We start from the raw sequence: 459,465 nt of genomic DNA, 5'->3' as shown, positions 1-459,465 counted from the left end.
GATAGTCGTGCTGGTAGGGTCTGCCCACTTCTGTTTGGCGTCGACTCAGCACAGCTCAAGGGGCCACTTCTTCAATTTCAGGCAACGCCATTTTCGCAGGGGGAAGTGCTGAAATTCATGAAAGCTGTGAATGAAGCAACCAGTGAGCCACTCAGCGAGGTTCAACTTACGCGAGCCTTTGAACGATGCTGGCCTGAGCTCAGCGAAAAAATTCAGGCTATTTTGATTTCCAACGTGGAGGATGAAACACCACCGCCGCGCTCCCTTGAAGAAATGGTCGAAGAAACGCTCGGAATCGTCCGGACTATGAGCCAAAGTCCTATCTCGACCGCTGACGACGACCCTCTCAGTCATTGGCTTGTGCTTGGCCAAAGCACTCTTGAATACGCGCGCGATTCGCTGAAGATCGCAGAAAATGTTGATCAGCTGGCTATGCTAGAACAACTGAAAAGGCTAAGCGATTACCTAAAGATGGTCGCAAATCTTATGTCACCTAAACTGAAAGGTACCAAAGTCGGTCCGACTTACTTGACGCAGATCACTAAAGTACATAAGGAAATCGGGGCTCGAATTGCAGAGTTGGTCGTGATCTTCGGTGACGACGAATTTTGAGGCCGGAAGGAAATGGATGGATATCGATCACCTCTGTGGCAGATTGCGAGAGATTGCAGTGAAGGTGTTTGGGCCGCCCCGCGCAGACTGGGAACTTGGAAAGGTTCTAATCGGTGATTTTGGCCCTTGCACAATTTACATTCCTGATGAGCGTCGCATAGACATCCAGTTAAGTCCACGCGCCGAGAATGATGTTATGCAAACGGTGTACCAACTAGCGCACGAAGTCTGCCATACCCTACACCCGTCTCGCGACGGCGCTTCCCTCATCGCAGATGATACCTCAGTGCTAAATGAAGGTATCTCCACGTGGTTTTCCTGCGTTATCTGTGAACAGTTTGAATTCGGCGATATCGCTCGGGCCAGCACTGCCCAGACACGCTATGCTCATCCAATGGAGCTTGTAGCGGAACTTATGATGATCGATCGGAACGGTGTAAAGAAATTACGCGCATATCAGCCTTTCATCGACCGCTTGACTCCGTCAGACTTTGCTAGCGCGGGCGTCCAGGTTTCAGACGACCTCGCATATTCCTTGACACGGCCCTTCAACCAATAGTCGAGACGGAAGAATTAAGTGTGTAGATGCAACAGTCGCAGCTCGCATCGCGGGGATTAGTTCAATTGCTTCATCAGGTAGCAGTTCGAATGACTGATGAAGCAGTTCCCGCATAGGCTCTGAGATGACGTAACCCCGGAGCCCCCTTGCACAGCTACAGGCAGCAAGTAGCTTGGCCGTGGTGCAAGGGGGCGTCGTTACAATTCGAGTTGTTATTGAGCGAGCTGTGCTTCAGCGTGGTGGATGAATAATGACACTGCGCATGTGTTTGCGCCAGAAGGGGGAAGAATTGGCGCTTACATTGCTATCCCGGCCAGAGCGTGCCTGGCGTTCTGCCTGGCGACACTGACTGGGAGTATAACAAGGGGCAGTTTACTCACTTCTTTAAAGCCTACATCCCAGGGGTAGCGTCACCCTTCAAGGAAGTCGGCGATGACGGAGAAGGGTTTACCGAGACGCTCGGCGCGGGCACCGGCCGTGGCGGACAGGCGAGGATCGCGTGGGCACTTATCCAGGCTATCAACAACGTCCATCGATATTTCACGGGAACCTTGCTAATCGACTCCAAGAATGCGGGCTCGCTCGTGCATCGCATGGACTTGAGCAAGTGGCACCGGGCTCAAATGCCGCTCAATCGCCGGCACGCGCAGCCGGGCCCGAATGATGAAAAAAATGAGAGTACCCAGAAGATTCTGATCGACTGGCTCCAGAAGCTGCATGCAGCGGTCTCCCCGCATTGGTCCGTCAACGAATGCAAGCCTCCAAAGACCGATCCGGCAATCGTACAGAAAATCTTCATATCCATTTTCGGCTTCTCGCGGGGCGCGACGCAGGCCCGGGCATTCACAAACTGGCTCATGTCTCTGTGCAAGCTCGACGCGCAGCTTTGCGGGAACAACGGCATGACCCTTGGCGGCTTTCCAGTCGAGTTTGATTTTCTGGGCCTCTTTGATACCGTCGCCTCTGTCGGCCTCGGAAATAGTTATGGCAATAAATTCTGGGGCAGGATTTTCGATGGCCACGGTGCATGGGCGGACGCAGAAGACAACCTTCGCATACCTGAGGGTATCAAGTGCCTGCACTTGGTGGCCGCACATGAAATACGCCGCAGTTTTCCGCTGGACTCGATCTCAGTCAGGGGGGCGATGAGTGGGAACTGCAAGGAGGTCGTTGTGCCGGGCGTGCACTCCGACATCGGATCAGGATATTGCCCCACCGAACAAGGCCGGGGTGTTGATCCCGATGGCGCCGACATGCTAGCCCGCGTGCCATTGATTTATATGTACCGCGCCGCGCGCTTGGCTGGCGTGCCCCTGAAGCTCGAACTTGCCAGCGAGATTGTGAAAAGGCGTTTTGCCGTGATGCCCGCTGTGGTCGATTCGTTAAACAGCTACTTAGCGATTTGCCACATGAAGCCAAATGGCGACGTATACCCAAGTTTTACGGACATCATGCGCGAACAAACCAAGCTACGCATCATGTACCACAGGGCGCGGCGCATGAAGGGCAATCGTCCGGTCACAACAAGCGAGAGCTTCCAGCGGGCGACAAACTTCGACAAGAACGATTTGCAGAGTGCCTACCTTGAGCTGGACGACGAGATCGCGGCATTTGAAACGTGGATGAAACAGAACGCCGGCCGCATGAAAAACGTCAGGCAGGACGCCGGTTTCCGAAACGAGAAGCACAATGAATGGGAGGAGATCGCCCGCTGGTGGAACACGGAGCCGCCACTGCCCGATGCCGCCGTGCGGTTCTTCGACGAGTATGTCCACGACTCACGGGCCTGGTTCAAGATTTCCTTGTCGGCGGCGGATAGCGAGCAGAAAGCCCTGAAGCTGCTCGAGAAATGGGTGAAGACGTTGCACGATGAAGAGGCTGCAGCGGCCTATCATGAAGGCGGCGGTGTTAAGTCGAGCAGCCTTAGTGACGAGCAGATTGAGGCTGCGCGTGAGTATGCCAAGACGGGGAAGGTACCACGCATGCGGACCGAAGATCGCGAGGATTGGGACATTGCCGGCTATCTGCGATACCGAAAAGTCTACGCCGGCGCGGATAGCTACCTCATTTCGGGCGCGCCAGGGGAGCACCGCACCAGGTCCGCAATGCGCGAGCGGGCGGTTGCTTAGTGTCAAACGCAGGTGCGGAAAGAGCAGGGTGAGGCTGCGCTGGCGTAGTCGCATCATGTCATCGCGTTAGCCGCCCATCCATACCCTTCCGCGGACGAAAGCTATGCAGAACTACGACGACGACTACTATTTCATCCGAAAGGAGGACGATGATCGTCTGCCCTCCCTGACGGCCACCGAGGAGACGGTGGAGCGAGCCTATACCCATCAGCCGCAGCCAGCTGGCTCTGAGCCTCTGCAGTTTTTCAACGGGGCAAAAGAACATGACCGAAGGGCGGGGATCAAGCCTATCGAGCGCTTGCCGGACATCTTGTTCAACGGCAGCTTCCTCGTCGTGCGAACGCATATCCGGAATGAACTGATAAGGCTCGATGTTCCGTCATTGCACACGCATCCCGCGATTTTTATCGGCGACGATGGTCGGCGGCACGAGGACTATTGGTTCCTGGCCTTTTCCGAGCGGTTCGATTGCTGGGACAGGGAGCGGTCCGAATACGAGCAAGAAGCGCTGGAACTGGGCGGCTTCAAAATGCATAGCATCTATACGTACAGCCTGAACAGCGAATTGCTGGACAGAGTGCCGCTGGCGAATCGCCTGTTGTTCCAGATGGGCGGCACGCAGGATGCGTTCATGGTCTGCCATAAGAGTATTGCTAGCCTGTTTCGCAGCAACACCAGCAATGGTGTACGCCTCCAGTTGATCAAGGACTACTGATGGCCGGCTGTTTGTTGGCCTGAATGTTAGCGCATGCAAGCCGGCCACCACTGGAGTCAGTACGACCGGGTATAACCACATGGGCGGCATACCAATCTACGCTTTTTCCTTGAATGGAAGCTCTGGCGGGCGAAATCTGGAAAAAGGGGCAGGCGGCGCGGAGCGTGTCGCGGGAGGCGGATGGTGAGCTCAACATCGTGTTGGGCGACTATCAGCCGGACCACGGGAAGGGCGAGGCGCAGCCCAATGACGGCGCAAGCGGCCTTAGCGGCCAGCCCACACCACCAGCGGTGCCAGCCAGCGCGGGCGCCACGTCAGCGTGAAGGCGACAAGCAGCGCCGAGCCGGCCAGCGCCATCACCCACACCAGCGCCGCCATCGACGCGTGGTCTACGCGCAGGCACAGCAACAGCGACACAAGCCAGGCCGCCGCGCCCAAGGCGCGTAGCAGGCGCACCGTGCCCGGGCTGGCGGGCTGCGCGCCGCGCACCTGCTCCCAGTGGGTTTCCATCGACAGCGCCAGCCAGGCGGCGCCCGCCACGGTGGCAGCCAGGGCCGCAATAAGTATCAACGCATTATGCATGGGAGCCTCGCGGATCGGTGCCGTTGCTGGCGCTTGCGTTCGGGGAGGCGGCCACCAGGCTGTCCGGCTGCTCCCGGCGGCGCAGCTTGCGCGCCGCCACGGCAGCCACGGCGGCGCTGGCCAGCATCGCCAGGTCCAGGCCGGCCACCGGCCAGTAGCCGGCAGCAGCGGTCTTGAACAGATGGTCGCCGGTGGTGACGGCATTCAGCATCACGGCGGACACGGCCAGCCCCGCGATCATCCAGCACTGTTCGCGCCAGGCTGGCGCAATGCGCGCCGCCCGCACCGGCGCGCTGCGCCATCCTGCGTGCAGCAGCGACAGCAGCCACGCGCCCCAGAACACATTCTTCTCCCAGTCGCCCCGGTGCGGCAGGCCTTCCGGGAGCAGGCGGTTGGCCACCAGCATGGACAGCGCGGCGATCAGCATGCCGGTGACGGCAGCCGTGGCCAGTGCGTCCACCCAGCGCGCGCCGGCGGCACCTTGCTTGGCGTGCTGGCGCTTGCGCTTTTCCACATAAAAGATAAAGCCGGTGGCGATGCAGGCGCAGCCCGACAAGCCGCCCAGCACGTAGAACCAGCGCAGCAGCCAGTGCTCGAAGTGCTGCAGGTGCAGGCCGGTGAGGAATTCGTTGATGCCCGAGGCCACGGTGGGCGCGGGATCTTCGCTGATCACGCCGCCCTTGGCGTTGAAGTGCACGGCCTGGCCCACCAGCGCCACGCGGTCGCTGCCGGCGCGGTAAATGCTCACGTAGCCGTTGGCGTCGCCGACGTGGTTGAGCATCAGAAAGCCCACATTGCCGGGCATGCCGCGCTCGGCCCAGCGGCGCTTCGCTTCCACCACCATGGCATCCACCGACGCCAGCGGCGCGGCCACGCCGGCCGGCTTGAACGGCAGCCCCTTGGCCTTGGCCTCGGCCATGGCATGTTCCATGGCCTGCGGCTTGAGCATGGTCTCGTCCACCGGCAGGTAGATACCGGCGAAGATCACCAGCCCGGTCAGCGCGAAGATGAAGTGGAAGGGCAGGGCCACCACGCCGGTCAGGTTGTGCAGGTCCAGCACGCTGCGCTGGGTCTGTTTGTTGGGGCGGAAGGTGAACAGTTCGCGGAAGATCTTACGGTGCATGACCACGCCGCTCACCAGTGCGGCCAGCATGGCCAGCGCCGCCAGGCCCACGATCCAGTAGCCCAGCCCTTTCCATTCGATGTGCAGGCTGTAGTGCAGCGGGTAGAAGAAGCCGCTGCCGATCTTGAGCTGGTCGTGCGGCAGCAAGCGGCCGTTGCGCGGGTCGATGGTGACGTGGCCGTGCACGTGTTCGTCCGGGTCGGCCGGATTGTTGGATACGCCGAATTCGGCATACAGCTGCAGCACCGGGTCGCGGTGGGTGGTATAGGCGCTCAGGCTGCGCGCCGGGCCCACCACGGGCGCGGCGCCGATGCGGCCGCGCGCCGCTTCGATTTCCTCGTCCTCGGGCGTGATCTGCTGGAAGATGGGCGCCAGCAGCTTGTCGTAGGACGGCATGGGCTGCGGCTCAAAGCGCGTCTGCGGGATGGCCCAGCGGTCGATCTCGCGGTCGAACACGGACAGCGTGCCGAAGAAGAACACGGCCATGAGCACGAAGCCCAGCACCAGGCCGAACCAGGTGTGCAGCCAGGCCATGGAGAGGCGGAAGGATTGGAACATGAAGGACTCCGTAAATGGGCGGTCGGGCGTGGTCGGTCAGGCGTGAGCGGTCAGGCGCGCGTGAGCAGCCATGCGGCGCCGGTCATGGCGGCCCCGCCGCCCAGCAGCACGGACCATACGCGCGCCAGGCTGGCCGCCGCGTAGGACCAGCAGAAGCAGGCCAGGAAGATCAGGAAGGCTAGCAGATAGGCCACGGTGCGGGCTTCCCCATAAGGCATGCCGGCGGCCAGCAGCAGCGCGATGCCCAGCACCACGCTGCCCCACACGAAGGCGTACGCTCCCAGCAGGCTGGCGGCCACGCGGGAGACGATATGGCTGGCGGTATGTTTCATGGCGCGTTCCCCCGGCTTAGAAGCGATAGTCCATCGTCAGCAGCACTTTGCGCGGCTGGCCGTACGTGTAGGGCGCGCCCCACCAGTAACTGCCCGAGCGGTACTTCTTGCCGGCCAGGTTGGACACGTTCAGTTGCAGCGACAGCTTGTCGTCGAAGGCGTAGCGCGCCATTACGTCCATCAGTGCGTACGCGCCCTGGCCCACCTTTTCCGTCGCGCCGGTGGCCGGGTTGACCGCCGTGGCGGGGCGTTCGCCTTCCCAGTTCACGCCGCCGCCCACGCTCAGGCCGCGCAGCGCGCCGTCCAGGGTGTACTTGGTGAACAGCTTGAGCTGCTTGCGCGCGTGGTCCACCGCCACGTCCACGCCGGCGGCGTCCTTGGCCGAGAAATGGGTCCAGCCCAGGCTCACGTTCCAATTGCGGGCCAGGTCGCCATTCATTTCCATCTCGTAGCCTTTCACCGTCACGCCCTGCGCGGTGCGGAAGGCCGGGTTGGTGGTGCCGGGCACGAAGTAGCCCACGTCGGCCACCGCGAAATTGCTTTGCTCGGTGCGGAACACTGCTGCCGATGCGTTCAGTTTACCGTCCAGGAATTCACCCTTCAGGCCGGCCTCGTAGCTCTTGCCTTCCAACGGGTCGAGGTAGTTGCCGTTGCGGTCGCGGTTGGTCTGCGGTTTGAACTGGTCGGTGTAGCTGGCGTAGGCCGAGGTCTGCGGCGACAGGTCGTAGACCAGTCCCGCGTACGGCGTGAACACGCGCTTGTGGTCGATCTGGTAGGCGGACGCGGTCCACGCGGCGGCGTCCTCCTTGCGCTGCCAGTTGCTCACGCGGCCGCCCACGATGGCCTTGAGCGCATCGGTGAACTGGAGCCGCGCGGCGGCGTACAGGCCGGACTGCGTGGTGGTGCCGTGCGAGCCCTGGTAGCGCGGGCCCATGGCCGGTTCGGGGTAGGAGCCGTTCCAGTTGTTAAAGTCCGGCAGCGGCGCCATCTCGCCCACCAGGTCGCGGTTGCTCCAGCCTTCGGTCAGGCGGCTGCGGGTCAGGCCTACGTTGAGTTCATGGTTGCGGCCGAACAGCTGGAACGGGCCGCTGGCGCTGGCGCTCACCTGCGTCTGTTTCGGGTCCGAGACGTAGTGGTAAGGCAGGCCTTGCAGGCCCAGGCCCGTGCTGCGGTCCGGGTCGCCCCAGATCCACAGCAGCTTGGAGTCCTCGTTCTGGCGGTGGTGGCTCACGTCGGCGCGCAGCACCCAGCGGTTGGCCAGCGTGTGCTGCAGGTTGATGAAGGCGGTCTGCTCGTGCGTGTCCCACTGGTTCCAGTTGGTGGCGGTGGTTTTGCCGGTGCCCCAGTCGGTGCGCGAGCCATCCGCGTACCAGTAGGGCAGGCCGGCCCACAGCACGCCGTTGCGCTCGTCGCGCTGGTCGCTCACGCCCGCGCTCAGGCGGGTGTTACGGTCCAGGTCCGCGTCCGCCACGGCGTAGAACACCTTGTTGTCCGTGTGTTCCAGGTCGATGAAGGCGTCCTGCTTGCTGATGCTGGCGACCACGCGGCCGCGCACCGAGCCATCCTGGTTCAGCGGCGTGCTCAGGTCCACCGTGCCGGTGCGCTGCTTCCAGGAGCCCAGCTGTGCGCTGACGGAACCGGTGAATACCTTGCTGTCGGCATGTTTGCGCACGAGGTTCACGGCTGCCGACGGATCGCCCGCGCCGCCCAGCAGACCGGTGGCGCCGCGCACCACCTCGATGCGGTCGTACACCGCCGTGTTGGCGGTTTCGATGCCGATGTTCCCGGTGGCCATGGGGACGCCGTCGAACTGGTAGTTGGTGATGTCGAAGCCGCGCGCGGAGACATTGTTGCGGCCCCGGTCCACCGGCTTGACGGAGATGCCGATGGTGCCGCCCAGCGCGTCAGCCACGGTGATCATGGCCTGGTCTTCGATGCGCTGGCGGGTGACGATGGATACCGATTGCGGCGTGTCCCGCACGGACAGGTTCAGGCCGGTGGCCGTGCCCATGGCGCCCTTGGTGTACGACTTCGATCCCTCGGTGGCGCCATCCTGGCTGGTGCCTTGCACCACCACCTGCGGCATCACGGCCTCATTGGCGGCGGTAGCGGTAGCGGTTGCGGCAGCGGCCTGGGGCTGGTCCTCGGCGTGGCCTTGCATGGCGCACAGCGCCAGGGAAACAGCCAGCGCCATGAGCACCGGCCGCGGACGGCGGGAGAGGGAGGGAGTCATTGGAATCACGGTAAATGAGAATGCAAATGAGAATTGTTCGCAACATTATATGGCGGACAAGGCGAATTTGCAAAGAGAATGACATCCCTGCCGGCCTCTAGCGCTGACGCTGCACCAGTTCGGCGATGACCTGTTCCAGCGGCGTGGTTCCGGTCCGCTCCTCCACGCCGGGGGCACTCTTGAAGTCGATGTGGGCGCAATTGAGGCCACGGGTCATTTCAGTGAAGCCGGCAAGCGCAGCGGATGAAAAATGGGCCCCGGCCAGCGCTTCGGGCCACTGGGCTTCCGGCAGCACTGCCACGCCGACTGGTTTCCCGAGCGCGGCTGCGACGGCGGCAGCTACGTCGTCCGGGGCGTAGTCCCTGGGACCGCAGAGCGCGACGATGCGGTTGCCCGTCCATTGCTCCTGCAGCAGGGCGGCCGCAGCGCTGCCGACGTCCACAGTCGCGACCATGGGGAGCGCACGCTGTGGGGGCGCCAAAAAAGTCGGCAGGAAAGTCGGCAGGACGGCGCTGCGTATCGCTTGGCCTACCATCGGCAGCCAGTTCTCCATGAAATAGGCTGCACGCAGAAAGACCGTGGAAACGCCTGCGTCACCTAGGCGTTGCTCAAAGCTGCGGTTCATCCCGATCCATCCGGTTCCGCTTTCACGGTCCGCACCCACCGAGGAAAGCGCCACCAGCCTGGGCACCTCCGCCGCGCGCGCCGCGCGCGCCGTGGTGTGGGCAATCAAGCCCGCCATGTCGAACAGATCTTCGCGGTTGTAGTATTGCGGACTGACGACATAGGCGCCCCGGACCCGGCTGAGCGCCCTGGTCATCGATGCGAGGTCCGTCAGGTCGGCCACTGCGACTTCAGCGCCTCGGTCGGCCCATGGACGGCCCTGTGCCGGGTCGCGCACGACCACGCGCACCGGCTGGCCTGCGCGCAACAGCGCATCGGCGGCAGCGGCGCCGGTACGGCCGCTAACACCGAACACAGCGTGAGGAAATGGGGAGGAAGCAGTCATACAAAATTCTCCTGTTAAGATGAAACAGAAGGGTGCATGGTTTCCCGATATGCATCAATAACCTGAAAATCATACTGAAAATGCACCAAGTGGATTTGTCTGCGGTCGACCTCAACCTGTTAAAACTGTTCGAAGCACTCGTTCGGGAACGAAGCGTCACCCAGGCGGGGCTGCGGCTGGGCCTGAGCCAGCCGGCCGCCAGCCGTGCGCTGGGACGCCTGCGCACCATGCTGGGAGACCGGCTGGTGGTCCGGGGCAAGCTCGGGCTGGAACTCACGCCGCGTGGCGAAACGCTGGCGGGTCCGGTGGCCAGGTTGCTGGAGGATGCCCGCGGCATCGTCGCGCCAGCGGCCTTTGATCCCGCTTCGGCGGCGGGCCATATCACGATCGCCGCGCATGATCACCTGAGCCTGGTGGTCCTTGCCGACCTGGCCGGCCGCTTCGAGCGCCTTGCGCCTGCGCTGAGTCTGCATATCGCGCAGCCGGCCGGGGACAATGTGCGGCTCGTCGAGCAGGGGAGAGCAGACCTGGCGCTGGGAATTTTCGACGCACTGCCCGGCAGCCTCTATCGGCGCGGCCTGTACAGCGACAGCCTCGTTTGTGTGGCGAGAGTGGGCCACCCCGGCGTCGCAGGAGGACTCAGCCTGGAACGCTACACGGCCTTGCGCCACGTCGCGGTGACCATTTCCGGCGTGGGCGAGAGCGCGGTCGACGTCGCTCTCTCGGCACTGGGGCTCACCCGCCATGTCGCGCTGCGGGTTCCCCACTTTCTCGCCGGCGCCATGCTGGTGGCGGACAGCGACATGATACTCACATTGCCGCGCCGTCTTGCGCGCCGCCTCGCCGAACGGCTGCCGCTCGCGCTCCTGGATCTGCCGCTTGAAGCCGCTTCCCTGTCGCCAGCCATGATCTGGCACGCCCGCGTCAACGGCGACCCTGCCCATGCCTGGGTCAGGCAACAGATTGTCGACGTGGTGGCGGCGTTCGACCGGACTGGCGTCCAGGGATCACGCCCTTAGCTCTTTCAATATCACGTCCGCCGCCCGCTCGGCTTCCGCCTCTGCGGCGGGCTGGTCCGGCAGTTTCAAGTCGGCCGACACACGGTGTTTGGGGTAAACCTTCGTCATGTGCATCGGGTTGGCGGAGGGGGCGTAGATGGAGACGTAAGCGCCCCATAGTCCCGTGCCCTCCAGCAGTTCGCCCGTGAACTCGACTTCATAGCCATCGACGTCTTTGACAGGCATAGCTGTTCTCCCAGTGGTCGGAGACATTATGCGCCAACGCTGTGCGCTGTGCTATTTGGAACGGCCGGTAATATGCCTGAGCGTAGCCATGGGCAGGCCGAACAGGGCCGCCACCATCGGGTCGCGCCGGATCTGGCAATCATGGGCACGGAACCGCAGCGGTTCGTCGTCGGCCAGCCGGTGCACGCGGTGGCCCTCGCGGTTGACCGTGATCGTCAGTTTCGGACCGGCATAGCAGCGCGCGTCGTATTCATCCATTTCTTCCTCCTGCGTTTAGACCTCGGCGCCATTGTGCGCGTGCCACATGTGCTGCGCCATAGCTACTCCTGCCTAGTCACTCTTCCTTGCTGTTCACTAGTCAATACTTGATCCAGATCATGTACCTCCGTGTGCACCGGCAAGGACAATACCGTTGCCTACCCACAATAAGGAGTAACAGCAGATGGACAGCAAGGACAGCAGCATCAAGAACAACGGGACCGACAGCGCGCAAGTGAGCCGCCGGGGCTTCCTCGGCAAGGGCGCAATGCTGGGCCTGGCCGGCGCGACGGTCGCCCTGGCCGGCTGCAAGCCCGAAGGCGGCGCCGCCGCTGCGGCGCCGGCGGCCGGCGCGCCGGCCCACGCGGGAGGCGGCACCGAGATCAAACCGGGCCAGCTGGACGACTACTATGCCTTCATCAGCTCCGGCCACGCCGGCGAGGCGCGCGTGCTGGGCATGCCGTCCGGCCGCACGCTCAAGCGCATCCCGGTATTCAATATCGATTGCATGGTCGGCTGGGGCATCACCAACGAATCCAAAGCCATCATGGGCACGCGTCCGGACGGCACCCTGAAGTACACCACCGGCGACACCCACCACGTGCACGGCAGCTACCGCGACGGCACCTATGACGGCCGCTGGCTGTTCATCAACGACAAGCTGCACTCGCGCGTGGCCCGCATCCGCATGGACACCCTGGAGTGCGACAAGATCACTGAACTGCCCAACGTGATGGGCATGCACGGCCTGTTCCCGGACAAGTGCGACCCGGTCGACAAGGCCGTCAACTACACCACGCGCGTATTCTGCGGCGCCGAGTTCCACGTGCCGCTGCCGAACGACGGCCACGACCTGGATGATCCGTCCAAGTGGGGCGCGCTGTTCACTTGCGTGAGCGCGGCCACCATGGAAGTGCTGTGGCAGTGCCGCGTGGACGGCAATATGGACCTGGTGGCCACTTCCTACGACGGCAAATACGCCGCCTCCAACCAGTACAACACCGAGAACGCGGCCGACTTGGCCGGCATGATGGCGGCCGAGCGCGACGCCTGCGTGTTCTTCCATATCGAGCGCATCGAGCAGCAGATCAAGGCCGGCAAATTCACCACCATCGGCGCTTCCAAGGTGCCCGTGGTGGACGGCCGCAAGGCAGCCAATGGCGACGCCAAGACCGCGCTCACCTGCTACGTCCCTGTCGGCAAGAACCCGCACGGCGTGAACGCCAGCCCGGACGGCAAGTACTTCGTCTGCTCCGGCAAGCTGTCGCCGACGGCCACCGTGATCGAGCTGGAACGCGTGACGCAGTGGTTCGCCGGCACGCTCAAGGACGCCCGCGAAGCCGTGGTGGCGGAGCCGGAAATTGGCCTCGGTCCGCTGCACACCGCCTTCGACGGCAAGGGCAACGCCTACACCTCGCTGTTCCTGGACAGCCAGTGTGTGAAGTGGAACGTGGACCAGGCCATCGCGCAGTTCAAGGGCGACAAGGCGGCCAAGGTCATCGTCGAGAAGATCGACGTGCACTACCAGCCGGGCCACAACTACAGCTCCATGGGCGAAACGCGCCAGGCGGACGGCAAGTATCTCAACTCGGGCAACAAGTTCTCCAAGGACCGCTTCCTGCCGGTGGGCCCGCTGCACGTGGAGACCGAGCAGCTGATCGACATCAGCGGCAGCACCATGAAGCTGGTGGCGGACCATACGGCCTACTCGGAGCCGCATGACGGCATCATCGTCAAGCGCGACGTGGTGAAGACGCGCCAGATCTACACCATGAGCGACTTCCCCAACGCGGTCACGCCGGAGACGGCCGGCATCGAGCGGCACGGTAACAAGGTGCACGTGCGCCTGATGTCGCAGGCGCCGTCGTACAGCATGCCGGTGATTAAGGTGAAGAAGGGCGACGAGGTCACGCTGACGCTGACCAACCACGACAAGGTGGAAGACCTGACGCACGGCTGCGCGCTGCCGACCTACAACATAAACTTCATCGTCAATCCGCAAGAGACCAAGTCGGTCACCTTCAAGGCGGACCACGCGGGTGCGTTCTGGCTGTACTGCACCCACTTCTGCCACGCGCTGCATCTGGAAATGCGCAGCCGCTTCCTGGTCGAGGCATAAGCGATGTTCCTGCTGCGGCGCGTGCTGGCGGCCATGCTGGCCTTTCTGCTCCTGCTGGCATCGGCGCTGATGGTGCTGCTGCCGCTGCCGTCGCGCGCCGGAAGCTACGACGCGGAGCTGTCTCCCGCGCTGCTCAGCGGCCCGGACTTGTGCGCGCACGCGGACTGCAGGGCAGTGCTGCCCAAGGCGGTCCGCTTCACGCAGCGCAAGGGCTCGCCGCAGTACGTGGAGGGCTACGCGCGCGCTGCCGACGGCAGCGAGGAGCTGGCCGGCTATGTGTTCCTGTCGACGGACGTGGTCGACATTCCCGCCTATTCCGGCAAGCCGGTGGTGACGCTGATCGGCATGGACCGTAGCGGCGTCATCGCAGGCGTGCGGGTGCTCAAGCATTCGGAGCCCATCCTGCTGGCGGGAATACCGGAATCTGCGCTGCAGCGCTTCATCGGCCAGTACCCGGGCCGGCGCGCCGACGGCCGCTTCGAGGTCGGGGGCGGCTCCGGGCTGGACGCCATCAGCGGCGCCACCGTCACCGCCATCGCCGAGAACCAGGTGATTGCGCGCAGCGCCTATGAAATCGGGCGCCAGGTGGGCATTTTCACGACGGCCGCGCGCCCGCCGGCCCGTTTCACCGCGCTGGACGAAAGGCTGGACTGGGCGGCACTGTCAAAAGAGGGCAGCGTCGCCACGCTGCAGGTGAGCGCGCGCGAAGCGGGCGCGGCGTCCGGCGGCCAGCCTTACATCGACATGCAGTTCGGCTACCTGAACGCGGCCAGCGTGGGCAACAGCGTGCTGGGCGAGGAGGGCTACCGCAAGCTGATGGCCGGCCTGGCGCCGGACGAACACGCCATCTTCATCGTGGCGCGCGGCAGCGGCTCCTTCAAGGGCTCGGGCTTTGTGCGGGGTGGCATCTACGACCGCATCCAGCTGCGCCAGGACACCCGCACCTATACTTTCCGCGACACGGACTACCTGAACCTGTACCAGGTGACAGCCGGCGGCGCGCCTTCTTACACCGAGTCGGCCATCTTCATCATCCGCTCGGCGGACTTCAACCCGGCCTGGCCATGGTCGCTCAGCCTACTGGTGCACGGCGCCTCGTCCACCGGCAAGCCGGGCTTCACGCGCTTCGAGCAGGAATACTGGCTGCCGGCGCGCTATCTGGAAGGCGGACACCCGCAGGTGGTGCAGCCGCAGCCGGCGTGGAAGGCGATCTGGCAGGCGCGCCTGCCGCAAGTGGCGGCCTTCGCCTTGCTGCTGGCGCTGACCGCCCTGGTGTACTCGCAGCGCGACCGCCTGGTGCGCGCCTCCACCCGCAAGCACAAGCCGCTGATCACCATTCCGCGCACGGTGCTGTGGATCGCCAGCGTGGGCTTCTTCGGCTTCTACCTGAAAGCGCAGCCCAGCATCACGCAGGTGCTGACGTGGGTGCACTCCATGCTGTACCAGTGGAAGTGGGAGCTGTTCCTGTCGGACCCGTTCATCTTCCTGTTCTGGATCTTCATCGCCGTCACGGTGCTGGTGTGGGGACGCGGGCTGTTCTGCGGCTGGCTGTGTCCATTCGGCTCGCTGCAGCACCTGGCGCTGAAACTGGGCCAGCTGGTCGGCCTGGGACGCTTCCAGCGCCTGCTGCCCAAGCGCGTGCATGACCGGCTGAAATGGGTCAAGTACGGCGTGTTCTTTACGCTGCTGGCGGTGTCGCTGTGGTCCATGGAGAGCGCCGAGCTGCTGGCCGAGGTGGAGCCGTTCAAGACCACGTTCCTGGTGGGCGTGTGGCAGCGCAGCTGGCCGTACGGCCTGTTCGTGGCTGCCATCCTGGGACTGGCCATGTTCAGCGAGCGGCCGTACTGCAAATATGTCTGTCCGCTGGGCGCGGGACTGGCGCTGCCGGGCCGCTTCCGCCTGTTCGGGCTGAAGCGCAAGGCCGAGTGCACCAGCTGCAAGGCCTGCGCCGCCGGCTGCGGCTCGCACGCCATCGACGCGCAGGGCCGCATCGACCAGACCGAATGCATGCTGTGCCTGGACTGCATGGTGATGTACTACGACGACCACGCCTGCCCGCCGCTGGTGGGCGAGCGCAAGCGGCGCGAGAGGGCGGGCCAGGTGCTCACTCCCATCGACGCCGGCGGCTACTTCATCTCGCTCGACAGCCTGCGCGCCAGCATGCCCACGAAACGGAGCAAGCCATGAGGGCCGCCTCCGCTGGCTCCTGGCTGCGGCTAACGCGGCCGCTGCCCGCGCTACGCCCCATGGTGCCGCCTGCGCTGCGGTCTATGGTGCCGCACGCGCCGTTCGCCGCGCTACAGTCCGCGCTGCCATCCGCGCTGCTCGCCGCCATGCTGTCCGTCGCGCTGTCCGTGCTGCTGGCCGCCGCGCCCGCGCGGGCCGCCTTGTACACCGTGCAGCCCGGCAGGTCGCTGGCTGGCGCCGTGGCGGGGGCGGCGCCGGGCGACACCATCCGGGTGCTGGGCGGCCAGCACCCCGGCCAGCTCCTGATCGACAAGCCGCTGACGCTGCTGGGCGTGGACAAGCCCGTCATCAGCGCCGGCGGCAAGGGCGACGGCGTCCGCATCAGCGCCAGCGACGTCACGCTCAGCGGCTTCATCGTGCGCGACAGCGGCGACGACCTCACCGCGCAGAATGCAGGCGTGTACGTGCAGCCCGGCGCGCACCGCGTCGCCATCACCGACTGCGACCTGGTCTACAACCTGTTCGGCATCTGGCTGGAACGTTCGGACGACGCGCGCCTGCTGCGCAACCTCGTCACCGGCCGGCGCGACCTGCAGTCGGCCGCGCGCGGCAACGGCATCCAGGTCTACAACACGCGCGGCGCGCAAGTGATCGGCAACCGCATCAGCTACACGCGCGACGGCATCTACGTCGACGTTTCGCGCGATGCGCTTTTCAGGGGCAACGTGATCCACCACGTGCGCTACGGCACCCACTACATGAACACCAACCACAGCACATGGGAAGACAACCAGGTGCACGACAACCGCGGCGGCCTGGCGCTGATGGAAGTGCGCAATCTGGTCGTGCGCCGCAACCAGGCCTGGCGCAACGCCGACCACGGCATCATGCTGCGCACCATCCAGGACTCCGTCATCGAAGACAACGTGGTTGCCGCCAACGGGCGCGGCCTGTTCATTTACGACGCCGAATACAACGTCGTGCGCCGCAATCTCGTGCTGGGCAACGAGACCGGCGTACACCTGTCAGCCGGTTCCTCCAACAACCAGGTGGACGGCAACGATTTTATCGGCAACCAGGAGCAGGTGCGCTTCGTGGCCGCACGCGACACTGAATGGGGCCGCAGCGCCGGCAACTACTGGAGCAACTACAGCGGCTGGGACCAGGACGGCGACGGCGTGGGCGATTTCGCCTACGAAGCCAACGACCTGGTGGACCGCCTCACCTGGCAATACCCCCTCATGCAACTGCTCAGCGCCAGTCCGGCGCTGCGCACGCTGCGCTACGCGGCGCGCCAGTTCCCCGTGCTGCGCGCCCCCAGCGTGGTCGACCGCCGCCCGCGCATGCAACCTTACCATCCCGACTGGAGACGCTGGAATGCGCTATTCCCCCGATAACGATGCCGACCCCGTACAACTGCAGGACGTGCGCCGCCGCTACGGAACGGTGCAGGCGCTGGACGGCGTGTCGCTGAACGTGCGGCGCGGCGAGCTGTTTGGCCTCATCGGCCACAACGGCGCCGGCAAGAGCACCCTGTTCAAGATGATGCTGGGCCTGATCCAGCCCAGCGGCGGCCTGCTGCGCGTGCTGGGCACGGACACCCGCAGCGCCGCCTTCCGTCAGGCGCGCACCCGCATCGGCTACCTGCCGGAGAACTTTGTCACCTACGAGAACCTGAGCGGCCTGGAAGTGCTGTACCTGTTCGCGGACCTGAAAAAGGCGCCGCGCAAGAGCTGCGGCGCGCTGCTGGAGCGGGTGGGCCTGGGCTCGGCCGCCAGCCGCCGCGTGCATGGTTACTCCAAGGGCATGCGCCAGCGCCTCGGCCTGGCGCAGGCGCTGCTGGGCGAACCGCGCCTGCTGTTCCTGGACGAACCGACCAGCGGGCTTGACCCGGCGGGCATCGCCGATTTCTACGGCATCCTGCACCAGCTGCGCGGAGACGGCGCCACCATCGTCATCACCTCGCACATCCTGGCCGAGATCCAGCAGCGGGTGGACCGGCTGGCCATCCTGCAGGACGGCCGCCTGGCGGCGCTCGGCACGCTGGGCGAACTGCGCGCCAGCCAGCCGCTCCCGCTGCGCATCGACGCCACGCTGCACTGCGGCCTGCCGGCCAGCGCACTGGACGCCCTGCGCGCGCTGGGCATGACGCTGACCGTGGAAGAGGGCGAGGGCACCGGGCGCGCCGCCATTGCCTGTCCGCCCGAGCGCAAGATGCAGCTGCTGGCCGCGCTGGCGCCGCTGGCGTCCGCGCTGGACATCCATGAACCGACACTGGAGCAGCTGTTCCTCGGCTACGGAGGCGCGCATGGCCACGCGCATTGAATGGCGCCTGGTGCGCGTGCTGGCAGCCAAGGAGTGGCGCGACCGGCTGCGCAACCGGTGGGTGCTGGCGGTGGCGGTGCTGTTCGCCCTGTTCGCGCTTGCCATCGCCTACTTCGGCGCCGCGCAGCAGGGCGCGGTGGGCTTCCGCAGCCTGGACGCCACCCTGGCCAGCCTGGCCAGCCTGGTGGTCTACCTGGTGCCGCTGATCGCGCTGCTGCTCGGCTACGACGCCGTGGTGGGCGAGCGCGAACGCGGCGCGCTGGACCTGCTGCTCTCCATGCCGGTCACGCGCTTTGAAGTCCTGCTCGGCAAATACCTCGGCCTGGGCGCCGCGCTCACCGGCGCCACCGCGCTCGGCTTCGGCGCCGGGCTGCTGCCGCTGGCCGGCCAGCTGACGGTGTCCGAAGGCTGGCGCTACGCCGCCTTCGTGGGCGCCGCCATCGCCATGGGCCTGGCCTTCCTCAGCATCGCGCTGATGGTGTCCGTGATCGCGCGCGACCGCGTGCGCGCCAGCGGCGCCGCGCTGGCGCTGTGGTTCTTCTTCGTGCTGGTGTACGACCTGCTGCTGATGGGCGCCCTCGTGCTGAGCCAGGGCGGCATGGCCAACAGCGTATTCGCCGCGCTGCTCATGCTCAACCCGGCCGACGTGTTCCGCCTCTACGCCGCCAGTGGCGCCAGCGGCGCTGGCATGGGCGGCCTGGCCACCGTCATGCCGCCCGGCTGGACCACCGGCGCGGCGCTGCCCGCCGTGATGCTGGCGTGGATGGCGCTGCCATTTCTGATCGCTTACAGGAGATTCAAATGAACCCGACCAACTCAGTTGCCACCTTAACCCCTATCTCCACCGCCGCCGCGGCCTGCGCGCCGCCGCGCCTGCGCCGGCTGCGCCTGGGCGGCTGGGCCGCCGTCCTGCTGCTGGCCGCCTGCAGCCAGGGCATCGGCAAGCTGGCCGCGCTGGAGCCGGGCGACGATGCCGCCTGCGCGCTGGACGGCATGGTCCTGAAGGACTATCCCGCCTCCAAGGCGCAGATCCGCTACGGCGACGGCAAGACCGACTACTTCTGCGACGTCATGGAACTGTTCGGCGCCGTGCTGACGCCGGACCAGCGCCGTCCCGTGGCCGGGCTGTACGTGCAGGACATGGGCCGCGCGGTCTGGAAGCGCCCCGTCGGCCACTGGATCCCTGCGCGCGAGGCCTGGTACGTGGCGGGCAGCCGCCGTGCCGGTTCCATGGGCCCCACCATCATCCCGTTCGCCTCGGCCGACGCGGCGCGCGCCTTTGCCGCCGTCGAGGGCGGCAAGGTGCTGCGTTTCGACCAGGTTGACAGCGGCATGCTGCGCATGGGCGGCGGCGCCGCGCATGACCACGGCATGCACTGAACAGTTTTTACCACCAAGAAGGAAGCATCATGACATATCGCCAAACCGCCATCCTGCTGCTCGCGCTGTGCGCAGGCAGCGCCGCCGCCGCACCCGTGAACGGAGAAAAGATCTATACCGCCACCTGCCTGGCCTGCCACGGCGCAGGCGTGCTGGGCGCCCCCAAGACCGGTGACAAGGCCGGCTGGAAGCCGCGTATCGCCAAGGGCAAGCCGGCCTTGTACGCCAGCGCCCTGAACGGCGTGAAGATGATGCCGCCGCGCGGCGGCAACCCCGCGCTCAAGGATGATGAAGTCAAGGCGGCTGTCGATTTCATGACAGCCAAGAGCAACTAGCAACACAGGGCAGGGCGGCACGGAAGAAACGGACCGCGTCCCATCCGCGCCGCCGCCGGAAAGGACGGCCATGAACACACTTTCGGACAACGCGGCGCCGCGCCGGTTATCGCCCGCCGCCGCGCACAGCGCGGACACAGGCAGGCGTGCCGCGCTGCGCATGCTTTCCGCCGCCGCCACCGCCGTCGCCATGCCGGCCGGGCTGGCCGCGTGCGGCGGCGGGCCGCGCAACCACCACACCCGGGGCCACGTCTTCGGCACCACGGTCGGCATCACCATCCATGACGCTTCCGCGCAGCGCGCACACGAACTGGGCGAGGCCGTGCTGGCCGAATTCGACCGCCTGCACCACAAGTTCCACGCCTGGCAGCCCGGCATGCTGACGGAGCTGAACGCAAGCATCGCGCGCGGCCAGCCCTTTCATGCGGACGCCGAGATGGCCGCGCTGCTGCAATCGGCGGCGCTGCTGGCCGAGCGTTCGGAGCACCTGTTCAATCCCGCCATCGGGCACTTGTTGCGGCTGTGGGGTTTCCAGGGCGGCGCCGGCAGGGCCTCTCCGGACCGCGCCGAGTTGCGCCACTGGGTCGCGGCCAATCCGCGCCTGTCGGACCTGCGCTTTAACGGCGGCCGCATCGCCAGCGTCAATCCGGCCGTGCGGCTGGACCTGGGCGGCTACGCCAAGGGCTATGCGCTGGACCGCGCCGGCGCCATCCTGCGTGCCGCGCGGGTTCCGGCCGCGCTGGTGAACATCGGCGGCAACGTGCTGGCGATAGGCCAGCCGGGCGGCATGCCGTGGCAGGTCGGCATCCGCGACCCGCGCGCCGCCGCCACGCTGGCCACCATCGGCCTGCGCGACAACGAAGCCATCGGCACCAGCGGCGACTACGAACGCTACGTGATGGAAGGCGGCCAGCGCCGCCCGCACATCATCGATCCCCGCACCGGCATGCCGGCCCTGGGCACCGCGTCCGTGACGGTGCTGGCCAGCGGCGGGGCGGACGCGGGCTTGCGCTCGGACGGCAACAGCAAGCCGCTGTTCATCGTTGGCGCGGCAAGGTGGCAGAGCATGGCGGGGCGGCTGGCGCTGCCGCAGGCCTTGCTGGTCGAAGGTGAAGGCGGCGTGGCCATGACGGCTGCCATGCGAAACAGGCTTTCAGGCCGCGCATGAGGCGGAAGCACGAAGCCGGGGGAAATTCCCGGCGACGCATGCCCCGGGCCAGCGTCGCGTCCCGGCGGGAGCCGCGCTAGGCCGCCAGTGCGCCTTCCGGCATGGCGCCGCGCAGGCGCCAGTACAGGCGCAGTGCGTAGCCAAGATTGAAGATCAGCGCCAGGCAGGATGCCAGCATCACGCCGGCAGCCGGCCGCGCCAGCAGCTCCGGCCGGTGGCAGGCCGCGAGCAGCAGCGCGAGCGCCGCCAGGTGCAGGCAGAACTGGCGCTGGCCCCATGCCTCGGGAACGATCTTGCGCACGCCCGGCACCGAGCGGCAGCCGCCCGGCACGTTGTGCTGCAGGTGATACCACAGCAGGAAGGGCACGATCTGGTACAGCATGCCATTGATGACCGACAGCGCGAAGCCGCCCAGCAGCAGCGTTCCCAGCGCCAGCGGCAGCGCGGTATCGGCCGCACTCCACGGCAGCAGCACCAGCAGGCATGCGGCCAGCAGGCTCCCTGCCGATGTGTACCAGAACAGCGTGGCCGGTTCATGGCGCGGCCGCTTGCGGCGCAGCAGCAGCGCAATGGTAACGGCGGCGAACAAGCCGTAGCCCGCCGCGCCCAGCGCCATGCCCGCTTGCGTGAAGTGGTGCGCCGGCGTCTCATCCAGCCGGCTGGCAATGGACACCGCCACCAGCAGCAGGAACAGCCAGGTGGTCAGCCCGCGCGTGAGCCAGGCCGGATAGGTTTCCGTCACCTGGAACATCGGCACCACCTGGTAGGCCACGCCGATGATCATCAATCCGCCCCAGCCCAGCATGCCCCACATGGCGTGCATGTCGGTCAAGGGCAGCATGGGCAGGCGGAGCATGGAGGCGCCCGGCCAGGCGAACTGGCTGCCGATCAGCGCCCCCAGCACGATGGTCACGGCCAGCGCCGCCAGCGATACGCGGACAGCGGCCATCATGGTGCCGGCGCCGGGCGCGTGCTGCTGCCACAGCCCGACCGCGCAGCGCGCCAGCATCAGCAACAGGGAGGGCAGCAGCAGCGCCATGGCCAGCGCGAACACCGCCGGCTGGCCGGACAGGAAGCCCGCCGCCAGCAGCAGCGTGCCTGCGCACAGGCCGGCATGCACGGTGCGGCCCTTCGATCGCGGCAGGCCGATGCCCGCCACCGCCGGCAGCAGTTGCAGCAGCGCGCCGATGATGGCCATGCTGACGCAGCCCAGCGTAAGCAGATGGGTGGCAGCCAGCATGCCGGGTGTCCAGCGGCTGGCGAACGCCGCTTCGCCCTGCCACAGCAGGGTGGCGGCGGCCAGCGCCGCGAACAGCGGCGCGCACAGCAAATAGCGCAAGGGCAGGGACAGCGAGGGATTGTGGTCGAAATTCAGGGCCCGTTGCATGGACAAGCTCCCTCAGGCAGCCGCTTGCCAGATGCGCAGCGCGTAGCCGTCGTCCGTCCATTCGCCGTGGTGCGTATAGCCGTCGCGCTCCAGGATGCCGAACAGCGGGTGCGGTTCGCGGTCCATGGCGACGTGCAGCACGTCGCCGCGCGCCAGCAGGTCCAGCGCGTCCATGATGTGCTGCATCGGCTCGGGCGGCGGCAGGCCGCGCACGTCGATCTGCACGGCGCGGCAGGATGGGGAAGACGAGGGGGATTTCTGATTGACGTTCATGGCTTTCTTCCGCTTGAGTGAGTGCTCCGATTGTCACATTCCCGCAACTCGTCCTTCCTTGATTCAGATCAAGGATTGCCGCCTTGCCCCCGCGTTACAGTGCGGCAGCACCGGCTTGCTGCCGGTTTCTCCACTGACGTAAAGCGAACACCATGAGTCTTACTGCAACACCCGATGCCGCGCCAGGCATTGAGCTGGTTTGCCCGGCGGGCAGCCTGCCGGCGCTGAAAGCGGCCGTCGACAACGGCGCCGACTGCGTCTACCTCGGCTTCCGCGACGCCACCAACGCGCGCAACTTCGCCGGCCTCAATTTCGACGACGCCGCCATCGCCCGGGGCATCGATTACGCGCACCAGCGCGGGCGCAAGGTGCTCCTGGCGCTGAACACTTATCCGCAGCCATCGTCCACGGACCTGTGGCGCAGCGCCATCGCGCGCGCGGCGCAAGCGGGCATCGACGCGGTGATCCTGGCCGATCCGGGCCTGATGCGCTACGCCGCCGATCATTATCCCGGCCTGCGCCTGCACCTGTCGGTGCAAGGCTCGGCCACCAACGCCGAGGCCATCAACTTCTACCAGCGCCAGTTCGGCGTGGCGCGCGCTGTGTTGCCGCGCGTGCTGTCGCTGGCGCAGGTGGAGCACGTGATCGCCAATACCGGCGTTGAGATCGAAGTGTTCGGCTTCGGCAGCCTGTGCGTGATGGTGGAAGGGCGCTGCGCGCTGTCCTCCTACGTCACGGGCGAGTCGCCCAACACGCACGGCGTGTGCTCACCGGCCAAGGCGGTGCGCTGGCAGCCATCGCCGCAGGGGCTGGACGCCCGCCTGAACGGCGTGCTGATCGACCGCTACCGGGATGGCGAAAACGCCAGCTACCCCACGCTGTGCAAGGGACGCTTCGACGTGGAGGGCGAAACCTACTACGCCGTCGAGGAGCCCACCAGCCTGAATACGCTGGAGCTGCTGCCCAAGCTGCTGGACATGGGCGTGCGCGCGGTGAAGATCGAGGGACGCCAGCGCAGTCCCGCTTACGTGGCCCAGGTGACGCGCGTGTGGCGCGAAGCGATCGACCAGTGCAGCGCGCCGTCGGCGCGCTACGCGGTCAAGCCGGCCTGGATGGCGGAACTGAACAAGGTGGCGGAGGGCCAGCAGCACACGCTGGGCGCCTACCACCGCGCATGGAAATGAAAGGAACATCATGCTGAAACTGGCACTCGGGCCGCTGCTGTACTACTGGCCCAAGAACACCGTGCAGGCCTTCTACGAGGAGGTGGCCGCCGGCCCGGCGGACATAGTCTACCTGGGCGAAACCGTGTGTTCGCGCCGCCACGAGCTGCGCCTGGCCGACTGGCTGGCTATTGCCGCCATGCTGGAAGCGGCCGGCAAGGAAGTGGTGCTGTCCACGCTGGCCCTGCTCGAATCGAGCGCGGACGTGGCGGCGCTGCGCCGCATCGCCGCCAACGGCCACTACCAGGTGGAGGCGGGCGACATGGGCGCGGTCAACCTGCTGTCGTGCGAGGGCGCGCCGGCCTGCGGCTTTGTGGCCGGGCCGCAGCTCAACATCTACAACGTGCCCACGCTGGCACTGCTGCATGGCCTGGGCGCGCGGCGCTGGGTAATGCCGCTGGAGATGGGCCGCGCCGGGCTGGCGCCCATGCAGCAGGGCCGCCCGAAAGGCATGCAGACCGAGGTGTTCGCCTACGGCCGCATGCCGCTGGCGTTCTCGGCGCGCTGCTTCACGGCGCGCAACCGCAACCTGCCCAAGGATAACTGCCAGTTCAGCTGCCTGGAACATCCGGATGGCCTGCTGATGCACACGCGCGAGCAGCAGCCTTTCCTGGTGCTGAACGGCACGCAGACGCAGTCGGCGCAGCACTACAGCCTGGCCGGCGAGGTCGGCGAACTGGGAGCCATGGGCGTGGACGTGCTGCGCATCAGTCCCCAGTCGCAAGGCACGGCGGGCGTGCTGGCGGCCTTCGACGCGCTGCGGCGCGGTGCCGAGCCGGCGCAGGGCAGTCTGCTGCCGCTGGCTGCCGGCGCGGCCTGCAACGGCTACTGGCACGGCGAACCGGGCCTGGCCCAGCACTACGGGGAGGCGGCATGAGCGGAATGAACCACACCAGGCATGCGAACGACGGGAGCCACGGCGGGCATGGGGCCCCTGGCGGCCGTGCCGGCAGCCTGCCGCCGCCATCCGCTGCGGCACTGCTGCCGCCCGGCCTGGCCGCCGTGCTGGGCAAGCTGCCCCCGCTGCCCGGTTCCCTGCTGTTCGCCGCCGCGCTCAACCTGGCGTTGCGGCCCTACTTGCCGGACGACGTGCGCGCCAGCCTGCTGGGCCGACGCCTGCGCCTCACCGTCAGCGACGCGGCGCTGTCGTTCGACTATGAATGGCGCGGCGAACGTTTCGCCGGCCTGCCGCGTGGCGCCGCCGCCGACCTGGAGATTGCCGCCAGCGCGCGCGACCTGCTGGCGCTGGCGCGGCGCGAAGAAGACCCGGACACCCTGTTCTTCAGCCGCCGCCTGTCCATGTCGGGCGACACGGAACTGGGCCTGCTGGTGAAGAACACGCTGGATGCGATCGACACGCCGCTGCCGGAGGCGGCGCGCCAGGCCGTGCTGGCCTGGCTGCGCAACCTGGGCAGGCGGGGAAAGACCGGTCAACCTTAGCCTGGACAACCTTAGCCTGGACAACATTAACTAGGAGGGCATCATGAGCCACAAAGACGCGGCGCTGCCGCTGGTGTATTCGTGTTCCGGCTGTTCCAGCGCGGCGCAGACGGCCAATGCCGCCGCGCTCGAACTGGACAGCAGGGGCAGCGCGGAAATGTCCTGCATCGCCGGCGTCGGAGGCGGCGTGGGCCCGCTGGTGCGGCTGGCCAGGTCCGGCCGCGTCATCATTGCCATCGACGGCTGCGCGCTCGCTTGCGTGCGCCATTGCCTGGCGCAGCAAGGCGTGGAACCTACCCACCACGTACTGCTGCCCCAAATGGGCGTGAAAAAGAAGTTCCACACCCACCACGACCCGCAGCAGGCGGTGCGCGTGGCGCGCGCCGTCGAGGCCATGCTGGAGCCTGCTGCCGCCCTCATTGAAGAAACCATTACATGAACCTTTCCACTTCCCTGCTGCGCGCGCTCAAGGCGCACGGCGCGCGCGAGCTGTTCGGCCTGCCGGGCGACTTTGTGCTGCCATTCTTCCAGCAAGCCGAACAGACGGCCACGCTGCCGCTGTACACCCTCAGCCACGAACCGGGCGTGGGCTTCGCCGCTGACGCCGCCGCGCGCTACGGCGGCGGCCTGGGCGTGGCGGTAGTCACCTACGGCGCTGGCGCGCTCAACATGGTCAACGCCGTGGCCGCGTCCTACGCCGAGAAGGTGCCGCTGGTGGTCATCTCCGGCGCGCCGGGCGCGCGCGAGCGCGGCAACGGCTTCCTGCTGCACCACCAGGCCCGCAGCCTCGATTCGCAGCTGGCGATTTTCCGCGAGATCACCTGCGACCAGGTGGTGCTGGATAATGCCGCCGAGGCCCCGGCGCTGATCGCGCGCGCATTGGCCAACTGCCTGGCGCAGTCGCGGCCCGTCTACATTGAACTGCCGCGCGACATGGTGGCAGTGCCGTGCGCGCCGGTTCCCATGTTGCCGCCGCCCGCCGCCCATCCGGACGCCGTGCGCGCCTGCGCCGCCGAGGTGCTGCGCCGGCTGGCCGAAGCGCAGCGTCCCTTGCTGCTGGTCGGTATCGAGATCCGCCGCTACGGCATCGAGCACAAGGTGGCGCGCCTGGCGCGGCTGCTGCGCGTGCCGGTGGCCACCACCATCATGGGGCGCGGCCTGCTGGCGGACGAGGATGCCCCGCTGCTGGGCACTTATCTCGGTGTGGCGGGCGATCCGGAAGTCACCCGCGCGGTGGAGGAGGCCGATGCACTGTTGATGCTGGGCGTACTGCTGTCCGACACCAACTTCGGTGTGTCGGCGCGCAAGATCGACATGCGCGGCAGCATACAGGCGCTGGACGGGCAGGTGGCGCTGGGCCACCACGTCTACCCGGATATTCCGCTGGAGGCGCTGGTGGATGCCCTGCTGGCTGCGGGAGAGGCGCTTGCTGCGCAGGCGCCGCCGCACAAGGCGGTGCGCTATCCGCGCGAGCTGCGCGCCGACGGCGGCCCGGTGGCGCCGATGGACATCGCGCGCGCGGTCAATGATGCGCTGGCCGTTGGCGGCCCGATGCCCATCGTTTCCGACATCGGCGACTGCTTCTTCACCGCGCTCGATATCGACGGCGGCGGGCTGCTGGCGCCAGGCTACTACGCCACCATGGGCTACGGCGTGCCGGCCGGGCTGGGGCTGCAGGCGTCCACCGGGCGGCGGCCACTGATCCTGGTGGGCGACGGGGCCTTCCAGATGACGGGCTGGGAGCTGGGTAATTGCCGGCGCTACGGCTGGGATCCGGTGGTGATCGTCTTGAACAACTGCGGCTGGGAGATGCTGCGCGCCTTCCAGCCTGAGGCGCGGTACAACGATCTGAGCGACTGGCGCTTTGCCGACATGGCGGCGGCGCTGGGCGGGGATGGGTATCGGGTGGAGACGCGCGGACAGCTGAAGGCAGCGCTGGACCGGGCGCTGGACACGCGCGGACGGTTCCAGCTGATCGAGGCCATGCTGCCGCGCGGCGCGCAGTCCGATACCTTGGCCAGGTTTGTGCAAGGAGTGAAGCGGCTGCAGGCGCAGGCTGTTTAGGCGCGGCAGCGGCGGGTTACGCGGGGCACGCCCCGCTAACCCGCCCTACGTCATTCGACATGGTGCGTGTCGTTCCGGGGCGGGCGACGGCTCCCATTTGCCTCGCGTGCCACGTCGTGGCGGGCCACGTTGACGCCGTGTGCCCGTAGGGCGGGCTAGCGCGCAGCGCGTAACCCGCCGCAGCACCGCCACCGCCCTAATGCGCCAGCCGCAGCATAAAGCGCGGAAAGCGCGGCGCCAGGCCGGCGGCCAGCGTCTCATCCGGATAACCCGGCACCGCGCCGCCGTTTAGCGCCGCGTCGCGGCAACCTGTGGCGCGGAACTGCTGCAGCACGTAATTCCGCACGCCCATGTCCGCCAGCGTGGCCGCCAGCCGCTCCAGCGCGGCAGGGGGCAACAGCCCTGAATGCGCCGTGGTGCGGCACTCATACTCCACGCCGCTCTCCAATATGGCACGCACGCATTCCTGCGCGTGGCGTCCGCTGCCAGGCACGCCGGTCACGCTGGCATAGTCCTCGAACGGCGCCTTGACGTCGAACCCGACCCAGTCCACCAGCGGCAGCAAGCGCTTGAGCCGCTCCGGATAGATGCAGGCCGTATGCAGCCCCACCTTGAACCCCAGCGTGCGCACCTGCCCGATGGCGGCAGGCAGCAGCGGATCCGTGGTCGGCTCGCCGCCGCTGAACACCACGGCATCGAGCAGCCCCGCCCGCGCGGCCAGCCGCTCCAGCAGCCGGGGCCACGAAAGGGGGCTGGTGCGGGGCCGGGCCTGCAGCTCCGGATTGTGGCAATAGCCGCAGCGCCAGGGGCAGCCCTGCACGAACACCACGGCGGCCAGCTGGCCGGGATAGTCGGTGGCCGAGAACGGCGTGTAGCCGCCCACGTTCAGCTGTCCGCCGTCCATCCTAGTGCGCCGCCGCTTCGGTGAAGTACTGGCGTTCGTGGAACTCGCCCTGCTTGCCGATGTTGAACGACGACAGCGGACGGTGGTAGCCCATCACGCGGGTCCAGATCTCGCACGGCTGGCGCTCGCTGTCGTCCAGCATCAGGCTGCGGGTGGTGGCGAGGACGTTGTTGGTAGCTTGCATGGTCTTCCTTTCAGTGGGTGGATAAATCGAGGCCTCAGGCGGCCAGCTTGCGTGCGATGAGTTCATCGTCGCACTTGGGGCAGAAGGGGTGACGTCCGCTCAGGTAGCCGTGCTTGGGACAGATCGAGAACGTGGGCGTGACGGTGATGTAGGGCAGGCCGAAGCGGCTCAGCGAGCGCTTCACCAATGTCCGGCAGGCGTCCGCGCTGGACAGCGCTTCGGTCATGTACAGATGCAGCACCGTGCCGCCGGTGTACTTGCGCTGCAGCGCGTCCTGCTGCTCCAGCGCCTCGAAGGGATCGTCCGTGTAGCCGACCGGGAGCTGCGAGGAGTTGGTGTAGTAGGGCATGCCGGCAGTGCCGGCCTGCAGGATGTCCGGGTAGCGCTTGCGGTCTTCGCGGGCGAAGCGGTAGGTGGTGCCCTCGGCCGGCGTGGCTTCCAGGTTGTACATATGGCCGGTCTCCTCCTGGAATTCCAGCATGCGCGCGCGTACGTGGTCCAGCAGGCGCAGGGCGAAGGCGCGGCCGGCTTCGGAGGTGATGTCGTCCGCGCCGCCGCTGAAGTTGCGTATCATCTCGTTGATGCCGTTCACCCCCAGGGTGGAGAAGTGGTTGCGCAAGGTGCCCAGGTAGCGCTTGGTGTAGGGGAACAGGCCGTTGTCCATGTGGCGCTGGATCACCTTGCGCTTGATCTCCAGGCTTTGCTTGCCCAGCTCCAGCAGCACGTCCAGCGCGGCCAGCAGCGCGGCCTCGTCGCCCCGGTGCAGATAGCCGAGGCGCGCGCAGTTGATGGTGACCACGCCCAGCGACCCGGTCTGCTCGGCAGAGCCGAACAGCCCATTGCCGCGCTTGAGCAGCTCGCGCAGGTCCAGCTGCAGGCGGCAGCACATGGACCGTATCATGTTCGGCTTCAGTTCTGAGTTGATGAAGTTCTGGAAGTAGGGCAGGCCGTAGCGCGCCGTCATCTCGAACAGCAGCTCGGCGTTCGGACTGTGCCAGTCGAAGTCCGGGGTGATGTTGTAGGTGGGGATGGGGAAGGTGAAGGCGCGGCCCTTGGCGTCCCCCGCCATCATCACTTCGATGTAGGCGCGGTTGATCATGTCCATCTCGGCCTGCAGCTCGCCGTAGCTGAATGGCATGGGTTGGCCGGCGATGTGCGGGATCTGTTCGCGCAGGTCTTCCGGACATACCCAGTCGAAAGTGAGGTTGGTGAACGGAGTCTGGGTGCCCCAGCGCGACGGCACGTTGAGGTTGTAGATCAGTTCCTGCATGGCCTGTTTCACGGCCGCGTAATCCAGGCCGTCGTTGCGCACGAAGGGCGCCATATAGGTGTCGAAGGAGCTGAACGCCTGCGCGCCGGCCCATTCGTTCTGCAAGGTGCCGAGGAAGTTGACGATCTGGCCGATGGCGCTGGACATGTGGCGCGGCGGCGCTGACTCCACCTTGCCGGGCACGCCGTTCAGGCCTTCGTTGAGCAGGGTGCGCAGCGACCAGCCGGCGCAATAGCCGGCCAGCATGTCAAGGTCGTGGATGTGCAGGTCCGCCTCGCGGTGGGCCTGGCCGACGGCGGGCGGGTAGACGTGGTCCAGCCAGTAGTTGGCGATCACCTTGCCGGACACGTTCAATATCAGGCCGCCCAGCGAGTAGCCCTGGTTGGCGTTGGCGTTCACGCGCCAGTCCTGTCGGTTCAGGTATTCGTTCACGGAGGCCACCACGTCGACCAGCGAGCTGCGGTCCTGGCGCAGGCGGCGGTGCTGCTCGCGATAGACGATGAAGGCGCGCAGCGTGGCGCGGTGGCCGCTTTCGTACAGCGCGCGCTCCACCTGGTCCTGCACATTCTCGACGTCCAGCGCTACGTCCAGCGCGGCCGGCTGGCGCTGCGTGCCGATGTAGGTGAGCACGAGCTGGGTCAGCTGGGCAGCGGTGCCGGCGTCGAATTCGCCGCTGGCTTCCCCGGCGCGGCGCAGCGCCGAGTGGATCTTGGCCGGGTCGAAGGGCTGGCCGGTACCGTCGCGCTTGATGATGCTGGTATGGGGTGATGCGAAGAGCACATGTCCTCCTTGGCTACTAAATGTGGTGTGAGCGCTCAGATTAGGCACTGGATGTAGTGGGGTCAACAGCTGCGGGCGCTGTTTTTGAATTTCTTGATATGGCTTAAGGCCGGTCCTACAGCAGCCGTGGCTACAGGGGCCAGGGCTGCTTGGTGAGGGCGACAGCGATGATGTAGGCCAGCGTGGCCAGGGCGGTCAGCAGCGCGGCGCGCCTGCCCGCCAGGGTGCGGGCGCGCTTGAGGGCGAAGGTGCCGAGCACGATGTAGACCACCACCGCCGTCAGCTTGGCGGCCAGCCACGGCTGCACCAGCGGCGACTGGCCGGTGGTGACGGCCAGCGTGACTGCGCTGGCCAGCAGCAGCGTGTCGATGATGGGCGGCAGGATGCGCGTCCAGCGCTGCCCGGTCCAGGCGGCGCCGCACCACATGCCCGCGCCGCGCAGCGCGAACAGCGTGACGCTGGCCGCGACGCAGCTGACATGGATCAGCTTGAGCACATGGTAGTCCATCATTCTCATTCCTTCATTCTGCCACGATCAGGAAGTCGATCAGGATCTCGCCCGGTGTGCGGGACACGTAGGCCGCGCGCACGCGCGGACCGAACACCTGGTCGATCTGGCGCAGCAGCGGCAGCGGGTCGTGGTCGTTACAGAAGCGCATGCACTCGCCGGGCTGCAGCGCCTGCAGCGCGCCGAAGATGGCCGCGTGGCGGAAGCGCTTGGACACGCCGCGCGCGTCGAAGGGATAGGTGCCGGCGACGGCGGTGGGAGTGGAACAATCGTGGGACATGGCGAAACTCCTTCAGCTTGGGTAGGGGATGGGGACGGCGGCTGGGCGCCGCCCCCGGGATGAATCAGGACCGGCTGGCCTTGGCGGAAGCGGCACCGGCTACGGTACCGGCAGCGGCAGCGGCACCGGCCGCCGCTGCGCGCGGCTGGCCTGCGCGCAGCAGGCGCCAGGCGAACAGCGCCAGGAACAGCGTGCCGGCGGCAAACACCACGTCGCCCGGAACGCGCAGCCACACCAGGGTTTCCATCAGCGGCGAGTGCACCACTTCAGGCGAACGGGCGAACCACATGCCGGTGCTGATGCTGGCCCAGGCCTGGTAGATGCCGGCCGGCGTGAGCGACAAGAACACCATCATCGCCAGGCCGATGTTCAGGCACCAGAACATGGGCTTGAGCAGGCGGTCCGACCAGGCCAGGCGGTCGCTCATGCCGCGCAGGCAGAACAGCAGCAGGCCGATGCCCAGCATGCCGTACACGCCGAACAGCGCGGCGTGGCCGTGGGCGGCCGTCATGTTCAGGCCTTGCATGTAGTAAAGCGCGATCGGCGTGTTGATGGAGAAGCCCAGCAGGCCGGCGCCCACCGTGTTCCAGAAGCCCACCGCGATGAAGCACAGGATGGACCAGCGGTAGCTGGCCACCCACGGCGCGGCCTTGCTGCGCTGGTAGTTGCGCCATGCCTCGATGCCCAGCATCGACAGCGGCACCACTTCCAGCGCCGAGAACATGGAGCCGATAGCGATGACGAACGTCGGCGTGCCGGTGAAGTACAGGTGGTGCAGGGTTCCCAGGATGCCGCCGAACAGGAACACGATGGTTTCCAGCACGATGGCGCTGTTGGCGGCGGCGGCGCGGATCAGGCCAAGGCGGACGAACAGCAGGGCGATGACGGCGGTGGCGAACACTTCGAAGAAGCCCTCCACCCACAGGTGGACCAGCCACCAGCGCCAGTACTCGACCATGGAGTAATGCGTGCCGCGGCCCCAGGTGAGCGAAGTGGCATAGAAGCCGCCGATGCACAGCGCCGACAGGAACACCATCACGATCAGCCCACGGCTTTCCGAAGGCTTTTTCAGCGCGGGCCACAGGGCGCGGCCCAGCAGCGTGACCCAGAACAGCAGGCCGACGAACAGCAGCACCTGCCAGACGCGGCCCATGCTGGTGAATTCCAGGCCCTGGTTGCCGAGCCAGAAGGCGAAGGCGCTGCCCTTGTGTTGCAGGGTGCCGAGCCAGCCGCAGGCGGTGGAGCCGGCCACGATGAACAGCAGCGCGTAGAACAGCACGTCCACGCCCAGCTTCTGGTACTTCGGCTCATGGCCGGAAATGGCGGGCGCGATATACAGGCCGGTGGCCAGCCAGGCGGTGGCGATCCACAGCACGGCGAACTGGGTGTGGATGGTGCGGCTCACCACGAAGGGCAGCACGTCGGCCAGCGGCAGGCCGAAGAAGCTCTGGCCCTCGACCGCGTAGTGGGCGGTGATCACGCCCATGCCCACTTGCGCCAGGATCAGCGCGATGACCACGAAGAAGTACTTGCGGGTGGCGCGCATGGATGGCGTGGGCGCCAGCTTGAGCAGGGGATCGGCCTTGGCCGGGGCGGGATCGGCTTCCTCGCTGCTGCGGGCGTGGAACATCACCATGGCGGCGATGGCGCCCAGCATCAGCACGATGGAGGCCACCGACCAGATGCCGGCGCTGGCGCTGGGGCGGTTGCCCACCAGCGGTTCATGCGGCCAGTTGCTGGTGTAGCTCAGGCCGGCCTCCCCGGGACGGTCGGTGGCGGCGGCCCACGCGGACCAGAACACGAAGGCCGGCAGCGCGGCCAGTTCCTCGGGATCGGTAAGCGAGTTCGCGCTCATGGCGTACTGCGTGCGCAGCGCGTCCAGCGAGCGGTCGTCGCCAAACAGGCCGGTGTAGTGGCGCGCCACTTCCAGCACCGCGTCGGCACGGTCCGGCGAAAGCACGATGGCGCCGCGTCCCGCATCATAGGTATTGCGGCGCAGCTCCTCCTGCACGCGCGCATCCAGCGCGGCCTGGGCCGGCTTGCCGAGCGACTCGTACGGCGCCTCGTGTTCGCGCTGCGCCCAGATCTGGCGCAGCGCCAGCGCTTCGCGGTGCAGCCAGTCGGCCGACCAGTCGGGCGCCACGTAGCTGCCGTGGCCCCAGACGGTGCCCAGCTGCTGGCCACCGGCCGACAGCCAGGCCTGCTGGCCGCGCTGCACCTGGCCTTCGGAATAGAGCAGCCGGCCTTCGCTGCTGATGATACGTTGCGGGATGGGCGGGGCGGCCAGGTAGATCTCGGCGCCGACCCAGCCCAGGACGGCAAAGGACAGCGCGCAGATGACTGCGAGCCAGGTCCAGAGTTTGCGCGTAGCGTGCATGATTTCCTCGGTATGGTTGGTTGGAACAGTGCGATTTTTGGCCAACCGGCGAAAACAAGCAAAATGAATGCAGCTTTTCTTGATCTGGGTTATGTCCGGGGTTTCCAGGCGGGGGAATAATGGCGCCAACGCTAACGAGGCCAAGGAGCCCGCCATGAAATTGAGCAGTTACACCGACTACACGCTGCGCACGCTGATGTTCCTGGCCCGGCGCGGCGGCGAACCCGCCACCATCCAGGACATCGCCGACCTGCACGGCCTGTCGCGCCACCACCTGGGCAAGGTGGTGATGGACCTGGCGCACGACGGCATGGTGCGCACCTGGCGCGGCCGCGGCGGCGGCATCACGCTGGGCGTGCCGGCGTCGGCCATCAACATCGGCGCGGTGGTGCGCCGCACCGAGACCGGCTTCGACATGGCGGCCTGCTTCAACGCTACCGACCGGGTCTGCGCCCACCAGGGCTGCTGCGGCCTGAAAGGCGCGCTGGAGGCAGCCACCGCCGCCTACCTGGCACGGCTCGACGCGCTCACCCTGGCCGACCTGGTACCCTGCGCGCCGCCCCCCGCAAGCCCGCCCCCGGGACTAGTCATTTCGAACGAGGCGGCTAGCCTTTTTGCATTGAGCCGATAACCCTCCGGCCAATATCCGCGCGCCGCGCCGCCGCGTAACCTGACGTCATCCGATAGTCTGTCAGGGAGAACAAGGTGGCAATCAATAACAAGGAAGGCACAGCGGTCCGCGTGCTGGCCAGCAGCACGTTCGCATTCACCATCTGCTTCGCAGTGTGGATGATGTTCGCGGTGCTCGGCATTCCCATCAAAAAATCGCTGGGCCTGAACGAAACCCAATTCGGCCTGCTGGCCGCGATGCCCGTGCTGAGCGGCTCGCTGGTGCGCGTGCCGCTGGGGATCTGGTGCGACCGCTACGGCGGCCGCATCGTATTCTTCCTGCTGATGCTGGCCACCGTGCCGGCCATCTACCTGATCGGCCTGGCCACGGAATACTGGCAGTTCCTGGCCCTGGGCCTGATGATAGGCCTGGCCGGCGGCTCCTTCTCGGTCGGCACGCCCTACGTGGCGCGCTGGTTCCCGAAAGAGCGGCGCGGGCTGGCCATGGGCATTTTCGGTGCCGGCAACTCCGGCTCGGCGCTCACCAAGTTCGTCGCCCCGGCCATCATCGCGGCCTGGGGCTGGCAGTCGCTGCCCACCGTGTACGCGGCCGGCATGCTGATCACCGCCATCGCGTTCTGGCTGTTCAGCGCCACCGATCCCTCGCACAACGTGCCCGGCACGGTCAGCTTCGCCGAGCAGATGAAGGTGCTGAAAGACCGCCGCGTATGGCGCTACTGCCAGTACTACTCGGTGGTGTTCGGCGGCTACGTCGGCCTGGCGCTGTGGATGACCAAATACTACGTGGCCGAATACGGCTTCGACCTGAAACTGGCGGCGCTGCTGGCGGCCTGTTTCTCGCTGCCGGGCGGCGTGCTGCGCGCCCTGGGCGGCTGGATCTCGGACCGCTACGGCGCCTACCAGGTCACCTGGTGGGTGATGTGGGTGTGCTGGGTGTGCTTCTTCCTGCTGTCCTATCCGCCCACCTCGATGGTCGTCAAGACCGTCAACGGTCCGCTGCAGATGGACCTGGCGCTCACGCCCTGGATGTTCACCGGGCTGCTGTTCGTGGTCGGCATCGCCATGGCCATCGGCAAGGCCTCGGTCTTCAAGTTCATCGGCGACGAATTCGCCGACAACATCGGCGCCGTGTCCGGCGTGGTCGGCCTGGCCGGCGGTCTGGGGGGCTTCGTCCTGCCCATCATGTTCGGCGCGCTGCTGGACCTGACCGGCGTGCGTTCCAGCGCCTTCATGCTCTTGTACGGCACCGTGTGCGTCTCGCTGGTGTCCATGCACTACTCGTTCGGCCGATCCGGCTCGCCGGCCGCCGCCATACCGCCGCTGGCGAAAGCCGCCTAATTCAACGCTGCTAATCCTCGATTCAGGAGAAATCATGAGCAAATATCTAATCAGTACCTGGGAGCCCGAAGCACCGTCCTTCTGGCGCGACGGCGGGCGCGACACCGCCAACCGCAACCTGTGGATCTCCATCCCGGCGCTGGCACTGGCCTTCGCCGTCTGGATGGTGTGGAGCGTGGTGGTGGTGAACCTGCCGGCCATCGGCTTCCAGTACAGTACCAACCAGCTGTTCTGGCTGACCGCGCTGCCCGGCCTGTCCGGCGCCACGCTGCGCATCTTCTACTCCTTCATGGTGCCCATCTTCGGCGGGCGCAAATGGACCACCATCTCCACCGCCTCGCTGCTGATACCGGCCATCGGCATCGGCTACGCGGTGCAGGACGTGAACACCGGCTACCCCACCATGCTGGTGCTGGCGCTGCTGTGCGGCCTGGGCGGCGGCAATTTCGCCTCCTCCATGGCCAACATCAGCTTCTTCTTCCCGAAATCGCAGAAGGGCTACGCGCTGGGCATGAACGCCGGCCTGGGCAACCTGGGCGTATCGGCGGTGCAGTTCGTGGTGCCGCTGGTGATCACCATGGGCGTGTTCGGCGCCATCGGCGGCGAAGCGCAGACCGCCGTCAAGAACGGCCAGAGCACCACCCTGTGGCTGCAGAACGCCGGCTTCATCTGGGTGCCCTTCATCGCCGTCAGCAGCCTGCTGGCATGGTTCGGCATGAACGACCTGGCCTCGGCCAAGGCTTCCTTCGCCGACCAGGCCGTGATCTTCAAGCGCAAGCACAACTGGCTCATGTGCTGGCTCTACACCGGCACCTTCGGCTCCTTCATCGGCTACTCGGCCGGCTTCCCGCTGCTGATCAAGACCCAGTTCCCCGACGTGAACCCGCTGCAGTACGCCTTCCTCGGTCCGCTGGTGGGCGCGCTGGCGCGCGTGGTGGGCGGCATCATCTCCGACAAGCTGGGCGGCGCGCGCGTCACCGTGTGGACCTTCGCCGGCATGATCCTGGCCGTCTACGGCGTGCTGCAGTTCCTGCCGCACGACGGCGTGGCGGGCAACTTCAACGGCTTCTTCTGGATGTTCATGCTGCTGTTCGCCGGCACCGGCGTGGGCAACGCCTCCACCTTCCGCATGATCCCCGTGATCTTCCTCACCGAGCGCCAGCGCGCCGCAGCCGGGCAGCCCAAGGCCATGCAGGAGCAGGCCGTGATCGAAGCGAACAAGGAAGGCGCGGCAGTGCTGGGCTTCACCTCGGCGGTGGCGGCCTACGGCGCCTTCTTCATCCCCAAGAGCTACGGCACCTCGATCGCGCTGACCGGCGGTCCCGGCGCGGCGCTGTGGTGCTTCATCGCCTTCTACGTCAGCTGCATCGCGCTCACGTGGTGGTGCTATGCGCGCAAGAACGCGGCCATGCCATGCTAACCATCCCCATCACCCCCTCGGTCGAATTCGACGCGGCGCTGGTGCGCCGCCTGACCCAGGCTGGGCCGCGCTACACCTCCTACCCCAGCGCGGACCGCTTCCAGTCCGGCTTCGGCGAGGCGGACTACCGCAGCGGCGTCGCGGCCCGCCGCGCCGGGGCCGAAGCTGGAGCTGGAGCTGGAGCTGGAGCTGGGCAGGCGCGTGGCCTGTCCCTGTACGTGCACATCCCGTTCTGCCAGTCGCTGTGCTACTACTGCGGCTGCAACAAGATCATCACGCAGGACCGCAGCAAGGCGGTGCAATACCTGGACTACCTGGAGCGCGAGATTGAACTGCAAGGCGCGCTGTTCGCCGGCATGAACCGGGTCGAACAGCTCCACTTCGGCGGCGGCACGCCCACCTACCTGGACGACGCCCAGATGGACGGCCTGCTGGCCTCCCTGCGCAGCCGCTTCGCGTTCGCCGCCGACGAGGAAGGCGAATTCTCGGTCGAGATCGACCCGCGCACCGTCACTCCCGAGCGCATGCACGTGCTGCGGCGGCAGGGCTTCAACCGGGTCAGCCTGGGCATCCAGGACTTCGACCCGGCGGTGCAGCGCGCCGTCAACCGCGTGCAGCCCTACGAGCAGACCGCCGCCGTGCTGGCAGCCGCGCGCGACGCCGCTTTCCGCTCGGTGAGCGTGGACCTGATCTACGGCCTGCCGTGCCAGAGCCCGGCCAGCATGGCCGTCACCCTGGAGCAGGTGATAGGCCTGAAGCCGGACCGCCTGGCGCTGTACAACTACGCCCACATGCCGCACCTGTTCAAGTCGCAAGGCCTGATCGACGCGGCCACCTTGCCGGACCCGGAAACCAAGCTGACCATGCTGGCGCTGTGCATCGAGCGCCTGACGGCGGCCGGCTACGTCTACATCGGCATGGACCACTTTGCGCTGCCGGAGGACGACCTGGCGCGCAGCCAGCGGGAAGGGCGGCTGCACCGCAACTTCCAGGGCTATTCCACCCACGCCGAGAGCGACCTGGTGGCGCTGGGCGTGTCGGCCATCAGCTCGGTGGGCGGCTGCTACAGCCAGAACGAAAAGTCCATATCGGCCTACTACGCCGCGCTGGATGCGGGCCGGTTGCCGGTCGCGCGCGGCGTTACGCTGGACGTGGACGACCACCTGCGCCGCAGCGTGATCGGCAAGCTGATGTGCGACTTCGAACTGGACTTCGCCTCGCTCGATGCCAGCCAGCCGGCCATCCCCGGCGGCGCGGCCGCCTACTTCGCCCCCGAGCTGGAACGGCTGCGGCCCCTGGAACAACAGGGCTTGCTGCGCATGGACAGCGCAGGCATCCAGGTCACGCTGCGCGGGCGGCTGCTGATCCGCAATATCTGCATGGCGTTCGACCGCTATCTGCACGCACAGGCCGACACCGGCCCGCCGCCACGGCGCTATTCCGCCACGATTTAGGGCGGCGCAGGAGACCACTATGGACCGAAATAAAATCAAACCGCAAACGTTTTTGTCGCGGGTTCCGCTGTTCAATACCCTGCAGGACGAAGAGCTGGACCGCATCGCGCTGGGCTGCACCGAACTGCGCGTCGAGCGTGGCGACCTGATCTTCCAGCGCGGCGACCCGTGCACCGGCTTCCACGTGGTGCTGTACGGCCGCGTCAAACTGGCCTTCCACTCCGCGCACGGCGCTGAGAAGGTGATAGAACTGATCGGGCCCGGGCACAGCTTCGGCGAAGCGCTCATGTTCATGAACAGCCCCTACATCGTCACGGCGCAAGCCACCGAAGACAGCTTGCTGCTGCACGTGGCCAAGCCGGCCATCTACCGCGAGATTGAAAACGCGCCGGCCTTCGCCTGCAAGATGCTGGCGGGCCTGAGCCAGCGCATGCACAGCCTCATGTCCGACCTCGAATCGTACGCGCTGCGCTCCGGCACCGAGCGCGTGGCCGCCTTCCTGCTCAAGCAGCCCTCGCAGGAAACGGCCGGCGAAGTATCGCTCACGCTGCCGGTGTCGAAGGCGGTGCTGGCCTCGCGGCTCAGCCTCACGCCGGAGCACTTCTCGCGCATCATGGCCGAGCTGAGCGCGCGCCACCTGATCGCGTTCAAGGGCAGGCGGGTGGCGATCCTGGACCCGGCCGCGCTGCGGCAATGCGCAGGTTGAGGAGGGCGCATGCAAGACATTGAAAAATTCGTACAAGGCTTCGGCCGTTTCCAGCAGCGCTACTTCGGCGACACCCACGGGCTGTACGACAGCCTGCGTGCGCGCCAGACGCCGGGCACGCTGCTGATCGGCTGCTGCGACTCGCGGGTCGACCCCATGCTGCTGACCGGCAGCGACCCGGGCGACCTGTTCGTGGTGCGCAATATCGCCAACCTGGTCCCGCCGTGCACCCCGGACGCGCCGCCCGGGGTGAGCTCGGCGATCGAATTTGCCGTATGCAATCTCGAAGTGGAGCGGGTGATCGTGCTGGGCCACGCGCGCTGCGGCGGCATCCGCGCCCTGATGGGGCCGCGCCAGCCGGCGGCCGAGACCGACTTTGTCGGGCGCTGGATGAAGATCGCCGAACCGGTGGCGCGCCAGGTGCGGCAGACGCTGGGCCACCGCGGCCAGGACGAGCAGCACAAGGCCTGCGAGCTGGCCAGCATCTTGCATTCGCTGGACAACCTGCTGACCTACCCCTGGATCAAGCGCCGCGTCGACGAAGGCAAGCTCAAGCTGCACGGCTGGTACTTCGACATCGAATGCGGCGCCCTGATGGCCTACTCCGCCCGGCGCCAGCAATTCCTCCCCCTGGTCTGCCCCCTGACCCGCCCCCCTGATTAGCCCACCCTGATTAGCCAGCCTGAGCCGCATTTCCCCCACTTCGGGGTCTGACCCCGAAGTGGGGGAAATGCGGCTCAGGTCGCTAGGCTGCCGAGCCTGGTTCCGCGCGCAGCGGCGGCGGGCGAAGTTGTCAGTGGGCAAGCGCCAGAACGGCTGCTCCCGAATGAAACGCAGCGCGTCAAACGAGCTCTGCCGCATTTTCCTGAACTCGGGGTCTGACCCCGAATGGGGGCGAAATGCGGCTGAGGTCGCCTGGGAAATCAGGCTGGTTGAGCGTGTAGGAGTTGTCCTTGGCGGTCGAAGGCGAGCATCCAGTCGAGCTGGCCGTCCTGGATGGCGCGCAGCATGCGGCGCAGGGCTTGCTCGACCGTGCCGGCGGGCGGCTGTGTGCCCGCTGCGCCGGATAGCGCGCTTACCATCACCATGTCCCATTGCGCGCCGATGTCGGCCGCTTCGCCGGCCAGCTGGGCGAAGCTGGTGACTTCTTCGGGCGCTTTGTCGGCGCACATGACCGGGATCAGCGTTTGCGGGGCGTCCGCGCCACGGTGGCCGGGCGCGGCTTCGGCCATGCTGAAGGCGAACAGCAGGCGCTGCGGCTGCTCCTGGGCGGCGGCGGCGGCGAGCAGGTCGTCGAAACTGGCGATTTTCATGTGGTTTCCTTGTCATTGTTTGCTGTGGGATGCCGCGCGCGGCGGCCATGCCGTAGGTATATCCCAGCCGCGCCCGCGCGGCTATAGGCGGTCGGCACGAGGGGGACTAGGCATTTCGCACGAGGCGCCGCGCCGCCCGGCTGCGCTTGATGCACATCAAGGCGCCGCGCGGCCGCGCTGCCGACAATGGCGGCGCGGGCACATGCCCGTTTTTGAAGGAGTCATGATGTTCAGATCTCATAGGCCCGCGCCGCTCGGCCTGGCGGTGCAGGCGGCCTCGCTGGCGGCGCTGGCCGGCATGCTGCTGCTGGAGTGGCGCGCGCATCCGGCATCGGCCCCGGCATCGGCGCCGGCCGCCCTGTGCATGGCGTCCTCAGCCACCGTTCACGCCGGGCGCGGCGCGGCGCCCGCCGGCGGCCCTTGCGTTTGCGCTCAGCCCGCGCTGCCGCACCGCGCCGGCACCGCACCAGCCGTACCCGCATGCAGCCCGTCCGGCACGCCATCCTAGTCACAAAGGACTAGGCAGGCTACTCCTTCTCGCTCTGCCGGAAGCACTTCTTGCCGATATCCAATAGGGCGCCGTATTCGTAGACTGCTTCCATCGACGGCTGCATGCATGTTGCGTGCAGCGGTGTTTATTTCCCGGCGCCCCAGCGGCGCCAGCGAGGAGCCAGCATGAGTCATTTTTTGGATCGCCTGAATTTCTTCAGCAAGGCCAGGTCGACCTTTTCCAACGGCCACGGCGCCGTGGTGGACGAGGACCGCACCTGGGAGAACGCTTACCGCCAGCGCTGGCAGCACGACAAGATCGTGCGCTCCACGCACGGCGTTAACTGCACCGGCTCCTGCAGCTGGAAGGTGTATGTGAAGAACGGCCTGATTACCTGGGAAACCCAGCAGACCGATTATCCGCGCACCCGTCCGGACCTGCCCAACCACGAGCCGCGCGGCTGCCCGCGCGGCGCCAGCTATTCCTGGTACGTCTATTCGGCGCAGCGCGTGAAGTATCCGATGGTGCGCGGCCGCCTGATGGAGATGTGGCGCGAGGCGCGCGTGACCATGGACCCGGTCGCCGCCTGGGAGTACATCAGCCAGGACCCGGCCCGCGCGGCCAGCTACAAGACCGTGCGCGGCCAGGGCGGCTTCGTGCGCGCGTCGTGGGACGACGCCAACGAGATGATCGCCGCCGCCAACGCGTTCACCATCAAGAAGTACGGCCCGGACCGCATCGTCGGCTTCTCGCCGATTCCCGCCATGTCCATGGTCAGCTACGCCGCCGGCACGCGCTACCTGTCGCTGATCGGCGGCGTGGCGCTGAGCTTCTATGACTGGTACTGCGACTTGCCGCCGGCCAGCCCGCAGGTGTGGGGCGAGCAGACCGACGTGCCGGAATCGGCCGACTGGTACAACTCCACCTACCTGATGGTGTGGGGCTCTAACGTGCCGATGACGCGCACGCCCGATGCCCACTTCTACACCGAGGTGCGCTACAAGGGCACCAAGACGGTGGCCGTGTCGTCCGACTTCGGCGAGATGGCCAAGTTCGGCGACATCTGGCTGGCCCCCAAGCAGGGAACCGACGCCGCCCTGGCCATGGCGATGGGCCACGTGATCCTGAAGGAGTTCCACACCGCCGGCCAGTCCAAGTACTTCAAGGAATACGCCAAGCAGTACACCGACTTCCCCATGCTGGTGCTGCTCAAGGAGCACAACGGCCACCTGGCGCCGGACTACTTCCTGCGCGCCTCGCACCTGGACAAGAGCCTGGACGAGACCAACAACCCGGAATGGAAAACCCTGGTGATCGACGAGGCCAGTGGCGCTATCGTGGCGCCGGCCGGCTCCATTGGCTTCCGCTGGGGCGAGTCCGGCAAGTGGAACCTGGAGATGAAGCAGGGCGGCAATGGCCAGCCGGTCGATCCGCAGCTGTCGCTGCTGGGCGCAGGCGGCGAGGTGCTGCCGGTGGCCTTCCCTTACTTCGGCGGCAAGGACGCCTCCGATGTCCTGCTGCGCAACGTGCCCGTCAAGCGCATCACGCTGGCCGACGGCAGCACCGCGCTGGTGGCCACCGTGTTCGACCTGACCCTGGCCAACTACGGCGTGGACCGCGGCCTGGGCGGGGGCAACGTGGCGTCCAGCTACGAGGACGATGTGCCCTACACGCCGGCCTGGCAGGTCAAGCACACCGGCGTGAAGGCGGCCGACGTGATCACCGTGGCGCGCCAGTTCGCCGAGAATGCCGACAAGACGCGCGGCAAGAGCATGGTCATCGTGGGCGCGGCGCTGAACCACTGGTATCACATGGACATGACCTACCGCGGCATCATCAACATGCTGATGATGTGCGGCTGTATCGGCCAGTCCGGCGGCGGCTGGGCGCATTACGTGGGCCAGGAGAAGCTGCGGCCGCAAACCGGCTGGACCCCGCTGGCCTTCGCGCAGGACTGGAACCGTCCGATGCGCCAGATGAACGGCACCTCCTTCTTCTACGCCCACACCAGCCAGTGGCGCCACGAGAAGCTGCACACCGACGAAATCGCCTCGCCGCTGGCGGGCGCCGACGTGGCGCCGATGACACTGCTGGACTACAACGCCAAGGCCGAGCGCCTGGGCTGGCTGCCGTCCGCGCCGCAGCTGCAGACCAATCCGCTGGAGCTGACGCGCGCGGCGGCGGCGGCAGGCGTGGCGCCGGCCGACTACGCGGTGCAGCAGATCAGGGACGGCAAGCTGCAGTTCTCCTGCGACGATCCGGACAATCCGGCCAACTTCCCGCGCAATATGTTCGTGTGGCGCTCCAACATCCTGGGCAGCTCGGGCAAGGGCCACGAGTACTTCCTGAAGTATTTGCTGGGCACGCAGAACGCGCTGATGAGCGACGAGGACCACTGCATCAAGCCGCGCGACGTGAAGGTGCGCCCGGCCGCGGAGGGCAAGCTGGATCTGCTGGTGGTGCTGGACTTCCGCATGTCCACCACCTGCCTGTACGGCGACATCGTGCTCCCGACCGCCACCTGGTACGAGAAGGACGACTTGAACACGTCCGACATGCATCCCTTCATCCACCCGTTGTCCGAGGCCGTGCAGCCGCTGTGGCAGTCGCGCTCGGACTGGGAGATCTATAAGGGCCTGGCGAAGAAGTTCGAGGAAATCGGTGGCGCCTGCCTGGGCAAACAGACCGACCTGGTGCTCACCCCGCTGATGCACGACACCCCGGGCGAGCTGGGCCAGCCCTTCGATCCGAAGGACTGGCGCGCCGGCGAGTGCGAGCCGGTGCCGGGCAAGACCATGCCCAACTTCACCGTGGTGGAGCGCGACTACACGCAGATCTACAAAAAGTTCACTTCCATCGGTCCGTTGCTGGAGAAGCTGGGCAACGGCGGCAAGGGCATCAGCTGGAAGACCGGCCACGAGGTGGACGTCCTGCGCGGCATCAACCGCACCGTGCTGGCCGAGGGCGTGAGCCATGGCCAGCCGCGCCTGGATACCGCCATCGACGCGGCCGAGATGATCCTGTCGCTGGCGCCGGAAACCAACGGCCACGTGGCGGTGAAGGCCTGGGATGCGCTGTCGAAGATCACGGGCCGCGACCACACCCACCTGGCGCTGCCGCGCGAGCATGACAGCATCCGCTTCCGCGACGTGCAGGCGCAGCCGCGCAAGATCATTTCCTCGCCCACCTGGTCGGGCCTGGAATCGGAAGAGGTGAGCTACAACGCCTGCTATACCAATGTGCACGAACTGATCCCGTGGCGCACGCTGACCGGCCGCCAGCAGTTCTACCAGGATCACCGCTGGATGCGCGACTTCGGCGAGGGCCTGTGCGTGTACAAGCCGGCCATCAACACCAAGACCACGGCCGCCACGCTGGGCGCCAAGCCGAACGGGAACAAGGAGATCGCGCTCAACTTCATCACGCCGCACCAGAAGTGGGGTATCCACTCCACCTACTCGGACAATCTGCGCATGCTGACCTTGTCGCGCGGCGGCCCGCACGTGTGGCTGTCCGAAACGGACGCCAAGTCCGCCGGCATCGTCGACAACGACTGGATCGAGGTGTTCAACGTGAACGGCACGCTGACGGCGCGCGCCATCGTCAGCCAGCGCGTCCCGGAGGGCATGACGCTGATGTACCACGCCCAGGAAAAGATCGTCAACACGCCGGGCGCCGAGATGTCCGGCATGCGGGGCGGCATCCACAACTCGGTCACCCGCGCCGTGACCAAGCCGACCCACATGATAGGCGGCTATGCGCAGCTGTCGTGGGGCTTCAACTACTACGGCACCGTGGGCTCGAACCGCGATGAATTCGTCCTGGTGCGCAAGATGAACAAGGTGGATTGGCTGGAAGGTCCGCTGGTGGAAAAACAAGGGAGCAAAGCATGAAAATTCGCGCACAAATCGGCATGGTGCTGAACCTGGATAAATGCATCGGCTGCCATACCTGCTCGGTCACGTGCAAGAACGTGTGGACCAGCAGGGACGGCGTGGAGTACGCCTGGTTCAACAACGTCGAGACCAAGCCCGGCATCGGCTATCCCAAGCAGTGGGAGAACCAGGACAAGTGGAACGGCGGCTGGCGCCGCACGGACGCGGGCAAGATCGAGCCGCGCCAGGGCAGCCGCCTGAAGATCCTGGCCAATATCTTCGCCAACCCCAACCTGCCGCAGATCGACGAGTACTACGAGCCGTTCACCTACGACTACGAGCGCCTGCAGAACGCGCCGCTGTCGGAAACGCCGCCCACCGCCCGGCCCATCTCGGTGCTGACCGGGAAGAAGATGGACAAGATCGAGTGGGGCCCGAACTGGGAGGATGACCTGGGCGGCGAGTTCGCGCAGCGTAGCCAGGACAAGCTGTTCGACAATATGCAGAAGGAGATGTACGGCACCTTCGAGAACACCTTCATGATGTACCTGCCGCGCCTGTGCGAGCACTGCCTGAACCCGACCTGCGTGGCGTCCTGCCCATCGGGCTCGGTGTACAAGCGCGAGGACGACGGCATCGTGCTGATCGACCAGGACAAGTGCCGCGGCTGGCGCATGTGCATCTCCGGCTGCCCGTACAAGAAGATCTATTACAACTGGTCGTCCGGCAAGGCCGAGAAGTGCACCTTCTGCTACCCGCGCATCGAAGCCGGCCAGCCCACCGTGTGCTCGGAAACCTGCGTCGGCCGCATCCGCTACCTGGGCGTATTACTGTACGATGCGGACCGCATTGAAGCGGCGGCCTCGGTGGCTGATGAACGCGACCTGTACCCGTCGCAGCTCGGCCTGTTCCTGGACCCGCACGATCCCGCCATCATCGAGGAGGCGCGGCGCCAGGGCATCCCGGACGCGTGGCTGGAGTCGGCCAAGCGCTCGCCGGTCTACAAGATGGCGGTGGAGTGGAAGGTGGCTTTCCCGCTGCATCCCGAATACCGCACCTTGCCCATGGTCTGGTACATCCCGCCGCTGTCGCCTATCCAGGCGGCGGCCGAATCGGGCAAGCTGGGCCGCAACGGCATCCTGCCGGACACGCAAAGCCTGCGTATCCCGGTGCAGTACCTGGCCAACCTCCTGACGGCGGGCGACCAGGCGCCGGTGGTCCGTGCGCTGGACCGCATGCTGGCCATGCGCGCCTATATGCGGGGCAAGAGTGTGGAAGGCGTGGAGCTACTGGATGTGCTGAAGCAGGTGGGCCTGGACAAGGCCACGGTGGAGGACATGTACCACATCATGGCCATCGCCAACTACGAGGACCGCTTCGTGATCCCGAGCAGCCACAAGGAAATGGCCGAGGACAGCTTCAACGAGAAGGGCAGCTGCGGCTTTAGCTTCGGCAATGGCTGCTCGGACGGCGTGAGCGACGCCAGCCTGTTCGGCAAGCGCAAGCACGGCTCCACCATTTTCGTGTCCATGCCCAAGTCGCGCAAGAAGAAGGAGGCCCTCGATGTTTGATCCCGCCAACGACACCGCCGTTGCGGACAGCATCCCGCGCGGCGGCATGCGCGGCCTGCAAGTGCTGTCGGCGCTGTTGCTCTACCCTGAGGCCGAGATGCTTGCCGCGCTGCCCGAGCTGCGCCGGGCGCTGGAGGGTCATCCTGACTGGCAGGCGCGCCTGCAGCCGCTGTTCGACCACCTGGGCGGCACGCCGCTGATCGGCCTGCAGCAGCAGTACGTGCAGACCTTCGACCGCAGCCCTGGCCACTCGCTGCATCTGTTCGAGCATATCCACGGCGAGTCGCGCGACCGTGGCCAGGCCATGGTGGACCTGCTGGCCGAATACAGCAAGCACGGCTTGCAGATGGTGGGCGACGACCTGCCGGACTACGTGCCGCTGTTCCTGGAGTTCCTGTCGCAGCAGGACGAGGACACCGCGCTGCCGCTGCTGGGCGACGCCATCCACGTGCTGGCCCACCTGGGCCGCAAGCTGCGCGCCTCGGGCAGCCCCTACGCCTGCGTGTTCGGCCTGGTCGAGACGCTCAGCCCCGTGGCGGCCGAGGAGCTGAGCGAGCCGCCGGTGCGCGACATGGACGAAGCGCTGGAAACCTTCGGCCCCGGCGCCGACGGCGTGGAGCCGCTGCTGGCCAGCGCAATGCCGGGGGCCGGCTTCGGCCTCGGCGCCGGCCCCATTGCCGGGGGCCAGCAACCCATTCATTTTTACCCGCGCACGGCCGGCGCGGCGCAACCCTGAGGAGAGAATCATGAGTTATCTGCACCAATTCCTGTTCGGGATTTATCCCTATATTGCGCTGGCGGTGTTCCTGTTGGGCAGCCTGGTCCGCTTCGACCGCGAGCAGTACAGCTGGCGTTCGGAGTCCAGCCAGGTGCTGCACACCGGCCTGCTGCGCTGGGGCAGCCCGCTGTTCCACATCGGCGTGATCGGCCTGCTGGGTGGCCACGCGGCCGGCCTGCTGACACCGGTCGGCGTATGGGATGCGCTGGGCGTCACCCACGGCGCCAAGCAGCTGGTGGCCATGGTGGCCGGCGGCGTGATGGGCAGCCTGTGCCTGATCGGCCTGCTGATGCTGCTGGCGCGCCGCGTCGGCAATGACCGCGTGCGCCACGCCACCAGCGTCAAAGACAAACTGGTGCTGGTCTGGCTGCTGGCGACCCTGTTGCTGGGCCTGAGCTCCATCTTCGTCTCGGCCGGCCACCTGGACGGCCACATGATGGTGCTGCTGATGAACTGGGCGCAGCACGTGGTGACCTTCCGTGGCGACGCCGCCGGCTTCATCGTGGACGCGCCGCTGGTGTTCAAGCTGCACCTGTTCATGGGCATGTCGCTGTTCGTGATCTTCCCGTTCACCCGCCTGGTGCACGTGTGGAGCGGTTTCGGCGCGCTGGTGTACCTGAACCGCGCCTTCCAGCTAGTGCGTTCGCGCTGATTCAAGGAGAACAACATGGGTATCGCCATCAACGGCGTCGACATCACCGACGCGCAGATCGCCAGCGAACTGCCGCACCACCAGCACGCGGCCAACCCGCTCAAGCAGGCGGTGCATGAAGTGGTGCTGCGCCAGCTGCTGCTGCAGGAAGCGGCGCGCCTGGGCGTGGGCGCCGGCCTGGAAGGGGAAGCCCTGAGCGAGGACGACCTGATCGAGGCGCTGTTCGAGCTGGAGCTGCGGGTGCCGCCGGTGACCGAAGAAGCTTGCCGCCGCTATTACCAGGGCCGGCTGGAGCGCTACCGCACCGGCGCCATGGTGGAAGCGCGCCACATCCTGTTCCAGGTCACGCCTGCCGCGCCGCTGGAGCTGCTGCGCGAGACGGCCGAACTGCTGCTGGCCGAGCTGCAGGCCAATCCGGAGCGTTTCGAGGAACTGGCGCGCACCTATTCCAACTGCCCCTCGGGCGCCGTGGGCGGCAGCCTGGGGCAGCTGCAGCGCGGCCAGTGCGTGCCGGAATTCGAGGCGCTGCTGTTCCGCCTGCAGCCGGGCGAACTGGCCGGGCGCCTGCTGGAGACCCGCTTTGGCTTGCACATCGTGCAAGTGCTGCGCAGCGATCCGGGCCATCTGGTGCCTTACGAGGCGGTGGCGGCGCAGATCGCCGACGAGCTGCAACGCCAGAGCTGGCAGCGCGCGCTGCACCAGTACATGCGCATCCTGGCCGGCCGCGCCGCGATCGAAGGCGTGGAGCTGGAAGGCGCGGATTCGCCGCTGGTGCAGTAGGCAAGAAGGGAAAAGCAGAGGCGTGTAGGGGAAGCGGGCAGGGGGCTAGTCATTTAGGACTAGTCCCCTAGTCCTTCATGGGCAATGGCAAAGGCCGGCCGCGCCGCTACAATCGGCTTAACGAGAACGAAGGAGCATCACGATGTTAAGCGACCGGTTTGGCCGTAGCATCGATTACCTGCGGGTGTCGGTGACGGATCGCTGCGATTTGCGTTGCACATATTGCATGCCCAAGGATTTCAAGGATTTCGAAGATCCGCCGGACTGGCTCAGCTTCGAAGAAATCGAACGGGTGGTGGGGGCCTTTGCCCGCCTGGGCACGCGGCGCGTGCGCCTGACCGGCGGCGAGCCGCTGACCCGGCGCGGCCTGCCGCAGCTGGCGGCCAGCCTGGCTGCGCTGCCCGGCGTGGAGGATTTGTCATTGTCCACCAACGCCACGCGGCTGGCGCGCCATGCGGCGGCGCTGCGCGCGGCCGGGGTGCGGCGCCTGAACGTGAGCCTGGATGCGCTGGACCGCCAGGCCATGTGCAGCATCACGGGACGCGACAGCCTGCCGTCCATCCTGGAGGGGCTGGCCGCCGCCAGGGAAGCGGGTTTCGACCCGATCAAGATCAATATGGTGGCGATGCGCGGCGTGAACGACAGCCAGATCGACGCCATGGTGGAATTCTGCATCGCGCAGCGCTTCATGCTGCGCCTGATCGAGGTGATGCCCATGGGCGCCAGCGGACAGGACGCCAGTTTCATGGACCTGGCACCGGTGCAGCGCCGCCTGCAGCAGCACTTCGGCCTGCGGCCGCAGGCGCTGGAACTGGGCGGCGGACCGGCGCGCTACCTGTGCACGCCGGACGGGCAGGTCAGCATCGGTTTCATCACGCCGCTGTCGCAGCACTTCTGCGCCACCTGCAACCGGGTGCGCTTGTCGGTGGACGGTACCCTGTACCTGTGCCTGGGCCAGGAGGAAAAATTCGAGCTGCGGCCGCTGCTGCGCGGCGGCGCCAGCGACACCGAACTGGAACAGGCGATCCGCACCGCCATCGAACTGAAGCCGCAGCAGCACGATTTCGGCCGCCAGCCGCAGAAAATCATTCGTTTCATGTCGCAAACGGGAGGCTAGCAGGCGGGCGCTGCCGTGTATACTTAACGTAGCTGCTTATTGGACAGCAGCGCAACCGGGAGAACACCATGGCAGAGAGCATCGCAGCAGGCCGCGCTGCCGGGGGTACCGGCGCGCGTCCGCCGCTGTTTGCGGCCTGGCAAAAGCTGTCGACCCGCATCGTCGGCGTGCTGGTGAGTTTCCTGGCCGTGGCCCTGCTGGTGATCGGCGCCACCTTGCTGCTGTCCTGGCAGCTGGAAGGCAGCGCGGCCGCCATCAATGTGACCGGCAGCCTGCGCATGCACAGCTACAAGCTGGGTATGCAGTTGAGTAATTTGCAAGAACGTCCCGATGCGGCCGCGGCGCGCGAGGAAGTGCGCCTGCAGGCCGAAGTCATCGGCGAAACGCTGGACCAGCTGCGCCACGGCGACCCGCGCCGGCCGCTGTTCCTGCCTCCCGCGTCTGTCATCCGCAGCAATTTCAACGTGGTGGAGCGGCAGTGGCGCGAGGAGCTGGCGCCGCTGGCGGCCACGCTGATGCGCCAGCAAAGCCTGAGCGCCACCGACGTGCGCATGCTGCAGGGCCGCACGGCGCGCTTCGTGGCGGCGGCCGATAGCCTGGTGCAGCAGATAGAACGCGACAGCGAAGAACGCACCTTCTGGCTGCGCGCCTCGCAGCTGGTGCTGCTGGCGCTGGCCCTGGTGGGTACGGTCAGCATCATCTACCTGTTCTTCAACATGATCGTCACGCCCGTCACCCGGCTGCAGGCCGGCATGGAGCGCATGCGCGAGCGCGACTTCGAGGTGCGCCTGCCGGTGGACAGCCAGGATGAACTGGGCCAGCTGACCGTGGGCTTCAACCAGATGGCCGACCGGCTGCAGCGCGTCTACAGCGGCCTCAGTGACCTGGTCAGCAGCAAGACCGCTGCGCTGGAAGAGCAGAACCGCGAACTGGCGCTGCTGTACGACGCCGCCGCTTTCCTGCAGCAGCCGCAGCCTGCCGAAGCGCTGTGCGAGGGCTTTTTGCAGCGACTGTGCGACTATTTCGGCGCCGACGGCGGCACCGTGCGCATGCTGGACCCGCTGCGCGGCAACCTGCACATGCTGGTCCATCGCGGCATCTCCAGCGAGCTGGTGGAGGACGAGCACTGCATCAAGGTGGGCGACTGCCTGTGCGGCGACGCGGTGCAGCAGAAGGTGTCTGTGGTGCACGACATGCGCCGGCTCGACCCGGCCATGGACCTGCGCTGCCACCGCGAGGGCTATGCCACCGTGTCGGTATTCCACATCTACGCCCAGCAGCAGCACCTGGGCTTCTTCAACCTGCACTTCCGCCAGCCCACTTTGATCGACGAGCGGCGCCGTGCGCTGCTCGACACACTGGGCCAGCTGCTGGGCACAGCCATCGAGAACCAGCGCCTGGCCGGGCGCGAGCGCGAGATGGCCATTTCGGAAGAACGCAACCTGGTGGCGCAGGGCCTGCACGACAGCATCGCCCAGGGCCTGAACTTCCTGCACCTGCAAGTGCAGATGCTGGAGCAGTCGCTGGAGGCGGGCGAGCAGGACGAGGCGGCCGCCATCGTGCCGCAGCTGCGCGCCGGCGTGGAGGAAAGCTACCAGGACGTGCGCGAACTGCTGCACAACTTCCGCGCCCGCCTGCCCGAGGGGAATATCGCCACCTCGCTGCAGGAAACGGTGGACAAGTTCCGCCGCCAGACCGGCATCCCGGTGGAGCTGGTGGCCGACAGCGACGGCGCGCCGCTGCCGCGCGAGCAGCAGCTGCAACTGCTCTTCATCGTGCAGGAGGCGCTGTCGAACGTGCGCAAGCACGCCGGCGCCAGCCAGGTCAAGGTGCAGCTGCAGGACCGCCAGGACTTCAGCCTGAGCATCGAGGACAACGGCGCCGGCTTCGCGCCTGAAAAACTGCCCGAGCGCGGCGAAGGCCACGTCGGCATCCACATCATGCGCGAGCGGGCGCAGCGCATCGACGCCAGGCTCGAAGTGCAATCCAGCCCGGGCGCCGGCACCCGCGTTGAACTGCACCTGCCCAAGGCGGCGCGCCGCGCCGCGTGAACCCCACCCACACCGCAGAAAGGTAATCCATGCAATCCGCCGACACTCCCATCACCGTGCTGCTGGTCGACGACCACACCCTGTTCCGCAGCGGCGTGCGTTCGCTGCTGCAGCGCCACCCGGAGTTCTCCGTGGTGGGCGAGGCGGCCGACGGCGTGGAGGGCATCAAACGCGCGCAGCAGCTCAAGCCTCAGGTAGTGCTGCTGGATCTGAACATGCCCGGCATGTCCGGCGTGGAGACGCTGCAGCTGATGCTGCAGGACAGCCCGGACAGCGCCATCGTCATGCTCACCGTGTCCGAGGACGCCACCGACCTGGCGGTGGCGCTGCGCGCCGGCGCGTCCGGCTACCTGCTGAAGAATATCGATACCGAATCGCTCACGCGCGCCATCCGCCGCGCCGCCGAAGGGCAGACCGTGGTGGCGGAAGCGATGACGTCCAAGCTGGTGGCGCAGCTGCACGGCGCGCCGTCGGCGCCGCCGGTATCGGACCTGGACAAGCTGACCCCGCGCGAGCGCGACATCATTGCCGGCCTGGCGCGCGGCGAGAGCAATAAGCTGATTGCGCGCACGCTGGACCTGTCGGAAAGCACGGTGAAGATCCACGTGCAGAATGTGCTGAAAAAATTGAAATTGAACAGCCGGGTGCAGGCGGCGGTGTACGCCGTCGAGCACCGGCTGACGGGCGAGCGCTAGCCGCCGCAGCACCCGCCGCAGCAGCCGCCGCCGGTGCCGGCTGGCGCGGCGGGGTAGCCGGCCTGCGCCAGGCTGCCCGCCAGCGTTTGCGGGGTGGCGTGCTTTTCGTCGTAGCGCACGCTGGCCAGGCAGTTGAGCAGGGACACACGCACGTCCGTCACGCCGCTCACGCCGGACAGTACCTGCGCCACCTTGTCGGCGCACTCTTCGCCGTTCATGCCTTCAATTTTCAATACTGCGTTTTCCATCATTTTCTCCGGTTTCAAACAAGGTTGGGATCGAGGTTCAATCGTGGCGTCAGCGTAAGCCAAGCGCGCCGCGCAGTCGATGGGAAAACCCACCGGCTGAACGGTATTTCGGTATTCCTTGACTTGGATCATCTTTGCCCGTGACGGCGCTTCACAAGCTTTGCGGACGCGCAGAAAATGTGCTTTTCAGGAGCACAACATCATGAGCCTGCTGCACATCGACGAACCTCCCGCTGCCGTCCAGGCAGCCACCCATTTCCAGCACCACCCCCTGTGGCGCCTGGGCTTCCGTCCCTTCTACCTGGCCGCCGCGCTGTTTGCCGCGCTGGCCGTGCCGCTGTGGATGGCGCGCCTGGCCGGCTGGCTGGACGGCATGCCCGCCGCGCTGCACGTCGGCGTCGGCTGGCATATGCACGAGATGGTGTTCGGCGTGGCGGTGGCGGTCATCGTCGGCTTCCTGTACACGGCCGGGCGCAACTGGACCGGCCTGTGGACGCCCACCGGCGGCAAGCTGGCCGCGATCGTGCTCCTGTGGCTGGCCGGCCGCGCCGCCATGCTGCTGGCCGACCCGGCCCATCCTGTCCAGGCGCCGTGGGCCGCACTGCTGGACGTGGCCTTCCTGCCGGTGGCCGCGTGGCCGCTGTGGCGCGTGATGCGGCAGTGCGGCAACCGCCGCAATTACTTCCTGGTCGGCCTGCTGGCCCTGATGGCGCTGGCCAACGCGGTCTACCACGCGGCCTCGCTGGGCTGGCTGGCGGTGGGGCCGGGCAGGGCGGTGCAGGCCGCCATCCTGCTGATCGTGGTGATGGAGTCCGCCATCGGCACCCGCGTCATTCCCATGTTCACCCGCAACGGCGCGCCCGGCACGGCGCCGGTCAGCCACGCCCGCACCGACCAGGTGTCGATCGGCCTGCTGGCCGCCACCGGCCTGGCGTGGACCGTAGGCGCACCGGCCTGGCTGCAGGCGCCGCTGGCCGCCGCCGCCGGCGCCCTGGTGCTGCTGCGCTTGTGGCGCTGGCAGCCGCTGCGCACCCTGCGCGTGCCGCTGCTGTGGATACTGCACCTGTCCTACGCCTGGATAGGCGCGGGCATGCTGCTGATCGCGCTGGCCGCGCTGGGACTGGTGTCGTCCAGCGCCGCCTTCCACGCGCTGGCGGTGGGCTCCATGGCCGGCCTGATTATCGGCATGATGACGCGCACCACCCTGGGCCACACTGGCCGCATGCTGAAGGCGGGCAGGGCGGAGACAGCCATGTTCGTGCTGGTGCAGCTGGGAGCACTGTCGCGCGTGGCGGCCGCGCTGCTGAACGGCCGCGAAGGGCTGGACGGCCTGCACACGGCCCTGCTGCTGCTGAGCGCGGCCTGCTGGAGCGTGGCCTTCGCCGCCTACGCGCTGGTGTATGGGCCCTACCTGGCCAGCGCCCGCATCGACGGCAAGGAGGGCTGACATGGCGCCTTATCCGCAAGCGGCCGATATCGCCCTGTTCGCCGAAGTTCATGATGCGCTGCTGGACCAGGTAGCCGAACTGCTGCAGCAGCCCGGGCCTGAACTGGCGGCTGGCCTCATTGGCCTGATTGACGACCTGGAGTCGGATTTCGGGGTGGAGGACGACCTGATGAAGGCGCTGGGCTGCGACAGCCACGCCCGGCACGCGGCCCAGCATGCGGCCCTGCTGGCATCCCTGCGGGCCCTGCCGCTGGGCGATGCCGCCGCCTGCCGCGCGGCGCTGGCGGCCTTGCCCGGCTGGTTCGCGCACCACCTGGACACCTCGGACACGCTGCTGGCCCTGGCCCTGCGGGAGGCCGCCCAGCCGAACTGATCACTTCCATGATTGGTCCAGCCAATTTTGTAATTGGTCTTGCCGCCGCCTCCGCCCAGGGCTACCATGTTCCCGGCACTATTGCCTGAAAATGACAAGTTAGGGGACACAGCATGGACGAAAAAGGTTTCGGACCGATGGATAGGCGCACTGTTCTGAAGGCGGCGGGGGCCGCCGGCCTGGTGCTGGCGGCAGGCGTGAACGGCGCCTTCGCGGCGGAGGCGCGCAAGCGCTACGCCGTGGTGGGCGTGGGTTCGCGGGCGCGCATGTTCACCGGGGCCATCACCGGCACCTACCGCGAGCGCAACGAAATTGTCGCCGTCTGCGACCGCAATCCGGGCCGCGCCGCGCTGGCCGTGAAGAAGATCACCGCTACGGGGGCAAGCGCGCCCAAGGCCTACGCGCCGGACGACTTCGAGCGCATGATCCGCGACACGAAGCCGCAATTCGTCATCGTCACCACCACCGACGCCAGCCACGACGACTACATCGTGCGCGCGCTGGATGCAGGCTGCGACGTCATCACCGAAAAGCCGATGACCACCACGGCCGAGAAGGCCCAGCGCATCCTGGATGCGGTCAAGCGCAGCGGGCGCCACATCCGCGTCACCTTCAACTACCGCTACTCGCCGCCGCGCACCCAGGTCAAGGACCTGCTGATGAGCGGCGAGATCGGAGACGTGCTGTCGGTGGACTTCACCTGGCTGCTCAACACCCGGCACGGCGCGGACTACTTCCGCCGCTGGCACAGCGACAAGGCCAATTCCGGCGGTCTGATGGTGCACAAGTCCACCCACCATTTCGACCTGGTGAACTGGTGGCTGGGTGCGCAGCCGGAGCTGGTGCACGCCTTCGGTTCGCGCCAGTTCTACACCCCGGTGATGGCCAAGCGCCTGGGCCTGGAGGGCGCCCACAAGCGCTGCCTGACCTGCACCGAGAAGGCCAAGTGCAGCTTCTATTTCGACCTGGCGGCGGACAACGGCCTGAAGGAGCTCTACCTGGAGAACGAGAAGCACGACGGCTACTTCCGCGACCAGTGCGTGTGGCGTCCCGAGATCAACATCGAAGACACCATGAATGTGATGGTCAAGTACGACAACGGCACGCAGCTGAACTACGCGCTGTCGGCCTACGACGCGTGGGAGGGCTACCACATTGCCTTCAACGGCACCAAGGGCCGCCTGGAGCACCGCATCGTGGAATCGGCCGGGGTGGCGGGCGCCAATGAGATCCAGAGCAAGAGCAACAACGTGCAGATCCGCGTGATACCCCTGCGCGGCAACGCCCGCGATATCGAACCCTGGACCGGCACCGGCGGCCATGGCGGCGGGGACGATGCCATGCTCAAGGAGATCTTCGGCGACGCCCCGGCGGACAAGTACAAGCGCGTCTCCGACGAGCGCGCCGGCGCCTATTCCATCCTGGTGGGCGTGGCCGCCAACCGATGTTTTGAAACCGGCGCCTCGGTGCGCATCGCCGACATGGTGACCGGCCTGACGCCGCCCGACCGCGCGCCCATGCCGGACCGCGCCGCACCGCTGCCCATGCCGCCGCGCGCCAAGGCCTAGCCGCGCAAACCAGGCTGGCTGCGGCTTTGCAAGGATGTGGACAAATTGCAACGTCGTAGCCGGTCTGGCCTGAACTGTGATGTTTTTCTTGTTAAGGTGGTCTAACCAATTTACTATCTGGCTATACCAAATAAAAGATTGATCAAGCCAGTTTGATCGGACACCTTAAGGAGGAGACCCCCCATGAAGCAGACAGGACAACCGAATTTGCAACGTGCAGCGCTGGCGGCAGCCGTCAGCCTGGCGGTGCTGCAGATGGCCGCCCCGGCCTATGCCCAGAGCGCGCCGGCAGGCGAGCAGCAGGTGCAGGCCGTGGTCGTTACCGGCTCGCTGATCCGCCGCGTGGCGGACGAAGGCGCCACCCCGCTGACCACCATCAAGGCCACCGAGCTGGAAGCGCGCGGCCACACCGAATTGAAAGACCTGGTACTGGAGCAGCCGCAGTCGCTGTCGCTGGGCACCAACTCCGGCGCCGCCGGCCCCGTCACCAACCTGCGCGGCCTGGGCCCGATGCGCACGCTGTCGCTGCTGAACGGCCGCCGCCTGGCCAATGAGCCGCTGCAGGACCAGTATGTATCCGTGAACGTGTTCCCGCGCATGGCGCTGGACCGGGTGGAAACCCTGAGCGGCGGCGCCGCGTCCATCTACGGCGCGGACGCCATCGGCGGCGTGCAGAACTACTGGACCAAGCGCGGCTACCAGGGCGCCTCCATCAAGGCCGAATACGCCACCCCGGAAATGAGCGGCGGCGGCGACACCAAGAGCATCGGCGCCATCTTCGGCTACGGCAACCTGAACAAGGATGGCTTCAACGCCTACATCGCCGTCGACCACCAGAAGAAGACCGCGCTGTTCCAGGCCGACCGCCCGGAGCAGCACGACCCCGAGATCCTGCGCACGCTGGGCCTGGGCCTGCTGCCGGACGCGCGCAACCCGAGCCCGATCGCCAACTTCGGCTTCACCCGCGCCGCCAACTCGAACTACAACCCGGCTTTCGCCACCGGCTGCGCCTCGCCGTACGCGCTGCCGACGCTGGGCAACGCCAGCGCCAACACGCCGCCGGTGTATGCGCCAGGCTGCTTCCGCAATCCGCTGTACTGGAACGCCATCACCGACGGCAGCGAGATCACCAACGTGGCCGCACGCGCCAGCTGGAACCTGCCGGGCGGGCACAAGCTCGACCTGGATATCCTGCGCAGCAATTTCACCGTGCAGAAGTACCGCGGCATGCAGGTGCCGGGCGCCACGCAGCCGTTCACCTCGTATTCGCTGCCGTCCACCAGCCGCTTCTACCCGGGCAAGGGCATCACCCCGGCGGTGCAGGTGGTGGGCAGCAACACCGGCGCCAACACGCCGACCATGTTCATCGACAGCACCAAGACGCCGGGCACGGTCAGCAACCTGAATCTGAACAACCGCACCATCTTCTTCCAGTGGGGCCCGGCCGAACTGGGACCTGCCTACCGCAACGACGAGCAGACCAACAACCGCATCGTGCTGTCGGCTGAAGGCGAGGTGCTGGGCTGGGACTACCGCGCAGGCCTGAACTACGGCGCCTCCGAGCGCGACACCCGCGCAGGCGAAGGCTACATCCTGTACTCCAAGGCGCAGGAAGGCTTCGACAAGGGCATCCTGAATCCGTTCGGCCTGCAGGACGAAGCCGGCGCGCAATACCTGCGCGACATCCAGGCTACCGACTACACCTACCGCCTGAACAAGGCCTACAACAAGAGCGTGGATGTGACGTTCTCGCGCGCCCTGATGGCGCTGGGCGGCGGCGACCTGACACTGGCGGTGTCCGGCGAACTGCGTCGCGACTCGGCCCGCACCTTCAACGCGCCGCTGGACTATGTGCTGAAGAAGGCCGACGGCAGCTATAACATCGACGCGTCGGGCAACGTGGTGCAGTCCGACCTGGTGGGCGAAACCCCGCAAGGCGTGGCCAAGAAGCTCAAGCGCGACATTTCCTCGCTGGTGATGGAGGTGGATGCGCCGCTGACGTCCAGCTTCCTGCTGAACGGCTCGGTGCGCGCCGACCACTACGACGACCTGAAGCAGACCACCGTCAATCCGAAACTGGCCGCGCGCTGGCAGCCGATTCCGTCGCTGGTGCTGCGCAGCTCCCTGTCCACCGGTTTCCGCGCCCCGTCCATCATGGACATCCAGAATCCGACGCCGGAAGTGCGCACCCAGGTGATGGACGATCCGGTGCTGTGCCCAAGCTCGCAGCCGACCGTGGCCGGCACCGGCACGCCGAAGCCCGGCTACACCGCCGACCAGGTCTGCAACGTGACCACCAACTACTGGACCAAGACGCCGAACAACGATTTCCTCAAGCCTGAGAAATCGCGCGGCTTCTCCTTCGGCGGCGCTTACGAGCCGGTCAAGGACCTGGCGCTGACGGTGGACTACTGGGGCCTGAAGCTGAAGGATGTACTGGGCGCGCTGACCATCGCCGAAGTGCAGCAGAACCCGACCAAGTACGCCGAGTACATCATCCGCGGCTCGAACGGCGTGATCGACCATATTGTGGCGAGCCAGGCCAACCGTGGCCAGTCCCGCATCCGTGGCGCGGACGTGTCGGCCAGCTACCGCTTCCCGGCCACCAGCATCGGCACCTTCAACGCCAAGATCGACGCCACCTGGTATCACAAGTATGAGTTCCAGAGCGAGAAGGATGGTGCATGGCTGTCGAACATCGGCATCATCACCAACGATGGCCGCTTCGGCGGTGCAGGTCCAAACTCCGGCCTGGCCGGCATGCCGCAGATTAATCCGCGCTGGAAGTACACTGCGGCGCTGACCTACAACACCGGCGACTGGAGCAGCACCCTGTCGCAGCGCTTCCAGACCGGCCTGAACGACCTGACGCCGCGCGCCGGTTCCTCGCTGACCACGGTGGATTCGTACAGCCAGTACAACCTGAACGTACGCTACAAGGGCTTCAAGAACACCACCATCAGCCTGGGTGTGAACAACATCACGAAGGAATGGCCGCCACTTACGTCCAACAGCATCTACAGCGGCGGCTACGTGACCAGCATGGCCGACATGATGGGGCGTGTGTACCGCCTGTCGGCTGAATACAAGTTCTAAGGAACTTGCCTGAAAGGCGCGGCTCCGCTTTGTGCGGGGCCGCGCTTGCTTGCACCGGCGCGCTTTGCGGCGCGCACAGACAGGAGGCCGCATTCCGCCATGACGCACCGCAGGCTCGCTCGTATCGCCGGTATTGGTATTGCCGGTATCGTTGATATTGCATTCATTCTTGCGCTGGCGGCAGGCGCGCCGGCCTTCGCAGCCACTCCGATCGACCGCCAGGCGCTGGCCGCCCGGCACTCGCCGCACCTCACGGCCATCGACACCATGGCCCCGCTCAGCGTGGGCAACGGCCGTTTCTGCTTCACGGCCGACGTCACCGGTCTGCAAACCTTTCCCGAACATTACCGCGCCGGCGGCACGCCGCTGGAAACGCAGGCGCGCTGGTCCTGGCACGCGAACGCCAATCCGAACGGCTACAAGCTGACCGACGCCAACCGCGACTTCACCGCGCATGGCCGCACGCAGGGCTATCCCACCAGGTCCACCACGCCGGCCGGCATATGGCTGCGCGAGAATCCGCACATCCAGCCGCTGCCGCAGGTCAGCTTCGTGATGGCAGGCGAGGGCGCGCGCCCGCTGACGGTAGCCGACGTGAGCGCCGTGGACCAGCGCCTGGATTTATGGCGCGGGCAGCTGGACAGCCGCGTCACGCTGCTCGGCCAGCCGGTCAGCGTGCGCAGCACCGTCAGTCCCGACAGCGACACCCTGGCGCTGCGCATCGAAACGCCGCTGTTCGCCGAGGGCAGGGGGCAGGGCGGGACGCGCGTGGCCGTGCGCATCGCGCTGCCGCTGGGCTACGACCTCGCCGCCGCCAGGCACAACCCGCCGCTGGACTGGTCCAGGCCCGGCGACCACCAGACCACCGTGCTGGCGCAAACGGCGCGCACGCTGTCGGTGGAACACAGCCGCGACGCATCCCGCTACGCCATGACCCTGGCAGCCGGCGAGCCGCTGGCCATCAAGCGCAGCGGCCCCCACAGCTTCGACATCGCCCCCGCCGCAGGCCGCACCATCGACCTGACGCTCACCTTCACCCAGCGCAGCGCACTCCCCGCCGCCACGCCCGCCGCCGCCGTCACGTCTGCCGCCACGCCCGCCATCGCGATGCCCGTTGCCACAGCCGCCGCCGTAGCGTCTGCCGCCAGGCCAGCCATCGCCACGCCCGCCGCCCCACCCGTCGCCACAACCGCCGCCGCCACCGCCACGCCTGCCGTCACCCCTGCCGTCGGTGCGTCTGCCGCCGCCATGCCCGCGGCGCCAGCCGCTGCCGGTCCGGGCGCTGCGCCGGACGCTGCCCACGTGTTCGCCCGCAGCGCCGCCCACTGGCGCGCCTACTGGCAATCCGGCGCCGCCGTCGACTTCAGCGGCAGCACCGACCCGCGCGCGCACGAGCTGGAGCGCCGAGTGGTGCTGTCCCAATACCTGGCCGCCATCCAGCTTGGCGACGACCTGCCCGCCCAGGAAAGCGGCCTGACAACCGCCACCTGGTTCGGCAAGCACCACACCGAAATGGTCTGGTGGCACACGGCGCACTTCGCGCTGTGGGGCCGCCCGGCCTACACCGCCCGCACGCTCTCCTGGTATCAGCGTACCTTGCCTTCCGCCCGCGCCGTGGCCGCCGAGCGCGGCCTGAAAGGCGCCCGCTGGATGAAGATGACCGGCCCCGAAGGCCGCGAAAGCCCCGGCGGCAACCCGCTGATCGCATGGAACCAGCCCCACGCCATTCACCTGGCCGAGCTGCTCTACCGCGCCGAGCCCACCCCCGCCACCGTGGCGCGCTACGGGGAACTGGTCTCCGAAACAGCGGAAGCCATGGCCTCCATGCTGCACTGGGACGAAGCCGGCCAGCGCTACGTGCTTGGCCCGCCGCTCTGGATCGCGCAAGAGATCTACGACCAATCCACCAGCATGAACCCCGCCTACGAACTCAGTTACTGGGCCTGGGGCCTGGAAAAGGCGCAGCAGTGGCGCGAGCGCGCCGGCCTGCCGCGCGACCCGGACTGGGAACACAAGCGCACCCATTTATCCGCGCTGCCGCAAAAAGACGGCAAATACGTCGCCGTCGAATCCCATCCGGACACCTGGGACAACGTCGACAGCCGCCACGACCACCCATCCTTCCTGATGGCGCTCGGCCAGCTCCCCGGCGATGGCGTGGACCGCGACACCATGCGCCGCACGCTGGATGCCGTGCTGGCCCAATGGGACTGGGCCACCAAGATCTGGGGTTGGGACTACCCCATGATCGCCATGACCGCCGCCCGCCTGGGCGCCACGGAGCAGGCCGTGAACGTGCTGCTCAAGTCCGATGGTCCCAACAACAGCTACACGCAGGCCGGCCACAACCCCAACAAAGGCCTGCCGGTCTACCTTCCCGGCAACGGCGCGCTGCTGGCCGCTGTCGCGCTGATGGCCGGCGGCTGGGACGGTGCCCCCGCCGGCGCAGCTCCCGGCTTCCCCGCCAAAGGCTGGACCGTGCGCGCCGAAGGATTCAGGCCGCTGCCATGAAAGAGAAACTGATGATGAAAAAGCTGTTCCTGCTGGCGCTGGCCTTCGGCCTCGCGCTTGCCGCGCCGCTGGCGACGGCGCAAACCGGGGCGCAGGCCACCGTCGAGCGCTGGGGCAGGGCGGAAATCGCCCTGTCCGGCCCGTCGGGGGGTAATCCCTTCATGGACGTAGAGCTGTCCGCCACTTTCCGGCAGGGCGCACGCACCCTGGAAGTGGCAGGCTTCTACGACGGCGAGGACCAGTACAAGATCCGGTTCATGCCGCCCGAAACCGGCGACTGGACATACGAGACGCACAGCAACCGCGCGGAACTGAATGGCCGCAAAGGCAAGGTGACCGCCACCGCGCCGTCGGCCGGCAATCACGGTCCGGTGCGCGTGCACAACGTGCGCCACTTCGCTTACCAGGACGGCACCCCGTTCTGGCAGGTGGGCACCACCAGCTACGCCTGGGCGCACCAGACCGAAGAGCTTGAGCAGCAGACGTTGAAGACGCTGGCAGCCGCACCGTTCAACAAGCTGCGCATGGCCATCTTTCCCAACCACGACGACAAAAGCGAGCCGCCGCGCTTCCCGTTCGTCGGCCAGCCGCCCAAGGCTTGGGACCTCACGCGCTTCAATCCCGAATTCTTCCGCCACCTCGAAAAGCGCGTCGACCAGCTGGGCGAGATCGGCGTCGAAGCGGACCTGATCCTGTTCCACCCCTACGACAAGGGCTACTGGGGCTTCGACCGCCTGCCGGCCGACGTGAACCAGCGCTATCTGCGCTACGTGGTTGCGCGCCTGGGCGCCTACCGTAACGTGTGGTGGTCCATGGCCAACGAGTTTGATTTCCTCAAGGAGAAGACCATGGCAGACTGGGACAGCTACTTCCAGACCGTGCAGCGCGAGGATCCCTACCAGCACCTGCGCTCCATCCACAACGCCTTCGTGTTCTACAACCACACCCATCCCTGGGTAACGCACGTGAGCGTGCAAAGCGGCGCCATCGCGGAAGATTACGAGCGCGCCGTATTGTTCCGCGACGTCTACAACAAGCCGGTGGTGTACGACGAAGTCAAATACGAGGGCAACTTCTCGCGCCGCTGGGGCCAGCTCAAGCCAGAGGAAATGGTGCTGCGCTTCTGGATGGGCGCTATCGCCGGCACCTACGTCGGCCACAGTGAAAGCTACGAGGACCCGAACGGCATGGTGTGGCTGGCCAAAGGCGGCGTGTTCAAGGGCACCAGCCCGCCGCGCCTGGCCTTCTTCCGCAGGATCCTGAGCGAGAGCCCGGCGGAAGGGCTGGAGCCGATAGACAAGTGGCAAGGCCACCCGTTCGCGGGCAAGCACGCTGAATACTATCTCGGCTATTTCGGGCTGGGCACGCCGAAGGAGTGGCCGTTCGTGCTGTTCAAGACCGGTCTTCAGGATGGGATGAAGTTCCGGGCCGAAGTCATCGACACCTGGAACATGACGGTCACGCCGGTGGACGGGACCTTCGAGATCGCCAAACGCGACAACTACACCTTCGCCGACAAGCACGGCCGCAGCATTCCGCTGCCGGCCCGGCCCTATATGGCGTTGCGCATTGTGAGGATTCCATGATCAAGAAAACACTCGCGGCTGCCACCGCTGCCGCGCTGCTGGCAATGGGCGTTGTGCCGCTCGCTGCCCACGCCGGCATCATCGGCTATATGCAGACGCCGGAAGCGCTCAGCGAAGCGCGCATTGCCGCCGCAGCGCCGGCGGAGCAGGGCGCCTGGCTGGCCTACCTGGCGCGTTCGCGCGCGTTGATGGCCGCCGACAAGGCCGCGCTGGCTGCGGAGCGCGAGGCCGCGCCGGGCAAGGCAGCAGTGCCAGCACCGCCGCACAACACCAGCCACGACGGCGGCATGCCGCTGAACCGCCCGGCCGCGTGGTATGGCAGCGCCGACGCGCGCCGGGTCGCCGCCAACATTCTCAGCTATCAGACGCCGGCCGGCGGCTGGGGCAAGAACGCCGACCGCGCCAGCCCGCCGCGCCAGCCCGGCCAGCACTACGTGGTGGACGACATGGTGCCCGGCTCGCCGCCGCGCAAGGACGCCTGGAACTTCGTCGGCACCATCGACAACGACGCCACCACCACCGAGCTGCGCTTCCTGGCACGCGTGCAGGCGCAGGCCCCCGGCGCCGACGGCGACGCCTACCGCGCATCCTTTGCCAAGGGCCTGCGTTACCTGCTTAACGCCCAGTACCCGAACGGCGGCTACCCGCAGATCTACCCGCTGCAAGGCGGCTACCATGACGCCATCACCTTCAACGACAACGCCCTGTCCAGCGTGGTGTCGCTGTTGAACGAGATCTCCGCAGGCAAAGGCGCTGCAGGAAAGGGGGATTACGCCTTTGTTCCGCCTGCGGTTGCCGGCGAAGCGCGCGCCGCCGCCGCCAGGGCAGTGCGGCTGATCGTCGCCACGCAGATCGTGGTGGACGGCAAGCGCACCGCATGGTGCCAGCAGCACGACCCGATAACGCTTGCCCCCGTCGGCGCGCGCAATTTCGAACCGCCCGCGCTGGCCAGCGGCGAAAGCGCCAGCCTTGCCATGCTGCTCATGAGCCTTCCCGATCCCGAACCGGACTCCGTGGCCGCCGTGCGCGCGGCCGCAGCCTGGCTGCAGCGTGCCGCGCTGCGGGACGTGGAATGGACCGGCAAAGACCCGGTCAACGGCCGCAGGCTGGTAGCCAGGCCCGGAGCCGGCCCGCTCTGGTCGCGCTACTACGACATCGCCACCATGAAGCCCATCTTCGGCGACCGCGACCGCAGCATCCACGACGACGTCAACGCCATTAGCCTGGAACGCCGCAACGGCTACGCCTGGTTCAGCAACGGCCCTGCCAAAGCGCTGGAAGCGTACCAGCGCTGGCCCGGGGCGCGATTAAATTGACCTGGGCAGCACATACCGTTAGAATAGATGCAACCTAGAAACATTCGCATGTCGAAACCCAACCTCCGTTTCAGCATCACTCACAGGTGACAGCATCGTTCCGCCCGGATCAGCGCCGGACGATGGCATTGCCCTGAAAACGGAGTTCCACATGTTTGCCAAAACAACCATCCGGTTGCGTCTTATTTCCACCATGCTGTTGCTTGGCCTGCTGATCGTCGGCACCGGCCTGAGCGGCCTGCACGGCATGAACACCATCAATGCCAGCCTGCGCGACGTCAATGCCAACACCATGCCGTCGGCCATCGCGATCCTCAATTCGCAGCTGTCGCTGAGCCGCGCGCGGCTTGCCATGGACCGCGTGACCATGCACCCCGAAGACCCGGACGCGCCCAAGACCTTGCAGCGCGCAGCGACCTTCGTGGCCGAATCGGACAAGGCCTGGGCCGCCTACCTGGCCTTGCCGCAAACCGCCGAGGAAAAAGCGCTGTCGGACGAGATGGACGGCCGTCGCCGCAAGTTCGTCGAGGAGGGCTTCCATCCATTGGCGGTGGCCGTGCAGGCGGGAGACGCCGCCAAGGCGGACGCCATCACCATGAAACGGATGCAGCCGCTGTTCACCGCGTTGTCCGAGAGCGCGGCCAGGCTGACAGAGTTCCAGGCCCGCAGCAACAGCGCGCAGTTCGACGCCAGCCAGGCGATGTACAGCCAGCGCCTGTGGCTGACGCTGGGTGCCATCGCCGGCGGCGTGCTGCTGATGCTGGTCGCCTGCGTGTCGCTGCTACGTTCCATCCTGCGCCCGATCATCCAGGCGGTGGACCATTTCACTCGGATTGCGGACGGCGACCTGTCCGGCCGCATCGCTGCGGACGGGCATGACGAAATGGCGGCGCTGATGCGCGGCCTGGCCGCCATGCAGGCCAAGCTGGCGGCCATGGTGCGCGGCGTGCGCGATGGCAGCGCGTCCATCGCCACTGCCACGCATGAAATCGCCGAAGGCAACCTGGACCTGTCGCGCCGCACCGAACAGCAGGCCGCCAGCCTGGAAGAAACCGCTTCATCGCTGGAAGAGCTGACGGCCACCGTGCAGCAGAATTCCGAGCGCGCGCGCCAGTCGAACCAGCTGGCACAGGCGGCCTCCGACATTGCAGTCAAAGGCGGTGCCATCGTCGGCAGCGTGATCTGCACCATGGGCGCCATCCGCGATTCGTCCACCCGTATCGAAGACATCATCGGCGTGATCGACGGTATCGCCTTCCAGACCAACATCCTGGCCTTGAACGCGGCGGTGGAAGCTGCCCGCGCGGGTGAGCAGGGGCGCGGCTTTGCCGTGGTGGCGTCCGAGGTGCGCAGCCTGGCGCACCGCAGCGCGGAAGCGGCCAAGGATATCAAGGCCCTGATCGGCGACTCGGTGGCCAAGGTGGACAGCGGCGGCCAGCAGGTTGGCGAGGCCGGCGCCACGATGCAGGAAATTGTCGCCAGCATACGCCGCGTGGCCGACATCATGGCCGAAATCGCGGCAGCGGGACATGAGCAGGAAATGGGCATAGGCCAGATCAACCAGGCGGTGGCTGAGCTGGACGACGTGACCCAGCAGAATGCCGCGCTGGTGGAGCAGGCGGCTGCCGCGTCCGAATCGCTGAAGGAGCAGGCCGAAAAACTGGCCGGCGTCACCAGCGTCTTCCGCACCGAAGTCGGCCACGCCGATGCTGCGCTGCCCGGCCGCGCCATGCGCAAGCGCCTCGACGCGCAACGTGCGATGCCAGCGGGCCGCCTGCTGAGGGCCTGACGCGCCGGGCGCGCTCGGTTATGATTGCCGATTATCCGAATTACTGCGATACCAAGGACAAGCGGCATGAGCGACATACTGATGAAATTGCACGGCAGCCGCCTGGCTGGGCCGTTTGCGCGCGCGCTGGGTTTGCCCAAGCCGGTGGCGCTGGCGCGCGTGGCCGGCGGCTATGAGGCGCGGCCGTTCGAAGGCAGCCGCGCGTTGCTGCTGGCGGCAGCCGGCGGGTATGCGGCGGATGCGCTGCGCAGCGCGCTGGAGGATGCCGGCGCCAGCGTGGCAGCAGCGCTGCCGGACGGGGAACGCCAGCAGGCCGGCATCGTGGTGATGGACGCCACCGGCTGCCGCACGCCGGCCGATTACCGCGCGCTGTACGACGCTTTCCATCCCATCATGCGCCGCATCGCACGCAATGGCCGGGTGCTCGTTACCGCGCCGTTGCACGGAGCCGGTGGCGATCCGTTGCGCGCTGCCGTGGCGCGCGGCATCGAAGGTTTCAGCCGTTCGCTGGGCAAGGAACTGGGACGCAAGGGCATTTGCGTGAACACGGCCTATGTCGCCGACGACGCCACGGGCAGGCTGGCCGGCCTGGTGCGCTTCTTCTGCGGCGCGCAGGCCACGTACGTGTCCGGGCAGTCCGTGCGCGTCACGGCGCGGGTTGCAGCGGCACGGCCTGCCACGGATGCGGTCCCCGCTGCGCTGCCGTGGCAACAGGTCATGGCCGGCAAGACCGCGCTGGTCACGGGCGGCGCGCGCGGCATCGGCAAGGCCATCGTCGAGCGCCTGTCGCAAGAAGGCGCGCGCGTGATCTGCCTGGACGTGGCGGGCGCCGCCGAGGAACTGCGCAGCACCTGCGCCCAGTTCGGCGCCATTCCGCTAACGCTGGACATCGCCGCGCCCGGCGCGCCGGCCCAGCTGGCGGAATTCCTGCGCAGCCAGGGCGGCGGCCTGGACATCCTGGTGCACAACGCCGGCATCACGCGCGACCGCACGCTCTCCAACATGCAGCCGGAGGACTGGGACTTGGTGGTGAACATCAACTTCGCCGCCATCGCCGCCATCGACAAGGCGCTGCTCTCGGACGGCCTGCTGCGCGACGAAGGGCGCATCGTTTACCTGTCTTCCATCAGCGGCGTGGCCGGCAATTTCGGCCAGACCAACTACGCTGCCACCAAGGCGGCGCTGATCGGCTACGCGGCGGCGCAGGCGCCCTTGCTGGCGCCGCGCGGCATCTGCGTGAACGCCATCGCGCCTGGCTTCATCGAAACCGCCATGACGGCCAAGCTGCCGTTCTTCACGCGCGAAGTGGGCAGCCGCCTGAACGCGCTGATGCAAGCCGGCCAGCCAAGGGACGCCTCGGAACTGGTGGCCTTCCTGTGCAGCCCGGGCGCCTGCGGCGTCAGCGGCGAGACCATACGCGTATGCGGCCAGGGCATGATGGGCGCCTGAGGCCGCGCAAGCGGCCCCGGACAGGGGCAGGCCGGCAGCCGGCAGCCAGCAGCCAGCACTAACGGCGACCGGCGACCGGCTACCGGCTAGCGGCTGGCGGCGCGGCCGCAGTCCGCTTAGCGGTTGGCCTTACCGGCGGCTGGGCGGTGGCTGCCCAGGTCGCCCTCGTCGCTCGGCGTGTCGAGCGCCTGCTCGTTGGCGCGGCCGCTGTGGCGGTGGTGGCCCATGCCTTCGCGCTGCGCACTCTGCTGCACTTCGGCTGGTTCGTCGATGCCGATCAGGTCGTCCGCCGGATCGCCCGGATCGCCCTGCGGCTGGCCCTGGCGGCCGGGCGCCGGGCTGCTGCCATCGCGGCCGCTGTCGTTGCCGCCCATGCCGCCGCGACCGGTCATGCCGCCCTGCGCCGAGCCGACGTCGTGCAGTCCGCCGCCGTGCTCGCCGCCCAGCCCGCCCGAGTGCTGGCCTCCGTGGGCGCCGCCGCCCTGGTGGCCGCCTTCGTCATACGAGCGCTGCTGGTTGCCTTCGCTGTTCTGCTTGCTCTGCTGTTTCGGTTTCTGTTCCATCATATCCTCCGCTGGTTGCGTTGGTTCGGGTGATTGCCAAATCATGCTAAGACTGCCCCGCGCGGCCGGCCGTAGGCGCATGCCGCGCCAGCCTGTAGGGCGGCGCCGTTTAGGCGGCGCGCGCGGGCGCCTCGCGCGGCATGGGCATCTCCTGCCCCTCGTGCACGATCATGCGCACCGGGCACGCGAACTCGATGCCGCGTTCGGCCAGCTCGCGCACCAGGCCCAGGTAGATCGCCTGCTGGGTATCCATGTAGACGAAATAGTCGGCGGTCTTGATCCAGTACACCACCTCGAAGTTGAGCGACCATTCGCCCAGTGCGGACAGGTGCGCGCGCTCGAAGGAGGCGGTCTGTTCCTGGGCCAGCACCAGTTCCTTGATCAGTTCGGGGATGGCGGCCAGCTGCTCGGCGCTGGTGCCGTAGCGCAGGCGCAGGGTGAAGGACGCGCGCCGCGTTTCCATGCGCGTCTGGTTGCCGATGCGCGAGCGCAGGATATCGCCGTTGGAGAAGATGATCTGGTCGCCGCCCAGCCCGCGCAGGCGGGTGGTCTTCAGGCCGATCGATTCCACCGTGCCGAGCTGCTCGCCGACGATGATGAAGTCGCCCACCACGAACGGTTTGTCCAGCACGATGGACAGCGAGGCCAACAGGTCGCCCAGGATGTTCTGCACTGCCAGCGCGACGGCAATGCCGCCAATGCCCAGGCTAGCCACCAGGGTGGTGATGTTGAAGCCGAGGTTGTCCAGGACCATCAGCGTGAACACCACCCAGATCAGCATGCGCAGCAGGAAGTCGATGATGGCTGCCGAGGCCGCGCCGGCGGTGCTCTCCGGCGCCCCGTCGCGCCGGCGCGCGCGCCAGGCGCGCACTGCCGTGTCGCCCCAGATGGCGGCCTGCAGCAGCAGCACCGTCACGGCAATGCGCCACAGCAGCGCCTCGTACTTGTTGGGTAGCTCCAGCAGCAGGCTGCCGGCATACAGCGACAGGATCAGCATGATCACCGTCAGGCTTGAGCGCGCCAGCCGCAGCAGCCACTGCGCCGCGCCGGCGCCGGCGCGCTCGGCGCGCGCGCTGAGCTGCCGGACCACCACGCAGCGCGACGCGTACAGCAGCGTCAGCACCGCGAACGCGACTGCCAGCGCCGTGGCCCAGTCCTGCCAGCCGTTGTGGATGAAAATCGAACGCATTGCCTTGCTTTCCCTCCCGACACGACCGCCGCCAGTTGCCTGCGGCCGCTTGCCAAGCCGAGAGTTTAGCGAAGTGGCGCGCGCCGGCGCGCACGGATGCCCGCCGCTATGGCGGCGCAGAAAAATAACAAAAGGCAAGGCGGCGTCAACCATTAGTCTTTGCCGACATACTGGTCACCCGATCTATTCTTTTCCAAGACCATGAACCAGAAGACGACGGGCGATATTCGCCAGGATGGAGAACCACCCGGGCTGGCGCTGTGGGGAGGCCTGGAGGCCACCGTGAACCGCGTGCGCGAGCAGTATTTCAACCAGATGGAGTACAACGGCCACGCCGGCCGGCTCAGCGACCTGGACCGTTTTGCGTCGCTCGGCATCCAGATGCTGCGCTATCCGGTGCTGTGGGAATTGATCGCGCCGGACGGGCTGGCCAGCGCGGACTGGTCGCTGCCGGACGAGCGCCTGCCGGCGCTGCGCGACCTGGGCATGCAGCCGATCGCCGGCCTGATGCACCACGGCAGCGGGCCGCGCCACACCAGCCTGGTCGATCCGGCGTTCCCGCAGCAGCTGGCGGAATACGCCGGCGCGGTGGCGCAACGCTATCCCTGGCTGGAGTACTACACGCCGGTCAACGAGCCGTGCACCACGGCACGGTTTTGCGGCCTGTACGGCGTCTGGTATCCGCACGCCAAGGACGACAAGGTGTTCCTGCGCGCGCTGCTGAACCAGTGCAAGGGTGTGGTGCTGTCGATGCAGGCGATCCGCGCCGTGAACCCGCGCGCCAAGCTGGTGCAGACCGACGATCTGGGCAAGACCTACAGCACCCCGGCGCTCACCGAGTGGGCGGCGTTCTACAACGAGCGGCGCTGGCTGGCGTGGGATCTGCTGTGCGGCATGGTCGGCCCCGCGCATGCGCTGTGGCCCTACATGCTGCGCAACGGCGTCGCGCCCGAGGAGCTGGAATGGTTCCAGGAGCAGGGCTGCGCGCCCGACATTATCGGCGGCGACTACTACGTTACCAGCGAGCGCTGGCTGGACCACCGCGCCGAGCGCTACCCGGCCGGGCTGGCCGGCGAGCACGGCTTTGTGGACATCGAGGCCGCGCGCGCGCTGGCCACGCCCACGGCCGGCGTCGGGCCGCTGCTGCGCGAGGCCTGGGAGCGCTACGGCCTGCCGCTGGCGGTGACCGAGGCGCACATCGACGCCAACCGCGAAGACCAGCTGCGCTGGTTCCTGGAAGTATGGCAGGGTGCGCAGGAGCAGCGGCGCGAAGGCGTGGACGTGCGCGCCGTCACGGCCTGGTCGCTGCTGGGCTCGTTCGACTGGAATTGCCTGGTGACCGAGTGCAAGGGTTATTACGAGAACGGTGCCTTCGATCTGCGCGCGCCGTCGCCGCGCCCGACCGCGCTGGCCGGGCTGCTGCGCGAGCTGGCCACCGGCCGCGCGCCGTCCAGCCCCATTTTGCAGGGGCAGGGCTGGTGGCGCCGGCCCGGCCGCCTGCTGTGCACGCCCGATCGCGGCGGCGGCCTGGCCCTGCTGCCGGCCGCGCGCGCCACCGCCCAGCCCACGCCGCAGCCCATCCTGGTGAGCGGCGCGGCCGGCACGCTGGGCAGCGCCTTCGCCCGCATCTGCCGCGAGCGCGCCATTGCCGTGCAGCTGCTGACGCGCCAGGAAATGGACATTGCCGACCCGGCCTCGGTGGAGGCGGCCATCGCCCGCTACCGGCCCTGGGCCATCATCAACGCCGGCGGCTATGTGCGGGTGCACGATGCCGAGCGGGACGCCGGGCGCTGCCTGCGCGATAACGCGCAGGGGCCGGCGGTGCTGGCGGCCGCGTGCGCGCGCCACCGGCTGCGGCTCATGAATTTCTCCAGCGACCTGGTGTTCGACGGCAGCAAGGGCGCGCCCTATGTGGAAAGCGATCCGGTGGCGCCGCTTAACGTGTACGGGCGCAGCAAGGCCGAGGCCGAGCGGCGCGTGCTGGAAGTCTATCCGGAGGCGTTGCTGGTGCGCACCAGCGCCTTTTTCGGTCCCTGGGACCGCCACAATTTCGTCACCCTGGCGCTGGAGGCGCTGGCCGCCGGCATGCCGTTCTCGGCGGCGGACGACCTGATCGTCTCGCCCACCTATGTGCCCGACCTGGTGCAGGCCTGCCTGGACTTGCTGATCGACCAGGAAAGCGGCATCTGGCACCTGAGCAATGCGGACGCGCTCAGCTGGGCCGACTTGGCCCGCCGCGCCGCCGGGCTGGCCGGGGTGGACACGGCCACGCTGGCGGTGCTGTCCGGCGCGGCGCTGGACATGCCGGCTGCGCAGCCGCGCTATTCGGCACTGGGCAGCGAGCGGGCTTCGCTGATGCCCACGCTGGACGATGCGCTGCAGCGTTACCTGACAGCGCGCCAGGCCGGCAGCAGCCGCCCCGGCGCAGCCCAGGCCGCCCACTACGGCGCCTGAGCCCAGCTGGCGCCGGCCACGGCGCCAGCACCGGCACCAGTCCCAGCACCAGTCCCGGCAGCACCTGATGGCTGCGGCCGATTCCAGCAGCGGCCAGCAAGCCCCGGACACAGCGCCAGCCGCCAGGCCAGCCGCTTGCGCAGGCGGGCGCGCCCACCGTGGCGTCGCGCTCGGGAGCGGCCACTCTAGCATGCGCTCGGGCCCGCCACGATTGCCGGAGCTAGTCTTTTTTTCACGCTTGCTATACGAAAATTGGTATTGATCAGTAAAGCTTTCCGAGTTGATACTCAATGCCCCATCATCCAATTTTTTTCCAGCCATGCGCCTGCCATCCCGCGTATTTTTCCATGCCTTTCCACACCTCATGCTTGCTGCCGGCCTGGGCCTGGGCGCATCCGCCCACGCTGCCGAACGGACTTCCTTCAACGCCGACTGGCGCTTCATGAAGGGCGAGCCGGCCGGCGGCGCGGCGGCGGTGGCGCTGGACGACGCGGGCTGGCGCAAGCTGGACCTGCCGCACGATTTCGGCATCGAAGGTCCGTTCAAGCAGGAGTACGAGGGCGAGACCGGTAAGCTGCCCTGGTGGGGCGTAGCCTGGTATCGCAAGAAATTCACCCCGCCGGCGGGCGACGCGGGCAAGCAGGTCTATCTCGACATCGACGGCGCCATGTCGCACGCCACCGTATGGCTGAACGGCGAGCAGGTGGGCGGCTGGCCGTACGGCTACAGTTCCTTCCGCGTGGACTTGAGCAAGCACCTCAAGCCGGGCGCGGAGAACGTGCTGGCGGTGCGTATCGACAATCCGCCCGAGTCCTCGCGCTGGTATCCCGGCGGCGGCATCTACCGCAACGTATGGCTGGTGAAGGCGGCGCCGCTGCACGTGGCGCACAACGGCACCTTCGTCACCACGCCCATCGTGAAGGCCGATGCCGCCACGGTTGACGTGCAAGTGACGCTGGAAAACAGTGGCGGCGCCACGGCGGCGCAAGTGGCCACCGCCATCTATGCGCTCGACGCGGCGGGGCGGCGCACCGGCGCGGCGCTGGCGCAGAGCAGCCCGTCCGCGCTGACCAAGGTGGGGGCGGGACGGCAGATCCTGCTGGCGCAGTCGCTGCAGGTGAGCCAGCCCAAATTCTGGAGCCCGAAGTCGCCGCAGCGCTACGTGGCCGTGACCACGGTGTCCGGCGAGGGCAAGGTGGTGGACGAGGTGGAGACGCCGTTCGGCATCCGCACCGTGGCCTTCGACGCGGCGCGCGGCCTGATGCTGAACGGCGAGCACGTGCCGATCCAGGGCGTGTGCATGCACCACGACCTGGGCGCACTGGGCGCCGCGCTCAATGTGCGCGCGCTGGAACGGCAGCTGGAGATCCTGCGCGACATGGGTGTGAACGCCATCCGCACCACGCACAACCCGCCGGCACCGGAAATGCTGGAGCTGGCCGACCGCATGGGCTTCCTGATCGTGGAAGAAGCGTTCGACGCCTGGCGCCTGGGCAAGAAGAAGAACGACTACGGCTTGCTGTACGACGCGTGGCACGAGAAGGACTTGCGCGCCATGGTCAAGCGCGACCGCAACCATCCCAGCATCATCATGTGGAGCATCGGCAATGAGATCCGCGAGCAGGGCGAGCCGGAGGGCTGGAAGATGGCGGCCCACCTGGCCGACATCGTGCGCAGCGAGGACCGTACCCGCCTTACCACGGCCGGCTTCAACCACGTGGTCTCGGGCTACAACGGCTTCCAGACAGCCGTGGACGTGGTGGGCTTCAATTACAAGCCGTGGGAATACCCGACCTTCCACAACAGCGCGCCGCAGATCCCCGTGATCGGCAGCGAGACCGCGTCCACCGTCAGTTCGCGCGGCGAGTACTTCTTCCCGGTCAGCGACGACAAGTCGCAGGGAGCGGTCAACTTCCAGGTCAGCAGCTACGACCTGTCCGCGCCGAAATGGGCTTCCGCGCCGGAGCTGGAGTTCAAGGGCCTGGACGACAATCCCTTCGTGGCGGGCGAATTCGTCTGGACCGGGTTCGACTACCTGGGCGAGCCGACGCCGTACAACGCCGACAGCACCAATGTGCTGAACTTCACCGACCCGGCCGCCCGCGCGCGTGCCGGCAAGGAGCTGGAGGCGCTGCGCAAGGTGGCTGTGCCGTCGCGAAGTTCCTATTTCGGCATCGTCGACCTGGCCGGCTTCAAGAAGGACCGCTATTACCTGTACCAGGCGCGCTGGCGTCCGGAACTGCCGATGGCGCATCTGCTGCCGCATTGGACCTGGCCGGAGCGCGTGGGGCAGGTCACGCCGGTGCACCTGTACACCTCGGGCGACGAGGCCGAGCTGTTCCTGAACGGGAAATCGCTGGGGCGCAAGCAGCGCGGCGCGCGCGACTACCGCCTGCGCTGGGACGACGTGGTGTACCAGCCCGGCACCTTGAAAGCGGTGGTGTACAAGCAGGGCAAGCCCTGGGCCGAAGATACCGTGCAGACGGCGGGCAAGGCTGCCAGGCTGGCGCTGACGGCCGACCGCAGCGCGCTGCAGGCCGACGGCAAGGACCTGTCCTTCGTCACCGTGGCCATCACGGACAAGGACGGCCGGCCGGTGCCGCGCAGCAGCAACGCGGTGCGCTTCACGGTGAGCGGTCCGGGCGAGCTGGTGGCGACCGACAACGGCGACGCCACCAGCCATGTGTCCTTCCAGTCGCCCGAGCGCGCCGCCTATAACGGGCTGGTGCTGGCCATCGTGCGCACCAGGCCTAGCCAGGCGGGCACGATTACGGTGAGCGCGTCCAGCGACGGGCTGGCGGGCGGCAAGGCGACGCTGACAAGCGCGGCTGCGCCTCTGCGTTAGTCAACGTACAGACAGCGGGGCAGGAAAGGTCCCAGAGTGGGTGCTCCGTTCACGCAGCACCACTTTGAGAGGTTTTATCATGGGTATTCTGAGTAATATATTCCACAAAATCTTCCCCGGTTCGCATCCTGCGGTAGCGCAGGCAGGCACGCAGGCCAGCGCACCTGCCGCCGCGCCCGGCGCTGCGCCTGCGGCTCCTGCCTCTGCACCCGCTGCAGCGCCGGCCGCCATGCCTGAAGTGGACGTGGTCGCCATCCTGGACCAGAAGGCGCAGAGCGCCGGCCAGCCGCTGAACTGGCGTACGTCGATTGTGGATCTGCTCAAGCTGCTGCAGCTGGATAGCAGCCTGGACTCGCGCAAGGAGTTGGCCAAGGAGCTGCACTACAGCGGCGACACCGGCGACTCGGCGGCCATGAATATCTGGCTGCACAAGCAGGTGATGGCAAAACTGGCCGCCAACGGCGGCAAGGTGCCGGCCGACCTGGCCAATTGATTAACTGATGATTAACTGATGTCCCCGCACGCCCGCCGGGCCTAGTCCGTGCCAGGCGTGCCCTCATAGTTCACCGGCAGCCAGCGGTAGCTGCCCGCGTTTGCGGACGCGCCCGGCGCGCCCGGCGCAGCCGGCGCGCCTATCCTCCCCAATCCCGGAAAGGCAATGTGCGCGGCGCCCACCACCATGCGCCGGCTGGCAGCCATGTCCAGCAGCGCGCGCCGCTGGCGCTGTGCGACTGCCGCGTCGCTGTCGTACTTGACGGTGGCGTCCGGATGCGGAAACTGCAGCGGCGCCACGTGCACGATATCTCCCCACACCAGCAATTGGCGGCCCTGGCTCTCCACCAGGTAGGCCGCATGGCCCGGCGTGTGGCCGGGCGCTGGCAGGGCGCGGATGCCTGGTTCCAGCTGGCCGTAGGCAGCGTAGGGCTGGAAGCGGCCGGCGGCCTGGTAGGGCGCCACGGCGGCGCGCGCGCTGTCGAAGAAACTGCGCAGGAATTCCGGCGCGGCGGCCTGTCCGGTCTCGCTCAGCCAATAGTCCGCTTCGCCCTGCGCCATGCGCAGCACGGCGTTCGGGAAGGCTGCCGCCCCCTGCCGCAGGACGCCGCCCGCATGGTCCTTGTGCAGGTGGGTCAGCAGCACCGTATCGACCTGTTCCGGCTGGTAGCCCGCCGCGCGCAGGTGCTGCAGCAGCCTGCCGCAGCAGTCGCCATACAGCGCGCCGGCGCCCGCGTCGATCAGGATCAGGCGCTTGCCGGTGTTGACCAGGAAGGCGTTGATGGAACCTTGTACCGGCTGCGCCAGGCCGGCATCGTCCAGGTCCCGGCTGACCTGCGCCGGGGTGATGTTGTTCATCACCGCGTCGATGGGGAAGGCGTGCGTGCCGTCGGACAGCACGGTAATCTCGAATTCCCCCAGCAGCATGCGGTAGTAGCCGGGCGCCTGGCTGCGCACCTGCGGCGCCGCCGCGTGCGCGGGCAGCGCCAGCGGCGCGCATTGCAGCATGGCTGCGGCCAGCAGCGGCAGCGTGAGCTTGATGTTGGTCACAGCCATGGCGTGCCGGATCAGGAACGCAGGAAGGCCAGCAGCTCGGCGTTCAGCTTGTCCTTGTGCGTGGCCGGCAGGCCATGCGGCGCGCCTTCGTACACGCTCAGGGTGCCCTGCGGCAGCAGCTCCACGGCGCGGCGCGCGGTGGCGGCGATCGGCACGATCTGGTCGTCGTCGCCGTGGATCACCAGGGTCGGCACGTTCATCTTCTTCAGGTCTTCGGTGAAGTCGGTTTCCGAGAACTGCTTGATGCAGGCGTAGGCGCTGCGGATGCTGCACTGCATGCCCTGCAGCCAGAAGGTGTCGCGCAGGCCTTGCGAATCCTTGGCGCCGTCGCGGTTGAAGCCGTAGAAGGCGGTGGTCAGGTCCTTGAAGAACTGCGAACGGTCCGCCTGCACCGCGCTGCGGATGCCGTCGAACACTTCCATCGGCACGCCGTTCGGGTTGGCCGGGCCCACCAGCATCTGCGGCGTGACCGCGCCCACCAGCACCGCGCGCGCCACGCGGCCGGTGCCGTGGCGGCCGATGTAGCGCGCCACTTCGCCGCCGCCGGTGGAGTGGCCCACCAGGGTGGCGCCGTTCAGGTCCAGCGCGTCGATCAGGGTGGCCAGGTCGTCGGCGTAGGTGTCCATGTCGTTGCCGTGCCATGGCTTGCTCGACAGGCCGTGGCCGCGGCGGTCGTGCGCGATGACGCGGTAGCCGTGTTCGGCCAGGAACATCATCTGGTCTTCCCACGCGTCGCCCTGCAGCGGCCAGCCGTGGCTGAACACCACGGCCGGGCCATGGCCCCAGTCCTTGAAGTTGATCAGGGTGCCGTCGCGGGTGGTAACGGTGTTGATGGTGCGGGTGGTGGTCATGGTAGGTCCTCCGGTTTGAGATGAGCTGCCATTCTGCGCAGCGCGCGATAGGGCGTCCATCTGTACTAAGGGAGAGAAGGGCCAGGAAAACCGCCCCGGGAGCGGCGGCTATCATACTTAGGTCTGAGATCGTTCCGGGCGCAGCCGAACTATAATAAGCCCATATAAATCCGTACGAGGAAGGCCGCGCATGGTCAGGGTTAAGGGCAGCCCATTGCTGTCGGTTTTGCTGGTCGGCCTGACGCTGGCCATATTTGCCGTGGATGCGTTCACGCCGCTGGACGTGGCGATCGCCGTCATGTACGTGGTGGTGGTGCTGCTGTCGGCCAGCGTGTGGTCCCGGCGCGGCGTGCTGCTCACCAGTGCCGCCTGCCTGGGCCTGACCCTGCTGGCCTACGCGCTGTCGCACGCGGCCTATTTTTCCGGCCCGGCCTCCGGCCGCATGGTGGTGAGCCTGGCGGCGGTCGGCATCACGGCCTGGCTGGTGCTGCACTGGCAGGCCGCCACCAACGCCCTGATCGCGCGCGAGGAAGCACTGCACTGCTCGCAGGCGCAGCTGGCCCACGTCACCCGCGTGACCATGCTGGGCGAACTGGCCGCGTCGATTGCCCATGAAGTGAACCAGCCGCTGGCGGCAATCGCCACCAACGGCGAGGCCAGCCTGCGCTGGCTGAACCGCCCGCAGCCGGACCTGGACGAGGCGCGCGCCGCCATCGGCAGCCTGCTGGAGGCGGCCGGCCGCGCCAGCGAGGTGATACGCCGCATCCGCGCCCTGGCGCGGCGCAGCGACCCGTCCCACCTGCCGCTGGCCCTGAACGACGTGGCGCTGGAGGCGGCGGGCTTGGTGCGGCGCGAGCTGGCCAGCCACCAGGTGACGCTCAAGCTGGACCTGGCCCCCGGCCTGCCGCTCGTGCGCGGCGACCGCGTGCAGCTGCAGCAGGTGCTGATCAATCTCCTGATGAACGCCATGCAGGCCATGCAGCGCTGCGCGCCCGGGCAGGCGGTACTGGTGCTGCAAACCCGCGCCTGCGAGCGCGGCGGCGTGACGTGCAGCGTGACCGATACCGGCCCGGGCATCCCGGCCGAGCACCTGCCCAAGCTGTTCGACGCCTTTTTCAGCACCAAGGAGGACGGCATGGGCATGGGCCTGCCGATCTGCCGCTCCATCGTAGAAACGCACGGCGGCCGCATCTGGGCGGCGGGCCCGGAAGAGGCGCGGGCCGGCGCGGTGCTGCATTTCTCCCTGCCGGCCATGGGGGGGCACAGCGCATGATCGTGTATATCGTCGACGACGACGCGCCGCTGCGCGGCGCCATCTCCAGCCTGCTGCGCTCAGTCGGCCTGCGCGTGATCGACTTCGCCTCGGTGCCGCAGTTCCTGGCCCACCGGCGCGAGGAGGCGGCCAGCTGCCTGCTGCTGGACGTGCGCCTGCAGGGCATCAGCGGCCTGGAATTCCAGGCCGAGCTGAACCGCGACGGGGTAGCACTGCCTATCGTGTTCATGAGCGGCCACGGCGACATTCCCATGTCGGTGCGCGCCATGAAAGCGGGCGCGCTCGATTTCCTGGCCAAGCCGTTCCGCGACCAGGACCTGATCGATGCCGTGAACGCTGCCCTGGAGGCGGACACCGCGCGGCGCGCAGCGGGCCAGGCCCAGCAAGCCTTGCAGGACTGCTACCAGTCGCTCACGCCGCGCGAGCGCGAGATCATGGCGCTTGCCGCCAGCGGCTTGATGAACAAGCAGATCGCCGGCCAGGTGGGCACCCGCGAGGTGACCGTCAAGATCCATCGCGGCAACGCCATGCGCAAGATGCAGGCGCGCACCTTTGCGGACCTGGTGCGCATGGCCGAAGCGCTCGGCATCGACACGGCGCGCCCGCGCTGAACCACCCCGGGTATAGCCAACCTATACCCTTGTATGATTTCGCCGCCACGGCGCTCCCTGTATCGTGCTTGCATGATGTTTGAGGGAGTAAGCCGTGTCCAGTTCCAACGTATTAATCCAGAGCCCCGCGCACACGCGGTGCCGCGTCGCCATCGTCGACGACCATGACGACGTGCGCAGCGCCGTGAGCAGCCTGCTGCGCTCATACGGCTACGCCATCGCCGAATTCGACTGCGCGGAAAGCCTGCTTGCGGCAGGCGCGCAGCACACCAGCCACTGCGTCATCAGCGACCTGCAAATGCCCGGCATGAGCGGCCTGGAATTGCTGGAGCACCTGCGCCGCAACGGCTGCGCGGTGCCGCTGATCGTGCTCACCGCCTTCCCCGAGCCTGCAGTGCGCCAGCGCGCGCAGCAGGGCGGCGCGGCCGCATTCCTGAGCAAGCCGTTCCAGGCCGGGGAGCTGATGCAATGCGTCGCCCTGGCCTGCGCGGCCTCGGACTGCACCGCATCCTGACCGTCCACCACCCATCATCCATGATCCACGGAGTAGATATGAGCATCGCCATGAACAGCCAGCCGACCCGCGCCGCAGCCCCGGTGCGGATTCCCTCGCCGCCGTTCCTGCGCTGGACCGCCAGCCATGCGCGCTGGGCCGCTTATGCGCTGCTGGTGTGCCTGATCGCCGCCAGCGTGGCGCTGTCGGTGCTCATCGAGCGTTCCTCCGGCACCGGCATGACGCGCCTGGTGCATTTGTTCGACGTGGTGGCGCTGCTCACCAGCGGCTTCCTGCTCTACCACGTGCGGGCCCGTTTCCGCGTCGAGCAGCAGCTGCTGCACCAGGCCGGGCACGATCCCCTGACCGGCCTGGCGCACCGGCGCTCCTTCGAGGCGCGCCTGCGCAGCCTGCCGGCCAGGCCGTACGCCGTGGTCTTGGGCACCATAGACCGCTTCTCCCGCATCGTGGGCGGTTACGGCCACGACTTCGGCGACCGCATGATCATCGGCCTGGCGCGGCGCATCCAGCACGCGGCCGAGGCATGCGGCGGCGAGGTGTACCGCCTGGACGGCGCCAACTTCGCCATCCTGTACCCGTGCCGCAGCGACAGCGCGGAATTCGAAGCGGCCATCGCCGCGCTGCGCGACAAGGCCGGCCGGCCCTATGTGTGCGAGAGCCACGAAGTGTTCACCACCCTGAGCCTGGGCGCGGTGTGCTCGGGACAGGACGGCACCGGCCCGGAGGCCTTGCTGCGCAACGCGGACGCTGCCCTGCAGGCGGCGCGCCAGGCCGGCGGCGACCGGCTGGTGCGCTACTCGGAGAGCCTGAACGCCGAGGCCGGCCAGCGCCTGGACCTGGAAGCGCAGCTGCGCCACGCGCTGCGGCGCGGCGAGCTGGAACTGCATTATCAGCCGCAGCAATCGCTGTCGCACGGGGGCTTGATCGGCTTTGAAGCACTGATACGGTGGCGCCGCGGCGGGGAGCTGGTAGCGCCCGGGAACTTCATCCCGCTGGCCGAGGAATCGGGGCTGATCGTTTCCATCGGCGAGTGGGTGCTGGAGGAGGTGTGCCGCCAGCTCAGCGTGTGGCAGGCCGAAAGCGGGCGCGCGCTGGTGATCGCGGTGAACATCTCGCCGCGCCAGTTTGCCTCGCAGGGCTTCCTGCCGCATGTCGAGGCCCTGCTGGCCAGCAGCCATATCGACCCATCCTGCATCGAGCTGGAAATCACCGAGGGGGTGATGATGGAAAACGCCGAGAGCGCCATCGCGCTGCTGGAACGCCTGCGGGCGCTGGGCCTGCGGCTGTCGATCGACGACTTCGGCACCGGCTATTCCAGCCTGGCCTATCTGAGCCGCTTCCCCATCGACAAGCTGAAAATCGACCAGTCCTTCGTGCGCGGCCTGGGCGCGGTGAAGGAGCAGAGCGCAATCGTGCAGGCCACCATCGGCCTGGGCCACAGCCTGGGCATGACGGTGATTGCCGAGGGCGTGGAGACCGAAGCGCAGCGCGCGCTGCTGCAAGGCTGGCAGTGCGACGAGATCCAGGGCTACCACTACAGCCGGCCCTTGCCCGCCAGGGCCGCATTCCACTTCCTGCAAGGCAGCACGCAACTGCGCGCCGCCTGACACTCACCTAAAACCCGCCTACCAACAAACGGAGACTGACATGAACTGGTTTCACCATCTGAAGATTGCGCAAAAGCTGACCGTTGCCATTGCCGCCATGATGGCGCTGACCGTGGCGCTGGGCGTGTTCAGCTTCCTGCAGCTGCGGCACCTGAACCAGGTGACCAGCGAGATCACGCAGCGCTGGGCGCCGGCCGTGCGCAATGTGCTGCTGATCAAAGCCGACCTGCTGCGCTTCCGCACCTACGAGCTGCAGCACGCCTTGTCCACCCAGCCCGCCGAATTCGATTATTACGAAGCGCAGATGAATAGCGAGATGACGCAACTGCTGGCGGCGGTGGCATCCTATGCGCAGGCGCCAAGGTCGGCCGCCGAACAGGCGGACTTCCTGAAGTTCCGCGCCGCGCTGGACGCCTACCGCGCCGCCGTGCAGCGCGTGGTGGCGCTGGACCGCAGCGGCGAGCGGGCGGCCGCGCTGGCGGTGCTGCGCGGCGAGTCCCGCAAGTACAATTTCGAGGCATCCGGCCTGGTGGCGGGGCTGGTGGCGGCCGGCGAGGCCGGCAGCGACGCGGCGGCCGCATCTGCCGCCAGCGCCTACGCCAGCTCGCGCACCATGATCGCCGGCCTGATCGCGGCGGCCGCCGTGCTCGGCATGCTACTGGCGGCCTGGGTGGCGCGGCTCATCTCGCGGCCGCTGCGCCAGGCGGTGGACATTGCCAGGCGCGTGGCCGGCGGCGACCTGCGCGCCGTGCCCGTCACGGGCTGGCGCGACGAAACCGGCGAACTGCTGCGCGCGCTCAACGCCATGAACCTGCGCCTGCAGCAGATGGTGGGCCAGGTGCGCGGCGGCGCCGACACCATCGCCGCCGCCTCGGCCCAGATCAGCGCCGGCAACGCCGACCTGTCCAGCCGCACCGAGCGCCAGGCCGCTTCGCTGGAGGAGACCGCCGCCACGGTGGAACAGCTGACTGTCACGGTGGGCCTGAATGCCGACAAGGCTGCGCAGGCGCACGGTGTGATGGATCGCATCGCTGGCGAGGCGCAGCACGCCGAGCAGGCTGTGGGCGCCATGCTGGCCACCATGGACGGTATCGATGCCTCCTCGCGCCGCATCGGCGACATCGTGGGCCTGATGGACGGCATCGCTTTCCAGACCAATTTGCTGGCGTTGAACGCCGCCGTGGAAGCGGCGCGGGCCGGCGAGCAGGGACGCGGCTTTGCCGTGGTGGCGGCCGAGGTCCGCAGCCTGGCGCAGCGCAGCGCGCAGTCGGCGCGCGACATCAAGCAACTGATCGCAGCGTCGATCGGCCAGGTGCAGGAGGGGAGCCGGGTGGTGCGTGGCGCCGGCGCCACGATCGCCGGGGTGACGGGCGGCGTGCGCCGGGTGGCCGGTCTGGTGGCGGACATCAGCGCGGGCAACCGCGAGCAGAACATCGGCCTGCAGCAGGTCAACCTCACGCTGTCCGAGCTGGACGGCGCCACCCAGCGCAACGCGGCGCTGGTGGAGGAATCGCTGGCGGCGGTGGCGTCACTGGGCGAGCAGGCGCAGCGCCTCACGCGCAGCGTGGACGTGTTCCGCCTGGGCGACGCGCAGCAGGATGCGCGTGCGGGCGTGATCGAGATGGAGGCGGCCGGGGCCGGGCCCGGCATCGGCGTGGAAGCGGCCTGGCCGGCGCGCCGCGCCGGTGCGCCACGGCGGCCGCTCGCTGCCGGCCGTCCTGTCTACGTGGCGGGGGTGGTATGAGCGCCGTCAAGGTCTACCTGCTGCACGACTGCCCGATCGTCAGGGCCGGCCTGAGCGCCATCCTGTCCGGCCAGCCGGACCTGGACGTGAGCGCGCCCGCTCAATGGCCCGCAGCCGATGAGGAATGCGTGGTGGTCGGCGATTATGCGGCGCTGATGCAGGCGCTGCGCCAGAAGGCGTATGCCATGCGGCCGGTGGTGTTTACGCCGCTGCGCAAGGAGTGCCAGGTGCTGCGCGCCATGGAGCACGGCGTGCTGGGCTACCTGGTGCAGGAATGCGCGCCGGCGGACGTGCTGGCCGGCGTGCGCGCAGCGGCGCAGGGCACGCGCTACCTGTGCGCGGCGGCCAGGATGGGCGTGGTGAATTCGCTGGGCCGCCAGCCGCTCACACCGCGCGAGGAGGAAGTGCTGCAGATCCTGGCGCGCGGCTGTCCGGACAAGACCATCGCGCGCGAGCTGGGCATCGGCCTGGGCACCGTCAAGACCCACATGAAGCAGCTGATGCACAAGCTGGACGCGGCCTGCCGCACGCAGGTGGTGCTGGCGGCGTTCGAGCGCGGCATGCTGGCGATCTAGGGCGGGCGCGGCCTAGGTCACCAGCGTGACCACGTTCAGCAGACCCTCGCGCGCCATCTTGGCGTAAGGGCAGACCCGCTCGGCATTGCGCACCAGTTCCTCGGCCGCGGCCTGGCGCAGGCCCGGCAGGCGGATGTTCACGTCCGCCATGAGCAGGTACATGCCGTCCACCGGATCGCGCGCGAAGGACACGCTGACCGCCACCGAGCACGCCGCCGCGCCGTGCCCGGCCTTGGCCGACAGCAGGCACAGTACGCCGTGGAAGCAGGCCGCAAAGCCGGCCGCGAACAGCTGCTCCGGGTTGGTGCCGCCGCCGGGGCCGCCCAGTTCCGGCGGCATGCGCAGGGCCAGCTCCAGGTTGCCGTCCTCCGATCGCGCCACGCCCGAGGCGCGGCCATGTTCCGCCTCGCCGCCGGTGACCGTGACCGTGGTGCTGTAGAGCGGCTTGATGTCCTGCCCGACGTATTTGTCGAGCAGCGATACGGGCGGCGGCGCGAGCGGTTTCATTCTTGTTGTCTCCTTGGTTGTGGCCCGCCAGTCTATGCCTGCGCTGCGCCGGCCGGTAGACCCACGCCGGGCCGCACGGTGGTGCGCGCCAGGCACCAGTCGATCCGCGGCGCGGCGATTGGTGCCCGGCACGCACCAGTGTGAAGCCCGCCATGCGCCTACCGCGACAATAGGCGCACTCCTAGAATGGTCCTGTACCGGGCGCTTCCGCCGCCGGACACCATCCACCAGGAGATCACCATGACCCACCGCATCAACTACCAGGAACAATCGCCCGAGCTGTTCAAGAAGCTGGTCGAGCTCAATGCCGTCATCCAGCACGGCGCCATCGAACAATCCATCCTTGACCTGGTGTCCATCCGCGCCTCGCAGATCAACGGCTGCGGCTTTTGCGTGGACATGCACATCAAGCAGGCCACCATCCACGGCGAGCGCGCGCTGCGCCTGCACCACCTGGCAGCATGGCGCGAGTCGACGCTGTTTGCACCGCGCGAGCGCGCCGCGCTGGCCTGGACCGAGGCGCTGACCCGCCTGCCGGAACAGGGCGTGCCGGACGAGATCTACGGGCGCGTGCGCACCCAGCTGTCCGAGAAGGAGCTGTCCGACCTGACCTTCGAGGTCATCGCCATCAATGCGTGGAACCGCATCAACGTGGCGTTCAAGTTCGTGCCCGGTTCCTACGACAAGGCCTTCGGCCTGGACAAAGCCCACCTGGAATAACAGCACGGCGCGCGGCGGTTGATCCGTCTCCCGCCGCCCGCCTGCCGCATGGAGCCCATCATGAACGCCCCTACACCGCCATCTTCCGGCCGCGCCGCGGCCCACCGCATCCGGGTGTATCTGATGCACAGCTGTCCCATCGTCTGCGCCGGCCTGGGCGCCATGCTGGCCGGCCAGCCCGGCCTGGACGTCAGCACGCCGGCAGAATGGCCCGGCCACGACGAAGCCTGCGTGGTGATTGCCGATTATGCGGCCGCCTTGCGCGCCGTCCGGACGCGGCCCGGTTCCGGTCCGGAACGCGCCGTGCGCGTGCTGGTGGTCAGCCCCCACGGCAAGGAATGCGAGGTGCGGCGTGCCGTGGACAGCGGCGTGCACGGCTACCTGCTGCAGGGAGCCGACGCGGGCGAACTGCTGGAGTGCGTGCGCCTGATCGGCATGGGCTGCCGCTACCTGGGCGCGGCGGCCAGCCGCAGCGTAGCCAACGCGCTGGGCCGCCCTGCGCTCACGCGGCGCGAGGCCGATGTGCTGTCCATCCTGTCGCACGGCCATCCGGACAAGCAGATCGCGCGCGAGCTGGGCATCGGCGTGGGCACCGTGAAGACACATATGAAGCAGCTGATGCACAAGTTCGAGGCGTCCACCCGCACGCAGGTGGTGCTGAGCGCACTGGAGCAGGGCCTGCTGGCACTCAGTCCACCAGCGTGATCACGCTGAGCAGTCCTTCGCGCGCCATCTTGGCGTAAGGGCAGACCCGCTCGGCGTTGCGCACCAGTTCCTCGGCGCTGGCCCGCCGCATGCCGGGCAGGCGCACCGTGAGCGTGGAGGTGAGCAGATACATGCCGTCCATCGGGTCGCGTGCGAAGGAGACGGACGCCTCCACCGAGGCGTCGTCCGCGCGCATGCCGGCCTTGGCCGACAGCAGGCTGATCACCCCGTGGAAGCAGGCCGCAAAACCGGCTGCGAACAGCTGCTCGGGATTGCTGCCGCCGCCGGGACCGCCCAGTTCGGGCGGCAGGCGCAACGCCAGGTCGAGATTGCCGTCATCCGAACGGGCCACGCCCGAGGCGCGCCCGTGTCCGGCCTCGCCCCCCGTCACGCGCACTGTCGTCGTGTACAGGGGCTGGATATCCTGCCCCACGTATTTATCGAGCAGCGACAACGGCGGCGGAGCGAGCGGCTTCATTTCTTCTGCAGCCAGTCCTGGATGGTGGCGCTGCCCAGGCGCGCCTTGCCGGCCGGGACCAGGGTGCGTTCATCCAGAAGGGCGCCGAAGTAGCGCGCGCCGGCGTCGGCCTGCACCGTACGCGGATCGCCGATGGACGCCAGGTACTGCTGCACCAGACCGGACAGCGGGAAGGACTGCGGGCCGGCGATTTCCACCGTGGCGTTGAGCGGCGCGCCGGTGGCGTAATCGGCCATGGCCAGCGCCACGTCGTCCGAGGAAATCGGCTGTACCTGCGCCGGCGACAGCCGCACCGTGTCGCCGTCGGCGCCGGACTGCGCGATCCCGCCGAGGAATTCGAAGAACTGGGTCGAGTGCACGATGGTGTAGGGCACCTTGCCTTGCCTGATGATGTTTTCCTGCGCGATCTTGCCGCGGAAGTAGCCGCTTTCGGCCAGCAGCTGGGTGCCCACCACGGACAGCGCCACGTGGTGCTTCACGCCCGCCTCGGCTTCGGCCTTGAGCAGGTTGTTGCCCGAGGCGGTGAAGAAGGCCAGCACGTCGGCGTCGGCGAAGGAGGGCGAGTTGGCCACGTCGATCACCACGTCGGCGCCTGCCAGCGCGGCGGCCAGGCCTTCCCCGGTGACGGTGTTGACGCCCGAATTGGGCGAGGCGGCGATGGCTTCGTGGCCGCGCGCCTGCAGGATCTTGATGGTTTTGCTGCCTATCAGGCCGGTGCCGCCGATGACGACGATTTTCATGATTAAACTCCTGGTGTTGCGCTCAGGGCGGCTGAGCGGCCGGTTGCGGATATCGCTGTACAGGGATCAGTGTAGGCTTGGCATGGGGCCGCCGGTAGGTGCGCCGCGGGCCGCACACTGGTGCGCGGCAGGCACCAATGGCGGTATCCGGCAGTATTCGGCGGCATTCAGCGGCATTCAGGGCAGGCTGAAATTGCCGATGCAGTACAGGTCGAGCGCGCGGATCTGCAGGGTGATGTAGTCGATGAAGACGCGGGTGCGGGTGGGCAGGTGACGCCGGTTCAGGTAGCACAGATAGTGGCCCCGGTCATCCGGCGCGTACTGCGGCAGCACGGCTACCAGCTGCCCGCTGCGCAGCAGCTCGCATACCTGGTAGCCGGCCAGCTGCGCCAGGCCTTCGCCATTCAGCACCGCCTGCAGCACCAGGTCGGCGTCGTTGAAGGTGCAGGCGGCCTTCGGCAGCACGGCGCGCGTCACCCCGCCCACGCGGAATTCCCATTCCTGCACGCGGCCCGACGCGAGCCGGTAGCTGATGCAGCGGTGGCCGGCGATGTCGTCCACGCTGGCCGGCAGGCCATGCGCCTTTGCATAGGCCGGCGAGGCGCACACCAGCAGCTGCATGGGGATGAGCCGCTTGGCCACCACCTGGCTGTCGTCCAGGCGGCCGTTGCGGAAGGCCACGTCCACGCGCCTGGCGATGAAGTCGGCGGGATTCCCGTCCAGCACCAGGTCGACCGTGATGTCCGGATACAGCGCGCGGAAGCCGCTGAGCAGCGGCGCCACCACCTTGCGGCCGAAGCCGGGCGTGGCGCACAGGCGCAGCTGGCCGCGCGGAGCGCCCGAGCGCAGGTCGCGCATCTCTTCCACGGCCTGCACGATGCGTTCCACGCCGGGGCTGCAGTATTCGTAAAACAGCTCGCCTTCGCTGGTGAGCGTGGTGCTGCGCGTGGTGCGCAGGAACAAACGGGTATCGAGCTGGGTCTCCAGCTTGAGGATGCTGCGGCTGACGGCGGAGCGGCCGATGCCCAGGCGCTCGGCCGCCCTGGCGAAGCTGCCTTCGGTGGCCACGGTGATGAACGCCACCACGCCGGCGTAGGTGGTGGCAAAGCTGGAGGCCAGCGCGTCCGATTCGGCTGCGGTAAATGAATTCATGGGCGAGGAGGCGTTCTTCTGAGACAATGTTGACTGGAAGTAGACTAAACCTGCAGGAGTAGCTAGTAAATGCCAACCAACCGCGATTTTCTGCCAAGCGCGCCGCGCCGGCCGCTGGTGCTGTTCGTGGCCTTCCCCGGCATGTGCATGCTGGACATGGCCGGCCCGCAAACCGTGTTCTGGTGCGCGGACCGTCACATGCAGCTGCGCGGCAAGCCGGGCTACGCGCGCCACACGGTCAGCCTGGAAGGCGGGCTGGTACCCACGCTGGAGGGCGTGCCCATGCACACCGAGGCGCTGGCCGGTTTCGATCCTGCCGACGTGGATACCATCGTGGTGCCGGGCGCGCCCAATATCGAGCAAGTGCTGGTGCACGCGCAGCCGCTGGTGGACTGGCTGCGCAAGGCCTCCGCCTCGGTGCGTCGTACCACCTCCGTGTGCAGCGGCGCATTTGTGCTGGCGCAGGCCGGTTTGCTGGATGGGAAGCGCGCCGCCACCCACTGGGGCTTGAGCGACCGCCTGAAGGAGCTGCATCCCACGGTGGAGATCGACCGCGAGGCCATCTTCGTGCACCAGGGCGGCACCTGGACGTCGGCCGGCGTCACTGCCGGCATCGACCTGGCGCTGGCCCTGGTGGAAGCGGACTGCGGGCGCGAGCTGGCGCTGGAGGTGGCGCGCGAACTGGTGGTGTTTGTCAAGCGTCCGGGCGGGCATGCGCAGTTCAGCGCCTTGCTGGAGTCGCAGCTGCGCGACGGCGACAAGTTCGAACAGCTGCACCTGTGGATCGCCAACAACCTGGGCGGCGAAGACTTGACGGTGGAAGCGCTGGCGCGCCGCGTGCTGATGAGCCCCCGCAACTTCTCGCGCGTCTACAAGGACACTACCGGCCGCACGCCGGCCAAGGCGGTGGAGCTGTTCCGGCTGGAGGCGGCGCGCCGCATGCTGGAGGACTCCGGCCGCCATATCGACCAGATCGCGCGCGACTGCGGCTTCGGCGACGAGGGGCGCATGCGGCAATGCTTCCAGCGCAACCTGTCCGAATCGCCCAGCGCCTACCGGGAGCGCTTCCGCGCCGCCTGAGCGCCAGGCCGATCGGCATGATTGGTGCCGGACGCTCACCAGCGTGCAGCCTGCCACGTGGCTACCGCCGGCCGCCACGCACTCCTAGAATGGTTTTGTCGCACCACACAAAACCCCACAGGAGAATCACGATGCACTTCAAGAAAATCGGCCTGGGCCTGGCCATGGCCGTCGGCCTGGCCACCACACTGGCGCAGGCAGCCCCCGGCGGCGTCTCCGTCAAACCCCTGATCAACAAGGACGTGCCCGAGTCACCCGGCAAGGAGCTGCTGATGATCTCCGTCGAATACGCCCCCGGCGGCGAAGACCCGGTGCACCGCCACGACGCCCACGGCATCGTGTACGTGCTGGAAGGCTCCATCGTCATGGGCGTCAAGGGCGGCAAGGAAGTCACCCTGAAACCGGGCGACACCTTCTACGAAGGCCCCGCCGACCTGCACACCGTCGGCCGCAACGCCAGCAAGACCAAGCCCGCCAAGTTCGTCGTCTTCCTGCTAAAAGAGAAGGACAAGCCGGTGCTGATACCGGTGAACTAGCGCGGGGCGCAGCCTCTCGGTGGGACTTGGCAGCCATGGGGCAAGCCCGCTGGGATATTTTGCCGGTGCCGTCGTCCGTGGGGTGTGATTACTTGCACTCGCTTTGCCGTTTGGTATATGCTCATCCGCCACCGCGCAGCGTGCCATAAAGGGGGTTGTCGCTGCGCCTCCACCCGCTTTGAGGCACTAGATGACAATTTCACTTGGCAGGCTTGAGCACGTTGACGCCCGCACCGTATGGCAATCTGAACCGCGGGACTTTACACCTTGGCTCGCCCAAAATCTTGGGCTGCTGGGAGAAGCGCTGGGACTCGATTTAGAATTGGTGCAGATGGAAGCACCGGTCGGCAACTACGCTTGTGATATCGAAGCTAAGGAAACCAATAGCGGGCGGCGCGTTATCATTGAAAATCAGTTGGAGTCAACAGACCATACTCATCTAGGACAGCTGGTGACCTATGCTGCCGGGTTGGATGCGGCGGTAATTGTTTGGATCGCCACCAGCGTTCGAGATGAGCATCGAGAGGCTATCGATTTTCTCAATCGGCATACTCGCGAGGCGGTCGATTTCTTTGTTATCGCGCTTGAGCTTGTGCGGATTGGTACATCTGCGCCTGCGGTCGTATTTCGCCTTGCTGCCTCTCCCAACGCCTGGGCAAAAAACGCGGCTGCGCGGCCCGAGGTGTCTGACCGGATGAATTCGTACCGATCTTTCTTTCAGCCGTTAATGGATGAACTGCGGGAGCGGCATCACTTTACTAATGCGCGAGTCGCGCAGCCACAATCCTGGTATGCGTTTAGCAGCGGCGTCACGGGCATTACTTATGGTCTTTCATTTACCGCCAAAGGGGAATTGAGGGCCGAGGTATACATTGATGTAGGTGACGCGTCACGGAACAAGGCTATATTTGGTGCTTTGAACGAGGTGCGCACGCAGATCGAAGATCAGTTGGGCGAGCCCGCAGTCTGGGAGCCGTTGCCCGAACGCCGGGCTTCCCGAATCGGGATGGTAAGAGCCAACACTAAGATAGAAGACACACAGTCCAACGGAGACGCTGTACGAAGCTGGGCGGTTAATCGCCTCCTTAAACTTAAGGAAGTGTTCGGGCCGAGACTACGTCCATTGCTCGCGTCTGTTCCCAACAACGCGGCGAATCCACCATATTAGTACATTGCCGCCGTTTGGCCGACTACAGTAGCATCACACGTATGCCAGCATGCGGCCGCAGGTGATTACCGCTATCCACAGCAGCAGCGACAGCGCTGCCTGCAGCCGCGCCAGCGGCGGGGCAGGGTTCCCGGCGTCCCAGGCGGCGACGCTGCGGTAAACGCCGCCGTGGAAGGCGGCCGCGTTCAGGCCGGCCGTGGCAAGCAGTGCCAGCTTGAGCTTGAAGACGGGGTTGGCCAGGTATTCCAGCGGCTGGGAGGCGAACAGCAGCAGGCCGGCCGGCACCACCAGCAGCAGGCTGGCCAGCGCCCAGCGCAGCAGGTGCCGGCCCAGCGCGCGCACCGGCAGGGTGCGCGCACAGCCCAGCACGCGCAGGTCGAACAGCGCGACTGCCCCCACCAGCACGGCAAAGCCGGCGATGTGCACGGTTTCCACGACGGGAAACAGCCATTGGCTCTCGCGCATCGCCTGCGAGAGCGGCGTCGACGCCAGCCATGCGGCGGCGCCGGCCACCAGCGGCATCAGCGCAGCTCCGTGGTCTTGCCTGCCAGGGTGATGCGTTCGGCGCGCAGTTCGTCGCCCTTGCTGCGGTGCGGATAACCCATCACGCTGGCCTGGGCGCCGGGCGCCAGCGCGTCCCTGGCCAGACCCCGGCTTTCCATGCGCGACGGCGGCGCCAGCACCACGGTCCAGCTCTGGGTATCAGTTTTGAGCCGCACGAAGCCGTGCGGATGCGCGTAGCCTGCTTCCTCGATGGTGCCGTTCAGCGTCAGCGGCCGCTGCGCGTCGTATTCGCTCCAGCCGTGGTGGGCCAGGGCGGAAGTGGCCGCGAAGGCGGCCAGCAAGAACCATTTCCTCATGGTGCGCTCCCGAAATCAGGTTGATGTCTGGTGACGGGGCGATTCTACGCCGCCTGCGGCAAGGCGGCGCGTGCTTTGCAGCGGCTATGCGCCGCTATGGCGCACGAAGCTGCCGATGTACTCGGCGGCTGCCTTGGGATACTGGTGCTGCGGCCCGTGTCCGGCGCTGGGGTAGGTGAGCAGCTCGAGCGTCGGCAGCTGGCCGTTGAGCGCATACCAGTTCTCCACCGGGAAAATGATGTCGTGATCGCCGCCGATATGCAGCAACGGGATGCTGGTGGCCTTCAGCGCTGCCAGCACTTGCGGGGAGGGGAAGGGCTCTGGGCTGGGCTTGTCGCCGATGTTGGCGGCCGCCCAGGCGGCCGGCACGGGCACGCTGCGTTGCGCATCGCGCGCGGCAATCCGGGCGGCGGACCGGCTGGCCGCCTCGCGGCTGCGCGCGGACGCGGGCTCGAAGAACAGCGCCGTCTCGTCTTCCAGCGTGTTGTCCGGCTTGCGCGCGATATCGTAGAACAGCTGCTCGGCCATTTTTACCAGCGGGCCGGGCGGCGTGGTGGCGATCAGCACCGCATGCGTCAGCCATGCCGGGCGGCCGGCAAGGACCACCTGGGCCACGATGCCGCCCAGCGACCAGCCGGCGATCACCGCCTTGTCCAGGCCGAGCGCGGCAGCCAGGTCGAGCGGATCGGCCGCCATCTGCAGCGGATTGTAGGTCGGCGTGCCGCCGGACAGACCCAGGCCGCTATAGTCGAAGGTGATGACGCGGAATCCCTGGCCGGCCAGGCTGTCCAGGAATTCGGGATCCCAGGAGTCCATATTGCCGCGAAAACGGCAGCACAGGAGGATCGGCAGGCCGGTGCCGATGGAGCGGTAGGCCAGCGTGCGCTTGTTGACTTCCACGTACTGGTTCGGGGCGTGGATGGCTTGGGTAGGGGCGTGCATGGGGCGTTCCTCTTGGTCGGAAAGTCGTTCAGTCAGGGCAGGGCATGCCGGCGGCGGCCCACTGTTCCAGCGCGCGCACGAATGCTTCGTGCGACATGGGCGGCAGGGTGCGGCTGGCGCCGGGCTGCCAAGCCCATAGCACCAGCGGGTCGGTCTTCATATGTTCGATGACCTGCTCGCCAGTCTTGCGGTTGCCGTTGCGGGCCGGATCGCGCATCTGCCGGCACACGCCTTTCTTGTCCAGGCCCTGCCAGCGCATGCTGAGCGGCGCCAGGTGCCAGTTCGGCGCACCCGGCACCTTGCCTCCGGCGGTGTTGGTGCCCTGGTGGCAGGCGGCGCACTGCAGCACCGCCGAGCCGTGGCCGTTCTTGCCGCGCACCACCTGCTGCGCATGCAGCACGGCGAAGTCCTTCTGGCGCGGCGCCTCGGCCTGGTGGCAGTTCACGCAGCGCGGCGTCATCACCACGCTGGCCACCGGGTCGAATAGCGCGCCTTTCTCCGGCGCGGCGTGGGCGGGCGGGGCCATCGCCGCAGCCGCCGCCATCGCCGCCATTGCTGCCATCGAAGCTATGGCGGCCCGCGTGCCAAGCCTGGCAAGACCGGCAAGCCCGTGGCGTCCCTTCTGCAGCCGGCGCATCATGCCTGCCCCGCCGCTTTGTGGATGGCCGCGCGGATGCGCGGATAGGTGCCGCAGCGGCAGATGTTGCCGGACATGGCCTGGTCGATATCCTTGTCGGTGGGCTTGGGGATGGCGCGCAGCAGTGCGGTGGCTGCCATGATCTGGCCGGACTGGCAGTAGCCGCACTGCGGCACGTCGATCTCGGCCCAGGCCTGCTGTACCCGCTTGCCCACCGGCGTGGCGCCGATCGCCTCGATGGTGGTGATCTTCTTGGCCACGGCGGCGGACGCCGGCATTACGCAGGCACGCGTGGGCTGGCCGTCGATATGCACGGTGCAGGCGCCGCACAGCGCCATCCCGCAGCCGAACTTGGTGCCCGACATGTGGAGCTCGTCGCGTAGCACCCACAGCAGCGGTGTGTCCGGCTCGGCCTCGACTTTGGTGGACTTGCCGTTGATGTTCAAAGAAATCATGTCTGCTCCTGTCAGGTTGCTTGCAAGGCCGAGGCAATCGGCAGCTTGCGTATGCGTTTGCCGGTGGCGGCGAAAATGGCGTTGGACAGCGCCGGCATCAGTCCCGAGGTGCCCGGCTCGCCCATGCCGCCCGGCGCTTCGTTACTGGCGACGATGTGGGTCTCGATCACCGGTGTCTCATGCATGCGCAGCACGCGGTAGTCGTGGAAGTTGCTCTGCTCGACGCGGCCGTTCTTGAACGTGATGTCGCCCCACAGTGCGCCGGAGATGCCGAATACCACGGCGCCCTCGACCTGGGCGCGCACCGTGTCCGGATTGACCACCACGCCGCAGTCCAGCGCGCACACCACACGGCGCACCTGCACTTCGCCGTCTTCCACCCGCGCGTCCACCACCATGGCCATATAGGTGCCGAAGGCGAATTGCACGGACAGGCCACGGCCGGTGCTGCCGTCGCGCGGCCCCTGCCAGCCGGCCTTCTGCGCGGCCAGTTTCAGGACCGCTTCGGCGCGTGGGTTTTCCTTGAGCAGGGCCAGGCGGTAGGCCAGCGGGTCGGCCTGGGCGGCGGCCGCCAGTTCGTCGATGAAGCTCTCCACCACGAACACGTTGTGGGTCGGTCCCACGCCGCGCCAGAAGGCAGTCGGGATCTGCGGCGGCTCGTGGCGGGTATAGTCCACGCGGATCGCCTTGAAAGCATAGGGCGGCGCTTCGGCGCCGTCCACGGTTTCGGAATCGAAGCCGTTATTGAAGGCCGGCGGCAGGAAACGGCCCAGCACCGACGAACCGGTCAGGTGATGGAACCACGCCACCGGCATGCCCTGTTCGTCAACGCCGGCGCGCACGCGGTCGTAGAAATAGGGGCGGAACATATCGTGCTGGATGTCTTCCTCGCGGCTCCAGATCACTTTCACCGGATGCTTCACCTCGCGCGCAATGCGCACCGCGCGCTCCACACCGTCGATTTCCAGCCGGCGGCCGAAGGCGCCGCCCAGCAGGAAGTTGTGCACGGTGACTTTCTCTTCCGGCAGGCCGGTGACCTTGGCGGCAACGGCGCGGGCGCGGGTGAGCACCTGGGTGCCGGTCCAGACCTCGCAGCGGTCCGGCTGCACGTGCACGGTGCAGTTCATCGGCTCCATCGCCGCATGGGCCAGGAAGGGCAGCTCGTAGGTGGCCTCCAGCACGCGGCTGGCCGAGGCCAGGGCCTGTTCCGGCTCGCCGGCGCTGCGTACCTTGGCCGCAGCCTGCTTCGCCGCCTGCGCCATGTCGGCCACGATGTCGGAAGTGGAAAGCTGGGCGTTGGGGCCGTCGTCCCAGCGCAAGGCCAGCAGCGACAGGCCTTTCTGCGCCGCGCCGTAGTTATCCGCCACCACGGCGGCGCAGTCGTCCAGGCGCACCACCTGGCGCACGCCGGGCACCTTGAGCGCGGCCGCTTGGTCCAGCCCCGTCAGGCGGCCGCCGTAGGCAGGGCTGATGGCCAGCGCCGCCACCTTCATGCCGGGCAGTTGCACGTCGATGCCGTATTGGGCCGAGCCATTCAGCTTGCCCTGCGTGTCCAGCCGGCGCGCGGCCTTGCCGATCAGGCGGAAATCCTTGGGCTGCTTCAGCACGATGGATTCCGGGGCCGGCAGCGGCAGGGCGGCGGCAGCGCCGGCCAGCTCGCCGTAGCGCAGCTTGCGGCCGGTGGCGGTGTGCACCACGGCGCCTTGCTGCGCACGGCAGGCCAATGGATCGACCTGCCAGGCTGCGGCCGCGGCCTTTACCAGCAGCATGCGGGCGGCGGCGCCGGCCTGGCGCATCGGAAGCCAGGCGGCGCGGATGGTGGTGGAGCCGCCAGTGACCTGGAAGCCCAGCGCAGGATTGATGTAGCGCTTGTCGTCGGCGGGGGCGTGCTCCAGCACCACGTCTTTCAGGTCAAGCTCCAGCTCCTCGGCGATCAGCATCGGGATCGAGGTGTAGGTGCCCTGGCCCATTTCCACGTAGGGCATGGTCATTGTGACCTTGCCGTCGCCGCCGATGCGCAGCATGGCGTTGGCTTGCCAGGCCCCGCTATCGGCGCCGCTTTCGGCCCCTTGGGCGGCACTGTCGCGCGCGCGGGCGCCGGGCAGGGCGATCTGCAGCAGCAGGCCTCCCCCGGCCGCCATCGCTTTGAGGAAAAATCGACGATCGGTCATGCGTGCTCCTTGCAGTAAGATTGCAAGGATTATACGAAGCGCTTGCAGCATCGAAGGGACGAGAAACCGGCAAAAACGGCCATTGCCGGGCCGCCGTTCTAGATGCTCAGGGAGATGTTCGGCGAGCGGGAATGGCGCATGAATTTTTGCGGCGGTTCGCCCAGCACCCGAAGGAAGGCGCGGCGCATGCGTTCGTCGTCGCCAAAACCGGTCTGGGCGGCGATGCGCGTAGCGGACGCATGGCCGCTTTCGATCAGCGCGCGCGCCGCCTCCACGCGCAGCTTTTCAATCGCCTTGGCGGGCGACATGCCGGTCTCGGTCTGGAAGGCGCGGCTGAAATGGCGCGGACTCCAGTTGACCAGGTCCGCCAGTTGCTGGACGCTGAGCGGCTCGCGCAGATTGTCCTTGATGAAGGTCAGCACGCGGCGGATGCGCTCCTGCTTGGGGTCGAGTTCGGCCAGCAGCGAAAACTGGCTCTGGCCTCCCGAGCGGCGGTGGTAGAGCACCATGGTCTGGCAGATCTTCTTGGTGACATCGTGGCCGAGGTCCGCTTCCACCATGCCCAGCACCAGGTCGATGCAGGCGGTCATGCCGGCCGAACTCCAGATATGGCCGTCGCGGATGAAGATCTTGTCCGGCACCACGTTGGCGGCCGGGAAGCGGCGCGCCAGCGCCTCGGCGAAGCCCCAGTGCGTGGTGACGGAGCGCCCGTCGAACACGCCCGCCTCGCCGAGGATGAAGGCGCCGGTGCAGATGCTGGCGATGCGGCGCGAACTGCGCGCGGCCGCCTGCAGCCTTTCCACCAAACCGGGACAGGGTGCCGGGATGGCGGGGGAACTCCCCACCAGCACCGTGTCGTAACGCTGCTCGCCGAAGGCGGCGGTTTGCACGCCCACGCCGGACATGCTGCTGACCATTCCTCCGCTCATGGAGACGATGTCGACCGCATAGCTGCCCGGCGCGAAGTGGTTGGCAATGCCAAACACCGAAAGAATGGACAAGTCGAGTATGTGAAACCCGGGGAATACCACCAGTGCTACTTTGGCTGTCACTGCTGCCTCGCCTAAAAAAATCAAAAAACCACGTGCTTGCCGGGACAGCTGGTGTACAGCGATGCCGGCGCTACCTGCCTGCCAGCCAGTGCGCCGCGTTGACCACGTAGCGCTGTACGTCGCGCAGCGCGGCAGGATTGCCGGCCATGCCGTCGCCAGGCGCTTCGCTGACGAAGGCCGGGCAGCCGGCGGCGGTGTCCCAGTTGTAGTCGCAGAAATGGTGGAACGAGCTCTGGGCGATGGCGCGTCCGTGCTCCTCGCTGCGCTCGAAGGCGACCGCCAGGTTGAACTGCGCGCCGCTGGCCAGGCTCCTGCCGGTGGCGATCACCCTGGCCGGTTCGTCTTGCGGCGCGCTGACGGCGCCCTCGTGCGGATGCGCGGGTAGAAAACGGATCGCGCCGGTGGGCGAGGCCGGATCGGCCAGCACGGGATGCACCGGGCCGGCCACCGTCAGCTCCTGGTAGTCGCCGTTGCGGCCGGAATGGTAGTTGGGCCAGTGGATGTAGCCGGTTGCCGTATCGTCGTTGACTTGCCGGTCCGGGTCCGCTTCCGGATTCACGGTGTGGAAGTGATGCGCGGCACCGACGCCGCCCAGGCCGCAGACGGAGGAGCCCAGGTCCATGTGGTCGCGCGCCACCAGCAGCCCGCCGCCCCGGCGGCGGAATCGCTCGATTGCCTCGCATTCCCCGGCATGCAGGCCGGCCCCGGTATCGACTGCCATCAGCCACAGGACGTCGATGCCGTCCTGGCCCAGCCGCGACAGCACGCTGTCGGGGCCATCGCCGGGGTCCCGGTCCCTGGCGATCACCTTGAAGGCGGGCTGCCCCTGCGCGTCGCGCTGTTCCGCCAGCAGGCGCACCAGGAGGCTGAAGCGCGCAATGGACCAGTCGTCCGTGGTGGTGGGGATGGTGGTCTGGACCAGTATGGTGCGCGGCCCGCGCAAATTGTTCGCCATGCGAGTATCGCTCCTGTGAAACCGTGCTTGAGATGGCCGCATTATAAAAGCAGCCCAGCGCATTAAAAGGACAATTCCCCCTCATTTTGTGCCATGCCGCCACGCCGTCCGCCACGGACGGGTCATCCGGACTGCCGGCCTTGCACTTGCAGCTGGTGATCCCAGTGCTATATTTCGACAGCTAGTGGAGATTGTATTAAATACAGGAGCAGGGATTCGAAGGCTATGCAAGAAAAAAAAAGAAAAGTTGACTGGACTGATGACCGGATCCGTTTGCTCTCAAAACCAGAAATCGAGGCACTGCACGCGAATGCTCTGACGCGCGGCGAACCTGAGATCGCAGCCCGCTGTGAACAGGCACTACGGAATATAGCGAGTCCGTCCTGGCGGAGCAAGAGGCGAACCGGCAATAAATCCATAGCGGCGTACCGCATTCCGGATGGCGCCATGGCGGCGGTCGCAGAACTTGTGCTGAATCTGCCACCGGTTAGCGACGTCCCTAATGCTGTCAATCGGCTCGAACTCCAAACCTCGCCAGTTCAGACGCTGGACGATCTCTGGTGGCAGTACCTCGCCTGCGGGCTATCCAGCCTCGAAAACAGCGATGAGGATTCTCCGCTCGGCCGTTTCGTCAAACTACAGGGGCCGCTTTTCCATTCGCAATATTCTGGTCAACAGCGGCCTGGCGCGCAACGTCGTGCCCTTGGATTCGCGCTGGCAGAACTTTTTCGGGACGGTACTGCCTATCTCAGCGAATGTTCTCAGCAATGAGGGACGCTATTTATTGATCGAGGACCTGTTGCGACAGGCGTTGATGTCCGTCCAATCGAGACGGCCGGACATTGAAAACCTGGCGGTATTGGATGCGATTGTATTTGCTCATATGTCGCCTCGGGGCGCCAGTATGAGAAACTGGGCCGGCTCCAGGCGTTGATTTATTTTGGGATAGCTTACTTCAGCAAAACGCTAGACACCGAGTCCGGCATAGACTGCGCCGTGCTATGCGGCGCGCTTTCCACGCGCCATTGTCTTGACGCTAACGGCGGGTGCCTGCATTTTGCTGGGTGTTCTGCGGAGCGGGGCAGCTGCTTGTGCCTCGCTTGCCTTCTCCGGCACGCTTGCCAGCACGTTGACCCGTTGCACCGATTCGGCGGCATTTATATTACGCTGTGCAGCCAATGCTGCAGCTTTCAGCTCAGCCATGCGGACACGGGTTTCCTCGTCGGTGGGAAGTTTGCCGGTGATGCCATGCAGTTGCTCGAACGTCCGCATGGCAGCCATTTCCGATGCGGACACGGCACGCCCCTTAGCCCGAAAATTGATCTTTACTTTTGACATTGCTGCTCTCCCTCAAACCAGTGTAGCCTGCCTGTACGCGGTCAGCAAGTTGACGGTCACGCAAGAATTATACCCCGAGTGACATATGGGACAGGTATTGCAGTTCTCGCGAAGCGGACCTGTCGGATCGGTTGTCCAGCGTTGTTTGATGCTTTGGAACGCACCGCAGCTGTAACAGCACGCCCATGTCTCCGTCGTCCAGAGACAGTTGCTCTTTACGGCCATCAGCCTGAACCCAAAGTGCGACGATGCGTGCCGGCGCGGCGGCAGGGTTGTTTTTCACGTAGGTGGCATTCGAACGGTTGACCGTGGCAGCACAGGTTAGCGATAGCACTGCGCATCCCGGTTCATCCGCCAGGACTCCGGCGTAGCGGCCTGGCCAGCGGGAAATCAATTGTGGCCCGTCCATCAGCAGGGCAACCACCAAGTTCGGTCCAACCGAGCGTATGGCGTTCATTGCCGGATCCATGCGGGCCAAGTCTTCGCATATCAGCGTCACCATGGACATATCGCGGCTAAGCGCATAGAACGGCAAGCTGCGCCGGCTAATATCGATATCCTCCCACCATTGGTGGTTGCTCTGGTCCGTGTCAAAGTTGAGGCCATAGGCGTCAGCCTGCGATTGGTCAACGCGCCAGCGATGATGCTTGTTTTGTTGGCGGCACAGTACGTTTTGAGAGTCTACTATCGCATAGGTGCGGGCTTGGTTCAGCCAGTGGCCGGTCTCCGGCTCTTTCTCAAGCACGCCGGTAATCAGAAACTCAATTCCAGTGTCAGCGATCGCCTGGACTAATTCCTGAGCCACTTGGGGAGACAGCGCACACTCGGGGAATACGATGCCGTTCGGCACCACGCCGCCGGATGCTTTGCAAGCTTGACGAATCAACGGTAGCACGACTCTTTTTGCCAGCGCCGCACCGGTCATCCGTGGTTGTCCCTTCCGTCCCAGCCAATGCTGATGAAGTCTGAAGAATGCCGCGTAGGACGTGCCGTTGCTTAGAGGAGTGCGCGGAAAGCTGACCTCGAAACAATCATCGGGGATCTGGTCGGGAAATGGGATAAGTAGCAGGCGCATGGTGTCATGAGGGGCCGCCTGTAAAGGCCTGGAAACGAGAAACCAGGAAGGATCGAGGGTGGTGCGGCATGGAAGCAAGGCCAGGTGGTGACTTAGCGAGCGGATAGTGCAGCCTTTGGTGGTGGTGATAGATTTCGGCAACACAATTGCGTGGTCCGGCGATACCATTCCACATAGCGATCTTGGCCAATAAGGCAAGCGATAGGGATCGCGCGAATCCGGAGCCAGGGCAGTCCTGATAACGTTGAGCGAGAAGGGCGTGTGCGGATGTGTCGGGAGTTCATCCCATCCCATTCCTGCGCATGCCTCGTCCGCTATCGCAAACAATCCCAGCAAATAGTCCACAACTTCTTGTTCTTGGCATACTTCCGATAAGGGGAGCATCCCAAAATTGGACACCACATGCGTCCATAGGTATTGCACATCTTCCGGAGGCAAGACCATGGACGCGCTCCATGACGCCGCAATTGCGATGATACTTTCGATAAATTCTTCATGCCACACCAAATTATTGCGGTCAGGTCTCGCTTCGGTGTAGCAGCCGCTGCGGTCGATGATGGTTCCAATAACGGCAAACAGGTCCGGTGGCCAAATGGGGCACAATGAATAGCTTGGAAATGTGGCACGCGGACCGCCTGGTTGGTTAAGAACCTCGACTGTGGGCGCTTCTACCAGGAAGGCTGCGTCGGTACCAGCCGGCAGCAATTGATGGATCAAATCGATAATACGCATGGCGCAGATACATGAGTTATTGATTTGAAAAGTATAGAGGATAGAGAGTGCTCGGGAAGCGAACTATTTCTCCATCGGAGATCGGGCCATGCTCCGCCCGGTACGCAGCCATGCGTGGCGGGCCGCGCCGGATTGCTGAGAACCGCGCTGTCAGCCTCGCCGCGATAGCACAGCCGCCTGGTGGGCGTCCTTCTCCTGCCATTTGGACGCGCCCAGCAGGATCACGTGCAGCTGCTGCACGAAGTTTTCCTCCATCTCGCCCTCCAGCAGCGGCTGGCCGGGCGGCAGGTCCAGGATGTCGGTGGCGGCGGCCAGCATGGTCATGACGATCAGGCCGCACACCATCTGCAGGCGTGGCGTGGGCAGGTCGCGGTAGCGGCCAAGCGAGCGGATGTCCTGCGCCATTTCATTGGTGAAGTGGGTCACGTCGGTGCGGATCGCCAGGCGCAGGATGCGGCTGCCGCCCGAGCGCTCGGTGGCGATGAACTGGAACTGCAGCCGGTTCGCCTTCACATAGTCCAGGTAGACCCGCACCGAGCGGCGCAGGATGGAACCGCGCGAGACGTCGATCTGGCGCGCTTCGCGCAGCAGGCGGCGCAGGGTAATGCCCATCTCGTCCACCAGTTCCAGCCCCAGTTCGTCGGTATTGCGGAAATGGCGATAGAAGGCGTTCGGCACCACGCCCGCCTGGCGCGCGATCTCGCGCAGGCCCAGGCTGGTGAAGCTGCGGCCTTCGCCCACCAGGGTCAGCGCCGCCTGCAGCAAGGCCTTGCGGGTGCCGGTTTTGCGCTCGGGGCGCGCCGCGCCTTCTTCAGTTTCGTGTTCGCTCATGGCTTCGATGTGTACAGGTGTGCCCCATTTTACACGGGCATGGCAGGCAAATGTGACGGGCTTATGACAGGGTGGGGACAAAATTGCCTGTTTATTGTGCAACGGGGGCTTGACTTGATGTGTACAAGTGTACACAATCACGGCAATCCTTATTATTTGCCATGCCAATGACTTTACGATCTTCCCTGGCCAGCCTGGCGGACATGTTTGCCTATCCGCTGCGCCACTCGCATTACGTGGAGCTGGTGAATCCGCTCTGGACCTCGCACGCGCTGATGGCGCGCGTGGTGGCCGTGCGCGAGGAAACCGCCGACAGCCGCACGCTGACCCTGCGCCCCGGCGCCGGCTGGCGCAGCCATCGCCCGGGCCAGTTCGTGCGCCTGGGCGTGCCGATCGGCGGCCAGCGCCACACGCGTACCTATTCCATCTCGTCCGCGCCGGACCGCGAGGACGGCTGCATTACCGTCACCGTCAAGGCGGTGGCCGAGGGCAGGGTGTCGCAGCGCCTGGTGCGCCAGGTGCGCGTGGGCGAATACCTGCCGCTGGGCGAGCCGCAGGGCGACTTCGTGCTGCCCGAGTCGATGCCGGTGCATCCGCTGTTCATCACCGGCGGCAGCGGCATCACGCCCGTCATGAGCATGCTGCGCAACTACGTGCAGGAATACGAAGTGGTGCCGGACACGGTGCACATGCACTACGCGCCGCATGCAAAAGACGTGATCTTCGGCGCGGAGCTGGAGCAGATGGCCACCACCCAGCGCCACTACCAGCTGCAGCGCTACTACACGCAGGACGGCGGCGCCCACTTCAGCGCGGCGCAGCTGGAAGCGGCTTGCCCGGACTGGCGCGAGCGCGAAGTGTGGGCCTGCGGCCCGGCCAGCCTGCTGGAGGCCGTGGAGGCGCACTGGCAGGCCGCCGGCCTGTCCCACCTGCTGCGCGTGGAGCGCTTCCATGCGCCGCTGGCGGCGGCGACGGCCGAAGCCGCCCCCGGCCGCGTCACCTTCGCCGGCAGCGCCGCCGAGGCGCAGTCGGACGGCGTCACCAGCCTGCTGCTGATCGCCGAAGACGCCGGCCTCAATCCCAAGCACGGCTGCCGCATGGGCATCTGCCACGGCTGCGACACCAAACTGGTGAGCGGTTGCGTGCGCGACCTGCGCAACGGCGACCTGATCGCCGAGCCGGGCGACACCGTGCAAGTGTGCGTCTGCAGCGCCGTCGGCGACGTCGAGCTGGCGCTGTAAAAACATCAACGAGAATTCCATGCCTATTCCATCCCACCTTACTCCCGCCGACATCGCCGCCTTTGGCAGCGAGATCGAGGCGATCCGCAACGAAGTCATGGCCAGCCGCGGCGAGCGCGACGCGCGCTACATCCGCCGCCTGCTGAAGGTCCACCGCTACCTGGAAATCGGCGGCCGCCTGGCCATCTACGCCAGCCTGGCGCTGCTGCCGCAATGGGGCCATGCGCTGGCCGGCTGGGCCTTCTTCTGGCCCGTCATGGTGCTGGGCGTGCTGACCCTGGGCGCTGCCAAGATCCTGGAAAACATGGAGATCGGCCACAATGTGCTGCATGCGCAATGGGACTGGCTGCGCGACCCGGAGATCCAGTCCGGCCGCTGGGAGTGGGACCACGTGTGCCCGTCCGACCAGTGGAAGCACGCGCACAACGTGAAGCACCACACCTGGACCAATGTGCTGGGCAAGGATGCCGACGTGGCGGGTTATGGCCTGCTGCGCCTGTTCTCGGGCCAGCGCTGGAAGCCCTTCAACCTGGGCAATCCGCTGTGGGCCTTGCTGCTGGCGGTGTTCTTCGAGTGGGGCATCGCGATCCAGGAACTGGAACTGGGCCGCGTGCTCCAGGGCCGCATGAAGTGGTCCAGCCTGCGCCCGATGTGGCTGCGCACGCGCGCCAAGATCCTGCGCCAGATGCGCAAGGACTACCTGCTGTTCCCGCTGCTGGCCGGCCCGTTCTTCTTCTATGTGGCAGGCGCCAACGCGGTGGCCAACATCGTGCGCAACCTGTGGACTTATCTGATCATCTTCTGCGGCCATTTCCCGATGGACGTGCACGTGTTTACCAAGGCCGAAGTGGAAAACGAAAGCCGCGCGCACTGGTACGTGCGCCAGCTGCTTGGTTCCTGCAATATCAAGGGCGGCAAGCTGTTCCACATCATGAGTGGTAACCTGAGCCACCAGATCGAGCACCACCTGTTCCCGGACATGCCGAGCAACCGCTACGGCGACGTGGCCCCGCGCGTGCGCGCGCTGTGCGCGCAGTACCGCCTGCCGTACAACACCGGCTCGCTCACGCGCCAGTTCGGCACCACCGTGCTGCGCATCCTGCGCATGAGCTTCCCCGGCTACAGCCCGATGCTGGACGGCCCGCCGCCGGCCCGCCCGCAGCGCCCGCGCAAGGTCGGCGACGCCGCCACCTCGGCCTGATCGACTTTGCGCGGCGCCAGTATCGATCTGGCCACGCGCGTGCTGGAATACATCGGCGTGCCTTACCAGGTGCGCTACGCCGGCCGGTGGCAGCGCGTGCTGGGTGCGGCGCAGACGGGCCCGGTGGACCAGGTTAGCAGTGGGTAGCAGGTTTTAGTAAAAGCCGAAAAATAGCGCCGCCCCCCTCAGCGCTTAGTAAAAAACCGCAAACAGCCTTACTACGCCACGGTGGAAGCGGACCAGATCAAGTATGGCGAGCACGCGGTATCGCCGCCGTGCTTTGCGCATCTGCACGGCAGCGGCAATCGCAATGCCTGGAAAACCATATGGCTGCGCTTCCCAGGCAGTGATGAATGGTTGCTGGCGGAGGCCTCCTCCGGCTGGCCTCTTGCCCGCTGACGGCGCGCGACAGCCCCAAAAAATAAGCTTGGGCTCGCGGTCCGGCTTACATGCCTGGCGGCGGCACTTCCGGGATCTGGTTGCGCAGGCTCAGGTTGATCATGTTCCAACCCTTGATGACGGAGATGGCGAACGCCATTTCAGCCACTTCGGTCTCGTTGAAGTGTTCGCGCAGCTCGCCATAGGCGGCGTCGGTGTCGTCCTTGTGCGGCAGGGCGTTCACGGCTTCGGCCCAGCCCAGCGCGGCGCGCTCGCGGGCGCTGAAGAAGGACGCCGGGGCTTCGCGCCAGCCGGCGATGGCGTTCAGGTGGCGGTAGTCCGCGCCTTGCTTCACCAGGTCGCGCCAGTGCATGTCCACGCACACGCCGCAGCCGTTAATCTGCGACACGCGCAGGTTGATCAGTTCCACCAGCCGCGGACCCAGCGAGCTTTGCTTGACGGCGCCGGACAGGGCGACCATGGCCTTCAGGGGAGCGGGGGCCAGGGTAAAAAATGGGATACGTGCACTCATGACAGTCTCTCTTTTCAGTTAAGGGCAACACCCAGTGTGCTGCCTTCATACTCATAAGACGGCGGCCGCAGCGCGCCTGTGACAGCTTTTGAGAAAAAAATCGAAAAAACCGCAAAAACACTCACGAGGATGCGCAAACGGGTGCGGGGGATTGATTCATAATCGGCCATCCAACGTACGTCTCCAAGGTTAGCCGTGGCCCGATTCTCCCCTTACTTCCTGACCGCCGCCTGCTGGCTGGCCCTTCCCCTGCACGCCGCCGAAGTGCGCGACCTGTCCGGCCAGTGGCGCTTTGCCATGGACCGTGGCGACGAAGGCGTGGCACAGGGCTGGTACGGGCGCGACCTGGCGGATAGGATCGCCGTCCCCGGCATCCTGCAGGCGCAGGGCCGGGGCGACGAGATCACGGCCGCCACGCCCTGGGTGCTGTCCCTGTACGACAAGCACTGGGACCAGCGCGAGGATTACAAGCCGCACACCGCACCGGGCCAGGTGAAAGTGCCTTTCCTGTCCCAGCCGCCGCGCCACTACCTGGGCGCGGCCTGGTATCAGCGCGACGTGGACGTGCCGGCGGCCTGGAAGGGCAAGCGCGTGCAGTTGTTCCTGGAGCGGCCCCGCTGGGGCTCCACCGCCTGGCTGGACGATAAAAAGGTGGGCGAGAATCTGAGCCTGGTGGCAGAGCATGCGTACGACCTTGGCCTGCTGGCGCCCGGCAGGCACCGCCTGTCCATCCGCGTGGACAACCGCATGCTGATGGCCTACCGGCCGGACGCGCACAGCGTGTCCGACTCGCTGGGCATGAGCTGGAACGGCATTATCGGTAAGGTCGAATTGCGCGCCACCACGCCGGTGTGGCTGGACGATGCTCAAGCCTTTCCCAACGTGCAGGACAAAACGGTGCTGCTGAAGGTCCGCATCGGCAATGCGGCCGGCAGCGCGGGCAGCGGCGTGCTGACCGCGAACGGCGCGGCGCACAAGGTGAGCTGGGGCGAGGGCGGCGGCACTGCGGAGATCAAGGTGCAGTTCCCCGCGTCGGCGCAGACCTGGGACGAATTCCATCCGGTGCTGCACAAGATCAAGCTGCAACTGAAGGGCGGCGCGGCCGATGACGCGCGTGAAGTCAGCTTCGGCTTCGCGCAGATCGCCGCGCGCGGCAGCGATTTCGTGCTCAACGGCCGGCCCCTGCTGCTGCGCGGCACCCACCACGGCGGCGACTTCCCGCTCACCGGCTATCCTCCCACCGACGTGGCCTACTGGCGCAAGATCTTCCAGATCAATAAGGACTGGGGCATCAACCATATCCGCTTCCACTCCTTCTGTCCCCCGGAAGCGGCTTTCCAGGCGGCCGATGAACTGGGCCTGTATCTGCAGCCCGAACCCGGCATGTGGAATGACGTCTCCCCCGGCACGGCCATGGACAAAATGCTGTACGAGGAAACCGACAGGATGATACGGGCCTACGGCAACCACCCGTCCTTCGTGCTGTTCAGCCCCGCCAATGAACCCAAGGGGCGCTGGAAGGAGGCATTCGACAAATGGATCGCCCACTACCGCGCGGCCGACCCGCGCCGCCTGTACTCCAACGGCACCGGCCACACCGAGAAGGAAGTGCCCGGCCTGGGCGAGGGCACGGACTACCTGGCCATGCAGCGCATCGGCTCCAAGCCGCTGCGTGGCAACAAGGGCTGGTTCGGCAAGGACTACGGCGAGTCGCTGGCGGACATCCACGTGCCGGTGGTGTCGCATGAGACCGGCCAGTGGGTGGCCTACCCCGATTTCAGCGTGATCGGCAAGTTCAAGGGCTACCTCAGGCCCGGCAACTACGAGATCTTCCGCGACTCGCTGGCGAAGCACGGCATGGCCGACCGCAACAAGGACTTCGCCTACGCGTCCGGCAAATTCCAGCTGAACAGCTATAAAGAAGACATCGAGGCCAACCTGCGTACGCCCGGCATGATGGGCTACCAGCTGCTGGACCTGCACGATTACCTCGGCCAGGGCACCGCGCTGGTGGGCGTGCTGGACACCTTCTGGGAGCCGAAAGGCTACGTCACGGCCGGGGAATTCCGGCGTTTCAACGGCCAGACCGTGCCGCTGGCGCGCGTGCTGAAACGCGTTTACACGTCCAATGAAACGCTCACGGCGGAAGTGGAAATCGCCCACTTCGGCGAACGCCCGCTGGCCAATGCGCGGCCCTACTGGAAGCTGCTGGACCCGGCGGGCAAGGTTGCCGCCAGCGGCGAGCTGCCGCAGCAATCCATCGCCATCGGCAAGAACATCAAGCTTGGCACGGTGCGGGCCGCGCTGTCCGCGCTGCCGGCGCCGCAGGCCTATAAGCTGGTCGTCGGGCTGCACGGCACCGACGCGGAAAACGACTGGATGGTCTGGGTCTACCCGGAGCAGCTGGCCACGGCGGCGCCGGACGGCGTCCTGGTGACGCACAGCTGGCCCGAGGCGGAGGCCCGCCTGGATGCGGGCGGCAAGGTGCTCTACCTGCCGCTGGCGGCGGACCTGGACTGGAACTCGCCGCCGCTGGACACCGTGCCCGTGTTCTGGAACCGTCTCATGAATCCCGCGTGGGGCCGCATGCTGGGCGTGTGGGTGGACCAGCGCCACGCCGCGCTGGCGCAGTTCCCCACGGGATCGTTCAACGACTGGCAGTGGAGCGAGCTGCTGGTCGCCACCCGCGCCATGAACCTGGACCGCCTGCCGCCTGCCTTGCAGCCCATCGTGCAGCCGGTGGACGACTGGAACCGCAACTTCAAGCTTGGCCTGCTGTTCGAGGCCAGCGTGGGCAAGGGCAAGCTGATGGTCGCCAGCGTGGACCTGGAGCGCGGCCTGGAGCGCCGCGTGGTGGCGCGCCAGCTGCGCAAGTCGGTGCTCGACTACATGGCCGGCAGCGCCTTCAACCCGCGAACCGCACTCACGGCGGCGCAGCTGCGTGCCGTGCTGTTCGATACCCAGGTGATGAAAAAGCTGGGCGCCACGGCCGCTACGGCGGCGGGCGGGCGCGACGCGGCCAGCGCCATCGATGGCGACCCGAACACCTTCTGGAGCGCGGATGGCAAGAACGGCGCCGCGCGCGAGCTGGCGCTGGCTTTCCCACAGCCGGTGAGCTTCTCCGGCCTGATGCTCATGCCGCGCCAGAACCACCGCGACCACGAAGGCGACGTGCGCGACTACGTCATCCACGTCAGCGACGACGGCGCCAGCTGGCGCGAGCTGAAACGCGGCGCGCTGGTCTCCACCTTCGACCAGCAAAGCATCGATTTCGGCCAATCCGTCACCGCCCGCCACCTGCGCTTCACGGCGCTGAGCGGCTTCGGCAGCGACACCAGCAGCGCCCTGGCCGAGCTGGCGCTGCGCTACACCGGCCCCGCGCTGCCGGAAAACGTCGGCCCGCTGATCTACAAGCGCGTGAAATCCGCCTCCAGCGACATCGACGAAAACCTGCCTGCGGAGGACAAGAAAAAGCCAGCCCGGTAGAGGCGAGAGACGGGGCGCACGATTGAACACACTATTGCTCAAAATCTACGAATACGGTTTAATGCGGCATCTTCATAATAAGTTTGCAACTTTTCCGTGCCGGAACAAATTTCATCCGCTATTCTTGCAGGCGCGTTCACCCAGGCCACGCGCCTGGTGCGCCTGACCACCCCCCTGGGACCGGACCGGCTGCTGGCCGAATGCGTGCGCGGCGAGGAGTCGCTGAGCGGGGGCTTTTCGCTGACCGTGTCGGCCCTGTCGCAGGATGCGGCCGTACCGCTGCGCGCGCTGATCGGCCAGCCGGTGCTGCTGGAGCTGCAGACCACGGCGGCCGGCCAGCCGCGCGCTTTCCACGGCCACGTGGTGTCGGCCGAGGCCAACGGCGCCAACGGCGGCCTGGCGCGCTACACGCTGACGGTGGCGCCGTGGACGGCCTTCCTGGCCCGCAACCGCGACAGCCGCGTATTCCAGGATAAGTCGGTGTTCGACATCCTGGATGCCGTGTTCACCGCCTGGGACGGGCAGGGCAGGCTGGCGCCGTCCTGGCGCTTCGACGTGGCCGACCGCAGCATCTACCCGGTGCGCAGCCTGACCACGCAATACCAGGAAAGCGACCTGGCGTTCGCCGAGCGCCTGATGGCCGAGGAGGGCCTGTTCCACTATTTCGTCCACACGGGTGACGCCGGCAGTCCCAGCCTGGGCAGCCACCAGATGGTGATCGCGGGCGACAACAGCACCTTCAAGCCGGGCGCGCAGGCTGTTGTGCGCTTCACCCAGCCCGGCGCGGTGATGCGGGAGGATAGCCTGGACCGCTGGCGCTGCGAATCGCGCCTGCAGGCCAATGCGGTCAGCCTGCGCAGCTGGGACTACCGCACGCGCGACCTGCGGGACGTGGCGGCGATGGGCAGCGCCGAGAATGTGCTGACCGTCAGCGACGCACCCGGCGCCTACGCCTACAGCTCGCGCGCGCAAGGCCAGCGCATCGCCGGCAACCAGCTGCTGGCGCTGGAAGCCTCGCGCGAAATCTACGTTGGCGCGGGCACCGTGCGCACCCTGGCCCCCGGCACCACCTTTACCTTGCAGGACCACGCATCGGCCGGCGGCTTCCTGGTCACCCGCGTGGTCCACATGATGCATAACAACCTGAGCGCGGACCTGCACGCCGGCGTTGCGCAGCGCCTGGGCCGCGCCGTGCTCTCGGCCGCCATCGAGGAGGAACAGGCCTCCAGCCTGCACGCCGCGGGCAGCACCATCGCCGAGCGCCCGCTGTACCGCAACCGCGTGGACGCCATTCGCAGCGCCGTGCCATACCGCGCCAGCCTCACCGGCGGCCACGGCGTGCTGCTGCACCCGCGCCCCACCGTGAAGGGCCAGCAGACCGCCGTGGTGGTGGGCCCGCCCGGGGCCGTCATCCACACCGACCGCGACCATCGCATCAAGGTGCAGTTCCACTGGCAGCGCGGCGACGCGGGCCACAGCCGTTTGTCCCATCCGAGCCCGGACGGCCATGCCGGCGCGCCCGGCGACGACCAGGCGGGAACCTGGGTGCGGGTGGCCACGCCGCTGGCCCCGGTGGCGGGCGCCAACTGGGGCGGCAACGCCGTGCCGCGCGTGGGACAGGAAGTGCTGGTCGATTTCCTGGACGGGAATATCGACCGGCCGGTGGTCATCGGCACCGTTTACAACGGCAAGGGGCAGGACAACGCGCAGCACAACCAGCTGGCCCAGGGCGCCGGCGCCAGCACCGGCAACGCGCCGCCATGGTTCCCCGGCAGCGCCGCCGCGCACGCCCACGCGGCCGCGCTGTCCGGCATCAAGAGCCAGGCCATGCAGGCCAGCCAGGGCGGCAGCGGCGCCTACAGCCAGCTGGTGTTCGACGATAGCGCCGGCCAGCCGCGCGTGGCGCTGCAGCACCACGCGGAGCCGCACACCGGCACGGCGGAACTTAACCTGGGCCAGCTGCGCCACCAGACCGACAACCAGCGCCTGCAGCCGGCCGGCTTCGGCGCGGAACTGAAGACGGAACACAGCGCCGCGCTGCGGGCCGCCAAGGGCCTGCTGCTGTCGGCCGACGCGCGCAACGGCGCTGCGGGCGGGCAGATGGACGCGCGCGAAGCGCAGTCGCAGACCGCCGCCAGCCAGCAGCTGCAATTGTCGCTGGCGGAAACCGCGCGCAAGCACAACGCGGGAATCAAGACCGCGCAGGGCGAGGCCGAGCCGGCGCCGGAGAAATTGCCCGCCGTCGCGCAGCTGGCGCGCACTGCCACGCTGCTGGACGCCAGCGCGTCCGGCCGCGAGGCAGCTTCCGGCTCTGGCTCTGGCTCTGGCTCTGGCAGCGGAGCCGCAGGTGGCGCAGGTGGCGGATCGGGGCAGGCGCCCGCTTTCGGCGACGCGCTGCTGCAGTTGTCGGCGCCGTCCGGCATCGCCGCGCTCACGCCGGCCGACGGGATACTGGCAGCGGCAGGCGGCAGCAGCATCACGGCCGCGCAGGACATCAACTTCGCAGCGCAGGCCAACGCGCTGCACGCGGTGCGCGACGGCATCAGCTTCTTCACGTACGGGAAGGCCAGCGCCGCCGGCAAGCCCAACCAGGAAACCGGCATCCGGCTGCACGCGGCCAGCGGCAAGGTCAGCATGCAAAGCCAGGGCGACGCGACGCGGCTGACGGCGGACCGCGCCATCACCGTGGCCAGCACCGCCGCGAGCCTCAACGTGATGGCCAAGAAGCACGTGCTGCTGACCGCGCAAGGCGCTTCGCTCAAGCTCGAAGGCGGCAATATCGAGCTGCTGGCGCCGGGCACCATCGCCTTCAAGGCCAGCAAGAAGGAGCTCACCGGGCCGCAGCAAAGCAAGGGCGTGCTGCCGGAGCTGCCGAACGAGAAGCTGTACGCGGGGCGGTTCCAGGTGCTGGACAAGGCCAGCGGCGCGGCGCTGGCGGGCAGGCTGTATCGCAAGGTGCGCGAGGACGGCAAGGTCTTCTTCGGCAAAACGGACGACCAGGGCCACACCCGCGTGGTCAACACGCGCGCCGAGGAAAAGGTCACCGTCACGCTGGACCGGAACGAAAAATTCCATCGCGCGAAAATCGATGAGGATGACGTGAACGACTGGTTCTCCCAGGTTTGAATGATATGAAGATGAAACAGATATTGATGGCCGCACTGGCGTGCTACTGCGCCGCCGCGATGGCGGGCGACGACACGCTCTACTGGTTCAAGAACGAGACCGCGTGCGGGCCGGCCAAGGTCACGATCCGCTCGCATTGCCTGAAGACGTACCGCGAAGGTGCGGCCAGGCAGCGGAACAATGGTTGTCCTGCCCAGGAAGTGCTGATCGCGCAGCCGGGCAAGAAACCGGTGAAGCAGGACTTGCTGAAGTTCGAGCCCCTGGATGATGATTTCCACATGGCTGAGTCCATGCAGTGCCTGCCCGTCTCTGGCCGGCACTACCTGGTTTTCAACCTGAGCACCGGCGGAAGCTGCGACACCTGCGCGGTCTCGGGCGTGATGTCGCTGGACGGGCGCTGGCGGAATTATGGCGAGCGCTGGATGGCGACCTCGAAAGCGGAGCAGCAGGCCATCGAGCGGGCCGCCAAAGGACTGCGCGACCTGCCGGAGTACGAGATCCTGAACGTCGTTCCCGATGATGAACGGGGCCGTAAATGAAAGAGGTGAAGACCCATTTCAACGACCCGATAGACCGCAGCAAGGCGCTGTCGGGGTTCGGCCGCAAAGGGAGCGAGGTGCCGCCGGAAGTGCAGCAGAAGGTGATCGACATCCTGATCGAGGAAGCGCGCCGGATGAAGTTCAACAACCGGGACATCGCGTACTACATGGCCATTGCCAAGCGCGAGTCGGAGTTCAATCCGGATGCGGCCAATCCCGGCGGTACGGCGTCCGGCGTCTCACAGATGCAGGACGGGACCTGGAGCGACCTGGGACTGGATGCGCGCAACCGCTTCGATGCGCGCGCGAGCATCCAGGCGGGCCTCACCTATTTCCGGAAGCTGAAGCTGGCAACCCAGACTGATTATGGATCGTCGGCGGGCGAGTACGAGCCGCTGATTTACCACCGCTATCACTACGGCGAGTTTTCGACGCGCAAAAACATCAGTCCCAAGGGGCAGCGCGAGAAGTGGGTGGCGAAGCCGTTCGACGAGCTGAAGGCCGGGGCCAAGTACAGGGACTCCAAGACCGTGGTGGACGAGGCCGAGCGTCTGGAGGCCATACTGAATGGTCCGCACGGGCTGGTGGTGCAGCTGAACGACGTGATGGGTAAGCCGATGAAGGGCCGCACGGTCTATGCCGTCACGAAGACGCCCAAGCCCGGCGGGCCGCCGCCACCGCCTCCCGCTGCGCGTGCGCCGTCTGCTCCAGCCGTGCCCGCAGCCCAGCCTGCGCAGGCGCCGGCAACCGCAGCTGCAACCGCACCCGCTGCCGCACCCGGTACCGCAGCCGCAACCGCACCCGCAGGCGTAACCGCGTCCGCACCCGCCGCTGCACCCGCAGCCGCAGCTGCGAACGCAACCGCGACCGCAACCGCGTCCGCACCGGCGCCAGCGGAGCCTCCGCCGTCCGCTGGCGTGGCGCCCGCACCGGCGCCGGCTCAGGTGGCACCGCCGTCCGATTCCGACGCGGCGACGCGCGACTGGGCCGGATACGATGCGCCGCCCGATTCCATCGAGTGGGAACTCGAGCTGCACAAGATCACCACGGACGAGAACGGAAAACTGCCGGAAATCGTCACGGGCTCGCAAGATCCGGTGGTGATACTGATACCGCGCATCGACGTGGAAGCCTATAACGAGGCGGTTGGCAAAAATGAAATGCCGGAGGATGGCAACGAGCACGAGATACAGCCACGCGACGGCGAGCCCGTGCAGCCGTTGCCGGCACCGTTGCCCGAGCCCGCTCCCGCGCCGGCCAAGCCGCCTGCACCTGCGCCCGCGCCGGCTGCGGCGCCGGCACCGGCCCGCGCGCCCGCCCCGCCAGCACCGCCCGCTCCGCCCCGCGCCGCAGCGCCCGGCAACGTATTCGATGCGGCGGCCAAGGGCGGCCAGCCCCCGGCCAAGCCGGCGCCTGGCCGGGAAATCACGTTTGACGACATCAGGCTTGCCATCAAGCGCGACCTGGGCTGGAATTTCGTGTTTCAAACTTCCTTTGCCTACATCAAGCAGTTCCAGACGCGCCCGAAGCTGCCGGCCGCGCCGCTGCGCGACCAGGCGCCAGCCCAGCCGGCGCCCGCGCGCACGCAAGTGATCGGCAGCAGCCTGTCGAACAAGGAGGCCAGCCGCCCCAAGGCGGAGGCGGAAGTCAAGACCGCCGAAGCCACCGCCGTCAAACCGGCGCCAGCCAGCGGCGACTCGCCGTGGATGGTCTTTGCCATCAAGGAGCAGCAAAAGGCGGGCCAGGAGGAGGTGAAGTGGAACAAGGCTTCCCACGAGACGGACGCCGGCTGGAAAGCGAAACGCAACGCGCGCGATGCGGCGGGCAAGGCCGAGAAGGAAGCGGTGAAGAAGCTGCGCGAGGAGAAAAAGAAGAAGCAGCCCGACCAGGACAAGATCGCCGCCCTCCAGGCGGAAATAACGGTCCAGCAACAAGCCGCCGCCGAGGCCGACAAGGCGATGCTGGAGATAGAGAAGGATTTCAATAATCCGGATATCGTCAAGTACCTGCAAACCACCGGCTTGGGACGGGACGCCGCGCGCAAGGACGAGACTTCCTGGTGTTCGTCCTACGTCAACTGGTGCATGGAGCAGGCCGGATACCGCGGTACCGATGACGCGGGCGCATCCTCCTGGCTGAATTGGGGAGAAAAGATCAGCGAGCCGCGCTATGGCGCCATTACGGTAGTCACGCGTTCGGCCGAGCCGCTTCTGTATCACGTCGGCTTCTATGTCGGTTTGGGAAAAAAATATATCAAGGACGGCGACGAGCCCGTGCTGGACAAGAAGGGGAACGACACCGGCAAGCGGCGGCCGAAGCGCAAGGCCGTCGATGCCGTTAATCTCCTGAGCGGGAATTTCTCATCCCGGATCAGGGAATTCGCTGACTGGACGGTCAATGCCGCCGACAGCCCGGACACGCATCTGGTAGAGTACCGCTGGCCCACAGCGAAGGACAAACGATGAAAGACATGGTGCGACGATACGCTTGCAGTTTTGCCCTGGCGGGATGCCTGGCGGCGCCTGCGCTCGCGGCTCCGCCTTGCAACGCGCCGGACCCGGCCGCACTGCGCAGCACGTGGCAGGCGTTCCGTGGCGCAGCCCTGGCTGGCGACGCGGAGCAGGCCGCGCAGTTCCACAAGTTCCCGCTGAAGCTGCTGCCGCCTATGCAGGGGCCCAGGCCCATGCTCATTTCGCGCAAGGTTTTCGTGCACAACTACCGCGCGCTGTTCCAGCGGCATCCCGACGGCCAGGAAATCGGCTTGTTTGCGGCCATGAAGGCAGGCAGCGGTAACGAGGCGATTCCGAAGATCCACTTCGACGCCCAAAGATGCGCACTGTCGGCGCCGGTCTCGGTGGCCGATTACGACTTCACGTATGACCAGAAGCGCGGCTGGCTGATCGAGGCCATCGAGTATGGCGGCGACTTCGACACCGCCAAAGTCTTTGACAGCGACAAGATCGTGAACTGAGGGAAACAGCTCATGATGCTTGGCGCGTCAGCCCCTTGGGTTTTGCGCGCGCCAAGGCCAGGTAGGCCATCGTGGCCACGCCCACTGCCGCCACCACGGCCGAGGTGCTGCGCGAGAAACCGAGCACCGTGTTCACTGCCACCTTGCCCGCCTGCGGCGCCAGCAGCTGCGCGCGGCGGCGCGTCATTTCCGCGCCCAGCGCGTTCAGGCGCTGCTTGTCGATGTGGCGCTCGGCCTCGGGCAGCAGCACGGTTTCCTCGTCGGCCACGTGGTGCATCACCTCGCGCATCAGCTGCGGCAGCAGCCGGTCCAGCGCGGCGCTGTCGTTGGCGCGGCGGATCTCGCTGATCAGCTGGCGCATGCCGTTGTGCTCGGGGACGCTCTTGTTCAGCACGGACTCGCCCAGGCCCAGCTGGCGCATGACAGGATAAAAAATTTCCTCTTCCAGGCGGGCGTGGATTTCCAGCGCGGAACAGACTGTTTCCGCCAGCGCCTTCCTCACGCTAAGCGGCTTCCCGGCGGTATACTGGTGATAAGCGACCAGCACGTGCGAGTGGTCGAAACGGATCATGTCGGTGATGGTCGGGCTCAAAGATTGAAGGCGGAACATATGCATTCCTTTCAAAAGTGCGAGGGGAGGGTGTCAGGCCAGCATGGCACCGTGCGCGCGGCGCTTCCGTTAGTCCGCACACATAGCGCCGCGCCGCGCGGCGGGGCGGAACGAATCCGCTGCCGCCGGGTCGAACCCTGCACAGGCAGCCGGAGGGTACCATGCACGTGGTCGATGTGACGATGCTGTACGGCGGCGCGGGCGGCGGCGTGAGCACGTATCTGGACGCCAAGGCGCGCTGGCTGCATGGGCACGGCGGCATGCGCCACACCATTGCCAGTCCGAATTTGCCGCGCCACGCCGGCACCATGGTGCGCGCCGGTCCGCCTTACACGGCCGCGCTGCCGGGCATTGCGCTGCCGGGCCTGGCCGGCTACCGCCTGCCGCGTTCGGCGGACAGCGCCGCGCGCGTGCTGACCGCGCTGGCGCCGGACCTGATCGAGGCGGGCGACGCCGGACCGTGCGCCTGGGCCGCGCTGCGCGCGCGCCAGCAGCTGCAGGTGCCGGTGGTGGCCTTTTTTCATTCCGACCTGCCGCAGCTGGTGCGGCGCCGCTTCGGCCCGCTGGCCGGGAACGCGGCGGGCAAGCTGGCCGGGCGCTACCTGCAGCGCCTGTACCGCGAATGCGATTTGCTGCTGGCCCCCAGCGCGGCCATGGTGCAGCGGCTGGAAGGGCTGGGCTTGCGCGCCGCGCAGCAGCCGCTCGGCATTGACACCGGCATCTATACGCCGCAGCGGCGCGATCCCGGCCTGCGCGCGGAACTGGGCTTGCCCGAATCGGCACGGCTGCTGGTGTACGCCGGACGCTTCAGCGCCGGCAAGCGGCTGGAGGTGCTGACCGCCGCCGTCAAGCGGCTGGGCGCGCCCTACCACCTGCTGATGGTGGGCGGCCGCGCGCGGCGCCGCTGCGGCGCGGTAACCGAACTGCCGTTCCAGGCCAATCCCCGCGCGCTGGCGCGCCTGCTGGCCAGCTGCGACGCGCTGGTACACCCGGGGGACCGGGAGACCTTCGGCCTGGTGGTGCTGGAAGCCATGGCCTGCGGCGTGCCGGCCGTGGTCACCAGCGGCGGCGCGGTGGCCGAGCTGCTGGCGGACGGCGCCGGCGTGGTGGTGGCGCCCGGCAGCGCCGCCGCGCTGTGCGAAGGCGTGGACGCGCTGTACCGCCAGGGCGTGCGGCAGATGGGGGAACAGGCGCGGCGCGCGGCCTGTCCGCGCTATGACTGGAGCCGCGTCCTGCCGCAGCTGCTGGCCCGCTACCATGCCTTGCTGGCGCAAGGAGACGCCTGTGCCAGCCGCTGAGCCGCGCGTGCTGTGCGTGTCCATCCACGACGTGGCGCCCGCCACCTGGGCCGACTGCCTGCGCCTGTGGCAGGCGGTGCGCGCGGTGGCCGACCTGCCGCTGACCTGGCTGGTGGTGCCGCGCTTCCACGGCGACCCGGCCGCGCCGCCGGAGTACGAGGCGGCGCTGGCGCGGTTGCTGGCGCAGGGCCACGAGCTGGCGCTGCACGGCTATCTGCACCAGGATACGGGGCCGGCGCCGCGCACCCCGCGCCAGCTGTTCCTGCGCCGCGTGTTCACCCAGGCGGAGGGCGAGTTCGCCGCACTGCCGGTGCAGCAAGCCCGGCGGCGCCTGCGGCTGGGGCAGGACTGGTTTGCCGCGCGCGGCTGGCCGCTGCACGGCTTCGTGCCGCCGGCCTGGCTGCTGGGCGAGGGCGCCTGGACCGCGCTGCGCGAAACGCCGCTGCGCTACACCACCACCTTGCGCCGTTTTTACTGCCTGGGGACGCCGGCTGCGTCCGTGCCGGCGCTGTCGCTGGTATACGCGGCGCGTAACGGGGCCGGGCGCTTCTGCTCACGCCTGGCGCTGGACGCCTTGTTGCCGCTGCAGGCCGGCCGGCCCCTGGTCCGGCTCAGCCTGCACCCGCGCGATGCGCGCCATCCGGAGCTGCTGCGCCACCTGCAGGGGCTGCTTGCCAGCCTGCTGTCGAGCCGCCAGCCCCTGACCAAGGCTGCCTACGCGGAAACGGTTGTGGCCGGGATGCATGCCGCGGGGACGGTAACGCTGCCGCGATAGCCGCGCTAGCCGCCTTAGGCGAAGCAGGAGCCCCAGCCGCGCTGGATTTCCAGCTTGGCGTGCTGGATGGCGGCGTCCACGGCCAGCGCGCTGTTGGCGAACGCGTCCACGCGCGGCGTGGACCAGCTGGTCTTGCGGTTGCCGCGGGACACCCTGAATTGCGGCCGCCATTGCGTGCCCATCTGCACGGCGGTCGCTTCAATCATGAAGTTGCGGAAAGTGGCTTGCTGTATGGTTCCGAGTTTCATGTCGTTCTCCCTGTAGGCCACTATCGTCTCGCAGGCACGGGGAACTTGTCCGTGCGCAATCGCACACAGCAATTCGGCTCAGCCATTCTGGTATACTTGCCGCCCCCTAGCCGACCTCAACAGCCCGCCCGGCGTGGCACTACCATGAACTCTATCCGCAGCAACGTCCTGGCCGGACTGACCACGTCCTTCGCCCTGGTGCCCGAGTGCATCGCCTTCGCCCTGGTGGCCCAGCTCAATCCACTGATGGGACTGTATGGCGCCTTCTTTATCTGCACCATCACCGCCCTGTTTGGCGGACGCCCCGGCATGATCTCCGGGGCAGCGGGTTCCATGGCGGTAGTCATCGTGGCGCTGGTGGCGCAGCACGGCGCGCAATACCTGCTGGCCACGGTGGTGCTGGGTGGCCTGCTGATGGTGCTGTTCGGCCTGCTGCGCATGGGGGCGCTGATCCGCATGGTGCCGCACCCGGTGATGCTGGGCTTCGTCAATGGCCTGGCCATCATCATTGCCGGCGCGCAGCTGGAGCACTTCAAGCTCGGCGGGCACTGGCTGCAGGGCGCGCCGCTGCTGCTGATGGCCGGCCTGGTGGCGCTCACCATGGCGGTGGTGTGGCTCCTGCCCCGGCTCACCAGGGCCGTGCCGCCGGCGCTGGCGGCCATCGCCGGGGTCGGCTTGCTGACTGCGCTGCTTGGCCTGCCCACCCGCACCCTGGGCGACATGGCCCACATCGCCGGCGGCCTGCCGGCCTTCCATCTGCCCGCCGTGCCGCTCACGCTGGAAACGCTGCGCATCATCCTGCCGTACGCGGTGCTCATGTCCCTGGTCGGGCTGCTGGAAACCCTGCTCACCTTCAACCTCACCGACGACATTACCGGCACCCAGGGCCAGGCCAACCGCGAGTGCGTGGCGCTGGGCGCCGCCAACCTGGCTTCCGGCCTGTTCGGCGGCATGGGCGGCTGCGCCATGATAGGCCAGACCATGATCAACCTCGGCTCGGGCGGGCGTACGCGTTTGTCCGGCGTGGTGGCCGGCACCATGATGCTGCTGTTTATCCTGTTCCTGTCGCCCTGGATCGAGCGCATTCCGCTGGCGGCGCTGGTGGGCGTGATGTTCGTGGTGGCGCAGCAGACCTTCGCCTGGGGCTCGCTGCGCGTGCTGGGCAAGGTGCCGCGCCACGACGCGCTGGTGATCGTGGCGGTCACCGCCATCACGGTCGCCACCGACCTGGCCACGGCGGTGCTGTGCGGGATCGTGATCGCTGCGCTGAGCTTCGCCTGGCAGCACGCGCGCGACATCCACGCCGAGGTGGACGACAGCGCGCCGGGCGTGCGCACCTACCGCCCGCGCGGCACGCTGTTCTTCGCTTCCACCACCCATTTCCAGGAACTGTTTGCGCCCGCCGGCGATCCCGCGCGCGTGGTGGTGGACTGCCGCCACCTGCGCCTGGCCGACCACTCGGCCATCGCCGCGCTGGAGGCGCTGCGCGAGCGCTACGCCAAGGCCGGCAAGGCCATGCAGCTGTCGCACCTGTCCGGGCGCTGCCAGCTGTTGCTGGCGCGCGCAGGCTCCTCGGCGCTGGCCTGATCACTTGTAAACTTGGCATGCTTTCATGGTAATATTTCGCCATGACTACATTTAACCTGATCCCCAGGGCGTCCACGCTGGCGGCCCTGCTGGCCGCCGTGCTGTGCGCCGGCTGCGTGGCCGTCGTGCCCGGCAACAACCAGTCCAAATCCTCCCCCAAGGCCGCCGCCGGCGCGCCGTTCTGCCAGACCTCCGCAAACGGCAAGCAGGTCGCCTGCGGCGGCGAGGCGCCGTTCTGCCAGCAGTCTTCGGACGGCAGCGCGGTAGCCTGCGGCGGCAAGGCGCCGTTCTGCCAGACCTCCTCGGACGGCAAGCAGGTCGCCTGCGGCGGCGAAGCGCCGTTCTGCGCCAAATCGACGGACGGCAAACAAGTCGCCTGCGGCGGCAAGGCGCCGTTCTGCGAACAGTCCAGCGACGGCACCAAGGTCGCATGCGGGGGCGCCCAGGCATTGTAAAATGCCAGCTTTACCACCACAGGTTCCGCCATGAACACCATCTTCGCCGCTCCCGTCTTCGACGCCACCGTGATTTACGAGGGCAATGAACTGTTCAAAGGGCAGGGCGCTGCCCGCATGTGGGCCGAGAAGCTGGCCAAGGAGCTGGAAACGCCCATCGACGTGCGCAAGATCGGCACCGGCTGGGTACTGTGCGGCACCGTGGACGGCGCCGACTGCATCTGGGGCATCCACGGCCAGCGCCTGAAGCGCATCGAAGCGCAGGGCTAAAGCTCGGTACGCTCGCGCACAGACGCGCTCCGCCCTCCCGCGCACGCTGGCGGTTGGAAAAAAGGGCGGGGGACACATGGCGACATCGGGCGAAGCGGACCAGGGCTGCGTGCGCGTGCGCGGCGCGCGGGAACACAATCTGAAGGACGTGAGCGTGGACATTCCACGCAACGCGCTGGTGGTTTTCACCGGCATTTCCGGCTCCGGCAAGTCTTCGCTGGCGTTCGGCACGCTGTACGCCGAGGCGCAGCGGCGCTATCTTGAATCCGTGTCGCCGTACGCGCGGCGGCTGTTCCACCAGATGGCGGTGCCGGAGGTGCAGTCCATCGAAGGCTTGCCGCCGGCCGTGGCGCTGCAGCAGCAGCGCGGCGCGCCCACCACCCGTTCCTCCGTCGGCAGCGTCAGCACGCTGTCCAATTCCCTGCGCATGCTGTACTCGCGCGCCGGCGACTATCCGCCCGGCCAGGAGCTGCTGTACGCGGAATCGTTCTCGCCCAACACCCCGCAGGGCGCCTGCCCGCATTGCCACGGCCTGGGCCGGGTGTACGAAGCCACCGAAGCGTCCATGGTGCCGGACGACAGCCTCACGATCCGCGAGCGCGCCGTGGCCGCCTGGCCTACCGCTTGGCACGGCCAGAACCTGCGCGACATCCTGGTCACCCTGGGCTACGACGTGGATAAGCCGTGGCGCGAGATGAGCCGCAAGGAGCGCGACTGGATCCTGTTTACCGACGAGCAGCCTACCGTGCCGGTGTACGCGGGCCTGGAGCCGGCCGAGGCGCGGCGCGCGCTCAAGCGCAAGGAGGCGCCGAGCTACCAGGGCACGTTCACCGGCGCGCGCAAATACGTACTGCAGACCTTTGCCACCACTGAAAGCGCCGCCATGAAGAAGCGGGTGGCGCAGTATATGGTCAGCACCGTGTGCCCGGGTTGCCAGGGCAAGCGGCTGCGGCCAGAATCGCTCTCGGTCACCTTCGCGGGGCTGGACATCGGCGCCATTGCGCAGCTGCCGCTGCGCCGCCTGGCCGGCCTGCTGCAGCCGTACGCGGAAGGGCGGCCGCCGGCCAAGGGCAAGCGCGCGGCCGCGCTGCATCCCGAAAAAGCCATCGTCACGCAGCGCATCGCGCAGGACCTGGCGGCGCGGCTGGAAGTGCTGCTGGACCTGGGGCTGGGCTATCTGAGCCTGGAACGCAGCACGCCCACCCTGTCGCCGGGTGAGCTGCAGCGCCTGCGCCTGGCCACGCAGGTGCGTTCCAGCCTGTTCGGCGTGGTGTACGTCTTGGACGAACCCTCCGCCGGCCTGCATCCGGCCGATACTGAAGCGCTGCTGCGCGCGCTGGACCGGCTCAAGGCGGCCGGCAATTCCCTGTTCGTGGTGGAGCACGCGCTGGACGTGATCCGGCATGCCGACTGGATCGTGGACGTGGGGCCGCAGGCCGGCGAGCAGGGCGGCCATGTGCTCTACAGCGGTCCGCCGCCGGGCCTGGAGCAGGTGGCGCAGTCGCACACCGCGCGCTACCTGTTCGGCAAGGCGCGGCGCCCGGCGCGTGCGCTGCGCGAGGCGGCCGGCTGGCTCAGGCTGCGCAGCGTGGAGCGCAACAACCTGCGCAAGCTGGATGCGGACTTCCCGCTGGGCGTGCTGGCCGCCGTGAGCGGCGTGTCCGGATCCGGCAAGTCCAGCCTGGTGAGCCAGGCGCTGGTGCAGCTGGTGGCGGCGCAGCTGGGCCAGGCCCCGGCGGCAGGGGGCGAGCCGGACGGTCCGGGTGATCCCGGCGATCCGGGCGGCCTGCTGTCGGCCGGCGCCGACAGCGGCGTGGTGGGCGGGCACATCGCCGGCGGCGCGGCAGGCCTGGGCGGCATCAGCCGCCTGGTGCAGGTGGACCAGAAGCCCATCGGCCGCACGCCGCGCTCCAACCTGGCCACCTATACCGGCCTGTTCGACCATGTGCGCAAGCTGTTCGCGGCCACCCGGTCGGCGCGCGCCCGCCATTACGACGCCGGGCGCTTCTCGTTCAACGTGGCCAAGGGCCGTTGCGGGAATTGCGCGGGCGAGGGTTTCGTGATGGTGGAGCTGCTGTTCCTGCCCAGCGTATATGCGCCGTGCCCGGTGTGCCATGGCGCGCGCTACAACGCGAAAACGCTGGAAGTGCGCTACCGTGAGCGCAACATCGCCGAGGTGCTGGGCATGACGGTGGACGCGGCCTGGGACTTTTTCGCGGACGAGCCGCCGCTGCGGCGCGCGCTGGGCACGCTGCGCGAAGTGGGGCTGGGCTACCTGCGCCTGGGGCAGCCCGCCACCGAGCTGTCCGGCGGCGAGGCGCAGCGCATCAAGCTGGCCACGGAGCTGCAGCGCACGGGACGCGGCAACACGCTGTACGTGCTCGATGAACCGACCACCGGCCTGCATCCGTCCGATATCGACAAGCTGCTGCTGCAGCTGCACGGCCTGGTCGATGCGGGCAACACGGTGGTGGTGGTCGAGCACAATATGCAGGTGCTGGCGGACAGCGACTGGGTGATCGACGTGGGGCCGGGAGCGGGCGAGGAGGGCGGCGCCATCGTGGCCGCCGGGCCGCCGCAGGCCGTGGCGCGCGTGAGCGGCAGCCGCACCGCGCCCTATCTGGCGGCGGCGCTGCTCGGCGCTGCTGCAGGCGCCTGAGCAGCCGCCTGAGCAGCCGTCTGATGACCCGCCTAGGCCAGGTGCCGCGCGATGGCCTGGTGCAGCTGCATGAAGTCGACCGGCTTGGTCATGTGCAGGTCGAAGCCGGCGTCCAGCGCGGCCTGGCGGTCGGCGTCCTGGCCCCAGCCGGTCGCGGCGATCAGCAGCATGCCGGCGCCGCCGGGCAGCTGGCGGATGCGGCGCGCCAGCTCGTAACCGTCGAAGTCCGGCAGGCCGATGTCGAGCAGGGCCAGGCGCGGCTGGAAGGCGGCAATGGCCTCCAGCGCGCCGCCCGCCGTGTAGGCGGCCTGCGTTTCGTAGCCGACGAAATCGAGCGCCATGGCCAGGCTGTCCGCCGCATCCACATTGTCGTCGACGATCAGGGCCTTGACGCCGGCGGCGTCCGGCGTTGCGGCCGGCGCGGCGGCGGGCGCTTCTTCCAGCGCCGTCGCCGGCAGCGGCAGGCGCACGGTGAACAGGCTGCCCTGGCCGGGGCCGTTGCTGTGGGCGCTGATGCTGCCGCCGTGCAGGTCCACCAGGCCGCGTGTGAGCGACAGGCCGATGCCCAGCCCGCCTGCGCCTCGCTCGATGGCCGGCGTGAGCTGGGAGAACATGGTGAAGATATGGTCCAGCTGCGCGGGCGGAATGCCGATGCCGTTGTCGCGCACCGTGATCACCGCTTCCTCGCCTTCACGCCGTAGCGCCAGGTGCGCGCTGCCGCCGGCGGGCGTGTACTTGCTGGCGTTGGTCAGCAGGTTGCACACGATCTGGGTCAGCCGCACCGGATCGCCGCGCAGCAGCAGGGCCCGGCGCTGCGCCTGGGCCGTTGCCGCAGCCTCCTGCGCCGGGTCCAGGCCCGGGTCCAGTGTCAGCGTCTGCCGTGCCGCTTCGAAGGCCGGCCGCGTGGTTTCGGCGGCGGCGCGCAGCAGCGAGCCCAGTTCCACCGTTTCCAGCCGCAGCTCGATCTTGCCCTGGCTGATGCGGGCGTTGTCCAGCAGGTCGTCCACCAGATGGGTCATCTGGCGCAGCTGGCGTTCCAGCATGCCGCGCGCCCAGTCCAGGTGCGCCGCGCCGCCGTCCTTGCGGCGCAGCGTTTCGAGTACGCTGGCCATCGGCGCCAGTGGATTGCGCAACTCGTGCGCCAGCGTGGCCAGGAATTCATCCTTGCGCCGGTGCTCCAGCGACAGCGCGTCGTTCAGCGCGCGCAAGCGCGTTTCCGCCTCGCGCAGGCTGTCGGCCGCCGCCTCGGCGCTGCGGCGCGCCTGCAGCAGTTCGCGCTCGTACGACTTGCGGTCGGTGGCCACGAAGGCGGCAATCTCGTCCACCCAGGCATCGCCGCGCAGCTTGCGCTGGGCGTTGAGCAGCATGGGCACGCGCCGGCCGTCGCGGTGCAGCAGGTCGAGCTGCACCTCCGATACCGAGCCTTGCATTTGCAGCAGCGGCGCCCAGTGGGTCTGGTGGAACACGCGCGCGCCCATCGGCAGCAGCTGCGGGAAGCGCAGCGCGCCGGCCAGCTCGTGTGCGGCGTAGCCCAGCCAGCGGCAGAAGGTGGCGTTCACGCTCAGGATGGTGCCGTCGGCGGCGGCCACGAGCAGTCCGCAGGGCGCATCGTCCCAGTCTGCTGCGGGTGCCGGCGCGTCCATGCTCAATCCGCTCGGCCCAGGAAGGCGCGGATGGCGGCTACGCTGGCGTCGGGCGCGCTCAGGTGCGGGCAGTGGCCGGTGTTCTCTATCATGGCCAGCACGCTGCCCGGCATGGCGCGCTGCATGTACTGGCCCACCTCCACCGGCGCAATCAGGTCATCCGTGCATTGCAGGATCAGCGCGGGCGTGCGCGCCAGGGGCAGGTCGGCACGGTGGTCGGACAGGAAGGTGACGCGCGCAAAGTGGCGGGCGATCTCGGGGTCGGTGCGGCAGAAGCTGTTGGTCAGTTCCTCGGCCAGTTCCGGGCGGTCCGGGGCGCCCATGATGGCGGGCGCCATGGTGCTGGACCAGCCCAGGTAGTTGCCTTCCATGGTGTCGAGCAGGTCCTCGATGTCGGCGCGGGAGAAGCCGCCCCGGTAGCCGTCGTCGTCGATATAGCAGGGCGAAGGTCCGACCATGATTTGCGACGTGAACAGGTCAGGCCGCTGGTTGGAGGCCAGCAGCCCGATCATGGCGCTCACCGAGTGGCCGACAAACACCGCCGGGCCGCTGGCATGGGCCGCGATGATCTCGATCAGGTCGTCCGCATAGCCGTGCAGGGTGCCGTACTTGTTGCGGTCATAGGCCGACAGGTCCGAGCCGCCGCTGCCCACCAGGTCGAACAGCAGCAGCCGGTGGCTGGTTTCAAAGGCCGGCACCATGTAACGCCACATGCTCTGGTCGCAACCGAAACCGTGCAGCAGCACCATCAGGGGCTTGCCGCCGGCGCCGGCCAGGCGAATGTTGTTACGGTATTGCAGGTCCATGGAAGCCTTGGATGATCGGGGTTGACCGGCCATTCTAGCAGTATGGTGCGGCAGCCCCGCACTGCACGCAGGGGCCGCTTTCCACCCGTCCCAGCGGCCTTCTTGCTGATCACGATGACCCGTCATTGAACCGAGAAAAGCAGCGTAAACTGCAGCGTTCGCTGGACTTGACCCGTAATTGTCCGTAGTGTTGTCGGGGTTGGGCAGTTCATTCCTACAACAGAGGACAGGTTGATGAAAATAGCGGTAATCGGAGCCGGCATCGCCGGGCTGGCGTGCGCGCACAGGCTGGCGCAGCTGGGCCGGGACGTCACCCTCTACGAGGGCGGCGGCTGGTTCGGCGGCCATAGCAACACCGTGGACGTGACGCTGGACGGCGCCACGCACGGCGTCGACACCGGCTTCCTGGTGTATAACAACGCCACCTATCCGCACTTGATGGGCCTGTTCGCCGACCTGGGCGTGCCGACCAGCGCGACCGACATGTCCTTTTCGGTGAAGCTGCCGCAACCCGGCGGTGGACTGGAATGGGCGGGCGCCAGCCTGGGCACCGTTTTCGCGCAGCGCCGCAACCTGCTGCGGCCGGCCTTCCTCGGCATGCTGCGCGATATCCTGCGTTTCAACCGCGCCGCCACAGTGCTGGCCACCAGCGATGCGCCGGGCACCGGCCTGTCCGCCACCTCCGGCATGGCCCTGGGCCATTATCTCGACCTGCACGGCTATGGCCGCGCCTTCCGCGACTGGTATCTGCTGCCGATGGCGGCCTGCATCTGGTCCTGTCCCACCGGGCAGATGCTGGAGTTCCCGCTGGCGAGCTTCGTGCGTTTCTGCCATAACCACGGCCTGCTGCAGATACGGGACCGGCCACAATGGCGCACGGTGACGGGTGGCTCGCGCGAATATGTGCGGCGCATGCTGGACGGCATACCGCAGCGCCGCCTGAACACGCCGGTACGCGCCGTGCAGCGCATGCCGGGCGGTGCGCTCTCGGTGGCTGTCCGCACGGACGGCGGTACGTCCCTGTACGACGAAGTGGTGCTGGCCTGCCACAGCGACCAGGCGCTGGCGCTGCTGGAACGGCCGGTGGCGGCCGAGCGCGACGTGCTGGGCGCCATCCGCTACCAGCCTAACCGCGCCGTGCTGCACACCGACGCCAGCTGCCTGCCGGTGCGCCGCAAGGCCTGGTCGGCCTGGAACTACCAGGGCGGCGTGGATGAACAAGGCGCGCCGCGCGTGTGCGTGCACTACCTGCTCAACATGCTGCAGCCGCTGCCGTTCACCACGCCGGTGATCGTGTCGCTCAATCCGGTTGCCGAACCGGCGGCGGAAAAGGTGCTGGCCAGCTTCGACTATGCGCATCCGGTGTTCGACCAGCGCGCCGTCAGCGCGCAGGCGCGCCTGCCGGCATTGCAGGGCGAGCGCCACGTGTGGTTCGCCGGCGCGTGGACCGGTTACGGTTTTCATGAGGATGGGCTCAAGTCCGGCCTGCAGGTGGCCGCCGCGCTGATGCAGAAAACGGTGCTGAGCCATGCCGCCTGAACAGCCTTGCGCCTTCCAGCTGTGCCTCGGGCAGGTGCGCCACAAGCGCCTGCGGCCGGTGCGCAATGCCTTCAGCTATGGCGTGTTCTATATCCGCGTCCCGGTGCACGCGCTGGCGCACGGCGTGCCTGCGCTGCGCTGGTTCGCGCGCAACCGCTTCAATCTGCTGGCCTTCCACGACACCGACCACGGCGACGGCACGCAGCCCTTGCACGCCTGGATAGTCGCGCTGCTGGCGCGGCACGGCGTGCGCGACGCGGACGGCGAGGTCTGGCTGCAAACCATGCCGCGCGTGCTTGGCTACCTGTTCAACCCCGTCTCGTTCTGGTTCTGCCACCGCGCCGACGGCAGCCTGCGCGCGGTGCTGTGCGACGTACGCAATACCTTCGGCGAACGGCACCTGTATCTGCTGGAAAACGGCGGGGCCATCGGCAACGGCGCCTTGCTGGAGGCTGAAAAATCGTTTCACGTCTCGCCTTTCCTGCCGCTGCGCGGCGGCTACCGTTTCCGCTTCATGCGCGTGCAACGCGCCGGCGAAGGGGAGCGCCACCTGGCCTGCATCGACTATATGGACCGTAGCGACCAGGGCAGCCATGGCGACGGCGGCCAACCTGCGCTGTCCACCAGCATCAGCGGCACGGCGCAGCCGCTCACCGACGCCGCCGTGCTGCGCGCCTGCGCCACGCACCCGCTGCTCACGCTGGGCGTCATGGCCAGGATCCACTGGCAGGCCCTGCGCCTGTGGTGCAAGCGCGCTCCCTTTTTTAGCAAACCCCCAGCCCCCACCGAGGAACTTTCGAAATGACCACCCCATTGCCGATGACAGGCTGCCTGCTGCAGCGCGAGTCCCCCCATGCCACCCATGCGGGCGCAGGCATTGCCGCCAGGGCGCCCGCGGCGGCGCGCATGCTGCTGGCGGCGCTGGCACGTATCCGCCACGGCGCCGTGCTGGTGCAGGCGCCGGACGGCGACACGGCACTATACGGAGAAGGCGCGCTGCCTGTGACGCTCAAGCTGGCCAACTGGAAGCTTTGCGGCGCGGTGCTGCGCTCGGGCGATATCGGATTTGCCGAAAGCTTTATCGCTGGCGACTGGAGCACGGACGATCTGCCCGGGCTGGTGGCGCTGCTGGCGCGCAACCGCGCGGAGCTGGAGTCGCTGGTGTACGGCAGCTGGTGGGGCGGCCTGCTGTACCGCGTACGGCATCTGCTGAACCGCAACTCGCGGCGCGGCAGCAAGAAGAACATCCACGCGCACTACGACCTCGGCAACGCTTTCTACCGCCGCTGGCTGGACCCGTCCATGACCTATTCGAGCGCGCTGTTCCTGGAGCCGGGCATGGGCCTGGAGCAGGCGCAGGCGGCCAAGTACGCGCGCATCCTGGCGCAGCTGCAGGTGGAGCCGGGCGCGCGCGTGCTGGAAATCGGCTGCGGCTGGGGCGGATTCGCCGAAACCGCTGCGCGGGGCGGTGTGCACGTAACGGGGCTGACGCTGTCGCGCGAACAGCTGGCGTATGCGCAGGCGCGCCTTGCCGATGCCGGGCTGGCTGCGCAGGCGGACCTGCAATTGTGCGACTACCGCGACGCAGGCGGGCAATACGACGCCATCGCTTCCATTGAAATGTTCGAAGCCGTGGGGCAGCAGTACTGGCCGGACTATTTCAGCTGCCTGGCGCGCAACCTGAAGCCCGGGGGCCGCGCGTGCGTGCAGACCATCACCATCGCGGACGAGCTGTTCGAGCGCTACAGCCGGGGAACGGATTTCATCCAGCAGTACATTTTCCCGGGCGGGATGCTGCCGTCGCAGGCCGAGTTCCGGCGCCACGCGGCGCAGCACGGGCTGCGGGTGGAGCAGGAGCTGCGCTTCGGGCGCGATTACGCGGAAACGCTGCGCCTATGGCGTGTGGCCTTCCTGCGCGAGCGGGACGCTATCGCGCCGCAGGGCTTCGACCTGGGCTTCATGCGTACCTGGGAGTTCTATCTGGCGTATTGCGAAGGCGCTTTCGACGCCGGCAATACCGACGTGGTGCAGTTCACGCTGGTGAAGGAGTGAGATGCGCACTGTCATGCTGCCATGCGCGCGTGCGGCGGCTCCGCGCCTGCTGACTGCCAGGATGCCGACAGCCGGAATGTCGACAGCCAGAGTCCTGACGGCCAGGCTGCTCTCGGCCAGACTGCGGGCCGCCTGCCTGGCGGCCGTTTGCCTGCTGGGCGCTTGCTTGCCGCTGCCTGCGGGCGGCGCGATGGCGTCAGCCGGGCCTCCGGTGCCGGTCGCTGTCGTGCAGGGACTGCAGCCGCTGCGGCTGGCGGGCGAGGGCAGCTACCGCTGGTTCGGACTGCTGATCTACGAGGCGCGGCTATGGGTAGGGCAGCAGGGCTACCGTGACAGCGATCCCGGCGCCGCGCCGTTCGTTCTGGAGCTGCGCTATGCGCGCAGCCTGCAGGGCAGCCGTATCGCGGAAGCCAGCGTGGAGCAAATGGAAAAGGTCGGAGCCGGCAGCGCGGAGCAGCGCAAGGCGTGGCTGCAGGCCATGACGGGCCTGTTCCCGGACATCCGCAAGCATGACCGTCTTGCGGGCCGCTATGAGCCGGGGCAGGGTGTACGCTTCTTCCTGAACGGCGCCCCGCTGGGCGGACAACTGGATGACGAATTCGCGCAGGCCTTCTTTGCCATCTGGCTGTCGCCCCGCACCACGGCGCCGTCGCTGCGTGCAGCCTTGCTGCGCGACGCGGCCCCGCAGCCATGAACGGGAACGTCGAATGGCCGCGCAACGCCGGGGCGGGGCCGTGAGCGCGCTGGAGGCGTGTAGCCGAGCCGCCGGCCCCGTCGGGCCGGGCCTGACGCGCACGGCGCAGGCCAGCTACGCCCTGTTCGCGCTGCCGCTGGCGATGGTGGCGCTGCCGGTGTATCTGTTCGCGCCGCCGTTGTACGTGCGCGCCGGCGGGCTGGCGCTGGCGCAAGTGGGCGCGGTGCTGTTGGCCGTACGCGTGCTGGCCGCGTTGGCCGATCCCCTGCTGGGTTGGTGGATGGTGCGCAACGGCCGCAGTTATGCCTGGCACGCGGCGCTGTCGCTGCCTGCGCTGCTGGCGGGGTGCATCGCGCTGTTCCATCCGCCGCCCTGGCGCGGCGCCGCCTTGCTGGGCTGGTTCGCCGGCGCGCTGATGCTGGTCTACCTGGGGTATGGGCTGGCCACCATCGCACACCAGAGCTGGGGTGCCGCCATTGCTGCGCGGCCTGCAGACCGGGTGCGGCTGATGTCGGCGCGCGAAGGCTGCGGCCTGCTCGGCGCCGTGCTTGCCGCCGGCAGCAGCGGGCTGCTGGGATACGGCACGCTGGCGCTGGTGTTCAGCGCCTGCCTGCTGCCCGCCGCGTGGCTGCTGCTGCGCCGCGCACCACGGCCGGGGTGCATTATCGCGGCGCCCCTCACCTCCGGCGAGCTGGCAGCGCTGATGGCGCCGTGGCGCGAGCCGCGCTTCAGGGCGCTGTTCTGCATCTACGCGGTGAGCGCGCTGGCTGGCGCCGTGCCCGCCACGCTGTTTGTCTTCTTCGCAGCCGACCGCCTGCGCCTGCCGGACAGCTGGGCAGGCCCGCTGCTGGTGCTCTACCTGCTGGCGGCGGCGGGTTCGATGCCTCTATGGTCGGCGCTTGCCCGCCGCTGGGGCGGGATCGCCGCGTGGCAGGCAGGCATGCTGTTGTCTGCACTGATTTTCATCTGGGCGTACGCGCTTGGCCCCGGCGACGGCGCCGCGTTTGCGGCCATCTGCGTGCTGACCGGACTGGCGGGCGGCGCCGACCTGGCCCTGCCGCCTGCACTGCTGGCCGGCCTGACCGAAGCCAGGCCGCCGGCGGCGCCGTATTTCGCCTGGTGGAACTGGTGCACGCAACTGGCGCTGGCCCTCGCCGCCGGGGCGGCACTGCCGCTGCTGGCACTGCTGGGCTACCAGCCCGGCTTCGGCCCAGGCGGCGATGGCAACGGCCACGGCGCTGCGGCGCAAGGCGCCGATGCGCTTGCAGCGGCCTACGCGCTGCTCCCGTGTGCCCTGAAATTGCTGGCCTGGCTGCTGCTGACGCGCGCCGCCACGCGCAGCCTCAAACACCTGAACCGGAGCGAACCATGAAAATCAAGATGCTGCGCGCCTGCTTCGCGGGCGCCGCCATGAGCGGCTTGCTGGCGGGCCTGCTGTCCGGCTGCGCGGCGCCCGCCGAACCGCAACACTACGCCGCGCAAACCCCTGTGCTCGATGTGCAGCGCTATTTCAACGGCCGCGTGCTCGCCTATGGCATGTTCCAGGACCGCAGCGGCACCGTGCAGAAGCGCTTTACCGTCACCATGCAGTGCACCTGGCAGGGCGATACCGGCACCCTGGACGAGGAGTTCCTGTACGCCGACGGGACCCGCCAGCGCCGCGTCTGGACCCTGCGCAAAACCGCGCCGGGCCGCTACACCGGCACAGCGGCGGACGTGGTGGGCGAGGCGCAAGGCATCGTGGCCGGCAATGCGCTGCGCTGGAACTACGTGCTCGCGCTGCCGGTGGATGGAAAGGTCGTCAACGTCGATTTCGAGGACTGGATGTTCATGATCGACGAGCACGTCGTGCTCAACCGCGCCGCCATGAGCAAGTTCGGCATCAGCCTCGGCTCGGTCACGCTGTCGTTCGTCAAAGCCAGGGACGGCAATGGCGCTCAATAAGCCTGTCCGCAGCTGGGAAGGCCGCTGCGTCTGGATCATCGGCGCGTCGAGCGGCATTGGCGAGTCCACGGCGCGGCTGCTGCTGGAACGCGGCGCGGAGGTGGTGCTGTCCGCGCGCCGCGCGGCCACGCTGGAAGCGCTGTGCGAGGGACAGCCGCGCGCGCTGCCGGTGCCGCTCGATATCACCGATGCCGCCAGCCTGCACGAGGCGCGCAGCCGCATCCTGCACCACGGCTGGCGCCTGGACCTGGTGCTGGTGGTGGCCGGCGGCTACCATGCCATGCGCGCCGACGGCTTCAATCTGGAACAGGCTAACCGCCTGCTGGACCTGAACCTGCGCGGCATCTACAACTGCCTGGACACCGTGCTGCCTACGCTGCTCAGGCAGGGCAGCGGCGGCATCGGCATCGTGGCTTCCGTCGCGGGCTACGGCGGGCTGCCGAAAGCACTGGTGTACGGCCCGACAAAGGCCGCGCTCATCAACCTGACCGAAACCCTGTACCTGGACCTGGCCCGGCGCGGCATCGCCGTGTACCAGATCAACCCCGGCTTCGTGGCCACCGCGCTCACGGCCGGCAATGACTTTGCCATGCCGGCGCTGATGTCGCCCGAGGCGGCGGCACGGGCCCTGGTACGGGGGCTGGAGCGTGGCGACTTCCACATCCATTTCCCGCGCCGCTTCAGCAACTGCCTGCGTTTGCTGCGGCTGCTGCCTTACAGTGCCTACTTCTGGCTGGTGCGCAAGGTGACCGGCCTATGAGCACATACGAATGCCCGGAATGCCAGGAAGGCGTGGCATGCCTGGAGCGCGTGGTGCGCTTCTACGAAACGCTGGCGCCCGGGACGGTGCCGCAGCTGCGGGAAGTCTATACGCCGGACGCCTTCTTCAAGGACCCGTTCAATGAAGTGCGCGGGCACGCCGCCATCGCGCGTATTTTCGAGCACATGTTCGAGCAGGTGGCGCAGCCGCGCTTTGTGGTGAAGGAGCGCATGGCGCAGGGCGGGCAGGCTTTCCTGACCTGGGAGTTCCATTTCCGCATGGGGCGAGAACTGCACACCATACGGGGCGCTTCGCACCTGGCGTTCGGCGTGGACGGACGCGTGGCCGTGCACCGCGACTATTGGGACGCGGCCGAGGAACTGTACGAGAAAATACCGCTGCTGGGCGGCTTCATGCGGCTGCTCAAGCGCCGCGCACGAAGCTAGGCCGGACCGGCCGGCCCGGGGTTTGCCGGGGTTTAGGCCGGGTTAGCCCGGAGTTAGCCCAACGCGGGCGGCAGCGGCAGGCCGTCCGCGCGCGCCAGGCGTTCCAGCGCCGTCTCCAGCAGCACGCGCGCCTGTCCGGCCGAGTTGCTCAGCTCCTGGTGCAGCGCCGCGTCCTCCGCGTTGCGCGCCGCGCACTGCTGGCTGTAGCGCTCGAAACTGCCCAGCAGCATCAGGATGTCGGCCAGGTGGCGCGGACACTCGCAGTTGATGCTGTTCGGGGCCGTGGCCAGCACCGCCAGCGCGTGTTCGTCCAGCCGGCGCGGCGCGGCGGGCGGCGTGACCGGCAGCGCGGCCTGCATGGGGTGGCCGGCCAGCGCGGACCGGCACAGCACCGCCACCTCGGCCGGGTCGGACGGCACCCGCGCCACCAGGCAGCCCTGTTCGCGCAGGCGCCGTACGGTCGCGCTGTCGCAGAAGCGGTACATTACCACCAGCGCCGCGCCGGGTGCGGCCGCGCGCGCGGCGGCGATCAGCGGTACGGTGGCGGCGGACATTTCGGACGATTCGATCAGCAGCACGTCGAGCGGCACGCCGGGCAGGGCGGCCGGCGCCGCGTCCAGCGTGGCGCAGCTGTGGACGATGTCCAGCGGCGGATCGGTGCGCACGGCTGCCAGGCGGCGCGCCATGGCGGCACCCACCACGGCCACGCGCAGGGGGACAGCGGCGGCGCCGTCGCGCACCAGTTCAGCCGCCGGCGGCAGCGTGCCGGACAGGGCGGCCAGTTCCTCGAAGGGCAGGGCGGCGACGGTGCCGATGGGATGGCCCAGGTCCACCACCCGCTTCAGCAATCCGAGGCGGCGCACCTGCTCGGCCGAGTACAGGCGCTGCCCGTGCGGCGAACGGTCCGCCCCGGACACGTTGTAGCGGCGCTCCCACACGCGCAGCGTCTCCACCGGCAGTCCGGCCAGCCTGGCCGCCACGCCGCTGCGGTATGCGCCCTTCGGTACGGCCTCTGCCATCTTCTCTGCCACGGTCTGCCTCTACTATGAATATCGTTCCCGATTCTAGCAGGGCAGCGCGCTGCAGAGGAAGGCCGTCAAGCCATGGGGGACGGCCGGGCTCAGCCGCCCTTGGGCGTATCGCGGCCCGGACGGTCGTCGGCCAGCTGGCCGGCGCCGCTGTCGGCCGGCATGCCGGAGCCGCGCGTGCCGCGCTCGCCCGCGCTGCCGCCTTCCGGCGCAGCGGTGCGGGCCGACTGCTCGGACTCGGCGGACTGGCCGTGGCGCTGCGAGGTGAAGTCGCACGCGCCCCGGTCCACCGTCGCGCGCCCGGCTTCGGTCGACGGCATGCCGCCGCGTTGCGGCGTGATCACGTTGTTGGCCGGGTGGCCGTTGGCCACGTTGCCGGGTTCGGCCTGTTGCGAATTGCGCGGATCGGCGTCGCTGCGATCCTTGCCGGTGTTTTTACTGTGTACCATGATGGTCTCCCGAAGCATGAATGGATGGGACGGCGTGCTAGGAAGCGATGTCCGCCGCGATGCGGCTGGCCGTTTCCGGGTCGCTGTTGCGCAGCGCGTCCACCAGCACGGTGAGCGACGAGCCGCAGGCGAACGCCAGCACGTCGCCCGCCTGGCACAGCGACAGGCCTTGCCGCAGCGCGTCGGCCGCCGCCAGGTGGCAATGCACGCGGCGGCCCTTGGCCATGCCGGACAGCGCACCGGCCGACAGCAGCCCTGCCGTTTCGCCGCGCGGGCGGCCCCGGCTCTCCGCTTCATACACTACCACTTCGTCGAAATGGGTGCCGCAGGCCTGGCCCACGGCCAGCAGGTCCTCGTCGCGGCGGTCGCCAGGCGCGGTGATGACGGATACGATACGCCCGCCCGACAGGCCGCGCGCCATGCGCGCCAGCGCCGTGTAGGCGGCCGGGTTGTGGGCGTAGTCGACCACCACCTGTACGCCGCGCACATTGAAGAGGTTCGAGCGCAGCGGGTTGTTCCTGCCGTTGGACACGAAGGTGGCCAGGCCGGCCACGATCTGCGCGTCGCTAAAGCCGGCCGCCATCAGCGCCGCCGCCGTGGCCAGCGCGTTGGCGATGTTGTAGCGTGCGTGGCCGCCCAGCGCGGACGGCATCTCGGCCGCCCACAGCAGGTGATGGCGGCGGGTGCCGTCGGCCAGCACCAGGGCGCCGTCCTGCAGGTAGGCGGCGCGGCCGCCCTGGTCCAGGTGCCGCAGCAGCAGGGCGTTGTCGGCATCCAGCGCGAACCAGACCACTTCGGCGCCGCTGCGGCGCTGCTCGGCCATGGCCACGCACAGCGGGTCTTCTGCGTTCAGCACCACCGCGCGCGACGCGGTGCGCGCCACCACGGCCTTCACTTCGGCCAGCGCCTGCAGCGTGTCCACGCCGTCCATGCCGAGGTGGTCGGCCGTCACGTTGAGCACCACGGCCACGTCGCAGCGGTCGAACGCCAGGCCCCGCTTGAGGATGCCGCCGCGCGCCGTTTCCAGCACGGCGATGTCCACTTCGGGCGCGGCCAGCACGCTGCGCGCGGACCAGTAGCCGCTGCAGTCGCCCTTGACAATGCGCTTGCCGTCGATGAACACGCCCTCCGTGGTGGTGGTGCCCGGGCACAGGCCGGCCAGGCGCACTGCGTGGTCCAGCATCAGGGTGGTGGTGGTCTTGCCGTTGGTGCCGGTGACGGCGATGACCGGGATGCGGCCGTCGCTCTCGCCGAACATGGCCTCCACGATGGCGCCGGCCGCGTCGCGCGGCGTGCCGGCGCTGGGGTAGTGGTGCATGCGGATGCCGGGCGCGGCATTCACTTCGATCACGGCGCCGCCCTGTTCGCGCAGCGGCTGGGCGATGTCGGCGCACACCAGGTCGATGCCGGCCACGTCCAGCCCCACCTTGCGCGCGGCGCGCACGCACAGGTCGCGCGTTTCCTCGGGCAGCAGGGCGGTCACGTCCTCGGCGGTGCCGCCGCTGGACAGGTTGGCGTTGCCGCGCAGGAGCACCTGGACGCCGTCCGGCGGCACCGAATCCCAGTCGTAGCCCTGGCGCCGCAAGGCCGTCTCGGCCGCGCTGTCAAGCGGGATGGTGCTCAGGATATTGCTGTGGCCTTCGCCGCGCGCCGGGTTGCGGTTCTCCTGCTCGGCCAGCGCGCGCACGGTGCTCGCGCCGTCGCCGGTCACGCAGGGCGGGCGCCGCCGCGCGGCGGCGGCCACGTGGGCGCCGGCCACCAGCACGCGGTAGTCATGGCCCTCCACGTGGCGTTCGACGATGACCCGGCGCCCGTACTGGTGCGCCAGCTCGAAGGCCTGCGTCACTTCTTCCGGGGTGGCGCAGGCAGTGCTCACGCCGCGCCCGTGGTTGCCGTCCAGCGGCTTGACGGTGACCAGGCCCAGGCGCGCCGCAGCGCGCTGCGCCTCCTCGGCGCTGCGCACCACGGCACCCTGCGGCACCGGCACGCCGGCTTCCTTCAGCAGTGCCTTGGTGAGCTGCTTGTCGCTGGCCACGCCCACCGCCACGTGGCTGGTGGCGCCGGTGATGGTGGCATGCAGCCGCTTCTGCTTCGCGCCCCAGCCCAGCTGGAACAGGTTGGCTTCGTCGGACAGTCGCCAGAAGGGGATGCCGCGCTTGACGGCCGCGTCCAGCACGGCGCCGGTGCTGGTGCCGATGGCGTAGCGCGCGGCGGTGGCGCGCAGCGCTTCCAGCGCGCCGTCCAGCGCGTATGGCTGGCCGCCGGCCAGGGCGCGCACCATGGCCATGGCCTCGTCGACGGCGTGGCAGGCCAGCTGCTCGATTTCGTAGGCGCAGACCACGCGGTAGCGCGGGCCTGCGCCGGCGGGGCTTGCGGCCTGCTCGGCCGGGCGCGTCCGGCCGAAACCCACGCTGGGGCCGGCCAGGCATTGCAGCACGATGGCGGCGTGCTCCACCACGTGCGCCAGGTTGGTGCCGGCGCGCAGGCATTGCACGAAGCCGCTGTACTGTCCCAGCGAGCAGCGGTGCTCGTGCAGGTCCGGCAGCAGTTCCAGCAGGCGCTCGCTGAAGCCCGGCAGCTGGTCGGTGGCCATGTCCAGCTGTTCCAGGTCGATCAGGGACAGCACGGAAGGGCGGTTGGAATACAGGTTGGGGCCGCGCAGGATACGTTGTTCGATGATTTTCATGATTTAGTAAGGTAATGCTTCCAGAATTTTCAAAGCCGGCCGCTGCCGCCGCCGGCCAGGACGCGCATCAGGGGCTGCAGCGGCGCAGGTGCGCCGTCCACGTCATGGCGGCTGCCAGCCGGCAGCAGATGCAGCACCACGCCCAGCATTTCGGGCGTGCTGCGATGGCCGATATCGGCGATGTTGCAGCTCATCGCATGGCCGTCGAGCACCGTGACCGCGCCTTCGCCCAGCACTTCCACGCTCTCGCCGGGGCTGATCAGCAGGGCGGTGTCCTCGTCGATGCCGATGCCCAGCAACTGCGGGTTCTGAGCCACCACCGACAGCAGGCGCGCCAGGCGCCGGCGTTCGGAGAAGTGCTGGTCGATCACCACGCCCTGCAGCAGGGCGAAGCCGGCACCGAGGCTGATGGCGCCCTTTTCGGGCCGCAGCTCGGCCTGGCCTTCCGCCAGCATCAGCGCCGACATGGCCGAGGCGCCGGCGCTGGTGCCGGCCAGGCACGCGCCGCGCGCGGCGCGCGCCTGGTGGATGGCGCGCTCCAGCGCGGTGCCGCCCAGGCTGCCCAGCAGCCGTTTCTGGTCGCCGCCCGTGAGGAAGATGCCGTCCGCCGCTGCCACTGTCTCGGCCAGCGCGCCGTCTTCGGCGGCGGCCCGGTCGGGCGTATGGATGTGGCGGCAGTTCGCTGCGCCCAGCGCGGCAAAGGTCTGCCGGTAGCCGTCCCACACGCGCTCCGGCACGCTGCTGGCCGCCGTCAGCACCGCGATGGAGGCTTCGGGGCCGCCGGCCAGTTCCACGAAGCGGCGCAGCACTTCCATATTGTCGCGGCGGTCTTCATGGCCGCCGATGACGAGCAGGGGCGCGGGGCTAGCCATGCTGCACCTGTGCCCAGGGCATGCCGCGGTTGCTGTGCGCGCCCGCGCTGTCGCGGCTGACGGCGATCAGGCCGATCTCCACGTCCGGCGCGAACAGCGATACGCCGCGTTCCAGCGCGCGCTGCAGCGGCATGCCGTCCGCTATCCAGCCGTAGACCTGGTGGGCCAGCAGGTGGCGCACGATATGCTCGCCCACGCCGGTGGCAGCTACCGCGCCGTGCGGCCCTGCATAGAAACCGCTGCCGATGATGGGCGTGTCGCCCACCCGGCCTTGCAGCGAGGGCGAGGTGCCGCCGGTGGAGCAGGCCACCGCGAACACGCCGTCCGCGTCGCGCGCCACCGCGCCCACGGTGTCGCTGCGGCCCGCGCTCTCAGGGCTCATCCCGGGTGCGCCGCGCTGCGCCGCCAGCTGCGCCTCGCGCTCCCAGAAGCGGGCGTAGGCTTCGCCGTCCGCGCCCGGCCCGGACGGCATGCCGCTGTGCAGCCGTGACAGCATGGCCCGGTGTTCCTGGCGCACGCGCTGGCTCACCTGGCCGGACGGCGCCAGGCCCGCCCGCCGCGCCAGCAGCGCGGCACCGTCGCCGGCCAGCAGCCAGTGCGGGGTTTGCGCCACTTCCTGCGCCGCGAGCACCGGGTTGCGGATGCCGCGCAGGCAGGCCACGGCGCCCAGCGTGCCTTGCGAGTCCATCACCGACGCATCCATTTCCACCGTCACGCCGTCCAGGCACAGGGCCGCGCCGCTGCCGGCGTTGTAGCGGCCATCGTCCTCCAGGGATACCACGGCCGCGACCGCGGCCGCGAGGGCTGACACGCCCAGCAGGCCGCGTCCGCGCTCGGCCGCGCTGGCGCAGCCGTCTTCCAGTTCCTTGGCGGCGCCGGCGCCGCCATGCACCACCAGGGCGGGTTTTGCTGTCTCCATGCTTAATCCTTTTTGCATACCGTCAGCCAGACGGCGGCGATGCGCTCGGCCCCGGCGTAGACCGGGAGCGACAGCTCCTCGCCGAACACGTCCGGGTCGATTTCCTCGTAGCGCCAGGTGCAGTCGGCCGCGTTGAGCAGGGGGGCGGCGCGGCGCAGCAGCACGTCCTCGCCGCCGGTGATGGCCACACCGGTATAGAGCATCAGTACGCCGCCCGGATTGAGGCGCTGCAGGGCGGCGGCGACGATGCGCACCGCCAATCCTTCGCCCAGCTCGCCGCCGCCGTGGCGGTAGCTGCGCTGCGCGGCATCGAGCAGATAGGGCGGATTGGCGGTGATCAGGTCGAAACCGCCTTCCACGTCGCCCAGCAGGTCGCTGATAACGACGCGTACATTGGGCGCCCCCGCCAGCTCGGCGTTGACCTGGGTGAGTTCGAGCGCGTCGCGGTTGATGTCGATGGCCAGCACCTCAGCCTGCGGATAGCGTCCGGCCAGCACGATGGCGGCCGGGCCGGCGCCGCAGCACAGGTCCGCGATGCGGGCCGGCGGCTTTTCGCCTGCGCGGTCGCGCGCCGCGGTCTCGCAGCGCAGCGCGCGGACGAAGCGGTAGGTGTCCGGCCCGAAGAAGACCGAACCGGCTTCGCTGGTCGGGTAGGCGCTGTGGAAGTACAGCTGGCCGTCCAGCGTGGAGCAGCGCAGCGCGCTGCGCATGCGGCCCGTATTGCCTTCGCCGTCCGGGGTCGGCACCGCGATGCCGCTGCGTTCGATCAGCCTGGCCACGTGGCCCGGCAGCGTTGCGCCGTGCGGCTGGGTGGCGTAGGGCCGGCTCCAGCCGAACACGCCGCGCAGGCAGGCCGCCGCGGCGCCGGGGTCGCGCGCGATCACGCGCGCGTGCGTGGCCGGGGTGACGGTGGTGAAGCGGTAGCCGGCCGCGCGCAGCGCCTGGCCCAGCTGCACCAGGGCGGCGGCGTCCAGGCGCAGGCCGCCGCCGTCACGCGCCGGCATGCAGCCGCCTGAAAATGCGGGTGGCCATCAGCCCGGCGGGGCTGTGGTGCTGGGCCGGCGACATCAGCGGAATCAGGGTTTCCAGCGCCTGGTTGCGGCTGGACGAGGCCAGCTGCGCTTCCAGCTGGCGCAGTTCACAGCCTTGCCAGGACTGGCTGTCGCCCTCGTAGCGGTGCCGTATCAGCGCACGCGGCTGCTGGCTGGCGATGCGCCCTGCCGCGCCGTCGTCCTCCACGCTGCGGCGCTGGGCGCGGTAGCTGGCCACGCGCTGCTGCAGCACCGTGCCGTCCGGCGCGGTGCAGATCCAGTCGTGCAGCAGCTGCTGTTCGTAGGCCGTGAAGACGCCGAACATCTCCGCGCGCTCGCCGTGCACCAGGCGCCAGAAGCGGCTGTGCTCGGGCGCCTGGCCGCGCCGTATCCAGCCTTGCTGCTCCAGCTGGCGCAGGAAGGCGGGCACCTGTCCGGGATCGGCCAGCCATTCGTTGACGGTGCGCCCGCCTACGCGGCAGTAGTCCGAATGCATATTGGCGCCCACGCCGGCCTTGGCGGACAGCATGTCGGCCACTTCCTCGTCCAGGTCGAAGCTGTCGATGACGGACAAGGTGCCCGCGCCCAGTTCGTTGAGCCGCATGCCGGCACGCAGGCGGCGCAGGAAGTCCGCCTTGTCGGTGCTGCGCGCCAGCGCGCCCTGCATGGCTTGCAGGGCGGTGGCGGCGTGGCCGGTGGCGGCGTTGTCCACCGTGACATGCAGGGTGAAGTAATAGGGATCGATGCCCAGCTCATTGAGCTCGTAGGCGGTGATCAGCAGGTGCAGGGGCAGCTGCTCGTAGCCCAGGTTGAAGCCGATCAGCTCCGGCACGAAGTCGCCGCCGCAGTGGGCGAAGGCCAGCTGGATCGCGCCCTGGGTGAAGTGATCGGCGCTCAGCCGCTGCCAGCCGGCGATGCCGTGCGCGGCCAGCAGCTTCTTATATAGCAGCACGTGGTTTTTGTGCGGCACGCCGTTGCCCAGCTCCTCCAGGTAGATGGTGATGAGCGGATGCAGGTGCTCGTCGCGCCAGCGCTGCAGCATGGGGTAGAGCCAGGCGCCGTCCACCAGCTTGGTGGGTGCGGCGCCGCGCAGGAAGTGCATGGCGTGGGCCTGGCCGCTGAAGTAGCGGCGCGGCGCGCCCTGGCGGCGCGCGGCCAGGTAGTCGCGGTATTGCGTGCCGGCGCGGGCGGCGCCGGCGGCCACCCACATCGAGGCGTCGTCCGGATCGTCCGGGAAATCGCAGGGCATGCCGGCCGCGAGGTCCAGTTGCTCCTCGAGGAAATGCCGCGCGGCCCGCCGCCGCACCACGCTGTCGCCATCCTCGGCCAGCAGCGCGTAGAGCGCCTTGGCGTCCGCCGGCTGCTGCATGCAGATGCCTGCCGCCCCGGCAATCCCGGCGGCCCCGGTCCCGTGTTCTGTGCTGCTGTCCATATTCTTCCTTACCCTGTCTGAATTCTTGAGTAAGTGCAGTATGCGAGCCAGCGCAGTCCATCTTGAAGGGGAGCACGTCCCGTGCGCTTGTAAGACGGTGCCGACATGACCCGGGACAAGAGCCGGGCAGCGCCTGGTTAGCGCCAAGGTGGCGCCAAGGTGGCGCCAAGTTAGCGCCAGGGAGCCCTATTGCGCGAAATGCACCCGCATCTTGGACGGGCGGGGCTGCGCGATATGGTCCAGCGGCAGCTCGGTCACCTGCTTGACCTTTTTCAGCGAGATGTTCGACTTCACGTTGGTCACGCCGGGAATGCGCAGCAGCTCCTTCATCATGAATTCCGAGAACGAGGCCAGGTCGTGCGACACCACGCGCATCACGTAGTCCGCCTCGCCCGTCACGGAGAAGCATTCCAGCACTTCCGGCAGGTCGCTGATGGCTTGCTCGAAGGTGTCGCCCCAGGCGGTGCCGTGGCGGTCCAGCGTCACGTGGACGAAGGCCATCACGCCCAGGCCCACCACCAGCGGGTCCAGCATGGCCGCGTAATGGTCGATCACGCGCGCCTCCTCCAGGCGCTGGATGCGGCGGCTGACCTGCGAAGTGGACAGGTGAACCTTCTCGCCCAGGGCGCTATTGGTGGCGCGGCCGTCGCGCTGCAATTCGGCCAGCAGGGCCAGGTCGTGCCGGTCTACGCTGATGGTGCTCATGAATATTGTCCTTATGTTGCCTGTGTGATGCACGTTTTGTGCATATCTAACCGGATTTGGCGCACATTATGAACGAAATATTCGGCGGGAGCCGATAAAATTTCCTTATTACTAGAGGAGATCGGCATGACTTTGGAATTGTGGGACAACCCGATGGGCACGGATGGCTTCGAGTTCATCGAATACGCGGCGCCGGACCCGGTCGCCATGGGCAAGACCTTTGAAGCCATGGGCTTCACCGCCATCGCCCGGCACCGCTGCAAGAATGTCACCCTGTACCGCCAGGGCGAGATCAACTTCATCATCAACGCCGAGCCGGATTCCTTCGCGCAGCGCTTCGCGCGCCAGCACGGTCCGTCCGTGTGCGCCATCGCCTTCCGCGTGCAGGACGCGGGCAAGGCCTACCGCCGCGCGCTGGACCTGGGCGCCTGGGGCTTCGGCGGCCAGCCCGGCCCGATGGAGCTGAACATCCCCGCCATCAAGGGCATCGGCGACTCGCTGATCTATCTGGTGGACCGCTGGAAGGGCAAGAACGGCGCCGCAGCGGGCGCCATCGGCGACATCAGCATCTACGATGCGGACTTCGAAGCCATCCCCGGCGCCAACCCTAACCCGGTTGGCCACGGCCTGACGTATATCGACCACCTGACCCACAATGTGCACCGCGGCCGCATGGCCGAATGGGTGAACTTCTACGAAACCCTGTTCAACTTCCGCGAGATCCGCTACTTCGACATCGAAGGCCAGGTCACCGGCGTGAAGTCGAAAGCCATGACCAGCCCGTGCGGCAAGCTGCGCATCCCGATCAACGAAGAGGGCACCGACCGTCCGGGCCAGATCACCGAGTACCTGAATATGTACAACGGCGAAGGCATCCAGCACATCGCCATGGGCAGCGGCGACCTGTTCGCCACGGTGGATGCGCTGCGCGCGGCCGGCATCAAGCTGCTGGACACCATCGACACCTATTATGAGCTGGTGGACCGCCGCATTCCCGGCCACGGCGAGTCGCTGGCCGAGCTGAAAAAGCGCAAGATCCTGGTCGACGGCGCGCCGGGCGACCTGCTGCTGCAGATCTTCTCGGAAAACCAGCTGGGCCCGGTGTTCTTCGAGTTCATCCAGCGCAAGGGCAACCAGGGCTTCGGCGAGGGCAACTTCAAGGCCCTGTTTGAATCCATCGAGCTGGACCAGATGCGCCGCGGCGTGCTGGAAGCCGTCTAGCAGTCCTCCCTCCCGCATCACCGCCCGGGCGCGCAGCGCCGCCCGCCCGGGCAATCCCCCCCCTGTTTGGTCTTCCTCCGCTGCGCCTGCCGCAGGCGGACTTATATGTTTTCGGAATACTGTTTCACAAAGAAACGATTGGTTTGCAATTGACGAGCTACGTAGGATGCAATGTAGCAGGCAAAACAATATACCGACGAGAGAAATGGAACGTCCACGTTCCAACATTCATATAACTATCGGAGACAAACATGCCTCGTAACAATATACGCAAGACCGTACTGGCGGCGCTCATCGCCGAAATGCTCACGTCCGTCTGCGCCTCGGCGCAAACCGCGGCCGAAGCCGTGGACGCCGGCCCCAAGGTCATCGTCAGCGGTATCCGCGCTTCGCTCAGCTCATCGCTGAACACCAAGCGCATGCAGGACGGCGTGGTGGACGCGGTGTCCGCCGAGGACGCCGGCAAGTTCCCGGACACGAACATCGCCGAGTCGCTGCAGCGCGTCACCGGCGTGCAGATCCAGCGCAACAACGGCGAAGGGCGCTACATCTCGGTGCGCGGCCTGGGGCCGGAGTTCAACAATGTGCTGGTCAACGGCCGCACCATGACCAGCGACACCGGCGGGCGCGAGTTTTCCTTCGACCTGCTGTCATCGGACCTGATCTCGAAAGCGCTGGTCTACAAGACCTCGCAGCCCTTCCTGCCGGAGGGCGGCATCGGCTCCACGGTGGACATCCAGACCGCGCGCCCGCTGTCGGGCAAGACCGGCCACAGCTCCGTGTTCAGCGTGTCCGACGCCTGGGATTCGAACTCCCGCAAGCACACGCCCAATGCCAGCGGCATGTACTCCTTCGCCAACCAGGAGCGCACCTTCGGCGTGACCGGCTCGCTGTCCTTCACGGACCGCAAGTCCAAGCAGAACAAGGCCGTCACGGACGCCTGGAACCTGCGCGACGTGAACATGATCAACGGCGACCTCAATTCCAAGGGATTGACGATGGCCGACGTGACCACCAAAAAGCTCTACATCCCGCAAAGCTACGGCTTCCAGCAGGAGGACGAAACCCGCAAGCGCCTGGTGGGCAACCTGACTATGCAGTACAACCCGTCGCCGGCCTGGAAGCTGACGGCCGACGCCCTGTACTCGCGCCTGGACCAGGAAAATTCCGTGATCGCCTTCAGTGACTGGAACAACCCGCAGCAGCTGGGCGTGAAGTACGATTCCAACAACCAGATCACCAGCTTCCTGCGCCCCGGCGCCAACTTCTACGCCAACAATCCCGCCATCGCCGGCAGCGGCAAGCTGCTGGGCGAGGCCAATTCGAACGACATGATCGTCAAGGGCGGCGACCGCCTGTCCACCACGCGCGCCTTCGGCCTGAACTCCAAGTGGGCGCTGGCGCCGGAATGGAAGCTGGAAGGCGATGTGTCGACCTCGCGCACCACCTCCAAGTCGCCGGACATGTGGATCGTGGCGGGCATGGTGCCGAAGAACGGCGACGTGCTGACCTTCAACGGCACCCCCAGCATCACTTTCGGCGACGGCATTGCCGACCCCACCGCCGTGCGCGCCCACGCGGTATCGTATGGCGACGTGCGCAACAGCGACAAGCTGCACGAAGGCCGCCTGAACCTGGGCTGGAGCCACGAGCTGGGCTACTTCAAGGGCATCGATTCCGGCCTGGCCTACTCGCAGCGCAACGTGGGCCGCAACAAGTGGAGCAGCGATTCCTGGAACGCCTTCAGCGGCTACCACGTGGCGCTGCCGTCCGCGCTGTTCACGGTCACGCCCATGGACAACTTCATGGGGGCGGACGTGCAGATGCCGAGCGCCTACCTGCGCTTCGATCCCTACGCCTACATGAACTACCTGAACCAGCCCGCGCTGCTGGCGCAGTCGAACGACCCGGCACTGTACTCGGACAAGAGCAAGTATCCGAACGGTCCCATGGCGATCGACTACACCAAGCCGGACATGTGGGGCGTGAAGGAAAAAGTGGCCAGCTTCTTCCTGGACTCGAAATGGGAAGGCGAGGGCTGGTCCGCCAACGCCGGCATGCGCGTGGTGCACGTGAATTCGGCCTCCACCGGCATCAGCCGTACCTTGCTGTCGGCCACCAAGAGCCCGAACGACACGACCTATATCCTGAACTACGGCCCGGCCGCCACCACCACGGTGAGCAACAGCTACAACAGCTACCTGCCGTCGGCCAACCTGAAGTTCGACCTGACCAGCGACATGATGCTGCGCCTGGGTGCCTCCAAGACCGAGACCCGCCCGACCCTGAACCAGATGGGCGTGGACAACTGGTACGGCGGCCGTTACGGCGACGTGCAGACCGGCGGCGGCAACCCTTACCTGAAGCCGATGGAGTCGAAAAACCTCGACCTGTCCTACGAGTGGTATCTGTCGAAGACCAACTACGTCAGCGCGGCGGTATTCCAGAAGAAGGTCTCCAACTTCCTGGAAACCAAGCTGGTGGACATGAAGATCCCGCAGTACACCGAGGTGGTGCACGACAGCCGCATCCGCAACGGGCAGTCGGGCAAGATCAAGGGCCTGGAGCTGGCCGGCCAGTATGCCTTCGACACCTCGCTCGCGTGGCTGCAGGGCTTCGGCGTGGCGGCCAACTACACCTACGTGGACGCGAAGGCCACCCGCGAAGGCGGCGACTCCAGCTGCGGCTATCCCGGCCTGTCGCCGCAGTCGTACAACGGCTCCATCTTCTACGAGAACAGCAAGTTCTCGGCGCGGGTCAGCTACAACTGGCGCAACCACTTCTCGGTGGACTGCGGCGGCGGCAGCACCATGCCGCGCAACCGCGCGGCCTACGGCCAGACGGATGCCAGCCTGCGCTACAACATCACGCCGACGCTGGCGGTGTACGCGGACGCCATCAACCTGGGCAACTCGCGCATGCACGAGTACGCGCTGAACGAGTCCCAGTTCCTGACGCTGGAAGACGTCGGCCGCCGCGTCAGCGTCGGCCTGCGCATGGGCTTCTAGTACAGGGTGCTGCGCTGGCGGGCGGGGAGGGCCTGGTCGTAGGCTTCCCCGTCTATTTCACCCCTGGTGAGGGCGGCCAGGATGGCGCCCGCCGACGGCAGCGCGCCCGCCGCATGGACGGCCGCCGCCGGGTCCCACAGCTTCGAGCGCAGCACGGCGCGCGCGCACTGGAAGTAGGCCGTCTCCACCTTGATCTCGACTACGCACTTGGGCGCCTGCCCGGCCACCGCGAAACGCTGCAGCAGCGCGGGCGCGGCCAGGATGCGCGCCTTGCCGTTCACGCGCAGCGTTTCGCCCACGCCCGGTATCAGGAACAGCAGCGCCACGCGCGGGTCGGCGATGATATTGCGCAGGCTGTCGGCGCGGTTGTTGCCGCGCCGTTCGGGCAGCAGCAGCGTGTGCTCGTCCTCCACCGCCACAAAGCCGGGCGCATCGCCGCGCGGCGAAGCGTCCAGGCCATCCGGGCCGCTGGTGGCCAGCATGGCGAAAGGCGAGGCCGCGATCAGCGCGCGGTAGTGCGGGGAGATGAAGGCCACTTCCTTCAGGCGCGAGGGCGCGGCCACTTCGCCGAACAGCGCCTCAAGCTGCGCCAGGGTGGTGATGGCGTCCATCGTCAGTTCCTTCCGCTCGCTTCAATCCGGATTTCGGTGCCGCAGCGCGAGGTCTGCGGACCCTGGCCGGGCGCGGCGCCCAGCAGTCCCGCCATGCCCTTGTCCACGCTGAAGTCCACCGGCAGCTGCACCCGGATCTCCTGCAGGTAGCTCTGGCCGGCGCACACCAGCATCACGCGGCTGGCGGCGGCTTCGCCGTACTGGCTGCGCAGCGTGGCGAAGAATTTGTCCGCGTTGATGGCGCCGCCGATGTTCTTCAGGATCTGGTCGCCGATGGCGGAGGCGTTCACCAGCTGCACCGCGGCCACGGCCTTGGTGAAGTAGGCGTCCGGGTCCAGTGCCTGGCAGGTGCCGTGCTTGTTCCATTCATATTTGCCGAAGCTGTTCTCGTAATAGAAGTTCGGCATCCATGGCGCGATGTGCGCCACGGTTTCCTTCTTCAGCGCGAAAGGCTTGCCGTCGCAATTGCCGTAGCTGGTGCCGCAGGCCTTCTTGTTCGGCCACAGGCCGTGCAGGGTGAGGTTGGACACCACCAGGCTGCCCTTGTCCATGGCCGCGCATTCGGGCTTGCCGGCGGTGCGCGGCGTGTGTTCGCAGAAGCCAGGCTGCCAGCTCAGGGCCAGCAGGTAGCTGTCCTGCTGGTTGGCGGTGGAGCACATCTCGCGCTTGTTGCCTTGGTTGCCCTGGCCCTGGCTGCCGGGGCTGTCCTGCGGGCCGTCCTGGCCGCGCTGGGGCGGAGCCGCAGGGCTTGCCGGGGAGGGCGCGGCGGCGGCGTCGCCGTCCAGCGCGGCCGTGCCGCAGTCGCGCGCCACCCAGCGCAGCTCGGGCGACGCGCCCGGCACTTCCACCCGCAGGCGCTCGTAGTTGCCCGGCCGGTTCACCTCGCGCACCGTGTAGCTGCTGCCCGGCTTGAGCTGCACCGCGCCCGGATTGGTGCCCTTGGCGAAGGACGCATAGGCCTCGCAGGCCTTGCTGGCCGTGAAGCGGCCGTTGACGGTTTCACTGGCCAGCGCGAAGGCCGGCAGCAGGGTAATCAGGCATGCGCCCAGGACTGTGTTTTTTTGCATCGTGCTCTCCAGCGTTCATTGTCGCGTGACATGATAAAGCCAGATCGTGGCAGCGATGCAAATATTTATTTGATAAGGATTTCCGGCAGGAACTTGCCTGTGACAGCCTGCGACAGCGGTCTATGCCGGCAGCCTGCCCCAGCGCCGCTTGCGGCGCAAGGCGCCGCCGGAACGCCGGCGCGGCATGTGCTGCGCTGGGACCGCGCCGGCAGCGGAAACGGCCAGGCGGCGGCGGATGTGCTGCGCCCGCCGCGTCTTCCGCCCGCGCCGAGCCTGGCGCGTCTGTCGCGCCTGTCGCGCCTCAAGGCAGCGCGCTGCAGCCACGCAGGCGCTGCGCGCACCTTAGAACGCCTGCGCGGCCTGCGCCGCGGAGATGCGGCCCTTGACTTCGTTGCGGTACTTGGCCCTGGCGGCGGCTTTCTTCACCGCTTCCATCTCGATATTCGAGCGCTTGATGCGCGCCTTTTCTTCCTTGCTGCGCTGCTGGGCTACGTCTTTGTTGCCGATACGGTTGGTCATCTTGCTCTCCTCTGGTTGTGGTTGACCGTGCCAGCATGCCGCAGCGCGCGCTAGCCATCCGTACGCTCACGCACATCCGCGCCTATGTGAGTTAGCGCACGGCTGGCGGTGATTCGCTGGGCTAAGGTTGGTGCTCACCGTCGCCGGAGGTCCGCATGGAAGATCCACAACGCTATCCCGTGACGCTGCAGGTCAATGGCAGCGGGCACCGCATCGAGGTCGAGGCCTGGGTGACATTGCTGGACCTGCTGCGCGAGCGCCTGCAGCTGACCGGCACCAAGAAAGGCTGCGACCACGGCCAATGCGGCGCCTGCACCGTGCTGGTGGACGGCAGGCGGATCAACTCCTGCCTCACGCTGGCGGTGATGCAGGACGGCCGCAGCATCACCACCATCGAAGGCCTGGCGCAGGGGGATACGCTGCATCCGCTGCAGCAGGCTTTCATCCGGCACGACGCCTTCCAGTGCGGCTATTGCACACCGGGGCAGATCTGTTCCGCCGCCGGCCTGCTGGCCGAGGGGCAGGCCAGGACCGTGGCCGACGTGCGCGAACTTATGAGCGGCAACATCTGCCGCTGTGGCGCCTATCCCCAGATAACCGAGGCGGTGCGCCAGGTGGCGCGCATTGCGCCCGACCCGCAGGAGGAGGCGCCGCCATGCGGCCGCTGACCTTTGTCCGGCCGCAGGCGCTGGCGGACGCGCTGGCCGCGCTGGCGCAGCCGGCCGGTGAACTGGACGACACGCGCTGCATCGCCGGCGGCACCAACCTGATCGACCTGATGAAGGAGCGGGTGATGAATCCGTCCCGGCTGGTGGACGTGAACGCGCTGCCGCTGGCTGCCATCGAGGCGGCGCCGGGCGGCGGCCTGCTGCTGGGCGCCCTGGCGCGCAACGCCGACACCGCCTACCACCCGCTGGTGCGCGAAGGCTACCCGCTGCTGACGGCCGCCATCCTGGGCGGCGCCTCGCCGCAAATCCGCAACATGGCCAGCAATGGCGGCAACCTGCTGCAGCGCACCCGCTGCGTTTACTTCTACGACACGGCCGTGCCTTGCAACAAGCGCGCGCCGGGCAGCGGCTGCGCCGCCATCGGCGGCATCACCAAGCAGCACGCAATCCTCGGCGCCAGCGAGCATTGCATCGCCACCCATCCGTCCGACATGTGCGTGGCGCTGGCCGCGCTGGACGCGGTGGTGCACGTGCAGTCGGTGGCGGGCAGCCGCGAGATCGCCATTGCGGACTTCCACCGCCTGCCGGGCACGCAGCCGCACCTGGACAACACACTGGCGCACGGCGAGCTCATTACCGCCATCGCGCTGCCGCCCGCGCCGCGCTTCGCGCCGCACAGCGCCTACCTGAAGCTGCGCGAGCGCAGTTCCTACGCCTTCGCTCTGGTGTCGGTGGCGGCTGCGCTGGACATCGGTTTCAGCGGCGCCATCCGGGGTGCGCGCATCGCCCTGGGCGGCGTGGCGCACAAACCCTGGCGCATGCCGGAGGCCGAAGCCGCGCTGGAGGGCGGCAAGCCCGGCGCGGAGGCCTTCGGCCGCGCCGCCGACATCCTGCTGGCCGGCGCCGTGGGCCAGGGCGGCAACAACTTCAAGATACCGATGGCGCGCAACGCCATCGTGCGCGCGCTGGAAATGGCGGCCAGGGGCACGCCGCCGCCGTCTCCTCCCGCGCCGTTCAACCCCACGGAGCGCCGCGATGACTGACCTGATTCCGGAGCTGAAGTCTCCCGTCGCCGAAGCCGGCACCGGCTGCGTGCGCACCGGCATGGCGGTGGAGCGCATCGACGGCCGCGCCAAGGTTACCGGCGCGGCGCAGTACGCGGCCGAACACGAAGCGCCGGACCTGGCGCACGGTGTGGTGGTGGGCAGCAGCATTGCCTGCGGCCGCATCGCCAGCCTGGATGCGCGCGCGGCGCTGGCCGCCCCCGGCGTGCTCGGCGTGATCAGCCATTTGAACCGGCCCAGGCTGCGCTCCTTCGACCTGTTTTACAAGGACATGACGGCGCCGGCCGGCTCGCCTTTCCGGCCGCTGTACGACGACCAGGTGCATTCCAGCGGCCAGCCGGTGGCGCTGGTGGTGGCGGAAACCTTCGAGCAGGCGCGCTACGCGGCGGGACTGCTGGATATCGTGTACGAGCAAAAAGAGCACCAGACCGACCTGCGCCGGCACCAGGAGCGGGCCAGGGAGCCGAGCCACCTGAAAGCCGGCTACGTGCCGCCGCCGGACGAGAAGGGCCACGCGCTGCAAGCCTGGGAAGCGGCGCCGGTGCGCATCGACAGCACATTCCACAGCGGGGTGGAGCACCACAACCCGATGGAGCTGTTTGCTTCCACCGTGGTCCGTTCCGCCGACGGCCACCTGACCATTTACGACAAGACGCAAAGCTCGCAGAACAGCCGCTGGTACGTGTCGCACGTGTTCGGCCTGGGCAAGGACAAGGTCACCGTGCGCAACGCCTACGTGGGCGGCGCCTTCGGCTCGGGCCTGCGCCCGCAGTACCAGCTGCCGCTGGCGGTGATGGCCGCGCTGCAGCTGAAACGCTCGGTGCGCGTGACGCTCACGCGCCAGCAGATGTTCACCTTCGGCCATCGGCCCGAAACGCTGCAGCGGGTGCGCCTGGCCGCGCGCGCGGACGGCACGCTGCAGTCCATCATCCACGAAGCGGTGGCCGAGACATCGCGCAGCGAGGACTACGTGGAGGTGGTGGTCAACTGGTCTGGCCAGCTGTACGCCTGCGACAACATCAAGCTGGCCTACAAGCTGGTGCCGCTGGACCAGTTCACGCCGCTGGACATGCGCGCGCCCGGCGCGGCGCACGGCGTGCACGCACTGGAGATCGCCATGGACGAGCTGTCCTATGCGCTCGGCATGGATCCGCTGGCGCTGCGCCTGAAGAACTACGCCGACCTCACCCCGGCCGACGGCAAGCCATACTCCAGCAAGCAGCTGCGCGAATGCTACCAGCAGGGCGCGCAGCTGTTCGGCTGGGCACGCCGGCCGCAGGCGCCGCGCGCCATGCGCGCCGGGCGCGAACTCGTGGGCTGGGGCATGGCCACCGGCATGTGGGACGCCTTGCAGTTGTTCGCCCGCGCCAGCGCGGTGCTGCACGCGGACGGCCGCCTGGTGGTGAGCAGCGCCGCCACCGACATCGGCACCGGCACCTACACCGCCATGGCCATGATCGCGGCCGAGGCGCTGGGCCTGCCGCTGGAGCGGGTGATCTTCCAGCTGGGCGACTCCACTTTGCCGGTGGCGCCCATCGAAGGCGGATCCTCGCACGTGGCCACGGTCGGCTCGGCGGTGGCGGGCGTGTGCGAAAAGCTGCAGAAGCAGCTGCTCAAGCTGGCGCACCGGCTGCCCGATTCGCCCTTCGCCGGCAAGCGCATGGCGGACGTGGAATTTGTCGAGGGCTGCCTGCGCCTGCGCGCGCAGCCGGCGGCCTCGGTGCAGACTTCGGTGCAGACTTCGGTGCCGCTGACTGCGCTGCTGGCCGCATCCGGCATGCAGCGCATGGAGGAAAAGTACCTGATGCTGCCGCAGATGCTCAAGCAGCGCAAATACACGCGCGCCGTGCATTCGGCCGTGTTCTGCGAAGTGCGGGTGGACGAGGAGCTGGGCACCGTGCGCGTGACGCGGGTGGTGAGCGCGGTTGCGGCCGGGCGCATCATCAATGCCCGCACGGCGGCCAGCCAGGTGTCCGGCGGGGTGGTGTGGGGCATCAGCCAGGCGCTGCACGAGGAAAGCAGCATGGACCACCGTTACGGCCGTTTCATGAACCATAACTTCGCCGAGTACCATGTGGCGGTGAACGCCGACATCCACGACATCCAGGTGGTCTTCGTGGAGGAGGACGACCGCATCGTCAGCCGCATCGGCGCCAAGGGCGTGGGCGAAATCGGCATCGTGGGGGTGGCGGCCGCTGTCAGCAACGCCATCTTCCACGCCACCGGGCGCCGCCTGCGCACCACGCCCATGACCCCGGACAAGGTGCTGTTGGGCGATTCCTGAGGGCACCACACCCTGCGCCGGCCTGCCGCAGCGTGTGGTGCCATTCCAAATCCATATACAAATCGGCAAAGAATTCAGTTGCCGACCCTGGGTTTTTTGTCACATAATGTAGTAAATTTACGATATATCAGCTATCTGGCACAGCGTATTGTGTCTGCGCGCCAGTTTTGCTGTAATTCTGATTCTAAACTGAAAAATTACTACATACTGGTGAGGCGGGAGAGATGGACGGTTCAAAGTCGGTGGAGTTCAAGGACGAGTTACTGGGGCGCGACATCCGCCAACTGGGCCGCATGCTGGGCGACACGATACGCGCGCAGCACGGGGATGAGGCATTCAACCGCATCGAGAACGTGCGCCAGCTGGCGATCCGTTTCCGGCGCGAGCAGGACGCCGGCGCGCAGGCGCAGCTGGAAGACGCGCTGCACGCGCTGTCGCCGGATGAAACCAGCCAGCTGATACGCGCGTTCGGCTATTTCTCGCTGCTGTCCAATATCGCGGAAGACCAGCACCACAGCCGCCGCAGCCGCGCGCACTTGCTGGCCGGTTCCGCGCCGCGCGCGGGCAGCCTGGCCAAGGCGGTGCAGAACGTGGTCGGCGCCGGGCGCACCGACGCTTTCGGCGACTTCTTCGCCGAAGCCCATATCAGCCCGGTGTTCACCGCGCACCCGACCGAGGTGCAGCGCAAGAGCACCCTGAACTGCCAGATGGCGATCGCCCGCGAGCTCGATGAGCGCGACCGCGTGCAGATGACGCCGGAGGAGCAGGAACAGAACGACGAAGCGCTGGCGCGCGGCATCCACACCCTGTGGCAGACCCGCCTGCTGCGCACGGCCAAGCTGTCCGTGCTGGACGAGGTCGAGAACGGCCTGTCCTTCTTCGACCGCACCATCCTGACCGGTTTGCCGCAGCTGTACAGCACCCTGCAGGACATGCTGGCCAAGCTGGATGCGCGCTGGGCCGGCGAGGAACTGCCGACCTTCATGAAAGTGGGCAGCTGGATCGGGGGGGACCGCGACGGCAACCCCTTCGTCACCGCCAGCGTGCTGCGCGCTACCCTGGCGCGCCAGGCCGACGTGGCGCTGGAGCACTACCTGGCCGAGCTGCACAAGCTGGCTTCCCAGTTGTCGCTGGCGCAGACCATGACCGGCTGCTCCGAGCAGCTGCGCCAGCTGGCCGACGCTTCGCCCGACCATTCGCCGCACCGCGTGGACGAGCCGTACCGCCGCGCCATCTACGGCATCCATAACCGCCTGGCCGCCAACCGCGAACAGCTGACGGCCGCCGCTGCGGCAACGCGCGCCGCCGCCACCGGCCCTGCCGCCACTGCGGGTGCGGCGGCAGGGCAGGGCGCCGCCGCGCGCTCGCGCGCCGCTGTCGCCACCATCTGGCCGGCCGCCGCAGCGGCGGGCTACGCGCCGTCCGCCCCGGGTGCCGGCGCACAGCCTTACTTGTCAGCGCAGGAGCTGCTGGCGGACCTGGAAACCGTGCATGAATCGCTGGTGGCCCATGGTTCGGCCGTGCTGGCCCGTGGCCGCCTGCGCCAGCTGCGCCGCGCGGTGAAGGTGTTCGGCTTCTCGCTGGCGCCGATCGACCTGCGCCAGAACTCGGACGTGCACGAGCGTGTGGTGGCCGAAATCCTGGCCAGCGCGCGTCCCGGCGTGGACTACGCCGCGCTGTCGGAATCGGAACGCTGCAAGCTGCTGCTGGAAGAGCTGCATACCCCGCGCCTGCTGATTTCCCCTTACACCACGTATTCTGAAGAGACCAGCGGCGAGCTGGCCATCTTCCGCGCCGTGGGCGACGCGCACCGCGCCTACGGCGCCGAATCCATCACCAACTACATCATCTCCAAGGCCGACAGCGTGTCCGACCTGCTGGAAGTGGCGCTGCTGCTGAAGGAGCACGGCCTGCTGCGCGCCGGTTCCGTGACCGATGAATCCTGGATGGCGGTGAACATCATCCCGCTGTTCGAAACCATTGGCGACCTGCAGGCCGGCCCGGACATCATGGACCGTGCCTTCCGCCTGCCACTGTACATGGACCTGCTGCGCTCGCGCGGCAGCCTGCACGAGGTCATGCTGGGCTACTCGGACTCCAACAAGGACGGTGGCTTCCTCACCTCCGGCTGGGAACTGTACAAGGCCGAGATCGAGCTGGTGGAAGTGTTCAAGCGCCACGGCGTGAAGATGCGCCTGTTCCATGGCCGGGGCGGTTCCGTCGGCCGCGGCGGCGGCCCGAGCTACGAAGCCATCCTGGCGCAGCCGCAGGGCGCGGTACAGGGCCGCATCCGCCTGACCGAGCAGGGCGAAGTCATCACCGCCAAGTACGCCAATCCCGAAGTGGGCCGCCGCAACCTGGAAGTGATGGTGGCCGCCACCATGGAAGCGACCATGCTGCCGCCGCGCGGCATCGAGCCGGACGCCGCGCAGCTGGCCGCCATGCAGGCGCTGTCGGACGAAGCCATGCGCAGCTACCGCTCGCTGGTGTACGAGACCGAAGGCTTCGAGACCTATTTCTGGGAATCGACCGTGATCTCGGAAATCGCGGCGCTGAACATCGGCAGCCGTCCCGCCTCGCGCAAGAAGTCCACCTCCATCGAGGACCTGCGCGCCATTCCCTGGGTGCTGAGCTGGGCCCAGTGCCGCGTGATGCTGCCGGGCTGGTTCGGCTTCGGTTCGGCGGTGCAGAAGTTCCTGGCACAGAACAAGGACGGCCTGGCGCTGCTGCAGCAGATGTACCGCGACTGGCCGTTCTTTAACACGCTGCTGTCGAACATGGACATGGTGCTGGCCAAGAGCGATATCGCCATCGCCAGCCGCTACGCCACCCTGGTGAGCGACACCACGCTGCGCGACACCATTTTCGGCCGCATCCGCGCCGAGCATGAGCGCACCATCGCCGCGCTGAAGGAAATCACCGGCCAGGCCGAGCTGCAGGACGCCAACCCGCTGCTGCAACGCTCGATCCGCAACCGCTTCCCTTACATCGACCCGCTGAACCACCTGCAGGTGGAGCTGCTGCGCCGCTTCCGCGATGGCGATTCGGACGCCGCCACCCGCGAGGGCATCCACCTGTCGATCAACGGCATTGCCGCCGGCCTGAGGAACAGCGGCTAAGCAGGCTGCCTGCTGCGGTCATTCCAACCCATAACACGAAAGAGACAACGTGCCACATACTCCAGCAAACATCACCTGCCGCGCCACCAAGATCGTCGCGACCATCGGCCCGGCTTCGAACGATATCGACACCCTGATCCGCATGTTCAAGGCCGGCGTGGACGTCGTGCGCCTGAACTTCTCGCACGGCAAGGCGCAGGACCACGTCGACCGCGCCCGCATGGTGCGCGAAGCCGCCGCCCACTGCGGCCGCGAAGTGGCCATCATGGCCGACCTGCAGGGCCCCAAGATCCGCGTCGGTAAATTCGAGGAAGGCAAGATCCAGCTGGAGAACGGCGCACGCTTCATCCTCGACGCGAAGTGGGGCGAGAACGGCGAACTGGGCAACCAGGAGCGCGTGGGCCTGGACTACAAGGACCTGCCGCGCGACCTGCGCCCGCAGGACGTGCTGCTGCTGAACGACGGCCTGATCGTGCTGGTGGTGGACCGCATTTCGGGCAGCGAAATCTACACCACCGTGAAAATCGGCGGCGAGCTGTCCAACAACAAGGGCATCAACCGCCAGGGCGGCGGCCTGACCGCGCCGGCGCTGACGGCCAAGGACATGGAAGACATCAAGACCGCCATGAGCTTCCAGGCGGACTACATTGCCGTGTCCTTCCCCAAGAACGCCACCGACATGGTGATGGCGCGCCAGCTGGCCAATATCGCCGGCGAGCCGTTCCAGCACAAGCCTTTCATGATCGCCAAGATCGAGCGCGCGGAAGCGATTCCGGCGCTGCAGGAGATCCTGGACGCGTCGGACGGCATCATGGTGGCGCGTGGCGACCTGGCCGTGGAAGTGGGCAACGCCGCCGTGCCGGCGCTGCAAAAGCGCATGATCAAGATGGCGCGTGCTTCCAACAAGCTGGCCATCACCGCCACCCAGATGATGGAATCGATGATCGTAAACGCCGTGCCGACCCGCGCCGAAGTGTCGGACGTGGCCAACGCGGTGCTGGATGGCACCGACGCGGTGATGACCTCGGCCGAAACGGCATCCGGCAAATATCCGGTTGAAACCGTGGAAGCGATGGCGGCGATCTGCCTGGACGCCGAGAAGTGGAATCCGTCCAACCCGGACGTGGACCTGATCAACACCACCTTCAGCCGCATCGACCAGTCCATCGCCTACGGCGCGCTGTTTACCGCGCACCACCTGCGCGTGAAGGCCATTGCGGCGCTCACCGAGTCCGGTTCCACCTGCCTGTGGATGAGCCGTAACAATATCGATATTCCGATTATCGCGCTCACGCCGAGCGTGGCCACGCAGCGCAAGCTGGCGCTATACCGCAACGTGCAGGCGCTGGAACTGAAGCAGACGCGCGACCGCGAAGTGGTGCTGCGCTCGGTGGAGGAATTGCTGGTGGCGCGCGGCATCGCGGCGCGCGGCGATACCGTGGTGCTGACCTGGGGCGAGCCTATGGGGCTGGTGGGCGGCACCAATGCACTCAAGATCATGAAGCTGGGCGCACCTGCGCATTGATCGGCGGGTTACGGCGCGGTGCGCCTGACCCGCCCTACGGACTGTACGTATCACCTTTTCTGGGAGTTGGAATGACTGCAATTGTTGACGTTATTGCGCGCGAGATCATCGATTCGCGCGGCAATCCCACCGTTGAATGCGACGTGCTGCTGGAGTCCGGCGTCACCGGCCGTGCGGCTGTGCCGTCGGGCGCGTCCACCGGCTCGCGCGAGGCCATCGAGCTGCGCGACGGCGATCCGAAGCGCTACTTCGGCAAGGGCGTGCTGCAGGCCTGCGAGAACATCAATACCGAGATCGCCGAAGCCATCATCGGCCTGGACGCCAACGAGCAGGCTTTCATCGACCGTACCCTGATCGACCTCGATGGCACCGAGAACAAGTCGCGCCTGGGCGCCAACGCCACCCTGGCCGTGTCCATGGCCGTGGCCAAGGCGGCGGCCGAGGAAGCTGGCCTGCCGCTGTACCGCTACTTCGGCGGCTCGGGCGGCATGGAAATGCCGGTGCCGATGATGAACGTGATTAACGGCGGCGCGCACGCCGACAACAACCTGGACATCCAGGAGTTCATGATCATCCCGGTGGGTGCACCGTCGTTCAAGGAAGCCATCCGCTACGGCGCCGAGGTGTTCCACACGCTGAAGAAGATCCTGCACAAGCAGGGCCTGACCACGGCCGTGGGCGATGAAGGCGGCTTTGCGCCGTCGGTGTCTTCGCACGAAGAGGCGATCAAGCTGATCATCCAGGCCATCGAGGAAGCGGGCTACAAGCCGGGCGAGCAGATCGCGCTGGGCCTGGACTGCGCAGCAAGCGAATTCCACAAGAACGGCAAGTACGAACTGGAAGGCGAGGGCCTGAGCCTGAGCGCGGCCGAGTTCACCAGCCTGCTGGCGTCCTGGTGCGACAAGTACCCCATCGTGTCGATCGAGGACGCCATGGCCGAAGGCGACTGGGAAGGCTGGGCCATCCTGACCGAAGCGCTGGGCAAGCGCGTGCAGCTGGTGGGCGACGACCTGTTCGTCACCAACACCAAGATCCTGAAGGAGGGCATCCAGAAGGGCATCGCCAACTCCATCCTGATCAAGATCAACCAGATCGGCACCCTGACCGAGACCTTCGCCGCGATTGAAATGGCCAAGCGCGCCGGCTACACCGCCGTGATCTCGCACCGTTCGGGCGAAACCGAAGACTCGACCATCGCCGACATCGCGGTGGGCACCAACGCGCTGCAGATCAAGACCGGTTCCATGTCCCGTTCGGACCGCATGGCCAAGTACAACCAGCTGCTGCGCATCGAGGAAGACCTGGGCNGGGCACCAACGCGCTGCAGATCAAGACCGGTTCCATGTCCCGTTCGGACCGCATGGCCAAGTACAACCAGCTGCTGCGCATCGAGGAAGACCTGGGCGGCACCGCCACCTATCCGGGCCGCGGCGCGTTCTACAACCTGCGTTAATTTGCCGGCGCGGGCGGGGCGATGTAGCTCCGCATCCGCTGCCATTGCTCGCGGAAGGCCAGGTAGGCCTTCTGCGACGCGTCAGGGCCGTCCGCGCCCAGCTTTTTCTCCATGATCCGCCTGCTGCCGGCGTTCAGGAACCAGCTCATCGGCGGTTCCTTCTCGCCTTCCACTTTGGGATAGCGCAGCTCCACCACGCGCCGTGCGCTGCAGCCGCCCAGGATGCGGATGGCTTCCGCCTCGGCCGCGTGCGCACGCGCGTTGCGGCTCTTGTACAGGGCCAGCGGCGGGATCGTCACTTCCGCCAGCACCGGCGTTTTCGCGGCGGCGGGGCAAGCGCTCGACGCGTCGGCCTGTCTGGCGGCATCGTCGGTGGCGTCGTGCTTGCAGATGTTGTCCTTGTCGCCCTTGCACAGCCACTCGTGCTCCCACACCGGATCGTTCTCGATGACGATGACGACGATGCGGTCCTCCGCCTTGAGCAGGCCGGGCTCGGCGCGCAGCCGGTTGAGGATGGCGTTGATGGTGGCCACGCCCGAGTTTTCGAAGTAGCCGCCGTCCACCAGGTAGTCCCACTCCGCCTTGGGGCTGCGCGTGTAGACCAGCCCACCCGGGCTGATGTAGGGGAAGCGCGCGCTGTTGTGGACCGCGCCGGCCAGCGTGAGGCGGCTGGTGTCGAGCCGCTTGTCGAGCAGGTCGTAGGCTTCGGGCGGCAGGAAGTCCAGGTTGGACTGCACCACGCGCTTGCCGTCGCTGACGGAGGCCGCGTTCAGGATCAGGTGGGGCAGGCCGTCCTGGCCGTCCTTCAGCGAGGGCAGCTTGCGCTGGAACCAGTCGTGCGCGGGGTCGTCCGGCATCAGGCGGCGCCAGTCCTCGGCCCAGCTTTCCTCCAGCCCGCGCGACCGGTCGCAGGCGGTGCAGGGCAGCACGGAGAAGCGCGCCAGCGCGTCGGGATACAGCATGTAGCCGATGGCGGGGGCCAGGAAGTCCTGGCCCAGGAAGTCCAGCATGGCGCGCGGCAGCGGCCCGTCCCGGCGGCCGGGCTGGCTGGCCAGCGCGCCGGCGAAGGCCGCCAGCCCCAGGCTGCCGCCGGACACGCCGCTCATGGCGTAGATGTTGGGCGCGAAGCTGCGCCCGCTGGCGCGCGCGAAGTTCTCCAGTTCCCACAGTACCAGGCCGGTCCAGTAGGCCGCGCGCGATGCGCCGCCGGCCGACGCCACCAGGTAGACCGGCTGGCCCGGGCGCGCCGCGTCGTGCTTCGCTTTCCATGCGCGGAAATCGGGGATCAGCTGGTCCGGCGAGCTGCGCTCGGCGCTTGGCGCGGGTGCCGCTGCCTGCGCCACCAGGTGGTTTTCGTTGTTGAAGGATGCGCCCAGGGCCAGCAGGAAGGGCAGCAAGGTGAGCGCCGGCCAGCCCCGGCTCTTGGGGATGTACATCAGCGCGATGCTGCCGAACAGGGTCCAGCCGGCCAGCGCGGCCAGCAGCAGGGCCGGCGAGCCGATGGCGCGCGCGGCGTCGGCCTTGCCCAGCAGGACGGACAGCAGCAGCAGCCAGGAGACGGCCACCATGGCCGCCATCAGCACCACCGGCAGGGCGCCCAGCTTGTCGAAGCGCGGGTAAGCCCAGCCGGGCCGGTGCTCCCAGCCGGACACGCCGAACAGCCGCTTGCGCAGCACCACGAAAGCCAGGAAGGCGCAGGACAGGATGGCCAGCGGCAGCCAGTACAGCCTGGCCTGGAGGCTGGCGCCGGCGCCGGTATCGACGCCGATGCCGGAACCGGTGCCGGGGGGATTGAAGGCGAAGTACAGCGTCATCGGCACGCAGCTCATCAGGCCCAGCACGCGCGGCAGCCAGCACACCAGTGCGGCCGCGAAGCGCGGGCTCACGCAGTTGCCGATGTCGTCCAGCGGGAAGCGCTTGCCCAGCATGATGCGCGAGCAGTACCAGGCCGCGAAGGCCCAGTAGGCCAGGGCCATCAGGAAATACCAGTAGGGGCCGTCGTACAGGAAGGCGCCGCTGTCGAAGCTTTGCACCGCTTCCAGCGTTTCGCGCGCCTGGGGCAGCCGCAGCAGGATGGCGTTGCCCAGCCCTACCGTGAGCAGGGGGAAGAAGCACAGCGACAATGCGCGGCGCGCAAATGCCGTGCGGGTGACGCGCTTTGCAGCCATGCCAACCTCCACGAGAGCTTGCACTGAGAAGTGCCGTCTACCTTACCGCAATTCGGGCGCGGCGAGATACGCGAATTGTCACGCGCGCTCACTGTGCGGCGGCGGTCGCCTCGCGCATGTCGTGCAGGGGCAGGCGAATCACGAAGCGGCTGCCCTGGCCGGGTCCTTCGCTGTAGGCTGCCACGCTGCCGCCGTGCAGTTCCACGATCTTGCGCACCAGGGCCAGGCCCAGGCCCAGGCCGCCGTCGGCGCGGTCCGGCCGGCGCACGCCTTGCGAGAACAGGTCGAAGATGCGCGGCAGCAGGCCGGCCTCGATGCCGCTGCCGTTGTCGCTGACCGTGAGCAGCAGGTCGCCGCCGTCGCGCACGGCTTCGACCAGGATGGCGGACTGCGGCGGCGAATACTTGATGGCGTTGGCCAGCAGATTGGCCAGCACCTGCACCAGCCGGATCGCGTCGCCGTTCACCCACAGGTCTTCCGTCATCGGCGCCACCGCCAGTTGATGGCGCTGGCCGGCGGCCAGGCTGCCGGTCTGTTCCACCGCGCTGGCGATCACGGGCTGGATGCTGAGCGGCTTGCGGTCCAGCGAGATCAGCCCGCGCGTCACGCGCGACACGTCCAGCAGGTCGTTCACCAGGCGGTTCATATGGCTGCTCTGGCGCGCAATCACCTCGCTGGCCTGGCGCAGCTGCTGCTCGCTCAGGCCGGGCATGGCCAGCATATGCGCCGCCACGCTGATGGGCGCCATGGGGTTGCGCAGCTCGTGGCCCAGCATGGCCAGGAATTCGTCCTTGGCGCGGTTCTGCGCGTCCGCCACCTCGCGCGCGTGCTGCGCCTGCACCAGCAGCCGTTCGCGTTCGGCGGCCGCCTCGGCCAGCAGATGGGCGGCCTGGTAGATGCTCTCGCCCAGCTCGTCCACCTCGGCAATCCCGGACGGGGCCGGGCGCAGCGGCGGGGCGGAACCGATGGCGCCCGCCGCCGCGCTGGTCTGGCCGATGGCCTTGGCAATGCGCGCGCTGATGGCCCAGGCGGTGGCCACCGCCAGCAGCAGCGCCATCAGCAAGCCCAGGCCGGACAGCAGCGCGATGCGGCGCGCGTTGCCGTCGATGCGTTCCTCGCTGGCGGTCACCACCACCCACCAGTTGGACATGCCGGACGACGCCAGCACGGCATAGCCGCCCTCCGGCAGGGGCACCAGGCCGTTCTGCCCGGAGCGCATGGCGGCGGCAATGGCCGGCGGCGCCTCGGCGCCGATGAGCGCGCCCGACCGGTTGGACTGGATCAGCTTGGCCTTGCTGTCGTAGATCAGGTAGGTGGTGCCTTCGTTGTCCGGCGGCGGCAGGGCCTTGACCATCTGCTTCGCCTCGAAGGCGTAGGCCATCACGTACTGGCGGTCCTCGGCCAGCGAGAACGGGTATTCCAGCGCCACCATAGGCCTGCGCACCACCGGCCCGGTCATCAGGTCCGTGACGGATACGCGGGTGCCGGCCAGCAGTTTGCTGATGCGCTCGCGCTCGGCGCGCGTGTCGGGCAGCACGGTGCCGACCGGCATGGCGGTATTCACGCGCTGCTGGCCGTTGGCGTCGTACAGCACCAGGATGGCGCCGCGGCCGTTCATGATCGAGTGGGCTTTGGCGTCGAAGGCGTCCATCTGCTCGGCCTCCAGCTTGCTCGAGGCGCTCAGCGCCCGCATCAGGCCGGACGCCTCGTTCCATTGCGCGTCCACCGCCACCGACGTGGCGCGCGCCGCCTCCTGCAGGCTGCGCACGCCCGCGTCGCGTTCGGCGTCTACCAGCCGCGCGAGCGGGGCGGCAAAGAACACCACCACAGGAACCAGGGCAACCGTGATGGTCAGGGCGAGCAGGGAACGAACCTTCATTGCGCGACGGAATTATTCTAAAAGCAACATTATATATGACACGAGCACAATTCCCTGGCGTTGCTTCAGCGGAATCCTCGACGGTGGCGGCCAGGCGTGTTGTGTTTACATTATTTTTCTGCCTTGTGACCTTTAGAGAGAATTATTGCCGCACGGTTGAGGCAGAATCGGGCCTTGCCATCAGAGGTCACCCATGAAGAAATCCCGGTTTTTGTCATTTGCCCTGTTCGCCTCGGCCCACGCCCTGGCGCACGACAGCTTCCCGCAGCAAATCCAGGTGAACCGGCTGGTCGATGAAGCCGAGCGCAACAGCTCCAAGCTGAATTTCCTGGCTGACCGCAGCCGCAGGCTGGGCGTGTCCACGGACCTCATTGAGCGGGCCAGCGGTACATTCTACGACAGGTATCGCTGGACGAAAACCAAGCTGAGCGTTTGCTTCTGGAATGGCACCGAGGCGCAGCAGCGGGAAATCATGGACCTGGCCGAGGTATGGCACGCGGCCGTGCCGAGAATCGAGTTTGCGTTCGAATCCGGCGGCAAGGTGAGGATGTGCCAGCTTTCCGACCTGTCCAGCTACAAGCTGATGGCGGACATCCGCATCAACCTGGACGCCGGCGACAAGCGCGCCTTGTGGAACCAGCAGGACATACCGGTGAAGAATGGCGACTGGTCCTACGTGGGCAAGGCGGTGTACCAGAATACCGCCTTCCCCACCACCATGAACCTGGTCGGCGCGCTGCGTGCCAAGAAAGAAGGGCTGATGACGGGCTATGTGTTCAACGTCCGCCACGAATTCGGCCATGCCCTGGCCATGGTGCATGAACACCAGCGCAAGCTGTGCGACGGGTGGTTCAATATTCCCGCCATCGCGGCGTCCCAGGGCTGGAAAGTCGAGTATGCGAAAGCGCAGATCGGCTCACTGGGCGATACCGGCAACACCTACTTTTACGTGGGCGGGTATGACAACAAGTCCATCATGCAGTACAACTTCGCGCCGAGCTGGTACGCGCCGGACCGGAACGGCCAGAAAAATCCATGCCGCCGCGATGAGGACGTGGACGATTTGTCCGAGCTGGACAAGATCTCCGTGGCCCAGATTTATGATCCCTCGCTGAACGACACCGCCGAAAGGAAGGCCTACGTCGAGAAGCTGGCGATCGGCTTCGCGAAGCAGGCGGAAAATACCGCGCAGGCCGAACCGAGCGCGCAGGAAAAGTCGCGCGCGGAGGCGTCGTTGAACAATTTCGGCGAGAAGGTCCGGGTACCGGAACGGATCACCATCCAGGTGTATCCGCACAAGGTGGACCAGGACATCGTGCTGCAGGCGGTGTCCAACCTAGGGTATCCACTGAAGGACAGGTCCGGCCAGCGGATCAGGACCATTTCCAAGAATCCCACGCCCTCGCTGAAGGGAGACCCGACCACGACCGTGCTGTACACGGCGGACGTGTCGGACATAGACGCGCGCTTCGTGGCGGCCAATCTGCTGAGGGCTGGCATCGCGATTAAGAGCATACAGCAGTACTACCCAACCAAGACCAGCAATTTTGCCAAGCGCGACCATCTGATACAGATCGGTGCGGACGTGCGCGACAGGAACCGGATGGCGCTGACCTACGACGACATCATGACCCTGCCGCTGCCCATGTTCGGCAAAAAACAGTAAGGTTTAGAACTTCATCTCCAGGTTGGCCTGGAAGCGCGCCGAGCCTGGGGAGCGGCTCCAGGTGCGGCTGCCGCCGTTGCTGTCCATGTACTGCGAGTCGTTCACGTTGTCCTCGCCCAGCGCGTTGCTGACGGCCAGCCGCAGCTGGTAGCCGGGGCGCAGCTTGACCAGCAAATAAGCTTCCAGCTCGCGCCGCGCCTGCAGGCGGCTGCTCTGCTGCTCGGAGATGCGCACCGGGCCGCCCTGGCGGTAGGCCAGGCTGGCGCCGGCGCTGTACTTGTCTTCGCGGTAGTCGGCGCCCAGCACCACGCTGAGCGGAATCTGCTGGTCCAGCCGGTTGTCCGGGCCGGGCACGGAGTCGACCCGCGACCAGTTGCGGTTGGCGCTGGCGCGGAAGTCGAAGCCCGGCGCGTCCGGCATGATGGCCTTGAGTGGGAACTTCAATTCCACGTCCAGCGAGCGCACGGTGGCGTTGCCGTCGTTGAGGGGCTGGATCAGCCAATAGCCGCGCCCGTCCTGGGTGAGCTTGCTGCGGATATAGTCCGAGATCTTGCGCTGCGAGGTGGCGACCGAGAACACGGCGCCGGGCGCGAAGAAGTGCTCATAGGTGAGGTCCACGCCGGTGGCCAGTTCCGGCTTGAGATCGGGATTGCCGCTGTAGTCCGGGTTGAAGCGGGTGTTCAGGTCGGACTCGTAGCGGCGCGCGCTGAGCTGTCCGGTGTTGGGCGCCTTGAAGGTGCGCGTGAGGGCCAGGCGCAGCTGGCGGCCGCTCTTGTCCGGGAATTTATAGAGGGTCTGCGCCACGGGGCTGAGCACGCGGTTGCGCGATTCCGTGGTGCGCAGGCCGGTGCCGGAACTGTCGGTGTTGATGGTTTCCCAGCGCGCGCCCAGGTAGACCGACCAGTCCTTGCTGAGATTCCATTCGTCCTGCGCGTACACGGCAACCTTGGTCACCACCGGGTTGAAGGCTTCGTCGATGCGGTCCGGCGCCACGCCGATGACGCCTTCCACCCGGCGGTTGCTGTCGTCCGAGCCCTGGCGGCTGGCTTCCCAGCCGGTGGACAGCGCGTGGCCGTCAAACAGGGTGCGCGTGTATTTCCCGCTGGTGCCGGAATGCGTGAACTGCGACTCGGTGGTGGCTTCGCGCAGCAGCACGGTCCTGCGGTCCGCCGTGTAGGAGGTGGAGCGGCTGGCACCGTCGGAGTTGGCGCGGCCGATGTTGGCCTTGGCGTCCAGCTTGCCGCCGGCGATTTTCGCCACCCAGTTCACGTCCACGTTGCCGTAGCTGGAGCGGTTGCTGCCTTCGGCCTGGCGGTCCACGTAGTCCGGCTGGGGGAAGCTGCCGATGCGGTTGGCGGTCAGCGTGCCCGAGCCGTAGCCATAGCGCTGCGACTGGATGTATGCGCTGAGATTGAGCTGGTCGTCGTTTTCCAGTTTCCAGTTCAGGCGCGGCGACACGCCCACCGAGCTGGAGTCATTGCTCTGGCGGGTGGTCTTCTCGCGCAGTTGCAGCACCTGGCCGGACGGCGCGGTGAACTGCTCGGTGCTCTGGTTGGGGTTCTTGCCGAGGAAGCGGGTGGCCATGCCGTTCAGATACCAGGACAGCCTGCCGTCGCGGTCGGCCAGGGTGCCGTTGATGAACAGGTTGCGCTGCTGCCCGGAGCGGGCGGTGTTGATGCGCAGGTCGCGCTGCGGCTTGGACACCACTTTTTTCAGGACGATGTTGATGCTGCCGGCAATGGCCTGCATGGAGTGCTCGGCGGTGGCGGCGCGCACCACTTCAATGCGCTCGATCTGGTCCGGCGCCAGGGTGTCCATGGTGAAGCCCGGCGGCGGGCGCTCGCCGTTCACCATGATCTGCGTGTAGCCGTTGCCCAGGCCGCGCATGCGGATGGCGTTGCCGATCACCGTCACGCCGGGGGCGCGTTTGAGCACGTCGAACACATTGGTGTCGCCGTACTTGATGATCTCTTCGTGGTTCATCACGGTCTTGCTGGCCGTGTCGTCGCGGCGCGCATCGTATTCCTCGGCGCTGCCCTTGACTTCGACCTTGGTGATGGGCGGGGCGGCTTCCTTGGCAGCTTCTTTAGCAGCTTCCTTGGCGGCTGGCCTGGCCTGGACTGGCTGTTGTGCGAGGGAGGCGGAGGCCGTTCCGAGCAGGGCGGCCGCCAGGGCGATGGGAGTGAGGCGCAAATTCATTTCGGGGGCTCGGATTTTGCAAACCGCGCAATTATTATCCGAGCCTGCCAAATTGGCAACATTCTTTTTGTCGCAACGCCGAAATGCTCACGCCGGTGATTGAAGGGGCGGCGCGCGGCCGCCCCCGGACTGCTTACGGCTGCGGGTCCCAGCCGGCGTTGCTGTTGAAGGCGCCGAACACCAGCGCGCGGGTGGCGAAGCCTGCCGCCACGTCGCCTGCGCTGAGCTGGAAGCCGCCTACGCGGGTGGCCAGGTTCAGCGGGTTACCCGCCAGGTCGGTGGTGCCGAACTCGCGCCAGCCGCTGACGGCGGTGGGCGTGACCGGGTTGGGCGCGGGCTGGCCGTTTACGCCCTGGCCAGCCCAGCCGGCTGGGGCGACGTGGCTGTCCATCTTGCAGTTGATGAAGGCGATGTTATCCCAGGTGGCGGTGCCGCCCGGGCTGCGCGCCAGCCAGGTGGCGCCGTTTGGCACGTCGCCGTGCAGCGGGCCGGGGCCGGGGCCGTGCGTCAGGCTGCTGTTCAGGAACACGAAGCCCTTGTCGGTGGCGGCGGGCACGCGCGCCTGCAGCACGTAGCCGCCGCTGGTGGTACTGGAGGTGTCGCCCACGGAGCGGATTTCGCTCTCTTCAAACAGCGCCGCGCGGCTGCCGCCCCAGATGAAGTCCACATTGCCGGCCACCAGCGTGTGGTAGAACCAGGACCAGCCTTTCAGCTGCAGCGTGTCCTGTTCGCTCAGGAAGGCGGCGTTGACGGCGGTGAGGCGGCCGGCGTCGTTGTTGAAGTAGAGGGTTTCGGCCTGGCCTGAAATCGCGGACGAGCGCAGCGTGCTGTTGCGCAGGGTGAGCGTGTCCAGGCGCAGCAGGTCGGACGCTTCCACCAGCATCACCGAGCGGCCGCCGGAGGGCGCGGTGGCGGCGCCCGGCGCCTGGCTGGCACCGGAGCCGCTGTTCAGCGTTTCGTGGTTGGTGTACTGGATCACCACGCCGTCGCGGCTCTCGCCCTTCAGGGTCACGTTGTCCTTGTTGCGCAGGTAGAGCAGCTCCTGGTAGATGCCGTTCCTGATGCTGATGGTCACCGGCGCGGCCTTGGGCAGCTCCTTCATGGCGAAGTTCAGCGCGGCTTGCACGGTGTTGAAGTCGCCGCTGCCGTCGGCGGCCACGGTCAGCGTGGAGGAGGCGGCGGGCGGGCCGGAGCGGGTGGCGAAACTCCAGCCGCTCAGCTTGCCGATGCCGACGAAGGGAATGCCGCCCAGCGTGCCCACCACGGTGCCGTTGGAAATGGCCGCGTAGTACTCGGTGCCGTAGGCCAGGCGGTTGCTGTGCGGGCGCACGGTGAGTGTGTTGCCGCTGATGGTGACGGGCGTGCTGTTCACCTTGCGGATGGCGGCCTGGCCGGCGTAGCCGATTTCCTCGGTCTCGCCGCTGATCTTCACCACGTCCACCAGCGCGTCGTCCACCTTGCGGAAGATGCGGATGGTGCCGCCGGTGCCCAGCGTGGGCGGGCTGTCGAAGGTCAGCTGCAGGGCGGCGTCCACGTTCACGCCTTCCTGCTGCGCGGCGGGGCTGGCCACGCCGGCCAGGCCGTAGGTCTGGGTCGGCTGCACGAACTGGGCGGCAATGGTGGCGGCGATGCCGCGCTTGAGCGTGGGGTCGGAATCGCTGGTGACGGTGATGTTGGCCGTGCCGGCGCCAACCGGGGTGATGGTCAGCGTGCCGCCGTTCACGCCCACGGCCACCACGGCCGGATTGCTGGAGCTGGCGCTATACTCGTCGGCCGTGCCGTCGGCCTTGACGGCGGTGACGGCAATTTGCAGCGGCGCGTCGCCCGCTTCGGCGGCGTAGGTGGTGCCGGACGGGTTCAGGGTGAGCTGGGCCGGTTTCAGCGCCGGGTCGCCGATGCGCACATCGTCGATCTGGAAGGATTTGTTGGCCGTGTACAGGCCCACCAGGCCGCGCGCGCTGAAGGCGGTGTCGGTGATGCTGCCCAGCGATTCGCCGTCCAGGTAGATGGTGAGGGTGCTGCCGATCATTTCAAAGCGCACGGTGTAGAACTGCGCGTCCATGTTGATGGGCTTTTTCACCTGCTTGGGCCGGCTCAGGGAGTTGTTCAGCATCTTGGCGATTTCCACCTGGGTGCTGGCGGTGGAGCTTTGCACGTTCAGGCCGCCGCCATACCAGTTGGTGGCGTTCACGTAGCGCGTGATGAGGTAGAGCTGCTTGTTGCCGGTGGTGCCGTTGGTGAGCGGCTTGATGCGCGCTTCGACGAAGTAGTCGCCGGACGGCACGGCCGCCATGGCGCTGGACTTGAGCAGGGCCAGCACGCCGCCGGTGCTGGCGGCCGTGTACTGCATCACCTTGTTGGTGCCGCCCACGGTTTCGGCCTTGACGGAGAAGCTGCCGTTCGGGCCGGCCAGCGGCAGCAGGTCCCAGTTGGCGCTGCTGCCGTTCTGGAAATCGTCGCAGAAGTACAGGCCGGTGGCCGGGCAGGTCAGCGTCAGGCCGGGATCGACCGACACGTCGCCGGTGCCGGTGATGGCGGTGGTGAGCTTGCCGCCGCCGGCCTGCGCCAGCGCGTTGGCTTTCACCAGCGCGACAGGGCGCGGGCTGAAGGCGTAGGGCGGGGTCCAGGCGGCGGTGGCGGCAACCGTGCAGCCGGCCAGCGGCGCGCCGTTGTGCAGGGAGCCTGTGTCCTTGAAGGCGCCGGTGGGCGTGCCGCCGGGGTTCTTCACGATCTCGCCGCAGTTGCTGGTGCCGGCGATCTCGAACACGTTGGCGTTGGAAAGGATCTTGGCGTTGTAGCCGGCCCCCACGCTGTAGTCGTAGCCGTAGATGGCTTCCGATTTGCTGCCCACGAAGTAGTTGTTGAACAGGTGGACCTGGCCGTAGCGCACGCGCGGCGAGCGGCTGGTGACGTCGCGGAAGACGTTGTTGCTGAAGGTGACGCGCAGCTTGCCCTCGTCGGCCGAGGCGCTGTCGCTGGAGCCCACCAGGTTGGTCTTGTGGTGCTGCGTGAAGACGTTGTAGGAGGCGGTGACGTAGTCGGAGGCGTTGGTGATGTCCAGCGCGCCGTCGTGGCACTGCTTGATCTTGCCGTTCTCGATGGGCAGCAGGTTGTCGGTCACGGGCACGTCGGTGAAGGTTACATGGTCCACCCACACGTGGTCGGCGCCGGAAACGGCAATCGCGTCATAGGCCGAATTCCAGTTGCCGGTTGCGCCGTCGGTCGGGTCCCAGATGGGGCCCACGTCGCACGGCGCCACGATCTTCAGGTTGCGGATGATGACCTGGCTGATGTTGGTGACCTGGATGTGGCCATTGACGATGCCGGCCCCGGCGCCGTCGCCGATCAGCGTGGTGTTGGGCTTCATGCGGATCAGGCCGCGCGCGGCCTGGTCGCCGGTGTTGGCGTAGGGGATGCCCTCGCTCATGTCCACCGTGCCAACCAGCTTGATGATCTTGGGATTGTTGCCGCCGTTGTTGAGGGCGGCGAGCAGTTGCGCGCGGTTGTTCACCGTGTAGATGTAGCTGCTGATGGCGGCGGAACCGCCGGCGGTGCCGCCGGCCTGGCCCGCCCAGCCGTCGGCTGGTGCGGCCTGTCGGGCGGGGTCGATGGCTGCGGCATTGAGGAATGGCGGCGCCGTAACGGCGAGCAGCATCCCAAGGCATAGCGCAGCCTTGAAACGAAGGTGTCTCATGTGTGCTCCTGTGTCAGGAATCGATATATTTATAGGGGTGCTTTAATGTGCTTGCCTGGCAGTGCTTAGCAGTGCTTAGCCGGGCGCGCGCCTGCGCCGTAGCAGCGCGATGGCCCCCGCGCCGGCCAGCAGGATGGACATGCTGCCCGGTTCCGGCACGGCTGCCGCGCCGGCCGTTTCTATGCTGGCGGTGACGGGCGTGAAGTCGCCGTTCCACGCCAGCGCACCCAGGTTCAGCCCGAGCGCGGTGCCGCCGTCCAGGATGGAGAACACGGGCAGGCCGCTTACCGCGCTGCCGTCCAGCAGCCTGAAGGCGGTGATGGGCGCGGCCAGGGTGCTGCTGAAGTCGAAGCGGAAGCTGTAGGCGCCCGGGTCGAGCGGGGCGCCGCTGTTGTTGTAGATGGCGAGGGTGCCGTCGGCGCCGAAGTCGAAGGCGAAATTGAAGTCGGTGCTGAGGAATTCGGCGTAGACGCCAAGCGGATCGAGCGCACTGCGGTTGCCGCCCGGCGAGCCGGCGTAGCCGTCGTCCAGCCCCAGCATGGCGGCGCCCGCGCCGTTGTAGCTGGCGGTGATGACGGCGTTCTGCAGCGGCAGGACGGTGGCGTGCGCCGCGGCCGGAACGGCCATGGCGGCGGTGATGGCGCTTGCAGCAAAGGCTGCGCGCGCCAGTGTCTCCCATGTTGTTTTTTTCATGTGTGCTCCTGGATTGTGGGACAGCTGTGAAGAGCAGCAGCCGGGCGTGCCGGCACGCTGTGGGGGACACCTCGCGTGTCCGGTGCCGTTTTGACGAGGGCGGGGAAAGGGCGTGCCGAGGTCTCTGCGGGAGATCGTTCAAATTGCACTTTTGGTCTAACTGATTCTACTTTGGCCTGACCAATATTTCAAGGCGGACTGGCCAACCTTTTTTAAATAGTCGCGCACGATACAAGAAATTTAACAGTTTGATTGCAAAAAACGACAGATTGCTCCATCATCATTGAATGAGAATAGTTCTCATTCAACAGTTCGCTCCCCCAACCCCTGACTGCATTTTCTCAATGACAACTGGTATCGAAATTCGTCAACAATTTATTGCTTCCCGCCCTCAGCTTCGCGACGCCGCCGCCCGCATTCTCGGTTGCCGCCAGCGCGCCGAGGACGTGGTGCAGGACGCGTTTCTGAAACTGGCGGACGGAATAGAGGAGCTGCATGTGAAGAACACGCTGCCCTATCTGTATCAACTGGTGCGCAACCTGGCGATCGACCGCTACCGCCGCAGCAGCTTCGAGGCGCAGGTGTTTTCCTGCGAGGAGGAGGGCTTGAACGTCGGCTCGAACGCGGCCTCGCCGGAAGCGCACGCGATCCACACCCAGCAGCTGGTGCTGGTGGCGCGTGCGCTGGCCACGCTGCCGGAGCGCACGCGCGCCGCTTTCGAGCTGCACCGCTTGGGCGGCAAGACCCAGCGCGAGGTGGCCGAGCAGCTGGGCATCTCGACCACCCTGGTCAATTTCATGATACGCGACGCCATGCAGTGCTGCCGCGACGCCCTGCGGACCTGAGTGGGACTTGATAGCGGGCCGGTTATAGTCTGTTGCTATAATCTGCGGGATTTGCCGGCCCCGGCACGCTTTCGCAGAGTGAGACCCCGACCATGGATGCAACCAACCCCGCTGACCAGCACTGGCAGACCGCAATGGACTGGCTGCTGCGCCAGCATGAAAGCGACCTGGCGGCGCAGCAGGACGGCGCACCGGCGGCGGCGCCCGCCGGGCTGGCTGCATGGCTGGCTGCGGATCCGGCGCACCGGGCGGCCTTCCAGGAAGCCAGCCGGGTCTGGCTGCTGACCGGCCTGGTGCCGCCGTCCGGCGGCTAAGTCGTACTCTCCCATAGCAAATCGGCAAAATTTAACTTTTACTGAGAATAGTTATCATTTAATATCCCGATTATTGAGAATAAGTCTCATTTAATCGGGGTGTGCAATGAACTGGATCTGTATCGGCGTGGCGTGTGCCGCCGCGCTTTGTCTTTACCTGGCGTCGCCGCACCAGGCGCTGTGGCGCGCGCTGCCGCTGTCGCCGGCCTTGCTGCGCTGGCTGTCCCTGCCGCTGGCGGTGGCCGCGGTGCTGCTGGCGAGCGCCGAGTATGGCTTCTGGGCTGCCGTATTCATCGGCTTGTCCGGCCTGATGCTGGCGCTGGTGGCGCTGCCTTGCCTGGACGCCTGGAACAGGGGGCGCCATGTGGGGTAAATCCTTCGCCGCCGCGCTGCTGGCGCCGCCGCTGGCGGTGGCCCTGGTGGGCCTGGCCGCGCTCATGAGCAGCAACCAGCAGCGCGACACGCTGCCGGCGCTGCTGATGTTCTTTCCGATATGGGTGGGGCTGATGGCGGCCGCCTTCCTGTTCAGGTCCGGCGCGCGCGCCTGGCTGTGGATGGGCGGCGCCACGGTGCTCGGCTTCGGCCTGCTGTACGCGCTCAAGGCCAGTGGCCTGGTCAGGATCGCGGCATGAAGGCGTCCACACTGCGCACCTATATTTCGGTGCACACCTGGGTCGGGCTGGTGGCCGGCTTCGCGCTGTTCATCGCGTTCTATACCGGCGCCATCACCATCTTCACCAAGGAGCTGCATACCTGGGAGACCCCGGCCGCGCAGCGCGCCGCCATGGAGTCGCCGGCGCGCGCGCAGGAGCTGATCGACGCGGTGCTGCGCCGGCACCCGCAGGCGAAGGAGTCGTTCCTGCTGCATCTGCCCACGCTGAACGAGCCGCGCCTGGAACTGCACTGGGACGAACACGCCAAGGACGGCAGCGAGACGGAGCACGAGTTCCGCCTGGCGCCGGACGGCGCGCTGCTGGATGCGAAGCCACAGTCCGAACTGTCGCACTTCCTGTTCCGCCTGCACTACACTGCGGGGCTGCCGGCCAGCTGGGGCATCTATGTGCTGGGCGTGGTGTGTATCCTGTACGGGCTGGCGCTGGCCACCGGCGTGGTGGCGTATGCGCCGGCCTTCCTGAAGGACCTGTTCGCGCTGCGCATCGGGAAGAACCTGAAGCGCATGTGGCAGGACGCGCACAACGTGGTGGGCATCCTGTCGCTGCCGTTCCACATCATGTTTGCCTGGAGCGGGGCGGTGCTGGCGCTGGGCGTGCTGCTGCTGGCGCCGTTCCAGTTCCTGGTCTTCGACGGCAAGCTGCTGGAGCTGATCCAGCCGGACATTTCGGCAGCCAAGCCGGCCATCGCCGCCGGCGTGGCGCAGCCTGCGCTGCCGGCCGGCGAACTGCTGGCGCGGGCGCGGCAGGCGGCGCCCGGCATGGAGGTGGAGTTCGTGCGCTACCACCATGCGGGCGACGCCAATGCGCAGATTGAGGTGTATGGCAGCGTCGGCCAGCGCACGCTGGCCAGCTCCGCCGCCGTGGTGCTGAAGGGGACCGACGGCGCCGTGCTGCGCGTGAACGCGCCGGACGGCTACAGCCCCGGCACCAGCTTCCTGCGCGGCCTACAGGCGCTCCATTACGGGAATTTCGGGCACGCGGCCGTGCAGTGGGTGTACTTCGTGCTCGGCCTGGCCGGCGCCTTCCTGTTCTATAGCGGTAACCTGCTGTGGATAGAGGCGCGCCGCAAGCGCCAGGCGGTGCAGCAGCCGCGCAGCGGCAAGCTGATGGCGCAGGCCACGCTGGGCGTGTGCCTGGGCTGCGTGGCCGGCGTGTCGGCGCTATTCCTGGTCAACAAGCTGTTCCCGGCGGCGCCGGGCGAGCTGCCGTTGTGGGAAGAGCGCGGCTATTACGCGGTGTTCCTGCTGTCGGTGGCGTGGGCCTTCGCGCGGCCGCCCGCGCGCGGCGCCTACGAACTGCTGGCGCTGAGCGCCGGGCTGACCCTGGCCATTCCGCTGGCGCAGTGGGCGGCCAGCGGCGTCAATCCGCTGCTGTCGCTGTGGCGCGGCGAGTGGGTGGTGGCGGGCGTCAACCTGGTGTCGCTGCTGGGCGGCCTGGCGTTCTGGAAAATGGGCCGTGCCGCGCTGCGGCGCGGGCGCGAGGGCGATCCATGCAGCGTGTGGTCGCTGCGCAAGGTGCCGGCCGCCGCCGAGCAGCAGCGCGCCGCTTAAACTTTCGGCCACGTCCTTCGTCAATTGCAGTGAGAAGCGCCGCCCGCAGCCGAGCGGGCGGCGTCCACGGTGATACGATGAAAGGATCTGGCAATGAGCTATTTCGACCGCGAAGACGGCACCTTCAAGGTGCTGGTCAATCAAGAAGAGCAGTATTCCCTCTGGCCTGACTTCAAGGCCATTCCCGGCGGCTGGACCGATACCGGCGTCAAGGGCGATAAGGCCCACTGCCTGGACTACATCGAAAAGACCTGGACCGACATGCGTCCGGTCAGCTTGCGCAAGTTCATGGCCGCGCAGGCGCAGTAATGCCGCCTTCGCTCGTCCTCGTATGCCTGCCGTGCGCGGGCGCCAGCGCCACCATGTATCTGCGCTGGCGGCGCGCGCTGCCCGCGTGGGTGGCGCTGCTGCCGCTGGAACTGCCCGGGCGCGGCGCGCGCATGGACGAGGTGCCCGCCACGCAGTTCGCGCCGCTAGCGCGGCAGTTGGCAGGTGAGCTGGCAACTGCGCCGGCAGGTGAGCTTGCAAGCGCGCCGGGAGACCGCTTTGCGCGTGCGCCGGCCGCGCAGCCGCGCTATGCGCTGTTTGGCCACAGCATGGGCGCCTTGCTGGCATACGGCATGCTGCCGCTTCTGCAGGCCCTGGGCATGCCGCCGCTGGCGCTGCTGGCTTCGGCGTGCGCGGCGCCGTCCATGCGCGACCCCGCCCGTTTCGATAACCTGGACACCGACGAGCAACTGGCTGCCGACCTGAAACGCCAGGGCGGCACGCCGGATGCGGTGTTCGCGCATCCCGAGCTGATGCGCATGACGCTGGACCTGCTGGCGGCCGACTACAGTGTGTGCCGCAGCTTCAGCGGCGCCGGCCCTGTGCCGGACATGCCGGTGCACGTGTTCGCCGGTCGCAGCGATGACATCACGGCGCCGGAACTGGAGGCGTGGCGCGGCAGCGCGCCGTTCTCCATCGACTGGTTCGACGGCGGCCATTTCTATTTGCGGCAGCATGAGGCGGCCTTCCTGCAGTGCCTGGAACGGCGCCTGCGGGCCTTGCAGGGAGTGCGCGATGCGGCGTGTGCAGCTGCCTGAGGGCGTGCCCGGCGGCACCGAGGTCTACCGCCTCGACTACCGGCTGGACGCGCCGCCCGGCGCAGCCGACTGGCAGGTGCTGAGCGCGTCCGAGCAGGCCCGCGCGCTGCGCTTCCGGCGCGCAGAGGACCGCTGCCGCGCCGTGCGCACGCGCGCCTGCCTGCGCCGCCTGCTGGCGCAGCGGCTGGATTGCAGCCCGGCCGAGCTGCTGTTCGAGCTGAACGCAAACGGCAAGCCCTCGGCGCCGGCGAGCGGCATCGAATTCAACGTTTCCCACTCCGGCGGCCTGGGGCTGATCGCCTTGTCCGAGCGGCCGGTCGGGGTGGACATCGAGCGGCAAGAGGCCGACCCGGTCCGCCTGCAGGGACTGGAAGAGCTGGTGTACACACCGGCGGAGCGGCGCGCGCCGCTCGAGGGCGGTGTGCTGGCGCACTGGGTCGCCAAGGAGGCGGCGCTGAAGGCGCTGGGCGTGGGCCTGTCCGAACCGCTGAAGGCGCTGTCCGTATCGCTGCCGTGCGCCCCGGCGGCGCCGCAATATCAATTGACACACGAACGCTCCGACTGGCGGCCTCTGGCCCTCTGGCCACTGGACGTGGAGCGTGGTTACCGGGCCGCCCTGGCCCTGGCTTGAGACTGGATTGACACTGGAGTTCCTGATGACTGAATTTGTGCGCAGCGCGCCGCCCGGCTCCGAGCTGCCGGTGCTGATCGGGCCGGCCTACGCCGGCGAGCCCCTGATGGATGCCTTTCCCAGGCTGCGGGAAGACATATTGCGGCAGGTGCAGCGCGTGGGCGGCGTGCTGCTGCGCGGCTTCGGCGTGCCGTCGGTGGGGGTGTTCCAGCAGTTCTCGGCCGCCTTCGCGCCGCTGCAGAACTATGAGTTCGGCTCCACGCCGCGCACCGCCGTTTCGTCCGGCATCTACACTTCCACCGAGTATCCGGCGCACCAGCATATCCCGCTGCACAACGAGCAGGCATACACGCGCGAGTGGGCCATGAAGATCTGGTTCCATTGCGTGACCGCGCCGCAGAGCGGCGGCGAAACGCCCATCGCGGACAGCCGCGCCATCTACCGCCGCATGCCGGCCGGCCTGCGCGAGCGCTTTGCCCAGGGCCTGCTGTACGTGCGCAATTATGGCGACTTCGATCTGCCGTGGCAGCAGGTGTTCAACACCGATGACCCGGCCGAAGTGGAAGTCCAGTGCCTGCGCATGGGGGTGCAATATGAATGGAAGGAGGACGGCGAGCTGCGCACCAGCCAGCGCTGCCAGGGCGTGGAGCGCCATCCCGTCACCGGGGAAATGGTGTGGTTCAACCAGGCGCACTTGTTCCATGCGTCGAACCTGCAGCCGGAAGTGCGCGAATCGCTGGAGGACATGCTGGGTGCGGAGAACCTGCCGCGCAACGTGTTCTTCGCGGACGGCAGCCCGATACCGGACGGCATGCTGGATGAAGTGCGCGCCGTACTGGCCGCCGAAACCGTGATCTTCCCCTGGCAGCAGGGCGACGTGCTCATGCTCGACAACATGCTGGCGGCGCACGCGCGCACGCCATTCACCGGCCCCCGCAAAGTGGTGGTGGCCATGGCCGAACCCCACGGCAATCTCTAATTCAGGAACGATCAGTGGACAGCACAATTAAACCCTGCAATATGGTGGCGTGCCTGCGCGCGCTGGCGGCGGCGCGGCCGAACGACACCGGCCTGGTGGTGGTGGGCAAGCGCGGCGAACTGCGCTTCGGCTACGCCACCCTGGACCGCCGCGCGCGCGCGGTGGCGGCGCAGCTGCAGCAGCGCCATGCGCCCGGCGAGCGCGCCTTGCTGCTGCTTGAGAACGACGAGCACTACGTGGTGGGCTTCTTCGCCTGCCTGTACGCGGGCCTGATCGCGGTGCCGGCGTTTCCGCCCGAGCCGCTGCGGGAGCAGGCGCTGGCACGCCTGGCCGGCATCGCGGCCGATGCACAGGCCGCATGCATCCTGGCCACGTCGGCCATCTTGCAGGGCACCGGCGCCGCCATGTATAAGCTGGGCGTGGAAGACGTGCTGGCAGTGGACGAAGTGGCGGATGGGCGCGCTGCCGAATGGCGGCAGCATGCGCCGCAGGACGGCGACATCGCCTTCCTGCAGTACACCTCCGGTTCCACCGCTGCTCCCAAGGGCGTGATGGTCAGCCACGGCAACCTGATGGCCAATGAGCGCGCCATTTCGGAGGGCATGCACATCACCGGGGCGGACGTCATCGTCACGTGGCTGCCGCTTTACCACGACATGGGCCTGATCGGCGGCATGCTGCAGCCCTTCCGCGTGGGCGCCATGCTGGTGCTGATGAGCCCTTCCTGGTTCGTGGAGCGGCCGGTGCGCTGGATGGACGCCATGTCGCGCTACCGGGGCACGGTGAGCGGCGCGCCCGATTTTGCCTTCCGCCTGTCTACCGACAGGGTGAAGGACGCGCAGCTGAAGGAGCTGGACCTGTCCTGCGTGCGGGTGCTGTACTCCGGCGCCGAGCCGGTGCGGCACGGTACGCTGGAGCGCTTTGTGGAGCGCTTCGCGCCGGCGGGGCTGGACCCGGCGGTACTTTATCCCTGCTACGGGCTGGCGGAGGCCACGCTGTTTGTCAGCGGCGGCCGCCGCATGGGCATGGTGGCGCAGGGCTTCTCCGCGCAGGCACTGGCCGGGGGCCGCGCCGAGCGTGATGAGGATGGCCCGGTTCAGGTGGCGTGCGGCTATGCGGCGCTGGAGCACGGCATCGCCATCATGCAGCCGGAGCGGCACACGGAAATGGCGGACGGCGAGGTAGGCGAAATCTGGGCGTGGGGGCCGAGCATTGCGCAGGGCTACTGGCGCAACCAGGGTGCCAGCGACGCCGCTTTCGTCCAGCATGCGGGCCGGCGCTGGCTGCGCACGGGCGATATGGGCTTTCTGCACGGGGAGCAGTTGTATATCTGCGGCCGCCGCAAGGACCTGATCATCCTGCGCGGCCACAATGTGTATCCGCAGGACCTGGAACTGGCGCTGGAGGGCGCGGTCGACGTGATCCGCAAGGGCAGGGTGGCGGTATTCGCCGTGCCTGCCGCCGAAGGCGACGGGATCGGCGTGGCGCTGGAAGTGTCGAAAGCGGTGCAGAAGCTGGCCAGCCCGCAGGCGCTGGTGGACATGCTGGGCGAGGCGCTGGGCGACTTGTGCCAGGAGCCACTGTCGGTGGCGCTGCTGCTCAATCCGGGCAGTTTGCCGAAGACGTCGAGCGGCAAGCTGCAGCGCGCGGCCTGCCGCACCGGCTGGCAGGAGCGCAGCCTGGACGCCTACGCCATCTACGAGTTCGGCGCATGGCCGCTCGCCAGGGGCGCCGGCGGAGATGCCGGCGGAGGTGCCATCGCGGGCAACCGTTCCGGTGGCGTGGCTGCATCGGAGGCGGTGGCCAAGGACCCGCAGGGCCGGCATGAGCCGCGTGTCGCGCATGGAGGCCCCGCTGCCGGCAAGGAAGCGGTGCTGGCCAGCCTGTGGCAAGCGGTCCTGGACCAAGGCGCGCCGGCCCCGCAGCGCCACGCGCACTTCTTCGCCAGCGGCGGCAACTCGCTGGCAGCCGCCCAGCTGGTGGCGCGCATCCGCGAACAATGGCAACTGGACTATACGCTGCAAATGCTGTTCGGCGCTCCCCGCCTGGGCGACATCGCGGCGGCCCTCGATACGCTGGAACGCAGCGGCGCCCGTATCGTCCATCAGGCCATCCCGGTGGCCGACCGCCGCGCACAGCCGATGCCGGCATCCTATGCGCAGCAGCGCCAGTGGCTGCTGTGGCAGATGGACCCTGCCAGCAGCGCCTACCACATCACCGGCGCGCTGCGCCTGCACGGCGCGCTGGACATGGCGCAACTGGGCCGGGTGCTGGCCACGCTGGAACAGCGGCATGAATCGCTGCGCACCGTGTTCGTGGCGCAGGCAGACGGGCAGCCCGGCCAGCGCATCCTGCCGCCGCAGGCATGGCAGGCAGAGGGCCCATTCCCGTTGGTGCTGGCCGACCTGCGCGGCGTTCCCGCGACGGGCCGCGAAGCCGCCGCCGCGCTACAGGCGCAGGCATGGCAAGCGCAGCCCTTCGACCTGGAGCAGGGCCCGCTCTGGCGCGCCGGCCTGATCCGCCTGGACGACGATCAACACGTGCTGGTGCTGGTGCTGCACCACATCATCGCTGACGGCGCTTCCCTGCAAGTGCTGGTGGCCGAATGGGCTGCGCTGTACGCCGCGCAGGGCGCCGCGCGGGAAGCCGCTCAGGGCAATGCGGGCTTGCCGCCACCAGCAGTGCAATATGCCGACTACGCGCAATGGCAGCGCGACTGGCTCGGACAGGGCGCGGCGCAGCAGCAGCTGGCTTACTGGCGCGCGGAACTGGGCGGCGAACATCCTCTGCTGGCCCTGCAGGGCGATGCGCCGCGCCGTGCTGCGGAGGCCTGGCCGGCGGCCGAGCACCGATTTGTGCTACCCCCTGGCCTGGCATCGCGCCTGCGCACCGCCGCCGGCGGAAAGACACTGTTCACGGTGCTGCTCACCGCCTTCCAGGCACTGCTGCACCGCTACAGCGGCATGACCGATGTGCGCATCGGCGTGCCGGTCGCGAACCGTGGCCGCAGCGATCTGCAAGGCGTGGTCGGCATGTTCGTCAACACGCAAGTGATGCGCAGCCTGGCCGACAGCCGCAGCACCCTCGCAGCCCTGCTGGACCAAACCGCTTCGCGCGTGGGCGGCGCGCAAGCCAACCAGGACCTGCCATTCGAGCAGCTGCTGGACGCGCTGCGCGCCGAGGGCGGCCTGGGCCAGCAAGCCCTGTTCGACGTCATGTTCAACCACGTGCAGGAACCGCACCGTGCCTTGACGCGGGCTGGCGGCCTGTCCGTGTCGCCATACGACGTGCCCGCGCAAACCGCGCAGTTCGAGCTGGTGCTGGAGACAATGGAGCAACCGGATGGCGCGCTGCACGCGAGGCTGGTTTACGCCCAAGAGCTGTTCAGCAGCGCGCGCATGGAGCGCATGGCGGAGCACTACTTGCGCATGCTGGAAGCGCTGGTTGCGCAGCCAGCGGCCATGCTGGGCGATGTGCCGCTGCTGGATGAAGAAGAGACAGCATGGCAGCTGGCCCGCGCCATGCCGCAGCAGCCTTCCGGCGCCGCGCGCCCAGCCACCATCCACGGGCTGATTGAGGCGCAGGTACTGCGCGCGCCCGACGCCCCCGCCTTGATCGCTGATGGAGCAAGCGTGAGCTACGCCCAGCTGAACCAGCGCGCCAACAGCCTGGCCCGGCGCCTGATCGCGCTTGGCGCAGGCCCCGAAACGTGCGTTGCGGTAGCGTTTGAACGCGGCCCGGCGCTGGTGGTCGGCCTGCTGGCAGTCCTGAAAGCCGGCGCGGCCTACGTCCCGCTCGACCCAAGCCACCCGCCGCAGCGGCTAGCCTGGATGCTTGAAGACAGCGGCGCCGCCATCCTGCTCACGCAATCATCCCTGCAAGTCTCCTTGCCGCCAGCGCGCGCCACCGTCCTGGCTGACATGCCCGGCTTGCCGGACCCGGTCGGCGCGTCCGCAGATTCCGACGCCAACCCCGACATTCCACTGTGCGACGCCAGCCTGGCCTACCTCATCTACACCTCCGGTTCCACCGGCCATCCCAAAGGCGTGACCGTCCCGCACGGCGCATTGGCCGCGCACCTGCAGGCTATGTCCGCCTTCCACGGCCTCGCTCCAGCCGACCGCGTCCTGCTGTTCTCCTCGATCTGCTTCGACGCCGCCGCCGACCAGCTTTGGGCGCCGCTGCTCAGCGGCGCGGCCGTGGTGATCGCCGATCCGGATAATCTGGACGCGGAAGAACTGCTGCACATGGTGGACACGGCCGGCGTCACAGTGATGGATCTGCCGCCCGCCTACCTGCGCCAGGTGTGCGCCCGCCTGGAAGGACGAACGCTGCCCGTGCGCCTTTGCATTGCGGGCGGCGAAGGCTGGAGCGCGGCCGCGCTGGACGCCGCGCGCGCCGCGCTGCCCGGAGTGCAACTGGTCAACGCCTACGGCCCCACTGAAGCTGTCGTCACCGCCACCGCCTGGCGCGCCGGCGGCGACGGCAGCGGCAGCGCGGCCTATGCGCCGCTCGGCCTGCCGCTGGGAGAGCGCAGCGCCTACGTGGTGGACGCGGAACTGAACCTGCTGCCGCGCGGCCAGGCCGGTGAACTGTGCATCGGCGGCAGCGGCCTCGCGCGCGGCTACCGGGACCGTCCCGGCCTGACCGCCGATCGCTTCGTCGCCGATCCCTATAGCGCCCAGGGCGGACGCCTGTACCGCACCGGCGACCTGGTGCGCTGGAACGCCAGCGGCCAGCTGGAATACCTCGGGCGCACGGACCACCAGGTGAAAGTGCGCGGCTTCCGCATCGAACTGGGCGAGATCGAAGCGCGCTTGTTGGCGCAGGACGCCGTGCGCGCGGCGGTGGTGGTGGCGCATAAGAAAGGCGGTGTGGCCCTTGCCGCCTACGTCGCGCTCCATCCCGGCGCGGCCATCGACGCCGCCCAGCTCAAAGCCGCGCTATCCGCCACGCTGCCGCCGTACATGGTGCCCGCCAGCGTGACGCTGCTCGACAGCCTGCCCATGACGGCAGGCGGCAAGATCGACCGCAAGGCCTTGCCCGATCCTGCCGCCAGCGGCTGCGCGGCCTTCGCCGAACCGCAGGGCGAAACGGAGCAGGCCCTGGCCCGCCTGTGGGCCGAGGTCCTGGCGTTGCCGCGAGCCGGCCGCAACGACAACTTCTTCGAAGCGGGCGGACACTCGCTCAAGGCCATGGAGCTGGCGGCGCTGCTGCAGCAGCGGCACGGCTGGCAGGCGCCCGTACGCAGCTTCTTCGAGTGGCCGGTGCTGAGCGACTACGCGCAGCAGGTGCTTGCGCCACAACTTTCTTCCGGCGCCAAGCTGGACGCCATCGACAATCTGCTGGCTGAATTCGAGGTATAAATGCAATCCAAGCTCCACCAATTATCGCAGCGCTTCGCCGCGCTCGACGCCGAATCCCGCAGCCCCTTCCTGGCCAGGCTGCGCCAAGCCGGCATCGCTTTCCAGGAACTGCCGGTGATCCCGGCCGGTCCCGGCGAAGCGGCGTCCCTGTCGCAAGCCCAGCAAAGCCTGTGGCTCACCTGGCAAATGGACCGCCACAGCGCCGCCTACAATATGCCGGGCGTGCTGACGCTGGAAGGCCCACTGGACGGCGCCGCGCTGGCCGCCGCGCTGGCCGACGTGCAGCTGCGCCACCAGCCGCTGCACAGCCGCATCGATGGCACAGTGGCGCCGCCATGCCTGCATGCGGTGCCGCCGGCGGCGATGGAAACCGTGGTGCTGGACAGCCTGGCGCCGCAGCACGCCGAGGCGGAAGCACTGCGGCTGGCAGCGGAATTCACCGGCCAGCCGTTCGCGCTGGACCTGGAAGCGCCTTTCCGCGCACGCCTGTACCGGCTCGGCGCGCAGCGCCACCTGCTGGCGCTCGCGCTGCACCACATCGCCGCCGACGGTTGGTCGCTGGGGCTCATCATTAATGAGCTGGTGCGCTGCTACGAGGCGCGGCTGCACGGGCTCGACAATCCCTTGCCGCCGCTGGCGATCAATCACGGCGACTACGCGCTCTGGCAGCGCCGTTGGCTGGAGGCGGGCGAGGGCGAGCGTCAGCTGGCCTATTGGCGCGAAGCACTGGGCACCGAGCACGCGCCGCTGCCGCTGCCGTACGACCGTCCGGAACTGGCAGCGCAGCCGCACCCGTTCGCGCGCCTGAACACCGTGCTGCCGGCGGAGCTGAGCGGGCGGTTGCGGGCGCTGGCGCGCGACCGCAAGGCCTCTTTGTACATGGTGATGCAGGCGCTGCTGGCCTGGTGCCTGCAGCGCTACACCGGGCAGGACGACATCCGCATCGGCTCGCCCGTGGCCAACCGCAGCCGCAGCGAAAGCCATGGCCTGGTGGCTTACCTGAGCAATGTGCTGGTGCTGCGCAACCGGGTCGACCAGGCGTGCGGGTTCGAAACCCTGCTGGATGCGGTACGGGACACGGTACTGGAAGCCCACGCACATCCGGATGCGCCGTTCGACCAGCTGGTGAAGGCCTTGCAGCCGGAGCGCCAGCCGGGCGTGCATCCACTGTTCCAGGTCAAGTGCACCGAGCAGGATGCGGCGCCTTTGCCGGCAACGATGGGCGGCGTGGCGATAGCGTTGACGGAGCTGCGCGGCGGTGCAAGCCATTTCGACCTGAGCCTGGATTTTACCGACCTGCCGGACGGCATCGCGCTGGATTTCGGCTATGCCGGAGACCTGTTCGAGGCGGCCACTATCGAGCGCATCGCAAGCACGTTCACACTGCTGGCCGAAGCTGCCGTCTCCGATCCGGCGCTGCCGCTGGCCGAAGTGGCTGAAGCGGCCGCACTAGCCTGTGGCCCCGAAGGCCCCGGCCTGGCCGCCGCCCGGTTGCCGGACGCCGCGTCCTCCGTGCTGGATTTGTGGTCCGCCCAGGTGGCCGCCGCTCCGGATACTGGCGCGGTCCGCTATGAGGATACACAATACAGCTACCGCCAGCTTGATAACGCTTCGGACCTGCTGGCCCGGCGCCTGCTGGACCAGGGCGTGCGGCCGGAAAGCCGCGTCGCCATCCATGCGGCGCGCGGCTGCGAATTCGTGCTGGGCATGCTGGCGGTGCTGAAGGCGGGCGGCTGCTACGTGCCGCTGGACCCTGCATTGCCGCCTGAGCGCCTGCAATACCAGCTTGAAGACAGCGGCGCGAGCGTCCTGCTGGCGCAGGAAGAGGTGCCATGGTCTGCCGTTATTCCCCGCCTGGCGCTGGACTTCAGCCTCGCCGGCGCCCCTGCGCAGCCATGGCAGGCACCCGGCGCGTTGCACCCGGAGCAGGCCGCCTACGTGATCTACACCTCGGGTTCCACAGGCAAGCCGAAAGGCGTGGCAGTGCCGCACGGGGCGCTGGCCAACTACGTGCAGGGTGTGCTGGCCCGGCTGGAGCTCGACGACAGCGTGGCCAGCATGGCCATGGTGTCGACCGTGGCGGCGGACCTCGGCCACACCACGCTGTACGGCGCGCTATGCTCCGGACGCCTGCTGCACCTGATCTCGCCGGAGCGCGCCTTCGACCCGGACCGCTTCGCCGAATATATGCGGACGCGCCGCGTGGACGTGCTGAAGATCGTGCCCAGCCACTTGCAGGCGCTGATGCAGGCGGCCGACGCGGCGGGCGTGCTGCCAGCGCGCAGGCTGGTGCTGGGAGGCGAGGCGGCATCCTGGCCGCTGCTGGACAATATCGCCAGGCTGCGCCCGGAATGCCGCGTGCTGAACCACTATGGCCCCAGCGAAACCACGGTGGGCGTGCTGACGCAGCAGGCAGCGGGCGCCAGCCGCCGCGCGCAGGTGCTGCCGCTGGGCCGTCCGCTGCCCGGCATCCAGGTGTTCGTGCTCGACAGCGGCCTGCAGGCGGTGCCGCAAGGCGTGGCCGGCGAGCTGTATATCGGCGGCGCCGGCCTGGCGCGCGGGTATCTGGACCGGGCCGGCCTGAGCGCCGAGCGCTTTGTCGCCAGCCCGTTTGCGCACGGCGGGCGCCTGTACCGCTCCGGCGACCGCGTGCGGCAACTGGCGGATGGCGCACTGGAATTCCTCGGCCGCAGCGACGACCAGGTGAAGATACGCGGCTACCGCGTGGAGCCGGGCGAAGTGGCGAAGGCCATGCTCGCGATTGCGGGCGTGCGTGAAGCGGTGGTGCTGCCGCAGCAGGCCGAAGGCCGCGCGCAGCTGGCCGCCTACGTGGTGGCGGAGCTGGACGGCGCGGCCGTCAAGGCTGCGCTGGCGCGCGCGCTGCCGGACTACATGGTGCCCGCCACGGTGACGGTGCTGGACAGCTTGCCCCTGAACGCCAACGGTAAGGTGGACCGCAAGGCGCTGCCGGCGGCCGATACCGGCGCGCCGCCGGCGCAGACCGCTGCGGCGGATCTGCCGCAAGGTCCGGCGGAGCAGGCCATTGCCGAGGTGTGGGAAGCGCTGCTGAACAAGAAGCCCGTCTCGCGCCACGATAATTTCTTTGAGCTGGGCGGCGACTCCATCATCAGCCTGCAGATTGTTGCCAGGCTGCGGCGCGCGGGCTACAAGCTTGCCCCCAAGCTGATTTTCGAGAAGCAGACCGTTGCGCAGCTGGCCGCCGTGGTGGTGCCGCTGCCCAAGCCAGGTGCGCCTGCCACCGTTCCCGGTGGCGGCACGTACGCACCGACTCCAATCCAGGCTGACTTCCTGGCGCAGGCCGGCGCTGCGCCGAACCACCGCAACCAGGCGGTGCTGCTGCAGCCCCGCCAGCCGGTTGCGGCGCCCGCGCTGCGGGCTGCGTTGGCCGCGCTGGTACAGCAGCATGCCGCACTGCGGCTGCGCTTCAGCCGCAGCGCCGATGGCGTCTGGTCGCAGCACAGTGCCATATTCGCTCCCGCCGGCACGGAGGATATGCTGTGGCAGCGCAGCGCTGCCGATGCCGCCGAAGTGGAGGCGATTTGCCAGCAAGCCCAGCGCAGCCTGGACATTGCCGCCGGCCCGCTGCTGCGCGCCGTGCTGATCGACTTGGCCGACGGCAGCCAGCGCCTTATGCTGGCGATACATCACCTCGCGGTGGACGGCGTGTCCTGGCGCATCCTGCTGGAAGACCTGCAAACGGGACACGCCCAGGCCACGCAAGGCCGGGACATCGCCCTGCCGCCGGCCAGCGCTGCTTTCGGCGACTGGAGCAGGGCGCTGGCCGGTTATCCCGCCATGCATGAAGGCGAGCTGGCGTACTGGCGGAACCTGGCCGGCGTGCCCGCCGCGCTGCCGGTGTCGCGGCCGCAAGGCAGCAACTGCGGGCGCGACGCGGCCAGCGCCGAAGTGCGCCTGGACGCCGAACACACCCACGCGCTGTTGCACACCGCGCCGGCCGCCTACCGCACCCGCATCAACGACATCCTGCTGGCGGCCCTGGGCCGCGCGCTGTGCGGCTGGACCGGCACGGAGCGCGTGCTGATTGCACTGGAGGGCCATGGCCGCGAAGACTTCACCGGCCGGCTGGACCTGAGCCGTACCGTGGGCTGGTTCACCAGCCTGTACCCGGTGGCGCTTGCCGCCTGCGGCACGCCCGCCGCAGCCCTCAAGCAGACCAAGGAGATGCTGCGCGCGGTGCCGAACGGCGGCATAGGCCATGGCGTGCTGCGCCACATGGGCGGCGCCGAGGCCCGTGCCGCGCTGGCCGCCTTGCCGCAGCCGCAGGTGGTGTTCAACTACCTGGGCCAGTTCGAGAACAGCTTCGGCGACAGCGCCCCGTGGCAACTTGCTTCCGAACCTGGCGGCGACAGCATGGACCCGGCGATGCCGCTGGCGCACGAGCTGTCCATCAACGGCCAGGTCCACGGCGGCGCGCTGCGGTTGGCCATTTCGTATAGCGCGGCCCGGTTCGACGCGGCCGCCATCGCCGCGCTGGCGCAAGCCTTCCAGTCCGAACTGGAAGCGCTGATCGCCCATTGCACCAGTGGCGCTGCCGGGCTGACGCCTTCGGACGTGCCCCTGGCCGGCCTGTCGCAGGCGGAGCTGGACAGCCTGCCGCTGGACGCCGTCCAGGTGGCGGATCTTTATCCGCTCTCGCCCATGCAAGCCGGCATGCTGTTCCACAGCGTGCTGGAACCGAAGGGCGGCGCCTACCTGAACCAGCTGCGGCTCGACATCTCCGGCCTGGACGCGGAGCGCTTCAGGGCCGCGTGGCAGGCCGCGTTCGAGCGCCACGACGTGCTGCGCAGCGCCTTCCTGCATCAGCGCGACGTGCCGCTGCAGTGGGTGGCCCGCCATGCGCCGCTACCGTGGCAGCAGCACGACTGGCGCGTGCTGCCTGCCGCCTATGCCGTGGCGGGAGCACAGCAGCCCGCGGCACTGGATGCGTTGGCGCGGGCGGAGCTGGAGCAAGGGTTCCAGCTGGACCAGGCGCCGCTGATGCGGCTGGTGCTGGTGCGTACCGGCGAGGACGCGCACCATTTCATCTGGACCAACCACCACTTGCTGACGGATGGCTGGAGCACCTCCCAGCTGATGGGCGACGTGCTGCGCGCCTACCACGGCGCGCAGCTTGGCGCCGCGCCGGCCCGCTACCGCGACTATATCGGCTGGCTGCAGCAGCGCGACAGTGCCGCCAGCGAAGTCTGGTGGCGCGCGCAACTGGCCCGGCTCGATAGCCCGACCCGCATCGCCGGCACCTTGCCGCGCCCGGCGGCCGCCGGAACGCAGGTGCCTGGGTACGGCGAGCAGCAGGATGTGCTGGATGCGGCTGCCACGCGCGCGCTGCAGGAGTTCGCCGCGCGCGAGCGCGTCACGGTCAATACCGTGGTGCAGGGCGCGTGGGCGCTGCTGCTCAGCCGCTACACCGGGCAGGCCACGGTCTGTTATGGCGCCACCACGTCCGGCCGTCCGGCCGAACTGGCGGGCGCCGACCGGATGCAGGGCCTGTTCATCAATACCTTGCCGATGGTCTGCCGCATCGAACCCGGCGCCACCGTCGGCGATTGGCTGCGCGGCCTGCAGGCGCACAGCCTGGAGGTGCGCGAGCATGAGCACACGCCGCTGTACGAGATCCAGCGCTGGGCGGGACAGGGTGGCCAAGGCCTGTTCGACAGCCTGGCGGTGTTTGAAAACTACCCGGTCGACGAGGCGCTGAAGGCCGCAGCCGGGGAAGTCAGTTCCGCCACCCGCTTCGCGTTGCGGGCCGCGCGTGAACAGACCAGCTATCCGCTCACGCTGGTGCTGGCCATGTCGGACAGGCTGGCGCTGAGCGCCGGCTACGACAAGGCACAGTTCAGCGGCGAAGCCATCGGCTGCCTGCTGGCGCAGTGGAAGTTCCTCCTGGCGGGCATGGCTAGCATGGCGGAATGCGGCGCGGTAGGCAATTTGCAGCTGGGCGGCGAGGCCTCGCGCCGGTCGCTGCTGGCGGCCAGCCGCAACGTCCAGCGCTTTGAGGACAACCGCCCGGTGCATCAGCTGATCGAGGATCAGGCGGCGCTGACGCCGCGCGCCCCGGCACTGCTGTTCGGCGAGACGGCGCTGGACTACGCGGAGCTGAACCGCCGCGCCAACCAGATGGCGCACCACCTGAACGCGCTGGGCGTGCGGGTTGAAACGCGCGTCGGCATCGCACTGGAGCGCAGCGTGGACATGGTGGTATCGCTGCTGGCGGTGCTCAAGGCCGGCGGCGCCTACGTGCCGCTGGACCCGGACTACCCGCAGGACCGGCTGGGCTACATGGTGGAGGACAGCGGCATCGCCTTCCTGATCACCACCAGCGCGCTGGCTGGCCGGTTCGGCTACCCGCAGGCGCGCACCGTGCTGGCGGACATACTGAACCTGGAGCGGTCGCCCGTGCATAACCCCGGCGTGCCGCTGCACGGCGAGAATCTGGCTTATGTCATCTATACCTCGGGCTCCACGGGGCGTCCGAAGGGGGCCGCCAACCGCCACCGTTCGCTGTACAGCCGTCTGGCCTGGATGCAGCAGGCATACCAGCTGGGTGCCGACGATACGGTGCTGCAGAAAACGCCGTTCAGTTTCGACGTGTCGGTCTGGGAGTTCTTCTGGCCGCTGATGTATGGCGCGCGCCTGGCCGTGGCGCAGCCGGGAGACCACCGCGATCCGGCGCGCCTGGCGGAACTGGTGCGCACGGCCGGGGTGACGACGCTGCACTTCGTGCCGTCCATGCTGCAAGCCTTCGTCGCCTACCTGGAGCAGGCCGGCGCGGGCGCCTGCCATTCCATCCGGCGCGTGGTGTGCAGTGGCGAGGCGCTGCCGGCCGAAGTGCAGGCCGAGCTGATGGCGCGGCTGCCGAGGGCGCAGCTGTACAACCTGTACGGCCCGACGGAGGCCGCCATCGACGTAACACATTACACCTGCGACGGCGACGCGGCCCGCAGCGTGGCGATCGGCCGGCCGATTGCCGACACCCAGGCTTATGTGCTGGACGCCGCGCTGAATCTGGTGCCGCTGGGCGTAGCGGGCGAACTGTATCTGGGCGGGATAGGACTGGCCAGGGGCTATCTGAACCGTCCGGCACTGAGCGCCGAACGCTTCGTGGCCGATCCGTTCGGCGCGGCAGGCGAGCGCCTGTACCGTACCGGCGATCTGGTTCGATGGCGCGCGGATGGCCAGCTTGAATACCTGGGCCGCCTGGACCACCAGGTGAAGATACGCGGCTTCCGCATCGAACTGGGCGAGATCGAAGCGCAGCTGATGGCGCAGGACGGCGTGCGCGAGGCGGTGGTGGTGGCGCAGCAGGCCAGCGGCGGGATGCGCCTGGCCGCCTACGTGTCGCCGCAGGCCGGGGCGGCATTGAGCGCGCAGGCATTGAAGGCGGCCCTGGGCGCCATGCTGCCGGAACATATGGTTCCTGCCGTTTGCGTGGTGCTGGACAGCCTGCCGCTCAACCCGAACGGCAAGGTGGACCGCAAGGCGCTGCCCAAGCCGGAACTGGCCGGCGCGGCGTACGAGGCGCCACAGGGGGAAACGGAAACCGCGCTGGCACTTATCTGGGCCGGCGTGCTGGGTCTGGAGCGCGTGGGACGGGCTGACAACTTCTTCGAGATCGGCGGCCATTCGCTGCTGGCCATGCAGGCGACGGCGCGGATACAGCAGGAATTCAAAATTTCAGCGAGTTTGCTTGATCTTTTTCAGGCCTCAACCGTCATGTCTTACGCACAGCGTATTTTAGAGCGCCAGCCTGGCGCGGCAACCCTTGATTCGCTGGAGGCGTTTATAGACTCTTTGGAATAGTGAAATGCAAGGAACAATTGAGCAGCGCATCGCCGAGAAATTCGCCAATCTGAACCGCGAACAGCGGGCAGCCGTTCACCGGCACATGCAGGGACAAGGAATTTCCCTGGCGCGGATACCAATTGTTCCATGCCGGCGCGAAGGCAATCCGCCGCTTTCGTATGCGCAGGCGCGGCAATGGTTCCTGTGGAATTTGGACCCGGACAGCACGGCTTACCACATCAGCGGCGCGCTGCGCCTGGACGGCGAGCTGGATGTGGAGGCGGTGCGCAGTTGCTTCGATGCGCTGTCCGCGCGCCATGAAGCGCTGCGGACTGTGTTCCGCGAAACGGAAGACGGCGAGGCCTGGCAAGAGGTGCTGCCGGTGCTGGCGCCGGAGTTTCAGCTGATCGCGCTGTCCGCACATGCGCCCGAAGAGCGCGACGGTGCAGTGCGCGCCGCCGCCGAGGCCTGCGCCAACCGGGTGTTCGACCTGCGGCAGGGGCCTTTGCTGCGCGTGGGCCTGATACGCGAGAGCGCACAGCGCCATGTGCTGGTGCTGGCCATGCATCACATTATTTCCGACGGCTGGTCCCTGGACGTGCTGACGCGGGAGTTCGCGGAACTGTACCGCGCGGCGCGCTTGGGCGGCACGGCAGACCTGCCGCCGCTGTCCGTACAGTACGCGGACTATGCGCTGTGGCAGCGCAGCTGGCTCGAGGCGGGAGAGCGCGAGCGGCAACTGGCGTATTGGCGCGCGCACCTGGGCGGGAAACAGCCAGTGCTTCAGCTGCATGCGGATGGCGCCCGCCGCAGCGACGGTCAGTACCGTGCCGCGCGTGCGCGAGCGGTTATACCGGTTGCGCTGGTCCAGGATTTGCAACGGCTCGTCCAGGCGCGCGGCGCCACGCTGTTCATGGTGCTGCTGGCCGGCTGGCAGGTGCTGCTGCACCGCTACAGCGGCATGGCGGATATCCGCGTCGGCATACCGTCCGCAAACCGCCACCGCAGCGAGACCAGCGGCATGCTGGGCTTCTTCGTCAACACGCAGGTACTGCGCAGCGAGCTGCAAGGCGAGCACACGCTGGAGCAGGCGTTGGAGCGGGCGAGGACGGCCGCGCTGGCCGCCCAGGAGCATCAGGACTTGCCTTTCGAGCAGCTGGTGGATGCTTTGCAGGTGGAGCGCGTGCTGGGCCAGAATCCCTTGTTCCAGGTGATGTACAACCATCAGCGGGCCGGCGGCGGACTGGACTCCTTGCCGGGTCTGAACGTGACGCGCTATGAGCTTGGGAAGCAGGCCGCCCAGCTGGAACTGGTGCTGGATACGACAGAGCATCCGGACGGCACGGTCGAGGCGGCGCTCACCTATGCGGCGGAGCTGTTCGGCAGCGCCGCCATGGCGCGCATGCTGCGCCACTATGAAACCGTGCTGCGGCACTTCGCAGAAGACGCCGGCCAGACATTGGGAGACATGCCGCTGCTCGGCACCCAGGATCTGGCGCAGCTGGCCGGTTGGGGAGAAAGCCCGCTTTCCTTCGACGCCAGCACGCCGGTGCACCGCATGTTCGAGCAGCAGGCCGCCCAGACCCCGGACGCAGCGGCGCTGACATGCGGCGGCGAGCGGCTGACCTATGCAGCCCTGAACACCCGCGCCAATCGTTTGGCGCACTACCTGATTTCGCTGGGCGTTGGGCCCGAGCGCAAGGTTGGTGTCGCGCTGGAGCGCGGCGTGGACATGGTCGCCGCGCTGCTGGCCGTGCTGAAGTCCGGCGCTGCCTACGTGCCGCTGGACCCGGACTATCCGCAGGACCGGCTCGCCTACGTGATGCAGGACGGCGGCATCGGCCACCTGCTCACCCAGACCGCGCTGCTCGGCCGTATCCCGCAAGGCGCCGCCACCGTGCTGGCACTGGACGCGCACGAACCCCTTGGGGCAAGCTGGCCGGCAGCGGCCGCGCACTGCGGAAATCCCGACGTCGCGCTGCACGGCGATCACCTGGCCTATGCCATCTATACTTCCGGCTCCACCGGCAAGCCCAAAGGCGTGGCGGTCCGGCACGAGGCGCTGAGTCACTTCCTGCTCAGCATGCGCGAAGCGCCAGGCATCACTGCCGACAACCGCGTGCTGGCCCTGACGTCGCTCGCTTTTGATATCGCCGCGCTGGAGCTTTTCCTGCCGCTGATAAGCGGCGCGCAGATCCTGCTCACGGCACAGGGGGCGGATGACATCCTGCCGATGGCCGCGCAGGCCCGTCCGGCTGGCGCATGCTGCTCGCTTCCGGTTGGGAGCCAGGCCGCATCAAGGGCCTGTGCGGTGGCGAGGCGCTGCAGCCCGACCTGGCAGCCGCCCTGCAGCAGGCCGGTGTGGAGCTATGGAATATGTACGGACCGACCGAAACGACCATCTGGTCCAGCGTACGCCGCCTGGAAGCAGGCGAAGTCGCCCTCGGCGGTCCAATTGCCGGCACGCAACTGTACGTGCTGGACGCCACGCTGCAAGCCGTGCCGCAGGGTGTGGCGGGCGAACTTTACATCGGCGGCGTCGGCCTGGCGCGCGGCTATATGAACCGCCCGGCGCTGAGCGCGGAGCGTTTCGTGGCAGACCCGTTTGGTGCGGCGGGCGAGCGCCTGTACCGTACCGGCGACCTGGTTCGCTGGGGTGCCGACGGCCAGCTCGAATATCTGGGGCGCCTGGACCACCAGGTGAAAATACGCGGCTTCCGCATCGAGCTGGGCGAGATCGAAGCGCAATTGCTGGCGCAGCCGGAGGTGGCCGAAGCTGTCGTGGTGGCGCAGGAAGGCCCGGCAGGCACGCGCCTGGCAGCTTATGTGTCGCTGCACGCCGCCGCGATGCCTTTCGCGTTGCCCGCAGCGACGCCGGCGGCGGCCACTGACGTCGCCGCCGCGCTGAAAGCCGCGCTGGCCGAAGCGCTGCCCGACTACATGGTGCCCGCCGCCGTAGTGGTCCTTGAGCGCCTGCCGCAAACGCCGAACGGCAAAGTGGACCGCAAGGCGCTCCCCTCAATCGAACTGTCGGCGACCGCATTCGAAGAACCCCATGGCGAGCAAGAGAACGCGCTTGCGGCCATATGGCGCGCAGTCCTCGGCATCCACCAATTGGGCCGCCACGACAATTTCTTTGAACTCGGCGGCGATTCCATCCTCAGCCTGCAGATCGTGGCGCGCGCCCGTCGTGCCGGCTGGAACGTCACGCCAAGGTTGATGTTTGAGCGCCAGACCATCGCCGAACTGGCAGCCGCGCTGCGATCACTGGAGGCGGTCCGCGAAGCGCCGGCCAAACCGCCAGCGCCCCTGGCAGCCCTGCCCGAAGCCACCCCGGAGCACATCTCAAGCCTTGGCCTGGACCCGGCGGACGTGGCAGACGTCTATCCCTTGTCCCCCATGCAGGCCGGGATGCTGTTCCACAGCGTGCTCGATGCCGCTGGCGGCGTCTACCTGAACCAGCTGCGAGTCGACATCGAGGGAGTGGACGCCGCACGCTTCCGCCACGCCTGGAACATGGTCTTCAATCGTCACGATGTGCTGAGAACGGGCTTCCTGCACCAGCGCGCGACGCCCATGCAGTGGGTGGCGCATTCGGTGGACTTGCCTTGGCGCGAGCATGATCTGCGCGCCCATCGGGGCCAAGCGGAGGCATTGGATGCACTGGCGCAGTCCGAGCTGGAAGCGCCGTTCGCGCTGGACCGGCCGCCTTTGGTGCGGCTCGCCCTGGTGCGCACCGGTTGCGCCAGCCAGCACTTCATCTGGACCGCGCACCATCTGCTGACGGACGGCTGGAGCATGTCCCAGCTGATGGGCGATGTATTGCGCGCGTATGAGGGCGCTTCGCTGGCGCCGCCGCCGCACCGCTATCGCGACTACATCGCCTGGATGCAGGCGCGCGACCTCTCGGCCAGCGAGACCTGGTGGTGCGGACAGGTGGCGCAGCTGGACGCGCCGACGCGCCTGTCCGGCGCAATGCCCCGTCCGCGCGAGGCAAGCGGCCATGGCGAGCGCCAGCTGGTGCTGGATGCAGCTGCTGTGCTGTCCCTGCAGGAGTATGCCCGCAGCGAGCGCGTGACGGTCAACACGGTGGTACAGGCCGCGTGGGCCTTGCTGCTGGCGCGCATTACTAACCAAGAGACGGTGTGCTTCGGCGCCACCACGTCGGGGCGCCCGGCGGAACTGGCGGGGGCGGACCAGATGCAGGGCATGTTCATCAACACACTGCCCATGATCTGCCGCGTGGACCCGGCTCTTGGCACGGGAGCGTGGCTGCGTGCGCTCCAGGCGCACAATATCGGCATGCGCGAGCATGAGTACACGCCGCTGTACGACATCCAGCGCTGGGCGGGGCAGGGCGGCCAGGGACTCTTTGATACGTTGCTCGTGTACGAAAACTATCCGGTCGATGAGGCGCTGAAGCGGGCGCCACATGGCACCAGTTTCACGTTGCGCGCAAGCCGTGAACAGACCAGCTACCCACTGACGCTGACGGTGTCGCTGTCCCATACGCTGCTGGTCAAGGCTGGCTACGACGGCGCGCACTTCTCTGCGTCCGACGTCGACGCATTGCTGCAGCAGTGGCATTCGCTGCTGGCCAATTTCCCGTTGCAGGCGGTGTCCGGCAATGTGCCGCTCGCGGACGCGGAAGCGCAAGCAGTCTTGCTGAAGCGCGGCAGGCGCGACGCGCATGCCGATGCCGCCATGCCAGTGCACCGCATGTTCGAGCAGCAGGCCGCGCAGAGCCCGGACGCTGTGGCGCTGGCATGCGGTGGCGAGCGGCTGAGCTACGCGGAGCTGAACGCCCGCGCCAATCGTTTGGCGCACCACCTGATTTCGCTGGGCGTTGCGCCGGAGTACAAGGTCGGCATCGCGCTGGAGCGCGGGGTGGACATGGTCGTCGCGCTGCTGGCCGTATTGAAGTCCGGCGCTGCCTACGTGCCGCTGGACCCGAACTATCCGCAGGACCGCCTGGCCTACGTGATGCGGGATGGCGGCATCGGCCACCTGCTCACGCACTCGACGCTGCTCGGCCGTATCCTGCACGGCGCCGCCACCGTGCTCGCGCTGGACGTGCTTGACGCTCCAGCCGTTCCGGCCCTGCCGGACGGGTACGATCCGCTTCGCGCAAGCAGTCCGGCAACCGCTGCAGCCCCTGCAGCAGCGGCAACGCACAGCGGCAATCCTGATGTCCCGCTGCACGGCGATCACCTGGCCTACGCCATCTACACCTCCGGCTCCACCGGCAAGCCCAAAGGCGTGGCGGTCCGGCACGAGGCGCTGAGCCACTTCCTGCTCAGCATGCGCGAAGCGCCCGGCATAACCGCCAGCGACCGCGTGCTGGCCCTGACTTCGCTCGCCTTCGACATCGCCGCGCTGGAGCTTTTCCTGCCGCTGATAAGCGGCGCGCAGATCCTGCTCACGGCACAGGGGGCGGATGACATCCTGCCGATGGCCGCGCAGGCCACCATCGTGCAGGCCACGCCGTCCGGCTGGCGCATGCTGCTCGCTTCCGGTTGGGAGCCAGGCCGCATCAAGGGCCTGTGCGGTGGCGAGGCGCTGCAGCCCGACCTGGCAGCCNCAGATCCTGCTCACGGCACAGGGGGCGGATGACATCCTGCCGATGGCCGCGCAGGCCACCATCGTGCAGGCCACGCCGTCCGGCTGGCGCATGCTGCTTGCTTCGGGCTGGGAGCCTGGCCGCATCAAGGGCATGTGCGGCGGTGAAGCGCTGCAGCCCGACCTGGCAGCCGCGCTGCAGCAGGCCGGCGTAGAGCTATGGAATATGTATGGCCCGACCGAAACAACCATCTGGTCCAGCGTGCGCCGGCTCGAAGCAGGCGAAATCGCCCTCGGCGGCCCGATCGCCGGCACGCAGCTATACGTGCTGGACGCCACGCTGCAGGCCGTGCCTCAGGGTGTGGCGGGCGAGCTTTACATCGGCGGCGTAGGCCTGGCGCGCGGCTACCTGAACCGCCCGGCGCTGAGCGCTGAACGCTTCGTGGCCGACCCGTTCGGCGCAGCGGGCCAGCGCCTGTACCGCACCGGCGACCTGGTTCGCTGGGGCGCGGACGGCAAGCTCGAATACCTGGGCCGCCTGGACCACCAGGTGAAGATACGCGGCTTCCGCATCGAGCTGGGAGAGATCGAAGCCCAACTACTGGCACAGCCGGAAGTAGCAGAAGCGGTAGTGGTGGCGCAGGAAGGCCCGGCGGGCATGCGGCTGGCAGCCTACGTATCGCTGCGCTCCGCCGCGATGCCCGCCGGGTCGCTCACCGCGATACCCGCAGCGTCGCCATCCTCTGCTGCTGACCTGGCCGCTGCGCTGAAATCCGCGCTGGCCGGCGCGCTGCCCGACTACATGGTGCCCGCCGCCGTGATGGTCCTGGAGCGCCTGCCGCAAACCCCCAACGGCAAGGTGGACCGCAAAGCACTGCCGCAGCTGGATGCCCCGGCATCCGCCTACGAGGCGCCGCAAGGAAACACCGAACTGGCGCTGGCGCAGATCTGGCGCGAACTACTGGGCACCGCCGAAGTGGGCCGGCACGACAACTTCTTCGAGCTGGGAGGACACTCCATCACGGTCCTGCAACTGCACGCGCGCGTGAAGCAGCAGCTCGGCATGGACGTCCCGCACCGCATCTACTTCGAACAAACGACTTTGCAACTGCTGGCAGCAGCGCTGCTGCAGCACTCCCGGTCGTCCGCAGAAACTGAACAGCAAGACTTGCTGGCGATGGACGCCATGCTCGCCGCGCTCGAGGATTGAACATGAATCACGCACAAAAATTCGCACTCGCACAACGCTACGCAGGCCTGAGCGCCGACAAGCAGGAAAAATTCCTCGCACTGCTGAAAGAGCAGGGCATCGACTTCGCCCAGCTGCCCATCGTTCCTCAGCAGCGCGGCGCGCGTTCGCGTCTGTCGTTCGCCCAGGCGCGTCAGTGGTTCCTGTGGAACCTCGATCCCGCCAGTGCCGCCTACCACATCGCCGGGGCGCTTGAACTGAAGGGCGAACTGGACATCGACGCAGCCCGCAGCAGTTTCAATGCGCTGGTGGCGCGGCACGAGTCGCTGCGCACGGTGTTCAGCGAGGACGAAGACGGCGCCGCCTGGCAGGAGATCCGGGCTGGGCAGGAGGCAGATGTTAGCGTGAGCGATCTGGAACAGGCTTACGCGGCGGATGGCGAGCCAGCAGTCAAGCGCGCCGCTCAGGCGCTGGCCGCACAGCCATTCGACCTGCGCAGCGGCCCGCTCCTGCGCGTGGGCATACTGCGTGTATCGGCCACCCGGCACATCCTGGTGCTGGTCATGCATCACATCATTTCCGATGGCTGGTCGCTCAATGTCGTTACGCAGGAGTTCAGCGCGCTGTACCGCATGTACCGGCAGGGAACTGTCACCGGGCTGGAAGCCTTGCCAATACAGTATGCGGACTACGCGCTGTGGCAGCGTAGCTGGCTCGATGCCGGAGAGCGCGAGCGCCAGCTGGCCTACTGGCAGAATGAGCTGGGCGGCGCCCAGCCGGTGCTGCAGCTGCACACGGACGTGCCGCGCCGCGCGGACGGCCAGTACAGCGCCGGCCAAGTCATGGTAAGCCTGCCAGCGCCGCTGGTACAGGGCCTGCGGCAGCGCGTGCGCGCTAGCGGTGCCACGCTGTTCACGGCGCTGCTGGCGGGCTGGCAGGTTTTGCTGCAGCGGTACAGCGGCCTTGGCGACATCCGTGTCGGCGTGCCGGTGGCGAACCGGCACCGGGCGGAGACCGGACCGCTGATCGGCTTCTTCGTCAATACACAGGTGCTGCGCAATGTGCTGCACGGCCAGACTACGCTGGAGGAGGCGCTACAGCAGGCCAAGACCTCCGCGCTGGCGGCGCAGGCGCACCAGGATCTGCCGTTCGACCAGCTGGTGGAGGCTTTGCAGATCGAGCGCACGCTGGGCCAGAACCCGCTGTTCCAGACCATGTTCAACCACCAGCGCAGCCAGGACGGCGCGCTGGACGCGCTGCCGGGCCTGGACGTAGCAGCTTATCCGCTGCCAAAACTCGCCGCCCAGCTGGAGCTGGTGCTGGATACCACGGAACGACAGGACGGCGGCATTGACGCCACCGTCAGCTATGCTGCGGAGCTGTTCAGCGCCGACACAATGGAACGCCTGGTGCAGCACTACATTACAGTGCTGCATGCGCTGGCGGAGGCGCCGCAGCAAACCGTTGCCGGCCTGCCGCTGCTGGGGGATCCGGAAGTGGAGGCGTTGGCGCGCTGGGGCGCCAATCCGGACAGCTACGATGGCTGTGCACTGGTGCACCGCCAGATCGAAGCCCAGGCTGCGCGCGATCCCGCCGCGCTGGCCCTCATTTTCGGCGACGAAAAGCTGAGTTACGCTGAACTGAACGAGCGCGCCAACCGCTTGGCGCACCGTCTCATTGCGCGGGGCGTGCGGCCGGAAACGCTGGTCGGCATCGCGCTGGAGCGCAGCGTGGACATGGTGGTGTCGCTGCTGGCCGTGCTCAAGGCCGGCGGCGCCTATGTGCCGCTGGACCCGGACTATCCATCCGACCGCCTGGCCTACATGGTGCAGGACAGTGCCATCGCATTCCTGCTCACGCAGTCGCATGTGCAGCCGCGCGTGCCTTGCGGCGGCGCGAGAGTGCTGGCCGTGGATACGCTCGACCTCTCCGGGGCCGGCGCCGGCAACCCGGAGGTGGCGCTGCACGCCGACAACCTGGCCTACATCATCTATACATCCGGCTCCACCGGCCGCCCGAAGGGCGTGGCGGTGGCGCATGGGCCGCTTGCCATGCACGTCCACACCATCGGCCGGCGTTACGGCATGACGCCGCAGGACCGCGAGCTGCAGTTCGCCTCCATCAATTTCGACGGCGCGCACGAGCGCTGGCTGGTGCCGCTGGCATTCGGATCGGCGCTTATGCCGCGCGATAACGACATGTGGGATGTGCAGCACACCTGCGACATGGTGCGCAAGCACGGCATCACGATTGCCTGCTTTACGCCGAGCTATCTCCACCAACTGGCGGAGATCGTTGGCGAGAGCGCGGAAGACCTGCCGATCCGTTCCTATACCGTGGGTGGCGAAGCGATGTCGCGCGCCAGCTACGCGCTGGTGCAGCGCGTGCTCAAGCCGCAGCGCGTCATCAACGGCTACGGCCCGACGGAGACCGTGATTACGCCGATGATAGGCGTCATGCACGCAGGCGACGCATTTGAAGCATCCTATATGCCGATTGGCAACGTGGTAGGCGACCGCGCAGCCTACGTACTGGACGCGGACCTGAACCAGGTGCCGGCTGGGATGGCTGGCGAACTCTATGTAGGCCGCAACGGCCTGGCGCGCGGCTACCTGAACCGTCCGGAGCTGAGCGCAGAGCGCTTCGTGGCGGATCCTTTCAGCGTGGACGGCGGACGCATGTACCGCACCGGCGATCTGGTTCGCTGGCGCGCGGACGGACAAATGGAATACCTGGGCCGTCTGGATCACCAGGTAAAAATACGCGGCTTCCGCATCGAGCTGGGTGAAGTCGAATCGCAGCTGCTGCTGCAGCACGGTGTGGCGGAAGCAGTGGCTGTGGCACAGGAAGGGCCTGCCGGGATGCGCCTTGTGGCCTACGTAGCGGGCCCGGACAGCACGGCGTTAAGCGCGGCCGCGCTGAAGGCAGCCCTGGCCGCCGTGCTGCCTGACTACATGGTGCCGTCTGCTATCGTGGTACTGGCAAGCCTGCCGCTGAATCCGAGCGGTAAAGTGGACCGGCATGCCTTGCCCAAGCCTGAGTTCATCGCGGCCGGGTACGAGGCACCGCAAGGCGAACAGGAAGAAATGCTGACCCGGATTTGGGGCGAAGTGCTGGGCGTAGCCCGGCCCGGACGGCATGATAATTTCTTCGAGCTGGGTGGGGATTCCATCCTGAGCCTGCAGATCGTTGCCCGTGTGCGGCGCGAGGGTTACAAGCTTGCGCCGAAAATGCTGTTTGAACGCCAGACGGTAGCCGAGCTGGCACCGCTGGTGCACCGCGACGCGTCGCTGGCTCTGGAACAAGCCGCGCCCGTGGGCGTGGCGGCGCTGCTGCCGCTGCAATCGGGTTTCTTCGGCATGGCGCTGGGGAACCGCAGCCATTGGAACCAGTCGGTGCTGCTGCACTGCCGCCAGCCACTGGACGGCGACGCACTGCGCGCGGCGCTGGCCGCCGTGATTGAACAGCACGACGCCTTGCGCCTGCGCTTCACGCAGGACTGCACCGGCGGATGGTCGCAGCGTTATGCCGCCTTTGAGCATGGCATGGCGGACAAATCGCTGTGGCGTCGCAGCGCCGCCGGCGCGGCGGAGCTGGAGGCGGTGTGCCAGGCAGCGCAGCGCAGCCTGGATATTGGTTCCGGCCCGCTGCTGCGCGCCGTGCTGATTGCCATGGCCGACGGCAGCGAGCGCCTGCTGCTGGCCATCCATCACCTGGTGGTGGACGGCGTATCCTGGCGCATCCTGCTGGAAGACCTGCAGGCCGCTTATGGCCAGGCCGCTGCAGGCGCCGCCGTGCGCCTCGCGCCGCGCACCAGCAGTGTCCAGTCCTGGGGTGCTGCGCTGGCGACGTATCCGGCGCAGTATGCCGGAGAACTGGATTACTGGCGCGCGCTGGCCGGCGTGCCCGCCGCGCTGCCGTGCGACCGCCCGGATGGCGCGCGTACAGGGCGAGACACGGCGACGGCCGAAGTCCGCCTGGATGCAGCCGCCACACAAGCGCTGCTTCAGCAGGCGCCGGCCGCCTACCGTACGCAGATCAACGATATCCTGCTCACCGCGCTGGGCCGCGCGTTGTGCCGCTGGTCGGGCCATGAACGCATCCTGGTCGATCTGGAAGGGCACGGCCGCGAAGACCTATTCGAACAGGTGGACCTGAGCCGCACCGTTGGCTGGTTCACCAGCCTGTTCCCGGTGGCGCTGTCGGCGCAGGGCAGCCTGGGCGAAGCGCTCAAGCGCACCAAGGAAATGCTGCGCGCNCCGCACCGTTGGCTGGTTCACCAGCCTGTTCCCGGTGGCGCTGTCGGCGCAGGGCAGCCTGGGCGAAGCGCTCAAGCGCACCAAGGAAATGCTGCGCGCCGTGCCCAACAAGGGCCTGGGCCATGGCGTGTTCCGCCACCTGGGCGATGCGCGGCAGCGCGCGGTGCTGGCGTCGCTGCCGCAGGCGCAGGTGGTGTTCAACTACCTGGGCCAGTTCGAAGGCAGCTTTGCGGAGGATGGCTTGTGGACGCTGGCCGGCGAATCGGGCGGCGATCCTGTCGACCCGGCGGCGCCGCTGACGCACGAGCTGTCCATCAAYGGCCAGGTGCACGAAGGCTCGCTGAGCCTGCGCATCGGCTACAGCGCGGCGCGCTTCGACGCGGCCTCGGTGGCGGCGCTGGCGGAGGGCTTCCAGTCCGAACTGGAGGCGCTGGTRGCGCATTGCACCAGCGGCGTGCGCGGTATTACGCCGTCGGACGTGCCGCTGGCGAAGCTGRCGCAGGATGAACTCGACGCGCTGCCGCTGGATCTGGCGCAGCTGGCGGACCTGTATCCGCTGTCGCCGATGCAGTCGGGGATGCTGTTCCACAGYGTGTACGARCCGAAGGGCGGGGCTTACCTGAACCAGCTGCGCGTGGAGATCGAAGGGCTGGACCCGGCGCGCTTCAAGGCGGCCTGGCAGCAGGCCTTCGAGCGGCACGACGTGCTGCGCACGGGCTTCCTGCATCAGCGCGAAGTGCCKYTGCAATGGGTGGCCAGGCAGGTTGCTCTGCCATGGCGGGAAGTCGATCTGACGCTGGCCCGGGCCAGCGGGCACGCCGGTAAGAACGCCGGTGCGCATGACCGCATGGGTGCGCTGGACGCGTTGGCCCAGGCGGAGCTGGACGCAGGTTTCCCGCTGGACCAGGCGCCGCTGATGCGCCTCGTGCTGGCGCGCACCGGCGACAGCCGCCACCACTTCATCTGGACGACGCATCACTTGCTGACGGACGGCTGGAGCACGTCCCAACTGATGGGCGACGTGCTGCGCGCCTATGACGGCGCGCGGCTGGCGCCGCCGAAAGGCCGATACCGCGACTACATCGGCTGGCTGCAGCAGCGCGACGCGGCTGCCAGCGAAGCGTGGTGGCGCAATCAGCTCGCGAAGCTGGACGAGCCCACCCGTCTTGCCGGTGCAGCGCCGCGCCCGGCGGGCGGAGCAGGGTATGGCGAGCATTATTTCACGCTTGACGCGGAAGCGACGCAGGCAGTGCAGGACTTCGCCAGGCGCGAGCGCGTGACGGTCAACACGGTGGTGCAGGCCGCGTGGGCACTGGTGCTGGGCCGTCATACCGGCCAGGCTGCGGTCTGCTTCGGCGCTACCACGTCCGGCCGTCCGGCCGACCTTGCCGGCGCGGAGCAGATGCAGGGCATGTTCATCAACACCCTGCCGGTGGTGTGCCGTATCGACACCGATGCGCCGGTGGGCGGTTGGCTGCGCGGCCTGCAGGCCGTGAATCTGGAAGCGCGCGAGCATGAGCATACGCCGCTCTACGATATCCAGCGTTGGGCTGGACAGGGTGGCCAGGGGCTGTTCGATACCTTGGTGGTGTTCGAGAACTATCCGGTGGACGAGGCGTTGAAGAATGCCGCGCCGGGAGGCACGCGGTTCGAGCTGCTGGCGAACCGCGAGCAAACCAACTATGCTTTGACGCTGTCGATTGCCTTGGGCGGCAAGTTGTCCGGGCGCGCCAGCTTTGACGCGGTGCAGTTGGCGGAGGCGCACGTGTCGGACCTGATTGCGCAGTGGCGCCATGTGCTGGCCGAGCTGGCGCAGCAGGCGCTGGTCGGGAATGTGGGCATTGCGCCGGGCATTGAACAGCTGGACGTGCTGGCATTGGGGAGAAGCGAGATACATTTTGAGGCCAGCATGCCCGTGCATCGCATGTTCGAGCAGCAGGCGGCCCGGACCTCGGACGCTGCGGCGCTGGCATGCGGCGGCGAGCGGCTGACCTATGCAGAGCTGAACGCCCGCGCCAACCGGCTCGCCCACCACCTGATTTCGCTGGGCGTTGCGCCGGAGTGCAAGGTCGGCATTGCGCTGGAGCGCGGCGTGGACATGGTCGTCGCGCTGCTGGCCGTATTGAAGTCCGGCGCTGCCTACGTGCCGCTGGACCCAAATTATCCGCAGGACCGCCTGGCATACGTGATGCAGGATGGCGGCATCGGCCACCTGCTCACGCACTCGACGCTGCTCGGCCGTATCCCGCACGGCGCCTCCACCGTGCTGGCGCTGGACGCGCTTGACGCTCCAGCCGTTCCGGCCCTGCCGCCCGGGCACAATCCGCTTCGCGCAAGCAGTCCGGAAACCGCTGCAGCCGCAGCAGCGGCAACGCACAGCGGCAATCCTGATGTCCCGCTGCACGCCGATCACCTGGCCTACGCCATCTACACCTCCGGCTCCACCGGCAAGCCCAAAGGCGTCGCGGTGCGGCATGGGGCGCTGAGCCACTTCCTGCTCAGCATGCGCGAAGCGCCTGGCATCACCGCCGACGACCGCGTACTGGCCCTGACGTCGCTCGCTTTCGACATCGCCGCGCTGGAGCTATTCCTGCCGCTGATAAGCGGCGCGCAGATCCTGCTCACGGCACAGGGGGCGGATGACATCCTGCCGATGGCCGCGCAGGCCACTATCGTGCAGGCCACGCCGTCCGGCTGGCGCATGCTGCTCGCTTCGGGCTGGGGGCCTGGCCGCATCAAGGGCCTGTGCGGTGGCGAAGCGCTGCAGCCCGACCTGGCGGCCGCCCTGCGGCAGGGCGGCGTGGAACTGTGGAATATGTACGGCCCGACCGAAACGACCATCTGGTCCAGCGTGCGCCGCCTTGACGCAGGCGAAGTCGCCCTCGGCGGCCCGATCGCCGGCACGCAGCTGTACGTGCTGGACGCCACGCTGCAAGCCGTGCCGCAGGGTGTGACGGGCGAGCTTTACATCGGCGGCGTAGGCCTGGCGCGCGGCTACATGAACCGCCCGGCGCTGAGCGCGGAGCGCTTCGTGGCCGACCCGTTCGGCGCGGCAGGCCAGCGCCTGTACCGCACCGGCGACCTGGTTCGCTGGGGCGCGGACGGCCAGCTCGAATACCTGGGCCGCCTGGACCACCAGGTGAAGATACGCGGCTTCCGCATCGAGCTGGGAGAGATCGAAGCCCAACTACTGGCACAGCCTGAAGTAGCAGAAGCGGTAGTGGTGGCGCAGGAAGGCCCGGCGGGCATGCGCCTGGCAGCCTACGTGTCGCTACACAGCGCCGCGTTGTCCGCAGCGATGCCGCGCGGGACACCGTCCGCTATGCCTGCCGAGCTACCCGCAGCGACGCCAACTGCTGCCGCCGACGTCTCATCCGCGCTGAAAGCCGCGCTGGAAGGCGCGCTGCCCGACCATATGGTGCCCGCCGCCGTGATGGTCATGGAGCGCCTGCCGCAAACGCCGAACGGCAAGGTGGACCGCAAAGCGCTGCCGCAGCCGGACGCGCAGGCGGTGGTATACGAAGCGCCCCAAGGCGACGCTGAACTGGCATTGGCGCAAGCCTGGTCCGAGGTGCTCGGCCTGGCGCGCGTGAGCCGCCGGGACAACTTCTTCGAGCTGGGCGGCGATTCCATCGTCAGTCTCCAGATCGTGGCACGCTTGCGCCGCGCCGGCTGGACCGTCACCCCAAGGCAGCTGTTCGAGCACCAGACCGTGGCGGCACTCGCTCCCGTCCTTGCGCCGGTGCAGGCGCCGGCGATGCCGCACGCGGGCCCCCCGGCCGCACCCGGAAAACTGCACGACTACCTGCCCGCTTCCGAGCTCCAGCAGCTCGGCGTCGATCCCGCGCAGATCGAGGACGTCTACCCGCTCTCGCCCCTGCAGGAGGGCATGCTGTTCCTGACCCTGGAGTCTCCCGGCACGGGCTTGTACGTGAACCAGCTCAGCGTCCCGGTCGAAGGCCTCGACAGCGCCCGACTGGCCGCCGCCTGGCAGGCCATGGTGCGGCGCCACGCCATCCTGCGCACCAGTTTCCTGTGGCAGCCAACCCTGGCCCGTCCGCTGCAACTGGTGTGGCGCGAGGCCGCGCCGTTCGTGGAAGCGCTGGACCTCAGCGCCGCCAGCGTAGCCGATGCGGCCGCCGAAGTGGACGCGCTGGTGTCCACCGAACTGCTGCGCGAAACGCCGTTCGGCAAGCCGGCCCTGGCGCGCCTGATGCTGGTGGCATTGCCCGGCCAGCGCCACCACCTGCTGCTGACCATGCACCATATCCTGCTGGACGGCTGGAGCCAGTCCCGCCTGCTGGGTGAACTGCTCCAGGCCTACGCCGCTCAAGCGCTGCCTCCCGTGCAGGCACACTACGGCGACTATATCCGCTGGCTCGACACGCGCGACGCGGCGGCCACGGAGCGCTACTGGACCGGTGCGCTGGCCGCGCTGGACGGCCCCAGCCTGCTGGCCGGCCGCAGCGGCGGCGAAACCGGCTACGGCAAGATCTACCTGACGTGGGACAAGGCCCGGACGCATTCCCTGTCCGAGTTCGCGCGCAGCCAGCGCGTCACTGTCAATACCGTGGTGCAGGCCGCGTGGGCCATCATTCTGCAGCGGCGGCTGGGCAAGGAGACGGTATGCTTCGGCGCCACTGTCGCCGGCCGTCCGGCCGGGCTGGATGGCGCGGAGGACATGGTGGGCCTGTTCATCAACACCATTCCCGTGGTGGCTGCGCGCCGCCCCGAGTGGACCGTGGGCGGCTACCTGCGGCAGCTGCAGAGCGCCAACCTGGAAGCGCGCGAACATGAATACGCGGCGCTGGCGGATATCCAGCGCTGGGGCGGCTCCGCCGGGCAGCCGCTGTTCGACAGCATCGTGGTATTCGAGAACTATCCCGTCAGCAGCGCGCTGCGCTGCGCGGACGACCTTGGCCTGCGCTTCGGACCGATCCATAGCGAAGGCCTTACCGGCTACGCCATGGACTTGCAGGTGACGCTCAAGGACACGCTGGAGATCGAGTACTGCTACGCGCGCTCAGGCTTCAGCGCGGCGGCGGTCGAGGAAGTTCGCGCCGAGATGGACGAGCTGCTGCACCGCATGCTGGCGCGGCCGGACGCGCCGCTGGGCGAATTGCCCCGCACCGGCGCCGCGCATGCGGAACGGCTGGCGCGCCTCAGCACCGAGGCGCTGGGCCGCACCAGTGCGCCGTCGCGTCCCGACTGGGTTTACCGCCAGATAGAGCGTCACGCCGAGGGCCGCGGCGAGGCGATTGCGCTGCTGATGGGAGACTCCGAGCTGAACTACCGGGAGCTCAATGAGCGCGCCAACCGCCTTGCGCACTGGTTGCTGGCCCAGGGCCTGGAGCCGGAGCAGCGCGTGGCGGTGCTGCTGCCACGGTCGCTGGAGATGATCGTGGCGCTGCTGGCCATCATGAAGGCCGGCGGCTGCTACGTGCCGCTGGACGCGGAATATCCACAGGAGCGGCTGGAGTACATCGTGCGCGACTGCGCCCCGGCGCTGCTGCTGGCCAGCTCGCAGTACAGCCACCAGTTGCCGTGCCCCACGGTGCTGCTGGAAACGCTGGAACTGGACGGTTTCAGCACCCGCAACCCCGGCCTGGCGCAGCACGCGCACCAGCTGGCGTATGCGATCTACACTTCCGGCTCCACCGGCCAGCCGAAGGGCGTGGCGGTGGCGCATGGCCCATTGGCCATGCATTGCGCGGCCACGGCCGAGATATATGGCATGGGCCCGGACTCCTGCGAATTGCTGTTCATGTCGTTCTCGTTCGACGGCGCGCATGAGCGCTGGATCAGCGCACTGACCATCGGCGCCGCCGTGGCGATCCGCGATCCTGAAATCTGGACCGCCGAGCAGGCCTGCGATGCGCTGCACCGCTACCAGGTGTCCAACGTGGCGTTCCCGCCTGCCTACCTGGGCCAGCTGGCCGATTGGGCCGGTGCCGAAGGCAATCCGCCGCCGGTGGACCTGTATGTGTTCGGCGGCGAAGCCATGCCCAAGGCGGGCTACGACAAGGTGCGCCGCCACCTGCGCCCGCAGCGCCTGATTAACGGCTATGGGCCCACTGAGGCAGTGGTCACGCCGCTGATCTGGCAGGCGCGCGGGGACCAGACTTTCGATTGCGCCTATGCGCCCATCGGCCGGCCGGTCGGCGACCGCACCGCCTACGTGCTGGATGCAGACCTGCAGCCAGTGCCGCCGGGCGCGGTCGGCGAGCTGTATATCGGCGGCTACGGCCTGGCGCGCGGCTACCTCGGCCGCGGCGCATTGACCGCCGAGCGTTTCGTGGCCGACCCGTTCGGCGGCGGCGGCGGGCGCCTGTACCGTACCGGGGACCTGGTGCGCTGGCTGGAGGATGGCAATGCCGAGTACATCGGCCGTGCCGACCACCAGGTGAAGATACGCGGCTTCCGCATCGAGCTTGGCGAGATCGAAGCACAGCTGCTGAAGGTGGAGGGCGTGCGCGACGTGGCGGTGATCGCCAGCGACGACGCGGCTGGGCGCCGCCTGCTGGCCTACCTCGCCGCCGGCGACGTGGCCGATGGCGCGGCCGATGAGTCTGCCGATGCGCTGGCCGGGCGGGCCAGGGAGGCACTGGCCGCCGCGCTGCCGGACTTCATGCAGCCGGCGGCGTATGCCGTGCTGCCCAAACTGCCCCGCCTGCCGACCGGGAAGCTGGACCGGCACGCCTTGCCCGCCATCGCGGCGCATCCGGAGCGCGCATACCGTGCGCCATCCACACCGGCCGCGCAGCGCATGGCGCAGGTGTGGCAGGAGGTGCTGGGCGTGGAGCAGGTGGGCGAGACGGACAATTTCTTCGAGCTGGGCGGCGACTCGCTGCTTTGCCTGAAGCTGATCTCCCGCCTGCGCGCCCTGAAGGATGAGCGCTTCAGCTTCAAGCTGCGGGACCTGATGCAAAAGCCCACCATCGCCAGCTTGCTGGGACTGGAGAGCGCGGCTCCGGGCGTGATAGCGCTGAACCGCAGCGGCAAGGAGGCGCTGTTCTGCATCCACGCCGGCTTCGGCACGGTGTTCGACTACCAGCCGCTGGCGCGCCAGCTCGACGGCGTGGCCACGGTGTACGGCATTGCCTGCCGCATGCTGTCGCAGGCCGGCCATGTGGACGCGTCGCTGGAGCAGATGGCGGCCGACTATGCGGCGCTGATCCGCCAGGCGCAGCCCGAGGGGCCATACCGCCTGCTCGGCTGGTCGCTGGGCGGCACGCTGGCGGCGATGGCGGCCGGCGCGCTGGAGGCGCAGGGACAGACAGTGTCGTTGCTGGCACTGGCCGACCCCTACGTGGCGGGCGTGTCGGCCATGCCCATGCCGGCCTGGCAGGCAGACTTCGCCGAATTCCTTGGCATCGTGCTGCCGAAGGCGGACCTGGAAACGCTGCGCCCCGAGCTGCAAGGTGCGGTGGCGGCGGACATGGAAGGGCTGGTGGCGCTGTTGCTGGCAGGGGGAGCGGCTGCGCAGTCCGCGCTGGCGGGCATGGGGGCCGCCGAGATCGTGCGCAGCTTCGAGGTGGCGCGCCACCTGAAGGCACTGTCGATCGAGGCCGGGCCGGCGCCGGCATTGGCCTGCACCGCGCAATGCTGGTGGGTGGCGGGCCGCGCGGGAGCCGATCAGTCTGCCCTGGCCCGCCAGCTGGGCACCCTCGCGGCCAGGGAAGTGGCTGCCGACCACTACTCGCTGATGCGCGACGCAGCGTGGCTGCAGCAGGCCGCGGCACTGCTGGGCGCGGAAGCCAGCGTATAAGGCAAAAAGGCCCCGCAGCTTGCGCTGCGGGGCCAGGCTTTACATCAGCAGGCAGATCAGGATGAAGATTAGAAGCGGTAGCCGGCGTTCAGCTTGATCTCGCGCGAGGCGCCGAAGAAGCAGCCGTAGGTGCAGGAGGCGATGTAGTTCTTGTCCGCCAGGTTGCGCACATTCAGCGCCAGGCGCCAGTTCTGGTAGTCATAGCTGACCATGGCGTCGGCAATGGTGGCCGCCGGGATCTTGCCCGCCACCCAGGTGCCAACGGTTTCGCCCACGTAGCGCGCGCCCAGGCCGGCCTTCAGGCCCTGCACGCCGAACGGCGCGCTGTAGTCGGCCCACAGCGACAGCTGGTTGTACGGCACGCCGCCCTGGCGCTTGCCGATGTAGGAGGGAATGGTCATGCGGGTGATGCGCGCGTCCGTATACGCGTAGGCCGCCACCAGGTTGATCTGCTTGTTCAGCGCGGTGCGGGCTTCCAGCTCAAAGCCGCGCGAGCGGATCTCGCCCACCTGGATCTGCGCGCCCGGATTGCTTGCGGGGGCGTTCGGGTCCGGCGCCAGCACGTCGCTCTGCGTCAGCTGGTAGGCGGTGGCGCTGAGCATGGTGCTGCCGTTGCCCGGCTGGTAGCGCACGCCGGCTTCGAACTGCTCGCCATGGGTGGGCTTGAAGCGGTTGCCGTCCTTGTCCACGCCGCTGGCCGGCTCGAAGGACTGGCTCCAGCTGGCGAACGGCGCCAGGCCGTTGTCGAACAGGTAGACGGCGCCTGCGCGGCCGGTCCAGTCGCTGTTCTTCTCCTTGGACCAGGACTTCGGCGGCGTCAGCGGCGCGGTGGTCTCGTTGGTGTTGTCGTGGCGGACGCCGGCCAGCAGCACCAGGCGGTCCAGCTTCATCTGGTCCTGCAGGTAGGCACCGGCGCGGCGCTGCTTGGTGTCCGGATACCAGTCGAACAGCTGGCGCTGCGCGCCCGGCTGCGCGCCGTAGGCCGGGTTGAACATATTGATCGGGGCGATGGTCCGGTTATAGCGTTCGCTGCTGTGGAACTGGTAGGTGTAGTCGCCGCCCAGCAGGATGCGGTGGTTCAGTGCGCCGGTCTGCAGCTTGTGCTCGACGAAGGCGTCCGCCGTGGCCATGTGCGATTCGTCGGTGCGGTCCTGCGCGCCGCGTCCCTGGATCAGCAGCCCGGCCGCGCCGGTGCCCGGCGCCCAGCCATACAGGCTGGTGGACGGGAAGTCGATATCGGTCTTGAAGTAGCGCAGGCCGTGGTGCAGCCGGGTGTTCTCGCTGAACTTGTGGTCCAGCTGGTAGCCGGCGGAGTATTGCGTGTTTTTGTACTTGTCGTAGCCCGGCTCGCCCGTGAACAGGTGGCGCGACAGGGCGCCGTTCGGATTGGGCGCGATGGTGCCTTCCACCGGCAGCGCGTAGTTGTATGCCGTGTTGTCGCGCTGGTAGTGCGACAGCAGGCTCAGACTGGTGTTGGTGCCCAGCTGCCAGGTCAGGGTGGGAGCAATGTAGATGCGGTCGTCGTCCACGTGGCCGGTCATGGTGCCGCTGTCGCGCAGCAGCGTGGTTACACGCCAGTAGACCTGGCCGGCCGCGTCCAGCGCGCCGCCCACGTCGGCGGTGAGCTGCTTGCGCGACAGGTTGCCTACCTCCAGATTTACTTCGTTCACCATGTCGGCGCGGGCGCGCTTGCTCACGGTGTTGATGATGCCGCCCGGCGCGGCCGCGCCGTACAGCACGGACGCTGCGCCCTTCAGCACTTCGATGCGCTCCAGGCCATACAGTTCCTGTTTGCCGTCGTATACGTTGACCATGAACTTGGCGCCGTCGCGGTACATGGAGCCCCCGCCGGCGCCGGCGGAGAAGCCGCGCAGCATGAAGCCGTCGGTGGTCTTGTCGTTCGCTTCCAGGCGGGTCACGCCGGCGGTGTACCCCAGTGCGTCCATCAGGTCGCCCGCGCCTTGCGTGGTGAACTGCTCGGAGGTGACCACCGACACAGACTGCGGCGTTTCGATGATGGGGGTGTCGGTTTTGGCGCCCGCCGAGCTGCGTCTGGCGATGTAGGCGCTGTCCTTGTCGGCGGTGGCGCGCACCTCCACGGTGGGCAGCCTGGCGTCGGCCGCGCAGGCGTAGCCGCTGGCGAGGGCCAGCTGGATGGAGACGGCCAGCAGCCTGGCGGGCGTGTTAGGTCGGGAAGTCATGAAAAGATTTACCTCGTGGTTAGTAAAACGATAACAATCGGCGTGCGCGTCCCCGCATCCGCTACGGACGTGCAAGTCACTGATCGATAGACGAACGGAGGGAAGCTTTGTTTAATGCCCCGCGCGGACGGCGGGGCTGCAGGCAGGCAGGCTGGCGGGCGGCGGGCGGCAGGCGGACAGGCGGGCAGGTGGGCAGGTGGGCAGCCGGGCTGCTCAGCCGGCGGGGACGCCGTCGTGCAGGGCGGCGCCGATCTCGTGGCTGCGGATGGCCATCACGGACAGCAGCGTGTCCGACAGGCCGTGCGAGGCTTCGCAACCGCCCTGCAGGAACACGCGCGGCGCGAACTGCGGGCCGGCCTGGAGCTGGTAGTTGCGGTCCACCCTGAAGCCGTCCAGCCACTGGGCCAGCGGCGCGAGCAGGCTGTGATGCTGCTGGCGGCGGTAGCCGGTGGCGAGGATCACCGCATCGTAGCGCGCGTTGAAAGTGGTGCCGTTTTCCTGGTCATTCAGCTGCAGCGAAATGCCGCCCGCATCCGCGTGCGCTGCCGTCACCTCGTGGCGGCGCAGGAACTGGTGGCGCGGATTACCCACCACCTTCTGCTGGTAGAACACGTTGAAGATCTGCTCGATCAGGTCGGTGTCGGCCACGGCGTAGTTGGTGTTCATGTACTCGTCCAGCAGGGCGGCGCGTTCGGCCGGCGGCTGCTTGAATACATAGTCGGTGTAGTCGGCGTTGAAGATCTCGTTGATGAAGGGGCTGTCGTCGGCGGGCTTGATGGCGCGGCCGCGCGTGACCAGGTCCACGCTGCAGCCCTTGCCGTGCAGGTCCATGAAGATCTCGGCCGCGCTCTGGCCGGCGCCGATCACCGCCACCCGGCGCGCATCCTTCAGGCGCGCCATGCTGCCCAGGTAGCTGCTCGAATGGAGCACGCGCGCGTCGCCGCGCAGCGCCGCGAAGCTTTCCGGGATGGCCGGGCTGCCACCGACGCTGACGACGATGTTGCGCGCCAGGCGCTCATGCAGGACGCCGTCCGCGCCGCGCGACTGCACCGACAAATGCGTAACGCGGCCGCCCTGCTGCACCGGATGCACGGCGGTCACCTCCTCGCCGTAGCGGCACTGGGCCGCGAAGTGGCGCGCGGCCCAGCCCAGGTAGTCGTTGAACTCCTGGCGGCTGGGGTAGAAGGTCTTCAGGTTGATGAAGTCCTGCAGCCGCTGCTGCTGGTGCAGATAGTTCAGGAAGGTGTAGCGGCTGGACGGGTTGCGCAGCGTCGCCAGGTCCTTCAGGAAGGAGATCTGCATGTTGGCGCCGTCCAGCAGCATGTCCGGATGCCAGGCGAAGTGCGGCTGGCGCTCGAGGTAGATGGCGTCGTGCTCGCGGCCCTGCTCGGACAGCGCGATGGCCAGCGCCAGGTTCGACGGGCCGAAGCCGATGCCAATCAGATTGTGGATGTGCATGGTGATTCCTTTACGCGTGTTGCGGTAGCCAGAGATGTTCAGCGAAGAAGCGCTCGCGCAGCAGCGTGCCGAGCACCGCGCGCTTGTGCGGGAAGTCGAATTCCTTCACCAGTGCGTAGCCGGAGCGCGCCAGGTTGCGGCGCATGCGCGCGTTGTCCGAGCGCGGCTCGATCACCAGGCGCTGGGTGCGGCAATCGTCCAGGAACAGGTAGTGGGAAATGGACGGCAGCCAGGCCGATACGAAGGCGGCGCCCCGGCACGCGGGCTCGCCGATCAGCACGTGCCAGCCGCGGTCGTAGTCCTGCGCGTCGTAGTAGGGCGCCAGGCGGTCTTCCTTGGCCCAGTACACTTCGAAATAGCCGAAGGGCTGGCCGTCCAGGCAGGCGACCAGGGGCAGCGCGTGCGGATCGGCGGCGAGGCGTTCCAGGTAGGTGCGCTGCTGCGCCAGGTCTCCTTCCTCCTGCCAGAATTCGGCCACGTGCGGATCGTTCATCCAGCGGTGGAAGTGCGGCAGGTCGGCTTCGGTGTCGGCTACGTGGAAGCTCAGCGTCTTGCCCAGCCAGGGGACGCGGCGGCGGTACACCACGCCCTGCGGCTGCGGGCGGCGCAGCGGATGGCGGCGGCCTTCGCTCATGCGGTGCTGCTGCGGCAGCGGGGGCAAGGCCTGTTCCAGCCAGCCGGACGGATACTGCCAGAACAGCTCGGCCGGCACGTCGGCCACCTGCTCCTGCGCGCCCGGCAGCGCCACGCCGTGCGTGCGCAGCTGGGCAATGAGGGCGGCTGGTGCCTGTAGCGTCAGCGTGGCGCCGCGCCGGGCTTCTATATCGGCCAGGGCGGCGCCGATGGCGGCCACGGCTTCCGGCAGCGCCGGCGCGGTACTGGCCTCCAGCTGCAGCGTGCGTTCGGCCGCATTCCAGCCCCACATGGCCGGGCCGGCGGATTGCGGCCCCTGGATGCGGAGCGCCTGGCCATCGCACGCGGCGGTGTAGTCGGCCAGGCAGTGAGAGGTGTCGGTCATGATAGTGTGCGTGGAAGATGGCGTTCCATGTTTGACGGATGGGGGCGCGGATTGTTTATTGCATCAGCGCTGGTGCGAGCGCCCGCGCGTCGAAAGCACTGGCCAGTGCGCGTGCCAGGTCGTCGCGCAGCCGGTCCGCTTCCGGCACGATGTTGCCCAGCCGCGCGAAGTCGTGCACCATGCCGGGGTAGACGTCCAGCGCGACCGGCACCTCCGCCTCGCGCAGGCGCGCCGCGTACGCACGCCCCTCGTCGAGCAGCGGATCGAATTCCGCCAGCGCGATGTGGGCCGGCGCCAGTCCCTCCAGGCCGGGCGCCAGCAGGGGCGCAAAGCGCCAGTCGCACCGCTCCGATTCATGGTTCAGGTGGTGCCCGAACATCCATTGCAGCGTGTCTGCTTCGAGCAGGTAGCCGCTCGCATAGCGCCGGTGCGAGCCGCTGTCCTGCACGCTGCTGGTGCAGGGATAGAGCAGCATCTGCAGCACCGGCTGCGCGCGGCCGTCGGCCTTCAGCCGCAGGCACAGCGCGGTAGCCAGGGTGCCGCCCGCGCTGTCGCCGCCGGCGGCCAGGCGGGCCGGATCGATGCCGTGGACCCCGGCCTGGCGCTCCAGCCAGTTCCAGGCATCCAGCGCATCGTCGTGGGCGGCAGGGAAGGTATGCTCCGGCGAGAGGCGGTAGTCCACCGCCAGCACCTTGCAGGGGGTGCGGTGGGCCAGGTCGCGGCACAGGGCGTCGTGCGATTCCAGCCCGCCGATACAGTAGCCGCCGCCGTGGAAGAACAGCAGGGCGGGCAGCAGGGAGGCGCCGTCGCCCGGCGGCGGCATGGCGCGCGGAGAGTACAGCCGGGCGCCGATGCGGCGGCCGTCCGCCCCCGCCAGCTGCAGGTCCTCGGCGCGCACCGACTGTTCGCCGGGCGTGTCGAGCATGGGCGTGGCCGCGTCATAGCTGCGGCGGGCCTCGGTGGGGGACAGCAGGTGCATGGGCGGCGCGTCGCCCATTTGCACCAGTTCCAGGAAGGATTCGAGATCGGGGTGAAGTTGCATGGCGTTCCGTGTGAGGTTGCAGATGAATATGCGGGTATCAGTCGCTAGACGATCCGCAAGGCCGCCTGTTTAATGCCGCAGTTGGCCGGGGCCAGCGGGCATGCGGTGCAGTAGCCGTCCTGCGGCAGCATGTAGCACAGGCAGCACTCGCGGTGCAGTGCCACTTGCGTGGCGACGCCGTCGACCTGCCGGTGGAACACGCGCCTTGGCCCTTGCAGCGGATTGGGCAGGCCGTCCGCCCAGCGCGGCTGCTGCAGCAGGGCGTGCGCGTCCTGCGCGCAGTGCGCGGCGTTGCCGGTGGCGAGCAGGATCTGCTCGAACACGGCGTCGAGGCGGCGCGCCGCGTTGCCCCACAGGAGGCGTTCGGCCACGCGTCCATGCCGCGCCAGCGCGGCCACCAGCGGCGCCAGATGGCTGCGCAGCAGTTCGCCGTAGCGCTCAGCGGCGGATGTATCCGGCATGGCGTGGCCGTCGTGGGCCAGATACAGCCGCTCGGGGTGGCCGTCCGGGTCGATGGCCAGCCACGCCCGCTCTGGCGCCAGCGGCAGGCGGTGATGCAGCATGGTGGCCGCCGCAGCGAAGGGCGGCAGCAGCATCCAGCAGTAGTCGAGCAGCCAGCCGGTGCTGACGGGGCGCAGATCGTCCACGCCGAGGTGGCGGGCGTGCAGGCGCAGCACGGCGTCCAGCCGGCCCGGCTCATGCAGCAGGCGGTCCAGCTGGATCGCGCCCAGGGGCGGCGGCGCGCAGCTCAGGCCTGCGCCGAAGGCGGCCCAGTCGCCCTGGAACAGGGGCGCCAGTAGAGGAATCATCTGTGACTATCCATGAATGGTGGCGTATGAGTAGATGAATGGGTAGACGAATGAGGCAGGAGCAAATTCAGCGTGCGCACGCGTTCGCGGAAACCGCCGGTGCGCCTAAATAAAGCGCGGGCTGTTTCGTCTTGCTAGGGACGACTCTCCGAGGAATGCCCCATGCAAGGAACGCCCATGCTTCAATATCTGATCAAACAGTCCCGCAGCCTGCTGGCCGCCGCCGCGCTGGCCAGCATTACGCATGGCGCGTGCAGCGTGTGGCTGGTGGCGCTGATCAACCAGGCACTCACCACCGGCGCGGATGGCCGCAGCGCCCTGGTTGCCACCTTTGCCGTGGTGGCGCTGTGCGTCATGCTGAGCCAGATGGCCTCGTCCATCCTGTTCGAGCGCCTGAGCCAGCAGGCGCACGCCCACCTGCGCCGCTACGTCAGCGGCCGGGTGCTGGCGGCCGACTACCGCCACCTGGAAGCGCTGGGCGCGGCCCGCGTGCAGTCCGCGCTGTCCGAACACTGCACCAATGTGGCGGCCTTCTTCGTCACTTTCCCGGCGATCCTCACCAACCTGGTGGTGGTGCTGGGCAGCCTGCTGTACATGCTGCTGCTGTCCTGGAAGGTGTTCATTTTCGCGGTGCTGACACTGGCCCTCGGATCGCTGGGCTACCACCTGGCCAATCTGCGCGCCATCCGGCACCTGAACCGCGCGGCGGTGGAGCAGGACACGCTGTTCGCGCATTTCCGCTCGCTCACCGACGGCGCCAAGGAGCTGCGCCTGCACAGCGGCAAGCGCCAGGTATTCGCGGACAAGGTGCTGGGCGGCGCCATCGAAGCGGTGCGGCGCGAGCGCACGCTGGGCATGTCGATCTTTTCCGTGTCGGCCAGTTTCAGCAACTTCCTGATCTTCGCCTTCATTGGCCTGGTGATGTTCGTGCTGATCAACGGCGTGCCCGACCAGGCGCGCGTGATGACCGGCTTCGCGCTGGTGTTCGTCTACATGGTGACGCCGCTTGAGATCCTGCTCCTGAACATCCCGCGCGCCAATCTGGCACGCGCGTCGGCGGGCCGCATCGACGACATCGCCGCCGGCATGCCGGAGGAAGCCGCCGTGCCGGGCGGCGCTTCCACGTCCGCGTCCACATTCGCCGCCGCGCCGCTGCGCCAACTGGCGCTGGACGGCGTGCTGCACCGCTACTATCACGAGCAGAGCGACGGCTTCTTCACGCTCGGCCCGGTGAGCATGGACTTCCGTCCGGGCGAGGTGGTGTTCTTGGTGGGCGGCAACGGCAGCGGCAAAACCACCTTCGCCAAACTGCTGGTGGGCCTGTATGCGCCGGAGCAGGGCAGCCTGCTGCTGAACGGCCAGCCGGTGACCGACGCCAACCGCGACCAGTACCGCCAGATATTCTCCACGGTGTTTTCCGACTTCCACCTGTTCGACCGCCTGCTGCAGGACGGCGCCGGCGTGGCCGCGCTGGACGAACGCGGCAACCGCCTGCTGGAGCGCTTGCACCTGCAGCACAAGGTGCAGATGCGCGGCGGTGCATTCACCACGCAGGCGCTGTCGCAGGGGCAGCGCAAGCGCCTGGCGCTGGTGGTGGCCTGCCTGGAGGACAGGCCCTTCCTCGTGTTCGACGAATGGGCTGCCGACCAGGACCCGGTTTTCAAGAACGTGTTCTACCTGGAAGTGCTGCCGGAGCTGAAGGCGCTGGGCAAAACCATCGTCGTCATTTCACATGACGACCGCTACTTCCACGTTGCGGACCGGCTGATCCGTATGGAGAACGGCCAAGTGGCCGAAGACGCGCGCCAGCCGCAAGCGCTGGTGGCCTGACCCTGCTACCGCAAGCGCCGGTGCTTGCGGTAGAACGACTCCAGCTCGGCGCCGATCAGCTCCTGGCCGGACGTCACCATGAAATCCTGGAAGGCCGCTGCGATCCTGGGCAGCGGCTGGTCCACCAGGTGCATCACGTGCCATGAGCCTTCCACCGGGCTTTCCTTCATTGGCAGGATGTCGAGCAGGCCGGCCTCGAACTCCAGCGCGCACGCGTGCACCGACACGAAGCCCACTCCCAGGCCCGCCGCGACCATGCTCTTGATCGCCTCGTTGCTCGATACTTCCGAACCGAAGTGCAGCGTGTGGCCGGCGTCCTTGAACACCCGTTCCACTGTGGTGCGCGTGCCCGAACCGCGTTCGCGTACCAGCAGGTTGGCATTGACCACGTCCTCGATGGTGACGCGTTTCTTCCGCATCAGCGGATGCCGGGGACTGGCGATGAAGGCCATGGGGTGGTGCGCGAAGCGCGCCGCGTGGATGCGGAATTCGCGCGGCGGCGTGCCCATGATGGCCAGGTCGATCTCCTTGCGCGACAACATGGCCACGATCTCGCTGCGGTTGCCCACGTGGAGCTTCATGCGCACATTGGGGCGCTCGGTGGTGAACTTCACCAGCATGGACGGCAGCAGGTGCTCCGCCGTGACCACCGCGCCGATGCGCAGCGTGCCGCTGCTTACGCCTTGCAGTTCGCCCAGTTCGTCGCCCGCCTGGTCCCACAGCTGCAGGATGCGTTCGGCAAACTGCAGCATCACTTCCCCCGCCGCCGTGAGCTGGATGTTGCGGCCCACCTTGCGCGTGAGCGCCGTGCCGGCCAGTTCCTCCAGCGCGCGCAGCTGTGCCGAAATGGCGGGCTGCGTCACGTGCATCTCCTCCGCTGCGCGTGACACGCTTTCATGCCGCCCGACAAGAACCAGCGCCTGGAGCTGGCGGAAACTCGCGTGATACATAAGCTATTCCTTATCAATCAGTCGAAAGAAGTAATTTTTGTTTTCCTTTTGAGGGGTCTATATTAACAGTCAGAAGGAGGGAAAATCATGCAAACCATCGTTATCGTAGGCGGAGGCGCAGGCGGCCTCGAACTGGCAACCCGGCTTGGCGACACCATGGGCCGCAAGGGCCGTGCGCGGGTGATACTGGTTGACCGTTCACCCACCCACTTCTGGAAACCCCTGCTGCACACGGTTGCCTCGGGCAAGCGCGATCCGCAGGTGTTCCAGATTGAGTATTCGGCGCAGGCGGCCGAACACGGTTTCACCTTCATGCATGCCGAGCTGCGCTCGGTGGACCGCGCGGCGCGCATGCTGGAGCTGGCGCCATGCCTGTCGGACGACGCGGGCGAAGCGCGCGCCACGCGCACCCTGGGCTACACCACGCTGGTGCTGGCGCTGGGCGCGGTGACCAATTTCTACAGTGTGCCCGGCGCGGCTGAGCATGTCTGCACGCTGGACAATGTGCGCGAGGCGAAGAGCTTTTACCGCCGCTTCTTCGGCGCCTGTGTGCGGGCCAGCGAGGCGCACGGCGAGCAGGGCGCAGCAGTGAACGTGGTGATCGTGGGCGGCGGCGCCACCGGCGTCGAGCTGGCGGCGGAACTGGGCTACAGCGCCCGCGCGTTGGCCAAGTACAAGATCCACACACTGGATCCGGCGCGCGACGTGCGCATTACGATATTGGAGCGCGGCGCGCGGCTGCTGCCGCACCTGCCGCTGGAACAGTCGGCGCGGGCCGAGGCTTACCTGAAGTCGCGCGGCATCGAAGTCTGCACCGGCACCGGCGTCACGCAAGTGGCTGCGGACTGCGTGCACGTGGGCGAGGCCGGCGTGCGTCCGGCCAGCCTGACCTTGTGGGCGGCGGGCGTGGAAGGGCCGGCCATCACCGGCACGCTGGGCCTGTCGCTGAACCGCATGCGGCAGATCATGGTGAAGGCCACGCTGCAATCGGTGGACGACCCGAATGTGTTCGCCATTGGCGACTGCGCCAGCTTTGTCTGTCCGTTGCAAGGCGCGGCGCCGCCGCGCGCGCAGGTGGCGCACCAGCAGGCCGTGTTCCTGGCCCAGGCCCTGGCTGCCGCGCACGGCCGCAGGGAAGGGCGGCCGCTGGCCGAGTTCCGCTACCGCGACTACGGTTCGCTGGTGTCGCTCGGCCCGGTGGCGGCGGTGGGCGTGCTGATGGGCGGCTCGTACGGCAGCAAGCTGGCGGTCAACGGCACCTTCGCCCACCTGCTGTACGGGCTGATGTACCAGAAGCATTTGATGGCGCTGCACGGCTTCGTCCGCGCCGCCGCCGTCACCCTGGCCGACTGGCTGCGCAAGCGGATCTCGCCATCGGTCAAACTGCATTGACGCAGCCCTCCGGTTCACGCCACGCTGCGCCTGCTTTAGTGCTGGTTCCCGTCGATTGATGGGGCGCAAAGTGGCTCAAGATGCCCTGCCGGGCAAATGCGCCGCATCGATAATGGTTGCTCATCCGTCTTCCCATTGCGCTGGGCGCGGAGAAATTGGAGCATACTATGGCGGCGGGCCAGCACCCAGGGGTATGTTTTGGGAGGACGGTGGCACAGGAGACGCATGCGTTTCGGCATTGCGATGCCGCCGGATTTACCCGGAACGCCGTCCGTACGGCGATAATCGGGGAACTCGCCGTGCGCCAGGTTTCATTGCCTGACGGCCCAAACCGCTGCCGCGTCTGTATTGACGGGTACTGGCTTGAGTTCATTGCATACAAATTTCTGGATGGAACGATTAATGTTGGACGAATCACCCCAATCAGGTAGGCCGTTGCGGCCGAATGAGCTTGCCGTGCTTGCGGCGCTGCCAGGCGCGCCTTGGGAGGCAGAGCCGCGATTGCGGGCGAGCCGGGTGGAAGACATGGCTGATGGCGGCATGGGCAGCGTGCGATTTCTGTCTCAAGCTAGCGCCTATCGCCGGTTCGGGCGACGGGCGGCTGAGGCGCTGTATGTGGATGCGGACGGCGTGACAGTCGTCATCTCGCTGAACCTGGATGAGAAGGGGGATTTGTTCGAGCTCGACTTCTGGAAGTCGGATTTTTCTCCGCTCCGATCGTATCCCAAGCCCGCCCAGCTATTGCCGTATTCGTCGTGTGAGCGATAACATTTTGCCTGCGTGAAAGAGCGGAAATCGCTATCATGGCGGGATGACTACCGCCGCCGCTCACCGTCCCCATATTTTCACGCTCGCCTGGCCCCTTTTGATCGAGCTGTTCCTTGCCGTGCTGGCCGGCGTGGTCGGCACCGCGATGGCGGCGCGCCTGTCGGATACCTACGGCGCGGCCTTTGCTATCGCTAACAATATTTCGGTCACTTTGTTCCTGCTGTTCCGCATTGTCGGTTCCGGCATCGGCGTGGTGATCACGCAGAACCTGGGCGGCGGGCGGCGCGACGTGGCCAACCGGGTGGCGCTGGCCATGCTGGGCGCGAGCACCTGGCTGGGCGCGTTCACCGCGCTGCTGGCCTTTGCCGGCGCCGGCTGGCTGCTGGGCCTCATGCGCGCGCCGGCCGAGGTGCTGCCGCTGGCCACGCCCTTCCTGCAGGCGCTGGCCGCCGCCATGCTGTTCGACGCGTGGAACGCGGCCATGGCCAGCGTGATGCGCGCCCACCTGCGCACGCGCGACACGCTGGCCGTGCTGGTGGCCATGCACCTGAGCCACCTGGCGCTGGCGGTGCCGCTGATGTACGGCTGGGGACCGGTGCCGGCCTGGGGCCTGCCCGGTTTCGCTTTTGCACTGCTGCTCAGCCGCGTGCTGGGCCTGGTGCTGCACCTGATGCTGTGGCGCCGCCATCTCGGCATCCATCCGGTGGCCAGCGACTGGTGGAAGCTGCGCCGCGCCGAACTGGCGGCGGTGCTGCACATCGGCGTGCCGGCCGCCGCCGAGAATATCGCCTGGCGCCTGGCGTTCATGGCCAGCATGGCGGTGGCCGGCACGCTGGGCGCGCAAGCGCTGGCCACGCTGGCCTATGTGCACCAAGTGGGCAGCGTGGTGGTGATGTTCAGCCTGGCCACCGCGTTCGCTGTCGAGATCATGGTGGGCCACATGATCGGCGCGGGCGAGCTGCGCGAGGCGCACGGCCTGGTGCGCGGGGCACTCGCGCGCGGGCTGGTGATCAGCGGCGTGATTTCGGGCAGCGTGGCGCTGGCCGGCCCCTGGCTGCTGGGCTGTTTCACGCAGGACCCGGCCATCATCAGGAACGGCGCCCTGCTGTTGTGGATAGCGGTGCTGATGGAACTGGGGCGCACCTTCAACCTGGTGGTCATCAATGCGCTGCGCGCAGCCGGGGATGCGCGCTTTCCGGTGGCGGCGGGCGCCGCGTCCATGGCCCTGGTGCTGGCGGGCGGCAGCTGGCTGCTGGGGATCTACTTCGGCCTGGGCCTGGCCGGCCTGTGGATCGCCTACGCGGCCGACGAATGGATACGCGGGCTGACCATGTGGCGCCGCTGGTCGGTGCACGCCTGGGTGCCGCATGCGCGCGCGGCGCGGCGCCGCCTGCGCGCGGGCAGGCCGGAGCGGTAGGCGGCTTTCATGCGTCCGGATACAGCCCGTGGGTGCGGGCAAACAGCCGCGTGAGGCCGAGCAGGGCGTCGATGTTCGGCGTGGCCACGCCCACTCGCTGGCCGATCTCGCGCACCGCCGACACCAGCGCGTCGATCTCCATCGGCCGGCCCGCTTCCGCGTCCTGCAGCATGGAGGTCTTGAATGCGCCCAGCTTGCGCGTGACTTTGTGGCGGTCCTCCGGCGTTTCGTCGATGGCGCAGCCGATGCGGCGTCCTATCGCCGCCGCCTCGTGCATGGCCGAGATGCAGAATGCCGCCACCAGCGGATCGTCCAGCACGCGGTCCGCCGTGGCGCCGGTCATGGCGGACACCGGATTGGTGGTCATATTCCCCCACAGCTTGTACCAGATGTCGTAGCGGATGCGTTCGGACAGCGTGGCGTTGAAGCCGGCCTGCGCGAACAGCGCCACCACGCGCTGCGCGCGCGCGGATGCGCCACCCGCCGGTTCGCCGATGATGAGGCCCTGGCCCATCTTGTGTACCACCAGCCCCGGTTCGGCGGTCGCCGTACTGGCGTGCACCACGCAGCCCAGCACCAGCGCCTGCGGAATGGCGGCGGCAATCCGGCCGCCCGGGTCCACGCTGTCCAGCGGCGTGTCGGTGAAGCCTTCGCCGAACCACCACGGCACGCCGTTCATCGCCGGCAGCACCACCGTGTCCGGCCCGAGCAGGGGCGCGATGGCGGGCGCCACCGATCCGAGCGACTGGCCCTTGACGGCGATGATGACCAGGTCCTGTACGCCGAGCGCGGCGATGTCCGCAGGGTTGGACGCATCGGCCGTGGCGGCCGGGGCTTGCAGCAGGCCGTCGGCGGCCTGCATGCGCCAGCCATGCAGGCGCAGCGCGGCCAGCGTGGCGCCGCGCGCCAGCGCCGTGACGCGCACGCCGGAATCCGTTCCCGCCCGCGCCAGCCGCGCACCCAGAAAACCGCCGATGGCGCCCGCGCCGACTATGCACACCTTCATTCATGTCTCCTCAAAATAATCAAAATGCTGCACCGCAGCGTAAACGCCGATACAATAGAATAGAGCTTACTAGTAAAGGAGAACGACCATGCAGAACCGTCCCTTCATCGCGCCCGAGCGCTTCAGCGACCCGGCCGCCGCGCTGGCCCGCGTCCAGGCGCTGTACGACGGCAGCATACGGCATCTGCGTGAATCGCTGCAACGCTTCGTCGACGGCGAAACGCCCGGCGAGCATGTGCGCGCGTGCTACCCCTACGTGCGGGTGCACACCGATACCGTGGCGCGCGCCGATTCGCGCCTGTCCTATGGCTTCGTTGCTGGTCCCGGCACATTCGAGACCACGCTCACCCGGCCCGACCTGTTCGCGCGCTACTACCACGAACAATTCCGCCTGCTGCTGAAGAACCACGGCAGCAGGCAGCAGGTGCAGATTGAAGTGGGGATGAGCGCCCAGCCCATTCCCATCCATTTCTCGTTCGCCGAGAACGACCACATTGAAGGCAGCATGAGCGCCGAGCGCCGCCTGCTGATGCGCGACGTGTTCGACCTGCCCAACCTGGCCGCCATGGACGACGGCATCGCCAACGGCACGTATGAGGCGCCGTTCGGCGAAGCGCAGCCGCTGTCGCTGTTCACGGCGCCGCGCGTGGACTATTCGCTGCAGCGCCTGCGCCACTACACCGGCACCTTGCCTGCCTATTTCCAGAAGTTCGTGCTGTTTACGAACTACCAGTTCTACATCGACGAATTCATCAAGCTGGGCCACGAGATCATGGGCCGGGAGGCGCAGGGGGACGACGATTACGTGGCTTTCGTGGAGCCGGGCAACCTGGTGCTGCGCCGCGCCGGCGCGCCGTCCGAGCCGGGCGACGAACTGGGCGCGCCGCTGCCACGGCTGCCGCAGATGCCGGGCTACCACCTGGTGCGCAAGGACGGCAGCGGCATCAGCATGGTCAATATCGGCGTCGGGCCGGCCAACGCCAAGACCATCACCGACCATATTGCCGTGCTGCGGCCGCACGCCTGGCTGATGCTGGGGCACTGCGCCGGCCTGCGCAACACGCAGGAGCTGGGCGACTACGTGCTGGCGCACGGCTATGTGCGCGAAGACCATGTGCTGGACGAGGACTTGCCGCTGTGGGTGCCGATACCGCCGCTGGCCGAGGTGCAGGTGGCCATCGAGGCCGCCGTGGCCGAGGTGACCAAGCTGACCGGGCATGACCTGAAGCGCGTGATGCGCACCGGGACCGTGGCCAGCACCGATAACCGCAACTGGGAGCTGCTGCCGCAGCGCACGCCGGAGCGGCGCTTCAGCCAGAGCAGGGCGGTGGCGCTGGACATGGAAAGCGCCACCATTGCCGCCAACGGCTTCCGCTTCCGGGTACCGTACGGGACGCTGCTGTGCGTGAGCGACAAGCCGATGCACGGCGAGATCAAGCTGCCGGGCATGGCCAACGCGTTCTACCGCGAGCGCGTGGACCAGCACCTGCGCATCGGCATCCGCGCCGTGGAGAAGCTGCGCGAGCTGGGCGTGGACAAGCTGCACAGCCGCAAGCTGCGCAGCTTTGCCGAGGTGGCGTTCCAGTGATGGCGGGTTACGCTTCGCTAACCCGCCCTACGGTACTTTGCCGAGGTGGCGTTTTGATCATGGCGGGTTACGCTTCGCTAACCCGCCCTACGGTACTTTGCCGAGGTGGCGTTCGATAAGGCCCGCGGTACTGTAGGGCGGGTTAGGCGGAGCCGTAACCCGCCGGCTTCGCCAGCAGCGGCTGGATAATACTGCTGAAGTCCAGCGTCCCCGCGCCGGACAGGCTGTGCATGCCGTACAGGTTGCGCGCCAGTTCGCCCAGCGGCACGGCGCAGCGCGCCGCGATGGCCGCTTCGGCGGCCAGCCCCAGATCCTTGTGCATCAGGTCCACGCCGAAGCCGCCGCTGTAGCCGCGCGCGGCCGGCACGTTCTCCATCACGCCCGGATAGGGGTTGTACAGCTCCAGTGCCCAGTTGCGCCCCGAGCTCTTGCCCATGATGTCCGACAGGACTTTCGGGTCCAGCCCATGCGCCGCCCCCAGCGCCAGCGCCTCGGCGGTGCCGGCCATGAGCACGCCCAGCAGCATATTGTTGCAGATCTTGGCCACCTGGCCCGCGCCGCTGGCGCCGGCGTGGAAGATGTTCTTGCCCATGGCGGACAGGTAGGGCCGCGCGCGCTCCAGCGTGGCGGCCTCGCCGCCGACGATGAAGGTGAGCGTGCCGGCTGCCGCGCCGGCCGTGCCGCCGGACACCGGCGCATCCAGCGCCGCCAGCCCGCGCGCCGCCAGCGCCTGCGCCACCGCCTGCGCCGTGGCCGCAGAGATGGTGCTGCAGTCGATCACCAGCGCGCCGTCCGCGATATGCGGCAGGATGCCCTGCTGGCCGAGGTAGAGGCCCTGCACGTGGGCGCTGGCCGGCAGCATGGAGATGACCACCTGCGCGCCTTCCACGGCCGCGCGGGCCGACGGCGCGGCGCGGGCGCCGGCGCTGGACAGGCCTTGCACGGCAGCGTCGGACAGGTCGAACACGGCCAGCGCATGGCCGGCTTTCAGCAGGTTGTGGGCCATCGGGGCGCCCATGTTGCCCAGGCCGATGAATGCAATGTGGCTCATGCGGTTTTCCTTTCGAGGTCCAGCGGGGTGAAGAAGCCTTCGCCCCAGGTTTCGCTGATGTCGGCCAGGCTGGCGGGCTGCCAGCGCGGCGCCATGTCCTTGTCGATGATGAGGGCGCGGATGCCTTCCGCGAAATCGGGCCTGGCGGCGCACATCAGCGATACCCCCAGCTCCAGCCGGAACACTTCCGCCAGCGACAGGTGCCGCGCGCGCTGCTGGATGGCGGCTGCCAGCCAGGCAGCGCCGGGCGAGCCTTTGCGCAGGGCGGCGGCGGCCTTTTGCAGCCAGCGGTCCTCGCTTTCCAGCGAGGCGATGCGCAGCACCATGTCGCCGAAATTGCCGCTGGCGCACAGCGCATTGATCAGGTCGAAATGCTCGCGCAGCGGACTGGCGGGAGCGGGCGGGGCTGCCTTTTGCAGGCGCGCCAGCAGCATGCCCAGGTGATGATGGTTGGCGCCACGCGGCGCTGCCGCCGGCGCGGCGGCGGGCCCGGCCACGCGCTCCGGCCGCTCCCATTCCTGGGTTTGCAGCATGTCGAGCAGCCGCGCCTTGTCCGCATGCGCCGCGCGGTAGTCCGCCAGGCCGGCGAATAGCGCGTCCGCCGCATTCAGCGGGGCGCCCGTAAGTGCCAGGAAGGGGCCGGTGCGGCCGGGGGCGCGGTTCAGGAACCAGCTGCCGCCCACGTCCGGATACAGGCCGATGGCCACTTCCGGCATGGCCAGGCGCGAGCCTTCGGTGACGACGCGGTGGCTGGCGCCGGCCATCAGCCCGATGCCGCCGCCCATCACGATGCCGTGGCCCCACGCCAGCACCGGCTTGGCGCAGGTGTGGATACGGTAGTCCAGCGCGTATTCCCGGCCGAAGAACTCCACCGCGTAGGCGTTGGCCAGCGGGTTCGCCGCCTGCGGCGACGCGTGGTGCTCGCGCATGGAGCGGTACAGCTGCTGCAGGTCGCCGCCGGCGCAGAAAGCCTTGTCGCCGGCGCTCTCCAGCATCACCAGCACCACGGCCGGATCGGCTTCCCAGGCCGCGAGCTGTTCGTCCAGCAGCACGATCATGTCCAGCGACAGCGCGTTCAGCGTGGCCGGGGCGTTCAGCGTGGCCACCCCGATCTGCCCGTGGCCGCCGCCCCGGGTGCGGCAGGGCACGCTGCGGAACAATACGGGCGCGCTCATGCCTTGCTCCACACCGGCGCGCGCTTCTCCAGGAAAGCCTGCACGCCTTCCTTCTGGTTTGCCGCCCCGAACAGGCCGACGAAGGCCTCGCGCTCCGCCGGCAGCACGTGCGCCATCGGCTGCCGCCGCGCGCCCTGGATCAGTGTCTTGCAGGCCTTTACGCTGGTGGGGCTCTGCCTGGCCGCCTGCGCGGCCAGCGCCAGCGCGCGCGGCAGGGCGGCGCCGGTCTCCACCACTTTCTCCACCAGCCCGATGCGCTGTGCGGTGGCCGCGTCGATCCGCTCGCCGCACAGGATCATGCGCTTGGCCCAGCCTTCGCCCACCAGCCAGGCCAGGTTTTGCGTGCCGCCCGCGCAGGGCAGCAGGCCGACCGTGGCTTCCGGCAGCGCCATCTGCGCCTGCGTTTCCGCGATCCGCAAGTCGCACGCCAGCGCGCATTCGAGCCCGCCGCCCATGGCATAGCCGTTGATGGCGGCAATCGACACGCCGCGGAAGGCGGACAGCGCCTCGAAGGCCGCGCCGAACAGGTGCGCCATCTCGTGGGCCACCGCCACGTCGCCGTCCGCAAACAGTTTCAGGTCCGCCCCCGCCGAGAAGAACTTGGCGCCGCCGCCCGTGACCACCAGGCTGTAGACGTCCGGATTGGCATCCAGGTCCAGCACCAGCCGGCGCAGGTCGCGCAGGCTGTCCATGGTCCAGGTATTGGCGGGCGGGTTGGCCAGCGTGAGCACGGCAGTGTGCTCCATGATCTGCAATTCCAGATTGGTATAGCTACTCACAGGTTCTCCTCACAGGTTTTCTTCAGTCGGTGCGTGCTGCAGCAGGTGGCGCGCCACGATCACGCGCATGATTTCATTGGTGCCTTCCAGGATCTGGTGCACGCGCACGTCGCGCAGGAAGCGCTCCAGCGGATAGTCGCGCAGGTAGCCGTAGCCGCCGTGGATCTGCAGCGCCTCGTTGCAGACCGTGAAGCCGGTATCGGTTGCCAGCCGCTTGGCCATGGCGCAGTAGATGCCCGCGTTGGCGGCGCCCGCATCGAGCTTGGTGGCCGCCAGGCGCACCATCTGGCGCGCCGCCACCAGGCCGGTCTGCATGTCCGCCAGCTTGAACTGCAAGGCCTGGAAGTCGCCCAGCACGCGCTTGAACTGCACTCGCTCGCCCATGTGGCGTTGCGCGCTGTTGAGCGCGGCCTGCGCCGCGCCGATGGAACAGGTGGCGATGTTGATGCGGCCCCCGTCCAGGCCGCGCATGGCCAGCTTGAAGCCGTCGCCCTCGCGCCCCAGCAGATGCGTAGCGGGCACGCGCACGCCGTCGAAGCTGATGGCGCGCGTGGGCTGGCTGTTCCAGCCCATCTTCTCCTCTTCGCGCCCGTAGCTGATGCGCGGGCTGTCGGCCGGCACCACGAAGGCCGAGATGCCGCCCGCGCCGGCGCCGCCGGTGCGCGCCATCACCACCAGCGCGTCGGTGGCACCGGCGCCGGAGATGAAGGCCTTGCCGCCGGTGATGACGTAGTCGCCGCCATCGGCCACGGCGGCGGTAGTGAGCGAGGCCGCGTCCGAGCCGGCGCCCGGTTCGGTCAGGCAGTAGGAGGCCAGCTTGCGGCCCGTGGCCAGGTCGCCTATCCACGCCTCGCGCACCTCGGGCTGCGCCCACTGCGCGATCATGGCGCTGGCCATGTTGTGGATGGTGAGATAGGCCGTGGTGGAGGGGCAGGCGCGCGCCAGCTCCTCGAACACCACGGTGGCGTCCAGCCGCGACAAACCCAGGCCGCCCATGGCCTGCGGCACGTACAGGCCGCAGAAACCCAGCTCGCCCGCATGCGAGATGGTCTGGCGCGGGAAGATGCCCTCGGCGTCCCAGCGCGCCGCCTGCGCCGCCATTTCGCGCGCGGCGAACTGGCGCGCGGCGTCCTGGTAGGCGCGCTGGTCGTCGTTCAGTTCGAAGTCCATGACGGCCTCCCTACTTGAGCGAGATGGTCGTATTTACGCCTCCGTTCACCGCCGCGTCGTCGAACCAGCGCGCGGTGATGGTCTTGGTCTGGGTGTAGAACGCCACCACCTGCTTGCCGTAGGGGCCAAGGTCGCCCAGCTTGGAGCCGCGCGAGCCGGTGAAGGAGAACAGCGGCACCGGCACCGGGATCGGCACGTTGATGCCCACCTGGCCGGCGTCCACGTCCTCCTCGAAGGTGCGGGCAGCCGCGCCCGACTGCGTGAACAGCGCGGTGCCGTTGCCGTTCGGGTTGGCATTGATGATGGCGATGGCCTCCTTCAGCGAGTCCGCGTGCATCACGCACAGCACGGGACCGAAGATCTCTTCCTTGTAGATGGCCATATCCTGCGTGACGCCGGAGAACACGGTGGGGCCGACGAAGTTGCCGCTCTCGTAGCCCGGCACGGCTGGCGCGCGGCCGTCCAGCTCCAGCCTGGCGCCTTCCTCGATGCCCTGGCCGATCAGCTGCTGCACGCGGGCCTTGGCCTTGCGCGAGATCAGCGGGCCGATGTCGGTGCCCGGTTCGGCGCCGGCGTTGATGGACAGGGTCTGCGCCTTCTTCACCAGGTCCGGCAGCCATTGCTGCGCCTCGCCCACCAGGATCACCACCGACAGCGCCATGCAGCGCTGGCCCGCCGCGCCGAAGGCTGCGCCGGCCAGGTTGTTCAGGGTTTGTTCGCGGTGCGCGTCGGGCAGTACGATGGCGTGGTTTTTCGCGCCCATCATGCACTGCGCGCGCTTGCCCGCCAGGGTGGCGCGCTGGTACACATGCGTGCCCACGGTGGTGGAGCCGACAAAGGAGACGGCCTTGATGTCCGGGTGGTCGCAGATGGCGTTGACCACGTCCGCGCCGCCGTGTACCACGTTCAGCACGCCCGGCGGGATGCCGGCCTGCAGCGCCAGTTCGGCCAGGCGCATCGTCACCATCGGGTCCTGCTCGGAGGGCTTGAGGATGAAGGTATTGCCGCAGGCGATGGCCATCGGGAACATCCAGAGCGGGATCATGGCCGGGAAGTTGAACGGGGTGATGCCGGCGCATACGCCCAGCGGCTGGTGCACGGTGTAGGTGTCCACGCCGCCGGCCACGTTGCTGGCCAGTTCACCCATCTGCAGCTGGCCGATGTTGGCCGCGTGCTCCACCACCTCCAGGCCGCGGAACACGTCGCCCTCGGCGTCGGCCAGGGTCTTGCCTTGTTCCGCGGTGAGCAGGGCGGCCAGTTCGGCCATGTGCTCGCGGATCAGCGCCTGGTACTTGAGGAAGATGCGGGCGCGCGCGCCGATCGGCGTCTTGCGCCAGGTCTGGAAGGCGGCTTTGGCTGCGGCGACGGCTTGCGCCATCTCGTCCGGCGTGGCGTGCGGCACGCGTGCGATTACTTCCTGGGTGGCGGGGTTGACGACGTCGCTCCAGTGTTCGCTGCGCGAGTCGATGAAGGCGCCGTTGATGAGTAGTTTGACGGTAGGGATAGCCATATTGTGCGTTCCTTGATGGGCGGCGCAGGCACGTCTCAGCGCGCGCGGTGCCGCCAGTCTGCAAAAGTAAGCCGCACGGCGTCTCCCGCCGCGCGGCACCCGCCACGCGCCTTCCGCACGTGGCCAGACCCGGCGCCGCCATGGAGCGGGCGGCGCTGAAGATCAACAGGCCGGTATCCGGGCTTGCAAGTCTTGCTGCTTCGCCTTCCCAGTCTCGTGGACCAGTGGCGTGTATGAAGCAGCCGCACTTGCCTACCGTTGCGGAGGCAGCAGGGGCTTGGGGCGCGTGCTGTGTGGTGCGCGCCGACCGCTTTCCCGTTTAACGCCGGACAAGAACTTGTCCGGCGCACCTGTTAAATAAAGATTAGCACAACATGTGACGTTTACGTAAACGTAATTTGTGTTTTGATTATCGGGCGCGCTGGTAACAGTGCACCTGCCGCAGTCTTATCCGGCGGCCCACGCTCGTGATATTCTTGCCATCGCGCCGATCGTGACAGTGACGGTCCACATCCGCATTACTGCCGCAGATGGCGAAACGGCAAACCTACCTGTGGAGAAACCTCATGAAATTGAAGTCATTTGCAGCAATGATTCTCATCGCCGGCGCGGCGTGCGCCCAGGAAGCCGACATCGAAGGCGCCCGCGTGCCGGTAGAGAATTACGTCAAGGCCCATGCCACGGGCGACGCGGCCTACATCCGCAAGGCGTTTCACCCGGATGCCAGGATCTATTCCTACCGCGACGGCAAACTGCAGGCGCTGACGGTCGAGGAGTTTGCCAAGCTATTCTCCGGCAAGCCGGCGGCCGACGAAGCCCGGCGCGTGCGCCGCATCGAGAATGTCGATGTGAGCGGCAGCGCGGGATCGGCCAAGGTATACCTCGACTATCCGAATGTGACCTTCACCGACTACATGGCGCTGCTGAAGGTGGATGGCGAGTGGAAGATCATGAACAAGACGTTTAACGGTGTGCCCAAGCCCAAGAGTTGAGCGGCCTGCCGGGCCTAGGGCTTGGGCGGGAACCAGGAATCCCAGGTCTCCTTGATGGTCGCCTTGATGATGGCGATGGAGTCCGGGTCACCCTTGAGCAGCGCGGAGAAGTAGGCGCGGGCCTGCTTGAGCGACACGTCCGGCGGCAGCGGCGGCACGTTCGGGTCGGTCACCATTTCGAGCACGCAGGGCCGGTCGCTGCGCAGCGCTTCGTCCCAGGCCGGGCCGACGTCTTCCGGCCGCGAGACGCGGATGCCTTTGAGGCCGAGCAGTTCGCCGTACGCCGCGTACGGGAAATCCGGCAGCCCTTGCGAGGGCGCGTAGCGCGGGTCGCCGCCGGTGCCGCGCTGCTCCCAGCTCACCAGGTTCAGGTCGCCGTTATTGAGCACCATCACCACCAGGCGCGGGTCGGCCCACTGGCGCCACAGCCGCGCCACGGTGATCAGCCCATTGATGCCGTTCATCTGCATGGCGCCGTCGCCGGCCAGCGCGATCACGGGCCGCTCGGGCCAGGCGAACTTGGCGGCGATGGCATACGGCACGGCCGGGCCCATGGTGGCCAGGCCGCCGGACAGGCTGGCCATCATGCCGCGCCGCAGCCGCACGTCGCGCGCGTACCAGTTGGCGGATGAGCCGGAGTCGATGGTGAGGATGGCGCCGTCGGGCAGGCGCGGGGACAGTTCCCAGAACACGCGCTGCGGGTTCACGGGGTTGGCTTCGTTCATGGCGCGCGCTTCCAGCACGTGCCACCAGCGCTGCACGTTTTCCTGGATCTGCTGCTGCCAGCCGCGGTCCGTTTTCCGGTGCAGCAGCGGAATCAGCGCGGCCAGCGTGGCCTTGGCGTCGCCCACCAGGTTCAGCTCCATCGGGTAGCGCAGGCTGGTGCGGCGCGCGTCGATGTCGATCTGCACGCCGCGCGCCTGGCCTTCCTTGGGCAGGTACTCGGCATAGGGGAAGGACGATCCCACCATCAGCAAGGTGTCGCAGCCGTTCATCATGTCGTGGCTGGGCTTGGTGCCGAGCAGGCCGATGGAGCCCGTCACGTAGGGCAGGTCGTCCGGCACGGCGGCCTTGCCCAGCAGGGCCTTGGCGATGCCGGCGCCAAGCAGGTCGGCCACGGCCATTAATTCGTCGGTGGCGTGCAGTGCGCCGGCGCCCGCCAGGATGGCGACCTTGCCGCCCGCGTTCAGGATGCCGGCCGCCTGCTGCAGCGCTTCGATGGACGGTTGCATGCTGGCGCTCAGCGCGCCGATGCCGCTGTGCAGGGCGCCGTGTTCGCGCGGCGGCTTGGGCACGGCGGCCAGGTCCTGCACGTCGTTGGGGAAGATGATGCAGGTGACGGTGCGCTGCTCCTTGGCGATGCGCATGGCGCGGTCGATCAGGTGCCGCACCTGCGCCGGGTCGTTCGCCACGTGCACGTATTCGTGCGCCACGTCCTTGAACAGCGACAGCAGGTCCACTTCCTGCTGGTAGTCGCCGCCCATGGCCATGCGGGCCTGCTGGCCGATGATGGCGACCACGGGCTGGTGGTCCATCTTGGCGTCGTACAGGCCGTTGAGCAGGTGGATGGCGCCGGGGCCGGAGGTGGCCAGGCAAACGCCGGTTTCGCCGGTGAACTTGGCGTGCGCGGTCGCCATGAAGGCGGCCATTTCTTCATGGCGGGGCTGGATGAATTCGATCTGTTCCTGCCGACCGAAGGCGCCGACTATGCCGTTGATCCCGTCGCCGGGATAGCCGTACACGCGCCGCACGCCCCATTCGCCCAGGCGCTGCAAGAGAAAATCGCCCACTGTCGCTGACATGGCTGGCCTTCCGCATGGTTTGCAATGTGGCCATGGTAGTGAGGCCGCTATTGCGGTGGCGCACGCTACCCTTCGGAAACTTGGACGCGGATGGCGAGAAGGTAGAAGGCGAACGATGCGATCGCCACGGCCAGCAGCACCAGCAGCAGCAAGGCCGGTACGCCGTAGTGCACCAGGCCTGCCATGGCCAGCGGGCCGGCGGCGCGCGAAACCAGGGCTGGGCCGGCCAGCGCGCCGGAGATGGCGCCATAGTGGCGGCGGCCGAACATGGTCTGCGGGATGGTGCCGCGCACGATGGTGAGGATGCCGTTGCTCATGCCGTACATCATGCAGAACAGGACGGCCGCCCAGGCGTGCACGCCAAACAGCAGCAGCGCGAGCAGGGCGGCGGGCAGGGCGCCGAAGGTGATCTTGCCGATGTTGCGGGGCAGGGCGTTGCGGCCTATGGTCATTTCGCCGATGCGGCCCGCCACCTGCATGGGGCCGACCAGCGCGGCCAGCCAGACCGCCAGCGCGGCGCTGTGGCCGTACTGCTGCAGCAGCGGGATCAGGTGCACCGACAGCGCGGAGAAGATGAAGCTGTTGGCGGAGAAGGCGAAGGCGAGCTTCCAGAAGGCCGGGTGGCGGATGGCTTCCTGCAGCGAGTGGTCGCGCGGGGCCGAGCCGGATGTGGGCGTAGCGGATGGCTGTGGGGATGCCGGCGGGGCTGGCGGCGGGGATGGCGGCGCGGATGGCGCGGCGGCGGCTGGCTGCGGCGCGATGCCGGGTGACGGCGGCAGCCTGGCCGGCAAATCAGCCGGCACCGGCGTGGGCAGGTGCGGCGGCAAATCCTTCCTGGCGGGCAGCAGCAGGTGCAGCGGGAAGCTGAGGAGCAGCTGGGCGGCGGCGTAGACCAGGCAGGTGTCGCGCCAGCCGGCGTGGGCGTCGAGATACTGGGTCAGGGGCCAGGAAACGGTGCTGGCGAAGCCCCCGAACAGGGTCAGCGTGGAGATGGCCTTGCGGCTGTCCATGCCGAACTGGCGGTTGATGGTGGCGAAGGCCGCTTCGTACATGGTCATGGCCATGGCCAGCCCGAGCACGGACCATGCGGCGTAGTAGACCGGCAGGCTGTGCACCTGGCTCAGTAGCGCGAAGCCCGCCGCGCCGAGCACGGAACCGGCGCCCATCACGCCGCGCCCGCCGTGCCGGTCCAGCAAGGAGCCGATGGGCGTGGCGGCCAGCCCGGACACCAGCAGGCTCCACGAGAAGGCGCCCACCACCGATTCGCTGCGCCAGCCCATCTCGCGCTGGATCTCGGGCGCCAGGATGGCGATGGCGTAGTACAGCGAGCCCCAGGACATGATCTGGGTACAGGCGAGGATGGCCAGGGTCTTCCAGCGTGGGGGCATCTCTAGATCTCGATAATGCCGCGCCGGATGGCGATGGTGACGGCGTGCGTGCGGTCGTTGGCGCCCAGCTTGGCCAGCAGGCCGCTCATGTGAGCCTTCACGGTTTCTTCCGCAATGCCCAGTTCCGCCGCCACGCGCCGGTTCGAATTGCCCAGCGCGACCAGGCGCAGCACGTCGATCTCGCGCGCGGTCAGCGCGTCGGCGGCGAAATAGGCTGCCATTTCGGCGGCGATTTCAGGGGGGATGTGCTGCTGCCCCGCGTGCACCTTGCGGATGGTGTCGGTCAGGTCGCTGCGCAGCATGCTTTTCAGCAGATAGCCCGCCGCGCCGGCTTTCAGCGCGCGCAGCACCTGCACGTCGCCCTTGTAGGTGGTGAGCACGATGATGCGCGCCAACGGGTCGTGCGCCCGGATGGCGGTGATGGCGTCGATGCCGTTCATGACCGGCATCTGCAGGTCCATCAGGGTGACGTCCGGCCGGCACAGGCGGTACTGCTCGATGGCTTGCGCGCCGTCGCAGGCCTCGCCAACCAGCGCGACGTCCGGACAATGCCCCAGCACGGCGGCCAGCCCTTCGCGCAGCAGGGGGTGGTCGTCGGCGACGAGGACACGGATGGGGGACGAAATGGTCACGGGAAGCAAGTTTGTTAAAGGCAAACATTTTACACGAGACAGGGGTGTTTCAGCGGCTGTATACCCCAATCGGGGGTAGGGCATTGTGCAGTGCCGCGTTACGCTGTTCTGTATGAATACATTGCTGGAACAGGACACGGACATCGTCGCCTTCGGCCGCCATATGGTGCTGCCGGGACGGGGCGAGCTGCAGTCCGAAGACAAGAACGGGGAAAGCCGCACGATCGTGCTGGGCCCGCGCGCCACGGCGGTGCTGATGGCGCTGATCGCCTCGCGCGGGAATGTGGTGAGCCAGGACGCGCTGCTGGCGCAGGCCTGGCCGGGGCAGGATATTCATGCCAGCAATCTTCGGGTGCAGATTGCTGCACTGCGCAAGGCGCTCGGCGAGGACAGGAACCTGATCGGGACCGTGGCGGGGCGCGGCTACGTCTTTGCCGGGCGGCTCAGCACCACGGCTGCCACGGCGCTGACGGCGCCCGCCGCGGCGCGGCCGTGCACGCGGCAGCTGCCGTTGCCGATGGCGGAACTGATCGGGCGCGAGGCGCAGTTGCGGGATGCGCTGGCGCGGCTGGACGGCTGCCGCCTGCTCACCTTGGCGGGCACTGGCGGCATCGGCAAGACGCAGCTGGCGCTGGCCATCGCGCATCGTGTGGCGCTGGCGCCGGCGGGCAGTGTGGCCTGGGCCGAACTGGCGGAGATCAGGGATGCTGCAGGCGTCGCGGCAGCCGTGGCTTGCGCGCTGGGGCTGGAGTCGGGGGACTCGGGCGGCTCAGGCGCTTTGTGGGAGCCGGCTGGTACAGGAGCCTCGGGCGAACCGAAGGGCTGGGAGTGTTCGGGGGGCTCGGGTGACCCGGGTGACCCGGGTGACTCGGGCGCATCGGCTGGCCGGGGCGATCCTGGCGCCGCCGGCGGGCATACTCCGGCCACGCTGGCGGCGCACATCGGGCAGCAGCAGCTGTTGCTGGTGCTGGACAACTGCGAGCACTTGGCCGACGCGGTGGCGCGGCTGGTGGAGGCGCTGCTGCAGCGCTGTCCGCATTTGCGGCTGCTGCTCACCAGCCGCCAGCCTTTGCTGGCCGCAGGCGAGACGGTGTGGCGCGTGCCGCCGCTGGCGGTGCCGGACGTGGACATGGTCGAGGGCGCGCATTTGCTGCAATATAGTGCGCTGCAGCTGTTCGTGGCCCGCGTGCGCGCGGCGGATAGCGCTTTCGTGCCGACGCCGCGCATGGCGGTGCAGATCGCGGCGATCTGCCGCAGGCTGGAAGGCTTGCCGCTGGCGGTGGAGCTGGCGGCGGCCTGCGTGCCGGCGCTGGGCGTGGAGCAGACTGCTGCGGGGCTGGAGGACATGCTGCGGCTCTTGCGGCGCGGCCGGCGCAACGCGCCGCTGCGGCACCAGTCGATGCGCGCGGCGCTGGACTGGAGCTACGCCTTGCTGGCCGAGCCGATGCGCTGCGCCTTGCAGCACCTGGCGGCGCTGCCGGATGGGTTTACGATAGAGGCGGCGGTGGCGGCGCTGGGCGGGGAGGGATTTTCGCTGTATGAGGCGATTGATGCGCTGGCGGGATTGGTGAGCCATTCGCTGGCGCTGGTGGACCATGGCGGGCCGCGCGCGCGTTACCGGTTGCCGGCCACGACGCGGGCGTATGCGCTGGAGTTGCGGGGCGCTGGCGCGGGTTGAGGCCTGTGCGGCGGGTTACGGCGGCCGCGCCGCCTAACCCGCCCTACGGTCCCACGGCAAGGCCGCACCGCCGCGCCGCAGCACTCGCCCGGGCGCACTGCCCCACCGCCGAACCGCGCCGCGCCGTGCCGGGCCGCCACGCGCCGCGTCACGACGTCGCTACGCCGCCGTGTGGCTACGCGCCGCTGCGGGGGACTCGTAGGGCGGGTTAGCGCCGGAGGCGCGTAACCCGCCGTGAGCCGCCAGCGGCGCTAATACCTGTTCCAGTTATTGCGCCTGTGTTCCGACGCTTCCTTCAGCAAATGCCCGGCGCGCTGCGCGTCCTCGCTTTGCACCGCGAGCGCCAGGTCCTGCAGCGCGGGCGGGTACTCGTGTTCGGCCGCGTTTTCCAGCAGCTGGAATCCCCTGGCCTCGTCGCGCTCCACGCCGACCCCGTAGCGGTAAGCGTTCGACAGCAAAAACATCGCATGCGCATTGCCCAGATCACTGGCCAGCGTCAGCCACCTGGCCGCCACCGCCGCGTCCTTGCGCACGCCGTCGCCGTTGGCGGCCATCTGGCCCAGGGTCAGCGCGGCCCGGGCGTGACCTGCCTCGGCCGCCTGGCGGTACCACGGCCAGGCCTTCCCGGGCTGGCCCGGCTGGCCTTGCTGCCCGGGCGCGCCCCCCTGGCCCGCCGCGCCGGCGAACCCCGCCCGCAGCATCTCCCCCAACTGATACGCCGCTTCGGCATCGCCTGCGCGCGCGGCGTGCTCCAGCAGCTGGCGCGCCGGGCCCTGGCGCTCGGGTTCCTTGCGGTACAGCGTACCGAGTTCCCGCTCCGCCACCGGCAAGCCTTGCCGCGCCCAGCGTTGCAGCTGCTGGCGCGCTTCGGGACTGCCGGTCTGCGCCGCCGCCATGGCGGCCGCTTCGATCTGCGCGGCCGACGGCGCCTGCGCAGATGCAGGGGTATGCGTGCTCCATACCAGCACGGCGCCCGCCACCACGACCGATGCACCCGCAAGCAGATGTGCGCTTTTCATGGCCGGTATCACTTGCTCAGGTCTATGGTGTACTTCGCGAAGCCGCTGGCATCCAGCCCGCCCTCGGCCGTCACGCTGGCCAGACCGCTGGCCTTGGCCTGGGCCAGATGCCCCGGCGCCGAGCGCAGGATCACCGGGCCGGCGGTGGCCACCTTCACGAAGCTCCAGCTGCGCGCGCTGCCGTTGGCCGCCAGGCTGACCTTGCCGGTGCTCTTGCCCAGCGCCTGCAGGTAGTTGCTCACCACGGTCTGGTTCGCATCCGGCGACTTGATGATGGTCTTGCTGCCGTCGATGCCCGGCACCGCGCCGCCGCCGCCGGCGCGGTAGTCGTTGGTGGCCACGATGAAGTCGTCCCCGTCCGCCACCGGCTTGCCCTTGTAGCTCAGGCCCACGATGCGGCTGCCGGCCGGCTTGGTCACGTCGATCTGGTATTTCAGCTCGTTGTTCTCGGCGTAGAACACGTCATAGTTATAGATGGTGCCGTAGCTCGGCACCAGATCCTGCTCGGCGGTCCTGGCCGGGTCGATCTGGCCGAACTGGCGCGCGGCCGTTTCCAGCCAGGCTTTCAGGTCCGAACCCTTGATCTTCACCGCTTGCAGGTTGTTGTTGCTGTACAGGTAAAGGTCGCCCGGATTGCGCACCTGCAGGCCCACCGGCGCCGCCGCGCTGGCGCCAGGCGCCACGTCGGTGAAGTCGGACGGCCCGTTGCGGCCGGCCTTGAACGGCGCGCTGCAGGAGATCACGGGAATGGACTTGTAGCTGGCCAGGGTGGCGTCGGTGCTGGTGGCGATGAAGTTCTTCACGTAGTCGATCTGCGCCTGGTTCACCAGCTGGATGGCGCTCACGTCGCCGGCCAGCGCGAAGTAGGCCGACATCTGGAAGTCCGTGCTCACGCCCAGCGGCTGCTTGGCGTAGGCGATGGTGGCGGCGTGTTCGCCTGCCACCTGCGCGGCGATGGCGGGATCGGCCTTCACGTTGGTGGTGCCGTCGGTGTACTTGAAACCGCGCGATTCCACCGTGGTCTTGCCCGGGACGGCCACCCATTTGCCCCCCTGGTACACCAGCTGCATCTTGATGATGCCCAGCCGGCGGCCCCAGCTCTGCGCCATCACGGTGGGCACGCCGTTTACGAAGCCGTTGGCGCCGTCCACGTTGGCGCTGGCCGGCAGCGCGGCGAAGGACGGGTCCAGCGCGGCGGCGCCGGTCTCTTTCCCTTTCGGGAAGATCAGGTGCGAGTGGCCTATCATCAGCGCGTCGATGTCCATGCCGGGCGCGGTCAGGTGGTAGCTGGCGTTTTCCATTTTCGGGCTGTAGGTGCTGGTATCGAGGCCGCCGTGCGACAGCGCCACCACCAGGTCGGCGCCCTTGGCGCGCAGCTCGGGCACGTATTTGCGCGCCGCCTCCACCGCGCCGGACACGGCCACCTTGCCGGCCAGGTTCTTCTGGTCCCACTCCAGGATCTGCGGCGGCACAAAGCTCATCACGCCGACGTTCAGCTTCACGCTGACCGGCTTGCCGTCCGGCCCGGTGCCGGCGAACTCGCGCGCCAGCAGGGTGTAGGGCGAGAAGATGGGCTTCTCGCTGGCCACGCCGGTGACGTTGGTCAGCACCAGAGGGAAGGCCGGGGCGCCGCAGTTGCCGGCGGGCTTGCTCACGCCGGGAATGCCGAATTCGGTATTGGTGACCTGGCTCAGGTAGGGCAGGCCATAGTTGAATTCGTGGTTGCCCATGCCGCCCGCGTCGAACTTCATGCTGTTCATGGCCTTGTGGATGGCCAGCGTGGCGCTGCACGGCACCGGGCTTGTAACGGCCTGCAGGTCGCCCAGCAGCGTGCCCTGGATGGTGTCGCCGTTGTCGAGCAGGATATTGTTGGGGAACTCGGCGCGCGCGGCCTGCACCAGGGTGGAGGTGCGCTCCACGCCCAGGCTGGCGTCTTCGGCCAGCGAGTAGTAGTTGTAGCTCATGACGTTGGCGTGCAGGTCGGTGGTCTCCAGCAGGGCCAGCGTGACCGTGGTGCCTTCGGCGTACAGGGCCGGCGCAGGGGCGGGCGGGGCGGCGTCGTTGGAGCAGCCGGCCAGGCCGGCGGCGGCCGTGGCGGCGATGGCGGCCATGGCCGCTGCCAGTGTCTTATTATTGGTCATTGCAGTGCTTCCGTCGGTAAATGGGTAACGACGAGACTCTACATTGATTGAATGACAAGCGCGTGACAGTTGACAGCGGCAGTTGACACGGGGCGGCTAGCGCGCGCAAGGCGCCAGCGCGATATGGTGGCGGGTGGCGCTGGCGCGCCAGGCCTGGTCGCAGGGCAGGGCGGCCAGGGCGGCGTTCAGGCGCGCCAGCAGTTCCTTGCGGTGCGGCCCCACGAACAGGCGCCGCGCGAACGGCGGCGCGCCCGGTTCCGGGATGGCGGCAAGCTTGCCGGCGAACTCGGACTCGCTTTCGATGGCGCTGTAGAGCAGGCGGTTCATCTGCGTGAAGTCCACGCGCCCCAGGGCCACCTTGCGCAGGTTCAGGCGCTCGGCGCCGGTGTCCTGGCGCCGCAGGCCGCCGTCGGCCAGCAGCCGCTCCAGGTTCAGGTAGCGGTAGCCGATGATGGCGCCGAAGCGCAGGCCGCGCAAATCGTCCACCGATTCAAGCTGCGGCACGGCCGTGGCGGCAAACACCAGCACGTTGTAGTCGTGGAACACCGGCTCGCTCCACAGGAAGCGCGGCCGGGTGTCGTCGTTGACGAAGGCGGGCGTGAGCAGCAGGCCCACGCCGTCGAAACCGGCCGGATTGCGCATGCCGGCCAGCATCAGCCGCTGGCGCGGCACGTGGCGCAGCCGCAGCCGGTAGGCGCCCTCCAGGTGGGCGTTCAGGCGCGCCACCAGGTCGGCCGCGATGCCGCTGCCATCCGGGTTGAGGAAGGGCGGCGACAGGTAGGTGTTGTAAGCATCCAACTGTTGTTCGGCACACCACCCCGGCCGCACGCCACCCAGCAGGGCGAGCAGCACAGGCAGCAGCGTGAGCGATTTCCGCACGATCGTCCTTTCCATATGGGGCGGTGGGTCCAGTATAGTGCGGCCGTATGGTAATGTCGCAGCTTTGCGGCTGGCGGAATGATATCTAAAACGGTATCGGAAATGGTGAAAAATTGATTGGATTGAATTCGCATGACCCCATAAGATGATTTCCGACATGGCAGCCCCCCGGCCTGCCGACATAATTAAAACAGACGGAGACCTTATGGAACGGACCACCGGCCCGATTGCGGCCAAAAACTATACTTTTATCTTGAAAGCTTCTGTGGGCTCGCTGCTGGCAGCCGGCTTGCTGAGCGGCGCCTCCGTCTGGGCGCAGGAAGCGCCGGCGGGCGACGCGGGACCGGTCGTGACCGTGACCGGCGTGCGCAAGGCCGCACAAAGCGCGCAAACCATCAAGCGCAACGCCGACGAGGTGATTGACTCCATCGTCGCCGAAGAAGCCGGCAAATTCCCGGACAAGAACGTGGCTGAAGTGCTGGGCCGCGTGTCCGGCGTGCAGCTGCGCCGCGAATCCGGGGAAGCCAGCTCCATCATCGTGCGCGGCCTGCCTGGCCTGGTGACCCTGCTGAACGGCCGCGAGATCTACACGGCCCGCGACCGCAGCCTGTTCCTGGCCGACATCCCGACCACCATGCTGCAGCGCGTGGACGTCTACAAGACCCAGAGCGCGGACATGGTGGAAGGCGGCACCGCCGGCGTGATCGACGTGCGCACCTCGCGTCCGTTCGACTTCAAGGGTTTCAGCGCCAACCTGGCCGGCCGCGTGGAAAACCGCAACCGCGCCAACACCAACGACCCGCAAGTGTCGGGCATGGTGTCGAACCGCTGGAAGACCGACTTCGGCGACGTGGGCGCCTTGCTGGGCCTGTCCTATCAGAAGGGCAACTACCACGACGAGATCACCTGGAGCGCGCCGCCGGCCCACCTGGTGCCGGGCGACCCCGCCGCCACCGGTCCGGTCGACCTGGGCCACGTGAACGCGCTGGGCAAGCGCGTGCGCCTGTCGGCCAACTGGGCCCTGCAATGGCGCCCGTCGCGCACGGTGGAACTGTACGCCGAAGGCTGGTCCACCCGCATCGACCACGACATGGAACGCCAGTTCTTCCTGGGCGGCGTGGGCTGGAACCCGGGCTCGACCTACACCTTCTTCCCCGGCACCAAGCAGATTGCCACCGTCTCGTCCAGCAATCCGAACGGCCTGTTCGCACTGAGCTCCAACCAGGCCCCGCAGGATGACTCCGAAAGCCACCAGGGCGCCATCGGCGCGCGCTGGGACGTGACCCCGGACCTGCGCCTGACCACCGAGTTCTCGCGCGTGAACAGCCGCTGGAAGCAGGACATGCCCATCCTGGACCTGAACGCCAGCCCCACCAAGATCGAAGGCAGCACGTACGTGAACGGCGGCGCCTACTTCAACTACCCGGGTTACGACATGACCAACCCGGCCAACTACAAGATGGGCGCCCTGATCGACAACTGGCAGGCTGCGGGCGGCCAGTCGAACGACTGGCGCGCCGACGCCATCTACAACAATGGCGACGAGCGCTTCTTCCGCGAATTCAGCGGCGGCGTGCGCCTGGCCCAGCGCAAGGCCAGCTACCAGCACGAGAGCAACAACTTCCTGCCGGCGCCTGCCGGCCTGCCGTCCCCGGCCGCCATCCCCGGCCTGCTGTGCCCATCCATGCAGCTGGCCAACGACTACGGCATGAACAGCTGGCAAGTTGCCTGCGCCGGCTACCTGCACGGCAACCTGGCCCAGCTGCGCAAGATGTATGGCCGCGACGGCAGGACCGCGCCCGATCCGTACTCGCTGTTCAGCAACGGTGAAGACACCACCGCCTTCTACGGCAAGACCCGCTTCGGCTTCGACGCCTTCGGCGTGCAGTTCGACGGCACCGCCGGCGTGCGCGTGGTGCGCACCGACCTGAGCGTGAACGGTTTCAGCAACATCAACGGCAATCCGGTGGCGGTCAACCGCGACGTGTCCTCGACCGACGTGCTGCCCAACATGACCCTGAAAGCCACGCTGCGCAAGGACCTGGTGGCGCGCTTCACCGCCGGCAAGGCGGTCCAGCGCCCGGCCTTCGGCGACTTCAACCCGGGCGTGTCGCTGGGCACCACGCCGGACGGAGAGGGCATCTACGGCGGCAACGGCGGCAACCCGGACCTCAAGCCGATCACCGGCAAGAACATGGACGCGGCGCTGGAATGGTACTTCGCCCCGACCGGCAGCGTGACGGCCACCGTCTTCAAGCACAAGTTCGAGGACTACATCATCCGCCGCCTGAGCCTGGAGCAGATCGACGGCAAGACCTACCGCATGGACCGTCCGCGCAACGTGAACGACGGCCAGCTGGAAGGCATCGAGCTGGGCTACCGCCAGTTCTACGACTTCCTGCCCGGCTGGCTGAGCGGCTTCGGCCTGGAGGCGAACTACACGTACATGAAGGGCCACCTGATGGAGGACGGCAAGAAGAATCCTTTCCAGGGCATGTCGAAGAACGCCTACAATATCGTCGGCCTGTACGAGCGCGGCCCGTGGTCGGCCCGCGTGGCCTACAACTGGCGCAGCGAGTTTGTTGACACGTACAACTACCGCGCCCTGGGCCTGGACCTGATCGTCAAGCCGATCAAGACCGCCGATGCGTCGCTGTCGTACAAGATCAACGACAACATGGGCGTGACGCTGGACGTGGAAAACCTGCTGGACCGCACGTACAACGACTACCACGGCATCGAGACCAACCCGCGCGACGTGCGCCGCTACGACCGCACCATCGGCCTGTCGCTGCGCTGGAAGATGTAACCCGCGCCGGAAAATTGGCGCAATGGCGCAATGGCGCAGGGCGTAGGGCGGGTCAGGCGCACAGCGCCGCAGCCCGCCAATCCGCCAACCCGCCGCGAGCCGCCGAGGCCCTGTCGCCCCGGCGGCTCTTGTACATTAAAAGTATCGGAGCAACTATGCATACCCAAAAGCTCAGCACGCTGGAAAAAATCGGCTTCGGCGCCGGCGACATGGCGCTGAACGTGGTGATCTCGTCGATGATGCTGATCATCACCTTCTTCTACACCGACATCTACGGCCTGCACACGGCCGACCTGGCCATGCTGTTCCTGGTGGTCAAATTCGTCGGCGCCGCCGCCGACCTGGTGATGGGCCAGATCACCGACCGCTACACCAGCCGCTGGGGGCGCTACCGCCCGTACTTCCTGCTGCTGGCCGTGCCCTACGGCATCAGCGTGTTTTTCGTGTTCTCCACGCCCGACTGGGGCTACGACGCCAAGCTGCTGTGGGCCTACTCCACCTACATCCTGATGACCATCATGACGGCCGGCGTGGGCATTCCCTACATCTCCCTGCCCAGCAGCCTGACCAGCGACCCGCAGGAGCGCCTGTCGGCCAATGGCTACCGCCTGTTCTTCGCCAAGATCGCCGGCTTCCTGGTCACCATCGTGGTGCCGGTGCTGGCCGAGCGCTGGGGCAGCGGCAACCCGGCCGTGGGCTACCAGGCCGCCATGGCCGTGATGGCCGCCATGGGCGTGGCCCTGTTCCTGTTCTGCTTCTTTACCACCACCGAGCGCGTGACCCACGTGGTCGAGCGCCAGTCGCTGTGGCTGCAAATGAAGCTGCTGCTGCGCAACGACCAGTGGCTGATCTTGTGCGGCGCCTGTGTTACCGGTACCATCGGCTACGTGCTGCGCGGCTCGGTGGCCATCTACTACGCCAAGTACTACCTGGGCGGCAGCACGGCCGTGGTGTCCACCTTCATGTCCATCGGCGTGGGCGCGGCCATCCTGTCCATGATCGCCTCCACCTGGATCACCAAGTTCTACTGCAAGGTCAAGCTGTTCCGCAACACCCAGATCGGCGTGGCCGTGATCAGTGTGCTGATCTACGCGCTGGTGAAACCGGGCGACATCATGCTGGCCTTCGTGCTGTACTTCCTGCTGTCCTTCGTGGTGGACCTGCATGCGCCGGTGTTCTGGTCGGCCATTGCCGAGACCATCGACTACGGCCAGGTGAAGACCGGCAAGCGCGTGTCCGGCTTCGCCTTCGGCGGCATTTCCGTGTGCCAGAAGGCGGGCATGGGCATCGCCGGCGTGCTGGTGGGCGTGCTGCTGACTTACTTTAACTACCAGCCGAACCAGGAGCAGACGCCGTTTGCGCTCACTGGCATCGCGCTGATGCTGTCGATTATTCCCGGCTTCTTCCACTTCCTGATGGGCCTGCTGATGTTCAAATACCGCATCAGCGATACCTACTACACTGGAGTGAAGGCCGAGATGAAATCGCAAGGCTATGTTGCAGGCTGACTTTTGAAATTGGAGAACCACGTGGCGGAAACCCTCAAGCCCCTGATCGAGCAACGCGCCGATCCCTACATCTACAAGCACACCGACGGCTATTACTACTTCACCGCCTCGGTGCCCCAGTACGACCGCATTGAGCTGCGCCGCGCGCGCACCATCGCCGGCCTGGCCGAGGCTGAGAAGGTGGACGTCTGGTTCAAGCCGGACAGCGGCGCCTGGAGCGAGCTGGTCTGGGCGCCCGAGCTGCATTACAACCAGGGCGCGTGGTACGTCTACTTCGCCGCCGCGCCCAGCCGCGAGATCAAGCACAAGCTGTTCCAGCACCGCATGTACGCCATCCGCAACCAGAACGCCAACCCGCTCGAAGGCGAGTGGGAGTTCATGGGCCAGATCGACACCGGCATCGACACCTTCTGCCTGGACGCCACCACCTTTACGCACAAGGGCCAGCTGTACTACCTGTGGGCGCAGAAGGACGTGGCCATCGAAGGCAATTCCAACCTCTACATCGCGCCCATGAAAACGCCGTGGCAGCTGGGCGGCCCGCCGGTGATGCTGAGCAAGCCGGAGTTCGACTGGGAGATCCGCGGCTTCTGGGTCAACGAAGGCCCGTCCGTTCTCAAGCGCAACGGCAAGATTTTCATCAGCTATTCGGCCAGCGCCACCGACGAGAACTACGCCATGGGCCTGCTGTGGGCCGACGAGAACGCCGACCTGCTGGACCCGGCCTCGTGGACCAAGTCGGCGCAGCCGGTGCTGCGCACCTGCTACGACGGCAAGATCTATGGCCCCGGCCACAACAGCTTCACCTACGGCGACGACGAGGACGTGCTGCTGGTCTACCACGCGCGTACCTACACGGAAATCGTGGGCGATCCGCTGTGGAACCCGGACCGCCATACCTTTGTCAAAGCCCTGCGCTGGGACCAGCAGGGCATGCCGCTGTTCGGAAAAGCATCGGAGGCGTGATGGAACTGCGTATCACTGAAGCGCCATTCGGCGCCACCACGGACGGCGTAGCGGTGAACCTCTACACGCTGACCAACCGCAGCGGCATGCTGGTGAAGATCACCAACTACGGCGGCATCATCACCGAGTTGCACATGCCGGACCGCGACGGCCGCCTGGCCGACGTGACGCACGGCTTCGACAGCGTGGCGCCGTACTGCGGCGACGTGCCGTACTTCGGCGCCCTGATCGGCCGCTACGGCAACCGCATCAAGCACGGCCGCTTCGAGCTGGACGGCCGCACCGTGCAGCTGGACGTGAACGACGGCGACAACCACCTGCACGGCGGCGCGCAGGGTTTCCACAAGCAAGTGTGGCAGGCCACGCCTTTCGTGGCCCCGGATTCGGTGGGCCTGACCCTGGTCTACCTGAGCCGCGACGGCGAGCAGGGCTACCCCGGCAACCTGCGCGTGGAAGTGGTGTACGAGCTCAACAACGACAGCGAACTGCGCGTGCGCTACACCGCCGTGACCGACCAGGCCACGCCGGTCAACCTCACGCAGCACGCTTATTTCAACCTGGCCGGGCAGGGCGACATCCTGGGCCACGAGCTCACCATCCAGGCCGACCGCTACACGCCGATCGACGGCAAATCCATCCCGCTGGGCGAGCTGGCGCCGGTGGCCGGCACGCCGTTCGACTTCCGCGCAGGCCAGGCCATCGGCTCGCGGATCGACGAGGCCGACACGCAGCTGGCCAACGGCAAAGGCTACGACCACAACTGGGTGCTCAACAACCAGAGCGGCGAGCTGGGCCTGGCGGCCACGCTGCGCGACCCAAAGTCCGGCCGCGTGCTGGAACTGTTCACGCGCGAACCGGGATTGCAGTTCTACAGCGGCAACTTCCTGGACGGCACGCTGAAAGGCAAGGGCCGCAGCTACGAATACCGCAGCGGCCTGTGCCTCGAACCCCAGCACCATCCGGACTCGCCCAACCACCCGGAGTGGCCGGGCACCATCCTGCGGCCCGGCGAGACCTATTTCACCGAGTCGCTGTACCGCTTCAGCGCGGGCTGAGCGGGCAATGGCGGATTACGCGGGGCGTGCGCCCCGCTAATCCGCCCTACGCACAGCCGCAGCGCATGCACGCAACAGCCGCATCGCGTGATGCCGCGCTACGCGTGGACGCAACATCCCCAACCGCCGCCTTCACGCTTCCGTAGGGCGGGTTAGGCGCAAAGCGCCGTAACCCGCCGCCGCTACCGCCGCCGTCCCCGCTAGCGCAGCTTATCCAGCACCTCATTAACAGCCTTCACCACCGCCAGCGGCTTATCCGCCTGGATAATATGTCCGGCACCCGGCACCACGCGTTCGCTGCCATGCTTCGACAGCGCCGCCACCTCCTTGTGCATCTTGCGGTTCTCATTCTCAAACGCCTTGTTCAAGGCGCTCTGCGGCTTGCCCGGCACGGCGAACGGGCTCACGCCGCGCGTCAGCACCAGCACCGGCATATTGCCGAAGCTGCGCCGCGCCGCGCGCAACTGATCCTCGGACTTGTCCAGATTGAAGTCCTCCGAGGTGGCCGCGCGCCAGTGCCTGGCGGTCGACACCACGCCCAGGTAGGCTTGCGCCAGCTCCGGCCCAAAACCATTGGGCAGTTGGCCGATGCAATGCTTCAGCTCATCGCTGCCCGGCTGGAAGCCTTGCTCGGCCTTCTCCGCACACGCCTTCTCCTCCGCGTTCTGCTGCGCGTAGACCTCCTTCAGTTTGCCCTGCACCACCTTGTCCAGGCGCGCGGTCTCGTCCTCATGATGCGGCTCCACCAGCACCAGGCCCTTCACTTCATCCGGATAGCGGTAGGCATACAGCTGCGCGTTGGCGCCGCCATAGGAATTGCCGACCAGCACGTACGGCGGCGCGATGCCGGCCTTGCCCAGCAGGGCGTGCAGATCCTCCACCGCATTGCCGGAGATGCCTTCGCGCGGCGAGGGATCGCTGAAGCCCAGGCCGGCGCGGTCGTACACGCAGGCGCGGGTGCGCTTGGCGATGTGCGGCTGCACACCGGTCCAGCTCCAGCCGGCATCGGTGGTCGGCGAGTCGAACACCACGGTGACCGGCCCGCTGCCGCTGCAATGCAGGTTCAGCTTGCGGCCGCCGATGTCGATGAGTTGCTGGGGCTTGGAGAAGGCGGCCTGATGCGCGAAGGAGGGGGCCGCGAAGACGGGATGTGCCGCGCAGGCGGCGAGGAGGACGGCGAGTTTTTTGACGTTCATGTCTTTTCGGGCATGTTGGTGAAAAACTAATTTTGGCACACAACCTTTACTGCTGGTGAAAAATCTGACGGGTCGCGCTGGCGGGGCCTAGCGGCGTTCGGCCGCTCCGGAAACGATGTCCAGCAAGTTCACCGTCGCGCCCTTGCAGTCCCTGAGCGTGATTCCGGGCGCCTTGCCGGGCGCGGGCTTGGCGGACAGGAAACGGACTTGCGGGTCTTGGGCGTCGTACCACAGCTTGAGGAAGGTTGACGTCTCCATGCAGTAGCCAAAGCGCGTGGTCCCGTGCCTGGCCAGCAGCAGAACTTTTCCGTTTTTGTCGAATACGATGGCGGCCGTGGCCGGCCAGCCCTGATTGGACAAGCCGACAAAGGCTTGATTGTCCGGCGCGGGATAAAAGTTATCGAAGCCCGCATCGTTCAGTTCAAGTACCAGCTTGCCCTTGTTGTAGACCCGCAGTTTGAATTCGGGCGACGTGGGGTCTTTCATGGAATTGTAGGACTGCTTGATGCTGACGTCGCCGAACGCAAAAGTGCTCTCGGATTGCGTCCGCGCTGTCGGCGGCGTATCGGCCGGGGCGAGCGCCGGCAAGGCCGCGCCGGCCGCCGCCAGCGCGCAGCGGGAGGCACAGTGCTTGGTCAGGGATGTCAGCTGCACGTTCAGGGTCCGGAATGTTGTTGAGGAGCTAATTCTGGCACAACACAATGCGGTATTGCGAAATTCTTCATGAGGCAAGTGGAACCGCCGGTCCCTATCAGTCCGGCTACGGTTCCGGTATCATTCGGCATGAACAAGATTTCTTCCCATCCCTTTGTAATTGGCGTCGCGGGCGGAAGCGGCAGTGGCAAGTCTACGGTTTCCCAGCAGGTACTCGCTTCGTTTGGCGCCGACATGGTCTCGGTCGTGATGCAGGACGACTACTACCGCGACCAAACCCATCTCACCCCCGAAGTCCGCCGCAAGCAGAATTACGACCATCCGCAGGCATTCGACTGGCCATTGCTGGTGCAGCACGTCCAGGCCTTGCGCAATGGCGAATCGATCGAGATGCCGGAGTACGACTTCACGATCGACAACCGCTCCAACCGCACCATTCCGGTCAAGCCGGCCCCGGTCATCGTGATCGAAGGCCTGTTCGCCTTGTATGACGCCGACTTGCGCAAAATGATGTCGCTGAAGATTTTTGTCGATACCGCCTCCGACGTCCGCTTCATCCGCCGCATGCAACGCGATATCACGGAGCGCGGCCGCTCGGTGGAAAGCGTGGTCGGCCAGTATCTGGAAACGGTGCGTCCGATGCACCAGCAATTCATCGAGCCGACCAAGCGGCATGCCGACGTGATCATTCCGCATGGCGCGAACGGGCCGGCAGTCGATGTGATCACCACCAAGGTGGCAAGCATTATCGGCCAGCTGACGCGGCCCTGAGCCAAACGTTGTGAAGTTGTTCATGCGGGAGGGTACATGCGTATCTCTGCAACGGTGGACAGTTCGGCGGTAGGGCACTCGGTGTCGGTGGCAACGGGCGGCAGCGCGCAAGCGTTGTCCATTCCAGCCAAACCGTCCGGGCAGGGCTCGGCCGTGAATGGCGGCGAATTCCTGATGCTGGCGCTGGCCACCTGTTACTGCAATGACCTGTACCGCGAAGCGCAGCGCCTGGGCATCGCCATCGACGGCGCGCACGTACAAGCCAGCGCCGAATTCGCCGGCGTGGGCCTGGCGGCCAGCGACATCCGCTACACAGCCGCCATCCGCTCGGCTGCCTCCGCAGAAGACATCGCCAGGCTGCTGCGCGAAACCGACGCTGTGGCCGAGGTCCACAACACTATCCGCACTGGCGTCCCGGTCATCCGGATATGATTCAATGCCCGGATGCAATAAACGTGACTTTGCACGCATAGGGCGCGTCTCGATTCTTCGATTTACGACTACCTGCTGATGGCGCGCGACAGCACCGGATTCAGCATGGCGGTAGCCGCGTTCGCAGAACGATCGCTTGAAGATCGCGCTGCCGCCGCTAGCGGTCTGCGGGATGGTTCACGCCGTCGTTGGTTGGGACTTCGCCCAGGTCGAACGGGTTCACGCCGTCCAGGCAGCCGACGTTGTAGCCGTATTGATCCGGATTGGAGCGGCGCTGGTGGTGGGTGTAGATGCCGCACACGGAGCAGAAATAGTGCCGCGCCGTGCAGGTGTTGAACTGGTACAGCTTGAGCACGTCCTGCCCGCGCACGACGCGCAAGCCGGACAGCGGCACCGAGGCCACGATGGCGCCCTTGCGCCGGCAGATGGAGCAGTCGCAGCGGCGCGGATCCACCACGCCGTCCGGTAGCGACAGCTCCAGTTCCACTGCGCCGCAGTGGCAGTGCGCCAGGTGTACTGGCTTGATGTCGGTCGGGCCGACGCGTTTGGTTTTCATGGCAGTACCCTCCCTGTGCGCCCGCGCCATCCCGCCAGCACGGCCGCGCCGGCGGCGCCGGCCAGCATCAGCAGCGCGGCGATCATCTCGGCCTGGGTGGCGCGGATGGCGCCGAAGTCCAGCACGGGATTGATGCGGATTTGTTCGATCAGCAGCCGCTCGGCGCCCGCCAGCAGCATGTACACGGAAAACAGCCAGCCCGCCGCATGGCCGCGCTTGCGCAGCGCCCACAGCACCGCGAAGCAGGCGAACGCCATCAAGGCTTCGTACATCGGCGTGGGATAGACGCCCGGCGCGGCGATCACGGCGCCGACCACGTTGTTGTCGTAGGTTTGCGCCCAGGTCCACAGCGGCAGCCAGTCCGGCTTGAGTGCCAGATTGGCGGCGCGGCCCCAGTCGCCGTCGCCGGACACCTGGCAGCCGATGCGGCCGATGGCGTAGCCCAGCATCATGGCCGGGGCGGCCGCGTCCAGCGTGGGCAGCAGCGGCAGCTTGTGCCGGCGCACGAAAAGCACGCCGGCCAGGGTGCCCAGTATCAGCCCGCCGAAGATGCTCAGGCCCGAGGTGGAAAAGATCATCGCTTGCGGCGCGGCGCGGAATTCGTCCAGGTTCTCCAGGATGTGGAACAGGCGCGCGCCCGCGATGCCGGCCGCCATGACGATCAGTGTCAGGTTGGGCACGATCTCGTGCGGCGCGATGCCGGACGCGGTGGCCAGCTTGCCGGCCGCGTGCAGGCGTCTGAGTTCCAGCGTGAGCAGATGGGAGCCGGCCAGCATGGCGGTGGCCACGAACAGGCCGAACATCGGCAGCGGCAAGGGCAGGGCCAGGCCGGTCAGGGCGTGCACCACGTCGCTCAGGTAGGGATAGGCCATGCTCATGCCCTGAACAGGTGGGCGGCCAGCAGCGCGGCCATGGACAGCACCAGCGCGATAGCCATGTAGGCGCTGTTCATCATGAACCTGCCTTCCCAGCTGCCTTCGCGCTTCAGGCGTGAATAATAAGACCAGCCGCTGCCCGGCACGTAGGCATTGTTCCGGCGGTGGCGGTAGTCGATGATCTGGCAGGGGATGCCGACCGCCACCACGAATATCACCATAATGACCTTCAAAATCAGCATTGCAGTGCCTTGAATGCGTCGCGGGCACGCTGGTGCAGCGCAAGCATGGCCTCCGCCTGGCTTGTGTCGAAGCGCGCTTCCCGGCGCTGCAGGCTGTCGAATACAAGGTCCATTGCCGCGACGTCGGCCAGCAGGGCCGCCCATTCGGCGCTGCCCGTGCCGGTGCCCGATGCTCTGCAGGCGTCGATTTCAAATTTCAGCCGGTTGTGGGCGAAAATGAGCTTGCCAACGGTTTCGTAGTCCATGTTCATACTATAGCAAGAGATTATCCCAGCAGTAGCACGGAGCACAGGCTGGCGTTGTAGGCGGCGTGCAGCAGGATGCTGTAGCGCAGGCCGTGGCGGATGCGCAGGTAGCTGAATACCAGGCCGCAGAACAGCTGCGGCAGCAGCATCAGCGGCATTAGGAAGGCCGCCTGGTGCGAATAGTCGAAATTTCCGATGTGGATGACGGCGAAGGCGGCGGCATAGGCCCACACCACCAGCCGGTATCGCCGCAGGAAGGCGCGGCCGCGCCGCATCACCAGGCCGGGACGGGCGAAGCGGCGTCGGTAGATCCAGTCCAGCAGCGCGATCAGCGAGAACGCCGCCGCCACGGCCAGCGCCAGTGGAATGGTGCCGGCGCGCGCGAGCACGAGCAGTGCAGGGCCGGCGAACAGGGTGTAGCGCGCGCTGCGCAGCCCGGCGCGGAAGGCCAGCTCCTCCGCCACCGGCGCAAGGAATACCGCCATCAGCATGAATTTGGTGTCGGTGGTGAGGTTGTACTTGATAGACGGGGCGAACTGCTCGAAGCCGATTTCAAGCGGAATCTGCAGCACGGCAACGGCCAGGCACAGCCCCCACAGCAGCAGGAAACGGCTCAGCCACTGCTTGTCGCCCGGCAGCGTACGGCGCGGATGGCGCACAAAGGCGGCGAACAGGCCGATCTCGTGTTTGATCTCGTTCCAGGTCCGCGCCGCGTCCGACAGTGGCTTGGCAACCGCGTCGTTCACGCCGGCTGGCACACGTCCACCCACTGGCCGTCCGTCACGGCGGCGATTTGTTCGGGGCTGATGCGCACCGCGCTGTGCACCGCGCCGGCGGCCGGCAGCACTTCGTCGTATTTTCTCAGCGATGCGTCGAGGTAGACCGGCAGCGGCTCGGCCAAGCCGAAGGGGCACACGCCGCCCACCGGGTGGCCGGTCATGCGCACCACATCGTCGGCGTCCATCATCCGGCCCTTGCCGAAGGCGTCCTTGAACTTGCGGTTGTCGATGCGCGCGTCGCCGCTGGCCACCAGCAGGATGGCGCGGCCGTCGCCCAGGCGGAAGGACAGGGTCTTGGCGATACGGCCCGGCTCCACGCCATGCGCCTCGGCCGCCAGCGCCACCGTGGCGGTGCTCACCTCCAGCTCGATGATGGGGAGATCCAGCTGCCTGGAGACGAAGAAGTCGCGGACGGATTGCAGGCTCATAAGTGGCTCATATGTGGCTCATCAAGGGCGCAAAAGGAGTACAAAAGGAATACAAAAGGAATACAAAAGTTATACAGATTATAAGCGCAAGGCAACTTTTTGGATTGATATCAATTTCAGTATCGATATCGATTTTTAATTCATTGGAAAGGCATCGATACCTTCTTTAGTATTCCACCATTGCAGTACGAAAATTACAGGAGATTTTGCATGTCGGAGACGAAGAAAAAAGTGGCATTGCGCTCGGCGCAGTGGTTCGGTACCCAGGACAAGAATGGTTTCATGTACCGCAGCTGGATGAAGAACCAGGGCATTCCAGACCACGAATTCCAGGGCAAGCCCATCATCGGCATTTGCAATACCTGGTCCGAACTCACGCCTTGCAATGCCCATTTCCGCAAGCTGGCCGAACACGTCAAGCGCGGCATCCTGGAGGCCGGCGGCTTCCCGGTTGAATTCCCCGTGTTCTCGAACGGGGAATCGAATCTGCGCCCGACGGCCATGCTGACCCGTAACCTGGCCTCCATGGACGTGGAAGAATCCATCCGCGGCAATCCGATGGACGCCGTGGTGCTGCTGGTGGGCTGCGACAAGACCACGCCGGCCCTGCTGATGGGCGCCGCCTCGGTGGACGTGCCCACCATCGTCGTCTCCGGCGGCCCCATGCTGAACGGTAAGCTGGACGGCAAGAGCATCGGCTCCGGCACCGCCGTATGGCAGCTGCACGAGCAGGTGAAAGCGGGTGAAATCTCGATGCACAAATTCCTGGCCGCCGAAGCGGGCCACTCGCGTTCGGCCGGCACCTGCAACACCATGGGCACCGCGTCCACCATGGCCTGCATGGCCGAAGCGCTGGGCACCACCTTGCCGCACAACGCCGCCATTCCTGCGGTGGACGCGCGCCGCTACGTGCTGGCCCATATGTCCGGCATGCGCATTGTCGACATGGTTTGGGAAGACCTGCGCCTGTCCAAGATCCTGACCAAGGAAGCGTTCGAGAACGCCATCCGCGTGAACGCCGCCATCGGCGGTTCCACCAACGCCGTGATCCACTTGAAGGCCATCGCCGGCCGCATGGGCGTGGCGCTGGAGCTGGAAGACTGGACCCGCATCGGCCGTGGCCAGCCCACCGTGGTGGACCTGCTGCCGTCCGGCCGCTTCCTGATGGAAGAGTTCTACTACGCCGGCGGCCTGCCGGGCGTGATCCGCCGCATGGGCGAGGGCGGCATGCTGCCGCACAAGGATGCACTGACCGCCAACGGCAAGACGCTGTGGGAAAACAACAACGACGCGCCGATCTACGACGACGAGGTGATCCGTCCGCTGGACAAGCCGCTGCTCAAGGATGGCGGCATCTGCATCCTGCGCGGCAACCTGGCGCCGCGCGGCGCGGTGCTCAAGCCGTCCGCCGCCACGCCGGCGCTGATGCAGCATCGCGGCAAGGCCGTGGTGTTCGAAAACTTCGAGCACTACAAGGAACGCATCATGGACCCGGACCTGGACTGCGACGCGAACTCCATCCTGGTGATGAAGAACTGCGGCCCGAAAGGCTACCCCGGCATGGCGGAAGTGGGCAATATGGGCCTGCCGCCCAAGCTGCTGGCGGCCGGCGTGAAAGACATGGTGCGCATCTCGGACGCCCGCATGAGCGGCACTGCCTACGGCACCGTGGTGCTGCACGTGGCACCCGAGGCGATGGCCGGCGGCCCGCTGGGCATCGTGTGCGACGGCGACTTCATCACGCTGGACTGCGCCGGCGGCCTGCTGAACCTGGAAATCTCGGACGAGGAAATGAAGCAGCGCCTGGCCGCCCGCGCCGAGCAAAAGGTGGAAGGCGCCAAGTCGGGCTACCAGCAGCTGTACATCAACCACGTGCTGCAGGCGGACGAAGGCTGCGACTTCGATTTCCTGGTCGGCAGCCGCGGTTCGGCCGTGCCCAAGCATTCCCATTAATTCAATGGCGGGTTACGCGCTTCGCGCTAACCCGCCCTACGGTGCCCCGGCGGCGCTGACGTAGGGCGGGTTAGCGTAGCGTAACCCGCCACAACAGGAGATACCATGCTGCTCGTACAATTCAAAAAAGAAAACGGTGAACGCCGCGTTGGCCTGCTGGAGCAGTCCACCATCCGCGAACTGGAAAGCTTCACCACCACCTACGCCCTGGCGCAAGCGGCCATCGCCCAGAAGAAAAGCCTGGCCGAACTGGCGCAGGCCGACGCCGGTCCGCAAACCCACAACTACGCCGACGTGGCCGCAGCCGGCCGCCTGCTCACGCCGCTGGACCACGCCGACGAAGCGCACGCCTACGTCACCGGCACCGGCCTGACCCACCTGGGCAGCGCCGACACGCGCGACTCCATGCACAAGAAAATCGGCGGCGACGTCGAATCCCTGAGCGACTCCATGAAGATGTTCCGCATGGGCGTGGAAGGCGGCAAGCCTGCCGCCGGCACCGCCGGCGTGCAGCCCGAGTGGTTCTACAAGGGCGACGGCTCCATCGTGGCCGCCACCGGCCAGTCGCTGGTGATGCCGGACTTCGCGCTGGACGGCGGCGAAGAACCTGAAATCGCCGGTCTGTACATCATCGGCGACGACGGCCAGCCATACCGCGTCGGCTACGCCATCGGCAACGAATTCTCCGACCATGTGACCGAGCGCCAGAACTACCTCTACCTGGCACACTCCAAGCTGCGCGCCTGCGGCCTTGGCCCGGCGCTGCTGGTCGGCGAACTGCCGGCCAGCGTCACCGGCACTTCGCGCATCCTGGACAAGGAAGGCAAGGTACGCTGGGAGAAAGCCTTCTTCAGCGGCGAAGAAAACATGTCGCACACCATCGCCAACCTGGAGTACCACCACTTCAAGTACGGCCTGTTCAAGCGCGCCGGCGATGTCCACATCCACTTCTTCGGCACCGCCACCCTGAGTGTTGCGGACAACATCAGCGTGCAGCCGGGCGAAACCTTCGAGATCGAAGCGCCTGCCTTCGGCCCCGCGCTGCGCAACCGCCTGGAAGTTGCCGAAACCAGCTACACGAAAGTCAACGCCTTATGATCATTACTGGTGAAGCACTCATCGGCGGCGTCGCCGTCAAAGGCAACGGCGGCTCCTTCAAGGCCATGAACCCGGCCGACGCCGCCGCCATGGAACCGGACTTCCACATGGTGGATGCGGCCCAGATCGACCAGGCCTGCAGCCTGGCCGGCGCCGCGTTCGACACCTTCCGCGCCACCACCGACGCGGACCGCGCCAGCTTCCTCGAAGCCATCGGCGCGCAGATCATGGCGCTGGGCGACACGCTGATCGAACGCGCCATGGCCGAAAGCGGCCTGCCGCGCGCACGCCTTGAGGGCGAGCGTGGCCGCACCGTCAACCAGCTCAAGCTGTTCGCCGACCTGCTGCGCGAAGGCTCCTGGCGCGACGCCCGCATCGACACCGCGCTGCCGGAACGCACCCCGCCGCGCCCGGACCTGCGCATGCGCCTGATCCCCGTCGGCCCGGTGGCCGTTTTCGCCGCCAGCAATTTCCCGCTCGCGTTTTCCGTGGCCGGCGGCGACACCGCCTCGGCCCTGGCCGCCGGCTGCCCTGTGGTGCTGAAAGCCCACTCGGCGCATCCCGGCACCTCCGAACTGGTGGCGCGCGCCGTGGTCAAGGCGGTGGAACAGTGCGGCCTGCCGGCCGGCGTGTTCGCGCTGCTGACCGGTACCGGCAACGGCATCGGCCAGACCCTGGTGGCGCATCCCGCCATCCAGGCGGTGGGCTTCACCGGCTCGCGTTCGGGCGGCACCGCGCTGATGGCGGTTGCCGCAGCGCGTCCGCAGCCGATCCCCGTGTACGCGGAAATGAGCAGCATCAACCCGGTCTACCTGCTGCCGCAGGCGCTTGCCGCGCGCGGTGAAAGCATCGCCCAGGGCTTCGCGGCCTCGCTGGTGATGGGCGTGGGGCAGTTCTGCACCAACCCCGGCCTGGTGCTGGGCATAGCCGGCCCGGACCTGGACCGCTTTGCGCAAGCGGCCACCATGGCGCTGCAGCCGACCGCGCCGGCCACCATGCTCACCGCCGGCATCGCCGGCAGCTACCAGCGCGGCGTGGCCAACCTGGCCAGCCAGGGCTGCGTCACCACGCTGGCCAAGGGCGAGCAGCTGGAAGGCAAGGGGGCACCGGCGTTCTTCAAGACCAGCGCCGCTTCCTTCCTGGGCGAGCACGCGCTGCATGAAGAAGTGTTCGGCCCCGCGTCGCTGCTGGTGGCCTGCAAGGACGTCGCCGAGATGCGCGCCATCACCGAAAAGCTGGAAGGCCAGCTGACCGCCACGCTGCAGCTGGACGAAGGCGACTACGCCGACGCGCAGGCGCTGCTGCCGGTGCTGGAGCGCAAAGTGGGCCGCATCCTGGCCAACGGTTTCCCGACCGGCGTGGAAGTGTCCACCGCCATGGTGCACGGCGGGCCGTTCCCGGCCACGGCCGACGGCCGCAGCACCTCGGTGGGCACGGGCGCGATCAACCGCTTCCTGCGCCCGGTGTGCTACCAGAACCTGGCGCAGGCGTTGTTGCCGGTGGAGCTGCGCGAAGACAATCCGCTGGCCATCTGGCGCCGCCGCGACGGCGCGCTGGGCAAGGCTTGACGCCAGCGGCGGATCACGGCGGGTTACGCGTTCCGCTAACCCGCCCTACGTAGCAGCACGTCGCAAGCACGTCGCAAGCACGTAGGGCGGGTTAGGCGAAGCCGTAACCCGCCGCAGCACAGCAACACATAACAATACAGCAGGAGACACCATGACAGAATTTGCCACATTCGGCAGCCTGCGCGGCAAGCGCGTATTCATCACCGGCGGCGGCACCGGCATCGGCGAGGCGCTGGTCACGGCCTTCGCCGAGCAGGGCGCCCTGGTCGGCTTCGTCGACATCGCCAAGGACGCCAGCGAAGCCCTGGTCGAGCGCATCGCCGCGTCGGGCCATCCCGCGCCCGAGTTCCGCCACTGCGACATCACCGACATCCCCGCGCTGCAGGCGACCATCGCCGCCCTGGCCGACAAGCTGGGCGACTTCGACGTCCTGGTCAACAACGCCGCCAACGACCAGCGCCACGACGCCGAAAACGTCACCCTGGACTACTGGAACGAGCGCATCGCCATCAACCAGCGCCCCATGTTCTTCACCGCGCAGTCCGTGCTGGCTGGCATGAAGCGCAAAGGTGGCGGCTCCATCATCAACGTCAGCTCCATCTCCTGGCACGCCAAGGGCGCCGGCTACCCGGTCTACGCCACCACCAAATCGGCCGTGATCGGCCTGACCCGCAGCCTGGCGCGCGACCTCGGCCCGCACAACATCCGCGTCAACACCGTCACCCCCGGCTGGGTCATGACCCAGCGCCAGATCGACCTGTGGGTGGACGACGCTGCCGAAGCGGAAATCCAGCGCATGCAATGCCTGCCGGGCAAACTCATGCCCGGCCATATCGCCTCCATGATCCTGTTCCTGGCGGCCGATGACAGCGCCATGTGCACCTCCCAGGAATTCATCGTCGACGCCGGCTGGGTCTGACCCGGCTTGATCAACTCACAATGAGGGCGCCTGCCGGAAGGCGGGCGCGGGTGGATATGAACAATTCGCATCTAACTTACGCTGTTGCGCTGGTGGCCGCTGCCGCTGCGGCTGTTGCGCCGGCGGCCAGCGCTGCCTTGACCAGCCCGGACGGCCACCTGGCCGTCAGCGTGCGCGTGGCGCAGGGCGGCGTGACCTACGCCATATCGCGCGACGGCAAGCCGGTGCTGCTGCCGTCCGCGCTGGGCCTGACCCTGGAGGGCGCCGACTTCACGCAGGACCTGGTGCTGGCGGGGCTGACCGCTGCGCGGCCGGTCTCGGACAAGTACCAGCTCTCCGTCGGCAAGCGCCGCAACATCAGCTACGCGGCCAATGAGCAGGTCTACACGCTGCGCAACGCGCAGAAGCAGACCATGGAAGTGGCCTTCCGCGTATCCAACGACGGCGTGGCGTTCCGCTACGTGGTCTCCGACCCTTCGCTGCCGGTGAAGAAGTTCGTCAGCGAGAGCACCAGCTTTGCCTTCGCAAGGTCGGCGCAGGCCTGGCTGCAACCTATGTCGGTGGCGCAGACCGGCTGGAAGAACACCAATCCCTCCTACGAAGAGCACTATCAGATGGGCATCCCCGTGGGGACGCCGTCGCCGATGAAATCGGGCTGGGTGTTCCCGGCGCTGTTCCGCACCAGCGACGGCAAGAGCGAAACCTGGGTGGCGCTGACAGAAGCCAATATGGACGGCAGCTTCCACGCGTCGCGCCTGCAGGCTGACTCGCCGAACGGCGTGTACCGCATCGGCGGCCCGGCCGAGCCGGAGGTGTTTACCGGCGGCGCGCTGCTGGCGGAAGCCAACGGCACGCTGGCCACGCCGTGGCGCGTGCTGGCGGTCGGTTCGCTGGCCACCCTGGTGAACTCCACGCTGGGCACGGACCTGGCGGCACCCGCCGCGCCGCGCGCAGCCAACGCGCCGGCGCTGGGCCAACCCGGCCATTCGTCGTGGAGCTGGGCGCTGCTCAAGGATGACCATACTGTCTACGATGTGCAGAAGAAGTTCATCGACTACGCGGCCGATATGCACTGGGACTACACCCTGATCGATGCCGACTGGGACCGCAAGATCGGCTACGAAAAGGTGCAGGAGCTGGCTGCCTACGCGGCATCCAAAAACGTGGGCGTGCTGGTGTGGTACAACTCGTCCGGCGCCTGGAACGGGACCGAGTATACGCCCAAGGGCAAGCTGCTCACGCGCGAGGCGCGCCGCACGGAGTTTGCGCGCCTGCAGAATATGGGCGTGAAGGGCGTGAAGGTGGACTTCTTCGCCGGCGACGGCAAGTCCATGATCGCCTACTACGTCGACATCCTGAAGGACGCGGCCGACTACGGCCTGCTGGTGAACTTCCACGGCGCCACCTTGCCGCGCGGCTGGGCGCGCACCTATCCTAACCTGATGACGGCGGAAGCCATCCGGGGCCTGGAGTTCACCACCTTCGAGCAGCGCGACCAGGACGCCGTGGTGCCGCACATGTCCATGCTGCCCTTCACGCGCAACCTGTTCGACCCGATGGACTTCACGCCCATGGTGTTCGGCGACATCCCCAACATCAAGCGCGCCACGCGTAACGGTTTCGAGCTGGCGGAGTCGGTACTGCTGCTGTCGGGTATCCAGCACTTCGCCGAAGTCCCGGAAGGCATGGCCACCGTGCCGCCTTACGTGAAAGCCTTCCTGCAGGAGCTGCCGCGCAGCTGGGACGATTCCCGCTTCGTGGCCGGCTTCCCCGGCAAGTTCGCCGTCATTGCGCGCAAGGCGGGCAACGCCTGGTACGTGGCGGGCATCAATTCGGAAGCAGGAGACAAGACGCTGGAGCTGGACCTGTCCTTCATCGGCAAGCGCGAAGGCGTGCTGATGACGGACGGCGCGGGCGAGCGCGAATTCGCCCAGTCCGCCATCCCGGCGGGCAAGGCAAGCAAGATAACGGTCAGGCCGCGCGGCGGCTTTGTCGCGGTATTCAAATAAGTTCAAGTAAAACCATAACAGGAGACGGTATGAGCATCATCAGGAAAACCATCCTCGCCATGAGCCTGGCGAGCGGCGCTGCCTTTGCCGCGGGCGAAGTGAGCATCACCATCGACGCGGCCAAGCCCGGCCCGGTCATCAACAAGAATGTGTACGGCCAGTTCGCCGAGCACCTGGGCACCGGCATCTACGAAGGCATGTGGGTGGGCCCGAACTCCAAGCAGCCCAACACCAAGGGCTGGCGCAACGACGTGCTGGGCGCGCTGAAGGAACTGCACGTGCCGCTGGTACGCTGGCCGGGCGGCTGCTTCGCCGACGAATACCACTGGCGCGAGGGCATCGGCCCGCGCGGCAAGCGTCCGGTCAAGGTCAATACCATGTGGGGCGGCGTTGAGGAAAACAATGCCGTCGGCACGCACGAGTTCTTCGACCTGGCCGAACTGCTGGGCGCAGAGACTTACGTGAACGGCAACCTGGGCACCGGTAGCAACCAGGAGATGGCTGAATGGCTGGAGTACATGACGTCTCCGTCCAAGTCCACGCTGGCGGAACTGCGCCGCAAGAACGGCCGCGACAAGCCGTTTAAGGTGGACTATTTCGCAGTCGGTAACGAGGCCTGGGGTTGCGGCGGCCAGATGACGCCCGAGCACTACACCAACCTGTACAAGACTGCCGCCGAATTCCTGAAGGCGCCGCCAGGCCATTTGCCGAAGTTCATCGCCAGCGGCGGCAACGACAACGACACCAAGTGGACGGATGTGCTGTCGGCCAACGTGAAGCACAAGATGGATGCCATCAGCTTCCACTACTACACCATCCCGACCGGCCAGTGGGAAGTGAAGGGCGCGGCCACCGGCTTCGGCGAAGACCAGTGGATCTCGACCATGAAGAACACCCTGCGCATGGATGAGCTGATCAAGGCCAACGTGGCCATCCTGGACAAGAACGACCCGTCCAAGAAGGTTGGCTTCTATGTCGACGAATGGGGCACCTGGTACGATGTGGAGAAGGGCACCAATACCGGCTTCCTGTACCAGCAGAACTCGCTGCGCGACGCAGTGGTGGCGGCGCTGAACTTCAATATCTTCCACAACTACGCGGACCGCGTGAAGATGACCAACATCGCGCAGATGGTCAACGTGCTGCAGGCCATGATCCTGACCGACAAGGACAAGATGCTGCTCACGCCGACCTACCATGCCTACCGCATGTACGTTCCCTTCCAGGACGCGACCTCGCTGCCGCTCTCCATGTCCGGCAACGGCAAGTACAGCGTGGGCAACGTGAGCGTGCCGCAGGTGAGCGCTTCCGCTGCACGCGGCAAGGACGGCAAGGTCTACCTGGCGCTGGTGAACACCAATCCCAAGGAAGCTGCGGACGTGTCGGTGAACGTGGCCGGCGCCCAGGCTGGCGCGGCGCGCGGCCAGTTGCTGACCGCCGACGCAATGGATGCGCACAACACCTTCGCCAAGCCGCAGGCAGTGAAGCCGGTGCCGTTCGAAGCGAAGGCCAGCAACGGCAAGCTGCAGGTCAAACTGCCTGCCAAGTCGGTGGTCGTCGTCGCGGTAGAGTAAGCGCAGTACGGTAAGCGCAGTACGGTAATATGTGCCGCGCGCCCTGGCCACGATGAGTGCCACGGCGCGCGGCGCTTTGCGTGAAAGATGGGAATGACGATGAAATATGCAGCAGTGTTAGTGGCGGCGTGCCTGGGCTTGTCCGCGCAGGCGGCGCAGGTCGGCGTGCACGACCCGGTGATGGCGAAAGAGGGCAATACCTGGTACGTCTTCAGCACCGGGCCCGGCATCACCTTCTACAGTTCCACCAATATGAAGGACTGGAAGCCGGAAGGCCGCGTGTTCGCCGGCCAGCCTGCATGGGCGAAGCAGGCCGCGCCCAGCTTCGACGGCCATATCTGGGCCCCGGACGTGCAGCATTACAAGGGCAAGTACTACCTGTACTACTCGGTGTCCGGCTTCGGCAAGATCACGTCAGGCATCGGCGTCACCGTCAACAAGACGCTCAACCCGCGCTCGCCCGACTACAAATGGGAAGACCAGGGCATGATGCTGCAGTCCGTGCCGGGCCGCGACAACTGGAACGCCATCGATCCCAACGTCATCGAAGACGAAAAAGGCGCAGGCTGGATGTCGTTCGGCTCTTTCTGGGGCGGCCTGAAGCTGGTCAAGCTGAACGCCGACCGCACCAGGATCGCCGAACCGCAGGAATGGCGCACCATCGCGCGGCGCGACCGGCCCGCTTTTACTGCGGACGACAGCGGCGGCCCGGCCGAGATCGAGGCGCCCTACATCTTCAAGAAAAACGGCTACTACTACCTGTTCGCCTCCTGGGGCCTGTGCTGCCAGAAAGAGAAAAGCACCTACCACGTGGTGGTGGGCCGCGCGCGCGAAGTGACCGGCCCCTACCTCGACAAGAGCGGCAAGGACATGGCGGCAGGCGGCGGTTCGCTCGTCATCGCCGGCGACAAGGACTGGCAAGGCGTAGGCCACAACAGCGCCTACACCTTCGACGGCAAGGACTACGTCGTCACCCACGCCTACGAAACGGCCGACAAATACCAGCAAAAACTGAAGATCCTCGACATGAAGTGGGACCAGGACGGCTGGCCCCTGCTCGACCAGGCAGACCTGACCCGCTACCAAAGCCGCCTGCAATAACGGCAGCCGACAAACAAACCGTAGGGCGGGTTAGCGCCGAAGGCGCGTAACCCGCCGAGCAAGCACACCGACAGAGCCACCGCGGGCCACCCCCCCCCCCGCCCCACGATATGAAACTACGCCATATAGCGCTGGCCCTCCAACTGGCCCTCATCCCCCCAGCCTTCGCCGCCGACCTGTTCCCCCTGTCCGACGTGCGCCTGTCGCCCAGCCCCTTCCTGGACGCCCAGAACACCGACCTGAAATACATCCTCGAACTGGAACCGGACAAGCTGCTCGCCCCCTTCCTGCGCGAAGCCGGCCTGCCGCAGAAGAACGCCAGCTACGGCAACTGGGAATCCTCCGGGCTGGACGGCCACCTGGGCGGCCACTACCTCTCTGCGCTGGCCCTGATGTACGCCGCCACCGGCGACGCCGAAGTGCTGAAACGCCTGAACTACTTCGTGGCCGAGCTCAAGCGCTGCCAGGACAGCAACGCCAACGGCTACATCGGCGGCATCCCCGGCGGCAAAGACGTCTGGAACGCCATCGCCCAAGGCAAGCTCCAGGCGGACAATTTCTCCGTCAACGGCAAATGGGTCCCGTGGTACAACCTGCACAAGGTCTACGCCGGCCTGTACGACGCATGGCGCCTGGCCGGCAACGCTGAAGCGAAGACCGCGCTGATCTCGCTGTCCGACTGGGCGCTCGAGCTGAGCACCCACCTCACCCCCGAGCAGATGCAGACGATGCTGCGCAGCGAACATGGCGGCATGAACGAAGTCTTCGCCCAGGTGGCCGAGATGACGGGCGATAAGAAATACCTCGACCTGGCCATCAAATTCTCGCACCAGGCCATCCTCAAGCCGCTGGAAGAGGGCCGCGACCAGCTCACCGGCCTGCACGCCAACACCCAGATCCCGAAAGTGATCGGCTTCAAGCGCATCGGCGACATGACCGGCGACCCGAAATGGCAGCAGGCCGCGCAGTTCTTCTGGCAGACCGTGCACGACCACCGGACCGTGGCCATCGGCGGCAACAGCGTCAAGGAGCACTTCCACGATGACAAGGACTACAGCCCCATGGTCCATGAAACCGAAGGCCCGGAGACCTGCAACACCTACAACATGCTCAAGCTCACCGAGCTGCTGTTCCAGGGCGACCAGAAGGGCAGCTACGGCGATTACTACGAGCGCGCGCTGTACAACCATATCCTGTCCTCGCAGCGGCCGGACACTGGCGGCTTCGTCTACTTCACGCCCATGCGCCCCAACCATTACCGCGTGTACTCGCAGGTGGACAAGGGCATGTGGTGCTGCGTGGGTTCCGGCATCGAGAGCCACGCGAAGTACGGTGAGTTCATTTACGCCCACGAAGGCGACGCGCTGTTCGTCAACCTGTTCATCCCGTCCACGCTGAACTGGAAAGCCAAGGGCATCCAGCTGCGCCAGGAAACCCGTTTCCCGGATGAGGACCGCACCAGCATCACGCTGGAATCAGGCGGCAAGTTCACCATGAAAGTGCGCTACCCGGAATGGGTGGCAGCCGGCGCGCTGAAGATCCGCGTCAACGGCAAGGCCGTCAGGATAGACGCCAAGCCGGGCGCCTACGCGTCCATCGCGCGCGCCTGGAACAAGGGCGACAAGGTCGAGATCCAGCTGCCCATGAAAACGCGCCTGGAGCAGATGCCGGACAAGTCCAACTACTACGCGGTGCTGCACGGCCCCATCGTCCTGGCCGCCAAGACCCAGCCCTTCGCCAACGAAAAGCTGAACAACTTCGCCGACGACTCGCGCATGGGCCACATCGCGCAGGGCCCGGTATGCCCGCTGGAGGCGGCGCCGCTGTTCGTCAGCGACAGCAAGGCCTTCCTCGACAAGTTCAAGCCGGTGCCCGGCCAGCCGCTCACCTTCCGCGCGCCGGGCCTGGTGCAGGGCCCGGGTGCGGACAGCATCCGCTTCATCCCTTTCTTCCGCCTGCACGACTCGCGCTACATGATGTACTGGCAGCAGACCACGCCGGCCAACCTGGCCGTGATGCGTGCCGCCAACGCGCGCGCCGAGTCCGAGCGCCTGGCGCTGGACGCCATCACCGTGGACCAGGTGGCGCCGGGCGAGCAGCAGCCCGAGTCGGACCATTTTTTCAAGGGCGAGGGTGCGGACGCCGGCATCAACAAGGGCCGCCACTGGCGCCACGCGAAAGGCTGGTTCAGCTACGAGCTGACCGACAAGGAAGGCCAGGCCAAGACCCTGCGCCTGACCTTCGCCAAAGCCGACGCCGGCCGCAAGTTCGACATCGTGGTCAACGGCGAGGTGCTGCACACGGTCACGCTGGCAGCCGACGCGGCCGACGATATCTACACCCGCGACTTCGCCATCCCCGCCGGCCAGCCCGGCCAGGCACGCAAGCTGACCGTGAAATTCGCCGCCCATCCCGGCTCGATGGCGGGCGGCCTGTACGGCCTGCGCCTGCTGCGCTAACATAAGGCCGCCCGGCAAGGTGGCCTGACCACATTTGTTATCGATAGCGGTAGGTGGCGGCTGATACCGAAAACGATATCAGTCTGACTAAAAAATGAATTGGTTGGCTATGGCGCTTTCCCTTACTATTGGCGCATAACTATCATTGGAGACAAGCATGAATTTCACTCGCAGGACGATCCTGGGTGCGGCGGTGGCCGCTTGCGTTACCACCATGGGCACGATGGCCACCCCGGCCTTTGCGCAGAAGCCGCTGGTGATCGGTTTCTCCCAGGTTGGCGCTGAAAGCGAATGGCGCACCGCGAACACCGCTTCGATCAAGGACGCGGCCAAGAAAGCCGGCGTGACGCTGAAGTTCGCCGATGCACAGCAGCGCCAGGAGAACCAGGTCAAGGCGATCCGCTCCTTCATCGCCCAGCGCGTGGACATCATCGCGTTCTCGCCGGTGGTGGAGTCGGGCTGGGACACGGTGCTGCGCGAGGCGAAGGCCGCCAAGATCCCGGTGATCCTGACCGACCGCTCGGTCAACGTCAGCGATCCGTCCCTGTACGTGACGCTGATCGGTTCGGACTTCGTGGAAGAAGGCCGCAAGGCCGGCCGCTGGCTGGTGGACTATGCCAAGAAGTCGCCTGCCGCCACCTTGAATATCGTTGAACTGCAGGGCACCGTGGGTTCGGCCCCGGCCATCGACCGCAAGGCGGGCTTCGAGGAAATCATCAAGGGCAATCCCAAGCTGAAAGTGGTGCGCACCCAGACCGGCGACTTCACCCGCGCCAAGGGCAAGGAAGTGATGGAAGCGTTCCTGAAGGCGCAGGGCAAGAACATCAACGTGCTGTACGCGCACAACGACGACATGGCCATCGGCGCCATCCAGGCGATCGAGGAAGCGGGCCTGAAACCGGGCAAGGACATCATCATCATTTCCATCGACGGCGTGAAGGGCGCGTTCGAGGCAATGATCGCCGGGAAGCTGAACGTAACCGTGGAATGCAGCCCGCTGCTCGGCCCGCAGCTGATGGAAGCGGCTGCCGCCGTCAAGGCCGGCAAGCCGCTGCCGAAGCGCATCGTGGTGAATGAAGGCGTGTTCCCGGCTGAAGTGGCGGCCAAGGAATTCCCGAACCGGAAGTACTAAATGGCTGCTGCGGACGTTGCGCCGGTCCTGGAGCTGACCGGCATACACAAGGAATTCCCGGGCGTGAAGGCGCTCAGCGACGCGGGCCTGCGCCTGTTCCCGGGCGAAGTGCACACGCTGATGGGGCAGAACGGCGCTGGCAAGTCCACGCTGATCAAGGTGCTGACCGGCGTGTACACGCCGGAGCGCGGCACCATGCTGCTGAACGGGAAGCCGATCCGCCCGGCCTCCACCCTGGAGGCGCAGGAGCTGGGCATCAGCACGGTGTACCAGGAGGTCAACCTGTGCCCGAACCTGTCGGTTGCGGAGAACATCTTTATCGGCCGCTATCCGCGCAAATGGGGGCGGATCGACTGGAAAGGCATGCGCAGCGAAGCGGCCCGCATGCTCAAGCTGATGGAGATCGATATCGACGTGGCGGCGCCGCTGTCGAATTATTCGCTGGCGGTGCAGCAGATGGTGGCGATTTCGCGCGCGCTGAACGTGAACGCCAAGGTGCTGATCCTCGATGAACCGACGTCCAGCCTGGACGAGGCCGAGGTGCAGCTGCTGTTCACGGTGCTGCGCCGCCTGCGCGGCCAGGGCATTGCGATCCTGTTCGTGACGCACTTCCTGGACCAGACCTATGCAATCTCGGACCGCATCACCGTGATGCGCAACGGCCAGCTGGAAGGGGAGTACGCTTGCAGCGAGCTGTCCCGCATCGCGCTGGTGAACAAGATGATCGGCGCACCGGCCGATGCGCCGGTGCCTGGCGCCGCGCAGGCGGACGCGGGGGCGGAGCAGGGCGCTGCGGCCGGCACGCAGGCAGCCGCGCAGGCCAAGGCGCAGGCAGCCGCGCAGGCAAAGGATGTATTGCTGGATGCGCGCGGCCTTGGCCGGCGCGGCGCGCTGCTGCCGACCGATATTTCAATCCGCAAGGGTGAGCTGCTGGGCCTGTGCGGCCTGCTGGGCTCGGGCCGCACCGAGCTGGCGCGCCTGCTGTTCGGCGCGGACAAGGCCGACAGCGGCGGCATCATGGCCGACGGCCGCGTGAGCGCGGCGCCGTTCGGCAACCCGCGCGACGCCATCGGCGCCGGCATCGGCTTCTGCTCGGAAGACCGCAAGCATGAAGGCGCGATCCTGTCGCTGTCGGTGCGCGAGAATCTGATCCTGGCGATGCAGGCGCAGGCGGGCATGCTGCGCGCGATTCCGCTGAAACGCCAGCAGGAGCTGGCCAACAATTACGTGAAGTGGCTGGGCATCAAGACCGCCAGCATCGAAACGCCCATCGGTTCGCTCTCCGGCGGCAACCAGCAAAAGGTGCTGCTGGCGCGCTGGCTGGCCACGGAACCGAAGCTGATGATACTGGACGAGCCGACGCGCGGCATCGACGTGCGCGCCAAGGAAGAGATCATGGACTACGTGTCCGCCCTGTGCCGCAAGGGCATGTCCATCCTGTTCATTTCGTCCGAGCTGCCGGAAGTGCTGCGCCTGAGCGACCGCATGATCATCATGCGCGACCGCAAAGCCTGCGGCGAGTACCAGCGCGGCGAGCTGGATGACACCACCGTGCTGCACGCCATCGCAGGAGAGGCAGCATGACCGTACAGGACGTCCCCCGCGCCGCCGCCACGCCCGGCGCAGTTCAACACGCCGCACCGGCCAGCGCGGCGGCAGCGCCGCCCGCCGCCGGCGGCAGCCATCACCCTGAAAGCTTTGCCATGCTGTTGCAGCACCCCCTCATGAAGCCGCTGGCCGCGCTGTTTGCGCTGCTGCTGGTGGACCTGATCTTCATCCCCGGCTTCTTCCACCTTGAATGGAAGGACGGCCACCTTTACGGCAGCGTGATCGACATCGTCAACCGCGCCGCCCCGCTGATGCTGGCGGCGCTGGGCATGACCCTGGTGATCGCCACGCGCGGCATCGACATTTCGGTGGGCGCCGTGGTGGCGCTCTCGGGCACCGTGGCCGCCATGCTGATCGGCGGCACCATGGTGATGCAGAACGGCCAGCCCGTGTACGAGGCCAACACGCCCATGGTGTGGGCGCTGTGCGCGGCCATGGGCGCGGCCATCCTGTGCGGCGCCTGGAACGGCCTGCTGGTCTCCACGCTTGGCCTGCAGCCTATCGTGGCCACCCTGATCCTGATGGTGGCGGGGCGCGGCCTGGCGCAGCTGCTGACGGACGGCCAGATCGTCACGGTCTACTACCAGCCGTTCTTCTTCCTCGGCAGCGGCTATCTGTTTGGCCTGCCGTTCTCGCTGTACGTGGTGGCGGCCGTGGTGCTGGCCGTGTCGCTGCTGATGCGCAAGACCGCGCTTGGCCTGTTCATCCAGGCTGTCGGCATCAATCCTGTTGCCGCGCGCCTGGCCGGCCTGAAGACCGCCGCGCTGATCTTCTTTGTCTACGTGTTCTGCTCGGCCTGCGCCGGCATGGCCGGGCTGATGATCAGCTCCAACATCAAATCGGCCGACGCCAACAACGCCGGCCTGTTGCTGGAGCTGGACGCCATCCTGGCCGTCACCCTGGGCGGCACCTCGCTGGCGGGCGGCAAATTCAGCCTGGCGGGCAGCATGATCGGCGCCCTCATCATCCAGACGCTGACCTACACCATCTACTCGCTCGGCGTGCCGCCGGAAGTGAACATGGTGGTGAAATCGGTGGTGGTGTTCCTGGTCTGCCTGTCGCAGTCGCCGGAATTCAAGCAGATCTGGAAAAGGAAAGCAGCATGATGGCCCAAGTGCGCGGCATGACGTCCGCCCCGTATTTCACGTCCCTGGTCACGGTCTTCCTGCTGGTGGTGATGTTCGCCGCCGGCGGCGCCGCCTACCCGGGCTTCCTGTCGCTGCAGGTGGTGCTCAACCTGCTGATCGATAACGCCTTCCTGCTGGTGATCGCCATCGGCATGAGCTTCGTCATCCTGTCCGGCGGCATCGACCTGTCGGTCGGCTCGGTGCTGGCCCTGGCCACCATGATCTCGGCCTGGCTGCTCAACAGCGCGCACTGGCCGCCGGTGGCGGTGATCGCCCTGGTGCTGGTGCTGGGCGCGCTGTTCGGCGCCGCGCAGGGCGCGCTGATCCACTACTTCAAGCTGCAGGCCTTCATCGTCACCCTGGCCGGCATGTTCCTGGCGCGCGGCCTGTGCTACCTGATCAGCATCAACTCCATCACCATCGAAGACCCGTTCTTCGTGGCCATGTCGCAAAGCCAGATCGCGTTCCTGGGCGGCTTCCTGTCGCCGGGCGCGGTCATCGCGCTGGTGCTGCTGCTGCTGGCCATCTACGCGGCGCACTTCACCTCCTTCGGCCGCGCGGTGTACGCCATCGGCGGCAACGAGCAGTCGGCGCACATGATGGGCCTGGCCGTGGGCCGCACCAAGGTGCTGATCTATGCGCTGAGCGGCTTCTGCGCCGCGCTGGCCGGCGTGCTGTTCTCGTTCTACATGCTGTCCGGTTACGGCCTGCATGCGCAGGGCACGGAACTGGACGCCATCGCGGCGGTGGTCATCGGCGGCACGCTGCTCAGCGGCGGCTACGGCTATATCGCGGGCGCGCTGTCCGGTGTGCTGATCCTGGGCGCCATCCAGACCCTGATCGCGTTCGACGGCACCCTCAGCTCGTGGTGGACCAAGATCGTGATCGGCGCCTTGCTGTTCGTGTTCTGCGTGGTGCAGCGCCTGATGTCCATCGGTGCCAAGCAAAAACAATAAATTCATAACTGGAGAAGTCATGTTCAAGAAGTCCCTGCTGGCCTGCGCCATCTCGGTGGCCGCAGCCGCGTCCGCGCACGCCGCCAATCCGCTGTTCAAGGATAAATTCACCGCCGACCCGGCTGCGCTGAGCGACAATGGCCGCGTCTACCTGTACGTGGGCCGCGACGAAGCCGAGGAAAGCGGCAAGGACTACGTGATGAAGGAATGGCTGGTCTATTCCAGCTGCGACATGAAGAACTGGACCGCCCACGGCTCGCCCCTGAACGTGCAGACCTTCCCGTGGGCGAAGAAGGACGCCTGGGCCGCCGACATCACCAAGCGCGATGGCAAGTACTATTTCTATTCCACGGTTGAGCACAAGACCATCCCCGGCAAGGCCATCGGCGTGGCGGTGTCGGACAGCCCGACCGGCCCGTTCAAGGACGCGCGCGGCAGCGCCATCATCACCAACGACATGACGAAGGAAACCGATATCTCGTGGGACGATATCGACCCCGCCGTCTTCATCGACGACGACGGCCAGGCCTATCTGTACTGGGGCAACCAGGTGATGAAGTACGTGAAGCTGAAAAAGAACATGATCGAGGCGGACGGCCCGATCCACACGGTGGCGGTGCCGCACTTCACCGAAGCGAGCTATCTGCACAAGCACAAGGGCACCTATTACCTGTCCTGGTCGCGCGAATTCCCGGAGGAGACCGCGTACTCCACCGGCCCCAGCGCAACCGGCCCGTGGACCTACCGCGGCGTGATCATGGCCAAGAACGCGGTGGTCAAGACCATCCACCACGCCATCATTGAGCACAACGGTAAGTCCTACATCTTCTACCACAATGACAAGCTGCCCACCGGCGGCGAGTTCCGCCGCTCGGCGGCGGTGGAGGAGCTGCACTACAACCCGGACGGCACCATCCGCTTCATCCCGCAGACCGAGGCGGGACCGGATGCGAACTCAAGCCCCGGCTGTAAAGGGTGATATCCATATTGCCGATATTGCGCCAGAGCGATATCGGCAATGATATGATTTACAGATGGATACCCTCAACCCGAACTGGTTTTTACGTGCCCGTCTGAAGACCCGCCAGCTGCTGCTGCTGATCGCCCTGGACGAACACCGCAACATCCACCGTGCAGCCGAAGCGCTGCACATGACCCAGCCGGCCGCGTCCAAGCAGATCAAGGACCTGGAAGAGATGCTGGACGTGCGCCTGTTCGAGCGCCTGCCGCGCGGCATGGAGCCCACCATCTACGGCGAAACCATGATACGCCACGCGCGCATGGCGCTCACCAGCCTGTCGCTGGCGCATGACGACGTGGTGGCGCTCAAGGCCGGGCTGGTAGGGCAGGTGGAGGTGGGCGTGATCATGACGCCGGCCATGTCGCTGCTGCCCAAGGCCATCGCGCGCGTCAAGGAGCATGCGCCGCTGCTGCGCATCGGGGTCAAGCTGGAGCCCAGCAACGTTCTGCTGGACATGCTACAGCGCGGCAACCTGGACTTCATGATAGGCCGTATCCTGGAACGGGACGGCACCTCGGGCCTGATCTACGAGGAGCTGACCGAGGAGCCAGCGTGCGCGGTGGTGCGCCCCGGCCACCCGCTGATGGCGGTGCCCAACCTGCAGCTGTCCGACATCGCCGCCCAGCCCTGGATCCTGCCGCCGCCCGGCAGCATCCTGCGCCACCGCTGCGACATGATGTTCCGCCGCGCGGGGCTGGAACCGCCGTCCAACGTGGTGGACACCACCGCCATGCTGCTGGTGGCGCCGCTGCTGCAGCAGACCGACTTCCTGCACGTGATGCCGCTGGAGGTGGCGCGCTATTACGCGGACCTGAATATCCTCAGCATCCTGCCGATAGACTTGCCATGTAAAATGGACGCATTCGGCATCATCCGCCAGCAAGACCACCTACTATCGCCCGGCGCCGATCTGCTGCTGCGCGCCGTCCGTACCGTTGCCAAGGAAGTCCCTGCATGAGTATTGTGTATTCAAGCCTGAACCACTCGCTGCGCGTGCCGCTCGCGGCGGAGATCCACTCGCGTCCCTTCCTCAAGCTGGAAGCGCCCGAGCTGATTTCGCATTTCGCCGTCTACCGCAACGCCGACAATGGCGCCGGCGCGCCGCAGGGCCACAGCCACCACGCCACCCTGGGCGCGCTGTGCAAGCACTTCGGCGTGTCCGCCCCGGCCGGCGACGCCAAATACTTCTACCACGACTTCGGCCGCTTCCGCCTGAAGTGGGAATGCCACACCGAGTTCTCCACTTACACCTTCGCCGGACGCCCGAACGGCGAGCTGGCCACCGAGCAGGCCTTCGAGCAGATGCCGGTGACCCACCTGCCGCAGGAATGGCTGCTCACCCTGCAGGGCCGCCTGATGGTGGCCGCGCACGTGGTGCTGGAGCGCGGCCCCGCGCCGGCCGACACCCTGCAGCGCGTGTTCGAAGGCACCACGCTGGCGGGCAGCCAGGTGATGCAGGGCGGCGAACTGTTTACCGACTTTGCCATCCAGTCCGACGGCTTCAGCCGCTTCATCATCCGCGACGTGGGCATGCGCGCGCAGCAGGCCGGGCGCCTGGTGCAGCGCGTGCTGGAAATTGAAACCTACCGCATGATGGCGCTACTGGGCCTGCCGCAGGCGCAGCAGGCCGCCCCCGCGCTGAACGCCATCGAAGCCGAGCTGGTGAAGCTGGCCGGCGCCATGGTGCAGACCGACGCCGCGCAGGCGGACGGCGGCAGCGTGGACGGCGCCACCGAACAGGCGCTGCTGGGCGAGATCACGCGGCTGGCGGCCCGCATTGAAAAGCTGTCGCTGGAAACGAGCTACCGCTTCTCCGCCTCGAAAGCCTATTTCCGCCTGGTGAACGCGCGCATCGAGGAATTGCGGGAAGTGCGCATCGAGGGCATTCCCAACGTGGGCGAATTCATGGACCGCCGGCTGGCGCCAGCCATGAACACCTGCGAAGCGCTGGCGGCGCGCCAGGAAGCGCTGGCGCGGCGCGTGGCCAACACCAATGACCTGCTGCGCACCCGGGTGGGCATCATCCAGGAGCAGCAGAACCGCAAGATCCTGCAGTCGATGAACGCGCGCGCCGCGCAGCAGCTGCGGCTGCAGCAGGCGGTGGAAGGCCTGTCGGTGGCCGCGATCTCGTATTACGTGGTGGGCCTGGTGGGGTATTCCACCAAGGCGGCCAAGGTGCTTGGCCTGGTGGGCAACCCCGAAGTGGTGATCGGCCTGATGGTGCCGGTGGTGGTGGCGGGCGTGTGGCTGGCGCTGCGCAGTATGCACAAGAGGTTGCATACGGCATAATGGCGGCCTTGGCCGTTTGGCCGTTTGGCTCTTTAGCCCGTCTTGCCATGATCCGACCCCTGGCCGCTGCATTGTGCGCGGCAAGCCTGCTGCTGTCATTGCCGTCCCATGGCGCCGAGCGCAGCATTGCCGGCCTGCGCTTCATCGGCGAGCAGCGCATCCCGCTCCGCCAGGACTTCCAGGGCACCGCCATCGGCGGCCTGTCCGGCGTGGATTACGACGCCGCCAGCGGCGAGTGGCTGCTGGCCAGCGACGACCGCAGCGCCATCAATCCGGCCCGCTTCTACACCGCGCGCCTGGACTACGACGCCAATGCCTTCCGCAGCGTGGCCGTCACCGCCGTGCACAGTTTCAGGCAGGCCGACGGCAGCGTCTACCCCGGCGTAAAAGCATTCGACGTGAACAAGCGCGGCGACGTGCCCGATATTGAAGCGCTGCGCATCGACCCGCTGGACGGCACCCTGTGGTACACCAGCGAAGGGGACCGCAAGCGCGGCTTTGATCCCTTCGTGCGCCACGCCCGGCGCGACGGCGGCTATCTCGGCGCGGCGCAGCTGCCGGAGATGTTCCGCGTGTCGCAGGAACAGAAGGGCACGCGCGACAACCTGGCCTTCGAGGGCCTGAGCTTTGCGCCGGACGGCCAGTCGCTGTGGGTGTCGATGGAGGCGCCGCTGTACCAGGACGGCGCGCTGCCCACGCCCGCCAGCGGCGCGGTCTCGCGCATCACCCGCATGGGCCGCGACGGCCGCATGCTGGCGCAGTACGCCTACCAGATGGACCCCATTCCCGCCGCGCCCGGCCCCGGCAAGAACGCCGACAACGGCATTTCGGAAATCCTGGCCGTGGGCCGCGAGCGCCTGCTGGTGCTGGAACGCTCCGCCGTGCAGGACGCCGCCGGTGCCTACAAGAGCTACATCCGCCTGTATGAGATGGATACCGCGGGCGCCAGCGACGTGCGCGGCCTGGCCGCGCTGGCCGGCGCCGCCTACCGCCCCGCCGCCAAGCGCCTGGTGCTGGACCTGAACACGCTCGGCATCGCGCTCGACAATTTCGAAGCCATGAGCTTCGGCCCCAAGCTGCCCAACGGTCACGACAGCCTGCTGATCGTCTCGGACGACAACTTCGACAAGTCCCAGGCGACGCTGTTCCTGCTGTTCGAGGTCCTGCCCAGTATTCCGAAAAATGGAATGCTGAATTAGATTCCATGGCTGTTCTCTTTGTGGAGGAAACAATCCACACTGTCGGTGTTGCATTTCCATAAACCGACCAAGAGGAAGCCCTCCATGAAACTGTATTCCTATCCGCTGTCCGGCCATGTGCACCGCGTCCGCCTGTTCCTGTCCCTGCTGGGGCTGGAGCACGAGGTGGTGCACCTGGATATCTTCAAGGCCGAACACAAGACGCCGGCCTTCCTGGAACTGAACAGCTTCGGCCAGCTGCCGGTGCTGGACGACGGCGGCGTGGTGGTGTCCGATTCGAATGCCATCCTGGTCTACCTGGCCAAGCGCGAGGGCCGCAGCGACTGGCTGCCGGAAGACGCGGTGGGGGCGGCCGGCGTGCAGCGCTGGCTGTCGGTGGCGGCCGGTGAAATCGCGCACGGCCCGGCCGCCGCGCGGGCGGTGGCGGTGTTCGGCCGCCCCGGCGACCCGGCCGAACTGCTGACGCGCGCGCACCGCATCCTGGGGCTGATGGATGGCCAGCTGGCCGGGCGCAGCTGGATTGCCAGCACCGCCGCCGCGCCCACCATTGCCGACGTGGCGCTGTATGCCTACGTCGCCCACGCGCCGGAAGGCAATGTGGACTTGTCGGGCTACCCGAACGTGAACGCCTGGCTGCGCCGCGTGGAAGCGCTGCCCGGCTTCGTGCCGATGGCAGCGGCGCCGGCCAGCCTGGCCGCGTAAGGAGGCCGCCATGGACAGCCCGGTCAGCGACACGGTGGCATCGCCCTGGCATGCGGGCGAGGTGGCCATGCAGCGCAGCGCAGGCATGGCCGAGCGCATGGACGTGCTGGGCCGCAAGGTGGTGCGCGGCTTCATGCCGGATCAGCACCGCGAATTTTTCGCGCAGCTGCCTTTCGTGGTGCTGGGCGCGGTGGATGCGGCGGGCGACGCCTGGGCCACCCTGCGCGCCGGGCAGCCCGGCTTCCTGCACTCGCCCGACCCGGTGCACCTGCGGGTGGCGCTGCCGCGCGCGCCCCAGGACCCGGCCGACGCGGGCATGGAGGAGGGTGACGCCATCGGCCTGCTGGGCATCGAACTGCATACGCGGCGCCGCAACCGCATGAACGGCGTGCTGCGGCGCAGCAGCGGCGAGGCCGGCTTCGAGATTGCGGTGCGCCAGTCCTTCGGCAACTGCCCGCAGTACATCCAGCTGCGCGACTATGCGCTGGTGGACGAGGCCCCGGCCGCGCCGGCCGCGCCGGCCGAGCTCCCGGCGCTGGACGGCGCCGCGCGCGCCCTGATCGGCGCCGCCGATTCCTTCTACGTCGCCACCTATGTTGACCTGGAGGATGGCCAGCGCCAGGTGGACGTGTCGCACCGGGGCGGCAGGCCCGGTTTTGTGCGGATCGACCCGGATGGCGGGCTGACCATTCCCGATTTCCAGGGCAATATGTTCTTCAACACGCTGGGCAATATCGCGCTCAATCCGCGTGCCGGGCTGGTGTTCGTGGACTTCGCCAGCGGCGGCTTGCTGCAGATGAGCGGCGCGGCCGAACTGCTGGGCGGGGAGGCTGCCGCCGCCGGCCTGGCGGGCTTCGAAGGCGCGCAGCGGCTGTGGCGCTTTATGCCGCGCCGCATTGTCCGGCGCGAGGCGGCGCTGCCGCTGCGCTGGCTGGACCGGGGCGACGGCGCCTCGCCGGCGTCGCTGCGCACCGGCGCCTGGCCGGCCGCTGGTGCATAGCAACATGAAAGCAGGGCGAGCACGCTACGGTGCGTGTGCCACGCGCGCGGGCGTTCGTCTAGAATGGGGCAGACTTCCGGAATACAGATGCCCCGATGCACACAGACCGAGTCCTCACAGAGCAAGTGCCGCCGAATGGAGACGAGCGGCTGACAGGCTTCCAGCGCCTGTTCGGCGCGCGCCCCCACGTGGCGGTGCTGACCGACGCGCATGGCCGCATGCTCGCTGTGAACAGGTTTGCCGCGACGCATACGGAACAGGCGCGGCCCGGCCTGTCCGTGGCGGCGCTGTACGCGCCCTGGGCCGGCAGCGTGGTGCGCGGCGAAGCCTTGCCGGCGGCGCGCGCCTGCGGCTACTGGCGGGGCGAGGTGGAGCTGGCCGACCGTGATGGCGAGGCCACGCCGGTCTCGCTGCTGGTTGAACACCAGCCAGCCACGGACGCCGGCCCGGATACCTATCTGCTGCTGCACTACGACCTGGGCGACTTCGATTCCTATGATTCGCGGCTGCTGTTCAAGCGCCTGTTCGAGGCCCATCCGCATCCCATGTGGGCCTACGACCTGGTAACGCTGCGCTTCCTGGTGGTGAACGCGGCCGCCGTCAACCAGTACGGCTACACCGAGTCCGAATTCCTGGACATGACGATCAGGGACATCCGCCCCGAGCATGAGCTGGAGCGGCTGGAGGCGGACCTGGCCAACGCGCCGGCCAAGGGCGCGCAGCGCGCCGGCTACTGGCAGCACCGCAGGAAGGACGGCAGCCTGGTCACGGTCGATATTTCCTCCCATTCGATCACGCTGGCGGGCCGCGCGGCGCGGCTGGTGCTGGCGCACGACGTGACCGACAAGCTGCGCATGGAAGAGGCGCTGCACACCTCCCAGGAATTGCAGCAGCTGGTGATCAACCATATTCCGCACCAGATCTTCTGGAAGGACCTGGACTCGGTCTACCGCGGCTGCAACGAAAGCTTCGCGCGCGCGGCCGGGGTGGGCGGGCCGGCCTTCATCGTGGGTAAGCGCGACGCGGACTTCCCCTGGGCGGCGAACGCCGAACGCATCGTGGCAGACGACCGCCGCATCATCGATTCCGGCCAGGCCAACCTGGGCCAGGAAGACCACATGCTGTTCGCCGACGGCAGCATGCACTGGTTCCTGATCAACAAACTGCCGCTGCACGACGCGCACGGCCACATTATCGGCGTGCTGGGGACCATTGAGGACATCAGCGGCCGCAAGAAGGTGGAGCAGACCCTGGCGCTGCGCGGGCGCGCGCTGGAGGCCAGCGTGAGCGCCATCGTCATCACGGGCGAGGGCGATGAGGGCAGCGTCATCGAATACGCCAACCACGCGTTCGGCCAGCTGACCGGCCACGCACCGGCCGCGATTGCCGGCCATACGCTGGAACCGCTGCTGGGCAGCGATGATCCCAACGGGCGAGAGGTGCTGCGCGCGGCGCTCAAGGCGCGCACCGACGTCACCCGGCTGCTGCAGTGCCGCCACCGCGACGGCTCGCTGTACTGGTGCCAGCTGCACGTGGCGCCGGTGCGCAGCGACGGCGAGATCAGCCACCACGTGTGCGTGCTGAGCGACATGACGGCGCTGATGAACTACCAGGCCCAGCTCGAACACCAGGCCAACCACGATGCGCTGACCCAGCTGCCCAACCGCCACCTGTTCAGCGACCGCCTGGAGCAGGCCCTCAGCTATGCGCGCCGCTACAGCCACGCGGTGTGGGTGGTGTTCATCGACCTGGACAACTTCAAGCTGGTAAACGACAGCCTGGGCCACCAGGCCGGCGACGAACTGCTGCGCACCGTGGCGGACCGGCTGCGCGCCTGCGTGCGCTCCAGCGACACCGTGGCGCGGCTGGGCGGCGACGAATTCATGCTGCTCCTGCTGGGCGGCAGCGAGGCGGCGCTGCCGCAAGGCCTGCTGCAGAACGTGCTGGAGAGCGTGGCCGCGCCGGTGCCGCTGGGCGACAGCGAGGTGGCCATCAGCTGCAGCATCGGCGTGAGCGCCTTCCCGGCCGACGGCGAGGACGGCCAGGTGCTGCTCAAGCACGCCGACATCGCCATGTACCGCGCCAAGGAGACCGGGCGCAACCAGGCCCAGTTCTACGAGCCGGCCATGCAGGCGCGGGTGGCCGAGCGGGCCGCCATCGAGATGGAGCTGCGCTATGCGCTGCCGCGCCAGGAGCTGCGGCTGTACTACCAGCCCAAGGTGAGCCTGGAGACCGGCGCGCTGAGCGGCATGGAGGCGCTGCTGCGCTGGCCGCATCCCAAGCTGGGCATGGTGTCGCCGGACCGCTTCATCGGCGTGGCCGAGGACACCGGGCAGATCGTGGAGATCGGGCGCTGGGTGATCCGCACGGCCTGCGCGCAGGCGCGAGCCTGGCAGCAGGCCGGGCTGGCGCCGCTGCGGGTGGCGGTGAACGTGTCGGCGCGCCAGTTCCGCGACCCCGGCCTGGCCGACGACATCGTCGCCGCGCTGCGCGACACCGGCCTGGCGCCGCAATACCTGGAGCTGGAACTCACCGAGAGCATGATGATGCACAGCGTCAGTGAAGTGCTGGCCACCGTCACGCGCCTGAAAAGCCTGGGCATCGCGCTGTCGATCGACGATTTCGGCACCGGCTATTCCAACCTGTCCTCGCTCAAGCTGCTGCCGCTGAGCCACCTGAAGATCGATCAGTCCTTCGTGCGCGACATGCTGGACCAGCCCAACGTGTCGGCCATCGTGCGCTCGGTGATCGCGCTGGGCCACAGCCTGGGCTTCGGCATCGTGGCCGAGGGCGTGGAAACCGAGGCGCAGCTGGCCTACCTGCGCAGCTGCGGCTGCGACGAGATACAGGGCTACCACTTCAGCCGTCCGCTCGACACCGACGCCTTCACCAGCCTGCTCAAGGACGGGCGGCGCCTGGCGCTGCCCGGGGCGCCGGATCCGGCGCAGCGCACCTTGCTGCTGCTGGACGACGAGCCCCATGTGCTGACCTCCCTCAAGCGCATGCTGCGGGTGGACGGCTACACCATCCTTACGGCGCAGACCGCGCGCGCCGCCTTCGACCTGCTGGCGCTGCATCCGGTGCAGGTCATCATCAGCGACCAGCGCATGCCGGAAATGAACGGCACCGAATTCCTGCGGCGCGTGAAACAGCTCTATCCGGACACGGTGCGCATCATCCTGTCCGGCTACGCAGAGCTGGACACGCTGATCAGCGCCATCAACACCGGCGAGATCTACCGCTTCTTCACCAAGCCGTGGGACGAGGACGGCCTGCGCGCCAGCCTGCGCGAGGCCTTCCGCTACCAGGCGCTGATGCGCGGCCCGCAGGGCGGCCAGCCCGGCCAGCCCACCCAGGCGCCGTTCAGGCCTGGGGCGGAGTGGCCAGCGCCGTGAAGGCGTCGAGCAGGATGCGGGCCCGGAACGGCTTGACGATCACACGGCTCACGGCGCGCGCCTGCAGCGCCTGCAGCAGCTGGCCGGTGCAGTTCTCCGCAAGCACGGCAATCGGCATGCTGCGGCTGCTGGCGGTATGGCCTTCGCGGATATGGTCCAGCAAGGCCAGGTCGTACGCGTCGCCAGCATTGATGGCGATGATGGCGCCGGCGAAGCGCTGCCGGCGCAGCATCTGGCGCGCCATTGCCGGACTGGCCGCCTCATGGATATCGGCCAGTCCCAGCGACCGCGCGGTGAGCGCCACGGTCCGGCGCAGCATGGTTTCCGGCTCCACCAGCAGCATGGACAGGGTGTGCGGCTCAGGCATGGCTGGCGTCCTTGGGCTGGGCGGACTGCAGTTCTTGCATCACCAGGCCGCGCAGGGTGGACAGGATGGCCAGCTCCACGTCGTCCAGCTGGCGCGGCCGGGTGTCGATGATGCACAGGGTGCCGAGCGCGTAGCCGTTGGGCAGCAGCAGCGGGGCCCCGGCGTAGAAGCGGATGTGGGGCGGGCCGGTCACCAGCGGATTGTCGGCGAAGCGCGGATCGGCCAGCGCGTCCGGCACCACCATGATCTCGGCGCGCAAGATGGCGTGGCCGCAAAACGACACGTCGCGCCCGGTTTCGCAGGCCGTGAGGCCGACGCAGGATTTGAACCACTGGCGGTCGCTGTCGAGCAGGGTGATGAGGGCGATCGGCACGTCGAACTCGGCGGCCGCGAATTCCACCACCCGGTCGAAGCGTTCCTCACGCGGGGTGTCCAGTATCAGCAGGGCGTACAGCGCAGCAATGCGCTCGGCTTCATTGGGCGGGATGGGGGCGGCTAGCATGGCGGCGGTCCAGTCAGGCAATGGCGCTACTCTACCACCGGCGTTACAAAATAGTCACCCCGTTTGCGTTGGACTTCTGGCAATATTCCTGTGAGATTAACGATGGGAGACGGTATGCGGGGCATGCGAACGGCCGGGCCGGGACAGTGGATCAAGCGCATCGCATTGACACTGTTGCTGCTGCTGGCCATGGCGGGGCTGGGTGTGTGGTTCTTCTTGCGCGGCAGCCTGGCGCAGCTTGACGGCCGGCGCAGCGTGCCGGGGCTGACCGGCACCGCCAGCGTGGTGCGCGACAGCCAGGGCGTGCCCACCATCAGCGGCACCGACCGCAAGGACGTGGCTTACGCCACCGGCTTCACCCACGCGCAGGACCGCTACTTCCAGATGGACTTGCTGCGCCGCGTGGCAGCGGGCGAACTGGCCGAACTGTTCGGCGCCCGTGCGCTGGGGGTGGACAAGGAACACCGCCTGCACCGCTTCCGCGCGCGCGCCGAAGCGGCGCTGCGAGCCATGCCCGCCGCCGACCGCGCCCTGCTGGAGCGCTACGTGGCCGGCGTCAACGACGGCTTGAACAACCTGGGCACGCGGCCCTTCGAATATGCGCTGATACGGGTGGCGCCGCGCCCCTGGAGCGCGGCCGATTCGCTGCTGGTGTTCTGGGCCATGTATTTCGACCTGCAAGGCAACCTGGAAGCACGCGAACTGGCGCGCGGCTGGCTCAAGGAGCACGCCACGCCGGAGCAGCTGGCCGTGCTGCTGCCGGACGCCACCCAGTGGGACGCGCCGCTGGACGCGGCCGCCGTGCCGCCGCCGGCCGCGCCGTTCCCGGACCAGGCCCCCGACTGGTGGGCCAGGGCCGATACCGCGAAGACGCCTGCGTCGGCGCGCGTGGCCGCGCTGGGCGGCGATGCGCCAGGCCAGGCCGAGCTGCATGGCATGGTCGGCAGTAACAACTGGGCCGTGGCGGGCAGCCGCAGCCAGGGCGGCGGCGCCATCGTGGCCGACGATATGCACCTCGGCATCCAGCTGCCGCACATCTGGTATCGCGCCGTGCTGATGGTCCCGGACGGCCATGGCGCCACGCGCCGCGTGGCCGGCGTGACCCTGCCGGGCGTGCCGCTGGTGGTGGTGGGCAGCAATGGCCACGTGGCCTGGGGCTTCACCAACAGCTACGGCGACTACGCCGACCTGGTGACCCTGGAAACCGATCCCGCCCGGCCCGGCAAGCTGCGCACGCCGGCCGGCTGGGAGAGCCCGGTGGCGCACGAGGAAACCATCCTCGTCAAGGATGCCGCCGCCGAAAAGTTCATGGTGCGCGAAACCTCGCTGGGACCGGTGCGCGAAGCGGGCGGCCGCAGCTACGCATTGCACTGGGTGGCGCACGCCAAGGGCGCGGTCAACCTGGCCGCCGGCGCCCTGGAGACCGCCACCACGGTGGACGACGCGCTGGCCGTGGCCAACCGTTCAGGCCTGCCGGCGCAGAATTTCGTGGCGGGCGACAGCAAGGGCAATATCGGCTGGACCATCGCCGGTCCGCTGCCGCGCCGCGCGCAGCCAGGATTCGCTTCCACCTTCCCGCTGGCGGGGGACTCGCATGCGGCGGGCTGGAACGGCCTGCTGCCGCCCGAGGCTTACCCGGCCTTGCGCAACCCGGCCGACGGCCAGCTGTCCACCGCCAACAGCCGCCAGCTGATGGGCGCGGACTTCGGCAAGCTGGGCGACGGCGGCTTCGACCTCGGCGCGCGCGCGCACCAGGTGCGCGGCGCGGTGGCGGCGCTGGGCGCCAAGACCAGCGAGCAGGGCGTGTACAGCGTGGCGCTGGACGACCGCGCACTGTTCATGAGCGGCTGGCGCGACCGCGCGCTGGCGGCGCTGGGCGATACCGCCGTGGCGGCGGGCGCCGGAGTCCCTGCGGCAGCGCCAGGAGCGGCAGGGGCAGCAGCACCGGCAGCACCGGCTGCGTCGGCTGCGTCGGCTGGTGCCGCTGGATCGGTTGGTGCGGCTGGGGCGGCGGGATCAGCAGGGGCGGCTGGCGCGGCGCCAGTGGCAGGGGGCGCCATCGGCGCGCAGCGCGCGGCGGCGCGCGAGCTGCTGCGCAAGAGCTGGAGCGGGCGCGCCAGCGTGGACTCGGTGGGCTACCGCATCGCGCGCTCCTACATGTGGTCCTTGTATGAACTGCTCTACGGCGGTGCCAGCGCCGAAATGGCCAAGCTGGCAGAGAAAGCCGACATGGCGGCTGCGACGTCGCGCTGGCCGGTGGTGGTGGCGCGGCTGCTGGACGAACAGCCGGCCGGCTGGCTGCCGCCGCAGTACGCCAGCTGGAAGGACTTGCAGCTGGCCGCCATGGACCGCGCCCTGGCCGCGCTGACCAGGGACGGCAAGCCGCTGGCCGCCGCCACCTGGGGCGAGCGCAACACGCAGGAGATCGCGCACCCGATCGCATCGGCCGTGCCGGCGCTGCGGCGCTGGCTGTCCGCGCCGGCCGACCAGCTGCCGGGCGACAGCCACATGCCGCGCGTGGCGGGCCGAAAGTTCGGCCAGTCCGAACGCATGGTGGTCTCGCCGGGCAAGGAGGAGCAGGGCATCTTCAACATGCCGGGTGGGCAAAGCGGCCATCCGCTGTCGCCGTTCTTCCTGGCCGGCCATGCGGACTGGGTCGGCGGCAAGGCCACGCCCTTCCTGCCCGGCCCGCCCCAGCACACGCTGATGTTTGCCAAGTAGCTAGCATGCCGGCGGCTAGGGCATAATGGCCGAGGCAGGACCGACATCTGGAGATTTACATGGTAAATGACTTTGCCAGCGCCTCGCAGGCGTGCATGGCCTTCCTGCGCGAGCGGCTGGGCTTCCGTCTGTGGATGGTGACGCGTACCGAGGGCGACGACTGGATCGTGCTCTCGGCCGACGACCGGGGCTACGACGTGAGCGCCGGCCAGGTATTCCGCTGGAGCGACTCCTTCTGTTCGCGCATGGTGCGCGGCGAGGGGCCCAACATTGCGCCGGACGCGCACCAGGTGGCGGCCTACGAGGCTTCCCCCATCGCCAGGAAACTGGAGATCGGCGCCTACATCGGCCTGCCGCTGAGGCGCGCGGACGGCAGCCTGTTCGGCACCCTGTGCGCCATCGACCCCGAGCCGCAGCCGCGCGAGCTGGTACAGGAGCAGCCCTTGCTGGAGCTGATGGCGGACCTGCTGGGCAGTTTGCTCAGCGCGGAACTGGCGGCGGGAGAGGCAGTGCGCCGTGCCGAGCGCGCCGAGGCGGAAGCCACGCGCGACCAGCTGACCGGCCTGTACAACCGGCGCGGCTGGTGCATGCTGCTCAACCGCGAGGAAGACCGCTGCCGGCGCTACGGCCACCCGGCGTGCGTGGTGTCGATCGATCTCGACGAACTTAAACTCATCAACGATACGCAGGGCCACGGGGCGGGCGACGCGCTGCTGGCACGCGCCGGTCACGCGCTGGCCAGCCTGGCGCGCAACTCGGACGTGGTGGCGCGGCTGGGCGGCGACGAATTCGCCGTGCTGCTGGTGGAGTGCGACTATTACGACGCGCAGGCCATGCTGCAGCGGATGCAGGAGCAGCTGGCCCTGGCGGACGTGAAGGCGTCCATCGGCATGGCCATGCGCAAGCCGGGCGACGATCTGAACGAGACGTTCGCGCTGGCCGACACGGAGATGTACGCCGCCAAGCGCAGCCGCAGGCGGTTGAACTAGCCGGCAAGCCGGCCATGGCCAGGGCTATGGCCTGGCAAAGTTCGCCAGCAGGACGGCGCGGTACTGGCGGCTGAGCGGCGCGCGGGCGCCGCCCTGCAGCAGCAGTTCGCCGTCGCCCTTTGCGTCCACTTCGACGGCCGTGACGGCGGCCAGGCGCACGGCGGCGCGCCGGTGGCAGCGCTGGAAGGCCGGACCGAGCTTATCCAGCAGTCCGGCCAGCGGCTGGCGCAGCAGCGGCGCGCCGGAGGGCGTGTGGAGGATGACGTAGTTGTCGGCGGTTTCAATCCAGGCGATGTCGTCCACCTTGACGATGCGTGTCGTGCCGCGCTCAGGGATGAGCAATTGGCGAGCCGGTGGCACCAGCGCACTGGCGGATGGCGCCGCTGCCGCTGCCTCCAACGCCGTTGCCCCCGCCGCGACCGTTCCCGCCGCTGCAGCCGCTCCTTGCCGCGCCGCGCCGGGGGGGATGGCCAGGCGGCCGCGCAGGCGTTCCATCGCGCGCTGCAGGCGGGGCTGGTCGTACGGTTTGAGCAGGTAGTCGATGGCGTTGGCGTCGAAGGCGCGCACTGCGTACTCGTCATAGGCGGTGACGAACACGATCAGCGGGGCAGGCGCGGGCAGTGAGGCGGCAACGTCGAAGCCGCCCACTTCAGGCATCTGGATGTCGAGGAAGATGGCGTCCGGCGCGAAGGCGGCGGCGCGCTCCAGGGCCTCCACGCCGTCGCGCGCTTCCTCGATGGCGGTGACATCCGCTTCCAGCGCCAGCAGGCGGCGCAGCTTGTCGCGCGCCGGGCGCTCGTCGTCCACGATCAGCACGCGCATGGCAGCCTCATTTCGGCGCGCACGCCTGCGGGTTCCAGTTGCACCAGCTGCAGCGTCGCCGCGCCGCCGTGCAGCGCCGCCAGCCGCTCGCGCACATTGCGCACGCCGATGCCCCCAGCATCGCCAGCTGCGCCGCTATCGTCCCCGTTGCGCCCCTCGGCACCCTGGCCACCCGCGCCGCCATTCCGTCCATCGCCCACGCCGGCACTGCTGCGCAGGCGGCCGCTGTCATCGTCGATGCGGAGCACCAGCTCGGCGCCGTCGCGCAGGGCGCTGATGGTGATCGCTGTCGGCTGGCGGTGCTGTTCGACCGTGTGCTTGAACACGTTCTCCAGCAGCGGCTGCATGCTCATCAGCGGCACCTGGCAGCCCAGCAGCGACTCGTCAACATCCCAGGCGATGCTCACCCGGTCCTCGAAGCGTTCGCACATCAGGTGCGCATAGCCGCGCAGCAGCCGCAGCTCCGTGGCCAGCGGCGCCTGCTGCTGGCCCGAGTGGTCCAGCGTGGTGCGCAGCACGTCCGCCAGCTGCATCAGCGTGGCATCTGCACGCGCCACGTCAGTGTGCATGAGTGATGAAATGGTATTGAGCGCATTGAACAGGAAGTGCGGCTGCATCTGCTGGGTGAGCTGCTGCAGCTGCGCCTGGCGCAGCAGCGTGTTTGCCTGCGCGGCCCGCACGCGCTCCTCCAGCAGCGCGCGGTAGGATAGCAGCCCGAACTGGATCAGCACGAACAGCCCGAAGAACACGGTGATCTTCACGTCCTCGTACAGAAACACCTGCGGCCACGCCTGATGCACGTAGGTGTCGCCCGCCAGCGCATACACCGCGTGCCGGATGCCGAAGGCGAGCGGCACAAAGCACAGCCAGTACACCGGCGCCCACAGCAGCTGCACGCCGAACCAGCGCAGTGGGGCGCCCAGCAGATGGTCGTAGCGCCGCGTGTGGCGCCGCTGCGCCACCATCAGCAAGGTAGCCACCAGCGCCGACGACAGCTCCCACAGCATCGGCTTCCACAGCGCCTGCTCGCCGTCGCGCAGTGCGTCCTGCACGGCGGTGGTCACCATCAGGCTCCAGAACAGCAGCCAGGCGGCGCACACGAGATAGAGGGAGCGGCGGCTTTGCATGGTGGTACGCGCGCTAGCGGAAGCGCGCTTCGCTCAGGTCCAGCTCGCGCACCAGCTTGCGCGAGATGTCGTCCGAGATGTGGCCGTGGCGCGCCAGGTTGAAGATGGCTTTGCGCTCGGCCTGCAGGGCCGACTTGCGCAGCGCCTTCTCGGCCATGTCCAGCTTGCGGAACTGGCGGGCCCGCTCCTGCTCCTGTCCCGGTTCCTGGTGCTCCATCAGCCGGTGCTTGTACAGCGCGATGACGCGGCTGGCCGCCTGCGGGTACAGGTCCGCGTCCATGCTGGTGGACATCAGCTCGATCTGCGCCTTCTCGATGGCGGCGATGGCCGCATTGGCCGCCACTTCGCGCGCGCGGTCCTCCTCCTGGCTTTCCTCGGCCTCCTCCGGGAATTCCACCCCGCTCAGCAGGCGCGGCAGCCCGATGCTGGCCGCCAGCAGCGACAGCAGGATCACCGCGCTGGCCAGGAAGATGGTGAGGTCGCGCGCGGGGAAGGGTTTGCCGTCCGCCATGACCAGCGGCAGCGTCATCACGCCGGCCAGCGTGATGGCGCCGCGCGCGCCGGCCAGCGACGTAGCCAGCAGCAGCCGCCAGTGCGGCGGTTCGGCGTTCTGCCCCATGCGGCTTTTGCGGTACAGGGTAAGCTTGAGCGAGGTCCACACCCAGACGAAGCGCAGCGCCATCAGCCCGACGGTAATGGTTACGGCATACAGCACCAGCCACCACGGGTTGACGTGGCCCGCTTCCTCCAGCGATCCGCGCGCGCCTTTCAGGATGCCGGGCAGCTGCTCGCCCAGCAGCACGAACATCACGCCGTTCAGCGAGAACTGCACCGTGTCCCACACGGCCGAGCGCTGGATGCGGGTGGCCGCCAGCGCGTGGCCGCTTAGTTCCACGTAGCTCATGGTGACCCCGGCCGCCACCGCCGCCAGGATGCCGGACGCCTGCAGGTGCTCCGCCAGCAGGTAGGCGCCGAAGGGAATCAGCAGGTTGACCAGGATGGGCGAGCCGGCCGGTTCGCCGAAGTGGCGCGTGAGCCAGCGCTGCACCAGGGTGATCAGCATGGTCACGCCCACGCCCATGGCAACGCCGCCGGCCACCAGCCACACGAAGGTGAGGGTGGCCGATGTGAGCGAGAAGCTGCCGGTGAGCGCCGCGGCCACGGCAAAGCGGAAGCAAACCAGGCCGCTGGCGTCGTTGAGCAGCGACTCGCCTTCCAGGATGTGCATCAGCCGCTTCGGGATCGGCGTGCGTGAGGCGATGGCGGAAACGGCGACGGGGTCGGTGGGCGAGACGATGGCCGCCAGCGCGAACGCCACCGCCAGCGGCATGGCCGGTATCATCCAGTGGATCAGCAGCCCCATGCCCAGCACGGTGAACACCACCAGGCCCAGCGCCAGCTGCAGGATCACGCCGCGGTCGCGCAGCAGGCCGCTCTTGGGGATGCGCCAGCCGTCCAAAAACAGCAGCGGCGGCAGGAACAGCAGGAAGAAGAATTCGGGGTCGAGGGCAATGCCGTGGCGCGAGAACGCGGCGACGATAAAGCCCAGCGCGATCTGCATCAGCGGCAGCGGCACGGCCACCGGCAGCAGGCGCACCAGATAGGCACTGCCGACCACGGCCAGCAGCATGGCGAGGACGGTTTCTATTGCATCCATTCATATCCTTTTTCTTAACCTGAGCAATTATATAGGCCGCCACTCTGGTCAAGAGGAAACGTTTCTGTCATAATCTTGCCTTATGCGGGAGTAGCTCAGTTGGTAGAGCGCAACCTTGCCAAGGTTGAGGTCGAGAGTTCGAGACTCTTCTCCCGCTCCAGAATTCAAGAAAAGGAACCGTGAGGTTCCTTTTTTTACGTCTGGCCGGTTTGCAACACCGGCGGGGCAAAATGTTTCGTTACAGAGGGCAATATCGTTATACTGATCGCAGGCCTTGCGATGGAGACGACCCTTATGAATTCAGTTCAACAAGAAATTGACGAACGTAGTAACTTAACCAATTCCAATAAATTTGAACTGCTGCTGTTCCGTCTCGGCGCCGACGCCAATGGCGAGCACTCGGAGCTGTACGGCATCAACGTCTTCAAGATCCGCGAGATTGTGGCCATGCCCGAAGTGACGGCGGTGGCCGGATCCGCGCCCCACATGCTGGGCGTGGTCAACCTGCGCGGCCAGATCATTTCCGTCATGGACTTGCCCGGCATCGTGGGCGTGACGCCGAAGACCGGCCTGAACATCATGCTGGTGACCGAGTTCGCCCGCACCACCCAGGCATTCGCGGTGGAGTCCGTGGACGAGATCGTGCGCCTCGACTGGGGCCAGGTGCTGTCCGCCGAAGGCAGCACGGCCGGCGGCATGGTGACCAGTATTGCCCGCCTGGATGGCGACGTGAACAACACCCGCCTGGCGCAGGTGCTGGACGTGGAAACCATCCTGCGCAAGATGGTGCCGAGTGAAGGCAAGGACGTGGACCCGGAAACCATCGGTCCCAAGCTGCTGCTCAAGCCGGGCACCATCATCCTGGCGGCGGACGACTCGGTGGTGGCGCGCAGCCTGATCGAACAGGGCCTGACCGCCATGGGCGCGCCGTTCGTGATGACCAAGTCCGGCAAGGAAGCGTGGGAGCGTTTGCAGCATATCGCCGACGGCGCCAAGGCCGAGGGCATCCCGGTGGAGGACCGCGTGTCGCTGGTGCTAACCGACCTGGAAATGCCCGAGATGGACGGCTTCACGCTGACCCGCCTGATCAAGCAGGACGCCCGTTTCAGCAAGATCCCGGTAGTGATTCACTCTTCGCTGTCCGGCAAGACCAACGAGGACCACGTGAAGGGTGTCGGCGCCGACGCCTACGTGGCCAAGTTCGTGGCGGAAGACCTGGCGGAAACCATCCGCAAGGTGCTGCATAAGTAAATACATCGGTAATCACATTGCCCGTCAATTAACGTTATCATGGCCTGGTGGTGCTTTTCCAACCAACCAGGAGATGACTGTGGCAGCCAAGCAGATACTGTTGTTGACGGGCGATTTCGCTGAGGATTACGAAACCATGGTGCCGTTCCAGGCACTGCAGATGGTCGGCCACACGGTGCATGCCGTGTGTCCCGGCAAGAAGAGCGGCGAGAAGGTCAAGACCGCCATCCACGACTTCGAGGGCGACCAGACTTACACCGAGAAGCCCGGCCACCAGTTCGCCCTGAACGCCAATTTCGACGATGTGCAAGTGTCCGCTTACGATGCGCTCGTCATCGCGGGCGGCCGTGCGCCGGAATACCTGCGCCTGAATCCGCGCGTGCTGGAAATCATCCAGCAGTTCGCGCAGGCTTCCAAGCCGATAGCCGCCGTGTGCCACGGCGCGCAGCTGCTGGCGGCGGCCGGCGTCATCCAGGGCAAGAAGATTTCCTGCTACCCGGCGTGCGCGCCGGAAGTGAAGCTGGCCGGTGCCGAATATGCGGACATTGCGGTGGACAGCGCCGTCACGGACGGCATCTTCGTCACCGCGCCCGCCTGGCCGGCCCACCCGCAGTGGCTGGGGCAGTTCCTGGCGCGGCTGGGCACGGAGATCAAGCTGTAGCGGCGGATTCGGCGGGTTACGGCTTCGCCTAACCCGCCCTACGAATAACGGCCGGCACCGTAGGGCGGGTTAGCGCGCAGCGCGTAACCCGCCAAGGTTCGCAGCATGGAAGCGCAAATGATCCTCGATAAAGCTTGAGACGAAATAATACCCATGGTCATACCCCGCGTGCCGCCGCAGCTGCAGCGGCTGCGCGGCCTGGCGGCAGGCTTCCTCGAACGCTTCCGGATACAGCTGCTCGGCAAGGAACTTGTCGCCCAGGCCCTGGTCTATCAAGATGCCCTGCGGGAAGGGCGTGCTGGCGGCGGCCATCAGTTCGCTGGCGTCATGCGCGCGCCAGGCCGATTCGTCCCGGCCCAGGTAGCCGCTGAATGCCTTCTTGCCCCACGGGCAGCGCGTAGGCGCGGCGATGGGGGCGAAGGCGGACACGGAACGAAACACCTCCGGCCGCTTCAGCGCCAGGGTGAGCGCGCCGTGGCCGCCCATCGAATGGCCGAATATGCCCACGCGCGCCGCATCCAGCGGCAGCGTTGCCGTCACCAGTTCGCGCAGTTCATGAATATAGCTTTCCATCCGATAGTGCTGGCTCCACGGCGCCTCGGTCGCGTCGATATAAAAACCGGCGCCCGCGCCGAAGTCCCATGCATCCGTTTCGCCCGGCACGCCGGCGCCGCGCGGGCTGGTGTCCGGCGCAATCAGGATCAGGCCCAGTTCGGCCGCCACGCGCTGGGCGCCGGCCTTGATGGGAAAGGTCTCTTCGGTGCAGGTCAGCCCTGCCAGGTAGAACAGCGCCGGCAGGCGCGCAGCGTCGGCGTGCGGGGGGATGAAGGCTGAGAAGCGCATGGGCAGGCCGATCGCGCTGCTATCGTGTTTGTAAAAGCGCTGCACGCCGCCGTGGCAGGCGTGTTCGCTGATGAGTTCCAGCATGGGATTCCTTCTTCTATTGCGTTGGGAGTAGGGCAGATTCTACCCCGGCCACGAGTGTGACGTAATTTGACGTGATTGCAATAAACTGTCACCTGATTTTGCATTGGAGGAAACATTTATGCCGGATTTAGTAGTCATCACGGCCGAACTGGCCTGGCCTTTTGCAATCGCCCTGGCCTGGCTGGCCGGGGAAATCATGCACCGCTGGACGGGCGTGCCGCGCATCAGCGTGTACGGCCTGGTGGGCTTCATGGTGGCGCAAGCCTTCCCCGAGCTATACACCAGCGACAGTTCCAGCCCGGTCACCATCCTGGCCAACGTGGCCTTCGGCCTCATCCTGTTCGAATTCGGTTACCGCATCAACCTGAAGTGGCTGCGGATCAATCCGTGGATCGCCGTCACCGGCCTGGTGGAATCGGCCGCCACCTTCGCTGTGGTGTATTTCATCGGCCACATGTACGGCATGCCGCCGCTCACTTCCCTGCTGCTGGCGTCGCTGGCCATGTCCAGTTCGCCGGCCGGCGTGCTGCGCGTGATTAATGAACAGAACAGCTCCGGGCAGGTCACCGAGCGGGTGCTGCACCTGGTGGCCATCAACTGCGTGCTGGCCGTGTTCGTCTACAAAGTGATCGTGGGCGTGTGGGTGTTCCAGACCTCCGGCAGCCTGGGGCAGGCGGTGTCGCACAGCGCCATCGAGCTGCTGGCTTCGGCCGTGCTGGGCGGCGTATTCGGCGTGGTGGTGCCGGCGCTGCTGCGCCAGCTCGGCCACGTGCAGCGCGACGGCACGGTGGCCTTCGCGCTGGCCGTGGTGCTGCTGGTGGCCATCACCCACGCGGCCAACCTGTCGCCGGTGCTGGCGACCCTGACCTTCGGCCTGATGGCGCGCCATCGCCGCATCACCTTCAGCCGCACCGAGCGCAATTTCGGCGCCATCGGCGAATTGCTGACCGTGCTGCTGTTCGTGTTCGCCGTCACCACGCTGGACTGGGAGCGCGTGGTCAGCGGCGCCGGCCTGGCCATCCTGTTGCTGCTGGCGCGCTTCGTCGTCAAGACCTCGGCGGTGGCCGTATTCGCGCACGTGGGCGGCGTCACCTGGCGCAAAGGCGCGCTGACCGGCGTGGCGCTGGCGCCGATGTCGGTGTTCGTCATCCTGCTGCTGGAGCAGACCAAGAGCATGGGCATCGTGCTGGTCGACGAGCTGGCCGCGCTGGCGGCGATGACGCTGTTAATGGAAGTACTGGGCCCCATCTTCACACAGTACGCGCTGAAGTGGGCCAATGAAACGCCGGCAGAAGAGGAGGCATAAATGGCGCTTGAACCGTTCAACAATTCGCAGCCGCTCACCATGGGTGTGGAGCTGGAGCTGCAACTGATCAGCCATGCGGACTACGACCTGACCGCGTCCAGTCCCGACCTGCTGCACCTGCTCAACCGCAAACCCTTCCCGGGCAATGTCACGCCCGAGATCACCGAGAGCATGATCGAGATTAACACCGACGTGCACACCAACCACACCGAGATGGTGGCGCAGTTGCAGCTGATCCGCGACACGCTGGTGCAGGCCTGCGAGAAGCTCAACATCGGCATCTGCGGCGGCGGCACCCACCCGTTCCAGAAATGGTCGGAGCGGCGCATCTTCTCCAAGCCGCGCTTCAAGGAAGTGTCGGCGCTGTACGGCTACCTGGCCAAGCAGTTCACCATTTTCGGCCAGCACGTACACATCGGCTGCGCCAATGGCGATGACGCGCTGTTCCTGCTGCATTCGCTGAGCCGCTACGTGCCGCACTTCATCGCGCTGTCGGCATCCTCGCCCTTCGTGCAGGGCGGCGACACGCTGTTCAATTCCGCGCGCCTGAACTCCGTGTTCGCCTTCCCGATGAGCGGCCGCGCGCCGTTCACCCTGAGCTGGCACGACTTCGAGCACGGCTATTTCGCCAAGATGGAGCACACCGGCGTTATCAAGAGCATGAAGGACTTCTACTGGGACATCCGGCCCAAGCCGGAGTACGGCACCATCGAGCTGCGCGTGTGCGACACGCCGCTGACGGTGGAGCGCGCGGCCGCGCTGGCGGTGTACCTGCAGGCGCTTTGCCGCTACCTGCTGGAGCGGCACGAAGCCGCGCCTGAGGAGGACGACTACCTGGTCTACAACTACAACCGCTTCCAGGCGTGCCGCTTCGGGCTGGACGGCACCATCGTGCATCCAAAGACATACGAGAGCCTGTCGCTGCGTGAGGACATCCTGACCACGTTGCGCAAGATGGAGCCGCACGCGGAAGCACTGGGCGGCAGCGCCGGCCTGGCGCACCTGACGCAAGTGACCCACACCGGCAGCGACGCCCAGTACCTGCGCGACCAGTTCCGCGAAAGCGGCAGCGTGGAGGGCGTGGTGGACGCGGCGGTGAACCGGTTCAGGGGGTAAGCTTGGGGCAGGGGCGCGGCGCGGTTTGAGGTATAGGCGGCGCGCGGCGGGTTACGGCGTGGCCTAACCCGCCCTACGGTTGCCGGCGCGGAAGGCTCGTGTAGGGCGGGTTAGCGAAGCGTAACCCGCCGTTGCCGCGCCGCCGCTGGCGCCAGCGATTCAGAAGCGCGTCTCGCGCGCCACGCGCAGGAAGTTGTCCAGGATGGGCGTGCAGTCCAGCAGCTCCACGCCGCCGGCGCGGTGGAATTCGGGGTGCCACTGCAGGCCCATGACGAAGGGGGCCTTGGTGTAGCGGATGGCTTCCACCATGCCGTCCGGGACCGAGCGTGCCTCCACCGTCATGTCGCGCCCCAGGTTTTTCACTGCCTGGTGGTGGATGGAGTTCACCAGCGCCTGGCCGCTGTGCATCTTCAGCATGCGGCCCAGCGAGGCGCCTTCCGGGAACACGATCTCGTGGCGATGGCGGTCGTAGTCATCATGTACGTGGGCCATCGCGTCCGGCACGTCGGAAGCGATGTCCTGGTACAGCGAGCCGCCGAAGGCCACGTTGATGAGCTGGCAGCCGCGGCAGATGCCCAGCACCGGCTTGCCGGCCTCCACGAATTCGTGCAGCAGCTCCAGCTCATACATGTCGCGCGCGCGGTCGCCGCTCCATTCGGGGCGCGTGGGCGTTTCCGCGTAGCTCTGCGGCGAGACGTCCGCGCCGCCCTGCAGCACCAGGCCGTCCAGGTGGCGCGCGTAGTCGCGCAGGCGGATGTTGGAGGGGTGCAGCAGGCCTTCCGTGTTCACGGTGGGGATCATGAACACCAGCACGTCGCGCGACATGACCCACTGCGCGATGGACTCTTCCAGGTATTGCAGGTTCTTGCTGCGCAGCCCCTTGGCGCCTTCCTCGGGGTGGAAGATGCGGGCCGAGATCCCGATGTGGAGCGGGCGCTGGATGATGTGCCGTGTGGCCGCTGCCGCGATGCGCCGGTAGCGCGCCATGATGATGCGGCCCCACAGGCTGAAGACTGTGTCGCCCGGATCGAGGTAGCGAGGTGTTCCTATCCTGTCGCCGTGGCGGCGGTCGTGCCGTCGTTGATCGTGATCTCCCGTACTCATTCCTGCTCCCGTTTATCGCATAGGTATTTTTACCATACGAGGCAATTTCCGGTCGCCCGGTTAGGGCTCAGTGGTTGAAGTACAGGTCGTGCAATTGCGCCAGGCTCACGTCGGCGGCGGGCTGGGACAGCGCGATCTTGCCGCCCTGGAGCAGGTAGACGTGGTCCGCCACGGCGATGGCGCGTTCGGTGTTCTGCTCAACCAGGATGATGGTGCGGCCTTCGGCCTTGAGCCGCGCCAGGATCTGGAACAGCTCATGCACCACCAGCGGCGCCAGGCCAAGCGATGGTTCGTCCACGATCAGTAGCTTGGGGGCCGACATCAGGCCGCGCGCCATCGCCAGCATCTGCGCTTCGCCGCCGGACAGTGAGCCGGCCAGCTGCGTGCGCCGTTCGCGCAGGCGGGGGAACATGTCGTAGGCCGCTTCCAGCCGGGTCTTCACGTGGGCGCGGTGCGCCTTGTTGAAGGCGCCCATGACCAGGTTTTCCTCCACGTTCATGTCGCGGAACACCATGCGGCCCTCGGGCACCATGGCCAGGCCGCGGTCGGCCATGTCCCAGGTGGGCGTGCCATCCAGGCGCTTGCCGTGCAGCGTGATCTCGCCGCCTTTCAGCGGCACCATGCCCATGATGGCGCGCAGCAGCGTGGTCTTGCCGGCGCCATTGGGGCCGATGATGGTGGTCAGGCGGCCCGGCTGCATCGCCAGTGAGACGTCCCACAGCACGTTGATGGCGCCGTAGCCGGCGCGTACATTGCTCAGTTCAAGCATGTTTTTCTCCAGGCCCGCTGCCGGTGTAGCTCTTGATGACTGCCGGGTCGCGGAACACCTCGTCCGGCGTGCCGTCCGCGATCAGTTCCCCGAAATTGAGCACCGCCACGCGCGGACACAGGCTGCTGATGGTTTCGATGTCGTGCTCGATGATGACGATGCCTACGCCGAAGCGCTGATGCATCTCCTTGAGCATGCCCATGAAGCGCCGCTTGCCGCTGGTCTCCAGTCCGGCCAGCACTTCGTCCAGCAGCAGCAGCTTGGGGTTGGTGGCCAGCGCCTTGGCCACTTCCAGGGCTTTCAGCTCGGTCAGCGACAGGCTGGTGGCGGCGTCGCGCCGCGCCTTTCCGGCCAGGCTGGTGAAGTCCAGGATCTCGTCGATGCGCGCCGTGTCCACCTTGCCGGTGCCGAAGCGCTGCGCCACCACCAGGTTTTCGCGCACCGTCAGCTCGTGCATCGGTTGCGGAATCTGGAAGGTGCGGCCGATGCCGAGGCGGGCGCGCTGGTACATGGGGGCGCGCACCACGTCGCGGCCGGCAAAGCGGATGGCGCCGCCGGCGGGCCTGACCAGGCCGGAGATGGCGTTGAACAGCGTGGTCTTGCCGGCGCCGTTCGGTCCCACCAGCCCGATCACGTCGCTGCTGCCGACCCTGAGCGAGACGGCGTTGACGGCCGTGAGGCCGCCGAAGCGCACCGAGAGCTGCTCCAGCTCAAGTACGGAATCAGGCATGGTTGCGTTTCCTTCCGAAGCCGCGCAGCAGCGGCATCAAGCCGTTCGGGCTCAGTACGATCATCAGCACCAGCAGCACGCCCAGCACCAGCTGGTGGCCGGTGGGCAGCAGCTCCTTGAACAGCAGCTGGTCCGCCAGCGACACGAACACCGCGCCCGCGATCGGCCCCACGATGGTGCGGTAGCCGCCGAAGATGGCCGCCACGATGGGCAGCGTCACCCACAGGCCGTGGAAGGCGTAGTCCGGTTCCAGGAAGTTGATGTAGTGCGCGTTGAAGGCACCCACCACCCCAGCCATGAAGGCGGACACCATCAGCATGGCCGCCTTCAGCAGGGTGCTGTTGACGCCCACCACGCGCGTGGCGTCTTCGCTGTCGTGCATGGCGCGCAGGGCCAGGCCGTAGTGGCTGGCGCGGATGGCCGCGTAGATGAAGGCGAAGGCCACCACGATGGTGAGGATGATGAGGTAGGCGCCGGCCTTGCCGCTGAAGTCGTAGCCGGCCAGCGTGGGCAGCACGGGAATGTTGGCCAGGCCGCCCGCGCCGCGCGTGACCGAGGTCCATTCGGTGGCGATGATGCGGAAAATGTGGGCGTAGGCCAGGATGGCCAGCGCGAAGTAGGGCCCGCGCAGGCGCAGCACCGGCAGCATGGCGATGGAGGCGGCCGCGGCGCCCAGGCCGCCCAGCAGCATGGCCGGCAGCACCGGTACACCCAGGCGCATGGTGGCCAGGGCGGACACGTAGGCGCCCACGCCGAAGAAGGCCGAGTGGCCGAAGCTGATCATGCCGCCCAGGTTGCCCAGCAGCGCCCAGGACAGCGCCACGCCGCCGATCACCAGCGCGGCCACGATGGTGCTCATCACGTAGTTATTGCCGGACAGGGTGAGCGGCACCACCAGGTAGGCCAGGATCAGGGCGGACAGCACGCCGTTGTGGATCTTCATCCGCGCCTCCTTGCCGCGCCGAACAGGCCGTTGGGCATGACGAACAGCACCAGCAGGAACAGCGACATGCCGGCCAGCTCCTGCAGCGCGGAGCTGGCCAGGGTGACGGTGAGCGCCTCGCACACGCCCAGCAGCACCGCGCCCAGCAGCACGCCGGGAATGGAGCCGATACCGGCCAGCACGGTGATGATGAAGGCCTTCACGGTGAGCGCGCTGCCGTAGGACGGCTGGATCACACCGTAGCTGAACAGCGCGACGCCCGCGAAGGCGGCCAGGATGCCGGCCACGATGAAGGACACCAGCTCCACCTTGCCGGGGTTGATGCCCATCAGTTTGGCGGCCTCGCGGTTGCTCGACACGGCGCGCAGCGCGCGGCCGTACCAGCTGCGCGAGAGCCACCACCACAGCCCCGCCATCAGCGCCAGGCTCACGCCGAAGAAAATCAGTTCGCTGCGCATGCTGTACAGCGGCCCCACCACGAAGGCTTCCTGCAGCCAGCTGGAGTTGGTGGTGCGGATGTCGGCCTTCCAGATCAGCAGGATGGCGTTGGTGAGGATGACGCCGATGCCATAGGTGAGAATGAGCGAGTTGATTTCGCGGTCCTTCTTGATGCGGTTGACGATCCAGTACACGCACACTGAGGCGAAGCTCACCAGCACCAGCGCCAGCGGGATGGCGAACACCGGGCCGAGACCGGCCTTGGCCTCCACCGTGTAAGCGAGGTAGGCGGCCAGCAGCACCAGCTCGCCGTGTGCGAGGTTGATGATCTTCATGGTGCCGAACACCAGCGCCAGGCCGAGCGCGATGAGCGCGTACGAGCCGCCTTGCAGCAGGCCGGAATACAGGGCCTGGAGTATCAGTTCAGTCATGTGCCGGGCCTTGCCGCGCTTACCAGGGCACGGCCGGGTAGGCGATCTTGCCGGTGGCGGCGGCCTTCGGCCAGACGATGACGATCTGCTTGTCCTGGTGCTGGCCCATGCGGTGCACGAAGTTGGGGTTGTCGCCGTTGGCGGCGAACTGCACGCGGCCGATCAGGGTGTCGCGGTCGGTCTTGCGCATTTCCTCGGCGATGCCGCCTTTTTTCACGGTGCCCTTGTCCGCCGCGCGGGCGATCGCCTCGAACAGCAGCATGGACTGCACGTAGCCGAACTGGCCCAGGTAGTCCGGTTCTTTCTTGTAGAGCTGCTTGTAGGTTTCGGAGAAGGCCTTGCCGTCGGCGGTGTCGAAGGTGGCGGGGTAGGGCAGCAGCGCGGTGCCGAACACATTGGGCATGAGGTCGGGGAATTCGGCGGCCATCTTGGGCGTGGCCAGCGACCACACGCCGACCATGGCTTTTACGTTCGGCTTGAGCACGCGCGCGGCGCGCAGGATGCCGACGTAGTCGTTTTCATAGCCGGACATCAGCACCAGCTCGGACTTGTCCTGCAGCTTGATCTTGTTGATGATGGGCTTGAAGTCGGTGATAGCCGGGTCGAAGGAGTGGGAGGCGGCCTTGATGCCTTTGGACAGCAGCACCTTTTCGATGGACTTGGCCAGGTCGGAAGTGGCTTCCTTGGTGGAGTAGATGATGGAGACGGACTTGGCGCCCACGTCGGCGATCAGGCCCAGCACGGCCTTCTCGTAGCCGGCCGTGTTATTGATGCGGAAAAAATTCTTGCGGCCGCTGGAAACCAGGCTGTCGTCCACACCGCCGGAGGTGATGTAGACCAGATTGAGCTTGTTGGCCGCGTCCGAGGCGGGGGCGATATTGTTGGAGCCGTAGCCGCCGGTGATGGCCACCGCGCCCTGGCTGTGCAGCTTTTCCACGGCGGCGATGGCCTTGGCGGGAGCGGATTCGTCGTCCACGGTGACGATCTTGATCTTGTGCTTGCCGTTGGTCTTGTTGAACACTTCGGCCGCCACCATCACGCCTTCCTGCATGCCGGCGCCGACGCGGGCCAGCGAGCCGGTAAGGGGCAGTTCGGCGCCAACCAGGAATTCTTCGGCGCGCGCGGCGCCTGCGTATGCTGCCGACAGCAGGGCCGCCAGGGCGATCTTCTTGTACAGGCTTTTCATTTTTTGGTCTCCGGGGTTTGCGCCATTTCTTGTGCGAGTCCTTGCGCCAGTTGGCGTAGCTGGCCTTTTAGTATCTTGCCGGTGGCTGCGGCCGGCAAGGCTTGCATGGGGATGATGCGGGTGGGGCATTTGTAGGGCGACAGCGCTGCCGCCAGGTGGGCGTGCAGATGGGTGACCAGGTCGGGGCCGGCGTGGCGCGGGTCGAGTTCAACGTAGGCGACGACTTCTTCGTTGCCGTCCGCAACCGGGCGGCCCACCACGGCGGACTGGGCGACCGCCGGGTGCGCGTTCAGCACGGTTTCCACTTCGAGCGGGTAGACGTTGAAGCCGGAGCGGATGATGAGTTCCTTGGTGCGGCCGACAATGAACAGCGCACCGTCCGGGTCCTGGCGGGCGACGTCGCCGGTGTTGAGCCAGCCGTCGGCGTCGATGGCTGCGGCGGTGAGGGAAGGTTCCTTGTAGTAGCCGAGCATCACGTTGGGGCCGCGCACCCACAGTTCGCCTTGCACGGCCGCTGCACCGGCACCGCTGGCATCGCCACGATCGCCACCATCGCCAGCCAGGCCGGCGTCGCCAGCCAGGCCAGCGTCGCGGCGTCGGCCGGTTGGCACGATGCGCGTTTCCACGCCGGGAATTGGATAGCCCACCGAGGTGTCGGCGCGCGGCGCGTCAAGGCGGGTCTGGCTGATGGTGGGCGCGCTTTCGGTCATGCCGTAGCCATTGTGCAGCGGCTGCCCGAGCATGGCTTCGACCTGGCGCTTGAGCACGGGGTCGAGCGGCGAGCCGCCCGCGTAGGCGAAGCGCAGGCTGTTCTGCAGACCGCCTGGCGCTGCCTCGCCGCCGGACGCTTCGAGCAGGCGGGCGTACATGGCGGGCACGCCTTGCAGGATTGTGAGCCGGTCCTCGTTCAGGGCACGCAGCAGGGCGTCGGCCGAGAAGCGCGGCTGCAGGTAGAGGCAGGCGCCCGCGTACAGTGTGCCCAGCATGACGGACGCCAGGCCGTAGACGTGCGAAATCGGCAGCACGCCGTATGCACGGTCGGCCGGGGTGAGCCCGCGCAGGGTGCTCGACACGGCGGCGATGAACAGCAGGTTGCGGTGCGAAAGCATCACGCCCTTCGACTGGCCGGTGGTGCCGGTGGTGTAGATCAGGGCCGCCGGCTGCACGGCACTGAAAGCGGCGCCCGTGGCGACCGGCTCGGGCGCGGCTGCGGGTGTGCCGTTCAGCGGGCCGGTCATGCATTCGCCGAAGGGCCACTCATCGCGCTGCGCGCCGTGCCGCTCGCCGTGCGCAGCCGCCTCCGGCGAGGCGCCGCTGCAATAGATCACGCGGCGCGCGCCCGAGTGCTCGCGGAACTGGTCGATCTCGCGCGCCGACAGGCGGCTGTTCGCATTGACGGCCCAGGCATCAATGCTGGCTGCCGCGAAGATCAGCGCCACTTGCGCCACGGAGTTTTCGGCCACTATCATGAGGCGGTCGCCGGGCCGCACGCCCAGTTCCCGCAGGCGCGCGGCCGCCGCGTCCACCGCCGCCACCAGTTCACCGTAAGTCCATACCCGGCGGCGCTCCGCCAGGCCCGCGCCGGCCGCCTCGCTGGCCGCGCCAGCGCCAAGCCCAGCGCCAGCGCCGGCGCCGGTGTCACGCGCTGGAGCGGCGGGCACCGCCTCGCTCAGCGCCGGCGCGTCGGGCGTGATCTCGGCCCAGCGGCGCGGGATGTCGCTGATGCGCGCGGGCAGGCTGGCGAGGAAGGCGGCGGTATCCATCAGCCTTGCGCCGCCTTGATCATATTGCGCGCAATGACGATCTGCTGGATCTGCGAGGTGCCCTCGTAAATCCTGAACAGGCGCACGTCCCGGTAGAAGCGCTCGGCCGCGTATTCCGAAATATAGCCGGCTCCGCCGTGGATCTGTACCGAGCGGTCCGCCACGCGCCCGCACATTTCGGACGCGAACAGCTTGCAGCACGAGGCCTCGGTCGAAATATCCTGCTTGCTGTCGCGCTTGCGGGCAGCGTCCAGCACCATGCACCTGGCTGCGTAGATTTCGGCCTTGCTGTCGGCCAGCATGGCCTGGATCAGCTGGAAGTCCGCGATGGCGTGGCCGAACTGCTCGCGTTCCATGGCGTAGCGCAGCGCATCCTCCAGCATGCGCTCGGCCGCGCCCACGCACACGGCGGCAATGTGCAGCCGGCCCTTGTCCAGCACCTTCATGGCGGTCTTGAAGCCCACGCCCTCCTTGCCGCCGATGAGGTTCGCGGCCGGCACGCGGCAGTTCTCGAAGATCACGTCGCAGGTGTGCGCGCCGCGCTGGCCCATTTTCTTGTCCACCTTGCCCAGCGTGAGGCCCGGCGTGCCGCGCTCCACGATGAAGGCCGAGATGGCGCCCGCGCCCTTGCGTCCCGGGTCGGTGCGCGCCATCACCGTATAGATGCTGGCCTCCGGCGCATTGGTGATGTAGCGCTTGGTGCCATTGAGGATGTAATGGTCGCCGTCGCGCACGGCCGAAGTGCGCAGGGAGGCCGCGTCCGAGCCGGAGCCCGGTTCGGTCAGGGCGAAGGAGCCGATGATCTCGCCCGCCGCCAGCTTCGGCAGGTAGTGGCGCTTCTGCTCCTCCGTGCCGTCGATGACGATGCCCTGCGAGCCGATGCCGTTGTTGGTTCCGATCAGCGAGCGGAAAGCTGGCGAGGTGTAGGCGATCTCGAACGCCACCCGCACCTCTTCTTCCATGGTGAGCTGCAGCCCGCCGTAGGCCTCGGGGATGGACAGCCCGAACAGGCCCAGCTCGCGCATCTGCGCCACCACGGCCGGCGGAATCTCGTCCGTTTCCGCCACTTCCTGCTCGTGCGGCACCAGCACCTCGCGCACGAAGCGGCGTACGCTGTCGAGCAGCAGGTTCAGGGTTTCTTCGTCTCGTATCATGCTTGTCCTCTTGGTCGGTTCAGCCGCGGCCGAGTATCGTGTCGATGCGGCGCACCAACTGCACCAGCTTGGGCCCCAGGTCTTCCTCCAGCCGCGCGTGCGACAGCAGGAAGGCCGGGCCGCCGCAGTTGAACGCCATCACCTGCTCGCCGTCCAGGCCGCGCACCGGCACGCCCACGGCGTGCACGTCGCCCTGCCATTCGCCGGCTGACATGCAGAAGCCCTTGTCCTGGTAATCCTTGAAACCCTGTTCCACGCTGGCCTTGACCTGCTGCCAGTTGGCCTCGTCGCGCTGGCGTACGTGGTCCAGTAGGTAGTTGCGCTCCGCCTCGGGCAGCACGCACAGCAGCGCCTTGCCCATGGCGGTGGTGGCCATGGGAATGCGCGCGCCCACGTCCAGCCGCAGCGTGACGTTGGCACTGCTGCGGCAGCTCTCCACGTAGACCATGCTGAGCCGGTCGCGCGCGCCCAGCGACACGGACGCCTGCGCATACTCGGCCAGTTCCTCCATCAGCGGGCGCGCCAGCTTGCGCAAGTCCATATTCGACAGCATGCGGTAACCCAGCGCGAGCACGCCCGCGCCCAGCTGGTATTTGCCCAGCGATTCGGAATAGTTCAGATAGCCCAGGGTGGTGAGGGTGTGCGTGAGGCGCGACACGGTGGGCTTGGGCAGGGAGCTGCGCTTGGCCAGCTCGGCGTTGGTCAGGTAGACTTCGCCCGGCCCGAAGCAGCGCAGCAGTTCCAGGCCACGCGCGAGCGCGTTGACGAACTGCCTGTCCTTGCTGTCGTCGTCGCTGAATACTTCGATCTCGTCGTGCATGCGAACCCCGGTGTGATCCAGGCGCCAAGTTTGACAATCCGCAACGACGCTGTCAATCGTTTTGTGAAACTGCCGTTTGCACAGCGAAACACTGCCGCAGCAGTTCCACGGCCTCCGCTTGCTCCACCTGCGGGAAATGCTTGTAGTGCTGGCTTACTGCGGCGAAGTTGGCGGGCGCGTGCAGGCAGACCATGCGGTCGGCCAGCGCGGCAACGTGCTGCAGCGACTGCGGCGCAGCCACCGGCACCGCCGCGATCAGTTCCAGCGGCAGCGCGGTACGCACGGCGCGCAGGCCAGCGGCCATGGTGGCGCCGGTGGCCAGGCCGTCGTCCACGATGACCACGTGGCGGCCGCAGGGATCGGCGGGCGGGCGGCTGCCGCTGTAATCGGCGCGGCGCTGGCGCAGCACGTCCAGCTGCTCGGCGGCCACCCGGTCGAGCCAGGCGCGGCCGGCGTCCGTCATGGGGTAGTCTGCGCCAACCAGGCGGTTGCCGCGCTCGTCGATGGCGCCGATGGCATATTCGGGGTCGAAAGGCGAGGGCAGCTTGCGCACCAGCACCACGTCCAGTTCGCCTTGCAGCTTGCGGGCCAGGACGGCGCCGATGGGAATGGCGCCGCGCGGTATGGCCAGGATCAGCGGATGGTGCAGGCGCAGCTGCGCCAGGCGCCGCGCCAGTTGCTGGGCGGCATCCTTGCGGTCCTTGAACAGACAGGATGCGGAAGAGGGCATGCGGCCTCGCTATGCATAGGTCCTTTCAGACAGCATAGCGCCGCAAAGCTGCGGTGTCAGGCTTTGATGTCGATCAGCGTGCCGATGCGGCGGTCGGCTTCCTGGATCACCTTGGCGTTCAGGTCGAAACTGGCTTTGTAGACCAGGGAGTTGGTGATCTCGGTGGCCAGGTCGGTGGCGGAGGCGCCCAGGCCGCTGTCGGACGCGGCCAGGCCCCGGCCCTGCGCGGACAGGGTGACGCCGCTGCCGGCCGGGCTGGCTTCCTGGAACTGCGCCTGCTGGGGCTGATAGCCGCGCGTGCTGGCGTTGGCAACGTTGTGCGCCGCGACATCCAGCGCCTGCTGGTTCGCTTGCAGGCCGGAGGCGCCGGCGCTGAGGGCGGATAGACTCATGGGATTTCCCTTGGGCAATGGCTTCCAGTGTACCGCGTCCGGCAGCGGGGCGCAATCGGCGGACAACAACTGTTGCCGAAAAAAAAGGCAGCAGTTTTAGCGTTCTGGTATTGCTTTAGGAAAACTTGACCCGCAGAATTGAGCCATTGTCCCGTTCGATTCCCGGAGCCGCATCATCGATACCGCCGCGTCCAGCCTGTTCCGCCGCAGCCTTGCAGTGCTGGCGTTCTGCTGCGCGCTGCCTTATTCTCATGCCGCCGCGCCACGTTCCTTGCCGGTCTCGCAACTGAACGAGCAAGTTGTGATGATACCGGCCGGGCCCGGCCAGGGCGTGTCGCTGGAAACCACGGTATTCAAGCCGGATGGCGACGGGCCGTTTCCGCTGTTGGTAATCAACCACGGCAAGGCGCCGGGCGACCCTAAAATGCAGCAGCGCGACCGTTTCGTCTACATGGCCAGCGCCTTCGTGCGGCGCGGCTATGCGGTGATGGTGCCGATGCGCACCGGCTTTGCCCATTCCACCGGACGCTATATTGACCACGGCTGCGACATGACGGCCAACGGCTACACCCAGGCCAACGACGTGCGCGACGCGATCCGCTACGCGCGCGGCCAGAGCTGGGTGGACCCGCAGCGCATCGTGGTGGCGGGCCAGTCCTACGGCGGCCTGGCCACCATGGCCCTGGCCACCCAGGAGATTCCGGGCGTGCGCGGGGTGATGAATTTTGCGGGCGGGCTGCGCGTGCACGGCGGCCCGTGCGACTGGCAGGATGCGCTGGTGCGCGCCTTCGGCGACTACGGCCGGCGCAGCAAGATCGCCAGCCTGTGGATGTACGGCGCCAACGACTCGTATTTCGGCCCCGAGCTGGTGGAGCGCATGCACCAGGCCTACACCAAGGCCGGCGGCAAGGCGCAGCTGGTGGCCTACGGCGACTTCAAGCGCGACGCGCACACCATGCTGGCCAGCCGGGAAGGCGAGAAGGTGTGGCTGCCGGAGGCTGAGCGCTTCCTGGCGCGCATCGGCATGCCGGCGCGGGAAAAGTTCGCGGTGGCCGCCGAGGCGCCGGTGCAGGCGCCCACGGAGTACGCCGCGCTGGACGACGTGGAAGCGATTCCTTACCTGGCCGGCAAGGGCCGGGCCGAATACAAGGCCTTCCTGCAGCGCCAGTTGCCGCGCGCCTTTGCTGTGTCCCCGACCGGCGCATGGGGCTGGGCGGAGGAGGGCGAGGACCCGCGCGGCAGCGCGCTGGCCGCCTGCCAGACCAAGAGCCAGCAGCCATGCCAGCTCTATTCGGTGGACGACTACGTGGTCTGGCGCGCGCTGGCTACTACCGGGCGTACCGAGTAGTTGCAGCGCCGTTTCCTTCGCAGGCCGCTTTGTATGCCAATGTGTCCCCCGCGTACACCAATACACGGCATTACACAATCGTCCAGATTCCCGAACATAGCTGATACATAGCCGCGTTATGATTTCTCCATCGGTTCCACACAACGAACAGGGGAGAAAACATGATGGTCGATGAAATCAGTCAGCAACGCCGCCGCTTCTTTGGTACTGCCGCCGCCGCCCTGGCGATGGCGCAATTCGGACTAGCCGGCCCCGCCGCAGCGCAGAGCGCATCGCCAGCGGGCGCACAGCCCGGCCAGCAGCCCGGCCCCGCGCCATCCTTCGGCCAGCTCAAACAGATCGACGCCGGCCTGCTGAACATCGGCTACGTGGAGGCCGGCCCGGCCAATGGCGCGCCGGTGCTGCTGCTGCACGGCTGGCCGTACGACATTCATGCCTTCGCTGAAGTGACCCCGATCCTGGCCGCCGCCGGATACCGCGTCATCGTGCCCCACCTGCGCGGCCACGGCACCACGCGCTTCCTGTCCAGCGCCACCTTCCGCAACGCCCAGCAGTCGGCCGTGGCGCTCGACATTATCGCGCTGATGGACGCGCTGAAAATCCCCAAGGCCGTCATCGGCGGCTTCGACTGGGGCGCGCGCACGGCCTGCATCATCGCCGCGCTGTGGCCGGAACGCTGCAAGGCGCTGGTGTCCGTGAGCGGCTACCTGGTGACCAATATCGACACCCGCGCGGTGCCGCTGCCGCCGAAAGCCGAGCATGACTGGTGGTACCAGTACTACCTGGCCACCGACCGCGGCGCTGCCGGCTACGCGAAAAACACGCGCGAGTTCGCCAAGTACATCTGGGAGACCGCGTCGCCCAAGTGGAAATTCGACGCGGCCACGCTGGACCGCAGCGCGGCGTCCCTGGCCAACCCCGACCACGTGGCCATCGTGCTGCACAACTACCGCTGGCGCCAGGGCGCCGCGCCGGGCGAAGCGCAGTACGACGCGCTGGAAAAGCGCCTGGCCGCAGCGCCCGCCATCACAGTGCCCACCATTACCTTGGAGGGCGACGCCAACGGCGCGCCGTTCCCGCCGCCAGCGGCCTACCGCAGCAAATTCACCGGCAGGTATGAACACCGCAACGTGAGCGGCGGCATAGGCCACAACCTGCCGCAGGAAGCCCCACGCGCCTTCGCGCAGGCCATCCTGGATGTGGCCGCATTTTGATGTTAGCCGCATGACCAATTTGGAGAACGCAGCATGAATAAAGAGATCAGCGCCGCCGCCCCTTCGTTCGGCACGCTCAAGCAGATCGACGCCGGCCTGCTGAATGTGGGCTATGTGGAGGTGGGGCCGGCCGGCGGCGAGCCGGTCATCCTGGTGCATGGCTGGCCGTACGATATCCACGCCTTCGCCGACGTGGCACCCGCGCTCGCGGCCAAGGGCTACCGCGTGATCGTCCCTTACCTGCGCGGCCACGGCACCACGCGATTCCTGTCCGGCGACACCTTTCGCAATGGCCAGCAAGCCGCGATCTCGCTCGACCTGCTGGCGCTGATGGACGCGCTGAAGATACCCAAGGCCATCCTGGGTGGCTTCGACTGGGGCGCGAGGGCGGTGTGCGTGGTTGCCGCGCTGTGGCCGGAGCGCGTGAAGGCGCTGGTGTCGGTGAGCGGCTACCTGATCATCAATATCAACAACGCGGCAACGCCGCTCACGCCGAGCGCGGAGAACAAGTGGTGGTATCAGTACTATTTGGCTACCGAACGCGGCGTGGCAGGCTACACCAGGTACACCCGCGAGTTTGCCAGGTACATCTGGCAGACCGCCTCGCCGCAGTGGCATTTCGACGAGGCCTCGCTGGACCGCAGCGCCGCCGCCTTCGATAATCCGGACCACGTGGCCATCGTGGTGCACAACTACCGCTGGCGGCAGGCGGCGGCGCCCGGTGAGGCGCAGTACGAGGAACTGGAGCAGCGCCTGGCGGCGGGCCCCGCCATCACGGTGCCGGCCATCACCATGGAAGGGGACGGAAACGGCGCGCCATTTCCGCCGCCTGCCGGCTACCGCAGCAAGTTCACCGGCAAGTACGAACACCGCGATCTGGGCAACGGCGTCGGCCACAACCTGCCGCAGGAGGCGCCGCAGGCCTTCATCCAGGCAATGCTGGACGCGGCGGCGCTTTGATCCGGCCGCGCCGGCCCGGTTGCGCCGGACTCGGTCACGCCGGACTCAGTCGCGCCGGACTTAGTCGCTCAGGACTTAGTGCTCAGGACTTAGTGCTCAGGACTCAATCGCTCAGGACTCAGTCGCGCCGGATCTCCGCGATGGCCGCTTCCAGCACTTCGTCGCGGCCGGCCTGGATGCCCTGCACCGTCGGCAGCACTTCAATGTCCGGTACGATGCCCACCCGCTGGGTAGGGCGCCGGTCCGGGTAGAAGATGCCGATGCCGCTGATGGAGGAGCGCAGGCCGCCCGGCAGGGGAATGCTGGAGACGTTGCCGTCCGCACCGGCGGTGGTGCTGCCCACCACCTTGGTGCGCGGCGCCGCGCGGAACGCCATGGCCGTGTACTCGGCCTGGCTTTGGGAGATCTCGTCCAGCAGCACCATCACCTTCCCGGCGTAATGCGGCTTCGCGGGCTGCAGCGTGACGGTCTTTTCCCAATGGAAGGCACCAGGATTGGCTGCGTCGCCCGCCGTGATGCTGGCAAAGCCGGTGGGCTTATCGACCAGGTGCTGGCCGAGGGCGAACACCACAAACTCGGACGGGTAGTTGCGGATATCGATGACCAGTCCTTTGGTCCCTGCCGCAGCTGCCAGGTAGCGGGGAATATCGTCTTTCTTGATACTGGACAGTTTGATGTAGGCGATATCATCCGCCAGCATCTGGAAAGTGTCGCCGTCGCGGTCGTGCGTGCGGCCTTTGGCGAGGCGAAGAATCGGCGTGCGGGCCGCGGCAAGCTCCTGCTCCTGGCCGGCCCGGCTTATGCGCAGCGCAGCGCCGCCGCATGCACCGGTGCTCAGGCCCCTGGCCATATCGCGCAGGCGCGTGGGCTGGTTGGACGCGGCGTAGTAGGGCGCCCAGGTCCTGGTCAGCTCGGAGATGGGCACGTTGTCCAGCGCTTCGATGATGTCGCCCTGCCGCAGGCCGGTCGCCTTGCCGGCCGCATCCTCGGTGTAGCCCGCCACCACGGCCTTGTTGCCGATGAAACGCAGCGCCACCGGCAGGTCGCACCTGCCCACCGGTGGGCGCACCTGGACCGTATTCCAGAGATTGGTGTGGGTGTCGTTGACGCGCGCCGTCACCGCCAGCATCTCCCGCTCGAAGCCGGCGCGGTCCCGCGCCAGCGCCACCTTGGGCAGCGACTGGCGCAAGGCGTCGTCCCAGTTTTCGCCGATCACGTCGCGGTAGGGCGACCAGTATTCGACGATATTCCAGAACCTGAACAGCGCGAGCAGCTGGAAGCCGGGATCGGGGAACTTCATGTCCGGATAAATCGGCTCATGCTCGAAGACGGGGTTGCCGACGGGTTTGGCGTGGCTGATGTAAAACTGCGAGCCGGCGGCGGGGCGGTTGGCGTGGACCTTTTTCAGCGCCGCGCGCAGCGGGGCGCCCAGCGCGCCGTCGTCCAGCCACTCCAGCGCCGGGCGCAAGTGCAGGTCGGCTTGCGGCAGGGCGGCGCACGGATTGCATGGGGCGATGTCGCCCAGGTCCGCTATCCATTTGAGCAGCACCGCGCTGGCTGCCGCGCGGTCCTGAGTGGCCAGCACTGCGGGCGTGACGCGCAGCAGCTCATAGTCCCAATGCCGCTGGCCGGACGCCACCACGGGATGGTGATATTTCAGGAAGCCCCATACTTTGCCCAGCATGGCCAGGTTCTCCACCTGCGCCGGCGTCAGACTGTCGAGCGTGATATGCGATCCGCCGTCGAATTCATGGTCGTTCTCGAACGGGATCCTGGCTGGCTCTTGGGCGTATGCCAGCCGCGCGGCAAGCAGCAGCATTAATAATAGGGCGCGCATGGGTTCAGGGCCGGGGAAGGACAGGAGGCGTCGAATCCACGAAGGTCAGATAGGCCGACCAGATGTCCAGCGTCCGTTGCCCGGTCAGATCCAGCGCGCATTGCGCGGAGGCCCGGTTGCGGTAGCTGCCCTGGCCCCAGAAGGTATATACGTCGCCGCACTGCGCCGCGCGGTAGGCTTGCCAGGCATTCTGCGCCTTGTCCAGGTTCAGTTTGATCGTGTTGTCCGCCGCGATGCGCTTTTTTGCCGCAGCCAGATAGCTGGCCAGCTTCGCGTCCGCTGTTGCCTGCGCTGCGGACAGGCACTGCATTTCCTCGACTGTATTCTTCGGGTCGTCGCACACCGCGTCTTTTGCGCTGGCCGCCAATGGGCTGAGCAGGCACAGACCTAACAAGAACCTCGCGAACATTTTTACCTTTTTATGTGGGATAAGTAAGCCGTTACTATACGGTGCCAGCAGCAGCAAAAATGCGCACATTGTCACCGCAGGGCAATGTGATTGCGCGCGCGTTGGGCCGGGCTGCTGGTATCATGCGGGCATGTGCGGACGATTCGATCAAAACGACACCATGCAGCGTTACCTCAGCGCTTTCGGCTGGGCCGACGCTGTCTATCGCGGCGAAGTGGGCGCCACGCCCAACGCGGCGCCGGGGACCTATCGGCCCATCCTCCACATGCAGGACGGCACGCCGCAGATCGACGATCTGTATTGGGGCTACCGCGCCGCCTGGGCAGCGCAGAAGCTGCCGGTGTGCTACAACGCGCGCCTTGAGAAGGTCGCCAACAATTATTGGGGGCGCCTGATGAAGACCGGGCGCGCGCTGGTGCCCGCCAGCGGCTGGTACGAATGGACCGGCCCGAAAGGCCAGCGCCAGCCCTGGCACATCCACCGCAAAGACCGCGAACCGATCTTCATGCTGGCGCTGGCCAACTTCGGCCCGTTCAAGGAGCACAAGGCTGAATCGGGCTTCGTGCTGATCACGGCCGACTCCTCCGGCGGCATGGTGGACATCCACGACCGCCGCCCGGTATGCCTGAACGCGGCCGACGCCGCCACCTGGCTGGATCCGGACCTGTCCATGGAGCAGGCTGAAATGCTGGCGCGCTCGATGGCCCTGGGGCCGGAAGAATTCGAATGGTTCCGCGTGAGCCCGGACCTCAACCGCGCCGGCAACGAAGGCGATTACCTGGTCGTGCCGCTGGCCGATTGAACCGGAATGCTACCGATTGATAACAATATGATGAAACACAGTTCCCTGGGTGGCCTGGTCTACTCCACCGAATCCGGCCGCATGTGCCCCGATTGCCGCCAGACCGTGGCTTCCTGCACCTGCAGGGCCAGCGCGAAGGCCGTGCCGGCGGGTGATGGCGTAGTGCGCGTGTCGCGCCAAACCAAGGGGCGCGGCGGCAAGTGCGTCACGCTGGTAAAGGGGCTGGCGCTGGACAGCGACGCGCTGGCTGTGCTGGGCAAGCAGCTGCGCAGCGCCTGCGGCAGCGGCGGCACCGTGAAGGACGGCGTGATCGAAGTCCAGGGCGACCACTGCGACGCAGTGATGGCTGCGCTCTCAAAACTGGGCCACCAGCCCAAGCGGGCGGGCGCATGACCGCCTCGACACGCATGCGCCAGCCGGTGCTGGAAGCGGCCGTCCCGCCGCACAGCGAGATCTCGCGCCACCTCGTCAACTCGGATTTTCATGATTGCTACGAACTGGAGATAGCGCCCACCAGCCGCAGCGCGCTGGCGCTGTACCTGGAAGTGGTGGCGCGCACGCCGGGCTGGGTCAACCGCCTGATGGCGCTGCGCAACCGCGTTGTGGGCCTGTTCGGGCTGAAGAACCTGGGGCACTTGAACGGCGCCAGCGCGCGGCGGGCGGCCGGCGATTACAAGGTGGGCGACCGGGTCGGCATCTTCCCCATCCTCTATCTGAGCGACGAGGAAGTCATCCTCGGCGACAAGGACAAGCACCTGCAAGTGCGCGTCTCGGTGCGCAAGCTGGCCGGGCCGCGCAGCGCGATTGCGGTATCGACCGTGGTGCACATCCACAATCTGCTGGGGCGCGTGTACATGCTGTTCGTGGCGCCCGTGCACAAGCGCATTGTGCCGGCCGTGCTGGGACGCTACCGCGCCGACGATGCTGCCTGACGAGGCGGGGGCGCTGCCGCCTTTAGAGCTGCGGCTGGCCGGCATCGTGAGAGCCAGCGCAAGCCTGATGGCGGCGCTGCGCGCAGCGCGCGGAGTCGGGCTTGCGTCCTGGTGCATCGGCGCAGGCGCGGTGCGCTCGGCCGTGTGGGATGCGCTGCACGGCTATACGGCGCCATCGCGGGTGGACGACGTGGACCTGGTCTATTTCGAACTGCCGGCGCAGCCGGGGCGCGATGCGGCGCTGGAGCGGGCCTTGTGCCTGGCGTTGCCCGGCGTGGCATGGGAAGTCACCAACCAGGCCACGGTGCACGAATGGTTCCGCGATGCCTTGCAGATGCAGGTCGAACCCTTGCTGTCGCTGGAGGCGGGCGTGGCGACCTGGCCCGAATACGCCACCTGCGTGGGGGTGACGCTGAATGCGGATGACGGCATCGGCGTCCTCGCACCGCACGGCCTGGAAGACCTGTTCGCCCTGCGCCTGCGCCACAACCCCGCGCGCGCGGACGCCGCCACCTACCGCCAGCGCCTCGGCAGCAAGCGCTTCACGGAGCGCTGGCCGCTGGTGACGGCGGCCTAGTGCCGTTTCGCCGTCAGGCTGAACACCGCCGGCGGAATGACCTTGGACAGCGACTTCAAGATGTGCTTGCCCACTTCCTCGCTGCCCAGCATATCGATGAGGATGGACTGGTCGGCCATGATCAGCGTGCGCTTGGAAACGTAGAACCCCGCGTCCTGCCAGGGGATGTCGTCCAGGGCGCTGATCGACAGCTGGGCGTCGAACCCGCTCAGGCGCGGGTCTTCCATGATCGTGTTGTAGGCGCTGCTGTAGGGGAGGATGGTCACGTCGGCGATCTTCGCTTGCAGGCGGCGCATCAGGTCATTCAGGTCGTTGGCATATTGCACCCGTGCCGCCATGCCCGGCTCCAGCAGCTTGCGGTAAGCGGGGCCATAGTCAAAGCCGCGCACCACGGCGATGCGCAGGTCCGTCTGGCTGAGCAGGGCGTCCACCGATTGCACGGCCGTCTCCATCGGTTTGACGCCGACCAGCAAAGCACGGTACTTGAAGACCGGGACAAAGGTGCCGGACAGGTCGCGCTCGGGCGAGCGGGTCGAGAGCACGATCAGGTCCGCATCGGCCGCGCGGAACAGCATTTCGAGACGGGCGCGCGGCACGACGGGGAAGGCGAACTTGCAGCCGTATTTGTCGCCCAGTTCGTCCAGCAGATCCGGCACCACGCCGGCCGCCTTGCCGTGCTTGACGACCACCGCCATGCCGTGCGGCGCGACGGGAACGTTGATGGTGCGGGAGCAGGAGGCCGCCGCAAGGCCCGGCAGGAGGCAGGAGACGGCGGCGAAGACAGCCAGCAGGCGGTTTTTCTCGGGGCTTTTGCAGAACATGGCGACCTTAATTGCTTCGAATTCCAGTTACTATACTTTTAGTACCCGGGATTGGCAATTTGTGCCGCCGCCAGCTCAGACCTTCTTCACGAACTCGGTTTTCAGGCTCATGTTGCCGAAGCCTTCGATTTTGCAGTCGATGTCGTGGTCGCTGTCCACCAGGCGGATGTTTTTGACCTTGGTGCCCATCTTGACGGTGCCGCCGCCGCCCTTCAGCTTCAGGTCCTTGATGACGGTGACAGTGTCGCCGTCCTGCAGGATATTGCCGGCCGCGTCCTTGTAGATGCGGGGCCCGTCTTCGGCGTCGGCGGTGGCGCCGGGCTGCCATTCATGCGCGCATTCGGGGCACACGCATTGCGTGCCGTCGTTGTAGGTCAGTTCGGAGCCGCATTGCGGGCAGGGTGGAAGTGCGCTCATGGTTATCCTTGAAGCTGGTGGTGCAGGCCTGGCCTGGAAAGGGCAGCAGTATAGCAGGCCCCCTGCCGCTCAGGCCTTGGACAGGGCGGTGCGCATCTGTTCTTCCAGCTCCAGCAGGTTGCTCTGCACGCCGTCAATGGTGCTCTCCATCTGCCTCAGCGTATGGTACAGGGCTGCAGGGTCGACCTTGCCCAGCTCCAGGTCGGCCAGCGTGTTCAGCATGTGCGGCCCGTTCATGGAAAGCTGGGTATTGGACACGGCAGACTCGGTCGTGTCGCGCTGTTGCGCGTACAGGGCGGAGTAGCGCTGCAACAGTTCGGAGGACATCCAGCTGGCCGCCTGGCTGGCCACGGCCACGTCCCAGGCTTCGCGGCGCAGCGTGGGTGTGCGCAGGTTGAGGCCGAAGCGGTTGTTGGCCGCCTTCATCAGGTGCTCCACCAGCTCCTTGTCCGGGGTCTTGCCCTTGATATCGTCGCGCAGGACGGTGCGCATTTGCTTGACGTGCGCGAGTTGCTTCTTGTTGGCCTCGGTGGTCTGCTGCAGTTCCTTAAGATTGAGGCGCAGCTCTGCCTCGATTTTCTGTTCGGCGTCGTGCGCGCGATGGCTGTGGTGCCAGCTTTGCGCCGCGTGTTCGAGCGCCAGCGCGGTCAGGATACTGACCACGATCATCGAATATTCGCCCAGGAACTCTTTGGCGGTCTTCAGTCCTGTTTTCGGTACTTCAAAATGCATGAGATTACCCAGTGGAATTAATTCAAGCCGGTAATCTTACCAGAAAGGCATGCGTATTTGCTATCAATTACTAGCGCGATCTTTCCTGGCGAAAATTAGCCAGGGATGCGGTCAAGCGCGCACGTTTGATCCAGATCATGGGGCGCGCTGTGCGCTCACGTAGCCTAGTGGATTCGCGCAGCCGCTTTGCCGATGTCGCGTCCCTTTACACAACCAAACTTTCTTGCAGAGGTAACCCATGTTTTCATACAATCAGTCTGTCACGCCGGCCGCCAAGCACCACATGGAAGCACAGATGTCGCTGCTGAACGACATGTCCAAGTCGCTGTTCCGCACCGTGCAGCAATACAGCGATCTGAACATCCAGCTGGCGCAAACCATTATCGAGGAAGTGTCGCTGACGGGGCAGGAACTGCTCACCACCAACCGTCCGGTGGATGCGGTCAATGTCACGCTCTCGCACGCCCAGCCTACCGCCGACAAGCTGCGCGCCTATCAGCAGCACCTGTCGCGCATCGCCGCCAACACGCACGTAGACCTGGCCAAGGTGGCCGAAGAGCACGTCACTGAAACCAGCCGCACGGCCAAGGAACTGGCCGAGGAGGTGACCCGCATGGCCACCGAGGAAACGGAAAAAACCGTGCGCAACCAGCAGGACGCCATGCGCCGCATGGCCGCGACCTTCGACCAGTTCGCCGATGGCCAGCGCATGGACATGAATGGCCACACCCAGGAAAACGCACAGCGCAACGGCCATGAGCGCCAGCAGGCCGAAGGACAGTCCGGGGAGCCGCGCGTCGCCGGCGCACCGGTGCACCAGACCAGCCAGCAGAACGCCGGCAAGCAGCAGACCGGCCGCAAGGAAGGCTGATCGCGCGCCGGCCGCCAGCCGTGCTCCGTGTTCCCTTGGGCCCGGCTAGACTTTGCCATCGATCGGGCAAAGAGGAGCGCAGCGTCATGTCGGAATGGCTGGAATGGCTGGAGTGGCCCGCAATGGCCGCGTCGCTGCTGGCGGCGTGGCTGGTGGCGTCGGTGTCGGCACGGCGCCGCCTGGCGGGATTTTGGGTCTTCCTGATCAGCAACGCGCTGTGGATCGCGTGGGGCTGGCAGGACCAGGCCTGGGCACTGATCGTGCTGAACACCTGCCTCGCCGCGATGAATGTGCGGGGCATCGTCAAGAACGAGGCGAGCGCCGATTCAAGCTGAGCCGCGCTCACGATTTCCGCATTTCTGCTACATTGGCGCCATACGCAATTCAGGATGGCAAGCCATGGATACGACGACCGACAATAGCGCAACACGCACCGACTCCCTGCATATCGTCTGCCCGCACTGCGACGCGGTGAACCGCGTGCCCGCCACGCGGCTGGGCCAGGAACCCACCTGCGGCAAATGCCAGAAGGACCTGTTCACCGGCAAGCCGGTGGACTTGTCCAGCGCACGCTTTCTGAAGCAGCTGGAGCGCAGCGAACTGCCGGTGCTGGTGGATTTCTGGGCACCATGGTGCGGCCCGTGCCGTTCGATGGCGCCGTTCTACGAGCAGGCGGCCCAGCGGCTGGAGCCGGATTTCCGCGTGGTCAAGGTCAACACCGAAGAGGCGCAGGACCTGGCGGCGCGCTACGCAATCCGCAGCATCCCCACGCTGGCGCTGTTCAAGGGCGGCCGCGAAGTGGCGCGCCAGCCCGGCGCCATGGATGCCAACAATATCGTGGCGTGGGCGCAGCAGAACAACCGCCGCTGAACTAGCCGCAATGGCGGTGCAGCCAGGCGCGGATGCCGTCCAGGCTGCGGAAGTCCGCCACCGAGCGGGACGCGATGCCGGGGTGGCGCGCCTGCAGCATGCGCGTGAGCGCCGCGCCGGGGCCCAGTTCCAGCGCCACCGTAATGCCTGCCTCGGCGCAGGCGTCCATGCATTCATCCCACAGCACAGGTTCGCTCAGCTGGCGCGACAAGTGCTCGACCGCTTGCTCGCGGCTTTCCAGCCGCGCCGCGCTGACGCCCGATAGCACCGGTGTGCCGGCGGCATGCAGGCGCGATGCCCGCAGCGCGTCCGCGAACGGCGCAACGGCGCCGGCCATGAAGGGCGTATGCGAGGCGACTTCGACAGGCAGCGGCGTGACGCGCGCGCCGGCGCCGGCCAGCAGGGACGCAGCCTGCCCGGCTGCGCCGGCTGGGCCGCCGAGTATGCAGTTTTCCTCGCCGGTGATAATGGCCGGGTGATAGCCGCAGGGCGCGGCCAGGGCGGCGGCGCGCGCCGGCGGCAGGCCGGTGACCGCCAGCAGGGCCTGGCCCGGATGGGCGGCCACGCAGCGGTCCATCAGCTCCGCGCGCGCGTCCGCCAGCGCGACGGCTTCCTGCGGCGCGAGTGCGCCTGCCACGCTCCACGCGGCCAGTTCTCCGATGCTGTAGCCGGCCACCAGCGCCGGCGCGGGCGCGTGCCCGCGCAGCGCTTGCCACATCGCCAGCGCCGCCGCCACGATCAGGGGCTGCGCGGTGCGGTTTGCAAACAATGCCGGCGTGCGCCATTCCGTTTCCCCGCGTATGCCCAGGTCGCCGAGCAGCGCCGCCCCGGCGGGGTCGGTGGCGGCCAGGTCGAACATGCCGGGGTACTGGCCGCCCTGGCCGGGACACAAGATCAGTAATTTTGCGCTCATGGCCGCCTACGTCCAGGCATGGCGGGAGAAGGCGTGCACCAGGCAGCAGGCCGCCAGCAGATCGGCGGCGCCACCCGGCGAGAGCCGGTGGCGCACGAACAGGCGATGCGTGTCCAGCGCGCGGGCGCGCCAGTCCGGATGCGCGGTGCCGCCCAGTGCCAGGAAGTGTTGTGCCTGGTCCCGCACCATGTGCGCGCCCGCCAGGCCGCCCCGGTGCAGCACGTTGGTGTCGCTGACGTGCGTCATCAGAGCGAACAGGGCGTCCACACGGGCATGGTCCATGCTGCCGCCGCGCGCCAGCGTCGCCTGCAGCGCGGGCAGGCCGACCAGGAACACGGACGGCATGCCCAGCGCGGCTTCCTCGCGCGCGCCGCTAGCCGCATGCAGTTGGGCCGCGCGCTGGCCATGCGAGCCGTCGGGCGCGGCCAGCGTGTGCGCTGCGAGCGCTTCGCCCCAGCCGGCAAGCAAGGCGGCCCGCAGGACGGCTGGATCGGCCGCCGTGGCGATGCGAGCTTGCCCTGGAGTGGCGAGGTGCCGGCCCAGCGCGGCGCACAGCATGCCCAGGCCGAAGATGGCGCCCCGGTGCGTATTGATGCCGCCGGTGGCTGCCATCATGCGCCGCTCGGCCGCAATGCCCAGCTGTTTCAGGCGCGCGAATGGCGCGTCTTCCATGCCGGCGCGGCAGATGGCGGCGAAGTAGTGCCGCAGCGAGAACAGGCTGCGCATGAAGGTCAGCGCGGTCATGTCGCTGTGGCTGCCGTTGTCCACCAGCGATACCAGGCCGGGCTTGGGATACAGCGCCAGCTCGGCGTACAGCGCGCGCACCGCCAGCAACGCGGCCTGGCGGCACAGCGCGCGGGCGGGCATGCTGCCGTGCCAGTGGTCGTGCCCGTGGTCGTGGTCCTGGCCGCGCCAGTGGCCGACTGCCGGTCCCGGTCCCGGGGCGGGCATGCTGCCGGGCCCGAGTCCGTGGCTCTTTGCCGGAACTGGTCCCGAAGCGATTCCCGGGGCCGGAACCGGCGCAGGCGGGGGCGCGGGGAGCAGGCAGGAGGAGATGGGGGCGGGTGGCAGCCTCATGCTGACCTCAGGGTGGCGAGCAGGGCTTCGCGGTCGGCCAGGTGGACGCCGGCGAGGTCCTTGACCAGCACGCGCGCCTTGGCGGCGCTGGCGGCGTGCCATTCTTTCCACGACACGGCCTGCCCGGACGGGAACATGATTTCGCCGTCCAGCGGCAAGCCGTGCCCGTCGCTGCTCAGCAGCGCCAGGCCGGCATGCAGCTGCTGCTGGCTGAGGGGGCGGAACAGGATGTCGATGTCGGACGTGCCGCTCAGGCAGGGCAGGCTGGTGAGCGCCTGCCAGGCCAGCGAGCCGAACACGCGCATATCCAGGCCGGCCGAGAGCCGCTCCAGTTCGGCGTAGCCGGGCCGCCAACCGTCGGGCACCGCGTCGCGCGCGGCCTTCAGCGTGAGCGGGGCGGCGCTGCGCTCGACGTGTTCCAGCGCGGCGCGCAGGCCGACGCGCTGCTTGACGCCTTGCGCATCGGGCGGCAGCGCGATGCCAAGGAAGACCTCGCCTGCAACGCTGCCGCCCGGTGCGCTGTTGCCCGGTGCGTTGCCAGGTCCGCTGGCGCGGCCGCCGCCGGATGCAGTCCCAGGTCCACCGTCCGGCGCGCGGCCAGGTGCGCTGGCCGGTGAGCTGGCCGATGCGCTGGCCGGTGCGCTGCCGGGTTCGGGCCGCCGCACCACCGCCGGCCATTGCTCGCGCTGCCAGTAGCTGAACACCGCTTCGCGCGCGGGATCGGCTGCCAGCGCGGCTTGCCAGCCGGCCGGCGTCAGCCAGACCAGGTCATGCCGCTGGTACTGGTGCATCGTGGCCGCCCAGGATGGCTTGGATGACGGTGTGCGCCAGCTTGCGTCCGCCGCGCTCGTAGCCCAGCGCGGCGCGCATGTCGCCGGCGGCGGGCTGGCGCAGTGCAGCCGCGAGGTGACCGGCCAGGGCGGCGGCGTCGCCGTCCCAGATCGATTGCAGCCCGCCCATGCGCAGGTAGTTTTCCGGGCCGGGCGCGAACACGGGATTGCTGCGCGCCAGTTCGGTGAGCACTTCTTCCGGCACCTTGGTGATGCGCGCCATGGCGGGCAGGCCCATCACGCGGATGGTGGCGGCGGGCAGGGCGTGGCAGCTGTCGGCCATCAGGCCGCTGGTGATGAAGCCGCCCGACAGTGCCTGGTCGTACACCAGCGCCACGATCTTGTGGCCGCGCCGCCGCGCCAGGTCGACGCATTTGCCGAGGTGGGCCATGTAGCTGTTGATACCCAACATTTCGTCTCGGTGGCGCAGGCGCTGGCCCTGCGTGTCCACCAGCATGACGATGGGGCGGCCCGGGTGCTCGCGCACGGTCGCCAGCACGGCCCTGGCCTGCGCCAGCGCGATCTCGATGCCGATGGGCGCGTGTTCCGTGGTGCCGATCACGGCAACCGTTTGGCCGTCCGCCTGCGCGGTGCCGGACAGGAACTGGTCCTGCTCGGCGATGCTGTGCCCTTGCGGGAACAGGGCGCTTGCCAGTGTTTGCCAGTGCATTATTGGCCTCCCGCGCGGCGGCTTGCCGCAGCGTCGATGAATGGTGCGATCTCCAGCATGGCGATGCGTTCGGGATCGGGCATACCCAGCGCGCGCCAGATGTCGGCCGGGTCCTGCAGGGCGCCGAATCGGGCCACGCGTTCGGTGAGCATGGCTTGTTCCTGTTCCAGCCCTTCCAGCGTGAGTTCGACGGCCGCGGCGGGCGCGGCGGGGGCACCGAGCTTGCCGATAGCGCCGATGGCGGCTTGCCGGAAGGCGTCCATGGCGTCCGGCACGATGGCCTGGCAGTCGCCCGTCAGGTAGCGGTGCTTGCCGCCGGTGGTGCGCCAGACCAGGGCACGGTCGCGCGAGTCGAATTCTTCCACGCCGTTGGCCGTTTCGATTACTTCCGGGCCGGACATGGACAGGCGCGCTTCCTCTGACATCACTACCGCGTTGGCGCAGCGCGCCACGATGCCCATGCCGCCAAAGGCGCCGTTGGCCCCGCCCACCAGGGCTATTACCGGGATGCCGGCGGCGCGCGCGTCCAGCACGGCGCGCATGACTTCGGCCACGGCGATCAGGCCGGCGTTGGCTTCATGCAGCCGCACCCCGCCCGATTCAATCAGCAGCACCACGGCGCGCGGCCGCTCGTCCAGTGCGCGGCGCAGCAGGCCGGTGAGCTTGGCGCCGTGCACCTCGCCCACCGCGCCGCCCATGAAGCCGCCTTCCTGCGCGGCCACGAACACCGGCATGCCGCCCAGCCGTGCGCGGCCCACGGCCACGCCGTCGTCAAACGCCACCGGCGCGTTGAGCTGGCCCAGGTGCGGGCTGACCACGCGCTGTGCGGGGCCGATGAATTCTTCGAAGCTGCCTTCGTCGAGCAGCTGGCGCAGGCGCTCGCGCGCGTTTGCTTCCTGATAGCTTGCGTGGTCGTTCATGGTGCGGTTCCCAGCATGGTTTCGGCCGCCTGGTCCAGCCGCAGGCTGACCACGGCCGGCGTGGCGCCCACGTCGTTGATGGTGATGCGGGCGTCGGCCAGCGGCCAGCGCTGGTGGAAGTCGCGCATGACCGCTTCCCAGATCGGGCCAAAGCCGACGGCGGCGGTCTTGATTTCGATGGCGCAGCCGCCGTTCAGGGGCGCCGATTCGATCAGCACTTCCAGGTTGCCCGAGCCGACCACGCCCACCACCTGCGGCGACGGCGGCAGGGGGCGGGTGCCGTTCTCAAAGCGATATTTCAAGGTTTCCATGTCTGTCCTCTTCATGTTGCGGCGGCGCTTGGCGGGTTACGCGTTGCACGCTAACCCGCCCTACGATTGCCGGTGCCGCAGTGTTGGGGCTGGCACCGCCGCACCCGGCGCTGCTACCAGTTGCGGAAGCGCTGCGGCGGATCGTACAGGCCGCCCGATGCGCGCACCAGGTCTTTCATATTGCGCGCCGCCAGCAGGTCGCGCGTGGCAAGCCGCTTGTCGACGCCGATGTCCTCGGGCCGCTGGATGACGCCGCGGTCGCGCAGGTTTTCCACCATGCGGCGGTCGCGCGCCAGTCCCACCGGGGTGTAGCCGGCCACGCCGCGCACTGCCTGCTCGCGCTCCTCGTCGCTGCGGCACAGCAGCAGGTTGGCGATGCCTTCCTCGGTCAGGATGTGGGTCACGTCGTCGCCGTAGATCATCACGGGCGGGATCGCCATGCCGGCCTGCTCGGCCAGTTCCCAGGCGTCCAGCCGCTCCACGAAGGCGGGGTGCATGTGTTCGCGGAAGGTTTCCACCATCTGCACCACCAGCTTCTGCCCGCGCGGGATCATGTTGCGCCCTGCGCGCGCCTGCTCGCCCGCCTTCAGCCACGCGGGGCTGGCGTGGCGCCGGCCGCGCGCGTCCGCGCCCATGTTGGAGGCACCGCCGAAGCCGGCGATGCGGCCCAGCGTGGCGGTGGACGAGTTGCCCTGCAAGTCGATCTGCAGCGTGGAGCCGATGAACATGTCGCAAGCATAATGCCCCGCAGCCTGGCACAGCGCGCGGTTGCTGCGCATGGAGCCGTCGGCGCCCACCGCGAACACGTCCGGCCGCGAGCGGATGTACTCTTCCATGCCCAGCTCCGAGCCGAAGGAGTGCACCGATTCGACGAAGCCGGCCTCGATGGCGGGGATCAGCGCCGGGTGCGGATTGAGCGCCCAGTGCTTGCCGATCTTGCCCTTCAGGCCCAGCGACTCGGCGTAGGTCGGCAGCAGCAGCTCGATGGCGGCGGTGTCGAAGCCGATGCCGTGGTTCAGGCGCTGCACGCCGTACTCGGCGTAGATGCCTTTGATGGCCATCATCGCCATCAGCACCTGGATCTCGGAGATCAGGGCCGGGTCGCGGGTAAACAGCGGCTCGATGTAGTAAGGCCGGGGCGACTGCACCACGAAGTCCACCCAGTCGCCCGGGATGTCCACGCGCGGCAGTTCGTCCACGATGCGGTTCACCTGCACGATCACGATACCGTTCTTGAAGGCGGTGGCCTCGACGATGGTCGGGGTGTCTTCCGTGTTGGGACCGGTGTACAGGTTGCCGTGGCGGTCCGCCGCTTCGGCCGCCACCATGGACACGCGCGGCGGCAGGTCGATGAAGTAGCGGCTGAACAGCTCCAGGTAGGTGTGGATGGCGCCGATATTGAGCTTCCCGGCCGACAGCAGCTTGGCCACGCGCCCGGCCTGCTGGCCGGAGAAGGAAAAGTCCAGCCGCGAGGCCACGCCGCGCTCGAACACGTCCAGGTGCTCGGGCAGCGTCAGTACGGACTGCAGCATGTGCAGGCCGTTCACCCGCGCCGGGTCCACCTTGGCGAGTGCCTGCGACAGGAAGTCGGCCTGCTTCTGGTTGTTGCCTTCGATGCAGACGCGGTCGCCGCATTCGAGCACGGCGTGCAGCAGGTCGGCGATGCGGGCGGCGGGCAGGCTCTTGCCGTCCAGGTCCGCGCCCAGGGCCGCGCCGGCCCGCTCCAGGCGCTGCGCACGGTTGCGCTGCAAGGTGTTCCAGGCGCGTGGCGCTTGCATTATTTGGCTCCCATCATCATGTCTGGCAGGCCGGTGGCGATGCCAGGGAACAGGCAAAGCAGGATCACCGCGACGAACATCAGGATCACGAACGGCACCACGCCCCAGATCACGTCGCGCAGCGGGATGTCCGGCGCGATGTTCTTGATGACGAAGATGTTCAGGCCCACGGGCGGATGGATCAGGCCCATTTCCATCACCACCGTCATCACGATGCCGAACCAGATCAGGTCGAAGCCGGCGGCTTTCAGCGGCGGCAGGATGATGGGCGCGGTCATCAGGATGATGGAGACCGGCGGCAGGAAGAAGCCCAGCACCACCACCATCAGCAGGATCACCGCGAGCAGCAGCCACTTGGACAGGTGCATCCCGACTACCCAGCTGGCGGCCGACTGGCTGATGTGCAGGTAGCTCATCACGTAGGAATAGAACAGCGACATGCCGATGATCATCAGCAGCATGGTCGATTCCTTGATGGTGGAGGTGAGGATGGGCGCCAGGTCCTTGGGTTTCCACACGCGGTAGACGACGGCGATCAGCACCATGGCCAGCAGCGCGCCCAGGCCGGCCGTTTCGGACGGCGTGGCGAAGCCGCCGTACAGCGCCACCATCACGCCGATCAGCAGCACCAGGAAGGGCAGCACGCGCGGCAGCATTTCCACCTTGTCGGCCAGCGTGAAGTGCTCATCGTGCAGGCTGGCGGCCTTTTCGCCACCCTTCTGGTAGATCTCCAGCGCCATCCGGTATTCCTTGCGGGCGCGGTGCACGGCGTAGCCGGCGAACAGCAGCACCAGCAGCACGCCCGGGCCTATGCCGGCTAAGAACAGGCGGCCCAGCGACTGCTCGGCGGCCACCGCATACAGGATCATGGTGATGGATGGCGGCAGCAGGATGCCCAGGGTGCCGCCGGCGGCGATGATGCCGGCCGCGAAGCCTGGCGAGTAGCCGCGCTTGCGCATTTCGGGGATGCCGGCCGAGCCGATGGCCGAGCAGGTGGCGGGCGAGGAGCCGGCCATGGCGGCGAACAGCGCGCAGGCGAACACATTGGCGATGCCCAGGCCGCCGGGCACCTTGTGCAGCCAGGCGTGGATGGCGGCGTACAGGTCGCGCCCCGCAGGGGACTTGCCGATGGCGGCGCCCTTCATGATGAACAGCGGGATGGACAGCAGCGTGATCGAGGCCATTTCCTCGTACACGTTCTGGGTCACCGTGTCGAGCGAGGAGGCGGGCATGAAAAAATACATGAAGCCGGTGGCCACCACGCCGAGCGCAAAGGCGATCGGCATGCCGGAGAACATCACCACCAACGTGACGGCGCCGTACAGGGCGCCCAAGGTCAGTTCGCTCATGCTGCTTTCTCCTCGGTGGCCGCCGGTTTGGCGGCTTGGGCTGGTTTGTCGCTCATGCGGGCGGCCGTTTGCAGCAGCAGCTGCAGCGCCAGCAAGGTCATGCCGAAGGCCATCATGCCGTAGGGGATCCACAGCGGCGGGGCGAAGGTGGAGGTGGTGGTCTGGCCGTCCACGTAGGCTTCGTGCCACAGCGTCCAGGACTTCCAGGCGAAGAAGGCACAGAACAGCATGGACAGCAGGTCCACAAAGAACAGGCGCACGGCGTTCACGCGCGGCGGCAGCAGTTCGGCCAGCGCTTCGATGCCGATGTGGCCGCGGTAGGATTGCACGTAGGCGGCGCAGAAGAAGGTGGCGCCCACCAGCATGAAGACCGAGGCTTCGTCCTGCCAGTCGGTCGGCGCGCCGAAGAAGTAGCGCGACACCACCGAGTAGGTGAGGATCAGCGCGGTGACCACCAGCGCGCACATGGACAGCGCCAGCAGGGCCTTGTTCAGCTTGTTGAGCAGGCTGGAGGCGCCGGCCAGGGCCGCGTTGTCCGGCACCGCCGGGCCGGAGGGGGCCTTGAGTTCGAAGCCGTGGCTCATAGCGTCTTCTCGGCCAGCTTCAGCAGCTTGGCGCAGTTTTCATTTTTCTCGCCATAGTCCTTCCAGGCGGTGGTGCGCGCAATGGCCTGCCAGCGTTTCACCGTGGCCGGGCTCAGGTCCACCACCTTGGCGCCGGCCTTCTGGTAGACGGCGGCGACCTGGTTGTCGTCCTCCTGCGCGGCCTTGAGCGCGAACGTCTCCATGTCCGCGCCCACGGCGAGGATGATGGCTTGCTGGTCTTTCGGCAGCTTGTCGAACACCGCGCGCGACATCATCAGGGGCTCGAACATGAACCAGTAGGCGTTGCCGCGCCCGGTGGTGAGCGCCTTCGACACTTCTTCCAGGCGGAAGGAGATCAGCGAGGTGGAGGAGGTGAGGGCGGCGTCCATGGCGCCGGTCTGCATGGCGGCGTAGATTTCATTGGACGGCAGCGACACCACGGCGGCGCCGGCCGCTTTCAGAATCAAGTCCATTTCGCGCGAGCCGCCGCGTATCTTCATGCCCTTGGCGTCTTCCGGTTCCAGCACCGGCTTGGTGCGCGAGGCCACGCCGCCGGCCTGCCAGATCCAGCTCACCACCACGATACCCTTGTCGTACAGGATGCGGGCCAGTTCCTTGCCTACTTCCGCATTCTTCCAGCTGTAGCCCTGCTGGTAGGAGGTCACCAGGCCGGGCATCAGGCCGATGTTCACTTCCGGGACTTCGCCGCCGGCGTAGGACAGCGGCACCAGCGACAGGTCCAGCGCGCCTTTGCGCATGGCCGAGAACTGGGCGTTGGTCTTCATCAGCGAGGAGCCGGGGTAGATGGCGAACTTGAGCGCGCCCTTGGAGCGGCTTTCCACTTCGGCCGCGAACATGCGGGTCAGGCGGTCGCGGAAGTCGCCTTCGGTCACGCTGCCGCCGGGGAACTGGTGGGAGATTTTTAGGGTGGCGGCTTGCGCCCACGCGCTGGACATCCAGAAGGGGGTGCCGGCCAGTGCGCCCAGCGTGCCGAATTTGCCCAACGTGCCTAGTGCGTTCCTGCGGGTCATTCCAGTCATACGTCCTCCAAGGGTGGTTAGAATATGCAATCGCTGTTTTTGTGTATACAAGAATATATTGACTGCATACGTTGTCAAGCTAAAAATCGCTTCTATAATGAAGACCTACATACAAGAAAACTATGACCATGAAGAATCGATCGACGGAACTGCGCGAGGACATAGAGGAAATGATTGCCGTGGGCGAGCTGACGCCCGGGCAGCATCTGGACGAGACGGAACTGGCGGCGCGCTTCGAGGTGTCGCGCACGCCGATCCGGGAAGCGCTGATCCAGCTGGCGTCCATGGGGGTGGTGGTGATACGGCCGCGCCGCGGCGCCATCGTCGCCGACCTGGGGCCGCAGCAGCTGGTGGAGATGTTCGAGGTGATGTCCGAGCTGGAGGCTACCTGCGGGCGCCTGGCGGCGCGGCGCATGACGCCGGCCGAGCAGCAGGCGCTGCTGGCGGCCCACCAGGCGTGCAAGGACGCGCTGGATGCGCAGGAGCCGGACGCCTACTATTACAAGAACGAGGCCTTCCACGAGGCCATTTACGCGGGCAGCCACAACCAGTTCCTGATCGAGCAGGCGCGCAGCCTGTACCGGCGCCTGCGGCCTTACCGGCGTTTGCAGCTGCGGGTGCGCAACCGCCTGTCGAATTCCTACGCGGAGCACGACGGCGTGGTGCAAGCCATCCTGGCAGGCGATGGCGAAAAAGCCGCCGAACTGCTGCGCGAGCACGTGATGATCCAGGGCCAGCGCTTCTCGGACCTGATGGCGTCGCTGCCCCAGCTGGGCAAGCGGGCGGCTTAGGCGCTGGCACGCTGGCCGTGCCGGCATCGCGGTGCGGCCAGGATGGCCCGGTTAATCCTTGCGGCGCGTATCGATGGCGATCCAGTTGGTTTCCCAGCGTTGTCCGCCATCGGCCGAGTAAGCCTGCTCGAAGCGCCACTGGCCGGCGCCCGCCGGCATGATCAAGAACCGCACCAGCACGGCGCGCCCGTTGACCGTGTCCTGCCCGTAAAAGCTGCCCCGGCCATCCTGGAAGGCACCGTGCATCGGTTCGGTCATCAAGCCGTTGGCCAGGTTCGCAAAATGAAGCGTCCACTGGCCGCTGGCCGGCTGGTACAGGCGCAGCGACACGCCCGCGATCCGGTCGGCGCTGCCGCGCACTTCCAGCTCGACAAGGTTGGCCCGCCCGTCCATGACCGGCTTGACGACCGACGTGCCTGCGTACTCGATCCACTCGGTCTTGCCGCTCAGCGGTTCGCGCAGGCGTTTCAGCCGCGTATCCCAGGTGCCCATCTCCCAGTCGAAATCGTGCCGTCCATCGTGCGGCGCGGCTGCTGCCTGGATGGCCGGCGCGTCCGGCCGGGCCGCAGCGGCTTGCGGGAGCGCCAGCAGGGCCGGCATCAGCATTGCAAGGAACAGTGGTTTCATGGCAGGGTCCTTTGTGGTTGAAGTCGGGCGTCGTTCCAGGCAGGGCGCGACAAGCGCCACCACTGCTTGTCGTCGGCATGCGTGCGCACAAATCCCGCCGCTTCGGCCAGGCGGGCGACTGCCGCATTCCCGAACGCTGTATCGGCAATAAGCGTCGACAGGTCCAGCGTTGCGAACGCCCAGCCGATCAGCGCGGCGGACGCTTCCTGTGCGTATCCGAAGCGCCCCCAATAAGGCCGCGCCAGCTCGATGCCGAAAATGGCCTCGCCGTCGCGGCACCCCTGCATCCTGACGCCGCAGCTTCCGATGAGGATAGCATCGTCGCTGCCCATGCAGATCGCCAGCTGGTAGTTCTGGCGGGGAGTCTGCTGTTGCCACTCCAGGAACAGCTGAAAGACGTTGTTCGCGTTGGCCGCTTCCAGCTCGTTATCGTCATGGAAAATGGTAAACGCCGGGTCGGTCTGGTAGGCCAGGAACTGCGCACGGTCGGCCGGGCGGAACTCTCGCAAGACGAAGCGGCGCGTGGTGATGTTGGTCGGCATGGGGATATGATAGCTTGCTCGTGACACGAGTATACTGCCATGCCTCTGCGCTATACTGCGCAGCATGAATCTCTACCAAACCCTTGCCGCCGACATCGAAGGCCAGGTCGCGCGCGGCGTGCTGCTGGAAGGGGAGAAGCTGCCTTCGGTGCGCCAGACCAGCCAGCACCGCAGCCTGAGCATCAGCACTGTGCTGCGCGCCTACTCCCAGCTGGAAAGCCGGGGCATTATCGAGAGCCGTCCGCAGTCGGGCTACTTCGTGCGCGCCAGGCAAGCCAGCGTGCCGCGCCCGGCGCTGCCGGCGCCCGGCCAGCCGCTGGTACTGTCGTCGGAAGTGGACGTGAGCCGGCTGGTGCTGTCCACGCTGCGCACCATCCGCAAGGAGGGCGCGGTGCCGCTCGGCTCCCCGTATCCGGACCCCGCGCCGTTCCCCTGGCCGCGCATCAGCCAGTACGCCAACGCCGTGGCGCGCCGCGCGCAGCACTGGAGCGTGATGGACGACCTGCCGCCCGGGAACCCGCAGCTGATACGCCAGATCGCGCGCCGCCACCTGGAGAATGGGCTGGCGGTGGACCCGGCCGAAATCATCGTCACGGTCGGCGCCACCGAGGCAATCAACCTGTGCCTGCAAGCGGTGGCCAGGCCGGGCGACACGGTGGCGGTCGAGTCGCCCACCTTCTACGCCATGCTGCACGCGATAGAACGCATGGGCATGCGCGCGCTGGAGATTCCAACCGATCCGCATTCGGGCATCAGCATCGAGGCGCTGCGCACCGCCTTGTCGCAGCAGCCAGTGGCGGCCGTGATGGTGATGCCGAACTTCCAGAACCCGCTGGGCTTCCAGATGCCGGACGCGCGCAAGCGCGAGCTGGTGGCACTGCTGGCCGCCCACGGCATTCCGGCCATCGAGAATGATGTCTACAACGAGCTGTATTACGGCGACAGCCATCCTACCTCGCTCAAGTCCTACGACAATCAGGGCCTGGTGCTGCACTGCTCCTCGTTCTCCAAGAGCCTGACCGCAAACTACCGCATCGGCTGGGCGCTGCCGGGGCGTTACACTGCGCAGGTGGAAAAACTCAAGTTCCTCAACACCCTCACCACGCCCACGCTGCCGCAGATCGCCATCGCCGACTACCTGCAGCACGACGGCTACGACCGCCACCTGCGCAAGGTGCGCAAGGGGTACGAAGAGCGCGCGCGCATGATGGCAGCCGCCGTGCTGCGCTTCTTCCCGGCCGGCACCCGCGTGTCCGAACCGCAGGGCGGCTATGTGCTGTGGGTGGAGATGCCGCCTGCGGTGGACGCGATGAAGCTGTACGCGCTGGCGCTGGAGCGCAAGATCACGGTCGGGCCGGGACATATGTTCTCGGCGCGCGGCAGCTTCCCCAACTTCATCCGCCTGAACTACAGCTACCCCTGGGCCAGGGAAACCGAGGATGCGCTGCGCATGCTGGGCCGCCTGGCGGCGCAGCTGGCCGGTCCTGCGGCCGGCTAGCCGCCCACCAGCGACATGCGCACCACCTTGTGCGCGTGCGCGCGATTGCCCGACTCGCCGCGCAGTTCCGAATAGCGGTCCGAGCGCGCCTGCCACAGCGCGCGCACGCGTTCGGCCAGCAGCGCTTCCTGACCCTCGCCCAGCCACGGGCGCAAGTCCGCCCCTTCCTGCGAGAACAGGCACAGATATAGCTTGCCGTCCGCCGCCACGCGTGCCCGCACGCAGTCGCCGCAGAAGGGCTGGGACATGCTGGCGATGAAGCCCACGCTGCCGGCGCCGTCGGCGTAGTGCCACACGTCCGCCGTGTCGTGGCCGCGCGCGGCGCCATGCTGCACCAGCGCATAGCGCTGCTGGACGATGGCGCGCATGGCGTCCGCGCGCAGCACCTGGCCGGCGTTCCAGCGGCTGGCGCCGCCCACGTCCATGTATTCGATGAAGCGCAGCTGCACGCCGCTGTCGCGGAAGTGGTGCGCCAGTGGCAGGATCTGGCCGTCGTTCACGCCGCGTTCGATCACGGTGTTGACCTTCACCGGCGCCAGTCCCGCGCGCTGCGCCGCCGCGATCCCCTCCAGCACCCGCGCCACGGGGAAGCCGACGCCATTCATGCGGCCGGCCAGCGCGCCGTCCAGGCTGTCCAGGCTCACCGTGATGCGGCGCAGGCCCGCATCCTTGAGCGACTGCGCGCGCGCCGCCAGCAGCGAACCGTTGGTGGTGAGTGCAATGTCGAGCGGCCGTCCCGACACGGTGCGCATGGCCGCCAGCGTTTCGATCAGGCGCGGCAGGTCCTTGCGCAGCAGTGGTTCGCCGCCGGTGATGCGCAGCTTTTCCACGCCCAGATCCACGAAGGTACGCGCCAGCCGCGCCAGCTGGCCGAAGGATAGCCGCTCGGAAGAGGTCATGAAGGGGAAGTCCGGCCCGTAGCTTTCCTTGGGCATGCAGTAGGGACAGCGGAAATTGCACTGGTCAATCACGGACAGGCGCAAGTCCTTCAGCGGGCGGCCACGGGTGTCGAGCAGGTCGGTCGGGAATGGTTTCATGGGCTCAGCTTAACGCGCCGCCGGCGGGCGCTGGAGCACAGTCCTTGCCCCGCCGCAGGGGTACAGTGTGAACTTCCAGAACGTGAACGGCAACGGTCTGGGCTGGCTGCCGCGCTAGCTCGGTGTGCTGTAAAGCAACACTTCGGTTGGCCTAGGCGGGCCGTAAGCGGTACTATCTGTACGTCTTGCGGCCGTTATGCCTGCGTTACTACCGATATCATTAATGAAACTGCCGCCTTCCCATGCGTTTGCCGCCTCCTGGCGGTGCGCCATCCTGCTCGCCGCCTGCGCCTTGCCAGCCCGGGCCAGCCAGGTTTCTCTCGACAGCGGCAGTACCGATTTGGCAGCTTTGCCGTTGGAGCAACTGGTGGCGCTGCAAGTCACTACGGCCTCACGCTTCCCGCAATCGATCGCCGACGCGCCGTCGGCCGTGGTGCTGCTCACCGCCCAGGACATCCGCGATTTCGGCTGGCGCACCCTGGCCGACGCGCTCGCGTCGCTGCCCGGCCTGTACGTGACCAATGACCGCAATTACTCCTATCTGGGCGCGCGCGGTTTCCTGCGCCCGGGCGACTACGACAGCCGTTTCCTGCTGCTGATTGATGGCGTGCGCACCAACGACAGCGTGTACGACCAGGCCAGCATCGGCAGCGAAGGCTTGCTTGACATGGACCTGGTGCAGCGCATCGAGTACGTGCCGGGTCCCGGTTCGGCCATGTACGGCTCCAACGCGCTGTTCGGTGTGATCAATGTGATCACGAAGTCCGGCAGCGCCATGGCCGGTCCCCAGGCGGCCGTCTCGGTGGGCAGCTACGGGGAGCGCGCGGCGCGCGCCAGCTACGGCTGGCACGGTCAGGACGGCACCGACTGGCTGCTGGCCGCCAGCAGCAGCCGGCGCGACGGCCAGGACCTGTACTTCGCCGAGTACGCCGCCGAGCATGGCGGCGTGGCCCACGGCCTGGACTTCGACCGCGCGCAGCGCCTGTTCGCCAAGGCCGCGCGCGGGCCGCTGACACTGTCGGCCGGCTACGTCGCCCGCACCAAGGGCGTGCCCACCGGCTCCTTCGGCGCGCTGTTCGACACCGCCAACCAGACCCGCGACACGCAAGCCTTCGCCAAGGCGGCGCTGGCGCTGCCGCTGGCCAGCGGCGTGGACCTGGCCTTGCTGGCCCATTGGGGCCGCGCCGACTATCAAGGCATCGGCAGCTACCCCGGCGAGTCCGGCCAGGCGTTGGTGAACGTGGACGGCGACCACGCCGCCTGGTACGGCGCCAGCGCCCAGCTTACGCTGGACCGCATCCAGGACCACAAGATCGTGGCCGGGGTGGACCTGCAGCGCAACGCGCGGCGCGACCAGTTCAGCTACTACCGCGAACCGTATGAGCTGTTCCTGGACGACCGCCGCAGCAACGGCCGCAGCGCGGTGTTCGTGCAGGATGAATGGCATATGCGGCCAGGCCTGCTGCTCAATGCCGGCCTGCGCTATGACCGCGACAGCAACGCCGGCAGCCAGTTCCATCCGCGCCTGGCGCTGATGTACCGCACCGGCCCGGCCGACACCATCAAGCTCATATACGGCACCGCTTACCGCGCGCCCAACGCCTACGAGCTGTATTACGGCTATCCCGGCGAAGGCGGGCAGCAGGCCAACCCGGCCCTGTCGGCCGAGCGCATCAGCACGCGCGAGCTGATTTTCGAGCGCCGCCTGGACGCCACCGGCCTGGCGCGCCTGTCGCTGTTCAACTACCGCATGCGCGGCCTGATCGCGCAGGACGTCCAGCCCGACAGCGGCCTGCTGATGTTCGCCAACCTGCAGCGCGCGGTGGCCGTCGGCGGCGAGCTGGCGTACGAGCGCCAGTACGCACGCGGCCTGCGGCTGCGCACCAGCTTCGCCATGCAGCACGCCGACGACGGCGACAACGCGCAGTTGGTCAATTCGCCGCGCCGGCTGTTCAAGCTGAACCTGGCGCTGCCGCTGCCGGCGCTGAAGGCGCGCGTGGGCGCCGAACTGCAGTGCGGCTCGGCGCGCCGCACGCAGACCGGCATGGTGGGCGGCTATTGCGTGAGCAACCTGCTGGCCTCCAGCACGCATCTGCTGCCAGGCGCCGAGCTGTCGCTGGCGCTGTACAACGCCTTCAACGCGCGCTACGCCGACCCGGCCGGCCCGGTCTTCGTGCAGGAGGCGCTGCTGCGCCAGAGCCGCACCATCAGCGCCAAACTGGCGTACGGATTCTGATCGTGCGCGCCGTGCTCCGCTCCTTCCTGCCGGTCCTGCTGGCGCTGGCCCCGCCGTGCCATGCGCAGGTGCAGGAAGTGCAGATCGGCGCGCTGAAGGCGGCCTACATCTACAACATCGCCATGTTCACCAGCTGGCCGCCAGCGCCGGCCGGCGCGGCGCCGGACCGGCCCTTTGCGGTCTGCGCGCGGCCTACGCTGCCGTTCTGGGACAGCCTGCGCCAGCTGGAAGGCAAGCCGGTGAACGGCCGCAGCTGGACCATGTACGACGCCGGCGCGCTCACCGCGCCGCGCAGCTGCGACATCACTATCTTCGCTGCGGAACTGGGCCAGCCGCGTCCCGCCGACGGCGGCGGCACGCTGTTCGTGGCCGACGGGGTCAGCGCCGGCCCCGGCAAGTATGCCGGCGCGGTGGTGCTGGTGGACGAGGACCGCCACGTGCGCTTCGACGTGGACACGCGCGAGGCGGCGCGGCTGGGCCTGAAATTCAGTTCGCGCCTGCTGCGCCTGGCGAGGAACGTATGGTGAACCGCCGCCGCAGGAAAGCCGACCGGCTGAGCCTCACCAGCATGCTGGGAGCGGGCCAGCTACTAGCCGCCGTGGCCGCGCTGGTCATGGCGGGCGTGGTGCTGCTGGTGTACCAGGTGCTGTCGCTGCACAACGCCTTGAACAGCGAAACGCGGGTGCAAGCCGCCATCGTGGCCGACAACCTGGCCGCGCCGCTGATGTTCCGCGACCGCGACGCCGCAGCCGACACGCTGCGCGCCCTGCGCTCGGCGCCGTACTTCCAGTGGGTGGCGGTGTACGACCAGGGCGGCCTGCTGTTCGCGCACTACGGCGTTAACGGCCAGTTGCCGGTGGCCGAGCGCAAGAGCCTGGACTGGCTGCACAGCGCGCAGGAGGCCGCGCCCATCCAGTACCGCGGCAAGCCGCTGGGCAAGGTGGTGCTGGTGCACGGCACCGGCGGCATCCGCGAAGCCATGGCCCATTACCTCGGCTTGCTGGTGCTCGCCTCGCTGGGCGCGCTGCTGCTGGCCCAGCTGCTGGCGCGCCGCACCCGCGCGCGCGTGGTGGCGGCCGAGCGCGAACTCGATTACCTGGCCCACACCGACCAGGTGACGGCGCTGCCGAACCGGCGCGCCAGCTACGGCTTGCTGGAGGAGGCCATCGCCGAGCGGGGCGCCGACGGCGGCCAGCTGGCACTGCTGCTGATCGACCTGGACAACTTCAAGGCCGTCAACGACGCGGCGGGCCACGCCGCCGGCGACGACCTGCTGCGCCAAGTGGCCGGCGTGCTGCGCGCGGTGGTCAACGGCAGCGGCACGGTGGGGCGCATCGGCGGCGACGAATTTGCCATCGTGGCGCCGTCCGTGGCCGGGCGCGCCCAGGCGCGCGCACTGGCCGACCAGGTGACGGCGGCGCTGCGTTCGCCGTTCCAGGTGGGCGGCAGCGAGCTGTTTGCCACCGCCAGCGTGGGCATGTGCCTGTTCCCGGACGATGGCCTCAGCATGGGCGAACTGGTAAGCAATGCCGACACCGCGCTGTACCACGCCAAGCATACCGGCCGCAACCGCCTGGCCGAGTTCCAGCCGGCCATGACGGTGCAGACCCAGCGCCGCGCCACGCTGGAACGCGACCTGCGCCGCGCGCTCGGCAGCGGCGAGCTGGCCGTGCACTACCAGCCGCAATTCGACTGCGCCACCGAAACCATGGTGGGGGCCGAGGCGCTGCTGCGCTGGCACCACGCCGAGCATGGCTTTGTTTCGCCGGCCGAATTCATTCCGGTGGCGGAAGACAGCGGCTTGATCGTGGCGCTGGGCCGCTGGGTGCTGGAACGCGCGTGCGCCGACGCGGTGGCCTGGCAGCGCCATGGCGAGCAGCCGGTCAGCGTGGCGGTGAACGTGTCGGCGCGCCAGCTGCGCGAGCGCGGCTTCCTGGACGAAGTGGTGGGCGCGCTGCGCGCCAGCGGCCTGCCGGCCGCGCTGCTGGAACTGGAGCTGACCGAGAGCGTGCTGATGGAAGACGTGGAGTCGGCGGTGCAGTTCATGCGCGACGCGCGCGCGCTGGGCGTGCGCCTGTCGATCGACGATTTCGGCACCGGCTACTCGTCGCTGGCCTATCTGCAGTCCTTCCCCATCAACCAGCTCAAGATCGACCGCAGCTTCCTGCAGTCGCTGCCGGGCGAGGGCAGCACCATCGTCAGCGCGGTGATCTCGCTGGCGCAGGACTTCCAGCTCACCGTGGTGGCCGAGGGCGTGGAGCACCGCCAGCAGCTGGAGTGGCTCAAGCGCGCCGGCTGCACCTATGCGCAAGGCTATTTGCTGGGCAAGCCCATGCCGGTGGCGGCGCTGCTGGAGGTGATGGCGGAAGGCAGAAAGAGTCGAACTTACAGAGGAGCGGCTGACGCCCCCCACCGGGTTTGAAGCCCGGCCCCGTCACCGGACGGGAATGCCTTCCTTGTCTTGGTCCTGCCGGTCCGGCTGGTCCGGTCATTCCGGCCAGCTTGCCGCCGGGCGCACCAGGTGCGTATTGCGCACGCGCCGAGTATAGCCGACGCGGTCGAAAAATTCCAACAGCTGCACGGCGCGCTTGCGTCCCAGGCCGGCCGCGTCGCGGAAGGTTGCCGCCTGCGCGTCTTCCAGCTGCGCGACGATGCGCGCCAGTTCCGCCAGCGGTGCGGGATGGTAGAACAGGTCCGGCACTACCTGGCTGACGGCGCCGGCGCGCGCCAGCTTGCGCAGCAGGCGGCGTACCTCGTCCTCCGGGGTATCGAGGCTGGCGGCCAGGGTGCGTACCCAGGGCGGGTCGTAGCGGCCAGCCTGCAGCGCCGCCAGCAGGCGTTCTGCCAGCGCCTGCTCGTCCGCGCTCAGCGTCACGCTGTGGCCGGGCAGGCGCAGCGCGTTGCCCTGGCGGAGGATATCGCCTTGCGCCAGCAGGGCGGAGATGGCGTGGCTCCACAGCCGGTCTTCGCATTCCGGACTGGCGATGCGCTTCAGGCGCCACAACTCGGGGCCGGGATCGTCCGGGGCGCGGGCATGGAATTCCGCCAGCGCGGCCACGGCGTGCCCCTGCAGCCGGGCCAGCGCGCCATCGGTCACCAGCAGTTCGTCGCCTCCGTGCAGCGCAATGCGGCGCACGTCCGGCGCCAGGGTGACGCGCTCGGGCGGCAATTGCGACAGCCGCACCAGCGCGCTCATGGCCATGCCATGCGGCGAGCAGGCCAGCAGCGCGCCGACATCGCCGCTGCGCCGGCGCCCGCCGGCGAATGTGCCCAGGGCGTCCAGCCAGGCCAGCCGCGCGGGGCTGCGGCGCTTGCGGGCGGGGCCAAAGGGATCGAGCACCATGCCGCCGCCGATAGTTTGTGTCGCTTGCGCGTTGCGCAGCACGAAGCGGTCGCCCGGCACGGCGTGCAGTTCCTGCTCGAACACCAGCTGCACGCGGGTGCCGCGGCCCGGCAGCGCAGTCTCTTCGTCCAGCGGCACGACGTTGGCCGTGCGGTGCGCCGCGCCCAGATGGACGTGGACCGGGGTCCAGGCTTTGAGCGGGCCGCTGCCGGGGAGCAGGGTCAGCTCTGCGTCAATGCGGCAGGAGCAGGCCGCCAGTGCCGGCGCAGCCACCCAGCTCCCGCGCGCAATGTCCTCGCGCGCGGCGCCGGCCAAGTTGAGCGCGAGGCGCTGGCCGGCGCGGCCTTCGCCGGCGGCCCGGTTCTGCGCATGGATGCTGCGCACCCGCACCTGCTGCCCGCCGGGGGCGAGCACCAGCGTGTCCCCCACCGCCACGGTGCCCGCCAGCGCCGTTCCGGTGACCACCGTGCCCTGGCCCGGGAGCGTGAACACGCGGTCCACGCCCAGGCGGAACAGGCGGTGTTCGTCGCGCGCGGGCAGTGTGCGCGAGGCGGCTGTCAGGTGCAGCCGCAGCGCGGCCACGCCGGCGTCGCCAGGGACGGTGGCGGCGGTGGGGAAGACCGGGCTGCCCGAGAAAACCGTGTCCTGCAGCAGGCGCGCAATGTCGTCCTGCAGCTGTTGCAGCCGTTCGGGCGAGGCGCGGTCCGCCTTGTTCAGCGCCACGGCGCCGCGCTGCACGCCGAGCAGGCGCAGGATGGCCAGGTGCTCCAGCGTCTGCGGCATGATGCCGTCGTCGGCCGCGATGACCAGCAGCGCAAAGTCGATGCCGGTGATACCGGCGGCCATGGTGCGGATGAATTTTTCGTGGCCGGGAACGTCGATGATGCCAAGGATGTCGCCGGGCTTGCCGTCGTGCTCCAGCGGCACATAGGCGTAGCCCAGCTCGATCGAAATGCCGCGTTCCTTTTCTTCCTTCAGGCGGTCGGTGTCCACGCCGGTGAGGGCGCGCGTGAGCGCGGTCTTGCCGTGGTCGATGTGGCCTGCGGTGCCGACTATCATGGCCCCAGTTGCCCCAGTTGCCCCAGTTGCTCGATGAAGATGCCGGACTGCGCGTCCTCCAGGCAGCGCAGGTCCAGCCACAAGGCATCGTTGGCGATGCGGCCGATCACGGGGCGGGGCAGGGCCCGCAGGCGCTTTTCCAGCGTCCCGAGCGGATCCGCCGGAGGGCTCGCGGCCTTGCTGGCGCCCTTGCTTGCGTCCCTGCTCCCGGCGGCGGTGCGCACCGCGCGGATCGCCAGGCCGTGGCTGGGAAGCTGGTCCACCGGCAGGGCGCCGCTGCCGATCTGGCTCAGCATGGGTTCGGAGGCCACGCTGTAAGCGCCGCCCAGCGCCTGCTGCAGCGCTGGCTGCAGCGTACCGGCCAGCGCGCGCATGGCGGCGGCGGGGCGGGTGAGCAGGCGCAGCGTGGTCAGGCGCTCCGGCAGCAGGTCCGGTGCGCGGTAGAGGGCGAGCACGGGTTCGAGGGCGGCCAGCGTGAGCTTGCCGACGCGCAGTGCGCGCTTCAGCGGGTTGCGCTTGATGGCTGCTATGAGGTCTGCACGGCCGGCGATGATGCCGCATTGCGGGCCGCCGAGCAGCTTGTCGCCGCTGAAGGTCACCAGGTCGGCCCCGGCGGCGATGGTTTCGCGCACCGTGGTTTCATGCGGCAGGCCGTATTGTTCGAGGTCCACCAGCGTGCCGCTGCCCAGGTCCACCGCCACCGGAATCTTGTGGCTGTGTGCCAGCGGTACCAGCTCGGGCAGCGCGACCGCCTTGGTGAAACCGGTGATGGCGTAATTGCTGCAATGGACCTTCATCAGCAGCGCGGTGTGGTCGGCGATGGCGCCGGCGTAGTCGGCCAGGTGGGTGCGGTTGGTGCTGCCCACTTCGCGCAGGGTGGCGCCGGCACGGGTCATGATGTCCGGGATGCGGAAGGCGCCGCCGATTTCCACCAGTTCGCCGCGCGAGACGATCACTTCGCGGCCCATGGCCAGGGTGTTCAGCAGCAGCAGGACGGCCGCCGCGTTGTTGTTGACGACGGTGGCAGCTTCGGCGCCGGTCAGTTCGCGCAGCAGTTCTTCCACCAGGTTGTCGCGGTCGCCGCGCTTGCCGGTGTCGAGGTCCCATTCCAGGTTCATGGGCCAGCGCAAGGCATCCGCCACCGCCTGCACCGCGCTGTCCGGCAGCAGGGCGCGGCCAAGGTTGGTGTGCAGGACCGTGCCGCTCAGGTTGAATACCGGACGCAGCGCGGACCGATTGGCGTGTTCAAGGCGGCCGGCAAGGCGCGCTATGACGGCGGTAGTATCCGCAGCGGGCGCCGCGTCTGCGCCGCTCGTGCCGGCTGCGCCCAGCGAGCAGGCGCGCAGTTCGGCGAGCAGGGCGCGCAGAGTGGCGGTGGTTTGCGAGCGGCCATATTGGGCGAGCAGCGGCTGGCAGGCCGGGTCGGTCAGGACGCGGTGCACGGCTGGCAGGCGGACAGTGCGTGTTGTGCCTGCAGCCGGTGCTGTGCCTGCATTGCGTGCTGTGCCTGCAGCGCGTACAGTGCGGGCCGCGCCGGGCGCGCGTGTGGACGGGCCGCTCATTCGGCCCCGAACCAGAGCAGGGGATTGACGCTACCTCGCGCGTAGCCGGCCTCCGTCACCAGCACGTCCAGCGCCAGGCTGGCCAGGTCGTCGGCCAGCGGTTCGACCATGAAATCGTGCTCCTGGTTGAAGATCTTGCGGTAGCTTTGGCAGTCGTCGCAGGTCTCGGCGCGTGCGACGCGGGACGGGTCTTGCGCCTTGCTGGCGGGCGCCTGGGCTGCGGTTTCGCCGGCATCGGCGCCCGAGGGAGTCAGCCCCTGGTACGCGATGCGGGCATTCTTCCCACAGCAGCTGCATTTCACGCGCACCATGTGCCACTCGCTGGCGCAGATGCCGCAGTGCAGATAGCGGTAGCCTTGCGCCTGGCCGCCGATGCGGATCACGCTGGCGACCGGGTGCGAGCCGCAGACCGGGCACAGGGCACCGGTGACGGGCGGCTGCACGCGGGCGGCGTCGAGCCGGCTGGCGTGGACGGTCCACATGACTTGCAGTGTGGCGGCGACGAAAGGCGCATGCAGGGGATTGATGCCTTCGCCGAATTCGGCCAGCACCGCGTCGGCGCAGCCTTCGAGGTCGGCGTCGGGCAGTGCGCGAAGGCCGGCCAGCACCGGGGCGAGCTGCGGGTGGCCGGCGGCGGCTTCCAGCTGGTCCAGCAGCGCGAGATAGAGCGCGCGCCAGCCGGCGGGGCGGGGGCCGGAGACCGGCAGCGGCGGCATATTGTGGGCAAGGGCGGTGTCGATGGCGTCGGCGGACGGCATGGATGGGACGGGCGGAGTTGGCAGCGAGGGCGGCGAGGGCAGCTTGAGCGCTCGAGCCACGACGCCGGCCTGCGCGTCGGCCACGGCCGCCATCAGGTGCAGGTAGCCGTGCAGGGACGCCGGCGTGGGGATGCCCGGAACGTTGCCGTCCGCAAGCCGGCGTAGGCGGGCGGCCCGGGCGGAGAACAACACGTCCGGCTGCGGCAACACCAGGCGCGGTATGGTGTTATGGTCCAGCGACTCAATCTCGCCGGGGGACAGAAGGCGTTGTACCAAGTAAGTCCTCTCGTCTGCAGTTGTCCATTCTAATCTAGTCCCGCTGCTTGCGCGCCACTTCCTCGAACCAGCGCTGGTGGTGCTTGCGCGCCCAGCCATACGTCACCGTGCCGCGCACCATGGCTCCCACGGAGCCCTTCACCCAGAAGCCCGCATACACATGGACCACAATTGCCACGATAATAACGAAAGCGCAGAAAGCGTGCAGCAGCGCTGCGAATCGCACCAGGCCGATGGGGAAGTAGAAGGAGAAATACGCGCGCCAGATGACGATGCCGGACAGGACCAGCCCCAGCATGCAAGCGACCAGCAGGAAGAACAGCACCTTCTGCCCCGCGTTGTAGCGGCCCACCGGTGGCACCCTTTCCTCATGCAGCGTCATCACCTCGCCCGCGCCTTTCAGCCACTCCTTGTCGCCCGGCTCGAAGCGGTTATGGTGCCAGAAGCGCGCCACCAGCAAGCCGAAGGACACCGCCATCACCACCCCGATGAAAGGATGCAGTATGCGCGTCCACTGCCCCCCGCCCAGAAACACCGCCATCCACGCCGTCGCAGGATGGAACATGGCCAGCCCGGACACCGCCAGCAGCACGAAGCAGATCGCCGTGAACCAGTGGTTGCTGCGGTCATTCGCGGAGTAGCGCTCGATGAGCGGATTGCCGTCTTTATCGCGTTTCATGAGGGCTCTCCTTGATGCGGTTGGCCTCGTGCAGCGCCTCCGCTTCCTCTTCCCGGCTCACCTCATTCGGCCCCACGCGGCTGTAATGGAACCAGCCGGCCAGCGCGGTGACGGCGATGCCCGCCAGCGCGAGCGGCTTGGTCAGCCCCTTCCACAGTCCCACCATGGGGCTGATGGACGGATTGGCCGCCAGGTTGTGGTACAGGCCCGGACGGTCGGCATGGTGCAGCACGTACATCACATGCGTGCCGCCCACGCCGGCCGGATCGTACAGGCCTGCCTGCGCGAAGCCGCGCGATTTCAGATCCTCCACGCGCTCGGCCGCATGGAGCTGCATGTCCTCCTTGGTGCCGAACACGATGGCGCCGGTGGGGCAGGTCTTCACGCAGGCAGGTTCCTGGCCCACCGCCACCCGGTCCGAGCACAGCGTGCACTTGTAGGCGCGGCTGTCCTTCTTCGAGATGCGCGGCACGTCGAACGGGCAGCCCGCCACGCAGTAGCCGCAGCCGATGCAGTTCTCCTGGTGAAAGTCCACGATGCCGTTGGTGTACTGTACGATGGCGCCCGGCGCGGGGCAGGCCTTCAGGCAGCCCGGGTCCTCGCAATGCATGCAGCCGTCCTTGCGGATCAGCCATTCCAGGTGCCCGTCCGGCTCCTCGTGCTCCGAGAAGCGCATCACGGTCCAGGACTGCGGGGTGAGGTCGCGCGGATTGTCATACTCTCCGTTGGTGTCGCCCACGTCGTCGCGCAGGTCGTTCCATTCCATGCAGGCGGTCTGGCAAGCCTTGCAGCCTATGCACTTCGACACGTCGATCAGCTTGGCCACCGTGCCCGTGGCCGGGCTGCGCGCCACGGGCTGCTGCACCGTGGTGGCCGACATGCGCTTGATATCCAATGATTGCAGTGCCATGCCGGTTCTCCTAAGCTTTCTCCACCTTCACCAGGAAGGACTTGTACTCGGGCGTCTGCGTGTTGGCGTCCCCCACCGACGGCGTGAGCGTGTTGATCAGGTAGCCGGGACGGGTCAGGCCCTTGAAGCCGAAGTGCAGCGGCAGCCCCACCGTGTGGGTCTTCCTGCCCTCGATGGTAAGTGCCTTGATGCGCTTGGTGACCACCGCCTTGGCAAAGATCTGCCCCCGCTTGGACGACACCTTCACCCTTCCGCCGTTGGCCACGCCGATCTCGCCGGCCAGGTCCTCGCCGATTTCCACGAACTGCTCCGGCTGGATAATCGCGTTCAGGCGCGCGTGCTTGGTCCAGAAGTGGAAGTGCTCGGTGAGCCGGTAGCTGGTGGCCACGTGCGGAAAGTCCGTGTGCGTGCCCAGCTTGGCCCGGTCATCCTTGAACATGCGAGCGCCGGGATTGCTGGTGGCGCGCGGGTTCTTCGGATGCAGCGGGTTGTAGCCGAGCGGGTTCTCGAACGGCTCGTAGTGCTCGGGGAAGGGGCCTTCGCCCATGCCGGCGCGCGCAAAGAAGCGCGCCACCCCTTCGGCCAGCATGATGAAGGGCCCCATGCCGTTCTCGGGCGGCTCGTCCACTTTGAAGTCCGGCACGTCCGCGCCGGTCCACGCGGTGCCGTTCCAGGCCACCAGCTTGCGGGTCGGATCGAAGGGCATGCCCTTGGTGTCGGCCGACGCGCGGTTGTACAGCACGCGCCGGTTGGCCGGCCAGGCCCAGGCCCAGTTCAGGGTCTGGCCGATGCCGGTCGGGTCGCTGTTGTCGCGCCGTCCCATCTGGTTGCCGGCCTGGGTCCAGCAGCCGGCGAAGATCCAGCAGCCGCAGGCGGTGGAACCGTCGTCGCGCAGCTGCGCAAAGCCGGCCAGCTGTTCGCCCTTCTTCGCCAGCACCTTGGCTGGGTCCTTGGGATCGGTCACGTCGGCCAGCGCCTTGCCGTTGTACTCCATCGCCAGTTCTTCCGGCGTGGGGCTGGAGGGCTGGGCGTAGGGCCAGGTCAGGTTCACGATGGGATCGGGGAACTTGCCGCCGTCGGCCTGGTACATCTTCCGCATGCGCAGGAAGATGCCGGACATGATCTCCAGGTCGCTGCGCGTCTGCCACGGCGGCTCCGCGCCCTGCCAGTGCCACTGCAGCACGCGCGAGGAGCTGACCAGCGAGCCGCGCTCCTCGGCGAAGCAGGTGGTGGGCAGGCGGAACACCTCGGTCTGGATCTGTGCCGGATCCACCTTGTGGAAGTCGCCGTGCGGCTTCCAGAATTCGGCCGTCTCCACCGCCAGCGGGTCCATCACCACCAGGAACTTCAGCCTGGATAGCGCCTCCGTCACCTTCTGCTTGTCCGGCGCAGACGCCAGCACATTGAAGCCCTGGCAGATGTAGCCGTTCATTTTCCCCTGATGCATCAGGTCGAAGGCCTGCAGCAGGTCGTAGGGCTTGTCCAGCTTGGGCAGGTAGTCGTAGGCCCAGTTGTTCTCGGCCGTCGCGGCCGCACCCCACCAGGCCTTCATCAGGCTCACGTGGAATTTGCGGTAGTTGCTCCAGTAGCTGAGCTGATTGGGCCGCAGCGGTTTCAGTGCGCGCGCGTTGATGTAGCCGTCCAAGTCCTGTTCCGGGTCGTTCGGCAGGGTCATATAGCCGGGCAGCAGATTGGTCATCAGCCCCAGGTCCGTCAGGCCCTGGATGTTGGAGTGGCCGCGCAGCGCATTCATGCCGCCGCCCGCGATGCCGATATTCCCCAGCAGGAGCTGCATCATGGCGCCCAGGCGCAGCGTTTGCGCGCCGGTGCTGTGCTGGGTCCAGCCCAGCGCATACAGGATGGTGCCGGCGCGGCCGGGAACGGCCGTGGAAGCCAGCATCTCCGCCACCTTCTGGAACTTGGCCCTGGGCACGCCGCACACGCGCTCCACCAGCTCGGGCGTGTAGCGCGAGTAGTGGGTCTTCATCAGCTGGTACACGCAGCGCGGATGCTGCAAGGTGGGATCGACCTTGGCGAAGCCGTCCTCGCCTTTTTCATAGTCCCAGCTGCTCTTGTCCGCGTACTTGCCGGTGGCCTCGTCGTAGCCCGAATACAGGCCGTCGTTGAGCGCAAAGTCCTCGCGCACGATGAAGGGCATATCGGTATAGTTCACCACGTACTCGCGCTGGATCTTGTCCGCCGTGAGCAGGTAGTTGATCACCGCGCCCAGGAACACGATATCCGTGCCGGTGCGCGTGGCCACATAGTGGTCGGCCACCGAAGCGGTGCGGGTAAAGCGCGGATCGACCACGATCAGCTGCGCCTTGCGGTGCGCCTTGGCCTCGGTCACCCATTTGAAACCGCACGGGTGCGCCTCGGCTGCGTTGCCGCCCATAACCAGGATCACATCAGCATTGCGGATATCGACCCAGTGATTCGTCATCGCTCCACGGCCAAACGTCGGGGCAAGACCTGCCACCGTCGGACCATGTCATACACGCGCCTGGTTATCGAATGCCAGCATGCCGAGACTGCGCATGGTCTTGTGGGTCAGGTAACCGACCTCGTTGCTGGAGGCCGACGCCGCCAGCATGCCCGTGGACAGCCACCGGTTCACCGTCTTGCCGTCCGCCGTTTTCTCGATGAAGTTGGCGTCGCGGTCAGCCTTCATCAGCTTGGCGATGCGGTCCAGCGCATCGTCCCACGACAGCTGCTTCCATTCCGATGACCCGGGCGCGCGGTACTCCGGCACCTTGAGCCGGCTCGGGCTGTGGATGAAGTCGACCAGACTGGCGCCCTTGGGGCACAGGGTGCCCCGGTTGACCGGGTGGTCGGCGTCGCCCTCGATGTGGATGATGCGCGCGGCCGCGTTTTTTGCGCCGTCGCCCAGTCCGTACATCAGAATGCCGCAGCCCACCGAGCAATAGGGACAGGTGTTGCGGGTTTCTGTGGTGCGCAATAGCTTGTACTGCCGCACTTCGGCGAGCGCCGGGGTGGGGGCGAAGCCGAGCGCTGCGATGCTCGAACCCGCCAGGGTGGCGCCTGTTACCCGTAGGAACTGGCGCCGCGACATCTGGTGCATAGCTGCCTCCATCATCGTCCTGAATGTCTCATCAGTGTAGCACCTTGATCAGAATCAAGGAGTGTTGGAATTCTATCGGGTAAGGGGATAATCGGCCAGCCGTTCGCACTTTGGAGTCGCTGCGGACCGTGCTGTGGCATGATGGCGTGATGGATGACCTACCGGACGACGACTTGCCGACATCTTCCCGCTTCAGCGTGCGGCGGGTGGCGCGCGGCGAGCGGGCGGACAGCATGGACGACCTGGCCGAGGAAGTGCCGGTTGCGCTGGAATACAACGGCATATCCCACGCCGTGATGATGGCCACGCCGGCCGATCTGGAAGACTTCGCGCTCGGCTTTTCGCTCTCGGAAGGGATACTGAACGACGCGGCCGAGTGCTACGGCATCGAGATCGAACAGGCCTGCGAGGGCGTAACCGTGAAGCTGGAAGTCTCGGCGCGCGCGTTTGCGCAGCTCAAGGAACGCCGGCGCAGCCTGAGCGGACGCACCGGCTGCGGCCTGTGCGGCGTGGACAGCCTGGAGCAGGTCTACCGCACCTTGCCGGTGCTGGCGCCGGACCGCACGCTCACCGGACCCGGCATCCGGGCCGCGCTGGAAGCGCTGGGCGGTGCGCAGCCCCTGGCGCGGCTGACGGGCGCCACGCACGCCGCCGCCTGGTGCGGGCCGCAAGGCGAGCTGCAGGCCGTGTTCGAAGACGTGGGCCGCCACAACGCGCTCGACAAATTGATCGGCATGATGGCCCGCCGGCGCGTGGAACCGTCGGCGGGCTTCGCCCTCATCACCAGCCGCGCCAGCGTCGAGATGGTGCAAAAGGCTGCCATGGCACACATCTCCGCGCTGGTAGCGATTTCGGCGCCGACCGCCACCGCCGTGCGCCTGGCCGAAGAATGCGGCCTGACCCTGGTCGCCTTCGCCCGCGGCAGCAATTTCGTCTGCTACGCCAACCCCACCGACGCCATTTTTCCCGCACCCAGCCAACCAAGCTGAGCCGCATTTCCCCCACTTCGGGGTCAGACCCCGAAGTGGGGGAAATGCGGCTCAGGCTGCCTGGAGATTAATCCGGCGGCTGTAGGAAACGGCGCAGGGCGGATGAGGGGAATGGACGTCGCGCGTGCCTCTGGTGGCGTATGCAGGCAGTGCCTCTGCCGCACCTCGGGGTCTGACCCCGAAGTGGGGGAAATGCGGCTGAGGCTGCTTGGGAATTATTCCATCTGTTGTAGGATGTCGCGTACGCGGGTGAGGGCGGGTTCGATGTCGAGGGTGTCGATGGCGCCGTAGCCGAGGAAGAGGCCTTGCCGGGGGCTCTGGCTGGCGTAGAAGGGGGCCAGGGAGTAGAGGCCGACGTCGGCGCGGCGGGCGAGGCGCAGCAGGAGGGCGATGTCCACGTCCTTCTTGCACAGCGCGGCCAGGTGGAAGCCGGCTTCGGCGGGGACCAGTTCGAACCATGGCGCCAGCAGCGTGGTGAACAGTGCCTGCAGCCGCTCACGGCGGGTGGCGTAGATGCCGTGGCAGCGGCGGATGTGCTTTTGCAGGTGGCCGTCGGCGATGAATTTGGCCAGCGCGTGCTGGTTCATGGTGCCGGTGTGCCAGTCGGTCAGGTGCTTGACCGTGAGCACGGCGTTGAGCAGCGCTTCGGGCAGCACCATGTAGCCGAGCCGAAGTTCGGGCAGCATCACCTTGGAGAAGGTGCCGACGAAGACTACGATGCCGTCCGTGTCCATGCTTTGCAGCGAGTCCGTGGGCCTGCCTTCGTAGCGGAATTCGCTGTCGTAGTCGTCTTCGATGATAATGGCGCCGATGGCGCGCGCGCGGTCCAGCAGGGCGCGGCGGCGCGCTACGCTCATCGGCATCCCCAGAGGGAACTGGTGCGCGGGCGTGACGTAAACCAGGCGTGTGCCGTCCGGGATCCGCTCGGCGATGATGCCTTCGCCGTCCACTGGGATGCCCACCATCTGCGCGCCCTGGCTGGCGAACAGCCCGCGCGCGGCCGGGTAGCCGGGATCTTCCACCGCCACCACGCAGCCCGGTTCCAGCAGCACGCGGCCGAGCAGGTCGAGCGCCTGCTGCGCGCCGTTGGTGACCACCACGTTTCCGGGCGTGCAGACCACGCCGCGCGCGAAGGCAATGTGGCGGGCGATGGCGTCGCGCAGCACCGGCAGGCCTTCGGCTTCGCCGTAGCGCCCGCGCAGCGCAGGGTCCTGGCGCAGGGCGTGCATGACGCAGCGGCGCCATTGGTCCATCGGGAAGTGGCCGGGCGTGGCGCAGCCGCCGATGAATTCGTAGCGCGAGCGGCCTTCGGGCAGCGGGTGGCGCAGCGGCGTGGCCATGCTGTCCCATTTGCTCACGATGTCGGCGCTGGCCAGGCCGTTGCGCTCCATGCGCGCCAGGGCGTGCGTACGCGGCGCTGGCGGCGCCTGCACGAAGCTGCCGGCGCCGACGCGGCCTGCCACCAGTTGATCCAGCGCGAGCCGTGCATAGGCGTCGGCGACGGTCTTGCGCGACAGGCCGAGCTGCCCGGCCAGCAGGCGGGTGGGGGGCAGCTGCTGGCCTGGCGCCAGCCGCCCGCTGCGGATGGCGTCCGACAGCTGGCGGTAAACCTGTCCGGCCAGGTCCTTGCGGCCTTCGATCACGATGTGCAGTTCCATGGATCGCTAGGCTGCCCGGATTCGCGCGGCTTGGCAAGGGATTGGACTCTTGGCGCGTTCAATTTAGCCGGAATTGGCACCCTCGCGGGCACGTCCGCGCTCCTACAATGGCTGCACTCACTTACCTGAAGGAGCTGCAAAATGAATCCCCGCATCGATTTTTACTCGGCCAATCCGGACGCGCTCAAAGCCATGATCGCACTGGAAGTGGCGGTCGGAAAACTGGGACTGGAGCCGCCGCTGGTGGAACTGATCAAGCTGCGCGCCTCGCAGATCAACGGCTGCGCCTTCTGCGTGGACATGCATACCGGCGATATGCGCAAGGCCGGCGAGACGGAGCGCCGCATCAGCGGCCTGGTGGTGTGGGAGGAGACGCCGTTCTTCACCGCGCGCGAACGCGCCGCCCTCGCCTGGACCGAGGCGCTGACGCGCATCGCCGACACGCGCGCGCCGGACGCGGCCTATGCCGAACTGGCCGAGCATTTCGCGCCGGCCGAGATGGTCGCCGTGACGATGGCCATCAACACCATCAACAGCTGGAACCGCCTGGCCATCGGCTTCCGCAAAATGCCTGCGCTGTAGGGAGCGCCGCCATGCTACGCAACATGACAGCCATGGCGGCCCTTGCCGCCGCAGCAGCGTCCATGCCGCCGGGCGCCGGCGCCCATGAAGCACATGCCGAAAAGGCGGCCGGCACCGGCAAGGAAGCGCGCAGCGTCCTGCAGCGCCTGCCGCTGCCGGACGCGCCGGGCAAGCACGGCGTGCTGCTGACGGTGACCTATGCGCCCGGCCAGGCGTCCGATCCGCACCGGCATCCAGGTTCCGTGTTTGCCTACGTGCTGGAAGGCGAGGTGGTGTCGCAGCTGGCCGACGGCAAGCCGGTGACCTACTGGCAGGGCGATTCGTGGTATGAAACGCCGCTCGTCGCCCATGCCGTGTCGCGCAACGCCAGCGCCACCAGGCCCGCCAGGCTGCTGGTCTACATGATGCTGGGAGAGGGCGATCCACCGGTGCTCCCGCTGGATAAATAGTGCTTTCGTTATAATCGGCCGATGACTGAGACCGGCCGCCTCCCCATTCCAACCGTGTTGCCTGTGCTGCGCGGGGAGCGCCTTCTCCTCAGGGCCATGACGGAAGGCGATGCGGCGGCCCTGTTCGACATTTACGGCGATCCGCTCGTTATGCGATACACCGATGAGCCGCCGTTCCCCAGTCTGCAGACCGTGGGCCGGATGCTGGAAAGCGTGCGCAGGCTGCTGGCGGAAGGTTCGTCCCTGGAATGGGCGGTTGCCTTGCATGAGGATGGGCAGGTGATCGGCACTTGCGGACTGCATAGTTTTGATCCGCCGCTGCGGACTGCGGAAGTGGGCTGCTTGCTGAGGCAAACTGCCTGGGGCCGGGGCTGCATGGCGGAAGCCCTCGGTCTGGTGTCGCGTTTCGCGCACGATGTGCTGGGCCTGAAACGCCTGGTGGCCGACGTGGAAGCCGGGAACCAGCGGGCGCAAGGCCTGTTCAGGAAACTCGGCTACCGGCCAGGGCGGGCCGGCATGCTGGAGATTGAGTTGGACTAAATAAGTAAACATAAAAGTTTACTTATCTCAGCCGTGCCGGTATATTGATGGGACTTTGGCAACCCGAGATATCCCATGAAAAATGCGCTGCTGATTGCTGCCGCCTGCCTGCTGGCCCTGCTGTCCACCGTCGGGGCCTCGCTCCCTTATCCCATCTTGCCGCCGCTGTTCGCGTCCGGTGCCGAGTCCGGCCTGAACCAGTTTCTCGGCCTGCCGCCCAAGCTGCTGTTCAGCGTGGCGGTGATGATCAACCCGCTCGGCCTGTTGATCGGCTCCACCGTGCTGGGCGCGCTGTCGGACCGCTACGGCCGCCGTCCCGTGCTGCTGGCCACCGGCATTGGCGCCGCCGCCGGCCATGCGCTCACGGCCGGCGCCATGCTGCTGGAATCCTACCCCTTGTTCCTGGCGGCGCGTTTTGCCACCGGCCTCCTGGAAGGCAACGGCGCCGTGGCGCGCGCCATGCTGGCCGAGCGGCTGCAAGGCACGCTGCGCAACCGCGCCATCGGCTGGCTGAACGGCGCCTTCCACTTTGGCTGGCTGGCCGGCCCGCTGCTAGGCGGCCTGACGGTGGGCTACGGCTTGACGGTGCCGTTCTGGATCGCCGCCGTGGCGCTGCTGGCGGTGGCGCTGGTGGTGATGGCGGTGCTGCCGCGCGAGGCGCCGTCCACGCTCACCACGTCGTGGTGGCAGGTGGCGCGCGACCGCCACTCCCTCAATCTGCTCAGGCACGCCGAGCTGCGCACGCTGTTCAAGATCCAGCTGGCGGTCACCTGCGGCGTGACTGCCTTCTACGAGTTCTATCCGCTGTGGCTGGTCGAAGTGGGGCGCTACGACGCGCAGGGCATCGCCGCCGTTAACGTTGGCCTGTGCGGGCTGATGACCTTGTCCGCGCTGTTCTCCGGCCGCCCCAGCGCCACGCCGCCGCTCAAGCGCGCGGCCTGGCATGCGTTCGGCGTGGCCTGCGCGGTCGGCCTGGTGGGGCTGGGCAGCCTGTGGGTGGGCATGGCGGGCATTGTGCTGTTTGGCATACCGAACGCCTTTTACAACGCGACAGTGCAGAACTGGGCGGCCGACCGCTTCGGCGGGCACGGGCAGGGCGCGGTGATGGGACTGTTGTCGACGACTTTCTGCCTGGCGAATATACTGATGGCGCTTGCAGGCGCGGTGCTGACCTTGCTCGACACCCGCCTGGTGCTGCTGCTGGGCGCCGCGCTGAGCGCCGCCGCCGGCTGGCACTTGTGGGCCTGGCGCCTGCGCCTGCCCGCCGCTCCTCCAATGATCTTGAATAAAGCGCCCGAATGAACACTGCCGATAATGTCCTTTTCCTGCTCAAGACGCGCGGCCCGCAAACCGCGCAGAAGCTCGCCGAGCTGCTTGATCTCACGTCCATGGGCGCGCGCCGGCAACTGGAGTCGGCGCAGGAAAAGGGCCTGGTGGCCTTCGAGGACGTGGCCGACAAGGTGGGGCGGCCGTCGCGCCGCTGGCACCTCACCGAAGCCGGCCACGCGCGTTTCCCGGACCGGCATGCCGACCTCACGCTGCAAATGATCCAGCAGGTGCGCACGCTGTTCGGCGAGGGCGGCATGGACAAGCTGATCGCCGCGCGCGAGCAGGAAAGCCAGGCCGCCTACCAGGCGGCTTTGGCGCAGGGCGAGCAAACCCTGCCCGGGCGCGTGGCGGCCTTGGCGCAGGCGCGCGACGCCGAAGGTTATATGGCGGAAACCGAAGTCCGGCCCGACGGCAGTCTGCTGCTGATCGAGAACCACTGCCCCATCTGCGCCGCGGCCACCAGCTGCCAGGGCTTTTGCCGCTCCGAGCTGCAGGTGTTCCAGCGCGTGCTGGGCGAGGGCTGCCAGGTCGAGCGCGCCGAGCACCTGCTGTCGGGTGCGCGGCGCTGCGTCTACGTCATCCGGCCGATTGACTAAAAACTATTGATTGTTGGTAGGAAAAAATTGTCGAGTGACATCGTTGATTGCTGCAGGTATAATGCTTTATTAAATTGCAATCAACTTGTCTATCGTGCAAGATCTCTCCCTGGAATTCTTTAGCGCACACGAAGGTGCGCTCTTCAGCGTGGCCGGCAGCGACGGCATGGTGCTGCGCCTGGCTGCCGTGCAGCCGGCCGGCATGCCCGGCTACGGGCGCGCGCAAGCGTTTTCCCTGATGTTTGAAGGGCCGGCGCAGCCGCGCCTGGAACAGGCAACCATACGCTTAAGCAATGACGCGGCAGGCGAATTCGACATTTTCGTGGTGCCCGTGGGCGCCAATGCCGACCTCACCCGCTACCAGGCTGTATTCAACTGAACTCCAGGAGTCGCCCATGGCTGAACCGTTTCTTTCCGAAATCCGGCTGATGTCCTTCAACTTCGCCCCCCAGGGTTGGGCGCAGTGTAATGGCCAGCTGCTGCCCATCAACCAGAACCAGGCCCTGTTCTCGCTGCTGGGCACCGCCTTTGGCGGCGACGGAAGGGTGAATTTTGCCTTGCCCGACCTGCGCGGCCGCGTGCCTGCCCACGTGGGCGACACCATCTCGCGCGGCCAGCAACTGGGTGCGGAAACCGTCACGCTGAACACCTCGCAGTTGCCGGCCCACACCCATCTCGGCAAAGTGGGCGATGCGCTGGCCAACAGCAGCTCGCCCTCGAACGCCCTGGTGGGCCGCAAAGGCCGCCTCGGCCACGATTTGTACGGCGCGCCGGACAACCTGACCGTACTGAACGAGGGGGCTGGCGGTAGTGCCGGCGGCAGCCAGGCGCACAACAATATGCAGCCTTATCTGACGCTCAATTTCTGCATTGCGCTGCAAGGCATATTCCCTTCCCAGAATTAACCAGAACCAACTGAACGCGGAGATACCATGGCGCAACCCTATGTAGGCGAAATTCGTCTGTTTGCCGGCAATTTCGCGCCGAACGGCTGGCTGTTTTGCGATGGCCGGCCGTTGGCGATTTCTGAAAACGAGACGCTGTTCCAGCTGATCGGCACCACCTATGGCGGCGACGGGCAGGAGACCTTCAATCTGCCCGATTTGCAGGGCCGGGTACCCCTGCACCAGGGGCAGGGGCCCGGCGGCGCCGCCAGTTACCAGATCGGCGAGCGGGCGGGGGTGGAGAGCGTCACGCTGACCGTCCAGCAGATTCCCGCGCACAGCCATCTGCTGTTTGCCACCACCAGCCGCGCCAGCCCGGCGTACAGCGGCAAGACCGGCTTGCCGGGCAGCACCGGCGGCGTGCCGGCGTATGCGCTGGCCGGGTCCGAGCAGACGGCCATGCGCGCCGGCGCGGCCGGCAGCAGCGGCGCGACCGGCGGCAGCCAGCCCCACAACAACATGGCGCCTTCGCTGGGCCTGAATTACATCATCTCGCTGTTCGGGTTATTCCCGAGAGCTACCTGAGGACCGTCATGGCCGACCCGTTTATTGCGGAAATCCGCATGTTCCCTTTCTATTTCGCGCCCAAGGGATGGGCGTTCTGCGACGGCCAGCTGCTGCCGCTGTCGCAGAATACCGCACTGTTTTCGCTGCTTGGCACGACGTATGGCGGCGACGGCAGGAGCAACTTCGCCCTGCCGGACCTGCGCGACCGCTACGCCATGGGCGTGGGCCAGGGGAGCGGCTTAAGCAGCCGCAACCTGGGCGAGGCCCTCGGTGAGCAAACCGTCGCCTTGCTGGCGAGCGAAATGCCGGCCCATGCCCATCCACAGGGCGCGGCCGGCGGCCTGGCTACCGAGACCACGCCCGGATCGTCTACCCTGATGGGCGCCACGCGCGGCGTGCAGCTGTATTCGGCTAGCGGCGCCACCGCAGACGCCTACGCTGGCGCTCTGTGCCCCGTCGGCAGCGGACAGCCGCACAACAACCTCCAGCCTACGCTGGGGATCAACTTCTGCATCGCGCTGCAAGGCGTGTTCCCGCAGCGTCCCTGATGGCGGAGACGGTCCTGCACCTGCGCCCGATCGCGGCGGCGGACATGCCGCTGCTGTTGCGCATCTACGCCAGCACGCGCGCGGCCGAACTGGCCGCCGTGCCGTGGGACGACGCCGCCAAGGCGGCCTTCGTGCAGATGCAGTTCCAGGCCCAGCACCAGCACTACCAGCAGCACTACGCGGGCGCGCAGTTCAGCGTGGCCGAGGCTGAGATGCACGGCGCGCAGGGCGGGCAGGGCAGGATGCCTGTCGGCCGCCTGTACGTGTGGCGCCGGCCCGGTTCGCTGCACGTGGTGGAGATCACCATCCTGCCCGAGTTCCGCCAGCGCGGCTACGGCACGCAGCTGTTGCAAGCCTTGCAGCGCGAGGCTGCCGGCGTAGGCAGCGCGCTCAGCATCCACGTCGAACACGGCAATCCGGCGCTGGCGCTGTACCAGCGGCTGGGATTCAAAAAAATCCGCGAGAACGGCATGCACGACTTGATGGAATGGCGCGCCGGCGCTGAACAACAACTTACCCAGGAGTGAACATGAAACGACGCGATCTGTTGAAACTGTCCGCCGGTTCCGCCGGTTCCGCCGTATTGGGCGGCATCGGCATGGCAGCCGCCGCCGCACCGGCCGGCGCCGCCACCTCGGCCGCTGCTGCCGCCATGCCTGGCGACGCCGGCTACGCCTGGAGCCTGGCCGGCGCCGAAGCGCTGGTGGGCCAGCGTTTCTGGCTCAACCATCCCAGCCTGCGCGCCCAGCCGCTCAAGCTGCTGCGCGTGACCCAGCCGGCGACGCAGCCCGATCGCGCCCTGCAGCAATTCTCGCTGGTGTTCGAAGGCGCGGCCCTGCTGGCCGTGGCCGAGGGCACGTACGAGCTGCAGAACGGCAGCACCGGCGTGTTCATGCTGCACCTGGTGCCGCTGCCGCGTGTCAAAGGCCTGAGCAACTTCCGCGCCGATTTCAACCTGCTCGCCGCGGCCTGAACAGCCGCGCGCCAGCCCCCCATCTTTTTGCCCGCCCCCAACGCTACGGACTTCCCATGCACAAACATGCCACCATGAACCGCTACTACCGCCTTGTCTGGAGCCATGTGCACGCCTGCTGGGTGGCGGTGGCCGAGGGGGCGCGCGGGCATGGCAAGGGCGGCACGCGGCGCCGCAAGGCGGCGCTGCTGGCGGCGCTGGCCGCCGCCGGCATGGCGGGGCCGGGGAGTGCCTCGGCGGCGCCGCCGCTGGCCACCGCGCTGCCGACCGGCGGCCAGGTGGCGGCGGGCCAGGCGCAGATTGCCACCAGCGGCAGCCAGATGACGGTGACGCAGGCCACCTCGCAGGCCATCCTGAACTGGAACAGCTTCGACATCGGCGCGCAGGCCTCGGTGCAGTTCAAGCAGCCGTCGGCCAACGCCGTCGCGCTGAACCGCGTGCAGTCGGCCAACCCCTCGCAGATCTACGGCAAGCTGGATGCCAACGGCCAGGTGTTCCTGGTCAACCCGAACGGCGTGCTGTTCGCGCCCGGCGCGCAAGTGAACGTGGGCGGCCTGGTGGCCTCGTCGCTGGACCTGGCGGACCGCGACTTCATGGCGCGCAGCTACCAGTTCGCCGGCCAGGACGGCGGCGCGGTGCGCAATGAAGGCAGCATCGCTGCCGGCCCGCGCGGCTACGTGGCGCTGCTGGGCCCGAGCGTGGCCAACAGCGGCAGCATCAGCGCGCCGCAAGGCAGCGTGGCGCTGGCCGCCGGCCAGCAGATCGGCGTGGACTTGCGCGGCGACGGCCTGATCACCGTGCGCACCAGCCGCGGCGCGCTGAACGCGCTGGCCGAGAACCAGGGCCTGATCCAGGCCGCAGGCGGCCAGGTGCTGCTGAGCGCAAGCGCGGCCGACGCGCTGGCGCGCGCCAGCGTCAACAACACTGGCCTGGTCCAGGCCGGAAGCCTGGTGAGCAAGGGCGGCAGCATCCGTCTGGTGGCCGAGGGCGGCGACGTGCAGGCCGGCCGGCTGGATGCGTCCAGCGCGGACGGGCAGGGCGGCAGCGTGGCCATCAGCGGCAACGCTGTGTCGCTGGGCGGCGCCATCGGCGCGGACGGCAAGCAGGGCGGCAGCGTCAGCGTCACGGCGGCCGGCGCGCTGGCCTCGGGCGGCAGCGTGTCCGCGCAGGGGACGGACGGCAACGGCGGCAGCATCGCCTACCGCGCCGGCGGCAGCCTGACCGAGACGGCCGGCGCCACCGCCAACGCCAGCGGCACGCAGGGCGGCGGCAGCATTGCGCTGCAGGCCGGCGGCAGCCTGCTCACTTCGGGCAGCTACAGCGCGCGCGGGGGCGAGCAGAACGGCGGGCGCATCGACCTGTCGGGCAGTACGGTCAGCCTGCTGAGCGCAAAGGCGGATGCTTCCGGCCAGCAGCAGGGCGGCCTGGTGCGCATTGGCGGCGCTTTCCAAGGGGGCGCCGCGCAGGACGCCAAGGCCGACGCGCGCTTCGCTAAAAACTGGGGCAAGACGGCGGCCATCGCCTCGGCCGACCTGACCTTCATCAACGACAGCAGCGCCATCGACGTGAGCGCGCGCGGCGCGGCAGGCAAGGGCGGCACGGCCATCGTCTGGTCCGAGCGCCAGACCACCATGCTGGGCGCGCTGGATGCGCGCGGCGGGACGGGCAACGCAGGCGACGGCGGGCGCGGCGGCGCGGTGGAAGTCTCCTCGCACGGCGACCTGCGCTATGTGGGCCTGGACGCCATCCAGGCCGGCCAGGGCGGCACCCTGCTGCTGGACCCGAAAAACCTCGTGATCGGCGACTTCAACTACGCCTACGCATGGACCGCCGAAGCCATCCTGGGACGCAACTACGCCGGCGGCAAGAACGCCGGCGGCGGCCTGCTCAGCAGCGGCGCCAGCTTCGGCTCGGCCGTGGCCCTGAGCGCGGACGGCACCGTGCTGGCGGTGGGCGTGCCCATGGACGCCGGCGTGAACAATACGGGTAGCGCCGGCAGCCCCAATTATGTGGCAGGCAGCGGCGCGGCGCGCGGCGCGGTGCGCCTGTTCGGTTTCACCGACAGCAATTTCAGCGGCGCCACGCTGCGCAGCAACATCGGTTCCGGCTACACCGGCAGCGCCGATACCAACCTGGCCCTGGCCGACGGCGCCCTGTTCGGCAGCGCGGTGGCGCTGAACGCGGCCGGCACCAAGCTGGCCGTGGGCGCGGTGGGCGAGAACGGCGGCGCCGGTTCGGTACGCCAGTTCGACCTGGCAGCCGGCACCAGCAAGGCCACCCTGACCGGCACCATCGACGCCGGCAGTGGCAGCACCGCAGGCGCGCGGCAGTTCGGCGCCGCGGTTGCCCTTAACGGCGACGGCACTAAACTGGCGGTGGGCGCGGTGAACGATGGCGGCCCTTCCTCTGTCTGCACCAGCTGCGGCGCGGTGTACCTGTACAACAACGGCGCGCTGTCCACCAGGCTTGGCGATGGCTACAACTATCAAGTCAGCACGGGCGCCAACGCCCAGTTCGGTTCCGCCGTGGCCCTGAATGCGGCCGGCGACAAGCTGGCGGTGGGCGCGGTCGGCTTGGACGACCTGAAGGGCGCGGTCTACGTGTTCAACTGGGGCAGCTCGGTGGCCCAGACCGGCATCTTGAGCAGCGGCGTGGCGAGCAGCGGCACGAACCTGAACGTGAACCTGTCCAGCGGTGAACTGTTCGGCTCGTCGCTGGCGTTCGACTCGGCCGGCACCACCCTGGCGGTGGGCTCGCCGTCCACCGGCGGCGTGGCCGATGCGGGCCTGGGACCGGGCAGCGTACGCCTGTTCAGCAATATCGGCGGCACGCCGACGGTGAAAGCGGTGCTGCGCCGCGGCCTGCGCATGGCCGACGGCGTGTTCCACACCACGCCGGACTACTCCGGCTTTGGCTATGCAGTGGCGCTGAACGGCGCCGGCGACCGCCTGATCGTGGGCGCGCCCTACGCCAACAGCGCGGACGGCAGCGTGGAAGGCACCGGCGCCGTGTACGCCTATACACTGAACAGCCAGGTGTTCCGCGACGTGAATTACACCGACGCCACCGGCTTGAACGTGGGCGTCGACGCCACCGGCCTGGCGCAAATGCTGGCCAACGGTACCTCGGTGGCGCTGCGCGCCAGCAACGACTTGCTGGTCAACGGCGCCGTCCAGGTGAATACCGGCAGCCCGCGCGGCAGCCTGACGCTGGAAGCGGGCCGCAGCATCACGGTCAACGCCAGCATCGTCACCGGCGGCGGCAACGTGAGCCTGCTGGCCAATGCCAACAACTACGCGGTGTCGATGTCGGACCGTGAGACCGGCAACGCCGGCCTGACCGTCGCCAGCGGCGTCCTCATCGACAGCGGTGCCGGCACGGCCTCACTGCTGATCGACACCGGTCACTACAGCGGCCAGGACGCCAGCGGCGACATCCAGGTGGACGGCACCGTGCGCGGCAGCCAGATCAGCCTGATCAACAACGGCAAGACCGCCGGCAGCGACGTGCGCCTGGCCAGTACGGGCCGCCTGGTCGGCACCGGCACCTCAGGCACCTCGGTGCTGGTGGCGGCCAGCGGCGCGGGCGGCGGCGCCTTCGTCAGCAGCGCCGGCGGCAGCACCATCAGTACCGGCGCCAATAGCCGCTACCTGGTGTACTCGGACGCGCCCGGCACCACGACCGAGGGCATGAGCGGCTACAACAAGCATTACAACCAGGCCTATGCGGCCAGCGCGCCGTCTTACGCCGGCAGCGGCAACTGGTTCCTGTACAAGACCGCCCCAACGCTGACGGTGACGCCGACCAGCGGCCTGGCCAAGGTCTACGACGGCCAGGCCATGGGCAGCATTTCCTACGCGTCGGTGTCCGGCCTGATCGACGGCGACGCCAACGGCGCGCTGACCGGCAGCCTGTCCGGCACCACCGACAAAAACGCCGGCAGCTACTCGGTCCAGCTGGGCACCCTGGCCAGCTCGCTGGGCTACATCATCTCGCTGGCGCCGCGCACCTACAGCATCACGCCGCGCAGCCTGACCGCCACGGCCACCGGCAGCAACAAGGTGTACGACGGCCTGACCGGCGCCACCGTCATCTTCGGCGACAACCGCATCGGCGGCGACCTGCTGACCCTGAGCGGCAACGCCAGTTTCGGCAGCAAGGGCGTGGGCAATGGCAAGGCCATCAGCGTGAGCGGCATTGCGCTGTCCGGCACGGACGCGGCCAACTACACGCTGGCCAACACCACCGCCACCGCCAGCGGCAATATCACACCGCGTACGCTGCACACCGCAGCGAGCGACGTAACGCGGGTCTACAACGGCCTGGCCGGCGTGACCGGCGTGGGCGGCATCCTGACCGACGACCGCGTGTCGGGCGACGTACTGACCCTGAGCGGCAACGGCAACTTCGAGGACAAGAACGCCGGCAGCGGCAAGACGGTGAACTACAACGGCATCGCCATCTCCGGCGGCGCGGACGCGGGCAACTACGTGCTCGATTCGGCCACGGCCACAGGCCTGGGCACCATCACGCAGCGCGCGCTGACGGCCACCGCCACCGGCGTGGGCAAGGTGTACGACGGCCTGACCGGCGCCACCGTCACGCTGGGCGACAACCGCGTGAGCGGCGACGCGCTCACCCTGACAAGCGCGGCCGCCAACTACGCCGACAAGAACGCAGGCAACGGCAAGGCCATCAGCGTGAGCGGCATTGCGCTGTCCGGCACGGACGCGGCCAACTACGCGCTGGCCAATACCACCGCCACCGCCAGCGCCAACATCGCCAAGCGCACCCTGGTGGCCAGGGCCACCGGCGTGGACAAGGTGTACGACGGCCTGACCACCGCCGTCGTGACGCTGGGCGACGACCGGCTCGCCGGCGACGTGCTCACCACCAGCGGCACCGGCGCCTTCAGCGACAAGAACGCCGGCACCGGCAAGAGCGTCAACGTGACCGGTATTACGCTGAGCGGCACGGACGCGGCCAACTACGCGCTGGCCAGCACCGCCGTCACCGCCACCGGCACCATTTCGCAGCGCGTGCTGCACGCCAGCGCCGTGGGCGTGGACAAGGTGTACGACGGCCTCACCGGCGCCACGGCCACCCTGGCCGACGACCGCGTCGCCGGCGATGCGCTCACGCTGAGCGCCGGCGGCGCCGCTTTCGCCGACAAGAATGCCGGCAACGGCAAGACCGTGACCGTGAGCGGCGTGACGCTGGCGGGCAACGACGCCGGCAACTACACTCTGGCTTCGGACAGCGTCACCGGCACCGCCAACATCACCCGCCGCGCGCTGGCCGCCAGCGCCACCGGCATCGACAAGGTGTACGACGGCATGACCGGCGCCAGCGTGACCTTCGGCGACAACCGCGTCAGCGGCGACGTGCTGTCCCTGAGCGGTAGCGCCGCTTTCGGCGACAAGAACGCAGGCAGCGGCAAGACCGTGACCGTGACCGGCATCGCGCTGGCAGGAACGGACGCGGCCAACTACACGCTGGCTGCGGCCACCGCCAGCACTACGGCAGCCATCACGCCGCGCGCGCTGGTGGCCAGCGCTACCGGTATCGACAAAGTGTATGACGGCCAGGCCACGGCCACCGTCACCCTGGGCGACAACCGCATCGCGAACGACGTGCTGACCCTGAGCAGCAGCGGCGCAACCTTCGCGGACAAGAACGCTGGCAGCGGCAAGGCTGTCTCCGTCACCGGCATCGCCCTGGGCGGCGCGGACGCGGCCAACTACACGCTGTCGTCCGCCACCGCCAGCACAAGCGCCGCCATCACGCCGCGCGTGCTGAACGCCAGCGCCACGGCCACCGGCAAGGTGTACGATGGCCAGACCGCCGCCAGCGCCACGTTGGCCGACGACCGCGTAGCCGGCGACGAGCTGACCCTGGCCAGCACCGGCGCGGCCTTCGCGGACAAGAACGCGGGCACCGGCAAGACCGTCACCGTGAGCGGCATCAGCGTGTCCGGCGCGGACGCGGGCAATTACACGCTGGCCTCCGGCAGCGCCAGCGCCACGGCCAGTATTACCAAACGCGCGCTCACGGCCAGCACCGGCACCGTGGACAAGGTGTACGACGGCCTGGCCGCCGCCACCATTGCGCTCGGCGACGACCGCGTGGCAGGCGACGCGCTCACCACCAGCGGCAACGCGGTGTACTCGGACAAGAACGTCGGCAGCGGCAAGACCGTGTCCGTCACCGGCATCGCGCTGAGCGGCGCAGACGCGGGCAACTACACGCTCACTTCCACCTCGGCCAACACCACCGGCAGCATCATGGCGCGCACGCTGCACGCCACCACCACCGGCGGCGGCAAAGTCTACGACGGCAGCACCAGCGCCACCGTCACGCTGGGCGACGACCGCATCGCTGGCGACGCGCTGACGCTCACCGGCGGCAGCGCCAGCTTCGCCGACAAGAATGCGGGCAGCGGCAAGACCGTGACCGTGTCCGGCCTGGTGCTGTCGGGCAATGACGCGGGCAATTACGTGCTGGCCTCGGCCAGCGCGACCGGCAGCGCGGACATCACCGCGCGCACGCTGACCGCCGGCGCCGTTGCAGCCAACAAGGTCTACGACGGTAATGCCGTGGCCAGCGTGAGCTACAGCGACAACCGCATCGCGGGCGACATCCTGAGCATCAGCGGCAACGCGGCCTTCGCGGACAAGCACGCAGGCACCGGCAAGACCGTCACCGTGAGCGGCATGGCCCTGGGCGGGGCGGACGCGGGCAACTACGTGCTGGCTTCGACCGGCGCCACCGGCAGCGCCAATATCACTGCACGCCAGCTGGCGGTGAGCGCCACCGGCGGCAGCAAGGTCTACGACGGCTCGGCCGTCGCCACCGTCACGCTGGGCGACAACCGCATCAGCGGCGATGCGCTGACGCTGAGCAGCGCCGGCGCCGCCTTCGCCGACAAGAACGCCGGCAGCGGCAAGACCGTGACAGTGAGCGGCCTTGCCCTGGCCGGCGCGGACGCGGGCAACTACACGCTGGCAGCGACCAGCACCAGCACCAGCGCCAACATCGCGCAGCGGGCGCTGAACGCCACGGCCACCGGCATCAACAAGACCTACGACGGCACCACTGCCGCCACGGTGACCCTGGCGGACGACCGTGTCTCCGGCGATGCGCTGACCCTGGCCGGCAGCGCCACCTTCGCAGATAAAAACGCCGGCACCGGCAAGGCTGTCACCGTGAGCGGCCTGGCGCTGTCGGGCACCGACGCGGCCAACTACACGCTGGCGGCCACCACCGCCAGCACCAGCGCCGATATCGCCAAGCGCGCCCTGAACGTGGCCGGCGGCAGCGTCACCAAGGTGTACGATGGCCTGGTGGCCGGCCTGGCCACGCTCAGCAGCGACGCCGTCGCCGGCGATGCGCTGAGCATCAGCGGCAATGCTGTCTATGCCGACAAGAACGCTGGCGCCGGCAAGGCCGTCAACGTGAGCGGGATCGCCGTCGGCGGCGCGGATGCGGCCAACTACACGCTCGCCTCGACCACGCTGGCGACCACGGGCGCCATTACCCGCCGCGAGCTCACCGCCACGGCCACCGGCGGCAGCAAAGTCTACGACGGCACCGTTGCGGCGGCGGTAACGCTGTCCGACAACCGCGTGGCCGGCGACAGCCTGGCGCTGTCGGGCAGCGGCAGCTATAGCGACAAGAATGCCGGCGCCGGCAAGACCATCACCGTCGGCGCCATCACGCTGAGCGGCGCGGATGCGGCCAACTATGTGATGGCCCCTGCCGGCGTGCAGACCACCGGCAGCATCACGGCGCGCGCGCTGAGTGCGACCGCCACGGCACAGGGCAAGGTCTACGACGGCACCGTTGCCGCCAGCGTCAGCTTCGGTTCGGACGCACTCTCGGGCGACGCGGTGTCGCTGTCCGGCCAGGCCGCATTCGCCGACAAGAACGCGGGCAGCGGCAAGACCGTCAACGTAAGCGGCATCACGCTGTCCGGTGCCGACGCCGGCAACTATGTGCTGGGCAGCAGCAGCGCCAGCACCACGGCCAGCATTGCGCAGCGCGCCATCAGCGTTACCGCGTCGGCCGCCAGCAAGGTCTACGACGGCACCACGGCTGCCACGGTTTCGCTGAGCGACGACCGGGTGGCGGGCGACACGCTCGCTCTCTCCAGCGGCAGCGCGGCGTTCGCCGACAAGAACGCGGGCAGCGGCAAGGCGGTGACGGTGACCGGCATTGCGCTGTCCGGCGCGGATGCCGGCAACTACACGCTGGCCAGCACCACGGCCAGCGGCACCGGCACCATTACGCAGCGCACGCTGAACGCGAGCGCCACCGCCGCCAGCAAGGTGTACGACGGCACCACCGCCGCCACCGTGACGCTGGGCGACGACCGCATCGCAGGCGATGCGCTGGCCCTTGGCATTGGCGCCGCCAGCTTCGCGGACAAGAACGCGGGCAGCGGCAAGGCCGTCGGCGTGAGCGGCATTGCGCTGTCCGGCGCGGACGCGGGCAACTACGTGCTCGCGTCCACCACCGCGGGCACCTCCGGCACCATCACCCAGCGCGTGCTCAATGCCAGCGCCGCCGGCGTGAGCAAGGTATACGATGGCAGCACCAGCGCCACCGTGGTGCTGAGCGACGACCGCATTGCGGGCGACGCGCTGCAGGTCAGCGGCCAGGGCAGCTTCAGCGACGCCAACGCAGGCAGCGGCAAGAAGGTGAATATCTCCGGGCTGGCGCTGAGCGGCGCGGACGCGGGCAACTATACTTTCGCCGGCAGCACTGCCACCGGCGTCGGCACCATCACGCAGCGCGCGTTGCAGGCCAGCATTTCCGGCAACACTGTGAAGACCTACGACGGCACCACGGCCGCCGTGCTCAATCCGGGCTCGGTGCTGCTGAGCGGCTTCGTGGCCGGGCAGGGCGCCACGCTGCAGGGCGGCGCCGGCCGGTACAACAACGCCAACGTGGTGGGCGCCACCACGGTGACGGCCGACCTGTCGGGCGCGAACTTCAGCGCCGCCCAGGGCACGCTGCTGTCGAACTACCTGTTGCCGACGGCAGCCACCGGTGCCGGCGCCATCACGCCGCGTACCGTCACGGTGACCGGCGTGCAGGCGGCCGCCAAGGTGTATGACGGCACCACCGCCGCCACGCTGAGCAGCCGGGGCACGCTGGCCGGCCTGGTGGCGGGCGAGAACCTGACCCTGAACGGCCCGTCCACCGGCGTGTTCGATACCCGCAGCGCGGGCGCCGGCAAGACCGTTACCGCCAGCGGCTATACGCTTGCCGACGGCGCTGGCCCCGGCGCGGCGGCGGGCCGCGCCTCCAACTACGCGCTGACCAGCAGCACGGCGACCGGCACCGGCACCATCTCGCAGGCCACGCTGAGCGTGCTGGTGGATGACAAGACCCGTGTGCAGGGCACGCAGAATCCGGTCTTTACCAGCACCGTGAGCGGCCTGGTGGGCGGCGACACGCGCGACGTGCTGGGCAACCTGACTTTGGCCACCAGCGCCACCGCGCAGTCGGCGGCCGGGCAGTACGCCATCACGGCCAGCGGCGGCGCCGCGCCGAACGACTACCGCGTGTTCTACCTGGACGGCGTGCTGACCGTGACGGCGGCCGGCGTCCTGCCGGGCCAGTTCGATCCGGTGGCCGCCATTATCGGCAGCGTGGGCTCCGTCGCAGGCGGCGCCAGTGGCGGCGCACAGGGCTTTGGCGGCAACGCCGGCGGCTTCGGCGCGGCCAGCGGCAGCAGCAACCCGCAAACCCTGCTGGCCGTGGCCCGCAGCGAGAACGGCGACGCCGGCAGCGCCAGCACCCCCGGCAGTGCCAACAATGCCGGCAGTGGCAACAGCGGCGCTGCCCCCGCCAATGGCGTCACTTTCGTGAACGGCAATTCGAAGATCGTGTCGCGCAACGGCGGCGTAAGGAATCTGGAGTAATGAGCAAGATGAATCACATGGAAGTCAAGGCCCGCGCCGCCGCGCTGGCGATATTGCTGGCGCCCGCCGCCGTGTTCGCGCAGACCGTGCCGGATGCCGGCGGCGTGCTGGAATCGAACCGGCCCCCGGCGCTGATCCCGCCGCTGCGCTCCGGCGCCAAGGTGGTGCCGGACGTGAAGGCGCAAACCGGCGCCGCGCTGCCGGGCGACCAGAAAGTCTACGTCAAGGGCTACGCCTTCAAGGGCAATACCGCTTTCACGGAACAGGAACTGGCCCGGGTGCTGGCACCTTACGCGGGGCGCGAAGTGAGCTTCGGCGAACTGGGACAGGCCGCCCTGGCCATCTCCGCGCACTACCGCGCCCACGGCTACCTGATTGCGTCCGCCGCGCTGCCGCCGCAGGAGCTGGCGCAGGGCGTGGTCACCATCCAGGTGCTGGAAGGCCGCTTGTCCGGCGTGCGCCTGGTGCCCGACGCCAGCGTGCGCGTGAACCAGGAACTGGTGCGCCGCTACCTGGACGGCGTGCTGCGCCCGGGCCAGCCGCTCAAGGAAGACGAGCTGGAGCGGGCCATGCTGCTGGTGGAAGACCTGCCCGGTGTGAACGCGCGCGCGGAACTCAGCCCCGGCGCCCAGTTCGGCGAAACGGCAGTCGATATCGGCCTCTCCGAAGGCCCCATGTTCAATGGTAACGTGAGCCTGGACAATTCGTCGAACCGCTACACCGGCCGCACCCGCATCTCGGGCGGCCTGAATGTGGACGATATCGGCGGGCAGGGCGGGCAGCTGTCCGCGCTGGCCTCCACCACCGGTTCCGACTTCAACTACGGCCGCCTGGGCTATGTGATGCCGGTCGGCGGCGCGGGCACGCGCGCCGGCCTGGCCCACTCGCGCATGCGCTACAAGCTGGGCAAGGAGTTCGCGTCGCTGGACTCCAGCGGCAGCGCCAACATCAGCCAGGTGCTGGTCACGCACCCGCTGCTGCGCTCGCGCTTCCGCAACGTGCAGCTGCGCGCCGGCTACGACGACAAGCGCTACGAGAATTCCGCCAGGGACGTGCAGATCAGCGACAAGCTGGTGCGCAACGTCACCGTGGGCCTGAGCCTGAACATGCAGGACGAGTTTGGCGGCGGCGGCCTGGTGTCGGCCACCGCCGACGTCACGCGCGGCGACGTGGACCTGTCGCGCAACGCGGCCTTCGCCGCAGGCGATGCGGCCGGTCCCGGCACGGCCGGCAGGTTCACGCGCTTCAACTACCAGCTCAGCCGCATCCAGGCACTGGTGCCGGGCGTGACCCTGCTGGCCAGCGTGGGCGGGCAGCTCGCGTCGGGCAACCTGGAGTCGGGCGAGAAGCTGTCGCTGGGCGGCGTGGGCCGCGTGCGCGCCTACCCGGCCGGCGAGGCCAGCGGCGACGCGGGCCACACCGTGACCCTGGAAACCCACTGGGATATGCCGGTGTACAAGCTGGACCTGTCGGTGTTCTATGACATCGGCCGCGTGACGCTGGTGCGTTCGCCCTATGCGGGCGCGCTGTCGGCCGGCACGCCCAACAAATACAGCCTGCAGGGCGCGGGCGTGGGCGTGAGCTGGCGCCCGTTGGCGAAAACCGTGGCCTCGCTGCAGATCGCCACCAAGATCGGCAGCAATCCGGTGCGCGCCGCCAACGGCGACGACTCGGACGGCACCTCTTCGCGCACCCGCGCCTGGGTGCAGATTGCCCGCTATTTCTAAAGAGGGGTGAAGGCCTGCCGTGCGCCCCGGCGCGCTGCGGCAGGCATATACTGGCGCCAGGAACCATCTTGGAGAACCGCAATGGATGAGCAACAACGGCGCCAGTTTATCAACGAGGTATGGCAGCGCTTCGAGGAAGTGCAGAACTGGGCCATCGCCAACTGGCCGGACCGCGACCGGCCGCTGTCCAGTTCCGATTTTGTCGAGACGCGCAAGGAGATCCTGGCGCTGGGCCTGACGGGCGATGCCCGCCTGTCGCAGCCGTCCCAGGCGGGCGAACCCGAACCCGAGCAGGGCGGCGCGCAGTATATCGAGGTTACGCCGGCACCGTGGCCCTGACCCGGTGCGCCGCCACCCAGGTGGCGAAACTGATCACCAGGCCCGCCATCACGCCGCACGCCAGCTTGTAGGCGCTGTCGAACAGCAGCGGGGCTACCACGCCGGAGATCAGCGCGAACAGGATCATCTGGATAAACGACTGCATCGATGAGGCCAGCCCGCTGTTGTTGGGGAAGTGATTCAGCGCGATCAGCGTCATCGGCGGCATGGCGACGGCCAGCGCGAACGAGTACACGAACAGCGGCAGCACCGCCCACGGCACCTCCGCCGCGAAGTAATAGTTGTACGCCATGTTGACCGCGCCCGCCGCGCCCATGATGGCGTAGCTGGCCCAGATCTGCGCGCTCTGCGAATAGCGCCTGGCCAGCTTGCCGGACAGCCCGGAACCCACCACCGATCCGCTGATCAGCGGGAAGAACAGCCAGGCGAAGGCGGTCTCCGGCAGGTGCAGGATGTGCATCACGAAGTAGGCGGCCGAGCCGATGTACAGCGCGAAGCCGCCGAAGGCCATGCCCACGCTCACGGACAGCAGCAGGAACTGGCGGTGGCACAGCACTTTCCAGTAGTTCGCCGCGATCACGCCTGCGTGGAATGCGTGCCGGTCCTGCCTGGCCAGGCTTTCCGGCAGCAGGCGCAGCACCGCGACATACATCAGGATGCCGAAGCCGGTCAGGAACCAGAAAATCGAGCGCCAGCCGAAGGACACCTGCAGCCAGCCGCCCAGGATGGGCGCCAGCGCCGGGGCCAGGCCGAACACCATCATCACGTGCGACATGATCTTCTGCGCCTCGGCGCCCTGGAAGCGGTCCTGCACGATGGCGCGGCTGACCACCATGCCGGCGCCGGCCGACAGCCCTTGCAGGATGCGGCAGGCCAGCAGCACGCCGAAGGACGGCGCCAGCGCGGCGCCGATGGAAGCGGCCGTGTAGATCACCAGCGACACCAGGATCACCGGGCGGCGGCCGAAGGAGTCGGACATGGTGCCGTAGAACAGCATCATGAAGGCAAAGCAGAACAGGAACAGGCTGAGGGTCTGCTGGATGGCGATGGGGCTCGCGTCGAACGCCAGCGCGATGGCCGGGAAAGAGGGCAGATAAGTGTCGATGGCGAGCGGCCCGACCATGGTGAGCCCGGCCAAGAGCAGTGTCAGCAGAATATTCATGGATGCGTTATTGTTACCTGGAGCGGTATTTTACGCCACGCGCCAGGCTTGTGCCGCAGGCGGTCCTGATATGCGGATTTCGCATATCGAACAGCGAAATTATTCTTTCGCTTTGCGGGGGCCGCTGTTTATGCTCCTGTGCGATAACACTGTTTTTTATTGAGCCATTCCATGACTATCGATACCTATGACGGCACCGGCGTGCGCCCCGCGCACTGGAACCTGGGACCGGTGATCGAGCAGCTGCGCATCTCGCGCGAAGCCACGCACAATATCCGCCACCAGGGCCGGGTGCGCGAGCTGCCGTCGCGCGAGGCGCTGACCACCATCGTCAACGGCTTGTCGGCCGTGCTGTTCCCCACCCATTACGGCCGGCCCAACCTCACCGACGAGAGTATCGACTACTTCGTCGGCGATACGCTCAACACCACGCTGAACCGCCTCACCGAGCAGGTGCGGCGCGGCCTGCAGTTCTCCGAGCAGTCGGCGGAGCTGGCGCGCCACAGCAGCGAGGACGCGCTGACCGAACAGGCGCACAACATCACGCGCGAATTCGCCGCCGGGCTGCCGCGCATCCGCGCGCTGCTGGTGTCGGACGTGCAGGCCGCCTTCGCAGGCGACCCGGCCGCCACCTCGGTGGCCGAGATCATGCTGTGCTACCCGGGCACCATCGCCATCCTGCATTACCGCCTGGCGCACTTGCTGCACCAGCTGGGCGCGCCCTTCATCGCGCGCCTGATCTGCGACATTGCGCATTCCAAGACCGGGGTGGATATCCACCCGGCGGCGCAGATCGGCGCCAGCTTCTTCATCGACCATGGCACCGGCGTGGTGATCGGCGAAACCGCGATCATCGGGCAGGGCGTGCGGCTGTACCAGCACGTTACCCTGGGCGCCAAGCGCTTCCCGGCCGATGCCAGCGGTGCGCTGATCAAGGGCACGCCGCGCCATCCTATCGTGGAGGACGACGTGGTGATCTACGCCGGCGCCACCATCCTGGGCCGCATCACCATCGGCGCCGGGTCCACCATTGGCGGCAATGTGTGGCTCACGCAGAGCGTGCCGGCCAACAGCAGCGTGTCCCAGGCGCAGATGCGCAACGACTGCCGCTAAGGCAGGATGGGCGCCGCTGCCGGGGCATGCGCGCGCGCCCGCCCCAGCAGTTTCTCCCTGAGCGTTCCGGGCGCGTACTCGCGCTGGTAGCGCCCGCGCCGCTGCAGCTCGGGCACGATGTAGTCCACCACGTCGCGCATCGATTCATGCGCTACCGCGAAGGCCAGGTTGAAGCCGTCGATGCCGGTTTCATCCTGCCAGGCTTCCAGCTGGTCCGCCACCCTGGCGGCGCCGCCCACCAGCACCGGCCCGCGCCCGCCCAGGCCAATGAATTCGGCCGCCTCGCGCACTGTCCATGTGCGCGCCGGGTCGGCCTGGCTGAAGGATGCCAGCGCCGAGCGGCCCGCGTCCGAATCGATATAGTCGATGGTGGCGTCCAGCGGATACAGGCTGAAGTCCACGCCGGTCCATCCGGACAGCAGCACCAGCGCCGCCTCGATATCGATATGGCTGCGGTACTCCTCGTACTTGGCCCAGGCTTCCTCCTCGCTGGCGCCGGTGATGACCAGCGCCTGCGCATAGACCAGCAGGTCCCCGGCGCCACGGCCCGCCGCCACGGCCGCGCTGCGCAAATCGTCCACGTACTTCGCCACCACGGCCTTGCTCGGCCCGCTGACGAAGGTCACTTCGGCGTGCTGCGCGGCGAACGCCGTGCCGCGCTTCGAGGCGCCGGCCTGGAACAGCACCGGCGTGCGCTGCGGCGACGGCGCGCACAGGTGGATGCCCGGCACCTTGTAGTAGCGGCCCTCGTGCGCGATCGGGTGCACCCTGGCCGCGTCGATGTACACGCCGCGCTCCTTGTCGTTCACCACCGCGTCGTCCTCCCAGCTGTACTCCCACAGCTTGCGCACCACGGCCAGGTATTCGTCGGCCACGTCATAACGCTCGTCGTGCCCGGGCTGGCGTTCCAGGCCGAGGTTGCGCGCCGCGCTGTCCAGGTAGCCGGTGACGATGTTCCAGCCTATGCGGCCGCGCGTCAGGTGGTCCAGCGTGGAGAGCCGGCGTGCAAACGTGTAGGGATGCTCGTAGGTCAGCGCGCAGGTGACGCCGAAGCCCAGGTGCCCGGTGGCCTGCGCCATCAGCGGCACCAGCGCGAGCGGGTCGTTCAGCGGCACTTGCACGGCGTGCTTCAGCGCGGCGTCCACGCTGCCATGGTAGACGTCGTACACGCCCAGCACGTCGGCCAGGAACACGGCGTCGAAGCGGCCCGCTTCCAGCAGCTGCGCCAGCTCGGTCCAGTGCTGCGGATCGGTGTAGCGGTGGCTGTTGTCGCGCGGATGCCGCCACAGGCCGGGCGACTGGTGGCCCACTGTGTTCATCTGGAACGCGTTGAAGCGGATGCGCTTGCTCATTTGGCTTCGAGCGCGAGCTGGTAATCGGTCTTGGAATAGTCGGCAAAGTGCTTGTTTGTCACGGCCAGGAATTCGCGCGAGCGGTAGGCCGCTTCCAGGTCCTTGGCGAACTGCTTGTCCTTGTCTGCCGTGCGCACCGCCACCAGGTTGATGTAGTTGGGCGAGATCTTCTCGGTCACCAGCGCGTCCTTCAGCTTCAGGCCGGAGGCCAGTGCGTAGTTACCGTTTACGAAGGAGTAGTCGGTATCCTGCAGGGAGCGCGGCAGCTGCGCGGCTTCCAGCGGCACCAGCTTGATCTTCCTGATGTTGGCGGCGATGTCCTTCTCGGAGGCGCGGATAGGATCGGTGCCGGGGCGCAGCTTGATCCAGCCCAGCTGGTCCAGCAGCACCAGCGCGCGCGCCTGGTTGGCCGGGTCGTTCGGCAGTGCCACCGTGGTGCCTTCCTTCGCCTCGTTGAGCGTCTTGTGCTTCTTGCTGTAGATGGCGATGGGTGCGGTGGGGATGGTCACCAGTTCGCTCAGCGCGAGTTTGTGCTCGCTGGCGAACTTCTTCAGGTAGATGATGTGCTGGAACACGTTGGCGTCCAGCGAGCCTTCGGCCAGCGCGAAGTTGGGCTGGATGTAGTCGTTGAACTCGACCAGCTTGACCTTGTAGCCCTGCTTTTCCAGGATGGGCTTGATGCCCAGCTTGATCTGGTCGGCGTAGGGGCCGGCGCTGGTGCCGATCACCACTTCCTTCGGGTCCTTGGCGCTGGCCGGCGCGGAAACGAGGCCGGTGGCCAGCCCGGCGGCGGCAAGGACCGCGATGCTGAGGGCGCGCAGGACCAGGGTGCGGCGGCGGGCGTGGTGGAATGTGCTCATAAAGTTCTCCTGGTGGGGTTGGCGTTTTTGCTTAGCGTTTGTCGAGCCGGCGCGCGATGCGGTTGCCGGTGAACTGGATGGCCTGGACGATGGCGATCAGCACGGCGACCGTGGCGATCATGATGTCGGTCTCAAAGCGGTAGTAGCCGTAGCGGATGGCGAGGTCGCCGATGCCGCCGCCGCCCACCACGCCGGCTACGGCGGAGTAGGACAGGAAGCTGATGGACAGCACGGTGAGCGCCAGCACCAGGCCGGAGCGGGCTTCCACCAGCAGCACGCGCAGCACGATCTGCAGTTCGGACGCGCCCATGGCGTGCGCCGCTTCGATCACGCCGCGCGGCACTTCGCGCAGCGCCTGTTCGACCATGCGGGCGAAGTAGGGGATGGCGGCGAACGAGAGCGGCACGGCGGCCGCCAGCGGGCCGATGGAGGTGCCGGCGATGATGCGCGTGAGCGGCACCAGCGCCACCAGCAGGATAATGAAGGGGAAGGAGCGCACCGTGTTGACGAACCAGCCGAGCAGCAGGGAGGCGGGCTTGTTCTGCAGCGACTGGCCGTCGGCCACCAGGAACAGCAGCACGCCCAGCGGGCCGCCGATCAGCACGGCGGCTGACAGGCCGATGCCCAGCATGGTGAGCGTCTGGCCCAGCGCGGTCCACAGCTCGGGCAGCAGGGTGAGGATTTTCTCAAGCATGGGCGGCCTCCGTGCGGATAGGGGCCGGGGAAGCGGCGCCGGCAGGTTGCGCATGGACCGGCCGTGGGGCGCCCGCGGGAGGCCCGGGCAAGGGCGAGGGCGCGGGCAAGGGCGCGGCGGGGCGCAGGCTGGCGAGCTCGCGGCCAAGGGCCGTCTTGCGCAAGGCGCCGCCGTTATCGTTGTCCTTATCGCTGCCGTCAAGCGCAAATGCCTCGGCGATGGCGCCGTCCTCGATCACGGCGACCCGGTCGCAGATGGCGTCCAGCACAGACAGTTCGTGGCTGACGATCACGATGGTGACGCCGAGGCGATGGTTGATGTCCTTCAGCGTGGCGAGCAGCGCGCGCGTGGTCTCCGCGTCCAGCGCGGAGGTCGGCTCGTCGCACAGCAGCACGGCCGGTCCGCTGGCCAGCGCGCGCGCGATGGCCACGCGCTGCTTCTGCCCGCCCGACAGCTGCGCCGGATAGCTGTCCGCCTTGCCGCCCAGCTCCACCAGCTCAAGGCAGTCCCGCACGCGCGCGGCAAGCTGCGCGCCGGTGCGTCCGCCGTGTATGCGCAAGGGGAAGGCCACGTTGTCGAACACGCTGGCATTCTGCAGCAGGTTGAACTGCTGGAAGATCATGCCGATATTCTGCCGCGCCTCGCGCAGTTCGCGCTTGCCCAGCGCCGTCAGCTCGCGGCCGTCGACCGTGACGCTGCCGCTGTCCGGCTGCTCCAGCAGGTTAATCAGGCGCAGCAAGGTGGACTTGCCGGCGCCGCTCTTGCCTATCAGGCCGAATATTTCGCCCTCGCGTATTTCCAGCGACACGTTTTTGACGGCGTGGAATTGGCCGCCCTTGGGAAGGGCGAACGTCTTGCTGGCGCCACGGATCTGTATCAGCGGCGCGCGGGGGACTTGGTCAGGAGTCGTCATTACGAATATGCAGTAGGTTCCGGAAGCGTGCCTTGCAGGGCAAAGCGCCCCAGGTCACGGTATTTGTAGTCGATGGGATCGTGCAGGGTATGCACGCGGACGTTGCGCCAGTAACGGTCGAAACCGTATTTGGCCGACGTGGAGCGCGCGCCGGTCAGCTCGAACAGCTGGCTGCTGATCTCCACGCCCGCCTTGTGCGACAGCACCTTCGCTTCAGCGACTGCCACCGCCAGCTCGCCGCGCGTGCGCGCGCTGACCTGCGCGCCTTGCGCGAACACGCGGTCCAGCTCGCGCGCCGCATGGTCGGCCAGCACTTGCGCGGGGCGCAGCAAGGTCCACAGCTGGCCGTAGCGGTGCTGCACCAGCGGGTCGTCGCTGGCCGCCGGCACGCCGGACTGGAACCACGGCCGCGCTTCCTCGTTGGTATAGGCGCGCGCCGCGTCGAATGCGCCTTCGGCTATGCCGAGATAGAGGTTGGCCATGATCAGCTGCGCAACCTGCGAGCGCAGCGTGGCTTGCGGCGTGGGCGCCTGGCCGGGCGCCTGCAGCACCAGCTCCTCCGCCAGGCGCACGCCGTTGAAGGAGACGTTGCCGCTGTCGGTCTGGCGCTGGCCGAAGGCGTCCCAGTCGGCCTGCACGCGGATACCTTCCTGCCGCGTCGGCAGCACGGCGATCAGCGCGCTTTGCGTGGGCGCGTGCCAGGCCGACAACGTGAGCCAGTCGGAACCGACCGAGCCGGAGGCAAAGCTTTTCAGGCCATTCAGCTCGTAGCCGCCGCGCGTCTCGGCTGCCGTGGTGCGCTTGTCCAGCGGATTCAGGGCATTGCCCCAGAACAGGCGCTGTTCGACGGTTTCCGTCAGCAGGCGGCGCTGCTGCTGCGCGCTGCCGTACAGGCGGATGCCCGCCAGTTGCAGGTGGTGGAAACCGAAGACGTGGGCCAGTGCGCTGTCGGCCCGCGCCAGGATGCGGATCACCTGGTACACCGTGCTCCAGCTGGCGCCCTGGCCGCCGAATTCGGCGGGGATGGACAGCGTGAGCAGGCCCGATTCGCGGATCCATTCGCGTTCCGTGGCAGCGTGGCCGCCTGCGCGGTCGCGCTCCACGGCGTTTTGCGCCAGACGGGCGGCAAGCGCCGACGCGGTGGCGATGGGGTCTTCGGCGAAGAACTCTTCCTCCATGATACAGATTCCGGTGATGTCGATGCGGACCAGTATCGCACCGGCATTCCCGCCCCGTACACGAAGAAATCCGGCTTTCCATATGCGGAAACGTCATGCGCTGAAAAGCGCATATCGATGCGCAAAACAATTCGTTCTGCTTTCAGGCGGACGGCCGTAGTCTGGAAAAAACCATCCAGACACGGGGAGAAAAATGAGCATCCTACTTCTTGGCGGCAGTCCTTCGCTTCCATCCAGCTCCAGCAGGCTGCTGCTGCACATCGGCGACAGGCTGGCAGTGCACGGGCACCAGCTGCAGCGCCTGCACGTGCGGGACTTGCCCGCGCAAGCGCTGCTGCATGCGGACATCGACGATGCCGGCATCCGGCGCGCCATCGACGCGGTGGCCTCGGCGCAAGCCATCGTGATCGCCACGCCGGTCTACAAGGCATCGTATTCCGGCGTGCTGAAGGCCTTCCTGGACCTGCTGCCGCAGGACGGCCTGGCCGGCAAGTTGGTGCTGCCGCTTGCCACCGGCGGCACGCAGTCGCACATGCTGGCGCTGGACTATGCGTTGCGCCCGGTGCTGCACGCCCTGGCCGCCAAGCAGGTGCTGACCAGTATTTTCGCCACCAGCCAGCAGCTGGTATGGCAGGACGATGATGGCCTGACCCTGGCGCCGCCCATCGCCGCCCGCGTTACGGCCGGCGTGGACGAGCTGGTAACGGCGCTGGCGCCGCTAACCAGGCTGCGCGCCGCGCATTCCGTGCACGTCGCCAACGGCGCCCCGGTGCGCTCGCTGCAAGACCATCCGTACACGCCGGCCAGCCAGGCTGCATAAAAAAGGGGCAACATGAACAACCTACGCAAGCGCGCCGCGCGCCGCCGCACATTGGGCCTGCTGTTTGCCGGCGCCGCCGGCGTGGCCGTGGCCGGGCTGCCCGGCGCGGCGCAGGCGCAAGCCAGGCCGGTGCTGCGCATCGGCTACCAGAAGTACGGCACGCTGACGCTGCTGAAAGGGCGCGGCACGCTGGAGAAGCGCCTGGCCGCCAAGGGCATCGACGTGAAATGGACCGAGTTCCCCGCCGGTCCGGTACTGCTGGAAGGCCTGAACGTGGGCAGCATCGACTTCGGCACGGTGGGCGAAGCGCCGCCCATCTTCGCGCAGGCCGCCGGCGCCAGCCTGGTCTACGTCGGCAACGAGCCGCCGTCGCCGACCAGCGAGGCCATCGTGGTGCCCAGGGATTCCAAGGCGCGCAGCCTGGCCGACCTGAAAGGCAAGAAGATCGTCCTGAACAAGGGCTCCAACGTCCACTTCCTGCTGGTGAAGGCGCTGGAGAAGGCCGGCCTGGCGTACAAGGACGTGGAAGTGGTGTTCCTGCCCCCGGCCGACGCGCGCGCCGCCTTCGAGCGCGGCAGCGTGGACGCCTGGGCCATCTGGGACCCCTTCCTGGCGGCGGCCGAGAAGCAGCTGGGCGCGCGGGTGCTGGTGGACGGGCAAGGCCTGGTGGCCAATCACCAGTTCTACCTGGCGGCGCGGCCTTACGCGGAGAAGCACCAGGAGGTCGTCCGCATCGTCATCGAGGAACTGGCCAAGGTGGACGAATGGGGCCTGAACAACCAGAAGGAAGTGGCCGCCATCCTGGCGGTGCAGACCGGCCTGGATACCGGCGTGGTGGAGCTGGCAGCCTCGCGCTACGCCTACGGCGTGAAGCCGGTGACGCCCGAGGTGATCGCAGCGCAGCAGAAGGTGGCCGATGCGTTCGCGGCCCTGAAGCTGATCCCCAGGCCGATCGTGGTCAAGGATGCGCTGCTGCCGTTCAAGCTTTAAGAGGAATGCCATGTCGTTGAATATTTTCTGGTTCATCCCCACGCACGGCGACAGCCGCTACCTTGGGACGTCCAAGGGCGCGCGCGCGGTCGATGCGGACTACCTGCAGCAGGTTGCCGTCGCTGCCGATACGCTGGGCTACGACGGCGTGCTGCTGCCGACCGGACGCTCCTGCGAGGACGCGTGGGTGGTGGCTGCGTCGCTGATCAACGCGACGAAGAAGCTGAAGTTCCTGGTGGCGGTGCGGCCCGGCCTGTCCACGCCGGGGCTGGCGGTGCGCATGGCGTCGACCTTCGACCGGCTGTCGAACGGTCGCCTGCTGATCAACGTGGTCACCGGCGGCGACCAGGGCGAGCTGGAAGCGGACGGCCTGTTTGCCGACCATGCCAAGCGCTATGAGATTTCCGACGAGTTCGTCCGCGTGTGGCGCGCCTCGCTGTCCGGCGAAGGCGGCGAGGCGGGCTACGACTTCGAGGGCAAGCATATCCAGGTGAAGGGCGCCCGCACGCTGTACCCCCCGGTGCAAAAGCCGTATCCGCCGCTGTATTTCGGCGGTTCTTCCGAACCGGCGCACGCGCTGGCGGCGGAGCAGATGGACGTGTACCTGACCTGGGGCGAGCCGCCCGCCGCCGTGGCGGAAAAGATTGCCGATATCCGCGCGCGCGCGGCGAAGCACGGCCGCACGGTGCGCTTCGGCATACGGCTGCACGTGATCGTGCGTGAAACGAACGAGGCGGCGTGGCGCGCGGCCGAAGAGCTGATCAGCCACCTGGACGACGAAGTGATCGCCAGGGCGCAGGCGGCGTTCAGCAAGATGGATTCGGTGGGCCAGCGCCGCATGGCCGAGCTGCACGGCGGGCGGCGCGACAAGCTGGAAGTGTCGCCCAACCTGTGGGCCGGCGTGGGCCTGGTGCGCGGCGGCGCCGGCACCGCGCTGGTGGGCGACGCGGAAACCGTGCACGCGCGCATCCGGGAATATGCGGACCTGGGCATCGACACATTCATCTTCTCCGGTTATCCGCATCTGGAGGAATCGTACCGTTTCGCGGAACTGGTTTTCCCGCTGCTGGGCAAGGGCAAGGCTGTCACGGAGCAGTCGCTGAGCGGACCGTTCGGCGAGGTCATGGCCAGCAATATCCTGCCGAAGAAGGCGGCCTGACATGGATCGCACCGGGCAGGCCGCGAAGGCCACTGAGACCAGTAACGCCTCCGCGCTGGCGCCATGGCTGCTGCCGGCGGGCCTGCTGCTGCTGTGGGAAGTGTCGGCCCGCGCAGGCTGGCTGTCCAGCCGCGTGCTGCCGGAGCCGTGGTCGGTGGCGCGGGCCTTCTGGACCCTGGCGGAATCCGGCGAGCTGTGGACGCATCTGCGCACCAGCTTGTGGCGCGCCGGCAGCGGTTTCGCCATCGGCGCCGGGGCAGGGCTGCTACTGGGACTGCTGACCGGCAGCTTCCGCCGCGCCGAAACCCTGCTCGACACTACCTTGCAGATGATACGCAACATCCCCGCGCTGGCGCTGATCCCGCTGGTGATCCTGTGGTTCGGCATCGACGAAACGGCCAAGCTGTTCCTGCTGGCGGTGGGGGTGTTCTTTCCGGTCTACCTGAACACCTTCCACGGCATCCGCTCCACCGACCCGGCACTGATCGAGATGGCGCGCAGCTACGGCGTGTCCGGCTGGGCGCTGTACCGCGACGTGATCCTGCCCGGCGCGCTGCCGTCGGTACTGGTGGGCGTGCGCTTCTCGCTCGGACTGGTGTGGGTGCTGCTGATTGTGGCCGAAACCATTTCGGCGCAAGCCGGGATCGGCTACATGACCATGAACGCGCGCGAATTCCTGCAAACGGACGTGGTGCTGGTCGGCATACTGCTGTACGCCTTGCTCGGCAAGCTGGCCGACCTGGCCTCGCGCGGGATGGAGAAGCATTTCCTGCGCTGGAACCCCGCATACCGTTGAGAAGGAGCCCCATGCTGCTTGCACCCACCTACTTTGAATCCGACCTGTTCGCCGATGCGGCGGAGGGCGGCGCGCCGGACCAGGCCGGGCAGCCGGCGGCGCGCGGTGCGCCGGAACGCGCCGGCGTCGCCATCGGCGTTTCGGCGCTGAGCAAGTCCTACGGCGCGCGCGACGTGCTGCGCGGGGTGGACCTGCAACTGAAGGCAGGGGAGTTTGTCGCCATCGTCGGCCGCAGCGGCTGCGGCAAGAGCACCCTGCTGCGCGCGCTGGCGGGCCTGGAGCAGGCCGACAGCGGCGCCATCGCCTTCGGGTCCGGGAGCGGAGGAGGAAGCGAAGAAGCCGGCCTGCGCGAGGCCGGCTTGCGCATCATGTTCCAGGAAGCGCGCCTGCTGCCGTGGAAGACCGTGCTGGAGAACGTGGCGCTCGGCCTGCCGCATGCGCTCAACGCCGCAGCCGCCGCGCTGTCCACGGTGGGCCTGGGCGACCGCGCCGACGACTGGCCATCCACCCTGTCCGGCGGCCAGAAGCAGCGCGTGGCGCTGGCGCGCGCCCTGGTGCACCAGCCGCAGGTGCTGCTGCTGGACGAGCCCCTGGGCGCGCTGGACGCGCTCACCCGCATCGAAATGCAGCAGCTGATCGAATCCCTCTGGCTGGCGCGCGGCTTCACCGCCGTGCTGGTGACCCACGACGTGAGCGAAGCGGTGGCCCTGGCCGACCGCGTGCTGCTGATTGAAGACGGCGCCATCGCCCTCGACCTGGTTATCGGCCTTCCCCGTCCCCGCGCCGCCGCGCGCACCGCCGGCCACGACGCCGCCGCCTTCGCCGCCTTCGAGCAGCGCATCCTGGCGCACGTCCTGCGCGCACAAGCCTGAGTCAACAATGGTACCTTTGGCAGATGGGCGCTGCGCGCGCCCATCTGTACACTGCGCACATTGATTGCTTCAGTCCTCGTGACCATGATCGATTTTTTCGATAATAAACCGGTATATTTTCCGTTTTACAATCGAATTGTGCCAGCGCATAATCGCCGTCAATCACAAAGATCACGGGCAATGCGCCCGTTCCAATAATCACCACTGACTGGAGTTTTACTATGAAAAAAATCGTTGCTCTGCTGATCGCCGCTGGCGTGTCCATGGCTGCCGTCGCCGCACCGGAAACCTATGTGCTGGACCAGGCCCACACCGCGCCGCGCTTCGAGTACTCGCACTTCGGCTATTCCAACCAGGTGAGCCGCTTTGACAAGACCGAAGGCAAGATCGTGATCGACAAAGCCGCGAAAACCGGTTCGGTGGACGTGGCCATCGACACCAAGTCCGTCAACACCGGCTTCCCGCTGTTTAACAGCCACATTCAAGGCGCGGACTTCCTGGACACCGCCAAGTTCCCGACCATCACCTACAAGTCGACCAAGGTGAACTTCGCCGGCGACAAGCCGACTTCGGTGGACGGCAACCTGACCATCAAGGGCATCACCAAGCCGGTGACCCTGACCGTGACCTCGTTCCAGTGCATGCCGCACCCGATGCTGAAGAAAGACGCTTGCGGCGCCAACGCCGTGGCCAAGATCCTGCGCTCCGACTTCAACGCCGGCAAGTACGCGCCGCACGTGGGCGATGAAGTAACCCTGACCTTCGCTGTCGAAGCCATCAAGGAATAAGTTTTGAAGTAAGCAGTAAAGCAGTGCCGGCCGGCCGCCTTTTTGATGTGCCCTAGAAAAACAAAGGACTACAACATGAATCCGGTATTCACCAGGCTGGTGCTGCCTGCGGCATTGTCCGCAGTTTTCCTCACGCCGGCCTTCGCGGCCGACCTCATCATCACCAACGGCAAAGTGGCCACCATGGTCAAGGAGGGCAGCTTTGCCCAGGCCGTGGCGATGAAGGACGGCAAGATCGAAGCCGTCGGCAGCAACGCGCAGATCCTCAAACTGAAAAGAGCCGATACCCAGGTCATCGACGCGGGCGGACGCACCGTTATTCCCGGCCTGAACGACTCGCACCTGCACGTCATCCGCGAAGGCCTGAACTACAACGCCGAGCTGCGCTGGGATGGCGTGACGTCGCTGAAAAAAGCGATGGAAATGCTCAAGGAGCAGGCCGCGCGCACGCCGGAGGGCGCCTGGATCAAGGTGGTGGGCGGCTGGAACGAATTCCAGTTCGAGGAAAAGCGCCTGCCCACGCTGGAGGAAATCAACGCCGCCGTGCCGGACAAGCCGGTCTTCCTGCTGTATTTGTACGGCCTGGGCTTCCTGAACCAGAAGGGCATCCAGACCCTGGGCTACAACAAGGACACCAAATTCAAGGATGGCGTGGTGGAGCTGGATGCGGAAGGCAAGCCGACCGGCAAGCTGATCGCCAAGCCGAACGCGCTGATCCTGTACACCACGCTGGCCAAGACCAATGTGCTGCCGCGCGAGCAGCAGCGCAATTCGACCTTGCACTACTACCGCGAACTGAACCGCCTGGGCGTGACCAGCGCCATCGACGCGGGCGGCGGCGGCCAGAACTTCCCGGACGACTACGGCGTCACCGTCGAGCTGGCCAAGGACGGCAAGCTGACCGTGCGCACCTCCTACTACCTGTTCGCGCAGAAGCCGGGCAAGGAGCTGGAAGACTACCAGCGCTGGCTCACGCTGACCAAGCCGGACAGCAACCAGCATATGTTCTACGCCAACGGCTACACCACCGAGGGCGCGGGCGAGAACCTGGTCTGGAGCGCGGCGGACTTCGAGAATTTCCTGGAGCCGCGTCCCGACATGCCTGAGCACATGGAAGGCGAACTGGAAGCGGTGCTGCGCCTGCTGGTGAAAAACCGCTGGCCCTTCCGCATCCACGCCACCTACGGCGAATCGATCGACCGCGACCTGGCGGTGATCGAGAAAGTGAACAAAGAGATTCCCCTGAAAGGCCTGCGCTGGTTCTTCGACCATGCCGAGACCATCAGCGACGCGCAGCTGGCGCGCGTGAAAGCGCTGGGCGGCGGCATCGCCGTGCAGGACCGCATGTACTTCCAGGGCGAGCATTACTGGAAGCAGTACGGCGCACAGACGCGCCAGATGCCGCCGATCCGCAAGATGCTGGAGATGAAGCTGCCGGTGGGCCTGGGCACGGACGGCACGCGCGTGAGCAGCTATGGTCCGTGGCCGTCGGTGTACTGGGCGGTGACGGGCAAGACTGCGGGCGGGCTGAGCCTGTGGCAGCCCAAGGATATCCTGAGCCGCTACGAGGCGCTCAAGCTGATGACCAGCGGCAGCGCCTGGATGAGCGGGGAAGAGAAAGTGAAGGGCACGCTGGCCAAGGGACAGTATGCGGACCTGGTGATCCTGCCCCAGGATTACTTCAGCATGCCGGTGGACCAGATCAAGAACCTGGAAAGCGCGCTCACCGTGGTGAACGGCAAGGTGGTGTATGCCGGCAAGGAGTTCAGCCAGTATGCGCAGCCGCTGCCTGAGGTGGCGCCGGCCTGGAGTCCGGTGAAACACTACGGCGGGTATCAGAACAAATGATCGGGCTGCTGCGTAAGCTGATCGGGCCGTTCACGCCGGATGGCGGGCTGCTGTTTGCCCGCCTCGCGGGCGCGGCGCTGCTGCTGCACGTGCACGGCATTCCGAAAATCGTGCACTACCAGACCGAGCTGGCCCATATCGACGATCCGCTCGGGATGGGGCGCACGCTCACCTTGTGGTGCGCGCTGTTTGCCGAGGTGTTTTGTCCGGTGCTGATTGCGCTGGGGCTGTTCACGCGGCTGGCGGCGCTGCCGGTGGTGTTCCTGCTGGCCGTGTCCATGGTGCTGGTACACCCGGACTGGAGTATCGCCGAAGGGCAGTTCGGCTGGCTGCTGGTGATCGTGTTCGGCACCATCGCGCTCAGCGGCGCTGGGCGGTATTCGGTGGATGCCAAGCTGGCGGGGTAGCGGGGACGGCGGGTTACGGCTCCGCCTAACCCGCCCCACGCAAATCACGTGGCGTACCGTAGGGCGGGTTAGGCGAAGCCGTAACCCGCCGGAGCCCCCTGAGGCTTACGCCAGCGCAGGATAATCCGTATACCCTTCCGCCGTCGAATGATAGAAGGTCTCCGGACGCTGCGGATTCAGCGCCGCATCCTGTTGCAAGCGCGCCGGCAGGTCAGGATTGGCGATGAAATCCTTGCCCCAGGCTACCGCGTCGGCGGTGCCCGCAGCCAGCACGGCGTTCGCAGTGGCCTTATCCATCTTCTCATTGGCGATATAAATCCCGCCGAATTCCTTCTTCAGCAATGGCCCCAGGCTATCCTCGCCCACGGCTTCGCGCGCGCAGATGAAGGCGATGCCGCGCTTGCCCAGCTCGCGCGCCACGTAGCCGAAAGTCTCGGCCGGGTTCGAGTCGCTCATGTCGTGCGAATCGCGGCGCGGCGCCAGGTGCATGCCGACGCGGCCTGCACCCCATACCTCGATCGCCGCATCGGTCACTTCCAGCATCAGGCGGGCGCGGTTTTCAACCGGACCGCCGTAGGCGTCGGTGCGCTTGTTGGTGCCGTCCTGCAGGAACTGGTCCAGCAGGTAACCGTTGGCGCCGTGGATCTCCACGCCGTCGAAGCCGGCCAGCTTGGCGTTTTCCGCGCCCTTGCGGAAGGCTGCCACGATGCCGGGAATCTCTTCCAGGTCCAGCGCGCGCGGCACCGGGTAGGCGCGCTGCGGACGCAGCAGGCTGACATGGCCCTTGGCCGCGATGGCGCTCGGCGCCACCGGCGCGTCGCCGTTCAGGAAGCTCGGGTCCGAAATGCGGCCCACGTGCCACAGCTGCAGGAAGATCTTGCCGCCGGCCGCGTGCACCGCCTCGGTAACCACTTTCCAGCCCGCCACCTGTTCATCCGACCAGATGCCCGGCGTGTCCGCGTAGCCCACGCCCTGCGGCGTGACGGCGGTGGCTTCGCTCAGGATCAGGCCGGCGGAGGCGCGCTGCACATAGTATTCCGCCATCAGCGCGTTCGGCACACGGCCGCCGCCCACTGCGCGGGCACGGGTCAGCGGCGCCATGATGACGCGGTTGTTCAGGGTCAGGTCGCCAATCTTGATAGGGTCAAACAGGTTTGCCATGGTGGTCTTCCTTGAGGTGCCGGGCCTGGTCGTTGGTTACAGGCCCTGGTTCATATGGTCGATAAAGCCCTGGATCACCTGGTCGTTGCGCTTGAAGAAATTCCACTGTCCCACCCGCTGCACCGTCACCAGGCCGGCCTTTTGCAAGGTGGCCAGGTGGGCCGACACGGTCGATTGCGACAGGCCGGTGCGCTGGTCGATCAGGCCCGCGCAGACCCCGAAGGTCAGCGGGTGGGCCTGTTCGGCGAAATAGGCTTCCGGCTCCTTGAGCCAGGCCAGGATCTGGCGCCGGACCGGGTTGGCCAGCGCCTTGTGGATTGCGTCGATGTCAATGTCCATATTTGGCTTTAGCGATACGCGCATCTATAAAGTCCGATGCGTATATCGGCATTCTACGATATAAAAGGAAAACCTGCTGGCGGCGCTTACGCCAACTGGAACAGCAGCAGGGCGATCACGGCCGGCACCGTCTGTACGAACAAGATGCGGCGCGACACGGTGGCAGCGCCCCACACGCCCGCCACCGCCACGCAGCACAGGCCGAACAGGGTGAAGGCGCGCGCGGTGGCCGGGTCCGGGTGGAGGAAGCCGAGCGCCAGGGCCGCCACCAGGAAGCCGTTGTAGCAGCCCTGGTTGGACATGGCAGGCTGCACGATCTCCGCCTTTTCGGCGCTCAGGCCGAACACGCGGCGCCCGCGCGTGCGGAACAGCACCGTCTCCAGCAGCACGATGTAGACGTGGATCAGCAGCACGACGGCGGCGAAAATTTGCGCGATAAGTATCATTCAGCGTCCTTCATGATGGAAATGTTGCAATGATATACTGCCGGCTTGCCCGAGAAGGAGAGAAAATGGCGTGGTTGTTCCTGTTTGTTGCCGGACTGATGGAGATAGGCTGGGCGGTCGGCCTGAAGTACACGGAAGGCTTCAGCAAGCTGGTGCCCTCGGTGCTGACGCTGCTGTCCATGGGCGGCAGCATGGCGCTGCTGGGACTGGCGCTGCGCGACCTGCCGCTAGGCACGGCCTACGCCGTGTGGACCGGCATCGGCACGGTGGGCACGGCGCTGTTCGGCATTTTGGTGCTGGGCGAGCCAGCCGGTGTGCTGCGGCTGGTCTGCATCTCCATGATCACCTGCGGCATCCTGGGCCTGAAGCTGGCGCACTGAGGCGAACGGAGGCGCACGGCGGCGCGGACGCCGCCGTCGCTGGTTCAGAAGCCGGCCGGGTTAGCCTTGGCCAGGTAATACCATTCTGCGTTGGCGCGGGCGTTGGTGTCCGGGAACAGCACGATGGCATCCTCGGCGGCCAGCACCGGCGTGCCGTCCACACGGCGGCCGATCTCGTCGCCCTTGGCGACGCGGTCAAAGCTGGACCACACGCGGCTGAACTTGTCGCCCGCGTCCTGCTTGTCGTGCACTTCCACCATGCTCAGGTACTCGGTTTCTTCCGGCGCCAGCGGCACCGGCTGCGGCGCATCGGTCAAGCCCAGGAAGGCCAGGGTATTCATGATGGCGCGGTAGGCCACGTCCGGCGCCTGCGGATCGGCGTGCTGGCCGCACTCCAGCGTCAGCGCGTAGCCGCCGGTGGAGCGCATGTACTCGGTCGTGCCCACGCCATAGCGCAGCACGGTTTCCAGCTGCGAATCGTCGCGCAGGCGGCGCTGCACCCCGGCGCCGTAGGTCGCCATCCAGCCGTCGACGAAGCGCTTCACGCCCAGGCGGCGCGCCAGGGCGCGTTCCTTCTCCTCATGCTGGAAAGGCTGCAGCGTGCCATCGTTGTTGCGCGGGCCCACCATCACGAAGGGCTGGCTCCGGGCGTTGAAGGAGTGCAGGTCCAGCAGCACCTCGTGCTGGCCGAGCAGGGGGCACAGCCAGTTGGCGATGCGGTCCTCGAAATCCTGCGGGTTCTCGTTGGGGAACAGGTTGCGGTTCAGGTTGCGGTCGCCCGAACGTTCACCCTTGGCGTAGGCCAGCGGATTGACGATGGGCACAAAGGTCACCATGCCGTTCAGGATGCGCAGCTTGCCGCTGTCGATCTCCTCCATCACACGATTGATACCCTTGGTCCCGCAGGTCTCGTTGCCGTGCACCGCGCCGGTGATAATCACGCGCGGGCCCTTGCCCTGGCCGGTATAGTTGACGGATTTGAAATGCAGATCGCTTGCTACAGTCATGCTGGTTCCCCGAAACTGATGAATGGCCGTTATTCTAGCGGGGATTGAGCCGCCGAAAGTTAAAATTGCATATGAAATCCATCACCCGTATCCACGGTCTAGACACGCTGCGCGCATTAGCGATCGCGCTCGTGTTCATGAACCACTACGTCCTGTTCGTCAGCAAACACGCCCCGTTCGGCTTCTGGGGCGAGGTGGGATGGACCGGCGTGGACCTGTTTTTCGGCCTGTCCGGCTACCTGATCGGCAACCAGATCTTCAGCGCCATGCGCAGCGAAGCCGGCTTCTCGCTGCGCACCTTCTACATCCGCCGCTTCCTGCGCACTTTGCCGGCGTTTTATGTCGTGCTGGCCCTGTACGCCTGCTGGCCGTGGTTCCGCGCCGGGCTCAGCATGCCGCCGCTATGGCAATTCCTCACCTTCACGCAGAATTTCGACCTCACGCCGGGCACCGCGTTCTCGCACGCCTGGTCGTTGTGCGTGGAAGAACAGTTCTACGTGCTGCTGCCGGCCGTCGCGCTGCTGATCGGCGCGATGCGGCGCTCGCTGGCCTGGGCCTGGGTCGCGGTCGTTGGTAGCTTCCTCGGCGGCATGGCCATCCGCGGCTACCTGTGGCAGGCGCACGTGGGCGACAACGAAGGCGGCTTCGCCTACTACAACGTGATCTATTACTCCTCCCTGTGCCGGTTTGACGAGCTGGTGGCCGGCGTGGCGCTGGCGCTGCTGAAGAACCACCACGCCGGGGCATGGCGCCGGCTCACGTCGCGCGGCAACTGGGCGCTGGCGGCCGGCATGGCCGTGGGCGGGGGAGCGCTCTACCTGTTCGCGGAAGACCACTACGGCTACGGCATGACCGTGTTTGGCTACCCGATGCTGGCGCTGGGCGTCACGCTGCTGCTGATTGCCGCGCTCAGTCCCGGATCCCTGCTGGAGAAGACGCCGATCCCCGGCTTCGGCAAGCTGGCGCTTTGGTCCTACGCCATCTACCTGACGCACAAGCAGATATTCCTGCTGCTCAAGCCTGAGCTCATCCAGCACGGCATCAGCCCGGCCGGCTGGACCGGCATCGCCATCATGACCGTGGTCAGCGTACCGCTCGGCTGGCTGCTCTACGCCGCCATCGAAACCCCCTTCATGCTGCTGCGCGACCGCTACTTCCCCGCCAAGCGACCTGAGCCGCATTTTCCAAAATCGGGGTCAGACCCCGATCCTGAAGAAATGCGGCTCAGGTCGCCTGTCAGAAATGGCTTAAAGGCTAAGACTTTCCCCACCATTCCATAAGGCCGGCGCTCCGTCCGGCGCCGTTTTTGCCCCTGCCGTAGCGGAGTGATGGCGCCAGGCGGACTGAGCACCACCTTCGGGGTCAGACCCCGAAGTCGGGAAAATGCGGCTGAGGCTGGTTGTAGGAGGATGTGAGGGCGACGCGGTTATTGGCGCATTTCGATGACGTCGTAGGGCGATTGCATGCTGTTGAGGAATTCGAGCAGGGCGCGCACGCGGGCGGGGGCTTCTTCGTCGCGGGTGCTGTCGATGGCCTGGCGCAGCCCGGGCATGGCTTCCACCGTGTGCGGGCTCTGGTAGGATTTGATCAGCAGCGCAGCGAGCTGCGCCGCTTCCTTGCCGTTGTTGTGCCGCAGCCGCGATTCGATTACGCCCAGCAGCGCGCGCTGCATGCGCGGCGTGGGCGCGGTGATGTGGATGAACACCAGCGGCGTGTTGCCGATGGCCTCGCAGATGCGGCGCTCCATCTCGTCCGCTTTCACGTCCGGGGCAATGTCGAAATACGCGGCGTTCCAGCGCGTGCGCGCGTGCGGGTGGCCGGGCGGGAAGGAGTCGGCGGTGTCGAAGCCGCAGATACGGCTCAGATGTTTGAGCCAACCGATGAGTGGGGATGTCATGCGGACATTTTAGCGGAAAACGCGGACAGCCCTGGGGGCGTCGCTTCCCCCAGAGGCTGGTTTGACCGTTGCTGCCTGATTGCCTTAGGCGTGGGCCTCTTCGCCCAGCTTGCCGGCGCGGAAGTCGTCCACCGCCTGCATCAGCTCGGCCTGCGTGTTCATCACGAAGGGGCCGTACTGGGCGATCGGCTCGTTCAGCGGCTTGCCGGCGATCAGGATGAAGCGGCTGCCTTCAGCCGCCTGCACCGTCACGCCGTCGGCGCCGGCGGCGTTTTCCAGGATCGCCATGCGGCCGCTGGCCACCGGCTTGCCGCCGATGTGCACGCCGCCGCGATAGGTGAACACGAAGGCGTTGTGCCCGGCCGGGATCTGCTGGCTGAAGCTGGCGCCCGCCTTCAGTTCCACGTCGAGGTAGATCGGCTCGGTCACTTCACGCTGGACCGCGCCGGCCACGCCATGGCTGCTGCCGGCGATCACGCGCACTTGCGCGCCTTCGGTGCCGAACGACGGCACTTGCTCGGCGTTGAAGTCGCGATACCACGGGGCGCGCATCTTGTCCTTGGCGGGCAGGTTCAGCCACAGCTGGAAGCCTTCCATGCGGCCTTCTTCCTGCTCCGGCATCTCCGAGTGGATCACGCCGCGCCCGGCCGTCATCCACTGCACGCCGCCGTTGGTCAGCAGGCCTTCGTTGCCGGCGCTGTCCTTGTGCCGCATGCGGCCGGTGAGCATATAGGTCACCGTCTCGAAGCCGCGGTGCGGGTGCTCGGGGAAGCCGGCGATGTAGTCGTTGGCGGTATCGCTGCCGAAATTGTCCAGCATCAGGAACGGGTCCAGGCGGCGCTGCAAAGGCTGGGTCAGGACACGGTTGATTTTCACGCCCGCGCCGTCCATCACGGCCTGGCCGTTGATGATGCGCTCCACACCGCGCGATTGCTGCACGTTTTCCGAGATTACTTGTGTCATTTCCATACTCCTTGGTTGTTTGCGCCGCCTGCCCGTTACTCTTCGCTGCTATGGCCGCTTACGCCAGTACCGCGTTCACTTGCGCATCGGCCTCGGCCTGGGCCTTGGCGACGGCTTCCGGACCCATGCCCAGGCCTTCCGAGTAGACCACCTGCACGTCGTTCAGGCCGACGAAGTTCAGGAACATCTTCACGTGCGGCAGCTGAGTGTCGCTGGCTGCGCCGCGGTGCAGGCCGCCACGGGCCACGGCCACGTAGACTTTTTTGCCGGTCAGCAGGCCGACCGGGCCGGTCGGGCCGTACTTGAAGGTGACGCCGGCACGGGCGATGGCGTCGAACCACGATTTGAGCTGCACGGTGATGCCGAAGTTGTACATCGGCGCGCCGATCACGATCACGTCCGCTGCCTGCACCTGGGCGATCAGGGCGTCGTCCAGGGCCACGCGGGCCGCTTGCTCCGGCGTGCGCTGGTCGGCAGGGGTGAACAGGGCCTGCAGGGTAGGCTCGTCGATCACGGGATGCGGATTGGCGGCCAGGTCGCGGCGCTCGATTGCGGCGCCGGGATTGGCAGCGGCCAGCTTGGCCACGATGGAGTCCGCCAGGCGGGTGGATTCGGAACCGGTGCTGCGGGCGCTGGAGTTGATTTGCAGGATGTTCATGGTCGTTTCCTTCGTGTTGGGTTATGTGCTGCGATGGATGTACTTTAACAGTCCCAAAAAGATAGATTAAGCTGGCTAAATGGGTTTCATTGACCCATCAGTGGAACAATCGGGCAAGCGCCACCGTGGGCCGCGGTGAGGGGGCGATGCAGGGCGGCCGGGGGAAGCTAGCTGCCGAGACCCATCATGCGCAGCAGCGTGCGCGTGAGCTGGCTCTCGGCTTTGGCCAGTTCCAGCACCACGTCGAAATGATTGGTGCCCGGGACTTCCAGGTACTCGGCCGGCAGGCCTTTGGCGCGCCAGGCGTCGGCGTAGCTGCGGCTTTGGCGGCGGAATTCGGCGGTCTCGGTGGCGCCGACGCAGGCCAGCAGCGGGCCGCCCTGGTCGGGCAGGTGGTGGATGGGGCTGAGGCGCCGCGCCGCTGCGGCATCCAGCCTGCACCACTCGTTGATGTGCGTGGCGGGGATGGGCGCGAGGTCCATCAGGCCGCTGACCGGGCAGGCGCCCGCCGCTGCGACGGCCGGCAGGCCATGCGCCTGCTGCCAGCCTGGCGCCAGCAGCATGCCGACCAGATGGCCGCCAGCTGAACTGCCGCACAGATAAACCTTGCCCGCGTCGCCGTTGTATTGCGCGATATGCCGGTGCACCCATGCGAGCGCGCGGCGGTTCTGGTCCACGATGCGGTCCAACGTCACGCCGGGCGCGAGCGAGTAGTTGACCGCCACCACGGTGGCGCCGGCTGCGGTGAAGGTGGCGGCCATGAAGCTGGAGTCGTCCTTCGACAGCGCGCGCCAGTAGCCGCCGTGGATGTAGAGCAGCACCGGGCTGCCGGGCTTCGGCGCGGGGAAAATGTCGAGCTGTTCGTCTACGTGCCCGCCGTAGGCCACGCCGCAGTGGCAGGGCAGCGCGGCGCGCGCGGCGGCGCTTTGTTCGGCGTAGGCGCGCAGGTAGACCGTGGCGTCGGGCACGGTGGCCCGGGCGTTGTACTGGCGGTCCAGTTCCGCCGCGCTGTAGCCCTGGTAGAGCGCGGCGGGGTCCTGCCTGGCGCCGTCCGGGGTGCTGGCTTTGCTCCGCATGCGGTCTCCTTGCGCGCCGGGCGGATTAGCAGAAGGCCTGTATGCCGGTCTGCGCGCGGCCGAGGATGAGGGCGTGCACGTCGTGCGTCCCCTCGTAGGTGTTGACCGCTTCCAGGTTGACCATGTGGCGGATGACGCCGAATTCGTCGGATACGCCGTTGCCGCCCAACATGTCGCGCGCGGTGCGGGCGATGTCGAGCGCCTTGCCGCAGGAGTTGCGCTTCATGATGGAGGTGATTTCCACCGCCGCCGTGCCGGCATCCTTCATGCGTCCGAGCTGCATGCAGCCTTGCAGGGCGAGCGTGATTTCGGTCTGCATGTCGGCCAGCTTTTTCTGGATCAGCTGGTTGGCGGCCAGCGGGCGGCCGAACTGCTTGCGGTCCATGGTGTATTGGCGCGCGGTGTGCCAGCAGAATTCGGCGGCGCCCAGCGCACCCCAGGCGATGCCGTAGCGGGCCGAGTTCAGGCAGGTGAAGGGACCGCGCAGGCCGGACACTTCGGGCAGCAGGTTCTCTTCCGGGACGAACACCTCGTCCATCACGATCTCGCCGGTGACGGAGGCGCGCAGGCTGACCTTGCCGTGGATGGCCGGGGCGCTCAGGCCTTTCCAGCCTTTCTCCAGGATGAAGCCGCGGATCTGGCCGTCGTCGGTCTTGGCCCAGACCACGAACACGTCGGCGATCGGGCTGTTGGTGATCCACATCTTGGCGCCGGACAGCGCGTAGCCGCCCGGGACGGTCCGGGCGCGCGTGACCATGCTGCCGGGGTCTGAACCGTGGTTGGGTTCCGTCAGGCCGAAGCAGCCTATCCATTCGCCGCTGGCGAGCTTGGGCAGGTACTTCTGCTTTTGCGCTTCGCTGCCGAATTCGTTGATGGGCACCATGACCAGCGAGCTTTGCACGCTCATCATGGAGCGGTAGCCGGAGTCGATGCGCTCGACTTCGCGTGCGATCAGGCCGTAGCAGACATAGTTCAGGCCCGCGCCGCCGTACTCGGTGGGGATGGTGGCGCCCAGCAGGCCCAGTTCGCCCATTTCGCGGAAGATGGCGGGGTCGGTGCGTTCGTGGCGGAACGCTTCCAGCACGCGCGGGGCGAGTCGCTCGTTGCAGTAGACCTGGGCCGCGTCGCGCACCATGCGTTCTTCGTCCGTGAGCTGGGCGGACAGCAGCAGCGGATCGTCCCATTGGAAGGATGCTTTAGCGTGGGCCATGTGTGTTCTCCTGTTTGTTGGATGGGGCGGTGCCGTTGATGTGGTGTAGCGAGAGGCCGAGCTGGGCGCGGCGCACCAGCCAGGGGCTGGGGCGGTAGCGCGGGTCGCCTGTCAGCTGCTGCAGGTTGCGCAGGATGGTGAGCACGCGCTGCGGGGCGAGGTGGTTGCCCCAGGCGAGCGGCCCGCGCGGGTAGCCCAGGCCGAGCGTGACGGCGCTATCGAGGTCGGCCGGGGAGCAGATGCCTTGCTGGACGATGTCGCAGCCGATGTTGATGATGGTGGCCAGCACGCGCTGGACGATGAATCCGGCGCTGTCGTTGATCAGCGTGGCGGGGTGGCCGGCTTGCTGGAACAGGGCGAGCAGGCTGGCTGCCAGGCCGGTGTCGGTGGCGGGGCTGAGCATCAGCGTGGCGTGGCCGGGCAGCTGGCCGTTGGCGGCGCAGAGCGGGTCGATGCCGAGCGTGCGTGCCGGGTCCAGGTCTAAGCGGGCAACGCAGGCGCTGACGTCTTCGCCAAGCGGGGCCACCAGGCACAAGGCGCCGGCGGACGGGCGGGGCGCGGCGTCGATGTCGGCGCCGAGGCCGCGCAGCAGAGTGGCCAAGGCGGTGTAAGTGCCGGCGTCGGAGGCGTCGATCCAGATCGGGCCGGACCATGGCTGCGGTTGAGGCGGGGCCTGGAGCGCGGATGCCGTGGCGGCGGTTGCGGCGGTTACGTCGGCAGGAGCGGCAGGGCCGGCTGCGTGGTCGTCCGGGGCGGGACCGGCGCCGGGATAGCTGTAGAAGCCCCGGCCGGTTTTTTTGCCCAGCAGGCCAGCGGCGAGGCGCTGTGCGGTGATGGGACTGGGACGGTAGCGCGGCTCCTGGTAGTACTGGCGGTAGATGGATTCCATTACCGGGTGCGAGACGTCCAGGCCAGTCAGGTCGAGCAACTGGAAGGGGCCGAGGCGGAAGCCGGCGGCGCTGCGCAGCACCTCGTCCACCTGTTCGACGCCGGCCACGGTCTCCTGCACGATCCTGAGCGCCTCGGTGAGGTAGCCGCGCCCGGCGTGGTTGACGATGAAGCCGGGCGTGTCGCTGGCCTGCACGGGCGTGTGGCCGATGCGCTGGACGAAGGCGGTCAGCGCTTGCGTGGCCTCGGGGCCGGTCAGCGCGCCGGCGATCACTTCCGCCACTTTCATCAGCGGCACGGGGTTGAAGAAGTGGCAGCCTGCAATGCGGCCCGGCAGGCGCGCGCCAGCGGCGATGGCCGTCACGGACAGGGAGGAGGTATTCGTGGCCAACACGCAGTCGTCGCTGACGATGGCTTCCAGCGCATCGAACAGCGCGCGCTTGGCGTCCAGCTGTTCGACGATGGCTTCGATGACGATGCCGCAGCCGGCCAGCGCGTCCAGCGTGGCGGCTGCGTGCAGCTTCTGGCTGGCCGTGTCGGCGGCTGCGGCGGTGAGCTTGCCTTTGGCCGCCAGCGTGGCGAACTGCCCACGCACTGTTGCCACGGCCTTGGCGGCGGCGCCGGCCTGTACGTCGTACAGCAGCACGTCGATGCCGGCCTGCGCGGCCACCTGCGCGATGCCGCGCCCCATGGCGCCGGCGCCGGCCAAGCCGAGCGTGAGCCGGGCGGGCAGTGGCGCCGGTCCGGCGGCCGGAGCCGGCGTGCCGGCCGGCTGCCCTGCCGGCTGCGTTGCCGGCTGCGCTATCGGCCGCCCCGTCGGCTGCCCAGTCATGCGGCTTCCGGCACGATGGCTGTGACTTCGATTTCCACCTTGGCCTCGTCCTCGATCAGGCCCGCCACCTGCACCGCCGTCATGGCGGGAAAGTGGCGGCCGAACACGGCGCGGTAGGCCACGCCGATTTCCTTGTAGGCGGCGACGTACTCTTTTTTATCGGTGACGTACCAGGTCATGCGCACCACGTGCTCCGGCCCGGCGTTGGCTTCGGCCAGCACGGCGACGATGTTGCGCAGGGTCTGTTCAACCTGGCCGGCGAAGTCGCTGGTGTGGAAGCGGCCTTCCGCGTCCCAGCCTATCATGCCGCTGACGCAGACCGTGCGTCCGCTGGCGGCCACGCCGTTGGCGTAGCCTTTGGGCTGTACCCAGCCTGGTGGTTGCAGGAATTGCATGGTGAACCTCTCGTTTGTGCTCGGTTGAATGGTGTCGGATCAGGCGCGCAGCATTTCGCGCGCGATGATCAGCTGCTGGACTTCGGAGGCGCCCTCGTAGATGCGCAGCGAGCGGATTTCGCGGTACAGCCGTTCCACCGGATGCTCGCTCACCACGCCCAGGCCGCCGAACATCTGCACCGCCGCGTCGATCACCTGCTGCGCCGTTTCGGTGGCGGTGAGCTTGGCCATGGCCGCTTCCTTGGTGACGTTCTTGCCCTGGTCGCGCTGCCAGGCGGCGCGGTAGGTGAGCAGGGCGGCGGCGTCGATGCCGGTGGCCATCTGCGCCAGCTTGGCCTGCGTCAGCTGGAAGTCCGCCAGGGTCTGGCCGAACATCTTGCGCTGCTTGGCGTGCGCCAGCGCTTCGTCCAGCGCGCGGCGGGCGAAGCCCAGCGCAGCGGCAGCCACCGAGGTGCGGAATACGTCCAGGGTGGCCATGGCCACCTTGAAGCCCTGGCCAGCTTCTCCCAGGCGCTGCGCGGCGGGGATGCGGCAGTTGTCGAACTTCAGACGTGCCAGCGGGTGCGGCGCGATGACGTTGATGCGTTCGGCGATCTCGAAGCCCGGCGTGCTCGCGTCCACGATGAAGGCGGAAATGCCGCGCGCGCCCGGCTGTTCGCCGGTGCGGGCGAAGACCACGTAGAAGTCGGCGATGCCGCCGTTGGAGATCCAGGTCTTCTCGCCGTTCAGAACGTAGCTGTCGCCGTCCTGCACGGCGGCGCACTGCATGGCCGCCACGTCGGAGCCGGCCTGCGGCTCGGACAGGGCGAAGGCGGCGATGGCCTCGCCGCGCGCCACGCGGGGCAGGTACGTTTCGCGGTTGGCGTCGCTGCCGAACAGGCTGATGGCGCCGGAGCCCAGGCCCTGCATGGCGAAGGCGAAATCGGCCAGGCCGTTGTGGCGGGCCAGGGTTTCGCGGATCAGGCACAGGGCGCGGGTGTCGATCACGTCCGCGCCGCCGCCGTGGCGGGTGCCGGCAATGGCGTGCGCCAGCCAGCCGGACTGGCCCAGCTGGGTCACCAGCGTGCGGCAGGCTGCGTCCACGTCTTGCTCATGGTGTTGTGCGGCGTGCTGTGATGCGTGCTGTGATACGTGCTGTGATACGTGCTGCGCGGCCCAGCTGTCCAGCTCTTGTTCCAGCTGGCGGTGGCGCGGCTCCAGGAAGGGCCAGTTCAGGTAATTTTTGTCGGACATGGCGGCTCCTTAGTTGCCTTCGAATTCGGGTTTTTGCTTGGCCACGAAGGCGTGGTAGGCGCGGTGGAAGTCATTGGTGGCCATGCAGATGGCCTGGGCCTGCGCTTCCGCTTCGATGGCTTCGTCCACGCCCATGTTCCATTCCTGCTGCAGCATCTTCTTGGTCATGCCGTGCGCGAAGGTGGGGCCGGTGGCCAGGCCTTGCGCCAGGGCCTGCGCGGCTGCCAGCAGCCCGTCCGGCGCGTGGAGGCTGTTGAAGAAGCCCCAGCGCTCGGCCTCCGCGCCGCCCATGGAGCGGCCGGTGTACAGCAGTTCCGCAGCACGGCCCTGGCCGATCAGGCGCGGCAAGAGGGCGCAGGCGCCCATGTCGCAGCCGGCCAGGCCCACGCGCGTGAACAGGAAGGCGGTCTTGCTGCGCTCCGTCCCGAGGCGCATGTCTGAAGCCATGGCGAGGATGGCGCCGGCGCCGGCGCAGATGCCGTCCACGGCGGCGATGACCGGCTGCGGGCAGGCGCGCACGGCTTTCACCAGGTCGCCCGTCATGCGCGTAAAGGCCAGCAGGCCGGGCATGTCCAGCTTGGTGAGCGGGCCGATGATGTCGTGCACGTCGCCGCCGGAGCAGAAGTTCTCGCCGGCGCCGGTGATGACGACGGCTTTCACGTCGTCCGCGTAGGCCAGCGCGCGGAACAGGTCGCGCAGCTCGGCGTAGGAGTCGAAGGTCAGCGGGTTTTTGCGCTCGGGGCGGTTCAGCGTGACGGTGGCGACGCCGCCGCTCACGTCGAACTTGAAGTGGGAGGCCTGGTAGGTTGCCAGCGTTTGGCTGTTGCCGGGGAGCTGGTGCGGGGTTCCTTGGAGGTAGCGCATGGCGGTGTTCCTTATTCGTCTTGGTGGTGGCCGTCGCTCAGATGGCCTTTCATGCGCGAGAGCAGCGCGATCATGTCGTTCTTTTCCTTGACCGAGAGGCCGTCCAGCAGCTCGGCGATCCAGCCTTCGTGCACCTGCGCCATGCGCTCGAAGGAGCGGCGCCCGGCGGCGGTGAGCTTGACGCTGTAGGCGCGGCGGTCTTTCGGATCGGGTACGCGCAGTACCAGCTTTTCGTGCTCCAGCTGGTCGGTGATGCCGGTGACGTTGCCGCCGGTGACCATCATGCGCTTGGACAGTTCGCCCATGCGCAGGCCTTCGGGGTGGCGCTGCAGCTGCGCCATCAGGTCGAAACGGGGCAGGGTGATGCCGAATTCGTTGCGCAGGCGGGTGCGGATTTCGCTCTCTATCATGGTGGTGCAGGAGAGCATGCGCAGCCAGAGCTTGAGCGATTGGTGGTGGTCCTGCGTCAGGCGGGATTCCAGGTCGAATACCTGGGCGGTCTGGGGCGCGTGGGCTGCATGGGCTGCATGCCCTGCCTGCGCCGCATGGGCGCTGTCTGTGTGCTGCGGCGCAGGGGTAGCCGGGGTTTTGCGTGTCATTCCGTGTTTCCTTACATGATCTCGCCGCCGGCCACGGCCAGCGACTGCCCGGTCATGGCGCCGGCGCCAGGCTGGCACAGCCAGGCCACGGCATCGGCCACCTGGTCGGGCTGTATCAGTTGTTTTTGCGGGTTGCCGGCCGCCAGTTCGGCGCGCGCCTGTTCTTCGCTGCGGCCGGTCTTGGCCATGATGTTGGCGATGGCGTCGCGCACGATGTCGGTTTCGGTGTAGCCGGGGCAGACGGCATTGACCGTGATGCCCTTGGTGGCCAGTTCCAGCGCCAGGGAGCGGGTCAGGCCGATCACGCCGTGCTTGGCGGCGCAGTAGGCGGACACGTAGGCGTAGCCGGTCAGCCCGGCAGTGCTGGCGATGTTGATGATGCGGCCCCAGCCCGCCGCCAGCATGCCAGGCAGCGCGGCCTGGATGCAGTGGTAGGTGCCGTCCAGGTTCACCGCCATCATCTGGCGCCAGATATCGCTGCCGGTTTTGCCGAAGGGCGCGGAGGCGGCCTGGCCGGCGTTGTTGACCAGGATGTCGATGCGGCCGTGGCGGCGCGCAGCCTCGGCCAGCGCCAGGTCGACCGACTCGCGGTCGGCGACGTCGATGGTGACGAAGTCAATGTCGGCGGGGCCAGACGCATTTGCCAGCGCGGTCGCCAGCTCGCTCGCCGTCTTCGCCAGCACGGCCTCGGTGCGGCCGGCCAGCGTAACGCGTGCGTCTTGCAGCAGCAGGGCGTGCGCGATGGCGCTGCCGATGCCGCGCCCGCCGCCCGTCACCAGGGCGTGCTTGCCATGCAGGGGACCGTGGCTCATGATCATCCTTCCAGCAGCTTGGCCGCGATTTGCTGCGGCGTCATGCCGCTGTTGGCAGCGGCGATCTGGCGCTCGCGCTCCAGGTTGCGTTCGAGCTGCACTTTGCCCGCCGTGTATTGCTGCGGCCATTCCACGTCCAGGTAGCCGATTTTGGCTGCCTCGTTCAGCGTCCAGGCCGGGTTGGCCAGGTGCGGACGGGCGATGGCGCACAGGTCCGCACGGCCGGCGGCGATGATGCTGTTGGCATGGTCTGCTTCGAAGATGGCCCCCACCGCGATGGTGGGAATGCGCGCCTCGTTGCGCACGCGGTCGGCAAACGGCGTCTGGAACATGCGGCCGTAGACCGGCTTCTCCTGCTTGCTCACCTGGCCTGAGGAGCAGTCGATCATGTCCGCGCCGGCTTCCTTGAACAGGCGGGCGATGGCCACCGCGTCGTCCGGCGTGATGCCGCCTTCCACCCAGTCGTGCGCCGATATGCGCACGCTGATCGGCTTGTCCTGCGGCCAGGCGGCGCGCACGGCCCTGAACACTTCCAGCGGATAGCGGCAGCGGTTCTCCAGCGAGCCGCCGTACTCGTCCTGGCGGTGGTTGGTCAGCGGCGAGATGAAGGACGACAGCAGGTAGCCGTGCGCGCAGTGCAGTTCCAGCCAGTCGAAGCCCGCTTCGGCCGCCGCCACGGTGGCGGAGACGAAATCGCTCTTGATACGCTCCATGTCTCCTGCGGTGGCGGCGCGCGCCGTTTGCGACACGCCGGGCAGGTACTGTTGTTCGGAGGCCGACACCAGCGGCCAGTTGCCGCTCTCCAGCGGCTGGTCGATGCCGTCCCAGGCGCGGCGGGTGGAACCCTTGGCGCCGGCGTGGCCAAGCTGCAGCGCGATCCTGGCGCTGGTGTTGTTGTGCACGAATTCCACGATGCGCTTCCAGGCCGCCGTATGCTCCGGCGCGTACATGCCGGGACAGCCCGGCGTAATGCGGGCGTCCGCCGAGACGCAGGTCATTTCCGCGAACACCAGCCCGGCGCCGCCCATGGCGCGCGCGCCCAGGTGCACCAGGTGGTAGTCGCCCGCCACGCCGTCCACCGCCGAATACTGGGCCATGGGCGAGACCACGATGCGGTTCTTCAGCACCGTGCCGCGCAGCTTGAAGGGCGTGAGCATGGGCGGAATGCTGTGGCGGCCGGCGGGCGGGGGCGGCAGCCCGGCCTGGGCATAGGCCTGCTCCGCGATCCAGCGCTCGTAGCGGTCCACGTAGCCGGCGTCGCGCACCCGCAGGTTCTCGTGCGACAGGCGCTGGCTGCGCGTGAGCATGGAGTAGGCGAACTGCTGCGCCTCCATGGCGGTGTAGCGCTCCACGTTTTCGAACCATTCCATGGAATTGCGGGCGGCGCTCTGGATCTTCAGCACTTCTACGGCGCGCACCTGTTGGTAGGCGTCCAGCACCTGTTCCATGCCCTGGCCGCCATGCTGCTCGAAGCAGCGCGCCAGCTCGATTGCATCTTCCAGTGCCAGCTTGGTGCCGGAGCCGATCGAAAAGTGGGCGCTGTGGGCGGCGTCGCCCATCAGGACGACCGGGATGCGTTTGTCATCCTTCTGATTCCAGTGCACCCAGTTGTTGCAGATGATGCGCGGGAAGGTGATCCAGGCGGCCGAGCCGCGCAGATGGGTGGCGTTGCTGATCAGGGCATTGCCGTCCAGGTGCTTGGCGAACAGGCGCTCGCAGAAGGCGATCGATTCCTGCTGGCTCATCTCGTCCAGGCCCGCCTTGCGCCAGACCTCTTCCGGCGTTTCGACGATGAAGGTGGAGGTGTCGCCGTCGTACTGGTAGGCGTGCGCCTGGAACCAGCCATGCTCGGTTTCCTCGAACGCGAAGGTGAAGGCCGAGAACAGCTTCTTGGTGCCGAGCCAGACGAAGCGGCACTGGCGCTGCTCGATGTTGGGCTGGAAGCTGGCGGCGTAGCGGGTGCGGATGCGGCTGTTCAAACCGTCGCTGGCGATCACCAGGTCGGCGTTGTAGGCCGCCGTGATTTCCTGGTCGTCGGCCACGTCGGTCTCGAACACCAGTTTCACGCCCAATTCTTCGCAGCGGCTTTGCAGGATGTTGAGCAGGCGCTTGCGGCCGATGCCGCAGAAGCCGTGGCCGCCCGAGGTGACGGTGGCGCCCTTGAAGTGGGTGTCGATGTCGTCCCAGTGGTTGAAGGCCTGCAGGATGGTGCGCGCGGTCTGCTCGTCGGCGTTGACCAGGTTGCCCAGCGTCTGGTCCGAGAACACCACGCCCCAGCCAAAGGTGTCGTAGGGGCGGTTGCGCTCGACGACGGTGATCTGGTGGGCGGGATCCTGTTTTTTCATCAGCAGGGCGAAATACAGCCCGGCCGGTCCGCCGCCTATGCATGTGATGTTCATCGTGACTCCTTGTTCCTGTGTCTGCGGCGCGGCGGGTTACGCGCGTTGCGCTAACCCGCCCTACGTTGTTATAACTTGCAGGCGCCGACGTAGGCGTCCTGGTGGGCGTCGAATACCACGCCCAGCGTGCGGTTGGTGATGCGGCCCTGTGCGTCCTTGCCTATCATGCGCGCGTAGTATTTCTGCACCGGATAGTGGTTGCGGTTGAACTTGAAGTCGCCGCGCACGGATTTGAAGTTTGCCGCCTGCAGGGCCTTGCCGACGGCCGCCTTGTCGGCGAGGTTGCCCTTCACCGTGCGCACCGCCGAATCCATCAGCATGGCCGCGTCGTAGCCCTGGGATGCGTACAGGCTGGGCAGGCGGCCGTAGGTTTTCTCGAAGTCGGCCACGAAGCGCTTGTTCTGCGGGTTGTCGATGTCGTGGCCCCACTGGGACGCGTTGAACATGCCCAGCATGGGCGCGCCCACGGCGCGGATGATGTCTTCGTCGGCCGAGAAGCCCGGGCCGTACAGCTGCAGGTTCTTGGACAGGCCGGCGTCGACGAACTGCTTGATGAAGTTCACGCCCATGCCGCCCGGCAGGAAGATGTATACCGCGTCCGGCTTCATGGCGCGCAGCTGCGCCATTTCGGCGCCGTAGTCCAGTTGCCCCAGCTTGGTCATGATTTCGCCGGCCACGTTGCCCTTGTAGTAGCGCTTGAAGCCGGCCAGCGCGTCCTTGCCGGCCGGGTAGTTCGGCGCGATCAGGGCCACGTTCTTGAAACCGCGCTGCTGCACCTGCTGGCCCACCGCCTCGTGCAGATTGTCGTTCTGCCAGGCGACGTTGTAGAAATAGGGGTTGCACTGCTCGCCCGCGTACTGCGAGGGCCCGGCGTTGGCGCTGACGAAGTAGGTCTTGGAATTGAACACCGTGGGGCCGACCGCCAGCATCAGGTTGGAGAACACGATGCCGCTCATGAAATCGACCTTGTCCTTCTTGATCATCTTGTCGACCAGCTGCTTGGCCACGTCGGGCGATTGCTGGTCGTCGCCGGTGATGACTTCCACCGGCAGGTTGCCCATCTTGTTGCCCAGGTGGGTGAGCGCCAGCGCGAAGCCGTCGCGGATGTCCACGCCCAAGCCGGCGCCCGCGCCCGACAGTGTGGTGACCATGCCCACCTTCACGCTGTCGGCGGCGGATGCCGGGGCGGCCACGCCTGCCAGGGCGGCGGCTGCTGCGGCGGCGAGGGCGGTGTGGCGTAGGGTGATGGCGGTAAGTTTCACTGGCGGCTCCTGGCAGGGTGGTGGGTGGGTATGCTTGTTATGGTTGGCAAAAGCTCATTTGGGCGGCGCGCTGCGCAGCACATGGCGCTGCAGCTTGCCGCTCTGGGTGCGCGGCAGCGCGTCCAGGAATTCTACGGCGCGCGGGTACTTGTACGGCGCCACCGTCTGCTTCACGTGTTCCTGCAGGGCGCGCGCCAGCGCGGCGCCGGCGTCGTGGCCCGGCCGCAGCACCACGAAGGCCTTGACGATCTGGCCGCGCTCCTCGTCCGGCCAGCCGACCACGGCGCATTCGGCCACGGCCGCGTGGCACATCAGCGCCTCTTCCACTTCCGGCGCGGCGATATTGTAGCCAGCCGAGATGATCATGTCATCGGTGCGCGCGTGGTACCAGAAATAGCCGTCCTGGTCCATGCGGTAGGCGTCGCCGGTGAGGTTCCAGCCGTTGCGCACATACTGCTGCTGGCGCGGGTCGTCCAGGTAGCGGCAGCCGGTGGGGCCCTTGACGGCCAGCTGGCCCACTTCGCCGGGCGGCAGCACTTCGCCGTCTGGGCCGAGCACGCAGGCCTGGTAGCCGGGAATGGCCTTGCCTGTGGCGCCGGGCCGCACCGCGTCGCCGGCGGCGGAGATAAAGATGTGCAGCATTTCGGTAGCACCGATGCCGTCGATGATTTCCAGGCCGGTGCTCTCGCGCCAAAGCGTGCGCGTGGCCTTGGGCAGCGCTTCGCCGGCCGAAACCGCCTTCTTCAGCGAAGACAGGTCGTAGCCGCCGGCCAGCGGCGCCATCAGCCGGTAGAAAGTGGGGGCGGTGAAGCAGACGGTGGCGCGGAAGTCCTGGATAGCTTTTAATAGCAGGTCCGGCGTCAGGCGTTCCAGCAGCACGGCGGAGGCCCCTACGCGCAAGGGGAACAGCAGCAGGCCGCCCAGGCCGAAGGTGAAGGCCAGCGGCGGCGTGCCGATGAAGACGTCGTTTGCCTCCGAGCGCAGCGTGGAGCGCGGGAAGCAGTCGCAGATGGCCAGCACGTCGCGGTGGAAGTGCATGGTGCCCTTGGGGACGCCGGTGGTGCCGGACGTGAAGCCGATGATGCAGACGTCGTCGGCGGCGGTGTCGGCCGCGCTGAAGCTGGCCGGCTGGCCGGCCATCGCCTGTTCCAGGCTGCCGGCCGCCTCCGCGTCGCCGAAGTAGAGGGCAGGGCCGGCCATGCCGGTCTGGCTGCGCGCCCCTTCCAGTTCGCCGGCCAGCGCGGCGGAGCACAGCACGGCGTTGACCCTGGCCTTGTCGATGACGACGGACAGCTCCTTGGCCCGCAGCAGCGGCATGGTGGGCACCAGGATGCAGCCCGCCTTCAGCACCGCCAGCGCGCAGGCCGCCATCATGGGGCTGTTGGCGCCACGCAGCAGCACGCGGTTGCCGGCTTGCAGGCCCAGCGGACCGCGCAGCACGTGGGCGATGCGGTCCACTTTTTCCAGCAGCGCCGCATAGGTCCACGTGCCTTCATGGCTGTGGATGGCGGGGCTGGCGCCGTGGCCCTTGGCCACCATCTCGTCCAGCAGTGCGGCGGCGCAGTTCAGGCGGTCCGGATAGTGCAGTTCCGGCAGCGTGGGTTCCATGTCCGGCCACTGATCGCGTGGCGGCAAATTGTCCCGTGCGTAGGTGTCCGTGTAGCCTGTAGCGATCATTTCCTGCTCCGTGTTGACGATGTCTGCGGGGGAGTCCGAACTGCCGGGTTACTGCGATTGAAATATACTTTAAGCTTAAAATAATTAAGCGTCAAGAAAAATATCCCGGCGTGAAAAAAAGCGCCGGCCGCGAGCGAAATAGCTTGATGCTGAGCCAAATTCGGGTAGCATGCTTGAAGCTTAAAGTAATTTTCAAGGCGCTTCTTCGAGAGGGATGGGCATGGATATCGCACTGCTGATTGAGCACGGCCTGAACGGCCTGCAATTCGGGCTGATGCTGTTTTTGCTGGCGGCCGGGCTGACGCTGGTGCTGGGCATTATGGACCTGGTGAACCTGGCGCACGGTTCCCTGTATATGGCGGGCGCCTATTTTGCCGCCAGCTTCACCGGGCTGACCGGCTCCTACTGGCTGGGCTTGCTGCTGGCGGTGGGCGCCACGGCGCTGCTGGGCGTGGTGCTGGAGCTGGCGGTGGTGCGTCGGCTGTATGGGCGGGACCACTTGTCCCAGGTGCTGGCCACCTTTGCACTGATCCTGATTTTCAACCAGGCCGCGCGCATGCTGTGGGGCGCCGCGCCGATCTCGCTCAACGTGCCGCCCGCGCTGGCCACGCCGGTGCAGTTCACGGAACACTTCAGCTACTCTTCCTACCGCCTGTTCATCATTGGCGCCGGCCTGGCCGTGGCGCTGCTGCTGTACTTCGTGGTGGTGAAGACACGCATCGGCATGGTGGTGCGGGCCGGTGCGTCGAACCGTGAAATGGCCGTGGTGATGGGCGCCAGCATCGGTCGCGTGTTCACGCTGCTGTTTGCCTTTGGCGCCGCGCTGTGCGGCCTGGCGGGCGCCTTGCTCGGGCCCATACTCACGGTGCAGTCGGGCATGGGGGAGGGCATCCTGATCCTGGCGTTCGTGGTGATCGTCATCGGCGGCATCGGCTCGATCCGGGGCGCGCTGGCCGGCGCCCTGCTGGTGGGCATGGTCGATACGCTGAGCCGCACGCTGCTGCCCGTGTTGACCCGCGCGCTGGCGCCGGACGGACTGATGGCCGACCTGAGCGCGGCGCTGTCATCGATGCTGATCTACATCCTGATGGCGGCGGTGCTGTTTTTCAAACCCGAGGGCTTGTTCCCTGCACGCGGCTAGGAGCCCATGATGGACACCACCTTGCAAACCACCCTGCACAGCAATCTGCACCACCGCATTCCCCTGCCGCGCACCCTGGTACTGCTGGCGCTGTTCCTGGCTTTCCCATGGGGCGCGCAAGCGCTGGGCCAGGAGTTCTATATCAGCATGGCGTGCCGCCTGATGATCTTCGCGCTGGCGGCCAGCAGCCTCAATCTCATCCTCGGCTTCGGCGGCATGGTCAGCCTGGGCCACGCGGCCTATTTCGGCGCCGGCGCCTACGCGGTCGGCATCCTGATGCAGCACGGCGTGGTGTCGGCCTGGATCAGCTGGCCGGCCGCCATGCTGGTGGGCGGCCTGATGGCGCTGGCCATCGGCGCGCTGTGCCTGCGCACGCGCGGCATCTACTTCATCATGATCACGCTGGCGTTCGCGCAAATGGTGTATTACCTGTTCATTTCGCTGCGCAGCTACGGCGGCGAGGACGGCCTGAACCTGATGTCGCGCTCCTCCCTGGGCGTGCCGGGCGTGGACCTGGCGGGCGACACGGCCTTCTATTACGTGGTGCTGGCGCTGCTGGCGGGCTGCTTGCTGCTGCTGCACCGCCTGGTCAATTCGCGCTTTGGCCGCGTGCTGCAGGCGGTGCGTGACAACGAAACGCGCATGGCCGCCATCGGCTACCCGGTATTCCGCTACAAGCTGACCTGCTTCGCCATGGCCGGCGCACTGGCGGGCCTGGCCGGCGCGCTGATCGCCAACCAGAACATGCTGGTCAGCCCCAGCCTGGTGCACTGGACCCAGTCCGGCAGCCTGATGGTGATGGTGATCCTCGGCGGCGCGGGCTATTTCTGGGGCGGCGTGCTGGGCGCCTTTGCCTTGCTGGTGCTGGAGGAAGTGTTGGGTGGCTATACCGAGCACTGGCAGCTGCCGCTGGGCGTGATACTGCTGGTGGTGGTGCTGCTGCTGCCCAAGGGGATGGCCAGCCTGGCGGACCGATTCAAAGGAGAACGCACATGAGCAGCCCGCTGCTGGAACTGCAAGGCCTGGTCAAGCGCTACGGCGGCCTGACCGCCACCGACCACCTGAACCTCACCGTGAACGCGGGCGAAATCCACGCCATCATCGGCCCCAACGGCGCGGGCAAGACCACGCTGATCCACCAGATCTCGGGCGCGCTGGCCTCCGACAGCGGGCGCATCACCTTTGCCGGCGCCGACGTGACGCGCGTGCCGATGCACCTGCGGGTGCAGTCCGGGCTGGCGCGCTCCTATCAGATCACCAATATCTTCCCGCGCTTTTCGGTGCTGGACAACCTGGCGCTGGCGGTGCAGGCACGCAGCGGCTCCAGCATGCGCTTCTGGCGCCCGGCGCTCGGCGAGCGCGCCATGTTCGAGGAGGCGCGCGCGCTGGCGGAGCGGGTAGGGCTGGGGCAGAACGTGGAACGGCTGGCCGGCAGCCTGGCGCACGGGGCGCAGCGCCAGCTGGAGCTGGGGCTGGCGCTGGCCACGCGTCCGCGCCTGCTGTTGCTCGATGAACCAATGGCGGGGATGGGGCACGAGGAATCGGTGGAGATGATTCCTTTGATCGAAAGCCTGCGGCCGGAGATTGCGGTGCTCATCATCGAGCACGACATGGATGCCGTGTTCCGCATGGCGGACAGGATTTCGGTGCTGGTGGCCGGGCGCGTGATCGCCACCGGCACGCCGGACCAGATCCGCTGCAATGCGGACGTGAAAAAGGCGTATCTGGGCGACGAACTGGGCGACGAGGTGGCGGCATGAGCGCGATACTGAAGGTGCAGGACATTACGGCGGCCTACGGCAGCAGCCAGGTGCTGTTCGGCGTGACGTTCGAGATCAGGCGCGGCGACATCGCCACGCTGCTGGGCCGCAACGGCATGGGCAAGAGCACCACCATCCGCTCTATCCTGGGGCTGAACCGGATCGGCAAGGGCAGCATTGAATTCAACGGGCAGCGCATCGACGGCATGGCCACCGACCGCATCGCCCGCTCGGGGCTGGCCATTGTGCCTGAGGGGCGCCAGATATTTCCCAACCTGACGGTGGAGGAGAACCTGGTGGCCTTTTCGGCCAACCGGGCGCAGTCGGCCGAGCCGTGGACCCTGGCGCGTATCTATGAGCTGTTTCCCCGTTTGAAGGAACGTGCGCACAATATGGGCAAGCAGCTGTCCGGCGGCGAGCAGCAGATGCTGGCCATCGGCCGCGCGCTGATGACCAATCCGCATTTGCTGATACTGGACGAGGCCACGGAAGGGCTGGCGCCGCTGATACGCGAGGAGATCTGGGCTTGCCTGGAGCGCCTGCGCAGCGTGGGACAGACCACGCTGGTGATCGACAAGTACGTGGAGCGGCTGACGCGGTTTGCGGACCGGCATACCATTATCGAGCGTGGTAAGGTGGTGTGGTCGGGCGATTCGCCGACGCTGCGCGCGGCGCCGGAGGTGTGGCACCGCTACGTGGGGGTGTGAGGCGCGGGCGGCGCACGGCGGGTTACGCGCTGCGCGCTAACCCGCCCTACGTGGAGATAACGATGGCGGACCGCACGGCGGGTTACGCGCGTTGCGCTAACCCGCCCTACGGAGCGCAACGGGGGCATAGCGGGGGCGCACGGCGGGCATAACGGCGGGCGCGACGGGGGCATAACGGCGGCGTAAAAGGGGGCGTAAAGGGGGCGTATCGGTGGCGGACCGTAGGGCGGGTTAGCGCATGGCGCGTAACCCGCCGCGCGCCGTCACAGCAGCCGCCGCAAGTCCTCCGGAATGGCGATGGCCTTGTTGCTATCGAGCGAGGTGGTTACGAGCACCTGCGTGGACAGCACCCGCAGCTCGCCGCCCGCGCTGGCGCGCAGCTGCAGCGTGATCGAGCTGTTGCCCACGCGGCTCACGCTCAGGGACAGCATCAGCCGTTCGCCCATCCTGCTGGGCGCCTTGAACTCGCAATCAAGCTTCACGATCGGCAGCCCGCAGCGCCGCTCGCCGACGAAGTGCGCATACCCTATCCCCAGCCCGTCATTGAACCAGTCCTCCACCAGCCCGTTAAACAGCACCAGGTACTGCGGGAAGAACACGATGCCGGCCGGGTCGCAATGCGCAAACCGGACCAGCACTTCACGTTCGAAACAGTGGTCCGGTTTGGCGTCCATGGTTCCCGTCCTCAGAAGGTGTGGCGCAAGCCGAGGTTGACGGCACGGTCGCCCGAGCCCACTTCGGTGGCGTTGCCCACGGTGTAAAAGCCGGTGCTGCCCTTGGCCGCGTCGTTGTCGATGCTGGCGTAGGCCAGGTAGACGTCGGTGCGGCGCGACAGGTAGTAGCTGTAGCCCACGCCCCACTGGTCCGCGCCGCGCCGGGTGCCGGCACGGTCCTTCTTGTCGATGACGGAGGCGCGGAAGGTGTGCGGGCCATACGGCACGGTCACGCCCAGCAGCAGGTCGCGCGAGTCGGCCTGGCCGTTGGGATTGATGGTGTTGTTGATATTGACCGTGCCCCGGTTGGCCGCATAAATCAGCGCGGCCTTGGCCACGCCGAAGTCGTAGGTGGCGCCCAGCATGGTGGTGCGGCCCTTGCTCATGGCGGCGGTGCCTACCGGGATGCTGTTGATGTTGGCGTAGGCGGCCTTGATGCTGAACGGGCCGCTGGTGTAGCCCAGGTTGGCCCCCAGGTTGCGGCCGGCGTCGCTGTTGCCGGCCACTTCGCCCAGGCCGTAGGCCAGTTCGCCCGAAAAGCCGTTCATGTCCGGCAGGGTGTACTTCACGGTGTTGTTCATGCGGATGCCGGCGTTCGACATCAGGTTGGCGGCCGAGCCGGCGGTGCTGAGCGACTGGAACGGGTCCATGCTGGTCATGGCCATGAACAGCGGCGTGTACTGGCGGCCCAGGGTGAGCGTGCCGGACTTGGTCTGCAGGCCGACCAGCGCCTGGCGGCCGAACAGCACGCCGCCCTGGCCGCTCACGCCGGTGTCCAGGCCGAAGCCCATCTCCAGCGCGAAGATGCCTTTCATGCCGTCGCCCAGGTCCTCGCTGCCGCGGAAGCCAAGGCGCGAGCCGCCTTCCACGCCGCCGGTCAGCTTGGTGATGTTGCCCGCCACGCCGCCCGATTCGCGCACGATGCCGGCGTCCACCGCGCCGTACACGGTGACGCTGCTTTGCGCGGCGGCCAGGCCGGAGAAGGAACAGGTGGAACACATGGCGACTGCGAGCAAGGTCTTTTTCATCTTGTTTTCCTGGTTGGGGGGAGAGGGGCCTGCAACAGAACACAAACAGAAGATACTTTAAGCTTAAACATATTAGGTGTAAATCAGTTTGTGCGGGCCGTTGTTTTCTGGACAGCGCCTGTTGTGGTAAGGTGCGCGGGCATACACAGCATGGAATTCTTATGGCGGATATCGACCCCGGCGACTTGCTCCTGTTCGCCCGGATAGTGGAGTGCGGCAGCTTCAGCGCGGCCGCGGAGCGGGTGGGACAGCCCAAGTCCACCGTGTCGCGCCGGCTGTCGCTGCTGGAAACGCAGCTTGGCGAGCGCCTGCTGCAAAGGACCACGCGGCGCCTGGTGCTCACCGAGTTCGGCGCCAGCCTGCTGGAGCACGCGCGCAAGGTGACGGAGGAAGTGGAAGCGGCGGGCGCGCTGGCGCAGCACCGCCAGCAGGCGCCCAGCGGGCTGCTGCGCGTGTCCATGCCGGCGGACTTCGCCAACCACGCCATGGGCACGCTGATGGCGCGCTTCATGGAGAAATACCCGGCCATCTCGCTGGAGATCGACTTGTCGCCGCGCCGGGTGGACCTGGTGGCCGAGGGCTTCGACCTGGCCATCCGCATGGGCAACCTGCCGGACGACTCCACCCTGGCGGCGCGCGCGGTGGCCATCAGCAAGCTTGCGCTGTACGCGTCGCCCGGCTACACCACCATGCGCGGCTTGCCCGAGCACCCCGACGACCTGTACAAGCACGACCTGCTCAGCTTGCCGCCCAAGCTGAACGGCATGATACGCTGGCACCTGCTGCGCGGGAAAACCGAGTGGCAGCGCGAACTGCCGGCGCGCATGATCGCCAATTCACCGGAGATGCTGGTGCGCATGGCCTGCACCGGCATCGGCATCGCCGCCAGCACCGAGCTGTTTGCGCAGAGTTTCCTGGACAGCGGACAGCTGGTACGCGTGCTGCCCGAATGGAGTTTCCCCACCGTCACTGGCTGGGCCGTGTTCCCCGGCCGCCGCCTGATGCCGGCCAAGACCCGGGTGTTCCTCGATATGCTGGAGTCGCTCGGCGGCCCGGTGGGCGCCAGCCGCGCCTGATCCTGGCGCAACCTCACTTGGCCAGCAGCACGCCCCAGGTGAAGTCGTACTTGAGCGCGTTCTTCAGCACCGCCGGGAGGGGCTTGCCGGTGGGGTTGAACGGCAGCATGGCCTGCGCCGCGAGCGGCGGGGCTCCGGTGGCGTCGAACGAGGCGTAGGCGTGGCAGGTGATGCAGGAAGAAGCCGCCACGGTGCCGTTGCCGACGATGCGTTCGATCACCGAGTTACCCAGCGCGTAAGGCGTACCATTCTTGGCCGTGTAATCCACCTGCGACGATTTCAGGCAGTAGTTCTGCCATACGGGAGACAGCCTGGCTTCCGCCATCAGCGCCTTCAGCGCGGGCGACTTCTCGCAGGCGCCGTACTGCGTGTTGATGGCGCTGCGATCGGGCGCGACCACGTGCTTGACGGCGCCGAAGCTGTCATGGCAGCCCAGGTCGTCGCAGCGGCCGGGGCTCTTCTGGTGCTCGAACGTGCCCCAGACCCAGTTCGGGTTCTGGCGGCTGCTCACGTGCAGCGCCACCACCGCGTATTCCACCTTGTCGGCCACGCCGGTGTAGTACAGCTGGCGGATGCGATCCACGCTGCCCAGTTCGGGTATCCACTTCAGCAGGGTTTGTACCGGCACCCAGTCGCCCTTGATGGAGATGGCGCTGGTTGGCATCTGCACGTCGACCGACCTGGCGTAGGCGGCGGCCAAGCCGGCTTTCGTGTTGAGGCCGTTGGTCACGATGTAGTCGAACTGCGGGCGGTTGCGGCGCACTTCCTCGGCGATGCAGGGCAGGGGCGTGCCGTCCGCCGGGAAGCCGCCTGCCGCAGCGTTGCCGGGCGGGGAGCAGGGCACGTCGATGGGGCTCACCTGGCTGGCGGTGGCGGCAGTGCTGGCCGGGCCGGCGCCGTGGGTGCGGTTGCCGCGCAGCACACTGCGCTGGAACTTCTTCGGCGCGCCGGCGCTGGGCCAGACCGGGTTGGCGGAGAAAGTTTCGGCGTCCGAGGCCCAGGTTTCAAAGACCACCGCGCCCGGCACGCCCGGCGCGGGCGCCGCGAATTGCGTGAGCAGGCGCCAGATGTATTCATCGGAGTTCTGTTTGCTGCCCTGCACCGGGCCGGCGCGGGCGGTTTCGACCACGCGCAAGGCGTTGGGAGATTGCGCCAGTGCGAATGAACTGGCCGACAGCAGGGCTGCCAGAATGGCTGAACGTTTCGGTAAAACAGGCGTACCGCAGATACTCTTCAAGGCAATTCTCCCGGATAGGTTAATCGAACGAGTCATGCAGCACTCCGATGATTTGCTATCCGAAAAGAAATGCCTTGAGAATAGTCAAGCTTGTTGTTCTTGTCGCTGGCTGCATTGCCCACCGATTCGCAGGGTGGGCGCGCTTTTTTCGGTTTTTACTAAAACCTGCTACTCATTGCTAATCCGCGATATTCATCGATATTTCGCAGGTTTTTGCGCTAAGCGGACCTAAATAGTGCTGGACGCTAATTTTAGTAAGGGATAGCGCGCTGTAGTAAGCCTTAGCAGGAGTTAGCAGCTTTTAGTAAATCCCGTTTTTTAAACTCCCCCGTGTCCCCTCAGCCGAAAGTGTGTGGCTGCCCGGGCTCAGCGCGCCGGCAGTGGGAACTGGCGCAGCTACTTACCCAGTTCCTGCTGCGCTTTCAGCACCAGCGCGTCCATGACCTGGAAGGCGGCGGCTTCCACCGAGGGGCGTGGCAAGCTGGGGTTGCTTTCCGAGACCATGGAAGGCGAGGTCAGGTAGCGGCCGTTGATGACCACGGTCGGGGTGCCATCCACACGGTAGCTGCCAACCAGCTTTTCCAGGTTGCGCAGGCGGGTCAGCACGCCGAAGGACGTGTAGGCGGCCTGGAATTGCGCCTTGTCGATACCGTTCTGTACCGCCCAGGCCAGGTTGTCTTCGTCCGACTTGAGGCGTTTGCGCTCCACGTGCCAGGTGTTCAACACCTTACCGTGCATGCTCTCGTCCAGCTTCAGCGCTTCCAGGGTCAGGAACAGGTGCGCTTCCGGATCGGCAGCGCCGGTGTGCGGGACGTGGATGCGGCGGAACTGGATGGCGTCGCCTTGTTTCCTCAACCACGCAGCCAGGCCCGGTTCCAGCATATTGCAGGCCGGGCAGTGGTACATGAAGAACTCCACCACTTCCACTTTCTTGCCCTGCGCCTGCGGCGTCACTGGCGATGCCAGGGTGCGGTATTCCGCGCCGTCGCGCGGCACGGCGGGCGAGGCGGAGGCGGGCAGGGCGGCGACAGCGGCCGCCAGGGCCAGGCTCATCGCCAGTACGGTACGTTTCAGCATTGTCGCGGTCTTTGCAGTCTTATTTGAGGTTGGCCATGGCTTCCCCCAGCCGCACGGGTCCGGCCGGCTGCCAGCTGTCGTTGAAATGCAGCGTGTCCCTGGGGAACAGCATCACCACCGTGGAGCCCAGCAGGAAGCGGCCCAGTTCCTCGCCCTTTTTCAGGACGATGTTCTGGTCGGCATAGGTCCACTCCTGAACGCTGCTGTGGCGCGGCGGGTTGACCACGCCGTGCCACACAGTGGCCATGCTGCCGACAATGGTGGCGCCCACCAGGGTCATGACGAAGGGGCCGCTGGCGGTGTCGAACACGCATACCACCCGCTCGTTGCGGGCGAACAGGCCGGGAATGCCGCGCGCGGTGGTGGGGTTGACCGAGAACAGCTCGCCCGGCACATAGATCATGCGGGTCAGCTTGCCGTCGCATGGCATGTGGATGCGGTGGTAGTCGCGCGGGCTCAGGTACAGATTAGCGAAGCTGCCGTGCTGGAACTGCGCGGCCAGTTCGCGGTCGCCGCCCACCAGCGCGGTGGTGGTGAATTTGTGGCCCTTGGCCTGGAAGATCTGGTCATCCTCGATCGCGCCGAACTGGCTGATGCGGCCATCCACGGGGCAGATGAAGTCGGCGTCGGCCAGCGGCCGCGCATCCGGGCGCAGCGCGCGGGTGAAGAATTCGTTGAACGAAGCGTAGCTGGCAATGTCCGGGTTGGCCGCCTCGGCCATATTGACGTCGTAGCGGCCCACGAACCACCGTATCATGCGCGTGGTCATGGCGCCGCCCTTGGCGCCTGCCACGCGGCCGGCGAAGTTGGTCAGCGCGCCCTTGGGCAGCAGGTATTGCGGCAGTACAGCGAGACGGTCGGACACAGTTATCACACCTATCAATATAGACGAATACGCATTATAACGGCGCGCCACGTGCAAAGCACGATTTCTGCATGTCGCAACGACGCCGCGCACGATTGAATATATTTCCCAACAACAAGCACTTATGAGAAAATGTAGCCTTTTTTGCAAAGTTATACTGCGCCATGGCTCGCTTTCATACTGCAATGAATTTCTCCTTGGCCGCCGCCGCCGTGGCGTCGGCCCTGAATTCCTGGGCCGCGCCGGTGCCCTTGAAGGAAAACAGGGATGAGAAGACGTCTATACAAAAGGTGGAAGTAAACGGCTCGGCTGCGGATTACGACGCGCGGCGCGACGACACGGCTAGCAAAATTGTAGTGGGCGCCGAAGAAATCCTGCGCTATGGCGACAGCAATATCGCCGAGGTGCTGAAGCGCCTGCCCGGCGTGACGGTGAGCACCGGCCGCGGCGGCAGCACCGACATCCGGCTGCGTGGCCTGGGCGCCGGTTATACCCAGATCCTGCTCAACGGCGAGCGCGCCCCGGCCGGCTTCTCCTTCGACCAGCTCTCGCCGGACGCGATCGAGCGGGTGGAAATCATGCGCGCGGCCAGTGCCGAGTTCAGCGCCCAGGCGATCGCGGGCACCATCAACATCGTACTGAAGAAGGCGGTCAGGACAGCACAGCGCGAACTCAAGGCCACGGCCGGGCGGGGCAACGATTTCTCGCAGGGCAACGGGATCTTTACCCTCTCCGACAAGGACGGCAATTTTTCCTATTCCGCCGTGCTGACCTTGAACCGGCTGAATTTCCACTGGCTCAAGCTGATCGAAGACAACGGCACCGATGCGCGCGGCCAGGCCAATTTGCTGCGCGAGTCCGAATCCAACGAGGTAGGCCGCCTGGAGAACCTCAACCTGGCGCCGCGCCTGAACTGGACATTGCCGAACGGCGACACGCTGACGTCGCAGAACTTCATCGCCTCCAACCGCTACCGCGTGGTGGCCACGGTGGATAGCCGCACGGTGTTCGGCGCGCCGCAGGATTTCGACGGCACCGCCAACGATGTCCAGATCCGCAACGATTTTTACCGCAGCGACCTGAACTGGATGCACAAGCTGGCCGGCGGCGGCAAGCTGGACACCAAGCTGGGCCTGAACGCCAACCGCAACAGCAACGCCATGCGCCAGACCGGCGCGCTGCGCGGGGTGCCCGGCCTGGACCGCCAGGTGGACAGCCTGTCCAGGGAGCGCGGCTACACCTTCACGGGCAAGTATTCCACGCCGCTGGTGCCGGGCCATGCCTTGTCCATGGGCTGGGACGGCGCCGACAGCCGGCGCGACGACACCCGCGTGCAGCGCGAGGCGCCGCTGCCCGGCGCGCGCCCGGCCAATATGGACGAGGACTTCGCCGCCGACGTGCGGCGCCTGGCGCTGTACGCCCAGGACGAGTGGGACTTCACGCCGCGCCTGTCGATCTACGCCGGGCTGCGCTGGGAAGGCCTGGAGACCGGGAGCCACGGATCGGGCTTCGAACCGATCAGCAGCCGCAGCAGCGTGTTCAGTCCGGTGCTGCAAACGCTGTGGAAGATCCCGGACACCAAGGACCAGCTGCGCGCAGCGCTGACGCGCACCTACAAGGCGCCGGCCACCACGGCGCTGATTCCGCGCCGCACCCTGGCCGCCAACAACACCCAGAACACGCCCGATTTCCGCGGCAATCCCGCGCTCAAGCCGGAACTGGCGCTGGGTCTGGACCTGTCGTATGAGCACTACTGGGCCGGCACCGCGCTGCTGAGCGCCAGCGGCTTCGTGCGCAAGATCAGCGACTACACCCGCCAGGAGCTGCTGCTGGAGAATGGCCGCTGGGTGCAGACCTCCGTCAACGACGGCAGCGCGGTGGCGCGCGGGGTGGAGCTGGAAGCGAAGTTTCCGCTGAAGGCGGTGATGGAAACGGCGCAGGCGGTGGACCTGCGCGCCAGCGTCAGCCGCAACTGGTCGCGGGTGGACGCCGTGCCGGGGCCGTACAACCAGCTGAACCAGCAAGTGCCGCTGCAGGCCACGCTGGGCGTGGATTACAAGTCGGCGGACGGCGTGGTGACGGCGGGCGGCAGCTTTATCTTCAAGCGCGGCGGGGTCTCGCGCATCAGCACCGAACAGTCCAGCTTCGTGACCGCCAAGCGCGACCTGGACGTCTACTTCCTGTATAAGTTCACGCCCAGGCACGCGCTCAGGCTGTCGATTGTCAGCGCGCTGGCGGAGGACTGGCTGGAGGAATATACCTATGCGGATCCGCGCGGCAGCCTGCGCCGCAATTCGCTGGCGCCGGGCGCGGCGCAATTCCGCGCCGGGCTGGAGTGGAAATTGTAGAAATCGTAAAAGGGGCGGGCAGTTTTCCGGCGTCGAGCCGGGTGGTATGATTGCTGCATGATAAACACCACCCAAGCCGAGCCGGAGGCCTTGCGCCTTGCCCTGTCCGAAGTGCGCGAGTTGCAGCGCACCGTGGTCGCGCTGCGCGCCGAGCTGGAGCAGGCCCAGCACGACCGCCGGCGCGACGCGCAGGATGCGCTGGCCGCCGCACACAATGAGACCCAGCAGATGCGCGCCACGGTGACCTCGCTGCGCGACGCGCTGGAGCAGGCGCATGCCGCGCGGGACAACGCGGTCAAGGCTGCGCTGGCCGGTTCCATCGCCGAGATCGCCCAGCTGCGTGAAACCGTGACCGCGCTGCGCAGTGCGCTGGAGCGGGCGCACGGCGAGCATGACAGTGCGCAGCAGCAGAGCGCCAGCGCGCAGCGGGCCGAAGTGCAGCAGCTGCACGACACCATCCGCGCGCTGCGCAGCGCGCTGGAAGGCGCGGCCGCATGAACGACCGCCTGAACGAGATGCTGGACGGGCCGAACCCCGCGCCGGCCGGCAAATCCAAAGCCGCCGCCCATTCCTCGCGCCTGCGCACGGCAGAGCTGCTGCTGGAAGTGTCGCGCCGCATGGCCGCCTACGACACGCTGGACGAAATCCTCACCGCGCTGGTGGAAGTGACCACCGAGGAGCTGGACGCCGAGCGCGGCACCCTGTTCCTGAACGATCCCGAAACCAATGAATTGTTCTCGCGCGTGGCGCAGGGCGAAACCCAGCGCGAAATCCGCTTCCTGAACACCTCCGGCATCGCCGGGCACGTGTTTACCACCGGCGAGCCGCTGATGATTGCCGACGCCTACGGCGATGCGCGCTTCAACCGCGCCATCGACGAGCAGACCGGCTTCGTCACCCGCAACATCCTGTGCGTGCCGATCCGCACCTTCAAGGGCGAGATCATCGGCGTGTCGCAGACGCTGAACCGGCGCCGCGGCCAGTTCACCCGCAAGGACCTGGAACTGCTGGCCGCGCTCACCACGCAGGGCACGCTGGCGCTGCAAAGCGCACGCTTCCTGGAAAGCATGAAGAAAGTGCGGCGCCAGGAGATGGAGTTCATCGACGTGGTGTCCGAAGTGACCGCCGACATCAAGCTCGGCTCGTTGCTGCAGCGCGTGATGGGCGAGGCCACGCGCATGCTCAACGCCGAGCGCTCCACTCTGTTCCTGAACGACGAGAAGACCGGCGAGCTGTGGTCGGAAGTGGGGCAGGGGCTGGAGTCGATGCAGATCCGCCTGCCCAACACGGCCGGCATCGCGGGCGCCGTGTTCAGCTCGGGCAAGACCATCAACATCCCTTACGCCTACGCGGACCTGCGCTTCAATCCGGCCTTCGACAAGCGCACCGGCTTCTTCACGCGCTCGATTCTGTGCGTGCCCATCGTCAACAAGCACGGCAAGACCATCGGCGTGACGCAGGTGCTGAACAAGCGCGGCGGGCCCTTCAGCATGGAAGACGAATCGCGCCTGCGCGCCTTCACCGCGCAGATTTCCATCGCGCTGGAAAACGCCAAGCTGTTTGCCGACGTGCAGCAGATGAAGAACTACAACGAGGCCATGCTGGAGTCCATGTCCAACGGCGTGGTCACGCTGGACGGGCAGGAAAAAATCGTCACCTGCAACGCGGCTGGCCTGCGCATCCTGCGCGCGGACGCCGCCCAGCTGCTGGGCCGCCAGGCAGCCGACTTCTTCACCGGCCCCAACACCTGGGTGCTGGACAAGCTGCGCCTGGTGGAGGAGAACCACGTGGCCGAGCACTTCATGGACGCGCCGCTGATCGTCGGCGAGGACACCATCTCCGTCAACTTCAACGTGCAGCCGCTGCTGTCGGTGGAGAAGAAGCGCATCGGCTGGATGCTGATGCTGGAGGATATCTCCAGTGAAAAGCGGCTGAAAGCCACCATGTCGCGCTATATGGATCCCGGCATTGCCGACCAGATGGTGGCCAACGGTGCCGAGATGCTGGGCGGGAAGAACGTCAACGCCACGGTGCTGTTCTCGGACGTGCGCAGCTTCACCACCATCACCGAGCAATTGGGCGCGCAGGGCACGGTGGCGCTGCTGAACGAATACTTCACCATGATGGTGGACTGCATCCAGCGCGAAGCAGGCATGCTGGACAAGTTCATCGGCGACGCCATCATGGCCGCGTTCGGCATCCCGGTGGCGCACGAGGACGACCCGGACCGCGCGGTGCGCACCGCCATCGCCATGATGGCCGAACTGCGCGCCTGGAACCGGCTGCGCGTGCGCGACGGCAAGCTGGCGGTGGACATCGGCATCGGCCTGAACACGGACCAGGTCGTGTCCGGCAATATCGGCTCCAAGAAGCGCATGGACTACACCATCATCGGCGACGGCGTGAACCTGGCGGCGCGGCTGGAGTCGGCCTGCAAGCAGTACGGCGCGCACATCCTGATCAGCGAATTCACCTACCGCGCGCTGCGCGGCACCTACCGCATGCGCGAGCTGGACACGGTGGTGGTGCAGGGCAAGACCAAGCCGGTGTCGATCTACGAGGTGCTCGACTACCACACCGAGGACAGCTACCCCCACCTGATCGAGGCCATGGGCCTGTTCCGCGACGGCATCATCAACTACCGCCAGCGCAAATGGCAGGCGGCGCGCGCGCTGTTCCAGCAAGTGCTGGCGCTGAACGGCGCCGACAAGGCGGCCGCGCTGTACGTGCAGCGCTGCGAACGCCTGGCGGCCGAGCCGCCGCCGGACGACTGGGACGGCACTTACGTCATGCAAAGCAAATAATGAAAATCCCCCGGAGCACGCTGGAGCAATGGCAGGTGCTGCAAGCCATCGTGGAATGCGGCGGCTATGCGCAGGCGGCGGAAGCGCTGCACCGCAGCCAGTCTTCGGTCAGCTATATGGTGGCCAAGCTGCAGGAGCAGCTCGGCATCGAGCTGCTGGAGATCGACGGCCGGCGCGCCAGGCTCACCCAGAACGGCGCCACCCTGCTGCGCAAGGCGCGCGAGCTGCTGGACGACGCCTTCCAGCTGGAAGAGCTGGCGGCCAGCCTGAACGAAGGCTGGGAATCCGAACTGCGCTTCGCGGTGGACAGCCTGTTCCCCAGCGAGCTGCTGATCCAGATCCTGCAGGAGTTCGAGCCGCTGGCGCGGCACACGCGGGTCAACCTGGAGGAAACCATCCTGTCCGCCTCGGACGACGTGCTGCGCGAAAAGCGGGCCGACGTGGTGATTGCCAACTACGTCCCCAGCGGCTTCCTCGGCGACGCGCTGCTGGACATCGAATTCCTGGCCGTGGCCCATCCCGGCCACCCGCTGCACGGGCTGAACCGCGACCTCAACGAGGACGACCTGGAGCGCCACCTGCATATCGTGGTGCGCGACGGCGGGGTGTCGGCCACGCGCGATTTCGGCTGGCTCAACACGGCCCAGCGCTGGACCGTGACCAGCCCGGCCACGCGCACCGAGATGGTGTGTGCCGGCCTGGGCTTCGCGTGGATGGCCACGCACAAGATCCAGAGCCAGCTCGCTTCCGGCACGCTCAAGCCGCTGCGGCTGCGGGTAGGGCAAAAGCGCAAGCTGTCGCTTTCGCTGATCATCGCCAACGCCGAGCGGCCCGGCCCGGCGGCCTGCCAGCTGGTGAGCATCATCCGCACCGTCATCGCCCGCCACTGCAAATACAAGGCCGGCGGCTGCCCGGCGATCTGAGCTTCAGGGCAAACGCAGCTAGCGCATGGCCAGCGGGCTGTGGCGGCGGGGCAGGGGGAAGCCCTGGTCGAGGTCGGCCAGGTCCTCCGGGCTGAGCACGATGTCGGCCGCGGCGCGGTTCTGGCGGATGTGGTCGGGGTTGGCGGCCTTGGGGATGACGATCACGCCGTCCTGCCGCAGCAGCCAGGCCAGCGCGATCTGGGCCGGCGTCACGCCGTGGCGCCGCGCCACCGCCTGCAGGCTGCGGTTCTCCAGCATGGCGCGCTGTTCCTGCGGGTTCGATTCCAGCGGCGAATACGCCATCACCGGTACCTGCTGCTGCTGCGACCAGGGCAGCAAATCCCACTCGATGCCGCGCTTGGCCAGGTTGTACAGCACCTGGTTCACCGCCACCGCGCCGCCGCCGGGCAGGGCGCGCACTTCGCGCATGTCGGCCAGGTCGAAATTGCTCACGCCGTAGGCGCCGATCTTGCCCGCTTCGCGCAGCGCCGTGAAGCCGGCCAGCGTTTCCTCCAGCGGCACCGAGCCGCGCCAGTGCAGCAGGTACAGGTCGATCTGCTCGACGTTGAGCCGTTTCAGGCTGCGCTCGCAGGCCGCCACCACGCCGGCCCGGGTGGCGTTGTGCGGATAGACCTTGCTCACCAGGTAAGCCTGCTCGCGCCGTCCGGCGATCGCCTCGCCCACCACGGCTTCGCTGCCGCCGTCGGCGTACATCTCCGCGGTGTCGATCAGCGTCATGCCCAGGTCCATGCCAAGCTGCAGCGCGGCCACTTCGTGGGCGCGGTAAGTGGGGTCTTCGCCCATGTTCCAGGTGCCCTGGCCTAGCGCAGGAACTTGCCTGCCCGATAATAAAACCACACTCTTCATTTCCACCTCCGGCATGTGAAAGTTTGCATTATACTAAGCCTCTCTCTAGCGGAGGAGCCCTTGATGAGTTTATTGCTTGGCAAGTTGCGCATGGCGCGGGACGCGGGCGGCAAGCCCGCTTTGCGGCAAGTGTGGGAAGCCGCCAGCCTGCGTTTGCGCCGGTCCCCGGTCGGGATCAGCGAATATTTTGATTATGGCATCTGGCACAATTCCGTGACACCCGCCAGGCGCGCGGAGTTCATCGGCTGGCGCGCGAGCAGCGCCCTGGACCGCGCATTGAACGCGCCGCAGTCGCGCGTGCTGGCGAACGACAAGCTGATCAACCACGTCATCCTGCGCTCGGCCGGCTTCCCCGCGCCCGAGCCGCTGGCCACCTACACCACCTCCGGGCGCCGCGTCGACAGTGAAACCGTGCTCACCACCAAGGACGAGGTGCTGGCCTGGCTGCGCGGCGACGTCTATCCCTTCTACGTCAAGCCCATCTCGGCCGGCTACGGGCGCGGCGTGCTGGGCGTGGCCGGCATGGAAGGCGAGCGCCTGCGCCTGCTGGACGGCACCGACATCGGCCTGCCGCAGTTCCTGCAGCCGTTCGACTTCGAACCTTACGCCGGCATGCTGTTCCAGCGGCCCCTGAAAGCGCATCCGGCCATCGCCGCGCTGACCGGCTCCGAAGCGGTGAGCTGCGTGCGCTGCATCTGTTTCGTCACGCCCAGCGGGCCCGTGCTGCATACGGCATTCTGGAAAATCACCGTGGGCCGCAATATGCTGGACAATTTCTCCCACGGCGACTACGGCAACTGCCTGGGCGACGTCGACCCGGCCAGCGGCCGGGTGCGGCGCGTGATCTCGCGCATGGGGCCGGGCGGCGAAATCGCCCACCACCCCGGCACCGGCCGCGCGCTGGCGGACTTCGTCCTGCCGGATTGGGACAACACGGTGCGCCTGGTCTACGCCGCCAGCGCGCTGTTCCCCGGCCTGCGCCTGCAGAACTGGGACGTGGCCCTGTGCCCGGAAGGGCCGGTGCTGCTGGAGCTCAACACCGAGTCGGAACTGGCGGTGCCGCAGGCTATTTCCGGCAAGGGCCTGATGGACGACCGCCTGCGCGCCATCCTGGCCGACATCGGCCAGGGCGAGGCGGCGCACCGCGCGGCGGTGGCAAGCCGGCATTAGGGGCGCTGGCGGGCGCGGAGTAGAAACGCAATTGAGAACTATTCTCACCAGTGCTATGATGCGGGATTATCGAATCATTGCATATAGAAAATGTCCACCGCTGCCGCCGCCGTTCCCCTGCGCCGCATTTCGTTCCGTCCGGCCCTGGCGTGGCTGCACCGCTGGGCCGGTCTCACGCTGGGCCTGCTGTTCGTGCTGCTGGGCCTGAGCGGCACCTTGCTGGTGTTCGAACACGAGATCGACGAAGCGCTCAATCCACAGCTGTTCCATTCCCCCTCCACCTGTTCCGTTCCGCTCACGCCGGACGCCGCTGCGGCTGCGGTGCAAGCCCAATGGCCCAAGGCCAAAGTGGGCGGCGTATTCCTGCCGCGCCACGAGGGCGGCAGCTTCCGGGTCACATATAAAGCGCCCGGCGTGGACAGCGGCGAAGCGCTGCTGGACGCGTGCACCGGCGCATTGCTGGGCAGCCGCGACCGCGCCGCCGTGGGTTTTGGCGCGCCATATCTGATGCCCATGCTGCAAACCTGGCATTTGAATATGTTCCAGGGTAAAACCGGCCGCCTGGCGCAAGGTTATATCGGCGCCGCCATTGCCGTGCTGCTGGCGGTCGGACTTTACCTGGCCTGGCCGGCCAGGCAGCAATGGGCACGCGCGCTGCGCATTAAACTGAACCAGAGTACTTACCGGAGTAATTACGATTTACACCGTTCTATCGGCTTGCTGGCGCTGTTGCCTTTGCTGGTGCTGGCGCTAACCGGTTTTTACAACGGCCTGCCGGAAGTGGCCAGCGCAATGGTGGGCAAAGTGGCCGAAGTGGGCGCGGAACGGCGCGCCATCGGCAAACCGGCGCTGCAAAAAAGTGAAAGCGCTATTAGCTGGGGCGAGGCGCAGGCCATCGCCGCGCCGTATTTGCGCGACGGCGTCACCATGGCCGGTATTTCCCGCCAGCCCGACAAGGGCATATACATTGCCCGCCTGCGCCGCGCCGACGACTGGCAGCGTACCGGCACGCTGCGTATTTACATTGATATGCGCAGCGGTAAAATCCTGGAAGCCATCAATCCTTTATCCGGCAAGCCCGGCGACCGTTTCCTGGCCGCGCTGTTCCCGCTGCATTCCGGCCAGCTGGGCGGCACAGCTGGCAAATGGCTGGTAGCACTTGCGGGATTGCTGCCGCTGCTGTTTTTTATAACCGGTATTACTACCTGGCTGCTGCGCCGGAAAAAGAAATAGTTTAGAAGGCCGGCGTGGCCGGTTCAGCACAAGCGTGGGAAATATGCCGCGCCTTCCATATTTAGCTAGAATAGACGCGTAGTCTTGTGGTAAATTGCGGTCTTGAATTCTCACAAATTGTCACTAATCGCTTTTGTGGGAATCGCTTATCAACCAAAGAGGAAGAGTTGAGTCATGACCACATATCAGGAATACCAGGCAAAAATCGCTGAACTGCAAAACCTGGCGGAATCCGCCCGCCGCGACGAGCTGAATTCGGCTAAAGAGAAAATCGCCACCATCATGCGCGAACACGGTCTGACCCTGGCTGATCTGGCTGGCACGGCCAAACCTGCAAAAGTGAGCAAGCCACGCGCCCCGGTGCCGATGAAATACCGCGACACCGCCACCGGCCAAAGCTGGACCGGCCGCGGCCGTGCTCCAAAATGGCTGGAAGGTAAAAACAAAGAAGACTTCCTGATTAAATAATTCAGCTTGGCTGCGTAACAAAGATATCCGGCATGCTCCACGCGAGATGCCGGATTTTTCATTTCAGGCATCAGCGTGTGCTGTGCGCCACAGAGCCCGCATGTTCTGGGGCTTGCAGCCGGAATTTTGCTCGGCGGCATGGCCCAATTCGTGCGATCATGGCAAGATGCCATCGATACCTCTATTTCCGCTTAATACAGTGTTATTTCCAGACGGACACTTGCCGCTGCAAGTATTCGAAGTGCGTTATCTCGACCTGGTCAAGAAGTGCATCGCCCGTTCCGAGGAATTCGGCGTGGTGGCGCTGGCGTCCGGCAGCGAGGTGCAGCGTCCTGAACAACACGAGGAATTGACGGAAATCGGCACCATGGCGCGCATCGTGGACTGGACCTCGCCGCTGTCCGGCCTGCTGCAGCTGACCTGCGTGGGCACCCAGCGCTTCCGCATCCACTCGGCGTCCCAGCTCAAGCACGGCCTGTGGATGGGCGAAGTGGAAATGCTGGAACCGGACCGGGAAATTCCCGTGCCCAGCGAGCAGAAGGACGTGGCCGACGCGCTGGGCGCCGTGATCCGCTCGCTGCAGAAGCGCCAGCTGCCGAGCACCCAGATGCCCCTGTTGCCGCCCTATAAGCTGGACGATTCCGGCTGGGTGGCCAACCGCTGGTGCGAACTGCTGCGCATGCCCCCCAGCCGCAAGCAGCTGCTGATGGCCCAGCCCAACCCGGTGCTGCGCCTGGAACTGGTGCAGGACGTGCTGTGCGAAAGCGGCTTGCTGGAATAGCCTGGCTCCAGATTCCCGCCGCCCCGTGGCTCTCGCCGCGCGCGCCGGCTGCCGCTACACTGGCTCCCTAGCCACTGTGGAGCCGTCATGTACAACCAAGCCGCTTTTCTCGAAGAACGCCCCGAGGTGCTGCACGCGCTGCTGCGCGCGCATCCGCTGGGCACGCTCATTGTCGCCAGCGGCGGCAGCGTGAGCGCCGACCTGATCCCCTTCATCCTGTACCCGGACGAGGGCGGGCACGGCGTGTTGCGGGCCCACGTGGCGCGCGCCAATCCGGTCTGGCAGGCCTTGCGGGACGGCGGCGAATGCCTGGTGCTGTTCCAGGGCCCGCACGCGTATGTCAGCCCCAGCTGGTACGCCAGCAAGGCCGAGCACCATAAAGTGGTGCCCACCTGGAACTATGCGATGGTGCAGGCGCGCGGCACCGCGCGCGTGGTGGAGGACGGCGCCTGGCTGCACCGCGCGCTGAGCGACCTGACCGCCGTGCACGAGGCCGGGCTGCCGCAGCCGTGGCAGCTGTCCGATGCGCCGCCGGACTTCCTGGCGGCGACCATGAAGGCCATTGTCGGCATCGAGATCCCGCTGGCGTCGCTGGCCGGCAAATGGAAGGCCAACCAGAACCGCAGCCAGGCCGACCGCGAGGGCGTGGTGCAGGGCTTGCGCACCCAGCCCGCCGGCGGGGCCATGGCCGCCCTGGTGCAGGCCACGCTGGAATAGACGCGGCCGCAGCGGCGCTCACGGAGGCGGCAGGTCTTCCTCCATGGCGTGCACGCGCACCGACCACATCACGCCGGCGGCCAGCAGCACGATGGCGGCCGTTTCCAGCGGGCGCGGCCAGGTCTGCTTGTAGATAAAGCCGTACAGCAGCGCGAACAGGGTTTCAAACAGGATCAGCTGGCCGGACAGCGTGACCGGCACGCGCCGGCTGGCGATATTCCACAGGTGGTTGCCGATCACCGAGGCGCCCAGGGCCAGCAGGGAATTGGTGATCCAGAACATGGTCCAGTCGCGCCCGCTGGCCTTGCCTGCCGCGCCCAGCACCTCGCCATGCCACACGGCCAGCGCGGCCGCGCCGATCAGCAGCGCGATCAGGCCGCTGGACAAGCCATACAGCGCCGACCATTCGGCGCTCGTGAAATGCGGGTTGCGCTTCAGGTAGCGCGCATTGTCCAGCGTGTACCAGCTCCAGCACAGCAGCGCGCCGGTGGCGCACAGCACGCCCAGCAGGGTTTGCCAGGCGCTGCGCCCGGCGCTGCCGGCATGCATGAACACGTCCGCATTGATGCAGGCGATGCCGGCCGCCGCCACCAGCAGCGGCAGCGCCAGCTGGCGCAGCGGCAGCGCGCCGTGGTCCTTGCGGCCCATCAGGGTGACCGAGATCGGCAGCACGCCAATGATCAGCGAGGTGGGCGCCACGCCGGCCAGCTTCACGCCCAGCGCCAGCAGCATGTAGTAGATGATGTTGCCGGACAGCGCGTGGCGCACCAGCGCCGCGTAGTCGCTGCGCTCCAGCCGCGCGTAGAGCGTGCCCAGGCGCGGCAGCATCAGCCCCAGCGCAATGGCGCCGTAAGCGACATAGCGGCCCACCGCCATTTCCACTGGGGAAAATGCCGACAGCAATTCCGGCACGATGAACACCATGCCCCACATGGCCCCGGCCAGCAGGCCGCACAGCACTCCATTCCACATCGTCAGGCTTTCCAGTTCGCAAGGGCGACAGTGTCGCACAGCAAGGTGCCGCGCGGAAGTGCGTAGCGTGTTGCGCAAGCCGTCTGATCGGGATAGCATGAAGGAAGGAGGGCCACCATGACTGCTTCAGCCACCGCCCTGGCGTTGCGCGCCGAGTTGCGCCCGCTGGCGGACGACCCGCATTTCGACCAGCTGCTGGACGAAATCGGCACATCCAGCATCGTGCTGCTGGGCGAATCCACGCACGGCACCGCCGAGTTCTACCGTCTGCGCACGGAGATCACCAAGCGCCTGGTGGTGGAACGCGGCTTTGATGCCATCGCTGTCGAATGCGACTGGCCGGACGCGCTGCGCGTGAGCCGCTACGTGCAGCATTCGGACGGCGACGTGGCCGCGCCCGCGGCGCTGGGCGGCTTCGAGCGCTTTCCGCAATGGATGTGGCGCAATACGGAAACGGTGGCGCTGGTGGAATGGCTGCGCGCGCACAACGCCCAGGCGGGCGACCCGGCGCGCCGGGTGGGCTTTTACGGCCTGGACCTGTACAGCCTGCGCAAGTCCATGCATGCGGTGATCGGCTACCTGGATGAGAACGACCCGGCCGCCGCGCGCCGCGCCCGCGAGCGCTACGGCTGCATCGACCACATGGCCGACTATCCGCAGCGCTACGGCTATGCCGCCACCTTCGGCATGACGCGCCGCTGCGAGGACGACCTGGTGGGCCAGCTGCGCGAGCTGAGCCTGCAGGCCGCGCGCCACATGGCGCGGCCCGGGGCGGCCGTGCCGGACCAGCTGTTCTACGCGCAGCAGAACGCGCGCGTGGCGCGCAACGCGGAAACCTATTACCGCGCCATGTTCCAGCCCGGCGATGCGGCCTGGAACGTGCGCGACACGCACATGGCCGACACCTTGCTAGCGCTGCGCCAGCACCTGGGCGCGCGCAAGGGGCGGGCGCCGGCGCGCATCGTGGTGTGGGCGCACAACTCCCACATCGGCGACGCGCGCGCGACCGAGATGGGCGAGGGCGGGCAATTGAACCTGGGCCAGCTGGTGCGCGAAAACTATCCGCTGGGCGAATCCTTCCTGCTCGGCTTCACCACCCACACCGGCAGCGTGACAGCGGCCAGCGACTGGGACGGACCGGCCGAGCGCAAGGCGGTGCAGCCCTCGCTGCCGCACAGCATAGAGCGCCTGCTGCACGCCAGCGGCGCGGCGCTGGGCGGCAATGCGTTCCTGCTGCCGCTGCGCGGGCGCGACAGCGTGCTGGCGCACCTGTCCGAGCCGCTGATCGAGCGCGCCATCGGCGTGGTGTACCGGCCGGAGACCGAGCGCCGCAGCCACTATTTCCGCGCCGACCCGGTGCGCCAGTTCGACGCGCTGATCCATGTGGACCGCAGCACGGCGGTGCAGCCGCTGGAGCGCTCGGCCGCGTGGGCGGCGGACGAAATGCCGGAAACCTATCCGTCGGGCCTATGACACCAGCCATCGATAAAGTCATCGTGATCGGCACCTCGGCGGGCGGGCTGGACGCCCTGAAACGGGTGCTGGGCAAGCTGCCGGCCGATTTTCCGGCAGCGGTGCTGGTGGTGATGCATATCGGCGCGCGCGAAAGCATCCTGCCGGCGCTGCTGCGCAAGGTGTGCGCGCTGCAGGTGCGCCACGCGCGCGACGGCGAGCTGCTGGCGCAGCCGATGATACTGGTGGCGCCGCCGGACCGGCACCTGATGGTGGAACGCGGCGGGCCGGTCGGCTGTGTGCGTCTGACCTCCGGCGCGATGGAGAACTACACCCGGCCCGCCATCGACCCGCTGTTCCGCTCGGCCGCCGCCGCCTACGGCCCGGGCGCCACCGGCGTGATCCTGACCGGCTACCTGGACGATGGCACCGCCGGCCTGCAGGCCATCAAGGCCTGCGGCGGCACCGCCATCGTGCAGGACCCGGCCGACGCCTTTGCCGACAGCATGCCGGCCAGCGCGCTGGCGCAGGTAGCGGTGGACTATGTTTTGAAACTCGACGATATCGGTGACATGCTGCTGACCCTGGCCTCCGCGCCGCTTCCGCCGTCCGAACCGGAAGCGGTGAAGGAACTCACCAAGGGAGCAGCCATGGACAGCAAACCGCGCGCAGTACCCGAATGGATCACCGTGGAGAACCGCTATGCCGGCGGCGGCGGCGAGTTGCGCGACCTGGCGCGCATTGCCCGGCCGTCCACCTTCACTTGTCCCGAGTGCCATGGCGCGCTGTGGGAAGTCAAGGGCGAGCCTGCGGGCAAGCCGCCGGGGCGCTTCCGCTGCCACACCGGCCACAGCTTCACCGCGCTGGCGCTGGAATACACCCAGGACCGGGTGGTGGAGGAGGCTGTGTGGTCGGCCATCCGCGCGCTCAATGAAAAGGAAGAATTGGCGCGCCGCCTGGCCGAGCATGCGGATTCCAGCGGCCTGACGCGGGCGGCCAACGACTATCAGGCGCGCGCCGAGTCCGCACGCCGCGCCGCTGCCGTGCTGCGCGACACCCTGGTGCGCGGTCCTGAGCCCTGACTGCCGGGCCGCGATTGCAGACCCGGTATGCGGGCTAGGCGCCGGGGAAGCGCCGCGCCAGCCAGGCGAAGGCGGCCATGTTGATGGCAACGCTGGCCCAGAACGCAAGCTGGAAGGAACGCTTGCTGGTTTTGTGGCGCAGCCATTGCTGGGCCAGGATGGCGCCGGGCCAGCCACAGCACAGGCCGAGCAGCAGCAGGGTGCTTTCGGGCGTGCGCCAGCGGCCGGCCCTGGCGGCGGACTTGTCGATGGCGTAAAAAATGAAGCAGACCACGCTGGCGCCCGCGTACAGCAGGCCGGGCCAGGTGGGGATGCGCCACAGCAGGATGGCAAGCAGGTAGAGCAGGGCGAACGCGCCGATGGCCAGGTAGGAAGCGGCGCCCGCAGCGCCGCCGCCATCGCTTCGGGCGCGGACGCCGCCGCGCTTGTCGCTGTTCTTGTTGCTGTTGTTGCTGTCGCTGCTGCTGCCGCTGCTCCGGGTGCTGCTCCCGCTGCTGCGCCTGCTGCTGGTGGGCGGCACGTGCTTAGAAGTAGCTCAGGCCCAATGCGGCCTTGACTTCGTCAGCCGTCCTGGCGGCCACTTCGCGCGCCTTGGCCGTGCCTTCCTTCAGGATTTGCATGACCTGGCCCTTGTCCTTGGCGAACTCTTCGCGGCGAGCGCGGATCGGCGCCAGCATTTCCTGCAGCACAACTTCCAGGCGCTTCTTCACGATGCTGTCGCCCAGGCCGCCGCGCACGTAATGCGCCTTCATTTCTTCCAGCGCCGCCTTGTCCGTGTCGAACGCGTCCAGGTAGATGAAGGCCACGTTGCCTTCCAGGTGGCCGGGGTCCTGCACGCGCAGGTGCAGCGGGTCGGTGTAGACCTTCTTCACTGCGGCGGTGATCTCGTCGGCCGTGGCGCCCAGGTTGATGGTGTTGCCGAGCGACTTGCTCATCTTGGCCTTGCCGTCGATGCCGGGCAGGCGGCCGATTTCCGGCACCAGCGCCTTGCACTCGACCAGGATGTCGCGGTTGGCCAGGCGGTTGAACTTGCGCACGATCTCGTTGGTCTGCTCGATCATCGGAATCTGGTCCTCGCCCACCGGCACCAGCGAGGCCTTGAAGGCCGAGATGTCGGCCGCCTGGCTGGCGGGGTAGGTGAGGAAGCCGGCCGGAATGTCGCGCTCGAAGCCGCGCAGGATGATTTCCTGCTTCACGGTCGGGTTGCGCTCCAGGCGCGCCACGGTCACCATGTTCAGGTAGTAGAAAGTCAGCTCGGCCAGTTCGGGAATCTGCGACTGGATCAGGATGGTGGACTTGGCCGGGTCGATGCCCACGGCCAGGTAGTCCAGCGCCACTTCCACCACGTTGCGGTGCACCTTGTCGGTGTCTTCCATATTGTCGGTGAGCGCCTGCGAGTCGGCCAGCATGATGAACTGCTTGTAGTCGTGCTGGTACGCCACGCGGTTGCGCAGGCTGCCGACATAATGGCCGAGGTGCAGCGGACCGGTGGGGCGGTCGCCGGTCAGGATCACGGACGGGGCGGTGGGCGCGGTGGCGGGTGTGGACGGCTGGCTCATACGGGTTCCTTGAGGTTCCTAAGTGTCGCCCCGCACGATGCGCCAAGAAAAACGCCACCCTGCGAAGGCGGCGTTGACTAAATACTCACATCACTGTGCAGTGGCCGCGCTATGTCAGCGGGACCACCAATTCAGGCAGGAGCGATGTGGTTGGAAATATTTCATTCCCGTATGGTTGCAGTTTGGCGCCGCCCTGTCAAGGAGCGCCGGGCGGCGGCCCCGGCGCACACGTTTGCCGCACGTCATTCCATCAATTTGTTGATCGTGGTAAATTGGCAAGATTGCAACCACCGTCATGAGGCATCCATGAATCAGCACAGCTTGGAAGGCAGTCCAGTCCGGGCCCGGCCGGCCGGGGACAAGGAACATCTGGTGAAGACACTGCTGCTGGCGGCCGCGCGCGGCACCGGCGCCGGCGTGCTGCGGGTGGTGCTGGCCTTGATTGCCGCCGTGATCGTCAACGGGCTGGGCGCGGCCATCGTGCTCGGCTTCAGCGACGAGCTGCGCGGCGGCGGCCACGGCACCGCCATCCTGTTTGCCCTGTTGATCGGCGCGCCCTTCTTTATCGCGGTGGGCGTCACCGGCGCCATCGCGTACAAGCAGGGCCTGATGGGCGTGCTGAGCCGGATTCTGGAAACGCAGGCGCCGGCCCTGGCCGGCCTGGGAGCGAAATTCCTGGAAAAGTTTTTGCGTTCAGTGAACTACCAGCCCGGCGGCCCGGTGTCGGATGCCATGCTGGGCCAGTGGCGCAAGTTCCTGCAGCTGCAGGAAGACCTGCCCAGGCCGCTGCCCTTCGTGTTGGGGACGCTGGCCAGCAAAGTGCCGTTTTCCGACACCATCACCACTGTGGCGACCACCGGCACCTCGCTGCCGGACGTGGCCAGGAACGCCATGGACCACATGGTCGAGCGGGCCATACAGGGCGGCTTCCGCCCGGAAGCCAGCACGCTGCTGGGCGCGCTGGGCATACAGTTCGCGCTGTGGGTGGTGCTGGCTGCCGTGCTGCACTACAACTAGCCAACGAGCCGGCCCCGCCCGCAGGATGCCTTAGTGGCGGTTGGGATTGTTCGGCCTGTCGTCGTAGCGGTTGGGGACGCCGTCGCCGTCCCGGTCGCGGTCCGCGCGGTTGGGCACGCCGTCCCCGTCACGATCGCGCTGGCCGCGATGCCAGCCGCCGCGCTCCACGACCCAGCGGCCGTCGCGCTCTTCCCACACGGTGGGGCGGTATACGTAGCCGTTGCGGTCCCGTACCCATTTGCCCTTGATCCAGACATTGCGCCGCCCGTTCCAGTCCCAGTGGCCCGCTACCCAGGTGTAGCCGCGGCGCGCTTCGGGAACCGCTTCATGGCGCGGAGGCGGCGGTGCGGTGCGCACGACCACCACGTCGGCGAACGACGGCACGGCAACACCGGCACCCAGCGAGGCCGCCAGCGCGGCGGCAATCAGCAGCTTTTTCATGATGACACTCCTCGTTCCGTTGTGTGTGCTGCCAATGTAGGCTGGCTCAGCAAGCCCATCTGTGCGGCGACGCGCATAGCGGCAGGCAACTTGCAAGCAAATGCAACGGCGGTGCCGGCGCGGAAAAACTGCGTTACAAAAGTCGCATTGCGCGATGAAGTCCAACTGTCTACCATGGCCCGCAGCACAAAAATGGAGACTGACCTCATGCGCAACACGCGTCGCCGCACCACCATCCAGCTGCCGGCCCTGGCCGCGCTTTCCCTGTTCATGGCGTCCGCGCTGGCGCAGACCCCGCCCATGGCGGTGGACATCCCCGCCAGTTTCGCCGCCCCGGCAGGCGACGCGGACTACGTGAAAAAAGTGGTGATGGTGCCGATGCGCGACGGCGTCAAGCTGTACACGGTGATCGTCATGCCTAAGGGGGCCAGGAACGCGCCCATCATGCTGACCCGCACGCCATACAACGCGGCGCGGCGCGCCCAGCGCAACGTGAGCCCCAGCATCCGCGCCGTGCTGCCGCAGGGCGACGAGACCTTTATCGACGAAGGCTACATCCGCGTGTTCCAGGACGTGCGCGGCAAATACGGCTCCGAAGGCGAATACGTGATGACGCGACCGCTGAGCGGCCCGCTCAACAGCAGCAAGATCGACCACGCCACCGACGCCTGGGACACCATCGAGTGGCTGACCAAGAATGTGCCCGAGTCCAACGGCAAGGTCGGCATGGTGGGCTCCTCCTACGAAGGCTTCACGGTCATGATGGCGCTGATGGCCCCGCACCCAGCGCTGAAGGCGGCGGTGCCGATGAGCGCCATGGTGGACGGCTGGCGCGGCGACGACTGGTTCCACAACGGCGCCTTCCGCATGCCCAGCCTGCCGTATATCGGCGGCCAGACCTCGGTCAAGGGACGCGGCGAAGCGCTGGCCAGCGGCTATTACGACGACTACGAAGGCTTCCTGCGCGCCGGCTCGGCAGGGGGCTTCGCCAAAAAATTCGGCCTGGACAGCCTGCCATACACGAAGAAGCTGTTCGAGCATCCGGCCTATGACAGCTACTGGCAGCACCAGGCCATCGACAAGCTGGTGGGCGCGCGCAAGCTCACCGTGCCGACCATGCACGTGGTGGGGCAGTGGGACCAGGAAGACATCTACGGTCCCTATGCCGCCTACGCCGCGATGGAGCCGCAGGACAAAACGAACAAGCTGAACTTCCTGGTGATCGGCCCCTGGCGGCACAGCGGCGTGAACTACGACGGTTCCAGCCTGGGTGCCATCAAGTTCACCGGCGACACCGCGCTGGAGTTCCGCCGCAACGTGATGCAGCCCTTCTTCAACCAGTACCTGAAGGACGGCGCGCCGGTGGCCGACACGCCGCCGGTGCTGAGCTACCAGACCGGCAGCAACCGCTGGCAGCGCCTGGCGCAGTGGCCGCAGTCCTGCGCCAGCGGCTGCCCGGCCGCGTCCCGCGCCATCTACCTGCAGGACGGCTTCAAGCTGGGCTTCGAGGCGCCCAGGGCCGGCGCGGCCTTCGATGAATATGTGTCCGACCCGGCCAAGCCGGTGCCGTTCGTGCCGCGCCCGGTGCGCATGCACGACGAGAACGTGTGGAAGCCGTGGCTGGTGAGCGACCAGCGCTTCGCGTCCGACCGTCCGGACGTGCTGACCTATGTGACCGAGCCGCTGCCGGCACCGCTGCAGCTGTCCGGCCAGCCGATGGTGAACCTGTACGCCGCCACCAGCGGCACCGACGCCGACTGGGTGGTCAAGCTGATCGACGTGTACCCGGACGAAATGCCGTCGCAGCCGGAGCTGGGCGGCTACCAGCAAGGCATCGCGATGGACATTTTCCGTGGCCGCTACCGCAACAGCCTGGAACACGCCGAAGCCATCCCGGCCAACAAGGTCGAGCGCTACCGTTACGCGCTGCCGAACGTGAACCACGTGTTCCTGAAGGGCCACCGCGTGATGGTGCAGATCCAGTCCAGCTGGTTCCCGCTGTATGACCGCAACCCGCAGCGCTTCGTGCCCAACATCTTCCTCGCGCAGCCGTCGGACTACATCAAGGCCACCCAGCGTATCTACCGCGCCAGTGGCGCCGCCAGCGCGATCGAACTGCCGGTGGTGGAGGCGCGTTAACCGCGCCGTGTTGACCTCTTTGCAAAATTGCCCTACTGTGTGGGCGGGGCGGACTCCTTCAAGCCGGCCTGTCGCTGCCTGGTGCAGGGACAGCCTCTACGGGGCTACCCCGTGGGAAATTGATTGTTCAGTATTTCGCCGCATGAGCCGCGTTGCGCTTCCACGCAAGACAGCTCACGCATCACGAGACTCGTTGAAGGAGCTCCGCCCCTATTGGATCGTCGCTGCGCATGAATACAAAGCAGTTCACCGCGCTGGCGCTGGCCGACATGGCGCTGGCCACTGACGGCAGCCTCGCCAGCCTGATCGCCGCATGCAACCGCGTATTCGACGCGGCGCCGCCATGGGTGCCCGCCGTGTGCGAGGCCCTCGCCGCGCGGACCGGCGAGAACTTCCATTACTACAGCCGCCATGAACTTGCCGCTCTGCTGCTGGAGTGCCTCGGCGGCGCACGCGTCGGCCCGGCCGATGAGGACATGCCCGCGCCCGATCCCGTCGCGCTGCCCGACGTCCGGCGCTTTTGCGTGGATGCCCCCGTGCGGCCGCCCAGGCCCGCCTGGCTTGCTGCGCTTGCGCTGCCGGACTTGCCGACTGCCGGCGCGCTTGCCGCGTGGCTGAACGAGCCGGTCCGCGCGCTGGACTGGTTTGCCGACCAGTGGCGGCTGGCGCGCGACGCGCAATCGCCCCTCCAGCACTACCACTATCGCTGGGTGCCCAAGCGCAGCGGCGGCCTGCGGCTGATAGAAATACCGAAGGCGCGGCTGCGCCGCATCCAGCAGAAGATCCTGCGCGGGATACTGGACCTGGTGCCGCCGCATCCGGCCGCGCATGGGTTCCGGCGCGGCCGCTCCTGCGTGACGCACGCTGCGCCGCACGCAGGGCAGCCCGCCGTCATCCGCATGGACCTGAAGGATTTTTTTCCAAGCATCCAGCTGTCGCGCGTCCATGCGCTGTTTGAAAAGCTGGGCTATCCGCCGCAAGCCGCCGGCACGCTGGCGCGCATGTGCGTCAACCGCACGCCGGCCGGCGCCTTCCGCGACCAGCTGGCCGGCGGCTCGCTGTGCTGGATGGAACGCCAGGCCCTGAAGTCGCCCCACCTGCCGCAAGGCTCCCCGTGTTCGCCTGCGCTGGCCAACCTCTGCGCATACCGGCTCGACATGCGCCTCTCCGCGCTGGCGCAGTCGCTGGGCGGAACCTACACCCGCTACGCGGACGACCTGGCGTTCTCCGGCGGCCCCGCGTTTGCGCGGGCTGCGGACCGCTTTCACATCCAGGTCGCCGCGATCGCGCTGGAGGAAGGCTTCCGCGTCAACACGCGCAAGACCCGCTTGATGCGTGGCGGGACGCGCCAGCAAGTGACCGGCGTGGTGCTGAATAGCCATCCCAATATCGCGCGGGACGAATACGACAGGCTCAAAGCCACGCTGACGAACTGCGCGCGCCACGGCCCCGCGTCCCAGAACCGTGACGGCCATCCGGATTTCCGTGCCTACCTGGCCGGCAGAATCTCCTATGTGAAGATGGTGAACGCGCAGCGGGCCGGCCGGCTGCAAAGCCTGATGGAAGCGATCGCATGGAGTGCCTGAAGTTTTGGCAGAGTGTGAGAATGCGCGCATTTTCGCGGCACGCAAGCTGCTATCCTGCCAACATTGCTTAGATCTTGGAAGAACATGCAGCTTGCGACGCGACTGGCGCTGCCCGATGACCGGGACGCTATCTGGGCCCTGTATCAAACGACGATGCGGCCGCACATTGAAGGTATCTGGGGCTGGGACGAGCAATGGCAGATCGCGCATTTCGACATGGCTTTTTCGACGGCGTCCACTTACGTGGTGAACTCGGGCGGCAAGCTCGCGGGTTACTACCAGCTCGACCTGAACCCCGAAGACATCTACCTGCGCATGCTGATACTGGCACCCGGCTTTCAGTCCCGTGGCATCGGTGCGCGCCTGCTTGCGGACATCGTCCACATGGGCGTGCAGTCGCGCCGGGGCCTGGGCTTGCGCGTGTTTCGCGTGAACGCCGCGGCCAGGCGGTTCTATGAGCGCGAAGGGTGGACCGTTCAATCCGAAGACGACGCCTTCTTCGTGATGGCGCACGCATCCTGCAAACCCGGAGCGCCGCCCGTGAATTTCAGGCTGGCGACAGTAGACGATATCCCCGCCATGTCGGCGATCCGCCTGGCGGTCACGGAAAATGTGCTGTCCGATCCTTCCCGCGTGACGGAGCAGATGTATCGCGACTACCTTGACCTGCTCGGACGCGGCTGGGTGGCTGAAAGTGCCGGGGCCATCACCGGTTTCTGCTACGCGGACAAGGAGCACGCCTCGATCTGGGCGCTGTTCATGGCGCAGCAGCACGAAGGCAGGGGGATCGCGAAGCGCCTGCTGAAACTGGCGGCAGACTGGCTGTTCGAGCAGGGCAGCGAGCGCGTCCAGCTCACTACCACGGCCGGCACCCGTGCCGACGCCTTCTACGCGGGCCGGGGCTGGACGCGGGAAGTGTTGAACGAACGTGAAGTGCGCTACAGCTGCCTTCGCGGCCGGAGATAGTCCTCCCACATCCCCATCGAAATGGAGACCACGAGATCATGATGCAAGACTTCTTGAAATATGCCAGGCCACGCCACGCCGTGCAGGGCGTCCTCCTTTCCCTAATGTGCGCGTTGAATGGCGCCACGGCGGCCGACAACGGCAGCGCAGCACTGGTGGAACTGGTGCAGCGCCACGCCGAAGCGCAGCGGGATTTTGACCAGGCCGCGCTGAAGGCCGTCACTGCAGAGAACTACGTCGAAGTATCGCCTGCCGGCGAAGTGGACAGCCGCGAGAAGATGCTGTCCTTTTATGCCCCAGACCAGAAGCGCGCCTCGCCGCAGCTGACGGTCACCGAGCCGATGGTGCGGGTGCTGGGCGATACGGCCGTCGTGCTGGCAAAGCTCAACTACACCATGGGCGCGGAAGCGCAGGCCCGCAGTTTTGCCATGCGCGCCAGCTACGTCGCACAACTGAAGGACGGCAAATGGAAGCTGGTGTCCGCGCAGTACACCGGCATACGTCCGCCGAAGAATTAGTATTCCCGGATCGAGAAAATGAAGTTCAACATTTACGGCAGGTTCCAGGTTGACGTGCGCCGCGTGGGCGAAGCCTGGGAGGTCTATCGACTGGACTTCGGCAAGCGGGTGCCGCTGGAAGAGATCGTTATCCCGCCGGCGCTGGCCGAAGACGAAATCGCGGTCTACCTGGACGACATTTACCACGAGCTCGCCGGCTTCGGCCAGAGCATCGAACCGCTGGCGTAAGAACAATGAATTACTCCAGGCTGCGATACGGAGCGCTGCTGATTATCCTGGCAGGGTTGAGCAAGGTCTGCGCCGCTGGCGCGGCGGAAGAGAAAGACATATGGGACGTGATTCGCGGCATGCGGACAGTGGCGATCGGCGAGGTCGGCATTCAAGAGCTTTTCGGGGCCAAAATCCGCACGCGAACCGACAACGGTTATTGGAAATTCCATGAAGGAATAGGTCCAGCGCTTGGCGACGGAGTGACGATCGATAAGTTTGGATTCATGACAAAAAACGATGCCACCGCCGCGCCTTGGATATACATGAATATTTCGGGGCATTGCGTGCGGCTCGACGATATCAGGAAAGAATATCCCAACGTGGCCCCCGACGGTTTTGCGGCGACGATTCACGCACCCATTGCCAGTTACGTGACTAAAAGCGAAGAATGGGAACTCAAGTTCAGCTTCCGGGTACATGATTCCCGTCGCCCCGAGTGCCTCGAAAACGTCGGCTTCTCACCGCAGAAACGGAAGCCACCGATATCAGTCACAAATAGCCAGATTTAACAGGAGAGTAATTTGCAGCACAGTGTCATTGTAGTCAGCGATCAGGAAGATGCCGAGTTTGAGAATGCCCTCGGCAAGGGACTGGATGAGTTCAACCGGCAAATGGCAGGCCTGAACGACCGGTGCCCGCTGTGCGTAATGGTGAAAGATCCCGAAAGCGGCGCGACGCTGGGTGGGATCGTCGGGCGTACCTCGCTCGGGCTGGCGTTTCTCGATCTGTTCCATCTGCCCGAGTCCCTGCGTGGTTCAGGTTTGGGTACGCGCATCCTGGCGGCGTTTGAAGCGGAGGCACGGAAAAGAGGCTGCATCTCCGCCGTGCTTTACACGATCAGCTTCCAGGCGCCCGGCTTCTACGAGAAAAACGGGTGGCTGCGTTTCGGCGAGGTCGCCTCCGCGCAGGAGGGCATCAGCCGCATATTCATGTCGAAGACGCTGTAGCGCCAGACGCCGGCGCGGGGCCTTACTGCACGGTGGCGGCCAGGTGTTCGCGCAGCCGCGCAATGTCGCCCTCGACGTCTGCCTGCTTGATGACGTCGTGCGACGAGAAGGCGGGCAGCACTTCGGCGCCGCAGAATTTGTAATTCGCGGTATTCGACACGAACACGTCATCAACGGATTTGCCCTCGAACAGCCGTTGCTGCGGGTTGCCGAAGGCTACGCTCGGGGCGTTCCACGTCACCGATATCATGTAGCGCTTGCCCTGCATCTTGCCGCCGCTGCCGTACTGGCTTCCCGGATCTTCGCGCGTGCGGCCGTCGCCGCTCAGCAGGCGCTGCTGGAGCAGGCCCGCAGTGAACACTTCGTCCACATATTTCTTGTAAATCCACGGCATGCCGAACCAGTACACCGGCGATTGCAGGATAATGATGTCGGCCCAGACGTGCTTGTCCACTTCCGCGTCGACGTCATACCCGGCTTCGATGATGGACTCGCGCACTTCATAGCCGCGCGCCTCCATCTCGCTGCGGATCACGTCCGCCATCTTCTGATTCAGCTTGCCGCTGGCCATGCCCTCGTAGAACTGGTGGGCGTTAATAATCAATACACGTTTCATTGTCTTCTGGTTGTAGGTTCCGATGGCTGGCATTGTGCTGCCATATCCGCCGCCGGCGCTTGCCGGATCCGATGCACTTCTTGCCCGATTTGACGAGCCGCTGCCGCGCAGGATGGCAAACTCCCGCAACCGTGCTACGCTGCCAATATGAACACATCGCATAATCCAAGCAGCGCGGCTCGCGCGGAACTGGCGCGCCTGGTGGGCGCGATTGCCCAAACCGACGGCGAGTACGCCAACGCCATCCCGTCGCTCAAGTTTTACCGCCGCAGCGTGATCAGCGAGCCGATGCCCTGCATCTATGCGCTGGGCCTGGGCCTGGCGGTGCAGGGAGGCAAGCGCGTCACGCTGGCCGGAGAGATTTTCGACTACGGACAGGGCCAGTCACTGGTCACGTCGCTGGACCTGCCGGTGGTGTCCTATGTCACGCGCGCCAGCGGCCCGGAACCGTACCTGGGCTTGTGGGTGGAGCTGGACTGCGGCCGCCTGGCGCAGGTGGCGGCCGGCATGGACCTGTCCCTGCCGCTGGCCTCGGGCAGTGCGCGGGCGCTGTCCGTGGTGGACCTGGACGAGGGCCTCACCGAGGCGCTGATCCGGCTGGTGCGCCTGCTCGGCGAGCCGCAACTGATCAAGCAGCTGGCGCCGCTCATTGAGCAGGAGATCATGGTGCGGCTGCTGCTGGGCGAGCACGGCGCCACCTTGCGCCAGCTGGTGGCGGCCGGCTCGCCCAGCCAGCAGATTTCGCGCGTCATCAACTGGCTGCGGCAGCACTACACCGAGGACTTCCCGATGGACGACCTGGCCGCGCAGGCGCACATGAGTCCATCCACCTTCCGCCAGCATTTTCGCGCGGTCACCAACATGAGCCCCTTGCAGTACCTGAAGCAGCTGCGCCTGCAGGACGCGCGCCAGCTGATGCTCACCGAGGATATCGACGCCGGCAGCGCGGCGGTGCGCGTGGGCTATGAGAGCGCCTCGCAATTCAGCCGCGAGTACACGCGCCTGTTCGGCGCGCCGCCACTGCGCGATATCCGCCGCCTGCAGGAGCGGGCTCTCACGGAAATTCGTTGAATCAGGCAAGATAACGGTCGGAAGCGGCAAACGCCATCGGGGTGGCCAGGGGCATACTGCACTGGTCCATTTCACCAGGAGTTCCGCTCACCATGACCACGCTTACTGTCAACGGCCGCCAGCACGCCCTCGAAGACGATCCCGCAACGCCCATCCTGTGGGCGCTGCGCGATACCCTGGGCCTGACCGGCACCAAGTTCGGCTGCGGCGCGGCCTTGTGCGGCGCCTGCACCGTGCACCTGGACGGCCAGGCCATCCGCTCCTGCATCACGCCCATCTCCGCCGCCGTAGGCAAGAAGATCACCACCATCGAAGCGGCCACCGACGGCAGCGACCGCGTAGGCGCGGCCGTGCAGGCCGCCTGGGTCAAACACGACGTGGTGCAGTGCGGCTACTGCCAGAGCGGCCAGATCATGAGCGCCACCGCCTTCCTCAAGGCGCTCCCGCGCGGGAAACAGCCCACCGTGGCGGAAATCGAATCCGCCATGGCAGGCAATATCTGCCGCTGCGGCACCTACGCACGGATTCGCGCCGCCATCGCCGACGCCGCCCGCACTCTCGCCTGAAGGAAGCCCCATGCTGCATCAAATCGACCCTACGCAATTGCCGCGCGCCTTGCAGAACATGCTGGCGCGCAGTGCCGGAGCTGATTCAACCGACTCCGCCGACCCGGCCGCGCCGCCGCGCCGCACCTTCTTGAAAATGCTGGGCGTGTCCGGGCTGGCGCTGGGGGCCTTCCCGCACCTGGCATCGGCGCAGGCGCCTGCCGCGCTCAAAGCCACCGAGCAGCCGCTTGCCTTCGTGCAGATCGCCCCCAACGGTATCGTAACGGTCACGGTGAACCGGCTGGAGTTCGGCCAGGGCGTGCAGACCGCGCTGCCGATGATACTGGCCGAGGAACTGGACGCGGACTGGAAGCTGGTGCGCAGCCAGCTCGGCTCGAACGACCCGGCCTATGTGGACCCCATGTTCGGCATGCACCTGACAGGCGGCTCGAACTCGGTGAAGAACAGCTTTACGCAGTACCGCGAGCTAGGCGCGCGCGCCCGCGCCATGCTGCTGGCTGCTGCCGCGCAGCGCTGGAATGTGGACGCGGCCACCTTGAGCACGCGGGCAGGCATGGTGCTGGCGCCGGACGGACGCACGCTGGCCTACGGCGAGTTGGCCGAAGCGGCCGCCGCGCTGCCGGTGCCGCCAAGCGTGAAGCTGAAGGACGCCAAGGACTTCCGCATCATCGGCCAGCCCACCGGCCGCCTGGACGCGGGCGCCAAGAGCAGCGGCCGCCAGCACTTCGGCATCGACACGCGCCTGCCGGGCCAGCTGACCGCCGTGGTGGCGCGCCCGCCGGTGTTCGGCGCGCGCGTGGCCACGCTGGACGACAGCGCGGCGCGCGCCGTCAAGGGCGTGCGCGCGGTGCTGCGCGTGCCGCTGGACCGGGGCGCCGAGGGCGTGGCCGTGCTGGCGGACGGCTACTGGGCGGCCAAGCAGGGCCGCGACGCGCTCAAGCTGGAATGGAACACGGAGGGCGTGCAGAAGGTGGACAGCGAGCAGCAGCTGCGCCAATACCGCGAATTGGCCGCCCAGCCGGGGCCGCGCAAGTTCGACGCCGACATGGCGCCGCTGGCGGGCGCGCCGCTGAAGATCGACGCCGAGTTCGTGTTTCCCTATCTGGCCCATGCGCCCATGGAGCCGCTCAACTGCACCGTCAAGCTGGAGCAGGGCGGCGTGCAGCTGTGGGTGGGCACGCAGTTCCACGGCGTGGACAGCGCCGCAGCCGCGCGGGTGCTGGGCATCAAGCCGGAGCAGGTGACGCTGCACGTGGAAATGGCGGGCGGCGGCTTCGGCCGGCGCGCCTCCATCGGCAGCGACTTCGTGGTGGAAGCATGCGAGATCGCCAAGGCTGCGCGCGCCACCGGCGTGGACGCGCCGGTGCGCACCGTGTGGAGCCGCGAGGACGACATACGCGGCGGCTACTACCGGCCCATGCATCTGCACCGTGCGCGCATCGGCTTCGACGCGCAAGGCAAGGTGCTGGCGTGGGACCACGCGCTGGTCGGGCAATCCATCACCACCGGTTCTGTATTCGAGGCCTTCCAGATCAAGGACGGCATCGACGGCACCGCCACCGAGGGCATGCGCGATCCTTATCCCTTCCCGATGCGGCTGACCGTTCACCACCCCAAATTGAACGTGCCGGTGCTGTGGTGGCGCAGCGTGGGCTCCAACCACACCGCCTTCGTGATGGAGACGCTGGTCGATGAGATCGCGCGCGCCACCCGGCAGGATCCGGTGGCCTACCGCATGAAGCTGTTCGGGGATAAGTACGCGCGCCACCGCGCCGCGTTACAACTGGCGGTGGACAAGAGCGGCTATGGCAAGCGGCGCCTACCCGCCGGCCGCGCCTGGGGCGTGGCGGTGCATGAGTCGTTCAGCACCGTGGTGGCCTATGTGGTGGAAGCGTCCATAAAGGGCGGGCAGCCCACGCTGCACCAGGTGACCGCCGGCGTGCACTGCAACCTGGCCGTGAACCCGCGCAGCATCGAGGCGCAGGTACAGGGTGCGGCGGTGATGGGCTTGTCCATGTGCCTGCCCGGGGCCGCCATCACGCTCAAGGACGGCGTGGTCGAACAGAGCAATTTCGGCGATTTCACGGTGGCGCGCATGACCAATATGCCGGGCTTCGCGGTGCATATCGTTCCCAGCGCCGAGCCGCCCACCGGCATCGGCGAACCGGGTTTGCCGCCGCTGGCGCCTGCTTTTGCGAACGCCGTCGCGCGGCTGACTGGCAAGCCGGTGCGCAACGTGCCTTTCGACCTGCCGGCTTAGGCCCGCCTACGGCAGCCCTGCCGCCGGGCAGGGCGCTTTACTGCACGGTGATGTAGGGCGCTCCGCGCTCGGCCGGCACCTGGCTCAGGAGCGTGCGCATTTCGCGCGCTTCGTCGGCGGGCGTGCGGCCGAAGAAGCGCTTGAACTCGCGGCTGAACTGCGAGCTGCTTTCATAACCCACCCGTGCCGAGGCGGTGGCCGCGCTCAGGCCGTCCTGCACCATCAGCAGACGCGCCTTGTGCAGCCGGGTGCTCTTCAGATACTGGATGGGCGAGGTTTGCGTCACGGCCTTGAAGTTGGCGTGGAAAGCCGCCACGCTCATGCCGGCCTCGCCGGCCAGCGTGGCCACGTCGATCTGGCTGCTTACGTCCGCGTGGATGCGGCGCAGCGCCTTGCCTATCTTGCCGAAGTGGCTCTGGTGCGCCAGCGCGGCGCGCAGCGAGCCGCCTTGCACGCCGGTGAGCACGCGGTACAGGATCTCGCGCATGACGCTGGGCGCCAGCAGCTGCGTCTCCAGCGGTGACGTCAGCGCCTCCAGCAGGCGCAGCACGGCGTCGCACAGTTTCGGCTCCATCGGCGTGGAGATGATGCCCTTCGGCTCGGCCGCGATGGCGGTGCCGGACTGCTCCACCGCCAGCATCAGCTCCGCCGCCATCTGCAGGTCGATGCGGATGGAGACGGCCAGCATCGGCTCGGCCTCGGTGGCCACCTCGGTTTCGCCCTCGAATGGCAGCGGCACCGACATCACCAGGAACTGCTGCGCATCGTACACGTAGGATTGCCCGCCCAGGTAGCCGCGCTTGCGTCCGGAGCAGACGATGACGATGCACGGCTCGTACAGCACCGGCGTGCGCGGCACGGGGCGGTTGACGCGCATGAATTTCACCCCGTCCAGCGCGGACAGGGTGGCGCCTTCCGAAGGCGCGAGACGGTTCAAAAGCGCCATCATGCGTTGTTGCGAGCTCGACATGCTTGTCCTCTGTTTAGTAGATTCGTGCATGCATTATGCTGTTTTTTTGTATCGTTCGTCGCAAGGATTGGAGAATCAGGCAAGAGGTCTGGATATTCCGGCATTCACCGCGCGGCCGCGCATCTTTACACTGCAGTCCATCGATAACGGCTCGGGAGGGCACATCATGACGCTGGACGAACATCAGAAAGTGGTCCTTATTACCGGTGCCAGCAGCGGCATCGGCGAGGCGGCGGCGCGCCTGCTGGCGCAGCACGGCATGCACGTGGTGCTGGGCGCGCGCCGCACCGACCGGCTGGAGCTGCTGGCGGCACAGATCCGCGCGGCGGGCGGCTCGGCCGAGTTCCGTGGCTTGGATGTGACGGACGCGGACGACGTGCAGACCTTTGTGCTGGCCGCGCACAAGCGGCACGGCCGCGTGGATGTGATGATCAACAACGCGGGCGTGATGCCGCTGTCGCGCCTGGACGCGCTCAAGCTCAAGGAGTGGGACCGCATGCTGGACGTGAACGTGCGCGGTGTCCTGTATGGTATCGCGGCCGTGCTGCCGCTGATGCAGGTGCGGCGTTCGGGGCAGATCATCAACATCGCTTCCATCGGCGCCTACACGGTGAGCCCGACAGCGGCGGTGTACTGCGCCACCAAGTTCGCGGTGGCTGCCATTACAGAGGGCTTGCGGCAGGAGGTCGGCGGCGATATCCGGGTGACGCTGGTGTCGCCGGGCGTGACCGAGTCCGAGCTGGCCGACAGCATTTCGGATGAACAGGGCCGGGCCGAAATGAAGGAGTTCCGCAAGGTGGCCATCGGGGCGGACGCGATTGCGCGCGCCATCCTGTTCGCCATCGAGCAGCCGGCGGACGTGGACGTGAGCGAAATCGTGGTGCGGCCCACGGCCAGCCCGTACTGAACGGGCCGCGTCAGGCGTAGCGCATCAGCGCCGCGCCGCTGGCGATGAGGGCGATGGCGGCGTAGCGCCTTGGACTGATTTTCTCGCGCAGGAAAAACACGGCGATGGCGGCGGCGAACAGGATGGCGGTTTCGCGCAGCGCCGCCACGGCCGCCACCGGCGCCTGCGTCATGGCCCACAGCGACAGGGCGTAGGCGCCCAGCGTGCCGGCGCCGCCCAGCGCCGCCACGCGCCAGTGCGCAGCGGCATACGCCCGGAATTCGATGCGCCGCCGCAGCAAGGTCCAGGCCAGCAGGCCGGCGGCCGTGAAGACGAACAGCCACATTGTGTAGGCCACCGGCGCTTCCGAGCGCCGCGCGCCTACGCCGTCCACCAGCGTATAGCAGGCGATGATGCCGGCGTTCAGCAGGGCGTAGGCCACCGCGCGGCCGTGGCGCGGCGCGGTGACCGGGGTGGCAGGGGAGGCAGGGGAGGAAGGGCCGCTGGCACCGGCGGCGGCCGGCTCCCGGCGTCCGTGCGCGAGGGCCATGCTGAAGATGCCGGCGCTGATGCAGGCCACGGCCGCGTACTGCAGGGTGCTGAGATGCTCGCCCAGCAGGGGCGCGCTGGCGATGGCCACCAGCAGCGGCGCGCTGCCGCGCATCAGCGGGTAGGCCAGGCTCATGTCGCCGTGCCGGTAGGCGGCGGACATCAGGCCGTAGTAAAAGTAGTGCAGCACGACGGTGGCGCACAGCATGGGCCAGCTGGCCGGCTCCGGCGCCGGCAGCCAGGGCAGCGCCGCCAGCGAGATCAGCGCGGCACCCGATGCCACCAGCACCGAGGTGAGGAAGGCGTCCTTGCCGGCTTTGACGAGGGCGTTCCAGCCCGCGTGCAGCAGCGCGGCAAGCAGGATGACGGCGACGACCGCTCCGGACATGGCAGGCGCCAGCGCAGGCGGCGCGCTCAGCGCGGCCGCACGCTTTCAGCGAGGATGTCGGGCCGGTGCACGCGCTGGAAGCCTTCCATCACGGCGTTGGACTTGGCAATGCGCTCCACCATGTCCAGCATGACGGCCTGGTCCTCCGGCTTGAGCGAGCGGCGTGACACATAGATTCCGCTGGTGCTCCACGGCAGTTCCGGTATCGGCTCGATCCTCAGCTTGTCCAGCAGCCCCGCCAGGCGGGTGTCGTGCATCACGGCGCCTGCCAGCGTGGTCGGTCCCATGATGGTGATGTCAATGGTCCCCGCCTGCATCAGCCGGGCCACGGCCACCGAGTCCACTTCCTGGAACAGGCGGCCCTGCTTGGCCAATTCCTTGACCAGCGCCTGGTAATGTTCGCCGTAGTCGAAGCCGCGCACTACCGCCACGCGCAGCTCGCGCCGCTCCAGCAACTCTTGCGCGCTGGCGAGCGCCGGGCGCGGGCCGGCAAGCGATATCAGCGTGGCGCGGTGGCCGATGAGTGGAATGAAGGTGCCGGCCTGGTCGCGCGCCGTGGTGCGGGTGGCGGGAACCAGCAGGTCCGCCTTGCCCATTTCGAACAGTACCTCCTGGCGCGCGCGCGGTACGCCGGTGAACACCAGCTGGCAACCGGCTTTCTGGCTGGCGGTGCGCAGCACGTCCGGATAGATGCCGGACACCGTGCCGCCCTGGACGATGATGCTGACGCCAATAGGCGCCACCGGCACGGCGATCGCGCGCGAGCATTGCGCGCCGGCCGGCCCGGCCAGCAGCAGCGCAGGCAATAGCGCAGGCAGCAGCGCAGCCAGCTTGGCAGCCCGCAGCGGCGCAGGCAGGCCGGTGGCGGCCCTGCCCAGCCTCATGGCTGCACCGCCGTGCCGGCTTGCTGCTGCACCCGGTGCGTGCGGAAGTAGTGGCGCGCCACCAGGATGGCGACCGCCTGCATGGCCGCGCAGACGAAGAAAGTGCTGCCGATGCGCCAGTCGTTTGCCGGCAGGTGGCTCACTTCGCCCAGGATGGCGCTGCCCAGCAGCGGCATGAAGATGATGCCGATGCTGCTGATGGACTGCAGGGAACCCATCAGCTCCCCCTGCTGCCCGGCGTCGGTGGACTTGGAGATGATGCCTTGCAGCGCCGGTCCGGCGGCGAACGCCATCAGGTTGCAGCAGATGAAGAGGTACATCATCCAGCCTTGCGTGGCCAGGCCGTACAGCGTGTAGGTGATGCAGCCCGAGGCCAGGCCGATCAGTGTCAGGCGCACTTCGCCGAACCATTTGATGAACACGCCCAGCAGCCCGGCCTGCACCACGGCGGCCGCCATGCCCACGCAGAACAGCGCGGCGCCATTCTGGCCGGGGCTCCAGTTGAAGCGGAAGTGGGTGTACAGCACCCAAGTCGACTGCAGCATCATCTGCGCGCAGGTCATCAGTGCGAAGGCGACGATCAGGCCGCGGATATCCTCGCGCCGGGCCAGCTTGAACAGGCCGTCCAGCGGGTTGACGCGGGTGAGCTTGAACCTGGAGCGGCGCGATTCCGGCAGCGATTCCGGCACGAAGAAATAGCCGTAGATGAAATTGGCCGCCGACAGCGCCGCCGCCACGTAGAACGGCAGGTGCAGGTCGATGCTGCCCAGCAGGCCGCCCAGCATCGGACCGGCGATGAAACCCAGGCCGAAGGCCGCGCCGATCTTGCCGAAGCTCTTGGCGCGGTTCTCGTGGGTGGAAATGTCGGACGCGTAGGCCGAGGCCACCGACATGCTGGCCGACGAGGCGCCGCCGATCACGCGGCCGATGAACATGCAGGCCAGGTTGGGGGCCCAGGCAGTGGACAGGAAGTTGATGCACATGCCGGCCATGGAATAGAGCAGCACCGGGCGCCGCCCCACGCGGTCGCTGACCGCGCCTAGCATGGGCATGCAGAGGAACTGCATCAGCCCGAACACGGCGCCCATGATGCCGTACCACAGCGCCTGCGCGTCCCGCGTGTGGACGAATTCGCCCACCAGGATGGGCAGCACCGGCACCACCAGGCCGATGCCCAGCATGTCGATGAAGACGCACACCAGTACGAATTTGAGGTTGCCGTTGGAGGCGGTGGACAGGGGGGCGGTTTCGCTGGCGTTTTCGCTTTTGCTGGTCATGGGACTGTGGCTGGCTGAAGTCTGTGCTACGGCGTGGCGGGGCTGGCGGCCCATTCGGCGATGAAGCTGTCGCGGAAGGCGACCAGCTCGGCCAGGCGGCTTTGCCCCAGGCGGCGGCCGGCGGCGGTCTGCATCTTGCCCGGCAGGGTGGCCAGCTTCACGTCGATATGGTCGAGCGAATAGGCCTTGTCGTCCAACTCGCGGTGCAGCGCCATCGGGTCTTCCGCGTGGGCCAGGGCGCAGCCCATGCGGCCGGCGGTGTAGAACATGCGTGCCAGGCCGACTGCGCCCAGCGCGTCGAGCCGGTCGGCGTCCTGCACGATCTTGGCCTCGATGGTTTCCGGCTTGATGCCGGCCGAGAAACTGTGGGTTTCGATCGCATGCGCGGTGGCGGCCAGCTTCTCGGGCGGGAAGCCCAGCTCGGCCAGCTGGCGGCTGGCCAGCCGTGCTGCCTGGCGCGAGGCCAGGTGGCGGTCCGGCGAATTCTTGGGCAGGTTCACCAGGTCGTGCAGGTAGCAGGCCGCCAGCACCACCAGCGCGTCCGCTTCCGGGTAGTCGTCCATCAGCAGCGTGGCGTTGCGCCACACGCGGTGCAAATGGTTGGTATCGTGGGCGCCGTCATCCTCTGCGGCCGCGGTGGCCAGCGCCACCAGGCGCGGATGCCAGCTGCTTAACAACGTATTCATTCTTCTCCTCGGACGGGTGCTGCCTGCGGTGCTGCCTATCCCTGTGATTGTGGCATTGAATTGACAAGAAGGCCATAGTGTTCTGCACCCTGGATATTGCTCTGGTGCATTTATTTGCTGCGCCAAGTCTTGACTTGCGGTAACATTATAGATCTTTTGAGAGGGAAACCATGTCCACCGACGCCACCAATGCCGCCAACGTCGCGGCCGCCGCCGAATACCTCGCCTTTACCCTGGGCCAGGAGGAGTACGGCATCGATATCCAGAAAGTCAGCGAGATCCGCAGCTACGAGGCCCCGACCCGCATCGCCAGCGCGCCCGAATTCGTCAAGGGCGTGATCAACCTGCGCGGCCTGATCGTGCCGATCGTGGACATGCGCATCAAGTTCAACGTGGGTGAGCCGACCTACAACCAGTTCACCGTCGTCATCATCCTGAACATCGGCCACCGCGTGGTGGGCATGGTGGTCGACAGCGTGTCGGACGTGACCATCCTGACCCCGGAGCAGGTCAAGCCGGCGCCGGAGATCACCTCCACGCTCAACACCGAGTACATCGTCGGCCTGGGCACCATCGATGAGCGCATGCTGATCCTGGTGGACATCGACCGCCTGATGACGAGCGCCGACATGGGCCTGCTCGACACGGCCCTCGCAGCTTGAGCGCCGGCGTGAGTATCCTGTCCAATATCAGCATCGGCAAGCGCCTGGCGCTGGGCTTCGCCGTCATCCTGGCCCTGTCGGTCACCATCACCGGTGTCGCCATCTGGCGCCTGCACGGCGTGGCCAGCGCCACCAAGGCCATGATGGAAGTGCCGCTGGCGAAAGAGCGCATGGTGAGCGACTGGTCGAGCAAGATCGACAGCGCGATCCGCCGCACCACGGCCATTGTGCGCAGCAGCGATCCGTCGCTGGTGGACTACTTCGCCGATGAGGCGAAAAAATCCAGCGCCGTCTCGGCCGAGCTGCAGAAGAAGATCGAAGCGCTGATCGACGACGACGAGAAAGAGCTGTTCGCCCGCATCGGCGAGCAGCGCAAGATCTATCTGGCCTCGCGCGACAAGGTGACCAAGCTGAAGGCCGCAGGCGCGCTGGAGGAGGCGGAAGCGCATTTCAAGAACGTGTTTGCACCCGGCGCCGCCGCGTACCAGGGCTTGATGGCCGAGCTGCTGCAGCGCCAGCGCAGCAAGATCGACGCGATCGGGCTGGAAATCGAGCGTGGCGCCGACGCCAGCCGTTCCCTGTTGATAGCGCTAACGGCCTTGGTGCTGGTGTTCGGCGTGGTGTGCTCCTGGCTGCTCACCGTGGGCATCACCCGGCCGCTGTGCCAGGCGGTGGCGGCGGCGCGGCGCGTGGCCGGCGGCGACCTGACGGGCCGCATCACCGTGAGCGGCAGCGACGAAACCGGCCAGCTGCTGCAGGCCTTGCAGGACATGAACGGCGCGCTGCTCAACATCGTGATGCAGGTGCGCAGCGGCACGGCGCAGATTGAAACCTCGTCCAGCGAAATCGCGGCGGGCAACCAGGACCTTTCGTCCCGCACCGAGCAGCAGGCAGGCTCGCTGGAAGAGACGGCGGCCTCCATGGAAGAGCTGACCGCCACCGTGAAGAACAACGCCGGCAACGCGCGCCAGGCCAATGCGCTGGCCGACGCGGCGGCCGACGTGGCGGTGAAGGGCGGGGCCGTGGTGTCCGAGGTGGTGGGCACGATGGACGCCATCAACGCCGCCTCGCGCAAGATCGTGGACATCATCTCGGTCATCGACGGCATCGCCTTCCAGACCAATATCCTGGCCCTGAACGCGGCAGTGGAAGCGGCGCGCGCCGGTGAGCAGGGCCGCGGCTTTGCCGTGGTGGCCAGCGAGGTGCGCACGCTGGCGCAGCGCTCGGCGGCTGCCGCCAAGGAAATCAAGGAACTGATCGGCGATTCGGTGGACAAGGTTAACCAGGGCAGCAAGCTGGTGGCCGACGCCGGCGCGACCATGCAGGACATCGTGGACAGCGTGCACCGGGTGAGCACCATCATTACCGAGATCACTACCGCCAGCAAGGAGCAGAGCGCGGGCATCGATGAGGTGTACAAGGCCATCGGCGAGATGGATCAGGTTACGCAGCAGAATGCCGCACTGGTGGAGCAGTCCGCCGCTGCCGCCGAGTCCATGCAGCAGCAGGCGGCGCAGCTGGCGCAGGTGGTGAGCGTGTTCCAGGTGGGCGGTGCGGCGGATGCGTCCGCAGGCCGCGCTTATGCCGGCGCGGCATCCGCGCGCCGCGTGAAGGGTGGCAGCAAGCTCGCGCTGCGCTAGCCGCGCTGGCTGCGTTAGCCATCCCCAGGCCAGGAGGCGATCGCCTGTTGCGACAGGCGGTCCGCCTCGCCGTTGCGGTGGCGCGGCACCCAGTGCAGCGTCACCCGGCCCGATTCTTCCATTTCCCCCAGCAAGGCCAGCACCCGCTCGCGGTGCTGCTCCAGTCCTTTCGCGCCGGGTCCGCCGCGTGCAGCGGGCGCCACGTCGCCGATCACCACCTGGCTGTCGCCATAAATCGCCAGCACCGGCGGGCGCGCCGCGAGGGCCGCTTCCAGCAAGGCTTCCAGCGCCAGGTATTCCGCCTCGCCGCTGTTGCCGTGGCCCGCGCGGCGGCTGATTTCCACGCGTTCGCCGGCGGGCCCCAGCAGCAACGCGCCGATGCCCAGGCGGCCCGGATTCGGGTGCGCCGAGCCGTCGAACCATGCCTGCCAGGCCCCGGCCTGCGGCGCCAAGCGCGCCTGCCTGTCCGCCAGCCTGGCGGCGCGGGCCAGCAGCTTGGCCGCGCGGCGCTCCGCGTCTTGCTGTTTCTGCTTTGCCCGGGCCGCCAGCAGCGCGTGCAGGCCCGCCAGGCCCGCCTCCGCGAGGTCGGCCTGCGCCGCTTGCGGCGCTTCCGCCACCCGCGTCCCTGCCGCCGCCTGCGCCACCTGGACCGCGTGCCCGCCATGGCCGGCGGTTGCCGCCGACTGCACCAGGATGCGCAGCAGCGCCTGCGTTTCGTCCAGCCCCGTGCCGGCGGCCAGGCGGCGCGCCGCCACGCGTTCGTTATGGAATGCAGCTTCGGCCAGCACGGCCAGGGAAGGGAAAGGAATCGTCATGCCGCCATGCTACCGCCTGCGCGCCGCAGAAATCAACCGGCACTGAACCGGCACTGCTGAAAATCGCACAGCGCTGCTGGCTTTTGCACAGGCAAGTGCATCCGGCGCGCCATGGCCGGCCCGAAAGCGCGCGAACCCCGGCCGCTGCCGCTGGCACGGATCGTGCGGAGAAGGGTGTTCCAACTCATTCCGTACCGGGAAAGCATAGTGACCAAGCCATCCAACGTCAGCCAGCCGCTGTTGCGCTGCCTCGCCCTCTACCGCCTGATGCCGTGGCGCTTTGCGCTCACCGCCGCGCTGTTCACCGTCGTCAACCTCAGCCTCGCATGGCAGCAATGGCTGGTGGGCCGCGCGGTGCACGACGTGGAAAGCGGCCGCGCCGTGCAGCGCCTGCCCGACGGCACGCTGGACTGGTCGCTGGCCCGCTACTGGCTGTTCGCCTTGCTGGCCGTTGCCGCAGCGCGCGCGGTGCTGCAATACGGCGGCGGCGTGATGGCGCTCATCATCGGCCAGGAACTGCTCACCATCCTGCGCCAGCGCATCCTCCAGCAGGTGCAGCGCCTCGACCTGGCCTACCACTGGCGGCACGGCGTCGGCGAACTGGTGACCCGCACCACGCGCGACGCCGACAAGGTGCGCGATGCGCTCATCAGCTTCTGGCGCCAGGTGTTCGAAACGGCACTGGTGGTGGCCGCCTCCATCGGCCTGCTGTGCTGGTACAGCCCCTGGCTCGGCCTGCCGCCGCTGCTGCTCACGCTGGCGGGCATCGGCATCTTCGTGGCGCAGACCGGGACGCTGGTGCACCTGGACCGCGCTGCCGGCGCCGCGTACGACAAGGTGAACCAGGAACTGAGCGAAGGCGTGAACGGTGTGCGCGTCATCAAAGGCTTTGGCCTGGAACAGCGCCGCATTGCCGTGTTCAATGCGCACGTGGATGAATTTGTCCGTCTGGCGCGCCAGGCGCTGGTGTATTCGGCGTCGCATATCCCGCTGCCGCAGGCGGTGGTGGCCCTGGGCCATGTCTGGATACTGGGCTACGGCGCCCATCTGGTGCAGCAGGGGCACATGAACGTCGGCGAGATCGTGGCCGCGCTGCTGGTGGCGAACACGCTGGTGTTCCGCATCGAGGGCGTGGGACGCGTGATGCAGATCTTCGCCGACGCGCGCTCTTCGGCCGGCCGCATATGGGAACTGCTGGACGAGCGGCCCGGTATCGGTGGGGCCGCCGTCAACGCCCCCGCGCAGCAGCCGGTGCCGGACGGCGCGCTGGGCCTGCGCCTGGCCGGCGTGGACATCGCGGCGCCGGGCGGCAGCACCGCCATCCTGTCGGGGTGCGATTTCGAACTGGCGCCGGGCGAAGTGGTGGCACTGGTGGGCGCCACCGGTTCCGGCAAGAGCACGCTGGCCGGATTGCTGCCACGCCTGCTGGAGCCGGACCAGGGCTCGGTGCGCATAGGCTCCCCTTGGGCCGGCTGGCGCGACGTGCGCGGCCTGGACCTGTGGCAGCTGCGCCATAAGGTCCACGTGGTGCCGCAGGAGAGCTTCCTGTTCTCGGACACGCTGGCCGCCAACCTGCGCCTGGCACGGCCCGGCGCCACTGACGCGGAACTGGAACAGGCGCTGGCCTGGGCTTCCGCCTCTGAAGTGGTGCAGGGCCTGGAGCACGGCCTGCAAACCCGGCTGGGCGAGCGAGGCGTTACGCTGTCCGGCGGCCAGCGGCAGCGCATCTGCCTGGCCCGCGCACTGCTGGCGCGGCCGGCCATCCTGGTGCTGGACGACGCCACCAGCGCGCTCGATGCGCTGACCGAACGCCGGGTACTGGACAATATCCGCAAGCTGCACGCCAGCGGGGATTATCCCGTGACGGTGCTGATGGTGGCCAGCAAGCTGTCCACCATCCTGCTCGCCGATCGGGTGGCCATGCTGGCCGGCGGCTGCATTGCGGCGGAGGGCACGCACGAAGTACTGATGGCGTCCCATGCGGGCTACCGGGAACTGCTGGGAGGCGGCGATGGCCAATAGCCTGCGCGGGCAGACCGCCCTGAGCGACATCGAACTGGAACAGGCCCTGGCGCGCAAGGCGCTCGACCGCAGCATGTTCTGGCGGCTGCTGCCGCTGCTGCGCCAGGTGCGCGCCCGCATTGCTGCCGTCATCGCGCTGGAAGTGCTGCTGGTGGGCGTGATCTTCCTGCGTCCCTGGTTCCTGCGGGAGGTGATCGATCACGGTTTCATCAGGAGTGTGGCCGGGGTCATGCTTGATACCACGCTGCTGGCCTGGATGGCGGCCGGGCTGGCCTTGAGCTGGGTGCTGCGCTTCCTGTTGTCCGGCCTGTCCCAGTATTTCGCGGGCGGGGCGGCCATCCATATCCTGAACGCCCTGCGGGTGCGGGTGTACGCGCACGTGCAGTCGCTCAGCGTGCGCTATTTCGACCAGACCAAGGCCGGCCGCATCATCTCGCGCGCCGACCGCGACGTCGACGCGCTGGAGCCGCTGCTGATCCAGGGCCCGCCGGAGCTGCTGTCGGCGCTGCTGCGCTGCCTGGTGGCGGGCGTGGCGCTGTGGCTGATTTCGCCGCGCCTGTTCGCCGCGCTGGCCGCCGTGGTGCCGCTGCTGGCGGGATTTACCTGGCTGTTCAAACGTATCTCGCAGCAGAACTGGGCCCGCGTGGCCGAGGCCCGCGCCCGCTTCACGGCGCACCTGGTGGAGACGGTGTCCGGCGTGCGGCTGATCAAGCAGCTGGTGCGCGAGGACAGCAATGCGCTGCGCTACCTTGGCTTGCTGCGCCATTTCAACCAGACCCTGGTGAGCGGCAATATCCGCTCCAGCTGGTTCCTGCCGCTTACGCAGGTGCTCAGCACCCTGGGCATGGGCCTTTTGCTGGTGGCGGGCGGCTTCGGTATCGCCGACGGCAGCATGACGGTGGGCCAGCTGGCGCAAAGCCTGTTCTACGTGCACCTGTTCCTTGGCCCGCTGCAGGAGCTGAATGACCTGTTCGAGCGCTATTCGTCCGGTGCGGCATCGGCGCAGCGCATCTTCCTGCTGCTCGACACGGAGCCCGAAATCACCGATCCGCCCGCGCCGCGGCAGCCTGCGCGCCGCGGCGAGGTGGAATTCGCCAACGTCGGCTTTTCCTATGATCCTGCGGGTGCCCGGCCGGTCATCCGGTCCCTGCAGCTGCATATCCCGGCCGGGCAGGTGCTGGCCATCGTCGGCCCCACGGGGCACGGCAAGAGCACGCTGGTGCAGCTGCTGGCGCGCCTGTACGAAGTGCAGTCCGGCGCGGTGCTGGTGGACGGCGTGGACGTGCGCCACTACCGCCAGCAGGAATTGCGCAAGGTGATAGGCGTGGTCCTGCAGGACAACGTGCTGTTCTCGGGCAGCGTGCTCGATAACCTGCGGCTGGCCGCGCCGGACGCCAGCGACGGCGCACTGGTGGCCGCCGTGCGCGAACTCGGTGCGGACGAGGTGCTCGAACGCCTGCCCCGGGGCTACCATACCGAGGTCGGGCCGCTGGGCGGCTTCCTCAGCCACGGCCAGCGGCAGCTGGTGTGCCTGGTGCGCGCCTATCTGGCCAATCCCGCCGTGCTGGTGCTGGACGAAGCCACTTCTGCGGTTGACCTGCATACCGAGCGCCGCATCCAGGCCGCGCTGCGGCGGCTGTGCCAGGGCCGCACAGCCATCATCATCGCGCACCGGCTGGCCACCATACGGGATGCGGACCGGATCGCGGTGATCTGGAACGGCGAACTGGCCGAGACGGGAGACCACGCCAGCCTGATCGCGCAGGGGGGCGCCTACGCCAAGCTGTATGGCGCCTACGCCGCCGCGCAGCGGGAAACCGCCGCGGCCGACGCTGCCGGATATGTGAAAACCGGATAAGCAAGCGTGGCACTATTCGTTCACTAGGCTTAGGCAGCGCGCTATAGTCGTTTCATGGAACTACTAGCCAACCACTTCACATCCGAATTCGCGCGCAGCGCCCACTTTGCCAAGGGGGCGGAAAGCGACGGCGAACCGCTGGTCGCCTTCCGGGAAGCCCAGAAAATGAGCTTGCTGGTGCGCGCCACGGCCTTCGTCTTCGCCGACCCGCGTTCGCGCGAGCTGCACCAGCTGATAGAGCGCATCGCGCCCAGCGAAGCGACGGTGCTGATCACCGGGGAAACCGGCACCGGCAAGGAGCTGATAGCGCGCCACGTGCACGCCCATAGCAGCCGGCGCGACGCCAGCTTTGTGGCCGTGAACTGCGGCGCCTTCCTGGAAACGCTGATCGAGAGCGAATTGTTCGGCTACGAACGCGGCGCCTTCACCGGCGCCCACCAGGCCAAGGCGGGCTGGTTCGAGACTGCGCGCGGGGGCACCCTGTTCCTGGACGAGATAGGCGACTTGCCGCTGCCGATGCAGGTCAAGCTGCTGCGGGTGCTGCAGGAACGCGAAGTGGTGCGCCTGGGCGCGCGCAAGGCGATACCGATCGACGTGCGCCTGATCGCCGCCACCAATGTGGACCTGGCCGAAGCCGTGCGGGCGGGGCGCTTCCGGGAGGACCTGTATTACCGCTTGCAGGTGATCTCGCTGCCGTTGCGGCCCTTGCGCGAGCGGCCGGGCGACATCATGCCGCTCACCCGCCACTTCCTGCAGATCTACGCGCGCCGCCTGCATCTGGCGGACGTGTCGATCACGCCGGACGCCGAGCGCGCCTTGCTGGACTATCCGTGGCCGGGCAATATCCGCGAACTGGAGAACGTGATCCACCGCGCGCTGCTGGTCAGCCACGACGGCGCCGTCACGGCCCATGACCTGAGCCTGCGGGGCTGGGCGCGCCAGGAGCCGGCCCCGGAGGTGCGGCCGGACTATCCGCCGGCCTGCGCTGCTCCGGCGCAGCCTTACGCCGCCGCCGGCATCCGTGCCCTGGGTGCGGCGCCTGCGCCGGCAGCGGTGCCCGATACGGCGGCAGCGCGCTTCCACACCGCCTGGCGCGCATTGCTGGCTTCGGGAGAGAACATCGAGTTTGAAGCGCTGCAGCAGGAGCTTGCCCTGGCTGCGTTCGAGAGCGCGGAGCGCAACCAGGTACGCGCGTCCAAGCGGCTCAACATCAGCCGCAACATCATGCGCACCTACCTGAAGAAGGCGGGCGTGCTGTAGTTTCGCCAGCATGGGCTGCTGCGCAATCAGCAGCCTGTCGACGGCGCAGCAGGGAAAGGAGCGCCGGGCGCGCCCCCGGCATGGCACGGTTTCTGCGTTGAGTAGGTGGCTGACACCACAACTCACGAGGAGCTGAACACATGACCATTGAATTCATCTGGCAACTGCCCACCGGCGGCGATGGCCGCTACGGCGAAGCCGCCCGCGCGCGGCGCGGCGAACGCGACGCCCTGTCAGGTTCGCCATACAGCGACGGCGTGTCCGACCCGCGCGGCAGGCGCTTCAACTATTACGACTATCTGCACCAGGTGGCCCGCGCGGCAGAGCTGTCCGGCTTCGACGGCGTGCGCATCAGCCATGACCTGCAGGGCGAAGAAGCCTGGATCGTGGCGGGCTACGTGGCGCGCGGCACGCGGCGCATCAAGCTGGTGGCCGAGTTCGAGGCCGCATGGGGTTCGGCCGTCTATGCCGCCAAGAACGCGGCCAGCTTCCAGCGTTTCACGGGCGGCCGGCTGGCCTGGCAGATTGCCCCTGGCGGCGCCGCCGAGGAACGCCGCCGCCATGCCGACTACGCGGAAGACGCCGATGTGCTGCCGCGCATCGACGAATTCCTGACGGTGGCGCGCGGCGTGTTGACCACGGCGCCGTTCAATTTCAAGGGCAGGTTCTTCGAAGTGGGCGAGGGCGGCTTCCGCGGCACGCTGGCCAACAATCCCGTGCCCAGGGTGTATCTGTCCGGCGCCACCGAGGAAGCGCTTGCGTTGTCCGCACGCCAGGCGGACGTGCACGTGCTGGACGCGGCGCCGCCCGACGTGCTGCGCGAACAGGCCGCGCGCCTCGCCGCGCTGGCCGCAGCGGCCGGCCGCCAGGTCGCGATCGGCTTGCGCGTCAGCGTGCTCGCCCGCGAAACCGAAGCCGAGGCCCGGCGCGACGCTGCAATCCACCAGCGCCAGATCGGCGGCACCGGCTCCGGCTCCGCCGCGGCTTCCGGGGCGGACGCGGTGCTGGTGGGCAGCTTCGAGCAGGTAACGGACGGCCTGGCCGAATATGCCGCCGCCGGCGTGTCCAGCTTCCTGCTTTCGGCCGTGCCTCACCTCGAAGAAGCCTACCGCTTCGGCGAAAACGTCCTGCCGGCGCTGCGCGAGCGGCTCGCCGTCCAGCGCGGGGCCACACAAGCCGCACACGCTGCCTAACCCTATTTCCCATTCCGGAGCACACCATGACTGTTGACTTCTTCTGGCGCCTTCCCACCCACGGCGAACCAGGCTCGCACCGCAGCCGCACGCCGTACCGTGGCGACACGCTGGCCGGCAACGCCCACCTCGAGCATGCGGGCGGCTACACCTACATCGACTACCTTGCCGAGATCGCGCACGCGGCCGAAGTGTCGGGCTTCCACGGCGGCCTGATTCCTTCCTTCCCCATGACCGACGAACCGTGGGCCATCTCGGCGCTGCTGGCGCGAGAGACCGAGACGTTCCGCTTCATGATTCCGTTCCAGCCCGGCTTCCTCAATCCGGTTGCCGCTGCGCGCATGACGGCCAGCCTGCAGCGCGCCACGGGCGGCCGTGCGCTGTACAACGTCATTACCGGCGGTGGCGGCCCGGCGCAGCTGTGGTGGGGCGATTCCGCCGGCCACGACGACCGCTACCGCCGCACCACCGAGTTCCTCGACATCGTGCGCGGCGTGTGGCATGGCGGCCCGTTCTCCTACCAGGGCAAGTTCTACCAGCTGGAACACGGTGGCCTGCCCGACCCGCTGTCGAAAGAGGAATTCCCGGAAATCTACTTCTCCGGCTCGTCGGACGCCGCACTGGTATCGGCCTCCAAGCACGCGGACTACTACCTGACATGGCTGGAGCCTTTCGCCGCGCTGCGCGAGAAATTCAGTCGCGTGAAAGAGAAGACCGACCTGCTGGGCCGCAAGATCAAGTGCGCAGTGCGGGTCGACATCGTCGCACGCGCCACCGAGGAAGAGGCCTGGGACGAGGTGCGCAAGGGCTTCGAGCGCGTAGACGCGGAAACGCTGAAGCAGTTCCTCGCTCCGCAGGGCGACTCGGTGGGCGCGGCGCGCCAGCGTTCCAACCTGCCCACCACGCTGAACAGCTACCGCGACCTGATCATCGAACCCAACGTGTGGTCCGGCTTCAACCTGCTGCGCGGCGGGCAGACGCAAGGCATCGTCGGCAGCTACCAGCAGGTGGCGGAACGGCTGGACGAACTGGTGCAGCTGGGCGCCGACGCCTTCATCCTTTCCAGCACGCCGCACCTGGAAGAAGCCTACCGCGTCGGTGAAGAGGTCCTGCCGCTGGTGCGCGGCCATGCGCAGCCGCAAGCGCTGCGCGCTGTGGGCTGAAAAGCAGCAGTGTCGCCCAGGCAGCATGCGCGGCCTGGGTGTTCAAAAATCACCATCTTCTTCCATTTTAAAGTAAGCCTTATTCCACAAGGCTTACTTTCCCGGTATCAGGCAGGCATGGCGCTTGCAATGAGTAACTTACCCCTTACTCATTACAAAGGAAGTCTCATGCATCCCCAGCAATCGCCAGCAAGCCGATTCAAACGCACCGCCATCAGCCGCGAACTGCGGGCGGTTTTCGCCATCGCCCTGAGCGGCGGCGCCTTCGCCGGTCTGGCGCAGGCGGAAGAGCAGGCCGAAGGAGCCGCCGCCGCTGCCGCCAGCGTCCCTTACGTGGTGGGAGACCTGGGCGCGCTGCAAACCGTCACCGTCACCGCGCAGAAGCGCGAGGAGAAGGCGCAGTCGGTTCCCAGCTCCATCACTGTCCTTGGCGGTAAAGAGCTGCTGGCGGACGGCGTGGGCCGCTCCGCCTCCGAGATTTTGAACTTCGTGCCGAATGCCTCTGCCGGCACGCAGCAGCACGGCCGTCCGCGCTGGTGGATACGCGGCGTGGGCGCCGGCCAGCAGCAGATCGACTTTCCCAATCCGGTCGGCTTCTACCTTGACGACGTCTATATCAGCAATTCATCCGCCACCGGCTTCCCGCTGTTCGACCTGGACCGGGTGGAAGTGCTGCGCGGCCCGCAGGGGACCTTGTGGGGCAAGAACACGACCGGGGGCGCCATCAACGTTATTTCGAAAAAGCCCAGCTTCCGCAACAGCGGCTACCTGAAGGCCGACTACAGCCGCTACGACAACAAGCTGGTGGAAGGCGCCGTGGGCGGCGGCTTGGTGGAGGACGTGCTCGCAGGGCGCCTGTCCTTCCACAGCGAAGACCAGGGCGAGGGCCGCTTCAACAACCTGTTCACCGGCCGCAAGGATGGCGCGCTGCGCGACAGCGCCGTGCGCGGCCAGCTGAAAGCGCTGCTCGGCAAGGACCTGAGCGCCAACCTGAACGTGCACTACCGCGACTACAAGACCGACGGCACCATCACTACCGTAGCCAGTTACGGCGCCAACGGCGTGTACCGCAACGGCTACATCCCCAGCACCAATCCGGACGACGTGAGCGCCAATGCGCCGGCCAACAGCTCGGTGAAGCAGGGCGGCGGGCAACTGGCGCTGGAATACCAGCTCGGCCCGTACGCGCTCAACTCCATCACCGGCTTTGAAAACTACCGCACCGAAAGCCTGGGCGATGGCGACAATACGCCGCTGGAGATCAGCCGCAGCCACAGCGCGGCCAAGAGCCGCCAGTGGTCGCAGGAGCTGCGCCTGGCGTCGCCGCAGGAGGACAAGGTGAGTTGGGTGGCGGGCCTGTTTTACTTCAACGAGAAGATCGACTCGGATTCAGCTTCGGCGCGCCTGCCGAACGGCGCCGCACCGGCGCTGGCGGGCAGCACCCAGCCCGTGGGCTACAACAGCACGGTCTACAGCCACGAGGCGCGCAGCTTCGCGGTGTTCGGTAGCGCCACGGCCACGTTCAGCGAACAGCTGCGCGCCATCCTGGGGCTGCGCTGGACCACGGAAACCAAGGACCTGAACCTGCGCCGCCGGCAGGCCGCGGCCGGCACGCCGCAATTCGGCAGCGTGGACAACTGGTGGAATACGGTCAGCGGCGCCAACTACGGCGCCGCGGCGGTCGCCAACAACAACTTTGAGTCGACCCCATCGACCACCTGGCACGCGCTGACCTGGGACTTCACGCCCGAGTACAAGATCAGTTCCACCGCGCGCGCCTACTTCAAGGCCGCGCACGGCATCAAGTCGGGCGGCTACAACACCAGCGCCACCGACGTGCGGGCGCTGAACACGGTGGCGCCGGAAACGCTGAATTCCTTTGAACTGGGCCTGAAATCCGAATGGTGGGACAACAAGCTCAATTTCAACGCCAACCTGTTCCGCTACAACTACAAGAACGTGCAGGTCAATATCACCGGCATCTACAACGGCGATCCGACGCAGAGCGTGAATTATCTGCAGAACGTGAGCAAGGCCCATGTGAACGGCGCCGAGTTTGAGCTGGAGCTGCAGCCGGTGGACGAGCTGCACATCAACGCCAACATCGGCATCCTGCGCACCGAGTTCGACGAGTTCAACATCCAGAACAACGGCGGCAACCGCTCGGGCAACGAGTTTGTCCGTTCGCCGCACGGCACCGCGCTGCTGCAGGCCGACTACCAGTTGCCGGTGGCCAGCGGCAAGCTGGTGCTCAGCGGCGACTGGCGCTACACCACCAAGCAGTTCTACTACGTGGACCCGCAGACCGATGCGCGCGGCCTGCTGAACCAGGGTGGCTACGGCATCGGCAATGCGCGCCTGTCCTACACGCTGCCGGGCGGGAAGCACACCTTCAGCGCGTATGTGAACAATGTGGGCGACAAGATCTACAAGAACCACACGCTGACCAGCTTCGTGCCGGGCACGGTGAATGGCGATACGGTGTACTGGGGCGCGCGCCGCACCTTCGGGCTGTCTTATACTGCGCAACTCTGACGGCTCGGGCATGGCGGGTTACGCCCGCCGCCGCACGCACATCGCAGGGCGGGTTAGCGGAGCGTAACCCGCCGCTCTCCGTCAGGCCGCCACGCGCACGCTTTCCGCCAGGCGCCGCTGCGCCTCCTCCAGCGGCCTGCGGTCTATCCACGCATCGACATCCACGTCCCGGTCCAGGAAGCCGTGCACCAGCTGGAAGTGCTTCTGCTGCCGGAACAGCTCCACCTTCTCATCGGACAGATCTGGCGCCAGCGCCAGGTGGAAGCCATCGCGGTAGGCCTCCGCCACGCCTTTGCCGCCTGCGCGCGTCTCCCCCTGCAGTATCTGCAGCACCTCGTCCTTGTGGCTCTTGGCCCACTCGGCTGCGCGCAGGGTCTGCGCGAGGAAGCGCACCACCAGTTCGAACTGGTCGCGCAGGAAGTCCTCATGCACGGTGATGGGACGCGGTGTGCCGTTGTTCACCCGGTAGCGGCGTTCCAGCTTGTCCAGGTCGATCCCGACGACCACGCCGGCCTCGCGCGCCGCATCGGCTGCCGCCGCGCCCTTCACATATACCGCGTCCACTTCACCCAGCAGCAGCGGCGAAATGCCTTCCCACAGGTTGGTGCCCAGGTTGCGGTATTCGGCGGGGCTGTTCTGTCCCAGTTCCACCAGCTGCACGTCGTCCAGGGTCAGCCCGGCCGACGCCAGCGCGCCCTTGTAGCCTGCGAGGCTCATGCCGCGCGCGATGCTGCGGCCGCGCCGGTTGTTCTGCAAGTCGTCGCTGCGGAAGGCGGGCAGCGCCAGGCGCTTGCCTTTCAGGTGTTCCGGCCGGGTGATGCCCGAACCCGGCCGCACGAGGATGGACTGCCACTCGTCGATCCAGGTCAGGCCGATCAGCCGGGTCGGCGCGCCTTGCGCCCGCGCCGGCAGAGCCAGCAGGTTGCCGCCTTCGCGCACCAGTGTTTCCAGCTGGTGGTCGTAGTGGTGGCGCGCCAGCTCGCCGCCGACTTCCTGCAGCGTTTGCAGCTTGATGCCGTCGCGCGCGAATTCTTCGTCCAGCCATCCCAGCTTGTATGCCAGGCCCGTGGCCGTAGGTACGGGACAACGGGTGAACCAAACCGTTTCGACGGGTTTGGCTTGTTTCTCGATAGCGCTCATGTTTGTCCTTGTAGTGGTGGGTGGGTCGGTCCGCCATGCGGCCGCTTGCAGGGATTGCAGGAAGCATGCCCGCGCACCGCGCCTCCGCCTTGCTGCCGGGGCGACAGTGGCCGCCGGCGCTGCTGCGATATCAACAGCGGCTGCTACGCGGCGCGCAGCGCCGTCGCTGCCAGGCGCGCTTTCGGCTGGCACGCGTCTTGCGAAAGTAGAGGCATGACCAACCCGCAGGGAGAAATGCAATGACTGAAGCACTGGCAGCACAAGCGCAACTGAGCGTGCAGGTACAGGAGTTCGTGGAGCAGGTCCGCAAGGACGCGCAACTTGCGTTCAACGCGCTGCGCGAAACCGGCAGCCTTACCGCCAACGGTACGGTGGGGTTCGTCGAGCGCATTCCCGGCGAGGACAAGGTGGTGGTGGTCAACGACCCGGGCCCGTTCCGCAAGGGGCAGCCGCTGACGGCGTCCGTCATTGGGCTCGATGGCAACGTCTATTCAGGTGCGGGCGGTGGCGGTGGCCGCTACCTGAAGCTGTTCAATGAGCGCCCGGAAGTGACGTCCATCTCGCACGTGCACTCGCCGGCGCTGGGCGCCTGGGCGCAAACCCACCGCACCCTGCCGATCCGCTACGTGCCCGTGCAGCGCTTCCAGCTGATCCGCGAGATCCCCATCTATATCGACCGCCGCCAGCCGGAGGTGGACTTCATCCTGGGCCTGATCGCGAAAAATGCGCACTCCACCGCAATCCTGGAAGCGAACGGCGGGGCCACGGTGTGGGGCAAGCAGGGCCTGCTGAAGCTGGCCGAATTCATTTTGCTGCTGGAGGAGGGTGCCAAGATCCAGATACAGGCCGAGGCCATCGGCGGCTCGCGCGACTTCGGGCCGGGCGTGCTGCTGCAGCAATGGAAGATGAGCAATCTGATCGAGACTGCGCGCGAATTGTCCCTGCTGCCAGCCAGCGATCTGTAAGGAGCTGCGATGACGACGTCACTGACCCTCGGACGCAAGCGCGGCGCGCGCGCTGCGCTTGCCGATTTGCTGGCGGCTGCGGTTTGCGGGCTGGTTTGCGCAGCCATGCCCGGCGCCGCGCATGCCGGGCTGGCGTGGGCGGCCGGTGCGTCGCAGGTCGCTTCGGC

At 67.4% G+C, this 459,465-nt stretch carries 383 protein-coding genes, 2 tRNA genes, 6 pseudogenes and 1 riboswitch (2 of these 392 only partly in view); of the genes and pseudogenes, 223 read left to right on the top strand and 168 right to left on the bottom strand.

The features are described 5' to 3' along the window. The 4 genes from ASC94_RS31925 to ASC94_RS15200 all read left to right on the top strand — a co-directional run. On the top strand, nt 1-612 hold the 3' portion of the coding sequence (locus ASC94_RS31925; RefSeq protein WP_082616545.1) for a TIR domain-containing protein. It extends 246 nt beyond the left edge of the window; the window shows 612 of its 858 coding nt (coding positions 247-858); the start codon falls outside the window, past its left edge; the stop codon is at nt 610-612. 16 nt (nt 613-628) lie between these two features. Further along, nucleotides 629-1,171: a hypothetical protein gene (locus ASC94_RS15210; RefSeq protein ID WP_056396290.1), complete on the top strand. Its 543-nt coding sequence runs from the start codon at nt 629-631 to the stop codon at nt 1,169-1,171. A gap of 320 nt (nt 1,172-1,491) precedes the next feature. Continuing rightward, nucleotides 1,492-3,300: a DUF2235 domain-containing protein gene (locus tag ASC94_RS15205; protein ID WP_056396285.1), complete on the top strand. Its 1,809-nt coding sequence runs from the start codon at nt 1,492-1,494 to the stop codon at nt 3,298-3,300. Between the two features lie 103 nt (nt 3,301-3,403). Beyond that, nucleotides 3,404-4,015 carry an imm11 family protein gene (locus tag ASC94_RS15200; protein ID WP_056396282.1) on the top strand — a complete coding sequence of 204 codons (612 nt, stop codon included), beginning with the start codon at nt 3,404-3,406 and terminating at the stop codon, nt 4,013-4,015. 264 nt (nt 4,016-4,279) lie between these two features. Here ASC94_RS15200 and ASC94_RS15195 read toward each other — a convergent pair whose 3' ends face one another. The 5 genes from ASC94_RS15195 to ASC94_RS15175 form a co-directional block, all read right to left on the bottom strand. After that, nucleotides 4,280-4,597, bottom strand: a complete 318-nt coding sequence (locus ASC94_RS15195) for a DUF3325 domain-containing protein (protein ID WP_056396277.1) — start codon at nt 4,595-4,597, stop codon at nt 4,280-4,282. Beyond that, nucleotides 4,590-6,278: a PepSY domain-containing protein gene (locus tag ASC94_RS15190; RefSeq protein WP_056396275.1), complete on the bottom strand. Its 1,689-nt coding sequence runs from the start codon at nt 6,276-6,278 to the stop codon at nt 4,590-4,592. Before ASC94_RS15190 ends, ASC94_RS15195 begins: the two co-directional genes overlap by 8 nt. 50 nt (nt 6,279-6,328) lie before the next feature. Next, on the bottom strand, nt 6,329-6,610 hold the full coding sequence (locus ASC94_RS15185) for a hypothetical protein (protein ID WP_056396272.1): 282 nt from the start codon (nt 6,608-6,610) through the stop codon (nt 6,329-6,331). 16 nt (nt 6,611-6,626) lie between these two features. After that, a complete protein-coding gene (locus tag ASC94_RS15180; RefSeq protein ID WP_082616544.1) occupies nt 6,627-8,843 on the bottom strand; it encodes a TonB-dependent siderophore receptor in 2,217 nt (738 codons plus the stop codon). Between the two features lie 97 nt (nt 8,844-8,940). Continuing rightward, nucleotides 8,941-9,852, bottom strand: coding sequence for an NmrA family NAD(P)-binding protein (locus tag ASC94_RS15175; protein WP_056396266.1), 912 nt, complete (start codon nt 9,850-9,852; stop codon nt 8,941-8,943). Nucleotides 9,853-9,932: 80 nt separating this feature from the next. On the opposite strand from ASC94_RS15175, the gene ASC94_RS15170 reads away from it, so the two are divergent. Further along, complete coding sequence (locus tag ASC94_RS15170) at nt 9,933-10,871, top strand: LysR family transcriptional regulator (protein WP_056397989.1); 939 nt, start codon at nt 9,933-9,935, stop codon at nt 10,869-10,871. Here ASC94_RS15170 and ASC94_RS15165 read toward each other — a convergent pair. Together ASC94_RS15165 and ASC94_RS15160 are read right to left on the bottom strand one after the other, a co-directional pair. Further along, entirely contained in the window at nt 10,860-11,096 is a 237-nt protein-coding gene (locus ASC94_RS15165; RefSeq protein ID WP_056396263.1) for a hypothetical protein, read from the bottom strand. The two genes, ASC94_RS15170 and ASC94_RS15165, sit on opposite strands and share 12 nt — an antisense overlap. A 51-nt stretch (nt 11,097-11,147) precedes the next feature. After that, nucleotides 11,148-11,354, bottom strand: a complete 207-nt coding sequence (locus ASC94_RS15160) for a hypothetical protein (protein ID WP_056396259.1) — start codon at nt 11,352-11,354, stop codon at nt 11,148-11,150. Between the two features lie 184 nt (nt 11,355-11,538). Here ASC94_RS15160 and nosZ point away from each other — a divergent pair, with 184 nt between their 5' ends. From nosZ to ASC94_RS15120, 8 genes are all read left to right on the top strand, one after another. Then, nucleotides 11,539-13,473: a TAT-dependent nitrous-oxide reductase gene (gene nosZ, locus ASC94_RS15155; protein WP_056396256.1), complete on the top strand. Its 1,935-nt coding sequence runs from the start codon at nt 11,539-11,541 to the stop codon at nt 13,471-13,473. Nucleotides 13,474-13,476: 3 nt separating this feature from the next. Further along, complete coding sequence (locus tag ASC94_RS15150; RefSeq protein WP_200955707.1) at nt 13,477-15,660, top strand: 4Fe-4S binding protein; 2,184 nt, start codon at nt 13,477-13,479, stop codon at nt 15,658-15,660. A 146-nt stretch (nt 15,661-15,806) separates the two neighbouring features. Beyond that, a complete protein-coding gene (locus ASC94_RS15145; protein WP_056397983.1) occupies nt 15,807-17,057 on the top strand; it encodes a nitrous oxide reductase family maturation protein NosD in 1,251 nt (416 codons plus the stop codon). Next, a complete protein-coding gene (locus ASC94_RS15140; protein ID WP_056396254.1) occupies nt 17,038-17,985 on the top strand; it encodes an ABC transporter ATP-binding protein in 948 nt (315 codons plus the stop codon). Before ASC94_RS15145 ends, ASC94_RS15140 begins: the two co-directional genes overlap by 20 nt. After that, the gene (locus ASC94_RS15135; RefSeq protein ID WP_200955699.1) at nt 17,969-18,790 is read left to right on the top strand and encodes an ABC transporter permease; all 822 of its coding nucleotides are present in this window, start codon (nt 17,969-17,971) and stop codon (nt 18,788-18,790) included. Before ASC94_RS15140 ends, ASC94_RS15135 begins: the two co-directional genes overlap by 17 nt. After that, nucleotides 18,787-19,365, top strand: coding sequence for a nitrous oxide reductase accessory protein NosL (locus tag ASC94_RS15130; protein ID WP_082616543.1), 579 nt, complete (start codon nt 18,787-18,789; stop codon nt 19,363-19,365). The genes ASC94_RS15135 and ASC94_RS15130 overlap by 4 nt, the downstream gene beginning before the upstream one ends. Before the next feature lie 29 nt (nt 19,366-19,394). Continuing rightward, nucleotides 19,395-19,700, top strand: coding sequence for a cytochrome c5 family protein (locus ASC94_RS15125; RefSeq protein WP_056396252.1), 306 nt, complete (start codon nt 19,395-19,397; stop codon nt 19,698-19,700). Between the two features lie 70 nt (nt 19,701-19,770). Next, nucleotides 19,771-20,868: an FAD:protein FMN transferase gene (locus ASC94_RS15120; protein WP_229417281.1), complete on the top strand. Its 1,098-nt coding sequence runs from the start codon at nt 19,771-19,773 to the stop codon at nt 20,866-20,868. A 76-nt stretch (nt 20,869-20,944) separates the two neighbouring features. Here the strand turns inward: ASC94_RS15120 and ASC94_RS15115 are convergent, their stop codons facing one another. Continuing rightward, entirely contained in the window at nt 20,945-22,255 is a 1,311-nt protein-coding gene (locus ASC94_RS15115) for a hypothetical protein (RefSeq protein ID WP_056396246.1), read from the bottom strand. A gap of 12 nt (nt 22,256-22,267) precedes the next feature. After that, on the bottom strand, nt 22,268-22,528 hold the full coding sequence (locus ASC94_RS15110) for a DUF2249 domain-containing protein (protein WP_056396243.1): 261 nt from the start codon (nt 22,526-22,528) through the stop codon (nt 22,268-22,270). A 152-nt stretch (nt 22,529-22,680) separates the two neighbouring features. Between ASC94_RS15110 and ASC94_RS15105 the strand changes: the two genes are divergently transcribed. Genes ASC94_RS15105 through ipdC form a run of 5 tightly spaced genes read left to right on the top strand, consistent with a single transcriptional unit; the run spans nt 22,681 to nt 27,255 of the window. Further along, on the top strand, nt 22,681-23,712 hold the full coding sequence (locus tag ASC94_RS15105) for a peptidase U32 family protein (protein ID WP_056396241.1): 1,032 nt from the start codon (nt 22,681-22,683) through the stop codon (nt 23,710-23,712). A gap of 10 nt (nt 23,713-23,722) precedes the next feature. Next, the gene (locus ASC94_RS15100; RefSeq protein WP_056396238.1) at nt 23,723-24,628 is read left to right on the top strand and encodes a U32 family peptidase; all 906 of its coding nucleotides are present in this window, start codon (nt 23,723-23,725) and stop codon (nt 24,626-24,628) included. Next, the gene (locus ASC94_RS15095; protein ID WP_307718838.1) at nt 24,625-25,191 is read left to right on the top strand and encodes an SCP2 domain-containing protein; all 567 of its coding nucleotides are present in this window, start codon (nt 24,625-24,627) and stop codon (nt 25,189-25,191) included. The genes ASC94_RS15100 and ASC94_RS15095 overlap by 4 nt, the downstream gene beginning before the upstream one ends. 43 nt (nt 25,192-25,234) lie before the next feature. Beyond that, complete coding sequence (locus ASC94_RS15090) at nt 25,235-25,630, top strand: putative zinc-binding protein (protein WP_056396235.1); 396 nt, start codon at nt 25,235-25,237, stop codon at nt 25,628-25,630. Next, nucleotides 25,627-27,255 carry an indolepyruvate/phenylpyruvate decarboxylase gene (gene ipdC / locus ASC94_RS15085; protein ID WP_056396231.1) on the top strand — a complete coding sequence of 543 codons (1,629 nt, stop codon included), beginning with the start codon at nt 25,627-25,629 and terminating at the stop codon, nt 27,253-27,255. Before ASC94_RS15090 ends, ipdC begins: the two co-directional genes overlap by 4 nt. A 196-nt stretch (nt 27,256-27,451) precedes the next feature. On the opposite strand, the gene ASC94_RS15080 is transcribed toward ipdC, so the two are convergent. From ASC94_RS15080 to ASC94_RS15055, 6 genes are all read right to left on the bottom strand, one after another. Beyond that, nucleotides 27,452-28,159 carry an anaerobic ribonucleoside-triphosphate reductase activating protein gene (locus ASC94_RS15080; RefSeq protein ID WP_056396229.1) on the bottom strand — a complete coding sequence of 236 codons (708 nt, stop codon included), beginning with the start codon at nt 28,157-28,159 and terminating at the stop codon, nt 27,452-27,454. A gap of 1 nt (nt 28,160) precedes the next feature. Further along, entirely contained in the window at nt 28,161-28,343 is a 183-nt protein-coding gene (gene nrdD / locus ASC94_RS15075) for an anaerobic ribonucleoside-triphosphate reductase (protein ID WP_056396227.1), read from the bottom strand. 34 nt (nt 28,344-28,377) lie between these two features. After that, the gene (locus tag ASC94_RS15070) at nt 28,378-30,393 is read right to left on the bottom strand and encodes a ribonucleoside triphosphate reductase (protein WP_056396225.1); all 2,016 of its coding nucleotides are present in this window, start codon (nt 30,391-30,393) and stop codon (nt 28,378-28,380) included. Nucleotides 30,394-30,523: 130 nt separating this feature from the next. Beyond that, a complete protein-coding gene (locus ASC94_RS15065; RefSeq protein ID WP_229417280.1) occupies nt 30,524-30,904 on the bottom strand; it encodes a SirB2 family protein in 381 nt (126 codons plus the stop codon). Between the two features lie 10 nt (nt 30,905-30,914). Then, nucleotides 30,915-31,181 (bottom strand): DUF2249 domain-containing protein, encoded by a 267-nt coding sequence (locus ASC94_RS15060; RefSeq protein ID WP_056396223.1) that lies wholly within the window; start codon nt 31,179-31,181, stop codon nt 30,915-30,917. Nucleotides 31,182-31,245: 64 nt separating this feature from the next. Further along, nucleotides 31,246-33,558 (bottom strand): nitric-oxide reductase large subunit, encoded by a 2,313-nt coding sequence (locus ASC94_RS15055; protein WP_056396221.1) that lies wholly within the window; start codon nt 33,556-33,558, stop codon nt 31,246-31,248. A gap of 154 nt (nt 33,559-33,712) precedes the next feature. Between ASC94_RS15055 and ASC94_RS15050 the strand changes: the two genes are divergently transcribed. From ASC94_RS15050 to ASC94_RS15025, 6 genes are all read left to right on the top strand, one after another. Continuing rightward, nucleotides 33,713-34,189, top strand: a complete 477-nt coding sequence (locus ASC94_RS15050) for an Rrf2 family transcriptional regulator (RefSeq protein ID WP_082616541.1) — start codon at nt 33,713-33,715, stop codon at nt 34,187-34,189. Between the two features lie 74 nt (nt 34,190-34,263). Further along, on the top strand, nt 34,264-35,526 hold the full coding sequence (locus tag ASC94_RS15045; RefSeq protein WP_056396218.1) for a nitrate/nitrite transporter: 1,263 nt from the start codon (nt 34,264-34,266) through the stop codon (nt 35,524-35,526). 34 nt (nt 35,527-35,560) lie between these two features. Beyond that, on the top strand, nt 35,561-36,946 hold the full coding sequence (locus ASC94_RS15040) for a NarK family nitrate/nitrite MFS transporter (RefSeq protein ID WP_056396215.1): 1,386 nt from the start codon (nt 35,561-35,563) through the stop codon (nt 36,944-36,946). Beyond that, nucleotides 36,940-38,400 (top strand): oxygen-independent coproporphyrinogen III oxidase, encoded by a 1,461-nt coding sequence (gene hemN, locus ASC94_RS15035; protein WP_056396213.1) that lies wholly within the window; start codon nt 36,940-36,942, stop codon nt 38,398-38,400. Before ASC94_RS15040 ends, hemN begins: the two co-directional genes overlap by 7 nt. 19 nt (nt 38,401-38,419) lie before the next feature. After that, entirely contained in the window at nt 38,420-39,106 is a 687-nt protein-coding gene (locus ASC94_RS15030) for a Crp/Fnr family transcriptional regulator (RefSeq protein ID WP_056396208.1), read from the top strand. A gap of 9 nt (nt 39,107-39,115) precedes the next feature. Beyond that, nucleotides 39,116-39,769, top strand: a complete 654-nt coding sequence (locus ASC94_RS15025; RefSeq protein WP_056396205.1) for a carbonic anhydrase — start codon at nt 39,116-39,118, stop codon at nt 39,767-39,769. A 260-nt stretch (nt 39,770-40,029) separates the two neighbouring features. Here the strand turns inward: ASC94_RS15025 and ASC94_RS15020 are convergent, their stop codons facing one another. Further along, the gene (locus tag ASC94_RS15020) at nt 40,030-40,419 is read right to left on the bottom strand and encodes a hypothetical protein (RefSeq protein WP_056396202.1); all 390 of its coding nucleotides are present in this window, start codon (nt 40,417-40,419) and stop codon (nt 40,030-40,032) included. Between the two features lie 223 nt (nt 40,420-40,642). On the opposite strand from ASC94_RS15020, the gene ASC94_RS15015 reads away from it, so the two are divergent. From ASC94_RS15015 to ASC94_RS14975, 9 genes are all read left to right on the top strand, one after another. After that, the gene (locus tag ASC94_RS15015; protein ID WP_157201461.1) at nt 40,643-40,927 is read left to right on the top strand and encodes a hypothetical protein; all 285 of its coding nucleotides are present in this window, start codon (nt 40,643-40,645) and stop codon (nt 40,925-40,927) included. A gap of 167 nt (nt 40,928-41,094) precedes the next feature. Beyond that, on the top strand, nt 41,095-44,802 hold the full coding sequence (locus ASC94_RS15010) for a nitrate reductase subunit alpha (RefSeq protein ID WP_056396196.1): 3,708 nt from the start codon (nt 41,095-41,097) through the stop codon (nt 44,800-44,802). Beyond that, nucleotides 44,799-46,355 (top strand): nitrate reductase subunit beta, encoded by a 1,557-nt coding sequence (gene narH / locus ASC94_RS15005; protein ID WP_056396194.1) that lies wholly within the window; start codon nt 44,799-44,801, stop codon nt 46,353-46,355. Before ASC94_RS15010 ends, narH begins: the two co-directional genes overlap by 4 nt. Nucleotides 46,356-46,401: 46 nt before the next feature. Next, nucleotides 46,402-47,091, top strand: a complete 690-nt coding sequence (gene narJ, locus ASC94_RS15000) for a nitrate reductase molybdenum cofactor assembly chaperone (protein WP_056397966.1) — start codon at nt 46,402-46,404, stop codon at nt 47,089-47,091. Between the two features lie 10 nt (nt 47,092-47,101). Then, on the top strand, nt 47,102-47,785 hold the full coding sequence (gene narI / locus ASC94_RS14995; protein WP_056396189.1) for a respiratory nitrate reductase subunit gamma: 684 nt from the start codon (nt 47,102-47,104) through the stop codon (nt 47,783-47,785). Nucleotides 47,786-47,800: 15 nt separating this feature from the next. Further along, the gene (locus ASC94_RS14990) at nt 47,801-48,565 is read left to right on the top strand and encodes a peptidylprolyl isomerase (protein ID WP_056396187.1); all 765 of its coding nucleotides are present in this window, start codon (nt 47,801-47,803) and stop codon (nt 48,563-48,565) included. Between the two features lie 142 nt (nt 48,566-48,707). Next, complete coding sequence (gene moaA / locus ASC94_RS14985) at nt 48,708-49,682, top strand: GTP 3',8-cyclase MoaA (protein WP_056396184.1); 975 nt, start codon at nt 48,708-48,710, stop codon at nt 49,680-49,682. Between the two features lie 68 nt (nt 49,683-49,750). Next, nucleotides 49,751-51,733 carry a type IV pili methyl-accepting chemotaxis transducer N-terminal domain-containing protein gene (locus ASC94_RS14980; protein WP_056396181.1) on the top strand — a complete coding sequence of 661 codons (1,983 nt, stop codon included), beginning with the start codon at nt 49,751-49,753 and terminating at the stop codon, nt 51,731-51,733. A 29-nt stretch (nt 51,734-51,762) separates the two neighbouring features. Beyond that, a complete protein-coding gene (locus ASC94_RS14975; protein WP_056396179.1) occupies nt 51,763-52,428 on the top strand; it encodes a response regulator in 666 nt (221 codons plus the stop codon). On the opposite strand, the gene ASC94_RS14970 is transcribed toward ASC94_RS14975, so the two are convergent. Beyond that, the gene (locus ASC94_RS14970) at nt 52,425-52,679 is read right to left on the bottom strand and encodes a heavy-metal-associated domain-containing protein (protein WP_229417279.1); all 255 of its coding nucleotides are present in this window, start codon (nt 52,677-52,679) and stop codon (nt 52,425-52,427) included. The two genes, ASC94_RS14975 and ASC94_RS14970, sit on opposite strands and share 4 nt — an antisense overlap. A 199-nt stretch (nt 52,680-52,878) precedes the next feature. Between ASC94_RS14970 and ASC94_RS14965 the strand changes: the two genes are divergently transcribed. From ASC94_RS14965 to ASC94_RS14925, 9 genes are all read left to right on the top strand, one after another. Continuing rightward, nucleotides 52,879-54,123: an NnrS family protein gene (locus ASC94_RS14965; RefSeq protein WP_056396176.1), complete on the top strand. Its 1,245-nt coding sequence runs from the start codon at nt 52,879-52,881 to the stop codon at nt 54,121-54,123. Nucleotide 54,124: 1 nt separating this feature from the next. Further along, nucleotides 54,125-54,496 carry a hypothetical protein gene (locus tag ASC94_RS14960; protein ID WP_056396174.1) on the top strand — a complete coding sequence of 124 codons (372 nt, stop codon included), beginning with the start codon at nt 54,125-54,127 and terminating at the stop codon, nt 54,494-54,496. Nucleotides 54,497-54,609: 113 nt separating this feature from the next. Further along, nucleotides 54,610-56,064: a Gfo/Idh/MocA family protein gene (locus ASC94_RS14955; protein ID WP_056396173.1), complete on the top strand. Its 1,455-nt coding sequence runs from the start codon at nt 54,610-54,612 to the stop codon at nt 56,062-56,064. Between the two features lie 183 nt (nt 56,065-56,247). Beyond that, on the top strand, nt 56,248-59,160 hold the full coding sequence (locus tag ASC94_RS14950) for a TonB-dependent receptor domain-containing protein (protein ID WP_082616540.1): 2,913 nt from the start codon (nt 56,248-56,250) through the stop codon (nt 59,158-59,160). Between the two features lie 99 nt (nt 59,161-59,259). Continuing rightward, nucleotides 59,260-61,671: a hypothetical protein gene (locus tag ASC94_RS33240; protein ID WP_056396166.1), complete on the top strand. Its 2,412-nt coding sequence runs from the start codon at nt 59,260-59,262 to the stop codon at nt 61,669-61,671. Next, on the top strand, nt 61,668-63,257 hold the full coding sequence (locus ASC94_RS14940) for a DUF5060 domain-containing protein (RefSeq protein ID WP_229417278.1): 1,590 nt from the start codon (nt 61,668-61,670) through the stop codon (nt 63,255-63,257). Before ASC94_RS33240 ends, ASC94_RS14940 begins: the two co-directional genes overlap by 4 nt. After that, nucleotides 63,254-64,573 carry a pectate lyase gene (gene pelA / locus ASC94_RS14935; protein WP_229417277.1) on the top strand — a complete coding sequence of 440 codons (1,320 nt, stop codon included), beginning with the start codon at nt 63,254-63,256 and terminating at the stop codon, nt 64,571-64,573. Before ASC94_RS14940 ends, pelA begins: the two co-directional genes overlap by 4 nt. Before the next feature lie 151 nt (nt 64,574-64,724). Next, the gene (locus tag ASC94_RS34180) at nt 64,725-66,362 is read left to right on the top strand and encodes a methyl-accepting chemotaxis protein (protein WP_056396163.1); all 1,638 of its coding nucleotides are present in this window, start codon (nt 64,725-64,727) and stop codon (nt 66,360-66,362) included. A 66-nt stretch (nt 66,363-66,428) separates the two neighbouring features. After that, nucleotides 66,429-67,811: a 3-oxoacyl-ACP reductase gene (locus tag ASC94_RS14925; protein WP_056396160.1), complete on the top strand. Its 1,383-nt coding sequence runs from the start codon at nt 66,429-66,431 to the stop codon at nt 67,809-67,811. 116 nt (nt 67,812-67,927) lie between these two features. On the opposite strand, the gene ASC94_RS14920 is transcribed toward ASC94_RS14925, so the two are convergent. Both ASC94_RS14920 and ASC94_RS34315 read right to left on the bottom strand, forming a co-directional pair. Further along, nucleotides 67,928-68,377, bottom strand: a complete 450-nt coding sequence (locus tag ASC94_RS14920) for a hypothetical protein (RefSeq protein WP_056396158.1) — start codon at nt 68,375-68,377, stop codon at nt 67,928-67,930. 244 nt (nt 68,378-68,621) lie between these two features. Further along, nucleotides 68,622-69,155: pseudogene (locus ASC94_RS34315) on the bottom strand (mechanosensitive ion channel family protein); the annotation flags it as partial. A gap of 609 nt (nt 69,156-69,764) precedes the next feature. On the opposite strand from ASC94_RS34315, the gene ASC94_RS14910 reads away from it, so the two are divergent. From ASC94_RS14910 to ASC94_RS14900, 3 genes are all read left to right on the top strand, one after another. Next, a complete protein-coding gene (locus ASC94_RS14910) occupies nt 69,765-72,017 on the top strand; it encodes a sugar nucleotide-binding protein (protein ID WP_056396152.1) in 2,253 nt (750 codons plus the stop codon). 364 nt (nt 72,018-72,381) lie between these two features. Further along, the gene (gene galB, locus ASC94_RS14905; RefSeq protein ID WP_056396149.1) at nt 72,382-74,862 is read left to right on the top strand and encodes a beta-galactosidase GalB; all 2,481 of its coding nucleotides are present in this window, start codon (nt 72,382-72,384) and stop codon (nt 74,860-74,862) included. 79 nt (nt 74,863-74,941) lie between these two features. Next, nucleotides 74,942-75,355, top strand: a complete 414-nt coding sequence (locus ASC94_RS14900; RefSeq protein ID WP_056396146.1) for a DUF3597 domain-containing protein — start codon at nt 74,942-74,944, stop codon at nt 75,353-75,355. Between the two features lie 41 nt (nt 75,356-75,396). Here the strand turns inward: ASC94_RS14900 and ASC94_RS14895 are convergent, their stop codons facing one another. After that, the gene (locus ASC94_RS14895) at nt 75,397-76,410 is read right to left on the bottom strand and encodes an MBL fold metallo-hydrolase (RefSeq protein ID WP_082616538.1); all 1,014 of its coding nucleotides are present in this window, start codon (nt 76,408-76,410) and stop codon (nt 75,397-75,399) included. Nucleotides 76,411-76,421: 11 nt separating this feature from the next. Continuing rightward, nucleotides 76,422-77,243, bottom strand: a complete 822-nt coding sequence (locus ASC94_RS14890; protein ID WP_229417319.1) for an alpha/beta fold hydrolase — start codon at nt 77,241-77,243, stop codon at nt 76,422-76,424. 208 nt (nt 77,244-77,451) lie between these two features. Here ASC94_RS14890 and ASC94_RS14885 point away from each other — a divergent pair, with 208 nt between their 5' ends. The 6 genes from ASC94_RS14885 (at nt 77,452) to ASC94_RS14860 (ending at nt 83,585) form a co-directional block, all read left to right on the top strand. Further along, a complete protein-coding gene (locus ASC94_RS14885; RefSeq protein ID WP_082616537.1) occupies nt 77,452-78,534 on the top strand; it encodes a sensor histidine kinase in 1,083 nt (360 codons plus the stop codon). Then, nucleotides 78,531-79,145, top strand: coding sequence for a response regulator transcription factor (locus ASC94_RS14880; protein WP_056396139.1), 615 nt, complete (start codon nt 78,531-78,533; stop codon nt 79,143-79,145). Before ASC94_RS14885 ends, ASC94_RS14880 begins: the two co-directional genes overlap by 4 nt. A gap of 94 nt (nt 79,146-79,239) precedes the next feature. Further along, nucleotides 79,240-79,659: a response regulator transcription factor gene (locus tag ASC94_RS14875; RefSeq protein WP_229417276.1), complete on the top strand. Its 420-nt coding sequence runs from the start codon at nt 79,240-79,242 to the stop codon at nt 79,657-79,659. Nucleotides 79,660-79,697: 38 nt separating this feature from the next. Then, nucleotides 79,698-81,266 (top strand): bifunctional diguanylate cyclase/phosphodiesterase, encoded by a 1,569-nt coding sequence (locus ASC94_RS14870; RefSeq protein ID WP_056396137.1) that lies wholly within the window; start codon nt 79,698-79,700, stop codon nt 81,264-81,266. A gap of 40 nt (nt 81,267-81,306) precedes the next feature. Further along, nucleotides 81,307-83,010, top strand: coding sequence for a methyl-accepting chemotaxis protein (locus tag ASC94_RS14865; RefSeq protein ID WP_056396134.1), 1,704 nt, complete (start codon nt 81,307-81,309; stop codon nt 83,008-83,010). Continuing rightward, on the top strand, nt 83,007-83,585 hold the full coding sequence (locus ASC94_RS14860) for a response regulator transcription factor (protein WP_082616535.1): 579 nt from the start codon (nt 83,007-83,009) through the stop codon (nt 83,583-83,585). Before ASC94_RS14865 ends, ASC94_RS14860 begins: the two co-directional genes overlap by 4 nt. 12 nt (nt 83,586-83,597) lie before the next feature. On the opposite strand, the gene ASC94_RS14855 is transcribed toward ASC94_RS14860, so the two are convergent. Then, nucleotides 83,598-84,092, bottom strand: coding sequence for an Ohr family peroxiredoxin (locus tag ASC94_RS14855; RefSeq protein ID WP_056396130.1), 495 nt, complete (start codon nt 84,090-84,092; stop codon nt 83,598-83,600). 240 nt (nt 84,093-84,332) lie between these two features. On the opposite strand from ASC94_RS14855, the gene ASC94_RS14850 reads away from it, so the two are divergent. Both ASC94_RS14850 and ASC94_RS14845 read left to right on the top strand, forming a co-directional pair. After that, entirely contained in the window at nt 84,333-84,812 is a 480-nt protein-coding gene (locus ASC94_RS14850) for a carboxymuconolactone decarboxylase family protein (RefSeq protein ID WP_056397938.1), read from the top strand. A 60-nt stretch (nt 84,813-84,872) separates the two neighbouring features. Then, entirely contained in the window at nt 84,873-85,517 is a 645-nt protein-coding gene (locus ASC94_RS14845) for a response regulator transcription factor (RefSeq protein WP_056397933.1), read from the top strand. Here the strand turns inward: ASC94_RS14845 and ASC94_RS14840 are convergent. From ASC94_RS14840 to ASC94_RS14830, 3 genes are all read right to left on the bottom strand, one after another. Further along, nucleotides 85,501-85,995 (bottom strand): Ohr family peroxiredoxin, encoded by a 495-nt coding sequence (locus ASC94_RS14840; protein WP_056396127.1) that lies wholly within the window; start codon nt 85,993-85,995, stop codon nt 85,501-85,503. The genes ASC94_RS14845 and ASC94_RS14840 overlap by 17 nt on opposite strands. After that, nucleotides 85,992-86,735, bottom strand: a complete 744-nt coding sequence (locus ASC94_RS14835; RefSeq protein WP_056396124.1) for an SDR family oxidoreductase — start codon at nt 86,733-86,735, stop codon at nt 85,992-85,994. Before ASC94_RS14835 ends, ASC94_RS14840 begins: the two co-directional genes overlap by 4 nt. 177 nt (nt 86,736-86,912) lie before the next feature. Then, entirely contained in the window at nt 86,913-87,887 is a 975-nt protein-coding gene (locus tag ASC94_RS14830) for a LysR family transcriptional regulator (protein WP_056396121.1), read from the bottom strand. 69 nt (nt 87,888-87,956) lie between these two features. On the opposite strand from ASC94_RS14830, the gene ASC94_RS14825 reads away from it, so the two are divergent. The 3 genes from ASC94_RS14825 to ASC94_RS31915 all read left to right on the top strand — a co-directional run bounded on the left by ASC94_RS14825 (nt 87,957) and on the right by ASC94_RS31915 (nt 90,671). Further along, on the top strand, nt 87,957-88,967 hold the full coding sequence (locus ASC94_RS14825) for a GlxA family transcriptional regulator (protein ID WP_056396117.1): 1,011 nt from the start codon (nt 87,957-87,959) through the stop codon (nt 88,965-88,967). A 131-nt stretch (nt 88,968-89,098) separates the two neighbouring features. Next, nucleotides 89,099-89,503: a cupin domain-containing protein gene (locus ASC94_RS14820; RefSeq protein WP_082616533.1), complete on the top strand. Its 405-nt coding sequence runs from the start codon at nt 89,099-89,101 to the stop codon at nt 89,501-89,503. Between the two features lie 190 nt (nt 89,504-89,693). Further along, nucleotides 89,694-90,671, top strand: a complete 978-nt coding sequence (locus ASC94_RS31915; protein ID WP_082616532.1) for a DUF4268 domain-containing protein — start codon at nt 89,694-89,696, stop codon at nt 90,669-90,671. 33 nt (nt 90,672-90,704) lie between these two features. Here the strand turns inward: ASC94_RS31915 and ASC94_RS14815 are convergent, their stop codons facing one another. The 8 genes from ASC94_RS14815 to ASC94_RS14780 all read right to left on the bottom strand — a co-directional run bounded on the left by ASC94_RS14815 (nt 90,705) and on the right by ASC94_RS14780 (nt 97,743). After that, nucleotides 90,705-91,193, bottom strand: a complete 489-nt coding sequence (locus tag ASC94_RS14815; RefSeq protein ID WP_056396114.1) for a hypothetical protein — start codon at nt 91,191-91,193, stop codon at nt 90,705-90,707. Beyond that, complete coding sequence (locus ASC94_RS14810; protein WP_056396111.1) at nt 91,193-91,531, bottom strand: DUF6152 family protein; 339 nt, start codon at nt 91,529-91,531, stop codon at nt 91,193-91,195. Before ASC94_RS14810 ends, ASC94_RS14815 begins: the two co-directional genes overlap by 1 nt. Before the next feature lie 84 nt (nt 91,532-91,615). Further along, entirely contained in the window at nt 91,616-92,473 is an 858-nt protein-coding gene (locus ASC94_RS14805) for an alpha/beta fold hydrolase (RefSeq protein ID WP_056396102.1), read from the bottom strand. 28 nt (nt 92,474-92,501) lie between these two features. Continuing rightward, nucleotides 92,502-93,035, bottom strand: coding sequence for a hypothetical protein (locus ASC94_RS14800; protein ID WP_200955695.1), 534 nt, complete (start codon nt 93,033-93,035; stop codon nt 92,502-92,504). A 74-nt stretch (nt 93,036-93,109) separates the two neighbouring features. Next, entirely contained in the window at nt 93,110-93,565 is a 456-nt protein-coding gene (locus tag ASC94_RS14795) for a (2Fe-2S)-binding protein (protein WP_056396097.1), read from the bottom strand. Nucleotides 93,566-93,576: 11 nt separating this feature from the next. Continuing rightward, entirely contained in the window at nt 93,577-95,736 is a 2,160-nt protein-coding gene (locus tag ASC94_RS14790) for a xanthine dehydrogenase family protein molybdopterin-binding subunit (RefSeq protein WP_056396094.1), read from the bottom strand. A 98-nt stretch (nt 95,737-95,834) separates the two neighbouring features. Further along, nucleotides 95,835-96,788: a GlxA family transcriptional regulator gene (locus ASC94_RS14785; RefSeq protein WP_056396091.1), complete on the bottom strand. Its 954-nt coding sequence runs from the start codon at nt 96,786-96,788 to the stop codon at nt 95,835-95,837. A 70-nt stretch (nt 96,789-96,858) separates the two neighbouring features. Continuing rightward, the gene (locus ASC94_RS14780) at nt 96,859-97,743 is read right to left on the bottom strand and encodes a hypothetical protein (RefSeq protein WP_056396089.1); all 885 of its coding nucleotides are present in this window, start codon (nt 97,741-97,743) and stop codon (nt 96,859-96,861) included. 225 nt (nt 97,744-97,968) lie between these two features. On the opposite strand from ASC94_RS14780, the gene ASC94_RS32640 reads away from it, so the two are divergent. Further along, on the top strand, nt 97,969-98,514 hold the full coding sequence (locus ASC94_RS32640) for a hypothetical protein (protein ID WP_157201460.1): 546 nt from the start codon (nt 97,969-97,971) through the stop codon (nt 98,512-98,514). Between the two features lie 228 nt (nt 98,515-98,742). Here the strand turns inward: ASC94_RS32640 and ASC94_RS32635 are convergent, their stop codons facing one another. From ASC94_RS32635 to fabR, 3 genes are all read right to left on the bottom strand, one after another. Then, on the bottom strand, nt 98,743-99,081 hold the full coding sequence (locus ASC94_RS32635; protein ID WP_157201459.1) for a hypothetical protein: 339 nt from the start codon (nt 99,079-99,081) through the stop codon (nt 98,743-98,745). Nucleotides 99,082-99,148: 67 nt separating this feature from the next. Next, a complete protein-coding gene (locus ASC94_RS32630) occupies nt 99,149-100,888 on the bottom strand; it encodes a hypothetical protein (RefSeq protein ID WP_157201458.1) in 1,740 nt (579 codons plus the stop codon). A gap of 150 nt (nt 100,889-101,038) precedes the next feature. Continuing rightward, on the bottom strand, nt 101,039-101,719 hold the full coding sequence (fabR, locus tag ASC94_RS14770; protein WP_056396084.1) for an HTH-type transcriptional repressor FabR: 681 nt from the start codon (nt 101,717-101,719) through the stop codon (nt 101,039-101,041). 167 nt (nt 101,720-101,886) lie between these two features. Between fabR and ASC94_RS14765 the strand changes: the two genes are divergently transcribed. From ASC94_RS14765 to ASC94_RS32625, 3 genes are read left to right on the top strand one after another with little or no spacing between them, the layout of a single operon-like run. Then, nucleotides 101,887-102,960, top strand: a complete 1,074-nt coding sequence (locus ASC94_RS14765) for a ferredoxin reductase (RefSeq protein WP_082616531.1) — start codon at nt 101,887-101,889, stop codon at nt 102,958-102,960. Nucleotides 102,961-102,979: 19 nt separating this feature from the next. Beyond that, a complete protein-coding gene (locus ASC94_RS14760; RefSeq protein ID WP_056396077.1) occupies nt 102,980-104,161 on the top strand; it encodes an acyl-CoA desaturase in 1,182 nt (393 codons plus the stop codon). A 6-nt stretch (nt 104,162-104,167) separates the two neighbouring features. Further along, nucleotides 104,168-104,308, top strand: a complete 141-nt coding sequence (locus ASC94_RS32625; protein WP_157201457.1) for a hypothetical protein — start codon at nt 104,168-104,170, stop codon at nt 104,306-104,308. A gap of 298 nt (nt 104,309-104,606) precedes the next feature. On the opposite strand, the gene ASC94_RS14755 is transcribed toward ASC94_RS32625, so the two are convergent. Next, nucleotides 104,607-105,071, bottom strand: coding sequence for a carboxymuconolactone decarboxylase family protein (locus ASC94_RS14755; RefSeq protein ID WP_056396074.1), 465 nt, complete (start codon nt 105,069-105,071; stop codon nt 104,607-104,609). Between the two features lie 195 nt (nt 105,072-105,266). On the opposite strand from ASC94_RS14755, the gene ASC94_RS14750 reads away from it, so the two are divergent. From ASC94_RS14750 to ASC94_RS14730, 5 genes are all read left to right on the top strand, one after another. Further along, on the top strand, nt 105,267-108,557 hold the full coding sequence (locus ASC94_RS14750; protein ID WP_056396071.1) for a discoidin domain-containing protein: 3,291 nt from the start codon (nt 105,267-105,269) through the stop codon (nt 108,555-108,557). Nucleotides 108,558-108,653: 96 nt separating this feature from the next. Beyond that, on the top strand, nt 108,654-111,683 hold the full coding sequence (locus ASC94_RS14745) for a type VI secretion system Vgr family protein (protein WP_229417275.1): 3,030 nt from the start codon (nt 108,654-108,656) through the stop codon (nt 111,681-111,683). 11 nt (nt 111,684-111,694) lie between these two features. Further along, complete coding sequence (locus tag ASC94_RS14740; protein WP_157201456.1) at nt 111,695-112,222, top strand: hypothetical protein; 528 nt, start codon at nt 111,695-111,697, stop codon at nt 112,220-112,222. Next, the gene (locus ASC94_RS14735; RefSeq protein ID WP_056396064.1) at nt 112,219-114,687 is read left to right on the top strand and encodes a TIGR02594 family protein; all 2,469 of its coding nucleotides are present in this window, start codon (nt 112,219-112,221) and stop codon (nt 114,685-114,687) included. Before ASC94_RS14740 ends, ASC94_RS14735 begins: the two co-directional genes overlap by 4 nt. Further along, entirely contained in the window at nt 114,684-115,193 is a 510-nt protein-coding gene (locus ASC94_RS14730) for a hypothetical protein (RefSeq protein ID WP_056396061.1), read from the top strand. The genes ASC94_RS14735 and ASC94_RS14730 overlap by 4 nt, the downstream gene beginning before the upstream one ends. A 10-nt stretch (nt 115,194-115,203) precedes the next feature. On the opposite strand, the gene ASC94_RS14725 is transcribed toward ASC94_RS14730, so the two are convergent. Then, entirely contained in the window at nt 115,204-115,803 is a 600-nt protein-coding gene (locus tag ASC94_RS14725) for a hemerythrin domain-containing protein (RefSeq protein ID WP_056397931.1), read from the bottom strand. A gap of 161 nt (nt 115,804-115,964) precedes the next feature. Between ASC94_RS14725 and ASC94_RS14720 the strand changes: the two genes are divergently transcribed. Continuing rightward, nucleotides 115,965-117,101, top strand: coding sequence for a glycosyltransferase (locus ASC94_RS14720; RefSeq protein WP_056396059.1), 1,137 nt, complete (start codon nt 115,965-115,967; stop codon nt 117,099-117,101). Beyond that, entirely contained in the window at nt 117,088-117,876 is a 789-nt protein-coding gene (locus ASC94_RS14715) for a DUF2334 domain-containing protein (RefSeq protein WP_157201455.1), read from the top strand. The genes ASC94_RS14720 and ASC94_RS14715 overlap by 14 nt, the downstream gene beginning before the upstream one ends. Nucleotides 117,877-117,890: 14 nt before the next feature. On the opposite strand, the gene ASC94_RS14710 is transcribed toward ASC94_RS14715, so the two are convergent. Continuing rightward, complete coding sequence (locus ASC94_RS14710) at nt 117,891-118,124, bottom strand: hypothetical protein (RefSeq protein ID WP_056396056.1); 234 nt, start codon at nt 118,122-118,124, stop codon at nt 117,891-117,893. 144 nt (nt 118,125-118,268) lie between these two features. Here ASC94_RS14710 and ASC94_RS14705 point away from each other — a divergent pair, with 144 nt between their 5' ends. The 4 genes from ASC94_RS14705 (at nt 118,269) to ASC94_RS14690 (ending at nt 123,095) form a co-directional block, all read left to right on the top strand. Further along, nucleotides 118,269-119,711 (top strand): SulP family inorganic anion transporter, encoded by a 1,443-nt coding sequence (locus ASC94_RS14705; protein WP_056396053.1) that lies wholly within the window; start codon nt 118,269-118,271, stop codon nt 119,709-119,711. A gap of 41 nt (nt 119,712-119,752) precedes the next feature. Continuing rightward, nucleotides 119,753-120,166, top strand: a complete 414-nt coding sequence (locus ASC94_RS14700) for a hypothetical protein (RefSeq protein WP_056396050.1) — start codon at nt 119,753-119,755, stop codon at nt 120,164-120,166. 30 nt (nt 120,167-120,196) lie between these two features. Next, on the top strand, nt 120,197-120,436 hold the full coding sequence (locus tag ASC94_RS14695; RefSeq protein ID WP_056396048.1) for a hypothetical protein: 240 nt from the start codon (nt 120,197-120,199) through the stop codon (nt 120,434-120,436). Nucleotides 120,437-120,512: 76 nt separating this feature from the next. After that, nucleotides 120,513-123,095, top strand: coding sequence for an excinuclease ABC subunit UvrA (locus tag ASC94_RS14690; RefSeq protein WP_056396045.1), 2,583 nt, complete (start codon nt 120,513-120,515; stop codon nt 123,093-123,095). Between the two features lie 32 nt (nt 123,096-123,127). On the opposite strand, the gene ASC94_RS14685 is transcribed toward ASC94_RS14690, so the two are convergent. Then, nucleotides 123,128-124,738 (bottom strand): ATP-binding protein, encoded by a 1,611-nt coding sequence (locus ASC94_RS14685; protein ID WP_056396042.1) that lies wholly within the window; start codon nt 124,736-124,738, stop codon nt 123,128-123,130. Nucleotides 124,739-124,740: 2 nt separating this feature from the next. Then, nucleotides 124,741-125,544: an alpha/beta fold hydrolase gene (locus tag ASC94_RS14680; RefSeq protein WP_056396037.1), complete on the bottom strand. Its 804-nt coding sequence runs from the start codon at nt 125,542-125,544 to the stop codon at nt 124,741-124,743. Between the two features lie 234 nt (nt 125,545-125,778). On the opposite strand from ASC94_RS14680, the gene ASC94_RS14675 reads away from it, so the two are divergent. The 8 genes from ASC94_RS14675 to ASC94_RS14640 all read left to right on the top strand — a co-directional run bounded on the left by ASC94_RS14675 (nt 125,779) and on the right by ASC94_RS14640 (nt 132,979). Continuing rightward, entirely contained in the window at nt 125,779-127,083 is a 1,305-nt protein-coding gene (locus ASC94_RS14675) for an NAD(P)/FAD-dependent oxidoreductase (RefSeq protein ID WP_056396035.1), read from the top strand. Further along, complete coding sequence (locus ASC94_RS14670) at nt 127,073-127,888, top strand: DUF1365 domain-containing protein (protein WP_056396032.1); 816 nt, start codon at nt 127,073-127,075, stop codon at nt 127,886-127,888. The genes ASC94_RS14675 and ASC94_RS14670 overlap by 11 nt, the downstream gene beginning before the upstream one ends. 101 nt (nt 127,889-127,989) lie before the next feature. Beyond that, nucleotides 127,990-129,135 (top strand): cyclopropane-fatty-acyl-phospholipid synthase family protein, encoded by a 1,146-nt coding sequence (locus ASC94_RS14665; protein ID WP_229417317.1) that lies wholly within the window; start codon nt 127,990-127,992, stop codon nt 129,133-129,135. A 76-nt stretch (nt 129,136-129,211) separates the two neighbouring features. Continuing rightward, complete coding sequence (locus ASC94_RS14660) at nt 129,212-129,829, top strand: chalcone isomerase family protein (protein WP_229417274.1); 618 nt, start codon at nt 129,212-129,214, stop codon at nt 129,827-129,829. Nucleotides 129,830-129,842: 13 nt separating this feature from the next. Then, a complete protein-coding gene (locus tag ASC94_RS14655) occupies nt 129,843-131,201 on the top strand; it encodes an MFS transporter (RefSeq protein WP_082616528.1) in 1,359 nt (452 codons plus the stop codon). Further along, a complete protein-coding gene (locus ASC94_RS14650; RefSeq protein ID WP_082616527.1) occupies nt 131,198-131,773 on the top strand; it encodes a DUF3833 domain-containing protein in 576 nt (191 codons plus the stop codon). Before ASC94_RS14655 ends, ASC94_RS14650 begins: the two co-directional genes overlap by 4 nt. Continuing rightward, a complete protein-coding gene (locus ASC94_RS14645; RefSeq protein ID WP_056396024.1) occupies nt 131,760-132,533 on the top strand; it encodes an SDR family NAD(P)-dependent oxidoreductase in 774 nt (257 codons plus the stop codon). The genes ASC94_RS14650 and ASC94_RS14645 overlap by 14 nt, the downstream gene beginning before the upstream one ends. After that, complete coding sequence (locus tag ASC94_RS14640) at nt 132,530-132,979, top strand: nuclear transport factor 2 family protein (protein ID WP_056396022.1); 450 nt, start codon at nt 132,530-132,532, stop codon at nt 132,977-132,979. The genes ASC94_RS14645 and ASC94_RS14640 overlap by 4 nt, the downstream gene beginning before the upstream one ends. A gap of 53 nt (nt 132,980-133,032) precedes the next feature. Here ASC94_RS14640 and ASC94_RS14635 read toward each other — a convergent pair whose 3' ends face one another. The 8 genes from ASC94_RS14635 to ASC94_RS14600 form a co-directional block, all read right to left on the bottom strand. Next, nucleotides 133,033-133,998 carry a MerR family transcriptional regulator gene (locus tag ASC94_RS14635; protein WP_056396020.1) on the bottom strand — a complete coding sequence of 322 codons (966 nt, stop codon included), beginning with the start codon at nt 133,996-133,998 and terminating at the stop codon, nt 133,033-133,035. Nucleotides 133,999-134,099: 101 nt separating this feature from the next. Further along, on the bottom strand, nt 134,100-134,456 hold the full coding sequence (locus ASC94_RS14630; protein ID WP_056396018.1) for a hypothetical protein: 357 nt from the start codon (nt 134,454-134,456) through the stop codon (nt 134,100-134,102). Between the two features lie 37 nt (nt 134,457-134,493). Further along, the gene (gene cphA / locus ASC94_RS14625) at nt 134,494-137,142 is read right to left on the bottom strand and encodes a cyanophycin synthetase (protein WP_056396015.1); all 2,649 of its coding nucleotides are present in this window, start codon (nt 137,140-137,142) and stop codon (nt 134,494-134,496) included. 29 nt (nt 137,143-137,171) lie between these two features. Next, entirely contained in the window at nt 137,172-138,014 is an 843-nt protein-coding gene (locus tag ASC94_RS14620; RefSeq protein WP_056396012.1) for a cyanophycinase, read from the bottom strand. Further along, a complete protein-coding gene (locus ASC94_RS14615; RefSeq protein ID WP_056396010.1) occupies nt 138,007-138,933 on the bottom strand; it encodes an isoaspartyl peptidase/L-asparaginase in 927 nt (308 codons plus the stop codon). The genes ASC94_RS14620 and ASC94_RS14615 overlap by 8 nt, the downstream gene beginning before the upstream one ends. Before the next feature lie 2 nt (nt 138,934-138,935). Beyond that, the gene (locus ASC94_RS14610) at nt 138,936-139,937 is read right to left on the bottom strand and encodes a class I SAM-dependent methyltransferase (RefSeq protein WP_157201454.1); all 1,002 of its coding nucleotides are present in this window, start codon (nt 139,935-139,937) and stop codon (nt 138,936-138,938) included. Beyond that, nucleotides 139,924-141,396, bottom strand: a complete 1,473-nt coding sequence (locus ASC94_RS14605) for an iron-containing redox enzyme family protein (protein WP_082616526.1) — start codon at nt 141,394-141,396, stop codon at nt 139,924-139,926. Before ASC94_RS14605 ends, ASC94_RS14610 begins: the two co-directional genes overlap by 14 nt. Before the next feature lie 186 nt (nt 141,397-141,582). Further along, nucleotides 141,583-142,101, bottom strand: a complete 519-nt coding sequence (locus tag ASC94_RS14600) for an Lrp/AsnC family transcriptional regulator (RefSeq protein ID WP_056396005.1) — start codon at nt 142,099-142,101, stop codon at nt 141,583-141,585. A gap of 126 nt (nt 142,102-142,227) precedes the next feature. Here ASC94_RS14600 and hppD point away from each other — a divergent pair, with 126 nt between their 5' ends. Continuing rightward, on the top strand, nt 142,228-143,322 hold the full coding sequence (hppD, locus tag ASC94_RS14595; RefSeq protein ID WP_056396002.1) for a 4-hydroxyphenylpyruvate dioxygenase: 1,095 nt from the start codon (nt 142,228-142,230) through the stop codon (nt 143,320-143,322). 251 nt (nt 143,323-143,573) lie between these two features. Then, nucleotides 143,574-146,330, top strand: coding sequence for a TonB-dependent receptor (locus tag ASC94_RS14590; protein WP_056395991.1), 2,757 nt, complete (start codon nt 143,574-143,576; stop codon nt 146,328-146,330). On the opposite strand, the gene ASC94_RS14585 is transcribed toward ASC94_RS14590, so the two are convergent. From ASC94_RS14585 to ASC94_RS33235, 3 genes are all read right to left on the bottom strand, one after another. Further along, nucleotides 146,327-146,941 (bottom strand): pyridoxamine 5'-phosphate oxidase family protein, encoded by a 615-nt coding sequence (locus ASC94_RS14585; RefSeq protein ID WP_056395988.1) that lies wholly within the window; start codon nt 146,939-146,941, stop codon nt 146,327-146,329. The genes ASC94_RS14590 and ASC94_RS14585 overlap by 4 nt on opposite strands. A 2-nt stretch (nt 146,942-146,943) precedes the next feature. Next, complete coding sequence (locus ASC94_RS14580; protein ID WP_056395986.1) at nt 146,944-148,008, bottom strand: hypothetical protein; 1,065 nt, start codon at nt 148,006-148,008, stop codon at nt 146,944-146,946. A 342-nt stretch (nt 148,009-148,350) separates the two neighbouring features. Further along, complete coding sequence (locus ASC94_RS33235) at nt 148,351-148,527, bottom strand: hypothetical protein (RefSeq protein WP_200955693.1); 177 nt, start codon at nt 148,525-148,527, stop codon at nt 148,351-148,353. A gap of 155 nt (nt 148,528-148,682) precedes the next feature. Between ASC94_RS33235 and ASC94_RS14575 the strand changes: the two genes are divergently transcribed. From ASC94_RS14575 to ASC94_RS33715, 7 genes and pseudogenes are all read left to right on the top strand, one after another. Then, on the top strand, nt 148,683-149,195 hold the full coding sequence (locus ASC94_RS14575) for a (2Fe-2S)-binding protein (RefSeq protein WP_056395981.1): 513 nt from the start codon (nt 148,683-148,685) through the stop codon (nt 149,193-149,195). Continuing rightward, nucleotides 149,183-150,238 (top strand): xanthine dehydrogenase family protein subunit M, encoded by a 1,056-nt coding sequence (locus ASC94_RS14570; RefSeq protein WP_056395978.1) that lies wholly within the window; start codon nt 149,183-149,185, stop codon nt 150,236-150,238. Before ASC94_RS14575 ends, ASC94_RS14570 begins: the two co-directional genes overlap by 13 nt. Then, the gene (locus ASC94_RS14565) at nt 150,231-152,543 is read left to right on the top strand and encodes a xanthine dehydrogenase family protein molybdopterin-binding subunit (protein ID WP_056395975.1); all 2,313 of its coding nucleotides are present in this window, start codon (nt 150,231-150,233) and stop codon (nt 152,541-152,543) included. Before ASC94_RS14570 ends, ASC94_RS14565 begins: the two co-directional genes overlap by 8 nt. A 224-nt stretch (nt 152,544-152,767) precedes the next feature. After that, nucleotides 152,768-155,662 carry a phosphoenolpyruvate carboxylase gene (gene ppc / locus ASC94_RS14560; protein WP_056395972.1) on the top strand — a complete coding sequence of 965 codons (2,895 nt, stop codon included), beginning with the start codon at nt 152,768-152,770 and terminating at the stop codon, nt 155,660-155,662. A gap of 49 nt (nt 155,663-155,711) precedes the next feature. Next, nucleotides 155,712-157,187, top strand: a complete 1,476-nt coding sequence (gene pyk, locus ASC94_RS14555) for a pyruvate kinase (protein WP_229417273.1) — start codon at nt 155,712-155,714, stop codon at nt 157,185-157,187. A 71-nt stretch (nt 157,188-157,258) separates the two neighbouring features. Then, nucleotides 157,259-158,494: pseudogene (eno, locus tag ASC94_RS14550) on the top strand (phosphopyruvate hydratase); the annotation flags it as partial. Nucleotides 158,495-158,529: 35 nt separating this feature from the next. Further along, nucleotides 158,530-158,640 (top strand): hypothetical protein, encoded by a 111-nt coding sequence (locus ASC94_RS33715; protein ID WP_373888119.1) that lies wholly within the window; start codon nt 158,530-158,532, stop codon nt 158,638-158,640. On the opposite strand, the gene ASC94_RS14545 is transcribed toward ASC94_RS33715, so the two are convergent. Together ASC94_RS14545 and ASC94_RS14540 are read right to left on the bottom strand one after the other, a co-directional pair. After that, nucleotides 158,637-160,808 carry a hypothetical protein gene (locus ASC94_RS14545; protein WP_056395966.1) on the bottom strand — a complete coding sequence of 724 codons (2,172 nt, stop codon included), beginning with the start codon at nt 160,806-160,808 and terminating at the stop codon, nt 158,637-158,639. The genes ASC94_RS33715 and ASC94_RS14545 overlap by 4 nt on opposite strands. A gap of 88 nt (nt 160,809-160,896) precedes the next feature. Further along, nucleotides 160,897-162,687: a sensor histidine kinase KdpD gene (locus tag ASC94_RS14540; protein ID WP_056395963.1), complete on the bottom strand. Its 1,791-nt coding sequence runs from the start codon at nt 162,685-162,687 to the stop codon at nt 160,897-160,899. Nucleotides 162,688-162,880: 193 nt separating this feature from the next. On the opposite strand from ASC94_RS14540, the gene ASC94_RS14535 reads away from it, so the two are divergent. Continuing rightward, complete coding sequence (locus tag ASC94_RS14535) at nt 162,881-164,353, top strand: M12 family metallopeptidase (protein WP_056395961.1); 1,473 nt, start codon at nt 162,881-162,883, stop codon at nt 164,351-164,353. 3 nt (nt 164,354-164,356) lie between these two features. Here the strand turns inward: ASC94_RS14535 and ASC94_RS14530 are convergent, their stop codons facing one another. From ASC94_RS14530 to ASC94_RS14520, 3 genes are all read right to left on the bottom strand, one after another. Then, nucleotides 164,357-166,552, bottom strand: coding sequence for a TonB-dependent siderophore receptor (locus ASC94_RS14530; RefSeq protein WP_056395959.1), 2,196 nt, complete (start codon nt 166,550-166,552; stop codon nt 164,357-164,359). A gap of 133 nt (nt 166,553-166,685) precedes the next feature. Beyond that, complete coding sequence (locus tag ASC94_RS14525) at nt 166,686-170,246, bottom strand: pectinesterase family protein (protein WP_157201453.1); 3,561 nt, start codon at nt 170,244-170,246, stop codon at nt 166,686-166,688. A gap of 75 nt (nt 170,247-170,321) precedes the next feature. Beyond that, nucleotides 170,322-170,939: a PEP-CTERM sorting domain-containing protein gene (locus ASC94_RS14520; protein ID WP_056395954.1), complete on the bottom strand. Its 618-nt coding sequence runs from the start codon at nt 170,937-170,939 to the stop codon at nt 170,322-170,324. A 344-nt stretch (nt 170,940-171,283) separates the two neighbouring features. On the opposite strand from ASC94_RS14520, the gene ASC94_RS14515 reads away from it, so the two are divergent. The 16 genes and pseudogenes from ASC94_RS14515 (at nt 171,284) to ASC94_RS34300 (ending at nt 208,979) form a co-directional block, all read left to right on the top strand. After that, nucleotides 171,284-171,784: an RNA polymerase factor sigma-70 gene (locus ASC94_RS14515; RefSeq protein ID WP_056395951.1), complete on the top strand. Its 501-nt coding sequence runs from the start codon at nt 171,284-171,286 to the stop codon at nt 171,782-171,784. A 92-nt stretch (nt 171,785-171,876) separates the two neighbouring features. After that, complete coding sequence (locus ASC94_RS14510) at nt 171,877-172,098, top strand: DUF4880 domain-containing protein (RefSeq protein WP_056395948.1); 222 nt, start codon at nt 171,877-171,879, stop codon at nt 172,096-172,098. Between the two features lie 106 nt (nt 172,099-172,204). Beyond that, nucleotides 172,205-172,471, top strand: a complete 267-nt coding sequence (locus ASC94_RS14505) for a hypothetical protein (RefSeq protein WP_056395945.1) — start codon at nt 172,205-172,207, stop codon at nt 172,469-172,471. Then, complete coding sequence (locus ASC94_RS14500) at nt 172,461-172,730, top strand: hypothetical protein (RefSeq protein ID WP_056395942.1); 270 nt, start codon at nt 172,461-172,463, stop codon at nt 172,728-172,730. The genes ASC94_RS14505 and ASC94_RS14500 overlap by 11 nt, the downstream gene beginning before the upstream one ends. Continuing rightward, nucleotides 172,727-174,322 carry a PepSY domain-containing protein gene (locus ASC94_RS14495; protein WP_056395939.1) on the top strand — a complete coding sequence of 532 codons (1,596 nt, stop codon included), beginning with the start codon at nt 172,727-172,729 and terminating at the stop codon, nt 174,320-174,322. The genes ASC94_RS14500 and ASC94_RS14495 overlap by 4 nt, the downstream gene beginning before the upstream one ends. Before the next feature lie 93 nt (nt 174,323-174,415). Next, nucleotides 174,416-174,631 (top strand): MbtH family NRPS accessory protein, encoded by a 216-nt coding sequence (locus ASC94_RS14490; RefSeq protein ID WP_056395935.1) that lies wholly within the window; start codon nt 174,416-174,418, stop codon nt 174,629-174,631. Beyond that, entirely contained in the window at nt 174,631-175,407 is a 777-nt protein-coding gene (locus tag ASC94_RS14485) for a thioesterase II family protein (protein WP_056395932.1), read from the top strand. The genes ASC94_RS14490 and ASC94_RS14485 overlap by 1 nt, the downstream gene beginning before the upstream one ends. After that, nucleotides 175,385-176,038, top strand: a complete 654-nt coding sequence (locus ASC94_RS14480) for a 4'-phosphopantetheinyl transferase superfamily protein (protein ID WP_056395930.1) — start codon at nt 175,385-175,387, stop codon at nt 176,036-176,038. Before ASC94_RS14485 ends, ASC94_RS14480 begins: the two co-directional genes overlap by 23 nt. Nucleotides 176,039-176,051: 13 nt before the next feature. Continuing rightward, complete coding sequence (locus ASC94_RS14475; RefSeq protein WP_373888118.1) at nt 176,052-177,017, top strand: TauD/TfdA family dioxygenase; 966 nt, start codon at nt 176,052-176,054, stop codon at nt 177,015-177,017. A gap of 14 nt (nt 177,018-177,031) precedes the next feature. Beyond that, entirely contained in the window at nt 177,032-182,383 is a 5,352-nt protein-coding gene (locus ASC94_RS14470; protein WP_229417272.1) for a non-ribosomal peptide synthetase, read from the top strand. After that, entirely contained in the window at nt 182,384-190,222 is a 7,839-nt protein-coding gene (locus ASC94_RS14465) for a non-ribosomal peptide synthetase (RefSeq protein ID WP_056395925.1), read from the top strand. A gap of 4 nt (nt 190,223-190,226) precedes the next feature. After that, nucleotides 190,227-192,410 (top strand): annotated as a pseudogene (locus ASC94_RS14460) (condensation domain-containing protein); the annotation flags it as partial. Nucleotides 192,411-192,466: 56 nt separating this feature from the next. Further along, nucleotides 192,467-195,784: pseudogene (locus ASC94_RS34310) on the top strand (condensation domain-containing protein); the annotation flags it as partial. A gap of 1 nt (nt 195,785) precedes the next feature. Beyond that, the coding region (locus ASC94_RS14450) for a non-ribosomal peptide synthetase (RefSeq protein ID WP_157201497.1) at nt 195,786-196,973 on the top strand (1,188 nt) is incomplete at its 5' end. A 2-nt stretch (nt 196,974-196,975) separates the two neighbouring features. Next, nucleotides 196,976-201,210, top strand: a pseudogene (locus ASC94_RS34305) (amino acid adenylation domain-containing protein); the annotation flags it as partial. Between the two features lie 35 nt (nt 201,211-201,245). Beyond that, nucleotides 201,246-208,979, top strand: coding sequence for a non-ribosomal peptide synthetase (locus tag ASC94_RS34300; RefSeq protein WP_056395913.1), 7,734 nt, complete (start codon nt 201,246-201,248; stop codon nt 208,977-208,979). A 68-nt stretch (nt 208,980-209,047) separates the two neighbouring features. Here ASC94_RS34300 and ASC94_RS14440 read toward each other — a convergent pair whose 3' ends face one another. The 5 genes from ASC94_RS14440 to fhuF form a co-directional block, all read right to left on the bottom strand. Then, nucleotides 209,048-211,180 (bottom strand): TonB-dependent siderophore receptor, encoded by a 2,133-nt coding sequence (locus ASC94_RS14440; RefSeq protein WP_056395908.1) that lies wholly within the window; start codon nt 211,178-211,180, stop codon nt 209,048-209,050. A 213-nt stretch (nt 211,181-211,393) separates the two neighbouring features. Beyond that, nucleotides 211,394-212,638, bottom strand: coding sequence for a lysine N(6)-hydroxylase/L-ornithine N(5)-oxygenase family protein (locus ASC94_RS14435; RefSeq protein WP_056395905.1), 1,245 nt, complete (start codon nt 212,636-212,638; stop codon nt 211,394-211,396). 10 nt (nt 212,639-212,648) lie between these two features. Next, complete coding sequence (locus ASC94_RS14430) at nt 212,649-213,656, bottom strand: GNAT family N-acetyltransferase (protein ID WP_056395903.1); 1,008 nt, start codon at nt 213,654-213,656, stop codon at nt 212,649-212,651. A gap of 55 nt (nt 213,657-213,711) precedes the next feature. Next, nucleotides 213,712-214,698 (bottom strand): alpha/beta hydrolase, encoded by a 987-nt coding sequence (locus ASC94_RS14425; RefSeq protein ID WP_056395900.1) that lies wholly within the window; start codon nt 214,696-214,698, stop codon nt 213,712-213,714. Between the two features lie 44 nt (nt 214,699-214,742). Further along, the gene (gene fhuF / locus ASC94_RS14420) at nt 214,743-215,507 is read right to left on the bottom strand and encodes a siderophore-iron reductase FhuF (RefSeq protein WP_056395898.1); all 765 of its coding nucleotides are present in this window, start codon (nt 215,505-215,507) and stop codon (nt 214,743-214,745) included. Nucleotides 215,508-215,684: 177 nt separating this feature from the next. Between fhuF and ASC94_RS14415 the strand changes: the two genes are divergently transcribed. Then, nucleotides 215,685-217,337, top strand: a complete 1,653-nt coding sequence (locus ASC94_RS14415; protein ID WP_056395895.1) for a cyclic peptide export ABC transporter — start codon at nt 215,685-215,687, stop codon at nt 217,335-217,337. A 5-nt stretch (nt 217,338-217,342) separates the two neighbouring features. On the opposite strand, the gene ASC94_RS14410 is transcribed toward ASC94_RS14415, so the two are convergent. Continuing rightward, a complete protein-coding gene (locus tag ASC94_RS14410; protein ID WP_056395892.1) occupies nt 217,343-218,287 on the bottom strand; it encodes a LysR family transcriptional regulator in 945 nt (314 codons plus the stop codon). 87 nt (nt 218,288-218,374) lie between these two features. Between ASC94_RS14410 and ASC94_RS14405 the strand changes: the two genes are divergently transcribed. From ASC94_RS14405 to ASC94_RS14395, 3 genes are all read left to right on the top strand, one after another. Next, nucleotides 218,375-219,679, top strand: coding sequence for an NAD(P)/FAD-dependent oxidoreductase (locus ASC94_RS14405; RefSeq protein WP_056395887.1), 1,305 nt, complete (start codon nt 218,375-218,377; stop codon nt 219,677-219,679). 402 nt (nt 219,680-220,081) lie between these two features. Next, on the top strand, nt 220,082-220,447 hold the full coding sequence (locus ASC94_RS14400) for a hypothetical protein (protein ID WP_056395884.1): 366 nt from the start codon (nt 220,082-220,084) through the stop codon (nt 220,445-220,447). A gap of 43 nt (nt 220,448-220,490) precedes the next feature. Then, nucleotides 220,491-221,864 carry an MATE family efflux transporter gene (locus ASC94_RS14395; protein ID WP_056395880.1) on the top strand — a complete coding sequence of 458 codons (1,374 nt, stop codon included), beginning with the start codon at nt 220,491-220,493 and terminating at the stop codon, nt 221,862-221,864. 7 nt (nt 221,865-221,871) lie between these two features. On the opposite strand, the gene ASC94_RS14390 is transcribed toward ASC94_RS14395, so the two are convergent. Further along, a complete protein-coding gene (locus ASC94_RS14390) occupies nt 221,872-222,870 on the bottom strand; it encodes a 2-dehydropantoate 2-reductase (protein WP_056395878.1) in 999 nt (332 codons plus the stop codon). An 88-nt stretch (nt 222,871-222,958) separates the two neighbouring features. Here ASC94_RS14390 and ASC94_RS14385 point away from each other — a divergent pair, with 88 nt between their 5' ends. Next, complete coding sequence (locus ASC94_RS14385; RefSeq protein WP_056395875.1) at nt 222,959-224,458, top strand: AMP nucleosidase; 1,500 nt, start codon at nt 222,959-222,961, stop codon at nt 224,456-224,458. A gap of 142 nt (nt 224,459-224,600) precedes the next feature. Here the strand turns inward: ASC94_RS14385 and mmsB are convergent, their stop codons facing one another. From mmsB to ASC94_RS14360, 5 genes are read right to left on the bottom strand one after another with little or no spacing between them, the layout of a single operon-like run. After that, nucleotides 224,601-225,509, bottom strand: a complete 909-nt coding sequence (mmsB, locus tag ASC94_RS14380) for a 3-hydroxyisobutyrate dehydrogenase (protein ID WP_056395873.1) — start codon at nt 225,507-225,509, stop codon at nt 224,601-224,603. Further along, on the bottom strand, nt 225,506-226,684 hold the full coding sequence (locus ASC94_RS14375) for an enoyl-CoA hydratase/isomerase family protein (RefSeq protein ID WP_056395869.1): 1,179 nt from the start codon (nt 226,682-226,684) through the stop codon (nt 225,506-225,508). Before ASC94_RS14375 ends, mmsB begins: the two co-directional genes overlap by 4 nt. Continuing rightward, nucleotides 226,681-227,463, bottom strand: coding sequence for an enoyl-CoA hydratase (locus tag ASC94_RS14370; protein ID WP_056395866.1), 783 nt, complete (start codon nt 227,461-227,463; stop codon nt 226,681-226,683). Before ASC94_RS14370 ends, ASC94_RS14375 begins: the two co-directional genes overlap by 4 nt. A gap of 9 nt (nt 227,464-227,472) precedes the next feature. Further along, entirely contained in the window at nt 227,473-228,633 is a 1,161-nt protein-coding gene (locus ASC94_RS14365; protein WP_056395863.1) for an acyl-CoA dehydrogenase family protein, read from the bottom strand. A 10-nt stretch (nt 228,634-228,643) separates the two neighbouring features. Continuing rightward, nucleotides 228,644-230,143: a CoA-acylating methylmalonate-semialdehyde dehydrogenase gene (locus ASC94_RS14360; protein WP_056395860.1), complete on the bottom strand. Its 1,500-nt coding sequence runs from the start codon at nt 230,141-230,143 to the stop codon at nt 228,644-228,646. A gap of 150 nt (nt 230,144-230,293) precedes the next feature. Continuing rightward, a riboswitch (cobalamin riboswitch) is annotated at nt 230,294-230,512 on the bottom strand. A 221-nt stretch (nt 230,513-230,733) separates the two neighbouring features. Here ASC94_RS14360 and ASC94_RS14355 point away from each other — a divergent pair. Beyond that, nucleotides 230,734-231,135, top strand: a complete 402-nt coding sequence (locus ASC94_RS14355) for a nuclear transport factor 2 family protein (RefSeq protein ID WP_056395857.1) — start codon at nt 230,734-230,736, stop codon at nt 231,133-231,135. Nucleotides 231,136-231,149: 14 nt separating this feature from the next. Here the strand turns inward: ASC94_RS14355 and ASC94_RS14350 are convergent, their stop codons facing one another. The 3 genes from ASC94_RS14350 to ASC94_RS14340 all read right to left on the bottom strand — a co-directional run bounded on the left by ASC94_RS14350 (nt 231,150) and on the right by ASC94_RS14340 (nt 234,957). Continuing rightward, complete coding sequence (locus ASC94_RS14350; RefSeq protein ID WP_056395854.1) at nt 231,150-232,937, bottom strand: thiamine pyrophosphate-requiring protein; 1,788 nt, start codon at nt 232,935-232,937, stop codon at nt 231,150-231,152. 65 nt (nt 232,938-233,002) lie between these two features. Further along, the gene (locus ASC94_RS14345) at nt 233,003-234,325 is read right to left on the bottom strand and encodes an MFS transporter (protein ID WP_056395852.1); all 1,323 of its coding nucleotides are present in this window, start codon (nt 234,323-234,325) and stop codon (nt 233,003-233,005) included. A gap of 2 nt (nt 234,326-234,327) precedes the next feature. After that, nucleotides 234,328-234,957: a response regulator transcription factor gene (locus ASC94_RS14340; RefSeq protein ID WP_056395849.1), complete on the bottom strand. Its 630-nt coding sequence runs from the start codon at nt 234,955-234,957 to the stop codon at nt 234,328-234,330. Nucleotides 234,958-235,069: 112 nt separating this feature from the next. Between ASC94_RS14340 and ASC94_RS14335 the strand changes: the two genes are divergently transcribed. After that, a complete protein-coding gene (locus ASC94_RS14335; RefSeq protein ID WP_082616521.1) occupies nt 235,070-236,635 on the top strand; it encodes a winged helix-turn-helix domain-containing protein in 1,566 nt (521 codons plus the stop codon). A gap of 251 nt (nt 236,636-236,886) precedes the next feature. Here the strand turns inward: ASC94_RS14335 and ASC94_RS14330 are convergent, their stop codons facing one another. From ASC94_RS14330 to ASC94_RS14320, 3 genes are all read right to left on the bottom strand, one after another. Further along, nucleotides 236,887-237,654, bottom strand: a complete 768-nt coding sequence (locus ASC94_RS14330; protein ID WP_082616520.1) for a tetratricopeptide repeat protein — start codon at nt 237,652-237,654, stop codon at nt 236,887-236,889. An 8-nt stretch (nt 237,655-237,662) separates the two neighbouring features. Next, a complete protein-coding gene (locus ASC94_RS14325) occupies nt 237,663-239,795 on the bottom strand; it encodes a bifunctional 2',3'-cyclic-nucleotide 2'-phosphodiesterase/3'-nucleotidase (RefSeq protein ID WP_056395839.1) in 2,133 nt (710 codons plus the stop codon). A gap of 96 nt (nt 239,796-239,891) precedes the next feature. After that, nucleotides 239,892-240,674 carry an ABC transporter substrate-binding protein gene (locus ASC94_RS14320; RefSeq protein ID WP_056395836.1) on the bottom strand — a complete coding sequence of 261 codons (783 nt, stop codon included), beginning with the start codon at nt 240,672-240,674 and terminating at the stop codon, nt 239,892-239,894. A gap of 205 nt (nt 240,675-240,879) precedes the next feature. On the opposite strand from ASC94_RS14320, the gene ASC94_RS14315 reads away from it, so the two are divergent. From ASC94_RS14315 to ASC94_RS14300, 4 genes are all read left to right on the top strand, one after another. Further along, nucleotides 240,880-243,483, top strand: coding sequence for a TonB-dependent receptor (locus ASC94_RS14315; RefSeq protein ID WP_056395833.1), 2,604 nt, complete (start codon nt 240,880-240,882; stop codon nt 243,481-243,483). A gap of 155 nt (nt 243,484-243,638) precedes the next feature. Further along, entirely contained in the window at nt 243,639-244,991 is a 1,353-nt protein-coding gene (locus tag ASC94_RS14310; RefSeq protein WP_056395830.1) for an MFS transporter, read from the top strand. 21 nt (nt 244,992-245,012) lie between these two features. After that, nucleotides 245,013-245,957: a glycoside hydrolase family 43 protein gene (locus ASC94_RS14305; protein WP_056397889.1), complete on the top strand. Its 945-nt coding sequence runs from the start codon at nt 245,013-245,015 to the stop codon at nt 245,955-245,957. After that, nucleotides 245,957-247,012 (top strand): aldose epimerase family protein, encoded by a 1,056-nt coding sequence (locus ASC94_RS14300; protein WP_056395827.1) that lies wholly within the window; start codon nt 245,957-245,959, stop codon nt 247,010-247,012. The genes ASC94_RS14305 and ASC94_RS14300 overlap by 1 nt, the downstream gene beginning before the upstream one ends. 200 nt (nt 247,013-247,212) lie before the next feature. On the opposite strand, the gene ASC94_RS14295 is transcribed toward ASC94_RS14300, so the two are convergent. Both ASC94_RS14295 and ASC94_RS14290 read right to left on the bottom strand, forming a co-directional pair. Then, nucleotides 247,213-248,208, bottom strand: coding sequence for an alpha/beta fold hydrolase (locus ASC94_RS14295; RefSeq protein WP_056395823.1), 996 nt, complete (start codon nt 248,206-248,208; stop codon nt 247,213-247,215). Nucleotides 248,209-248,295: 87 nt separating this feature from the next. Further along, nucleotides 248,296-248,940: a hypothetical protein gene (locus tag ASC94_RS14290; protein WP_157201450.1), complete on the bottom strand. Its 645-nt coding sequence runs from the start codon at nt 248,938-248,940 to the stop codon at nt 248,296-248,298. A gap of 51 nt (nt 248,941-248,991) precedes the next feature. Here ASC94_RS14290 and udk point away from each other — a divergent pair, with 51 nt between their 5' ends. Both udk and ASC94_RS14280 read left to right on the top strand, forming a co-directional pair. Continuing rightward, nucleotides 248,992-249,633 carry a uridine kinase gene (gene udk, locus ASC94_RS14285; RefSeq protein WP_056395819.1) on the top strand — a complete coding sequence of 214 codons (642 nt, stop codon included), beginning with the start codon at nt 248,992-248,994 and terminating at the stop codon, nt 249,631-249,633. A gap of 36 nt (nt 249,634-249,669) precedes the next feature. Further along, entirely contained in the window at nt 249,670-250,065 is a 396-nt protein-coding gene (locus ASC94_RS14280; protein ID WP_056395816.1) for an OsmC family protein, read from the top strand. A 157-nt stretch (nt 250,066-250,222) separates the two neighbouring features. Here the strand turns inward: ASC94_RS14280 and ASC94_RS14275 are convergent, their stop codons facing one another. The 6 genes from ASC94_RS14275 to ASC94_RS14250 are packed head-to-tail and all read right to left on the bottom strand — an operon-like array spanning nt 250,223 to nt 253,190. Beyond that, the gene (locus tag ASC94_RS14275) at nt 250,223-250,621 is read right to left on the bottom strand and encodes a GFA family protein (protein ID WP_056395813.1); all 399 of its coding nucleotides are present in this window, start codon (nt 250,619-250,621) and stop codon (nt 250,223-250,225) included. Beyond that, a complete protein-coding gene (locus ASC94_RS14270; RefSeq protein ID WP_056395810.1) occupies nt 250,618-251,493 on the bottom strand; it encodes a prolipoprotein diacylglyceryl transferase in 876 nt (291 codons plus the stop codon). Before ASC94_RS14270 ends, ASC94_RS14275 begins: the two co-directional genes overlap by 4 nt. A gap of 2 nt (nt 251,494-251,495) precedes the next feature. Beyond that, a complete protein-coding gene (locus tag ASC94_RS14265; protein ID WP_056395806.1) occupies nt 251,496-251,738 on the bottom strand; it encodes a hypothetical protein in 243 nt (80 codons plus the stop codon). Continuing rightward, nucleotides 251,732-251,983, bottom strand: a complete 252-nt coding sequence (locus ASC94_RS14260; protein WP_157201449.1) for a hypothetical protein — start codon at nt 251,981-251,983, stop codon at nt 251,732-251,734. The genes ASC94_RS14265 and ASC94_RS14260 overlap by 7 nt, the downstream gene beginning before the upstream one ends. 20 nt (nt 251,984-252,003) lie before the next feature. Beyond that, complete coding sequence (locus tag ASC94_RS14255; protein WP_157201448.1) at nt 252,004-252,753, bottom strand: type II CAAX prenyl endopeptidase Rce1 family protein; 750 nt, start codon at nt 252,751-252,753, stop codon at nt 252,004-252,006. Continuing rightward, nucleotides 252,726-253,190, bottom strand: coding sequence for a YbaK/EbsC family protein (locus ASC94_RS14250; RefSeq protein ID WP_056395798.1), 465 nt, complete (start codon nt 253,188-253,190; stop codon nt 252,726-252,728). The genes ASC94_RS14255 and ASC94_RS14250 overlap by 28 nt, the downstream gene beginning before the upstream one ends. A 210-nt stretch (nt 253,191-253,400) precedes the next feature. Between ASC94_RS14250 and ASC94_RS14245 the strand changes: the two genes are divergently transcribed. The 19 genes from ASC94_RS14245 (at nt 253,401) to ASC94_RS14155 (ending at nt 280,300) form a co-directional block, all read left to right on the top strand. Continuing rightward, nucleotides 253,401-255,143 carry an IlvD/Edd family dehydratase gene (locus ASC94_RS14245; protein ID WP_056395795.1) on the top strand — a complete coding sequence of 581 codons (1,743 nt, stop codon included), beginning with the start codon at nt 253,401-253,403 and terminating at the stop codon, nt 255,141-255,143. A gap of 105 nt (nt 255,144-255,248) precedes the next feature. Beyond that, complete coding sequence (araD1, locus tag ASC94_RS14240) at nt 255,249-256,241, top strand: AraD1 family protein (protein ID WP_056395791.1); 993 nt, start codon at nt 255,249-255,251, stop codon at nt 256,239-256,241. Continuing rightward, nucleotides 256,238-257,809, top strand: a complete 1,572-nt coding sequence (locus ASC94_RS14235) for an aldehyde dehydrogenase (NADP(+)) (protein WP_056395788.1) — start codon at nt 256,238-256,240, stop codon at nt 257,807-257,809. The genes araD1 and ASC94_RS14235 overlap by 4 nt, the downstream gene beginning before the upstream one ends. A gap of 151 nt (nt 257,810-257,960) precedes the next feature. Then, nucleotides 257,961-258,728 carry an SDR family NAD(P)-dependent oxidoreductase gene (locus ASC94_RS14230; RefSeq protein WP_056395787.1) on the top strand — a complete coding sequence of 256 codons (768 nt, stop codon included), beginning with the start codon at nt 257,961-257,963 and terminating at the stop codon, nt 258,726-258,728. Between the two features lie 56 nt (nt 258,729-258,784). Beyond that, nucleotides 258,785-260,737: a glycoside hydrolase family 97 protein gene (locus ASC94_RS14225; RefSeq protein ID WP_056395784.1), complete on the top strand. Its 1,953-nt coding sequence runs from the start codon at nt 258,785-258,787 to the stop codon at nt 260,735-260,737. A 29-nt stretch (nt 260,738-260,766) separates the two neighbouring features. Then, nucleotides 260,767-262,311: an alpha-N-arabinofuranosidase gene (locus ASC94_RS14220; protein WP_056395780.1), complete on the top strand. Its 1,545-nt coding sequence runs from the start codon at nt 260,767-260,769 to the stop codon at nt 262,309-262,311. A 99-nt stretch (nt 262,312-262,410) separates the two neighbouring features. Continuing rightward, entirely contained in the window at nt 262,411-263,412 is a 1,002-nt protein-coding gene (locus ASC94_RS14215; RefSeq protein ID WP_056395777.1) for an arabinan endo-1,5-alpha-L-arabinosidase, read from the top strand. Nucleotides 263,413-263,522: 110 nt separating this feature from the next. After that, entirely contained in the window at nt 263,523-265,871 is a 2,349-nt protein-coding gene (locus ASC94_RS14210; RefSeq protein ID WP_056395774.1) for a glycoside hydrolase family 127 protein, read from the top strand. Nucleotides 265,872-266,028: 157 nt separating this feature from the next. Next, entirely contained in the window at nt 266,029-267,003 is a 975-nt protein-coding gene (locus ASC94_RS14205) for an ABC transporter substrate-binding protein (protein ID WP_056395771.1), read from the top strand. Then, entirely contained in the window at nt 267,004-268,587 is a 1,584-nt protein-coding gene (locus ASC94_RS14200; protein ID WP_056395768.1) for a sugar ABC transporter ATP-binding protein, read from the top strand. A 119-nt stretch (nt 268,588-268,706) separates the two neighbouring features. Continuing rightward, a complete protein-coding gene (locus ASC94_RS14195) occupies nt 268,707-269,717 on the top strand; it encodes an ABC transporter permease (protein WP_056397885.1) in 1,011 nt (336 codons plus the stop codon). After that, on the top strand, nt 269,714-270,694 hold the full coding sequence (gene yjfF / locus ASC94_RS14190; protein ID WP_056395765.1) for a galactofuranose ABC transporter, permease protein YjfF: 981 nt from the start codon (nt 269,714-269,716) through the stop codon (nt 270,692-270,694). The genes ASC94_RS14195 and yjfF overlap by 4 nt, the downstream gene beginning before the upstream one ends. A 19-nt stretch (nt 270,695-270,713) precedes the next feature. Further along, nucleotides 270,714-271,673: a glycoside hydrolase family 43 protein gene (locus ASC94_RS14185; protein WP_056395762.1), complete on the top strand. Its 960-nt coding sequence runs from the start codon at nt 270,714-270,716 to the stop codon at nt 271,671-271,673. 55 nt (nt 271,674-271,728) lie between these two features. Next, a complete protein-coding gene (locus tag ASC94_RS14180; protein ID WP_056395758.1) occupies nt 271,729-272,673 on the top strand; it encodes a LysR family transcriptional regulator in 945 nt (314 codons plus the stop codon). After that, nucleotides 272,670-274,004 carry a DUF3422 family protein gene (locus tag ASC94_RS14175; protein WP_056395744.1) on the top strand — a complete coding sequence of 445 codons (1,335 nt, stop codon included), beginning with the start codon at nt 272,670-272,672 and terminating at the stop codon, nt 274,002-274,004. Before ASC94_RS14180 ends, ASC94_RS14175 begins: the two co-directional genes overlap by 4 nt. 47 nt (nt 274,005-274,051) lie before the next feature. Continuing rightward, nucleotides 274,052-275,203, top strand: a complete 1,152-nt coding sequence (locus ASC94_RS14170) for an esterase-like activity of phytase family protein (protein WP_229417271.1) — start codon at nt 274,052-274,054, stop codon at nt 275,201-275,203. Nucleotides 275,204-275,287: 84 nt separating this feature from the next. After that, on the top strand, nt 275,288-275,905 hold the full coding sequence (locus ASC94_RS14165; RefSeq protein ID WP_056395738.1) for a glutathione S-transferase family protein: 618 nt from the start codon (nt 275,288-275,290) through the stop codon (nt 275,903-275,905). Nucleotides 275,906-275,915: 10 nt separating this feature from the next. After that, nucleotides 275,916-276,905 (top strand): pyridoxamine 5'-phosphate oxidase family protein, encoded by a 990-nt coding sequence (locus ASC94_RS14160; protein ID WP_056395735.1) that lies wholly within the window; start codon nt 275,916-275,918, stop codon nt 276,903-276,905. 95 nt (nt 276,906-277,000) lie between these two features. Further along, entirely contained in the window at nt 277,001-280,300 is a 3,300-nt protein-coding gene (locus ASC94_RS14155) for an EAL domain-containing protein (protein ID WP_082616518.1), read from the top strand. On the opposite strand, the gene ASC94_RS14150 is transcribed toward ASC94_RS14155, so the two are convergent. Then, a complete protein-coding gene (locus ASC94_RS14150; RefSeq protein WP_056395729.1) occupies nt 280,269-280,667 on the bottom strand; it encodes a hypothetical protein in 399 nt (132 codons plus the stop codon). The genes ASC94_RS14155 and ASC94_RS14150 overlap by 32 nt on opposite strands. Further along, a complete protein-coding gene (locus ASC94_RS14145) occupies nt 280,660-281,169 on the bottom strand; it encodes a GAF domain-containing protein (RefSeq protein ID WP_056395726.1) in 510 nt (169 codons plus the stop codon). The genes ASC94_RS14150 and ASC94_RS14145 overlap by 8 nt, the downstream gene beginning before the upstream one ends. A gap of 114 nt (nt 281,170-281,283) precedes the next feature. Between ASC94_RS14145 and ASC94_RS14140 the strand changes: the two genes are divergently transcribed. Both ASC94_RS14140 and ASC94_RS14135 read left to right on the top strand, forming a co-directional pair. Next, nucleotides 281,284-283,890, top strand: a complete 2,607-nt coding sequence (locus tag ASC94_RS14140; RefSeq protein ID WP_082616517.1) for a penicillin acylase family protein — start codon at nt 281,284-281,286, stop codon at nt 283,888-283,890. 59 nt (nt 283,891-283,949) lie between these two features. Then, a complete protein-coding gene (locus ASC94_RS14135; protein ID WP_056395723.1) occupies nt 283,950-284,879 on the top strand; it encodes a sensor domain-containing diguanylate cyclase in 930 nt (309 codons plus the stop codon). Between the two features lie 24 nt (nt 284,880-284,903). Here ASC94_RS14135 and ASC94_RS14130 read toward each other — a convergent pair whose 3' ends face one another. Genes ASC94_RS14130 through ASC94_RS14120 form a run of 3 tightly spaced genes read right to left on the bottom strand, consistent with a single transcriptional unit; the run spans nt 284,904 to nt 288,485 of the window. Further along, nucleotides 284,904-285,701: a LytTR family DNA-binding domain-containing protein gene (locus ASC94_RS14130; RefSeq protein ID WP_056395720.1), complete on the bottom strand. Its 798-nt coding sequence runs from the start codon at nt 285,699-285,701 to the stop codon at nt 284,904-284,906. Next, on the bottom strand, nt 285,689-286,828 hold the full coding sequence (locus ASC94_RS14125; protein ID WP_056395717.1) for a sensor histidine kinase: 1,140 nt from the start codon (nt 286,826-286,828) through the stop codon (nt 285,689-285,691). Before ASC94_RS14125 ends, ASC94_RS14130 begins: the two co-directional genes overlap by 13 nt. A gap of 13 nt (nt 286,829-286,841) precedes the next feature. After that, nucleotides 286,842-288,485, bottom strand: coding sequence for a Na+/H+ antiporter (locus ASC94_RS14120; protein ID WP_056395714.1), 1,644 nt, complete (start codon nt 288,483-288,485; stop codon nt 286,842-286,844). An 84-nt stretch (nt 288,486-288,569) separates the two neighbouring features. On the opposite strand from ASC94_RS14120, the gene ASC94_RS14115 reads away from it, so the two are divergent. From ASC94_RS14115 to ASC94_RS14105, 3 genes are all read left to right on the top strand, one after another. Further along, nucleotides 288,570-288,645, top strand: a tRNA-Gly gene (locus tag ASC94_RS14115). 134 nt (nt 288,646-288,779) lie between these two features. Further along, a complete protein-coding gene (locus tag ASC94_RS14110; RefSeq protein WP_056395712.1) occupies nt 288,780-289,736 on the top strand; it encodes a chemotaxis protein in 957 nt (318 codons plus the stop codon). Between the two features lie 79 nt (nt 289,737-289,815). Continuing rightward, nucleotides 289,816-290,397 carry a DJ-1/PfpI family protein gene (locus tag ASC94_RS14105; protein WP_056395709.1) on the top strand — a complete coding sequence of 194 codons (582 nt, stop codon included), beginning with the start codon at nt 289,816-289,818 and terminating at the stop codon, nt 290,395-290,397. Nucleotides 290,398-290,466: 69 nt separating this feature from the next. Here the strand turns inward: ASC94_RS14105 and fghA are convergent, their stop codons facing one another. Then, entirely contained in the window at nt 290,467-291,324 is an 858-nt protein-coding gene (gene fghA, locus ASC94_RS14100) for an S-formylglutathione hydrolase (RefSeq protein ID WP_056395707.1), read from the bottom strand. Nucleotides 291,325-291,442: 118 nt separating this feature from the next. Between fghA and ASC94_RS14095 the strand changes: the two genes are divergently transcribed. Next, nucleotides 291,443-292,630, top strand: coding sequence for a cation:proton antiporter (locus ASC94_RS14095; protein WP_056395704.1), 1,188 nt, complete (start codon nt 291,443-291,445; stop codon nt 292,628-292,630). Continuing rightward, nucleotides 292,631-293,746 (top strand): YbdK family carboxylate-amine ligase, encoded by a 1,116-nt coding sequence (locus ASC94_RS14090; protein WP_056395701.1) that lies wholly within the window; start codon nt 292,631-292,633, stop codon nt 293,744-293,746. 159 nt (nt 293,747-293,905) lie between these two features. On the opposite strand, the gene ASC94_RS14085 is transcribed toward ASC94_RS14090, so the two are convergent. The 11 genes from ASC94_RS14085 to ASC94_RS14035 form a co-directional block, all read right to left on the bottom strand. After that, on the bottom strand, nt 293,906-294,850 hold the full coding sequence (locus tag ASC94_RS14085; protein WP_056395698.1) for a gamma-glutamyl-gamma-aminobutyrate hydrolase family protein: 945 nt from the start codon (nt 294,848-294,850) through the stop codon (nt 293,906-293,908). A gap of 67 nt (nt 294,851-294,917) precedes the next feature. Then, nucleotides 294,918-295,619, bottom strand: a complete 702-nt coding sequence (locus tag ASC94_RS14080; protein WP_056395695.1) for an ABC transporter ATP-binding protein — start codon at nt 295,617-295,619, stop codon at nt 294,918-294,920. Beyond that, on the bottom strand, nt 295,612-296,349 hold the full coding sequence (locus ASC94_RS14075) for an ABC transporter ATP-binding protein (protein WP_056395692.1): 738 nt from the start codon (nt 296,347-296,349) through the stop codon (nt 295,612-295,614). The genes ASC94_RS14080 and ASC94_RS14075 overlap by 8 nt, the downstream gene beginning before the upstream one ends. Continuing rightward, complete coding sequence (locus ASC94_RS14070) at nt 296,342-297,292, bottom strand: branched-chain amino acid ABC transporter permease (RefSeq protein ID WP_056395689.1); 951 nt, start codon at nt 297,290-297,292, stop codon at nt 296,342-296,344. The genes ASC94_RS14075 and ASC94_RS14070 overlap by 8 nt, the downstream gene beginning before the upstream one ends. Continuing rightward, nucleotides 297,289-298,161, bottom strand: a complete 873-nt coding sequence (locus tag ASC94_RS14065) for a branched-chain amino acid ABC transporter permease (RefSeq protein ID WP_056395686.1) — start codon at nt 298,159-298,161, stop codon at nt 297,289-297,291. Before ASC94_RS14065 ends, ASC94_RS14070 begins: the two co-directional genes overlap by 4 nt. A gap of 19 nt (nt 298,162-298,180) precedes the next feature. Next, entirely contained in the window at nt 298,181-299,347 is a 1,167-nt protein-coding gene (locus tag ASC94_RS14060; protein ID WP_056395684.1) for an ABC transporter substrate-binding protein, read from the bottom strand. Then, nucleotides 299,344-301,110, bottom strand: coding sequence for a class I adenylate-forming enzyme family protein (locus ASC94_RS14055; protein WP_056395682.1), 1,767 nt, complete (start codon nt 301,108-301,110; stop codon nt 299,344-299,346). Before ASC94_RS14055 ends, ASC94_RS14060 begins: the two co-directional genes overlap by 4 nt. Continuing rightward, complete coding sequence (locus ASC94_RS14050; RefSeq protein WP_056395680.1) at nt 301,110-302,264, bottom strand: acyl-CoA dehydrogenase family protein; 1,155 nt, start codon at nt 302,262-302,264, stop codon at nt 301,110-301,112. Before ASC94_RS14050 ends, ASC94_RS14055 begins: the two co-directional genes overlap by 1 nt. A gap of 19 nt (nt 302,265-302,283) precedes the next feature. After that, nucleotides 302,284-303,084: an IclR family transcriptional regulator gene (locus ASC94_RS14045; protein ID WP_056395678.1), complete on the bottom strand. Its 801-nt coding sequence runs from the start codon at nt 303,082-303,084 to the stop codon at nt 302,284-302,286. 52 nt (nt 303,085-303,136) lie between these two features. Beyond that, nucleotides 303,137-303,814, bottom strand: coding sequence for a phosphoribosyltransferase (locus ASC94_RS14040; protein WP_056395677.1), 678 nt, complete (start codon nt 303,812-303,814; stop codon nt 303,137-303,139). Between the two features lie 56 nt (nt 303,815-303,870). Further along, nucleotides 303,871-304,206, bottom strand: coding sequence for a flagellar basal body protein (locus ASC94_RS14035; protein WP_056395675.1), 336 nt, complete (start codon nt 304,204-304,206; stop codon nt 303,871-303,873). 304 nt (nt 304,207-304,510) lie between these two features. On the opposite strand from ASC94_RS14035, the gene ASC94_RS14030 reads away from it, so the two are divergent. The 3 genes from ASC94_RS14030 (at nt 304,511) to ASC94_RS14020 (ending at nt 307,728) form a co-directional block, all read left to right on the top strand. After that, complete coding sequence (locus ASC94_RS14030) at nt 304,511-305,554, top strand: dienelactone hydrolase family protein (protein ID WP_082616516.1); 1,044 nt, start codon at nt 304,511-304,513, stop codon at nt 305,552-305,554. Nucleotides 305,555-305,718: 164 nt separating this feature from the next. Beyond that, nucleotides 305,719-306,768: an alpha/beta fold hydrolase gene (locus ASC94_RS14025; protein ID WP_056397879.1), complete on the top strand. Its 1,050-nt coding sequence runs from the start codon at nt 305,719-305,721 to the stop codon at nt 306,766-306,768. Between the two features lie 33 nt (nt 306,769-306,801). Further along, complete coding sequence (locus ASC94_RS14020; protein ID WP_056395670.1) at nt 306,802-307,728, top strand: alpha/beta fold hydrolase; 927 nt, start codon at nt 306,802-306,804, stop codon at nt 307,726-307,728. Nucleotides 307,729-307,846: 118 nt separating this feature from the next. Here the strand turns inward: ASC94_RS14020 and ASC94_RS14015 are convergent, their stop codons facing one another. Together ASC94_RS14015 and ASC94_RS14010 are read right to left on the bottom strand one after the other, a co-directional pair. Next, nucleotides 307,847-309,565, bottom strand: a complete 1,719-nt coding sequence (locus tag ASC94_RS14015) for a S41 family peptidase (protein WP_082616515.1) — start codon at nt 309,563-309,565, stop codon at nt 307,847-307,849. A 4-nt stretch (nt 309,566-309,569) separates the two neighbouring features. Continuing rightward, complete coding sequence (locus tag ASC94_RS14010; RefSeq protein ID WP_162251425.1) at nt 309,570-310,031, bottom strand: lysozyme inhibitor LprI family protein; 462 nt, start codon at nt 310,029-310,031, stop codon at nt 309,570-309,572. Between the two features lie 73 nt (nt 310,032-310,104). On the opposite strand from ASC94_RS14010, the gene ASC94_RS14005 reads away from it, so the two are divergent. Genes ASC94_RS14005 through ASC94_RS13990 form a run of 4 tightly spaced genes read left to right on the top strand, consistent with a single transcriptional unit; the run spans nt 310,105 to nt 312,285 of the window. Beyond that, entirely contained in the window at nt 310,105-310,776 is a 672-nt protein-coding gene (locus ASC94_RS14005) for an SOS response-associated peptidase (RefSeq protein ID WP_056395661.1), read from the top strand. A 30-nt stretch (nt 310,777-310,806) separates the two neighbouring features. Beyond that, a complete protein-coding gene (locus ASC94_RS14000; RefSeq protein WP_056397878.1) occupies nt 310,807-311,169 on the top strand; it encodes a translation initiation factor Sui1 in 363 nt (120 codons plus the stop codon). Beyond that, on the top strand, nt 311,166-311,708 hold the full coding sequence (locus ASC94_RS13995; RefSeq protein WP_229417268.1) for a DUF2867 domain-containing protein: 543 nt from the start codon (nt 311,166-311,168) through the stop codon (nt 311,706-311,708). Before ASC94_RS14000 ends, ASC94_RS13995 begins: the two co-directional genes overlap by 4 nt. Beyond that, the gene (locus ASC94_RS13990; RefSeq protein ID WP_229417267.1) at nt 311,698-312,285 is read left to right on the top strand and encodes a nucleotidyltransferase family protein; all 588 of its coding nucleotides are present in this window, start codon (nt 311,698-311,700) and stop codon (nt 312,283-312,285) included. Before ASC94_RS13995 ends, ASC94_RS13990 begins: the two co-directional genes overlap by 11 nt. On the opposite strand, the gene ASC94_RS13985 is transcribed toward ASC94_RS13990, so the two are convergent. From ASC94_RS13985 to ASC94_RS13975, 3 genes are all read right to left on the bottom strand, one after another. Beyond that, nucleotides 312,282-313,106: an ABC transporter substrate-binding protein gene (locus ASC94_RS13985; protein ID WP_056395659.1), complete on the bottom strand. Its 825-nt coding sequence runs from the start codon at nt 313,104-313,106 to the stop codon at nt 312,282-312,284. The two genes, ASC94_RS13990 and ASC94_RS13985, sit on opposite strands and share 4 nt — an antisense overlap. Nucleotides 313,107-313,181: 75 nt before the next feature. After that, entirely contained in the window at nt 313,182-313,523 is a 342-nt protein-coding gene (locus ASC94_RS13980) for a zinc ribbon domain-containing protein YjdM (RefSeq protein ID WP_056395656.1), read from the bottom strand. A gap of 69 nt (nt 313,524-313,592) precedes the next feature. After that, a complete protein-coding gene (locus ASC94_RS13975; RefSeq protein ID WP_056395652.1) occupies nt 313,593-314,255 on the bottom strand; it encodes a hypothetical protein in 663 nt (220 codons plus the stop codon). A gap of 238 nt (nt 314,256-314,493) precedes the next feature. On the opposite strand from ASC94_RS13975, the gene ASC94_RS13970 reads away from it, so the two are divergent. The 3 genes from ASC94_RS13970 to trxC all read left to right on the top strand — a co-directional run bounded on the left by ASC94_RS13970 (nt 314,494) and on the right by trxC (nt 315,996). Then, nucleotides 314,494-315,126 (top strand): phasin family protein, encoded by a 633-nt coding sequence (locus ASC94_RS13970; RefSeq protein ID WP_056395647.1) that lies wholly within the window; start codon nt 314,494-314,496, stop codon nt 315,124-315,126. Nucleotides 315,127-315,212: 86 nt separating this feature from the next. Next, nucleotides 315,213-315,461, top strand: coding sequence for a hypothetical protein (locus ASC94_RS13965; RefSeq protein ID WP_056395644.1), 249 nt, complete (start codon nt 315,213-315,215; stop codon nt 315,459-315,461). A 64-nt stretch (nt 315,462-315,525) separates the two neighbouring features. Next, the gene (gene trxC / locus ASC94_RS13960) at nt 315,526-315,996 is read left to right on the top strand and encodes a thioredoxin TrxC (protein WP_056395641.1); all 471 of its coding nucleotides are present in this window, start codon (nt 315,526-315,528) and stop codon (nt 315,994-315,996) included. A gap of 1 nt (nt 315,997) precedes the next feature. Here the strand turns inward: trxC and ASC94_RS13955 are convergent, their stop codons facing one another. The 10 genes from ASC94_RS13955 to dctP form a co-directional block, all read right to left on the bottom strand. Further along, the gene (locus ASC94_RS13955; protein WP_056395638.1) at nt 315,998-316,909 is read right to left on the bottom strand and encodes an ACP S-malonyltransferase; all 912 of its coding nucleotides are present in this window, start codon (nt 316,907-316,909) and stop codon (nt 315,998-316,000) included. A 6-nt stretch (nt 316,910-316,915) separates the two neighbouring features. After that, nucleotides 316,916-317,776: a triphosphoribosyl-dephospho-CoA synthase MdcB gene (gene mdcB, locus ASC94_RS13950; RefSeq protein ID WP_082616627.1), complete on the bottom strand. Its 861-nt coding sequence runs from the start codon at nt 317,774-317,776 to the stop codon at nt 316,916-316,918. Nucleotides 317,777-317,982: 206 nt separating this feature from the next. Further along, nucleotides 317,983-318,777, bottom strand: coding sequence for a malonate decarboxylase holo-[acyl-carrier-protein] synthase (gene mdcG, locus ASC94_RS13945; RefSeq protein WP_056395632.1), 795 nt, complete (start codon nt 318,775-318,777; stop codon nt 317,983-317,985). Continuing rightward, the gene (gene mdcE / locus ASC94_RS13940) at nt 318,755-319,486 is read right to left on the bottom strand and encodes a biotin-independent malonate decarboxylase subunit gamma (protein ID WP_056395628.1); all 732 of its coding nucleotides are present in this window, start codon (nt 319,484-319,486) and stop codon (nt 318,755-318,757) included. The genes mdcG and mdcE overlap by 23 nt, the downstream gene beginning before the upstream one ends. Next, a complete protein-coding gene (locus tag ASC94_RS13935; RefSeq protein WP_056395624.1) occupies nt 319,486-320,406 on the bottom strand; it encodes a biotin-independent malonate decarboxylase subunit beta in 921 nt (306 codons plus the stop codon). Before ASC94_RS13935 ends, mdcE begins: the two co-directional genes overlap by 1 nt. Further along, complete coding sequence (mdcC, locus tag ASC94_RS13930; protein ID WP_056395622.1) at nt 320,403-320,717, bottom strand: malonate decarboxylase acyl carrier protein; 315 nt, start codon at nt 320,715-320,717, stop codon at nt 320,403-320,405. The genes ASC94_RS13935 and mdcC overlap by 4 nt, the downstream gene beginning before the upstream one ends. 113 nt (nt 320,718-320,830) lie before the next feature. Next, nucleotides 320,831-322,495, bottom strand: coding sequence for a malonate decarboxylase subunit alpha (gene mdcA / locus ASC94_RS13925; protein WP_056395619.1), 1,665 nt, complete (start codon nt 322,493-322,495; stop codon nt 320,831-320,833). Further along, on the bottom strand, nt 322,495-323,844 hold the full coding sequence (locus ASC94_RS13920) for a TRAP transporter large permease (protein WP_056395616.1): 1,350 nt from the start codon (nt 323,842-323,844) through the stop codon (nt 322,495-322,497). The genes mdcA and ASC94_RS13920 overlap by 1 nt, the downstream gene beginning before the upstream one ends. Further along, nucleotides 323,841-324,428: a TRAP transporter small permease gene (locus ASC94_RS13915; protein ID WP_056395613.1), complete on the bottom strand. Its 588-nt coding sequence runs from the start codon at nt 324,426-324,428 to the stop codon at nt 323,841-323,843. The genes ASC94_RS13920 and ASC94_RS13915 overlap by 4 nt, the downstream gene beginning before the upstream one ends. Then, nucleotides 324,425-325,468: a TRAP transporter substrate-binding protein DctP gene (gene dctP, locus ASC94_RS13910; protein ID WP_056395610.1), complete on the bottom strand. Its 1,044-nt coding sequence runs from the start codon at nt 325,466-325,468 to the stop codon at nt 324,425-324,427. The genes ASC94_RS13915 and dctP overlap by 4 nt, the downstream gene beginning before the upstream one ends. Before the next feature lie 128 nt (nt 325,469-325,596). On the opposite strand from dctP, the gene ASC94_RS13905 reads away from it, so the two are divergent. Beyond that, nucleotides 325,597-326,259 carry a GntR family transcriptional regulator gene (locus ASC94_RS13905; RefSeq protein ID WP_082616626.1) on the top strand — a complete coding sequence of 221 codons (663 nt, stop codon included), beginning with the start codon at nt 325,597-325,599 and terminating at the stop codon, nt 326,257-326,259. Nucleotides 326,260-326,310: 51 nt separating this feature from the next. On the opposite strand, the gene ASC94_RS13900 is transcribed toward ASC94_RS13905, so the two are convergent. Then, nucleotides 326,311-326,886, bottom strand: a complete 576-nt coding sequence (locus ASC94_RS13900) for a hypothetical protein (RefSeq protein ID WP_056395604.1) — start codon at nt 326,884-326,886, stop codon at nt 326,311-326,313. Then, entirely contained in the window at nt 326,883-327,428 is a 546-nt protein-coding gene (locus tag ASC94_RS13895) for a GNAT family N-acetyltransferase (RefSeq protein ID WP_056395602.1), read from the bottom strand. Before ASC94_RS13895 ends, ASC94_RS13900 begins: the two co-directional genes overlap by 4 nt. 64 nt (nt 327,429-327,492) lie before the next feature. On the opposite strand from ASC94_RS13895, the gene ASC94_RS13890 reads away from it, so the two are divergent. Next, nucleotides 327,493-328,926 (top strand): PLP-dependent aminotransferase family protein, encoded by a 1,434-nt coding sequence (locus ASC94_RS13890; protein ID WP_056395598.1) that lies wholly within the window; start codon nt 327,493-327,495, stop codon nt 328,924-328,926. On the opposite strand, the gene moaA (ASC94_RS13885) is transcribed toward ASC94_RS13890, so the two are convergent. Then, on the bottom strand, nt 328,923-329,963 hold the full coding sequence (moaA, locus tag ASC94_RS13885) for a GTP 3',8-cyclase MoaA (protein WP_056395597.1): 1,041 nt from the start codon (nt 329,961-329,963) through the stop codon (nt 328,923-328,925). The two genes, ASC94_RS13890 and moaA (ASC94_RS13885), sit on opposite strands and share 4 nt — an antisense overlap. 223 nt (nt 329,964-330,186) lie before the next feature. Here moaA (ASC94_RS13885) and ASC94_RS13880 point away from each other — a divergent pair, with 223 nt between their 5' ends. From ASC94_RS13880 to ASC94_RS34295, 3 genes and pseudogenes are all read left to right on the top strand, one after another. Continuing rightward, on the top strand, nt 330,187-332,199 hold the full coding sequence (locus ASC94_RS13880) for a TonB-dependent siderophore receptor (RefSeq protein ID WP_229417266.1): 2,013 nt from the start codon (nt 330,187-330,189) through the stop codon (nt 332,197-332,199). 2 nt (nt 332,200-332,201) lie between these two features. After that, nucleotides 332,202-332,726 (top strand): YfiR family protein, encoded by a 525-nt coding sequence (locus tag ASC94_RS13875; protein WP_056395590.1) that lies wholly within the window; start codon nt 332,202-332,204, stop codon nt 332,724-332,726. Further along, nucleotides 332,720-334,471 (top strand): annotated as a pseudogene (locus tag ASC94_RS34295) (putative bifunctional diguanylate cyclase/phosphodiesterase); the annotation flags it as partial. The gene ASC94_RS13875 and the pseudogene ASC94_RS34295, both read left to right, overlap by 7 nt. An 88-nt stretch (nt 334,472-334,559) precedes the next feature. Here ASC94_RS34295 and ASC94_RS13865 read toward each other — a convergent pair. From ASC94_RS13865 to fdnG, 7 genes are all read right to left on the bottom strand, one after another. Next, nucleotides 334,560-334,655, bottom strand: a tRNA-Sec gene (locus ASC94_RS13865). 32 nt (nt 334,656-334,687) lie between these two features. After that, on the bottom strand, nt 334,688-336,601 hold the full coding sequence (gene selB / locus ASC94_RS13860; protein WP_056395584.1) for a selenocysteine-specific translation elongation factor: 1,914 nt from the start codon (nt 336,599-336,601) through the stop codon (nt 334,688-334,690). Continuing rightward, nucleotides 336,598-338,163 (bottom strand): L-seryl-tRNA(Sec) selenium transferase, encoded by a 1,566-nt coding sequence (gene selA, locus ASC94_RS13855; protein WP_082616512.1) that lies wholly within the window; start codon nt 338,161-338,163, stop codon nt 336,598-336,600. The genes selB and selA overlap by 4 nt, the downstream gene beginning before the upstream one ends. Then, nucleotides 338,160-339,197, bottom strand: coding sequence for a formate dehydrogenase accessory protein FdhE (fdhE, locus tag ASC94_RS13850; protein ID WP_056395582.1), 1,038 nt, complete (start codon nt 339,195-339,197; stop codon nt 338,160-338,162). Before fdhE ends, selA begins: the two co-directional genes overlap by 4 nt. Before the next feature lie 34 nt (nt 339,198-339,231). Then, nucleotides 339,232-339,876: a formate dehydrogenase subunit gamma gene (locus ASC94_RS13845; RefSeq protein WP_056395579.1), complete on the bottom strand. Its 645-nt coding sequence runs from the start codon at nt 339,874-339,876 to the stop codon at nt 339,232-339,234. Then, nucleotides 339,863-340,786 (bottom strand): formate dehydrogenase subunit beta, encoded by a 924-nt coding sequence (gene fdxH / locus ASC94_RS13840; protein WP_056395574.1) that lies wholly within the window; start codon nt 340,784-340,786, stop codon nt 339,863-339,865. Before fdxH ends, ASC94_RS13845 begins: the two co-directional genes overlap by 14 nt. Before the next feature lie 10 nt (nt 340,787-340,796). After that, entirely contained in the window at nt 340,797-343,868 is a 3,072-nt protein-coding gene (gene fdnG, locus ASC94_RS13835) for a formate dehydrogenase-N subunit alpha (protein ID WP_157201447.1), read from the bottom strand. Nucleotides 343,869-344,017: 149 nt separating this feature from the next. Between fdnG and fdhD the strand changes: the two genes are divergently transcribed. Then, nucleotides 344,018-344,857 carry a formate dehydrogenase accessory sulfurtransferase FdhD gene (fdhD, locus tag ASC94_RS13825; RefSeq protein ID WP_056397866.1) on the top strand — a complete coding sequence of 280 codons (840 nt, stop codon included), beginning with the start codon at nt 344,018-344,020 and terminating at the stop codon, nt 344,855-344,857. 215 nt (nt 344,858-345,072) lie between these two features. Here the strand turns inward: fdhD and ASC94_RS13820 are convergent, their stop codons facing one another. Then, nucleotides 345,073-346,515 carry a PLP-dependent aminotransferase family protein gene (locus ASC94_RS13820; RefSeq protein WP_056395566.1) on the bottom strand — a complete coding sequence of 481 codons (1,443 nt, stop codon included), beginning with the start codon at nt 346,513-346,515 and terminating at the stop codon, nt 345,073-345,075. Between the two features lie 141 nt (nt 346,516-346,656). Between ASC94_RS13820 and ASC94_RS13815 the strand changes: the two genes are divergently transcribed. The 14 genes from ASC94_RS13815 to ASC94_RS13750 all read left to right on the top strand — a co-directional run bounded on the left by ASC94_RS13815 (nt 346,657) and on the right by ASC94_RS13750 (nt 364,978). Beyond that, nucleotides 346,657-347,097, top strand: coding sequence for a carboxymuconolactone decarboxylase family protein (locus ASC94_RS13815; protein ID WP_056395563.1), 441 nt, complete (start codon nt 346,657-346,659; stop codon nt 347,095-347,097). 11 nt (nt 347,098-347,108) lie between these two features. After that, nucleotides 347,109-347,546, top strand: coding sequence for a cupin domain-containing protein (locus tag ASC94_RS13810; RefSeq protein WP_157201446.1), 438 nt, complete (start codon nt 347,109-347,111; stop codon nt 347,544-347,546). A gap of 21 nt (nt 347,547-347,567) precedes the next feature. Further along, a complete protein-coding gene (locus ASC94_RS13805) occupies nt 347,568-348,086 on the top strand; it encodes a GNAT family N-acetyltransferase (protein ID WP_056395560.1) in 519 nt (172 codons plus the stop codon). 75 nt (nt 348,087-348,161) lie between these two features. After that, nucleotides 348,162-349,388 carry an MFS transporter gene (locus ASC94_RS13800; RefSeq protein ID WP_056395558.1) on the top strand — a complete coding sequence of 409 codons (1,227 nt, stop codon included), beginning with the start codon at nt 348,162-348,164 and terminating at the stop codon, nt 349,386-349,388. Further along, nucleotides 349,385-350,011 carry a metalloregulator ArsR/SmtB family transcription factor gene (locus tag ASC94_RS13795; RefSeq protein WP_056395554.1) on the top strand — a complete coding sequence of 209 codons (627 nt, stop codon included), beginning with the start codon at nt 349,385-349,387 and terminating at the stop codon, nt 350,009-350,011. The genes ASC94_RS13800 and ASC94_RS13795 overlap by 4 nt, the downstream gene beginning before the upstream one ends. A gap of 94 nt (nt 350,012-350,105) precedes the next feature. Next, nucleotides 350,106-350,390 carry a hypothetical protein gene (locus ASC94_RS13790; RefSeq protein ID WP_373888117.1) on the top strand — a complete coding sequence of 95 codons (285 nt, stop codon included), beginning with the start codon at nt 350,106-350,108 and terminating at the stop codon, nt 350,388-350,390. Nucleotides 350,391-350,406: 16 nt separating this feature from the next. Next, on the top strand, nt 350,407-350,916 hold the full coding sequence (locus ASC94_RS13785) for a phage tail protein (RefSeq protein ID WP_056395548.1): 510 nt from the start codon (nt 350,407-350,409) through the stop codon (nt 350,914-350,916). A 27-nt stretch (nt 350,917-350,943) separates the two neighbouring features. Further along, the gene (locus ASC94_RS13780; protein ID WP_056395545.1) at nt 350,944-351,480 is read left to right on the top strand and encodes a phage tail protein; all 537 of its coding nucleotides are present in this window, start codon (nt 350,944-350,946) and stop codon (nt 351,478-351,480) included. An 8-nt stretch (nt 351,481-351,488) separates the two neighbouring features. Then, the gene (locus ASC94_RS13775; protein ID WP_056395542.1) at nt 351,489-352,010 is read left to right on the top strand and encodes a phage tail protein; all 522 of its coding nucleotides are present in this window, start codon (nt 351,489-351,491) and stop codon (nt 352,008-352,010) included. Beyond that, entirely contained in the window at nt 352,010-352,537 is a 528-nt protein-coding gene (locus ASC94_RS13770) for a GNAT family N-acetyltransferase (RefSeq protein WP_056395539.1), read from the top strand. Before ASC94_RS13775 ends, ASC94_RS13770 begins: the two co-directional genes overlap by 1 nt. 2 nt (nt 352,538-352,539) lie before the next feature. Next, nucleotides 352,540-352,983 (top strand): hypothetical protein, encoded by a 444-nt coding sequence (locus tag ASC94_RS13765; protein ID WP_056395535.1) that lies wholly within the window; start codon nt 352,540-352,542, stop codon nt 352,981-352,983. Between the two features lie 56 nt (nt 352,984-353,039). Then, nucleotides 353,040-362,912, top strand: a complete 9,873-nt coding sequence (locus ASC94_RS13760) for a YDG domain-containing protein (RefSeq protein WP_056395533.1) — start codon at nt 353,040-353,042, stop codon at nt 362,910-362,912. Beyond that, on the top strand, nt 362,912-364,639 hold the full coding sequence (locus ASC94_RS13755) for a ShlB/FhaC/HecB family hemolysin secretion/activation protein (RefSeq protein ID WP_056395525.1): 1,728 nt from the start codon (nt 362,912-362,914) through the stop codon (nt 364,637-364,639). Before ASC94_RS13760 ends, ASC94_RS13755 begins: the two co-directional genes overlap by 1 nt. Nucleotides 364,640-364,720: 81 nt before the next feature. After that, the gene (locus tag ASC94_RS13750) at nt 364,721-364,978 is read left to right on the top strand and encodes a hypothetical protein (protein ID WP_056395521.1); all 258 of its coding nucleotides are present in this window, start codon (nt 364,721-364,723) and stop codon (nt 364,976-364,978) included. On the opposite strand, the gene ASC94_RS13745 is transcribed toward ASC94_RS13750, so the two are convergent. Continuing rightward, nucleotides 364,956-366,140: a multidrug effflux MFS transporter gene (locus tag ASC94_RS13745; protein WP_056395513.1), complete on the bottom strand. Its 1,185-nt coding sequence runs from the start codon at nt 366,138-366,140 to the stop codon at nt 364,956-364,958. The two genes, ASC94_RS13750 and ASC94_RS13745, sit on opposite strands and share 23 nt — an antisense overlap. 171 nt (nt 366,141-366,311) lie before the next feature. On the opposite strand from ASC94_RS13745, the gene epsC reads away from it, so the two are divergent. After that, a complete protein-coding gene (gene epsC / locus ASC94_RS13740; RefSeq protein ID WP_056395510.1) occupies nt 366,312-367,253 on the top strand; it encodes a serine O-acetyltransferase EpsC in 942 nt (313 codons plus the stop codon). Here epsC and ASC94_RS13735 read toward each other — a convergent pair. From ASC94_RS13735 to ASC94_RS13715, 5 genes are read right to left on the bottom strand one after another with little or no spacing between them, the layout of a single operon-like run. After that, nucleotides 367,250-368,605, bottom strand: a complete 1,356-nt coding sequence (locus ASC94_RS13735) for an LLM class flavin-dependent oxidoreductase (protein WP_056395507.1) — start codon at nt 368,603-368,605, stop codon at nt 367,250-367,252. The two genes, epsC and ASC94_RS13735, sit on opposite strands and share 4 nt — an antisense overlap. Beyond that, complete coding sequence (locus tag ASC94_RS13730; protein ID WP_056395504.1) at nt 368,602-369,465, bottom strand: MetQ/NlpA family ABC transporter substrate-binding protein; 864 nt, start codon at nt 369,463-369,465, stop codon at nt 368,602-368,604. Before ASC94_RS13730 ends, ASC94_RS13735 begins: the two co-directional genes overlap by 4 nt. 31 nt (nt 369,466-369,496) lie before the next feature. Continuing rightward, complete coding sequence (locus tag ASC94_RS13725; RefSeq protein ID WP_056395501.1) at nt 369,497-370,159, bottom strand: methionine ABC transporter permease; 663 nt, start codon at nt 370,157-370,159, stop codon at nt 369,497-369,499. Further along, nucleotides 370,152-371,072, bottom strand: coding sequence for a methionine ABC transporter ATP-binding protein (locus ASC94_RS13720; RefSeq protein ID WP_082616511.1), 921 nt, complete (start codon nt 371,070-371,072; stop codon nt 370,152-370,154). The genes ASC94_RS13725 and ASC94_RS13720 overlap by 8 nt, the downstream gene beginning before the upstream one ends. After that, nucleotides 371,072-372,250 carry an acyl-CoA dehydrogenase family protein gene (locus ASC94_RS13715; RefSeq protein ID WP_056395500.1) on the bottom strand — a complete coding sequence of 393 codons (1,179 nt, stop codon included), beginning with the start codon at nt 372,248-372,250 and terminating at the stop codon, nt 371,072-371,074. The genes ASC94_RS13720 and ASC94_RS13715 overlap by 1 nt, the downstream gene beginning before the upstream one ends. A gap of 193 nt (nt 372,251-372,443) precedes the next feature. Here ASC94_RS13715 and ssuE point away from each other — a divergent pair, with 193 nt between their 5' ends. The 8 genes from ssuE to ASC94_RS13675 all read left to right on the top strand — a co-directional run bounded on the left by ssuE (nt 372,444) and on the right by ASC94_RS13675 (nt 379,930). Further along, the gene (ssuE, locus tag ASC94_RS13710; protein WP_056395495.1) at nt 372,444-373,070 is read left to right on the top strand and encodes an NADPH-dependent FMN reductase; all 627 of its coding nucleotides are present in this window, start codon (nt 372,444-372,446) and stop codon (nt 373,068-373,070) included. A 12-nt stretch (nt 373,071-373,082) separates the two neighbouring features. Then, nucleotides 373,083-374,060 (top strand): sulfonate ABC transporter substrate-binding protein, encoded by a 978-nt coding sequence (locus ASC94_RS13705; RefSeq protein ID WP_056395492.1) that lies wholly within the window; start codon nt 373,083-373,085, stop codon nt 374,058-374,060. A gap of 16 nt (nt 374,061-374,076) precedes the next feature. Continuing rightward, nucleotides 374,077-375,219, top strand: a complete 1,143-nt coding sequence (ssuD, locus tag ASC94_RS13700; protein ID WP_200955740.1) for an FMNH2-dependent alkanesulfonate monooxygenase — start codon at nt 374,077-374,079, stop codon at nt 375,217-375,219. 1 nt (nt 375,220) lies between these two features. Beyond that, nucleotides 375,221-376,015 (top strand): aliphatic sulfonate ABC transporter permease SsuC, encoded by a 795-nt coding sequence (ssuC, locus tag ASC94_RS13695; protein WP_056395488.1) that lies wholly within the window; start codon nt 375,221-375,223, stop codon nt 376,013-376,015. Between the two features lie 11 nt (nt 376,016-376,026). Further along, nucleotides 376,027-376,887: an ATP-binding cassette domain-containing protein gene (locus tag ASC94_RS13690; protein WP_056395486.1), complete on the top strand. Its 861-nt coding sequence runs from the start codon at nt 376,027-376,029 to the stop codon at nt 376,885-376,887. A gap of 221 nt (nt 376,888-377,108) precedes the next feature. Beyond that, entirely contained in the window at nt 377,109-377,675 is a 567-nt protein-coding gene (locus ASC94_RS13685; protein ID WP_056395484.1) for a YceI family protein, read from the top strand. 75 nt (nt 377,676-377,750) lie between these two features. Continuing rightward, the gene (locus ASC94_RS13680; protein WP_056395477.1) at nt 377,751-379,523 is read left to right on the top strand and encodes an amidohydrolase; all 1,773 of its coding nucleotides are present in this window, start codon (nt 377,751-377,753) and stop codon (nt 379,521-379,523) included. After that, on the top strand, nt 379,520-379,930 hold the full coding sequence (locus tag ASC94_RS13675; protein ID WP_056395475.1) for a DoxX family protein: 411 nt from the start codon (nt 379,520-379,522) through the stop codon (nt 379,928-379,930). The genes ASC94_RS13680 and ASC94_RS13675 overlap by 4 nt, the downstream gene beginning before the upstream one ends. 105 nt (nt 379,931-380,035) lie before the next feature. On the opposite strand, the gene ASC94_RS13670 is transcribed toward ASC94_RS13675, so the two are convergent. The 3 genes from ASC94_RS13670 to ASC94_RS13660 form a co-directional block, all read right to left on the bottom strand. Continuing rightward, nucleotides 380,036-381,091 carry an alkene reductase gene (locus ASC94_RS13670; protein WP_056395472.1) on the bottom strand — a complete coding sequence of 352 codons (1,056 nt, stop codon included), beginning with the start codon at nt 381,089-381,091 and terminating at the stop codon, nt 380,036-380,038. Between the two features lie 36 nt (nt 381,092-381,127). Then, nucleotides 381,128-381,430, bottom strand: coding sequence for a helix-turn-helix transcriptional regulator (locus ASC94_RS13665; RefSeq protein ID WP_056395457.1), 303 nt, complete (start codon nt 381,428-381,430; stop codon nt 381,128-381,130). A gap of 86 nt (nt 381,431-381,516) precedes the next feature. Beyond that, nucleotides 381,517-381,876 carry a DUF1304 domain-containing protein gene (locus ASC94_RS13660; RefSeq protein WP_056395454.1) on the bottom strand — a complete coding sequence of 120 codons (360 nt, stop codon included), beginning with the start codon at nt 381,874-381,876 and terminating at the stop codon, nt 381,517-381,519. A 65-nt stretch (nt 381,877-381,941) separates the two neighbouring features. Between ASC94_RS13660 and sugE the strand changes: the two genes are divergently transcribed. Next, nucleotides 381,942-382,256: a quaternary ammonium compound efflux SMR transporter SugE gene (sugE, locus tag ASC94_RS13655; RefSeq protein ID WP_056395452.1), complete on the top strand. Its 315-nt coding sequence runs from the start codon at nt 381,942-381,944 to the stop codon at nt 382,254-382,256. Nucleotides 382,257-382,300: 44 nt separating this feature from the next. Here sugE and ASC94_RS13650 read toward each other — a convergent pair whose 3' ends face one another. Further along, nucleotides 382,301-383,263 carry a succinylglutamate desuccinylase/aspartoacylase family protein gene (locus ASC94_RS13650; protein ID WP_056395449.1) on the bottom strand — a complete coding sequence of 321 codons (963 nt, stop codon included), beginning with the start codon at nt 383,261-383,263 and terminating at the stop codon, nt 382,301-382,303. A 71-nt stretch (nt 383,264-383,334) separates the two neighbouring features. Between ASC94_RS13650 and ASC94_RS13645 the strand changes: the two genes are divergently transcribed. After that, complete coding sequence (locus ASC94_RS13645; protein ID WP_082616510.1) at nt 383,335-384,543, top strand: acyltransferase; 1,209 nt, start codon at nt 383,335-383,337, stop codon at nt 384,541-384,543. A 146-nt stretch (nt 384,544-384,689) separates the two neighbouring features. On the opposite strand, the gene ASC94_RS13640 is transcribed toward ASC94_RS13645, so the two are convergent. The 14 genes from ASC94_RS13640 to ASC94_RS13575 all read right to left on the bottom strand — a co-directional run bounded on the left by ASC94_RS13640 (nt 384,690) and on the right by ASC94_RS13575 (nt 400,028). Next, a complete protein-coding gene (locus tag ASC94_RS13640) occupies nt 384,690-385,160 on the bottom strand; it encodes a hypothetical protein (RefSeq protein WP_056395447.1) in 471 nt (156 codons plus the stop codon). Between the two features lie 84 nt (nt 385,161-385,244). Then, the gene (locus tag ASC94_RS13635) at nt 385,245-386,123 is read right to left on the bottom strand and encodes a pirin family protein (protein ID WP_056395444.1); all 879 of its coding nucleotides are present in this window, start codon (nt 386,121-386,123) and stop codon (nt 385,245-385,247) included. A 58-nt stretch (nt 386,124-386,181) separates the two neighbouring features. Further along, a complete protein-coding gene (locus ASC94_RS13630) occupies nt 386,182-386,781 on the bottom strand; it encodes an FMN-dependent NADH-azoreductase (protein ID WP_056395440.1) in 600 nt (199 codons plus the stop codon). Nucleotides 386,782-386,948: 167 nt separating this feature from the next. Further along, nucleotides 386,949-387,857 carry an alpha/beta hydrolase gene (locus tag ASC94_RS13625; RefSeq protein WP_056395437.1) on the bottom strand — a complete coding sequence of 303 codons (909 nt, stop codon included), beginning with the start codon at nt 387,855-387,857 and terminating at the stop codon, nt 386,949-386,951. A 25-nt stretch (nt 387,858-387,882) separates the two neighbouring features. Next, a complete protein-coding gene (locus ASC94_RS13620; protein ID WP_056395433.1) occupies nt 387,883-389,067 on the bottom strand; it encodes an acyl-CoA dehydrogenase in 1,185 nt (394 codons plus the stop codon). Further along, nucleotides 389,054-390,787, bottom strand: coding sequence for a 3-hydroxyacyl-CoA dehydrogenase (locus tag ASC94_RS13615; RefSeq protein ID WP_082616509.1), 1,734 nt, complete (start codon nt 390,785-390,787; stop codon nt 389,054-389,056). Before ASC94_RS13615 ends, ASC94_RS13620 begins: the two co-directional genes overlap by 14 nt. Next, on the bottom strand, nt 390,784-391,182 hold the full coding sequence (locus tag ASC94_RS13610) for a RidA family protein (protein ID WP_056395432.1): 399 nt from the start codon (nt 391,180-391,182) through the stop codon (nt 390,784-390,786). Before ASC94_RS13610 ends, ASC94_RS13615 begins: the two co-directional genes overlap by 4 nt. A 39-nt stretch (nt 391,183-391,221) precedes the next feature. Continuing rightward, entirely contained in the window at nt 391,222-392,415 is a 1,194-nt protein-coding gene (locus ASC94_RS13605; protein ID WP_056395429.1) for an acyl-CoA dehydrogenase family protein, read from the bottom strand. A 9-nt stretch (nt 392,416-392,424) separates the two neighbouring features. Then, nucleotides 392,425-393,279 carry an enoyl-CoA hydratase family protein gene (locus tag ASC94_RS13600; protein WP_056395426.1) on the bottom strand — a complete coding sequence of 285 codons (855 nt, stop codon included), beginning with the start codon at nt 393,277-393,279 and terminating at the stop codon, nt 392,425-392,427. 11 nt (nt 393,280-393,290) lie between these two features. Continuing rightward, the gene (locus ASC94_RS13595) at nt 393,291-393,878 is read right to left on the bottom strand and encodes a MarR family winged helix-turn-helix transcriptional regulator (protein ID WP_082616508.1); all 588 of its coding nucleotides are present in this window, start codon (nt 393,876-393,878) and stop codon (nt 393,291-393,293) included. Nucleotides 393,879-393,889: 11 nt separating this feature from the next. Beyond that, entirely contained in the window at nt 393,890-394,696 is an 807-nt protein-coding gene (locus tag ASC94_RS13590) for an SDR family NAD(P)-dependent oxidoreductase (RefSeq protein ID WP_056395424.1), read from the bottom strand. Beyond that, entirely contained in the window at nt 394,693-397,089 is a 2,397-nt protein-coding gene (locus tag ASC94_RS13585) for a bifunctional salicylyl-CoA 5-hydroxylase/oxidoreductase (RefSeq protein ID WP_056395421.1), read from the bottom strand. Before ASC94_RS13585 ends, ASC94_RS13590 begins: the two co-directional genes overlap by 4 nt. A gap of 68 nt (nt 397,090-397,157) precedes the next feature. Further along, complete coding sequence (locus ASC94_RS13580; protein WP_056395418.1) at nt 397,158-398,351, bottom strand: ABC transporter substrate-binding protein; 1,194 nt, start codon at nt 398,349-398,351, stop codon at nt 397,158-397,160. A gap of 54 nt (nt 398,352-398,405) precedes the next feature. Then, nucleotides 398,406-400,028 carry an AMP-binding protein gene (locus ASC94_RS13575; RefSeq protein ID WP_056395415.1) on the bottom strand — a complete coding sequence of 541 codons (1,623 nt, stop codon included), beginning with the start codon at nt 400,026-400,028 and terminating at the stop codon, nt 398,406-398,408. A gap of 220 nt (nt 400,029-400,248) precedes the next feature. Between ASC94_RS13575 and ASC94_RS13570 the strand changes: the two genes are divergently transcribed. Genes ASC94_RS13570 through ASC94_RS13555 form a run of 4 tightly spaced genes read left to right on the top strand, consistent with a single transcriptional unit; the run spans nt 400,249 to nt 403,636 of the window. Beyond that, the gene (locus tag ASC94_RS13570; RefSeq protein WP_056397855.1) at nt 400,249-401,169 is read left to right on the top strand and encodes a branched-chain amino acid ABC transporter permease; all 921 of its coding nucleotides are present in this window, start codon (nt 400,249-400,251) and stop codon (nt 401,167-401,169) included. Nucleotides 401,170-401,175: 6 nt separating this feature from the next. Next, nucleotides 401,176-402,165 carry a branched-chain amino acid ABC transporter permease gene (locus ASC94_RS13565; RefSeq protein WP_229417265.1) on the top strand — a complete coding sequence of 330 codons (990 nt, stop codon included), beginning with the start codon at nt 401,176-401,178 and terminating at the stop codon, nt 402,163-402,165. Then, nucleotides 402,162-402,929: an ABC transporter ATP-binding protein gene (locus ASC94_RS13560; protein ID WP_056395413.1), complete on the top strand. Its 768-nt coding sequence runs from the start codon at nt 402,162-402,164 to the stop codon at nt 402,927-402,929. Before ASC94_RS13565 ends, ASC94_RS13560 begins: the two co-directional genes overlap by 4 nt. Beyond that, on the top strand, nt 402,926-403,636 hold the full coding sequence (locus ASC94_RS13555; RefSeq protein WP_056395410.1) for an ABC transporter ATP-binding protein: 711 nt from the start codon (nt 402,926-402,928) through the stop codon (nt 403,634-403,636). Before ASC94_RS13560 ends, ASC94_RS13555 begins: the two co-directional genes overlap by 4 nt. Before the next feature lie 263 nt (nt 403,637-403,899). Here ASC94_RS13555 and ASC94_RS13550 read toward each other — a convergent pair whose 3' ends face one another. Then, on the bottom strand, nt 403,900-404,310 hold the full coding sequence (locus ASC94_RS13550) for a thioesterase family protein (RefSeq protein ID WP_056395408.1): 411 nt from the start codon (nt 404,308-404,310) through the stop codon (nt 403,900-403,902). A gap of 11 nt (nt 404,311-404,321) precedes the next feature. Next, nucleotides 404,322-405,377: a porin gene (locus ASC94_RS13545; RefSeq protein ID WP_056395405.1), complete on the bottom strand. Its 1,056-nt coding sequence runs from the start codon at nt 405,375-405,377 to the stop codon at nt 404,322-404,324. A 161-nt stretch (nt 405,378-405,538) separates the two neighbouring features. Here ASC94_RS13545 and ASC94_RS13540 point away from each other — a divergent pair, with 161 nt between their 5' ends. Then, nucleotides 405,539-406,453 carry a LysR family transcriptional regulator gene (locus ASC94_RS13540; RefSeq protein ID WP_056395400.1) on the top strand — a complete coding sequence of 305 codons (915 nt, stop codon included), beginning with the start codon at nt 405,539-405,541 and terminating at the stop codon, nt 406,451-406,453. 13 nt (nt 406,454-406,466) lie between these two features. Here ASC94_RS13540 and ASC94_RS13535 read toward each other — a convergent pair whose 3' ends face one another. The 3 genes from ASC94_RS13535 to asd all read right to left on the bottom strand — a co-directional run bounded on the left by ASC94_RS13535 (nt 406,467) and on the right by asd (nt 409,632). After that, nucleotides 406,467-407,690, bottom strand: coding sequence for a hypothetical protein (locus ASC94_RS13535; RefSeq protein WP_157201445.1), 1,224 nt, complete (start codon nt 407,688-407,690; stop codon nt 406,467-406,469). Between the two features lie 396 nt (nt 407,691-408,086). Next, complete coding sequence (locus tag ASC94_RS13530) at nt 408,087-408,767, bottom strand: thiol:disulfide interchange protein DsbA/DsbL (RefSeq protein ID WP_056395394.1); 681 nt, start codon at nt 408,765-408,767, stop codon at nt 408,087-408,089. A 19-nt stretch (nt 408,768-408,786) separates the two neighbouring features. Further along, nucleotides 408,787-409,632, bottom strand: a complete 846-nt coding sequence (gene asd, locus ASC94_RS13525) for an archaetidylserine decarboxylase (RefSeq protein ID WP_056395393.1) — start codon at nt 409,630-409,632, stop codon at nt 408,787-408,789. Between the two features lie 185 nt (nt 409,633-409,817). Between asd and ASC94_RS13520 the strand changes: the two genes are divergently transcribed. The 4 genes from ASC94_RS13520 to ASC94_RS13505 are packed head-to-tail and all read left to right on the top strand — an operon-like array spanning nt 409,818 to nt 415,707. Continuing rightward, nucleotides 409,818-411,980 carry a TonB-dependent siderophore receptor gene (locus tag ASC94_RS13520; protein WP_229417264.1) on the top strand — a complete coding sequence of 721 codons (2,163 nt, stop codon included), beginning with the start codon at nt 409,818-409,820 and terminating at the stop codon, nt 411,978-411,980. A gap of 57 nt (nt 411,981-412,037) precedes the next feature. Next, entirely contained in the window at nt 412,038-412,478 is a 441-nt protein-coding gene (locus ASC94_RS13515) for a hypothetical protein (protein ID WP_056395385.1), read from the top strand. Then, entirely contained in the window at nt 412,475-414,784 is a 2,310-nt protein-coding gene (locus ASC94_RS13510; protein WP_200955689.1) for a GAF domain-containing protein, read from the top strand. Before ASC94_RS13515 ends, ASC94_RS13510 begins: the two co-directional genes overlap by 4 nt. Next, nucleotides 414,784-415,707: a LysR family transcriptional regulator gene (locus ASC94_RS13505; RefSeq protein WP_056395382.1), complete on the top strand. Its 924-nt coding sequence runs from the start codon at nt 414,784-414,786 to the stop codon at nt 415,705-415,707. The genes ASC94_RS13510 and ASC94_RS13505 overlap by 1 nt, the downstream gene beginning before the upstream one ends. Before the next feature lie 18 nt (nt 415,708-415,725). On the opposite strand, the gene ASC94_RS13500 is transcribed toward ASC94_RS13505, so the two are convergent. Continuing rightward, on the bottom strand, nt 415,726-416,574 hold the full coding sequence (locus ASC94_RS13500; protein ID WP_056397844.1) for an aldo/keto reductase: 849 nt from the start codon (nt 416,572-416,574) through the stop codon (nt 415,726-415,728). A gap of 63 nt (nt 416,575-416,637) precedes the next feature. Here ASC94_RS13500 and ASC94_RS13495 point away from each other — a divergent pair, with 63 nt between their 5' ends. From ASC94_RS13495 to ASC94_RS13475, 5 genes are all read left to right on the top strand, one after another. After that, nucleotides 416,638-417,744: a sugar-transfer associated ATP-grasp domain-containing protein gene (locus tag ASC94_RS13495; protein WP_082616506.1), complete on the top strand. Its 1,107-nt coding sequence runs from the start codon at nt 416,638-416,640 to the stop codon at nt 417,742-417,744. Between the two features lie 90 nt (nt 417,745-417,834). Then, the gene (locus ASC94_RS13490; RefSeq protein ID WP_056395380.1) at nt 417,835-418,977 is read left to right on the top strand and encodes a PepSY domain-containing protein; all 1,143 of its coding nucleotides are present in this window, start codon (nt 417,835-417,837) and stop codon (nt 418,975-418,977) included. A gap of 174 nt (nt 418,978-419,151) precedes the next feature. After that, nucleotides 419,152-419,445: an H-NS family nucleoid-associated regulatory protein gene (locus tag ASC94_RS13485; protein WP_056395379.1), complete on the top strand. Its 294-nt coding sequence runs from the start codon at nt 419,152-419,154 to the stop codon at nt 419,443-419,445. A gap of 166 nt (nt 419,446-419,611) precedes the next feature. Continuing rightward, nucleotides 419,612-420,226: an LON peptidase substrate-binding domain-containing protein gene (locus ASC94_RS13480; RefSeq protein ID WP_056397839.1), complete on the top strand. Its 615-nt coding sequence runs from the start codon at nt 419,612-419,614 to the stop codon at nt 420,224-420,226. 87 nt (nt 420,227-420,313) lie between these two features. Further along, complete coding sequence (locus tag ASC94_RS13475) at nt 420,314-420,943, top strand: FMN-binding negative transcriptional regulator (protein WP_056395376.1); 630 nt, start codon at nt 420,314-420,316, stop codon at nt 420,941-420,943. A gap of 18 nt (nt 420,944-420,961) precedes the next feature. On the opposite strand, the gene ASC94_RS13470 is transcribed toward ASC94_RS13475, so the two are convergent. Next, a complete protein-coding gene (locus tag ASC94_RS13470) occupies nt 420,962-421,915 on the bottom strand; it encodes a DMT family transporter (protein WP_056395373.1) in 954 nt (317 codons plus the stop codon). 117 nt (nt 421,916-422,032) lie between these two features. Here ASC94_RS13470 and ASC94_RS13465 point away from each other — a divergent pair, with 117 nt between their 5' ends. Together ASC94_RS13465 and ASC94_RS13460 are read left to right on the top strand one after the other, a co-directional pair. After that, the gene (locus tag ASC94_RS13465; RefSeq protein ID WP_056395370.1) at nt 422,033-423,388 is read left to right on the top strand and encodes an erythromycin esterase family protein; all 1,356 of its coding nucleotides are present in this window, start codon (nt 422,033-422,035) and stop codon (nt 423,386-423,388) included. After that, nucleotides 423,385-424,449 (top strand): chemotaxis protein CheB, encoded by a 1,065-nt coding sequence (locus ASC94_RS13460; RefSeq protein WP_229417263.1) that lies wholly within the window; start codon nt 423,385-423,387, stop codon nt 424,447-424,449. The genes ASC94_RS13465 and ASC94_RS13460 overlap by 4 nt, the downstream gene beginning before the upstream one ends. A gap of 34 nt (nt 424,450-424,483) precedes the next feature. On the opposite strand, the gene ASC94_RS34175 is transcribed toward ASC94_RS13460, so the two are convergent. Together ASC94_RS34175 and trpS are read right to left on the bottom strand one after the other, a co-directional pair. Continuing rightward, entirely contained in the window at nt 424,484-424,969 is a 486-nt protein-coding gene (locus ASC94_RS34175; RefSeq protein WP_307718837.1) for a DUF1294 domain-containing protein, read from the bottom strand. A 4-nt stretch (nt 424,970-424,973) separates the two neighbouring features. Next, nucleotides 424,974-426,008: a tryptophan--tRNA ligase gene (trpS, locus tag ASC94_RS13450; protein WP_056395367.1), complete on the bottom strand. Its 1,035-nt coding sequence runs from the start codon at nt 426,006-426,008 to the stop codon at nt 424,974-424,976. A 372-nt stretch (nt 426,009-426,380) separates the two neighbouring features. Between trpS and ASC94_RS13445 the strand changes: the two genes are divergently transcribed. Continuing rightward, complete coding sequence (locus ASC94_RS13445; protein ID WP_157201444.1) at nt 426,381-427,025, top strand: hypothetical protein; 645 nt, start codon at nt 426,381-426,383, stop codon at nt 427,023-427,025. Between the two features lie 30 nt (nt 427,026-427,055). On the opposite strand, the gene ASC94_RS13440 is transcribed toward ASC94_RS13445, so the two are convergent. Further along, entirely contained in the window at nt 427,056-427,466 is a 411-nt protein-coding gene (locus ASC94_RS13440) for a YXWGXW repeat-containing protein (protein ID WP_056395362.1), read from the bottom strand. Nucleotides 427,467-427,673: 207 nt separating this feature from the next. Between ASC94_RS13440 and ASC94_RS13435 the strand changes: the two genes are divergently transcribed. The 7 genes from ASC94_RS13435 to ASC94_RS13405 all read left to right on the top strand — a co-directional run bounded on the left by ASC94_RS13435 (nt 427,674) and on the right by ASC94_RS13405 (nt 433,892). Beyond that, a complete protein-coding gene (locus tag ASC94_RS13435; protein ID WP_082616505.1) occupies nt 427,674-429,605 on the top strand; it encodes a CocE/NonD family hydrolase in 1,932 nt (643 codons plus the stop codon). A gap of 230 nt (nt 429,606-429,835) precedes the next feature. Then, nucleotides 429,836-431,191: a reverse transcriptase family protein gene (locus ASC94_RS13430; RefSeq protein ID WP_056395359.1), complete on the top strand. Its 1,356-nt coding sequence runs from the start codon at nt 429,836-429,838 to the stop codon at nt 431,189-431,191. Nucleotides 431,192-431,275: 84 nt separating this feature from the next. Then, nucleotides 431,276-432,157: a GNAT family N-acetyltransferase gene (locus tag ASC94_RS34170; protein WP_082616504.1), complete on the top strand. Its 882-nt coding sequence runs from the start codon at nt 431,276-431,278 to the stop codon at nt 432,155-432,157. Nucleotides 432,158-432,195: 38 nt separating this feature from the next. Beyond that, nucleotides 432,196-432,675 (top strand): nuclear transport factor 2 family protein, encoded by a 480-nt coding sequence (locus ASC94_RS13420; protein WP_082616503.1) that lies wholly within the window; start codon nt 432,196-432,198, stop codon nt 432,673-432,675. A gap of 18 nt (nt 432,676-432,693) precedes the next feature. Continuing rightward, complete coding sequence (locus ASC94_RS13415) at nt 432,694-432,903, top strand: hypothetical protein (RefSeq protein WP_056395354.1); 210 nt, start codon at nt 432,694-432,696, stop codon at nt 432,901-432,903. Nucleotides 432,904-432,908: 5 nt separating this feature from the next. Further along, nucleotides 432,909-433,454 carry a hypothetical protein gene (locus ASC94_RS13410; RefSeq protein ID WP_056395352.1) on the top strand — a complete coding sequence of 182 codons (546 nt, stop codon included), beginning with the start codon at nt 432,909-432,911 and terminating at the stop codon, nt 433,452-433,454. A gap of 12 nt (nt 433,455-433,466) precedes the next feature. After that, nucleotides 433,467-433,892 carry a GNAT family N-acetyltransferase gene (locus ASC94_RS13405; RefSeq protein ID WP_056395350.1) on the top strand — a complete coding sequence of 142 codons (426 nt, stop codon included), beginning with the start codon at nt 433,467-433,469 and terminating at the stop codon, nt 433,890-433,892. A 22-nt stretch (nt 433,893-433,914) separates the two neighbouring features. Here the strand turns inward: ASC94_RS13405 and ASC94_RS13400 are convergent, their stop codons facing one another. After that, on the bottom strand, nt 433,915-434,508 hold the full coding sequence (locus ASC94_RS13400; RefSeq protein WP_056397825.1) for an NAD(P)H-dependent oxidoreductase: 594 nt from the start codon (nt 434,506-434,508) through the stop codon (nt 433,915-433,917). A gap of 147 nt (nt 434,509-434,655) precedes the next feature. On the opposite strand from ASC94_RS13400, the gene ASC94_RS13395 reads away from it, so the two are divergent. The 3 genes from ASC94_RS13395 (at nt 434,656) to ASC94_RS13385 (ending at nt 438,405) form a co-directional block, all read left to right on the top strand. Next, complete coding sequence (locus ASC94_RS13395; protein WP_056395346.1) at nt 434,656-435,579, top strand: AraC family transcriptional regulator; 924 nt, start codon at nt 434,656-434,658, stop codon at nt 435,577-435,579. A gap of 92 nt (nt 435,580-435,671) precedes the next feature. Continuing rightward, nucleotides 435,672-436,145, top strand: a complete 474-nt coding sequence (locus tag ASC94_RS13390) for a (2Fe-2S)-binding protein (protein WP_056395343.1) — start codon at nt 435,672-435,674, stop codon at nt 436,143-436,145. A gap of 10 nt (nt 436,146-436,155) precedes the next feature. Beyond that, nucleotides 436,156-438,405, top strand: a complete 2,250-nt coding sequence (locus tag ASC94_RS13385; protein ID WP_056395340.1) for a xanthine dehydrogenase family protein molybdopterin-binding subunit — start codon at nt 436,156-436,158, stop codon at nt 438,403-438,405. Nucleotides 438,406-438,442: 37 nt separating this feature from the next. Here ASC94_RS13385 and ASC94_RS13380 read toward each other — a convergent pair whose 3' ends face one another. Further along, nucleotides 438,443-439,375, bottom strand: a complete 933-nt coding sequence (locus tag ASC94_RS13380) for an AraC family transcriptional regulator (protein ID WP_162251424.1) — start codon at nt 439,373-439,375, stop codon at nt 438,443-438,445. A gap of 166 nt (nt 439,376-439,541) precedes the next feature. Here ASC94_RS13380 and ASC94_RS13375 point away from each other — a divergent pair, with 166 nt between their 5' ends. After that, nucleotides 439,542-440,282: an SDR family oxidoreductase gene (locus ASC94_RS13375; RefSeq protein WP_056395337.1), complete on the top strand. Its 741-nt coding sequence runs from the start codon at nt 439,542-439,544 to the stop codon at nt 440,280-440,282. 10 nt (nt 440,283-440,292) lie between these two features. On the opposite strand, the gene ASC94_RS13370 is transcribed toward ASC94_RS13375, so the two are convergent. The 4 genes from ASC94_RS13370 to ASC94_RS13355 are packed head-to-tail and all read right to left on the bottom strand — an operon-like array spanning nt 440,293 to nt 444,045. Then, entirely contained in the window at nt 440,293-441,198 is a 906-nt protein-coding gene (locus ASC94_RS13370) for an EamA family transporter (RefSeq protein ID WP_056395334.1), read from the bottom strand. Nucleotides 441,199-441,224: 26 nt separating this feature from the next. Next, nucleotides 441,225-442,082, bottom strand: a complete 858-nt coding sequence (locus tag ASC94_RS13365; RefSeq protein ID WP_229417262.1) for a transporter substrate-binding domain-containing protein — start codon at nt 442,080-442,082, stop codon at nt 441,225-441,227. Then, complete coding sequence (locus tag ASC94_RS13360; RefSeq protein WP_056395332.1) at nt 442,079-443,359, bottom strand: TCR/Tet family MFS transporter; 1,281 nt, start codon at nt 443,357-443,359, stop codon at nt 442,079-442,081. Before ASC94_RS13360 ends, ASC94_RS13365 begins: the two co-directional genes overlap by 4 nt. A 26-nt stretch (nt 443,360-443,385) precedes the next feature. Continuing rightward, nucleotides 443,386-444,045, bottom strand: a complete 660-nt coding sequence (locus ASC94_RS13355) for an HD domain-containing protein (RefSeq protein WP_056395329.1) — start codon at nt 444,043-444,045, stop codon at nt 443,386-443,388. A gap of 170 nt (nt 444,046-444,215) precedes the next feature. Between ASC94_RS13355 and ASC94_RS13350 the strand changes: the two genes are divergently transcribed. Continuing rightward, complete coding sequence (locus ASC94_RS13350; RefSeq protein WP_056395325.1) at nt 444,216-444,707, top strand: chemotaxis protein CheW; 492 nt, start codon at nt 444,216-444,218, stop codon at nt 444,705-444,707. Between the two features lie 8 nt (nt 444,708-444,715). Next, entirely contained in the window at nt 444,716-446,347 is a 1,632-nt protein-coding gene (locus tag ASC94_RS13345) for a methyl-accepting chemotaxis protein (RefSeq protein ID WP_056397818.1), read from the top strand. A gap of 14 nt (nt 446,348-446,361) precedes the next feature. Here ASC94_RS13345 and ASC94_RS13340 read toward each other — a convergent pair whose 3' ends face one another. Then, nucleotides 446,362-447,162, bottom strand: a complete 801-nt coding sequence (locus ASC94_RS13340; protein WP_056395323.1) for a reverse transcriptase-like protein — start codon at nt 447,160-447,162, stop codon at nt 446,362-446,364. Between the two features lie 207 nt (nt 447,163-447,369). On the opposite strand from ASC94_RS13340, the gene ASC94_RS13335 reads away from it, so the two are divergent. The 6 genes from ASC94_RS13335 to ASC94_RS13310 all read left to right on the top strand — a co-directional run bounded on the left by ASC94_RS13335 (nt 447,370) and on the right by ASC94_RS13310 (nt 457,193). Continuing rightward, nucleotides 447,370-449,184: an ABC transporter ATP-binding protein gene (locus ASC94_RS13335; protein ID WP_200955683.1), complete on the top strand. Its 1,815-nt coding sequence runs from the start codon at nt 447,370-447,372 to the stop codon at nt 449,182-449,184. Next, on the top strand, nt 449,174-451,042 hold the full coding sequence (locus ASC94_RS13330; RefSeq protein ID WP_056395320.1) for an ABC transporter ATP-binding protein: 1,869 nt from the start codon (nt 449,174-449,176) through the stop codon (nt 451,040-451,042). The genes ASC94_RS13335 and ASC94_RS13330 overlap by 11 nt, the downstream gene beginning before the upstream one ends. Before the next feature lie 54 nt (nt 451,043-451,096). Continuing rightward, entirely contained in the window at nt 451,097-452,302 is a 1,206-nt protein-coding gene (locus tag ASC94_RS13325) for a sigma-54-dependent Fis family transcriptional regulator (RefSeq protein WP_082616501.1), read from the top strand. 140 nt (nt 452,303-452,442) lie between these two features. Then, the gene (locus ASC94_RS13320) at nt 452,443-453,495 is read left to right on the top strand and encodes an LLM class flavin-dependent oxidoreductase (RefSeq protein ID WP_056395315.1); all 1,053 of its coding nucleotides are present in this window, start codon (nt 452,443-452,445) and stop codon (nt 453,493-453,495) included. Between the two features lie 26 nt (nt 453,496-453,521). Next, the gene (locus ASC94_RS13315; protein WP_056395313.1) at nt 453,522-454,658 is read left to right on the top strand and encodes an LLM class flavin-dependent oxidoreductase; all 1,137 of its coding nucleotides are present in this window, start codon (nt 453,522-453,524) and stop codon (nt 454,656-454,658) included. Between the two features lie 168 nt (nt 454,659-454,826). After that, on the top strand, nt 454,827-457,193 hold the full coding sequence (locus ASC94_RS13310) for a TonB-dependent receptor (RefSeq protein WP_056395310.1): 2,367 nt from the start codon (nt 454,827-454,829) through the stop codon (nt 457,191-457,193). A gap of 81 nt (nt 457,194-457,274) precedes the next feature. On the opposite strand, the gene ASC94_RS13305 is transcribed toward ASC94_RS13310, so the two are convergent. Continuing rightward, complete coding sequence (locus ASC94_RS13305) at nt 457,275-458,333, bottom strand: ABC transporter substrate-binding protein (RefSeq protein WP_056395307.1); 1,059 nt, start codon at nt 458,331-458,333, stop codon at nt 457,275-457,277. A 239-nt stretch (nt 458,334-458,572) separates the two neighbouring features. On the opposite strand from ASC94_RS13305, the gene ASC94_RS13300 reads away from it, so the two are divergent. Then, entirely contained in the window at nt 458,573-459,298 is a 726-nt protein-coding gene (locus ASC94_RS13300; RefSeq protein WP_056395304.1) for a class II aldolase/adducin family protein, read from the top strand. Between the two features lie 9 nt (nt 459,299-459,307). Next, on the top strand, nt 459,308-459,465 hold the 5' end (the start) of the coding sequence (locus tag ASC94_RS13295) for an ABC transporter substrate-binding protein (RefSeq protein WP_229417261.1). Its footprint extends 1,027 nt past the window's final position; the window shows 158 of its 1,185 coding nt (coding positions 1-158); the start codon lies at nt 459,308-459,310; its stop codon lies off the right edge, out of view.

Source organism: Massilia sp. Root418, assembly GCF_001425265.1.
Taxonomy (GTDB): domain Bacteria; phylum Pseudomonadota; class Gammaproteobacteria; order Burkholderiales; family Burkholderiaceae_D; genus Rugamonas.
The sequence above is the reverse complement of the archived record's forward strand: the minus strand, read 5'-3'. Positions and strand labels throughout refer to the sequence as shown.

Excerpts from the sequence above, each read along its gene's own strand:
- ASC94_RS13595 (WP_082616508.1), bottom strand. The coding sequence starts at position 393,878 with ATGACACGCAAAACCCCGGCTACCCCTGCGCCGCAGCACACAGACAGC.
- ASC94_RS14825 (WP_056396117.1), top strand. The coding sequence starts at position 87,957 with ATGCCAACCAACCGCGATTTTCTGCCAAGCGCGCCGCGCCGGCCGCTG.
- ASC94_RS32630 (WP_157201458.1), bottom strand. The coding sequence starts at position 100,888 with ATGCGTATTATCGATTTGATCCATCAATTGCTGCCGGCTGGTACCGAC.
- ASC94_RS14015 (WP_082616515.1), bottom strand. The coding sequence starts at position 309,565 with ATGCGCGCCCTATTATTAATGCTGCTGCTTGCCGCGCGGCTGGCATAC.
- ASC94_RS15015 (WP_157201461.1), top strand. The coding sequence starts at position 40,643 with ATGATGTTCAGATCTCATAGGCCCGCGCCGCTCGGCCTGGCGGTGCAG.
- ASC94_RS14145 (WP_056395726.1), bottom strand. The coding sequence starts at position 281,169 with ATGCTAGCCGCCCCCATCCCGCCCAATGAAGCCGAGCGCATTGCTGCG.
- ASC94_RS13545 (WP_056395405.1), bottom strand. The coding sequence starts at position 405,377 with ATGAAAAAGACCTTGCTCGCAGTCGCCATGTGTTCCACCTGTTCCTTC.
- ASC94_RS14140 (WP_082616517.1), top strand. The coding sequence starts at position 281,284 with ATGCGGGGCATGCGAACGGCCGGGCCGGGACAGTGGATCAAGCGCATC.
- ASC94_RS14055 (WP_056395682.1), bottom strand. The coding sequence starts at position 301,110 with ATGGATACCGCCGCCTTCCTCGCCAGCCTGCCCGCGCGCATCAGCGAC.
- ASC94_RS14660 (WP_229417274.1), top strand. The coding sequence starts at position 129,212 with ATGTCGACAGCCAGAGTCCTGACGGCCAGGCTGCTCTCGGCCAGACTG.
- ASC94_RS14900 (WP_056396146.1), top strand. The coding sequence starts at position 74,942 with ATGGGTATTCTGAGTAATATATTCCACAAAATCTTCCCCGGTTCGCAT.
- ASC94_RS14630 (WP_056396018.1), bottom strand. The coding sequence starts at position 134,456 with ATGGTACACAGTAAAAACACCGGCAAGGATCGCAGCGACGCCGATCCG.
- ASC94_RS13650 (WP_056395449.1), bottom strand. The coding sequence starts at position 383,263 with ATGACTGTAGCAAGCGATCTGCATTTCAAATCCGTCAACTATACCGGC.
- trxC (WP_056395641.1), top strand. The coding sequence starts at position 315,526 with ATGGATACGACGACCGACAATAGCGCAACACGCACCGACTCCCTGCAT.
- ASC94_RS14355 (WP_056395857.1), top strand. The coding sequence starts at position 230,734 with ATGATTCTCATCGCCGGCGCGGCGTGCGCCCAGGAAGCCGACATCGAA.
- ASC94_RS13415 (WP_056395354.1), top strand. The coding sequence starts at position 432,694 with ATGAAGTTCAACATTTACGGCAGGTTCCAGGTTGACGTGCGCCGCGTG.
- ASC94_RS15105 (WP_056396241.1), top strand. The coding sequence starts at position 22,681 with ATGAGTCTTACTGCAACACCCGATGCCGCGCCAGGCATTGAGCTGGTT.
- ASC94_RS13815 (WP_056395563.1), top strand. The coding sequence starts at position 346,657 with ATGAATCCCCGCATCGATTTTTACTCGGCCAATCCGGACGCGCTCAAA.
- fabR (WP_056396084.1), bottom strand. The coding sequence starts at position 101,719 with ATGAGCGAACACGAAACTGAAGAAGGCGCGGCGCGCCCCGAGCGCAAA.
- ASC94_RS14365 (WP_056395863.1), bottom strand. The coding sequence starts at position 228,633 with ATGGACTTCGAACTGAACGACGACCAGCGCGCCTACCAGGACGCCGCG.
- ASC94_RS15190 (WP_056396275.1), bottom strand. The coding sequence starts at position 6,278 with ATGTTCCAATCCTTCCGCCTCTCCATGGCCTGGCTGCACACCTGGTTC.
- ASC94_RS13385 (WP_056395340.1), top strand. The coding sequence starts at position 436,156 with ATGCTGCATCAAATCGACCCTACGCAATTGCCGCGCGCCTTGCAGAAC.
- ASC94_RS14155 (WP_082616518.1), top strand. The coding sequence starts at position 277,001 with ATGCACACAGACCGAGTCCTCACAGAGCAAGTGCCGCCGAATGGAGAC.
- ASC94_RS14740 (WP_157201456.1), top strand. The coding sequence starts at position 111,695 with ATGAAACAGATATTGATGGCCGCACTGGCGTGCTACTGCGCCGCCGCG.
- ASC94_RS13560 (WP_056395413.1), top strand. The coding sequence starts at position 402,162 with ATGAGCAGCCCGCTGCTGGAACTGCAAGGCCTGGTCAAGCGCTACGGC.
- ASC94_RS13760 (WP_056395533.1), top strand. The coding sequence starts at position 353,040 with ATGCACAAACATGCCACCATGAACCGCTACTACCGCCTTGTCTGGAGC.
- ASC94_RS14425 (WP_056395900.1), bottom strand. The coding sequence starts at position 214,698 with ATGCAACTTCACCCCGATCTCGAATCCTTCCTGGAACTGGTGCAAATG.
- ASC94_RS13390 (WP_056395343.1), top strand. The coding sequence starts at position 435,672 with ATGACCACGCTTACTGTCAACGGCCGCCAGCACGCCCTCGAAGACGAT.
- ASC94_RS13630 (WP_056395440.1), bottom strand. The coding sequence starts at position 386,781 with ATGAACATCCTGCAAATCAACTCCAGCGCCCGCAGCACCGGTTCCGAA.
- ASC94_RS14865 (WP_056396134.1), top strand. The coding sequence starts at position 81,307 with ATGAACTGGTTTCACCATCTGAAGATTGCGCAAAAGCTGACCGTTGCC.
- ipdC (WP_056396231.1), top strand. The coding sequence starts at position 25,627 with ATGAACCTTTCCACTTCCCTGCTGCGCGCGCTCAAGGCGCACGGCGCG.
- ASC94_RS13435 (WP_082616505.1), top strand. The coding sequence starts at position 427,674 with ATGCGCAACACGCGTCGCCGCACCACCATCCAGCTGCCGGCCCTGGCC.
- ASC94_RS14500 (WP_056395942.1), top strand. The coding sequence starts at position 172,461 with ATGTGGGGTAAATCCTTCGCCGCCGCGCTGCTGGCGCCGCCGCTGGCG.
- ASC94_RS13625 (WP_056395437.1), bottom strand. The coding sequence starts at position 387,857 with ATGCGGAGCAAAGCCAGCACCCCGGACGGCGCCAGGCAGGACCCCGCC.
- ASC94_RS14640 (WP_056396022.1), top strand. The coding sequence starts at position 132,530 with ATGAGCACATACGAATGCCCGGAATGCCAGGAAGGCGTGGCATGCCTG.
- ASC94_RS13470 (WP_056395373.1), bottom strand. The coding sequence starts at position 421,915 with ATGTGGAATGGAGTGCTGTGCGGCCTGCTGGCCGGGGCCATGTGGGGC.
- ASC94_RS13980 (WP_056395656.1), bottom strand. The coding sequence starts at position 313,523 with ATGAGCGCACTTCCACCCTGCCCGCAATGCGGCTCCGAACTGACCTAC.
- ASC94_RS14860 (WP_082616535.1), top strand. The coding sequence starts at position 83,007 with ATGAGCGCCGTCAAGGTCTACCTGCTGCACGACTGCCCGATCGTCAGG.
- ASC94_RS13805 (WP_056395560.1), top strand. The coding sequence starts at position 347,568 with ATGACTGAGACCGGCCGCCTCCCCATTCCAACCGTGTTGCCTGTGCTG.
- ASC94_RS14465 (WP_056395925.1), top strand. The coding sequence starts at position 182,384 with ATGCAATCCAAGCTCCACCAATTATCGCAGCGCTTCGCCGCGCTCGAC.
- ASC94_RS13320 (WP_056395315.1), top strand. The coding sequence starts at position 452,443 with ATGACCATTGAATTCATCTGGCAACTGCCCACCGGCGGCGATGGCCGC.
- ASC94_RS14410 (WP_056395892.1), bottom strand. The coding sequence starts at position 218,287 with ATGTATCACGCGAGTTTCCGCCAGCTCCAGGCGCTGGTTCTTGTCGGG.
- ASC94_RS14215 (WP_056395777.1), top strand. The coding sequence starts at position 262,411 with ATGAAATATGCAGCAGTGTTAGTGGCGGCGTGCCTGGGCTTGTCCGCG.
- ASC94_RS14250 (WP_056395798.1), bottom strand. The coding sequence starts at position 253,190 with ATGAGCCTGCAATCCGTCCGCGACTTCTTCGTCTCCAGGCAGCTGGAT.
- narH (WP_056396194.1), top strand. The coding sequence starts at position 44,799 with ATGAAAATTCGCGCACAAATCGGCATGGTGCTGAACCTGGATAAATGC.
- ASC94_RS13810 (WP_157201446.1), top strand. The coding sequence starts at position 347,109 with ATGCTACGCAACATGACAGCCATGGCGGCCCTTGCCGCCGCAGCAGCG.
- ASC94_RS14120 (WP_056395714.1), bottom strand. The coding sequence starts at position 288,485 with ATGGATGCAATAGAAACCGTCCTCGCCATGCTGCTGGCCGTGGTCGGC.
- ASC94_RS13575 (WP_056395415.1), bottom strand. The coding sequence starts at position 400,028 with ATGATCGCTACAGGCTACACGGACACCTACGCACGGGACAATTTGCCG.
- ASC94_RS13380 (WP_162251424.1), bottom strand. The coding sequence starts at position 439,375 with ATGTCGAGCTCGCAACAACGCATGATGGCGCTTTTGAACCGTCTCGCG.
- ASC94_RS14040 (WP_056395677.1), bottom strand. The coding sequence starts at position 303,814 with ATGCCCTCTTCCGCATCCTGTCTGTTCAAGGACCGCAAGGATGCCGCC.
- ASC94_RS13955 (WP_056395638.1), bottom strand. The coding sequence starts at position 316,909 with ATGAGCGCAAAATTACTGATCTTGTGTCCCGGCCAGGGCGGCCAGTAC.
- ASC94_RS13935 (WP_056395624.1), bottom strand. The coding sequence starts at position 320,406 with ATGAACGACCACGCAAGCTATCAGGAAGCAAACGCGCGCGAGCGCCTG.
- ASC94_RS15100 (WP_056396238.1), top strand. The coding sequence starts at position 23,723 with ATGCTGAAACTGGCACTCGGGCCGCTGCTGTACTACTGGCCCAAGAAC.
- ASC94_RS15090 (WP_056396235.1), top strand. The coding sequence starts at position 25,235 with ATGAGCCACAAAGACGCGGCGCTGCCGCTGGTGTATTCGTGTTCCGGC.
- ASC94_RS15125 (WP_056396252.1), top strand. The coding sequence starts at position 19,395 with ATGACATATCGCCAAACCGCCATCCTGCTGCTCGCGCTGTGCGCAGGC.
- ASC94_RS14175 (WP_056395744.1), top strand. The coding sequence starts at position 272,670 with ATGAGTATTGTGTATTCAAGCCTGAACCACTCGCTGCGCGTGCCGCTC.
- trpS (WP_056395367.1), bottom strand. The coding sequence starts at position 426,008 with ATGAGCCAGCCGTCCACACCCGCCACCGCGCCCACCGCCCCGTCCGTG.
- ASC94_RS14335 (WP_082616521.1), top strand. The coding sequence starts at position 235,070 with ATGAATACATTGCTGGAACAGGACACGGACATCGTCGCCTTCGGCCGC.
- ASC94_RS14815 (WP_056396114.1), bottom strand. The coding sequence starts at position 91,193 with ATGCCGCTGGTGGCCGGCGCCGCCGCATGGCTGGCGTCGACGCCGCTC.
- ASC94_RS14030 (WP_082616516.1), top strand. The coding sequence starts at position 304,511 with ATGATACCGGCCGGGCCCGGCCAGGGCGTGTCGCTGGAAACCACGGTA.
- ASC94_RS14580 (WP_056395986.1), bottom strand. The coding sequence starts at position 148,008 with ATGCAAAAAAACACAGTCCTGGGCGCATGCCTGATTACCCTGCTGCCG.
- ASC94_RS14700 (WP_056396050.1), top strand. The coding sequence starts at position 119,753 with ATGACTACATTTAACCTGATCCCCAGGGCGTCCACGCTGGCGGCCCTG.
- ASC94_RS14690 (WP_056396045.1), top strand. The coding sequence starts at position 120,513 with ATGGCGACATCGGGCGAAGCGGACCAGGGCTGCGTGCGCGTGCGCGGC.
- ASC94_RS14480 (WP_056395930.1), top strand. The coding sequence starts at position 175,385 with ATGCGGCGTGTGCAGCTGCCTGAGGGCGTGCCCGGCGGCACCGAGGTC.
- ASC94_RS13495 (WP_082616506.1), top strand. The coding sequence starts at position 416,638 with ATGAGTTTATTGCTTGGCAAGTTGCGCATGGCGCGGGACGCGGGCGGC.
- ASC94_RS13555 (WP_056395410.1), top strand. The coding sequence starts at position 402,926 with ATGAGCGCGATACTGAAGGTGCAGGACATTACGGCGGCCTACGGCAGC.
- ASC94_RS14185 (WP_056395762.1), top strand. The coding sequence starts at position 270,714 with ATGTTCAAGAAGTCCCTGCTGGCCTGCGCCATCTCGGTGGCCGCAGCC.
- fhuF (WP_056395898.1), bottom strand. The coding sequence starts at position 215,507 with ATGATTCCTCTACTGGCGCCCCTGTTCCAGGGCGACTGGGCCGCCTTC.
- ASC94_RS14080 (WP_056395695.1), bottom strand. The coding sequence starts at position 295,619 with ATGCTTGAACTGAGCAATGTACGCGCCGGCTACGGCGCCATCAACGTG.
- ASC94_RS13635 (WP_056395444.1), bottom strand. The coding sequence starts at position 386,123 with ATGACACAAGTAATCTCGGAAAACGTGCAGCAATCGCGCGGTGTGGAG.
- ASC94_RS14495 (WP_056395939.1), top strand. The coding sequence starts at position 172,727 with ATGAAGGCGTCCACACTGCGCACCTATATTTCGGTGCACACCTGGGTC.
- ASC94_RS14150 (WP_056395729.1), bottom strand. The coding sequence starts at position 280,667 with ATGCCTGAGCCGCACACCCTGTCCATGCTGCTGGTGGAGCCGGAAACC.
- ASC94_RS32640 (WP_157201460.1), top strand. The coding sequence starts at position 97,969 with ATGCAAGAAAAAAAAAGAAAAGTTGACTGGACTGATGACCGGATCCGT.
- ASC94_RS14720 (WP_056396059.1), top strand. The coding sequence starts at position 115,965 with ATGCACGTGGTCGATGTGACGATGCTGTACGGCGGCGCGGGCGGCGGC.
- ASC94_RS14575 (WP_056395981.1), top strand. The coding sequence starts at position 148,683 with ATGGAAGATCCACAACGCTATCCCGTGACGCTGCAGGTCAATGGCAGC.
- ASC94_RS14820 (WP_082616533.1), top strand. The coding sequence starts at position 89,099 with ATGCACTTCAAGAAAATCGGCCTGGGCCTGGCCATGGCCGTCGGCCTG.
- ASC94_RS14650 (WP_082616527.1), top strand. The coding sequence starts at position 131,198 with ATGAAAATCAAGATGCTGCGCGCCTGCTTCGCGGGCGCCGCCATGAGC.
- ASC94_RS14525 (WP_157201453.1), bottom strand. The coding sequence starts at position 170,246 with ATGAGACACCTTCGTTTCAAGGCTGCGCTATGCCTTGGGATGCTGCTC.
- ASC94_RS13985 (WP_056395659.1), bottom strand. The coding sequence starts at position 313,106 with ATGTTCTGCAAAAGCCCCGAGAAAAACCGCCTGCTGGCTGTCTTCGCC.
- ASC94_RS13680 (WP_056395477.1), top strand. The coding sequence starts at position 377,751 with ATGAATCCGGTATTCACCAGGCTGGTGCTGCCTGCGGCATTGTCCGCA.
- ASC94_RS14045 (WP_056395678.1), bottom strand. The coding sequence starts at position 303,084 with ATGCACGACGAGATCGAAGTATTCAGCGACGACGACAGCAAGGACAGG.
- ASC94_RS14070 (WP_056395689.1), bottom strand. The coding sequence starts at position 297,292 with ATGAAGATCCACAACGGCGTGCTGTCCGCCCTGATCCTGGCCTACCTG.
- ASC94_RS14170 (WP_229417271.1), top strand. The coding sequence starts at position 274,052 with ATGATCCGACCCCTGGCCGCTGCATTGTGCGCGGCAAGCCTGCTGCTG.
- ASC94_RS13505 (WP_056395382.1), top strand. The coding sequence starts at position 414,784 with ATGAAAATCCCCCGGAGCACGCTGGAGCAATGGCAGGTGCTGCAAGCC.
- ASC94_RS14090 (WP_056395701.1), top strand. The coding sequence starts at position 292,631 with ATGGCGCTTGAACCGTTCAACAATTCGCAGCCGCTCACCATGGGTGTG.
- ASC94_RS13565 (WP_229417265.1), top strand. The coding sequence starts at position 401,176 with ATGATGGACACCACCTTGCAAACCACCCTGCACAGCAATCTGCACCAC.
- ssuE (WP_056395495.1), top strand. The coding sequence starts at position 372,444 with ATGAGCATCCTACTTCTTGGCGGCAGTCCTTCGCTTCCATCCAGCTCC.
- ASC94_RS13660 (WP_056395454.1), bottom strand. The coding sequence starts at position 381,876 with ATGATACTTATCGCGCAAATTTTCGCCGCCGTCGTGCTGCTGATCCAC.
- ASC94_RS13430 (WP_056395359.1), top strand. The coding sequence starts at position 429,836 with ATGAATACAAAGCAGTTCACCGCGCTGGCGCTGGCCGACATGGCGCTG.
- ASC94_RS14880 (WP_056396139.1), top strand. The coding sequence starts at position 78,531 with ATGATCGTGTATATCGTCGACGACGACGCGCCGCTGCGCGGCGCCATC.
- ASC94_RS14440 (WP_056395908.1), bottom strand. The coding sequence starts at position 211,180 with ATGACTTCCCGACCTAACACGCCCGCCAGGCTGCTGGCCGTCTCCATC.
- ASC94_RS14545 (WP_056395966.1), bottom strand. The coding sequence starts at position 160,808 with ATGGCTGCAAAGCGCGTCACCCGCACGGCATTTGCGCGCCGCGCATTG.
- ASC94_RS13340 (WP_056395323.1), bottom strand. The coding sequence starts at position 447,162 with ATGACGATTCCTTTCCCTTCCCTGGCCGTGCTGGCCGAAGCTGCATTC.
- ASC94_RS13965 (WP_056395644.1), top strand. The coding sequence starts at position 315,213 with ATGTCGGAATGGCTGGAATGGCTGGAGTGGCCCGCAATGGCCGCGTCG.
- ASC94_RS14260 (WP_157201449.1), bottom strand. The coding sequence starts at position 251,983 with ATGGACTACGAAACCGTTGGCAAGCTCATTTTCGCCCACAACCGGCTG.
- ASC94_RS14795 (WP_056396097.1), bottom strand. The coding sequence starts at position 93,565 with ATGATTTCTTTGAACATCAACGGCAAGTCCACCAAAGTCGAGGCCGAG.
- ASC94_RS13420 (WP_082616503.1), top strand. The coding sequence starts at position 432,196 with ATGATGCAAGACTTCTTGAAATATGCCAGGCCACGCCACGCCGTGCAG.
- moaA (WP_056395597.1), bottom strand. The coding sequence starts at position 329,963 with ATGAAACCATTCCCGACCGACCTGCTCGACACCCGTGGCCGCCCGCTG.
- ASC94_RS14345 (WP_056395852.1), bottom strand. The coding sequence starts at position 234,325 with ATGCCCCCACGCTGGAAGACCCTGGCCATCCTCGCCTGTACCCAGATC.
- ASC94_RS13845 (WP_056395579.1), bottom strand. The coding sequence starts at position 339,876 with ATGAAACGCGATAAAGACGGCAATCCGCTCATCGAGCGCTACTCCGCG.
- udk (WP_056395819.1), top strand. The coding sequence starts at position 248,992 with ATGAACAAGATTTCTTCCCATCCCTTTGTAATTGGCGTCGCGGGCGGA.
- ASC94_RS14725 (WP_056397931.1), bottom strand. The coding sequence starts at position 115,803 with ATGTTCCGCCTTCAATCTTTGAGCCCGACCATCACCGACATGATCCGT.
- ASC94_RS14085 (WP_056395698.1), bottom strand. The coding sequence starts at position 294,850 with ATGAGTACGGGAGATCACGATCAACGACGGCACGACCGCCGCCACGGC.
- ASC94_RS14520 (WP_056395954.1), bottom strand. The coding sequence starts at position 170,939 with ATGAAAAAAACAACATGGGAGACACTGGCGCGCGCAGCCTTTGCTGCA.
- ASC94_RS14970 (WP_229417279.1), bottom strand. The coding sequence starts at position 52,679 with ATGATGGAAAACGCAGTATTGAAAATTGAAGGCATGAACGGCGAAGAG.
- ASC94_RS14135 (WP_056395723.1), top strand. The coding sequence starts at position 283,950 with ATGGTAAATGACTTTGCCAGCGCCTCGCAGGCGTGCATGGCCTTCCTG.
- selB (WP_056395584.1), bottom strand. The coding sequence starts at position 336,601 with ATGATAGTCGGCACCGCAGGCCACATCGACCACGGCAAGACCGCGCTC.
- ASC94_RS13485 (WP_056395379.1), top strand. The coding sequence starts at position 419,152 with ATGACCACATATCAGGAATACCAGGCAAAAATCGCTGAACTGCAAAAC.
- ASC94_RS13895 (WP_056395602.1), bottom strand. The coding sequence starts at position 327,428 with ATGCCGACCAACATCACCACGCGCCGCTTCGTCTTGCGAGAGTTCCGC.
- ASC94_RS15140 (WP_056396254.1), top strand. The coding sequence starts at position 17,038 with ATGCGCTATTCCCCCGATAACGATGCCGACCCCGTACAACTGCAGGAC.
- ASC94_RS15080 (WP_056396229.1), bottom strand. The coding sequence starts at position 28,159 with ATGGACGGCGGACAGCTGAACGTGGGCGGCTACACGCCGTTCTCGGCC.
- ASC94_RS13530 (WP_056395394.1), bottom strand. The coding sequence starts at position 408,767 with ATGCTGAAACGTACCGTACTGGCGATGAGCCTGGCCCTGGCGGCCGCT.
- ppc (WP_056395972.1), top strand. The coding sequence starts at position 152,768 with ATGGACGGTTCAAAGTCGGTGGAGTTCAAGGACGAGTTACTGGGGCGC.
- ASC94_RS14490 (WP_056395935.1), top strand. The coding sequence starts at position 174,416 with ATGAGCTATTTCGACCGCGAAGACGGCACCTTCAAGGTGCTGGTCAAT.
- ASC94_RS13610 (WP_056395432.1), bottom strand. The coding sequence starts at position 391,182 with ATGCAATTCCTGCAACCACCAGGCTGGGTACAGCCCAAAGGCTACGCC.
- ASC94_RS14130 (WP_056395720.1), bottom strand. The coding sequence starts at position 285,701 with ATGCGCGTGCTGATCGTGGACGACGAGCGCCCGGCGCGCGACAAGCTG.
- selA (WP_082616512.1), bottom strand. The coding sequence starts at position 338,163 with ATGAGCGGCCCGTCCACACGCGCGCCCGGCGCGGCCCGCACTGTACGC.
- ASC94_RS13905 (WP_082616626.1), top strand. The coding sequence starts at position 325,597 with ATGAAGAATCGATCGACGGAACTGCGCGAGGACATAGAGGAAATGATT.
- ASC94_RS14360 (WP_056395860.1), bottom strand. The coding sequence starts at position 230,143 with ATGGCTATCCCTACCGTCAAACTACTCATCAACGGCGCCTTCATCGAC.
- ASC94_RS14035 (WP_056395675.1), bottom strand. The coding sequence starts at position 304,206 with ATGAGTCTATCCGCCCTCAGCGCCGGCGCCTCCGGCCTGCAAGCGAAC.
- ASC94_RS14505 (WP_056395945.1), top strand. The coding sequence starts at position 172,205 with ATGAACTGGATCTGTATCGGCGTGGCGTGTGCCGCCGCGCTTTGTCTT.
- ASC94_RS14485 (WP_056395932.1), top strand. The coding sequence starts at position 174,631 with ATGCCGCCTTCGCTCGTCCTCGTATGCCTGCCGTGCGCGGGCGCCAGC.
- ASC94_RS14845 (WP_056397933.1), top strand. The coding sequence starts at position 84,873 with ATGAACGCCCCTACACCGCCATCTTCCGGCCGCGCCGCGGCCCACCGC.
- ASC94_RS13735 (WP_056395507.1), bottom strand. The coding sequence starts at position 368,605 with ATGAGCAAGCGCATCCGCTTCAACGCGTTCCAGATGAACACAGTGGGC.
- ASC94_RS13325 (WP_082616501.1), top strand. The coding sequence starts at position 451,097 with ATGGAACTACTAGCCAACCACTTCACATCCGAATTCGCGCGCAGCGCC.
- ASC94_RS15150 (WP_200955707.1), top strand. The coding sequence starts at position 13,477 with ATGTTCCTGCTGCGGCGCGTGCTGGCGGCCATGCTGGCCTTTCTGCTC.
- ASC94_RS14125 (WP_056395717.1), bottom strand. The coding sequence starts at position 286,828 with ATGCAAAGCCGCCGCTCCCTCTATCTCGTGTGCGCCGCCTGGCTGCTG.
- ASC94_RS13540 (WP_056395400.1), top strand. The coding sequence starts at position 405,539 with ATGGCGGATATCGACCCCGGCGACTTGCTCCTGTTCGCCCGGATAGTG.
- ASC94_RS13355 (WP_056395329.1), bottom strand. The coding sequence starts at position 444,045 with ATGAATACGTTGTTAAGCAGCTGGCATCCGCGCCTGGTGGCGCTGGCC.
- ASC94_RS14385 (WP_056395875.1), top strand. The coding sequence starts at position 222,959 with ATGCAGAACCGTCCCTTCATCGCGCCCGAGCGCTTCAGCGACCCGGCC.
- ASC94_RS32635 (WP_157201459.1), bottom strand. The coding sequence starts at position 99,081 with ATGTCAAAAGTAAAGATCAATTTTCGGGCTAAGGGGCGTGCCGTGTCC.
- ASC94_RS14005 (WP_056395661.1), top strand. The coding sequence starts at position 310,105 with ATGTGCGGACGATTCGATCAAAACGACACCATGCAGCGTTACCTCAGC.
- ASC94_RS14325 (WP_056395839.1), bottom strand. The coding sequence starts at position 239,795 with ATGACCAATAATAAGACACTGGCAGCGGCCATGGCCGCCATCGCCGCC.
- ASC94_RS13615 (WP_082616509.1), bottom strand. The coding sequence starts at position 390,787 with ATGACTGGGCAGCCGACGGGGCGGCCGATAGCGCAGCCGGCAACGCAG.
- ASC94_RS13475 (WP_056395376.1), top strand. The coding sequence starts at position 420,314 with ATGTACAACCAAGCCGCTTTTCTCGAAGAACGCCCCGAGGTGCTGCAC.
- ASC94_RS13590 (WP_056395424.1), bottom strand. The coding sequence starts at position 394,696 with ATGATCATGAGCCACGGTCCCCTGCATGGCAAGCACGCCCTGGTGACG.
- ASC94_RS14165 (WP_056395738.1), top strand. The coding sequence starts at position 275,288 with ATGAAACTGTATTCCTATCCGCTGTCCGGCCATGTGCACCGCGTCCGC.
- ASC94_RS15115 (WP_056396246.1), bottom strand. The coding sequence starts at position 22,255 with ATGCAACGGGCCCTGAATTTCGACCACAATCCCTCGCTGTCCCTGCCC.
- ASC94_RS13970 (WP_056395647.1), top strand. The coding sequence starts at position 314,494 with ATGTTTTCATACAATCAGTCTGTCACGCCGGCCGCCAAGCACCACATG.
- ASC94_RS15160 (WP_056396259.1), bottom strand. The coding sequence starts at position 11,354 with ATGGATGAATACGACGCGCGCTGCTATGCCGGTCCGAAACTGACGATC.
- ASC94_RS15170 (WP_056397989.1), top strand. The coding sequence starts at position 9,933 with ATGCACCAAGTGGATTTGTCTGCGGTCGACCTCAACCTGTTAAAACTG.
- ASC94_RS14400 (WP_056395884.1), top strand. The coding sequence starts at position 220,082 with ATGTTGGACGAATCACCCCAATCAGGTAGGCCGTTGCGGCCGAATGAG.
- nrdD (WP_056396227.1), bottom strand. The coding sequence starts at position 28,343 with ATGCAAGCTACCAACAACGTCCTCGCCACCACCCGCAGCCTGATGCTG.
- ASC94_RS14705 (WP_056396053.1), top strand. The coding sequence starts at position 118,269 with ATGAACTCTATCCGCAGCAACGTCCTGGCCGGACTGACCACGTCCTTC.
- ASC94_RS13725 (WP_056395501.1), bottom strand. The coding sequence starts at position 370,159 with ATGCTTGAGAAAATCCTCACCCTGCTGCCCGAGCTGTGGACCGCGCTG.
- mdcG (WP_056395632.1), bottom strand. The coding sequence starts at position 318,777 with ATGCACCAGTACCAGCGGCATGACCTGGTCTGGCTGACGCCGGCCGGC.
- ASC94_RS13990 (WP_229417267.1), top strand. The coding sequence starts at position 311,698 with ATGCTGCCTGACGAGGCGGGGGCGCTGCCGCCTTTAGAGCTGCGGCTG.
- sugE (WP_056395452.1), top strand. The coding sequence starts at position 381,942 with ATGGCGTGGTTGTTCCTGTTTGTTGCCGGACTGATGGAGATAGGCTGG.
- ASC94_RS14095 (WP_056395704.1), top strand. The coding sequence starts at position 291,443 with ATGCCGGATTTAGTAGTCATCACGGCCGAACTGGCCTGGCCTTTTGCA.
- ASC94_RS14195 (WP_056397885.1), top strand. The coding sequence starts at position 268,707 with ATGCTGTTGCAGCACCCCCTCATGAAGCCGCTGGCCGCGCTGTTTGCG.
- ASC94_RS14710 (WP_056396056.1), bottom strand. The coding sequence starts at position 118,124 with ATGAAACTCGGAACCATACAGCAAGCCACTTTCCGCAACTTCATGATT.
- ASC94_RS13440 (WP_056395362.1), bottom strand. The coding sequence starts at position 427,466 with ATGAAAAAGCTGCTGATTGCCGCCGCGCTGGCGGCCTCGCTGGGTGCC.
- ASC94_RS14565 (WP_056395975.1), top strand. The coding sequence starts at position 150,231 with ATGACTGACCTGATTCCGGAGCTGAAGTCTCCCGTCGCCGAAGCCGGC.
- ASC94_RS13605 (WP_056395429.1), bottom strand. The coding sequence starts at position 392,415 with ATGTCCGACAAAAATTACCTGAACTGGCCCTTCCTGGAGCCGCGCCAC.
- ASC94_RS14975 (WP_056396179.1), top strand. The coding sequence starts at position 51,763 with ATGCAATCCGCCGACACTCCCATCACCGTGCTGCTGGTCGACGACCAC.
- ssuC (WP_056395488.1), top strand. The coding sequence starts at position 375,221 with ATGGATCGCACCGGGCAGGCCGCGAAGGCCACTGAGACCAGTAACGCC.
- cphA (WP_056396015.1), bottom strand. The coding sequence starts at position 137,142 with ATGAAAATCATCGAACAACGTATCCTGCGCGGCCCCAACCTGTATTCC.
- ASC94_RS13510 (WP_200955689.1), top strand. The coding sequence starts at position 412,475 with ATGAACGACCGCCTGAACGAGATGCTGGACGGGCCGAACCCCGCGCCG.
- ASC94_RS14270 (WP_056395810.1), bottom strand. The coding sequence starts at position 251,493 with ATGGCCTATCCCTACCTGAGCGACGTGGTGCACGCCCTGACCGGCCTG.
- ASC94_RS14950 (WP_082616540.1), top strand. The coding sequence starts at position 56,248 with ATGAAGCAGACAGGACAACCGAATTTGCAACGTGCAGCGCTGGCGGCA.
- ASC94_RS14760 (WP_056396077.1), top strand. The coding sequence starts at position 102,980 with ATGCCTATTCCATCCCACCTTACTCCCGCCGACATCGCCGCCTTTGGC.
- ASC94_RS13995 (WP_229417268.1), top strand. The coding sequence starts at position 311,166 with ATGACCGCCTCGACACGCATGCGCCAGCCGGTGCTGGAAGCGGCCGTC.
- ASC94_RS14790 (WP_056396094.1), bottom strand. The coding sequence starts at position 95,736 with ATGACCGATCGTCGATTTTTCCTCAAAGCGATGGCGGCCGGGGGAGGC.
- ASC94_RS14885 (WP_082616537.1), top strand. The coding sequence starts at position 77,452 with ATGGTCAGGGTTAAGGGCAGCCCATTGCTGTCGGTTTTGCTGGTCGGC.
- narJ (WP_056397966.1), top strand. The coding sequence starts at position 46,402 with ATGCGCGGCCTGCAAGTGCTGTCGGCGCTGTTGCTCTACCCTGAGGCC.
- ASC94_RS14000 (WP_056397878.1), top strand. The coding sequence starts at position 310,807 with ATGAAACACAGTTCCCTGGGTGGCCTGGTCTACTCCACCGAATCCGGC.
- ASC94_RS14670 (WP_056396032.1), top strand. The coding sequence starts at position 127,073 with ATGCCGCCTGAACAGCCTTGCGCCTTCCAGCTGTGCCTCGGGCAGGTG.
- ASC94_RS14830 (WP_056396121.1), bottom strand. The coding sequence starts at position 87,887 with ATGAATTCATTTACCGCAGCCGAATCGGACGCGCTGGCCTCCAGCTTT.
- ASC94_RS15030 (WP_056396208.1), top strand. The coding sequence starts at position 38,420 with ATGGACCGAAATAAAATCAAACCGCAAACGTTTTTGTCGCGGGTTCCG.
- ASC94_RS13515 (WP_056395385.1), top strand. The coding sequence starts at position 412,038 with ATGATAAACACCACCCAAGCCGAGCCGGAGGCCTTGCGCCTTGCCCTG.
- mdcC (WP_056395622.1), bottom strand. The coding sequence starts at position 320,717 with ATGGAAACCTTGAAATATCGCTTTGAGAACGGCACCCGCCCCCTGCCG.
- dctP (WP_056395610.1), bottom strand. The coding sequence starts at position 325,468 with ATGACTGGAATGACCCGCAGGAACGCACTAGGCACGTTGGGCAAATTC.
- ASC94_RS13350 (WP_056395325.1), top strand. The coding sequence starts at position 444,216 with ATGTCCACCGACGCCACCAATGCCGCCAACGTCGCGGCCGCCGCCGAA.
- ASC94_RS15210 (WP_056396290.1), top strand. The coding sequence starts at position 629 with ATGGATATCGATCACCTCTGTGGCAGATTGCGAGAGATTGCAGTGAAG.
- ASC94_RS14605 (WP_082616526.1), bottom strand. The coding sequence starts at position 141,396 with ATGGACAGCAGCACAGAACACGGGACCGGGGCCGCCGGGATTGCCGGG.
- ASC94_RS14280 (WP_056395816.1), top strand. The coding sequence starts at position 249,670 with ATGCGTATCTCTGCAACGGTGGACAGTTCGGCGGTAGGGCACTCGGTG.
- ASC94_RS13370 (WP_056395334.1), bottom strand. The coding sequence starts at position 441,198 with ATGTCCGGAGCGGTCGTCGCCGTCATCCTGCTTGCCGCGCTGCTGCAC.
- ASC94_RS15200 (WP_056396282.1), top strand. The coding sequence starts at position 3,404 with ATGCAGAACTACGACGACGACTACTATTTCATCCGAAAGGAGGACGAT.
- ASC94_RS14350 (WP_056395854.1), bottom strand. The coding sequence starts at position 232,937 with ATGTCAGCGACAGTGGGCGATTTTCTCTTGCAGCGCCTGGGCGAATGG.
- ASC94_RS13465 (WP_056395370.1), top strand. The coding sequence starts at position 422,033 with ATGACTGCTTCAGCCACCGCCCTGGCGTTGCGCGCCGAGTTGCGCCCG.
- ASC94_RS14635 (WP_056396020.1), bottom strand. The coding sequence starts at position 133,998 with ATGGCAGAGGCCGTACCGAAGGGCGCATACCGCAGCGGCGTGGCGGCC.
- ASC94_RS33715 (WP_373888119.1), top strand. The coding sequence starts at position 158,530 with ATGTCCCGTTCGGACCGCATGGCCAAGTACAACCAGCTGCTGCGCATC.
- ASC94_RS13690 (WP_056395486.1), top strand. The coding sequence starts at position 376,027 with ATGCTGCTTGCACCCACCTACTTTGAATCCGACCTGTTCGCCGATGCG.
- ASC94_RS13750 (WP_056395521.1), top strand. The coding sequence starts at position 364,721 with ATGGATGAGCAACAACGGCGCCAGTTTATCAACGAGGTATGGCAGCGC.
- ASC94_RS14200 (WP_056395768.1), top strand. The coding sequence starts at position 267,004 with ATGGCTGCTGCGGACGTTGCGCCGGTCCTGGAGCTGACCGGCATACAC.
- ASC94_RS13795 (WP_056395554.1), top strand. The coding sequence starts at position 349,385 with ATGAACACTGCCGATAATGTCCTTTTCCTGCTCAAGACGCGCGGCCCG.
- ASC94_RS14585 (WP_056395988.1), bottom strand. The coding sequence starts at position 146,941 with ATGGACGCCATCACCACCCTGGCGCAGCTTGAGGCGCTGTTCGGCGAA.
- ASC94_RS13770 (WP_056395539.1), top strand. The coding sequence starts at position 352,010 with ATGGCGGAGACGGTCCTGCACCTGCGCCCGATCGCGGCGGCGGACATG.
- ASC94_RS14275 (WP_056395813.1), bottom strand. The coding sequence starts at position 250,621 with ATGAAAACCAAACGCGTCGGCCCGACCGACATCAAGCCAGTACACCTG.
- ASC94_RS15185 (WP_056396272.1), bottom strand. The coding sequence starts at position 6,610 with ATGAAACATACCGCCAGCCATATCGTCTCCCGCGTGGCCGCCAGCCTG.
- ASC94_RS14615 (WP_056396010.1), bottom strand. The coding sequence starts at position 138,933 with ATGGAGACAGCAAAACCCGCCCTGGTGGTGCATGGCGGCGCCGGCGCC.
- ASC94_RS15110 (WP_056396243.1), bottom strand. The coding sequence starts at position 22,528 with ATGAACGTCAATCAGAAATCCCCCTCGTCTTCCCCATCCTGCCGCGCC.
- ASC94_RS14180 (WP_056395758.1), top strand. The coding sequence starts at position 271,729 with ATGGATACCCTCAACCCGAACTGGTTTTTACGTGCCCGTCTGAAGACC.
- ASC94_RS14405 (WP_056395887.1), top strand. The coding sequence starts at position 218,375 with ATGCAAACCATCGTTATCGTAGGCGGAGGCGCAGGCGGCCTCGAACTG.
- ASC94_RS14230 (WP_056395787.1), top strand. The coding sequence starts at position 257,961 with ATGACAGAATTTGCCACATTCGGCAGCCTGCGCGGCAAGCGCGTATTC.
- ASC94_RS14965 (WP_056396176.1), top strand. The coding sequence starts at position 52,879 with ATGAGCCTGCTGCACATCGACGAACCTCCCGCTGCCGTCCAGGCAGCC.
- yjfF (WP_056395765.1), top strand. The coding sequence starts at position 269,714 with ATGATGGCCCAAGTGCGCGGCATGACGTCCGCCCCGTATTTCACGTCC.
- ASC94_RS13600 (WP_056395426.1), bottom strand. The coding sequence starts at position 393,279 with ATGCGCTACCTCCAAGGAACCCCGCACCAGCTCCCCGGCAACAGCCAA.
- ASC94_RS14075 (WP_056395692.1), bottom strand. The coding sequence starts at position 296,349 with ATGCCTGATTCCGTACTTGAGCTGGAGCAGCTCTCGGTGCGCTTCGGC.
- ASC94_RS15020 (WP_056396202.1), bottom strand. The coding sequence starts at position 40,419 with ATGAAAATCGCCAGTTTCGACGACCTGCTCGCCGCCGCCGCCGCCCAG.
- ASC94_RS13550 (WP_056395408.1), bottom strand. The coding sequence starts at position 404,310 with ATGGACGCCAAACCGGACCACTGTTTCGAACGTGAAGTGCTGGTCCGG.
- ASC94_RS15050 (WP_082616541.1), top strand. The coding sequence starts at position 33,713 with ATGAAATTGAGCAGTTACACCGACTACACGCTGCGCACGCTGATGTTC.
- ASC94_RS14205 (WP_056395771.1), top strand. The coding sequence starts at position 266,029 with ATGAATTTCACTCGCAGGACGATCCTGGGTGCGGCGGTGGCCGCTTGC.
- ASC94_RS14330 (WP_082616520.1), bottom strand. The coding sequence starts at position 237,654 with ATGAAAAGCGCACATCTGCTTGCGGGTGCATCGGTCGTGGTGGCGGGC.
- araD1 (WP_056395791.1), top strand. The coding sequence starts at position 255,249 with ATGCTGCTCGTACAATTCAAAAAAGAAAACGGTGAACGCCGCGTTGGC.
- ASC94_RS14645 (WP_056396024.1), top strand. The coding sequence starts at position 131,760 with ATGGCGCTCAATAAGCCTGTCCGCAGCTGGGAAGGCCGCTGCGTCTGG.
- ASC94_RS13785 (WP_056395548.1), top strand. The coding sequence starts at position 350,407 with ATGGCTGAACCGTTTCTTTCCGAAATCCGGCTGATGTCCTTCAACTTC.
- ASC94_RS13670 (WP_056395472.1), bottom strand. The coding sequence starts at position 381,091 with ATGGCAAACCTGTTTGACCCTATCAAGATTGGCGACCTGACCCTGAAC.
- ASC94_RS13305 (WP_056395307.1), bottom strand. The coding sequence starts at position 458,333 with ATGAGCGCTATCGAGAAACAAGCCAAACCCGTCGAAACGGTTTGGTTC.
- ASC94_RS14535 (WP_056395961.1), top strand. The coding sequence starts at position 162,881 with ATGAAGAAATCCCGGTTTTTGTCATTTGCCCTGTTCGCCTCGGCCCAC.
- ASC94_RS15095 (WP_307718838.1), top strand. The coding sequence starts at position 24,625 with ATGAGCGGAATGAACCACACCAGGCATGCGAACGACGGGAGCCACGGC.
- ASC94_RS14980 (WP_056396181.1), top strand. The coding sequence starts at position 49,751 with ATGGCAGAGAGCATCGCAGCAGGCCGCGCTGCCGGGGGTACCGGCGCG.
- mmsB (WP_056395873.1), bottom strand. The coding sequence starts at position 225,509 with ATGAGCCACATTGCATTCATCGGCCTGGGCAACATGGGCGCCCCGATG.
- ASC94_RS14685 (WP_056396042.1), bottom strand. The coding sequence starts at position 124,738 with ATGGACGCGCCGGCACCCGCAGCAGACTGGGACGATGCGCCCTGCGGA.
- ASC94_RS14430 (WP_056395903.1), bottom strand. The coding sequence starts at position 213,656 with ATGACCGACACCTCTCACTGCCTGGCCGACTACACCGCCGCGTGCGAT.
- ASC94_RS14225 (WP_056395784.1), top strand. The coding sequence starts at position 258,785 with ATGAACAATTCGCATCTAACTTACGCTGTTGCGCTGGTGGCCGCTGCC.
- hemN (WP_056396213.1), top strand. The coding sequence starts at position 36,940 with ATGCTAACCATCCCCATCACCCCCTCGGTCGAATTCGACGCGGCGCTG.
- epsC (WP_056395510.1), top strand. The coding sequence starts at position 366,312 with ATGACTATCGATACCTATGACGGCACCGGCGTGCGCCCCGCGCACTGG.
- ASC94_RS15135 (WP_200955699.1), top strand. The coding sequence starts at position 17,969 with ATGGCCACGCGCATTGAATGGCGCCTGGTGCGCGTGCTGGCAGCCAAG.
- ASC94_RS14655 (WP_082616528.1), top strand. The coding sequence starts at position 129,843 with ATGGCCGCGCAACGCCGGGGCGGGGCCGTGAGCGCGCTGGAGGCGTGT.
- ASC94_RS13570 (WP_056397855.1), top strand. The coding sequence starts at position 400,249 with ATGGATATCGCACTGCTGATTGAGCACGGCCTGAACGGCCTGCAATTC.
- ASC94_RS34170 (WP_082616504.1), top strand. The coding sequence starts at position 431,276 with ATGCAGCTTGCGACGCGACTGGCGCTGCCCGATGACCGGGACGCTATC.
- ASC94_RS14025 (WP_056397879.1), top strand. The coding sequence starts at position 305,719 with ATGGTCGATGAAATCAGTCAGCAACGCCGCCGCTTCTTTGGTACTGCC.
- ASC94_RS14510 (WP_056395948.1), top strand. The coding sequence starts at position 171,877 with ATGGATGCAACCAACCCCGCTGACCAGCACTGGCAGACCGCAATGGAC.
- ASC94_RS14395 (WP_056395880.1), top strand. The coding sequence starts at position 220,491 with ATGACTACCGCCGCCGCTCACCGTCCCCATATTTTCACGCTCGCCTGG.
- ASC94_RS14800 (WP_200955695.1), bottom strand. The coding sequence starts at position 93,035 with ATGGCAGCAATGGCGGCGATGGCGGCGGCTGCGGCGATGGCCCCGCCC.
- ASC94_RS14065 (WP_056395686.1), bottom strand. The coding sequence starts at position 298,161 with ATGACTGAACTGATACTCCAGGCCCTGTATTCCGGCCTGCTGCAAGGC.
- ASC94_RS14610 (WP_157201454.1), bottom strand. The coding sequence starts at position 139,937 with ATGCCGGCGCGTGACGGCGGCGGCCTGCGCCTGGACGCCGCCGCCCTG.
- ASC94_RS15175 (WP_056396266.1), bottom strand. The coding sequence starts at position 9,852 with ATGACTGCTTCCTCCCCATTTCCTCACGCTGTGTTCGGTGTTAGCGGC.
- ASC94_RS13765 (WP_056395535.1), top strand. The coding sequence starts at position 352,540 with ATGAAACGACGCGATCTGTTGAAACTGTCCGCCGGTTCCGCCGGTTCC.
- ASC94_RS13480 (WP_056397839.1), top strand. The coding sequence starts at position 419,612 with ATGCCATCGATACCTCTATTTCCGCTTAATACAGTGTTATTTCCAGAC.
- ASC94_RS14220 (WP_056395780.1), top strand. The coding sequence starts at position 260,767 with ATGAGCATCATCAGGAAAACCATCCTCGCCATGAGCCTGGCGAGCGGC.
- ASC94_RS14310 (WP_056395830.1), top strand. The coding sequence starts at position 243,639 with ATGCATACCCAAAAGCTCAGCACGCTGGAAAAAATCGGCTTCGGCGCC.
- ASC94_RS15120 (WP_229417281.1), top strand. The coding sequence starts at position 19,771 with ATGAACACACTTTCGGACAACGCGGCGCCGCGCCGGTTATCGCCCGCC.
- ASC94_RS13520 (WP_229417264.1), top strand. The coding sequence starts at position 409,818 with ATGAATTTCTCCTTGGCCGCCGCCGCCGTGGCGTCGGCCCTGAATTCC.
- ASC94_RS13780 (WP_056395545.1), top strand. The coding sequence starts at position 350,944 with ATGGCGCAACCCTATGTAGGCGAAATTCGTCTGTTTGCCGGCAATTTC.
- ASC94_RS15180 (WP_082616544.1), bottom strand. The coding sequence starts at position 8,843 with ATGACTCCCTCCCTCTCCCGCCGTCCGCGGCCGGTGCTCATGGCGCTG.
- ASC94_RS15130 (WP_082616543.1), top strand. The coding sequence starts at position 18,787 with ATGAACCCGACCAACTCAGTTGCCACCTTAACCCCTATCTCCACCGCC.
- ASC94_RS13880 (WP_229417266.1), top strand. The coding sequence starts at position 330,187 with ATGAAACTGCCGCCTTCCCATGCGTTTGCCGCCTCCTGGCGGTGCGCC.
- ASC94_RS14050 (WP_056395680.1), bottom strand. The coding sequence starts at position 302,264 with ATGATACGAGACGAAGAAACCCTGAACCTGCTGCTCGACAGCGTACGC.
- ASC94_RS15060 (WP_056396223.1), bottom strand. The coding sequence starts at position 31,181 with ATGTCCCACGATTGTTCCACTCCCACCGCCGTCGCCGGCACCTATCCC.
- ASC94_RS33235 (WP_200955693.1), bottom strand. The coding sequence starts at position 148,527 with ATGACCAACCGTATCGGCAACAAAGACGTAGCCCAGCAGCGCAGCAAG.
- ASC94_RS14730 (WP_056396061.1), top strand. The coding sequence starts at position 114,684 with ATGAAAGACATGGTGCGACGATACGCTTGCAGTTTTGCCCTGGCGGGA.
- ASC94_RS13730 (WP_056395504.1), bottom strand. The coding sequence starts at position 369,465 with ATGAGCACATTCCACCACGCCCGCCGCCGCACCCTGGTCCTGCGCGCC.
- ASC94_RS13920 (WP_056395616.1), bottom strand. The coding sequence starts at position 323,844 with ATGAGCGAACTGACCTTGGGCGCCCTGTACGGCGCCGTCACGTTGGTG.
- ASC94_RS14850 (WP_056397938.1), top strand. The coding sequence starts at position 84,333 with ATGACCCACCGCATCAACTACCAGGAACAATCGCCCGAGCTGTTCAAG.
- ASC94_RS14600 (WP_056396005.1), bottom strand. The coding sequence starts at position 142,101 with ATGAGCACCATCAGCGTAGACCGGCACGACCTGGCCCTGCTGGCCGAA.
- fdxH (WP_056395574.1), bottom strand. The coding sequence starts at position 340,786 with ATGGCACTGCAATCATTGGATATCAAGCGCATGTCGGCCACCACGGTG.
- ASC94_RS15195 (WP_056396277.1), bottom strand. The coding sequence starts at position 4,597 with ATGCATAATGCGTTGATACTTATTGCGGCCCTGGCTGCCACCGTGGCG.
- ASC94_RS14870 (WP_056396137.1), top strand. The coding sequence starts at position 79,698 with ATGAGCATCGCCATGAACAGCCAGCCGACCCGCGCCGCAGCCCCGGTG.
- ASC94_RS13715 (WP_056395500.1), bottom strand. The coding sequence starts at position 372,250 with ATGGAGGAAGAGTTCTTCGCCGAAGACCCCATCGCCACCGCGTCGGCG.
- ASC94_RS13460 (WP_229417263.1), top strand. The coding sequence starts at position 423,385 with ATGACACCAGCCATCGATAAAGTCATCGTGATCGGCACCTCGGCGGGC.
- ASC94_RS13375 (WP_056395337.1), top strand. The coding sequence starts at position 439,542 with ATGACGCTGGACGAACATCAGAAAGTGGTCCTTATTACCGGTGCCAGC.
- ASC94_RS14810 (WP_056396111.1), bottom strand. The coding sequence starts at position 91,531 with ATGAGGAAATGGTTCTTGCTGGCCGCCTTCGCGGCCACTTCCGCCCTG.
- ASC94_RS14940 (WP_229417278.1), top strand. The coding sequence starts at position 61,668 with ATGAAAGAGAAACTGATGATGAAAAAGCTGTTCCTGCTGGCGCTGGCC.
- ASC94_RS13720 (WP_082616511.1), bottom strand. The coding sequence starts at position 371,072 with ATGACGACTCCTGACCAAGTCCCCCGCGCGCCGCTGATACAGATCCGT.
- ASC94_RS13705 (WP_056395492.1), top strand. The coding sequence starts at position 373,083 with ATGAACAACCTACGCAAGCGCGCCGCGCGCCGCCGCACATTGGGCCTG.
- fdhD (WP_056397866.1), top strand. The coding sequence starts at position 344,018 with ATGGATGACCTACCGGACGACGACTTGCCGACATCTTCCCGCTTCAGC.
- ASC94_RS15165 (WP_056396263.1), bottom strand. The coding sequence starts at position 11,096 with ATGCCTGTCAAAGACGTCGATGGCTATGAAGTCGAGTTCACGGGCGAA.
- ASC94_RS14530 (WP_056395959.1), bottom strand. The coding sequence starts at position 166,552 with ATGAATTTGCGCCTCACTCCCATCGCCCTGGCGGCCGCCCTGCTCGGA.
- ASC94_RS13365 (WP_229417262.1), bottom strand. The coding sequence starts at position 442,082 with ATGAGGCTGGGCAGGGCCGCCACCGGCCTGCCTGCGCCGCTGCGGGCT.
- ASC94_RS15055 (WP_056396221.1), bottom strand. The coding sequence starts at position 33,558 with ATGCACGCTACGCGCAAACTCTGGACCTGGCTCGCAGTCATCTGCGCG.
- ASC94_RS14910 (WP_056396152.1), top strand. The coding sequence starts at position 69,765 with ATGAACCAGAAGACGACGGGCGATATTCGCCAGGATGGAGAACCACCC.
- ASC94_RS13900 (WP_056395604.1), bottom strand. The coding sequence starts at position 326,886 with ATGAAACCACTGTTCCTTGCAATGCTGATGCCGGCCCTGCTGGCGCTC.
- ASC94_RS13645 (WP_082616510.1), top strand. The coding sequence starts at position 383,335 with ATGAAATCCATCACCCGTATCCACGGTCTAGACACGCTGCGCGCATTA.
- ASC94_RS14680 (WP_056396037.1), bottom strand. The coding sequence starts at position 125,544 with ATGGACCTGCAATACCGTAACAACATTCGCCTGGCCGGCGCCGGCGGC.
- ASC94_RS14265 (WP_056395806.1), bottom strand. The coding sequence starts at position 251,738 with ATGCTGATTTTGAAGGTCATTATGGTGATATTCGTGGTGGCGGTCGGC.
- ASC94_RS13490 (WP_056395380.1), top strand. The coding sequence starts at position 417,835 with ATGTCCACCGCTGCCGCCGCCGTTCCCCTGCGCCGCATTTCGTTCCGT.
- ASC94_RS14210 (WP_056395774.1), top strand. The coding sequence starts at position 263,523 with ATGAAACTACGCCATATAGCGCTGGCCCTCCAACTGGCCCTCATCCCC.
- ASC94_RS14920 (WP_056396158.1), bottom strand. The coding sequence starts at position 68,377 with ATGATGGAACAGAAACCGAAACAGCAGAGCAAGCAGAACAGCGAAGGC.
- ASC94_RS13640 (WP_056395447.1), bottom strand. The coding sequence starts at position 385,160 with ATGACATCCCCACTCATCGGTTGGCTCAAACATCTGAGCCGTATCTGC.
- narI (WP_056396189.1), top strand. The coding sequence starts at position 47,102 with ATGAGTTATCTGCACCAATTCCTGTTCGGGATTTATCCCTATATTGCG.
- ASC94_RS14695 (WP_056396048.1), top strand. The coding sequence starts at position 120,197 with ATGAACACCATCTTCGCCGCTCCCGTCTTCGACGCCACCGTGATTTAC.
- ASC94_RS14675 (WP_056396035.1), top strand. The coding sequence starts at position 125,779 with ATGAAAATAGCGGTAATCGGAGCCGGCATCGCCGGGCTGGCGTGCGCG.
- ASC94_RS14315 (WP_056395833.1), top strand. The coding sequence starts at position 240,880 with ATGGAACGGACCACCGGCCCGATTGCGGCCAAAAACTATACTTTTATC.
- ASC94_RS14300 (WP_056395827.1), top strand. The coding sequence starts at position 245,957 with ATGGAACTGCGTATCACTGAAGCGCCATTCGGCGCCACCACGGACGGC.
- ASC94_RS14840 (WP_056396127.1), bottom strand. The coding sequence starts at position 85,995 with ATGAAGCCGCTCGCTCCGCCGCCGTTGTCGCTGCTCGATAAATACGTG.
- ASC94_RS14955 (WP_056396173.1), top strand. The coding sequence starts at position 54,610 with ATGGACGAAAAAGGTTTCGGACCGATGGATAGGCGCACTGTTCTGAAG.
- ASC94_RS13775 (WP_056395542.1), top strand. The coding sequence starts at position 351,489 with ATGGCCGACCCGTTTATTGCGGAAATCCGCATGTTCCCTTTCTATTTC.
- ASC94_RS15040 (WP_056396215.1), top strand. The coding sequence starts at position 35,561 with ATGAGCAAATATCTAATCAGTACCTGGGAGCCCGAAGCACCGTCCTTC.
- ASC94_RS14665 (WP_229417317.1), top strand. The coding sequence starts at position 127,990 with ATGCTGCTGGCGGCGCTGGCACGTATCCGCCACGGCGCCGTGCTGGTG.
- ASC94_RS14855 (WP_056396130.1), bottom strand. The coding sequence starts at position 84,092 with ATGAAACCGCTCGCGCCGCCGCCCGTATCGCTGCTCGACAAATACGTC.
- ASC94_RS13915 (WP_056395613.1), bottom strand. The coding sequence starts at position 324,428 with ATGAGCCACGGCTTCGAACTCAAGGCCCCCTCCGGCCCGGCGGTGCCG.
- ASC94_RS13585 (WP_056395421.1), bottom strand. The coding sequence starts at position 397,089 with ATGAACATCACATGCATAGGCGGCGGACCGGCCGGGCTGTATTTCGCC.
- moaA (WP_056396184.1), top strand. The coding sequence starts at position 48,708 with ATGTTAAGCGACCGGTTTGGCCGTAGCATCGATTACCTGCGGGTGTCG.
- ASC94_RS14295 (WP_056395823.1), bottom strand. The coding sequence starts at position 248,208 with ATGAACGTCAAAAAACTCGCCGTCCTCCTCGCCGCCTGCGCGGCACAT.
- ASC94_RS15065 (WP_229417280.1), bottom strand. The coding sequence starts at position 30,904 with ATGATGGACTACCATGTGCTCAAGCTGATCCATGTCAGCTGCGTCGCG.
- ASC94_RS34180 (WP_056396163.1), top strand. The coding sequence starts at position 64,725 with ATGTTTGCCAAAACAACCATCCGGTTGCGTCTTATTTCCACCATGCTG.
- ASC94_RS14735 (WP_056396064.1), top strand. The coding sequence starts at position 112,219 with ATGAAAGAGGTGAAGACCCATTTCAACGACCCGATAGACCGCAGCAAG.
- ASC94_RS13665 (WP_056395457.1), bottom strand. The coding sequence starts at position 381,430 with ATGGACATTGACATCGACGCAATCCACAAGGCGCTGGCCAACCCGGTC.
- ASC94_RS14060 (WP_056395684.1), bottom strand. The coding sequence starts at position 299,347 with ATGAAAAGCCTGTACAAGAAGATCGCCCTGGCGGCCCTGCTGTCGGCA.
- mdcE (WP_056395628.1), bottom strand. The coding sequence starts at position 319,486 with ATGCACTGGCAAACACTGGCAAGCGCCCTGTTCCCGCAAGGGCACAGC.
- galB (WP_056396149.1), top strand. The coding sequence starts at position 72,382 with ATGCTTGCTGCCGGCCTGGGCCTGGGCGCATCCGCCCACGCTGCCGAA.
- ASC94_RS13675 (WP_056395475.1), top strand. The coding sequence starts at position 379,520 with ATGATCGGGCTGCTGCGTAAGCTGATCGGGCCGTTCACGCCGGATGGC.
- ASC94_RS13500 (WP_056397844.1), bottom strand. The coding sequence starts at position 416,574 with ATGAAGAGTGTGGTTTTATTATCGGGCAGGCAAGTTCCTGCGCTAGGC.
- ASC94_RS14590 (WP_056395991.1), top strand. The coding sequence starts at position 143,574 with ATGCCTCGTAACAATATACGCAAGACCGTACTGGCGGCGCTCATCGCC.
- ASC94_RS15025 (WP_056396205.1), top strand. The coding sequence starts at position 39,116 with ATGCAAGACATTGAAAAATTCGTACAAGGCTTCGGCCGTTTCCAGCAG.
- ASC94_RS13400 (WP_056397825.1), bottom strand. The coding sequence starts at position 434,508 with ATGAAACGTGTATTGATTATTAACGCCCACCAGTTCTACGAGGGCATG.
- ASC94_RS14570 (WP_056395978.1), top strand. The coding sequence starts at position 149,183 with ATGCGGCCGCTGACCTTTGTCCGGCCGCAGGCGCTGGCGGACGCGCTG.
- ASC94_RS14245 (WP_056395795.1), top strand. The coding sequence starts at position 253,401 with ATGTCGGAGACGAAGAAAAAAGTGGCATTGCGCTCGGCGCAGTGGTTC.
- ASC94_RS15010 (WP_056396196.1), top strand. The coding sequence starts at position 41,095 with ATGAGTCATTTTTTGGATCGCCTGAATTTCTTCAGCAAGGCCAGGTCG.
- ASC94_RS14540 (WP_056395963.1), bottom strand. The coding sequence starts at position 162,687 with ATGAAGGTTCGTTCCCTGCTCGCCCTGACCATCACGGTTGCCCTGGTT.
- ASC94_RS14780 (WP_056396089.1), bottom strand. The coding sequence starts at position 97,743 with ATGGCGAACAATTTGCGCGGGCCGCGCACCATACTGGTCCAGACCACC.
- ASC94_RS13300 (WP_056395304.1), top strand. The coding sequence starts at position 458,573 with ATGACTGAAGCACTGGCAGCACAAGCGCAACTGAGCGTGCAGGTACAG.
- ASC94_RS13745 (WP_056395513.1), bottom strand. The coding sequence starts at position 366,140 with ATGAATATTCTGCTGACACTGCTCTTGGCCGGGCTCACCATGGTCGGG.
- mdcB (WP_082616627.1), bottom strand. The coding sequence starts at position 317,776 with ATGCCCGCCCGCGCGCTGTGCCGCCAGGCCGCGTTGCTGGCGGTGCGC.
- ASC94_RS14235 (WP_056395788.1), top strand. The coding sequence starts at position 256,238 with ATGATCATTACTGGTGAAGCACTCATCGGCGGCGTCGCCGTCAAAGGC.
- mdcA (WP_056395619.1), bottom strand. The coding sequence starts at position 322,495 with ATGCAAGCGCCACGCGCCTGGAACACCTTGCAGCGCAACCGTGCGCAG.
- ASC94_RS14415 (WP_056395895.1), top strand. The coding sequence starts at position 215,685 with ATGCTTCAATATCTGATCAAACAGTCCCGCAGCCTGCTGGCCGCCGCC.
- ASC94_RS14515 (WP_056395951.1), top strand. The coding sequence starts at position 171,284 with ATGACAACTGGTATCGAAATTCGTCAACAATTTATTGCTTCCCGCCCT.
- ASC94_RS13410 (WP_056395352.1), top strand. The coding sequence starts at position 432,909 with ATGAATTACTCCAGGCTGCGATACGGAGCGCTGCTGATTATCCTGGCA.
- ASC94_RS13755 (WP_056395525.1), top strand. The coding sequence starts at position 362,912 with ATGAGCAAGATGAATCACATGGAAGTCAAGGCCCGCGCCGCCGCGCTG.
- ASC94_RS14020 (WP_056395670.1), top strand. The coding sequence starts at position 306,802 with ATGAATAAAGAGATCAGCGCCGCCGCCCCTTCGTTCGGCACGCTCAAG.
- ASC94_RS13620 (WP_056395433.1), bottom strand. The coding sequence starts at position 389,067 with ATGGCCCACGCTAAAGCATCCTTCCAATGGGACGATCCGCTGCTGCTG.
- ASC94_RS14960 (WP_056396174.1), top strand. The coding sequence starts at position 54,125 with ATGGCGCCTTATCCGCAAGCGGCCGATATCGCCCTGTTCGCCGAAGTT.
- ASC94_RS33240 (WP_056396166.1), top strand. The coding sequence starts at position 59,260 with ATGACGCACCGCAGGCTCGCTCGTATCGCCGGTATTGGTATTGCCGGT.
- ASC94_RS14110 (WP_056395712.1), top strand. The coding sequence starts at position 288,780 with ATGAATTCAGTTCAACAAGAAATTGACGAACGTAGTAACTTAACCAAT.
- ASC94_RS14925 (WP_056396160.1), top strand. The coding sequence starts at position 66,429 with ATGAGCGACATACTGATGAAATTGCACGGCAGCCGCCTGGCTGGGCCG.
- ASC94_RS13315 (WP_056395313.1), top strand. The coding sequence starts at position 453,522 with ATGACTGTTGACTTCTTCTGGCGCCTTCCCACCCACGGCGAACCAGGC.
- ASC94_RS14805 (WP_056396102.1), bottom strand. The coding sequence starts at position 92,473 with ATGCACGCCCCTACCCAAGCCATCCACGCCCCGAACCAGTACGTGGAA.
- ASC94_RS13820 (WP_056395566.1), bottom strand. The coding sequence starts at position 346,515 with ATGGAACTGCACATCGTGATCGAAGGCCGCAAGGACCTGGCCGGACAG.
- ASC94_RS13310 (WP_056395310.1), top strand. The coding sequence starts at position 454,827 with ATGCATCCCCAGCAATCGCCAGCAAGCCGATTCAAACGCACCGCCATC.
- ASC94_RS14895 (WP_082616538.1), bottom strand. The coding sequence starts at position 76,410 with ATGGCTGTGACCAACATCAAGCTCACGCTGCCGCTGCTGGCCGCAGCC.
- ASC94_RS14390 (WP_056395878.1), bottom strand. The coding sequence starts at position 222,870 with ATGAAGGTGTGCATAGTCGGCGCGGGCGCCATCGGCGGTTTTCTGGGT.
- ASC94_RS13800 (WP_056395558.1), top strand. The coding sequence starts at position 348,162 with ATGAAAAATGCGCTGCTGATTGCTGCCGCCTGCCTGCTGGCCCTGCTG.
- ASC94_RS13360 (WP_056395332.1), bottom strand. The coding sequence starts at position 443,359 with ATGACCAGCAAAAGCGAAAACGCCAGCGAAACCGCCCCCCTGTCCACC.
- fghA (WP_056395707.1), bottom strand. The coding sequence starts at position 291,324 with ATGCTGGAACTCATCAGCGAACACGCCTGCCACGGCGGCGTGCAGCGC.
- ASC94_RS13395 (WP_056395346.1), top strand. The coding sequence starts at position 434,656 with ATGAACACATCGCATAATCCAAGCAGCGCGGCTCGCGCGGAACTGGCG.
- ASC94_RS13685 (WP_056395484.1), top strand. The coding sequence starts at position 377,109 with ATGAAAAAAATCGTTGCTCTGCTGATCGCCGCTGGCGTGTCCATGGCT.
- ASC94_RS13330 (WP_056395320.1), top strand. The coding sequence starts at position 449,174 with ATGGCCAATAGCCTGCGCGGGCAGACCGCCCTGAGCGACATCGAACTG.
- ASC94_RS14990 (WP_056396187.1), top strand. The coding sequence starts at position 47,801 with ATGGGTATCGCCATCAACGGCGTCGACATCACCGACGCGCAGATCGCC.
- ASC94_RS13975 (WP_056395652.1), bottom strand. The coding sequence starts at position 314,255 with ATGCATTTTGAAGTACCGAAAACAGGACTGAAGACCGCCAAAGAGTTC.
- ASC94_RS14835 (WP_056396124.1), bottom strand. The coding sequence starts at position 86,735 with ATGAAAATCGTCGTCATCGGCGGCACCGGCCTGATAGGCAGCAAAACC.
- ASC94_RS14160 (WP_056395735.1), top strand. The coding sequence starts at position 275,916 with ATGGACAGCCCGGTCAGCGACACGGTGGCATCGCCCTGGCATGCGGGC.
- ASC94_RS14765 (WP_082616531.1), top strand. The coding sequence starts at position 101,887 with ATGACTTTACGATCTTCCCTGGCCAGCCTGGCGGACATGTTTGCCTAT.
- ASC94_RS14620 (WP_056396012.1), bottom strand. The coding sequence starts at position 138,014 with ATGGCTAGCCCCGCGCCCCTGCTCGTCATCGGCGGCCATGAAGACCGC.
- ASC94_RS14435 (WP_056395905.1), bottom strand. The coding sequence starts at position 212,638 with ATGCACATCCACAATCTGATTGGCATCGGCTTCGGCCCGTCGAACCTG.
- pelA (WP_229417277.1), top strand. The coding sequence starts at position 63,254 with ATGATCAAGAAAACACTCGCGGCTGCCACCGCTGCCGCGCTGCTGGCA.
- ASC94_RS14755 (WP_056396074.1), bottom strand. The coding sequence starts at position 105,071 with ATGAGTGCACGTATCCCATTTTTTACCCTGGCCCCCGCTCCCCTGAAG.
- nosZ (WP_056396256.1), top strand. The coding sequence starts at position 11,539 with ATGGACAGCAAGGACAGCAGCATCAAGAACAACGGGACCGACAGCGCG.
- ASC94_RS13890 (WP_056395598.1), top strand. The coding sequence starts at position 327,493 with ATGAATCTCTACCAAACCCTTGCCGCCGACATCGAAGGCCAGGTCGCG.
- hppD (WP_056396002.1), top strand. The coding sequence starts at position 142,228 with ATGACTTTGGAATTGTGGGACAACCCGATGGGCACGGATGGCTTCGAG.
- ASC94_RS31915 (WP_082616532.1), top strand. The coding sequence starts at position 89,694 with ATGACAATTTCACTTGGCAGGCTTGAGCACGTTGACGCCCGCACCGTA.
- ASC94_RS14375 (WP_056395869.1), bottom strand. The coding sequence starts at position 226,684 with ATGAGCGCGCCCGTATTGTTCCGCAGCGTGCCCTGCCGCACCCGGGGC.
- ASC94_RS15145 (WP_056397983.1), top strand. The coding sequence starts at position 15,807 with ATGCTGTCCGTCGCGCTGTCCGTGCTGCTGGCCGCCGCGCCCGCGCGG.